The 451311-nt window shown below is 71.7% G+C and carries 387 protein-coding genes, 6 tRNA genes, 2 other RNA genes and 20 pseudogenes (2 of these 415 cut by a window edge); 192 read left to right on the top strand and 223 right to left on the bottom strand.

The features are described from left to right. The 3 genes in view from ACSU6L_RS26565 to ACSU6L_RS26555 are tightly spaced (each overlapping or abutting the next) and all read right to left on the bottom strand, a layout consistent with a single transcriptional unit that may run on beyond the window. Positions 1-976 carry the 5' portion of a beta-ketoacyl-[acyl-carrier-protein] synthase family protein gene (locus ACSU6L_RS26565; RefSeq protein WP_437060709.1) on the bottom strand. Its footprint begins 311 nt before the window's first position, so only the first 976 of its 1287 coding nucleotides appear in the window; the start codon lies at positions 974-976; the stop codon falls past the left edge of the window. Then, positions 973-1410, bottom strand: a complete 438-nt coding sequence (locus ACSU6L_RS26560; RefSeq protein WP_437060707.1) for a cupin domain-containing protein — start codon at positions 1408-1410, stop codon at positions 973-975. The genes ACSU6L_RS26565 and ACSU6L_RS26560 overlap by 4 nt, the downstream gene beginning before the upstream one ends. Then, positions 1407-1742 (bottom strand): TcmI family type II polyketide cyclase, encoded by a 336-nt coding sequence (locus tag ACSU6L_RS26555; RefSeq protein WP_073938879.1) that lies wholly within the window; start codon positions 1740-1742, stop codon positions 1407-1409. The genes ACSU6L_RS26560 and ACSU6L_RS26555 overlap by 4 nt, the downstream gene beginning before the upstream one ends. A 167-nt stretch (positions 1743-1909) precedes the next feature. Here ACSU6L_RS26555 and ACSU6L_RS26550 point away from each other — a divergent pair, with 167 nt between their 5' ends. Continuing rightward, positions 1910-2290, top strand: a complete 381-nt coding sequence (locus ACSU6L_RS26550) for a SchA/CurD-like domain-containing protein (RefSeq protein ID WP_437060704.1) — start codon at positions 1910-1912, stop codon at positions 2288-2290. 200 nt (positions 2291-2490) lie between these two features. Here the strand turns inward: ACSU6L_RS26550 and ACSU6L_RS26545 are convergent, their stop codons facing one another. The 9 genes from ACSU6L_RS26545 to ACSU6L_RS26505 all read right to left on the bottom strand — a co-directional run bounded on the left by ACSU6L_RS26545 (position 2491) and on the right by ACSU6L_RS26505 (position 9046). Beyond that, entirely contained in the window at positions 2491-2943 is a 453-nt protein-coding gene (locus ACSU6L_RS26545; RefSeq protein ID WP_437060703.1) for a DUF1772 domain-containing protein, read from the bottom strand. Further along, positions 2940-3329 carry a SchA/CurD-like domain-containing protein gene (locus ACSU6L_RS26540; RefSeq protein WP_073938876.1) on the bottom strand — a complete coding sequence of 130 codons (390 nt, stop codon included), beginning with the start codon at positions 3327-3329 and terminating at the stop codon, positions 2940-2942. The genes ACSU6L_RS26545 and ACSU6L_RS26540 overlap by 4 nt, the downstream gene beginning before the upstream one ends. Next, positions 3329-4072: an SDR family NAD(P)-dependent oxidoreductase gene (locus ACSU6L_RS26535; protein WP_437060701.1), complete on the bottom strand. Its 744-nt coding sequence runs from the start codon at positions 4070-4072 to the stop codon at positions 3329-3331. Before ACSU6L_RS26535 ends, ACSU6L_RS26540 begins: the two co-directional genes overlap by 1 nt. Further along, the gene (locus ACSU6L_RS26530; RefSeq protein WP_437065070.1) at positions 4069-4329 is read right to left on the bottom strand and encodes an acyl carrier protein; all 261 of its coding nucleotides are present in this window, start codon (positions 4327-4329) and stop codon (positions 4069-4071) included. Before ACSU6L_RS26530 ends, ACSU6L_RS26535 begins: the two co-directional genes overlap by 4 nt. A gap of 36 nt (positions 4330-4365) precedes the next feature. Continuing rightward, positions 4366-5202 (bottom strand): AfsR/SARP family transcriptional regulator, encoded by an 837-nt coding sequence (locus tag ACSU6L_RS26525; protein ID WP_073938874.1) that lies wholly within the window; start codon positions 5200-5202, stop codon positions 4366-4368. Positions 5203-5220: 18 nt separating this feature from the next. Continuing rightward, the gene (locus tag ACSU6L_RS26520; RefSeq protein WP_437060699.1) at positions 5221-6021 is read right to left on the bottom strand and encodes a thioesterase II family protein; all 801 of its coding nucleotides are present in this window, start codon (positions 6019-6021) and stop codon (positions 5221-5223) included. Positions 6022-6110: 89 nt separating this feature from the next. Next, a complete protein-coding gene (locus tag ACSU6L_RS26515; protein WP_437060697.1) occupies positions 6111-6911 on the bottom strand; it encodes a 4'-phosphopantetheinyl transferase family protein in 801 nt (266 codons plus the stop codon). A gap of 130 nt (positions 6912-7041) precedes the next feature. Then, positions 7042-8751 carry an acyl-CoA dehydrogenase family protein gene (locus tag ACSU6L_RS26510; protein WP_437060695.1) on the bottom strand — a complete coding sequence of 570 codons (1710 nt, stop codon included), beginning with the start codon at positions 8749-8751 and terminating at the stop codon, positions 7042-7044. A gap of 55 nt (positions 8752-8806) precedes the next feature. Then, positions 8807-9046 carry a hypothetical protein gene (locus ACSU6L_RS26505; RefSeq protein WP_143204203.1) on the bottom strand — a complete coding sequence of 80 codons (240 nt, stop codon included), beginning with the start codon at positions 9044-9046 and terminating at the stop codon, positions 8807-8809. Positions 9047-9218: 172 nt separating this feature from the next. Here ACSU6L_RS26505 and ACSU6L_RS26500 point away from each other — a divergent pair, with 172 nt between their 5' ends. The 4 genes from ACSU6L_RS26500 (at position 9219) to ACSU6L_RS26485 (ending at position 13379) form a co-directional block, all read left to right on the top strand. Beyond that, a complete protein-coding gene (locus tag ACSU6L_RS26500) occupies positions 9219-9839 on the top strand; it encodes an antibiotic biosynthesis monooxygenase (protein WP_437060692.1) in 621 nt (206 codons plus the stop codon). Positions 9840-9992: 153 nt separating this feature from the next. Then, positions 9993-10208: an acyl-CoA carboxylase subunit epsilon gene (locus ACSU6L_RS26495; RefSeq protein ID WP_073938870.1), complete on the top strand. Its 216-nt coding sequence runs from the start codon at positions 9993-9995 to the stop codon at positions 10206-10208. 133 nt (positions 10209-10341) lie between these two features. Then, positions 10342-12090, top strand: a complete 1749-nt coding sequence (locus ACSU6L_RS26490; protein ID WP_437060690.1) for a fatty acyl-AMP ligase — start codon at positions 10342-10344, stop codon at positions 12088-12090. Between the two features lie 53 nt (positions 12091-12143). Continuing rightward, positions 12144-13379 carry an acyltransferase domain-containing protein gene (locus tag ACSU6L_RS26485; RefSeq protein WP_437060688.1) on the top strand — a complete coding sequence of 412 codons (1236 nt, stop codon included), beginning with the start codon at positions 12144-12146 and terminating at the stop codon, positions 13377-13379. Positions 13380-13395: 16 nt separating this feature from the next. Here ACSU6L_RS26485 and ACSU6L_RS26480 read toward each other — a convergent pair whose 3' ends face one another. From ACSU6L_RS26480 to ACSU6L_RS26465, 4 genes are all read right to left on the bottom strand, one after another. Beyond that, positions 13396-14004: a response regulator transcription factor gene (locus ACSU6L_RS26480; protein ID WP_365506377.1), complete on the bottom strand. Its 609-nt coding sequence runs from the start codon at positions 14002-14004 to the stop codon at positions 13396-13398. A 33-nt stretch (positions 14005-14037) separates the two neighbouring features. After that, complete coding sequence (locus tag ACSU6L_RS26475) at positions 14038-15249, bottom strand: sensor histidine kinase (RefSeq protein ID WP_437060686.1); 1212 nt, start codon at positions 15247-15249, stop codon at positions 14038-14040. 182 nt (positions 15250-15431) lie between these two features. Beyond that, the gene (locus ACSU6L_RS26470) at positions 15432-17675 is read right to left on the bottom strand and encodes a TOMM precursor leader peptide-binding protein (RefSeq protein WP_437060684.1); all 2244 of its coding nucleotides are present in this window, start codon (positions 17673-17675) and stop codon (positions 15432-15434) included. Then, on the bottom strand, positions 17672-17893 hold the full coding sequence (locus ACSU6L_RS26465) for a hypothetical protein (RefSeq protein WP_437060682.1): 222 nt from the start codon (positions 17891-17893) through the stop codon (positions 17672-17674). The genes ACSU6L_RS26470 and ACSU6L_RS26465 overlap by 4 nt, the downstream gene beginning before the upstream one ends. A 315-nt stretch (positions 17894-18208) precedes the next feature. On the opposite strand from ACSU6L_RS26465, the gene ACSU6L_RS26460 reads away from it, so the two are divergent. From ACSU6L_RS26460 to ACSU6L_RS26445, 4 genes are all read left to right on the top strand, one after another. Continuing rightward, entirely contained in the window at positions 18209-19000 is a 792-nt protein-coding gene (locus tag ACSU6L_RS26460) for an AfsR/SARP family transcriptional regulator (RefSeq protein WP_073938863.1), read from the top strand. A 165-nt stretch (positions 19001-19165) separates the two neighbouring features. Further along, positions 19166-20755 (top strand): acyl-CoA carboxylase subunit beta, encoded by a 1590-nt coding sequence (locus ACSU6L_RS26455; RefSeq protein ID WP_073938862.1) that lies wholly within the window; start codon positions 19166-19168, stop codon positions 20753-20755. 89 nt (positions 20756-20844) lie between these two features. After that, complete coding sequence (locus ACSU6L_RS26450; protein WP_437060679.1) at positions 20845-22353, top strand: hypothetical protein; 1509 nt, start codon at positions 20845-20847, stop codon at positions 22351-22353. 243 nt (positions 22354-22596) lie between these two features. Then, positions 22597-23436, top strand: a complete 840-nt coding sequence (locus ACSU6L_RS26445; RefSeq protein ID WP_437060677.1) for a UbiA family prenyltransferase — start codon at positions 22597-22599, stop codon at positions 23434-23436. Positions 23437-23511: 75 nt separating this feature from the next. On the opposite strand, the gene ACSU6L_RS26440 is transcribed toward ACSU6L_RS26445, so the two are convergent. The 8 genes from ACSU6L_RS26440 to ACSU6L_RS26405 all read right to left on the bottom strand — a co-directional run bounded on the left by ACSU6L_RS26440 (position 23512) and on the right by ACSU6L_RS26405 (position 30987). Beyond that, on the bottom strand, positions 23512-24246 hold the full coding sequence (locus tag ACSU6L_RS26440; protein WP_437060675.1) for a response regulator transcription factor: 735 nt from the start codon (positions 24244-24246) through the stop codon (positions 23512-23514). A 125-nt stretch (positions 24247-24371) separates the two neighbouring features. Further along, complete coding sequence (locus ACSU6L_RS26435) at positions 24372-25304, bottom strand: DMT family transporter (protein WP_437060673.1); 933 nt, start codon at positions 25302-25304, stop codon at positions 24372-24374. Then, on the bottom strand, positions 25301-26236 hold the full coding sequence (locus ACSU6L_RS26430; protein ID WP_437060671.1) for an ATP-grasp domain-containing protein: 936 nt from the start codon (positions 26234-26236) through the stop codon (positions 25301-25303). The genes ACSU6L_RS26435 and ACSU6L_RS26430 overlap by 4 nt, the downstream gene beginning before the upstream one ends. Positions 26237-26254: 18 nt before the next feature. Continuing rightward, positions 26255-27001 (bottom strand): SDR family oxidoreductase, encoded by a 747-nt coding sequence (locus ACSU6L_RS26425; RefSeq protein ID WP_437060669.1) that lies wholly within the window; start codon positions 26999-27001, stop codon positions 26255-26257. A gap of 196 nt (positions 27002-27197) precedes the next feature. Continuing rightward, entirely contained in the window at positions 27198-28313 is a 1116-nt protein-coding gene (gene metX / locus ACSU6L_RS26420; protein WP_437060667.1) for a homoserine O-acetyltransferase MetX, read from the bottom strand. Between the two features lie 4 nt (positions 28314-28317). Next, positions 28318-29286 carry a cysteine synthase A gene (gene cysK / locus ACSU6L_RS26415; protein WP_073938855.1) on the bottom strand — a complete coding sequence of 323 codons (969 nt, stop codon included), beginning with the start codon at positions 29284-29286 and terminating at the stop codon, positions 28318-28320. A gap of 105 nt (positions 29287-29391) precedes the next feature. Continuing rightward, the gene (locus tag ACSU6L_RS26410; RefSeq protein ID WP_437060665.1) at positions 29392-30216 is read right to left on the bottom strand and encodes an arginase family protein; all 825 of its coding nucleotides are present in this window, start codon (positions 30214-30216) and stop codon (positions 29392-29394) included. Between the two features lie 3 nt (positions 30217-30219). Next, complete coding sequence (locus tag ACSU6L_RS26405) at positions 30220-30987, bottom strand: YqcI/YcgG family protein (RefSeq protein ID WP_437060663.1); 768 nt, start codon at positions 30985-30987, stop codon at positions 30220-30222. A gap of 344 nt (positions 30988-31331) precedes the next feature. Between ACSU6L_RS26405 and ACSU6L_RS26400 the strand changes: the two genes are divergently transcribed. The 6 genes from ACSU6L_RS26400 to ACSU6L_RS26375 all read left to right on the top strand — a co-directional run bounded on the left by ACSU6L_RS26400 (position 31332) and on the right by ACSU6L_RS26375 (position 36676). Next, complete coding sequence (locus ACSU6L_RS26400; protein WP_437060661.1) at positions 31332-31886, top strand: hypothetical protein; 555 nt, start codon at positions 31332-31334, stop codon at positions 31884-31886. 861 nt (positions 31887-32747) lie between these two features. Beyond that, positions 32748-33959 (top strand): hypothetical protein, encoded by a 1212-nt coding sequence (locus ACSU6L_RS26395; protein WP_437060659.1) that lies wholly within the window; start codon positions 32748-32750, stop codon positions 33957-33959. Then, positions 33956-34522: a helix-turn-helix domain-containing protein gene (locus tag ACSU6L_RS26390; RefSeq protein WP_437060657.1), complete on the top strand. Its 567-nt coding sequence runs from the start codon at positions 33956-33958 to the stop codon at positions 34520-34522. Before ACSU6L_RS26395 ends, ACSU6L_RS26390 begins: the two co-directional genes overlap by 4 nt. 237 nt (positions 34523-34759) lie before the next feature. Next, positions 34760-35476 (top strand): ParA family protein, encoded by a 717-nt coding sequence (locus ACSU6L_RS26385; protein WP_014676526.1) that lies wholly within the window; start codon positions 34760-34762, stop codon positions 35474-35476. After that, complete coding sequence (locus ACSU6L_RS26380; protein ID WP_437060655.1) at positions 35473-36243, top strand: hypothetical protein; 771 nt, start codon at positions 35473-35475, stop codon at positions 36241-36243. The genes ACSU6L_RS26385 and ACSU6L_RS26380 overlap by 4 nt, the downstream gene beginning before the upstream one ends. 121 nt (positions 36244-36364) lie before the next feature. Next, entirely contained in the window at positions 36365-36676 is a 312-nt protein-coding gene (locus ACSU6L_RS26375) for a hypothetical protein (RefSeq protein WP_437060653.1), read from the top strand. A 957-nt stretch (positions 36677-37633) separates the two neighbouring features. Here ACSU6L_RS26375 and ACSU6L_RS26370 read toward each other — a convergent pair. The 3 genes from ACSU6L_RS26370 to ACSU6L_RS26360 form a co-directional block, all read right to left on the bottom strand. Continuing rightward, positions 37634-39025, bottom strand: coding sequence for a phospholipase D-like domain-containing protein (locus ACSU6L_RS26370; protein ID WP_437060651.1), 1392 nt, complete (start codon positions 39023-39025; stop codon positions 37634-37636). Beyond that, positions 39012-42449, bottom strand: a complete 3438-nt coding sequence (locus ACSU6L_RS26365) for an AAA domain-containing protein (protein ID WP_437060649.1) — start codon at positions 42447-42449, stop codon at positions 39012-39014. Before ACSU6L_RS26365 ends, ACSU6L_RS26370 begins: the two co-directional genes overlap by 14 nt. Before the next feature lie 260 nt (positions 42450-42709). After that, positions 42710-44254, bottom strand: coding sequence for a hypothetical protein (locus ACSU6L_RS26360; RefSeq protein WP_437060647.1), 1545 nt, complete (start codon positions 44252-44254; stop codon positions 42710-42712). Positions 44255-44366: 112 nt separating this feature from the next. Here ACSU6L_RS26360 and ACSU6L_RS26355 point away from each other — a divergent pair. From ACSU6L_RS26355 to ACSU6L_RS26340, 4 genes and pseudogenes are all read left to right on the top strand, one after another. After that, positions 44367-44599: pseudogene (locus ACSU6L_RS26355) on the top strand (IS5/IS1182 family transposase); the annotation flags it as partial. A gap of 236 nt (positions 44600-44835) precedes the next feature. Further along, complete coding sequence (locus tag ACSU6L_RS26350; protein ID WP_437060645.1) at positions 44836-45594, top strand: hypothetical protein; 759 nt, start codon at positions 44836-44838, stop codon at positions 45592-45594. 1187 nt (positions 45595-46781) lie between these two features. After that, positions 46782-47288: a helix-turn-helix domain-containing protein gene (locus ACSU6L_RS26345; protein WP_437060643.1), complete on the top strand. Its 507-nt coding sequence runs from the start codon at positions 46782-46784 to the stop codon at positions 47286-47288. Further along, entirely contained in the window at positions 47289-48053 is a 765-nt protein-coding gene (locus ACSU6L_RS26340; protein ID WP_437060641.1) for a hypothetical protein, read from the top strand. It abuts the gene before it with no gap. A 50-nt stretch (positions 48054-48103) separates the two neighbouring features. Here ACSU6L_RS26340 and rnpB (ACSU6L_RS26335) read toward each other — a convergent pair. After that, positions 48104-48507: RNase P RNA component class A (rnpB, locus tag ACSU6L_RS26335), an RNA gene on the bottom strand. A 563-nt stretch (positions 48508-49070) separates the two neighbouring features. Here rnpB (ACSU6L_RS26335) and ACSU6L_RS26330 point away from each other — a divergent pair. The 8 genes from ACSU6L_RS26330 (at position 49071) to ACSU6L_RS26295 (ending at position 57694) form a co-directional block, all read left to right on the top strand. Continuing rightward, a complete protein-coding gene (locus ACSU6L_RS26330) occupies positions 49071-49943 on the top strand; it encodes a hypothetical protein (protein ID WP_437060639.1) in 873 nt (290 codons plus the stop codon). 98 nt (positions 49944-50041) lie between these two features. Then, on the top strand, positions 50042-51439 hold the full coding sequence (locus tag ACSU6L_RS26325; RefSeq protein WP_437060637.1) for a DNA cytosine methyltransferase: 1398 nt from the start codon (positions 50042-50044) through the stop codon (positions 51437-51439). 172 nt (positions 51440-51611) lie between these two features. Continuing rightward, positions 51612-51851, top strand: coding sequence for a hypothetical protein (locus tag ACSU6L_RS26320; RefSeq protein ID WP_437060636.1), 240 nt, complete (start codon positions 51612-51614; stop codon positions 51849-51851). 232 nt (positions 51852-52083) lie between these two features. Further along, positions 52084-52962: a hypothetical protein gene (locus ACSU6L_RS26315; protein ID WP_437060634.1), complete on the top strand. Its 879-nt coding sequence runs from the start codon at positions 52084-52086 to the stop codon at positions 52960-52962. A gap of 448 nt (positions 52963-53410) precedes the next feature. Beyond that, a complete protein-coding gene (locus tag ACSU6L_RS26310) occupies positions 53411-53722 on the top strand; it encodes a trypco2 family protein (protein WP_437060632.1) in 312 nt (103 codons plus the stop codon). Positions 53723-53867: 145 nt separating this feature from the next. Beyond that, on the top strand, positions 53868-56549 hold the full coding sequence (locus ACSU6L_RS26305; RefSeq protein ID WP_437060630.1) for an NACHT domain-containing protein: 2682 nt from the start codon (positions 53868-53870) through the stop codon (positions 56547-56549). A gap of 95 nt (positions 56550-56644) precedes the next feature. Continuing rightward, complete coding sequence (locus ACSU6L_RS26300) at positions 56645-57160, top strand: hypothetical protein (protein WP_437060628.1); 516 nt, start codon at positions 56645-56647, stop codon at positions 57158-57160. A 180-nt stretch (positions 57161-57340) separates the two neighbouring features. Beyond that, entirely contained in the window at positions 57341-57694 is a 354-nt protein-coding gene (locus ACSU6L_RS26295; protein ID WP_437060626.1) for a hypothetical protein, read from the top strand. A gap of 72 nt (positions 57695-57766) precedes the next feature. On the opposite strand, the gene ACSU6L_RS26290 is transcribed toward ACSU6L_RS26295, so the two are convergent. After that, positions 57767-58249: a hypothetical protein gene (locus ACSU6L_RS26290; protein ID WP_437060624.1), complete on the bottom strand. Its 483-nt coding sequence runs from the start codon at positions 58247-58249 to the stop codon at positions 57767-57769. Positions 58250-58599: 350 nt separating this feature from the next. Here ACSU6L_RS26290 and mobF point away from each other — a divergent pair, with 350 nt between their 5' ends. The 3 genes and pseudogenes from mobF to ACSU6L_RS26275 form a co-directional block, all read left to right on the top strand. Continuing rightward, on the top strand, positions 58600-63045 hold the full coding sequence (gene mobF / locus ACSU6L_RS26285; protein WP_437060622.1) for a MobF family relaxase: 4446 nt from the start codon (positions 58600-58602) through the stop codon (positions 63043-63045). A gap of 350 nt (positions 63046-63395) precedes the next feature. Further along, positions 63396-63689 (top strand): hypothetical protein, encoded by a 294-nt coding sequence (locus ACSU6L_RS26280; RefSeq protein WP_437060620.1) that lies wholly within the window; start codon positions 63396-63398, stop codon positions 63687-63689. A gap of 189 nt (positions 63690-63878) precedes the next feature. After that, a pseudogene (locus ACSU6L_RS26275) lies at positions 63879-64277 on the top strand (transposase family protein); the annotation flags it as partial. 156 nt (positions 64278-64433) lie between these two features. Here ACSU6L_RS26275 and ACSU6L_RS26270 read toward each other — a convergent pair. Next, on the bottom strand, positions 64434-68564 hold the full coding sequence (locus ACSU6L_RS26270) for an nSTAND1 domain-containing NTPase (RefSeq protein ID WP_437060618.1): 4131 nt from the start codon (positions 68562-68564) through the stop codon (positions 64434-64436). A 123-nt stretch (positions 68565-68687) separates the two neighbouring features. Continuing rightward, positions 68688-69020, bottom strand: a complete 333-nt coding sequence (locus ACSU6L_RS26265) for a CU044_2847 family protein (protein ID WP_437060616.1) — start codon at positions 69018-69020, stop codon at positions 68688-68690. A 402-nt stretch (positions 69021-69422) separates the two neighbouring features. Between ACSU6L_RS26265 and ACSU6L_RS26260 the strand changes: the two genes are divergently transcribed. Beyond that, positions 69423-69998: a hypothetical protein gene (locus ACSU6L_RS26260; protein ID WP_437060614.1), complete on the top strand. Its 576-nt coding sequence runs from the start codon at positions 69423-69425 to the stop codon at positions 69996-69998. 30 nt (positions 69999-70028) lie between these two features. Here ACSU6L_RS26260 and ACSU6L_RS26255 read toward each other — a convergent pair whose 3' ends face one another. The 3 genes from ACSU6L_RS26255 to ACSU6L_RS26245 are packed head-to-tail and all read right to left on the bottom strand — an operon-like array spanning position 70029 to position 73364. Continuing rightward, entirely contained in the window at positions 70029-71387 is a 1359-nt protein-coding gene (locus ACSU6L_RS26255) for a restriction endonuclease subunit S (RefSeq protein ID WP_437060612.1), read from the bottom strand. Continuing rightward, on the bottom strand, positions 71384-72589 hold the full coding sequence (locus ACSU6L_RS26250) for an HsdM family class I SAM-dependent methyltransferase (RefSeq protein ID WP_437060610.1): 1206 nt from the start codon (positions 72587-72589) through the stop codon (positions 71384-71386). Before ACSU6L_RS26250 ends, ACSU6L_RS26255 begins: the two co-directional genes overlap by 4 nt. Continuing rightward, the gene (locus tag ACSU6L_RS26245; protein WP_437060608.1) at positions 72489-73364 is read right to left on the bottom strand and encodes a type I restriction-modification system subunit M; all 876 of its coding nucleotides are present in this window, start codon (positions 73362-73364) and stop codon (positions 72489-72491) included. Before ACSU6L_RS26245 ends, ACSU6L_RS26250 begins: the two co-directional genes overlap by 101 nt. Positions 73365-74299: 935 nt before the next feature. Here ACSU6L_RS26245 and ACSU6L_RS26240 point away from each other — a divergent pair. After that, on the top strand, positions 74300-76414 hold the full coding sequence (locus ACSU6L_RS26240; protein ID WP_437060606.1) for an NACHT domain-containing protein: 2115 nt from the start codon (positions 74300-74302) through the stop codon (positions 76412-76414). 35 nt (positions 76415-76449) lie between these two features. Here the strand turns inward: ACSU6L_RS26240 and ACSU6L_RS26235 are convergent, their stop codons facing one another. From ACSU6L_RS26235 to ACSU6L_RS26220, 4 genes are all read right to left on the bottom strand, one after another. Continuing rightward, complete coding sequence (locus tag ACSU6L_RS26235; protein WP_437060604.1) at positions 76450-76971, bottom strand: DUF6262 family protein; 522 nt, start codon at positions 76969-76971, stop codon at positions 76450-76452. Beyond that, positions 76968-79055: a tyrosine-type recombinase/integrase gene (locus tag ACSU6L_RS26230; RefSeq protein ID WP_437060602.1), complete on the bottom strand. Its 2088-nt coding sequence runs from the start codon at positions 79053-79055 to the stop codon at positions 76968-76970. The genes ACSU6L_RS26235 and ACSU6L_RS26230 overlap by 4 nt, the downstream gene beginning before the upstream one ends. A gap of 407 nt (positions 79056-79462) precedes the next feature. After that, complete coding sequence (locus ACSU6L_RS26225; protein ID WP_437060600.1) at positions 79463-80635, bottom strand: tyrosine-type recombinase/integrase; 1173 nt, start codon at positions 80633-80635, stop codon at positions 79463-79465. Positions 80636-80822: 187 nt separating this feature from the next. Continuing rightward, complete coding sequence (locus tag ACSU6L_RS26220; RefSeq protein WP_437060598.1) at positions 80823-81197, bottom strand: hypothetical protein; 375 nt, start codon at positions 81195-81197, stop codon at positions 80823-80825. A gap of 89 nt (positions 81198-81286) precedes the next feature. Here ACSU6L_RS26220 and ACSU6L_RS26215 point away from each other — a divergent pair. Then, a protein-coding gene (locus ACSU6L_RS26215) for an IS5 family transposase (protein ID WP_437060596.1) occupies positions 81287-82098 on the top strand; the annotation gives its coding sequence in 2 pieces (ribosomal slippage) (positions 81287-81629 and positions 81629-82098; 813 coding nt in all). A gap of 60 nt (positions 82099-82158) precedes the next feature. Here the strand turns inward: ACSU6L_RS26215 and ACSU6L_RS26210 are convergent. From ACSU6L_RS26210 to ACSU6L_RS26190, 5 genes and pseudogenes are all read right to left on the bottom strand, one after another. Beyond that, positions 82159-83916, bottom strand: a complete 1758-nt coding sequence (locus ACSU6L_RS26210; RefSeq protein ID WP_437060594.1) for a hypothetical protein — start codon at positions 83914-83916, stop codon at positions 82159-82161. 37 nt (positions 83917-83953) lie between these two features. Beyond that, entirely contained in the window at positions 83954-85768 is a 1815-nt protein-coding gene (locus ACSU6L_RS26205; RefSeq protein ID WP_437060592.1) for a hypothetical protein, read from the bottom strand. A 231-nt stretch (positions 85769-85999) separates the two neighbouring features. After that, positions 86000-86098: pseudogene (locus tag ACSU6L_RS26200) on the bottom strand (transposase); the annotation flags it as partial. Continuing rightward, positions 86098-86384 (bottom strand): annotated as a pseudogene (locus ACSU6L_RS26195) (transposase); the annotation flags it as partial. The pseudogenes ACSU6L_RS26195 and ACSU6L_RS26200, both read right to left, overlap by 1 nt. 223 nt (positions 86385-86607) lie before the next feature. Further along, positions 86608-87315 carry an ATP-dependent DNA ligase gene (locus ACSU6L_RS26190; RefSeq protein WP_437065069.1) on the bottom strand — a complete coding sequence of 236 codons (708 nt, stop codon included), beginning with the start codon at positions 87313-87315 and terminating at the stop codon, positions 86608-86610. Positions 87316-88162: 847 nt separating this feature from the next. Between ACSU6L_RS26190 and ACSU6L_RS26185 the strand changes: the two genes are divergently transcribed. Then, on the top strand, positions 88163-89476 hold the full coding sequence (locus ACSU6L_RS26185; protein ID WP_437060590.1) for a tyrosine-type recombinase/integrase: 1314 nt from the start codon (positions 88163-88165) through the stop codon (positions 89474-89476). A gap of 189 nt (positions 89477-89665) precedes the next feature. On the opposite strand, the gene rnpB (ACSU6L_RS26180) is transcribed toward ACSU6L_RS26185, so the two are convergent. The 5 genes and pseudogenes from rnpB (ACSU6L_RS26180) to ACSU6L_RS26160 all read right to left on the bottom strand — a co-directional run bounded on the left by rnpB (ACSU6L_RS26180) (position 89666) and on the right by ACSU6L_RS26160 (position 93958). Beyond that, an RNA gene (rnpB, locus tag ACSU6L_RS26180) (RNase P RNA component class A) lies at positions 89666-90070 on the bottom strand. 115 nt (positions 90071-90185) lie between these two features. Beyond that, a pseudogene (locus ACSU6L_RS26175) lies at positions 90186-90902 on the bottom strand (DMT family transporter); the annotation flags it as partial. A gap of 85 nt (positions 90903-90987) precedes the next feature. Continuing rightward, complete coding sequence (locus ACSU6L_RS26170; RefSeq protein WP_437060588.1) at positions 90988-91824, bottom strand: AraC family transcriptional regulator; 837 nt, start codon at positions 91822-91824, stop codon at positions 90988-90990. Positions 91825-91847: 23 nt separating this feature from the next. Then, positions 91848-92423, bottom strand: coding sequence for a Uma2 family endonuclease (locus tag ACSU6L_RS26165; protein ID WP_437060586.1), 576 nt, complete (start codon positions 92421-92423; stop codon positions 91848-91850). Positions 92424-92524: 101 nt separating this feature from the next. Further along, entirely contained in the window at positions 92525-93958 is a 1434-nt protein-coding gene (locus ACSU6L_RS26160) for an RNB domain-containing ribonuclease (RefSeq protein WP_437060584.1), read from the bottom strand. Between the two features lie 74 nt (positions 93959-94032). On the opposite strand from ACSU6L_RS26160, the gene yaaA reads away from it, so the two are divergent. Together yaaA and eda are read left to right on the top strand one after the other, a co-directional pair. After that, positions 94033-94815 carry a peroxide stress protein YaaA gene (gene yaaA / locus ACSU6L_RS26155; protein WP_437060582.1) on the top strand — a complete coding sequence of 261 codons (783 nt, stop codon included), beginning with the start codon at positions 94033-94035 and terminating at the stop codon, positions 94813-94815. Between the two features lie 91 nt (positions 94816-94906). Next, positions 94907-95563 (top strand): bifunctional 4-hydroxy-2-oxoglutarate aldolase/2-dehydro-3-deoxy-phosphogluconate aldolase, encoded by a 657-nt coding sequence (gene eda / locus ACSU6L_RS26150; protein ID WP_437060580.1) that lies wholly within the window; start codon positions 94907-94909, stop codon positions 95561-95563. Here eda and ACSU6L_RS26145 read toward each other — a convergent pair. The 3 genes from ACSU6L_RS26145 to ACSU6L_RS26135 are packed head-to-tail and all read right to left on the bottom strand — an operon-like array spanning position 95538 to position 98279. Continuing rightward, the gene (locus ACSU6L_RS26145) at positions 95538-96677 is read right to left on the bottom strand and encodes a bifunctional RNase H/acid phosphatase (protein ID WP_437060578.1); all 1140 of its coding nucleotides are present in this window, start codon (positions 96675-96677) and stop codon (positions 95538-95540) included. The genes eda and ACSU6L_RS26145 overlap by 26 nt on opposite strands. A 10-nt stretch (positions 96678-96687) precedes the next feature. After that, complete coding sequence (locus ACSU6L_RS26140; RefSeq protein WP_437065067.1) at positions 96688-97431, bottom strand: zinc ribbon domain-containing protein; 744 nt, start codon at positions 97429-97431, stop codon at positions 96688-96690. Then, positions 97428-98279: a Nif3-like dinuclear metal center hexameric protein gene (locus ACSU6L_RS26135; protein WP_437060576.1), complete on the bottom strand. Its 852-nt coding sequence runs from the start codon at positions 98277-98279 to the stop codon at positions 97428-97430. The genes ACSU6L_RS26140 and ACSU6L_RS26135 overlap by 4 nt, the downstream gene beginning before the upstream one ends. 197 nt (positions 98280-98476) lie before the next feature. On the opposite strand from ACSU6L_RS26135, the gene ACSU6L_RS26130 reads away from it, so the two are divergent. Together ACSU6L_RS26130 and ACSU6L_RS26125 are read left to right on the top strand one after the other, a co-directional pair. Beyond that, positions 98477-99901, top strand: a complete 1425-nt coding sequence (locus ACSU6L_RS26130; protein ID WP_437060574.1) for a hypothetical protein — start codon at positions 98477-98479, stop codon at positions 99899-99901. Between the two features lie 94 nt (positions 99902-99995). Further along, positions 99996-100151 carry a hypothetical protein gene (locus ACSU6L_RS26125; protein WP_437060572.1) on the top strand — a complete coding sequence of 52 codons (156 nt, stop codon included), beginning with the start codon at positions 99996-99998 and terminating at the stop codon, positions 100149-100151. Positions 100152-100158: 7 nt separating this feature from the next. Here the strand turns inward: ACSU6L_RS26125 and ACSU6L_RS26120 are convergent. From ACSU6L_RS26120 to ACSU6L_RS26110, 3 genes and pseudogenes are all read right to left on the bottom strand, one after another. Further along, positions 100159-100907 (bottom strand): annotated as a pseudogene (locus ACSU6L_RS26120) (SDR family NAD(P)-dependent oxidoreductase); the annotation flags it as partial. A gap of 8 nt (positions 100908-100915) precedes the next feature. Beyond that, positions 100916-101669: pseudogene (locus ACSU6L_RS26115) on the bottom strand (alcohol dehydrogenase catalytic domain-containing protein); the annotation flags it as partial. 32 nt (positions 101670-101701) lie between these two features. Beyond that, positions 101702-102559 (bottom strand): MaoC/PaaZ C-terminal domain-containing protein, encoded by an 858-nt coding sequence (locus ACSU6L_RS26110; protein ID WP_437060570.1) that lies wholly within the window; start codon positions 102557-102559, stop codon positions 101702-101704. A gap of 302 nt (positions 102560-102861) precedes the next feature. On the opposite strand from ACSU6L_RS26110, the gene ACSU6L_RS26105 reads away from it, so the two are divergent. Then, complete coding sequence (locus ACSU6L_RS26105) at positions 102862-103479, top strand: GNAT family N-acetyltransferase (protein ID WP_437060568.1); 618 nt, start codon at positions 102862-102864, stop codon at positions 103477-103479. Between the two features lie 15 nt (positions 103480-103494). On the opposite strand, the gene ACSU6L_RS26100 is transcribed toward ACSU6L_RS26105, so the two are convergent. The 4 genes from ACSU6L_RS26100 to ACSU6L_RS26085 all read right to left on the bottom strand — a co-directional run bounded on the left by ACSU6L_RS26100 (position 103495) and on the right by ACSU6L_RS26085 (position 107835). After that, positions 103495-104313, bottom strand: a complete 819-nt coding sequence (locus tag ACSU6L_RS26100) for a hypothetical protein (RefSeq protein ID WP_437060566.1) — start codon at positions 104311-104313, stop codon at positions 103495-103497. Continuing rightward, the gene (locus ACSU6L_RS26095; protein WP_437060564.1) at positions 104313-104852 is read right to left on the bottom strand and encodes a SigE family RNA polymerase sigma factor; all 540 of its coding nucleotides are present in this window, start codon (positions 104850-104852) and stop codon (positions 104313-104315) included. Before ACSU6L_RS26095 ends, ACSU6L_RS26100 begins: the two co-directional genes overlap by 1 nt. A 74-nt stretch (positions 104853-104926) precedes the next feature. Next, the gene (locus ACSU6L_RS26090) at positions 104927-106366 is read right to left on the bottom strand and encodes an MFS transporter (protein WP_437060562.1); all 1440 of its coding nucleotides are present in this window, start codon (positions 106364-106366) and stop codon (positions 104927-104929) included. Positions 106367-106479: 113 nt separating this feature from the next. After that, complete coding sequence (locus ACSU6L_RS26085; protein WP_437060560.1) at positions 106480-107835, bottom strand: endo-1,4-beta-xylanase; 1356 nt, start codon at positions 107833-107835, stop codon at positions 106480-106482. Positions 107836-108149: 314 nt separating this feature from the next. Between ACSU6L_RS26085 and ACSU6L_RS26080 the strand changes: the two genes are divergently transcribed. From ACSU6L_RS26080 to ACSU6L_RS26055, 6 genes and pseudogenes are all read left to right on the top strand, one after another. Then, on the top strand, positions 108150-109670 hold the full coding sequence (locus ACSU6L_RS26080) for an MFS transporter (protein ID WP_437060558.1): 1521 nt from the start codon (positions 108150-108152) through the stop codon (positions 109668-109670). 250 nt (positions 109671-109920) lie between these two features. Beyond that, on the top strand, positions 109921-110571 hold the full coding sequence (locus tag ACSU6L_RS26075) for a class I SAM-dependent methyltransferase (RefSeq protein WP_437060556.1): 651 nt from the start codon (positions 109921-109923) through the stop codon (positions 110569-110571). 69 nt (positions 110572-110640) lie between these two features. Beyond that, a complete protein-coding gene (locus ACSU6L_RS26070; protein ID WP_437060554.1) occupies positions 110641-111345 on the top strand; it encodes a VOC family protein in 705 nt (234 codons plus the stop codon). A 186-nt stretch (positions 111346-111531) separates the two neighbouring features. Then, positions 111532-112473: an N-acetylmuramoyl-L-alanine amidase gene (locus tag ACSU6L_RS26065; protein ID WP_437060552.1), complete on the top strand. Its 942-nt coding sequence runs from the start codon at positions 111532-111534 to the stop codon at positions 112471-112473. A gap of 164 nt (positions 112474-112637) precedes the next feature. Continuing rightward, the gene (locus tag ACSU6L_RS26060) at positions 112638-113435 is read left to right on the top strand and encodes a DUF5336 domain-containing protein (RefSeq protein ID WP_437060550.1); all 798 of its coding nucleotides are present in this window, start codon (positions 112638-112640) and stop codon (positions 113433-113435) included. Between the two features lie 104 nt (positions 113436-113539). Beyond that, positions 113540-113712: pseudogene (locus ACSU6L_RS26055) on the top strand (LLM class flavin-dependent oxidoreductase); the annotation flags it as partial. 100 nt (positions 113713-113812) lie between these two features. Here ACSU6L_RS26055 and ACSU6L_RS26050 read toward each other — a convergent pair. Genes ACSU6L_RS26050 through ACSU6L_RS26040 form a run of 3 tightly spaced genes read right to left on the bottom strand, consistent with a single transcriptional unit; the run spans position 113813 to position 117433 of the window. Next, positions 113813-114589: a hypothetical protein gene (locus ACSU6L_RS26050; protein ID WP_437060548.1), complete on the bottom strand. Its 777-nt coding sequence runs from the start codon at positions 114587-114589 to the stop codon at positions 113813-113815. Continuing rightward, a complete protein-coding gene (locus tag ACSU6L_RS26045) occupies positions 114570-116147 on the bottom strand; it encodes a substrate-binding domain-containing protein (RefSeq protein ID WP_437060546.1) in 1578 nt (525 codons plus the stop codon). Before ACSU6L_RS26045 ends, ACSU6L_RS26050 begins: the two co-directional genes overlap by 20 nt. Continuing rightward, a complete protein-coding gene (locus ACSU6L_RS26040; protein WP_437060544.1) occupies positions 116144-117433 on the bottom strand; it encodes a hypothetical protein in 1290 nt (429 codons plus the stop codon). The genes ACSU6L_RS26045 and ACSU6L_RS26040 overlap by 4 nt, the downstream gene beginning before the upstream one ends. A 131-nt stretch (positions 117434-117564) precedes the next feature. On the opposite strand from ACSU6L_RS26040, the gene ACSU6L_RS26035 reads away from it, so the two are divergent. Further along, a complete protein-coding gene (locus ACSU6L_RS26035; protein ID WP_437060542.1) occupies positions 117565-117855 on the top strand; it encodes a hypothetical protein in 291 nt (96 codons plus the stop codon). Positions 117856-117862: 7 nt separating this feature from the next. Here the strand turns inward: ACSU6L_RS26035 and ACSU6L_RS26030 are convergent, their stop codons facing one another. The 3 genes from ACSU6L_RS26030 to ACSU6L_RS26020 are packed head-to-tail and all read right to left on the bottom strand — an operon-like array spanning position 117863 to position 121091. Then, the gene (locus tag ACSU6L_RS26030) at positions 117863-118939 is read right to left on the bottom strand and encodes a prenyltransferase/squalene oxidase repeat-containing protein (RefSeq protein WP_437060540.1); all 1077 of its coding nucleotides are present in this window, start codon (positions 118937-118939) and stop codon (positions 117863-117865) included. Continuing rightward, positions 118936-119670, bottom strand: a complete 735-nt coding sequence (locus tag ACSU6L_RS26025; RefSeq protein ID WP_073938830.1) for a class I SAM-dependent methyltransferase — start codon at positions 119668-119670, stop codon at positions 118936-118938. The genes ACSU6L_RS26030 and ACSU6L_RS26025 overlap by 4 nt, the downstream gene beginning before the upstream one ends. After that, on the bottom strand, positions 119664-121091 hold the full coding sequence (locus ACSU6L_RS26020) for a glycosyltransferase family 4 protein (protein ID WP_437060538.1): 1428 nt from the start codon (positions 121089-121091) through the stop codon (positions 119664-119666). The genes ACSU6L_RS26025 and ACSU6L_RS26020 overlap by 7 nt, the downstream gene beginning before the upstream one ends. Positions 121092-121309: 218 nt before the next feature. On the opposite strand from ACSU6L_RS26020, the gene ACSU6L_RS26015 reads away from it, so the two are divergent. Continuing rightward, positions 121310-121927 (top strand): TetR family transcriptional regulator, encoded by a 618-nt coding sequence (locus tag ACSU6L_RS26015; protein WP_437060536.1) that lies wholly within the window; start codon positions 121310-121312, stop codon positions 121925-121927. Between the two features lie 143 nt (positions 121928-122070). Here ACSU6L_RS26015 and ACSU6L_RS26010 read toward each other — a convergent pair whose 3' ends face one another. Further along, entirely contained in the window at positions 122071-122304 is a 234-nt protein-coding gene (locus tag ACSU6L_RS26010; protein ID WP_437060534.1) for a ferredoxin, read from the bottom strand. Positions 122305-122323: 19 nt separating this feature from the next. Here ACSU6L_RS26010 and ACSU6L_RS26005 point away from each other — a divergent pair. The 7 genes and pseudogenes from ACSU6L_RS26005 to ACSU6L_RS25975 all read left to right on the top strand — a co-directional run. Continuing rightward, positions 122324-123030 (top strand): annotated as a pseudogene (locus ACSU6L_RS26005) (MBL fold metallo-hydrolase); the annotation flags it as partial. A gap of 259 nt (positions 123031-123289) precedes the next feature. After that, positions 123290-124525, top strand: a complete 1236-nt coding sequence (locus tag ACSU6L_RS26000; protein ID WP_437060532.1) for a prenyltransferase/squalene oxidase repeat-containing protein — start codon at positions 123290-123292, stop codon at positions 124523-124525. Continuing rightward, entirely contained in the window at positions 124522-125190 is a 669-nt protein-coding gene (locus ACSU6L_RS25995; protein WP_437060530.1) for an SCO2322 family protein, read from the top strand. The genes ACSU6L_RS26000 and ACSU6L_RS25995 overlap by 4 nt, the downstream gene beginning before the upstream one ends. Then, positions 125183-126310: an energy-coupling factor transporter transmembrane component T gene (locus ACSU6L_RS25990; RefSeq protein ID WP_437060528.1), complete on the top strand. Its 1128-nt coding sequence runs from the start codon at positions 125183-125185 to the stop codon at positions 126308-126310. Before ACSU6L_RS25995 ends, ACSU6L_RS25990 begins: the two co-directional genes overlap by 8 nt. Then, positions 126307-127986: an ABC transporter ATP-binding protein gene (locus tag ACSU6L_RS25985; RefSeq protein ID WP_437060526.1), complete on the top strand. Its 1680-nt coding sequence runs from the start codon at positions 126307-126309 to the stop codon at positions 127984-127986. The genes ACSU6L_RS25990 and ACSU6L_RS25985 overlap by 4 nt, the downstream gene beginning before the upstream one ends. Further along, complete coding sequence (locus ACSU6L_RS25980) at positions 127983-128813, top strand: ECF transporter S component (RefSeq protein ID WP_437060524.1); 831 nt, start codon at positions 127983-127985, stop codon at positions 128811-128813. Before ACSU6L_RS25985 ends, ACSU6L_RS25980 begins: the two co-directional genes overlap by 4 nt. Before the next feature lie 311 nt (positions 128814-129124). Then, entirely contained in the window at positions 129125-129544 is a 420-nt protein-coding gene (locus ACSU6L_RS25975) for a transglycosylase SLT domain-containing protein (RefSeq protein ID WP_437060522.1), read from the top strand. Between the two features lie 72 nt (positions 129545-129616). Here the strand turns inward: ACSU6L_RS25975 and ACSU6L_RS25970 are convergent. After that, a pseudogene (locus ACSU6L_RS25970) lies at positions 129617-129982 on the bottom strand (cytochrome P450); the annotation flags it as partial. A gap of 10 nt (positions 129983-129992) precedes the next feature. Between ACSU6L_RS25970 and ACSU6L_RS25965 the strand changes: the two are divergent. Then, positions 129993-130108: pseudogene (locus ACSU6L_RS25965) on the top strand (acetyl-CoA C-acyltransferase); the annotation flags it as partial. Positions 130109-130154: 46 nt separating this feature from the next. On the opposite strand, the gene ACSU6L_RS25960 reads toward ACSU6L_RS25965, so the two are convergent. Then, entirely contained in the window at positions 130155-132287 is a 2133-nt protein-coding gene (locus ACSU6L_RS25960) for a bifunctional glycosyltransferase 87/phosphatase PAP2 family protein (protein WP_437060520.1), read from the bottom strand. A 243-nt stretch (positions 132288-132530) separates the two neighbouring features. On the opposite strand from ACSU6L_RS25960, the gene ACSU6L_RS25955 reads away from it, so the two are divergent. Together ACSU6L_RS25955 and ACSU6L_RS25950 are read left to right on the top strand one after the other, a co-directional pair. After that, positions 132531-133658, top strand: a complete 1128-nt coding sequence (locus ACSU6L_RS25955) for a DUF2330 domain-containing protein (RefSeq protein ID WP_437060518.1) — start codon at positions 132531-132533, stop codon at positions 133656-133658. Between the two features lie 45 nt (positions 133659-133703). Next, positions 133704-134375 carry an O-methyltransferase gene (locus ACSU6L_RS25950; RefSeq protein ID WP_437060516.1) on the top strand — a complete coding sequence of 224 codons (672 nt, stop codon included), beginning with the start codon at positions 133704-133706 and terminating at the stop codon, positions 134373-134375. A gap of 19 nt (positions 134376-134394) precedes the next feature. Here ACSU6L_RS25950 and ACSU6L_RS25945 read toward each other — a convergent pair whose 3' ends face one another. After that, positions 134395-134787 carry a hypothetical protein gene (locus ACSU6L_RS25945; protein ID WP_437060514.1) on the bottom strand — a complete coding sequence of 131 codons (393 nt, stop codon included), beginning with the start codon at positions 134785-134787 and terminating at the stop codon, positions 134395-134397. A gap of 104 nt (positions 134788-134891) precedes the next feature. Here ACSU6L_RS25945 and ACSU6L_RS25940 point away from each other — a divergent pair, with 104 nt between their 5' ends. After that, positions 134892-135299 (top strand): DUF1992 domain-containing protein, encoded by a 408-nt coding sequence (locus ACSU6L_RS25940; RefSeq protein ID WP_365505866.1) that lies wholly within the window; start codon positions 134892-134894, stop codon positions 135297-135299. Positions 135300-135323: 24 nt separating this feature from the next. Here ACSU6L_RS25940 and ACSU6L_RS25935 read toward each other — a convergent pair whose 3' ends face one another. After that, positions 135324-135908 (bottom strand): hypothetical protein, encoded by a 585-nt coding sequence (locus tag ACSU6L_RS25935; protein WP_437060512.1) that lies wholly within the window; start codon positions 135906-135908, stop codon positions 135324-135326. A gap of 5 nt (positions 135909-135913) precedes the next feature. Continuing rightward, complete coding sequence (locus ACSU6L_RS25930) at positions 135914-136579, bottom strand: hypothetical protein (protein WP_437060510.1); 666 nt, start codon at positions 136577-136579, stop codon at positions 135914-135916. A gap of 88 nt (positions 136580-136667) precedes the next feature. Here ACSU6L_RS25930 and ACSU6L_RS25925 point away from each other — a divergent pair, with 88 nt between their 5' ends. After that, positions 136668-137177, top strand: coding sequence for a GNAT family N-acetyltransferase (locus ACSU6L_RS25925; protein ID WP_437060508.1), 510 nt, complete (start codon positions 136668-136670; stop codon positions 137175-137177). On the opposite strand, the gene ACSU6L_RS25920 is transcribed toward ACSU6L_RS25925, so the two are convergent. After that, the gene (locus ACSU6L_RS25920) at positions 137170-139233 is read right to left on the bottom strand and encodes a DHA2 family efflux MFS transporter permease subunit (RefSeq protein ID WP_437065065.1); all 2064 of its coding nucleotides are present in this window, start codon (positions 139231-139233) and stop codon (positions 137170-137172) included. The two genes, ACSU6L_RS25925 and ACSU6L_RS25920, sit on opposite strands and share 8 nt — an antisense overlap. Positions 139234-139394: 161 nt before the next feature. On the opposite strand from ACSU6L_RS25920, the gene ACSU6L_RS25915 reads away from it, so the two are divergent. After that, entirely contained in the window at positions 139395-140375 is a 981-nt protein-coding gene (locus ACSU6L_RS25915) for a peptidoglycan-binding domain-containing protein (RefSeq protein WP_437060507.1), read from the top strand. Between the two features lie 27 nt (positions 140376-140402). Here ACSU6L_RS25915 and ACSU6L_RS25910 read toward each other — a convergent pair whose 3' ends face one another. After that, positions 140403-140840, bottom strand: a complete 438-nt coding sequence (locus ACSU6L_RS25910; RefSeq protein ID WP_437060505.1) for a DUF2000 family protein — start codon at positions 140838-140840, stop codon at positions 140403-140405. Between the two features lie 49 nt (positions 140841-140889). Here ACSU6L_RS25910 and ACSU6L_RS25905 point away from each other — a divergent pair, with 49 nt between their 5' ends. Continuing rightward, complete coding sequence (locus tag ACSU6L_RS25905) at positions 140890-141690, top strand: AraC family transcriptional regulator (RefSeq protein ID WP_437060503.1); 801 nt, start codon at positions 140890-140892, stop codon at positions 141688-141690. A gap of 26 nt (positions 141691-141716) precedes the next feature. Here ACSU6L_RS25905 and ACSU6L_RS25900 read toward each other — a convergent pair whose 3' ends face one another. Together ACSU6L_RS25900 and ACSU6L_RS25895 are read right to left on the bottom strand one after the other, a co-directional pair. Beyond that, on the bottom strand, positions 141717-142376 hold the full coding sequence (locus ACSU6L_RS25900) for an HAD-IA family hydrolase (protein WP_437060501.1): 660 nt from the start codon (positions 142374-142376) through the stop codon (positions 141717-141719). A 192-nt stretch (positions 142377-142568) separates the two neighbouring features. Next, positions 142569-143150 carry a TMEM165/GDT1 family protein gene (locus ACSU6L_RS25895; protein WP_073938809.1) on the bottom strand — a complete coding sequence of 194 codons (582 nt, stop codon included), beginning with the start codon at positions 143148-143150 and terminating at the stop codon, positions 142569-142571. Positions 143151-143526: 376 nt separating this feature from the next. Between ACSU6L_RS25895 and ACSU6L_RS25890 the strand changes: the two genes are divergently transcribed. The 5 genes from ACSU6L_RS25890 (at position 143527) to ACSU6L_RS25870 (ending at position 147989) form a co-directional block, all read left to right on the top strand. Next, on the top strand, positions 143527-144171 hold the full coding sequence (locus ACSU6L_RS25890) for an HNH endonuclease family protein (RefSeq protein ID WP_437060498.1): 645 nt from the start codon (positions 143527-143529) through the stop codon (positions 144169-144171). A 114-nt stretch (positions 144172-144285) separates the two neighbouring features. Further along, a complete protein-coding gene (locus ACSU6L_RS25885) occupies positions 144286-145929 on the top strand; it encodes an alkaline phosphatase D family protein (RefSeq protein ID WP_437060496.1) in 1644 nt (547 codons plus the stop codon). 124 nt (positions 145930-146053) lie between these two features. After that, positions 146054-146506, top strand: coding sequence for a DoxX family protein (locus ACSU6L_RS25880; protein ID WP_073938806.1), 453 nt, complete (start codon positions 146054-146056; stop codon positions 146504-146506). Positions 146507-146664: 158 nt separating this feature from the next. Then, positions 146665-147267, top strand: coding sequence for a DedA family protein (locus tag ACSU6L_RS25875; protein ID WP_437060494.1), 603 nt, complete (start codon positions 146665-146667; stop codon positions 147265-147267). Positions 147268-147356: 89 nt separating this feature from the next. Next, on the top strand, positions 147357-147989 hold the full coding sequence (locus tag ACSU6L_RS25870) for an FxLYD domain-containing protein (RefSeq protein ID WP_437060492.1): 633 nt from the start codon (positions 147357-147359) through the stop codon (positions 147987-147989). 25 nt (positions 147990-148014) lie between these two features. On the opposite strand, the gene ACSU6L_RS25865 is transcribed toward ACSU6L_RS25870, so the two are convergent. After that, a complete protein-coding gene (locus ACSU6L_RS25865; RefSeq protein ID WP_073938803.1) occupies positions 148015-148245 on the bottom strand; it encodes a DUF2277 domain-containing protein in 231 nt (76 codons plus the stop codon). Between the two features lie 111 nt (positions 148246-148356). Here ACSU6L_RS25865 and ACSU6L_RS25860 point away from each other — a divergent pair, with 111 nt between their 5' ends. Continuing rightward, positions 148357-149283, top strand: a complete 927-nt coding sequence (locus ACSU6L_RS25860; protein WP_437060489.1) for a ketopantoate reductase family protein — start codon at positions 148357-148359, stop codon at positions 149281-149283. Between the two features lie 55 nt (positions 149284-149338). Here ACSU6L_RS25860 and ACSU6L_RS25855 read toward each other — a convergent pair whose 3' ends face one another. Next, complete coding sequence (locus ACSU6L_RS25855; protein WP_437060487.1) at positions 149339-149632, bottom strand: chaplin; 294 nt, start codon at positions 149630-149632, stop codon at positions 149339-149341. Positions 149633-149768: 136 nt separating this feature from the next. Here ACSU6L_RS25855 and ACSU6L_RS25850 point away from each other — a divergent pair, with 136 nt between their 5' ends. Next, positions 149769-150107 (top strand): hypothetical protein, encoded by a 339-nt coding sequence (locus ACSU6L_RS25850; protein WP_437060485.1) that lies wholly within the window; start codon positions 149769-149771, stop codon positions 150105-150107. Positions 150108-150162: 55 nt separating this feature from the next. Here ACSU6L_RS25850 and ACSU6L_RS25845 read toward each other — a convergent pair. Continuing rightward, positions 150163-150234, bottom strand: a tRNA-Val gene (locus tag ACSU6L_RS25845). Positions 150235-150474: 240 nt separating this feature from the next. On the opposite strand from ACSU6L_RS25845, the gene ACSU6L_RS25840 reads away from it, so the two are divergent. The 4 genes from ACSU6L_RS25840 (at position 150475) to ACSU6L_RS25825 (ending at position 153720) form a co-directional block, all read left to right on the top strand. Further along, a complete protein-coding gene (locus ACSU6L_RS25840) occupies positions 150475-151299 on the top strand; it encodes a DUF4097 family beta strand repeat-containing protein (protein ID WP_437060483.1) in 825 nt (274 codons plus the stop codon). Positions 151300-151373: 74 nt separating this feature from the next. Then, positions 151374-152795 carry a hypothetical protein gene (locus ACSU6L_RS25835; RefSeq protein WP_437060481.1) on the top strand — a complete coding sequence of 474 codons (1422 nt, stop codon included), beginning with the start codon at positions 151374-151376 and terminating at the stop codon, positions 152793-152795. A gap of 115 nt (positions 152796-152910) precedes the next feature. Then, positions 152911-153492: a DUF4383 domain-containing protein gene (locus ACSU6L_RS25830; RefSeq protein ID WP_437060479.1), complete on the top strand. Its 582-nt coding sequence runs from the start codon at positions 152911-152913 to the stop codon at positions 153490-153492. Positions 153493-153501: 9 nt separating this feature from the next. After that, positions 153502-153720 (top strand): FmdB family zinc ribbon protein, encoded by a 219-nt coding sequence (locus tag ACSU6L_RS25825; protein WP_437060477.1) that lies wholly within the window; start codon positions 153502-153504, stop codon positions 153718-153720. Between the two features lie 39 nt (positions 153721-153759). Here the strand turns inward: ACSU6L_RS25825 and ACSU6L_RS25820 are convergent, their stop codons facing one another. The 3 genes from ACSU6L_RS25820 to ACSU6L_RS25810 are packed head-to-tail and all read right to left on the bottom strand — an operon-like array spanning position 153760 to position 158286. After that, positions 153760-154566 carry an HAD family hydrolase gene (locus ACSU6L_RS25820; RefSeq protein ID WP_437060475.1) on the bottom strand — a complete coding sequence of 269 codons (807 nt, stop codon included), beginning with the start codon at positions 154564-154566 and terminating at the stop codon, positions 153760-153762. Beyond that, a complete protein-coding gene (locus ACSU6L_RS25815) occupies positions 154566-157073 on the bottom strand; it encodes a phosphoribosyltransferase (protein WP_437060473.1) in 2508 nt (835 codons plus the stop codon). Before ACSU6L_RS25815 ends, ACSU6L_RS25820 begins: the two co-directional genes overlap by 1 nt. A gap of 43 nt (positions 157074-157116) precedes the next feature. Beyond that, positions 157117-158286 carry an HpcH/HpaI aldolase/citrate lyase family protein gene (locus ACSU6L_RS25810; RefSeq protein ID WP_437060471.1) on the bottom strand — a complete coding sequence of 390 codons (1170 nt, stop codon included), beginning with the start codon at positions 158284-158286 and terminating at the stop codon, positions 157117-157119. A 189-nt stretch (positions 158287-158475) separates the two neighbouring features. Here ACSU6L_RS25810 and ACSU6L_RS25805 point away from each other — a divergent pair, with 189 nt between their 5' ends. Beyond that, a complete protein-coding gene (locus tag ACSU6L_RS25805; protein ID WP_437060469.1) occupies positions 158476-159270 on the top strand; it encodes a TerD family protein in 795 nt (264 codons plus the stop codon). Between the two features lie 37 nt (positions 159271-159307). Here the strand turns inward: ACSU6L_RS25805 and ACSU6L_RS25800 are convergent, their stop codons facing one another. The 6 genes from ACSU6L_RS25800 to ACSU6L_RS25775 form a co-directional block, all read right to left on the bottom strand. Next, complete coding sequence (locus tag ACSU6L_RS25800; protein ID WP_073938793.1) at positions 159308-160045, bottom strand: TerD family protein; 738 nt, start codon at positions 160043-160045, stop codon at positions 159308-159310. Positions 160046-160181: 136 nt separating this feature from the next. Beyond that, positions 160182-161321, bottom strand: a complete 1140-nt coding sequence (locus tag ACSU6L_RS25795) for a DUF475 domain-containing protein (RefSeq protein ID WP_365505923.1) — start codon at positions 161319-161321, stop codon at positions 160182-160184. 50 nt (positions 161322-161371) lie between these two features. After that, positions 161372-161947, bottom strand: coding sequence for a TerD family protein (locus tag ACSU6L_RS25790; RefSeq protein WP_073938791.1), 576 nt, complete (start codon positions 161945-161947; stop codon positions 161372-161374). A gap of 97 nt (positions 161948-162044) precedes the next feature. Beyond that, positions 162045-162620: a calcium homeostasis/redox stress adaptation protein gene (locus ACSU6L_RS25785; protein WP_437060466.1), complete on the bottom strand. Its 576-nt coding sequence runs from the start codon at positions 162618-162620 to the stop codon at positions 162045-162047. Between the two features lie 113 nt (positions 162621-162733). Next, positions 162734-163192 (bottom strand): peroxiredoxin, encoded by a 459-nt coding sequence (locus ACSU6L_RS25780; protein WP_073938789.1) that lies wholly within the window; start codon positions 163190-163192, stop codon positions 162734-162736. Between the two features lie 121 nt (positions 163193-163313). Continuing rightward, positions 163314-163751, bottom strand: coding sequence for a DUF3052 domain-containing protein (locus ACSU6L_RS25775; RefSeq protein ID WP_189696770.1), 438 nt, complete (start codon positions 163749-163751; stop codon positions 163314-163316). Positions 163752-164119: 368 nt separating this feature from the next. On the opposite strand from ACSU6L_RS25775, the gene aceE reads away from it, so the two are divergent. Beyond that, entirely contained in the window at positions 164120-166867 is a 2748-nt protein-coding gene (gene aceE, locus ACSU6L_RS25770; RefSeq protein WP_437060463.1) for a pyruvate dehydrogenase (acetyl-transferring), homodimeric type, read from the top strand. A 70-nt stretch (positions 166868-166937) separates the two neighbouring features. After that, positions 166938-167729 carry a potassium channel family protein gene (locus ACSU6L_RS25765; RefSeq protein ID WP_437060461.1) on the top strand — a complete coding sequence of 264 codons (792 nt, stop codon included), beginning with the start codon at positions 166938-166940 and terminating at the stop codon, positions 167727-167729. Between the two features lie 285 nt (positions 167730-168014). Here ACSU6L_RS25765 and ACSU6L_RS25760 read toward each other — a convergent pair whose 3' ends face one another. Beyond that, positions 168015-169634 (bottom strand): MFS transporter, encoded by a 1620-nt coding sequence (locus ACSU6L_RS25760; protein WP_437060459.1) that lies wholly within the window; start codon positions 169632-169634, stop codon positions 168015-168017. A 113-nt stretch (positions 169635-169747) separates the two neighbouring features. On the opposite strand from ACSU6L_RS25760, the gene ACSU6L_RS25755 reads away from it, so the two are divergent. From ACSU6L_RS25755 to ACSU6L_RS25745, 3 genes are all read left to right on the top strand, one after another. Further along, positions 169748-170404: a TetR family transcriptional regulator gene (locus ACSU6L_RS25755; protein WP_437060457.1), complete on the top strand. Its 657-nt coding sequence runs from the start codon at positions 169748-169750 to the stop codon at positions 170402-170404. A gap of 80 nt (positions 170405-170484) precedes the next feature. Then, positions 170485-171702 (top strand): alpha/beta hydrolase family protein, encoded by a 1218-nt coding sequence (locus ACSU6L_RS25750; protein ID WP_437060455.1) that lies wholly within the window; start codon positions 170485-170487, stop codon positions 171700-171702. A gap of 57 nt (positions 171703-171759) precedes the next feature. Further along, entirely contained in the window at positions 171760-172617 is an 858-nt protein-coding gene (locus ACSU6L_RS25745) for a DUF4429 domain-containing protein (protein WP_437065063.1), read from the top strand. 81 nt (positions 172618-172698) lie between these two features. On the opposite strand, the gene ACSU6L_RS25740 is transcribed toward ACSU6L_RS25745, so the two are convergent. Beyond that, complete coding sequence (locus ACSU6L_RS25740; RefSeq protein WP_437060453.1) at positions 172699-173712, bottom strand: aldo/keto reductase; 1014 nt, start codon at positions 173710-173712, stop codon at positions 172699-172701. Next, positions 173709-174170, bottom strand: a complete 462-nt coding sequence (locus ACSU6L_RS25735) for a MerR family transcriptional regulator (protein ID WP_365505940.1) — start codon at positions 174168-174170, stop codon at positions 173709-173711. Before ACSU6L_RS25735 ends, ACSU6L_RS25740 begins: the two co-directional genes overlap by 4 nt. A gap of 85 nt (positions 174171-174255) precedes the next feature. On the opposite strand from ACSU6L_RS25735, the gene ACSU6L_RS25730 reads away from it, so the two are divergent. Both ACSU6L_RS25730 and ACSU6L_RS25725 read left to right on the top strand, forming a co-directional pair. Next, positions 174256-174735, top strand: a complete 480-nt coding sequence (locus ACSU6L_RS25730) for a GNAT family N-acetyltransferase (protein ID WP_437060450.1) — start codon at positions 174256-174258, stop codon at positions 174733-174735. A 10-nt stretch (positions 174736-174745) separates the two neighbouring features. Then, positions 174746-175567, top strand: a complete 822-nt coding sequence (locus ACSU6L_RS25725; RefSeq protein WP_437060448.1) for a serine hydrolase domain-containing protein — start codon at positions 174746-174748, stop codon at positions 175565-175567. A 10-nt stretch (positions 175568-175577) separates the two neighbouring features. Here the strand turns inward: ACSU6L_RS25725 and ACSU6L_RS25720 are convergent, their stop codons facing one another. Beyond that, the gene (locus tag ACSU6L_RS25720) at positions 175578-176231 is read right to left on the bottom strand and encodes a pirin family protein (protein ID WP_437065061.1); all 654 of its coding nucleotides are present in this window, start codon (positions 176229-176231) and stop codon (positions 175578-175580) included. A 74-nt stretch (positions 176232-176305) separates the two neighbouring features. Between ACSU6L_RS25720 and fasR the strand changes: the two genes are divergently transcribed. From fasR to fabF, 5 genes are all read left to right on the top strand, one after another. After that, positions 176306-177511 (top strand): fatty acid biosynthesis transcriptional regulator FasR, encoded by a 1206-nt coding sequence (gene fasR / locus ACSU6L_RS25715; RefSeq protein WP_437060446.1) that lies wholly within the window; start codon positions 176306-176308, stop codon positions 177509-177511. Positions 177512-177600: 89 nt separating this feature from the next. Next, a complete protein-coding gene (locus ACSU6L_RS25710; RefSeq protein WP_437060444.1) occupies positions 177601-178563 on the top strand; it encodes an ACP S-malonyltransferase in 963 nt (320 codons plus the stop codon). A 23-nt stretch (positions 178564-178586) separates the two neighbouring features. Beyond that, positions 178587-179588, top strand: a complete 1002-nt coding sequence (locus ACSU6L_RS25705) for a ketoacyl-ACP synthase III (RefSeq protein ID WP_437060442.1) — start codon at positions 178587-178589, stop codon at positions 179586-179588. Between the two features lie 103 nt (positions 179589-179691). After that, entirely contained in the window at positions 179692-179940 is a 249-nt protein-coding gene (locus ACSU6L_RS25700) for an acyl carrier protein (RefSeq protein ID WP_015660680.1), read from the top strand. A gap of 71 nt (positions 179941-180011) precedes the next feature. Next, positions 180012-181283, top strand: a complete 1272-nt coding sequence (gene fabF / locus ACSU6L_RS25695) for a beta-ketoacyl-ACP synthase II (RefSeq protein ID WP_437060440.1) — start codon at positions 180012-180014, stop codon at positions 181281-181283. A gap of 101 nt (positions 181284-181384) precedes the next feature. Here the strand turns inward: fabF and ACSU6L_RS25690 are convergent, their stop codons facing one another. After that, positions 181385-181879: a DUF3145 domain-containing protein gene (locus tag ACSU6L_RS25690; protein ID WP_073938774.1), complete on the bottom strand. Its 495-nt coding sequence runs from the start codon at positions 181877-181879 to the stop codon at positions 181385-181387. Between the two features lie 267 nt (positions 181880-182146). Here ACSU6L_RS25690 and ACSU6L_RS25685 point away from each other — a divergent pair, with 267 nt between their 5' ends. Both ACSU6L_RS25685 and ACSU6L_RS25680 read left to right on the top strand, forming a co-directional pair. Beyond that, a complete protein-coding gene (locus tag ACSU6L_RS25685) occupies positions 182147-183052 on the top strand; it encodes an SGNH/GDSL hydrolase family protein (RefSeq protein ID WP_437060437.1) in 906 nt (301 codons plus the stop codon). Positions 183053-183076: 24 nt separating this feature from the next. After that, a complete protein-coding gene (locus ACSU6L_RS25680; protein WP_437060435.1) occupies positions 183077-184054 on the top strand; it encodes an aldose epimerase family protein in 978 nt (325 codons plus the stop codon). 70 nt (positions 184055-184124) lie between these two features. On the opposite strand, the pseudogene ACSU6L_RS25675 reads toward ACSU6L_RS25680, so the two are convergent. After that, positions 184125-184310, bottom strand: a pseudogene (locus ACSU6L_RS25675) (fibronectin type III-like domain-contianing protein); the annotation flags it as partial. A gap of 20 nt (positions 184311-184330) precedes the next feature. On the opposite strand from ACSU6L_RS25675, the pseudogene ACSU6L_RS25670 reads away from it, so the two are divergent. Next, a pseudogene (locus tag ACSU6L_RS25670) lies at positions 184331-184597 on the top strand (TetR family transcriptional regulator C-terminal domain-containing protein); the annotation flags it as partial. Here ACSU6L_RS25670 and ACSU6L_RS25665 read toward each other — a convergent pair. Beyond that, entirely contained in the window at positions 184560-184970 is a 411-nt protein-coding gene (locus ACSU6L_RS25665) for a RidA family protein (protein ID WP_437060433.1), read from the bottom strand. The pseudogene ACSU6L_RS25670 and the gene ACSU6L_RS25665 sit on opposite strands and share 38 nt — an antisense overlap. 49 nt (positions 184971-185019) lie before the next feature. Between ACSU6L_RS25665 and ACSU6L_RS25660 the strand changes: the two genes are divergently transcribed. Together ACSU6L_RS25660 and ACSU6L_RS25655 are read left to right on the top strand one after the other, a co-directional pair. Further along, positions 185020-185994, top strand: coding sequence for a LysR family transcriptional regulator (locus ACSU6L_RS25660; protein WP_437060431.1), 975 nt, complete (start codon positions 185020-185022; stop codon positions 185992-185994). Between the two features lie 74 nt (positions 185995-186068). Next, complete coding sequence (locus ACSU6L_RS25655; protein WP_437060429.1) at positions 186069-187319, top strand: pyroglutamyl peptidase; 1251 nt, start codon at positions 186069-186071, stop codon at positions 187317-187319. A 7-nt stretch (positions 187320-187326) separates the two neighbouring features. On the opposite strand, the gene ACSU6L_RS25650 is transcribed toward ACSU6L_RS25655, so the two are convergent. Further along, positions 187327-188109, bottom strand: coding sequence for an EI24 domain-containing protein (locus tag ACSU6L_RS25650; protein ID WP_437060427.1), 783 nt, complete (start codon positions 188107-188109; stop codon positions 187327-187329). 81 nt (positions 188110-188190) lie between these two features. Between ACSU6L_RS25650 and ACSU6L_RS25645 the strand changes: the two genes are divergently transcribed. Continuing rightward, positions 188191-189348, top strand: coding sequence for a serine hydrolase domain-containing protein (locus ACSU6L_RS25645; RefSeq protein ID WP_437060425.1), 1158 nt, complete (start codon positions 188191-188193; stop codon positions 189346-189348). Between the two features lie 66 nt (positions 189349-189414). Here ACSU6L_RS25645 and ACSU6L_RS25640 read toward each other — a convergent pair whose 3' ends face one another. Then, positions 189415-189834 (bottom strand): organic hydroperoxide resistance protein, encoded by a 420-nt coding sequence (locus ACSU6L_RS25640; RefSeq protein WP_073938767.1) that lies wholly within the window; start codon positions 189832-189834, stop codon positions 189415-189417. A 96-nt stretch (positions 189835-189930) separates the two neighbouring features. Beyond that, positions 189931-190953: an NADP-dependent oxidoreductase gene (locus ACSU6L_RS25635; protein ID WP_437060423.1), complete on the bottom strand. Its 1023-nt coding sequence runs from the start codon at positions 190951-190953 to the stop codon at positions 189931-189933. A 90-nt stretch (positions 190954-191043) separates the two neighbouring features. Here ACSU6L_RS25635 and ACSU6L_RS25630 point away from each other — a divergent pair, with 90 nt between their 5' ends. Further along, positions 191044-191499 (top strand): MarR family winged helix-turn-helix transcriptional regulator, encoded by a 456-nt coding sequence (locus ACSU6L_RS25630; protein ID WP_437060421.1) that lies wholly within the window; start codon positions 191044-191046, stop codon positions 191497-191499. Positions 191500-191540: 41 nt separating this feature from the next. On the opposite strand, the gene ACSU6L_RS25625 is transcribed toward ACSU6L_RS25630, so the two are convergent. Continuing rightward, positions 191541-192278, bottom strand: coding sequence for an SCO2400 family protein (locus ACSU6L_RS25625; RefSeq protein WP_437060417.1), 738 nt, complete (start codon positions 192276-192278; stop codon positions 191541-191543). Between the two features lie 290 nt (positions 192279-192568). Here ACSU6L_RS25625 and ACSU6L_RS25620 point away from each other — a divergent pair, with 290 nt between their 5' ends. From ACSU6L_RS25620 to ACSU6L_RS25585, 8 genes are all read left to right on the top strand, one after another. Continuing rightward, positions 192569-193726 carry a mandelate racemase/muconate lactonizing enzyme family protein gene (locus ACSU6L_RS25620; RefSeq protein WP_437060415.1) on the top strand — a complete coding sequence of 386 codons (1158 nt, stop codon included), beginning with the start codon at positions 192569-192571 and terminating at the stop codon, positions 193724-193726. Beyond that, complete coding sequence (locus ACSU6L_RS25615) at positions 193723-194727, top strand: zinc-dependent alcohol dehydrogenase (RefSeq protein ID WP_437060413.1); 1005 nt, start codon at positions 193723-193725, stop codon at positions 194725-194727. Before ACSU6L_RS25620 ends, ACSU6L_RS25615 begins: the two co-directional genes overlap by 4 nt. Positions 194728-194855: 128 nt before the next feature. Continuing rightward, positions 194856-195824: a hypothetical protein gene (locus ACSU6L_RS25610; RefSeq protein WP_437060411.1), complete on the top strand. Its 969-nt coding sequence runs from the start codon at positions 194856-194858 to the stop codon at positions 195822-195824. Positions 195825-195922: 98 nt separating this feature from the next. Then, positions 195923-197035, top strand: coding sequence for a multiple monosaccharide ABC transporter substrate-binding protein (gene chvE / locus ACSU6L_RS25605; RefSeq protein WP_437060409.1), 1113 nt, complete (start codon positions 195923-195925; stop codon positions 197033-197035). A 32-nt stretch (positions 197036-197067) separates the two neighbouring features. Beyond that, the gene (mmsA, locus tag ACSU6L_RS25600; RefSeq protein ID WP_437060407.1) at positions 197068-198618 is read left to right on the top strand and encodes a multiple monosaccharide ABC transporter ATP-binding protein; all 1551 of its coding nucleotides are present in this window, start codon (positions 197068-197070) and stop codon (positions 198616-198618) included. Continuing rightward, complete coding sequence (gene mmsB, locus ACSU6L_RS25595; RefSeq protein ID WP_437060405.1) at positions 198615-199859, top strand: multiple monosaccharide ABC transporter permease; 1245 nt, start codon at positions 198615-198617, stop codon at positions 199857-199859. Before mmsA ends, mmsB begins: the two co-directional genes overlap by 4 nt. 63 nt (positions 199860-199922) lie before the next feature. Then, entirely contained in the window at positions 199923-201068 is a 1146-nt protein-coding gene (locus ACSU6L_RS25590; RefSeq protein WP_437065059.1) for an aldose epimerase family protein, read from the top strand. A 102-nt stretch (positions 201069-201170) separates the two neighbouring features. Next, positions 201171-202811: a pyridoxal phosphate-dependent aminotransferase gene (locus tag ACSU6L_RS25585; RefSeq protein ID WP_437060403.1), complete on the top strand. Its 1641-nt coding sequence runs from the start codon at positions 201171-201173 to the stop codon at positions 202809-202811. Positions 202812-202818: 7 nt separating this feature from the next. On the opposite strand, the gene ACSU6L_RS25580 is transcribed toward ACSU6L_RS25585, so the two are convergent. The 3 genes from ACSU6L_RS25580 to ACSU6L_RS25570 all read right to left on the bottom strand — a co-directional run bounded on the left by ACSU6L_RS25580 (position 202819) and on the right by ACSU6L_RS25570 (position 205042). Continuing rightward, entirely contained in the window at positions 202819-203397 is a 579-nt protein-coding gene (locus tag ACSU6L_RS25580; RefSeq protein WP_437060401.1) for a hypothetical protein, read from the bottom strand. A gap of 56 nt (positions 203398-203453) precedes the next feature. Then, on the bottom strand, positions 203454-204464 hold the full coding sequence (locus ACSU6L_RS25575; RefSeq protein ID WP_437060399.1) for an arabinan endo-1,5-alpha-L-arabinosidase: 1011 nt from the start codon (positions 204462-204464) through the stop codon (positions 203454-203456). Positions 204465-204592: 128 nt separating this feature from the next. Continuing rightward, on the bottom strand, positions 204593-205042 hold the full coding sequence (locus ACSU6L_RS25570; RefSeq protein ID WP_437060397.1) for an ATP-binding protein: 450 nt from the start codon (positions 205040-205042) through the stop codon (positions 204593-204595). Positions 205043-205169: 127 nt separating this feature from the next. Here ACSU6L_RS25570 and ACSU6L_RS25565 point away from each other — a divergent pair, with 127 nt between their 5' ends. Next, positions 205170-206009, top strand: a complete 840-nt coding sequence (locus ACSU6L_RS25565; protein ID WP_437060395.1) for a helix-turn-helix domain-containing protein — start codon at positions 205170-205172, stop codon at positions 206007-206009. Then, positions 206006-206218 (top strand): DUF397 domain-containing protein, encoded by a 213-nt coding sequence (locus tag ACSU6L_RS25560; RefSeq protein WP_437060393.1) that lies wholly within the window; start codon positions 206006-206008, stop codon positions 206216-206218. Before ACSU6L_RS25565 ends, ACSU6L_RS25560 begins: the two co-directional genes overlap by 4 nt. Here the strand turns inward: ACSU6L_RS25560 and ACSU6L_RS25555 are convergent. The 3 genes from ACSU6L_RS25555 to ACSU6L_RS25545 all read right to left on the bottom strand — a co-directional run bounded on the left by ACSU6L_RS25555 (position 206169) and on the right by ACSU6L_RS25545 (position 210369). Beyond that, positions 206169-208475, bottom strand: a complete 2307-nt coding sequence (locus ACSU6L_RS25555; protein WP_437060391.1) for a caspase family protein — start codon at positions 208473-208475, stop codon at positions 206169-206171. The genes ACSU6L_RS25560 and ACSU6L_RS25555 overlap by 50 nt on opposite strands. Beyond that, positions 208475-208978, bottom strand: coding sequence for an effector-associated constant component EACC1 (locus tag ACSU6L_RS25550; RefSeq protein ID WP_437060389.1), 504 nt, complete (start codon positions 208976-208978; stop codon positions 208475-208477). Before ACSU6L_RS25550 ends, ACSU6L_RS25555 begins: the two co-directional genes overlap by 1 nt. Positions 208979-209955: 977 nt before the next feature. Beyond that, positions 209956-210369, bottom strand: a complete 414-nt coding sequence (locus ACSU6L_RS25545; protein WP_437060387.1) for an ankyrin repeat domain-containing protein — start codon at positions 210367-210369, stop codon at positions 209956-209958. 335 nt (positions 210370-210704) lie between these two features. On the opposite strand from ACSU6L_RS25545, the gene ACSU6L_RS25540 reads away from it, so the two are divergent. Both ACSU6L_RS25540 and ACSU6L_RS25535 read left to right on the top strand, forming a co-directional pair. Further along, on the top strand, positions 210705-215378 hold the full coding sequence (locus ACSU6L_RS25540) for a DUF6531 domain-containing protein (RefSeq protein ID WP_437060385.1): 4674 nt from the start codon (positions 210705-210707) through the stop codon (positions 215376-215378). A 36-nt stretch (positions 215379-215414) separates the two neighbouring features. Beyond that, on the top strand, positions 215415-215855 hold the full coding sequence (locus ACSU6L_RS25535; protein WP_437060383.1) for a hypothetical protein: 441 nt from the start codon (positions 215415-215417) through the stop codon (positions 215853-215855). A 26-nt stretch (positions 215856-215881) separates the two neighbouring features. On the opposite strand, the gene ACSU6L_RS25530 is transcribed toward ACSU6L_RS25535, so the two are convergent. The 5 genes from ACSU6L_RS25530 to ACSU6L_RS25510 all read right to left on the bottom strand — a co-directional run bounded on the left by ACSU6L_RS25530 (position 215882) and on the right by ACSU6L_RS25510 (position 221589). Continuing rightward, positions 215882-217387, bottom strand: a complete 1506-nt coding sequence (locus tag ACSU6L_RS25530) for an alpha-N-arabinofuranosidase (RefSeq protein WP_437060381.1) — start codon at positions 217385-217387, stop codon at positions 215882-215884. Positions 217388-217467: 80 nt separating this feature from the next. Next, positions 217468-218394 carry an arabinan endo-1,5-alpha-L-arabinosidase gene (locus ACSU6L_RS25525; RefSeq protein ID WP_437065057.1) on the bottom strand — a complete coding sequence of 309 codons (927 nt, stop codon included), beginning with the start codon at positions 218392-218394 and terminating at the stop codon, positions 217468-217470. 41 nt (positions 218395-218435) lie between these two features. Beyond that, positions 218436-219296, bottom strand: coding sequence for a carbohydrate ABC transporter permease (locus tag ACSU6L_RS25520; RefSeq protein WP_437060379.1), 861 nt, complete (start codon positions 219294-219296; stop codon positions 218436-218438). Beyond that, the gene (locus tag ACSU6L_RS25515; protein WP_437060377.1) at positions 219293-220234 is read right to left on the bottom strand and encodes a carbohydrate ABC transporter permease; all 942 of its coding nucleotides are present in this window, start codon (positions 220232-220234) and stop codon (positions 219293-219295) included. The genes ACSU6L_RS25520 and ACSU6L_RS25515 overlap by 4 nt, the downstream gene beginning before the upstream one ends. Continuing rightward, a complete protein-coding gene (locus tag ACSU6L_RS25510) occupies positions 220231-221589 on the bottom strand; it encodes an extracellular solute-binding protein (protein ID WP_437060375.1) in 1359 nt (452 codons plus the stop codon). Before ACSU6L_RS25510 ends, ACSU6L_RS25515 begins: the two co-directional genes overlap by 4 nt. Positions 221590-221823: 234 nt before the next feature. Between ACSU6L_RS25510 and ACSU6L_RS25505 the strand changes: the two genes are divergently transcribed. The 6 genes from ACSU6L_RS25505 (at position 221824) to ACSU6L_RS25480 (ending at position 228163) form a co-directional block, all read left to right on the top strand. Next, complete coding sequence (locus tag ACSU6L_RS25505) at positions 221824-222432, top strand: toxin-antitoxin system, toxin component family protein (protein WP_437060373.1); 609 nt, start codon at positions 221824-221826, stop codon at positions 222430-222432. Between the two features lie 23 nt (positions 222433-222455). After that, complete coding sequence (locus ACSU6L_RS25500; RefSeq protein ID WP_437065056.1) at positions 222456-223664, top strand: MAB_1171c family putative transporter; 1209 nt, start codon at positions 222456-222458, stop codon at positions 223662-223664. A 156-nt stretch (positions 223665-223820) separates the two neighbouring features. Beyond that, on the top strand, positions 223821-224330 hold the full coding sequence (locus ACSU6L_RS25495) for a toxin (protein WP_437060371.1): 510 nt from the start codon (positions 223821-223823) through the stop codon (positions 224328-224330). Beyond that, positions 224327-225547 carry an MAB_1171c family putative transporter gene (locus ACSU6L_RS25490; RefSeq protein WP_437060369.1) on the top strand — a complete coding sequence of 407 codons (1221 nt, stop codon included), beginning with the start codon at positions 224327-224329 and terminating at the stop codon, positions 225545-225547. Before ACSU6L_RS25495 ends, ACSU6L_RS25490 begins: the two co-directional genes overlap by 4 nt. Beyond that, complete coding sequence (locus ACSU6L_RS25485) at positions 225544-226719, top strand: MAB_1171c family putative transporter (RefSeq protein ID WP_437060367.1); 1176 nt, start codon at positions 225544-225546, stop codon at positions 226717-226719. The genes ACSU6L_RS25490 and ACSU6L_RS25485 overlap by 4 nt, the downstream gene beginning before the upstream one ends. Before the next feature lie 58 nt (positions 226720-226777). Continuing rightward, positions 226778-228163 (top strand): FAD-dependent oxidoreductase, encoded by a 1386-nt coding sequence (locus ACSU6L_RS25480; protein WP_437060365.1) that lies wholly within the window; start codon positions 226778-226780, stop codon positions 228161-228163. A gap of 12 nt (positions 228164-228175) precedes the next feature. Here the strand turns inward: ACSU6L_RS25480 and ACSU6L_RS25475 are convergent, their stop codons facing one another. From ACSU6L_RS25475 to ACSU6L_RS25465, 3 genes are all read right to left on the bottom strand, one after another. Beyond that, positions 228176-229021, bottom strand: coding sequence for an SMP-30/gluconolactonase/LRE family protein (locus ACSU6L_RS25475; RefSeq protein WP_437060363.1), 846 nt, complete (start codon positions 229019-229021; stop codon positions 228176-228178). After that, the gene (locus tag ACSU6L_RS25470; RefSeq protein WP_073938736.1) at positions 229018-229791 is read right to left on the bottom strand and encodes an IclR family transcriptional regulator; all 774 of its coding nucleotides are present in this window, start codon (positions 229789-229791) and stop codon (positions 229018-229020) included. The genes ACSU6L_RS25475 and ACSU6L_RS25470 overlap by 4 nt, the downstream gene beginning before the upstream one ends. Positions 229792-229886: 95 nt before the next feature. Continuing rightward, entirely contained in the window at positions 229887-230507 is a 621-nt protein-coding gene (locus ACSU6L_RS25465; protein WP_437060361.1) for a TetR/AcrR family transcriptional regulator, read from the bottom strand. A 98-nt stretch (positions 230508-230605) separates the two neighbouring features. On the opposite strand from ACSU6L_RS25465, the gene ACSU6L_RS25460 reads away from it, so the two are divergent. The 13 genes and pseudogenes from ACSU6L_RS25460 to ACSU6L_RS25400 all read left to right on the top strand — a co-directional run bounded on the left by ACSU6L_RS25460 (position 230606) and on the right by ACSU6L_RS25400 (position 244935). After that, entirely contained in the window at positions 230606-231292 is a 687-nt protein-coding gene (locus ACSU6L_RS25460) for an LmeA family phospholipid-binding protein (RefSeq protein ID WP_437060359.1), read from the top strand. A 73-nt stretch (positions 231293-231365) separates the two neighbouring features. After that, positions 231366-233681, top strand: coding sequence for an MMPL family transporter (locus ACSU6L_RS25455; RefSeq protein ID WP_437060357.1), 2316 nt, complete (start codon positions 231366-231368; stop codon positions 233679-233681). Positions 233682-233990: 309 nt separating this feature from the next. Next, positions 233991-235076, top strand: coding sequence for a type III polyketide synthase (locus tag ACSU6L_RS25450; protein WP_437060355.1), 1086 nt, complete (start codon positions 233991-233993; stop codon positions 235074-235076). A 76-nt stretch (positions 235077-235152) separates the two neighbouring features. Next, entirely contained in the window at positions 235153-236289 is a 1137-nt protein-coding gene (locus tag ACSU6L_RS25445) for a sulfotransferase family protein (protein WP_437060353.1), read from the top strand. After that, entirely contained in the window at positions 236286-236840 is a 555-nt protein-coding gene (gene cysC / locus ACSU6L_RS25440; RefSeq protein WP_073938730.1) for an adenylyl-sulfate kinase, read from the top strand. Before ACSU6L_RS25445 ends, cysC begins: the two co-directional genes overlap by 4 nt. Continuing rightward, positions 236837-237745 (top strand): sulfate adenylyltransferase subunit CysD, encoded by a 909-nt coding sequence (cysD, locus tag ACSU6L_RS25435; RefSeq protein WP_437060350.1) that lies wholly within the window; start codon positions 236837-236839, stop codon positions 237743-237745. Before cysC ends, cysD begins: the two co-directional genes overlap by 4 nt. 139 nt (positions 237746-237884) lie before the next feature. Then, positions 237885-239144: a sulfate adenylyltransferase subunit 1 gene (locus ACSU6L_RS25430; RefSeq protein ID WP_437065054.1), complete on the top strand. Its 1260-nt coding sequence runs from the start codon at positions 237885-237887 to the stop codon at positions 239142-239144. Next, on the top strand, positions 239131-240285 hold the full coding sequence (locus ACSU6L_RS25425) for an ABC transporter substrate-binding protein (RefSeq protein ID WP_437060348.1): 1155 nt from the start codon (positions 239131-239133) through the stop codon (positions 240283-240285). Before ACSU6L_RS25430 ends, ACSU6L_RS25425 begins: the two co-directional genes overlap by 14 nt. A 33-nt stretch (positions 240286-240318) precedes the next feature. After that, positions 240319-241116 (top strand): ABC transporter ATP-binding protein, encoded by a 798-nt coding sequence (locus tag ACSU6L_RS25420; protein WP_437060346.1) that lies wholly within the window; start codon positions 240319-240321, stop codon positions 241114-241116. Next, complete coding sequence (locus tag ACSU6L_RS25415) at positions 241103-242008, top strand: ABC transporter permease (RefSeq protein ID WP_437060344.1); 906 nt, start codon at positions 241103-241105, stop codon at positions 242006-242008. Before ACSU6L_RS25420 ends, ACSU6L_RS25415 begins: the two co-directional genes overlap by 14 nt. 106 nt (positions 242009-242114) lie before the next feature. Next, positions 242115-243410: a PucR family transcriptional regulator gene (locus tag ACSU6L_RS25410; protein WP_437060342.1), complete on the top strand. Its 1296-nt coding sequence runs from the start codon at positions 242115-242117 to the stop codon at positions 243408-243410. 31 nt (positions 243411-243441) lie between these two features. Further along, a complete protein-coding gene (locus tag ACSU6L_RS25405; protein ID WP_437060340.1) occupies positions 243442-243888 on the top strand; it encodes a hypothetical protein in 447 nt (148 codons plus the stop codon). A gap of 160 nt (positions 243889-244048) precedes the next feature. Beyond that, a pseudogene (locus tag ACSU6L_RS25400) lies at positions 244049-244935 on the top strand (GNAT family N-acetyltransferase). A 70-nt stretch (positions 244936-245005) separates the two neighbouring features. On the opposite strand, the gene ACSU6L_RS25395 reads toward ACSU6L_RS25400, so the two are convergent. Together ACSU6L_RS25395 and ACSU6L_RS25390 are read right to left on the bottom strand one after the other, a co-directional pair. Further along, positions 245006-245560 carry a TetR/AcrR family transcriptional regulator gene (locus ACSU6L_RS25395; RefSeq protein WP_437060338.1) on the bottom strand — a complete coding sequence of 185 codons (555 nt, stop codon included), beginning with the start codon at positions 245558-245560 and terminating at the stop codon, positions 245006-245008. Continuing rightward, positions 245557-245919, bottom strand: coding sequence for a DUF1304 domain-containing protein (locus ACSU6L_RS25390; RefSeq protein WP_437065052.1), 363 nt, complete (start codon positions 245917-245919; stop codon positions 245557-245559). Before ACSU6L_RS25390 ends, ACSU6L_RS25395 begins: the two co-directional genes overlap by 4 nt. Positions 245920-246206: 287 nt before the next feature. Between ACSU6L_RS25390 and ACSU6L_RS25385 the strand changes: the two genes are divergently transcribed. After that, the gene (locus ACSU6L_RS25385; RefSeq protein WP_437060336.1) at positions 246207-247346 is read left to right on the top strand and encodes an MBL fold metallo-hydrolase; all 1140 of its coding nucleotides are present in this window, start codon (positions 246207-246209) and stop codon (positions 247344-247346) included. Here the strand turns inward: ACSU6L_RS25385 and ACSU6L_RS25380 are convergent. Together ACSU6L_RS25380 and ACSU6L_RS25375 are read right to left on the bottom strand one after the other, a co-directional pair. After that, entirely contained in the window at positions 247277-248590 is a 1314-nt protein-coding gene (locus ACSU6L_RS25380; RefSeq protein WP_437060334.1) for a helix-turn-helix domain-containing protein, read from the bottom strand. The two genes, ACSU6L_RS25385 and ACSU6L_RS25380, sit on opposite strands and share 70 nt — an antisense overlap. Then, positions 248587-248745 (bottom strand): hypothetical protein, encoded by a 159-nt coding sequence (locus ACSU6L_RS25375; protein WP_437060332.1) that lies wholly within the window; start codon positions 248743-248745, stop codon positions 248587-248589. The genes ACSU6L_RS25380 and ACSU6L_RS25375 overlap by 4 nt, the downstream gene beginning before the upstream one ends. Positions 248746-249076: 331 nt before the next feature. On the opposite strand from ACSU6L_RS25375, the gene ACSU6L_RS25370 reads away from it, so the two are divergent. The 10 genes from ACSU6L_RS25370 to ACSU6L_RS25325 all read left to right on the top strand — a co-directional run bounded on the left by ACSU6L_RS25370 (position 249077) and on the right by ACSU6L_RS25325 (position 260865). Continuing rightward, positions 249077-250228 carry a glycosyltransferase family 4 protein gene (locus ACSU6L_RS25370; RefSeq protein WP_437060330.1) on the top strand — a complete coding sequence of 384 codons (1152 nt, stop codon included), beginning with the start codon at positions 249077-249079 and terminating at the stop codon, positions 250226-250228. A gap of 83 nt (positions 250229-250311) precedes the next feature. Then, positions 250312-251022, top strand: a complete 711-nt coding sequence (locus ACSU6L_RS25365) for a class I SAM-dependent methyltransferase (protein WP_437065050.1) — start codon at positions 250312-250314, stop codon at positions 251020-251022. Further along, the gene (locus ACSU6L_RS25360) at positions 251019-255500 is read left to right on the top strand and encodes an alpha-(1->3)-arabinofuranosyltransferase domain-containing protein (RefSeq protein WP_437060328.1); all 4482 of its coding nucleotides are present in this window, start codon (positions 251019-251021) and stop codon (positions 255498-255500) included. The genes ACSU6L_RS25365 and ACSU6L_RS25360 overlap by 4 nt, the downstream gene beginning before the upstream one ends. Continuing rightward, positions 255497-256798: a condensation protein gene (locus ACSU6L_RS25355; RefSeq protein WP_437060326.1), complete on the top strand. Its 1302-nt coding sequence runs from the start codon at positions 255497-255499 to the stop codon at positions 256796-256798. The genes ACSU6L_RS25360 and ACSU6L_RS25355 overlap by 4 nt, the downstream gene beginning before the upstream one ends. Continuing rightward, entirely contained in the window at positions 256795-257532 is a 738-nt protein-coding gene (locus ACSU6L_RS25350; RefSeq protein ID WP_437060324.1) for a class I SAM-dependent methyltransferase, read from the top strand. The genes ACSU6L_RS25355 and ACSU6L_RS25350 overlap by 4 nt, the downstream gene beginning before the upstream one ends. A gap of 15 nt (positions 257533-257547) precedes the next feature. Next, positions 257548-258453 (top strand): hypothetical protein, encoded by a 906-nt coding sequence (locus tag ACSU6L_RS25345; RefSeq protein ID WP_437065049.1) that lies wholly within the window; start codon positions 257548-257550, stop codon positions 258451-258453. Positions 258454-258455: 2 nt separating this feature from the next. Beyond that, positions 258456-258683, top strand: a complete 228-nt coding sequence (locus ACSU6L_RS25340) for a Trm112 family protein (protein WP_437065048.1) — start codon at positions 258456-258458, stop codon at positions 258681-258683. After that, a complete protein-coding gene (locus ACSU6L_RS25335; protein ID WP_437060322.1) occupies positions 258680-259489 on the top strand; it encodes an FkbM family methyltransferase in 810 nt (269 codons plus the stop codon). The genes ACSU6L_RS25340 and ACSU6L_RS25335 overlap by 4 nt, the downstream gene beginning before the upstream one ends. Before the next feature lie 100 nt (positions 259490-259589). After that, the gene (locus tag ACSU6L_RS25330) at positions 259590-260159 is read left to right on the top strand and encodes a hypothetical protein (RefSeq protein WP_437060320.1); all 570 of its coding nucleotides are present in this window, start codon (positions 259590-259592) and stop codon (positions 260157-260159) included. Between the two features lie 103 nt (positions 260160-260262). Next, a complete protein-coding gene (locus ACSU6L_RS25325) occupies positions 260263-260865 on the top strand; it encodes a hypothetical protein (RefSeq protein WP_437060318.1) in 603 nt (200 codons plus the stop codon). A gap of 134 nt (positions 260866-260999) precedes the next feature. On the opposite strand, the gene ACSU6L_RS25320 is transcribed toward ACSU6L_RS25325, so the two are convergent. Continuing rightward, complete coding sequence (locus tag ACSU6L_RS25320) at positions 261000-261434, bottom strand: VOC family protein (RefSeq protein WP_365506104.1); 435 nt, start codon at positions 261432-261434, stop codon at positions 261000-261002. A 135-nt stretch (positions 261435-261569) separates the two neighbouring features. On the opposite strand from ACSU6L_RS25320, the gene ACSU6L_RS25315 reads away from it, so the two are divergent. Continuing rightward, entirely contained in the window at positions 261570-262982 is a 1413-nt protein-coding gene (locus ACSU6L_RS25315) for a hypothetical protein (protein ID WP_437060316.1), read from the top strand. A 20-nt stretch (positions 262983-263002) separates the two neighbouring features. Here the strand turns inward: ACSU6L_RS25315 and ACSU6L_RS25310 are convergent, their stop codons facing one another. Beyond that, positions 263003-263551, bottom strand: coding sequence for an EF-Tu/IF-2/RF-3 family GTPase (locus ACSU6L_RS25310; protein ID WP_437060314.1), 549 nt, complete (start codon positions 263549-263551; stop codon positions 263003-263005). Between the two features lie 26 nt (positions 263552-263577). Then, the gene (locus ACSU6L_RS25305) at positions 263578-264453 is read right to left on the bottom strand and encodes an ATP-grasp domain-containing protein (protein WP_437060312.1); all 876 of its coding nucleotides are present in this window, start codon (positions 264451-264453) and stop codon (positions 263578-263580) included. Between the two features lie 135 nt (positions 264454-264588). Between ACSU6L_RS25305 and ACSU6L_RS25300 the strand changes: the two genes are divergently transcribed. Together ACSU6L_RS25300 and ACSU6L_RS25295 are read left to right on the top strand one after the other, a co-directional pair. Further along, a complete protein-coding gene (locus tag ACSU6L_RS25300) occupies positions 264589-266037 on the top strand; it encodes an acyl-CoA synthetase (protein ID WP_437060310.1) in 1449 nt (482 codons plus the stop codon). Beyond that, complete coding sequence (locus ACSU6L_RS25295) at positions 266030-267394, top strand: carboxyl transferase domain-containing protein (RefSeq protein WP_437060308.1); 1365 nt, start codon at positions 266030-266032, stop codon at positions 267392-267394. Before ACSU6L_RS25300 ends, ACSU6L_RS25295 begins: the two co-directional genes overlap by 8 nt. Positions 267395-267637: 243 nt before the next feature. On the opposite strand, the gene ACSU6L_RS25290 is transcribed toward ACSU6L_RS25295, so the two are convergent. Further along, positions 267638-271258 carry a S8 family serine peptidase gene (locus ACSU6L_RS25290; protein ID WP_437060306.1) on the bottom strand — a complete coding sequence of 1207 codons (3621 nt, stop codon included), beginning with the start codon at positions 271256-271258 and terminating at the stop codon, positions 267638-267640. A 205-nt stretch (positions 271259-271463) separates the two neighbouring features. Here ACSU6L_RS25290 and ACSU6L_RS25285 point away from each other — a divergent pair, with 205 nt between their 5' ends. From ACSU6L_RS25285 to ACSU6L_RS25260, 6 genes are all read left to right on the top strand, one after another. Continuing rightward, positions 271464-271802 carry a CU044_2847 family protein gene (locus tag ACSU6L_RS25285; RefSeq protein ID WP_437060304.1) on the top strand — a complete coding sequence of 113 codons (339 nt, stop codon included), beginning with the start codon at positions 271464-271466 and terminating at the stop codon, positions 271800-271802. Next, positions 271799-273460, top strand: coding sequence for a trypsin-like peptidase domain-containing protein (locus ACSU6L_RS25280; protein WP_437060302.1), 1662 nt, complete (start codon positions 271799-271801; stop codon positions 273458-273460). Before ACSU6L_RS25285 ends, ACSU6L_RS25280 begins: the two co-directional genes overlap by 4 nt. A gap of 23 nt (positions 273461-273483) precedes the next feature. Beyond that, a complete protein-coding gene (locus ACSU6L_RS25275) occupies positions 273484-274503 on the top strand; it encodes an AAA family ATPase (RefSeq protein WP_437060300.1) in 1020 nt (339 codons plus the stop codon). After that, positions 274493-279169: an SAV_2336 N-terminal domain-related protein gene (locus tag ACSU6L_RS25270; protein ID WP_437060298.1), complete on the top strand. Its 4677-nt coding sequence runs from the start codon at positions 274493-274495 to the stop codon at positions 279167-279169. The genes ACSU6L_RS25275 and ACSU6L_RS25270 overlap by 11 nt, the downstream gene beginning before the upstream one ends. A gap of 133 nt (positions 279170-279302) precedes the next feature. Next, on the top strand, positions 279303-280340 hold the full coding sequence (locus tag ACSU6L_RS25265; RefSeq protein WP_437060296.1) for a rod shape-determining protein: 1038 nt from the start codon (positions 279303-279305) through the stop codon (positions 280338-280340). Positions 280341-280504: 164 nt separating this feature from the next. Beyond that, entirely contained in the window at positions 280505-281662 is a 1158-nt protein-coding gene (locus ACSU6L_RS25260; protein ID WP_437060294.1) for an alkaline phosphatase PhoX, read from the top strand. 79 nt (positions 281663-281741) lie between these two features. On the opposite strand, the pseudogene ACSU6L_RS25255 reads toward ACSU6L_RS25260, so the two are convergent. Continuing rightward, positions 281742-282593, bottom strand: a pseudogene (locus ACSU6L_RS25255) (sensor histidine kinase); the annotation flags it as partial. A gap of 104 nt (positions 282594-282697) precedes the next feature. Continuing rightward, complete coding sequence (locus tag ACSU6L_RS25250) at positions 282698-283408, bottom strand: response regulator transcription factor (RefSeq protein WP_437060292.1); 711 nt, start codon at positions 283406-283408, stop codon at positions 282698-282700. 208 nt (positions 283409-283616) lie between these two features. Between ACSU6L_RS25250 and ACSU6L_RS25245 the strand changes: the two genes are divergently transcribed. From ACSU6L_RS25245 to ACSU6L_RS25235, 3 genes are read left to right on the top strand one after another with little or no spacing between them, the layout of a single operon-like run. Continuing rightward, entirely contained in the window at positions 283617-284216 is a 600-nt protein-coding gene (locus tag ACSU6L_RS25245; RefSeq protein WP_437065047.1) for a carbonic anhydrase, read from the top strand. After that, positions 284213-285925: a SulP family inorganic anion transporter gene (locus ACSU6L_RS25240; protein WP_437060290.1), complete on the top strand. Its 1713-nt coding sequence runs from the start codon at positions 284213-284215 to the stop codon at positions 285923-285925. The genes ACSU6L_RS25245 and ACSU6L_RS25240 overlap by 4 nt, the downstream gene beginning before the upstream one ends. Before the next feature lie 46 nt (positions 285926-285971). Beyond that, positions 285972-286400 carry a VOC family protein gene (locus ACSU6L_RS25235; RefSeq protein ID WP_437060288.1) on the top strand — a complete coding sequence of 143 codons (429 nt, stop codon included), beginning with the start codon at positions 285972-285974 and terminating at the stop codon, positions 286398-286400. A gap of 135 nt (positions 286401-286535) precedes the next feature. Here the strand turns inward: ACSU6L_RS25235 and nirD are convergent, their stop codons facing one another. The 3 genes from nirD to ACSU6L_RS25220 are packed head-to-tail and all read right to left on the bottom strand — an operon-like array spanning position 286536 to position 290697. Further along, positions 286536-286889: a nitrite reductase small subunit NirD gene (gene nirD / locus ACSU6L_RS25230; RefSeq protein ID WP_073938681.1), complete on the bottom strand. Its 354-nt coding sequence runs from the start codon at positions 286887-286889 to the stop codon at positions 286536-286538. Continuing rightward, complete coding sequence (nirB, locus tag ACSU6L_RS25225) at positions 286886-289483, bottom strand: nitrite reductase large subunit NirB (RefSeq protein ID WP_437060286.1); 2598 nt, start codon at positions 289481-289483, stop codon at positions 286886-286888. Before nirB ends, nirD begins: the two co-directional genes overlap by 4 nt. After that, on the bottom strand, positions 289483-290697 hold the full coding sequence (locus tag ACSU6L_RS25220) for an NAD(P)/FAD-dependent oxidoreductase (RefSeq protein ID WP_437060284.1): 1215 nt from the start codon (positions 290695-290697) through the stop codon (positions 289483-289485). Before ACSU6L_RS25220 ends, nirB begins: the two co-directional genes overlap by 1 nt. A 122-nt stretch (positions 290698-290819) precedes the next feature. Here ACSU6L_RS25220 and ACSU6L_RS25215 point away from each other — a divergent pair, with 122 nt between their 5' ends. After that, positions 290820-291620 carry a sulfite exporter TauE/SafE family protein gene (locus ACSU6L_RS25215; RefSeq protein WP_437060282.1) on the top strand — a complete coding sequence of 267 codons (801 nt, stop codon included), beginning with the start codon at positions 290820-290822 and terminating at the stop codon, positions 291618-291620. 121 nt (positions 291621-291741) lie between these two features. Next, complete coding sequence (locus ACSU6L_RS25210) at positions 291742-293283, top strand: outer membrane protein assembly factor BamB family protein (RefSeq protein ID WP_437060280.1); 1542 nt, start codon at positions 291742-291744, stop codon at positions 293281-293283. Here ACSU6L_RS25210 and ACSU6L_RS25205 read toward each other — a convergent pair. Beyond that, positions 293273-294181, bottom strand: a complete 909-nt coding sequence (locus ACSU6L_RS25205; RefSeq protein ID WP_437060278.1) for an NAD(P)-dependent oxidoreductase — start codon at positions 294179-294181, stop codon at positions 293273-293275. The genes ACSU6L_RS25210 and ACSU6L_RS25205 overlap by 11 nt on opposite strands. A gap of 106 nt (positions 294182-294287) precedes the next feature. Between ACSU6L_RS25205 and ACSU6L_RS25200 the strand changes: the two genes are divergently transcribed. Next, positions 294288-294635: a winged helix-turn-helix transcriptional regulator gene (locus ACSU6L_RS25200; RefSeq protein WP_437060276.1), complete on the top strand. Its 348-nt coding sequence runs from the start codon at positions 294288-294290 to the stop codon at positions 294633-294635. Between the two features lie 6 nt (positions 294636-294641). Here ACSU6L_RS25200 and ACSU6L_RS25195 read toward each other — a convergent pair whose 3' ends face one another. Together ACSU6L_RS25195 and ACSU6L_RS25190 are read right to left on the bottom strand one after the other, a co-directional pair. Continuing rightward, positions 294642-295262, bottom strand: coding sequence for a class F sortase (locus tag ACSU6L_RS25195; protein ID WP_437060274.1), 621 nt, complete (start codon positions 295260-295262; stop codon positions 294642-294644). A 123-nt stretch (positions 295263-295385) separates the two neighbouring features. Further along, positions 295386-295901, bottom strand: coding sequence for a hypothetical protein (locus ACSU6L_RS25190; protein WP_437060272.1), 516 nt, complete (start codon positions 295899-295901; stop codon positions 295386-295388). 278 nt (positions 295902-296179) lie between these two features. Here ACSU6L_RS25190 and ACSU6L_RS25185 point away from each other — a divergent pair, with 278 nt between their 5' ends. Further along, positions 296180-296806: an NADPH-dependent FMN reductase gene (locus ACSU6L_RS25185; RefSeq protein ID WP_437060270.1), complete on the top strand. Its 627-nt coding sequence runs from the start codon at positions 296180-296182 to the stop codon at positions 296804-296806. A gap of 34 nt (positions 296807-296840) precedes the next feature. Here ACSU6L_RS25185 and ACSU6L_RS25180 read toward each other — a convergent pair whose 3' ends face one another. Continuing rightward, positions 296841-298484, bottom strand: a complete 1644-nt coding sequence (locus ACSU6L_RS25180; RefSeq protein ID WP_437060268.1) for a M4 family metallopeptidase — start codon at positions 298482-298484, stop codon at positions 296841-296843. Positions 298485-298593: 109 nt separating this feature from the next. Here ACSU6L_RS25180 and ACSU6L_RS25175 point away from each other — a divergent pair, with 109 nt between their 5' ends. Beyond that, positions 298594-299046: a gamma-glutamylcyclotransferase family protein gene (locus ACSU6L_RS25175; RefSeq protein ID WP_437060266.1), complete on the top strand. Its 453-nt coding sequence runs from the start codon at positions 298594-298596 to the stop codon at positions 299044-299046. Positions 299047-299067: 21 nt separating this feature from the next. Here the strand turns inward: ACSU6L_RS25175 and ACSU6L_RS25170 are convergent, their stop codons facing one another. The 3 genes from ACSU6L_RS25170 to ACSU6L_RS25160 all read right to left on the bottom strand — a co-directional run bounded on the left by ACSU6L_RS25170 (position 299068) and on the right by ACSU6L_RS25160 (position 302547). Next, on the bottom strand, positions 299068-299520 hold the full coding sequence (locus tag ACSU6L_RS25170; protein ID WP_437060264.1) for a carboxymuconolactone decarboxylase family protein: 453 nt from the start codon (positions 299518-299520) through the stop codon (positions 299068-299070). A 62-nt stretch (positions 299521-299582) separates the two neighbouring features. Further along, the gene (locus ACSU6L_RS25165) at positions 299583-301760 is read right to left on the bottom strand and encodes a molybdopterin oxidoreductase family protein (protein ID WP_437060262.1); all 2178 of its coding nucleotides are present in this window, start codon (positions 301758-301760) and stop codon (positions 299583-299585) included. Between the two features lie 109 nt (positions 301761-301869). Further along, a complete protein-coding gene (locus ACSU6L_RS25160) occupies positions 301870-302547 on the bottom strand; it encodes a SanA/YdcF family protein (RefSeq protein WP_437060260.1) in 678 nt (225 codons plus the stop codon). 135 nt (positions 302548-302682) lie between these two features. Between ACSU6L_RS25160 and ACSU6L_RS25155 the strand changes: the two genes are divergently transcribed. The 5 genes and pseudogenes from ACSU6L_RS25155 to ACSU6L_RS25135 all read left to right on the top strand — a co-directional run bounded on the left by ACSU6L_RS25155 (position 302683) and on the right by ACSU6L_RS25135 (position 309668). Next, the gene (locus ACSU6L_RS25155; protein ID WP_437060258.1) at positions 302683-303450 is read left to right on the top strand and encodes a sirohydrochlorin chelatase; all 768 of its coding nucleotides are present in this window, start codon (positions 302683-302685) and stop codon (positions 303448-303450) included. A gap of 311 nt (positions 303451-303761) precedes the next feature. Continuing rightward, positions 303762-305033 (top strand): deoxyguanosinetriphosphate triphosphohydrolase, encoded by a 1272-nt coding sequence (locus ACSU6L_RS25150; RefSeq protein WP_437060256.1) that lies wholly within the window; start codon positions 303762-303764, stop codon positions 305031-305033. A 104-nt stretch (positions 305034-305137) separates the two neighbouring features. Beyond that, positions 305138-306403 carry an NAD(P)/FAD-dependent oxidoreductase gene (locus ACSU6L_RS25145; RefSeq protein WP_437060254.1) on the top strand — a complete coding sequence of 422 codons (1266 nt, stop codon included), beginning with the start codon at positions 305138-305140 and terminating at the stop codon, positions 306401-306403. Between the two features lie 50 nt (positions 306404-306453). Next, positions 306454-308352 (top strand): DNA primase, encoded by a 1899-nt coding sequence (gene dnaG, locus ACSU6L_RS25140; protein ID WP_437060252.1) that lies wholly within the window; start codon positions 306454-306456, stop codon positions 308350-308352. 81 nt (positions 308353-308433) lie between these two features. Then, positions 308434-309668: pseudogene (locus ACSU6L_RS25135) on the top strand (RNA polymerase sigma factor). A 27-nt stretch (positions 309669-309695) separates the two neighbouring features. Here ACSU6L_RS25135 and ACSU6L_RS25130 read toward each other — a convergent pair. From ACSU6L_RS25130 to ACSU6L_RS25105, 6 genes are all read right to left on the bottom strand, one after another. After that, positions 309696-310118 carry a universal stress protein gene (locus ACSU6L_RS25130; RefSeq protein ID WP_365506177.1) on the bottom strand — a complete coding sequence of 141 codons (423 nt, stop codon included), beginning with the start codon at positions 310116-310118 and terminating at the stop codon, positions 309696-309698. A 1-nt stretch (position 310119) separates the two neighbouring features. Next, entirely contained in the window at positions 310120-311613 is a 1494-nt protein-coding gene (locus ACSU6L_RS25125) for an APC family permease (protein ID WP_437060249.1), read from the bottom strand. Between the two features lie 101 nt (positions 311614-311714). Continuing rightward, on the bottom strand, positions 311715-313643 hold the full coding sequence (locus ACSU6L_RS25120) for an ABC transporter ATP-binding protein (protein ID WP_437060247.1): 1929 nt from the start codon (positions 313641-313643) through the stop codon (positions 311715-311717). Next, positions 313643-315376, bottom strand: coding sequence for an ABC transporter ATP-binding protein (locus ACSU6L_RS25115; protein ID WP_437060245.1), 1734 nt, complete (start codon positions 315374-315376; stop codon positions 313643-313645). The genes ACSU6L_RS25120 and ACSU6L_RS25115 overlap by 1 nt, the downstream gene beginning before the upstream one ends. A gap of 107 nt (positions 315377-315483) precedes the next feature. Then, positions 315484-316935 (bottom strand): xylulokinase, encoded by a 1452-nt coding sequence (locus ACSU6L_RS25110; protein ID WP_437060243.1) that lies wholly within the window; start codon positions 316933-316935, stop codon positions 315484-315486. Positions 316936-317085: 150 nt separating this feature from the next. Further along, positions 317086-317391: a YtxH domain-containing protein gene (locus ACSU6L_RS25105; RefSeq protein ID WP_437060241.1), complete on the bottom strand. Its 306-nt coding sequence runs from the start codon at positions 317389-317391 to the stop codon at positions 317086-317088. Positions 317392-317546: 155 nt separating this feature from the next. Here ACSU6L_RS25105 and ACSU6L_RS25100 point away from each other — a divergent pair. The 3 genes from ACSU6L_RS25100 to ACSU6L_RS25090 all read left to right on the top strand — a co-directional run bounded on the left by ACSU6L_RS25100 (position 317547) and on the right by ACSU6L_RS25090 (position 317938). Next, a tRNA-Asn gene (locus tag ACSU6L_RS25100) sits at positions 317547-317619 on the top strand. 5 nt (positions 317620-317624) lie between these two features. Then, positions 317625-317697 (top strand) — tRNA-Asn (locus tag ACSU6L_RS25095). 167 nt (positions 317698-317864) lie between these two features. Then, positions 317865-317938: transfer RNA gene (locus ACSU6L_RS25090), tRNA-Ile, on the top strand. Between the two features lie 94 nt (positions 317939-318032). On the opposite strand, the gene ACSU6L_RS25085 is transcribed toward ACSU6L_RS25090, so the two are convergent. Continuing rightward, the gene (locus tag ACSU6L_RS25085) at positions 318033-318605 is read right to left on the bottom strand and encodes an ANTAR domain-containing protein (protein ID WP_437060239.1); all 573 of its coding nucleotides are present in this window, start codon (positions 318603-318605) and stop codon (positions 318033-318035) included. Between the two features lie 173 nt (positions 318606-318778). Between ACSU6L_RS25085 and ACSU6L_RS25080 the strand changes: the two genes are divergently transcribed. Next, positions 318779-319084, top strand: a complete 306-nt coding sequence (locus tag ACSU6L_RS25080; protein WP_437060237.1) for an STAS domain-containing protein — start codon at positions 318779-318781, stop codon at positions 319082-319084. Next, the gene (locus ACSU6L_RS25075; RefSeq protein ID WP_437060235.1) at positions 319081-320046 is read left to right on the top strand and encodes an anti-sigma factor RsbA family regulatory protein; all 966 of its coding nucleotides are present in this window, start codon (positions 319081-319083) and stop codon (positions 320044-320046) included. Before ACSU6L_RS25080 ends, ACSU6L_RS25075 begins: the two co-directional genes overlap by 4 nt. A gap of 111 nt (positions 320047-320157) precedes the next feature. Here ACSU6L_RS25075 and ACSU6L_RS25070 read toward each other — a convergent pair whose 3' ends face one another. From ACSU6L_RS25070 to ACSU6L_RS25060, 3 genes are all read right to left on the bottom strand, one after another. Further along, a complete protein-coding gene (locus tag ACSU6L_RS25070) occupies positions 320158-320607 on the bottom strand; it encodes a hypothetical protein (RefSeq protein ID WP_437060233.1) in 450 nt (149 codons plus the stop codon). Positions 320608-320942: 335 nt separating this feature from the next. After that, on the bottom strand, positions 320943-323690 hold the full coding sequence (gene ppdK, locus ACSU6L_RS25065; RefSeq protein WP_437060231.1) for a pyruvate, phosphate dikinase: 2748 nt from the start codon (positions 323688-323690) through the stop codon (positions 320943-320945). 405 nt (positions 323691-324095) lie between these two features. Further along, entirely contained in the window at positions 324096-325322 is a 1227-nt protein-coding gene (locus tag ACSU6L_RS25060) for an ROK family protein (protein ID WP_437060229.1), read from the bottom strand. A gap of 120 nt (positions 325323-325442) precedes the next feature. Here ACSU6L_RS25060 and ACSU6L_RS25055 point away from each other — a divergent pair, with 120 nt between their 5' ends. The 3 genes from ACSU6L_RS25055 (at position 325443) to ACSU6L_RS25045 (ending at position 330689) form a co-directional block, all read left to right on the top strand. Further along, positions 325443-326891: an MGH1-like glycoside hydrolase domain-containing protein gene (locus tag ACSU6L_RS25055; protein ID WP_437060228.1), complete on the top strand. Its 1449-nt coding sequence runs from the start codon at positions 325443-325445 to the stop codon at positions 326889-326891. Then, entirely contained in the window at positions 326888-328840 is a 1953-nt protein-coding gene (locus ACSU6L_RS25050; protein WP_437060226.1) for an amylo-alpha-1,6-glucosidase, read from the top strand. Before ACSU6L_RS25055 ends, ACSU6L_RS25050 begins: the two co-directional genes overlap by 4 nt. Positions 328841-329021: 181 nt before the next feature. Beyond that, positions 329022-330689 (top strand): CDP-alcohol phosphatidyltransferase, encoded by a 1668-nt coding sequence (locus tag ACSU6L_RS25045; RefSeq protein ID WP_437060224.1) that lies wholly within the window; start codon positions 329022-329024, stop codon positions 330687-330689. On the opposite strand, the gene dusB is transcribed toward ACSU6L_RS25045, so the two are convergent. Then, positions 330690-331829, bottom strand: a complete 1140-nt coding sequence (gene dusB, locus ACSU6L_RS25040; protein WP_437060222.1) for a tRNA dihydrouridine synthase DusB — start codon at positions 331827-331829, stop codon at positions 330690-330692. It abuts the gene before it with no gap. 77 nt (positions 331830-331906) lie between these two features. On the opposite strand from dusB, the gene ACSU6L_RS25035 reads away from it, so the two are divergent. After that, positions 331907-333349, top strand: coding sequence for an MFS transporter (locus tag ACSU6L_RS25035; RefSeq protein WP_437060220.1), 1443 nt, complete (start codon positions 331907-331909; stop codon positions 333347-333349). A gap of 37 nt (positions 333350-333386) precedes the next feature. Here ACSU6L_RS25035 and ACSU6L_RS25030 read toward each other — a convergent pair whose 3' ends face one another. From ACSU6L_RS25030 to ACSU6L_RS25015, 4 genes are all read right to left on the bottom strand, one after another. Next, on the bottom strand, positions 333387-334007 hold the full coding sequence (locus tag ACSU6L_RS25030; protein ID WP_437060218.1) for a TetR family transcriptional regulator: 621 nt from the start codon (positions 334005-334007) through the stop codon (positions 333387-333389). Positions 334008-334032: 25 nt separating this feature from the next. Then, positions 334033-335049, bottom strand: coding sequence for an aldo/keto reductase (locus tag ACSU6L_RS25025; RefSeq protein WP_437060216.1), 1017 nt, complete (start codon positions 335047-335049; stop codon positions 334033-334035). A gap of 80 nt (positions 335050-335129) precedes the next feature. Then, on the bottom strand, positions 335130-335741 hold the full coding sequence (locus ACSU6L_RS25020; RefSeq protein ID WP_437060215.1) for a LysE family translocator: 612 nt from the start codon (positions 335739-335741) through the stop codon (positions 335130-335132). Positions 335742-335825: 84 nt separating this feature from the next. Further along, positions 335826-337208 (bottom strand): glycine--tRNA ligase, encoded by a 1383-nt coding sequence (locus tag ACSU6L_RS25015; RefSeq protein WP_073938647.1) that lies wholly within the window; start codon positions 337206-337208, stop codon positions 335826-335828. Between the two features lie 174 nt (positions 337209-337382). On the opposite strand from ACSU6L_RS25015, the gene ACSU6L_RS25010 reads away from it, so the two are divergent. The 4 genes from ACSU6L_RS25010 to ACSU6L_RS24995 are packed head-to-tail and all read left to right on the top strand — an operon-like array spanning position 337383 to position 340557. After that, complete coding sequence (locus ACSU6L_RS25010; protein ID WP_437060213.1) at positions 337383-338363, top strand: zinc ABC transporter substrate-binding protein; 981 nt, start codon at positions 337383-337385, stop codon at positions 338361-338363. A 38-nt stretch (positions 338364-338401) separates the two neighbouring features. Continuing rightward, complete coding sequence (locus ACSU6L_RS25005; protein ID WP_437060211.1) at positions 338402-339172, top strand: metal ABC transporter ATP-binding protein; 771 nt, start codon at positions 338402-338404, stop codon at positions 339170-339172. Then, the gene (locus ACSU6L_RS25000) at positions 339172-340074 is read left to right on the top strand and encodes a metal ABC transporter permease (protein ID WP_437060209.1); all 903 of its coding nucleotides are present in this window, start codon (positions 339172-339174) and stop codon (positions 340072-340074) included. The genes ACSU6L_RS25005 and ACSU6L_RS25000 overlap by 1 nt, the downstream gene beginning before the upstream one ends. Before the next feature lie 60 nt (positions 340075-340134). After that, complete coding sequence (locus tag ACSU6L_RS24995; RefSeq protein WP_437060207.1) at positions 340135-340557, top strand: Fur family transcriptional regulator; 423 nt, start codon at positions 340135-340137, stop codon at positions 340555-340557. A 27-nt stretch (positions 340558-340584) separates the two neighbouring features. Here ACSU6L_RS24995 and ACSU6L_RS24990 read toward each other — a convergent pair whose 3' ends face one another. The 5 genes from ACSU6L_RS24990 to ACSU6L_RS24970 form a co-directional block, all read right to left on the bottom strand. Next, positions 340585-340950: a hypothetical protein gene (locus ACSU6L_RS24990; RefSeq protein WP_437060205.1), complete on the bottom strand. Its 366-nt coding sequence runs from the start codon at positions 340948-340950 to the stop codon at positions 340585-340587. Next, a complete protein-coding gene (locus ACSU6L_RS24985; RefSeq protein ID WP_437060203.1) occupies positions 340947-341780 on the bottom strand; it encodes an isoprenyl transferase in 834 nt (277 codons plus the stop codon). Before ACSU6L_RS24985 ends, ACSU6L_RS24990 begins: the two co-directional genes overlap by 4 nt. Before the next feature lie 33 nt (positions 341781-341813). Then, positions 341814-342560: a DNA repair protein RecO gene (recO, locus tag ACSU6L_RS24980; protein WP_073938640.1), complete on the bottom strand. Its 747-nt coding sequence runs from the start codon at positions 342558-342560 to the stop codon at positions 341814-341816. Between the two features lie 67 nt (positions 342561-342627). After that, positions 342628-343242, bottom strand: a complete 615-nt coding sequence (locus ACSU6L_RS24975; protein ID WP_437060200.1) for a DUF1266 domain-containing protein — start codon at positions 343240-343242, stop codon at positions 342628-342630. A 44-nt stretch (positions 343243-343286) separates the two neighbouring features. Next, a complete protein-coding gene (locus tag ACSU6L_RS24970; RefSeq protein WP_437060199.1) occupies positions 343287-343511 on the bottom strand; it encodes a hypothetical protein in 225 nt (74 codons plus the stop codon). 276 nt (positions 343512-343787) lie between these two features. Here ACSU6L_RS24970 and ACSU6L_RS24965 point away from each other — a divergent pair, with 276 nt between their 5' ends. The 5 genes from ACSU6L_RS24965 (at position 343788) to ACSU6L_RS24945 (ending at position 348668) form a co-directional block, all read left to right on the top strand. Then, the gene (locus ACSU6L_RS24965; RefSeq protein ID WP_073938638.1) at positions 343788-344315 is read left to right on the top strand and encodes a hypothetical protein; all 528 of its coding nucleotides are present in this window, start codon (positions 343788-343790) and stop codon (positions 344313-344315) included. A gap of 115 nt (positions 344316-344430) precedes the next feature. Beyond that, a complete protein-coding gene (locus tag ACSU6L_RS24960) occupies positions 344431-344910 on the top strand; it encodes a cupin domain-containing protein (RefSeq protein ID WP_437060196.1) in 480 nt (159 codons plus the stop codon). A 96-nt stretch (positions 344911-345006) separates the two neighbouring features. Beyond that, the gene (locus ACSU6L_RS24955; RefSeq protein WP_437060194.1) at positions 345007-346500 is read left to right on the top strand and encodes an alpha/beta hydrolase; all 1494 of its coding nucleotides are present in this window, start codon (positions 345007-345009) and stop codon (positions 346498-346500) included. A 119-nt stretch (positions 346501-346619) separates the two neighbouring features. After that, complete coding sequence (bla, locus tag ACSU6L_RS24950) at positions 346620-347528, top strand: class A beta-lactamase (RefSeq protein ID WP_437065045.1); 909 nt, start codon at positions 346620-346622, stop codon at positions 347526-347528. A 162-nt stretch (positions 347529-347690) separates the two neighbouring features. After that, positions 347691-348668, top strand: a complete 978-nt coding sequence (locus ACSU6L_RS24945) for a dihydrodipicolinate synthase family protein (RefSeq protein ID WP_437060192.1) — start codon at positions 347691-347693, stop codon at positions 348666-348668. Between the two features lie 98 nt (positions 348669-348766). On the opposite strand, the pseudogene ACSU6L_RS24940 reads toward ACSU6L_RS24945, so the two are convergent. From ACSU6L_RS24940 to leuA, 6 genes and pseudogenes are all read right to left on the bottom strand, one after another. Beyond that, positions 348767-349456 (bottom strand): annotated as a pseudogene (locus ACSU6L_RS24940) (exo-alpha-sialidase); the annotation flags it as partial. Between the two features lie 386 nt (positions 349457-349842). Next, positions 349843-350505, bottom strand: coding sequence for a response regulator transcription factor (locus ACSU6L_RS24935; RefSeq protein ID WP_365506230.1), 663 nt, complete (start codon positions 350503-350505; stop codon positions 349843-349845). Continuing rightward, on the bottom strand, positions 350502-351731 hold the full coding sequence (locus ACSU6L_RS24930; RefSeq protein WP_437060190.1) for a sensor histidine kinase: 1230 nt from the start codon (positions 351729-351731) through the stop codon (positions 350502-350504). Before ACSU6L_RS24930 ends, ACSU6L_RS24935 begins: the two co-directional genes overlap by 4 nt. Positions 351732-351798: 67 nt before the next feature. Continuing rightward, positions 351799-353868, bottom strand: coding sequence for an MMPL family transporter (locus ACSU6L_RS24925; RefSeq protein ID WP_437060188.1), 2070 nt, complete (start codon positions 353866-353868; stop codon positions 351799-351801). A gap of 154 nt (positions 353869-354022) precedes the next feature. Next, positions 354023-354718, bottom strand: coding sequence for a TerB family tellurite resistance protein (locus tag ACSU6L_RS24920; RefSeq protein ID WP_437060186.1), 696 nt, complete (start codon positions 354716-354718; stop codon positions 354023-354025). A gap of 189 nt (positions 354719-354907) precedes the next feature. Further along, positions 354908-356629, bottom strand: coding sequence for a 2-isopropylmalate synthase (gene leuA / locus ACSU6L_RS24915; RefSeq protein ID WP_437060184.1), 1722 nt, complete (start codon positions 356627-356629; stop codon positions 354908-354910). A gap of 318 nt (positions 356630-356947) precedes the next feature. Between leuA and ACSU6L_RS24910 the strand changes: the two genes are divergently transcribed. From ACSU6L_RS24910 to ACSU6L_RS24900, 3 genes are read left to right on the top strand one after another with little or no spacing between them, the layout of a single operon-like run. After that, positions 356948-358000, top strand: a complete 1053-nt coding sequence (locus ACSU6L_RS24910; protein WP_073938621.1) for a M4 family metallopeptidase — start codon at positions 356948-356950, stop codon at positions 357998-358000. 21 nt (positions 358001-358021) lie between these two features. Next, on the top strand, positions 358022-358288 hold the full coding sequence (locus ACSU6L_RS24905; RefSeq protein ID WP_073938619.1) for a protealysin inhibitor emfourin: 267 nt from the start codon (positions 358022-358024) through the stop codon (positions 358286-358288). 57 nt (positions 358289-358345) lie between these two features. Then, positions 358346-359653 (top strand): GH1 family beta-glucosidase, encoded by a 1308-nt coding sequence (locus ACSU6L_RS24900; RefSeq protein WP_437060182.1) that lies wholly within the window; start codon positions 358346-358348, stop codon positions 359651-359653. Here the strand turns inward: ACSU6L_RS24900 and ACSU6L_RS24895 are convergent, their stop codons facing one another. Further along, entirely contained in the window at positions 359654-359926 is a 273-nt protein-coding gene (locus ACSU6L_RS24895) for a hypothetical protein (protein WP_437060180.1), read from the bottom strand. A gap of 200 nt (positions 359927-360126) precedes the next feature. Then, positions 360127-360255 (bottom strand): annotated as a pseudogene (locus ACSU6L_RS24890) (TetR family transcriptional regulator); the annotation flags it as partial. Between the two features lie 38 nt (positions 360256-360293). Between ACSU6L_RS24890 and ACSU6L_RS24885 the strand changes: the two are divergent. Then, entirely contained in the window at positions 360294-360617 is a 324-nt protein-coding gene (locus ACSU6L_RS24885) for a hypothetical protein (RefSeq protein WP_437060178.1), read from the top strand. Positions 360618-360875: 258 nt separating this feature from the next. On the opposite strand, the gene era is transcribed toward ACSU6L_RS24885, so the two are convergent. Further along, positions 360876-361835, bottom strand: a complete 960-nt coding sequence (gene era, locus ACSU6L_RS24880; RefSeq protein ID WP_437060176.1) for a GTPase Era — start codon at positions 361833-361835, stop codon at positions 360876-360878. A gap of 160 nt (positions 361836-361995) precedes the next feature. On the opposite strand from era, the gene ACSU6L_RS24875 reads away from it, so the two are divergent. Both ACSU6L_RS24875 and ACSU6L_RS24870 read left to right on the top strand, forming a co-directional pair. After that, entirely contained in the window at positions 361996-363318 is a 1323-nt protein-coding gene (locus ACSU6L_RS24875; RefSeq protein WP_437065044.1) for an ammonium transporter, read from the top strand. Beyond that, the gene (locus tag ACSU6L_RS24870) at positions 363315-363653 is read left to right on the top strand and encodes a P-II family nitrogen regulator (RefSeq protein ID WP_365506256.1); all 339 of its coding nucleotides are present in this window, start codon (positions 363315-363317) and stop codon (positions 363651-363653) included. Before ACSU6L_RS24875 ends, ACSU6L_RS24870 begins: the two co-directional genes overlap by 4 nt. Before the next feature lie 149 nt (positions 363654-363802). Here ACSU6L_RS24870 and ACSU6L_RS24865 read toward each other — a convergent pair whose 3' ends face one another. Together ACSU6L_RS24865 and ACSU6L_RS24860 are read right to left on the bottom strand one after the other, a co-directional pair. Continuing rightward, positions 363803-364156 carry a cytidine deaminase gene (locus tag ACSU6L_RS24865; RefSeq protein WP_437060174.1) on the bottom strand — a complete coding sequence of 118 codons (354 nt, stop codon included), beginning with the start codon at positions 364154-364156 and terminating at the stop codon, positions 363803-363805. Positions 364157-364184: 28 nt separating this feature from the next. Continuing rightward, the gene (locus ACSU6L_RS24860; RefSeq protein ID WP_437065042.1) at positions 364185-365006 is read right to left on the bottom strand and encodes a helix-turn-helix transcriptional regulator; all 822 of its coding nucleotides are present in this window, start codon (positions 365004-365006) and stop codon (positions 364185-364187) included. Between the two features lie 157 nt (positions 365007-365163). Between ACSU6L_RS24860 and ACSU6L_RS24855 the strand changes: the two genes are divergently transcribed. Next, complete coding sequence (locus tag ACSU6L_RS24855; RefSeq protein ID WP_437060172.1) at positions 365164-366612, top strand: MFS transporter; 1449 nt, start codon at positions 365164-365166, stop codon at positions 366610-366612. Here ACSU6L_RS24855 and ACSU6L_RS24850 read toward each other — a convergent pair. From ACSU6L_RS24850 to ACSU6L_RS24825, 6 genes are all read right to left on the bottom strand, one after another. Then, the gene (locus ACSU6L_RS24850) at positions 366574-366933 is read right to left on the bottom strand and encodes an MmcQ/YjbR family DNA-binding protein (protein ID WP_437060170.1); all 360 of its coding nucleotides are present in this window, start codon (positions 366931-366933) and stop codon (positions 366574-366576) included. The two genes, ACSU6L_RS24855 and ACSU6L_RS24850, sit on opposite strands and share 39 nt — an antisense overlap. Continuing rightward, entirely contained in the window at positions 366930-368234 is a 1305-nt protein-coding gene (locus ACSU6L_RS24845; RefSeq protein ID WP_437060168.1) for a hemolysin family protein, read from the bottom strand. The genes ACSU6L_RS24850 and ACSU6L_RS24845 overlap by 4 nt, the downstream gene beginning before the upstream one ends. Further along, complete coding sequence (gene ybeY, locus ACSU6L_RS24840; RefSeq protein ID WP_073938602.1) at positions 368231-368728, bottom strand: rRNA maturation RNase YbeY; 498 nt, start codon at positions 368726-368728, stop codon at positions 368231-368233. The genes ACSU6L_RS24845 and ybeY overlap by 4 nt, the downstream gene beginning before the upstream one ends. A gap of 12 nt (positions 368729-368740) precedes the next feature. Beyond that, positions 368741-369817, bottom strand: a complete 1077-nt coding sequence (locus tag ACSU6L_RS24835) for a PhoH family protein (protein WP_073938601.1) — start codon at positions 369815-369817, stop codon at positions 368741-368743. Positions 369818-369961: 144 nt separating this feature from the next. Beyond that, positions 369962-371035: a carbohydrate kinase family protein gene (locus ACSU6L_RS24830; protein ID WP_437065040.1), complete on the bottom strand. Its 1074-nt coding sequence runs from the start codon at positions 371033-371035 to the stop codon at positions 369962-369964. Positions 371036-371226: 191 nt separating this feature from the next. Further along, the gene (locus tag ACSU6L_RS24825; RefSeq protein WP_437060165.1) at positions 371227-372516 is read right to left on the bottom strand and encodes a glucarate dehydratase family protein; all 1290 of its coding nucleotides are present in this window, start codon (positions 372514-372516) and stop codon (positions 371227-371229) included. An 88-nt stretch (positions 372517-372604) separates the two neighbouring features. On the opposite strand from ACSU6L_RS24825, the gene ACSU6L_RS24820 reads away from it, so the two are divergent. Together ACSU6L_RS24820 and ACSU6L_RS24815 are read left to right on the top strand one after the other, a co-directional pair. Then, a complete protein-coding gene (locus tag ACSU6L_RS24820; protein ID WP_437060163.1) occupies positions 372605-373393 on the top strand; it encodes an IclR family transcriptional regulator in 789 nt (262 codons plus the stop codon). A 196-nt stretch (positions 373394-373589) separates the two neighbouring features. Then, on the top strand, positions 373590-374933 hold the full coding sequence (locus ACSU6L_RS24815; protein WP_437060161.1) for an MFS transporter: 1344 nt from the start codon (positions 373590-373592) through the stop codon (positions 374931-374933). Here ACSU6L_RS24815 and ACSU6L_RS24810 read toward each other — a convergent pair. The 5 genes from ACSU6L_RS24810 to ACSU6L_RS24790 all read right to left on the bottom strand — a co-directional run bounded on the left by ACSU6L_RS24810 (position 374897) and on the right by ACSU6L_RS24790 (position 381056). Continuing rightward, complete coding sequence (locus ACSU6L_RS24810; protein WP_437060159.1) at positions 374897-375889, bottom strand: adenosine deaminase; 993 nt, start codon at positions 375887-375889, stop codon at positions 374897-374899. The two genes, ACSU6L_RS24815 and ACSU6L_RS24810, sit on opposite strands and share 37 nt — an antisense overlap. 20 nt (positions 375890-375909) lie before the next feature. Beyond that, complete coding sequence (locus tag ACSU6L_RS24805) at positions 375910-376815, bottom strand: ribonuclease Z (protein WP_437060157.1); 906 nt, start codon at positions 376813-376815, stop codon at positions 375910-375912. Between the two features lie 6 nt (positions 376816-376821). Then, on the bottom strand, positions 376822-377175 hold the full coding sequence (locus ACSU6L_RS24800) for a histidine triad nucleotide-binding protein (protein WP_073938590.1): 354 nt from the start codon (positions 377173-377175) through the stop codon (positions 376822-376824). A 101-nt stretch (positions 377176-377276) separates the two neighbouring features. Further along, complete coding sequence (locus ACSU6L_RS24795) at positions 377277-380471, bottom strand: S41 family peptidase (RefSeq protein ID WP_437060155.1); 3195 nt, start codon at positions 380469-380471, stop codon at positions 377277-377279. Positions 380472-380516: 45 nt separating this feature from the next. After that, positions 380517-381056, bottom strand: coding sequence for a hypothetical protein (locus ACSU6L_RS24790; protein WP_437060153.1), 540 nt, complete (start codon positions 381054-381056; stop codon positions 380517-380519). A 224-nt stretch (positions 381057-381280) separates the two neighbouring features. Between ACSU6L_RS24790 and ACSU6L_RS24785 the strand changes: the two genes are divergently transcribed. Then, positions 381281-381670, top strand: coding sequence for a hypothetical protein (locus ACSU6L_RS24785; RefSeq protein WP_437060151.1), 390 nt, complete (start codon positions 381281-381283; stop codon positions 381668-381670). A 2-nt stretch (positions 381671-381672) separates the two neighbouring features. On the opposite strand, the gene ACSU6L_RS24780 is transcribed toward ACSU6L_RS24785, so the two are convergent. The 4 genes from ACSU6L_RS24780 to hrcA form a co-directional block, all read right to left on the bottom strand. After that, positions 381673-382422: a 16S rRNA (uracil(1498)-N(3))-methyltransferase gene (locus ACSU6L_RS24780; RefSeq protein ID WP_437060149.1), complete on the bottom strand. Its 750-nt coding sequence runs from the start codon at positions 382420-382422 to the stop codon at positions 381673-381675. Further along, complete coding sequence (locus tag ACSU6L_RS24775) at positions 382419-383537, bottom strand: nitronate monooxygenase (RefSeq protein WP_437060147.1); 1119 nt, start codon at positions 383535-383537, stop codon at positions 382419-382421. Before ACSU6L_RS24775 ends, ACSU6L_RS24780 begins: the two co-directional genes overlap by 4 nt. 99 nt (positions 383538-383636) lie before the next feature. Next, entirely contained in the window at positions 383637-384773 is a 1137-nt protein-coding gene (dnaJ, locus tag ACSU6L_RS24770; RefSeq protein ID WP_073938582.1) for a molecular chaperone DnaJ, read from the bottom strand. Continuing rightward, positions 384774-385790 (bottom strand): heat-inducible transcriptional repressor HrcA, encoded by a 1017-nt coding sequence (hrcA, locus tag ACSU6L_RS24765; RefSeq protein WP_073938580.1) that lies wholly within the window; start codon positions 385788-385790, stop codon positions 384774-384776. A 163-nt stretch (positions 385791-385953) separates the two neighbouring features. On the opposite strand from hrcA, the gene ACSU6L_RS24760 reads away from it, so the two are divergent. Together ACSU6L_RS24760 and ACSU6L_RS24755 are read left to right on the top strand one after the other, a co-directional pair. Then, positions 385954-386685: an MBL fold metallo-hydrolase gene (locus ACSU6L_RS24760; protein WP_073938579.1), complete on the top strand. Its 732-nt coding sequence runs from the start codon at positions 385954-385956 to the stop codon at positions 386683-386685. A gap of 32 nt (positions 386686-386717) precedes the next feature. Further along, the gene (locus ACSU6L_RS24755; protein WP_437060144.1) at positions 386718-387521 is read left to right on the top strand and encodes a DUF3097 domain-containing protein; all 804 of its coding nucleotides are present in this window, start codon (positions 386718-386720) and stop codon (positions 387519-387521) included. A 114-nt stretch (positions 387522-387635) separates the two neighbouring features. Here the strand turns inward: ACSU6L_RS24755 and hemW are convergent, their stop codons facing one another. The 4 genes from hemW to lepA form a co-directional block, all read right to left on the bottom strand. Next, positions 387636-388868, bottom strand: a complete 1233-nt coding sequence (hemW, locus tag ACSU6L_RS24750) for a radical SAM family heme chaperone HemW (RefSeq protein ID WP_437060142.1) — start codon at positions 388866-388868, stop codon at positions 387636-387638. A gap of 18 nt (positions 388869-388886) precedes the next feature. Next, positions 388887-390851: a SpoIIE family protein phosphatase gene (locus ACSU6L_RS24745; RefSeq protein WP_437060140.1), complete on the bottom strand. Its 1965-nt coding sequence runs from the start codon at positions 390849-390851 to the stop codon at positions 388887-388889. A 281-nt stretch (positions 390852-391132) separates the two neighbouring features. Further along, the gene (locus ACSU6L_RS24740) at positions 391133-393007 is read right to left on the bottom strand and encodes an AMP-dependent synthetase/ligase (RefSeq protein WP_437060138.1); all 1875 of its coding nucleotides are present in this window, start codon (positions 393005-393007) and stop codon (positions 391133-391135) included. Positions 393008-393253: 246 nt separating this feature from the next. Then, the gene (gene lepA / locus ACSU6L_RS24735; RefSeq protein ID WP_437060136.1) at positions 393254-395122 is read right to left on the bottom strand and encodes a translation elongation factor 4; all 1869 of its coding nucleotides are present in this window, start codon (positions 395120-395122) and stop codon (positions 393254-393256) included. A gap of 229 nt (positions 395123-395351) precedes the next feature. On the opposite strand from lepA, the gene rpsT reads away from it, so the two are divergent. Next, entirely contained in the window at positions 395352-395618 is a 267-nt protein-coding gene (rpsT, locus tag ACSU6L_RS24730) for a 30S ribosomal protein S20 (RefSeq protein ID WP_437060134.1), read from the top strand. A gap of 228 nt (positions 395619-395846) precedes the next feature. Here rpsT and ACSU6L_RS24725 read toward each other — a convergent pair whose 3' ends face one another. From ACSU6L_RS24725 to leuS, 10 genes are all read right to left on the bottom strand, one after another. After that, positions 395847-396242 (bottom strand): nuclear transport factor 2 family protein, encoded by a 396-nt coding sequence (locus ACSU6L_RS24725; protein ID WP_437060132.1) that lies wholly within the window; start codon positions 396240-396242, stop codon positions 395847-395849. A gap of 129 nt (positions 396243-396371) precedes the next feature. Further along, on the bottom strand, positions 396372-397361 hold the full coding sequence (holA, locus tag ACSU6L_RS24720) for a DNA polymerase III subunit delta (RefSeq protein WP_437060130.1): 990 nt from the start codon (positions 397359-397361) through the stop codon (positions 396372-396374). Positions 397362-397406: 45 nt separating this feature from the next. Further along, entirely contained in the window at positions 397407-397652 is a 246-nt protein-coding gene (locus ACSU6L_RS24715) for a hypothetical protein (RefSeq protein WP_073938954.1), read from the bottom strand. 15 nt (positions 397653-397667) lie between these two features. Beyond that, positions 397668-398414 (bottom strand): YceI family protein, encoded by a 747-nt coding sequence (locus ACSU6L_RS24710; RefSeq protein WP_437060128.1) that lies wholly within the window; start codon positions 398412-398414, stop codon positions 397668-397670. A gap of 46 nt (positions 398415-398460) precedes the next feature. Further along, entirely contained in the window at positions 398461-399306 is an 846-nt protein-coding gene (locus ACSU6L_RS24705) for an arylamine N-acetyltransferase family protein (RefSeq protein ID WP_437060126.1), read from the bottom strand. A gap of 4 nt (positions 399307-399310) precedes the next feature. Then, positions 399311-401893 (bottom strand): ComEC/Rec2 family competence protein, encoded by a 2583-nt coding sequence (locus ACSU6L_RS24700; RefSeq protein ID WP_437060124.1) that lies wholly within the window; start codon positions 401891-401893, stop codon positions 399311-399313. After that, the gene (locus ACSU6L_RS24695) at positions 401890-402894 is read right to left on the bottom strand and encodes a helix-hairpin-helix domain-containing protein (protein ID WP_437060122.1); all 1005 of its coding nucleotides are present in this window, start codon (positions 402892-402894) and stop codon (positions 401890-401892) included. Before ACSU6L_RS24695 ends, ACSU6L_RS24700 begins: the two co-directional genes overlap by 4 nt. 169 nt (positions 402895-403063) lie before the next feature. After that, the gene (locus ACSU6L_RS24690; RefSeq protein ID WP_437060120.1) at positions 403064-403909 is read right to left on the bottom strand and encodes a DegV family protein; all 846 of its coding nucleotides are present in this window, start codon (positions 403907-403909) and stop codon (positions 403064-403066) included. A gap of 82 nt (positions 403910-403991) precedes the next feature. Then, the gene (locus ACSU6L_RS24685) at positions 403992-404741 is read right to left on the bottom strand and encodes a hypothetical protein (protein ID WP_437060118.1); all 750 of its coding nucleotides are present in this window, start codon (positions 404739-404741) and stop codon (positions 403992-403994) included. A 186-nt stretch (positions 404742-404927) separates the two neighbouring features. Then, positions 404928-407801 carry a leucine--tRNA ligase gene (leuS, locus tag ACSU6L_RS24680; protein ID WP_437060116.1) on the bottom strand — a complete coding sequence of 958 codons (2874 nt, stop codon included), beginning with the start codon at positions 407799-407801 and terminating at the stop codon, positions 404928-404930. 408 nt (positions 407802-408209) lie between these two features. On the opposite strand from leuS, the gene ACSU6L_RS24675 reads away from it, so the two are divergent. Beyond that, positions 408210-409439 (top strand): cytochrome b/b6 domain-containing protein, encoded by a 1230-nt coding sequence (locus tag ACSU6L_RS24675; protein WP_437060114.1) that lies wholly within the window; start codon positions 408210-408212, stop codon positions 409437-409439. Then, positions 409436-411046, top strand: a complete 1611-nt coding sequence (locus ACSU6L_RS24670; protein ID WP_437060112.1) for an NADH-ubiquinone oxidoreductase-F iron-sulfur binding region domain-containing protein — start codon at positions 409436-409438, stop codon at positions 411044-411046. The genes ACSU6L_RS24675 and ACSU6L_RS24670 overlap by 4 nt, the downstream gene beginning before the upstream one ends. A gap of 63 nt (positions 411047-411109) precedes the next feature. On the opposite strand, the gene ACSU6L_RS24665 is transcribed toward ACSU6L_RS24670, so the two are convergent. Beyond that, positions 411110-411182, bottom strand: a tRNA-Ala gene (locus ACSU6L_RS24665). Between the two features lie 121 nt (positions 411183-411303). On the opposite strand from ACSU6L_RS24665, the gene ACSU6L_RS24660 reads away from it, so the two are divergent. Then, positions 411304-412503 carry a glycosyltransferase 87 family protein gene (locus ACSU6L_RS24660; RefSeq protein ID WP_437060110.1) on the top strand — a complete coding sequence of 400 codons (1200 nt, stop codon included), beginning with the start codon at positions 411304-411306 and terminating at the stop codon, positions 412501-412503. Here ACSU6L_RS24660 and ACSU6L_RS24655 read toward each other — a convergent pair. The 9 genes from ACSU6L_RS24655 to ACSU6L_RS24615 all read right to left on the bottom strand — a co-directional run bounded on the left by ACSU6L_RS24655 (position 412472) and on the right by ACSU6L_RS24615 (position 417311). Continuing rightward, positions 412472-412705 carry a hypothetical protein gene (locus ACSU6L_RS24655; protein ID WP_003976229.1) on the bottom strand — a complete coding sequence of 78 codons (234 nt, stop codon included), beginning with the start codon at positions 412703-412705 and terminating at the stop codon, positions 412472-412474. The genes ACSU6L_RS24660 and ACSU6L_RS24655 overlap by 32 nt on opposite strands. A 3-nt stretch (positions 412706-412708) precedes the next feature. Next, on the bottom strand, positions 412709-412885 hold the full coding sequence (locus ACSU6L_RS24650; RefSeq protein ID WP_107468491.1) for a hypothetical protein: 177 nt from the start codon (positions 412883-412885) through the stop codon (positions 412709-412711). A gap of 205 nt (positions 412886-413090) precedes the next feature. Further along, positions 413091-413163, bottom strand: a tRNA-Ala gene (locus ACSU6L_RS24645). An 83-nt stretch (positions 413164-413246) separates the two neighbouring features. Continuing rightward, complete coding sequence (locus ACSU6L_RS24640; RefSeq protein ID WP_073938553.1) at positions 413247-413924, bottom strand: histidine phosphatase family protein; 678 nt, start codon at positions 413922-413924, stop codon at positions 413247-413249. Continuing rightward, positions 413915-414361 (bottom strand): ribosome silencing factor, encoded by a 447-nt coding sequence (gene rsfS / locus ACSU6L_RS24635; protein WP_073938551.1) that lies wholly within the window; start codon positions 414359-414361, stop codon positions 413915-413917. Before rsfS ends, ACSU6L_RS24640 begins: the two co-directional genes overlap by 10 nt. Positions 414362-414451: 90 nt before the next feature. Further along, positions 414452-416164, bottom strand: a complete 1713-nt coding sequence (locus ACSU6L_RS24630; RefSeq protein ID WP_437060106.1) for an LCP family protein — start codon at positions 416162-416164, stop codon at positions 414452-414454. Positions 416165-416180: 16 nt separating this feature from the next. Continuing rightward, complete coding sequence (nadD, locus tag ACSU6L_RS24625) at positions 416181-416828, bottom strand: nicotinate-nucleotide adenylyltransferase (protein ID WP_073938547.1); 648 nt, start codon at positions 416826-416828, stop codon at positions 416181-416183. Positions 416829-416886: 58 nt separating this feature from the next. Continuing rightward, positions 416887-417051 (bottom strand): hypothetical protein, encoded by a 165-nt coding sequence (locus tag ACSU6L_RS24620; protein WP_198948399.1) that lies wholly within the window; start codon positions 417049-417051, stop codon positions 416887-416889. 110 nt (positions 417052-417161) lie between these two features. After that, complete coding sequence (locus tag ACSU6L_RS24615; protein WP_198948398.1) at positions 417162-417311, bottom strand: hypothetical protein; 150 nt, start codon at positions 417309-417311, stop codon at positions 417162-417164. A gap of 188 nt (positions 417312-417499) precedes the next feature. Here ACSU6L_RS24615 and ACSU6L_RS24610 point away from each other — a divergent pair, with 188 nt between their 5' ends. Beyond that, a complete protein-coding gene (locus ACSU6L_RS24610; RefSeq protein ID WP_437060103.1) occupies positions 417500-418612 on the top strand; it encodes a M48 family metallopeptidase in 1113 nt (370 codons plus the stop codon). Positions 418613-418669: 57 nt separating this feature from the next. Here ACSU6L_RS24610 and ACSU6L_RS24605 read toward each other — a convergent pair whose 3' ends face one another. From ACSU6L_RS24605 to proB, 5 genes are all read right to left on the bottom strand, one after another. Further along, the gene (locus ACSU6L_RS24605; protein WP_437060101.1) at positions 418670-419746 is read right to left on the bottom strand and encodes a hypothetical protein; all 1077 of its coding nucleotides are present in this window, start codon (positions 419744-419746) and stop codon (positions 418670-418672) included. Positions 419747-419857: 111 nt separating this feature from the next. Continuing rightward, positions 419858-420460, bottom strand: coding sequence for a hypothetical protein (locus ACSU6L_RS24600; RefSeq protein ID WP_437060099.1), 603 nt, complete (start codon positions 420458-420460; stop codon positions 419858-419860). A gap of 62 nt (positions 420461-420522) precedes the next feature. After that, positions 420523-421809, bottom strand: a complete 1287-nt coding sequence (locus ACSU6L_RS24595) for a glutamate-5-semialdehyde dehydrogenase (protein ID WP_437060097.1) — start codon at positions 421807-421809, stop codon at positions 420523-420525. Positions 421810-421870: 61 nt separating this feature from the next. Continuing rightward, positions 421871-422341: a hypothetical protein gene (locus ACSU6L_RS24590; RefSeq protein WP_073938951.1), complete on the bottom strand. Its 471-nt coding sequence runs from the start codon at positions 422339-422341 to the stop codon at positions 421871-421873. A gap of 174 nt (positions 422342-422515) precedes the next feature. Further along, positions 422516-423622 carry a glutamate 5-kinase gene (proB, locus tag ACSU6L_RS24585; RefSeq protein ID WP_437065038.1) on the bottom strand — a complete coding sequence of 369 codons (1107 nt, stop codon included), beginning with the start codon at positions 423620-423622 and terminating at the stop codon, positions 422516-422518. A 249-nt stretch (positions 423623-423871) separates the two neighbouring features. On the opposite strand from proB, the gene ACSU6L_RS24580 reads away from it, so the two are divergent. Further along, complete coding sequence (locus ACSU6L_RS24580) at positions 423872-425299, top strand: polysaccharide pyruvyl transferase family protein (protein WP_437060095.1); 1428 nt, start codon at positions 423872-423874, stop codon at positions 425297-425299. Positions 425300-425357: 58 nt separating this feature from the next. Here ACSU6L_RS24580 and ACSU6L_RS24575 read toward each other — a convergent pair whose 3' ends face one another. The 17 genes and pseudogenes from ACSU6L_RS24575 to ACSU6L_RS24495 form a co-directional block, all read right to left on the bottom strand. Next, positions 425358-426572, bottom strand: a complete 1215-nt coding sequence (locus ACSU6L_RS24575; protein ID WP_437060093.1) for a glycosyltransferase family 2 protein — start codon at positions 426570-426572, stop codon at positions 425358-425360. Positions 426573-426769: 197 nt separating this feature from the next. After that, positions 426770-428836 carry a hypothetical protein gene (locus ACSU6L_RS24570; RefSeq protein WP_437065036.1) on the bottom strand — a complete coding sequence of 689 codons (2067 nt, stop codon included), beginning with the start codon at positions 428834-428836 and terminating at the stop codon, positions 426770-426772. A gap of 152 nt (positions 428837-428988) precedes the next feature. Next, positions 428989-430485, bottom strand: coding sequence for a D-ribitol-5-phosphate cytidylyltransferase (locus tag ACSU6L_RS24565; RefSeq protein ID WP_437060091.1), 1497 nt, complete (start codon positions 430483-430485; stop codon positions 428989-428991). 206 nt (positions 430486-430691) lie between these two features. Then, positions 430692-431480 (bottom strand): annotated as a pseudogene (locus tag ACSU6L_RS24560) (hypothetical protein); the annotation flags it as partial. Between the two features lie 47 nt (positions 431481-431527). Continuing rightward, positions 431528-433024, bottom strand: a complete 1497-nt coding sequence (locus ACSU6L_RS24555; protein ID WP_437060089.1) for an alkaline phosphatase D family protein — start codon at positions 433022-433024, stop codon at positions 431528-431530. Positions 433025-433302: 278 nt separating this feature from the next. After that, complete coding sequence (locus ACSU6L_RS24550; RefSeq protein WP_437060087.1) at positions 433303-434787, bottom strand: FG-GAP-like repeat-containing protein; 1485 nt, start codon at positions 434785-434787, stop codon at positions 433303-433305. Between the two features lie 37 nt (positions 434788-434824). After that, entirely contained in the window at positions 434825-436294 is a 1470-nt protein-coding gene (locus ACSU6L_RS24545; protein ID WP_437060085.1) for an FG-GAP-like repeat-containing protein, read from the bottom strand. A gap of 148 nt (positions 436295-436442) precedes the next feature. Further along, positions 436443-437879: a GTPase ObgE gene (obgE, locus tag ACSU6L_RS24540; RefSeq protein WP_437060083.1), complete on the bottom strand. Its 1437-nt coding sequence runs from the start codon at positions 437877-437879 to the stop codon at positions 436443-436445. Between the two features lie 139 nt (positions 437880-438018). Continuing rightward, entirely contained in the window at positions 438019-438273 is a 255-nt protein-coding gene (gene rpmA, locus ACSU6L_RS24535) for a 50S ribosomal protein L27 (protein ID WP_073938528.1), read from the bottom strand. Positions 438274-438287: 14 nt separating this feature from the next. Next, a complete protein-coding gene (rplU, locus tag ACSU6L_RS24530; RefSeq protein ID WP_003990208.1) occupies positions 438288-438608 on the bottom strand; it encodes a 50S ribosomal protein L21 in 321 nt (106 codons plus the stop codon). Between the two features lie 243 nt (positions 438609-438851). Further along, on the bottom strand, positions 438852-443234 hold the full coding sequence (locus tag ACSU6L_RS24525) for an Rne/Rng family ribonuclease (RefSeq protein WP_437060081.1): 4383 nt from the start codon (positions 443232-443234) through the stop codon (positions 438852-438854). A 246-nt stretch (positions 443235-443480) separates the two neighbouring features. Continuing rightward, positions 443481-444278 (bottom strand): TIGR03936 family radical SAM-associated protein, encoded by a 798-nt coding sequence (locus ACSU6L_RS24520; RefSeq protein WP_437060079.1) that lies wholly within the window; start codon positions 444276-444278, stop codon positions 443481-443483. Between the two features lie 47 nt (positions 444279-444325). Beyond that, on the bottom strand, positions 444326-445327 hold the full coding sequence (locus tag ACSU6L_RS24515) for a hypothetical protein (RefSeq protein WP_437060077.1): 1002 nt from the start codon (positions 445325-445327) through the stop codon (positions 444326-444328). Between the two features lie 73 nt (positions 445328-445400). Continuing rightward, positions 445401-447455: a restriction endonuclease gene (locus tag ACSU6L_RS24510; RefSeq protein ID WP_437060075.1), complete on the bottom strand. Its 2055-nt coding sequence runs from the start codon at positions 447453-447455 to the stop codon at positions 445401-445403. 141 nt (positions 447456-447596) lie between these two features. After that, positions 447597-448064, bottom strand: a pseudogene (locus tag ACSU6L_RS24505) (glycoside hydrolase family 15 protein); the annotation flags it as partial. Positions 448065-448219: 155 nt separating this feature from the next. Next, the gene (locus tag ACSU6L_RS24500; protein ID WP_073938523.1) at positions 448220-450175 is read right to left on the bottom strand and encodes a TIGR03960 family B12-binding radical SAM protein; all 1956 of its coding nucleotides are present in this window, start codon (positions 450173-450175) and stop codon (positions 448220-448222) included. Between the two features lie 73 nt (positions 450176-450248). Next, positions 450249-451311 carry the 3' portion of a CHAD domain-containing protein gene (locus tag ACSU6L_RS24495; protein WP_437060073.1) on the bottom strand. The gene runs 446 nt beyond the window's last position, so only the last 1063 of its 1509 coding nucleotides appear in the window; its start codon lies off the right edge, out of view — the gene reads right to left on this strand; its stop codon occupies positions 450249-450251.

The raw sequence follows: 451311 nt of genomic DNA, 5'->3' as shown, positions 1-451311 counted from the left end.
GCTTGAAGGCGGCGGTCTCGTGGCGGTCGTTCTGCTTGGTGCCGGAGCCGTGCGCGTTGATGTAGTCGATCGCGGTCGGGTCCAGCCGCGCCTGGTCCAGGGCGACGGTGATGGCCTCCGCCATCTCCCGGCCGTCCGGCTTCAGACCGGTCATGTGGTACGCGTTGCTGCGGCCGGCGAACCCGGCGATCTCCGCGTAGATGCGGGCCCCGCGGGCGAGGGCGGCCTCGCGTTCCTCGACGACCATGACGGCGGCGCCCTCGCCGAGCACGAAGCCGTCCCGGTTGCCGTCGAAGGGGCGTGAGGCGTGCTCCGGGTCGGAGTTGTTCGGGGTGGTCGCCTTGATCGCGTCGAAGCAGGCGGACGTGATGGGCGAGATGGGCGCGTCCGTGGCGCCGGCGATCACGACGTCGGCGGAGCCCTCCTCGATGAGCTGCACCGCGTGCCCGACGGAGTCCAGGCCCGAGGTGCAGCCGGTGGAGATCAGCGCGACCGGCCCCTCGGCGCCGGTCTCCCAGGCGACCTCGACCGCCAGGGTGGACGGCACCATGTAGCCGTACAGGTGCGGTACGCCGTACTCGTGGTCGACGAGCCACTTGCGGCCGCTGTCGGAGAGGGTGACGTACTCCTCCTCCAGGCCGGTGGTGCAGCCGACCGCGCTGCCCAGGGAGACGCCGACCCGCTCGGGGGCGACGGCGGACAGCTCGAGCCCGCTGTCCGCGACCGCCTCCCGGGCGGAGACCACGGCGAACTGCGCGGCGCGGTCCATCCGCCGGATCTGACGCGGGGTCAGTCCGGCGGCGGCCGGGTCGAAGTCCACCTCGGCGGCGACCTGCGAGCGGAACGCCGCCGGATCGAACAGGGAGATGCGCCGGGTGGCCGTACGGCCCTCGGACAGCGTCCGCCAGAAGGCCTCCCGGCCCACCCCGCCCGGCACGACCGCGCCGATGCCGGTGATGACGGCACGTCGGGTCACCGGGCACCGCCGACATCGGGGTTGGACTGCTCGGGGCGCTGGGCCGGCTCGGTGTCGACGTGGCCCAGCTCGGGGCGCGGCGCGAGCGGCGACAGGTGGAAGGCGCAGCGGGCAGTGGTCTCGCCGGTGTTGACGAGGCGGTGGCGGACGCCGATCGGCACGAGCAGCGAGTCGCCGGCGCCGAGGCTGAGGACGTCACGGCCGTCCAGCGTCATCTCCAGCGTGCCGTCGATGACGTGGATGAACTCCTCGGAGTACGGGTGGTAGTGCTCGGTCACCCAGTCGCCGGGCTCCAGGGTCATGACGCCGCCGAAGCCGGAGCCGCAGCCGACCGTCTTGGGGCTGAGGGTGACGCGGATGTCGCCGCCGCGCTTGGTGTTGGCCTCGACCTCGTCGGCGGCCACCTTCACGGTGCGGGTGATGGCGGTGGTCACTGGATCCGCCCTCCGTCCTTGGTCCAGATGTAGAAGGGCTCGGCCATCGCGTCCTTGGGCTCTTTCCAGTTCGGGTCGTAGGGCTCCACGCACTGGGCGAGCCGGGTGTTGATGTCGTCGTAGAGCGGGTGGCTGCGGGCCCGGTAGAGGTTGGCGTTGATGTCCTCGTCGGCCTCGACCAGGTGGAAGTAGAGGCCGTGGAACTTGAAGAGCGTGCGGCGGCTGACGCCGATCATGTGCGGCAGATCGGTGGAGTCGGAGTCCTCGAAGATCTTCGCGATGTCGTCCGTCTTGTCCGGCCGCAGCTTGGCGACGATCAGGGTGCGGTGCACGTCGTCCCTCCCATTCGGGTCGGTGTTCGGAAGGGAAGGTCGCACCGCGGTCTGGAGGGTGGCTCGAACTCCCCTTCAGTGAGGGGACCTCGAGCGGGGCCCTAGCCGGCCGGGCTGTGGTGGGCGGGGATCGTCCCCCGTCGGGCAAGAGGAGAGAGGGCACAGGCATGCCGTTCGCAGCCATCACGTACGACATCAAGCCGGGCTACGAGAAGGAGCTCACCGAGATCTTCGGCAACTTCAAGCGGGTGCGCGGCAGCCGGGTCGACGACGCCTCGGGCGAGCAGGCCGGCACGATCCTGGCCACCGCGGTCTTCCTGCGCGACGACACCCTGGTCCGGGTCATCGAGTACACCGGCGACCTGGAGGCCGTCGCCCGCCACATGGCGTCGCAGCCGGGCGTGCAGGAGGTCGAGCGCAAGCTCAAGCCCTATCTGACCAAGCCGCGGAACACCGACACGGTGGAGGGCTTCGTGGCGACGTTCAAGCGCAGCCTGCTGACCACGGTGGCGCAGATCTCGGCGAGGGACGTCCCGTCCCCGGCGTAACGGACACGCCCGCGCCCGCCCGTGCCGCCCTGGGCGGCACGACAGGGGCGCGGGGCTGTATCGATGTGCGGCTCCGCCGCGTGGGCGCGACCAGCCACAAACCACCCGCACCCCGCAACGATACGAAGCCCCACCCGCACACACGCCGAGGCCGCACCCCCCGGGACGGGAAGTGCGGCCTCCGTGTGTTGCCGCTACGGTCACATCGCCGTGAGCGCCGCCGCGTTCACCGCCAGCGCCACCACGGCCAGCACCGTGCGCAGGTAGTGGTAACGGCGCCACAGCGGGCGGGGATCCTCCCAGTCCGCCGGGATGACCGCCGGGTCGGTGATGGCCTTGACGCGGCGGTTGATCGGCACGTTGCACAGGTGGGACACCCCGGACACCCCGAGCAGCAGCACCGCGCCGGCCGCGAACAGCGGCCGGGCGGCGCCGTCGGCCACCACCGCGAGCACCGCGTCGGCCAGCGTGCTGCTCAGCACGATGACCGGCATGGTGGGATCCCAGTTCCGGCCGAGCAGCTTGTGCGCGTACACGTAGGTGCCGGTCTCCATCGCGAACAGCGCGGGCAGCACGCTCAGCGCGACGGCGAACAGCACTCCGGCGGTGACGCCGCTGCCCACCAGGGCAGCGACGCCCAGCACCTCGGTCATGACGCCGCGGCCCCCGCGGGGTGGGTGTCCACGGTCAGCTGCGCGACCCGCCGCATGGTGGCGTTGCGGAAGTACGCGGCGAACGCCTCCGGCGAGCTGGTGTCGCGCGGCTCCGCGAGGAACGGCTGCAGCCGGGCCTCCGCGGTGTGCACGCCCTGCTGCGCGGCCATGTGCCGGCCGACGGCCGCGAAGTCGCCCTCGTAGTGGATGACCCGGACGACGACGTCGTCCTTGACGAACACCGCGGTGCCGAGCAGCCGGCCGGCCGGCGTCCCGCCCTCCCCCGCGAAGTCGGGGGTGTCGACCCGCTGGAACTCCTCGAAGATCTTCGCGACCTCGTCCTCGTGGCCGGGCTTGACCCGGTAGGTGATGGCTGCGTAAGGCATCAGATTCCTCCGTCGACTTCGATGGTGGTGCCGGTGACGTACGCGGCGGACTCCCCGGCGAGGAACAGCACCGCGCCCGTCACGTCCTCGGGCCGGCCGAGCCGTCCCAGTGCGGTGAGCGCGGCCAGCTTCTGGGCCACCGGCGGCGGCGGTCCGCCGTCCGGCTCGGTCCGCGTCACGCCGGGCGCGACCAGGTTGACCCGGATGCCGCGCGGCCCGAGCTCCTTGGCGAGCGCCCGGGTGAACCCGATCAGGGCGGCCTTGGAGGCGCTGTAGTGGACGCCGAACGGGCGGCCCCGCAGCGCCACCGAGGCGCCGATGCTGACCACCGAGGCGCCCTCGGCCAGCGCGCCCAGCAGCGCGTGGGTGACCAGGTAGACGGACGTGGTGTTGTGGTCCGTGACCCGGTGCCACTCGGCGTCGGTCAGCTCCGCGAAGGGCTTGTGCCCGTCGACGCCGAGGTTGTTGACCAGGACGTCGAGGCCTCCCGCGCCGAACCGGCCGACGACGGCCCGGGCGAGCGTCTCGGCGCCCTCCCGGGTGGTCAGGTCGGCCCGCACGGTCTCGTGGTCGGCGCCCAGCTCGTCCAGTTCGGCGGCCAGGGACTTCGCCGCCGCGTCGTCATGGCCGTAGGAGACGACGAGCCGGGCACCGGCCCGGGCGAAGGCGAGTGCCGTCGCCCGGCCGATGCCCTTGGTCCCACCGGTGACGACCACCCGCCGTGCCACGGCAGAAGCGGTCACCGGACCGCCCCGGCGCGCGGCGCGACGCTGATCATCTGCAGCAGCATCCGCGGGGTCTCGGCCTCACCGACGGCGTCGTCGTCCAGCACGATGCCGTACTTGCGGTTGATCACGCTGGTGACCTGGAGCAGGGCGAGGGAGTCGTAGCCGAACTCCAGGAACGGGGTGTCGAGGGCCTCCTCTCCCTCCAGTGCCATGCCCTCCTCCGGGGCACCGACGCACTCGAGCAGCAGCTCTCCGAGTTCGGACAGGGTCATGTCGCTCACGATGCTTCCTCTCGCTTCCTTGACGGGTCAGTTGGCCCTCGCCAGTTGCGGGCCCGCGACGGTTGCCGCGGTGTCCAGGTCGAGCTGCGGCGAGGAGTCGAGCACCGCCCGGTGCAGATGCTCAACGCTGGGTGAGGGATCGAGCCCGAGGCTCTGGTTCAGGCAGCGGCGCAGCTGCCGGTAGACGGCCAGGGCGTCGCTGCGGCGCCCCACCCGGTACAGCGCGAGCATCAGCTGCTCGTGCACCGCCTCGTGCAGCGGATGGCGGGCGGCGAGTCCGGAGAGCTCGCCGATGAGTTCATGGTGGCGGCCCAGCCTCAGGTCTGCCTCGATCCGGCGCTGAAGGACGCTCATCCGCGACTCGTCGAGCCGGGTGGCCTCCACCTCCAGCAGCGGCCCGCACTGGACGTCGGCGAGCGCCCGGCCGTGCCACAGCGACAGCGCCCGGCCGAAGAACGAGGAGGCGTCCGTCCAGTCGCCCCGGTCCAGGGCCCGGTGCCCGGCCGACGACAGCGCGTCGAACTCGTGGGCGTCGAGCAGCCCCCCGTGGATGTCGAGGCGGTAGCCGCCGGGCTCGGTGACCAGGACGCTCTTGGCCCCGTGCGGGAGGCCGTCGCCGGCGCCTTCCTGGCCGAGCGCGGCGGCGATGGCGTTGCGGATCTGGAGTATGTACGTCTGCAGGGTGGTCTGGACGCTGCGTGGGGGGCTCTCCCCCCACACCTCCTCCACCAGCGAGGCCACCGACACGACCTCGCCCGCCTGGAGGGCGAGCAGCGCGAACACCTTGCGCGGCTTGACGGCGGTGAGACGCACGGGCACCCCGGTCAGGGTGGCCCGGAACGGGCCGAGCACGCTGATTTCCATGCGCGGATCTCCTTCGGTTTACGTGGGTCGGCCGGCCTGGTGGGGCGCCGCGCCGGGCCGCGCCGCCTCGGGTCCTGTCGCCTCGGACCGCAGGGCCTCCCCCACCGCGCGGGGCACGTCCCGGCCCCGTACGAAGAAGTGCGCGCCACGGACGGTCCGGAACCGGAAACGGGTAGCGGTGCAGTGCTTCCAGGCGTGCACCTCGGTCGCGGAGACCAGCGGGTCGTCGTCGCCCGCGAAGGCGTCGAGGGGACACGGCAGTGGGGTCACGGGCACGGAGCGCAGGCTCTGCGCGAGACGCAGGTCGGCCCGCAGGGTGGCGAGGGTGGCTCCGAGCCAGCCGACCCGGCTGCGCAGCGGGGCGGGAATGCTGTCCTGGCCGCCCAGCGCCAGGATCAGCTCCTCGTCGGGGAGTTCGGGGCGGAGCAGGTTCTTCACCAGCGGCGCCGGGAGCTGCGGTGCCGCGCACGCGGCGACCGTCAGCAGCTCCGGCGGCCGCTGTCCGGAGCGCGCCCGGTGCTGGGCGAGCCGGTAGGCGACCAGCGCCCCGAGGCTGTGCCCGTAGAACGCGTGCGGCTCGTCCAGCAGGGTTCCGAGATCGCGCTGGAGTTCGTCGACCAGCCGGGCGCCGTCGGTGAGCCGTTCCTCCCCGCGCCGGGTCTCCCGGCCGGGCAGCCGCACCGGCAGGACGGACACTCCCGGGCCGACGCGCCGCTGCCACCCGGCGAAGGTCAGGGCACCCCCGCCGGCGTGGTGGAAGCAGAACAGCCGGATCCCGTCCCCGCCGGGCTTCGGCCGGACCGCCAGATAGCGATGCACCCGGGCCCCCCTTCGTCGCCGCATCGTTTCGCCGCACCTTTTCGGTCAGATGCGCGATCCGAGCGTCACCGCAGGGGCTCGGTCACCGCTCAACTTGCGCTGGAGCGTGGATCCGAGAGCACCGGCAGCAGCGGCAGCACAGCGCCGGTCTCCTGCCGGTCGCCGAACCCGGGGTCGTAGACGGCGGCACTGACCGTGTAGGCGTCGTCCACCAGCCAACTGTGGAAGGACCACTCCTCGCCGGTGCCCGGCGTGCCGTCGGGCCGCAGCATGCGCACCCCCGCGTCCCGTGTGCCGAAGCCGAACTCGGTGAAGCGGAAGCGCAGCCCCTGGCCGATCGCCTTGCTGTAGGCCTCCTTCAGAGTCCACAGCCGCACCAGCTCACGGTTGCGCCGCTGCTCGGGCACCCGCTGCAACTCCTCCAGTTCGTACGGGGTGCAGGCCTTGAGCTCGGTACCCAGCTCCAGCATCCGGCGGTCCGCCGGCTCGGTGTCCACACCGATCCGCCCGAACCGGGTCAGCCCCACCACCAGCAGCCCCTCCGTGTGGCTCAGCCCGACGTCCAGCTGGTCGATCCCCCGCAGATACGGCCGCCCGCCCGGCTTGTACGCCAGCTCCAGCTCCCGCGGCAGCGCCCCGAGCACGGCACTCGCCGCGGACTTCAGCAGCAGCCGGGAGGCGACGAACCGGTCCCGGTTCCGCGAGGCGGGCATCCGCGCCAGCCGCAGATGATCCGGCCCGAGATCGTCGACGAGCCCCGGCGAGTCCAGGTCGCAGGGCAGCCAGTCGTCGACGGCCGCGTACACGACACAGGTCCCTTCGTCCGCCATCGCCCGGCGAACGGCCTGCCAGGAGTGCGCGGGCCCCAGGTGCCGCAACGGCCCCATCATGTCCAACCTCCACTTCGGCGCCCTGAAGGGGCGCGGGGCTGTATCGACGTGCGGCTCGCCGCGCGGGCGCGGCCAGCCACCACGCTCCCGCGGCCGCGGAACCGCACGTCGAGGCACCTCGGTGGGCGCACTACCGCCCGATAGCCGTCGCATACAGGTCATAGCTGCGCGCGTCGTCGAACCGGTGCAGCAACTCGGCCAGCATCCGGTCGAGCCCCGCCGCGGGCACCCGCCCCACCGACTTGTCCAGCCGGCAGGCGATCCGCGTCAGCGCCATCGCCGCCCACACCGGATCGGCGAGGAACCCGCGCTCCGGCCGGTGCCGCCACACCCCGAGACACGCCGCCCCCGCGACGAGCAGGGCGTACCGGTCCGCCAGCGCGTAGGCACGCGGGCTGACCGGACGTCCGGCAGGTCGCGCGGCGAGTTCCTCGCAGGCGTCGGACAGCGCCCGCGCATGCCTCACGAGGACCGCTGCCGCCTCCTCGAGCGGCCCGGCGGCATGCCGCGCCGACTCCTCCAGCGACCCGAGCAGCGAGTCCCGTTCGGGAGCGAGCGCGTTCTCCTCCGGCCGGCACGGCGGCAGCGCCGCGTCGAACGGCCGGAACAGTCCGGCGAACTCCTCGGTCCCGCCCGGCGGGGCGAGGGTCGGCAGCCGCAGCAGCTGGGCGATGATCACGGCCCGGCTGGCCGAGGCGCCCGCGCTGCCCAGGCCGATCATCGGCAGGTCGCGGGCGGTCTTCTGGAAGATCCCGTAACTGCCGCTCGCCGCGTAGGCCTCCGCGCCGAGCACGATCGACAGGTCGTCCATCGTCTCGTTGAGGATCGTCGGCAGCAGGTACTTCGCCACGGCGCCCAGGGTGCGGCTCTCCCGGGGCAGCAGATGCGGCGCCCGGGTCGCGACGAGCGACAGGCAGTCGCACACCAGCAGGTCGGCGAAGGCGTCGACCAGCGCGGTGCGGGTGCGCGCGGAGTGGAGCGAGGCCCGGCTGCGGGAACGGTGCGAGCGGGCGAACGCGGTCGTGGTGCGCAGGGCGGTGTCGGCGCAGCCCAGCGCCATCGACAGGCCCGCGCTGCGGGTGAGCGGGAAGACCAGTTCGGCCAGCCGCGCCCCGCCACCCGACGCTCCGATCAGCGCCCCGGCGTCCAGCCGGTGTCCGTCGAGGGCGAGTCCCTGGATGGCGCACCCGCGCACCCCGACGGTGGGGCGGCGGGGCAGCAGCTCCAGGTCCCGGCCCGCGGGGTGCGCGGGTCCCGGTGACAGGAAGGCGCTCAGGCCGTCCGGCGTGTGCGCGAACATCACCAGGGCCCGCGCGTGGGCGGTGTTGTTGAGGGCCTCCTTCCGTCCGCTGACGCGGTAGCCGCCGGCGCCGTCCGGCTCCGCGGTGAGCCGGTTGCGCAGGAAGTCGTTGCCCTGCGGCGGCTCGGGGTAGGCGCAGGCCATCCGGCCGTCGTCGAGCAGCAGTTCGGCGGTGTCCCGGCGCTGGCGCGCGGTGCCGCCCGCCCAGACGACGACCGCGGCCAGGTACGAGGTCAGGCCGTAGCCCAGGCCGAGTGCCGCGTCGCGTCGGAAGACCGCGCGCAGCACCCGGGCCAGCGCGTCCAGCCGGTCGAGCCGGCCGCCCAGTTCCCTGGGCACGAACTCGGCGTTCAGCCCGAAGGCGTCGAGCAGCCGCTCGGCGGCCGGCAGCAGCCGCCGGTGTTCGTCGGCGGCGAGGAACTGCTGGGCGCCGAGCGGGTTGCCCGGGTCGTCGAGGTCTCCGAAGTCGTGCTCGAGCCGGGCGATGCGTTCCTGTACGGCGGCTTCCGAGGAGTCCACCGTGTTCACCGCCGTTGTCATGGCATCCCTCCGTCCTCGTCCGGAACCTCACGGGCCGCTGCTCGACCGGCACGGCTCAAGACGCGCTCAAGGTCGTCCGGCCAGACTCCGTCATGTCGCTTGGGCCGGGTGTGAACGCCGGGTTCAACAGCATGGGGTCCAGCGGGCTGTCGTAGCGGTACTGCTGCCAGAACGGGGTCTGGTCGCCGGGCAGCCAGAGGGACCCGTAGGCCACCAGTGAGTTCCATATCGGCCGCAGCAGGCGCTCGAGTGCGACTCGGGCGACGCTGCCGCCGCTGTGTGCGGTTGCGGGCATGTCGTGCCGTCCCTTCTGATATCGGGAAAGGCCACGATCGCCGCGGCTGCTCGGTGGTTCCTCGAGGAACTCTCGCGCGGGCGGGCCCGGGACCGTATTCGAGTGGGACTCGAGCGGTGTGTGGTCGGATGAACGTCAGGCATGCATGCCGGGACGAGGAGGGGGCCGGTCGGTGTCCCAGCGCGATGGCAACACAGAGCTGACCGTGGTCGAACGCTTCACGACCACGTCGGCCCCCACCGTGTTCGAGCGCGAACTCCTCGAATACGCCGTGTACCGGGAGTCCCGGAAGGGGTTCGTCAGCCGGGTGACCGCCGCTCTCACCGAACGTCCCGGCGGATACGTGCACCTCGACCGGTGGACCGGCCTGGACCGCCTGTTACGGGTGGTGCACCAGGACCCGGCGGCGCCGGCCGGCCCGCGAGGGCTCGCGGCCACACTGCGCGCGGAGGCGGAACTCCTGGTCAGCGTCGGGCGCATCACTCTGGACTGCGCTCCGGCGGACGCCGCCCGGCTGGTCCTGGTGCGGGCCGTGGTGACGGGCGAACCCGAGCGGTTCGAGCTGGACTTCGGTTCCCTGGTCGGGCAGTGCGTGGCCGACGAGGGCTTCGGCGGCAGCGATCTGCTGCGCTCGGTGGCCGACCCGTACGTCTACACCGGGCTGTTGTGGTGGCGGGACGCCGCGGCCTGCGAGCGGGCCCGCGCGAGCGCCGCCTACCAGGACAGACTCGGCAAACTGGCGGCGACCGCCCGCTGCACCGAGGAACCGGCCCGCCCCCTCGCGACCCCCTGACGCCCCGCGTCCGCCACCTCACCTCACCTCGCCCGGCCCTCGCACGCCCTGCGCCGCGCCCTCGGCACCCCGCGCCTCACAGCACCCCGAGCACCCCGAGCGCCCCGGCCCACCCCCGAGTACTTCTCGAGCGCCGGCGAGCACCATCCCCCCATGGACGAGCCCACCGAAGCACAGCCCGCCTTCGTCGTCGTGCGCGGGCGGCCGGACCATGTCGAACTGGCCGCTGTGACGGCCGTGCTCCTGGCCAGGCTGCGGGCACTGGCGGACGCGGAGGAGACGGACGGGGCGGATGACACGGCGCCCCGGGCCCCCTGGGGCCGGCCGCGGCGGTCCCGGCCGCGGGTCGGCTGGGCGGCGCCCCGCTGAGGTACCGGCGCCGGGCATCCCAGCAGCGGTCGAGTGCCCTTCGAGAAGGCACACATACCGTCTGGCACCGGGTGGAAACAGGCGCCGACGACGGGGAGGCGCCCGCGCCCGTACGACACGCAGGGGGTCCCACATGAGCGACTACCGGACGTTCACAGAACTGATGCTCGCGAGAGCGGAGGAGGCGCCGGAGCGCGCCGCTCTGCTTCTGCTGCCGGACAGCGACGACCGCGGCCGCCCCGCGACGGTCTCCTACCGCACGCTCGACGCCTCGGCCCGCCGCCTGGCCGGCCGGCTCCAGGCCGACGGTGTCGCCGGGGAGCCGGTGCTGCTGCTGCACGCCTCCCGGCGCCAGTTCGCCGTGTCGTTCCTGGCGTGTCTGTACGCGGGCGCGGTCGCCGTCCCGGTCCCCCCGTACGGCGGCCGCAGCCACCACGAGGAGCGGGTCGCGGGGATCGTCCGGCAGGCGTCCCCCCGCGCCGCCCTCACCGACGCCGCGCTGGCCCCGGACATCTCCCGGCTGCTGGCCCGGCACGGCCACGGCTCCATACCGTGCCTCGCCGCCGACGCGGCGCACGCGTCCACCGAGTGGCGGCTGCCCCGGCTGGACCGGGACACGCCGGCGTATCTGCAGTTCACCTCGGGTTCCACCGGCTGCCCGCACGGCGTGGTGGTCACCCACGGCAACCTGCTCGCCAACCAGGAGGCGCTGGCCGGGCTGCTCGGGGCGGGCCCCGGGTCCCGGATCGGCGGCTGGCTGCCCTTCCACCACGACATGGGGCTGGTCGGGCAGCTGCTGCATCCGCTGTGGCTCGGCGCGACCGCCGCGGTGCTGTCGCCGGAGGCGTTCGTCCGCCGCCCGGCGCGCTGGCTGGAGGCGATCGGGCGGTACGGCATCGAGGTGAGCGGCGCCCCCGACTTCGCGTACGACCTGTGCGTGCGGCGGGTCACCGACGAGCAGCTGGCGGGGCTGGACCTGTCGGGCTGGCGGGTGGCGGTGTCCGGCGGGGAGCCGGTGCGCGCCGAGACCCGGCGGGCCTTCGTCGAGCGGTTCGCGGGCGCCGGTCTGCGCCCGGAGGCGATGCACGCGGCGTACGGCCTGGCCGAGGCGACGCTGCTGGTCTCCGGCGGTCCCGCCGGGGCCGGTGAGCGCACGGTCGACGCGGATGCCCTGGAGAAGGGCCGGCTGAGCGAGCCCCAGCCGGGCCGGCCCACGCACACCCTGGTGTCCTGCGGCACGGCGGCGGGCGCGGCCGGCCGGGTGCTGGTCGTCGACCCGGAGTCCCGGGAGGTGCTGCCGGACGGGGAGGTCGGCGAGATCTGGGTGAGCGGTCCGGGCGTCGCGGACGGCTACTGGCGTGACCGGTCGGCGACGACGGAACGTTTCGGCGCCGTCACGGCCGACGGCGCGACGGGTCTGCTGCGCACCGGCGACCTGGGCGTCCTGGACGACGGGCGGCTGTATGTCACCGGCCGGCTGAAGGACGTGATCGTGATCGCGGGGCGCAACCTGTACCCGCAGGACCTGGAGCGCACGGTGCAGCGCGTCAGCACCCTGTTCGGCACGGGCAGCGCCTTCTCGGTGCCCGGCGAGCGCGAACGCGTGGTCGTGGTCCAGGAGTTGCGCACCCACCAGCGGTACACCCTCGATCTGGAGGAGCTGGCCAAGAACGTACGGCGCTGCCTCACCGAGGAGTTCGAGGTGGCCGTGGCCGGGGTACTGCTGGTACGGCCCGGCACCGTGCGGCGCACCACCAGCGGGAAGGTGGAGCGCGCCGCGATGCGCCGGCTGTTCCTGAACGGCGGGCTGCGGCCCGTGTACCAGTACCTCGACGACGACCTCGTGGCACCGGCGGGCCCGCGCCGCCGGACGCGGAGCTGACGCACAGACGGACAGACGGACAGCGACGGGGAACGGAAGGAAGGAGGCAGGACGTGAGCGCAGCGGCACCGGGCGACCCCGACGAGGGGGTCTTCGCCGCCTGGCTCGCCGAGCGGATCGGCGAGTACGCACGACGAGAGGTCCACCAGGACGAGGAGCTGTCCGAGTGGGGGCTCGACTCGGTCGCCCTGCTCGGCCTGTTCGGGGACATCGAGACGGAGTTCGGTCCGCTGCTCGACCCGGCGGACATCTGGGCCCACCCGACCGTCCGCGACCTCGCCCGCTATCTGGCGATGCGGCACGGCATGGGGCGGCACCCCGACCGGGTGCGGGCGGTGTTCGTGTTCACCGGGCAGGGCTGTCAGCACCCCCGGATGACCGCGGGCCTGCACGAGGCCCTGTCCGGGTACCGGCGCCATCTCGCCGAGGCCGACGAGGCGATCGGCCCGTATCTCGGCCGGTCGGTCCGCGAGCTGATCCTCGACGGCGATCCCCGGGTGCACCAGACGGCGCTGACCCAGCCGGCGCTGTTCGCCGTGGGATACGCCCTGGCGATGACGCTGCTGGAGGAGGAGGGGGTGCGCCCGGTGGCCGTGCTGGGGCACGGCACCGGCGAGGTCACGGCGGCGGTGGTCGCCGGGGCGCTGTCCCTGGAGGACGCCGCCCGGCTGGTGTGCTACCGCGGCTCCTACATGCAGTACCTGCCGTCCGGCGGCGGGATGATGGCGACCTGCGCCAGCCCGTTCGAGGCGGCGGACGCGGCGGCGGCGGAGCCGGAGGTGTCCATCGGCGCGTTCAACGCGGCCCGCGCCACCGTGCTGTCCGGCGCGGTCGACGGCCTGGAGCGGGTGCGGGAGCGGCTGGCGGCGGTGGGGATCGCCAGCACCTACCTGCAGGTGACACATGCCTTCCACTCGCCCCTGATGGAACCGGTGACGCCCCGCTTCGAGGCCGCGGCCCGCCATCTGACGGGCGGGGCGCCCCAGCTGCCGTACTACTCCACGGTGTACGGGCGGCGGTACGCCGAACCGCTGGCCGGCGACTACTGGACCGCGCAGATCACCGCACCGGTGCGGTTCGCCGACGCCGCCCGCCAGATGCTGGCCCAGCAGGCGCCCAGTCATGTCGTGGAGATCGGCCCGAAGGCGGTGCTCACGCCCTTCCTGCGGCGGATGTCCGGCGCCCGCGGCCCCGTGTGCCTGGCCGTGTGCCGCAGTCCGGAGACCAACGCGGTGGACCTGGCGGGCGTCCTGTCGAAGCTGAACGCGGGTCCCCTGGCGGAGATCTGACGCTCGCGGGGGACGCCTACGGGATCCAGCCGGCTTCCTCCGCGATCCGGATCGCGTCGATCCGGTTGCGGGCGTTCAGCTTGTCCACGATGGCCGTGAGGTAGTTCCGTACCGTGCCCTGGGTGAGGAAGAGATGGTCCGCGATCTCCGCCGCGTCGGCGCCGCGCGCCGCCAGCCGCAGCACCTGGGTCTCCCGCGGGGAGAGCGGGTTGTCCGGCGCCTCCCAGGCGCTGAGCGCGAGTTCGGGGTCGATGACCCGCTGGCCGACGGCGACCGACCGCACCGCCTGGGCCAGCCGGGACGGGGGCGAGTCCTTGAGCAGGAAGCCGGAGACCCGCGCGGCCATCGCCCGGCGCAGGGTCCCGGGCCGGCCGAGGCTGGTGAGGATGAGGGTGCGGCAGCCGGGCACCCGGTCGTGAAGTTCGGTGGCGGCGGTGAGGCCGTCGGTGCCGGGCAGGTCGATGTCGATGACGGCGACGTCGGGGCGGGTCTCCAGTGCCGACGGCACGATCAGGTCGCCGCGGTCCACCGAGGCGACGACCTGCAGATCCGGTTCCAGCTCCAGCAGGGCGACCAGCGCGCCCCGGACCATGTGCACGTCCTCGGCAAGCAGGATCTTCACCAAGAGCATTCATTCCCCCGTTGTGTACGTGGCCGCTCAGACGGCGCGTCTGTCCGCCTGCCCGGTCCAGGTCGCCGCCGACTCGGCAACCGGTTGCCCCCGCGGCGGCACGAGCTCCGCGGCGTCTTTCTTGGGCGGGGTGGCCGGGGCCACCGCCGTCAGCCGGAACCGGTCGCCCGGGACGACGCCCGCGGTCAGCTCGCCGCCGATCGCGGCGAGCCGGGTGTGCAGGTTGCCGAGCCCGCTGCCCCGGTCCGGCGAGGCGGCCCGGTTCCCCGTCGTGACACCGTCGTTGACGAGGTCCAGCCGCACCGTCTCCCCCACCGTCTGCACCTCGATGGTGCAGGACTGCACCTTGCTGTGCCGGAGGATGTTCGTGACGCCCTCGCGCAGCGCGGTCGCGAGCACGGTGTCCACGAGCGGGTGGAGTCTGCCGCACCGGATGTCCAGGCGGACGTCGACGTCGGCCGCCGCCATCACCTCGGCCACCGACTCGGCTTCCGCCTCCAGCGACATGTCCCGGTAGCCGCTGGCCACGAGCCGTACGTCGGCGAGCGCCTGGCGGGCGACCCCGAGCACGGAGGCGACCTCGTCGCGGGCCCGCTCGGGGTTGACCGGGACCAGGCGGTGGATCAGCTCGCTCTTGAGCGTGATCGCGGAGAGGCTGTAGCCGAGCAGGTCGTGCAGGTCGCGGGCGAACCGCAGGCGTTCCTGGGTGACGGCCATCCTGGCCATCTCGGCGCGGGTCTCGTGGACTTCGCGGACGAGCTCGGTGAGCCGGGTCAGGCCGTAGATGACGAGTCCGGTCAGGGCGGTGGAGATGGTGTAGTAGCCGGTGTCCCGGGCGGACAGCCCCTCGGCGAGCGACCAGCCGAGGATCACCAGCGGCATGGCGCTGTAGCAGAGCCATGCGATGCGGCCGGGGAAGAGGAGGAGAATCGATCCGGCGAGCGGTCCCGCCATGCTTCCCCAGATCACCCCCAGCCACACCATGGGTCCGAAGATGAGGGACGTCTGCGCGGCGAGCGTGAGCGCCTTGCGGCGGGTGGACCATCTGCGCGCCCCGCGCGAGGTGAGCAGCAACTGGATGACGTAGAGCAGGATCACCGCGACCCAGCAGACGACCAGGCCGAAGGTCCCGGTCACGACCTCGTGCACGTTGAACAGGGTGACGAGGCCGTAGCCGGAGAAGACCGCCGCGCTGACACCGTGTGCGAGACGGGGTGCCAGCAGATCCCTGTGGGGCACGCCCCTCCCGGCGTCCGGACGCATACCCTCCGCTAAGCCGTTGCCGCGAATGAGGTCGTTGTCCGATATCCGGAAACGGCCCGCCATGTGTCGACTCCTCGCGTGGAATTGGGGAGTTTGCGTGACCGAACTATAAGCCGACACATGCCGGGTTCGGGACCTGTACAGCACCTTCACGGGGTCTACAACATCAACGGCAGGGGGTTGAGCGCGTCGTAGCAGGTGGGACGGTCGAGAAGCCCCATGGTCACCGGCACCTCGTACAGCCGCCCCGGCGCGAATCGGGCGTAGAACGGCCGCAGGCCGGGCACCAGCACCTTCACCGCCGGGATCCCCACGTCCGGGCGGGTCTGGTCCAGCACCAGGAGTTCCATGCCGTGCGCCGTCACCAGGGAGCGGATGTCCTCGATGTCGGCGAGCAGGTCGTCGTGGCGGTGGGGCCGGCGCCACGAGCCGGGCGTGCGCTCCGCCTGCCCGGGGTCGGGCAGCAGATACGGCAGGTCCTGAGCGCACGGCGTGGACCCCGCGGCCACGGCGGGCAGCATCTGGACCATCTCGGTCAGCGCCCGGCGCAGTGCCAGCCGCGGATCGAGGTGCGCCCCGAAGCCGTACACGGTCTGTCCGGCGCCGCCGTCCGCGCCGCGTGAGGCCGCCACGACGACGGGGATGCCGAGGTCCGAGGTGAGGTCGAGCGCCCAGACCCGGCGGCCGGCCCGGGCGAGGGCGTCCCGCAGGCCGGCGAGCCAGGGCTCGTCGAAGGCGTCGAGGTCGACGCCCGGCCGCCGGAGGCGGTTGTACCACCACAGGGCCACCGCGTCCCGCTCGACGAGTTCGAGGAAGCCCTGTACGACGGCGTCCTCCAGGCTGGTGCCGGCCGCGTTGCCGTTGGAGTCGGCCCACAGCCCGTCCGCGGCGCCGCCCGGCGCCGAATGGAAGTACAGCGTGGAGGTGGGCAGCAGCCGGTGGGTGTGGCCGGTGAGGGACCACACCGGCGTCCACTCGGTGGCCGCTTCGGCGTCGAAGGGCGCGCTCACCTGGTGGAACGCCGTGTGGGAGGCGTTCCACCGGCCGCGCTCGGCGTACTGCCGCTCGTGGTACAGCTGGTAGGTGTTCGGGTGGACGGCCGCCTCGCCGAGGCCGCTCAGCGAGTCGGTGATCGTCAGCTCGTCGCCCTGACGCGCGGCGCAGTAACGTTCCACCGCCTCGCCCAGGGCACTGGCCCGCGCCTCGGTCGCCGTCGCCCCCTTGCCCGAGCTGCGCGCCCGCAGCACCTTCTGCACCCCGGCCGCCGAATGCCCGCTCAGCGCGAGATTGTGCCCGGAGTCGTAGGCGTGCAGGCCCTCGGGCAGCCCCGCCATGGGGCGTACGTCCGGCACGATGCCGGTGACCGGTCCGACGAGGTGGCCGTAGCGGTCGAGCATCTGCGCGGCGGACAGCGCCCGGTCGTTGCTGCCGGAACCGCCGGCCTTGCGCCGGGAGACCGGCACCACCGGCCGCCGTGTCCGCTCGGCGACCAGCGAGGGGTCCCCGCACGACGGGCACTGCGGCCGCCGTCGCACCGGGTGGTGCGTGGTGTGCAGGGTGAGGCTGTCCAGCACACAGACCGCGCGCTGTTCCGGACACCGCAGCCCGGCCAGCCACTTGGCCGTCTCCAGCACGGCCCCGTGCACGCCCATGGCCCGGACGGCGGCCAGCGAGGGCGCCGGGGCGGGCGCGGGACCGCCGAGGACGGCGGCCTGCCGCAACGACAGTTCGCCGCGGCGGTGCTCCCGCAGCCGGTGCGCCAGGCAGGACCAGCACGCGGCGTCCGAGCCCGGCTCGAAGACCGGCCCGGTCCACGGCTCGGCCGCGAACGGCCTGGCCAGCAGCCACGGCCGGCCCGCGGCCCGCAACCGGGCCGCGACGACGGCCAGTTCGGGCGACAGGTAGTCGTCGCACAGCACGAGGGCGAAGGGCGCGTCGGCGTCCGCCGCGACCGCGGTGATCCCGGAGGCGCGGCACGCGGCCCGGGCCGCCTCGCCGTCCACGTCTCCGACACCGATCAGCGCCACCGGCGTACCGCGCACCGTGCCCTCGGCGACGGATCCGTCCAGACCGGCCCGGTCCCAGTACGCCTCGGCCGGCTCGCTCTCGCCCTTCGGACCCGGGACGCCATGGCGGTAACCCACCAGGTTGGCCTGGGCCAGGCGGCGCACCACCAGACCCGCCTCGGCGGCGGGCATCGCCGTCGCGGCGTCCCGGAGCAGCTCGGACAGGGTACGGCTGCCGTCGAGCAGCGACACCAGAGCCTCGGCGCCCGCTCCCCGCACGGCTGTCAGGTCCTTGTCGGACCACATGAACACGGCCTCCCCCGGGACCGACACGGCCCGCACATGGCGCTTGAGCGCCACGAACGGGCCGTCGGCCGGAACGTGTCCTCCGGTCACGCACCCGCCTGGGTGAGGTCGCCGGCGAAGATGCACCATCCGGCCTCCGTCACATCGGCGGCGGTCAGGTTCTCCACCCTGACGGACTCCCCGCCGGCCGGCTCGAACTGCGCGAGCAGCGCGTCGAGGTCCGCGTCCAGCCGCCCGCCCGTCCGGGTCTCCAGCCCGGTCCGCGCCGCGAGTTCCGCGAAGCGAAGGTCTTCTTCGGTGACGTTCATACCTACCCCCAAGAGATGAACAAGCCGATCACGAGTGAAATGCTGCCGAACGTACGCTGAGGTACAGCCCCGCGAGAGCCGCGGGGAAAGGAACCCGCCGACCGGATCGCGTCGGCGTCTGGGTCGGAAGTCTGCGTCCGGAACTCCGGCGTCCGTCAGTGCGACACTCACTGGCGACCCATGACATTTTCATGATTACGGTCGTGCTTCGCTCACTGGGCCGCGAACCGCCCGCGATGGGAACCTCGGGAACCTGAGTCCGCAAGGCCGCCATGGGTACGCCGGCGGCCGTGACCCAACGGGGAGAGGACACCGATGGAGATCCAGGTCCTGGGGTCGCTCGCCGCGCAGGAGCGCGGCGTCTCAGTGGTACCGAGTGCTGCCAAGCCCCGCCAGTTGCTGGCGCTGCTCGCCCTGCACGCCGACCGAGTGGTGTCGGTACCCACACTGATGGAGGAGATCTGGGGCGAGAGCATCCCCCGCAGCGCCTCCACCACACTGCAGACGTACGTCCTGCAGCTCCGCCGCAGGATCACCGCCGCGCTGGACGGTGACCCGCGGCACGCGAAGGACGTCCTGGTCACCCGGTTCGGCGGCTATCTGCTCCAGGTGCAGCCGGGCCGCGTGGACGCCCACGAGTTCGAGCGGCTCGCCGTGAACGGCGGCACCGCCTTCGAGCTCGGCGACTACCGCATGGCCTCCGACCTGCTGCGCCGCGCGCTCGCCCTCTGGCAGGGCCCGGCGCTGGTCGACGTACCGGCCGGTTCGGTGCTGGAGCTGGAGGTGCTGCGGCTGAACGAGGAGCGCACCACCGCTCTGGAGCGGCGCATCGAGGCGGACCTGCGGCTCGGCCGGCACGCCGAAGTGGTGCCGGAACTGCGGGTGCTGGCCGCCCGCCACCCGCTCCACGAGGGCTTCTGCGCCCAGCTGATGCGTGCCCTGCACCGCAGCGGCGGCAGCTGGCGCGCCCTGGAGGCGTACCAGCGCCTGCGCGGCTCCCTGGTCCGCGAGCTGGGCCTGGAGCCGTCCGCCACCCTCCAGGAACTGCACCAGGCGGTGCTCTCCGGCGACCCGGACCGCGCGCTGTACCCGGCCACGGCGGACTGAACCGGCCCTCCCGCCCGCACCCCCCGCACCTGCCTCACCCCCCACCGCACGACCCCGCACGGCCGATACGCGGCCCGAGCCGGGCCGTCCCCGATCAGGCGGCAGTCGAGCCGTGTTCGAGGAGACGTACCGAAGGGTTCGAGAGCGGACTCCTACGGTGCCGCAATGACGACCTTCGACGAACTGCTCGCCATCGCCCCCGCGCCTGATCTACGCCGCTCCACCGACGAGTTGACACGGCTGAAGGAGGAGCTGAGCCGCGGCCCCGACCCGGACGCCACGCGGCGCCAGCACGCCAAGGGCAAGCTGACCGCCCCCGAGCGCCTCCGGCTCCTCTTCGACGAGGGCACGTTCACCGAGATCGAGCCGCTGCGCCGGCACCGCGCCACCGGCTTCGGCCTGGAGGACCGCAAGCCGCACGGCGACGGAGTGGTGATCGGCTGGGGCCTGGTCCACGGCCGTACGGTCTTCGCCTACGCCCACGACTTCCGGGTCTTCGGCGGCGCCCTCGGCGAGGCCCACGCCCAGAAGATCCACAAGGTGATGGACCTGGCGGAGGCGGCCGGAGCGCCCATCGTCGGACTGAGCGACGGCGCCGGCGCCCGCATCCAGGAAGGCGTCACGGCACTCGCCGGCTACGGCGGCATCTTCCGCCGCAACACCCGCTCCTCCGGGGTGATCCCGCAGATCAGCGTCATCCTCGGCCCGTGCGCGGGCGGCGCCGCCTACTCCCCCGCCCTCACCGACTTCGTGTTCATGGTGCGCGGCACCGCCCAGATGTTCATCACCGGCCCGGACGTCGTCCAGGCGGTGACCGGCGAGAAGATCACCCACGACGGCCTCGGCGGCGCCGACGTGCACGCCGGACTGTCGGGCGTGTCCGGCTTCGCCTACGACGACGAGGCCGAATGCCTGGCCGATGTCCGTCACCTGCTGTCGCTGCTCCCGCAGAACAACCGAGAACTGCCGCCCGCCGTACGCTCCGACGACCCCGCCGACCGCCGCACCGACGCGCTGACCACCCTGGTGCCGGCGGACCCGCAGCAGGCGTACGACATGCGCACGGTGATCGAGGAGATCGTCGACGACGGCGAGTACTTCGAGGTCCACGAGGCCTGGGCGCGCAACGTGGTGTGCGCGCTGGCCCGGCTGGACGGGCAGGTCGTCGGCGTGATCGCCAACCAGCCCGCGGCGCTCGCCGGCGTCCTCGACATCCACGGCTCCGAGAAGGCCGCCCGGTTCGTGCAGACCTGCGACGCCTTCAACATCCCCCTCGTCACCCTGGTCGACGTGCCCGGCTTCCTGCCCGGCGTGGACCAGGAGCACGGCGGCATCATCCGCCACGGCGCGAAGCTGCTGTACGCCTACTGCAACGCGACCGTGCCCCGGATCTCGCTGGTCGTGCGCAAGGCGTACGGCGGCGCCTACATCGTCATGGACTCCCGCTCGATCGGCGCCGACCTCTCCTTCGCCTGGCCGACGAACGAGATCGCCGTGATGGGCGCGGAGGGCGCGGCGAACGTGGTGTTCCGCCGGGAGATCGCCGCCTCCGACGACCCGGAGACCACCCGCGCGCGGCTCATCAAGGAGTACAAGGCGGAGCTGATGCACCCGTACTACGCGGCCGAGCGCGGCCTCGTCGACGACGTCATCGACCCGGGTGAGACCCGCGCGGTGCTGATCCGCTCCCTCGCGATGCTGCGCGCGAAGCACGTCCCGCTGCCGGAGCGCAAGCACGGCAACCCGCCGATGTGAGGGGCGGTGCCCCGGCCGGAAGTTGACCATGACACTCGTGTGCCCCTTACCCTGCCACCCGCCGGAGGTGGTGGCAGGAGGGGGGAACGATGGTGCAGGGACGCTATGACCAGCGGGTGCGCGTCTTCGTCGAGGTCAGGGGCGGGGAGGACGACTGGCAGGAGGCCGAGGACCGGTTCGCCCGGCACGACTGGCCGGTTCGTTCGCACCACCCGGCCGGGCAGGGCCCCCTGGGGAGCGCCGTCGAACCCGACCCCGGCTCGCGCGTCTATCAGATCGAGGTACGTCTCTTCGGCATCGCGAGGGGTTGCGACCGAGGCGCCGCCGAACGGGTCCGCAAGATGGCCCGGGCCGCGCGGCTGGAGGCGTACGTACTGCGCGCCGAGCACCTGCACCGGGACCGGCAGACGCGCTCGGCGTGGCGCGTCATCGACGCGCGGCGCAGACGGCTCGCCCTGCGCTCCTCCTGGCGCAGGCACTTCGCCGGCTGGGCGCTGACGCGCGGCTCCTATGACGCCGGAGGCATGGTCACCGGCCCCGCGGGCCAGGCGCTGCGCCTGGCCCGCGCCGGGCAGCGGGGGGATCCCTCCGCGGTGGCCGTGCGGCCGCTGGACGGCATGTGGAAGGACCCGGTGCGGCGGTGGCCGGAGGAGGAGGGCGAGCGCCGGACCGTCCACGCGGTCGCGTGGGCCTTGGTACCGGCCCTCGCGCTGGTCTGCGCCTCCCACGCCGTCCCGGCGAGCTGGTGGTTCTGGGGGCTGCTGACGGCCGTCGGCGTCGCGGGGACCGCACGGGCCGGCTGGCGGCTGTTCCCCGACGGCCGGATGATGGGCGCCGTCCTGGTCCTGGCCGCGTCCGGCTTCTTCACTGCGGGCGCCCTGGGGCTCGTCGGCGGTGACGGCTGGCGGCCGTCGGACGTTTTCTACCTCGCCCTGGTCCTGGGGGTCGTCACCGGACTGTGGCTGCTGGTGCGGCAGTGGACGTGGGGCGAGTGGGTCGCGTGGGCCGTCCCGCTCGTGGTCACCGTCGTGGTGTCGAGCTTCGTGGCCGCGGGCTCCGTGCTCCACGCCCTGTACGCCGACGAGCTGGACCTGAGCACGAGCGATCTCGACGTCCCGCCCATCTGGCAGTTCCTCGCCGCGCTGAAGCTGCTGTCGATCCTGGCCTACGTGCTGCTGGTCCCCGCCTGGTGGGGCGTGGCCCGGCACCGCCACCACTTCTACGCGGCACCCGGCGAACGCACCAACGTCGTCCTGCACATGGCCGTCTTCCTCGCCATCCTGGCCGTCACCGGCGGCTACGCGCTGGACTCGGCGGGCAGGGCGGCGGAACGCACCAAGGCCGCCGCCGAGCGCGGCGAGACACCGCCTCCGTACTTCGGCGTCGAACCGTCCTGGACGTGCGTGCGCACCACGACCGCCCTGCGCGGCGTGGCCGGTGAGGGCCCCGCCCTGGACCCGGACCGCCCCTACCTGCTCATCAACGTCGCGGGCGGCACGGCCGTCCTGTGGGACCAGGCCACCGACGAGCCGGTGAAACTGCCCGCGGGCAAGGCTTGGCTGGTGCCCGCCGAGGGGGGCGGGGACAAGTGCCGGTGACCATCGGACGTGCGCAAAACCCCTGAGAACAGGGGCGGTTGAGGGCACGGTGGTACACCCCGTGTACGCCGATGGTTGTATGGCGGGGGCTGTGAGCCGATTCCTAGGGTTGCTCCCGTGATCAATCTCAGTGGGCAAGCGATCGCCACCAGGCCGGCTCAAGTCCTGGATCTCCGCTGGCACGCCACGTGGCAGTCCCTGGCGGAAACGGTTCGCCTCTGTTGGCGGGAGGCACGACCGGTCGTGCAGGTGGCCTTCCTCCTGCGGTTCGTGGTGGGTGTGGTGTCGGCGGCGCAACTGCCGCACTCCCTGGCGCGGCCCGCGCTCGGCATGGTCTCCCTGTGGTGCGCTGTGGCCTGCGCGTATCTCCTCAACGGCGTCGCCGACGTCCACGAGGACCGGGCCAACGGCTCACAGCGGCCGATCGCCCGCGGCGACCTCCCCGAGCGCACCGCCGCCAACGCCACCGTCCTGCTGGCCTGCGCCGCCCTGTTGCTGGCCGGACTCACGGGGCCGGGCACCGTGGCGTGGACGGCCGCCTTCCTGGTGCTGGGCTGGGCGTACTCGGCCGACCCGGTGAAGGCGAAGTGCTCCAGCGGGCGCTGCGCGGTGGTGGTGTTCGGGCTGGGCGCGACCGCCTACGGGGCCGGTGTCTCGGCGTCCGGGAGCGGCTGGACCGCCACGGGCGTGCTGGTCGCCGGGGTGATGTCGGCCTGGATGGCCCTGGTGGGCGCCGTGGTCAAGGACCTGGGCGACGTCACCGGGGACGCGGCCGGCGGCCGGCGCACCGTCGCGGTCGTGCACGGTGCGCGGGCCGCCCGGGCCCTGGCGGTCGCCGGTGCGCTCGCGGTCGGCACGGCCGCACCGGCGCTGGCCCTGCTGTGGGCGCCGACCGCCCTGGTGGTCGCGGTGCCGGTGGCGCTCGGGGCGGCGTGGGTGGTCGTCCGGGTGGTACGGGCCGCCCGCCACGCGCACGCCGACCGGCTGCGGCGGCGCGGCGCCTACCGGGCCTTCATGGTCACCCAGTACGTCGCGAACCTGAGCGCGATGCTCGGCCTGGGCCTGGCACCGACCCTCGTCTGACCACCCGCCGGCCCCGGCCGCGCGACACCCGCACCATCTGTGATCACCCCGACCGCGCCGCACCGAGCGGCGCGGTCAGCTCTGTCCCGGGAACGTCTTGTTGAGGGCCTGCACCCGCGAGTTGATGCCCAGCTTGCGGTAGGCGTTGTGCAGATGCCGTTTGACGGTCGCCTCGGTGATCTCGAAGCGCCGGCTGATCTGCCGGTTGGTCAGCCCCTCCCGCACCGCTTCGAGGATCTCCCGTTCCCGCAGCGTGAGCAGCTCCAGGGCCTGCGCCTCCGCGTCCGCCGCGGGCGCGGTCGCCTCCCCGGATCCACGTTCCGGGCGCTCCGGACGGTCCGCGCTCTCCGGCCGGCCGGCCGGGCCCGCCGGCCGTGCGGCCTCCTCGTATCCGCGGATCCCCTGGTAGAGACGCATTCCGGTGGCCGTACGGAAGGCGGTGCTGATCTCCTGCTGCACCGCGTGCCGTTCCCCGGGCGCCAGAGCCGCGGCCCGGGCGACCGCGTCCTGCATGGCCTCCCAGAGCACCTCCGCCGCCCGCACCGACTCGGAGACCGGGATCTGCTGGGTGACGCGGTGCGCCCCTAGGAGCCGGGAGTACTCCCCGACCCCCGTGACCTCCACCGGCCGTCCGGTCTCCAGCGACTGCGCGCACTCGGCCACGATGTTCCGGGCCTGGTAGCGGCACTGCTGCCAGGCGTCCTCACGCGTCGCGAGCGGGCTGCTCAGCCGCGTCAGCGCCGCGTGGTACGCCTCGACGATCTCGGCTGTGGCGGTTCGGAGTTGCTCTGCGGCTGCCTGACGGCTCAACGATGCGTCCTTCCCCCGGGTCATGATCGCGGAGAAAAGTAGCACCCGCCCGCAGCGGAGAGAACAGGCCGTTCGAGGGGCGAGAAGACAGCGGTCCGCCCCCCGGCCGGGGGGCGGACCCGCGCTCAGGACGCCCTGGCCCGTTGGGTGACGACGATGCAGGTGAGCACGATGACCGCGGTCAGCGGAACGGCCGCGCCGATCTCCTCACCGAGCAGCAGCACCGCCCACACGAGCGTCAGCAGCGGCTGCGCGAGCTGGAGCTGGCTGGCCCGGGCGACGCCGATGAGGCCCATGCCCTTGTACCAGACGACGAACCCGCCGAACTGCGAGACGGCGGCGATGTACGCCATGCCGACCAGCGCCTTGCCTGTGAGGTGCACCGGCTCGTGCGGCAGCGCCCACAGGGACACGGCCAGGTTGACCGGCGCGGCGAGCACCACGCCCCAGGCGATGACCCGCCAGCCCGGCATATGGGCGGACAGCCGACCGCCGAAGGCGTATCCGGCCGCGCAGACCACGAGCGCGCCGAAGAGATAGAGGTCGGCGACGGTCGGTGTGCCGTGGTTCTGCGTGAGCGTGAAGGTGATCACGGTGGCCCCGCCGGTCAGGGCCGCGGCCCAGAACACCTTGGAGGGCCGGCGCCGGGTCAGGACCGCGGAGAACGCGGCCGTGGCCATCGGCAGCGCCCCGATGACGATCGCCGAGTTGGCCGTGGAGGAGGTCTGCAGGGCGAGCGTGGTGAGCAGCGGGAACCCGATCGCGCAGCCGCCCGCGACGACAGCGAGCGCGGGCCAGTCGGCGCGGGCCGGCAGCGGCGCCCGCGTGACCAGGAGGGCGATGAGCGCGATGACGGCGGCGAGCACCCCGCGCACCCCGATGGCGCTCCACGGCCCGAATCCGTCGAGGGCCCACACCGTGCCGGGGAAGCTGAAGGAGAAGCTCACCACCCCGAGCGCCGCGTACAGGGTGCCGCGCGGCACCACCGAGGGGGCGGGCCCGGCGGGGAGCTGGGCGGCGGGGGCGGGGGCACTCGCCTTGGTGGTCGTGGTGGTCATCGGTCACTCCGGTCTCGGTCGGTCTCGGCAAGGTCTTCCAGTCGTACGGCGATGGCCTCGGCGAACCGCGCCGCGGAGCCCTTCGCGAAGGGCATGCTCAACGACGGTTCGCACACCTCCAGTTCGAGGAGCACGGGCCTGCCGTCGCCGTCCCGGATGAGGTCGACGCGGCCGTACAGCAGGGGCTTGTCCAGCTCCAGGCGGTCCACCACCGCCGCCAGCGCGGCCGAGGCGACGGCCCGTTCGTCCTCGGCGGCGTCCCGCGCGGTGCGGGCGTCCTGGGTGGGGGCGTCGACGGTACCGTCCGGCAGGAGCAGCGCCCGCTTGCGGATGGCGTGGCTGTAGACGCCGTCGAAGTAGACGAGGTCCGTCTCGCCGTCGCGGTCGATGGCGTCCAGATAGGGCTGGATCAGCGCGTCGCACCCCTGCTGGAGCAGCTTGGCGATGTGCCGGGTGGCGTCGGCCTCCTGGCCGCGGGAGTACCGCTGCACGTCCCGCGAGTAGGCGCCGACGGTCGGCTTCACCACGTACTCCCCCGCGTCGGGGTGTCGTTCGAGGAAGGCGCGCAGCGCGTCGGCCGGATCCGCCTCGGGGGCCACGAAGCTGCTCGGTACGACCGGCACCCCGGCGGCGTCCAGATCGCCGAGGTAGCTCTTGTCGAGGTTCCAGCGCACCACCGGCAGCGGGTTGAGCAGATGCGTCACGGCGGTGACGCGCTCGCACCAGCTGAGGAAGCGCGGCAGCTGCTCGACATAGCTCCACGGGGAGCGCAGCAGCACGGCGTCGAAGCCGCCCCAGTCGATCTCCGGGTCCTCCCAGCTGCATATCTCGGCCCGCAGGCCCCTTGCCTGGCACGCCTCCAGCAGCAGCGGCATGTCGTAGTCGATCGGAAGGCTGGTCATATCGGTGGCCAGGGCCACGTAATTGCCCATCGAGAGTTCTCCAGTGAATTACCAGGGGACGGTTGCGCCGCGGTGGGTGTAGGTGCCGGTCGGTCCGTCGTCGTCGAGCAGCGCCATCGCCACGCCGGTCCGTGCGCCGTCGGGGATCTCCAGCTCGCCCTCGCCGTCGTTCATGCCGGTCCTGGTGTAGCCGGGGTGGACGGCGTTCACCTTGACCGGGGTGTCGCGCAGCTCGTAGGCGAGGTGGACGGTCCATGAGTTGACCGCGCTCTTCGAAGCGCTGTAGGCGGGAAGGGACTTGAACATGTCGCTGTAGGCGTAGGAGTCCGGGTCGCCGTGGGTGCCGATCGAGCCGAGCAGGCTGGACAGGTTGACGACGCGCCCGGCCGGGGAGCGCAGCAGCAGCGGCAGGAAGGCGCGGGTCACCTCGACGACGCCGAACAGGTTGGTGTCGAAGGTCTCGCGCCACTGGGCCAGGGGCTGCTGCGAGGGCTTCCTGCCGTACTCCTCGACCCGGATGGCGGCGTTGTTGACGAGGATGTCCAGGCGGCCGTACGTCCGCTCCACCTCGGCGGCGGCCTCCCGGATGCTGTCGGTGTCGGTCACGTCGAGCACGAGCGGCTCCACCGCGAGGCCGGCGCCGCGCAGTTCCCCGGCCGCCGCGGCGACCGCTTCCCGGTCCCGTCCGGCGAGCAGCACCCGCACGCCCTCGGCGGCGAGCTGGCGTGCCGTCTCGTATCCGATGCCGCGGTTGGCACCGGTGACGAGGGCCAGCCTGGACGTCTGGTCGGACATGGCAGGTCTCCGTAGGTCTTCGGTAGCGGTAGGGCTAGGGGGTGTCTCGTCGATCAGGCCGGATCAGGGAGCGGCGTCTGGTGCCGTGCATCGCAAGGCGGAGGAGGGAGTCGATGCGGAGCATCGGCGAGTGACGACAACGCGGCGAGGCGCGGTGCCAGGCGCCGCGAGCCCGGCGTGATCGGCGAGACGCCCCCTAGAGCGTGGTGAGGAACTTGGCGACGGGGGTGCCGAAGCGGTCGATGTCGACGAGGAAGGCGTCGTGGCCCTCCTCCGACTCCAGGGCCAGGAACGCGGTGTCCGTGCCGCCGGCGGCGAGCCCGTCGGCGATCTCCCGCTGCTGCCGCAGGGGGAACAGGATGTCGGTCTCGACCCCGATCACCAGCGCCTTCTCCAGCCATATCCGGGCGAGCGCCCGCGCGGTCGTGGTGGCGCAGGACTCGCCGAGGTCGAACCGGTCCATGGCGCGGCTGAGGAAGAGATAGCTGTTGGGGTCGAACCGGCGGGCGAACTTGCGGGCGTGGCAGTCGAGATACGCCTCGACCTCGAACTCCGGCCCGAACGGATCGTCGTCCGTACGGCGTTCGGCGGCGATGCGGCTGCGGCCGAAGCGGTTGTCCCACTCCCGGGCCGAACGGTAGGTCGTCATGCCCAGCTTGCGGGCCGTGAGCATGCCGCGGTGCGGGTAGGTCGCGCTGTCGTACCGGCCCTCGTTCCACTGCGGGTCGAAGCGGATCGCCTCGCGCTGCAGCGAGCGGATCGCCGTCGCGAACGGCAGCGAGTTCGCCGCCCCGCAGATGTTCAGATGGGCGCGGGCCAGCCCGGGGTGGCGGGCCAGCAGGGACAGCGCGCTCATGCCGCCCATGGAGGTGCCGACGACACACGCCAGCCGCTCGACGCCCAGGGCGCGTACGGTGTGGGCCGCCGCGTCGGCGACGTCCTCCATGGACAGTTCCGGGAAGTCCGGGCCGTACGGCCGCCCCGTACCGGGATCGGTCGAGGCGGGCCCGGTCGAACCCTTGCAACTGCCCAGCGCGTTCACGCAGATCACGAACCAGCGGTCGGTGTCGACCGGCTTGCCCGGCCCCACCATGGCCTCCCACCAGCCGGGGCTCGGGTCCTGCGGATGGGAGGCGACATGGCTGTCGGGAGACAGGCCGGTGAGGACCAGGACCGCGTTGTCGCGTTCCGGGGTGAGCCGTCCGACGGTCTCGTACGCCACGCGCGCGCCGTTCAGCGTCCCGCCGCGCCGCAGGGTGAACTCGGCGGGAAGGTCCACGAACCGGGCGGCCGGGGGGACGAATTCCCTCATCACGTCAGCTCCCGGTGCCCAGCGACGCGAGCCACTCGTCGTCCGAGCCCTCGTTCACCCCTTCCATGAGGAACGTGGACAGATACCGTTCCCCGGTGTCCGGCAGCATCGCGAGCAGTACCGAGCCCTCCGGGGCGGTCTCCGCGACGCGCAGCGCGGTGGCCAGGGTGGCGCCCGCCGAGATGCCGGCGAAGATGCCCTCCTCCGCGGCGAGCCTGCGCGCGGTGTCGCGGCCCACCACCTCGTCGACGGTGACCAGTTCGTCGATGACGCTGTCGTCGAGGACGCTGGGCACGAAGTTCGGGGACCAGCCCTGGATCCGGTGGACGTTCCACTCCTTCTTGCCGAGGATCGCGGCGTTCTCCGGCTCCGTGGCGACCACGCGCACCCCCGGGCGGGCGGTCTTCAGCATCTGGCCCACCCCGGTGAGGGTGCCGCTGGTGCCGAACCCGGTGACGAAGTAGTCCAGCCGCTTGCCCGCGAAGTCGGCGAGGATCTCCGAGGCCGTGGTCTCCCGGTGGTAGGCGGGGTTGGCCGGGTTGTCGAACTGGTGGGCCCGGAACCAGCCGTGCCGCTCGGCGAGTTCGTCGGCGATGGCGTTGCCTCCGCTGCTGCCCAGTTCGCCGGGGAAGAGGATCACCTTGCCGCCGTAGGCCCGGATCAGCTTGCGCCGCTCCTGCGAGTAGGTGTCCCCCATGACCGCGACGAAGTGGTAGCCGCGCGCCGCGGCCACCATCGCCAGCGCGATGCCGACGTTGCCCGAGGTGCACTCGACGATCGTGTCCCCGGGCTTGAGCAGGCCCTTCGCCTCGGCGTCGAGGACCACGGAGAGCGCGAGCCGGTCCTTCACCGAGCCGCCCGGATTGAAGGCCTCCACCTTCACGTAGACCGAGGTGTGGGCGGGGGCCAGACGGTTCAGCCTGACGATGGGCGTGCGGCCGACGGTGTCGAGGATGCTGTCGTACAGGGGCATGGGGAATCTCCTTGGGGCGTGCAGCGGGGCGGGCGCGTACGGCGAGGGGTCAGCCGGCGAGGGCGGGTGCGGGGCGCGTACGGCGGGGGGTCGGCCGACGAGGGGTCAGCCGGCGAGGACGGGCGCGGGCTCGAAGACGGGGGCGATCATGTCGAGGATCACGTCGACCGCCCGCTCGTTCTCCGCCTCGTCCGTCGAGGCGTTGAACTCGGCCAGTTCGACCCCGCGCAGCCGGTCCGCCGGGATCGTGTCGAAGACGGTGCGGATCTGTTCCGGGAGCAGTCCGTCCGGGACGGTGTAGTCGGCCGGCACATGGCCGGGCTCCAGGACGTCCCAGTCGATGTGCACCCACACGGGCCGGTCGCCGATGGCGTCCAGGATGTTCTCGGCCGTGGTCTCCTTCGGCGGGATCACCCGCACCCCGGCCCGCGCGATCAGCGCGGCCTCGGCCTCGTCGATGTCCCGGGCGCCCACCAGGACCGCCTGCGAGGCGGGCAGTCCGGCGCCGTGCCCGCTGTCCCACAGGCCGCACGCGGCGGCGAGGACCATGCCGCCCAGGTAGCCGGTGCCGGTCGTGTCCGGGGTGTTGAAGTCGCCGTGCCCGTCGATGTAGAGCACCACGGCGTCCGGGATCTCCCGGGCCACCACCGGCAGCGTGCCGATGCTCGCCGGGCAGGTGTTGGAGATCATGACCGTCCGGTGGCCGGCCCGGATGCTCTCGCCGACGGCCCGGCCCAGCGCGCCGAGCTGCTCCGCGGCCCGCGGCAGGCTCAGGCTCCAGTCGTCGTCGACGGCCGGCGCGGGCTCGCCGATCCAGCGGCCGGTGAGTCCGTGACGCCGCTCCAGGGCCCGCGCGAGACGGGCCGCGCCCTCGATCATGCGGGGCGCCCGGTCGGCCACCCGGCCTTGGGAGACGATGAGTTCGATCATGAGTCAGGAGGTCCTTTGCGTCTCTCGGGGCTCTTGGGGCTGTTGGGGCTCTTCGGAGATCTGCGGGGCGAAGCCGTCACGGGGCTCGAAGGGACAGCTGTCCGTCCGCTCGGCGTTCTCCTCGGTCAGGCCGTACTGCAGCCATTCGAGGGCGCCGACGCCGTAGGAGCCCAATTGCGGGGAGTGCGGTATTCCGTCATAGCGGTGTATTCGGTTCCGGATGTTCGAGCGCACTCTCCGGCCGCTCGGAGTGTCCCCGGCGAAAACATCGAATCTTTCCCGCGGATTGATGACGAGCGCGAAATGGCTGCCCAGATTCCTGCTGCGCCGGATCTTGTGGGCGGGGCTGCTCATATTGCAGAACAGCGGCATTCCGGCGAAGCACATGGACCAGGTCGCGGAGTCGGGGCTCGACGCGACCCCGGCCGGCCAGGGGGCGGGGTCGGCGCGGTGCAGTTCCTGCAGGACGTGCCAGCCGAAGGCATGGTGCCCGGCGACCGAGTCGGCGCTGACGGCATCCGGCGAGAACACCGCGACCAGCGGATACGCGGTGTCCAGCCGGCCGTCCCAAGCCCTTGCCTGCTCGACGTACTCCGTGAGGGCCGCCGCCAGCACCCGGATGCCCTCGCTCCCGCCGTCCGCCACGAAGACGAATCTCAAGAGCTGCTTGCGGAAGGCGTTCCGGGAGAAGACACAGGGGAATTCCGGGTCGGCAAGACGCTCCGCGATCTCCTCGAACGCGATGCGCTGCCATCCCTCGCCCCCTTCCATCACCTGTTCCTGGGAGACAATCTCTGTGTTTCGTTGCGACGTGTGCACCTAGCCATCCGTTTCTGCGGTTCAGGGCCGTGGCGATGACCATCGTGCCCCCGGAAACGGAGCATCACAACGATTTGAAACGAAGGGTTGAGCAACGAAGTAGGGCTTCTACAACTTAAGTTGTACGTGCTTTCCCATTCCCTTTGCGGAAGCCCGGGAAGATGCCCGGCGATCACGTGATGCCGTGGGAGGGCGCCTTCGTGGCTACCTTGATGGCTACGTAACGAGTCGCCCCAGCCCCGCCCAGCACTTCGCCCGCGCTCTCCCCCTGGCCCGCGCCTTTGGGTGACCTCCCGTTGGCCGCGCACGTCGCAGCGAGCAGCAGTCACCTTGCGCTTGAGACCGGGGATGCGGCCGGGGCTGTCGGCTGGGCGCGGACCGGGCTCGAACTGGCCGCGCGGGGGCCTCGGATTCCCGCACTGACGGCGCGGCTGCACACCATGCAGGCGCGTGCGCTGTCGATCGCGTCTCAGCGCACCCCGGCCACCCACGCGCTGGAGGCCGCGCACCGCGACCTGGACGCTTCGCCCGCTGTCGATCACCCGTGGCTGAGCCCGTTCGACGCCGCCGCGCTGGCCAGCGAGTCAGCTCTGATCCTGCGTGACCTGGAGCAGTACGACGAGGCGCTGTCGCACGCCGAACATGTCGCGCTGCGTGAGACGGGGCGCGCGCGGTCCCTGGCTCTCAGCCGGATCAGCCTGGTGGACATCCACGTGCGCCGGGGTGACCCGGACGCCGCAGTGAGCGTCGGCCACGACCTGCTCGGTACGAGCCCGACTCTCGGTTCGGTCCGATCGTGTCGCCCAGCTCCGGCGCCCGAGACTTGGCTGCTTTCATGGCTACGTACGTAGCCGTGCGATCCCGTTCGAACCAGTGTGGACCAGGGGGCAGCGAGGCCCGCCAACACGCGAGGGAGGGCGCCTGACCTGCGTTATTCGCTGGCCGGAAGCCCTAAGCGGCAGACGAGTCGGGCTGTACGCCGGGTTCTCCAGAAGCACCCTTCTGACCTGCGGCTTTGTGGGGCGAACCGGCTGTGACCTGCTAGGACGGGTTGCAGAGGCGATCGGAGGCAGTCAGAGGAAATCGCTCTGATTCGACCCCGGATCGACCCGGGTCGCTCAGAGGCAGCCAGAGGCAACCCCTCTGCTCCTGCCGCCTGAGCGACCCGGGAGTCCGGAGTCGGACAGGCCGACGACTCCGACTCCTTCACGGTCTCCCCGGTCGAGCCGCGGTCGGGATGCCTGCCTCCACCGGAGCCAGGCACACGAAAGCCTCCAGGACGGCCATCCTGGAGGCTCTTCGCTGGCACCGATTGGAGGTCGGTTCCGGACACCACCCGTGGTTTTAGCGGGCCCCGGTGGCGTCCATGTCTTTCGCGAGACGACCCCAGAATGCCATACGCCGTAACCCGTTCGCAGCACTCACAGAAGGCTTCGCGTCCAGGAAAACCCCATCCAGAGGCAGTCAGAGGCGGTCACACCAAGCCCCTGGGACTCGCCCACCTCCCTCCGGCCGCCGCCGACCTGGTCCTCCTTGGAGACCTCACTGGCCGCTACGCCGCCGGCAGCTACAGCAAGCTCGACCGTAACGGACAGGTCACTCAGCGTGGCGGTCGGCAGGGCGTGTCTGAGCACGGGCACCGCATCACTGCCGCCATCGCCTGCCACGTCGCACGTTATGGAGGAACTCTTGATCAGCTCACACAACTCCTCATGCACCCGGATCACGAGGGCGGGAGGCATCCGCAGTACATAGCGCAGCGCTCCGGGCAGGCTCGCGCCCTGGCGTACATCCGTCGCGTCTGGGACAGCGCCTGCGCAGCGGTCAGCAGCACGACACGGGTCGAGTCACGCGAGCAGTCCTACGAGGACCTCGCGGCCCTGCGAGCCCGTATCGAGACCACCCCATGGCCCGGCGAACGAGGCAGGACCGCGCTGCGTGTGCTTCGTGCCCACCTGAACTTCGCGGAGATCGCCGGTGGCCGCCTGCACGCGGCCAGCGAACGTCAGACAGCCGAAGAGGCGGGAGTATCGCGGCAGACCCTGCGGAAGGCCTACGAAACCGTTCTCGTGCCTGCAGGATGGCTGCGCCGGCTGAAGGTCGGACGAGGCAGGGAAGGATCGACCTGGTACCTCGGCGACGGGCCTGGTGCTGCCATTCAGTCACCCGAGTCTCGATCTCGTACCACTCAGTTCCCCCCCGACCCGGCACTTGGGGAGTGGAACACCCCTGAGACGGGATTGTGTGCAGACGTCGATTCCACCGTCATCGGCAGCCTCATGGGGCACGACGCCTTCACGCACCAGGCTCTGGGCAGCTCCGCTCTCATGGTGATCGGTGCTCTGCATGCACGTCCCCACCAGACCGCAAGCGAACTCGTCGTCACAGCGTCCGTTTCGCGGGCAACCGCCTACCGGACCCTGGACCGGCTCTTGAGCCATGGCTTGGTCCACCAGACCGGCGAGACCTGGTCCTTGGCCCCGAGGGCCCTGGAAGGGTTCGGTAACAGCCACCCGGACGCTGTTACCGACCTCCAAGTGACGCCTGCACACGGTTGGGACCGGATCGCCGACCAGTACGGAACGACAGGGACCTCAGCCAGCCGCAAGGCTCTCCACGCTGCTGAAAGGGCGGCGTACCGCAAGGCGCTGGAGGGCCTGGCGGAGCATCGGGCCAAGGGGCTGGTGGTGGTCCGTGATGGCCGTTCGGTGCTGGTTCCTGCCGTGAGACCAGACGAGATCTCCGCTGAGTGGCACGGGCCGCACGGAGCCGTGACCAACCCGGCCACAGGAGTGGCGGACCCGGAGTGGCGGATCGCCACGGACGGCCGCTTGATCCTCATCACTCCGCGCGACGAGCGCTCATATGACGAGCTTGCCGCGGCCTACACGAACGCACTCAGAGAATGTGAGTCCGCCGCATGACGGATCAGCGCCCAGTACAGGGCGACCATCAACCGCTCACCGCTCCCGAGGCTTTGCGGAAGTGCTACGAGGCCGGATCCACGGTTCAGGAACTCGTGGAAGTCAGCGGCCTTTCATACGGCACGGTCATCAACCGGCTCCGCAGTGCCGGGACGGTGATGCGCACTTCGTGGGAGACGCGCCGCATGCGTGAAGCTCCGGCGCGCCGTCGCCTGGCAACTCATCTGCGCCGACTGTACGAGCAGCACGGCGCCACTCTGGCGGAACTGGCTGTCGCTGGGGCCAAGACGAAGCGGGCCGCCCGTCAGCTGCTGATCGAGGCCGGCGGCAAACCGCGCACGGCACAGGAGACGCTGCGCATCCGTTCCGCTGCGAAGGCTGCAGAGCGGCAGAAGCTGATGGCGGCGCTTCGGACGAAGTACGAAAACGGCGCTGCGGTGTCGGTTCTCGCTGCGGAGCACAACCTTTCCACCGCAACGGTCTACCGGCTCCTGCGCCAGGCCAGGACTCGGATGCGGCCCCACGGTTCTGCTGGACAGCGTCAGCGCAGGACCGTCCCGTGAACAGCCTGACGCGGAGGCACGAGCGCCTCGCTCAGCACGGTGGGCGAAAGCAGAACTTACGCGGATTGCTGCATCCGGCCCGTCCTCCCCCAAAGGACCGGCACGTCGACTTCCGGGCGCCTGCCCGTGACGGCAGGCACCCGGAGGGGCCCCTCGTCGGGCAGTTGCTCTACACAAAGCCTTGTGCCGCTGCCTGACGAAAACCCTCAACTTCGCATTCTAGGAGTACAAGCAAACGTGAACGAGCTCACTCGCCAGAAGACGCTGGCAGCAGCAAAGACCAGCACCTGGGACGCCTTTGTGGTCGTCGTCGGAATGCTCAAGGGCGGCGCCGGCAAGACCACATCGGCCTGGTTCATCGCCCTCTACTACGCCGTGGTCCTTGGGCTGCGCACGCTGCTCCTGGACGCCGACGCCATCAGCCAGTCCGCCTACGACTGGTTCAAGGTCGCCCAGGCCGAGGGCTTCGAGATCCCGGAGAACCTGGTGGTCGAGCGGTACCCGTTCGATGACATCGCCGAGTACATCCAGGCCAAGCGCGCCGAGTTCGGCGCGATCGTGGTGGACGCCGGCGGCGGCAGCGCCCGGATCTTCCACGAGGCTGTTACCGAGGCGGACCGGCTGATCGTGCCGGTCGCCCCCACCAAGATCGAGCGCCGCAAGCTCGTGGCCACGTTCGACGAGGCCGAGCGCGCCGCCGCACGCAACGAGCGTGACGTCACCGCCCACGTGGTGCTGGTCAAGGCGGACGACCGCACCAGCCTGCCCCGTAGGGCCAAGGAGAGTCTGCTGAATCCCCCGAAGGGTGAGGGGCTCGGCGAGGACCGTGACGGGCCGTTCCCTCTTGCGGAAACCGTGATCCATTCCTGGGTGCACTACATGGAGGCCTTCGGCGAAGTGCCGACCGAGCTGAGCGAGTACGCCGAGCTGATGAAGGAGCTGGACGCAGCGTGACCGAGAACAACGACAAGCTGAAGCCCCCGGCTCGGCGCACCCGTCCGAAGGGCCACGTGCTCGGCGGCGCCAAGAAGACGGCAGCCGCGCCTCCGCCGCCGGCCGAGCTGACCCGTGAGCACCTGGATGCCGAGCAGGCCCACCCCGCCGACACCGATCTCGCGCCGCCTTCCACGGCGGACAGTGGCCTCTCGCCGCGGCCGACTGCCGACCCTGTCGAGTCGCCCGCGACAACGCACGAAGCGTCCGCGACGCAGGCTCCAGAGCAGGTGGGGATCGCCGCACAGGTGGATGGAGGCGTCGGCCACACGTCGGGCGCGCCCCCTGTGGCCTCTCCTGCTGAGGCACCGTCCGAGGCCTCTGAAACCTCTCCGCAGCCCGTGCCGGGCGCTCCCCCTGCACCCGCGTATGGCTCCTCCGAAGTGGCCGTGCGGGAGACTGCGCCGGCAGCACAAGGAACGTCATTCCCTATGAGGGCTGGGGCAGCAGCTCCCCAGTACGAGAGCGAGGCTGCTTCAGGGTCAGCATCGAATGAGGGTGCGCCGTGGACGCAGGGAGCGGGCCGCCCGAAGGACATCCCAGAGGCTTCCGCGGTCCTCAATCAGCGCCACATCACGCGGGAAAGCCTCGACGCATCGGTTCCTGCGGCGCTGAAGCTCAAGAAGCGGATCAAGCGCTTCGCGCTCGACAACGATCTCGACCACCTGCCCATCGGTGACATCGTCTGCGTGGCAGTGGACGAGTGGTTGAGCCGCCGCGGGTTCTGACGGACCGCTCGTCTATCGGGGCGACCCGCCAGTACGAAGGCTGGTCGCCCCTCCGGCGACTATTCCACTAGTCCACTAGGCGGCTAGCTAGCCGCCTAGTCGCCTCCACGGGAGCCACTCCGTGCACAACCTCACTACCTATGCCGGCCAGCTGCGTGCGGTTGCCGACGCGCTTGAAGCACAGTCCGAGTCACAAGATGATCCGCTTGCTCCCCACCCGGACACCCTGAAGGTCATCAACAGTCGGCACACCAAGCGCGGGCAACTGAACTACGCCGTTCCTGATGTCCTTGAGCTCCAACGGCGCATCCGCCGCTGCAATGCCGACACCGAGATACCCCACGGCGACATCGTCGCCCTGGCCCTCGACGCCTGGCTCCGGGCCAAGGGCTACCCGCCTGACCCCAAGCAGCTTGGCAACAAAACACCCTGACAGAACACACCGGTCAACTCCCGCTGCCGGACATCGGCGAAGGGCGACAGACCGCGTCAGCCAGAGGAGAGCAGCTGTCCCTCCTCGGAGACCCGACACCGATCCGACTGCCTGCAGATCTTTGGTTGAGCTGGCTGACTGACGAGACCATCGTCGCCCGCTTCAAAGCCAAGTGCTACGTACGCTCAGCGGGTCAATGCTGGCCGTGGCTGGGCGCCGTCAGCTCAACCGGCCATGGATCATTCCGCGCCGCCAGCCTCCCGGGTCCGTCTCGCAGAGGCACGGTCCCAGCTCACCTCTTCGCCTACCAGTTGGTCAACGGTGTGGTCACCCGGACGGGATGGTCCTCCGCTGAGGATCCTGTCATCTGCCACACCTGTGACTTCCACGGCTGCACGAATCCCGCCCATCTGCGGCTGGGGACAGCCGCAGAGAACCGAGCCGAGTGGTCGCGACGGCGGCACAATCCCCATGGTCCACTCGCAGACGTACGGGGGGCTGCTGGCCGAACGCGGGCCATCGCTTCAGCGATCCTGGCGGGCCTCAAAGCCGGGGAATCGCAAGATCGCATTGAAGAGAGAATCCGTGCCGCGGAAGAAGCGGGAATCCCGCTGGCCCTGTGGTGACGTCTCCATTCCTCGGGACTGTCACGTCCAGGCAGCCGGCCCGGCCTCGAAGTCCAACGCGGCCGGGCCCCTCCTTTCCGTAACAGGACGTGGCAGCTGGGCTGGCAGTCGATCTCTGCGGCCGAGACTCGCCTGACGTCCACGCGCACTCCCCGGCCAGCCCGCTCCGGTCCTCTATGGAATTGAGCTGGCTTCGCAGAGCTGGGTGCCAATTGCCGACACCCGCGCTTTGGGTAGAAGGATGCCCTGGGCCTCAGCGGCCTGCCCCGGATCCAAGGTCCAGGGCACTGGACCGGTGTTGGTCAGCCACTCAATGGGTGGTTGCTGCCTCCTATACGCGTTGTACGTCGATCTGGGCCAGGTAGCGCTGGTGCTGTTCGTCTGCGGTCCGCCGGCTGCGGACGAGGGTTCCTTCCTCGCTGCGGTAGGTGCGGTCGCGGTCTCCGCGGAAGGAGAGCCAGTTGAAGCTGGTGGTGATCCACACGTCATCGAAGAGCAGCACCTTCGCGTGGGTGCTCTTCAGCCTGGTGAAGTGGAAGTGCTGGGGGTATCGGTCGGCGAGGTTCCGCAGCTTGCGGACGGCGTCGGCGTCGGACTCGGAGGAGTCGTCGCTGTAGCCGTAGGCGATGGCCACAGCGACCTTGCTGCGCAGGCGTCCTTCCAGCTTGCGCAGGAAGTCGGTGGTGATGATGGCGCGTTTGATCCACGGCGAGATGATCAGAATGTGGCGCCGGGCGCGGGTCAACGCTTCGTCCAGGAGGTCGGGGTGCTCGAATACGCTGATGGCACGGATCTCCTCGCCTTCGGGCTCGGCCTGCGCCTGCGGGGCCGCACTGAGCGGAGTGGCCTGCAGTTGGGCGGCGGCTTCTGCACGTTGCCGGGTCACCTCGGCCAGCGGGACGCGGGCGCGCTCGAGGTCAGGGGTGAGAAGGGGGCGCGGTTGCGCGGGCTCGACGGTGATGCCGAGGCCCTGGGCACCACCGTGGCCGAGGAGGGCGATCTCGTGGGGGTGGCTGAGTTCGCCGTCGACGACGACCCCGAGCTGCAGTTCGGTGCGTTCCTCGTCGGCGTAGACCAGCACCTTGGCCGGGATGTAGCGCGCCGCCGGCACCTGGCTGACGCGGCGGATGGCGAGGACCTCGCGCTTGTCCTCGCGGTCCTTCAGCATCAGGTTCAGCTCGGCCACGGACAGGTCGCCGGCCTGCACTTCACCTTGTTGAGCGGAGGGCAGCAGGAGCAGATCGGTCTCGGTGGCGATGCGCTTGGTGATGACGGCTTGCCGGTCGTAGGGACGGACCTTGCGCAGCAGCCGGTCGAAGATGAAGGCCATGTCCGCCCGTTGCGGTCGCAGCACGGCGAGCTCGTTGGCTGCCCTTTGGCCTTTCTCGGTCAGGCGCAGCGAAGACTGGTCCGGTGCCGCGGCGGGAAGGGCCCCGCCGTAGAAGAGATGGTCGGCGGAGAGCTGGTCGGCGACGGCCTTGGAGACCATCTGCGCGGGCAGCCCGAGGACCCCGCCGATTCCTTCCGGGGTGCGCACTTTGGCGCTGACCAGGCGCAGGACGAACTCGTCGAGCAGGGGAAGCGGCTTGCGTTCGTGGGCCTCGACGGCGACGGTGATCGGGGTCACCGGTAGGGCTGCGTCGATGATGGTGATGAGCTCCAGGCCGGGGCGCGCGTTGTGGAAGCGGACGGCGAGGAGACTGTCGGGGCTAAAGGTCGGCATCGGTGATCTCGCAGTCCTCGGGGTGGGCGCGGATGTAATCCAGGACGTCGCGCAGGGCTCCGGGCTTGCTTTGGCAGAAGGCCGCGTCGCCGACGATTACCAGGCCGTAGCGGGCCCGCGAGAGAGCGACGTTGATACGCCGCCAGTAGGGCTGGCCGAGGAATCCGAAGTCGCCTCGGTCATTGCTGCGCGTCACGGAGAACAGCGCCAGGTCGCACTCGCGGCCCTGGACAGCGTCGACGGACAGGACCTCAGCCGCCAGATGATTGAGGCGAATGGAGGCCAGGCGCCGGCGCAGTTCCTCCACCTGCCGGCTGTAGGGGGCGATCACCAGGACTTCGAGCTTGCCGTCAGGCCCTGGCTTGATCACGCGCCGCTCGACGGCGCGGTCGATGGCTTGAAGGCGCCGGGCCACCAACTGCGCCTCGGCACGGTTGAGGATGCTGCGCTCGGCCTCGGTGCGTTCAGCTTCGCGGCGGTGCTTGCCAAGCCGTGAGGTGTCCACCCAGTGGATGGGCTTGTAGAGCTCGTCATAACCGGGAAGCGTGTGCGTGCCCGGCGAGCGCAGCTGCTCCTTGTAGAAGCAGGTGGAGATCATGTTCCCGATGGCCGGGGTCATCCGGTACTGCTCGCGCAACAGGTGCTTGACCGGGTGCTCGCTGTGGTTGATGAGGTACTGGAACAAGGTGGTCTCCACCAGCTCGGGGATGAGCTGGTAGTCCTCCATGAGTTTGCGCTCACGCAGCAGGTCCTCGTCCAGCGGGGGAAGCTGTCGGGTGTCCCCCACCATGATCCACTGCCTGGCACGTGCGAGCGGGACCAGCGCCTCTGTGGCAGTGGCCTTGGAGGCTTCGTCGAAGATGCACAGGTCGAAGTCGAGGTCCCGGGCGGCAGGGTGGCCGAGAAAGCCGAGCGCGGTACCGCCGACGACGTTGCGTGTGCGCAGGAAGGAACCGACCAGGGCCTGGTCGGTCTCGATGCGCTGGAGCCACTCGCCCTGCAGGCGCAAGACCTCCAGCAGCGCGGTGGCGGCCGGATCATTGCCCAACAGCACCGCCACCACGTCCCGGAAGTCCGAGGCGGGCAGATCCTCCTTAAGGGTGAGGTCTCCCTCGAGTTCCCGCTGGACCTGGGCGAACAGTTCGCTGCGCTGGTCGAGCAGGTCGTCGAGGCGGGCACGTGCGGTGACCACCTCCTCGCCCAGCTCACGCGAGGAGGTGGTGCGATCGCTGGGAGGCTGAGTGGCCAGATCCGTGATGCGGCGCTCGACGTGCGCGATGTCCGCGGCGACTGCTGCGAGTGCTTCCAGGCTCAGTGCCGCCCTCAGGTGGCGAGTCTCCAGCTTGTTGTGCTCGGCCAGTTGCTCCAGATACGTCTCGGCCTTCGCGCGGACCTGTCGCGACCACCGCTTGATCTGCCGGTCAAGCAGAAGATGCTGGGTGTCCGCGGCGACGCGCGGGTCATCCGGCCGCCCGAGCCGGACGACGTGGGTATGCCCGGACGCCTCGATGCGCTTGAGGGCGTTGTCGATCGCGATGTGCGTCTGGCTGACGATGAGGATGCGGGCTCTGGGCGAACGACGCAGCGTCTGCTCGACGATTTCGGCGATGACAGTGGTCTTGCCGGTACCCGGCGGCCCTTCGATCAGCAGCAGGTCTTGCGAGCCAAGGGCGTGGCAGACCACAGCGCGTTTACTGGCGTCCAGATCACCGCGGAGCCAGTCGTCGATCTCGGCGGGCTCGCCGACGTGGAGACTGCGTGGGTTTTCGATCACCGAACGCAGCAGCCGGTTGGCACTCTGCCCGGCGGCGACGCTGGCGAGTGCGTCGCGCTGCCGGACGATCGCGGTCTGCGTGGGGCCGAGGAATGGCAGCAGCACACCTCGGCTCGGGATCCTCCGGGCTGCGCGGGGGAAGGTCACGATCAGCTGCTCACTGGATGCCGCGGTGATCTGCCCGCGCTCCAGCGGCCGGCCCTGTGCGTAGTCCGCGACGCTCCACTCCTCTCCCAGCAAAGCAGTGGGGTCCTCGCAGGCCTGGGTGAGGTGGAAGACGCGGGTGCGCCCCTCTCCGGTGACCTTCTCATAGCCCATGGCCTGGCGGCCGCCAGCGGCGAGTTCCTCGCGGGCGTCCAGCAGTCGCCGCCACGCTTCGAACAAGTCGCCGAGGTTGCGGACCTCTTCTTGTTCCTTTGCAGCAGCGCGAGCGTCGACGTGATCGTCCAGAAGGCCGAGCAGCGACTGCAGACCGTCGTGGGCGGCCTCCTCGCCAGGATCCTGGAAGTCGAAGGAGAGCAGGGATCCGACCGAAAGGGCCTTCGCACGCCACCGCGCGAGCCAGTTCTCGTCCTTGCGCTGGGCCTGGATGATGGTGACCCGTTCGCTGTACTGGTCATCGGACTTCATGCGCAGCACCAGCGTCCGGCCGGCAAGACGGATCGTGTCACGGTCAACCTCGCCAGTGCGCTGGTTGTAACCGTAGTCGGCGTGCACTGTGCCGCCGATGTCGTCCAGCACGGCCGCCTGGGCGCGTTGCCAGTCGATTTCCCCGCCGCGTGGCAGCTCGAGAATCGCCTCAGCGGCAGCGCGGGTCAGCTTCATCCACAGAAAGTTGTTCCGTCTGGCCCACCGCGCCTGTCGGACTTGGTCAGCTTCCAACAGCCGCTGTTCCAGCACGGATGCGTTTGGGGGCCTACGCGCGGGGTCGAAGTCGATGCAGTCACGCAAGATCGCGTGGATCTCCGGCGGGAGTTCCAAGTCCTCCAGGACACGGGCCAGGTCCGGGTAGTCGTGAGCTTTGCCAGCCGACAGGACCTGGATTGCCAACGCCCCGTAACCGAACACGTCCCGGACGTAAGGAATCGCGTCGGACTGCTCGGGTGGGGAGTACAGGTTGGAACGGAAGCCGGCGACGGTTGCGTCCGTCGGCGCGACCTTGGAGCGAATCTTGGCGATGCCGAAGTCGGCGAGCTTGACCATGCCATCAGCGGTCACCAGGACGTTGCCGGGCTTGAGGTCCCGATGCTCGACCTCCAGCGCGTGGGCATACGCCAAGGCCGAGGCGAGCGGCTTGCCGATCCGCTCGAAGAAGGAGGACCAAGACATCGGGCGCTTCTGCGCCATCTCGTCCTTGAGGTTTCGGTCGATCCACTCCAGGACGATGAAGTAGCGACCCAGGCCAGCATCCCAGCCCGAGTCGAGCATCTCCACGATGTGGGGATGGCGCAGCTCTTTGAGAGCACCGGTCTCCCGCTCAAGGAACAGCTCGATGATCTCGTCGTTCTCGCGGGGCAGGAGGAGCTTCACTGCAGCCGGGCTACCGGTGGGGTTGTGAGTGTCGATGGCCTTGCGGACTTCGGACAGGCCGCCCTTACGCGGGTCCGTTGGCAGCAGCAGGAACCTGCCGTTGATCATCTGATTGGCCACACATGACTCCTCCCCCGGGACCTCCCCGCACCGGCAGCCATTCTGGCAGGTCACCCACCCAACAGCACGCCGTTCAACAAGGCTGCCGCTCCGTCAGGGCCTGACCGGGCTATCCTCAGCTCTCGCTGCCGCCGCAGCTCCTGACACCTTGACCTTGCACGCACCTGACGTCGGCACGGCACCGGTGTGACAGCGAACGCCCCCAGGGATGCCCACGCCGATCGTGTCGTTGGACGTGAGCGTCGTTCCAGGGGCGGAACCTATCGCTGGCGTCCGAGGAGTGCGGCGAAGAACTGGCGAAGCATCGCCGGCGCACCGTTCAGGCCCAGCTCGTACCCACCGAATCTGTACACCTCGTACCCCTTGAGCCGTAGCGCCCGGTCTTCGGCCACCATCTTCGAGTACAGCCGCGGGGACGCCTCGTTGCCCTCGGCATAGTGATGTTGGCCGTCCACTTCCACAACGATGCGAACTCCGCGAGGGAGCAACAGCAGAAAGTCCATGCGTTCGCGACCCAGAACGCTGTCTTTCCCAGCTCGCTCGTTGCGGGTCTTCGGGTCCATGTGCAGGTACACCTGCGGCAACAGCGCCGGCTGGCTGGCTCCCTTCTCGTTGATGGGGTACAGCTCGCAGTAGGTGCGAAACACCATCTGCTCGGGTGAGACCCACTCAGGCCGCGCGGCGTCGTGGTGCAGGGATGCCGAAAGCCGCTTGTAGAGGGCGCGACCCACGTCCTCGTCAGGCATGTCCTCGGGGAGGGACTCCCGGGCCCGCCACCAGGCGATCATTTCGCCCCAAGTCAGACCGGAAGCGCTAAGCGGCTGGCTATACACGAGGCAGTACTGCTCGTTCTTCACTATCAGGACGTCGTTGTTGATGGCGTCACCGAGCACAAATTCCGGTTTCGGCCCGTCCGCAGCGAAGATCAAGTTTTTCATCGCACCGGGCACGGCTGCGCCGATCGTCCGGGCGGCTAAGACCGGTGCGCCGCTGATCCTGTCTACTTCGATGAGCTCGTATCCGTCATGGGCCAGCGTCTTATTGAAGAAGGCACAGAGCCGTTCGGCCTCTTCGGCGTCGGTGCGCACCTCAGGGTGCAACATCTCAGCCAGGAAGCGCAGGAGAGCGTCGTCGCTGTCGGCCAAGCCAAACCGCTCATCGTGCCAGATCCAGTCGTCTTCCCAGTCCGACGGATTGTTGATGCAGTGCTGCCAGACGTCTTGGGCGGCTGTGATGAACCGGGAGTCGTAGCTGGGCAGATTGTCCAGATCGTATAGACGACTCAGGAACTGCACCTCATCAAGCGTCCCGCCCCACCACCCGCCCTTTAAGCCATCGCGAAGCCGACGGCGAGTCACGTCGGTGATGCGGCGAGCTCGGCTCTGCCGCAGATGCGGATGGTACTCATCCAACCGGGCCAGGACAGGACCGAACACACTGCTGATGTAGTTCTGGCGCGCGGCATAGCTGCCGCTCATCCCCCGGTCTCTCCAATAGGCCTTGAAGCTCTTGAAGTCCCGGAAAGGCAGGGTGAGGGACACGCCGAGGCGCTGCAGCACCGCGCGCAGAGTCCGGAGGACAACCGCGATCTCCTCGTCGTTGAGCGTCTCCCCTCCGCCCATGCCGAACGCTTCAAGGTCGGTCATGGTGAGCCGGGTCAGCTCGTAGGCCGCGTCCAAGTCCGTCACGTCGTCCAGCGAGGCTCCGCGTAGGCGCTCGACCCGATCGACATCGAGGCAGGTTCTCGCGTAGCTGAACGGTTCCGCGCCGACCTGTCGCGCGACAAGGAAGCGATGCTTGGTCACGCCCCGATTATCCGGACGCTACCGCCTGATCACAGGCGATCGGCTACTCCAGGTCGAACACCAGCTGCTCACCGACCTCTGCCTCCACGCCCGGAAGCCCCTCTAGATCCCCATCACCGATTCGGACGGCCGGCTGCTCTGACCCTCGAGCGCACTGCCGCGCTGGGCTCACGACCTGACCGCTGCCCGCACCCACGGCGTCATCAGCATCCGCAAACGCCAGGGCGTTCCGATCCTGGCCGACCTCACCTACCAGGGCGGCGACCCTGGCTGACCGCAGGCCTCACACGACGACCCCTGCAGGGCCTCACCCCCGCCGAGAAGACCGTCAACCGGGCCCTGGCCCAACAGATTGAGTAAACACCCGTAGAGAGCTCCCCCCACTCGGCTACCCTCAACCCTGCTAGGCGTTCCACCCAACATAGAGCTGCTGGTCTAGTCCTCTCCAGGAAGTTGAAGCCTAGCAAGGTCACCTTGACGCGACCCGCACCCGCAGTGATATTCACGTGCGTAGATGGCTGATACTGTCCGTACCCGCCTAGAGCAATCGAGACCTGACGAAGAGAGGAGGGCGGGCCGACATGTCCGGTACCGGCGGTGACGAGGGTGCGGCGCCCCGTACGCTCGCGGAGAAGCTGACCGCCCTTCGCGACGGGCTCGCCCCCGAGGGTGGCAAGCCGCCGTCCTGGAACACTCTGGCCCGCGAGATCTCGGAGCAGACCGGTGTCCCGATCTCGGGTCCGTACCTGTGGGAGCTTGCGACGGGCAAGCCCGGAACGAACGTTACGCTGCGCCACCTGAAGGCACTCTCTGACTACTTTCACCGACGCATCTCCTACTTCGTCGATGATGAGATTGCCTTCGAAGACGACACCCAGGCACAGCTGGATCTCCTCCGAGAGCTACGGCGTCTAGGTGTGCGCAATATCAGGCTGCAGAACGTGGAGCCAGGCGTCGCCGATCGCGAGACCATCCAGAGACTGCTCGCACGACTCCAGACGCTTGATGTGCTGGGCGACGAAGGCGTGCGCAAGGTCGCTTTGGGAGTCAGCGCGCTCAGCCAGGAGCAGCGGAAGACCCTGAGCGACCTCGCCAACAAGCCAGGCTTGTTGGACGGACTGCCTCGCATGATGCGACTCCTTGAGGCTGCCGAGGCACTCACAGAGGAACAGCTCACAACCGCCACGAACGTTCTCCGGCAGCCCGATGTACTCCTTGCAGTACAGGATGAGGCTGTGCGCGAGATCGCGACGAAGTGCCACGAGCTGCTGCCGTCCAGCCGGCAGGCACTTTTGCCCGTGATCGCGCAGCTCCAGCGCCTAGAGAACAAAGAGGCGTAAGCAACCCAACGCCCCCTAGTGACCTGAGTCGGAGATTCGTCGTCAGATCGGCGGCCATCAGCCGGGTGCCATGCGGCCGCCAGGTCTGGCCCAGCCTGCTGGAGTCCGGCCTCCGGCACGCCTGGCAACTCGCGAGAACTACCCGAAAATCTCTGACTCAGGTCACTAGGCGCCACTCGGACGATGGCCGACCGTCAGCTTCACCACGCAGAAGCTCCCATGATGCGGGCAGGCATCACTGTCTCGAAAGGCCTAGACCGAGATATTCAGCGATCAGCTCGCGCGGAAGCTTCGGCATCAGCCAACTCGCGGCATCAAGGGTGGCTTGATCATCGGCGCCTAGTTGGGGCTTATCTGCGTCCGGCCGGAGCGGGGACCCGTCGACGCCGGCAGAGACCGGGAAAAGGAGCACCGTGCCGTCGTCCGCGCCAAGCCACACGCCGCTTGACGCAGCACTCCCGCTTGCGCTGTCCCGCGTGAAGCAGCCTGACACATGCCCGCCGCGTACATGATCAACGCCCTGACCGACCGACTCAGTGCTTCTGTGGGAGTCTTCCAGGGTGGTCTGTGTCCCCCTGGGGAACGCGTCGTTCCGTGTTGCCCGCCGGCTCCCTCCCGGCATCCCCATCGCTATCGCCCCCGTGGTCTCTGTAAGGGTCAGCTCCACGCGCAACTGCGGCCCTACCTGCTGAAGAACCAACGTGCTCCAGTACTCCGCCGGAAGCACCACAGCGATTTCCGCTCATCCATCGGGGCCGGCTGCGCCAACCCCGCTAAAGCGGCGGCACTCAAGCGCTGTCGGCGAGAACGACCCCGTCCTACCGCAGACCTCATGACGCATCTGAACAGTGCTCTTCACTGTCGACTCCACCTCCACCCCTGCCGGTGCGGCGCTACGACTGGGTCATCAGCCTCAGATCATGTGGAGGCACCTGTGCAGGGTCCCCCAGCAGACCCTCCCATCGGCGAACCCTCAAGAAGTCTCGATCGATGGCGGTCAGCGACGGCATGCGGTAGTCACACTGCTGCACAGGGTTCCTCCTTCTCGGGATCCTGCCTTGCGTCCCCGATCATGTCAACTAAAGTACACAGCAGTTGCCCTTCGACAGAGTGAGAGACCGGTACGTGGTCGTGTGCAGTCATCAACAGGACGGTTTGCGGAGCACGTCCGAGAGTTCCTACCTGTGGTGAGCCACAACGGCCCGTCGTTGGCGGAAAAGCTGAGAGCCCTGATGGCCAGCCGTCTGGACGCCAACGGCCGTGCGCACACGTCGCGCTCACTGTCCGCGGCAGTGAACGCACTGCCTGGTGAGCACGCGTCCGTGTCATTCGCCGCCATCGCCAAGTTGGCCAACGGCTCCCAGGACAACCCGACCGTGGGCACGATCGTTGCGCTGTGCAAAGCACTGAACAACGTGCCGCCGGCCCATCTTCTTCCGCACGAAAGCTATAACGACCTCGCGGCTCTGGAGGCGTTCGAGAACCCAGACGCACGCCGCGTCCTAGCGCTGCTCAATGGCCTTCCAGAGAGCGAGCTGCACAACATCATCGCAGCCCTGGAGCAGCGCCGGGCCGAACTCGGCCTGGAGCCGACGGCGAACGCTGAATCCGGAAAGCAAAAGGGCAAGCGCCGACGGCGCCGCAGTAAGGATGAAACCGCACGTTACGCGGCCGATGCACTGGAGGGGCTGTAAGTGGTGGACGGCATAGTCTTCGGCACCTGCACCGCGGCAGGGTTGTTGGTTACTGCCCTCTGCACTCGCAGGGCCGTGGGGAATCCACGCGTCGCCACCTGGGCGATCGCCATCGCCTTCGCCATCTGCACACTTGGTGTCCTGTGCGCCGTGCCAGCGGTGGCCAACCAACTACAGGAGGCCACAGGCATGCCCAACGCCGGCAAGCTTGTAGCCCACGTCTGCGCGATCCTCTGGTGCGCTGCGATTCAGATCACGATGGTTGATCTGGCCTACCGCCCTGAGTACCTCAAGTCGGCAATACTCCAACGCGGGTTCGCTGCTGTGTTGGAACTAGCCATCATGGTGCCGCTCTTCCTTGCAGCTAACCGGCCTGGCATACAGTTCACGACCGAGTACGTCGACAACCCAAAGGTTGCCGCATATCTACTTATCTATCTCTCCTACGTCCTGGTCACCTGCGGCGAGCTGATGTTCATGTGCGGGAGAACGTCACGGCGCAATTGGGGAGTCCGCCCTTGGAGCAGCGCCGGCTTCGCGCTCTCCTCGATCGCCGCGATTCTCGGAATGGCCTATGCAGTCTGCAAAGGCTCTTACATCATCTTCTACATCCTTGAGGACCCCTGGCCGCTCAAGATCGAGGAAGTCGTGAGCCCGACACTAAGCGGCCTTGCAGTGCTGTTTGTCTTCAGTGGAATGACCCTTCCCATGGTCGGCGCGCTCCGGGAACGACTTCGCCAAAGAAGAGCTTTCGCAGACGACTGAACCAGCAGATATGCGTTTCGAGATCGTCGATTACAACTTTGGTGGAGCGGCAGACGAGTCGAGCTGTACGCCGGATTCTGTCACCCGGTCACCTCACGGCGGCCGGGGAGACGGCCATCCATCTAGGACCAGCGTTACCGCTGGCCTCGTGCGGTCTACCCGCGGACTCGGGCGGGCAGCCCTCGAACGTCCGCGCAGGGGCACCGGGGCGCCCCCTTCTTGACCTTGCTCCGGGTGGGGTTTACCTAGCTGCCCAGGTCACCCTGGGCACTGGTGGTCTCTTACACCACCGTTTCACCCTTACCAGGGGCCGGAGCCCCAGGCGGTTTGCTTTCTGTGGCACTGTCCCGCGGGTCACCCCGGGTGGCCGTTAGCCACCACCCTGCCCTGTGGAGTCCGGACGTTCCTCGGGAAGCCCCCTGGGGGAACTCCACGCGGCCGTCCGCTCGGCTCGTCTGCCGTATGGCCATGTTAGCCGACCGAACACCGCCGACGGCTCTCTGAGCCTCCAAGCATGATCATGCTGTCGCAGCACTCCGGCTGTATCCACTGAGCAGGTTTCTCCTGGCCGGCCGAGAGACAAGGCGCCCATATACACGCCTCCCGGCGGGGAGATTGTGAGGGGGTGCGGCGGACTGTGCGCAAGGTCGTCTCGGAACCTTTTTTCGCCGCTCCTTCGTCGCGGTGAAAAAAGGTTCCGTTCCTCCCCTGCGCTTCGTCCGGCACCCCCTCAGAATCTCTTTTTGCCGGGAGGGGGAGGGGGCGGTCCTGCGGCTTCTGCCGGTCGGGCGGCGGGGGTGGTCAGCCGGGTGCGGGCCAGTCGGGTGAGGGCCGGTCGGCGGGGGGTCGTCCGCTGCACGGCCGCCGGTGGCGGGTGCGGAGAGCGGAGCCAATTCCTTGTAGCTGGTGAGGGTTTGGGGTTGACTCCCCCACCCACCGATAGATAGATTTACCTATGTCGAAAGAGGGCAGGGCAAGCCCCCCGACACTCCACCACCAACCACAAGGAGACGGTTCGTGGAACTCGTTCCCATCTCCAGGCTGGGCGCGGAACTGCGCTCCCAGGCCCAGTTGGAAGTCCAGGTCGCCGAGGGTGAGCGGCAGCTAGTGATCGTCCTGCCGAGCAGCCTGGACCAGCTGTGGATCACTGCCGGCCACAACAGCGGGCGGCCCCGGCTCTTCTGGCGGCGGCGCACCTTCCTCGGCACCGCGACCGACGAGTCCGGGTACCTCGACTGGACCGCCGACCCGGCTCCGCTGATCCGCTTCGTCATCAACTACGCCTACTCCCGCAGCCAGATCACGCCCCAGTACCAGAGGGTTCTCGACGCTCTGCGCGGGCGCGGCCTTGACGCAGAGCTGGCGCACGCCGACTGCGGCGGCTTCCAGATCCGCATCGGGCTGCCGGACCTGACGTGCCTGCTGATCGGCGCCGACGAGACCCTTCCTCCGCGGCTGGAACATGTACAGGGCTGGCACGTCGAGCACTACGGCCCCGAAGACCACATCGCCGTGGTGTACGACTCGATGCCGCACAACCGCCCCCGGGGCGCCAGTCTCGGCGGCGCCCACGTGGACGTGATGGCCGACCATGTCACCCGGTACGTCGCCAGCGTCATGGCCCGCTACGGCGGCCGTCACCCGCTGGGCGCGCCGGTCCGCCTCCAGCAGGACGCCACCTCCCCCGCCACCGTCGCGTGGCTGCTGGAGGAGCTGGTCCGGCTCCCGCGCCACCACGGAGAGCTGGCCAACGACGGCGGCGCGCTGATCACCATCGCGCGCCGGGACGGCAATGACCCGGCGACGGTCGAGCTCCCGGCCGTCGTCGTCAACCGGATCAGCGCCCTGCTGCTGGCCGAGGTCACCGCCTGCCAGACCTACGGCGGGTAACAGCTCCCGCCGAGCTGATCGCACCACCGTGCCGGGCCCGGAGGGCAACCGGGCACGGCACGCCGACTCCACCACCGCACGGCGTGCAAGGACGGACCTTGAGCATCACCTTCACCGACATCTTCTGTGGCGCTGGCGGCGCCAGTACCGGCCTGGTCAACGCAGGTTGGGAGCTGAAACTGGCCGCCAACCACTGGCAGACCGCGATCGACACCCACTCGGCGAACCACCCGCAGGCCGAGCACGTCTGCGCCGACGTCTCGAACTACGACATGCGCCGTCTGCCGCGCACCGATGTGCTGTGGGCCAGCCCCATCTGCACCGAGATCTCGCCCGCCGGGGGCCGCCGCCGCAGCAAGAACGTCAGCGGGCTCACCGAGGAAGAACTGCGCTCGCTGCCCGACGCCGCGTTCGAGCGGACCCGCGCGACCGCCTACGACGTCATCCGCGCCGTCGAGGTGCACCGGTACAAGGCGGTGCTCATCGAGAACGTCACCGAGTTCGCCACCGACTGGATCCTGTTCGACTGGTGGCTGAGCGGCATGGTCAAGCTGGGCTACAACTATCAGATCGTCTGCGTGAGCTCCGCGCACATCGGCAACGAGCTCAACCCGGCCGCCCCCCAGTGGAGGGACCGCCTCTACATCGTCTTCACCCGGGTCGGCATGCGCCTTCCGGACGTCGCCCCACGGCCCTTGGCCCGGTGCGAGGAGTGCGACGAGGACGTGTACGCGCGGCAGACTTGGCGGCCGGGCCACACCGAGACCCGGATCGGCAAGTACGGCCAGCAGTACGACTACACCTGCCCCAACCACGACACCGCCGTGATCGTCGAGCCCTACGTTCGGCCCGCCTCCGACATCATCGATTGGACGAACCTGGGGACCCGGATCGGGGACCGCAAGCGCCCCTTGGCGCCCACGACCATGGACCGCATCGCCGCCGGTCTGGAGATGTTCCCCGACGAACCCTCGGTGGTCACCGTCAACCACGGCGGGCACGACGGCCGCGCCTTCCGCCCGGACCTGACCCCGTTGCCGTCGCGCACCATCAAGATCGGCGAAGGGCTCGTCGTACCGCCCGGCGCCTTCCCGCACGCCACCACCGCGGATCTGGCTGCCCCGCCCTTCATCGTTGAGTTCCGCAACCACGCCACCGCCGAGCGCGTGGATCGGCCCCTCGCCACCGTCACCGCGGGCGGCAACCACCACGGCCTAGTGATCCCGTTCCGGAAGGGCTCGACCGCCAAGCGGACCAGCCAGCCGCTGCACACCCTGTCCACCCGCGACTCCGCCGGTCTGCTCCGCCCAGCGGTGAAGATCGAGGACTGCCACTTCCGGATGCTCCAGTGGCGCGAGCAGATGAGTGCCCAGCGTTTCCCCGAGACCTACATCGTCAAGGGCCGCAGCAAGGCCGAGAAGACCATGCAGGCCGGAAACGCCGTCAGCTGCAACGTCCCGCAGTGGCTCGGTCACGCCGTCAGCGCCGTCCTGTAAGCACCCGCAGGCCGCTCCCTCCGGGCGGGGCGGCCTGCTGACATCTGCCAGGCCCGCACTTAGACAGATTTACCTATATCGCCCAGGGGTGAACACGCCCCGGGCGTTCATCGCCTTGGCGGACGGCAGGGCAAGCCGCCGCCGGGCTCTCCACCCCAACGAAGGGACGCACATGTCCAACACCGCACCCCGCCGGGTGGTCACGGGTGAAGTCAGCTTCGCCCGCTGGACCGCCCAGGCCCTCGCCGTCGCGCGCGGCCTGCGCGCGCTGCCCTCCCCCTCGGTCCGGTGCGCCGTGCCTGAGCAGACCCGCGAAGAGGCCGAGATCGAAGTGCTTGCCGTCAGTCTGGGCATCTTGGCGCCGCATCCGGCCACGCCGAGCCGGCCCAGCGCCGCGGGGGGCGTGCGATGACATGACCTACCGGGCCGAGGCGGGGTGGTGCGGCGGGCACCGCCCCGTCCCGGCCGCGAACGGCAAAGCGGGCCGACGGTTACGAGCCGAAGCTCGTACCAGCCCCGCCGAAGCGTGCTGGCTCGGGCAAAACCGCCGGCCCTTCTCCACCACCAACGATGAGGCCACTTCAGGTCTCCCGCTGGCAGCGTCCATCAGTGTACGGCTCCGGATACGACAGGATGACACCACCATGACTACGACCAGAGAGCAGTTCGAGCAGCGGCTCGCCGCGCTGCACGACCCTTGGGTGACCCGAAAGCAGTTGGAACACCTCGCTGGCGTTTCGCCGAAGACGATCCGAAACTGGCTGGAGGCCCACCCCATCCCCGAGGCGAAGACCCGGGTCGGTGCCCGCAGCGCCCAGCTCATAGACAGGCAGACGGCGGCGGAGTGGGTTCGCGTGCGGCTCTTCGGCGACAAGGAGGGGGCCACGGACGTGCAGTCCGGCCCGCGCTTGGCCGCCGAGCCGCGCCCCATGACGCACGCCCCCGGCGAGCGGTGGCGCCGTGTCGAGATCGCCCGGCGGCGCGGCGTGACCCCCGGCGCCATCGGCAACCTGGCCCAGGCGTACGCGGATCACCCGAGCCACCCGTTCCCTCCCGCAGCGGAGGACCACACGCGGGACGCGGCCGCCGTCGCCGCGTGGTTCGCCTGGTACGACGCCGAGCGCCCCGGATACAGCGGGAAGAGCGCAGGCCGCGCGGACGCCACGCAGGCGCCAGCCGGGAGAGTCGGCGAGGTCGCCGACCTGCTACGCACCGCCATCGCCGAGGGCACCAACCTGACCACCGAGACCGTCGCGGCTCGACTGAGGGTTTCACCCGACGTCGCCACCCGCTACCTGTCGCAGGCTGCCCAAGTGGTGATGCCCGAGCACGGGCTGATCGCTCGCAGGCAGATCCCCGACCTGTTCCCGGCCGCCGTCCGCAACGAGATGACCCCGCCGCAGCGGCGCGAACGCGTCAAGACACTGCTGCGACGCCGCACGGCACCGAAACCCGTTCTCGTCGTCGGCGGCACGGAGTACTACCGACGCCAGGAGGCGGAGGCTCTAGTGAGGTCAGTGTGACGGTGGTTTGTGTCAATGAGGGTGGGTGACGATACGGGCTGGCCGTCAGCCGGTCGAAGTGGCGGGGCTACTGTGCGACCCCTGGGCCGGCTGTGGTGGGAGTCGGTTGTCGGGGTGCGGGTGGTTCCCTCCGGGCGGGGAGATTGTGAGGGGGTGCTGTGACGACGGAAGCTAGTTGGCCCCTCCGATCGTTTGTTGGCCCCCTTGCGACCCGGGCCCGTCGTTGTTTCGATCGGGTAGCGAGATCCTGGCTCGTCGCACAGCTGCTGCTCTGGAGGCGTGTGCGTGGATGCAGGGACGTGCGTGCACTTGGAACGGTGCAGACGGGAGGAGCTGCCTGCCGCAGGTCCGGCACGGTGCATGACTTCTACTTTGGGTGAACGGATTCTTGCTCGGCGTGGCTGCTCTACGGTGGAACCCGTCACACGATGCCGGACTTGGGGGATGCATGTCGCGGGAGCCTTGGGTAGAGCTTGGTGAGACGGTCAGTGCGATTCGAGCACAGCTGCAGGCGGCTATGAATGAGGGTGACAGCCAGTCGTTGAGGTTTCGTACCGGTCCGGTAGAACTGGAATTCTCCCTCGCAATTCGTAAAGAAGGCGAGGCGAAAGCCAGGGTTTGGGTCGTGCCGTGGTCCGCCGAGGGGCGCGGTGCCCTGAGCTCAGACAGGGTTCACCGCATCAAGTTCACCCTGCATCCCATCGACGGCGACGGTGCAGACGCTCGCATCGCTGGCACGTCTGACCAGCGGCCCTCCTGAGCGTGGGACAGCCTGAGGCAGGGAGGCGGCATTGGAGCTAGCGCGGGTTGTCGAGGTCTGGGTACCCGCTGCGAAGCGGGTGGGTAGCGGATACTTGCTCACCGAGCGCTTGGTGTTGACCTCATACCACGTTGTACAGGGGATAATGGCAGGCACACCAGTCGAGGTCCGGCCTCTCGACGATCAGCGCTCCATCCCGTGGCTGACAGCGTCGGTGTGTTGGCCGATCGAACCGGTGGACATCGATGCTGCACCTGGACAGGATGCGGCTCTATTGCTGGTTGATGCGCTCTCTTGGAATTCCAGTCCCCTGCCCGGCCGCGTGCGCTTCGGGCAAGTCGCTGGCCAAGACCGTGTTGCCTGTTTCGGGGTTGGCTTTCCCGATGCAGAAGTACGTCCAGACAGAGGGCGCGACACCATGCCTGTGCGCGGCCACGCCGACCCGTTGCAAGCCCGGAAATCTTCGCTGCTGACTGTCCATGTGGACGAGGGCATTGTGCCTCGGGCACGGGGCTGGGCTGGCGCTTCGGGCACCGCCTTGTTCTGTGGCCCTCTTCTCATCGGAGTGCTGGCTACCGACCGCAACATCGCAGACGACGCCAGCGTCCTCGCTGCCGTCCCTGTCAGCGCCCTCGCAGCCCTTCCCGGTTTCGGCGAAATGCTCGCCCAGCACGGCCTCGACGTGCGTATCGAACACGAACCAGTGTTGAACGCATATTTGACCGCTTCACAGGCAGCGTCCCGCGAACATCCCTATGCGGGCATGCTTCCCGGAATCACGCCACCGCTCGCCACCGTGTACCTAAGAAAGCAGCAGGCTCTTTTACTGGACCCCGAGCAACCAGAAGGCATTGGCGCGGTTCAGGAATTACTCGAGGCCCGACAGTTACCTCTGCCCGCCGACGAGGTCCTGGCCGAAGAGCAGACATGCGTGTTGATCGCTGGACCCGGTGGTGGCAAGACCAGCCTGTTGCGTACCCGCCTTGCACACGGAGTCACTCGCTGGCTGGAGGGTCGCTGTGAGAACGCTCTGCCCGTGATGGTCACCGCTGCAGCCCTCGACGGCCGCCCGCTCGCGCAAGCCCTCGCCGAGACGGTCTCCGCGGACCTTGCGGCGCACGGCCTAGTAGACGATCTTCCCCCCATCTTCTTCAGAACTCCTCCGCAGTCCGGCGCACGCTGGCTCGTGCTGGTCGACAGCCTGGATGAGATCCCCGACCCCGCGGCCAGGAAACGCGTTCTCGGCAACCTGGCGGCAGTCTCTAAGGGCGAACACGCCGACCTGTACCGCTTCGTTGTGGCGAGCCGCCCGCTCCCCGCCGGTGAACTCGAGGCCTTGGGCAGCCATCTGGCCCACTACAACCTGGAACCCCTCCGCACATCCGATCTACCGGGAGTCGCGTCTGGCTGGTTTCGGGAGTTCGGCGTGCCCGACCCTGACCGTGCCGCTCGGCAGTTCACCGAGGCCTTGGCGCGTGCCCAGCTGACTGACGTGGCCCGCATTCCTCTGCTCGCCTCAATGCTCTGCCAGCTTCAAGTCGCGGCTCCCGGTGAACCGTTGCCCCCGAGCCGCGGCAAGATCTTCCACGACTTCACCGCGCTACTGCGTGAACGTGAGTATGAGTACACCAGTGATTCCAAAGCCCGGCAGAGGCAGACTCCATACGCTGTTCTGGAACGCTTCGGCCCTAGCGCTACCGCACAGGCTAAGCAGACAGTGAGCAGCATTCACGTACTTATCACCCATCTTGCTGCTGAGCGCTACCGAGGCAGCACTCAGTCAGCGATCGCCATCGTGGAGTCCAGGTCCGAGGCTAAACGGCCCCAGGACGTTCCTCAGGACAAGTGGCGTGACTTTCTGGGCGCGAGCCTACGGGCCAGCTGCTTGCTGACCCTTCGCGGGCACGAGTACGAGTTCCTGCATCAGACCTTCTTGGAATACCTCGCGGCCTGCGACGCCACCCGAGACGAGAGTGCCCGCCACCAAGTACTCCTCGGCATGCGTCCTCAAGGGTGGTGGGCTCGATATCACAATTTCTGGGAGCCGCCTGCTAGGATCAAGTCCTCCTACTATGGCTTCGTTATTGAAACCTGGCAGGGGGACGAGCGGCCTCTTATCAGAGTGTTGAAGCGATGGGCCTGTCTAGGAAATGTGACCGGACAGGAATTCCTTGCAGAGCAAATGATCCTCGGCACGGCACTCCCAGATTCTGTCACCCGCATTCTCGAGAAAAATCTCGAAAGCTTGGCCCGCTCCGCCTTCCCGCAATGGCGGACTAATTCTGCCGCCGCAACGCTGGCTCGGCTCGACCAGGACTGTGGCGCCCAGCTCGCCCGCGACCCGTCCGTCACTGGGCCCGCTCGAAAGCACGCCGCTCTCGAACTGGCCAAGCTGGGCGATAAACGCGGACCTGATCTCCTCGCACACGTCGCACATGATGCGCGCCTCCGTTCAATCACCCGCCTGCTGGCCTGCACGGAGTTGGCATATTTTGACCGTCCGCGCGCCACTGACATCCTCGCCACGATTGCTCGCGACAGCAGCCTCGACCTCTACGATCGCCACTGGGCAGCTAAACAATTGGACAGCCTTGGCGATGAACGCGCTACACCTATCCTTGCCGAGATCTTCGTGCCATTCCGCCACCGCATTGAACGGGAAGCGGTCTGGGTTCTAGCCCTCATTGGATCGGAAAGCGCTATGGATCATCGCCTGCACCTGAGGTATGCATTGCCGCTTACCTACCTCGCAAGTCCCGGCAGCCGCAGGCTCGAGCACAGGATGGTTGAGCTCGTAAGGCGCTGGGCCACACACGCGGATCCGTAGTTTCGCATGCGGGTTCTGCGGTACGCCACGGGGCCAACTATCGCTCCTCATTCGGGTCACTTGTAGATCCGCGAGCCGCGCCGACCTGCGGCGGCTTGCTGGACGTAGGGCAAGTACCGTGCTTCGTCACAGGTGCGGCGGACTGTGCGCAAGGTCGTCTCGGAAACGACACGATCCGTCCGACCAGCAGCAACCCCGCCGGCGGCCCCGGCACGGACCTGTTCATCGCGGCATACCTGGCCACCTACCCGCACCCGCTGCCCGGCCTGGACGCCAGCACCGCCCGCATCGTACGAGCCGACCAGCTCCGCCAGGGTGACGTGATCCTGGGCGCCTTCCAGCTGGACGACCAGCAGCCCGGCCCCGCGACATTGCAGTCCCACATCCCTCGGTACGCCGACCCCTCCCCGGCGTGCGGGGCGTGCAGTCCGGACTGCGCCATGTTCACCATCTCCGCGCAACACACCGGACGCACCGCGTTGCACATCACCGCCGTCGGCCGCGAGGTCACCGGCCCAGAAGACTCCGACGAAGAGCCTTTTCATCTCAACGACTTCGCCGACACGCTGTATCTGATGATCCCGCACACCGCCGACGGCCAGCAGGCATAGCCGCCGCTACGACCGCAGCCCTCGGGGCCCGGGGACACCGGCACGGTGTTCCCGGGCCCCGGGGCGTGGATGTCGTAATGCGCGCCGCATCATGCCCCTGGGCCGAGGTACTGTCACGCTTGATCAGCGCGTACAGCATCACGCGCCCGAGGGAAAGGGGAGCCCGTGACGCGCAGCAGAATGACGGAGACGCCGATCGAGGATCTTGATCTCGGCTGGATCGGCATGACGATCGAAGTGGACACCCCTGACGGCAGCCAGGTTGGGTTCCGCCTCGCACGCTACGAGAAGACCACCCGCGACGGCGAACCGCTGTGGATCCTCTTCAGCACCGACCACCCGTGGCGCACCGAACTGTCCGCAGGCGCCAAGATCCGGTGGATACACCAGCCGGCCGACCCCGGCCGGCCGACGGGGTATTACGTCCCCCAGCAGCAGTACACCAGCCCGGTAACGGCTTCTCCGGCCGCGCCCGCACCTGGCCAGCTCAACCCGAGCTCCTGGGTGACTCCACCGGCGCCCGGAACCCGGTGACACACGCCGCACACGCCGCGACCCCCGACCTGGACCGGTAACAGTCAGGGCGGGGGTCGCGGTGCGTGTGCATCAGCCGGGCAGGGCCACTGACTCATCTGACGGAGCGGACGTCTCGACGGCTGGCACCAGAGATGGCGGCGGCACCGACGGCGACGGCGCCACCACGGGCGTCGGCGACGACGGCGATCCTGCGCTCGCCGGAGCGCTCGCGGTGCCGTCCAAGGACGCCTTGATCTCGCGTACCACGGCCTCGGGCACGCCCAGGCGATCCGCCACGGACCGCACGCCGGTGAGCGCCAGCATCTTGCCCACGACGTCGTTCATCTGCTCCCGGAGCTTCCCCGTCTCCTTCTCCACCTCCCCGCGCACCTTCTCGGTGTACTTCCTGATCTTCTCCTCGGCCGCGGACTCCTTGTCGGCTATCTCGTCCTCTGCCTCGAACCAGGCAGTCGCCAGGTCCTCCAACTGCTGCTCGCGCTGCCGACGCTCCGCCGTGCGGGCCCGAGCCTTCTCCCTCGCTTTGAGCTGGCGGGTGGTCCTCCGCTCTGCCATGGATGCCCTCCCCATCGGTAGGTACACAGTCATTGTGGTCCCCACACAACGGCCGATGCTACGGCGAGTTGATCAGCCGTCTGGCGGACTGTCCGCGAGTCGGAGGTTCACTCCCGGACAGCCCGGACCCACCCCTTGTGGAAAACCAGAACGTGGTGGTTGTCCCCAGGGCCGCTCAGGAGAGCGCCCCTGGGGACAACCACCACCGCTGCGCGGACCGCGCCAACGGCGCGGCCGGGATCGCTCGTTGGCTGGCTCGTTCCTCGCCTTCCCCAACTCACTGCACCCGACCGCGCCGTTGGCGCGGTCGAAGCTTTTGCATTCACAATGTCACAAGGTAGGCTGAGCGCATGATGACCATCCACAAGCTCAGCGCTGGGGATGGTTACCTGTACTACACACGTGAAATCGCCACCGGCGACGAACGCCGGTCGGGCAAGCGTGAACTGAGCGACTACTACACGGCCGATGGCAACCCGCCCGGCGTCTGGGTTGGCGGCGGGGCCGACGAACTTGGCGTTCAAGGCACCGTCACCGAGGCCCAGATGAAGGCCCTGTTCGGTGAAGGTCTGCACCCGGACGCCGACCGCATCATCGCCGAGGCCCAGGCCCAGGGGCTCAGTCCGGCCGCCGCCGTACGACAGGCCCGGCTCGGCCGGCGGTACTACCAGTACGAGCAGACCGAAGGCCCGCTCGCCGCCCTGATCCAGGACGCGATCCAGGACTTCGAGACGCGCGAGAGACGCGAGGCGACCGACGCCGAGCGCAAGCGCATACGTGGGCGTGTCGGCGCCATAGCCTTCCGCGAGGACTTCGGTCGGGCCCCGAAGGACGCCGAGGAACTCAGCCACTACATCAGCGCCAACACCTCCTGTGGTCGCCAAGCGGTCGCGGGCTACGACCTGGTGTTCCGCAACAAGTACGGCTCCGTCCTGTGGGCGCTGGGCGATGAGGAAACCCGTCTTGAGGTGCAGGCTGCCCACGAGCAGGCCATCGCCGAGACACTCGCCTGGATCGAGGAGAACGCCCTGGCGACCCGTACCGGCATCAACGGCATCGCGCAGGAAGACGTGCGCGGCGGCCTGATAGCCGCCCGCTACCGGCACTACGACAGCCGCCGCGGCGATCCGCTGCTGCACGACCACGTCGTCGTCGCCAACAAGGTCCACGGGCTGGACGGCAAGTGGCGCAGCATCGACGGCAAGCTGCTGTACGCGATGGGAGTTGCGGCCAGCGAGCTGTACAACCAGCGCGTGGTCGAGGAGTTGTGCCGCCGACTCGGAGTACAGGCTGAGGAGCGGGAGGTCACCCCCGGCAAGCGGCCCGTGATGGCCATCAGCGGCCTGGACGACGACCTGATCGAGGCGTTCTCCAAGCGGGCCCAGGACATCCGCAAGGACTTGGACAAGCTGCTTCAGCAGTACCGGCGCCGGTATGGCAAGGAGCCCGACACCGGCGCCCGCATGGCCCTCATCCAGCAGGCCGCGCAGATGTCCAGGCCGCACAAGAAGAAGGCGCGTGCCCTGTCGGATCTGCGCGCGGCCTGGCGTGAGGAGGCCATCGCGCTGTTCGGCGCCGCGCGAGTCGACGGCTTGGTGGAGCACCTGCGTGCCATCGCCCGCCGCTCGGCCACGGATCAGGACCCGGCCGCCGCGGTCGACGTCGAGCAGGCCGCGCGGGACGTGCTGCAGGTGGTCTCCTCCGAGCGCTCGGTGTGGGGTGAGCGGCATGTGCTCGCCGAGGCCCGGCGCCATGTCGTTCGCCTAACCCGGGGCCGTGGTGACACCCGGGGGCTGGCTGAGCGGATCACCCGGCAGGTGATCGCGCACGGCTCGATCGACCTCACTCCCCCGGAGCTCCACCAACCCTTTGCGCCCTTGCTACGCACCGACGGCAGCAGCATCTACCGGCGCCGCGAGTCCCGGCTCTACACCTCCAGCGAAGTCCTGGCAGCCGAGTCCCGCATCCTGAACGCGGCGCGTACCTCGGTCATCCCGCCGCTGGGCACCGACCGTTTCACCGCCATCGCCGACCGCTTCGGCGGGCCCCCGCTCGACCCCGGCCAGCGTCGCCTGGCCCAGGCGTTCGCCTGCTCCGACAAGGCGGTCGTCGTCGGCATCGGTCCGGCCGGCTCGGGCAAGACCACTGCCCTGCAGTTGGTGCGCGACGCCGTCACCGCCGGCGGCGGACGCCTCATACCTCTGGCCCCGTCCAGCCGGGCGGCGAAGGTCATGGAGGACGACCTGGGCACCGTCGCCCACACGATGCACAGCTGGCTCGCCCAGCGCGACCGGCTCGCCGAAGGACGCAAGGTCAAGGATGCCTTCCAGCTCCGTCCGGGCGACGTCATCGTCGTCGACGAGGCGGGCATGGCCGGAACCCGCAACCTCGCCCGGATCGTCGCAGAGGCCGAAGCGGCCGGCGCCCTGGTCCGCCTGATCGGCGACCCCGCACAGCTCGGCGCGGTGGAGTCCGGCGGCGCCCTGCGGCTGGTGGCCCGCGAGGTCGGCGCGGTCGAACTGGAGCAGTTGCACCGCTTCCGCACCGACGGGGAAGCGGAGGCCACCTTGGCGCTGCGCGACGGCGATCCGGCCGACGCGTGGACCTGGCATCTCGCCCAGGGCAGGATCGTCGGCGGCGGCCCGCAGGAGATGCTGGACTCGGTCTTCGCCGCCTGGCAGACCGACACCGAGGCCGGCCTGCACTCGCTGATGATGGCCGACGACACCGATGCGGTCCGCGAACTCAACCTGCGCGCCCAGGCGTTCCAGATCGCCTCCGGCCGCCTGGACCTGACCCGCTCCACCGCCCTGCGCGACGACCTGCAGGCCGCCGTCGGCGACCTGATCGTCACCCGGAAGAACCAGCGCCGCCTGACGGTCAACGCAGGCCTGGACTTCGTGAAGAACGGTGACCAGTGGCGCATCGAAGCCCTCGACCAGGCGGGCAACGCCACCGTCCGGCACACCGGCCACGGCGGCCGTGTCGTGCTCCCGGCCTCCTACCTGCGACGCCACGCTGAACTCGGCTACGCCTCCACCGTGCACCGCGCGCAGGGCCTGACGGTGGCGACCGCGCACGGTTTGATCACCGCCAGGACCAGCCGCGAGTCCGCGTACGTCATGGCCACCCGCGGGCGTCTGTCGAACCGGCTGCACGTGGTCGCGGACGAGGGCCAGAGCATGCGCGACGTGCTCGACACCGTCGCACGCAGCAACCGTGGATTGGTCTCCGCGCACGAGACCATCCGGGCCGAGCAGGACCGTGCCTACAGCATCGGCCAGCTCGCCGCCGAGTACACCGACGTCCACGCCCGCACGGTCAGCCACCGCATCCAGAACCTCGCCCGGCGCGTCCTGGGCGGCGCGGCCGAGGCGTTCATCGACTCCGACGCCTGGTCCGCGGTCGAGCGCTCGCTGAAGAAGGCGGAAGCCGAAGGCTGGGACGCCGCGCGGCTGCTCACCGCCGCGTACGGCGAACGCGACTTCGCCGACGCCGAGGACGTCGCTGCGGTGCTGTCCTGGCGCATCGACGCCCGGGTGGAAGAGGGCCGCGCTGCCGCCGAGCGTGCCGCCGAACGGGAGTCGGATCCGGGCCGCAGCCGCCCGCTCAAGCACCTCGACGAGCAGCTGCTCGACCGCCTTCTGGAGCGCGCCGAGCGCCTGCGGCACGAGGCGCTGGACGAACTGCACCGCGCCGACGCGGCGGTGGCCGGCCAACCTCGCCATATCGTCGTGAACGGCCTGCCGCACCCGGCTTGGCCTCGCCGGCCCCACGGTCACCTCACCCGCGCCGACCTCGCCGCTGCCATCGCCGCCGCCCGGCGCCGCATGCGCCGCGCCGCCCTCGAAGGCGATCAGGCCGCCGAGCGCACCGCCGCCGCGGAACACGCCGAGCTGCGCCGGGAGCAGAAACTGCGGCGGGACATGCGCCCTCTCGACCGCATGCGTGAGGACTGGCAGCGCGAGCCCCGGCGCGGTGCCAGCCACACCGCCCGCCAGCCGGTCGAGGTCACCCTCCGCGAGCTGACCGCCAACCTGCACCGGCAGGACGAGGCCCGCCAGCGACTGCGCCGCGCCGAGATCATCGCCGAGCGCATCCGCGCCGAGCGGCGCCTGCGCGACCAGCTCCCCCACGGCCCCGCCCCGGCGCCGGACAACTCCGGCCCGCTCCCGGACTGGCTTGCCCCCTCGGCCGCCGTACGGGACGCCGACACCCCCGAAGCCTGGCGCGCCCATCTGGTCGAGCGCCGCATCGCGCTCTCCCAACGGCTGAAGCACAACGGCGCGCTCCTGGCCACCAACCCCCCGGCCTGGGCGCGCATGCTGGGCCCTGTCCCGAACATCGGGACCGAGCTGCGGACGCTGTGGGAGCGCACCGCGGCGCTGGCGGATACCTGGCGGGTCCGGCACGTCTGGACGACTCCGTCGAGGGCATCGGCGAGCAGCCCGAGGACCCCCGCGACGCCCACGCCTGGGCGACCCTCCAGGATCGGATCAATGAGGTCGGCCGGCGCACCAGGGCGTGGGCCGCCGCCCGCGCCCGGCCGGACGATCCCGTCTCCGGCATGCGCATCGCGGCGCGTACCGCGGAGAACTTCCACCACCGCCTCCTGGAGGCCCGCTTCACCGACGCCGACGACCGGCAGGCGGTCACGGCCGCCGCCGCGGCGTTCGCCGACGTCGCCTTGCGTCTGGTGTTGGACGGCGAGGAACCGCCGGAGCAATGGGTCCAGCAGATACCAGCGCCCGACGAACAGGACGAAGAGCAGAAGGCCCAGTGGCGGAAGCTGGTAACCGCCTTGGCGAGCTGGCGAATGCTGCACCAGACTGATGGGGACGACCCCCTCGGGGAGAGCCCCGATGAGACCGACCTGCGTGCGCAGTGGACTGAGCTGCACGACGCCCTGACGCTCTTCCAACGCTCGCGGATCCAGCAGCGGCTCGTAGAACTGCGGGCGCGGCGGGAGGCCGAGCGCGCCCGGCGTGGTCTGCCGCCCACCGGTGAGGCGAGGTCCCCCCGGGCATCTGCGGCCACCCGGCAAGCTCGCCGGGCGACCGAGGACGAGCAGCAGCGCCAACAGCGCCCCGGCCCCGGCCTGGGCCCCCACCGGGATCCGAGGAGCTAGCAGGAAGGAGAGGAAACAATGGATGACCAGCCGACTGACGGCCTCACACAGGAGCAGCGCGGCCAGCTCGCCGAGTGGCTCACCGAGCGCAACGCGCGCATGGCCGCTCTCAGGCACATGCCGCCTCCGGAAGGCACCCTCGACGAGCGGCTGCGCGCTATGGACGCCGCCTATGAGGCCAGCTCCGACCGGGATGACGAGAAGGCGCGAGAGAACCACGAACTGCGCCGGACGGTGGCCATCCTCGAGGAGGCGATCCGCGCCCTCCTCAACGGTCGGCTGCCCCTTCCCAGCACGACGGCACAAAATTGAAACCGCCGTCGCCGCTACCTCGGTCATGTCCCCCAACGAGCTCGTGCACAGTAGGCGGTGAGGCGTCGAGTTCCCGATCGTCGATCATGATCAAAAGGCCGGGATCATCGATGAGATCCGCGTTCGGCGCCCGGCAGTCGGCCGCAAGAACCGAGACAAGCTCACCTCAGGAAGAGTAAAAAGCACGCCGTCAAGGCCTTGGTGGTCACGTATCAGGACGGCCGCGTGCTGTTCTGCAGCCCAGTCGAACCGGGCAGCTGCGCGGATATCACCCACGCTCGTCAGTTAGGGCTGGTCAGGCTCCTGGCCCATGAGCCCGCGGTGGAAACCCTCGCGCGTGCCGCTTACCAGGGGCGCGCAGACCGGCGGGTGGGTGGCGACACCATAAAGTTCAAGAAAGCCTCAGACTGGTACGAGGAGATGCACGAACGACAGCGCAGAGCGCACTCCTCGCGCCGCATTCGCATCGAACACGGCGTCGCTCACCTGAAGAACTGGCGAGCCCTGGCCCGCCACTTCGGCCGCAGCGACACAGTCCAAGCCATCGCCGCCCTGCTGTCCCACCACCAGGGCGGCGCCCCGATTTAGGCACGGCCCATGTGAACACCAAACCCCGCCGAGGCCCAAGACGCCTAACCGCCTATCGTCACGAGCTCGTTAACCTTGCCATCTGGAACGACCGTTGCCGGCACTTTCTGGTGTGTCGCCGTCGGGACTCTCGCCAAGGCTTCTGAACCGATTGGCTCAAGATGGGCAAACTGGATTAGAAGGCATGTCGGTCACATAGGTCGACCGTTCCTGCGGCGTGAAATCACGGCGGAGTGCCTCGCAGATCTGTTTGCTGGCCTGGGCTGGCTCGGGAAGATGGGTAGGCCTCAACTGAACCGTTCCGTTGGGGCCTGTGACCGCCAGCATCGATCCATCTGGATTGAATGCCACGATATCTACCAAGTTAGGGTCACCAGCGAATGTCTCACGGATGTCGCCGGTGGCCCTGTCCAAAAGCCGTACCGTCCCGTCTTGGCCACCGGTCGCGAGGGTCTTGCCGTCAGGACTGAACGCCACAGAAAGGTCACCGCCGCGGTGCCCGCTGGGAAGAATGCGAGCGTGTCCCGTTGTAGCGTCCCAAAACCGTATCGTGCCGTCATCACCGCTGGTGACCACCGTGTTGCCGTCCCGACTGAACACCACTGAAGTCACTTCTTTGACAGGCTCGCGCGTCACACTGTCGAGGACCTCTCGGTGGCCCGTAAGGGTCCGTCGCATCTTACCCGTGGAGGCGTTCCAGAGACGAACGGTTCCGTCCGCACCCGCGGTCGCGATGATGCGGCCATCAGGGCTGAAGGCCGCAGAGTTCACACGCCCCTTATGCCCGGTCAGCGTGTGCAGTGTCGCACCTGTCCGCGTATCCCATAGGCGGGCGGTCGCGTCACCACCGGCGGTGACGAGAATACGACCGTTGGGACTGAATGCCACAGAGTTCACGCCCCGCGGGGGCATGTGGGTACCCGGTGGTACGCCATCGGTGTGGCCTCTGAGAGTGCGACGCACTTTCCCTGAGGACACATCCCAGAGGCGGGCGGTTCCGTTTGCACCGCCGGTCGCGAGAAGACCACCATCGGGACTGAATGCGACAGCTTGCACTTTTCCATCCGAGCCGGTCAGGACGTGACGCTGCTCGCCTGTAGTGGCATTCCAGATCCAAGTAGTACCGTCGAGGCCGCCGGTAGCCACCGTGCCGCCATCTGGATCGAATGCAATCGCCGCTACGTTGCTGTGCCCCCTCAGTGTCACGCGAGCTGTGTCGGCCGTCATGTCCCACAAGCGCAAGCTGGTGCTGTCGGGGTCGGCGGTGGCCAGGATGGCGCTGTTCGGGCTGAACGCCAGCGTGCCTACGCCGTTCCCGTGGCCTGTGAGGATGTCACGCGTGTCGCCATCTGGCGTGCGTAGGCGCACCGTCGCTTCCCCAACGCCAGTGACGGCCAGCGTTCCGTTGGGGCTGAATGACACCGTGCTGACTCCGCCGAAGTTGTCGGACAGCGTTTGGCGGACCTTACCGGTGTCCGCGTTCCACAGTAGTACCAAGTCGCTTGTGGCCCCCGCGGTGGCGAGGGTCGCGCCGTCCGGGCTAAACGCCAGCGTGTTGAGGCCGTGGGGTGGGGCGATCTTGCGACGCAGCTTCCCTGTCTCGGTGTTCCAGAGCCACACGAGGTCATCCCATGCTTGGAGTTCCTTATCGTGTCCGGATGCCGCCAGGGTGGTGCCGTCAACCGTGAACGTCAACGACGTCACTCCACCACGAGGGCCCTTGTGGATAACTCGTGACTTCCCGGAAGCCAGGTTCCACAAGCGCACCGTCCCATCTCCCCCAGTACTGGCAAGCGTGGAACCATTTGGGTTGAACGCTATGGACCTCACCCCGTTGTCGACGTAGCCGGGGTGACTGGAGTGTCCGCTGAGCGTCCGCAGAGCCGTTCCCTTGGCGATGTCCCAGAGGCGGATTGTGTTGTCTTCACCGGCCGTGGCAAGCGTCGTGCCGTCCGGGCTGAAGGCCACAGCAGCGATGCCGCCCTCGTGGTGAGAGATGGTACGCAGAGCTCTTCCACTCTCCGTACTCCACAGCCTCACGCTCTCCTCATAAATGCTGCTTGTGGCGAGGATGCTGCTGTCCGGGTTGAAGGCCGCTGAGTCCACCCCCCTGGCCAGTCCGCCAAAGACACGCAGGAGAGGGGCTTTCGCTGCTGCGTAGAGGCTGCGGGTGGCCTCGGCAGTGGGGCTGGTCCGGTATGCCTGGACGGCTAGCAGCGACGCGAGGTCCGGGTCTCTCGTCAGCAGAGAACTGGACTGGATGGCTAGCTGCCTTGACTGGGCAACCTTCTGGGCGGTGATCGCGGTTTGTTGCTGCCAGTAGGCGATCCCTGCGGCTACGAGGGCAAGAACGAGCAGGGTAGCGAGCAGAGCGTTGATGCGAACTACGCGCCGGGCTAGTGACCGCCGACGCTTGACGCTGGAGGCCAGGTAAAGCGCCATCTCGGAGGTCAGTCCCCGCGACCTCGACCAGTCGATGTCTGCATCTAGGTCGGTGCCGCCCAGCAGATCGTCAGGGTGCTTGCTGTGTTCCCAGCGTCGTCGCCGTTCATCGGTGCGACGCAGCCAAGCTTGGAACTGATGATCTCCAGACACCCAGCTGCGTAGGTCATGCCAATCGCGGATGAGAGCTTCATGAATGAGCTCTGCGGTTGGTGTGCCGACGACGGTGTCGGCCGTCTGCTGAACCTTGATGGTGATGAGCCGGTGGTGGGCGAGGACTTCGATTACGTCTGTGAAGTTCTTGCCATCCGAGCCGCGCGCGGTTGGAGTGTCGACGGCGAGTGCACGCAGATCCCGCAGCGGCACCTGGCGGCGCGTGGGTGGAGTGCTTTGGTCCCCAGGCTGGACCAGGGCAGTAAGGATGCGCTGGGCGAGAAGCCTTCGGTCCTGGGACAATGGTGTCAAGGCATTGTCGCACCATGCGGATAGGCTGCCGGTCACTCCTCCGATGCGTTGGTACGTGCTGTGAGAGAGGTGACCTTCCTGCCGACCGTTCCACAATTGCGTCAGGGTGACTTCAAGCAAAGGCAGTGTGGTCACCGGAGCCTGGCGCGCGGTTGGGCCAGCAGGATCGGCTGCCATCAAGTCCGTGATGATGCGCTCAGGCAGTCCATCCTCGAGACGAGCTCCAGCATCTTGTGCTGGCTTTACTATCATGGATCGGAGATCAGGCTCAGTTAAGGTGGCGGGTACATTCACCGCACCTGACCTCAGTGCTTCAAGCAGCTCTGGAGCTCCTGCGGCGAGTTGCGGGTAAAAGTCGTCCCGCAGAACCATTAGCAGACGGACGTCGGCCGGCGAGCCAACCACCGTTGCCGTCAGTTCCTGCACCGGATCACGGGGTCTCTGAACCTTTGCGGACCGGGTGAACAGTTCCTCTGCCTGGTCAACTACCAGCAGTACCTTTGAGCCTGTCGGTTCGCTGGCGAGGCGGCGGCCCACGGCTTGCCTGATGCCGTCGCTCGCAGCCCCGGTCAGACCGGCCCGTTCCAATTCGGTGAGCAGATCGGTTCGCGGCCGAGCCACGACCGGTAGCCACCTCGTGGTGCCCTGCAGACCTCCTTCGGCCAGCGCAGGTAAGACGCCGGCCTGGACGAGCGAGGACTTGCCGGCGCCAGACGGCCCCAGCAGCAGGACGCCCCGCTCTCGCCCCAGCGCGACCAATACCTTCTCCCTCGCTGCCTCCCGACCATGGAACCAGCCGGCGTCATCGGCGGTGAAAGGTTCCAACCCGCGATATGGCTGGACATCTTGTGCTGTGAACGCAGGCCAGACCTCACATAGCACCTCTGTCGGCGTGGCGTATGCGACACCGAGCCCGCGCATGTGGTCGTCCGGCTCCGTGATCGCAGTGACCATGCCGATCACCAGGCCGCTCACCTCGTCCCGTACCGCACCGCCACTGAAACCCTGAGTCAACTCATTCGCGTTGGTCAGCTGCAGCAGATCGCCCGACCCACCGACGGCAAGCAAGTCGCCGGCTCGCCCGTAGCCGAAATGACCATTAGGCGGTGCCTGAGCGGGGAAACCGAAGGAGCTCACCTTGTGCCCTCGGCTGTTTTCAGCGGCACCGAGCAGCAGGGGCCGCGCGTCCAGTGACTCCCGGAGTCGTAAAATGGCCACGTCCTGCTCTTCGGGGGCCCGCCATCCTTCGACCAGTACGGTCCCCTGCACGCGTGGGGCGCCGACCACATGCGGAAACTGGACCTCCAAGCTGCTTCCAGGACCGTAACCCGCATACTCCACGACATGGGCGCAGGTCACCACGATATCGTCGGAGGCCAAGAAACCGGCACCAGCGGCAGCCCCGTTTACAGCGAGGACTTGGACCGTGGAAGCCGACAGCGCTGATCCCCGTGTTACGCGAACACCACTTGATTCCGTGGCGTCCATCAAGCCCCCCGTCCGTTATTGGGCTTCCGCCGACTGCTCATCTTGCTGCCAAAGCACTCGTACTTTCATGTGGAACGCGCCTTGGGTCTTAGTAATGACGACTCCAGCTTCCGCCGAAAGGTCGAGTCCAAACTCGAACTCAACCTCATCAGGCCCCGCTTGACGCAGCAGATCCAATACGGCCTGAGTAGTGTCGCGGACGGGCGTCAACATGCTGCTGAGCGTTTGCGGAAGCTCCCGCACCACGTCTCCGACTCGTCCTACCTTGACGGGGCCCTGAGCCTCTCCCGCCGCCTCGAACAGAATTTCGCCGCCGCCTTCGAGCGGTACCCGCACTAGATTTCGCATCAGTGCCCCTCCCCAGAGACCGTGGCAAGGCTACCGTCGGGTGGAGCCCCGGGCATAGCGTTCAGCATCATTTATCGGGTTGCCGTCTGGGGCCGCGGTTCCGATACCTCCTCTGCGTAGGTATGGATGTCGCAGGGTTGGCACGGCGTCACTGATCGGCCTCGTCACAAACGTAAGCACTTCGTGATCGAAGAAAATGTTCGACTTCGGGACGCCAAGCGCTAGCTCGACCGAGTAACCCGTGTTCTACATGGTCAGTTTGAGGTAGCGCTTGTAGCAGCCGAGAACTGCGGCAAGTCCGAGAAAGGCCAGCTAGTTGCGTGGGTGACGCTCGTAGCGAGGGTACAGGCAGCGGTAGCCGGTCAGACAGGAGATCGTTCGGCGGACGCCGATATGCTAGTTGTGCAGCCACTCCCGCACCTGGCCGTCACGGGCAAGTGCCTCATCGCCGCCTGGCACGCCAGCGACTCCCAGACCGACCAGCCCGCTCTCAGCGCCGACTCGAAGACCACCTTTACTGTCCAGGATCTGGCCGCGGGGAAGACGATCGCCTCGGTCAGCTGCACCTCCGCCGATCGACTGATCTTGCAAGCCGGCTCTGCGCAGAGCTCCACCCGCACCTCCGCGAACGGTCGCTACCTGGTCTCCGGGCAGACCGCCTTCGACCTCAACTCCCGCACCGGCCGCTGCTACACCAGCTCGGCGAGCAGCAAGGGCATCGACTTCACCGCGGTCGGCAACGACGGCACCGCCTACGGCCTGATCCACACCGGCGACGGCAGTCAAGCCTCCAGCCTTTACGGGAGATTGCCGATCGCCCCGGACGGCACGGACAGCACCGAGCAGGGTGCTCGCGTCGACCTCGCCGCGGGTAGCGCCAAGGCGCTGTCCGAGGCGGCCGAGGTCCCCATCTACTTGGCCGCCTCCGACGGCGTTTTCCGCACCGGCGACGTCCTGGCGGTCTACGCCCGCCGCTGAACGGCGCCCGCCACCGGCCCCGAGCACTTCCTACCTACGCCCCGGAGTGCTCGGGGCATTGCGCTGCTGGCGGTGGATCTCCTGCTGCACATGCCGCTGCGGACGCTGCTCCCTCTCCTTCTTCGGGCCCTTCGCCGTAGGACCCTTCGGTGCTGGGTTTTGCAGCTGCGCCGACGGCCGCTGGGTTGCGGCAGTCGCCTTCACAGCCGCCTGCCATGCGCCCTGGATTATGTCCTCTGACAGCGCCGCGCCCTTGGCTGCCGCGTGGACACGCAGCGCCGCGAGGAACGGCTCGGCCATGAGCGCCCCTTCCTGCGGCGGCGCCACCTGCGTCTGGGGCTTGTCGGCCAGCTTCTGCGCCGCCGCCTGGGACTTGTCGGCCAGCTCCAGCAGCATCTCGGCCTTGCGCCGTTCGGCAGGCGTGGTCGCCGCCGCGGCGGCGAGCCGACCCCGGTCGCGCAGCCGCTCCGCCTGTGCGGCAAGGGCCTGCTGGGTCAGGGACCGCTGGTCCGGCGCCTGGCTCTGCCGCTGCTGCGGGGCCGCGGCCGTGGGCGCCGTGGCCGGAGCGTCGGGGACACGGCTGCGCTGCGGCAGCGGCGGCGCCGGGGCCTCCGTGGACTCCCGCTCCGCTGCGGGGGCCGCCGGCTGTTCCCTAAGAGCCGGAACGCCGGCCTCGACGTACCATTGCGACGGCTGGATCACGATGCCAACGGTGATGTCTCCCGCGACGTAGCGAAGTGGCGCCTGTCCGTACTCGCCAGCCTCTTCCAGAAGGAGATCGACCACAGCTCCGCGTCGCTCTCGCAAGAATCCCACGAACCGCTGCTGCGCTGCGATGAGTTCATCGATCTGCCTAGTCTCTCCGTCCAGGTAGTCAGCGATGGCACGTTGCTCAGCACCGGAGGGAAGTGGGACAGGAATGGCCGCCAGCTTCTCGGCCGTTAGATGCGGCATGGAAACGACGTTGCAATACCTCCGGATGAACCCAGTGGCGCGCAGGGCGATCAGGTAGTACGCAAGGAATCGCCCATCGTTATCGCCGTATGGCCGGATGCGGTTGATCGAGTTCTGGAAGCCCCAGCCGTCCAGCTCATTATCGACGTACGCAGCCCGTCCGAAGCCGCCCTGTCCGCCTTCGACCACTACGACGTCACCTTGCCGAAGGGTGAGGTCCTTCAACTCGCCAGACGAAAACCACATTTCCTTGACGTCGTCCAGCGCAAGGACGCCGTCAGGCTGGACGTTGGCCGCCCTCATGTACGGAGCAAGAACGTCCTGGCCGGTGTCTTTTGTCTGAAGCATCTTGCCGAGAGTGACGCTCCCCAGGTGCTTGACCTGACCGATTGTCCAAGGCGATTGGGTTTCTCCCCAGGGAAGAGGGGCGCTCACTTGCTTGCCTCCATCTTGTGCAGCAGCCCGAGGATTTCCTGCAGGGATTCGTCGAGGTCGGCGTCGATCTCAGCAAGGCTGCGCGGAGGAACGTACTTGTAGAAGTGGCGGGTGAAGGGGATCTCGTAGCCCACCCTGGTCTTGGTGTAGTCGACCCAGGCGTCCTCGACGTGCGGCTTGACACTCGCGGTGAGGTACGCCTCGATGGTGGCGTCCTTGGCGTCGTGGCTCTTGGCGTGCCCGTTCCAGCCGAAGGGGATGTTCTCGGTATCGCGCAGAGAGATATCGGGCTCCGGCGCCCCCTTGTTCTTGCCGGATTGAAAGCGGCAGATGTCGGCGTTCTCGTCGCGCTCGCCGAGGGTCTGCCACAGGGCCTTGCGCTGCGGGGAGGTTAGGCTAACGCCGCGGGAACCGAGATGCTTGCCCAGGTCCTTGAGGAAGTCCTCGCGGTTGAGGTACTGGCCCCCGTTGAATGCGTTAAGGGCACCGATGAGGTCTTCGATGTTGCCGAGGGTCTTGTGCTCAGCGACAAGGGCGACGCGCTCGGGTGTGGTCTCGAAGTTCAGGCGCAGGGGCCGCTCGACGGTAATCTGCCAGTAGGCGAAGTCGAGGTTGTCGAAGATCTTGGAAGTGTCCGAGCTCTCCATGTCCGCGTACTGCTGCAACACGCGCTCACGGGCGGCCTCGTCAATCTGAACACGCTTGGACCCGAGGGACGGACGCATCTTGGCGCCCAGGTCGGTGGCGTCGATGAGCTGCACTTTGCCTTTGCGCTCGGGGCGCTTATTGTTGTCGAAGATCCACAGGTACGTGGGGATGCCGGTGTTGTAGAACATGTCGTTCGGCAGCGCGACGATGGCTTCGATCAAGTCGTTCTCCAGCAACCATCCCCGGATGTTGCTGGAGCCGCTCCCGGCACCGCCAGAGAATAGCGGGGAGCCGTTCAGGACGATGCCGGCGCGGGCGCCACCGTCCTGGCTGTCAGCGGGGCTCATCTTGGCGATCGCATGCTGGACGAACAGCAGGGCACCGTCGGAGGTCGGCGGCAGGCCAGCCCCGAAGCGACCGCTGAAGCCCTTCTTGTGCTCCCTCTCCACGTGCTCAGCGATGTTCTTCCAGTCCACGCCGTAGGGCGGGTTGGAGAGGATGTAGTCGAACCTGTCGTCCTGGAACAGGTCGTTGGTCAGGGTATTGCCCAGCACGATGTTCTGCGGGTTCTGGCCCTTGGCTGAGCATGTCGGAGCGGCACATGGCATAGGACTCCGGACGCAGCTCCTGCCCGTACAGGAGGAGTTCGGCATCCGGATTCATGCGGTGCAGGTGCTCCTCTGCCACGCTGAGCATGCCGCCGGTGCCGACGGTGGGGTCGTAGATGCTGCGAATGGCCTCGCCAGACAGGGCCTTGTCGTCCTCGGCGAACAGCAAGTCGACGAGCAGATTGATCGCGTCGCGGGGGGTGTAGTGGTCACCGGACTCAGCGTTGGACGACTCGAAGTCCATGTAGATGAGGTGCTCGAACAGCTCGCCCATCTTGGAGTTCGGCACGGCCTCGGGGGACAGGTCGATGTCGCGGAACTGGCGGACGATCGTGGCGAGGATGCCGCCCTTCCTCATCCGCTCAATGTGCTCGGGCAGGTGGAAGTATGTGAAGACGTCGATGTCCTTGCTGAAGCCGCGTACGTACTCCAGCAGGTTGTCGGCCATGTCGTCGCCGGAGTCATACACCGAGGCCAGGGTGTGCTTCGTCGTGTTGTAGAACTTCACACCGCCGGTGAAGGACTTGATGATCTTTACGCGCAGCGTCTCGTTCGGCTGCTGGGCGATGATCGCGGCAACCTGGTCGCGGTGGGGCGCCATGACGCACTCCAGGCGACGCAGGATCGTCATGGGCAGGATGACGTCACCCGCCTTGTTGCGGGCGTAGACGCCACGCAGGGTGTCGGCGATGGCCCAGACGTCCTTCTTTAGGTCTACCACTCGTGTTGTCCTTCCTAGCACGGATGAGCGGGCACCCGCTGAGATGCTGACCAGTGACGGCGCTGGTCCACTCACGAAAATGTAGATGGTGCCACTGACAGGGCTGACACCCTTCAGACAGCAAGACCCGCTTTGCGCGAAAAAGTCCATGTATCGCGCGCATGCTGGCCACATGGGTACGAGCGGCAGCGACGGCGTTCTTTGCCTACCGCACGACCGACAGCCGAGAGAAGCGCACTGTGAGAGCGCCGAGCTGTCGCCGACACTCGCGTTGCCTGGACTCCCTTGCCCAAGTACGTCAGCCTCTCCGGCCGCTCCGATGGCCATGGCCGCACTCATCAGCGGCCATCAGCAACGGCCCAGCGACCAGGCCCTCGGGTATCCGAGCTGGGAAGCCTGGCGTGAGCAGCCGAAGGTCCGGACGTACATTCGGCATGTGAATGGGATGCCAAGACGCATCGACCCCAGCACAGACCGGGCAACCGCTGCAGTCATGCTGGGCTGCTCGCCAGACGAAGTCGGATACTGCCCCAGGTGCCAAGGGCTGACGCGCAGATATGGCCGCAACGCTCAGAGGGTTCTCTGGGGTCGGCCGAGTGGCGCGAGGCATCGTCGGACGACTCGTTGCTGCTCAGGGCAGGTGCGGCTGACGGTATCGGATGCAACAGGTGTGGCGCCATCGCTGGATCGAGCGACGGGGCTGAGTGGTTAACTTCGACATGGACATCACCCGCCTGCACCGCTGTGCGGTCCCCGTGCCTCCGCTGCACACCCCCTAACCGAAGAGGAGCGTGGAGTGACGGCCCGATCGTCGCAGGATGCAAGGGGTCAGATAACCCGGCATCCTCAGGCGCTGCAGCTGATTCACTCTGGAAGAGCGATGACTAAGGCAGTTCCCCGGCATGGGCCGCGCTGTGGCGTTCATTATGTGCGGCATGAAGAGTGGGCGGGGGCGGCTTGCCGCGTGGCTGTACGGCATGGGGGCAGTGCTGGGGCTCGGCGTGGCGGCGCTAATGCTGCCGGGGGCCAAGCGGGGGGATATTGACCCACTGAGCGCGGTGATCGCCTTAGTGGGGCTGTCGGTCAGCGGGTGGGCCGGTAATCTCGCCTGGCTCTCCTGGCGGCACCAGGAGACCGACGTCGCCGGCACGGCGAGCAGGCTCGCCGTAGCGGTGCTCGACTCCGAGACCAGGGCCAGAAAGAGGCTGCTGGGTGGGCACGGCAGTTCGATCGATCTGGACTTCGTCTATATGCCCGCACCCCATCACAACGCTTCGGGGGCTCGGCCCAGGGGGAAATCACGCCAGGTTGTGGCCTATTACCGCCGACTGCGCCCTGGCCGACTGGTGATCACCGGACCGCCCGGGGCGGGGAAGACCCTGCTAACCCTGGAGCTGATCCTGGGCTTGCTCCAGGACCGCAAGCCTGACGATCCGGTGCCCGTGCGGCTGTCACTGTCGTCGTGGCACACCCTGCTCGTCCCGGTGTCCGCTGCCCGTCCGGGCGAGGACCCGGTGAAGGCTCTGCGGGAATGGGTCTGTTCACATCTGGTGAACTCCTACCGCCTCTCTCAGGCCGCCGCCGATGCGCTGTTCGACGCTGGAATGGTGCTGCCGGTGCTCGACGGCCTGGACGAGATGGCCGCGGAGAACGCGCCGGACTACACCTCCCAGGCCCGGCGGGCGCTCGACGCGCTCAACTCCTACCAGCGCGGGCTGGACAGCGCGAAGCTGGTGTTGACCTGCCGCACCGAGCAGTACCAGGCGCTGGAGTCGGCACGCGTGTGGCTCAAGGACGCGGCCCGGGTGGATATCAGCAGCGTGAGGCCAGCCAAGGGCCGGGCGTTCATCGAGAGCAGGACGGACGACCCCGCGCGATGGGCCGGGGTGCTGGACGAGATCTACGGCTCCGTCGGCACGCCCCTGGCTGCGCGGCTCGCCACGCCCTGGCGGCTGACCCTGGCCGCGGTCGTGTACGAACAGCGGGACCCAGCCACAGGCGCGTACGTGCGAGACCCCGGTGAACTGGTGGAGCCGAACTCGGACGGGGACCGAGGCCTGCGCGATCGTCTACTCGGCCTCTTCGTCGAAGCGGCCGTCGCAAGCCATCCAGCGCCTCGCGGCACGCTGTACTCTGCCGACCAGACGCGCACCTGGCTACGGACCCTGGCCGCCTACCTGCACCGCAATGAGACCGAAGGCCGTTCGGTGCGGGGGCGTCGGCTGTCCGGCACCGATTTGGTCCCGTACGCTCTTTGGCCTCTTGCCGGGACGTACCTGCCGCGCGTCGTGCACTGCCTCGTCTTAGCTCCAGTTTGGGTGATCCTGCCCTGGCTCGCCGTGCGCTTCTGGACGATGCTCTACAGCGGCCTCGCGTTTCAGGTTGCGGTATTCGTGTGCGTTGGGCTGTGGGCCGTGTGGACGACCGAGGCATGGCAGGCGTGGCCGACGATGTTGCGGGCCCTGCCGAGGAATCTCCTCTCCCGTAGCGGGGCTCGCGGTCTGCGCTTCGGCTGCGGCTGGGGCCTGATACTCGCCGCTGTCGTTGGCGTGCCGGTCTGCCTCGCGCTGGAGCTGGGGCTGACGTTCTCCGTCGGGGCCGTCCTCTGGATAGCCCTTGTTCTGACGGTGTGGCTGGGCGTGGGGGCGATGAGGCTCGAGGATCCGCAGGTGCTGGACATGTCGGACCCACGCCACTTCGTGCGCGCCGATATCGTAAGCAGGCTCGGCCGGGGCGTCATGATTGTGCTCGTCGGGGCACCAGTCGTGGTCTTCGTCATCGCACCGAGCATCGGGGTCCCGCTTTCTGCCGCACTCGCCTGGCAGCTAGGGGTGACGCTCGCATTCGCCCTGGTGGCGGCGTCCAATGCTTACCGCTATCTCGCGTTGTTGCTGTGCACGCGCCGTGGGAGCCGTCGCCTGCCGTGGCGGCTCGGTGCGTTCCTCGCTTGGGCCGAGTCGGCTGGCTTGCTTCGAGTCGCCGGTGTCGCCTACCAGTTCCGGCACCGTGAGCTGCAGGACTGGCTCGTCGGTCCCGCACACCATCCATAGCAGGGGGACGACTCCACGCGCGGCGGACCGGCTGGTCATTCGCGCTGGTTCAAGGCTCTGGTCAACTGCCGGTTGGCCTCCCGGGCGGCCTCGAGTTCGGCCTCTCGTTCCTCCAGAGCAGTGGTCAAGTCGACGGTGCGCTGCTCCAGCTGGATGATCGTCTGCTGGAGTTCCTCGGTGTCGGCCGGGCTGCCCAGACCGGACTCATGCCACGCCTGGTTCCCGAGGCGCCGGGAGAGGCGGTTCTCCAGATGCTGGACCCGTGCGGACAGACGGGCGGCGCGGGCGTTGGCGTTGGCCAGGTCCGCCTGCAGCGACGCCCTGGTGGCCGTCCCTGGTTCTGGCATCTCACCGGCCGACCGATTGCTGGCCGTGTGGAGGAGCTCCAAGAGGTCGCGGTGACGGTAGAGGAAGGTGCGGTCGACACCGGCTGCGCGGGCGATGGCCGATGCGGTCAGCGGTGTGTCGTTACGCGCGGCGGTCGTGATGGCTTCCTGGACGCGGCTGCGGCGCCGTTCGGTGCTGGCCTCGCGGCCGTCGCTCATCGCAGAGGTCACGTCGCAGTCCTTGTCGGGCGGACGTCGGGAACGGGCTGGCCGACACGTGGCATGCCGAGCATGACGGTGCGGCTGCGGCGGACGAGGGTGACGGCCTGTTCGATCTGGGCGCGGTCCTCGGGGGTGAGGTCTTCAAGGTCGCTCTGGACGCGTTCGATCAGGCGGCGCACCCTGCGAATCTCTTCCTGCGAGGGCATGGCCTGGGTCCGGGCCCAGTCGTCGGCCTCGAACGCGGACATCAGTCGTTCGCGGCTGCGGAGCAGGTCGGCAAGATGGGCCTGGAGGTCGGGGAGATAGGAGACGTCGGTGGAGAAGTGTTCGCAGCCCAGGCAGCGGAACCGCAGCGGGCAGGCGTGGCCGCCGGCCGCGACGTTGGAGGGTTCACGGCACACGCCGTAGGGGGTGGCGACCTCGCCGATCGCGCGACGGACGTGTTCGGAGTCGAGCAGGCTCTTCGCGGTACGCCAGACACGATTGCCGTGCCGGTCGAACTGCAGGGCGGTGACCCGGTCAACGGCTTCGCGACGTCGTTCCTCGCCGACGCGGTAGTAGCCCATGGTGGTGCTGATCAGCCGGTGGTCCATCAGTTCCTTCAGTACGTCCACGGGGACGCCGGCGTCGGCATGCCGCTGGGCGTAGCAGTGCCGGTAGGCGTAGGGAAAAATCCGGGCCTTGTCGAACGGCACCAGCTGCGTGACGCGGGTGTCTGCGTGGACGACAACCACTGGCACGAGGAGATCGGGGAGGGAGTCCACCCAGGCCCGGTGCTGGGTGGAGATGTCCACGAGGGGTTTGGTGCCCTCCGGGTTGGTCTTGGGTCGCGGAAGGAGTCGCAGCCGGGTCTGGTCGGCGCTGGGGAAGCGTTCGCGGACGCGCTGTTGCTGGCGGCGGATGGTCGCGGCGGTCTCGGCTCCGATCGGCAGGCGCCGACCGAGGCGGTACGCCTTGTGGTTGTCGTAGACCAGGATGTCCGAGCCGTCCGAGTCCTGCTCCAGGCAGTTGAGGGCAAGGGTGTTGATCTCGTCGGGGCGCCGTCCGGTGTCGATGAGCAGCTCGGTCGCGACGCGGACCTCGATGCTGCTCATGGCCTCTAGCTCGTCGAGCCGGTCACACAGCTCGCGCATCACCTCTTCCGGCAGGTCACGCCCGGCCTCGGTGTCCTCCGGCTCGTCGGGCATATCTTCCGGCGAGATCGCGAAGTCGGCAGGCATCCCCTCCAGCAACTGTCCGGGCGCGGTGAGCCCGAGGGCGCGGAAGCGGAGGAGGACCCGGCGGACGAACCGGGTGAAGGCCAGGCGCCGGGCCGGGCTGATCCGTCCGGTTGAGGTGAAGTAGCCCATGTGGTTGGTGAAGGCGACGATGTCGCTGCGTCCCCATACCGCGGGCACCGCGCCGCGGTCCGGACGCTGCACGCGAAGGCTCTCCGAGAGCATGCCCATGGCGGCGATGATCGCGCGAGCGTGCTGGACGGCGTTCTTGTTCCGGCGCCGGGGCAGGTCGTCGTACACCCAGATCTTCATCGCCTCCCGCAGCGGCTCCTGCAGCACGGGTGCGAACGAGATGTGGCCGCTGTAGCCGAAGACCGCCATGTCCCACACGTCCTTGACGCGTTCGGCCTCAGGCGTCATGTTCAGCAGGCGCAGCGCTCGCTGCCAGGCCCGGATCATCGTGACCTGTTCGCGGCTGTGCCCGTGAGCGGCCGGATCCGTCACCTCCTCCAGCTCCTGCACCTGGTGGGCGCGTAGCCGGTCATAGAGCGGACGCAGGCACTCGGGCCGGGACTTGAACCCTTCCCGGGTGCGGACCGACAGCCCGTAGAGGAGCTCGGCGACGAGCCGGTCCGGCAAGCCGCGCAGGCTGACCTCGCGAGTGGTGCAGATCGCCTTGTCCGTCCGGCGCCAATGCGCCTCGTCGAACCCTGGCGCAGTCCGGGCCTGGTAGAGGCGGTTCAGGTGTGCCTTGCAGTACGGGTCCTTGCCGCTGACGGCTTTGAGGTAGCACGCGGCCACCTCGCACGGCCCGAATCCGGCATGCCCGATGACGCTCGGGTGGGCGAGGAATTCCTCCAGGCTCAATGTGCGCAAACCGGTGCTCGTGTGCTGGGCATGGTGCGCCTGACACAGCCGGCCGGTGACAGTGACGCGGGGCCGCCCGCAGCCTGCGACCACACACGGGCCCTGGCCGACACCGCGGCTGGTCTGCTTCGGCACGAGCAGGAACTCCTCCAGAGGCAGACCGCACCCGCGCCAGCGTTCCAAGCAGCCTCCGCACATCGGCCGCGTCGAAACGGTGATCGCCAGGGGGCACCCCGGCACAGGGCAGTCCGGCAGCCCGATCACGGGGTGCTGCCGCGGCCACGTGATCACCCGCCGGTCCCAGTCCCACCCCAGCACCACCAGGAAGTCCTCATCCAGGGCGTGAAGGATCTCCCTCTGCCGCTCATCGCTCGCCGGTGCCTCGCTGCCCGGCAGGGCTGCGGAGCGCGCGGCCCTCACCGTTCCCCCTCCGGCCCGCGCAGCCCGCGTGGTGACGGCACCCGATCGATCACCGCCCTCACACGCTTCGGATCCGGGAACAGGTATGGCGCCTGCGAGTCGAGACTCTTCTGCCCGAGCACCGCCTGCACCTCATCCGGAGTACCCCCGGCATCGGCCACGTTTGACGCGAACGCCCGGCGCGCCATGTGCGCGCCCACCCGCCTGCCCAGCCCGGCCCGGTCGCTGAGCCGTTCCAGCAGCTCCCCGATCGCCTCCGGCGGCATCGGCTCACCCAGCGGAGCCCGGAACAGATTCACCAGCAGGAAGTCGCTTCCACTTGCTCCCAGCAGCCGGTTGCGCTCCTCGTAGTAGAGGTCGAACGCGGACACCACAAGGAAGTCCAGCGGCGCCACCCACGCGTGCCGCGACTTCGACCAGGCCCCGTTCCCGTTCTCCCGCCGCCGCACATGCACGTGGGCGCCCGGGTAGTCGCAGCCCAGCGCACGGGAGTCCGGCAGCAGATGGACATCGCTGCGCCGCAGGCCCGCCACCTGGCTGCGGCGCAGCCCGACCCTGCTTACTAGCAGGACGATCAGCCGGTCCCGCGCGTTGCGGCAGGCGGCGAACATGGCCACCAGCTCGGCGTCCTCAGCCCGGCTCACCCGTGCCTCCGGCTCACGAAGCGAGTGCACCGGCCGCAGCCTGTAGAACAGGCCGCCGTCCTCGCCCTGCGCCTCCGCCGGAAGGTCCCGACTGTCGGCGAGCTCGTAGATCTGTCCGAGCACCGACCTCGGCGCCTCCCTCACCGACACCGCGTACGACAACAGGCCCCGCACCGCGACGAGCACCCGGTTGATCCGGCGCTCACCCCGCACCGGGACGGCACCCGGCCCCGGCCACAGCTCCGACACCACCCCGTCCCGGGGCGCCGGGGTGTACTTCAGCCAGACCATGAACAGACCGAGGTCACGCCCGGCCGCCGTCCACTCCCGGCGCGTCGACCGGCACCACCGCAGGTAGAGCGCGACGCCGCCGGCGTACGCCTTCGTCGTCAGCTCCGCGCGGTCTCGACCGAACCGCAGCTTCCGTAGCCATTGATCAGCAACTGCGACGACCTCCAAGTCGTCGTCGAGGACCGTCCAGTACCTCTGTCCGGACGGCATCACCACGGGAAATGCCCGCACCATCAGCTCCTGCCACGAGTAGTACAACAACCCGCCGCAGAGCCACACCCCCCGAGAACGAGTCCCAGGAGCTCAACGAACCCACCTCACCCCACGTCACACCACAACCAACCCACCCCGAGAGAAAGGTCATCTGCCGGGCATGCCGGGCGGCTGAAACAACGAAAGACGCATAAAGCTGACTGGCCGATCAACCAGCAGCCGGCACCGCGCCCTCACCGAACGCCGCGACGTCTTCGGGTGACATGTCCTCGCGAAGGCGGGCGAACCGGACCGGGTGACGCCATACCCCCCGGTCCTGGGCGCGGTCCACATCGATCTCGGCAACCAGCTCCGGCGCGACGAGGACGACGTCCAGCGGGGTCCGGGACCCCCACGACGTGGTGAATCGTATGCCCACCCAGGGATGGCTCGGCCCGGCTTGAGTGAGCAGGTCGGCGAAGCGCCGGGCATGGTCGGGATGCAGCTGGGTACTGCGCGCGACCGGCCTCAGCACCCCATCGCGGTCATAGCGGCCCAGCAGAAGACTCTGCGGGCGGCGGAGCGTGCCGGTGATCGCCCCCACGATGCCCTCCGTCGTGTCCCGTCGGCGGATCTTGTACCTTCTCTGCACTAAGACGGTGTCCTATGTGGTGAGGCGTCGTTGAACTCGGCATGGGGCGGGGTACGTGGAGTTGGATTGTTCCGGACGGGCTGTGGGAGATCGCGAAGCCGCTGATCCCACCGTCGAAGGTGCAGCCACAGGGCGGCGGAACGCAGGACACGCCTGATGAAACGCTGTTCGCGGCGATCATCTACGTGCTGGTGTCCGGCTGCGCCTGGCGGGCTCTGCCGCCGTGCTTCGGGATATCGAAGTCGACCGCCCACCGCCGGTTCCTCATCTGGTCCAGAGCCGGCGTCTGGGGCCGGCTGCACGAGGCCGTGCTGCACCAACTTGACGACGCTTGCCTCATCGACGTCACCCGCGTAGTCCTCGACACCGCCCACGTCCGGGCTAAAAAGGGGGCGAACACACAGGTCCGAGCCCCGTGGACCGGGGCAGACCGGGTTCCAAGATGCACGTCCTGTCAGACGCGAACGGACTGCCCCTGGTCGTCGGCGTCTCCGCCGCGAACGTCCACGACAGCGAAGGGCTGAAGCCGATGGTGGCCGGTCACCAAACGAGACACGACCCCCACCGCGGCCGTCACCTCAAGCCCCAACGGCCCCATGCGGACAAGGCATACGACGTGCCTCAGCTGCGGAAATGGTTACGCGGCAAGCGCATGCGCATCGCCCGCAAAGGCATCGAGTCCAGCGAACGATTGGGCCGTCGCCGGTGGGTCATCGAGCGGACCATGTCCTGGCTGTCCGGCTACCGTCGGCTCAGCCCCCGCTACGAACGAAATCCCCGCAACTACCTGGCCTTTCTCGGTCTCGCCGCCGCCCTGTGCTGCTACAAGCGACTCGTCCGCCTCACCACATAGGACACCGTCTTGAAGGAAACCGGAGACAACCGATGGACGAGGTAGATGCCTGGAATCACTTTAGAAGACGTCGAAGACGTGGTCGGCCAGCATGACAGCGGCGCATCCGCGGGCCTCGGCGGTGGTGTGCGAGCTGAGCAGGTGCCCGCCGATGACGGTCGCGGCCTCCTCGGGCGGAGTGCCGGGTGGCACCGTGTTGAGGTTCTGCACGCTGACGTGCACTTCCCAACTGCCCTTCAGCGCGTCCGGTGGCAACGGGACCAGCGCCGTGAAGCAGCACCGCTGGGCATGCAGCCTCCGGCCATCCACGATGCTCTCGCCGAGCTCCCTGCGAAGAGCAGCCGAGAGCGGTTCGGGTACGTCAACGTCGAGGTCCTCGCCGACTGCCTCGACGCAATAGCGCAGCAGGCAGCCCAAGCCACTGCCACCACGCATCTCAGCACCGGCGATCCCGGGCCCAGCTAGCTCCAGCTCGTGCGCCACGCCGAACTCTGCGGGCGTCGTCGCCGTGGCCACGGCGAGGCCAGCGGCGTTGAACGCAACGACCGTGACCGGATTGCCGGCATGGGCGATGGTCACCTGCACGTGATCTGTCAGAGGATGAGAGACGTCCAGTATGTCCGGAATCAGCACCCCCCGGTCGTTCTCCGGCCAATTCACTACCCGGACTTCCTCGACGTCTGCGAGGTACCTGAGCCATGCGAAGTGGCCCATTGGTGGGTACGGCCCCGTATCGATGTCGTCGAAGGTGACGCACCGCAGCTCGGGCTGCTGCTGGTAGCAGGTGGTCGGTGCGAGTACGGCCTGTAGGACGCGGCCGGGGTCCTCGCGCGGGAAAAAATGGGCAACGACGTGGTAGTCCTGGCACCCGCGGGACTGGTAGTCCCAGATTGCTGCTGTCACCTGGACCGCCTCGCCGGGATGGTACGCGTCGCGGTTGACCTCGACGAGCTTGCCGAGCAGGAACTGGGAGTTGACCTGGCGCTCTTCCATGGTGAGGGTCTGTTCACCCTGGTCGGTGCGCCGGGTGTACTGCCAGTGCACATCAGTGGCGAACGGGCGCCCAGGTATTGGCAGGTCTGGGTACTCGATGGCGACGTCGACCGTCTCGTCAAGGGTGTAGGCGCCTCCGGGCGGTATGGTGGCGTCCTGCCCGCGCCGGGACGGATCGCGGACGTCGCTCAGCGCGGCCGCAAGTGCTAGTGCGGCTGCGCCGCCGTACAGACCAACGGTGAGCGGTGACGGCACCTCCCACTCGATGAGTGAGGGGGCCAAGATATTGCAAGCAGCAATCTTGCCGACCGCCTCCAGATGATCGGTCTCCGTGGGGCGGCCGGGTTGGATGATGTCATCGCCGGTTTCGCCGCCATCGCCCCACACATGCCAGTTGCTCAGTGCGACGGCTGCGTTGGTGGTGGCATCGCGTGCTAGCAGGCCGAGAGTACCGGCGCCGTTAAACCATGCGATGTGGTTGGCGGCGTTACTGCTGGCCACGCCGCCGCGCAGGGGGTCGTACTGGGTCTCGTCCCGTTGCCCGACCATGCCTGCCGCGGGTTTGATTCTGTGGGCTTGGACGTCAGTTGGAAAGCCGTCGACTTCCCGGGGTACGGGCTGTGATCCGGCGGCGGTGATTCCGCGGTCGGTCCCCAGCTTCTGCCGCACATGCACGATGACCGCCAGTTCGTCGGTGAGGTCACCGCCTCGTCTGGGCAGCCCCCAGCCGACTGTGACGATGTTGGGATCATCGGCATACTCGCGACGTAGGCGTTCCACAGTCGCTTTGATCCGCGCCAGCCGGTCGTTGTCGGATGCGTTCATGGTGCACCCCTTTCCATCGAGGTAACAGGCCGGGCGGTCAGATCGTGATGCCGAGACGGGCCTGTACGTCCTCGAGCAGGGACGCAAAGCCGCCGTTGTCGTCGTCCCTGTTGCCGCTGTGGTGGAGGGCGACCGGTCGCAGCGTTGCGCTGTGTACCCACACCGAGCCGGAGTCGCCCTCGCGTGATACCGGCTCGCCAAAGGCGCGGTCGTTCTCGAGGAGTAGCTGGTCAATGTTCCAGGTGGCCTTATCGTGCCCCCTCGGCGCGAATCCGGTCATGATGGCGTGAGTCAGGCCGGTGCGGGCCCCGGATTTGTGGACCTTGCGCAGGGGATCGTTCTTCGGCAGCAGCATGAGGGCGTCGAGTTCGGCGCGGCTCATCACCGGCCCCGTCAAGGTGATGTTGCCGTCGAGGGCGGTGATCGCGCTGAGGAAGTCCTCGCCCGACTGGGCGTCCAGGGTCGTGAGGAAGGCCAGCGCCCGATCGGTGTCGAGCACGCAAAGGGCGGCGTCGACGTCGTCGCGCTGCACTCGGCCGAGCGAGCCGATAACGAGGTCCTCGTCGTGGTAGGTGAGGTCTGCGGCCTCCGAGAGCGCGCCGGCGAGTAGTAGGACGGCCGCGATGATCAGTAGGGCGACCTTCCACCACGGGTCCTCGAACGGGATCGGGCCGTGCTGGCCAGAGAACGGCGCGGCAGGGGTGATGGTGTACTCGAACCGGGTCGGCAGGACGAGGAATGGGTCATAGCAGTAGGTGCCGTCGCTGGGGTTCCATGGATCGGCCGATCCGCCGTGGCACTGGCCATGGGGGCAGCTGCAAGGGTCCGAGCCGGGGCCGCAGGCCTTCGCGATGAGCCGCTGGAGCTGGCACGCGTCGACCTTGCGCCCGTCGAGCAGGCTTTGGAGCAGCGCGCGGATCTCATCAAGGGTCTGGCCGTCGGGGTGGTCACGCGCAGGCGCTGCGGGACAGCGGCGGCGGCCGCGCCGCCCGGTCTTGCGGTCGATGGCAATTTCGCGCAGTCGCAGGCGCAAAGTGCCCTCGGCGAACTTGGAGACGATAGCCCCAGCCGCCAGGTCAACGCGGGTGCGGCTAACGAAAATCTGGCGGGTGATGCGCCGGGCATGGTGTCCGGGATCGGCCATGCCGGCCATGTTGAGGCAGACGAATTCGATGTCGTGCTTGCGGGGCGCAGCGGCGGTCACGTCAACCTTGAAGTAGACGGTGCGCGCGGCGCCTGGTTCGAGCGGCCCGAGCACAGCGCCCGTGCCGTGCATGCTCTGCCCCAAGGCGGTGAGTTCGGCGTACGTCCAGGCGTCGTCCACCACGATGCCGCGCATCGCGAGGTCGGCACGCGACGCAGGCGAGATGTCGAGCACGTGGTCGGTCGTGAAGGGCAGTCCCCAGCGGTTGATCACCCGAACCGCCAGATAGTACGTGCCGAGGGCGGTCTCGAAGATGCCGTCGGGCATCAGGAACAGGTCTTGCCGACGGACGGCATACGGTCGGTACGGGATGTCAAAGAGGCTGCCGTCGAGATAGCGGCCGGTCCAGCGGATGTCCCGGTAGTCCTCAGTGGGAAGCGGGTCCTCTGACCCAATGTTCGCCTCGATGTCCACCCGGTCCAGCCCTGGGTCGATCATCATCTTGGTGGGCTTCCACAGCTGGCCATCAAATTCACGATACTCGCCAATCAAAGCCCATGACGGGCCCTCAGCGTCCACCGTCGAGCCGACGATCGGCGGATAGGTCCCCGACCCGAGGCCCGCATTCGCAATCCGGAACCGATTCTCCCAGCTGTGGACTGCCTCGATGATCTGCAGGTTCCACCGACCGTGCAACTGAATCGCCACTGTCCTCTCCTCAAGGCCCATGAGTTCGAGGTCTGCTCGCGGGACGGGCTGCCACATGTTGTCCCCACGCAGTCACCCCGCCGTCGGTGGCCGCATGCTTGAAGAGCACGACGGTTCCACCTGAGATGAATCCGCAAGTTGCGGGATTGTGTGATAAATAAGCCCCTTATGTGATGGTATCTCTGCACTGGCGGTGCTGCGCGCTGCGGTCCCGGGACCTGCTATGCAACAAGCTCGTTTGAGCTGCTTGTTTCCTCTCCTGGAGGACTGCTCGCCGCGGATTGAGGAGCCCGAGTTCCGGGTGGCCGGGGCGAGTCCCGCGTAGGCGGCCCTTCGCTGTCGTGGACGTTCGCGGCGGAGACGCCGACGACCAGGGGCAGTCCGTTCGCGTCTGACAGGACGTGCATCTTGGAACCCGGTCTGCCCCGGTCCACGGGGCTCGGACCTGTGTGTTCGCCCCCTTTTTAGCCCGGACGTGGGCGGTGTCGAGGACTACGCGGGTGACGTCGATGAGGCAAGCGTCGTCAAGTTGGTGCAGCACGGCCTCGTGCAGCCGGCCCCAGACGCCGGCTCTGGACCAGATGAGGAACCGGCGGTGGGCGGTCGACTTCGATATCGTCCGGGTTGCTCCGGCGGCGCTGCGGGTTCGGGGCGGTGCGGAGCCATCCGACCAGCGCGGAGGCGTCCGCCTCGGTCGCCGGTCCCACGAAACGTCCAGGAACCACAGCAGCCGGTGCCAGCGGAGAAGGTCGTAGGCGTAGCTCTTCGCAGTCGGCGGACGGTTGTCGTCCAGGATCAGGCCGCGGAGGTACGGAACGACGGGGGCGACGACGGTCTCGTCAGGGCCGACGACGGCGTACCAGGGGATGGTGTCCAGCTCGATCACTGAGCCGATGCGGGGCACGTCGGCCCAGCCTTCGATCAGCTCGCGGTGTAGGTCTAACAGAGGCATTGGTGCAGTTAACACACCAGCCTCGGGCACCCGGGATGTACCGCTGCTCCCGCCCGCGGATCACCAGCCCTTCGACGCCAGGAACCTCCGTCCACGAGGTCAGCCAGTCCTGCGCAGCCCGGACGTCGTCGGTTTCAGGGCACAGCGTCCAAGGCGGCGCGAGCGCGTGCTCGGTGAACAACTCCTCCAACTTCGCGCGTCGACGTTCGTACGGTTCCTGGAGCAGCTCTTGTCCCTCGACCTGAAGAAGGTCGAAAGCGACGAAGTGGGCGGGCAACACCTCAGCCAACCGCTCAGCCGTCCGTCCGCCGGACGCCGCGCGGCGCTGCAATGCCTCAAATGAGAGCTGTTCCCCCTCCCACACCAGAAGCTCCCCATCGAGAACCAGGCCGTCGGGGAGGCGCGCAGCGGCAAGGACCAGGTCGGGGAACCGGCTCTGCACCAGGGCGCCCCTACGAGACTGGAGCAGGACTGGACCCGGTCGAGGGTTCGGGGTGAATAGGAGGGCACGATAGCCGTCCAGTTTCGGTTGGAAGATCAGCCCTCCAGGCAACGCTCCGGGCGGGGGAAGCTGGTCGCGAGCCTGCGCCAGCATCGGTTCCACCGGCGGTCGGAGCACCATAAGTCCTGTCTACGGCTCCGGCGCCTTGACCGCACGTTGTGCACCGACGACCTGCCGCGCAGCCACTGCCGAAACCCCGACTGACGAACGGGTCATCACCGAGATCCGCAACAGAGCGCACCCAGCGGCGAGGCACACAGAGCGTCTCCGTGCGGCCGCTGACGTTCCCCCTGCAGGGCGAGCCTACGGAAACTTCTAGCAACAACTGTTTACGACAGAACATCTCAAATGTGCCTATAACACCCTTGCCGTGCTGCCATCCAGGGGATACGTGGGCTAATCTGGCGGCGAGTCATAAACACCTGTAGATGACTGGCTCTGGTGCGCTCTTCGCTCGCGCGCGAAGCTCCGCCCGCCGTCATCCACGGGTCGGCTGCACGCACATTGGGGGAGGCTCGGCCTTGCTGGAGACAGGGCACGCGCATGCGGAATATTCGACTCCGATTCGGCGCGACATACGGGTTTCGGTGCCTCGATGAAAAGAAAAGAAAAGGCGCTGGAAACCGGTTCTTCTGCTTTCGCTGACCGCTATATGATGCCCCGCGAGGTGGAACACCGCCTGGGTATTTCACCTTCAACTCGGCGCAGGTGGACTAATCGGGGTTTGCTGCGCGCCTACCCTCTCGGCCCGTATTACCAACCCGGACCAGGTGACAACCGGAGAGGAAACAGGAATGGCAGCAGGGTGCGCTACAGCGAGAGACAGGTGAACGACCTTTTCGAGCGCATCAAGAGGGGAGAGCTTGCACGCCCCTCGAAGCCGGCTGAACTGTAGGACCGCGGGCCGAGGAAAGCTGTACTCACCACACGGAAGGGGCACATGGCCGAGTCCGACGCGCCATTCGACCGATGGCACAAGAAGTACCCGAAACCAGGAGACAAGCCGTGCAAGTGCGGCACAAAGAAGAATCCACTGTACCCATCGGCCGACCACGGTCGGGGACAGCAGTGGCAGGCTCGTTACACCGACCCGAACGGCAAGCCTCGACGGCCCATGTTCGACACGTGGCAGGAAGCCCGTGACCACCTGGACGAGGTGCGGGTAAGCATCCGCGGCGGCACGTGGGTGGACCCGGACATCGGCAGCCAGAAGGTCAAAGCGTTCGCAGACCAGTTCATCGAGCGCAAGAAAAAGAAGAACAAGAACGAGAACACGACCGGGACCTACGAGACTCATCTCCGGGTCCACATCGTTCCATTCCTTGGCTCGCGCGTCGCCAAGACGCTGAAGCGCCGGGACACCATGGCGCTCGTCGATCACCTCATCGGCAAGCCCGGCATCGAGTCCGCGTACTACGTCCACCAGATTTATAAGACGTGGCGCATCCTCGTGAACTACATGATCGATGAGGATGTGCCCCTGCCGGCGAATATCGTTTCCCGTATCGAGCTTCCGGAGATCGAAGAGCGGGAAAAGGTTGCGCTGTCCCCTGAGCAGGTCGCGGGACTGGCTCTCGCCATGCGGCAGGTCGAACCCCGTTACGAAATCCTCGTATGGATCGCAGCTTGCGCTGGACTCCGCGAGGGCGAGGCTTTTGGCCTCAAGGAGACCTCAGTCGTGTGGGAGCATGACCTGCTATATGTCGAGGAGCAGCGGCAGCGGGGCAAGAAGGCGAAGCTGAAGACCAAGGCGAGCTACGCCACGCTGCCCGTCGATCACTTCCTTATCGAGCGCCTTTCGGAGCACTTGTCTCAGTTCAGAGGTCCGGCTCCGGTTTCCAAGGCGGCGCTGCAGAAGCGGAAACAGCGCGGCTATGTATCGCCGCCTGACGAAGGGCTGATCGTCACGACCCGGACCGGTCGGCCGCTGTCGCGCAGCCACTTCAACGACAAGTGGCGGGCGGCCGTCGAGCTGGCCGGGCTGCCCGAGGGCACGCGGTTCCACGACCTCAAGCACTTCTACACGAGCCGCTTGGGGGCAGATGGCAAGTACGACCCGAAGACGGTCCAGGCGCTCTCCCGTCACGCCGAGTTCTCCGAGACGTGGGACACCTACGCACACCCGCCCGTGGCTGTGCAGGGCGTGAAGGTGGACACCTTCAGCGGTCTCTTCGGCGCCGGCGGCCCCGGCATCACGCAAGCGCAGCTCGGCACCCAGCAGCGGGCCGACGGCGTCGACCGCGCGGCCGCATGACGTGGATGCGGGACTTGACACCGACCGCACCGCAAGTGCAAGACTCTTCGACGCAACGAGGCGAACCATCGTGGCGCGAGGGTGAGTTGACCCGTGGAACGGTCTGCCCACCCGATTCGACCCCGATTCGACCCCGGAGCCGAATGGCAGAGTGGACACCCCCTCTGACCTGGGCCGGAGGGGTGCGACAGGACGAGCCGGGCTGTACGCCGGGTTCTGTTCCCCGGGTTCCTCGCGGAGCCCGGGGCGACGGCCATCCATCTAGGGCCGGCGTTGCCGCCGGCCTCGTGCGGTCTACCCGCGGACTCGGGCGGGCAGCCCTCGAACGTCCGCGCAGAGCGCTTTTGACGGCGCTCCTTTTGACCTTGCTCCGGGTGGGGTTTACCCAGCTGCCCAGGTCACCCTGGGCACTGGTGGTCTCTTACACCACCGTTTCACCCTTACCGAGGACGAAGATCCCCGGCGGTCTGCTTTCTGTGGCACTGTCCCGCGGGTCACCCCGGGTGGCCGTTAGCCACCACCCTGCCCTGTGGAGCCCGGACGTTCCTCGGGAAGCCCCCTAGGGGGACTCCACGCGGCCGCCCGCCCGGCTCGTCTGCCGTGCCGACCATGCTACCCGGCGGAAGCCGCCCTTCGGCGCCGCGGCCGTGGCCAGCACCGAGCCCGCCAGGATCAGGGCGAACGCGACGCCGATGCCGAGGGTCAGCTTCTCGTCCAGGAAGAGGGCGCCCGCGGCGACGGCGACCGCCGGGTTGACGTAGGTGATGACACCGGCCCGGGTCGGTCCGATCTCCTTGATCAGCTCCAGGAAGGCCACGAACGCGATCGCGGTGCAGACGACGCCGAGGCCGGCGAGGGCGGCCAGGACCTCGCCCGAGGGCATGGCGGCCGGCCGCGTCAGGAAGGCGGCGGGGGCGTAGACGACGGCGGCCAGCGTGAGGCAGGGGGTGATGAGCTGGAGGGTCGGGACGTCCTTGAGGTGCCGGGCGGCTATCAGCGGGGCGGCGGCGTAGCCGACGACCGTGACCAGCACCTCGGCCAGGGAGCGGGCGTCGCCGCCGGTGAGGTGCGGCAGGGTGAGGACCGTGACGCCCGCGAGACCGAGGGCGAGACCCGTGATGCGGCGGGCGCCCACGCGTTCCTCGGCGCCGAAGAAGCGGGCCAGGAGGAGGGCGACGATGGGCACGCCCGCGATGAGCAGTCCGGCGGTCGAGCTGGACAGGCGGCGTTCGGCGTCGGTGAGGGTCCACCACGGGCCGACGATCTCGATGACCGCGAAGGCCAGCATCGGCTTCCAGTGCGCCCGCACGGTACGGGCGAGGCCGCCCTGGCGCAGGGCGAAGGGCAGCAGGAGGGCGGCGCCGAGCGCGCACCGCGCGAACACCACGACGGACGGGGACAGCTCGTCCACCGCCACCTTGATCATCAGATAGGGGACGCCCCAGACGACTCCCATCAGGGAGAACAGGGCCCAGCCGCGTGCAGTCATGGAGACAGTCTCGGGGTCACCCTCATCCCCGGTCTTGAACGCTGTTGCGGTACGCCGCCGGGGTCACCCCCAGCACCCGCCGGAACCAGCGCGTCAGATGCGCCTGGTCCGCGAACCCGACCAGCGCGGCCACCTCCGCGGGCCGCAGCCCGCACTCCAGCAGGCCGCGCGCCCGGTGCACCCGGTACTGGGCGAGCCAGGCGTACGGCGGCACGCCCATCTCCGTGCGGAAGGCGCGCAGCAGCTGGTACCGGGACAGGCCCAGGTCGGCGGCGAGAGCGGCGAGGGACGGCGGGTCGGTCAGCTCGTCGGCGAGACGGTCGCGTACGGCGTGCGCGACGTGCCCGGCGCCGGGCACGGTGTCGCTCACCGCACGGGCCGTGGAGTGCCGGCGGGCGAGTGCCGTGAGCAGCCACGGCAGCCGTGACTCGGCCTCCAGCGGGTCCGGGCAGGCACTCAGCGCGGTGTGCGTCCGCAGCAGCGCGCCGGCCAGCTCGGGATCGTCGAGCACGGCCTCCCGGAAGTGCCGCACGCCGGTGCCGTGGGTGCCGTCGGCGAGCAGGTCGGGGGCGGCGTAGAGCGCGCGGTAGGAGTAGCCGCCGTCCGGCGTGGCGGGGCCGCCGGTGTGCATCTCCCCCGGCTCCAGGATGACGATCGAGCCGGGCCCGGAGTGGACGCGTCCGCCCCGGTAGTCGATGAACTCCAGCCCGCCGACGGTCACCCCGACGGTGTACTCCTCATGCGCGTGCGGCGCGTACACGTGCCGGTCGAAGCAGGCGGTCAGCAGATCCAGCACCGGCCCGCACCGCCCGAGCCGCGCCCGCGCCCACCGGGCGTCCTCCCGTGTCCGTACGCTCACCTCGCACCCCCGGTGACAGGGGATCAGAGGAAGTCGCCGGTGTCCAGGTCGAATCCGAAGGGGGCGGGGAGGGGGAGGGGTTTGCCGAACGCGAGAGTGCAGAGCTCCCGGTAATCGCCCGCCTCCGGGTCGCTGAACAGCGTCACCGAGGAGGCACTGCGGTCGACGAGCAGGTAGAGGGGGATGCCTCCGCGGGCATAGCAGCGGCGCTTGGTGTCTCGGTCGGTCTGCGGCTTCGAGGACGTCACTTCCAGCACCATGGCCACCCCCCGGCAGGGCATCCAGGGGTCGGCGCCCTGGTAAAGCGCGAGTTCCACCGGGGCGAACGTACCGTCCGGGATCACGTGGTCCTTCGCGCAACCGTCGGCATTCTCAAGCTTCAGGCCCTTGTTTCCAGAGAAGTCCATGTCCGTACGGGATCGCCTGATCACTTGCGTCAGGATCCTGCTGATGTAGTGCTCATGGTCCCCGTCCGGCGGCGGCGTCACAACGATCTCCCCCTCGATCAGCTCAGCCTGGAACCCCTCCGGGGTCTCCAAGGCGAGAAACCACTCCAGCAGGAGTTCCTGCGTGATCGGCTCTTGTGCCATGGCAGTCATGTCACGCCCCTCCTTCGGTCGCTCGCCAGACTGGGACATCGGCTGACCACCTGTGCCTGAGATCGGGAACCGTTCCCTCGATCGTGGCACAGCCCGCGCCGCTACGCGGGCACGAACCGTACGGTCGCCCTCGCCGGGTCCGCCTCCGTCAGCCGCACCCGGACCCGTTCGCCCAGCGGGAGCCGTGCGCCGTCGACGCGGCCGATGACGGCGGGTTCGGTGAGCTGGACCGTGCCGACGGTGGGGCGGTCGTCGTCGATGTCGACGACGCAGGCGTCGAAGGTCTCGCCGACCCGGCCGGACAGCACCGCCGCCTCGACGACGTTCACGCACTCGCGTTCCACCGTGCCCGCCCGGCGGGCGCCCGCGGTCATCTCGGCGGGCAGGGTGTCGAGGGCGGCGAGGACCCAGTCGGGCGGGTCGTCGCCGGAGGCCGCGGCCAGGCAGAGTTCCGTGGTGTAGCGGTCGGCGAGGCGGCGCAGGGGGGCCGTGCAGTGGGTGTACGGGGCGGCGACGGCGGAGTGGGTGGTGATGGGCGGGAGGACGCCGTCGCGGAAGACCGTGTAGCCCGCGCCGCGCAGCAGCGTGGTGCATTCCTGGAGGAAGGCGGCGTGCCGCGGCCGGCGCGGGTCGAGGGAGCGGACCAGGTCGGCGTAGGAGACGTGGTGCGGCCAGTCGATGTGCAGGGCGTGCGCGGTGCGGCGCAGCCGGCCGACGGCGCCGTCGGGGGCGGCGGGCAGGGTGCGCAGGACGCCGGTGCCGTACGCGAGCATCAGGTCGGCCGCGGCCATGCCGGTGAGCAGGGAGATCTGGGCGTTCCAGCCGTCGGCGGGGAGCGGGGCGCGGTAGACCGGTTCGTAGGTGCCGTCCCGCTCGACGATCTCCTGCTCGGGCACGCTGAGGGAGATCCCGCCGCGTTCGGCCTCCAGGCGTTCGCGGAGCAGCCCGACCGTCTTGAGCAGGGCGACCGGTTCCTCCGCCCGCCCGTCGTCGATCTGCCGCTGCACCCACGCGTAGTCGAGCCGGGCCCGGCTGCGGACCAGGGCGCGGCGGAGGTCGACGGCGAGGGTGCGGCCGTCCGCGTCGAGGTCGATGGTCCACAGGGCGGCGGGGCGGGGCCCGTCGGGGAGCAGGCTGGCGGCGGCCTCGCCGAGGGCCGCCGGGTGCAGGGGGACGCGTCCGTCCGGGAAGTAGAGCGTCATCACCCGCCGGTGGGCCTCGGCGTCGAGCGCTCCGCCGGGGGCGACGAAGGCGGCGACGTCGGCGATGGCGTACCGCACCCGGTAGCCGGTGCCCTGCCGGGCCAGGTGCATCGCCTGGTCCAGGTCGGTGGAGGCGGGAGGGTCGATGGTGAAGAAGGGGATGGCGGTCGCGTCGTACGACGGGAGGGCGGGTGCCGTGGCCGCTCGTTCGGCTTCGGCCAGTACCTCGGGCGGGAAGCCTTCGGGGATGCCGAGTTCGGTGCGCAGCGCGGCGAGGGCGGCCCGCAGCGGTGTTTCCGGGGCGCCGGTCACGCGGAGGGGGCGGCGGGGCATACAGCGAGCGTAGGTCGCAGGGTGCCGGGCGGCACGCCGTACGCTGGCCGGGAGCTCTACCAGAAGGAGTACGTGTGCTGGTCCTGCTGCCGCCCTCGGAGGGAAAGGCCTCCTCCGGCCGGGGCGCCCCGCTGAAGCCGGAGTCGCTGTCGCTGCCCGCGCTGACGGACGCCCGGGAGGCCGTCCTCGACGAGCTGGTCGAGCTGTGCGCGGCCGACGAGGAGAAGGCGCGTGAGGTACTGGGGCTGAGCGAGGGCCTGCGCGGCGAGGTCGCGAAGAACGCGGAGCTGCGCACGGCCGGGGCGCGGCCCGCCGGGGAGATCTACACGGGTGTGCTGTACGACGCCCTGGACCTGGCCTCGCTGGAGCCGGCCGTGAAGCGGCGCGCGGCGCGTTCGCTGCTGGTGTTCTCGGGGCTGTGGGGCGCGGTGCGGGTGACGGACCGGATCCCGTCGTACCGCTGCTCCATGGGCGTCAAGCTGCCGGGGCTGGGGGCGCTGGGCGCGTACTGGCGCGCGCCGATGGCCGCGGCGATGCCCGAGGCGGCCGGGGACGGGCTGGTGCTGGATCTGCGGTCGGCGGCGTACGCGGCGGCGTGGAAGCCGAAGGGCGAGGTGGCCGGGCGGACGGCGACGGTGCGGGTGCTGCACGCGCCGACCCGGAAGGTCGTCAGCCACTTCAACAAGGCGACGAAGGGGCGGATCGTACGGAGTCTGCTGTCGGCCGGGGTGGCGCCGGCCGGTCCGGCGGAGCTGGTGGAGGCGCTGCGGGACCTCGGGTACGAGGTGGAGGCGCAGCCTCCGGCGAAGGCGGGGCAGGCGTGGGCGCTGGATGTGCTGGTGGAGGAGATCCACTAGCCGGGGGAGGTCGGCGTCGCATCACAGCGCGCGTTGCAGCATATGCAACGCTCATTGCGCAGAACGCTTCGACGGGGGCAGGATGAGGGCCATGACCCTGCCCTCGCCGTCCCCTGTGCCCTCCGTCCTGGATCTCGCGCCCGTCGTGCCCGTCGTGGTCGTCTCCGACGCCGCCGACGCGGTGCCGCTCGCCCGTGCCCTGGTCGCCGGCGGGCTGCCCGCCATCGAGGTGACGCTGCGGACGCCGGGCGCGCTCCCCGCGATCCGGGCGATCGCGGACGAGGTGCCGGAGGCCGTGGTGGGGGCGGGCACCGTGATCACGCCGGGGCAGGTGGACGAGGCCGTCGCGGCGGGGGCCCGCTTCCTGGTGAGCCCGGGCTGGACGGACGTGCTGCTGGCGGCTATGCGCGGGTCCGGGGTGCCGTTCCTGCCGGGGGTGTCCACCACCTCGGAGGTCGTGGCACTGCTGGAGCGCGGGGTGCGGGAGATGAAGTTCTTCCCGGCCGAGGCCGCGGGCGGTACGGCCTTTCTGCGGTCGCTGTCCGGGCCGCTGCCGCAGGCGCGGTTCTGCCCGACCGGCGGGATCGGCCCGGCCTGCGCGCCCGACTACCTCGCGCTGCCCAACGTCGGCTGTGTCGGCGGCAGCTGGATGTTGCCCGCGGACGCGGTGGCGGCCCGCGACTGGGCGCGGATCGAACGGCTGGCCCGTGAGGCCGCCGGACTCAGCGCAGGTGCGACGTGTCGTTGAAGAGGCGGACGCTGGGGTTGCCGTCGGCGTAGTAGGCCACGACCGACAGGGAGGCCGCCGACAGCTCCATCCGGAACATGGATTCCGCCGGGGCGTTCAGGGCCAGCCGGATCAGCGTCTTGATCGGCGTGACATGGCTGACCAGCAGGACCGTGCGGCCCGCGTACGCCGCGACCAGCTTGTCGCGGGTGGCGGCGATCCGGGTGGCGGTCGCCGCGAAGCTCTCGCCGCCGCCGGTCGGCTCGGCGTCCGGGGAGGCCAGCCAGGCGGCCAGGTCGTCCGGGTGGCGCTCGTGCACCTCGGCGAAGGTCAGGCCCTCCCACGCGCCGAAGTCCGTCTCGCGCAGCCCGTCGTCGACGCCGACCTCCAGGCCGAGGCGGGCGGCGACGATCCCGGCGGTCTCACGGGTGCGGGCCAGCGGTGACGACACGATCGCCTGGATCGTGCCCCGCCGGGCCAGCGCCGCCGCGACCCGCTCGGCCTGGTCCCGGCCGACGTCGGACAGGGACGGGTCGCTGCCGCCGCTGCCGGAGAAGCGCTTCTGCGGGGTCAGCGGCGTCTCGCCGTGCCGCAGCAGCACGAAGGTGGCCGGCGCGCCGAGGTCGGGCGCGGAGCCCCAGCCGACGGAGGGGGTGGCGACGGTACGGGCGGCGCGCAGATCGGCGTCGGTCTTGGCGGAAGCACTCGGGGTGCCCGTGCCGGCGGGAGCGGCCCCCGCGTCCATCGCCTCGTTCGCCAGGCGGTCGGCGTGCTTGTTCTGCTCGCGCGGGATCCACTCGTACGTCACCTGGTCGGGCGGGAAGACCCGGGACGCCTCCATGGCCAGCGGCTTCATGTCGGGGTGCTTGATCTTCCAGCGGCCGGACATCTGCTCGACGACCAGCTTGGAGTCCATCCGCACGTGCACGCGGGCCGCCGGGTCGAGCCGGTGGGCGGCGCGCAGACCGGCCAGGAGTCCCCGGTACTCGGCGACGTTGTTCGTCACCACGCCCAGGAACTCCGCGGCCTCCGCCAGCGTCTCCCCCGTCGCCGCGTCGATCACCACGGCGCCGTAGCCCGCGGGCCCCGGGTTGCCCCGCGACCCGCCGTCGGCCTCGACGATGAACTCCCGCACCCGCGGCCCCCTAGAGACCCGACTCGGCCGTACGCACCAGGATGCGGCGGCAGTTCTCACAGCGCACCACGGTGTTCGGCGCGGCCTTGCGGATCTCGTTCAGCTCGGTGATGGCCAGCTCCTGGCGGCAGCCCTGGCAGGTACGCGCGTACAGCTTGGCCGCGCCGATACCGCCCTGCTGCTCGCGCAGCTTGTCGTAGAGCTTCATCAGGTCGGCGGGCACGGACCCGGCGACGACCTCGCGCTCCTTGGTGACCGAGGCCGCCTCGCCGTCGATCTCCTCGAACGCGGCGTCACGGCGCCCGGTGGCGTCGTCGATCTTCCCCTGCACGGAGCCGACCCGCTCGGTCAGCTCGGCGACCCGCGTCTGCGCGGACTCCCGGCGCTCCATGACCTCCAGGACGACGTCCTCCAGGTCGCCCTGCCGCTTGGCGAGCGAGGCGATCTCGCGCTGGAGGTTCTCCAGGTCCTTCGGCGAGGTGATCGCGCCGGAGTCCAGCCGCTGCTGGTCCCGGGCGGCACGCTGGCGCACCTGGTCGACGTCCTGCTCGGCCTTGGTCTGCTCGCGGGCGCAGTCGCTCTCCTCGGTCTGCGCGGCCACCAGCAGGTCGCGCAGCTGCGTGAGGTCCTTGGTCAGCGACTCGATCTCGGCGTGCTCGGGCAGCGACTTCCGCTTGTGCGCGAGCTGCTGGAGACGGACGTCGAGGGCCTGGACGTCGAGGAGTCGGATCTGGTCGGCGGGCTCGGCGTTCAGTTGGGGGCTCCTGCAGATGATTCGGTGGACGCCTCGTGGGCGGTCCAGGGGTCGGTGACCGTCTTGGAGACATGGACCCGAAGGCCCCATCCGTGGCGGTCGGAGATCTCGTCGAGCTGGCTGGCCGCCAGCTCGCACCAGGGCCACTCGGTGGCCCAGTGCGCCGCGTCGAGCAGCGCGAGGGGGCTTTGGGCCACCGCCTCGGAGGCGGGGTGGTGGCGCAGGTCCGCGGTGAGGAAGGCGTCCACGCCCGCCGCCCGGACGTGGTCGAACAGGCTGTCGCCGGAGCCGCCGCTGACGGCGACCGTACGGACCGTCGCCTCGGGGTCGCCGGCCACGCGGATGCCCTGCGCGGTGGCGGGCAGCCGGGCGGCGGCGCGGGCGGCGAGCTCGCGGACCGTCAGCGGGTGGTCGAGTTCGCAGACCCGGCCGAGGCCGCGGCGGCCCTCGGGGTCGGTGGCGTCCGGCACCAGGGGCCGTACGACACGCAGGTCCAGCGCGCCCGCGAGGGCGTCGGAGACTCCGGGGTCGGCGGTATCGGCGTTGGTGTGGGCGACGTGCAGCGCGATGTCGTTCTTGATCAGGGTGTGCACGACACGGCCCTTGAAGGTGGACGCCGCGACCGTCGTCGTCCCGCGCAGGTAGAGCGGGTGGTGGGTGACCAGCAGGTCGGCGCCGAGCTTCACCGCCTCGTCGACGATCTCCTGGACGGGGTCGACGGCGAACAGGACCCGGGTGACCTCCTGGCCGGGGTCGCCCACGACCGTACCGACCGCGTCCCAGGACTCGGCCCGCTCGGCGGGCCACAGATTCTCCAGCGCGGCGATGACTTCTGACAGACGGGGCACGGAACACAGGCTACCTGCCTGGTCCGCGGGCCTGAACCGGCGCGGCCACCGCATCCGCGCATCACCCCCTGGAGCACACGCGTCCCCGTTCCCTCAGGCGAATCGCCGCGCGGCCACCCGTATGTGTGAAGCGGCCTGCGGCCGCTCCCCCGTCTGTGCGTACGAAAACTAGCTTCCTCACTGGAGGTGACCGAACGATGACGGCCTGTGCGATCGAGCCCGCGGCGGGAGACCAGGACGGCTTCTCCCCGCGGCCGGGCTGCGTGATCACGGTGGACGGCGGCTACGCCGCACGTCTCGCCCGCAGCGGCGACTCCTGGTTCCCGGAGCGCTGGACCCTGGACGGCCCCGAGCCCTACGCGGTGCCGCTGCCCGGCAACCAGCCGGAGGAGCCCGGCACCGAGGTGCAGCCCATGGGCGACGGGCGGGTCCTCATCCGCCGCCACGTCGACGGGCGGCAGCTCTTCGCGCTGCTCTACCCGACCGGTCCGGGTACCGGCGAGCTGCCGCTGGGCGCGGTCGAGTGCGGGGACGCCGAGGTACGGCTGCTGGCGCCCGCGCCGGGCGGCGACCGCGCGTACGCCCTCGTCGTCGGCCCGCGCTCCAGCGCGGTGTGGCTGGTGGCCGGGGGCGCGTTCGGGCCGGAGCACGTGGCCGTGATCCCGGGGCGCTGCTCGGGCGGGGGGTGGCTGGACCGGGAAGGGCGGATGCTGGCGCTGGACCGGGAGCTGGACGGCCGCACCAAGACCGTCGTCGTCGACCTGGAACGGGGCGGGGAGGTGTCCCCGCTGCTGCAGATCGCCGCCGACAGCGACGACCGGCTGCTGCTCGCCGACCCGGACAGCGGACTGCTGCTGATCCGGTCCGACGCCCCGTCGCCCGGTCACGCGCGGCTGGGCTGGGGCGTGCTGGGCAGCACGCTGCCGGTGCGGTTCCCGGAGTGCCTGCGGGTGTCGGCGGACTGCGCGGTGACGCCGTTCGCGATCCAGCCGGGGCTGGTCCTGACACCGGAGAGCTGCGGGGTGGCGCTGCGGGTCGACGGCCCGGGAGGCACCTGGATCGGCATCTGGCGTCCGGCGGAACGATGCATCAGGCATCTCCCGGCGCCGGAGGGCTGGCTCGCCGGGGCCGGGCTGTGGACACGGGAGGGCGTCCTGCGCCTGCCGTACACGACGCCCGCGACGCCGTGCGGGGTGGCGGAGCTGGCGGTGCCGGCGAGGGACGAACCGGCGAGGGACGAACGTGTGGCGGAGACTGAGGGCGTGCGGGGGGTCTCGGGCGCGGTATGGCACCCAGGGGCAACCGCGGCCGCAAGAGGCGTCGGCCAGACGGGGGACGCGGGGACGGCGGGCATCGCACGGGTCGGGGACGCCGACAGCGCGGTGGACGCGGGCGGCGCGGTGGACACGGGCGGCCCCGAGGGTCCGGGGCGGGACGGTGCGGCTTTCGTCCTCGGGAAGCCGCCGGAACCGGGCCCTTGGCAACCGGATCCGTCGCAACCGGACCCATCACAACCGGACTCCTCTGATCCGCGCCCCTCGGAACCGGAGCCTTCGGAACCGGTCCCGCTGCGGCCGGTGCCGTTGCAGCAGGCGCCGTTGGGGCGTCTTGTAACGAAGTAGCGGCGGTCGGCGTGGCCGCCTGGATTCGGCCCGAGGTGTGCCGGTTAGACTCCCCCGGCTGTAAAAGATCATGTTGACGGGGTGAATTCTTCCGATGAGCGACGCCAGCACGTCCCAGCCGCTGCCCGACGGCACCACGGAGCCCGGCCACGGCAAGCACCGCGGCCAGGTCTCGGCGCAGGAAACCGAGACGGCCCCCCGCGGCCGGCACCGCAAGCCGGTGGAGCAGCAGACCGAGACGGCGGCCTGACGGTACGTCATTCGGCACGGCACCTGGCCCCGTCCACCTCGCGGTGGGCGGGGCCTTGTCGTGTTCTGCGCGAGGCCCGTCCGGGCGGGCGCCTGCTACCCCTCCTCAGCCCCAGCACCTCCGCCGCCGCGAACGTCTCCCCCGTCGGCCGCGCCGCGAAGTGCGGGGTCAGCAGCGCGTCCAGCTCCTCGTGGGTGAAGCTGTCCTGCTCGCTGTCGAACTTCTCCCGCACCCGGGGCCGTTCGACGACCGCCACCATCCCGCCGTGCACGACGAGCACCTGGCCGTTGATGCGGGCGGCGGCCGGGGACGCGAGGTAGCCCACGAGCGGGGCGACATGCTCGGGGGCCAGCGGGTCGAGGCCGCCCTCGGGCGGGGGAGCCCCGCGAACACGTCCTCCGTCATCCGGGTGCGGGCGCGCGGGCAGATGGCGTTGGCGGTCACTCCGTACCTGGCGAGGGCGAGGGCCGTGGAGGTGGTCAGCCCGACGATGCCGCCCTTGGCGGCGGCGTAGTTGGGCTGCCCGGCGGAACCCGCCAGGAACGCCTCCGAGGAGGTGTTCACGATCCTGCCGAACACCGGCCCGCCCCGCGCCTTCGCCCGCTCCCGCCAGTGCGCGGCGGCGAACCGGGTGGTGTTGAAGTGGCCCTGGAGATGGACGCGGATCAGCGAGTCCCACTCGTCCTCCGCCATGGGGAAGACCAGGCGGTCGCGCAGGATGCCGGCGTTGTTGACGAGGATGTCCAGCTCGCCGAACGCGTCGTCTCGAAGACGTAGTCGAAGCCCTCCCCGCCGGTCACGGACTGCTTGGCGTCGGCCAGTTCCTCCGGCGGCACCGCGCGGGTGGCGCCGAACCGCAGCGCGGCCTCGCGCCGCCCGGCGACCGGGTCGACGGCGACTATCTCCGCGGCGCCCCGCAGCCGCGCGCCCTGGATCGCGGAGATGCCGACGCCTCCGCAGCCGATGACGGCGACCGACGAACCGGCCTCCAGGTCGGCGGTGTTGAGGGCGGCGCCGAGGCCGGTGGTGACACCGCAGCCGATGAGGGCGGCGATGTCGTAGGGCACATCGTCGGGGATCGGCACCGCGCAGCCGGCGTCCACGACGACCTCCTCGGCGAAGGTGCCGGTGCCGGCGAAGCCGAAGACGGCGCCGCCGGGGCGCCGGAAGTTGGGGGTGCCCGCGTTCATGAACCCGGCCAGGCACAGTTCGGTCTGCCCGCGTCTGCAGGCGGGGCAGGCGCCGCAGGCGGGCAGCCAGCGGACGACGACCCGGTCACCGGGCGCGAGCCCGACGACACCCTCCCCCCACTTCGACGATCTCCCCCGCGCCCTCGTGCCCGGGCACGAACGGCACCGGCTGCGGCAGTACACCGCTCATCGCCGACAGGTCGGAGTGGCACAGCCCCATGGCCCGTACCCGGATCCGCACCCTGCCTGGCCCGAACCCCGTCGCCTCGGCGTCGTCGACGACTTCCAGCTTCTCCTGGCCGATCTCGTGCAGTACGGCTGCGCGCATGGTGCGGCTCTCCCCTCGGAAGGCTCGATGGCTCACGCGTGCTGGACGATCGTGTCGGCGAGGACCGGCGCGTCGCCCCTGTCGACGGCGCTCACGGCCACCCGGACGGCACCCTCCTGCCGCCACATCCGGATGCGCAGGGTCTCGCCCGGGTGGACGACCCCGGCGAACCGGGTGTCGTAGGACCGCACCCGGCCCACCTCCCCGTCGAGCAGGGTGTCGACGACGGCCTTCAGCGTGATGCCGTAGGTGCACAGCCCGTGAAGGATGGGCCGGTCGAACCCGGCGACCTTGGCGAACTCGGGGTCGGCGTGCAGCGGGTTCCAGTCGCCGGAGAGGCGGTAGAGCAGCGCCTGGTCCTCGCGCACGGGCCGCTCGACCGTCAGGTCCGGCTCCCCTGCCGGGGGGTCGAGCCGGGCGGACGGCCCCCGCTCACCGCCCCACCCGCCTTCGCCCCGTACGAAGATCCGCGCGTCGTTGGTCCACAGCGGGCCCTCGGGGTCGCCGACGTCGGTGCGCAGGACCAGGACGGCCGCGTTGCCCTTGTCGTGGACCGCGGCGATCCGGGAGGTGGCCGTCGCCTTGCCCTCCGGGGGGATCGCGCGGTGGACGGTGAGGGACTGGCCGCCGTGCAGCACCCGGGCGAGGTCGACCTCGACGCCGGGCATGGACAGGCCGCTGATCACTCCGGGGCTGCCCGCGCCGGCGACGGTGGCGAAACTCGGCAGCACGTGCAGCCGGGACTCCAGGGTGTAGCGCAGCTCGTCCGGGTCGGTGGCGGGGATGCCGGCGCCGATGCCGAGGTGGTAGAGCAGGACGTCCTTGGGGGTCCAGGAGATCTCACCGGTCCGGGGTTCGGCGGCGAGGGCCTTGGCTGCGTCGATGGGCATGGGGCTCCTGATCACGGCGGGCGCGAGGACGATGACGTGGCGGAGAGGCTGACACGGATTGAAACCCCGGTGCGACCGTCCGCACCGTCGACCGCACCGAGGTCGTCCCGAGCCGCGGAATCCGCTCTTCTAGAACGCGTTCCAGTACGGCGACCCCCTGTATAGCCCACCTCCCGACAGTTGTGAATACGTCCGGCAACGCCTGACTGACGGTACGTCAGATAGGCGGCGATCCCTTCTTGTCATCCTGGAATCCACCCTTCCGGGGGCCGCCTCACCCACCCGGGATCATCAAGCGCAGAATGACCCGTATGCCGATAATGAACAAACCGCAGCCGACCACCGTCGACGACGCCCCGTTCATCAGCCGCACCCTCGCCCGCGCCTTCGACGACGACCCGATGATGCGCTGGTTCTTCCCCGACTCCGGCACCCGCGAGGCAGGCCTGACCCGGTACTTCACCACGCTCCTCACCCGGCAGTACGCACAGCACGGCCTCTGTGAGCACACCGGCGCGGCGGCCGCCTTCTGGGTCCCGCCGGAGGGGCAGGAGAAGGCCGTCCCCGACGCGGTGACGATCCAGCAGCTCCAGGAGATCCTCGGCGACCGGGCCCCGCTGTTCCGGGACGCCGTCGAGGCCGCGGCCGGGCACACCCCGCAGGAGCCGCACTGGTACCTGGCGGTGATCGGCGCCGACCCCGCCGCCCGGGGTCAGGGGCACGGGGCCGCCCTGCTGCGCGCGGGCCTGGCCCGGGCCGACGCCGCGGGTCTGCCCGTCTACCTGGAGTCCTCCAAGCCGTCCAACGTCCCGCTGTACGAGCACTTCGGCTTCGCCGTCCGCGCCGAACTGCAGCTGCCCGGCGGCGGGCCCGCGCTCTGGGCGATGCGACGGGAGCCGCACCGCCCGGCCGGGGCGTGACGCGGACGACAGGGCCTAGTCCGCCAGCTTCGTCACCTCCGCCGACGCGTACTCCGTGCCCTTCGGTGCCAGGCAGACGAACCAGTCGACCGGAGAGTTCTCGGCGGGGCGGATGAAGGTCTGGCGGGTGGGCGCTTCCGCGTTCTCCGGGGCCCGGTCGATCACGGTGCTGGTGCCGTCCTTCCAGGTGCAGGTGACCTGGCCGGCGGCCCGGGTGACCTGGCCGACGACCAGCCGCTGCGGGCCGTCGGTCCCGGACTCCAGGGGAAGCGCGGCCGTCGTGAGGTTCTGCGGGGTGCCGCCGCCCTCGGAGAAGGCCGACCACAGGGCCAGCGACTCCTCCTCGCCGACGACCTTGTGCACGAAGTAGTAGCTGCTGCCGACCATCTGGTAGGCGTGCCGGACCTCCTCCGGCAGGTCCCCGTACTCGGCCATCACGTCCAGCTGCGCCTGCGCCTCCACCTCGTCGCGCGCGGCCGGCCACACATCGAGGACGACCCGCCACTCGGTGGGCCCGTCGCTGCCGGTGGCGAGCGTGGTCCGGTACGGGGTGAGCGCGCTCGGGGCCGCGGACCGCGACTGGCCGGCCGGCGGTGCCACCCGGTCGCCGCCACCGCCCGGCAGCCCGGCGACCGCCAGCGCCGCGGAGGAGCCGCTGATCACCAGCGCCGCGGTCGCCGCCACCGCCCAGCGGCGGGCCTTGCGGCGGCGCCCGCCCCGCATCACCGACTCGTAGGGGGCTATGCCGACCTCTACCTCGTCCGCGGCCTCGGCCAGCAGGAAGGCGATGTCCGTGTGCGACATCTCGTGGTTGCTCCCCTGGTTCGCGCCCATCACTTCCGCCCTCCGTTCGTCACCGTCTCGGCCAGCCCCGGTATGGCGCGGAGTTTCGCGATCCCCTTGGCCGCGTTGCTCTTGACCGCGCCCACCGAACAGCCCATCGCCTCCGCCGCCTGGGTCTCGGTGAGGTCCTCCCAGTACCGCAGCACCACGGCCTCCCGCTGCCGGGCGGGCAGTTGGGCGAGCGCCTTCAGCAGTGCGTTGCGGTCGTCCGCCTGGGAGATGCGGTCACCGGTGTCGGGCTGCTCGTGCGCGAGGCCCGAGTCGTCCTTCGATGCCAGGAACTCCCGTAGGCGTCTGCGGTGTTTGCGCGCGTGGGCGTTGATCATCACGCGCCGTACGTACGCCTCCGGGTCGTCGGCCGAGCCGACCTTGCGCCAGGCCACATAGACCTGTTCGAGCGTCGACTGGACCAGGTCCTCCGCGGCGTGCTGTTCCCCCGTGAGGAGAAATGCCGTGCGCATCAGCCGCGGCCAGCGGCCGATGACAAAGGCCTGGAACTCCTCGTCCCGGGCCTGCTTCCGATCCCCCATGGGCACCTCCTAGACATACAAAGGAGTCCATGGGGGTCGCGAACCGTTGCCTCGCCGTCAGAACTTTTCCCGCGTCACCCCGGTTGCCGGACCGCCGCCGCACCCTTCCCCGGCAGCCACACCCTCATCACCACGGCCCCCGCCACCAGCACCGCCGCCGACACCCGGAAGGCCAGCGCGTAACCCTCCGTCAGTTCCGCGGCGCCCGTGCTGTGGCCGGTGCGGGCCGCCGCGATCGTCGACATCACGGCGAGTCCGAGGGATCCGCCCATCGTGCGGGAGGTGTTGACCATGCCGGAGACGAGTCCGGCGTCGCCGGGGTCCGCGCCGGAGGTGGCGAGGGCGGCGAGCGGGGTCGCGGCGAGGCCCGCGCCCAGCATCATCAGGATGCCGGGGAGCATGATCCCGGTGACGTACGCCTCGTCGGCGTTCATCGTGGACTGCCAGCCGAAGCCGGTGGCGGCGACGAGGCTGCCGAGCACGGCGACCGGGCGCGCGCCCAGGCGGCGCATCCAGTGAGGGGCCACCTTGGAGCCGACGACCACCGCGAGCGAGCTGGGCACGAGGGCGAAGCCGGCCTCCAGGGGGCTGTAGCCGAGCACGTTCTGCGCGTACAGCGTCATGAAGAACCACATGGAGAACATCGCGGAGCCGTTGATGAACATCGCCGCGTTCGCCGACGACACGGCCCGCGCCCGGAGCAGCCGCAGCGGCATCAGCGGTGCCGCCGTACGCGCCTCCACCAGCAGGAACAGGCCGATGAGCAGCAGTCCGGCGACCAGCGGGACCAGGGTGGCCGCGGCCGTCCAGCCGTCCGCCTCGGTCTGCGAGATGCCGTAGGCGAGCGTGCCCAGCCCGGCCGTCACCAGCACCGCGCCCGGCAGGTCGAGGCGGCGGCCCTCCCCGGCGCGGCTCTCGGTGAGGCCGCGCAGGGCCGCCACGAGGACGACGGCGCCGATCGGGACGTTGATGAGCAGCACCCAGCGCCAGGACAGCCCGTCGACCAGCGCGCCGCCGACGAGTCCGCCCGCGGCGCCGCCGCCCGCGCCGACCGCCGTCCAGGTGGAGATGGCCCGTGCCCGCGCGGCGCCCTCGGGTACGGCGGAGGTGAGGATGGTGAGCGTGGAGGGGGCGAGGACGGCCGCGCCGAGTCCCTGCGCGGCCCGCGCGACGAGCAGCTGCCAGCCCTCCTGCGCGAGCCCGCCGCCCAGCGAGGCCAGGGTGAACAGCGCGAGCCCGACCAGGAACATCCGCTTGCGGCCGTACAGGTCACCGGCCCGCCCGCCGAGCAGCATGAACCCGGCGAAGGCGATGGCGTACGCGTTCACCACCCACTGCAGCCCGGGCCCGCTCAGCCCGAGGTCGGTACGCATCGACGGCAGCGCCACGTTGACGACGGACACGTCGAGGACGACCAGGAACTGTCCGGCGCAGGCGAGCGCCACCACCAGCCAGGTGGGGGGCGCGGTGCGCCGGGAGGCGCGGTTCACGGTGGTGTCAGCGGCTTCGAGCATGAGTGCCATGGTCTCAATCGTCTGAGGCCTCGGGCATCGGTATTTCGTCCGAGGACGACTCGGTCGTACGACCCGGTTGGGCCGTACGACCGAGCGGGGAGCGCCTGCCGGGGTCAGGACGCCGTGCAGCCGCCGATGACCGGGGCGGCCGAGTTGCCGTTCTTCATGACGGTGAAGCCGAAGCTGGTCGAGGCTCCGGCGGCGAGGCTGCCGTTGCCGCTGGGCCGCATCGTCATGACGTTTCCGCTGCCGTCCCAGGTGGGTGAGCCGTTCCAGGTGGCTGAGATCCGCTGGGGCGAGGTGACGGTGACCGTGGTGGTCCAGCCGGTGATCGCCGCGCTGCCCGCGGTGATGGTCACCTTGCCGTTGAAGCGGTCGCTCCACTCCTCCTGCTTGCTGTACGTCGCGGTGCAGGTCGCGCCGCCCGGGTTGCCCGGGTTGCCGCCGGAGGAGCCGCCCAGCGCGGTGAGCACGGCGGTGTAGGCGGGCTTCTTGTTGTAGTTGCCGTCGAAGAGCAGCGGGGTGCCACTGGCCCGCCACGAGTACTTGTCCGTGACGCCCCAGACCGTGATGCCGGTACAGCGGCTGACGGCCAGACAGGCCTTGACGACGTTGCCGTAGCTGTTGGCCTGGGCGGTGCCGGAGCCCTCGATGTCCAGCTCGGTGATCTGGACGTCGACACCGAGGTCGGCGAAGCGCTGGAGGTTGGCCTGGTAGTCGGAGGGGACCGGGGAGGCGCTGTTGAAGTGGGACTGGAAGCCCACGCAGTCGATGGGCACGCCGCGCGCCTTGAAGTCGCGGACCATGTTGTAGACGGCATTGCTCTTCGCGTTGACGCCGTCGGTGTTGTAGTCGTTGTAGCAGAGCTTGGCGGCGGGGTCGGCGGCGCGGGCGGTGCGGAACGCCTCCTCGATGAAGCCGTTGCCGAGCTTGTCCTGGAAGGGCGAGCTGCGGCGGGCGCCGCTGCTACCGTCCTGGAACGCCTCGTTCACCACGTCCCAGGAGTGGATCTTGCCCTTGTAGTGGCCCATGACCTGGTTGATGTGGTTGTTCATCGCCGTCCTGAGGTCGGCGGCGCCGAGACCGCCGACCCAGCCCGGCAGCTGGGAGTGCCAGACCAGGGTGTGGCCGCGGACCTGCATGCCCCGGCTCTGGGCGTGGCTGACGATCCGGTCGGCGTTGCCGAAGCTGAACGAGCCGCGGCTGGGTTCCACGGCGTCCCATTTCATCTCGTTCTCCGGCGTCACCGAGTTGAACTCGGCGTTGAGCGTCGAGACGTACTGCGCCTCGCCCAGGTGGTTGGCCGCGACGGCGGTGCCGAAGTAGCGGCCCTTCTCGGCTGCCGCGGCTCCCAGGGTGCTCGCCGCCTCGGCGGTTCCGGACGCGACGGTGACGCCGGCCGCGGCGAGCAGGCCCGCGAGACCCAGGACCAGTGCCCTTCGGGCACGGGAGGACGTGCTTGTGCGCATGATGCTCCCGAAAGTTTCGTGGGGGTTTCCGATTGGCTTCGCAGACCGTATGGGCACACTGAGGACGCGTCAACAGGGTGCGCACAAGCGAAACTTGAGAGTCGTCGGCCATCACATCAGCCCCTCAGGTATGCGAAAGTTTCGAGGAACGGCCCGACGCAGTCGTATTGCCTGATGGAAGATCAGATCACCATGAGCGGGTCAAGAATTCATTAGTTGCCCGAAGGATCGGAATAGTTGCCCAGGCGCACGGGGTTCCTCCTGCACACATCCCGCCCGGCTCGCCCTCTCCTCTGCCCTGGAGGCCCTTCTCCATGACGCTCACGCCGACCGACCAGCCCGCCCGGAGCGCCGGCGGGGCCGTCGTCCCCGTCCTCGCCTTCGCGGGCATCGTTGTCGCGGTGATGCAGACCCTGCTCGTCCCTGTGATCAAGGACCTGCCGCAACTGCTGGACACCGACGCCGGCAACGCGACCTGGGTACTGACCTCCACGCTGCTCTCCGGAGCCGTGGCGACGCCCATCATGGGCCGGCTCGGCGATCTGTACGGCAAGCGCCGCATGCTGGTCACCAGCCTCGCGGTGATGGTCGTCGGCGCGCTGATCAGCGCGCTCACCAGCACCCTGCTCCCGATGATCGCGGGCCGTACCCTCCAGGGCTTCGCCATGGGCGCCATCCCGCTCGGCATCGGCCTGATGCGCGACATGCTGCCGCGTGAACGGCTCGGCTCCGCGATGGCGCTGATGAGCTCCTCGATCGGCGTCGGCGGCGGCCTCGCGCTGCCCGCCGCCGCGCTCGTCGCCCAGCACACCGACTGGCACGCCCTCTTCTACGGCGCCGCCGGCCTCGGCGTCCTCGCCATCGCGCTCACCCTGCTCGTCGTACCCGAGTCCCCGGTACGCGCCGCCGGCTCCTTCGACCTGCCGGGGGCCGTCGGGCTGTCCGCCGGGCTCGTCCTGCTGCTCCTGCCCGTCACCAAGGGCAGCGACTGGGGCTGGTCGTCGGCCACCACCCTGGGCCTGTTCGGCGCGGCGGCCGTCGTCCTCCTCCTGTGGGGCCTGATGGAGCTGCGCCTCGCCGCGCCCCTGGTCGACCTGCGGACCACCGCCCGCCGCGAGGTGCTGCTCACCAACCTCGCGTCGATCATGGTCGGCGTCTCCTTCTACGTCGTCTCCCTCGTCCTGCCCCAGCTCCTCCAGCTCCCCTCCGCGACCGGCTACGGCCTCGGCCAGTCGATGGTCGTCGCGGGCCTGTGCGTGGCCCCCCTCGGTCTGACGATGATGTTCACCGCGCCGGTCTACGCCCGCCTCTCGGCCAAGTACGGCCCCAAGGTCACCCTGATCATCGGCCTGCTCGTCATAGCCATCGGCTACGGCGCCGGCCTCGGCCTGATGGAGGCCGCCTGGCAGACCGTCGTCACCTCGGTCCTCCTCGGCGCCGGTATCGGCCTCGCGTACTCCTCCCTCCCGGCGCTGATCGTCGGCGCGGTCCCGGCCTCCGAGACGGGCGCGGCGAACGGCCTCAACACCCTGATGCGGTCCATCGGCACGTCCGTGTCGAGCGCCGTCATCGGCATGGTGCTGGCGAACACGGCGAACGAGGTCGGCGGCGTGGAGATCCCGACCATGCACGGCTTCCGCGTGTCCTTCCTCATCGCGACCGCCGCCGTCGCCGTCGGCCTGGTGCTGGCCCTGTTCCTGCCCGGACAGCACCCCTCCGGCAAGCCGCGGCTGCGGGCGAGCAGCGAGGAGGACGCGCAGGCGCCGCGCGGCTCCCAAGGCCGGGTGCCGTCCCCCGAGGGAGCGCCGGTCGCGGGCGCGCGGCTCCAGCGGTGAGTTCCGGCGTCTGACGTCTGACGTCTGACGTCTGACGTCTGGCCTCTGGCCTCTGGCCTCTGGCCTCTGGCCTCTGGCGTCTGGCGTCTGGCGTCTGGCGTCTGGCGTCTGGCGTCTGCGGCAGCGTGTGGCCGGTCGCGCGGTTCCCCGCGCCCCTGGGGCGCTTGCCGCACCCCCTGTCGTACGTCCGGCGGGGGGTGCGGCAGCATGGAGCGCCAGTTGCGCACGTCGTACGACCGAGAGGACCCCCATGACCACGGCACCCGAGCCGGAGATCCTGGCCGCCTTCGAGGCCGCGAAGGGGTTCATGCCGGTCGACGAGGGGCTGGCGCTGTACGCGGCCGCCGCGGAGGCGGGGCGGCTCGGGCTGCCCCTGCTGGAGGTCGGCACCTACTGCGGCCGCTCCACGATCCTCCTCGCCGACGCTGCCCGCGCCGCCGGTGTCACGGCGATCACCGTCGACCATCACCGGGGCAGCGAGGAACAGCAGCCGGGCTGGGACTACCACGACCCGGAGACCGTCGACCCCGAGCTGGGCCTGATGGACACCCTGCCGGCCTTCCGCCGCACCCTGCACAAGGCCGGTCTGGAGGACCACGTGGTGGCCCTCGTCGGCCGCTCCCCGCAGATCGCCGCGCTGTGGAACACCCCCGTCGCCCTCGTCTTCATCGACGGCGGCCACACCGACGAACACGCCAGCGCCGACTACGAGGGCTGGGCGCCCCACGTGGCGGACGGCGGACTCCTCGTCATCCACGACGTCTTCCCCGACCCCGAGGACGAGTTCACCGGTCAGGCCCCGTACCGCGTCTACCTGCGGGCGCTGGAGTCGGGGGCGTTCACGGAGGTTTCGGTGACGGGGTCGATGCGGGTGCTGCGGCGGGTGGGGGCGGGGGTCTGACGGCCCCGTCCTGCCCGAAGTGCCCACAGCTCCAAGGGTATTGTCGGACCCGCACGCTACGTTGATCGCATGACCTACGTGGCGGGCAAGACCGAACGCATCAGGCCGCAGCGCTTCCACGAGACGCCCGGCCTCGAGGACTGGCGAGTGGTCGGCGAGGGGGCGTGCGCGTTCTTCCGTGCCGGATCGTTCGCGGCCGGCGCGCGGCTGGTCGCGGCGATCGCCGAGCTGCCGGGCATCGGGGACGACCACCCCGACGTCGACCTGCGGCACGACGGGGTGAGCGTGCGGCTGATCACGGTCACGGACGAGTACTACGGCCTGACCGAGCGGCACCTGGAGCTCGCCCGGGAGATCTCGGTGGCGGCCCGCGCGTTGGGCATACCCGCCGACCCGTCCGCCGTGCAGACCGTGCAGGTCACGGTCGACGCCCTGGCCCGTCCCGCGGTGGTGGCGTTCTGGCGGGCGCTGCTCGGCTACCAGGACCGCGCGAACAGCGGGGAGGACCTGATCGACCCGCTCCGCCGCGGGGCGCCGTTCTACTTCCAGCAGATGGACGAACCGCGCCCGCAGCGCAACCGGGTGCACGTCGACGTGTGGGTGCCCTACGACCAGGCCGAGGCGCGGATCGCCGCGGCTCTCGCGGCCGGCGGACGGCTGGTGGACGACGCCGACGCGCCGTCGAACCGGGTGCTGGCCGACCCCGAGGGGAACGAGGCGTGTGTCGGCGTGGCCGGTCCGCCCGACCCCGCCGCCGACCGCCCCGCCCGCTAGGCCCTGTCGTCAGATTCCCGTCGTCCGCCCGGAGGGCGGGCCCGGCGGCGTCAGGTGCGTGCTCTCGGCCTGCCGGGCCCTGGTCCTCGTACCGGATGTACGTGGGCCAGGGCCCGGTGCGGCGAGAGTGCGTGCATGGCGTCGCCGGGCAGGCGGGAATCTGACGACAGGGACTAGGGTGGCCCCGTGTCGTACGCAGGTCCGGAATTCGATCCTCCCCCCGCCCGTCGCCCGCGCCGCAGGCTGATCGCCGTGCTGGGAGCCGCGCTGGTCGCCGGTGCGCTGGCCGGATGGCTGGTCGTCGAGACCACGGCGGGATCGGACACCGGGGGCGGCGGCACGGCGGCCTCCTCGACGGCGGGTAAGCCCTCCGCCAAGGCGTCCACGCCCTCCGACGACGAGAAGCCGAGCCCGACGAGCCCCACGCCGAAGGGCACGAGCAGCGCTGCCTCCGGCCCGCTCAAGGGCAAGGTCGTCGTCATCGACCCCGGCCACAACCCCGGCAACGTCCGGCACACCACCGAAATCAACCAGAAGGTCGACATCGGAACGAGCCGTAAGGAATGCGACACCACCGGCACGTCGACCAACGACGGGTACACCGAGGCGAAGTTCACCCTCGACGTCGCCCACCGCATGCGCACCCTGCTCCAGCGGCAGGGCGCCACGGTGAAGCTCACCCATGACGCCGACCGGCCGTACGGCCCCTGCATCGACGAGCGGGCCCGTATCGGGAACGAGGCGGACGCGGATGCCGTGGTGTCCCTGCACGCCGACGGATCGGGCGCCGGGAACCGCGGGTTCCATGTGATCCTGCCGGGCGAGGTGCACGCCGGGGCCGCCGACACCCGGCCCATCGTCGCGCCCTCGCGCGAACTGGGCGAGCGCATCGCGGGGAACTTCGTGCGCGTGACCGGAAGCGCGCCCTCCAACTACGTCGGCGACGGCACCGGACTCGTCACACGTGAGGACCTGGGCGGTCTCAATCTGTCAACGGTTCCCAAGGTGTTCATCGAGTGCGGCAACATGCGCGATAGCAAGGACGCGGCATTGCTGACCAGCGGTGCCTGGCGGCAGAAGGCGGCGCAAGGAATCTCTGAGGGAATCGTGAGTTTCCTGCGCGGGTGATGATCAGCGCACTGATCCGGGCGGACAGCCTCGGAGGGCGGACGATAGGGTCGTCCGTACGATGAGGGGCCACCCCCGCGCTTCACACCAGGGCCTGACGGCGACATGGTGACAGCGACGCCTCCAGCAATGCCGAAGACGAGACGACTGACGAAGGACAAGAAGTGAATATCCGCTCCCTCACTCGGGGCGATGGCGTGGTGATCGGAGCAGCGGTGTTGCTGTTCATCGCGTCGTTCCTCGATGTTGCCGACTGCGACGGCGCCTTCTGCGGCGAAATGCCCAACTCCTGGGACCTCAGCCTCGGACTGGGGCTTGGCACGTACATGACCGGCGTGGTCGGTGGCGCGCTCATTGTCGTTGCTCGCCTGCTCCCCCAGCCGCGCAAGGTCGCCGGCCTGGATCTCGGCGCGCTCGGCGTCGCCCTCACCGTCGCTGCCGCATGGTCGCTGCTGTGGTGGACCATCGACGCCGACGGGGCTGGTACCGGTCTCATCCTCGGCCTGATCGTCGCCCTGATCCTGGCCGCCGCCGCCATCGCCACCCCCCTGGTCCCGGCCCTCAAGGCCGCCCTCGTCGGTGCCCCGCGTCCGGCCGCCCCGCAGCCCTACGGCGGGCAGCCGCAGGGGGGTTACGGCTACCCGGGCGCGCAGGGCGCCCAGCAGCCGCCGTTCGGTGGTCAGCCGCAGCAGCCGTACGGCGGTGGCGCGCAGCCTCAGCCGCAGCAGCCCCAGCAGCCGCAGGCCCCGCAGCAGCCGGCGGGCGACTTCTCCCCGTTCTGGTTCGCCGTTCCGGTGCCGCGTCCGCTGTTCGCGGAGGACGGTTCGCCGACGCCGATCGCCGAACTCGCGCCGGGCACCTGGTACCTGGCGGTCGAGCAGCGCGGCGCGACGCTGATCGCGCAGACGCAGGACGGCCGCCGTGGTGTGCTCCAGGACACCAGCGGCATCCAGCGCGGCTGACGGCCGGGCTCACACAACGCGCGTACGGCCCCTCGCCCTTCCGGGTGGGGGGCCGTTGTCGTACAGTCACCAGCCGAACGACTGACACACCGTCAGGGCGCATTGTGCGGCTCGGACTGGCCCTCGGTTACTGGGGCCGCGGCCCCTCCCCCGACCACGTCACGCTGGCGCGGGAGGCCGAACGGCTCGGCTACCACTCCGTGTGGACCGCCGAGTCCTGGGGCTCGACGCCTTCACCGCGCTCACCTGGATCGCCGCCCACACCTCCACCATCCGGCGGCTGGCGGCGTGGCGGGACGGCCCGGTGACCGACCTGCTGGTGCCGGCACCGGACGTCCCGACGCTGCGTACGCTGGCCGGGCTGAACTCCTGACCGTCTACAGGAAGATCGCCACGGGGTTCAGGGACAGCTCCCCCGTCCGGCTGTTCCACGTCTGCACCTTGCCGAGGCAGCGGGCCTGGAACTCGCCGGTGAAGTACTCGGCGTTCTGGAAGCCCTCGCGAACGCCCGCCGCCTCACAGGTGACGCGGACATGGGCCGGGTCGGGGCCGTCGCCGTAGGGGGCGCGCAGCACGATGTCGCCGCTTTCGGAGCGTTCGGCGGTGAAGCGGCCGGTCACGGAGACGAACGCGGAGACGACGGCGACGGCGGTCAGCGGGACGCGGTCGCCGCGGTCGCGGAGGGTGTCGGCGAGGCCCCGGTTGGGGACGATCAGGCCGGTGGTGAGGTCGGCGTGGACGACCACGTCCTCCTTGCGCATGGTGTCCATGAGGAGCCGTATCACAGTGATGGGCGTGCTCTGCTGGATGTAGGCGGTGACGCGTTCCTTGGTGACGTCCCGGTTGGCCTTGCCGCCGCCCCAGCCGAACCGGGCGCGCAGGCCGACACCGCTGGTGACGTTGATCCGGTCGGCCACCTCCTGTTCGAGGGCGGCGGTGAAGCCGCCCTGCTGGTAGAGGTCCATCACCCGCTTCTCGTGCAGGAAGAAGCACATGCCGTGGACGGTGCGGCCGCCGCGCCGGCGGCGTCTGCGCAGCCAGCCGAGGCGGATCAGGCCGTAGCGCAGCAGGACGGCCCAGCAGGCCGCCGTTCCCGCCCAGACGACCAGCCAGGGCCACCAAAGGGCCCACCACTCACTGTCGATGACACCCACGGATCTCCTTGAACGCGTCGGAAAGGGAGGAGAGTCCGGCGTCGACCATCCGGCCGCCGGTCGCGTCGGCGGCCCGCCGCAGGGCGTCGGTGTCGGCCTCTCCGAGATGGACGGGGAAGGTGGGCACCGCCTCGGCCTCGGCGCCTAGGGCGCGGTGGCGGCGCAGGAACTCCTCGTAGGTGATGCCCGCGTTGTTCTCGCCGTCGGTCATCAGCACGATGGAGACGGGGCGGTGCGGGTCGTCGCGTACGGCGGTGGCGGCGATGCGGTAGCCGTGGTCGAGGGCCGTCCACAGGGCGGTGGCGTCGTCGTAACCCCCGTTCGCCACCAGGTCGTTCAGGTCCCGCAGATCCTCGTCGCCGCGGACCGTCACCGTCCGCTCTTCCAGCACCCGGCCCCCGAACCGCACCACCGACAGCCGCTCGCCCCGGTGGAAACGGGCGAACTTGCCCGTCGGGCTGTCGTCGGCGCCGCTCAGGCCGGCGAAGGCGGCGCGCAGGCCGGCCATGCGGGTGCCGCGCATGGAGGTGGAGAAGTCGAGGACGAAGACGACCTGGTCGGCGGTGCCGTCGGCCGGGTCGCCGTAGTCGGTGATCAGCCGCTCGACGACGGAGAGGCGGTCGGGAAACGAGAGGGCGTTGCCGACGGGGGTGCGCAGCGCCTCGGACGGTTCGACGTCCTGGTTGACGGGGCGCCGGAACGTCCGCTCCATCAGGGCGCGCTGGGTGTCCTCGGCGAGCAGCCAGTCGACGACCTCGCGGTACGCCGGCCGGGCGCCGGGGTCGAGCAGGAGCAGCGGGAAGTCGGAGAGGACCATGCCGTCGTCGGGGTGGACGATCTCCAGCGGGGCGCGCAGGTCGCCGGAGGCGTTGAGGGCGAGGAGTTCCGACTCGTGCGCGATCAGCGCGTTGGCGTCGTCCTGCCGGCCGGGGTAGCGGGCCATGAGGTCGCGGGAGCTGGCGGCGGTGAGGGTCTGGCCGGAGCGGAAGCCGCGCAGCCGGTCGCAGGAGACGTCCTGTTCGCGCAGGGCGCTGCCGGTGCCGGCGGCCGCGGTGGCGACGCCGACGAGCGCGGCGCGGCCGGTGTCGCTGCGCCGCGGGTCGGCCATCCCGAACCGTACGGTGCCGTCGGCGGCGGCGTCGGCGACGTCCGCCCAGGAGATCCGCCCGCCGGGGGCGTCGGCGCGCAGCTTCCTCGCGGTGGCGGGGGCGAGTCCGACGACGACCGGGGAGCGCATGACGGCGGTGGACTCGGGGCGGGTCAGTTCGCCGTCGGAGTCCTGCACGCGCAGCAGGAAGGAGCGGTCGGAGGCGAGCCAGGCGAGGTCGTAGCCGGAGCGGCCGGCGGGGTACTGGCCGTCGAGGTCGGCGTCGGCCCGGTAGTCGATGTCCAGCTCGATGCCGGTGTCCTCGGTGAGGTCGGCCAGCAGGGGGGCGATGTCTGCGAGTTCGGGGCTGGCGATGACCCGCAGGGTGGTGGGTTCGTCGTCGGAGGTGCAGGAGGTGAGTGTGGCGCCGAGCAGTGCGAGTCCGAGCAGGGCGCGTGCGGCGGCCCTCATGGCGTGTCCTGGACGGGCGGCGGGCAGTCGCCGACGTAGTCGATGATCTCCTCCAGGACCTCCAGGTCGGGTTCGTAGACCTTGGTCTGGTCGGCGTTCTCCTTCGGCACCTGTATGCCGTGCTCGGCGAGGTGGGAGTTGAGCTGTTCGCTGGTGCCGTCGGCGCCGGAGAAGCGGACGCGGAAGCCGAGTTCGAGGGCGCGGCGGCGCAGCTCCTCGTCCTCCTGGATGATCCGCACGAGCCGGTCGCCCTTGCCGGTGAGGGAGATCAGCTGGGGTTCGGTGAGGGCGTAGGGCGTGGGGTAGAGCAGGACGCGACTGGTGTCCTGGCGGCCGTTGCGGTCGTGGTGGGCGATCTGGTGGGCCAGGTACTGGTGCTCGTAGATGAGGGAGATCGGCGCGATGGACTCGCCCAGGTCGGAGAAGTAGCTGTCGGCCTGTTCGTCGGCCCACATGCCCTGGAGGTCGATGAGGGGTTTGATCTCGGCGGCGAGGCGCTCGACGGCGTTCGCGGCGAGCCGGGTGTCGTCGCCGCTGCGGGTGCCGGGGGTGCGGTTCCCGTTGGCGACGAAGGCGAGGATGCTCAGGTAGGTGCCGGCGGAGTTGGACTCGCAGACGTTCGAGGTGCGGACCAGGACGCGGCCGCTGTTGCTGCGGCCGTCGCGGGCGATGTCGTCGTAGCCGATGCCGTTCCAGGTGTCGGCGGTGCGGCCGGTGCCGTCCTTGGGGTCGTCCGGGTCGTCGACGCCGTCGAGGAGGCTGGTGAAGCGGGCCATGTCGAGGTCGTAGTAGAGGGTTTCGCCGCCGTCGGCGGGCCGCTGAGCGGTGGCGACGCCGGCCTCGACGAGGGTTTCGGCGTAGTCGCGGAAGGTGCCGAGGACGAGCGGGCTGACGAAAGGGCGGGCCGAGTGGACGGAGCCGTCCTGGCGGTCGAGGACGAGCTTGGCGGCGGGCTGTCCGGAGGGGAAGACGACGTCCATGCCGTCCAGGGACTGGGTGGCGATGCCCCGTGAGCCGAGGCGGTGGATGTCGACGCGGATGCCGTGCCTCAGTAACAGGCGCTGTACTTCGGGGTCTCGGAAGTAGTCGGACTTGGAGGCCATCCTGGCTTCGATCGTGGTGATGTGCTCCAGCGGCCGCAGGGTGTTGCCCGACAGCAGCAGGGAGACCAGTCCGGCGACGGCGAACGGCAGCGCGGCGAGCACGTGCCGGGGGACGCGGCGGCGGTCGGTGCGCCGGGTGGTGAGTCGCGGTTCCTCTGTGGTGGGTGCTCTGTCGTCGGACAACGGCCCTCCTGCCGCTCAAGGGGGCAGGATCATCGGTGACGGCGGGGAACGCGCGTCCCCGGAAGGGCCAACTCCAGGCGAACACGGGGCGAACGGGGTTTCGAGGCGGACGCCGCGGCAACCCGGCGGGTATGTCCCCTCGATATCGCAGCGCCACCCAGGCGGGCCGGGTCATCGCGATCGTCGCCGACATCATGGCCCTGATCCTGGGACTGTGGATCCTGATGTACCTGTTCGACGCCAACCGTGGCAACGACTTCGTGCAGTTCGTCCACGACACGGCCCGCTGGCTGGCGGGCTGGTCGCACGACCTGTTCACGTTCGACGAGGCGTGGGCGCGGGTCGTGGCGGGTTACGGTCTCGCCGCGGTCGTGTACCTGGTCGTGGGCCACGCCATAGCGAACCGCATCTACCGCCACTGACCTTCGCTCAGTCCGCGCAGCACTCCGGGTCCTCCAGGCCCCTCGGCAGCAGTTCGCCGCCGAAGACCGCGCAGGTCGCCTCGTGGCCGCCGAGAGCGGCGACCGCGAGGAGCAGCGAGCCGGCCGTCCAGGTGGTCAGCTCGCGGGGCCAGATGGCACCGTCGTCGAAGACGTAGCCCGTCCAGTACAGGCCGGTCTCCGGGTCGCGCAGGTGCTGGATGGACTGGAGGACCTCCAGCGCCCGGTCGGACTCGCCCATCGCCCACAGGGTGAGGGCGAGTTCGGCGGACTCGCCGCCCGTGACCCACGGGTTGGGCACCACGCACCGCACGCCGAGGCCGGGCACCACGAAACGGTCCCAGCTCTCCTCGACACGGGACTTGGCCTCGGCGCCGGTGAGGGCGCCGCCCAGCACCGGGTAGTACCAGTCCATGGAGTAGCGGTCCTTGTCGAGGAACCGCTCCGGGTGCCGGCGGATCGCGTGCCGCAGCATGCCGACCGCGAGCTCCCAGTCCGGCTGGGGCTCCTCGCGCTGCTCGGCGACGGCGAGCGCGCAGCGCAGCGCGTGGTGGACGGAGGAGCTGCCGGTGAGCAGCGCGTCGGCGGTGGCGGTGCCGTCGTCCTCGCACTTCCAGCCGATCTGCCCGCCGGGCTGCTGGAGCCGCAGCACGAACTCGACGGCCGCGTGCACCACCGGCCACATCCGGTCGAGGAAGGTGTCGTCGCCGGTGGACAGGTAGTGGTGCCAGACGCCTACGGCGACGTAGGCGACGAAGTTGGTCTCGCGGCCCCGGTCGGTGATGTCGTCGGGGTCGCCGTCGGCGTACGCCGCGTACCAGGAGCCGTCCTGGTTCTGGTGCCGGGCCAGCCACAGGTAGGCCCGTTCGGCGGCCTCGTGCTCGCCGGCCGCGTCCAGGGCCATCGCGGCCTCGACGTGGTCCCACGGGTCGAGGTGGTGGCCGCGGAACCAGGGGATGGCCCCGTCCTCCCGCTGCACCGCGAGGATGCCGCGGACGGTCGCGGCGGCCTGCTCGGCGGTGAGCACGCCCGGCAGCACCAGGTGTTCCGTCCGGGGTGTCGTCACTTGGCGTCCACCCGGGGCAGGTGCGGCTTGGTCGCGTACGCCACGAAGCTCTTGCCGATCAGCGGGTTCAGCGCCTGCTCGGCGACCCGGGTGGCCAGCGGCTTCTTCATGATGTCCCAGACCAGCAGCTTGTGGTACGCCCGCACCGGCAGCGCCTTGTCGTTGTCGACGCCGAACGCGCACTTCAGCCACCAGTACGGGGAGTGCAGGGCGTGCGCGTGGTGGGTGCCGTACGGCCTCAGCCCGGCCTCGCGGATCTTCGCCAGCAGCTCGTCCGCCTTGTAGATGCGGATGTGGCCGCCCTCGACCTCGTGGTAGGCGTCGGACAGGGCCCAGCAGATCTTCTCGGGGCCGTAGCGCGGGACGGTGATCGCGATCCGCCCGCCCGGCTTCAGCACCCGCACCATCTCCGCGAGGACGCCCTTGTCGTCCGGGATGTGCTCCATCACCTCGGAGATGATGACGACGTCGAAGGACTCGTCGGGGAAGGGCAGCGCGAGGGCGTCGCCCTCCATCGCCGTCGCGGTGGCGCCCTCCGGGGCCTCCCCGGCCTCCTTCATCGCCGCGAACCACTTGGCGACCTCGCGGATCTCCTCGCCGTTCTGGTCCAGTGCCACGACCTGCGCGCCGCGCCGGTAACACTCGAACGCGTGCCGGCCGGCGCCACAGCCGAGGTCCAGGACGCGGTCGCCCGGGGCGAGCGGGAACCGGGTGAAGTCGACGGTCAGCACGTGGCCCTGCTTTCGGGGTTGGATCCAGCGGTTACAACTTCGGACGCCGCGGGCGTCTCGCTCGCGGAGACCGTGGAGCGGCCGGTGAGCCGCTGCGCGGAGCCGGGCCGGCCCGCCGCGGAACGGCGCTCGCCACGACCCGCGGACCCGGCGATGGCCTCGCGGTAGTGGGCGACCGTGCCCTCCGCCGCCCGCGCCCAGGTGAAGTGCCGCAGCACCCGCTCACGGCCGGCGGCACCCAGCCGGTCCCGCAGCTCGGCGTCCGCGAGCAGCCGGTTCAGCCCGGCGGCCAGCGCCTCCGCGTCGCCGGTCGGTACGGCGAGGCAGGTCTCCCCGTCGGGTCCGGTGACCTCGGGGATGGCCCCGCCGGTCGTGGCGACCAGCGGCGTGCCGGTGGCCATGGCCTCGGCGGCCGGCAGGGAGAAGCCCTCGTAGAGCGACGGCACGCAGGCGACCTGCGCCGAGCGGACCAGGTCGACGAGTTCGGCGTCGGAGATGCCCTTGACGAACTCGACGGCGCGGTCGAGCCCGTACCGCTCGATCGCCTGCGCGACCGGCCCCTCGGTGGGCCGCTTGCCGACGACGACGAGATGGGCGTCGGGGTGCTCGCCGCGCACCTTGGCCAGCGCCTCGACGAGGAAGACGAGCCCCTTGAGCGGCACGTCCGCGCTGGAGGTGGTGACGATCCGGCCGGGCACCCGCGGCACCGACGGATCGGGCGAGAAGAGGTCGGTGTCGGCGCCGATGTGGACGACGTGGAGACGGTCCGGGCGGACGCCGAGGTGGTCGACGATCTCCTGGCGGGAGGTTCCGGAGACGGTGAGCACGGACGGCAGCCGGCGCGCGACCCGCTTCTGCATCCGGGTGAACCCGTACCAGCGCCGCACGGAGTATCTGCGCTGCCAGCTCTCCGCCGCGTCCAGCTCCAACTGCCGGTCGACGGTGATCGGGTGGTGGATGGTGGTGACGAGGGGCGCGCCGAGGTCGCCGAGCAGGCCGTAGCCGAGGGTCTGGTTGTCGTGGACGACGTCGAAGTCGCCGCGCCGGGCGCGCAGATGGCGGCCGGCGCGCAGCGAGAAGGTCAGCGGCTCGGGGAACCCGCCGGTCCACATCGTGGCGACTTCCAGCGCGTCGACCCAGTCCCGGTACTCGTCACGCCTGGGGGTTCGGAACGGGTCGGGCTGCCGGTAGAGGTCGAGGCTGGGCAGCTCGGTCAGCCGGAGGTTGTCGTAGCCCTCGTCCAGGACGGGGTACGGCTGGGCGCCGATGACCTCGACCTGGTGGCCGAGGCGGGCCAGTTCGCGGGAGAGGTGGCGGACGTAGACGCCCTGGCCGCCGCAGAACGGGTTCCCTTTGTACGTCAGGAGCGCGATGCGCAGCGGTCGCTCTCCCGCAAGGTCCCGACTGGCCTCAGCGGTCACTCCGGGCCCCCTTCTCCCTGCACGTCCCGCGAGATTATGCCGGGACGCTAACCTAGAACAAGTTTCAGACTTGATCGTTCAAGAGGCTCTGAATCTACCGGCAGGTAGCCGCGCTGTGAGAGGTGGATCAGGTGATTCACGCCACGACTGACGGCCCGCGGGAACCCTGTCATGCTGTGTGATCGCACGCCCTCACGGACTGTCACGGAACGGGACCCATGGAGAAGGTGGAAGCCGCTACCGCACGCCCCGCCTCGCCCCTCACCGAGCGGCAGGAAGCCCGGCGGCGCCGCATACTGCGCGCCAGCGCGCAGCTGGCCGGCCGGGGCGGCTTCGACGCGGTGCAGATGCGGGAGGTCGCCGAGTCATCGCAGGTGGCGCTCGGCACGCTGTACCGCTACTTCCCCTCCAAGATCCATCTGCTGGTCGCGACGATGCAGGACCAGTTGGAGCACATGCACGGCACGCTCCGCAAGAAGCCCCCGGCCGGCCGGACGCCGGCGGAACGGGTCGCGGAGACCCTGATGCGCGCGTTCCGCGCCCTGCAGCGCGAGCCGCACCTGGCCGACGCGATGGTCCGCGCCCTGACGTTCGCTGACCGCAGCGTGAGCCCCGAGGTCGACCAGGTCTCCCGCCAGACCACGGCGATCATCCTCGACGCGATGGGCCAGGACCATCCCACGCCCGCCCAGCTCTCCGCCGTCCGCGTCATCGAACACACCTGGCACTCGGCCCTCATCACCTGGCTCTCCGGCCGCGCGTCCATCACCCAGGTCAAGATCGACATCGAGACGGTGTGCAGGCTGATCGACCTGACGGAGCCGGAGGCTCCGTGACGGGGACCGGCGTGCGAGGCCGCTCCGAGCCGCCGTGAAGCCAGGGGCGGGACGCGTACGCCCGTGACCGCCGCCACCAGCCACGGACGTCACGCCTCCACGGCGTTGAGACACAGCCGTCCACCGTACCGAGGTGAGGGCCCTCACTCCTCCGGCGGGAACACCGCCTCCCCGCTCCCCGCCGGCGTCAGCGTGATCGCCTCGACCGGGCAGTTCTCGGCGGCCGTCAGGATGTGTTCGCCGGCGTCCGTGTCCGGGGTGACGGGGCGGGACTGGCGGCCGGTGCCGAGGCGGAAGGCCTCGCGCGCGTGGTGGAGGCACTGCGCCGAGCCGATGCACAGGGAGCGGTCGACCTCGACGTGCCAGCGGTCGCCCATCGCTCAGGCCCCCGCCGGGAGGGCCCGCGAGGCCCGTCCCGAGCGCTGGTTCGCGTACATGGCGGCCAAGCTCCAGGCGGCCGGCGCGCCCGAGGAGCACATCGCGCCCCTGCGCTCGCCCCGCCCGCGCGCCCTGCCCGGCCTGTCCCCCGCCCTGCCCGACCGTGAGATCGCCCCCGGCGAGCTGCTCCCCTCCCCGGCCGCCGCCTGCGCGCCGTCTGGACGCCGGGGCACACACCCGGGCATGTCTGCCTGCATCTGGAGGAGGAGCATCCGGCGCGGCTCCCGGGCCGCGGGCGGCTGTTCTCCGGGGACCACCTGCTCCCCGGGATCACCCCGCACATCGGCCTGTACGAGGACCCGGAGGACACCACCGTCACCGACCCCCTCGGCGACTACCTCGGCTCCCTCGAACGCGTCGCCCGCCTCGGCCCCGCCGAGGTCCTGCCCGCGCACCAGCACGCGTTCACGGACGCGCCCGCCCGGGTCCGGGAGCTGCTGGCCCACCAAGAGGCCCGTCTCACCGGCCTCCTGGCCCTCCTCGGCACTCCCCGACCCCCTGGCAGCTCGCCGAGCGCATGGACTGGAACCGCCCCTGGCCCGAGATCCCGCCCGCCTCCCGCAACATCGCCGTCTCGGAGGCGGAGGCCCACCTGCGGCGGCTGGTGAAGCTGGGACCCGGAGCCGGTGGCGGGAAGCGATCCGGTGACGTACGTGGCGGTGTGAGCCGACGGGCCGGGACGCCTGGGAGGGCCCTGTGTACGGGCCGGTAAAGTGGCCGCGTCGTCATCACACCCGTACAGGGGGAAGCCGGTGCAAATCCGGCGCTGACCCGCAACCGTGAGTCTGGCCCGCAGGGGCCCGGCGAGCCGGATCGCCCTGTGCGCACGTGAAACGGCTCAGCACCGTCGAGGTTCACGGAGCCGAGCCGCCCGGGTCCTCCCGTGCTGCCCGGCTCCCCACAGGGAGAGGGCATCCGCCGATCATGAACGTCCGCCGCAGCGCCGCGGCCCTGGCCGCCGCCGCAGTGATCGGCGTCGCCGCGACCCCGGTCGCCCAGGCCGCCGACCCGTCCCCGTCCGCCTCGCCGTCCGTGGCGATACCGTCCGGCCTCTACGGCACCGGCGACCCGACCTACGACGGCGTGTGGCGGCAGTCCCTCGCCCTGCTCGCCCAGGACACCGTGGGTGTGCGGCCCGCCGACAAGGCGGTGACCTGGCTGACCGGACAGCAGTGCGCGAACGGCGCGTTCGCCTCGTTCCGCGCGGACACCGCCAAGGCCTGCGACGCCAAGACCATGCTGGACACCAACGCCACCTCCGCCGCCGTGCAGGCGCTGGTCGCGCTCGGCGGCCACGACGCGGAGACCGGCAAGGCCGTCGACTGGCTGAAGTCCGTGCAGAACGAGGACGGCGGCTGGGGCTACAACGCGGGTTCGCCCAGCGACGCCAACTCCACCTCGATCGTGATCGGCGCGCTCGCCGTCGCCGGCGAGAAGCCCGCCGAGGTCCGCGGCGAGGACGGCAAGGGCGAGTCGCCGTACGACGCCCTGCTCGGCTTCTCCGTCCCCTGCGACGAGGACGGCGGCGGCGCCTTCGCCTACCAGCCGGGCAAGAAGGGCGAGCTCGCCGCGAACGCGGACGCGACCGCCGCGGGCGTGCTGGGCGCCCTCGGCAAGGGCCTGACCACCCCGGCGGCCAAGCAGGCCGACACGCCTGAGTGCGAGCAGGCGAAGACGCCGGAGCAGGCCGCAGCCAACGGTGCCGCCTATCTCGCCGGGGCCGTCGCGAAGGACGGCCACCTCGTCTCCGCGCTGCCCGGCGCCGAGGACCAGCCCGACTACGGCAACACCGCCGACGCGGTCGTCGCGCTGGCCGCGCAGGGCGGCGCCGAGCGGGCCGCGAAGCCGCTGGAGTGGCTGGAGCAGAGCTCCGCCGACTGGGCGAAGCAGAGCGGCCCCGCCGCCTACGCCCAGCTGATCTTCGCCGCCCTGGCCGGGCAGACCGACCCGCACAACTTCGGCGGCGCCGACCTCGTCGACCGGCTCAACGCGACCGGCCCGGCCCCGCAGGCCGCCGAGCGCGGTGCCGAACCCGGCAAGCGGGTCGCCGACGAGGACGACGGCGGCAACACCGTCTGGTGGACCGTCGGCGCGCTGTTCGTCGCCGGCATCGGCATCGGCTTCCTGATCAGCGGCCGCAAGAAGGGGCGGCAGGGGTGAGGTTCCGCCGTGCCGCCGCGCTGCTCCTGGCCGCCCTGTTCCTGCTGCTGAACACCGGCCAGGCGCAGGCCACCGGTTACCGCTACTGGTCCTTCTGGGACCGCGACGGCGACCGCTGGACGTACGCCACCCAGGGGCCCGCCACCGCGCGCCCCTCCGACGGTGACGTGCAGGGCTTCCGCTTCTCCGTCAGCGAGGACTCCCAGGACTCCGCCCAGCCGCGCGGCACGGCGGACTTCGACGTCATCTGCGCCCGCACGCCCGCCCGGGACGGCGAGAAGCGCGTCGCCCTCGTCATCGACTTCGGCACGGCGGCGGACGCGCCGGCCGGCGAGACGCCGCCGCAACGCCGTGCGGCCTGCGCGCGGGTCGACCCCGACGCGACGACCGCGGAGGCCCTGGCCGCCGTGGCCAAGCCGCTGCGCTACGACACCAACGCCCTTCTCTGCGCCATCTCCGGCTATCCGCGCAAGGGCTGCGGGGAGCAGGTCAGCGGCGAGAAGCGGGAGTCCGCCGCCCCCGAGGGGTCCGCCGCCCCGGAGGAGGAGACCTCCGCCGAGGAGGACGGTGGCGGCCCGTCCGTCGGTCTCGTCGCGGGCGCGGCGGCGGTGGCGGTACTGGCCGCAGCGGCGGTCTGGCAGTCCCGGCGACGCAGGCATGACTGAGCGGTCCGCGCAGCCCGCCCCGGCGGGCGCCCCCACCACCTCCCGCCACCAGCGCGCCGAATCACTCCACCCCGGCGCCTGGTGGCTGTGGTCCCTCTCCCTCGGCATGGCCGCCACCCGCACCACCAACCCCCTCCTCCTCACCCTGCTGATCGCGGTCTCCGCGTACGTCGTGGCGGCCCGCCGCCCGAGCAGCCCGTGGGCCCGTTCCTACGGCGCCTTCCTGAAGCTCGCCCTCGCGGTCCTGCTGATCCGCCTGGTGTTCGCGGTCGCGCTCGGCTCGCCGATCCCCGGCACGCACGTGCTGCTGGAGCTGCCCGAGGTGCCGCTCCCGGACTGGGCGCAGGGCATCCGCCTGGGCGGCGAGGTGACCGCCGAGGTGCTGCTCTTCGCCCTGTACGACGGTCTGAAGCTGGCGACGCTGCTGATCTGCGTCGGCGCGGCGAACGCGCTCGCGAGCCCGTCGCGGCTGCTGAAGTCGCTGCCGGGGGCGCTGTACGAGGCCGGTGTCGCGGTGGTCGTCGCGCTCACGTTCGCGCCGAACCTGATCGCGGACGTCCAGCGGCTGCGTGCCGCCCGCCGGCTGCGGGGGCGGCCGGACTCGGGGATACGCGGCCTGCTCCAGGTGGGGCTGCCGGTGCTGGAGGGCGCGCTGGAGCGGTCGGTCGCGCTGGCCGCCGCGATGGACTCGCGCGGCTACGGCCGTACCGCAGAGGTCCCGGCGGCGGTGCGCCGTACGACGGCCGTGCTCACCCTCGCCGGGCTGCTCGGTGTGTGCGCCGGGACGTACGGGCTGCTCACCGCCGAGGGCGGCACGTACGGGGTTCCGGTGCTGCTGGCCGGGGTCGGTGCCGCGCTCGCCGGGCTGTGGCTCGGGGGGCGCCGCTCGCCGCGCACCCGGTATCGCCCCGACCCGTGGGGGCCGCGCGCCTGGTTGGTGTCGGGCTCCGGCGTGGCGGTGGCCGTGTCCCTCGCGCTGGCCGCCTCCGCCGATCCGGCGGCCCTGCACCCGGGGGTGGTCCCGCTGACCGCCCCCGCCCTCCCCCTCTGGCCCGCGGCGGCCGTACTCCTCGGCCTGCTTCCGGCGTTCGTCACCCCTCCCCCGAAGGAGCCGTCGTGATCCGCTTCGAGGACGTCTCCGTGACGTACGACGGAGCCGCCGAACCCACCGTCCGCGACGTCGACTTCGAGGTGCCGGAGGGGGAACTCGTCCTGCTCGTCGGGCCGTCCGGGGTCGGCAAGTCCACCGTCCTGAACGCGGTCGGCGGGCTGGTCCCGCACTTCACCGGCGGCACCCTGCGCGGCCGGGTCACGGTCGCCGGGCGGGACACCCGTACCCACAAGCCGCGTGAACTGGCCGACGTGGTCGGCACGGTGGGCCAGGATCCGCTGTCCCACTTCGTGACCGACACGGTCGAGGACGAGCTCGCCTACGGCATGGAGTCGCTGGGCCTCGCCCCGGACGTGATGCGCCGCCGGGTCGAGGAGACCCTGGACCTGCTGGGTCTGGCCGGTCTCCGGGACCGCCCGATATCCACGCTGTCCGGCGGCCAGCAGCAGCGGGTGGCGATCGGCTCGGTCCTCACCCCGCATCCGAGCGTCCTGGTCCTGGACGAGCCGACCTCGGCGCTGGACCCGGCGGCCGCCGAGGAGGTACTGGCCGTCCTGCAGCGCCTGGTCCACGACCTGGGGACGACGGTGCTGATGGCGGAGCACCGCCTGGAACGGGTCGTCCAGTACGCCGACCAGGTCGTCCTCCTCCCCTCCCCCGGCGCGGCCCCCGTGCTGGGCACCCCGGCCGAGACGATGGCCGTGTCCCCGGTGTATCCGCCAGTGGTGGATCTGGGCCGCCTCGCGGGCTGGTCCCCGCTGCCGCTCACGGTCCGCGACGCCCGCCGCCGCGCGACTGACCTGCGGGAACGCCTCCGGGAGCACCAACCGGAAGACGCCGCCCCGGAAACCCGCCGGCCCAAACCCTCCACTCCCGCCCCGTCGGAGAGCCCCCGCCGCTGGTTCCGCAGGGCCGAGCCCGCCCCCGCGTCGCCCTACGTCGCCGAGGTCCGGGGCCTCGCCGTGCGCCGGGGCCGGGTGCCCGCCCTGCGGCACGTCGACCTCACCGTGTCCCCGGGCGAGACCGTCGCCCTCATGGGACGGAACGGCGCCGGCAAGTCCACCCTCCTCTCCTCGCTGGTCGGGCTGGTGGAGCCCGCCGCCGGATCCGTGCGGGTCGGGGGCGCGGTGCCGCACCGCACCCAGCCGCGCGAGCTGGTGCGCCGGGTCGGCCTGGTGCCGCAGGAACCCCGGGACCTCCTCTACGCCGACACGGTCGCCGCCGAGTGCGCGGCGGCCGACGCGGACGCGGGTGCCGAGCCGGGCACCTGCCGGGCCCTGGTCTCCGGGCTGCTGCCCGGCATCACCGACGACACCCACCCGCGTGACCTCTCCGAGGGCCAGCGGCTCACCCTCGCGCTGGCCGTCGTACTGACCGCCCGCCCGCCGCTCCTCCTCCTCGACGAACCGACCCGGGGCCTGGACTACGCGGCGAAGTCGCGCCTGGTAACGCTGTTGCGGGAGCTGGCCGCCGAGGGGCACGCGATCGTGCTGGCCACGCATGACGTGGAGCTCGCCGCCGAGATCGCCCACCGGGTGGTGCTGATCGCGGAGGGCGAGGTGATAGCCGACGGCCCGACGGCGGAGGTGGTGGTCTCCTCGCCGTCGTTCGCGCCGCAGGTGACGAAGATCCTGGCGCCGCAGAGCTGGCTCACGGTGAGCCAGGTGAGGGAGGCACTGGCGTGAGCGGCGTGCAGCGGCAGGCCCGCGCGGTGCGGCTGGGCCCTCGCTCCCTGGCCGCGCTGGGTCTGGTGAGCGCGGTGGGGGTGGCGGCGGTGTTCTGGCCGTTCCTCGCCCCGCCGGCCTCGGCGGTCGCGGCGCACGCGCAGGACGCGCCGTGGCTGTTCGCGGGGCTGCTGGTGCTGCTCGTCGCGGTGGTGGCGGCGACGATCTCCGAGTCGGGTCTCGGCCCGAAGGCGGTGGCGATGCTTGGCGTGCTGGCGGCGACGGGCGCGGCGCTGCGGCCGATCGGTGCGGGCACGGCGGGCATCGAACCGATGTTCTTCCTGATGGTGCTCAGCGGCCGGGTGCTCGGACCGGGCTTCGGGTTCGTCCTGGGCTCGCTGACGATGTTCGCGTCGGCGCTGCTCACGGGCGGGGTCGGCCCGTGGATGCCGTTCCAGATGCTGGCGATGGGCTGGTTCACGATGGGCGCGGGGCTGCTGCCGGGCGCCGACCGGCTGCGCGGCCGGGGGGAACTGGCGCTGCTGGCGGTCTACGGCTTTCTGGCGGCGTTCGCCTACGGCACGATCATGAACATGGCCGGGTGGCCGTTCATGGGCGCGCTCGCTTCGAACATCGCCTTCGACCCGGACGCCGCCGTCTCCGCCAACCTGGCCCGATTCGCCGCGTACTGCCTGGCGACGTCCCTCGGCTGGGACCTGGGGCGCGCGCTGGTGACGGTCGCGCTCACGTTCGCCCTCGGTCCGGCGGTGCTGAAGGCGCTGCGGAGGGCCACACGGCGCGCCGCTTTCGAGACCGGGGTCACATTCGAGGCCCCCAGAACCCGCTGAGGGCGTGAACCACCCCACAGGACGCACATCACTTACTAAGTGAAATAGGAGACAAATCGGACGCCATGTCCACGCCAATCAGGCGCCTGACCTGCGCATTGAGAGCCACGTCACACGAAGGACCTTCACCTCGAATGCGACCACAACTAGTAAAGGGGGTCATTGCGGACGGCTTTTCGGGCTGCTTCTCTGGATGACGTCGCACGGCGCCGACAAGCCCACGGGCCTCGGCGCCGACGCATGCCAGGCGCCCCGCATCGCGGGGTCACGGCACGCAGCGACCACACCGTCCCCGAAGAAAAAGGTTCTCCGTGACTGTCGCCCGCATCGCCCGCCGCATCGCGTCCCCGAAGAAGGCCCTCACCACCGCCGCCGTGGCCGCCGCCACCGCCGGCATGGCGCTGACCGCCGCTCCGGCGCACGCCGCGACGACTGCTTCGCCCTCCGAGGCGAAGGCGATCGCGAAGCAGCTGATCCCGAACGCCGCCCAGTTCAACGCCTTCAGCAAGATCGTCGAGCACGAGAGCGGCTGGGACGTCGACGCGACCAACCCGTCCTCCGGCGCCTACGGCCTGGTCCAGGCCCTGCCCGGCAACAAGATGGCCGCCGCCGGCTCCGACTGGAAGACCAACGCCAAGACCCAGATCCAGTGGGGTCTCGACTACATGAAGTCCCGCTACGGCAGCCCCGTCGGCGCCTGGAGCTTCTGGCAGGCCAACGGCTGGTACTGAGCCGACCCTGCCACCTCAAGCACGCCCGAAGGCGGCGGCCCCCGATCCCCGGGGCCGCCGCCTTCGGGCGTCTCACGCCTCCACCCGCAACTCCTTCACCCCGTTGATCCACGCCGACCGCAGCCGCCGGGGATCCCCGGCGAGCCGCAGCCCCGGCATCGCGTCCGCGATCGCGTCGAAGGTGAGGCCGATCTCCAGGACGGCCAGGGACTTGCCGAGGCAGTAGTGCGGGCCGCCGCCCCCGAAGCCCAGGTGGGGGTCCGGGTCCCGGGTGATGTCGAACACCTCCGGGGCGTTGAAGACCTCGGGGTCGTGGTTGGCGGAGGAGTAGAAGAGGCCGACGCGGTCGCCCTCGCGTATCCGCCTGCCGACCAGCTCGGCGTCCTGCGTGGCGGTGCGCTGGAAGGAGACGACCGGGGTCGCCCAGCGGACGATCTCGTGCCACCGGGCCCGGCTCATCACGACGGCACTGCACGAACTGGAGCGCGCGGACAAGGAGTTCACGCTGGTGACCATGTGCGCCGGGGCGGACTGGCCACCGGGACGGTCATTCAGCGGTTGTAGGCGCCAGGAGACGGCTCCGGGGAGAGGGAGAGGGCGGCAGTTCGGATCAGCTGCCGTCCTTCTCCAAGGGTCTGTCCCCGGAACCGGAATCGGTTCGCGGGCCAGGGCCGCTGGACACGGTCGTCGGCGAGTGGGGGACGGCCTCGGCGGTCGGCGGCGGCGACACCGTCCGGTTCGCGTGCGCGGCGGTGGCCGATGTCCTCGGGCCCTGGAGGACATAGACGAGGCCGAAGCCGCCGAGGACGGCCGCCGCGCCGCCCACCGCGTCCAGCACCCAGTGGTTGCCGGTGGCGACGATGGCCATGACGGTGAACAGGGGGTGGAGGAGGCCCAGCGTCTTCATCCACGGCCTGGGGGCGACGATCGCGATGACCAGGCCGCACCACAGGGACCAGCCGAAGTGCAGCGACGGCATCGCGGCGTACTGGTTGGTCAGGGCGGTCAGCGTGCCGTAGTCGGGCTGGGTGAAGTCCTGGACGCCGTGGACGGTGTCGATGACGCCGAGGTCCGGCATCAGGCGGGGCGGGGCGAGCGGGTACGCCCAGAAGCCGACCAGGGCGAGGACGGTCGTCAGGCCGATCGTGGTGCGGGCCCAGCGGTAGTCGGCCGGGCGGCGCCAGTACAGGACGCCGAGGACCGTCAGCGGGACGGCGAAGTGGAAGGACGTGTAGTAGAAGTCGAAGAAGCCGCGCAGCCAGTCGACCTTGACGACGGCGTGGTTGACGGCGTGCTCGATGTCGATGTGCAGGGCGCGTTCGATCGACAGGATCCGCTCGCCGTGCTGCTCCGCCCGCTCCCGGCCGCCGGAGATGGTGCCGCCGGTCGCGGCGAGCCGGACCTGGGAGTAGGCGGCGTAGGTGACGCGGATGAGCAGGAGTTCCAGGAGCAGGTTGGGGCGGGCCAGCACCCGGCGCAGCACGCGCGGCAGCAGCGGTAAGTGCTTGAAGCGGGACGTGGCGGGGGCGGCGTACCCGGTGGGGACGGGTGAGCCGTAGTACGGGGACGTGCGGGACAGGAAGGGGACGGCCGTCGCGGCGAGGAGGGCCGCGAGCAGGACCGTGTTGTCGCGCAGGGGGTGCAGGAACCCCATGTCCGGCAGCATCATCTCCGCCGGGAGGGTCATCACGAGGATGACGGCGACCGGCCAGACGGGGCGGTCCGCGGCCCGCTTGCCGACCCGGCCGACGACCGCGAGGAGCACCCACAGCAGCTGGTGCTGCCAGGCGGTCGGCGAGATCACGATCGCGGCGCAGCCGGTGACGGCGACGGCGAGCAGCAGCTGGCCGTCGTGCGCGTAGCGCACCGCGCGGCGCACGCCGAGGGCGGCGACGGCGGCGCCGAGGGTGAGGAAGAGTGCGATCTCCAGGGGGCCGGTCAGGCCGAGGCGGAGCAGGGTGCCGTGCAGGGACTGGTTGGCGAGGTCGTCCGCGCGTCCGCCGAGGCCGGCACCGGCCAGGTGGTGCACCCAGTAGGTGTACGAGTCGTGCGGCATCGCCGCCCAGGCCAGCGCCGTGACGCCGGCGAAGGTCGCGCCGAGGGAGGCGGCGGCGGTGCGGCGGCCGGTGAACCACAGCAGCGGCGCGAAGAGCAGCACGGTCGGCTGGAGGGCTGCGGCGAGGCCGACGAGGGCGCCGCTCGCCCGTTGCCCGCGGACGACGAAGCAGCCGACGAGGACGAGGAGCACCGGGATGATGCCGGTCTGGCCGAGCCAGAAGGCGTTGCGGACCGGCAGCGACAGCATGAGCAGGCTTATGGCGGCGGGGGCGGCGAACAGCGCGGTGCGGCGGCTGACCGGCTGGGGCAGGGCGCGGGCGGCGACCAGGCCGAGGGCGACGACGAGGAGCAGGGTGCCGAAGGTCCAGCCCCAGCCGAGGGCCTGTTCGGCCGAACGGGTGAGGGGTTTGAGGACGAGGCCGCCGAAGGGGGTGCCGGTGAAGCGCGTGGAGTCGTAGAGGGAGCCTTCGACGTGCAGCACGCCGTCCGGGCCGACCCAGGTCTCCAGGTCGGTCAGCCGCTCGCCTCTGGGGGTTCCGAGGACGACGGCCAGCTGGCGGACGGCGAGGATCGCGGCGATCAGCCAGAGGCCCAGCCGGGCCGCGCGCAGGCGCGCTCCGGCCTCTCCGACCGCAGTCGCTCCGATGGGTCCCGCCGGTCGCTCGGTGTGTTCCGCATTCGCCACGCCTCGTCGGCCTCCCGCCCCGTTCGTCACCCTGTGAGGGGCGAGCGGCGCCCCCGGAGGAAGACGCAGGCCATCCCCGCTTCACCTGACGTCCTATCTCCTTTTGTCCGAAAGACGATATAGGGGGCGGTATTCGGCCGCCTCCGCGGGACGGCGTCGACCACCGCGCCGGAACCGGATCGAGCCACGTCACCGTCGGTAGCCCTGGAGAACGGGAACGGCTCTATGAGGGGGTAACGGGGCATGGGCACTGTCCGGTCGCGGGCGCGGTTTCTCGCCGTGGTCGTCGCGCTGCTCGGTATCCAGCTCGGCTCGCTGCTGATCGCGCCGGCGTACGCGTGCGGGTGCGGGGCGATGCTGCCGGACGCGGAGCGGCGGGTGTCGGTGGGCCGCGAGGAGTCCGTCGTGCGGTGGGACGGGCGGCGCGAGCAGATCGTCATGAGCCTGACGGTCGGCGGGGACGCCGAGCGGGCCGCCTGGATCATGCCCGTGCCGAACCGGGCCACCGTGCGGCTCGGCGACCCGGAGCTGTTCGAGGAGGTGCGCGAGGCCACCGCCCCCGTGCACCGGGACCGGTACTACTTCTGGCCGCGCAACGGGGACTGGCCGCTGGTCGAGGACGACGACACGGCGGGCGCGTCGATGCCCGGCGACGCGGCCGGCGCGGGGGTCGGCGTGGTCGGGCGGCAGCGGCTCGGCTCGTTCGACGTGGCCCAGCTGACCGCGACCGACCCGGCCGCGCTGGACCGCTGGCTGCGCGACAACGGCTTCACCTTCCCGGCGCGGCTGCGCCAGGCGCTGGAGCCGTATGTGGAGCAGCGCTGGGAGTACGTGGCGGTCCGGCTCGCCCCGGACGCCGACGGCACGGTCCTGACCGGCACCCTCGACCCGATCCACCTGAGCTTCGCCGCCGACGCCCCGGTCTACCCGATGCGGCTGTCCCGGCTGGCCGCGGAGCCCCAGTCGCTGGGGCTGTACGTGCTCGCCGACCACCGCATGGAGCCGCGCGGCACCATCGGCGGGGCCACGCCGCGTGTGACCTACGCCGGGCGGGTCGCCGAAAAGTCCGGGCCGCTGGCCGAACTGGCCGAGGGCACCCCGTACCTGACCGCCGTCACCCAGGAGTTCCCGGTGCCGTCGCGGATCTCCGGCGACCACCGGCTGGGGCGGGCGGCGTCGGACGCCACGTTCCAGGAGGTCGTCTACACGGACAGGCTGCGCACGGTCGCCGGGATCCCGGCGTGGCTGCTGACCGTGGGCGGGGTCGTCGCGGCGGTGACCGCGCTCGTCGTCGTGGGACGCCGGTCCGTCCGGCGCCGGTCCCGGCGTGCCGCCCTCGCGGGGAACGCCTCGCCCGACTACCTTCGTTAGGGCATCTAGTTAGGGCTTCTAATCGACCTTCGAGGCAGGGAGCGCATGAGCGAGTCGCAGACCTGGCACGCCGTCGACGAGTACTTCTCCAGCCATCTCTCCCCCGACGACGAGCCCCTCAAGGCGGCCCTGCGCGACAGCGAGGCCGCCGGACTCCCCGCGATCGGCGTCACCGCGCCCCAGGGCAAACTGCTCCAGCTGCTCGCCCAGGTCGCCGGAGCCCGCGCCATCCTCGAGATCGGCACCCTCGGCGGGTACAGCACCATCTGGCTCGGCCGCGCGCTGCCCGCCGACGGCATGCTGATCTCCCTGGAGTACAGCGCCAAGCACGCCGAGGTGGCCGCCCGCAACATCGCCCGCGCCGGTCTGGAGAAGATCGTCGAGGTGCGGGTGGGGGCCGCGCTGGAGACGCTGCCGCAGCTCGCCGACGAGAACCCGCCCCCGTTCGACCTGGTCTTCATCGACGCGGACAAGGCCAACAACGCCCACTACGTGGAGTGGGCGTTGCGGCTCACCCGCGCGGGCAGCCTGATCGTCGTCGACAACGTGGTGCGCGGCGGGCGGATCGCCGACCCGGACGACGACGAGCCCGACGTCCGCGGCACCCGCGCGGCCCTGGAGCTGATCGCCTCCCACCCGAGGCTGACCGGAACGGCGATCCAGACGGTCGGGCCGAAGGGGTACGACGGGTTCGCCGTGGCACGGGTGGTGGGGTGATCCGGCGGCGCGCCGGCCGTCAGATCTCGTGGTAGAAGCCCACGTTGACGCTGCGCGGGGCGGTGCGGTCCTGGATGACCACCTCGCCGTCGCCGCCGCGCGGCAGCGGCACGGTGCCGCCGTACGGCAGCGGCTGCGTGTGCTCGCCGATCCTGAGCCGGACCTCGGAGGACGGCTCGGCCTGGGAGCCGCGCAGCCACGTCACGTGCCAGACGCCGTCCGGGCCGTACAGGAACTCCAGGTGCACCCTGGAGACGAACAGCCAGTCGTCGGGCGTCACCAGCCGGCACACCGACTTGTCGCGGCCCACCCGCAGCACGGCTCCCGGCTCGCTCGGCGCGTCGGCCATCAGCATGCCGGCCGTGGCTCCCGCGTCCGCCCCGGAGACGGAGGCCATGGTCAGTTCGAGCACGTGCGGCTCCTTCGTCCTGTAACGCCCTTGCGCGACGGCCGGATCGGCCGGTCGCCGCCGCATGATAAATCGCCCGGGGGTACGGCGTCCGGCACAATGGCCGCATGACCGAGCGAAAGCCACCCGGCGTGAGCTTCGAGTCCTGGACCGACAAGCAGATCCGTGACGCCGCCGCACGCGGCGAGTTCGAGCGGCTGCCGGGCGCGGGGAAGCCGCTGCCGAGCGATGTCGAGGCCGCGTACGACGAACAGTGGTGGATCAAGCGGAAGCTGGCCCGCGAGGGCGTCTCCGTGCTGCCGCCGACGCTGGCGCTGCGCAAGGAGGCGGAGGACGCGCTGCTGGCGGCCGTCACCGCACCCTCCGAGCGGGCCGCCCGGAAGATCGTCGAGGCGGTCAACGTGAAGATCCGCGACATGATGTACAAGCCGCCGCCCGGCCCCCCGCTGGGACTCAAGCCGTACGACGTCGAGGACGTCGTACGCCGGTGGCGGGAGGGCCGGGCGGCGGACTGACCGGCGGGCCGGCTCGCGGCCGGGTCAGTGGTGCAGGAGCCGGTCGGCCAGCTCGCGGTAGTCCTTCAGCGCCAGCCTCAGGCGCTCGGTGTCGGACGACGGCGGGGTGGCCTCGTCGGTCTCCTCCCAGGAGCGGCGCAGGGTGCGCCGCCGCTGGGTGACCGCCTGCGTGAAGCGGTCCGCGATCTCCTCCAGCACGTGGTCGGCCTCCTCCACGGCGGCCCGCGGGCCATCCACGAATCCGGTCACCGCGTGCTGCAGCCGCTCCGCGAGCTTGTCCGTCTCACCACGCGCCAGCAGCGGCGCCAGATGCGACGCCTTCTCCGCGCGCGGGGCGCCTGCCTCCACGCCGGACTGCCGCCGCGCTCCGGCCGCGGTGGGCCCCGGCGCCCCGGCGGGGGCTTGGGCCGGACCACCGGCGGCAGTCTGCGGCATCTCCGGGGGCACGTGCCCGCCGGGGACCGGCGGCATCCCACCGGACACCTGCCCGCCCGAGCCCTGCGGCATCCCACCGGACACCTGCTCCCCCGGGACCTGCGGCATTCCGCCGCCGCCCGGCATCCTGCGCTCGTCCTCGCCGCCGCTGTGCGTGTGCGGCACCTCGGTCATATGGCTCAACTCCCCTTGGCGTGATGCCGGGTGAAGCCCCACGGCAGGTGGGACCGGCCGCGGCGGGCGTGGGACGGCGGGCGGCGGTCGCCGGGCTCGTCGTGGTCCCGGCGGTTCGGGGACACCAGGTCCTCGAACAGCGCGCGGGCCTCTACCATCGCCTCGCGCATCTCCTCGGTCGTGCCCTGCTCGGCGTGCCCCGTACCGCCGTCGGCGCGGGCCAGGCGGTGGACCCGCCGGTAGCCGTGGACATGGGCGGCGTGGTGCACGGACAGCGCGGCGAGCTGTTCCTCGTACTGCCCGCCGTCCGGGAAGCCACGCGCCCCGGCCAGTTCGGCGAGCAGCAGGTCCGCCTCGGTCACCGCCTGCCGCGGCGAGTCGACGAACCGCTCCTGCGCCGCCTGCCAGCGCGCCTCGAACTCGCCGCGCTCGCCCGCCTCCAGCGGGCGCTCACGCAGACCGCCGTGGCGTTCGACCCGTCCTGCGAGTTCCCGCTCGGCGGCCTTGGTGTCTCCGTCGTGCCGGGCGACGGCCCGCTCGTACTCGGGACCGAAGCGCCGCTTCAGGTCCCGCCCGCCGGTCGCGCCCCGGCGCTGCATCAGCAGGACGGCCGCGCCGATGACGACGACCGCCCCGATCACGATCAAAGCAACGATCAAGCCTGTGGACATTCGGTTGCCCTCCGGGTTCTCGGAACGCTGACCGGGTTGCCCAGGGGCCCCCGCCCAAACGGCAGGGCTGCGTACGAGAATGACCCCCATGCCACAGCCGACGACGGCCTGGACCGTCACTTCCGAACCCGTCGACTCCCCTGTCGCGACCGCGCTCTGGCGGGCGTACTACACGGAGGTCAGCGACCGCTGGTACCTGCTGCACGAGGACCGCCGCACCGACCCGGACGAGCTGGAGCGGGAGATCGCTGCGGGGGCGTCGGGCGGGCTCACCCCGCCGGAGGGGCGGCTGCTGGTCGCCCGGTACGGCGGCACGCCCGCCGGCACCGCGGGCGTACGGCGCACCGCGGAGGCGTCGGTGGCCGAGCTGACGCGGGTGTTCGTGCTGCCGGAGCTGCGCGGCAAGGGCGGTGCCGCCCTGCTGGTGGCCGCCGCCGAGGACGCGGCCCGCGCGCTCGGCGCTCACCGGCTGGTCCTCGACACGCGCGGCGATCTGGTGGAGGCCCGCGCGCTGTACGCCCGCCTCGGTTACGCGGAGACCGCCCCGCACAACGCGGAGCCGTACGCCGAGCACTGGTTCGCCAAGTCGCTCAGCTGAACCTCGGCACCGGGCGCTCGTCATGCGGCTGTTCGCGGGTCGAGCCGCACAGTTCACCGTTCAGCTCCCGCACCAGCTGGACGAGATCGGTCGGCCGGTCGGGTCCCCACCAGTCGCCCAGCAGTTCGGCCAGCGACTCCTCGCGCGCCTGTGCCAGCCGTTCGGCGACCTCGCGGCCCTGGTCGGTGAGGACGAGGTCGATGCCGTCGCGGACGGCGAGCCGCCGCTCCTCGACCTGGCGGGCGCCGTCCAGGACGATGCCCAGCGGCACGCTGGTGCGCTCGGCGAGCACGCCGGGCTCCACCCAGCCGTACCGTTTCATCCGCAGCAGCAGCCAGCTCGCCGCGGGCAGCAGGTCGTAGCCCGCCCGCGCGGTGATCTTCCGGTACACCTCGTGCTGTCCCTCGCGGGTGCCCAGCACCGACAGCGCCCGGCACACCTCGTCGTACGAGGACCGTTCGACCGGGTTGCTGGCCAGCGTCTCCGTCCCGTCGGGCGCGGTGACGGAGGCGCGCAGCCGGTCCTCCTTGAGGAACCAGGCCAGCACGAACCCGACGAGGGCGACCGGCGCGGCGTACAGGAAGACGTCGGTGATGGCCGTCGCGTAGGCGTGCAGGGCCGCCGGCCGCAGCTGCGCCGGCAGTTCGGCCAGGCCCCGCGGGTCGGCCTCCAGGCCGGTCACGGAGACGCCGGGCGGCAGTTCGGCGCCGCGCAGGGCGGCGGTGAGCTTGTCGCCGAGGCGGCCCGCGAAGACGGTGCCGAACACGGCCACGCCGAACGCGGCCCCGATCGACCGGAAGAAGGTCGCGCCCGAGGTGGCGACGCCCAGGTCCTCGTACGACACGGCGTTCTGCACGATCAGCACCAGCACCTGCATGACCAGGCCGAGTCCCAGTCCGAAGACGAAGAAGAAGCCGCTGATCTGCGCGTCCGAGCTGTGCTCGTCGAGTTGCCTGAGCAGCAGCAGGCCGAGCGTGGTGATGCCGGTGCCCGCGATCGGGAACACCTTCCAGCGGCCGGTGCGGCTGACGATCTGTCCGGACGCCGTCGACGCCAGCAGCAGGCCCAGCACCATCGGCAGCATGTGGACGCCGGACATGGTAGGTGAGACGCCCCGCACGACCTGGAGGAACGTCGGCAGGTAGGTCATCGCGCCGAACATGGCGAAGCCGACGACGAGGCTGATGACCGCGGACAGGGTGAAGGTGCGGATCCGGAACAGCTTCGGCGGCAGCACCGGTTCGACCGCCCGCCGCTCCACCGCGACGAACACCACCGCGAGCACCACGCCGAGCACCGCCAGGCCGACGATCTGCGGCGATGCCCAGCTCCAGGTGGTGCCGCCGAGGGAGGCCACCAGGACCAGGCAGGTGGCGACGGCGGCGATGAGGAAGGTGCCGAGGTAGTCGATGACGTGCTTGGTGGCGCGGTGCGGGATGTGCAGCACGGCGGCGATCACGGCGAGCGCGACGACGCCGACCGGCAGGTTGATGTAGAAGACCCAGCGCCAGCTCAGATGCTCGGTGAAGAGGCCGCCGAGCAGCGGGCCGAGGACGCTGGTCGCGCCGAAGACCGCGCCGAACAGGCCCTGGTAGCGGCCCCGGTCGCGGGGCGGCACCAGGTCGCCGACGACGGCCATGGACAGCACGAGCAGTCCGCCGCCGCCGAGGCCCTGCAACGCGCGGAACGCGATCAGCTGTGGCATGTTCTGTGCGAGGCCGCACAGCGCCGAGCCGATGAGGAAGATCACGATGGCGGTCTGGTAGAGCCGTTTGCGCCCGTACTGGTCGCCCAGCTTCCCCCACAGCGGTGTCGCCGCGGTGGACGCCAGCAGATAGGCGGTGACCACCCACGACAGGTGGTCCAGGCCGCCCAGCTCGCTGACGATGGTGGGCAGCGCGGTCGAGACGATCGTCTGGTCGAGCGCGGCGAGCAGCATTCCCAGCAGCAGCGCGCCGATCGAGACCAGTACGTCGCCGGAGACGTGCTCAGGGGCGTTCACCCCGCGCTGCGGGCCGCGTGTCTGAGCGGCGGGGCTGCGCGCATCCTCGGCCATGAAGACCTCCCGAGGCTCGGCTGACACCTTTCCATCGTGATCGGTGTGACTCGTTATGGCCTGTCGAGTCCGTTTGGACCCCTGTCGAATACCCGGGCGGGCGACCTCAACCTCCACGGAATCTGCATAATTTCTGGAGTTCTTAGGGAGGGGACGGACGCGTGGCGGAGCCGAAGGGGCATGCGTGCCCGGAGTGCGGGGCAGCGCGGGGGGCGGGCAACACGCCGTCGTGTGCCTGCGGCCGGCGGGCGTCAGACGCGCTGCGCGACGCCCGTACGGCGGAACAGGCGGCGGCGGAGGACTTCGACCCGCTGCGCATACGCCCGTACGTCGACCTGGACGGCACCGGCGAGCGCCCGGCGGACGCGGAGCCCGCGGACGCGGAGCTGACGATGCCGCTGCGCCCCGTCGAGCCCGAGCCGGTCACCACGGTGCTGCCCACCCCGCTGGCCCCGCCGCCCTCCGCGCCCAGCACGGACGACCTCGACCTGTTCGAGGACGCGCCGCGGCCGGAGACCGGCGCCACCGGCCCGGAGGAGCCGCACGCCCGGCGCCGACGCCGGACCGTGCTGCTCGGCGTGGCCGGCGCGGTGGTCGCCGTCGTCGCGGCGGCCGGGCTGGCGAGCGGCCTGTTCTCGTACGACAAGCCGTCCCGGGACACCGCGCTGCCACAGGACGTGCGCGAGGCCGTGCCGGAGGCCCGCACCAGCGAGGCGTCCCGCCCGGCCACGGCGAACCCCGGCGCCTCGGCGTCGCCCGCGTCGTCCGCCTCGCCGTCCCCCTCGGCGAGCGCGAGCCCTTCCCCGTCGCCGTCCCCGTCCACGAGCAGTGTCTCCCCCACGCCCACGCCGACCGAGACGCCGACGCCCACCCGGTCGGCGACGACGGACAGCGCGACCGCGTCGCCCGCCCCGGAGCAGGGTCCCGTGCTGCGGCGCGGCGACCGGGGCCCGGAGGTCACGGAACTCCAGCTGCGGCTGCGCCAGCTGTACCTGTACAACGACGAGCCGCACGGCGTCTTCACCAACCGCGTCGAGGACGCCCTGCGCAACTACCAGTGGTCCCGGGGTCTCCAGGACGAGCTGAACGTGTACGGGGCGAAGACGCGCCAGCTGCTGGAGACGGAGACGCGGGAGCCGTAGGTTCCGCGGCGGGCCGAGCGGTCCGCGCTACGGGTGCATGCGGGCGCCCTTGAGGACCTTGTCCACGGCGTTGCGCGGCCCGTGCACGGCGATGCCGACGAGGTCCAGCCGCCCGCCCGGCACCGCGCGGACCGCCGCGCGGTTGTCACGGTCGTTGCCGGTGGCGAACAGGTCCGAGGTGAACACGGCCCTGGGCAGGGCACGCGCGAGGGCCCGCTCGTGGGCCGCGGTCAGCGTCTCCTTGGTTCCCTCGAAGACCAGCACGGGCTGGCGGAACATCGGCAGGTAGGGGGTGCCGTCGGCGTCGGCGTACGGCTCCCCGATCAGCTCCGGCAGCTCCGAGCCGAGGCCGCTGACCAGGAACGCCGTCACGTTCAGCCGCTGCCAGGTCTCCAGGTCCGCGCGGAGCAGTACGGCGATCTTGGTGTCGAAGCGGACGGGGGCGGTGGTGTTCTCGGTCGTCATGGTCCCAGGCTGCCGACCGCGCCCGCGGGGCGTCTTGTACGTTCTTTGCGTGGTGGCCCGGCAGGAGATCTCGGCGTGGCGCCCGCCCGTCGCGGGCGTGGTGGAGGTGTTCCACGCCCGCTTCACCGAGCACGCCTACCCGATGCACGTCCACGACGCCTGGACGCTGCTGGTCGTCGACGACGGCGCCGTCCGCTACGACCTGGACCGCCGGGAGCACGGCACGCCGGACGGCACGGTCACGCTGCTTCCGCCGCAGGTGCCGCACAACGGGTCACCGGCCACCGCGGACGGCTTCCGCAAGCGGGTGCTCTACCTGGATCTGTCCCGGCTGGACGAGAGCCTGATCGGTCCCGCCGTGGACACGCCCGACCTGGCCGATCCGGTGCTCCGGCACCGGGTGGGACGGCTGCACACCGCGCTGCGGCACCGGGGCGACGAACTGGAGGCGGAGAGCAGACTCGCGCTGATCTGCGAGCGCCTGCGCGGCCATCTGCGTCCGCGGTCTCCCGCGGCCCGCCCTGCGGCGAGCCGGGGAGTGGCGCACGAGCTGCGGGACCTGCTCGACGCGCGGCTGGTGCCGGGCCTGGCCCTGGAGGAGGCCGCCCGGCTGCTGCACGCGCACCCCACCCATCTGGTGCGGTCCTTCACCGGCGCGTTCGGCATCGCCCCGCACCAGTACCTGATGGCCCGCCGGGTCGACCGCGCCCGCCGGCTGCTGCTCGACGGCCTGCGTCCGGCCGAGGTGGCCGGCGAGGCCGGCTTCTACGACCAGGCGCACCTCACCCGGCACTTCAAGCGCGTGGTGGGCGCCACCCCCGGCCGGTACGCGCGCGGCCGCGCGCTCTGAGCTGATCCCGGCCCCGCTGGGCGTGTTCAGCCGACGCGCAGGCGGATCGTCCCGTCCCCCGCGTCCTCGACCCGCACCTCGGTCAGGTCCCGGACGTGGACGTCCGGGGCGTGGACGGCGGCGCGCGGGCCGACGCCCACGACACGCATGCCGGCCGCGCGGCCGGCGGCGATGCCCGCGCCGGAGTCCTCGAAGACGACGCAGTCGGCGGGGGCGATGCCGAGTTCGGCGGCGCCCTTGAGGAAGCCCTCGGGATCGGGCTTGCTGACGCCGACGGACTCGGCGGTGATCCGGACGTCGGGCAGCCCGAGCCCCGCGGCGGCCATCCGGGCGGTGGACAGGCCGACGTCCGCGGAGGTCACCAGGGCGTGCGGGAGGCCGCGCAGGGCGGCCAGGAAGGCGGGGGCGCCGGGGACGGGGACGACACCGTCCATGTCGGCGGTCTCCTCGGCGAGCATGCGCGCGTTGTCCGCGTGGTTCTGCTCCATGGGCCGGTCCGGCAGCAGGACGGCCATGGAGGCGTGGCCCTGGCGGCCGTGCACCACCTTCATCACCTCGTCGCCGTCGAGGCCGTGCCGGTCGGCCCAGCGGCGCCAGATCCGTTCGACCACGGCGTCGGAGTTGACGAGGGTGCCGTCCATGTCGAGCAGGAGGGCGCGGGCGGTGAGCACGGTGGTGGCCGTCATCGGCAGCTCCAGGAAACGGGGCGGGGCACAGGGGTGGCGTCCCCCGGGGAACAGAGCGGCCCCGCCCGCCGGTCAGGGAAAACGGGCGGGAGCCACTTTGTTTCTCCACGGTACAAAACAAATCCGGCATCCCGCCAGCGCCCCGGCGAAACCTTCACCTGCCGTTCAACTCGCGAGCCGTCCGGCGGGGGCTCAGCCGGTCACCGCCTCCCACAGGCTCCACACGCCGAGCGCCAGCATGAGCATCGCCGCGACCTTGGTGATCAGCTTCAGCGGCACCCGCTTCATCAGGGCCTTTCCGCCGACGATGCCGAGCCCGGCCACCGCCCACAGCGCCAGCACCGCGCCCAGGCCGACGGAGAGCGGGTCGTCGTAGCGGGCCGCGAGGTTCGCCGTCATGATCTGCGTGAGATCGCCGAACTCGGCGACGAGGATCAGCATGAAGCCGGACCCGGCGACCTTCCAGAAGGACTGGTTCTCCGGCTTGCGGACCTCGTCCTCGTCCTCGTCCTTCTTCATCAGCAGCACCGCCGCGCCGCCCAGGAAGAGCACACCGGTGAGCGCGTGCACGATCTGCTGCGGCAGCAGCGTCAGCACGCTGCCGGCCGCGACGGCGAGCGCGACATGCAGGGCGAAGGCGGCGGCGACGCCCGCGAAGACGTAGGAGGCGCGATAGCGGGTGCCCAGGACGAGGCCGGCCAGGGCGGTCTTGTCGGGCAGCTCGGCGAGGAAGACGACGCCGAAGACGAGCGCTGTCACGGTAAGGCTGATCAAGGTTCCTCAATCGGTCGGGACTGCCCCCACCGAGAGTGCTGAGCCCTTCGCGGCGACACCTCGGCAAGGACAGCACACGGCGCCCGTGCCGTACGGCACGGGCGTGCACTGCTTGCCGAAGGTCTCGCTGGCGCGGTCCTGAAGGACCCGCCTCCGGGCGCCGGCCCAGCCGAGCTGAGCAGTATGTCGACGATCCGGCGAAGAGCTACTCCCCTTCTGCGCCACCCATCGTACGGGACAGGAAGTTCGACCCTGAACCTTGTTCTGTCATGTGCACGTCGCTAACTTCTCACCGAACGCACATCCGCCGGCAACAACCCACCGCGAGCATTCCCTCGCTCGCACGCCAACACCCCCACACTCCAAGGGAGTTCACATGGCCAGGTTCTACGCGCGTCGACGGCTGAGCATAGTCGCGGCGTTCAGCGCCCTCATCGCCTCCGTGGCGCTGTTCAACGCCCCCTCCGCCTCCGCCGCCCTCCCCACCCCCGTCAGCGCGGCCACCGCCCGCACCTACCTCGCCTCCCTCACCGTCGCCGCCGAGGACCGCACCGGCTACGACCGCGACCTCTTCCCGCACTGGATCACCCAGTCCGGCGCCTGCAACACCCGCGAGGTCGTCCTCAAGCGCGACGGCACCAACGTCGTCCAGGACTCCGCCTGCGCCGCCGTCAGCGGCAGCTGGTACTCCCCCTACGACGGCGCCACCTGGACCGCCGCCTCCGACCTCGACATCGACCACCTCGTGCCGCTCGCCGAGGCCTGGGACTCCGGCGCCGACAGCTGGACCACCTCCCGCCGCCAGGCCTTCGCCAACGACCTGACCCGCCCGCAGCTGATCGCCGTCACCGACGACGTCAACCAGGCCAAGGGCGACCAGGACCCGGCCACCTGGATGCCGTCCCGCACCGCCTACCGCTGCACCTACGTCCGCGCCTGGGTGCAGGTGAAGTACTACTACGGCCTCTCCGTCGACTCCGCCGAGAAGAGCGCGCTGCAGAACCACCTCGCCTCCTGCTGACCTTCCCGGCCGGAACCGCCCCGCCGGCCTCCGTCGTTCCGTACCGTACGGGGCGACGGAGGAGGCGAGCCGCGCCCCGGTGGTGAGCCGACCATGGAAAGGGCGGGCGATCACGTGGCGGAACTGCGCCTGGGGCCACTGCTGAGATACGCCGACGGTTCGTCCGCGACCGTCTGGGTCGAGGCGAGCCGGCCGTGCACCGCCGAGGTGCGCTGCGCCGACGGCGCCCACGGCACCGCCCGCACCTTCCAGGTGGCGGGCCACCACTACGCGCTGGTGCCGGTGACCGGCCTGACACCGGGTACGGCGACGGCGTACGAGGTGATCCTCGACGGCACCCGGGTCTGGCCGCTCCCCGGCTCCGGCTCCCCGCCCTCCGTCATCCGCACCGGCCTCGCCGACGACCCGGTGCGCGTCGCCTTCGGCTCCTGCCGCTGGGCCGCCCCGCCCGACCACGGCAGCGACCCCGTCGGCCCCGACGCCCTCGACACCCTCGCCGCCCGCCTCGTCGCCGACCCCGAGGGCGAACGGCCCGACGTGCTGCTGCTGCTCGGCGACCAGGTGTACGCCGACGAGACCTCCCCGGCCACCCGCCGCTGGCTGGGCGCCCGCCGCGACCTGCGCGAACCGCCGGGCAGCGGGGTCGCGGACTACGAGGAGTACACCCGGCTCTACTACGAGTCGTGGCTCGACCCCGACGTGCGCTGGCTGCTGTCCACCGTCCCCAGCTGCATGATCTTCGACGATCACGACGTCATCGACGACTGGAACACCTCCGCCGCCTGGCTCGCCGACATGCGGGCCACCTCCTGGTGGCGCGAGCGGCTGCTGAGCGGGCTGATGTCGTACTGGGTCCACCAGCACATCGGCAACCTGTCACCGGCGGAGCTGGCCGAGGACCCGCTCTTCGCGGCCGTGCACGACACGCCCGACGCCACCGACGTGCTGCGCGCCTTCGCCGCCCGTGCCGACGCCGACAACACCACCGCGCGCTGGAGCTACCGCCGCGACTTCGGCCGGGTCCGGCTGCTGATGGCCGACACCCGCGCGGCCCGCGTCCTCGACGAGGGCGCCCGCTCCATGCTCGGCCCCGGCGAGGCCGCCTGGCTGCGCGAACAGGCGCTGGACGACCCCGGCGGCTACGACCACCTGCTCATCGGCAGCTCCCTGCCCTGGCTGCTGCCGCCTCTGATGCACGACGCCGAGGGCTGGGACGCGGCGCTGTGCCGGGGCGAGAAGGGCCCGCGCTGGGCCCGGTTCGGGGAGCGGCTGCGCCGGGCCGCCGACCTGGAGCACTGGGCGGCCTTCCCGGAGTCCTTCGCCTCGCTGGCCGAGCTGATCGCCGAGGCGGGCTCGGGGCCCGGGGCGCCCGCGACGGTGTGCGTGCTCTCCGGGGACGTGCACCACGCGTACGTGGCCGAGCCCACCTGGCCGGCCGGGCGCGGCCCCGACGCCCGGGTGCTGCAGCTGACCTGCTCCCCCGTCCACAACTCCATCCCGCGACCGCTGCACCTCGCCTTCAAGATCGCCTGGAGCGGTCCGGCGCGGTTCCTGGGGCGCCGGCTCGCCGGGCACGGGCGGATCCCCCTCCCGCCGGTCGACTGGCGCCGCACGGGCGGCCCGTGGTTCGGCAACCAGCTCATGACGCTGACGCTGCACGGGCGTTCGGCGGCGCTGCGACTGGAGCACGCGCGGACGGACGGGCGCGGCCGGACGCGGCTGACGACGGTGGAGGAGTCGGTGCTGACCGGCCCGTGAAGATCTAAGCTCTGGCTAAATGTTGAACTTGCAAGCACCGATTAGGCCCACCTAACGTGGGAGCTCCACTCGGTTCTGTTCCCCCACGGGTCCACCCGGCCCAGCCGACCGAAGGAGCCCCCACATGTCCGCACGTCTCGACAGCGCACAGCCGTATGCGATCGGCCTGTTCCGCATCGTCGTCGGCCTCCTCTTCGCCTGCCACGGCGCCGCCTCCCTGTTCGGCGTCCTCGGCGGCGCCTCCGGCGGCGACGGCGGCACCATCGGCGCCGGCACCTGGCCCGGCTGGTACGCGGCCGTCATCCAGCTCGTCGGCGGCGGCCTGGTGATGCTGGGCCTCGGCACCCGCGCCGCGGCGTTCATCGCCTCCGGCTCGATGGCCTACGCGTACTTCGACGTCCACCAGTCCATGGCCCTGTGGCCGCTGGAGAACGGTGGCGAGGCCTCCGCGATGTTCTGCTGGGCCTTCCTCCTGCTGGTCTTCACCGGCTCCGGCGCCTTCGGCCTGGACCGGCTCTTCGCCAGGCGGTCCGGGACGGCGGAGCCGGCCGCGCGGAAGACGCCGGTGGCCGCCTGACCGTGAGCGGCCGCGGTGCGGCCCGGGGCGACACCCGGGCCGCATCGCACCCCGGCCCTCGGGAACGCTCCGTGCCGAACACACGAGCCCCCCGCGAACCCCTTGTCACACCCCAGGCGTAGGCTCGTGGAGCTTACGGGGGACAACGGGGAGTAACGGTGCTGGAGAGTGTGGGGTCGCTGACCGGCAGTCCATGGATCTACGCGGTGGTCGCCGTGTCGATCCTCTTCGACGTCTTCGTACCGGTACTGCCCAGCGGAGTGCTGGTCATCATGGCGGCGACCGCCGCCGCGGGCACCGGCGCGGCGACCGGCGAGGTCCCGCCCGACGTGCCGGACATCCTCGCCCTCACCCTCTGCGCCGCCACCGCCTCCGTGCTCGGTGACCTCGTCGCCTACCGCCTCGCCTGGCGCGGCGGCGCGCGGCTGGACCGCGCCATCGCCCGCTCGCCCCGTCTCCGCCTCGCGCAGGAACGTCTCGGCACCGCACTGGCCCGAGGCGGCGGCGCCCTCGTCGTCCTCGCCCGCTTCGCGCCCGCCGGCCGCTCCGTGGTCTCCCTCGGCGCCGGCGCCGCCCGCCGCCGCGCCCGCGACTTCCTCCCCTGGTCCGCCCTGGCGGGCCTGTCGTGGGCCACCTACAGCGTCGCCCTCGGCTACTTCGGCGCCCACTGGCTGGGCACCTCCTGGCTGGCGACCGGCGTGTCCGTGCTCGCGCTGTTCGCGGCGGGGGCGGCGGCCACGTATGTGATGCGGCGGTCCTGACGGCCCGGAGGCCATCCCGCCCGTGACGTGAAGTGGCCGGTCACTGACGCTGCGTGCACGATGGAAGCCCCGGCGAAAGGACCGATGGCATGAGTGCCCGTACGTCGAAGGAGACGAGACCACCGCGACGGGCGGCCCGGGCCGGCACCGCGGTGGCCGCGCTGCTCGTCGCGGCCGCGAGCGCGGCGACGCTGGTCTCGTGCGGCGGGGACGACGGCGGCGGTGAGGCCTCCCCCCGGCCGACGCCCACGGGCCCCTACACCGCCTCGTTCTCCGGCACACCGGCCTCCGCCCTCGCCTCACTGGAGGAGTCCGCCCGCGCACGGGCCTCGGCCGCCGCCTCCTCCGCCTCCGCCCGCGCCTCGGAGTTCGAGGCGTCGGTCTCGGCCGAGGTCGCCCGCGCCAACGCGGCCGCCCAGCGGGAGCTGGAGAACGTCGACGGCCAGGGCAACGCCATGGCCGACGTCTCCCTCACCGGAAAACCGCGGGCAGAGACGGGCGACCTGCTCGCCGTCGTCGTCAACATCACCAACAGCACGGACGAGACCGCGTCCTACGCGGTGCAGGTCGACTTCCGCGACTCCGACGGCAAGGTCGTCGAGACCCGCTACGTCGGCGCGGAGGACCTGGCCCCCGGCGCCAAGGAGCAGCCGCTCGCCATCACCCGGACACCCGCCGGGCAGCAGCTGACGGCGGCGATCACCAAGGCCCAGCGGTACTGATCCGGGGGGCGGCCCGCGCCGCTCGCTACCCCGCCGTGCGGGCGGCCCGGCCCCGCACCTCCAGGCCCGCCAGCAGCTCGGCCGTGGCCTCGGCGATCGCGTCGACCGCCAGGTCGAAGACCTCCCGGTTGTGCGCGGCCGGCGCCCGGAAGCCGGACACCTTCCGCACGTACTGCAACGCGGCGGCCCGAATGTCCTCCTCCGTCGCCTCCTCGGGCAACACGGGCGGACGAAGCGTCTTGATACTCCGGCACATGGCTCCAGTCTCGCACCGTGGAACGGGCGGTACCGCCGATTCGCCCACCCTGCCATGATCACCTCACAGGCGGCCACCATCACGGGGCCGACCGACGAGAGGAGCCACACCATGGCACACCCCACTCCCCCTCCCGCCTCCCGCGGCGGCCTCACTTTCGCCGTCCTCGGCCCCGGCGGCGTCGGCGGCCTCCTCGCCGCCCTGCTCGCCCGCGTCGGCAACCGGGTGATCTGCCTGTCCGGTGAGGAGACCGCCCGCACCCTGCGCACCGGCGGCATCCGCGTCCGCAGCCCCCACTTCGGCGACTTCACCGCCGCGGTCGAGGCCGACACCCGGCTGCGCGAGGCGGTCGACGCCTGCCTGATCACCGTCAAGCACACCGCTCTCGACGCCGCCCTGGCGCGCGTGCCGGCCGACGCGCTCGGCGACGGCCTGGTCGTCCCGTTCCTCAACGGCGTGGAACACCCCGCCCTGCTCCGGGACCGCTACCGCGCCGACCGGGTCGCCCCGGCCGCCATCCGCATCGAGTCCACCCGCGTCGCCCCCGGCGAGATCCAGCACGCCAGCCCCTTCGCCGAGGTCGACCTGACCGGCGACCCGGTCCCGCGCCCCCGTCTCGACGCCCTCGCCGCGGCGTTCACGGCGGCCGGCCCGGCCACCCGCGTGCTGACCGACGAGGCGGCGACGCTGTGGGCGAAGATGTCGTTCCTGGCGCCGTTCGCCCTGCTCACCACGCGGTACGCCGTCCCGCTCGGCGAGATCCGCACCCACCGCCGCGAGGAGCTGACCGCGCTGGTCGAGGAGACCGCCTCGGTGAGCCGCGCCTGCGGCGGACCGGCGGACCCGGCGCAGGCCATGGCCCGCTACGACGCCTTCCCGGCCGCCACCAGGTCCTCCATGCAGCGCGACGCGGAGGCGGGCCGCCCGCTCGAACTGGACGCGATCGGCGGGGCCCTGCTGCGCGCGGCGGACCGGCACGGCATCCCCGTACCGGTGGCGGAGAAGCTGGTACGGGACCTGCGCGACGCCGGTCACTGATCCACACACACCCGTGGGCCCGCCTCCGTCAGCGGAGGCGGGCCCACGGGATGTCTCACTCCTCTTCCGCCTCGTCGCAGGAGTTGCCCGTCGCCGGGTCGAGGAGCCCGATCACGTTGATCGAGTTGCCGCACACGCCCAGGTCCAGGTCGACCGGGACCTGGACGACGTTGCCGGACAGGAGGCCGGACGACTCGGAGGCAACACCCAGGGCGCACGCGCCGTCCTCACAGACGTCGGCGACCGCGGCCGGGGTCCGGGTTTCCGCGGCGACGGCGGCCGTTCCGGTCAGGGCCAGGGCGGCTCCGGCGGCGGCGACGGTCGCGACGATCCTCGCAGTGATACGCACAGTGCTTCTCCTTTTGCGGAGGAAGGAAGTGATGTGACCTGATTCTGTGCAGGAAAATCGTCAACCCGCCGCCGCTGATACCCCGATAGAGGGAAGCCACTCGCGACCCAAAATCGAACAGGCGTAGCATTGCTGCGTGGCTACGACCTATGACTTCCCCAGCGACCTCCGCGCCGGCCAGGAGGAGCTGCATCAGGTCCGGGCCGAGCTGACGGCCCTGCTGAAGCGCCTCCCCTGGTCGGTCGAACCGATTGACGGCTTCAGCGACGACGGCGGCTGGCGCAAGCTGGAACGCCCCGCCTCCCCCGGCTGGACCTCCGACGAACAGGCCGAGGTGGAGAAGCTGCGCCGCCGGGAACACGAACTCGCTGTCTTCGTCACCACCCACCGCTACTGGTCGGAACTGACCGGCCCGGACCGGGTCGACGCCCGCTCCTCGCTGAAGCACGCGCCCGAGGGACCCGAGGAGGCCTGAGGAGGCCTGGGACGACGAAGACCCCGGCCGGTGCGGCCGGGGTCTTCGTCATGTGTGGGCGCGGACGGTTTCGAACCGCCGACATCCTGCTTGTAAGGCAGGCGCTCTACCCCTGAGCTACGCACCCGAGAACGAGTCGACAGCCTACCTTGCCCGGGGCACTGTCCTGCAAACCCGTTCAGAGGCAGGGCGGCTCGGGGGCGTGCGAGGCGGGACGTCCGGCGGGTCCGGGGGTTATCCCCACCCACGATCCGGGAGCGTCCCGGATCCTTCGAGGGGTCGTGGCTCCGTACGGTCGAGAGGCACCGCAGTCGCCGCGCGTTTCCCGTGACGCGCCGCGCGGCCCGAACCCAGGGGGAGATCCGCCATGGCCCGTACCGTTCCCGCTCGCGCCGCCATCGTCGCCGGGGCCGTCGCGCTGCTCGTCGCGGGGCTCGGCGCCTGCTCCTCGGCGAGCGACGACCAGGACCCCGAGCACCGCTCGTTCACCCTGGAGGGCACCACCCTCACCGTGGACTCCGACGACTCCGCGCTGGAGATCGTCGCCGCGGACGAGCACGACGAGGGCCGCGTCGAGGTCACCCGCTGGTTCGACGGCTCGGTCGTGATGGGCGGCGACCCCGAGACGACCTGGGCCATGGAGGACGGCGACCGGCTGGTGCTGCGGCAGAACTGCACGGGGTTCGTCGCCGACTGCTCGTCCAAGCACCGCATCGAGGTGCCGCGCGGCATCACCGTGAAGGTGGAGGACGGCGACGGCAGCGTCCGGGCGAGCGGCTTCCAGGACCCGCTGAGCGTCCGTACGGGCGACGGCTCGGTCCACGTCACCGGCACCACCGGCCCACTGGACCTGCGCACCGGCGACGGCTCGGTGCGCGTCGAGGACGCCACCGGCCCGCTGCGGCTGCACACCGGCGACGGGTCGATCCGCGCGGACGTCGACTCCCGCGAGGTCCGCGCCCGCACCGGCGACGGCTCGGTGCGGCTCGTACTGGGCGCCGTACCGGACCTGGTGGAGTCCCGCAGCGGCGACGGCTCCGTCACCATCGACCTGCCCCGCGCCACCTACCGGGTGGCCACCGGGACCGGCGACGGCGCGGTGGACGTGTCCGTGCCGCACGACGAGTCCAGCGACCACCTGGTGTCCGCCCGCACCGGCGACGGCAAAGTCACGGTCCGTACGGCGAACTAACGGGCCCGTGTGTTCGTCCTTAACCGGTGGGAGAATGACACCGGTTAAGGCGGATGACAGCACGGGAGAGGGATGTGACGGCGACACCGCAGCAGCCGTACTCGCCGTCGATGCCGCGCGGGCACCACCGCGCCGCCCCACCGAGAGCCCCGCGCCGCGCCCGGCGCTCCGGCGCGGTCCGCGACACGCTCGCCCTGATCACCCTGCCGCTGGTCGCCGCGCTCGCGATGCCCGCCGCGTTCGCCGGCGGCGGCACCAGACGCTGGTTCGGCGGCCGGGCCGAGAGCCAGCGGGCGGAGGCGCAGGCCGCGAAGGACGCCGCCGCCGCCGCGTTCTACGAACTGGACACCGCGCAGCGGGACCTGCGCATCTCCATCGAGACCATCGCAGCCGTCGACGACTCCCCGGCCGCCCGCCGCGCGGCCGCCGACTTCCAGGCGCTCGGCGTGCGCATCGACGAGGCCAGCCACCGCTACATCCAGGCGGTCGACGCCCACGACCTCGACCGCGACGACCTGGAGGCCTCCGCCGCCACCCGGGCCCGCACCGAACTCACCGCCGCCAAGGACGAGCTGGGCCGGGTCAAGCAGGACCTGGACCGGTTCGCCGAGGGCCTCGGCCCGCTGCTCGGCAAGGCCGAGACGCAGCTGGCGCGACTCGCCCCCGCCGTCGAACGCGCCCGGCAGGCCCTGCTCGCCGCCTCCGACGCGCTGGACGCCACCAGGGGCTCCGGGCTCACGGCCGACGACCTCGCCGCCCGGCTCGCCGCCCTCGCCCCCGAGTTGACCAAGCTGAACCAGGGCGCCGGGCAGCACGGCGTCCCGCAGACCCTGGAGCGCGCCGAGCGGGTCGCCCGGGAGGCCGAGACGATCCGCGCGGAGGCCGAGCGGCTGCCGGAGCGGGCCGCCGAGACAGACCACCGGCTGGTGTCCCTGCGGACGCGCGCGCAGGCCCTGACCACCCGGGCCGGCCAGGTCGAGCCGATCCTCAGCGAACTGCGCCGGCGCTTCACGCTCGCCTGCTGGCAGGACCTCCAGCGGGTGCCCGAGCAGGCCGCGGAGAGCATCCGGCAGGCCGAGGCCAAGCTCCGCGAGGCGCAGACCGCGCGGGACGCCCAGCGCTGGCCCGACGCGACCGCGCTGCTGTCGACGGCGCGGGCGCTGCTGAACTCCACCGACGAGGCGGTCTCCGCCGCGGGGGACCGGCTGCGGCGGCTGAACGCCGTGCAGAAGGACCCCCGGCAGGAGATCGACCGCACCCGGTTCGCCATCCGGGACGCCCAGCGGCTCGCCATGGCCGGCCGCCACACTCCCGACCCGCGGCACGCGCGGCCGCTGGACGACTCCGTGGCCCGCCTGGAGCGCGCCGTCGCCGGGCTGGAGGGCCGCCACCCCGACTACTGGCACTTCCTCACGGAGACGGAGGCGGTGCGGCAGACGGTCGCGGAGGTGGTCGCCCTGATCCGCGAGGAGCGCGGGGCGGGCGCCGGCCACTGACCTGTTTTGGTGGCGCGTGATCCGGGGCAGGCGGATATTGGTGAACGAAAGGGACGTATGAGTCGTCCGTCGGCCCGTCCATCGGCCACGCATCAGCTCCCGAAGGGAGGCGGATATGGCCGCACACGCAGTGCACAAGGGATCGCGGCGAGGAATCAGCTTCAACGACCACCTGCCTGTCGACCACCGGCTGAACAAGGTGTACCGGATCGGCGCGGGCCTGATGGGCGTCGTGCTGGTCGCCTTCGGCATCCTCGGCCTGCTCGACCGGGTGGGATTCTTCGACACGCGCGGTGACCAGGTCGTCGGCCTGAACACCAACGGCGCGCTGAGCGTGCTGTCGATCTGCGTGGGGCTGCTGCTGTTCGTCGGCATGGTGATCGGCGGCAACTTCGCTTCGACGCTCAACATGGTCGTCGGAGTCGCCTTCATCCTCAGCGGCTTCCTCAACCTGGGGCTGCTGGGCACGGAGAACAACTTCCTCGCGTTCCGCATCCAGAACGTGCTGTTCAGCTTCGTGTACGGCGTGGTGCTGATGACCTTCGGGATGTACGGGCGGGTCGGCTCGGCCCTGCCCCGGGACAACCCGTACTTCCGTGCCCGCCACCCAGACCTGGCCACGGATGTCGACGAGGACCGGGTGCGGCGCGCCGAAATGCGGCCCGAGCGGCTGCAGCCGCCGGAGGCGGGCCGTTAATCTGGGCGCATGCCTCGCTACGAGTACCGCTGCCGGACCTGCGGCGACACGTTCGAACTGAGCCGACCGATGGCGGAGTCCGCCGACCCCGCGGCGTGCCCTGCGGGGCATGACAACACGGTGAAGCTGTTGTCGACCGTGGCGGTCGGCGGCTCCGCGTCCGCGCCCGCGGCGCCCCGCGCGGGTGGCGGTGGGGGCGGGTGTTGCGGCGGGGGGTGCTGCAGCTGATCGGCGAGACACCCCCTAGGGCGCTGGTTTCCGGCGTCCCTAAGACGTCACCGCCTTAAGGAACTCCCTCAGTGTGCGTTCGCCCGCCAGGACGCCGCGTTCGGGCAGGGCGGTGACCGTGGGGGCGGTCCAGTCGGTGTCCGCGAGTTCTCCGTGGCCCGGGCGCCAGCCGCGGTCCGCGGCGAGCAGGAGGTCGGCGTCCAGGAGCGAGTCGCCGGCGGCCAGCGTCAGCTCGGCGCCGGTGCGGCGGGCGACCTCGTGCATGGCCGCGCTCTTGGTGAGCGGCTTCGGGACGGCGTAGAGCTTGCGGCCCTGGAGGGAGACCGTCCAGCCGCGGTTCTCCGCCCACACCGCCAGTTCCTTCACCCACTCCTCGGGCAGCAGCTCCCGCTCGACGACCAGGTAGGCGAACAGGTCCTCGGCGACCCGGTGCTTGCGCACCCACACCGGGTCGGCGGTGGCCGCGAGGTGGGCCCGGATCTCGTCGAGGGAGGCGCACTCGTCGGCGAGGCGCGCGGTCACCCGGGCGTGCCAGGCGGGGTCGGAGACGCCGTCGACCAGGAGATGTCCGCCGTTGGCGCAGATCGCGTACTTCGGCGGCGGTCCCGGCAGGTTGATGCGCAGGTACTGCTTGCGCGTCCGGGTCGTGGTCGGTACGAACACCGCCGCGTCCCCGAGCTCGCCGAGCAGCCCGGCCGCGGTCTCGGTCATGTACGACAGCGGCTTGCTCTCGTGGACCTCGACGCACAGCAGCCGGGGTGCCCGCGCGTCCGGCATGGTCAGCGCGAGGGCCGCGGAGGAGTAGATCAGCGTACGGTCGAGGTCGCTCGCCACGAGCACCGGCATCAGAGGGCCACCGCCTTTCCGTCGGCGCCCGTCGCGCCGCGCGTGTACTGGGGATGGATCAGCCCCACGCAGGTGTAGGGCAGGTCGGCGACCTCCTCGACCGGCACCCCGCGCTGCTCGGCGAGCAGCCGGACGTGGTCCAGGTCGGCGCCGGCTCCGGCGCGCGCGAGGATCTTCCACGGCACGCGGCGCAGCAGCACCCGGGTGGTCTCGCCGACACCGGGCTTGACCAGGTTGACGTCGTGGATGCCGTACTCCTCGCTGATCCGTTCGACGGCCGCCCAGCCCTCCCAGGTGGGGGTGCGGTCGGCGGCCAGCAGTTCCTTGACCGCCGCGTCCACCGTGTCCCGTACCTCGGGGAAGCGGGCGGAGACCGCGTCGAGGAAGGCCACCGAGACATCGGCGCCGGCGAGTTCGCGGTAGAACTTGGCGCCGTGGTAGTCGTGCGGGCCGACCAGGTCGGCACGGAGCACGGTACGCGAGATCAGCCCGGAGACCGTGGAGTTGAGGCACGCAGAGGGGATCAGGAAGTCCTCGCGGGTGCCGTACGTGCGGACGCAGGCGCCCGGGTCGGCGAGCACGGCGATCTCCCGGTCGAAGCCGGTGACGCCCTCGGCCCGCTCGAACTCGTCGAGCGCGGCGGCGAGTTCGCGGGTGATGGCGCCCTTGCCGGTCCAGCCGTCGACGAAGACGACGTCGGCCGGGTCGTGGTGGGCGGCCAGCCAGCGCAGCGCGTTGGCGTCGATGCCCCGGCCGCGCACGATGGAGATGGCGTAGTGCGCCAGGTCGAGGCCGTGCCGGTCCTGCGCCCAGCGGCGCATCAGCACGCCGACGGGGGTGCCCGCGCGGGCCAGCGACACCAGCACCGGGCGCGGGGAGCGTTCGGCGAGCACGGTCTCCGTCACCACGCCGACGGCGGTGGCGAGGCGGGCCGCGGACGCGTCCAGCGCGGCGTGGAAGAGCTGCTGATACTGCTCGCTGGGCTGGTACTCGACCGGCAGCGACTCGGCGTAGTGCGCGCCGCCGCTCTGGATGGCCTCCTCGCGCTCCTCGGTCGGCGCCTCCAGCGTGACGTCCGACAGGTCCTGCAGGAGCCAGCCGACCTCGTCGGGCGCGTACGAGGAGAAGGCGGGGCCGCGAAGGGGCTCGGGCAGCATGGCAGGCCTTTCGGGGGCGGGCGCGGCCCCGGGGACGTACGAGGGGACGACCGTGAGCAGGACGTGCGGGGTGTGCCCGGCGAGCCGGGCGAGCAGGCCGTCGGGGGCGTGCAGCGCGGGGGTGTCGGCGGCCGAGTCGACGACGGCGACCACCGCGTCGAAGCCGGCACCGGCCACGTTGTAGGCGTAGCGGTCGCCGGGGCCGTCGGCCGGGTCGTCGTGGGCGGGGAAGACCAGGCGGGTGCGGATGGCGTAGCCGGGGTCGTCGACGGCGAGGACGGGTGAGCGGGTGGTGGTGGAGAACCGTATCTCCGTGCCGTCGAGAAGCCGCTCCAGCTCGTGGGCGAGGCGCAGCGGGGTGTACATCAGCTCCTCGAAGCCGAGGATGTGCACGCGGCGGGCGTCCTTCGGCAGCGCCTCGGCTATTCGCGCGGCCATGGCGGACAACGCGGCTTCCAGGCGGGCCCGGTGCCGGGGGGTGAAGCCGTGGCGGCCGCCGTCGGGGAGGCCGGGGGGCCAGCGCAGGTCGACTCGGGTCGCATGGTTGTCGGGCATCTGCGGGCCGTCTGCGGCTGTTCGCGCCGACGCGGCGGAGCCGGACATGTCACTGCCCCGCGCCCCCGGGTGGGAGTCCTCGAACCTTGCCACCAGTTCCTGGCCCTTCTCCAGGACGCCGTCCGGGAGCTTCACGGTGCCCCTGGCCGCCGTGACGAGGTCCACCCGCGCGTCGATCTCCCGCGCGAAGTCGTCCAGGCGGCCCGCGTCGGCCGGGGAGCGCATGTCGACCAGGGCGACCACGACGTACCGCTTGCGCGGGTAGCGGGCATGCAGCTCGCGGATGGTGTTCAGGACCGTGTTGCCGGTGGAGAACTCGTCGTCGACCAGGACCAGCGGGCCGTCCCCGGCGAGCAGGCCGGGGTCCTCGGGGAGCAGCAGATGGGAGGTGGCGTGCGAGTGGGACTCCTCGAAGCCGCCCGCCCGCGCGACCCCGGCGACCGGGCGGCGGGTGGAGTGCAGATACGGCGCGAGGCCCACACCGTCGGCGACCGAGTGGCCGAGGCCCGTCGCGGTCTCCGCGTAGCCGAGGACGACCGCCTCGCGGGCCGCGTCGTCGCCCAGCAGCTCCCGCACCCGGCGGCCGAGCGCGACCCCGTGGCCGTACACCACGGAGGGTGCCTGCGGTACGTGCTTGCCGAGCACGTTCGACACGAGCAGATGGGCCCGCTTGGGGTTGCGGCGCAGCGCCAGCCCGAGCAGGTCGGTCAGCGTGTCGTCGCCCGCGAGTTCGACACCCAGCCGCCGGGCGACCCAGCTGCCGGACCAGACCTCGTCGTTCACTGCCTTGTTCATGCGTCCCTTGAGTAGAGGTTCGTACGTCCCTTGCGGGGCCGGTTCAGGTCGGGATCCCGGCGGCCAGCAGATCCACGAAGCCGATGTCCTCGCGCGCCACGCCGAAGACCTCGGCGCGCAGCAGGGTCCGCTCGGCCCAGGCGCGGTGCGGCTTCACCTCGTTCATCTTGTTCGTGTACGCCGACCTGAGCACTCCCCCGCCGTCGCGCTCCGGCCGCAGGATGTCCTGCGCGTCGCTGAACTCCTCGTGGCTGACCACGGACAGCGCGTGCACGGGCAGCACATGGGAGGGGTGGATGCAGGTCTTGCCGAGCAGGCCGTTCGCCTGGTCCAGCGAGATCTCCCGCAGCAGCCCGTCCATGGCGTGCTCGATCAGTCTCGCGCGCAATTCCTCCGCCTGCCCCTCCAGGAAGGGGCTGCGCCGCAACTGCGGCTTGAACATGCGCTCCTGGACCCGGAAGTACTCCCACACCGGCCCGGTCACGGTGAAGCCGGTCCCGTCGGCGCGGGCCAGCATGTTCACCACGTCGGCGATCACGGAGGCCACGATCTGGACGTCGTACGCCGTCATGTCGGGGGCCCGGCGCAGGCCGTACGAGGAGCAGAAGTCGGTGACCCCGAGCCGCAGCGCGAGCACCCGGTCCCGGTACTTGTCGACGGCCCTGAAGATCCCCTCCAGGGTCTCCACCCGCGACTCCCGGTACAGCAGCTCCGGCGACTCCAGCACCGGCATCGCGAACAGCCGCCGTCCGCTCGCCGTGTCGGCCGCCGCCACGGCCTCCAGGAAGGGCATGCCGCGCTCCTCGGTGAACTTCGGCAGCACGAAGCCGGACAGCAGCCGCACCGCCGGGCCGAGCCGGCCGACCAGGTCGGGGATCTGCTCGGGGGTGCGGACGCGGATGAACAGCAGCGGCGGCTCGGCAGCGCCGACGCGGCCGGCGAGGTCCGTGAACTGCCGGACGAGGTTCTCCTCGCCCGCGGCGACGTCCGCGTCGTCGATCGAGTCCTCCAGGCACAGCACCATCGAGACCACGCCGCGTCCGGTCTGCTTCAGGATGTCGTCGGCGAGCCGCGGCCTGGTGGCCGGGCTGTACAGCGTGGCGCCCAGGGCCGCGGAGAGCAGCCGGGCCGGGGAGCCGGCGGTGAACTCGCACGGCTCCCGGTGGAAGAGGCGCTGCCGCACCTCAGGGGCGATGTGCCCGAAATGACGCATAGAACTCCCCCGTGGCGACGGTGGCTGTATCGGCAAAAGCGCTGATGGGTGGCCGGTAATAGTACGTAGAACTCCATGTCGGGGGTTCCCGACGGGCATGAATTTCAGGTAACGGGGTCCCACACGACTCGCTGTCCACACCCCACCCCCGCGTTGTCGTGACCAGGACGGAGAAGGCAGGATGACCGCATGACGCACGCCATGCTGAAGGGGTCGAACGTCCCGCTCGAAGCCACGACGGTGCGCGCCGTGCTGCGCTGGACGCCCGGGCAGGGGGTCCCGGATGTCGACGCCTCGGCGCTGCTCCTCGGCCCCGACGGTCGTGTGCGCTCCGACGAGGACTTCGTCTTCTACAACCAGCCCCGGCACCCCTCCGGACAGGTCTGGCGGCTCGGCAAGAAGCGGGTTGCCGAGGGCCTGACCGATACGATCCAGACAGATCTGGCCGGTGTCGAGCCCGGCGTCGGACAGATTCTTATCGTCGCTTCGGCGGACGGCGTCCCCTTCGACCGCGTACGGTCCCTGCGCATCCTGCTGTACGACGCCGCCGCCCCGGACGGGGAACCGCTGGCGTACTTCGACGTGAAGCCGGAGACCGGCGAGGAGACCGCGCTGATCTGCGGCGAGCTGTACCGCCGCGGCGAGGGCTGGAAGTTCCGCGCCCTGGGCGAGGGCTACTCCAACGGCCTGAAGGGCCTGGCCACGGACTACGGCATCTCGGTCGACGAGTCGGAGGTGCCGGAGGAGCCGGCGCAGACGCACACGCCCCCGGAGGTGTCCCAGCCGCTGCCCCCCGAGCAGCCGACGCAGACGGTCCCCCCGCAGGCCGGCTACGGCTACCCGCAGCAGCCCCCGGCCACGGCCCCGGCCACGGCCCCGGCCTACGGCTACCCCCAGCCGACCAGCGCCCCGTCGTACGGGTATCCGCAGCCGGCGGGCGAGTTCCGCATGCCGCCGCAGGGGCCGCAGTTCATCGGACGCTGAGGGAGACCCGCCCGGGGGCGCGGGAAGCGTCGTACACCTACCGTTCGGCCTTCGTCTTGTGCCCCCGCCCCCACTGCAGCCCCCACCCGTACAGCCGGTCCAGCTCCGCCTGGAACCCGTACACGAACTTCACCTCGCGGCGCACGAACATCTCGCCCTTCACGTTCTCGATCATCACCACCGCGCAGGACCGCGCCTGCGGATGCCGCTCGTCCAGATGGATCTCCACACGCGGCCCGCTGGTCGGGAACAGCGTCACGACCGCCTGCGTGCGGTCGAACGCCGGCGTCTGGTCGTAGATGTAGACGAACACCAGCAGCCGCTTGATCGACTCCCGGTGATCGAGGTTCACGTACAGCGTCTCGCCGGACCCCGACCCGAACCGGTCGTCCCCGGTGAGCTTCACGTACGGCGCCGCGTTCACGTCCCCGAAGTAGCCGCCCAGCGGCTGCACCACGCCCTTGGTGCCGTCCTGCAGCTCGTACAGGCAGCCCAGGTCCAGGTCGACGTTGACCATGCTCTGGGTGTGCCCCATGACCTCCGGCGGCTTCAGCGCCTTGAACGGATGCCGCAGCAGGCTCTCCCGCTGCGGTCCGCCGATGTCGGAGCTGCGCATCCGCCAGGCCAGGTTGATCCTCAGGTGGCCGGTGGCCGCGCCCTGCTTGGTCAGTGACACCTGGCTGTGCCGTTTGGTCAGCTCGATCGCGTTCGTGGCCGCGCTGCCCGAGTCGAACTCGGCCGCCCGCCCACGCCAGAACCCGTCCAGCAAGCCCATCTCCGCCCCCTGATCTCCCCCGGTGTCCCCACCTGTCCGACCCTGCGCCCTGCCCGCACAGCACGGCGGGGCGGCCACGAGGACGTCAGGTCCTCGACGACCGCCCCGCTCAGAGCGTTCCTCGACCGCGGGTGCGTCACACCCCGGACGACACCTCTGTCTTGTCCGAGCTGCCATTGCCCTCGGCCGCCGCCAGTGCCCGGTTGCGGCGGACGGAGGACCAGAAGGAGGCGGCGATCAGGATGACGCCGATGGAGCCGGTGATCAGCTCGCTGATCTCGTACTGGATGGTGACCAGCAGGATCACGGCGAGGGCGCCGATCGCGTAGTGCGCGCCGTGCTCCAGGTAGACGTAGTCGTCCAGGGTGCCCTGGCGGACCAGGTAGACCGTGAGCGATCGGACGTACATGGCGCCGATGCCGAGGCCGAGGGCCATCATCACGATGTCGTTGGTGATGGCGAAGGCGCCGATGACACCGTCGAAGGAGAAGGACGCGTCCAGGACCTCCAGGTAGAGGAACATGAAGAACGCGGCGCGGCCGACGAGGACGATCGCCGGGCGCTTCTTGCCGGTGCGCTCGGCCTCCTCCTCTTCCTCGTGCTCGCGCTCCTCCTCTTCCTCGAGCTTGTCCTCGAAGTAGCCGGACAGACCGCCGACGATCATGTAGGTGATGAGGCCGGCGACTCCCGCCAGCAGCACCGTCTCCGCCTTGTCCGCGGGGCCCGCGTGCAGGTGGGCGTGGGTGGCGAAGGTCATCGACGTGATCAGCAGGACGATCAGGGCGATGCAGACCGACAGCATGTCGACCTTGCCGAGCTTGGCCAGCGGGCGCTCGAGCCAGCCGAGCCACTTGATGTCCCGGTCCTCGAAGATGAAGTCGAGGAAGATCATCAGCAGGAACATGCCGCCGAAGGCCGCGATCGCCGGGTGGGCGTCGGTGACCAGTTCCTGGTAGCGGTCCTTGTCGGTGAGCGCGAGGTCGACTGCCTCGATCGGGCCCAGTTGGGCGCTGATGGCCACGATGACCACCGGGAAGACCAGCCGCATGCCGAAGACGGCGATCAGGATGCCGATCGTGAGGAAGATCTTCTGCCAGAAGGCACTCATCTTCTTCAGGATTCCGGCGTTGACCACCGCGTTGTCGAAGGACAGGGAGATCTCGAGGACGGAGAGGATCGCCACTACACCGAAAGCGGTCCACCCCCCGTAGAAGACCGCCGCGACGAGGCCGAGCGCGGTGACCGCGAACGACCAGCCGAACGTTTTCAGAACCACTGGCTACCCAACTCCTGTGTGTACGGGTCTCCCCCGCGCCGCACTCGGCTTTACGAAACGTTGACTCCGAAGTCTAGAGCGATCCCCCGAAGACCCGACGCGTACCCCTGGCCCACAGCCCGGAACTTCCATTCTCCCTGGTAGCGGTAGACCTCGCCAAAGATCATGGCGGTCTCCGTGGAGGCGTCCTCGCTGAGGTCGTAGCGGGCCAGCTCCACGCCGTCGGCCTGGTTGACGACCCGGATGAAGGCGTTGCTGACCTGCCCGAACGTCTGGCCGCGCTCGTCGGCCAGATGGATCGAGACCGGGAAGACGATCTTGTCGCACCGGTCGGGGACCTTGGAGAGGTCGATCAGGATCGACTCGTCGTCACCGTCGCCCTCGCCGGTGAGGTTGTCGCCGGTGTGCTCCACCGAGCCGTCCGGGCTCTTGAGCTGGTTGTAGAAGACGAACCACTCATCGCCGAGCACGCGGCCGCCGCCGCACACCAGGGCGCTGGCGTCCAGGTCGAAGGGGGCTCCGGTGGTGGAGCGAGCGTCCCAGCCGAGCCCGATCATCACCTGTGTGAGGTTCGGTGCGGCCTTGGACAGGGAGACGTTGCCTCCCTTGGCGAGCGTGACGCCCATGATTGTTCCCTCCCCGGTGATGATGTCTCTCTGGCTGTCCTGCGCGTCCGGCGCCGCACGTAAACCGTGCGACGCCGGACGAGGACCTTCAGCTGGCTCAGACGTTCACGCCGAAGTCCTGCGCGATGCCGCGCAGACCCGACGCGTAGCCCTGGCCGATGGCGCGGAACTTCCACTCGGCGCCGTGCCGGTACAGCTCACCGAAGACCATGGCGGTCTCGGTGGAGGCGTCCTCGCTGAGGTCGTAGCGGGCGATCTCGGCACCGCCGGCCTGGTTCACCACGCGGATGAACGCGTTGCGGACCTGGCCGAAGGACTGCTGGCGGCTCTCGGCGTCGTAGATCGACACCGGGAACACGATCTTCTCGACGTCCGCCGGGACACCGGCGAGGTCGACCTTGATCTGCTCGTCGTCGCCCTCGCCCTCACCGGTGAGATTGTCACCGGTGTGCTCGACGGAGCCGTCGGGGCTCTTGAGGTTGTTGAAGAAGATGAAGTGCTGGTCGCTGGCGACCTTGCCGGCGTTGTTCAGCAGCAGCGCGCTCGCGTCGAGGTCGAAGTCCGTGCCGGTCGTGGTGCGCACGTCCCACCCCAGACCGACGATGACCGCGGTCAGGCCCGGGGCCTCCTTGGTCAGCGATACGTTGCCGCCCTTGCTGAGGCTGACTCCCACGAGTCCTCCATTGGTGTTTTGGGGCGGGGAGCCCCGTCGTGCGTTGGTAACGGATCAAACGAGTCGATCCTAGTGACGGGTTCCCGCGCCCCGCAGGCCCTGGGTACGAGAAATCAGAGGGTGTCGAGCGCCTTGACGTACTCGTTCAGGTCACGGGCGTCCGGCAGGCCGTTGACGACCGTCCAGCGGACCACGCCCTCCTTGTCGATGACGAAGGTGCCGCGCACCGCGCAGCCCTTGTCCTCGTCGAAGACGCCGTAGGCGCGGCTGACCTCGCCGTGCGGCCAGAAGTCGCTCAGCAGCGGGTACTCCAGGCCCTCCTGCTCGGCGAAGACGCGCAGGGTGTGGATGGAGTCGTTGGAGACGGCGAGCACCTGGGTGGCGCGGTCCGCGAACTTCGGGAGGTTGTCGCGCACCTCGCACAGCTCGCCGGTGCACACGCCGGTGAAGGCGAAGGGGTAGAAGAGCAGCACCACGTTCTGCTCGCCGCGGAAGTCCGAGAGCTTCACGGTGCGTCCGTGGTTGTCCTTCAGCTCGAAGTCGGGCGCCTTGTCTCCGACCTGGATCGCCATCTCGTGTCATCCCTTCGCGGTGGGCCGTTCGGACGGCATCCACCCTACGCAGCGGGCACGGAAGGCGGACGGACGGGCCGGGGTGACCCGGCCCGTCCGTGCTCGGCTGTTCAGCGGAAGGTCACCGCTTCGACTTGGCGGCCTTGGGCGTGGCGAGGCGGCTGCCGCTCCAGTCCTTGCCCACGCTGACGCTCTTGGACGCCGTCAGGCCCGCGGTCGTCGCGGCTTCCGAGATGTCGCTCGGCTCCACGTACCCCGAACGGCCGGTCTTCGGCGTCAGGAGCAGGATCGCGCCGCCTTCCTCGATGTACGTGGTGGCATCCACCAGCGCATCCGTCAGGTCGCCGTCGTCGTCACGGAACCACAGCACAACGGCGTCGGCCACGTCGTCAAAGTCCTCGTCCATCAGGTCGCCCTCGATGGCTTCCTCGATGGCCTCGCGGAGTTCCTGGTCGACGTCGTCGTCGTAGCCGATCTCCTGGACCACCTGCCCGGGCTGGAACCCCAGCCTGGCGGCAGGGTTCGTCCGCTCCTCCGCGTGGTCCGCGGTCGCGCTCACGGGTTGCCTCCTGATCATGTCTTGGGAATATCTCAGCCACGCGCGTGCGCGAAGCATTGGCCGTAGTCCACACGGGCGGGGCGGATCGCGCAAGTACCCGGCGGTTCAGACCGCCGAAACGGTGACGATCCAGGCCGTGTCGCCGCAACTCCAGGCACCCGCCCAAGGGCCAAGGTGACACACACCACACCTATCTGCCCTCTTTGTACGTTTGGGAACCACCCAAGGGTACGAGTTTCGAACGTACGGCGGTTACCTCACAGTAAAGGTGACGTTTGCTGCCGTGAGGTACACGATGGGGATCGGCGCAATCAAGCAGAAACAGCCCCAGCAGCCCTCAACAGCCCCTCTGACAGGTAAGGACCAGCGTGGCTTCCGGATCCGATCGCAATCCGATCATCATTGGCGGCCTTCCGAGTCAGGTTCCTGACTTCGACCCCGAGGAGACGCAGGAGTGGCTCGACTCCCTCGACGCCGCCATCGACGAGCGGGGCCGTGAGCGCGCCCGCTATCTGATGCTGCGGCTGATCGAGCGGGCCCGCGAGAAGCGCGTGGCCGTGCCCGAGATGCGCAGCACGGACTACGTCAACACCATCGCCACCAAGGACGAGCCGTTCTTCCCGGGCAACGAGGAGATCGAGCGCAGGATCCTCAACGCCACCCGTTGGAACGCCGCCGTGATGGTCTCGCGTGCCCAGCGCCCGGGCATCGGCGTCGGCGGCCACATCGCCACCTTCGCCTCCTCCGCGTCCCTCTACGACGTCGGCTTCAACCACTTCTTCCGGGGCAAGGACGAGGGTGACGGCGGCGACCAGGTCTTCTTCCAGGGGCACGCCTCGCCGGGCATCTACGCCCGCGCGTTCCTGCTGGACCGCCTCAGCGAGCAGAACCTCGACGCGTTCCGCCAGGAGAAGTCGAAGGCGCCGTACGGGCTGTCCTCGTACCCGCACCCGCGGCTGATGCCGGACTTCTGGGAGTTCCCGACCGTGTCCATGGGCCTCGGCCCGATCGGCGCGATCTACCAGGCCCGGATGAACCGGTACATGCACGCGCGGGGCATCGCGGACACCTCCAAGTCGCACGTCTGGGCGTTCCTCGGCGACGGCGAGATGGACGAGCCGGAGTCGCTCGGCCAGCTGACCATCGCCGCCCGTGAGGGCCTGGACAACCTGACCTTCGTCGTCAACTGCAACCTGCAGCGGCTCGACGGCCCGGTGCGCGGCAACGGCAAGGTCATCCAGGAACTGGAGTCGGTCTTCCGGGGCGCCGGCTGGAACGTGATCAAGCTGATCTGGGACCGGACGTGGGACCCGCTGCTCGCGCGGGACCGCGACGGGCTGCTGGTCAACCGGATGAACACCACGCCGGACGGCCAGTTCCAGACGTACGCCACCGAGTCCGGCGCGTACATCCGCGAGCACTTCTTCGGCGACGACCAGCGGCTGCGCGCCATGGTCGAGAACATGTCCGACCACCAGATCCTGATGCTGGGCCGCGGCGGCCACGACCACAAGAAGATCTACGCCGCGTACAAGGCGGCCCTGGAGCACAAGGGCCAGCCGACGGTCATCCTGGCCAAGACGGTCAAGGGCTGGACGCTGGGGCCCAACTTCGAGGGCCGCAACGCCACCCACCAGATGAAGAAGCTGACGGTCGACGACCTCAAGCGCTTCCGGGACCGGCTGCACCTGCCGATCGCCGACAAGGATCTGGAGAGCGGGCTCCCGCCGTACTACCACCCCGGGCGGGACTCCGAGGAGATCCAGTACATGCACGACCGGCGCAAGGGGCTCGGCGGTTACGTCCCGACGCGCGTGGTCCGCTCGAAGCCGCTGGCGCTGCCGGACGACAAGACGTACGCGACCGTGAAGAAGGGCACCGGCCAGCAGTCCATCGCGACGACCATGGCGTTCGTCCGGCTGCTGAAGGACCTCATGCGGGACAAGGAGATCGGCAAGCGGTTCGTGCTGATCGCGCCGGACGAGTACCGCACCTTCGGCATGGACTCGTTCTTCCCGAGTGCGAAGATCTACAACCCGCTGGGCCAGCAGTACGAGGCGGTCGACCGCGATCTGCTGCTCGCGTACAAGGAGTCGCCGACCGGGCAGATGCTGCACGACGGCATCTCGGAGGCCGGCTGCACGGCCTCGCTGATCGCGGCCGGTTCGGCGTACGCGACGCACGGCGAGCCGCTGATCCCGGTGTACGTCTTCTACTCGATGTTCGGTTTCCAGCGCACCGGCGACCAGTTCTGGCAGATGGCCGACCAGCTGGCGCGCGGATTCGTACTGGGCGCGACCGCCGGGCGCACGACCCTGACCGGTGAGGGCCTGCAGCACGCCGACGGCCACTCCCAGCTGCTCGCCTCCACCAACCCGGGCTGTGTGGCGTACGACCCCGCGTACGCCTACGAGATCGCGCACATCGTCCAGGACGGTCTGCGGCGGATGTACGGCAGCAGCGAGGAGCACCCGCACGGCGAGGACGTCTTCTACTACCTCACCGTCTACAACGAGCCGATCCAGCACCCCGCCGAGCCGGAGAACGTCGACGTCGAGGGCATCGTCAAGGGCGTCTACCGGTTCGGCGAGGGCACGGCCGGCCGGATCCCGGCGCAGATCATCGCCTCCGGCGTGGCCGTCCCGTGGGCGGTCGAGGCGCAGCGGATCCTCGCCGAGGAGTGGGACGTACGGGCCGGCGTGTGGTCGGCGACCTCGTGGAACGAGCTGCGGCGGGACGCGGTCGCGTGCGAGCAGCACAATCTGCTGCACCCGGAGGAGGAGCAGCGGGTGCCGTACGTGACGCGGAAGCTGAGCGGGGCCGAGGGGCCGTTCGTGGCCGTCTCCGACTGGATGCGGTCGGTTCCCGACCAGATCGCGCGGTGGGTGCCGGGGACGTACCAGTCGCTGGGCGCGGACGGGTTCGGCTTCGCCGACACCCGCGGGGCGGCGCGGCGGTTCTTCCACATCGACGCGCAGTCGATCGTGGTGGCGGTGCTCGCCGAGCTGGCGAAGGAGGGCAAGGTGGACCGGTCGGTGCTGAAGCAGGCCGTGGACCGGTACCAGCTGCTCGACGTGTCGGCGGCGGACCCCGGGGCCGCGGGCGGCGACGCGTAGCGCGTGAACCGTGAGGGGGTGGTGGACCTGCGGGTTCACCACCCCCTCACGCTTTCCTACGATGCCCCGCATGAAGGAACAGTCGGCGCGGGCCCGTTGGGAAGAGCGCACACAGAGACCCCTGATGGCGCTGGCCGTGGCCTTCGCCGTCGCCTACGCGGTGCCGATAGTGCACACCTCGGCGAGCGAGTCGGTGACGCTCGGGTGCGCGGTCGTCGAGTGGACCGTGTGGGCGGCGTTCGCCGGCGACTACACGGTGCGGCTCGTCCTCGCCGAGCGGCGCGGGGAGTTCGTCCGGCGGAACTGGCTCGACCTGTGCGCGGTGGTGCTGCCGCTGATCCAGCCGCTCCGGCTGCTGCGGCTGGTGTCCACGCTGCTGCTGGTGGGACGGCGGGCGCAGATGGCCTCACAGATACGGCTGACGACCTATGTCGCCGGCGCCGTGGTGGGGCTGCTGATGTTCGGGTCGCTGGCCGTGCTGTCGGTGGAGCGGGAGGCTCCGGACGGGAACATCCGGACGTTGGGTGACGCGGTCTGGTGGTCCTTCACCACGATGACGACCGTGGGGTACGGGGATCACGCGCCGACGACCGGCGTGGGGCGGTTGCTGGCGGTGGGCCTGATGCTGTCCGGGATCGCGCTCCTGGGTCTGGTGACCGCGAACATCGCCGCGTGGTTCATCTCGCGGTTCGAGAACGACGACGCGGAGGAGCGGCGGCAGACGGAGGCGATCGCGGCGCTGACGGAGGAGGTGCGGGCGCTGCGCGCCCTGGTGGGCGCGCAACCCGGCGCCACGGGGTGCCGCTGCGCCCACAGCCACGACGGCGATGGCGAGCGACGCGCGGTCCGGCCCGGTCCGTGACCCCCTCCGGCCACGTGAGCGGGGGCACCCGCGCGCTCCGTGTCCGGAGCTCGTCACCGTGGTGACCCGGGTACCCCCGCTCTGCGCCTCAATCCTGTCTGCCGGCGCGCCACCCCCCTCCAGCGGCGCGCCGCAGCCCAGGTCGCCCTCGTCCTCGTACGAACTTGCCAGCGGAACATGCCGTACGAAGGGCTTGACCCACTGTGACTCGCGGTGCGGGCGGGGTGGGAGGAAACGTTGGCGTTGTCACCCTGATAGGGGAACCCCGCCACCGTCGACGGACCGTCAGATGTGCGCCGCGCCCGCTCCCGCCTGCGCGTTCTCGCCGCGCTTGGTGAGGAACGCGACCAGCACGGCCGCCACCGCGACGGCCGCGGCGACCAGCGAGGCCAGGGACATCCCGGAGATGAAGGTGTCGTGGGCGACGCCGGTGATCTTCGCGGCGATCTCCGGCGGGGTGCCCGGCGGCACCGGCGCCACACCGGCCTGGACGGCTTCGGCGGCCTGCTCCTGCTGCTCGGGGGTGAGCGGCGGGAGGCCCGCGTCGGTCCAGTTGCCGGCGAGGTCGCTGTCGACCTTGGAGACCATCACGGCGCCCAGGACGGCCGTACCGAGGCTGCCGCCGATCTGCATCGCGGCCTGCTGGAGACCGCCGGCCACGCCGGACAACTCCATGGGCGCATTGCCGACGATGACCTCGGTCGCGCCGACCATGACCGGCGCGAGGCCGAGGCCGAGCAGGGCGAACCAGAGGGACATCACACCGCTGCCGGTGTCCGCCTTCAGCGTGGACATGCCCCACATGGCGAGCGCGGTGACCGCCATGCCGCCGGCCAGCGGGACGCGCGGGCCCATCTTGGTGATCATCGCGCCGGCGAGCGGCGAACCGACGATCATCATGCCGGTGAGCGGCAGCAGGTGCAGGCCGGCGTCGATCGGGCTCATGCCGTGCACGTTCTGCAGGTAGAACGTGACGAAGAACAGACCGCCCATGAAGGCGATGGCCATGAGGACCATCAGGACGACACCCGCGGAGAGCGGGATCGAACGGAAGAGGGCCAGCGGGATCAGCGGCTCCCCGACCCGCGTCTCCCAGAAGGCGAACAGGGCGAAGCCGAGCACCGAGGCGCCGATGAAGGTCCAGGTCAGTCCGTCGCCCCAGCCCCACTCGGGCGCCTTGATGAGGGCCCAGACCAGGCAGAACATGGCGGCGGAGAGCAGCGCGATGCCCAGCAGGTCGAAGGAGCGCGGGGCGTTCTCGGCGCGGTGGTCGAGCAGGATCATCACGCCGAGTACGACGGCGAGGACGCCGACCGGCACGTTGATGAAGAACACCGACTGCCAGCTGACGTGCTCGACGAGCACACCGCCGAGGATCGGGCCGCCCGCGGTGGAGGCACCGATGACCATGCCCCAGATGCCGATGGCCATGTTCAGCTTCTCGGCCGGGAAGGTGGCCCGCAGCAGGCCGAGCGCGGCCGGCATGAGCAGCGCGCCGAACAGGCCCTGCAGCACCCGGAAGGTGACGACCAGCGCGATGCTGCTCGACATCCCGATGAGGCCGGAGGCGACGGCGAAGCCGACGACGCCGATGATGAAGGTCTGCCGGTGGCCGAAGCGGTCACCCAGCTTGCCCGCGGTGATCAGGGAGACCGCGAGGGCGAGGAAGTAGCCGTTGGTGATCCACTGGACGTCCGCGAAGCTCGCGTTCAGGTCCTCTTTGATGGCCGGGTTGGCGATGGCCACGATGGTGCCGTCGAGGGCCACCATCATGACCCCCACGGCGACGGTTATGAGGGTGAACCACGGATGCCCTCGCAGCCCCTTGGCCGGCGAGGGATCCGACGGGGCTGATCCGGCGTCGTCCCCCGGCCCCGTCTTGTCGATGGTGGTCTGACTAGTCATGCTTCGAGGCTAATGACAGCCACTGACAGTTGACAAACCATTTCACGTTTCGGTAACTGACACGCCACTCCCTTAGGGTCTGGACTGGGCGCACGGTTCAGAGAAGAGGTGCCATGGAGACAGCGTCGGGGTCCTCGCCCGGCCTGCGCGAACGCAAGAAGCAGCGCACCCGGGACGCCCTGCTGCGGGCCGCCCTCGAACTGTTCACCACCCAGGGCTACGAGCGCACCACCGTCGACGAGATCGCGGCGGCCGTCGACGTCTCCCAGCGCACCTTCTTCCGGTACTTCGCCGGCAAGGAGGACGCCGCCCTCGCCGCCCAGCGACTGGCGGTGGCGCACTTCGTTGCCGCGCTGCGCGCCCGCCCCGCCGGGGAGCCGCCGCTGGAGGCGATGCGCCGGGCGGTGCTGGACGGCTGGGACACCCTGCACGAGGTCGTCGAGGCCGTCGTCCCGATCGATCTGTATCTGCGGATGTACCGGGTGATCGAGTCGACGCCCGTGCTGCTCGCCGCCTATCTGCGCAGCTCGGCGGAGATCGAGGAGCAGATCGCCCGGCTGATCGCCGAACGGGAGGGGCTGGACGTGGACGCCGACCCGCGGCCGCGGGTGGCGGTGGCCGTCTTCGGCGGGGTGATCCGGGTCACCGAGCGGCTGTGGAGCGCGGGCGACGACTTCAGCATGGAGGCGCTGCGCGCGTTGACGGCGACGTACCTCGATCAGGTGGGCCCCTCCCTGGCCGGGGCCTGGCGGACGCCCCGGACCCCCTAGATCCACAGCTCATCAGTCAAACGTGATGCCTGTCACACGCGTCACCCGAGACCCTCCCGTTCTCCTAGTGTGTCCTCCCAGTGACTTCCTTCGACTCCTCCCCGCAAATCGGTCTCTGGCGCGCGCTGCTCGCGCTGGCAGTCGTGTTCGTCATGCTGGCGACCACCGGCTGGACCGCCCTGAAGGGCCACCGGGAGACCACCCCCCTGCAGGCCTCCCTCGCCTCCTGGGAGCGGGGCCGGATCGACGGACACCGGCTGCCGGACCCGGACTCCGGCCCCACCCGGCTCGCCCGGTTCTTCGCCGCCCTCACCGACGCCCAGCGCGCGCGGCTCGCCAAGCGCTACCCGCTCGCGGTCGGCAACATGAACGGCGCCCCCGTCACCCTGCGCTACCGCGCCAACCGCATCGCGCTCGGTCAGGCCCGGAAGATCGAACTGAAACGGATGCGCGACAGCCGTCTCACCCCGGCCGGGCGGCGGGAGGCGGGCCTGCGGATGCACCGCTTCCGGGCGCTGATGCGCGAGGGGCGGCACATCCTCGCCTTCGACCCGGAGGGATCCGGCCGGATCGCCGAGGTCTTCGGCGACCTCCGCAAGGCCGAACGGGTCTCCGTCGTCGTCCCAGGCGTCGATACCGACCTGCTCACCTTCCAGCGCAGCCACCGGGAGTACTCGGCGCCCGTCGGCATGGCGAAGTCCCTCTACGCCGCCGAGCGCGCCGCCGGCCCGGACACCCGGACCGCCGTGATCGCCTGGGCCGACTACACGGCCCCCAGCGGAGTCGGCATGGACGCGGCCACCGCGTGGCGCGCCGCGGACGGCGCCGTCCGGCTGAACGCGCTGCTGCGCGCGCTGCCCGGCGACGCGCCGGTCTCGCTGTTCTGCCACAGCTACGGCTCCGTGGTCTGCGGGGTCGCCGCGCCCGAGCTGCCGGGCCGGGTCGCCGACATAGCCGTGGCCGGCAGCCCCGGCATGCGGGTCACCGAGGCGGCCCAGCTCGGCACGTCCGCCCATGTATGGGCGATGCGGGACGCCGACGACTGGATCCAGGACGTGCCCTATCTGGAGCTGGGCGGCCTCGGGCACGGCGCGGACCCGATGTCCGCCGGGTTCGGCGCCCGGCTGCTGTCGGCACGCGAGGCCGAGGGGCACGCCGGGTACTTCGAACCCGGCACCGACAGCCTCGCGAACCTCGCCGAGATCGGGGTTGGCGCGTACCGCGCGGTCGACTGCGCCGACGATCGGGGCATGTGCCGGGCGGGTTTGTCCGGGACGCCGAGCGCCGGACGCGCGTAGAGCCGCAGAAACTGCGGTTTGCGCAGGGACGGGACGAAAGAGCGCGTGCCGCATACGATGAGCCGCATGGGTGACGTACTGGCCGGATTTCATGCCGCCTGGGAGTTCGAGTCCGACTCCGTGCTCATCCGTTACGAACGGGGGATTCGAACACCCAAGCTGTTCCAGGCGCTCGGCGAACGCCGGGTGCCGCTGGAGGCGTTGCAGGGGGTCACGCTGACTCCCGGCAAGCGCGGGACCGTCGTGCTGCGCGCGGAGGTGCGACCGGGGGCCGATCCGCTGCTGGAGGCGGCGGACGGGCAGCTCAAGGAGAACGGCGACCCGTACCGACTGGTGCTGCCGGCCGCGCGGGAGACGCTCGCGGAGTACTACGCCGACGAGCTGCGGGCGCAGCTGACCGAGTCGGGACCGGCGGAGCGGTTCCTGGTGGCCGCGCCGAGCGCCCCGCAGTCCTTCAAGGCGTACGACGCGAAGGCGTCCTTCGACGGGACGACCGTGCGGTTCCGGTGGTTCTGGACCGGGGCGTCGTCGGAGAAGTGGAAGGCCGGGGACCAGAGCTTCCCCGTCGCCGAGCTCGGCGGCGTCGAATGGCGTTCGCCGGAGCTGTTCGAGGGGTACCTGCGGCTGCTGCGGCGGGACGGCGCGGAGCAGCCGGCGCAGGCCGATCAGGATCCGGCGGCGGTGGTGTTCGGGCTGGGGTACGGGCCCGTGCACGAGTCGCTGCCGTTCGCGGCGTCGGTGCTGGCGGCCGTGCGCGAGCGGGGGCCGGTGGCCGCGGTGGTCGCGGCGCACCGGCGCCGCGACCCCGCGGACATCGCCGAGCGGATCCGGCATCTCGGGGAGTTGCACCAGGCGGGGCTGGTCACGGACGAGGAGTTCTCCGTGAAGAAGGCGGAGCTGCTGGCGGAGCTGTGAGCGTCCGCCGGGTTCTGCCGTCTTCGGGGCACGGGTCGTCCGTGGCTTGCCGCGCGGTTCCCCGCGCCCTCCAGGGCATTGCTACTCGCGGCCCGCGGACGTGAACGTCATGTCCGCGTAGCGGTCGCCTGCCACCTTGGTGGCGATGGACTCCAGGACCTCCAGGTCCTCCGCCGTCAGCGCGATGGTCGCCGCCGCCGTGTTCTCCTCCACCCGGGACGGCTTGCGGGTGCCCGGGATCGGGATGACCGGGAGGCCGCGGACCGTCTGCTGGTGGTGGAGCCAGGCCAGGGCGATCTGCCCGAGGGTGGCGTCGTGGCTGTCGGCGATCTCGCGGATCTGGTCCAGCAGGGCCGCGTTGGCCGCCGCGTTGTCGCCGGTGTAGCGGGGCTGCTGGCGGCGGAAGTCGTCCTCGGTCAGGTCCTCGGCGCGGGCGAAGGAGCCGGTGAGGAAGCCGCGGCCGAGCGGGGAGTACGCGACCAGGGCCACGCCCAGTTCGGCCGCCGCCGGCACCACGTTGGCCTCGATGTCACGGCTGAACAGGGACCACTCGGACTGGACGGCGGCGATCGGGTGCACCGCGTGCGCGGCGCGCAGTTCGGGTGCCGTGACCTCGCTCAGGCCGAGCTGCTTGACCTTGCCCTCGCGGACCAGTTCGGCCATGACGCCGACGGTCTCCTCGATGGGGACCTCGGGGTCGCGGCGGTGCATGTAGTAGAGGTCGATGACGTCGACGTCCAGGCGCCGCAGGCTCGCCTCGACGGCCTGGCGGATGTACGGCGGGTCGTTGCGGATGATCCGCCGGGTGGGGTCCTCCGGCGGGATGGACAGGGCGAACTTGGTGGCGATGACCACCTCGTCGCGGTGCGCCTTGAAGAAGGGGGCGAGGAAGGTCTCGTTGTGGCCGGCGCCGTACGCGTCCGCCGTGTCGTACAGGGTGACGCCGCGTTCGAGCGCCCGGTCGAGGGTGGCCCTGGACTCCTCGGCGTCGGCGGGGCCGTAGGCGAAGCTCATGCCCATGCAGCCGAGGCCCTGCACACCCACCTCGGGGCCTTCCGCGCCCAGCCGGACGGTGGGGATGGTGCTGTCGTTCATCGGGTCCTCTCCGAGTAGAAGTCGATCTTCCGGTCGAGTACGGCGAGCGTGTCCTGGAGTTCCGCGATCCTGGAGAGGACGTCCCGGCGGGTCGTCTCCAGCAGTTCCCGGCGTTCGTCGAAGGTGTGGTCGCCCTCGCGCACCAGCTCGGCGTACCGGACCATGTCGGCGACCGGCATGCCGGTCAGCCGGAGCTTGCCGACCAGGTCCAGCCAGTCGAGGTCGCGGTTGGAGTAGCGGCGCTGGCCGGTGTGCGAGCGGTCGATGTGGGACATCAGGCCTATCCGCTCGTACCAGCGCAGGGTGTGGGCCGTGAGGCCGGTGAAGGCGACGACCTCGCTGATCGTGTAGCGGTCCTGGCCGTCGGGGCGCGGGTGCCGGCGTGGCGCGGCTGAGCAGATGTCGGTCCTGGTGGGGCTGTCCTCGGTGGCCGCGGGCATGGTCTGCATCACCGTCATGGCCTCCACGCTATGACCTTGGAGTGCACTCCAAGCAAGCGAAAAGGGCGAGAATTCACGCGAGGATGTAAGTACCGTAGGCGGCATGAGCCTAGTACGCCGCGCCCTTCCCGAGGATGCGCAGGAGCTGCTGCGCCTGCGCCAGGTCATGATCGATTCGGTGTTCTCCGCGGACGGGGACACGGACTGGCACGCCGAGTCCCTGCCGGTGCTGCGCAAGCGGCTGGCGGAGGCGGACGGGGACTTCGCCGCGTTCGTGGTGGACCATCCGCGGCGGCCGGGAGCACTGGCGGCGGTGGTCGCCGGGACGGTGGACTACCGCATCGGCAAGGCCGGGAACCCGCACGGCCGGGTCGGCCAGGTGTTCAGCGTCGCCACCGACCCGGACGCCCGGCGCCAGGGCCACGCGCGCGCCTGCATGGAGGCGCTGCTGGAGTGGTTCCGGGAACGGGGCACCGGGCATGTGCTGCTCACCGCCTCCCCCGCCGCGGAGCCGCTGTACGCCTCGCTGGGCTTCACCCGGGACTCCGACCCCTCGATGCGGCTGGTCCTGCGAGGCGCATAGGCTCGGCGGCATGTCGCTGAACAGCCTCGCACTGATCGAGAACTGGCCGGTTACCGCCGCCGCGGCGGGTGTCGTACGGGCCGACGGCACGGTCCTCGGGACCCACGGCCCCGCCGACCGGCGCTTCCCGCTGGCCTCGGTCACCAAGCCGCTCGCCGCGTACGCGGTGCTGGTCGCCTACGAGGAGGGCGCGATCGAGCTGGACGAGCCGGCGGGGCCGGACGGCTCGACGGTCCGTCACCTGCTCGCACACACCTCGGGTCTGGCCTTCGACGAGCACCGGGTCATGGCCGCGCCCGGCGACCGGCGACTGTACTCGAACGCCGGGTTCGAGCAGCTGGGCGACCATGTGGCGAAGGCGACGGACATCCCCTTCGCCGAGTACCTGCGGCAGGCGGTGCTGGAGCCGCTGGGCATGACGTCGACGACGCTGGAGGGCTCCCCGGCGAAGGACGGCGTCTCGACGGTCGGGGACCTGCTGCGGTTCGCCGCCGAGGTGCAGGCGCCGCGGCTGCTGGACCCCCGGACGGTGAGCGAGGCGATGAGCGTGCAGTACGCCGGGACGAAGGGCGTGCTGCCGGGCTACGGGCACCAGAGCCCCAACGACTGGGGGCTGGGGTTCGAGATCCGCGACGGCAAGTCACCGCACTGGACGGGGGCTTCGTCCTCGCCGCGGACGTTCGGGCATTTCGGGCAGTCCGGGACGTTCCTGTGGATCGACCCGGATGCGGGGATGGCCTGCGTGGCGCTGGCCGACCGGTCGTTCGGACCCTGGGCGATCGAGGTGTGGCCGGCGTTCACCGACGCGGTGCTGGCGGAGGCGCGGGGCTGAGCCGGCCCCGCTACGGGGCCATCTCCCAGATCAGCAGCTCGGCCCCGGTCAGGGCCTCCGCCTCCGGGTCCTTCGCGCCGGTGACGCGCGCCGCGTCGCCGGGGCGGAGGGTCTCGCCGCCCAGGCGCACCTCACCGCGCACGACGTGCGCGTACACGTACGCCCCGTCCGGCAGCGCCGTCCGCTCCCCCGCCGCCAGGCGGCGGACGTGCAGCATCGCGCCCGCCTCCGGGACCGCGTACGGGGTGGAGTCGGCGATGCCCGGGACGATCTCGTACGACGGGTCGCCGCCCGGGGTCAGGGGCGCCAGCCACATCTGGATGAAGGTGAGCGGCGTCACACCGTCGTTGCGCTCGACGTGCCGGACCCCGGCCGCGGCGCTGAGGCGCTGCACGTCGCCGGGGCGGACCCGGGTCTCGTGGCCGGTGGAGTCGCGGTGGGTCAGTTCGCCCTCGACGACCCAGGTGACGATCTCGGTGTGGCTGTGGGGATGCTCGTCGAAGCCGGCGCCCGGCGCGAGACGTTCCTCGTTGCAGGCGATCAGCGCGCCGAAGCGCAGGTTGCCGGGGTCGTAGTGGGGACCGAAGGAAAAGGCGTGCCAGGTCTCGATCCCGGCCTCCGGGTCCCCGCCGGGGTAGCGCTCGCCGGCGCGCCGTATGTCCATCACGGGTCCCACCGTAGACCTCAGTCCCGACCCGGCGGCGCACGGTCCCGGCCCGATAAGGCAGTCTTGTCCCCGTGCCCGAACCCGAAACCAGCAATTCCGAAGCCGCAGCGCATGCCGTCCACCCGCACTCCGCGACCCTGAAGCGGCTGGAGAAGTCCTCCGGCTCCCTCGCCGCCCAGGCCATCGCACGCATGGACGAGACCCTGCCGTGGTACCGGGCCATGCCCCCGGAGAACCGGTCCTGGATCGGGCTGGTCGCCCAGGCCGGCATCGCCGCCTTCACCGAGTGGTTCCGGCATCCGGACGCCCCACAGGCGATCTCCACCGACGTCTTCGGTACCGCGCCCCGCGAGCTGACCCGGGCGATCACGCTGCGGCAGACCGTGGAGATGGTGCGCACCACCATCGAGGTCATGGAGAGCGCGATCGACGAGGTCGCCGCTCCCGGGGACGAGAGCGTGCTGCGCGAGGCGCTGCTCGTGTACGCCCGGGAGATCGCGTTCGCCACCGCCCAGGTCTACGCCCAGGCCGCGGAGGCACGCGGTGCCTGGGACGCGCGGCTGGAGTCGCTGGTGGTGAACGCGGTGCTGAGCGGGGAGGCCGACGAGGGGGCGGTGTCCCGGGCCGCCGCGCTCGGCTGGAACGCGCCGGAGCATGTGTGCGTGGTGCTGGGCACGGCACCCGACGGCGATTCCGAGCTGACCGTGGAGGCGATCCGGCGGGCCGCCCGGCACGCCAAGCTCCAGGTGCTCACCGGGGTGCTCGGGGACCGGCTGGTCGTCATCGCCGGTGGCAGCGACAACCCGATCGCCGTGGCCAGGTCGCTGATCGGGCCGTTCGCCGCCGGGCCGGTCGTGGCGGGGCCGGTGGTGCCGGACCTGCTGGCCGCGACCCGGTCCGCGCAGGCCGCCGCGGCCGGGCTGAAGGCGTGTTCCGCCTGGCAGGACGCCCCCCGCCCGGTGCTGGCGGACGATCTGCTGCCGGAGCGCGCGATCGCCGGAGACCCAAGCGCACGCGAGCAGTTGGTGGAGGAGATCTACAGACCGCTGGAGGAAGCCGGGTCGGCGCTCCTGGAGACCTTGAGTGTCTATCTGGAACAGGCGAGCAGCCTGGAAGGCGCCGCGAGGATGCTCTTCGTTCACCCGAACACCGTGCGCTACCGGCTCCGACGTGTGACTGACGTCACCGGCTGGTCGCCTTCCGATGTACGCTCCGCTTTCACACTGCGGATCGCGCTGATCCTGGGGCGTCTGGCCGACGGGGATCTCCAGCCCTAGTCTTTTGTCGGGGGCCCACAAAACCCCCTGCTGTTCTTCGTCCTTGTCCCCACGGGCGGCCGCGCCCGTCCCCAAGAGAGAGTGTGAGAGTGCTCGTACTCGTCGCTCCCGGCCAGGGCGCCCAGACGCCCGGCTTCCTGACCCCTTGGCTCGAACTGCCCGGCGCGGCCGACCGTGTCGCCGCATGGTCGGACGCCATCGGACTGGACCTCGCCCACTACGGCACGAAGGCCGGCGCGGACGAGATCCGCGACACCGCCGTCGCGCAGCCGCTGCTGGTCGCAGCGGGCATCCTGTCCGCGACGGCACTCGGCATGCATGCATCAGCCGCTGACGCGGCGGGCACGCCGGGCGCGGTCGCGGGTCACAGCGTCGGCGAGATCACCGCCGCCGCCTTCGCGGGCGTCCTCGACGACACCGCGGCGCTGACCCTGGTCCGCAAGCGCGGCCTCGCCATGGCGGAGGCCGCGGCGATCACCGCGACCGGCATGTCGGCGCTGCTCGGCGGCGATCCCGAGGTGAGCGTCGCCCACCTGGAGAAGCTGGGCCTGACCCCGGCGAACGTCAACGGCGCCGGCCAGATCGTCGCCGCGGGCACGCTGGAGCAGCTGGCCGCGCTGAACGAGGACAAGCCCGAGGGCGTCCGCAAGATCGTTCCGCTGAAGGTGGCCGGCGCGTTCCACACGCACCACATGGCCCCGGCGGTCGACAAGCTGGCCGAGGCCGCGCGTGAGCTCACGCCCGCCGACCCGAAGGTCCCCTACGTCTCCAACAAGGACGGCAGGACCGTCGCCACCGGTGACGAGGTCGTCTCCCGGCTGGTCGGACAGGTCGCCAACCCGGTCCGCTGGGACCTGTGCATGGAGACCTTCAAGGAGCTCGGCGCCACCGCCCTGCTGGAGGTCTGCCCCGGCGGCACCCTCACCGGTCTCGCCAAGCGCGCGCTGCCCGGTGTGAAGACGCTGGCCCTGAAGACCCCCGACGACCTCGACGCGGCCCGCGAGCTCATCGCCGCCGCATCCGATGCTGCCGCCGACGCGGCGGGCGCCTGAGCCCTAAGGAGCCGACCGACACCATGTCGAAGATCAAGCCCGCCAAGGGCGCCCCGTACGCCCGCATCCTGGGCGTGGGCGGCTACCGTCCGACCCGCGTGGTGCCCAACGAGGTGATCCTCGAGAAGATCGACTCCTCGGACGAGTGGATCCGTTCGCGGTCCGGCATCCAGACGCGGCACTGGGCCAACGACGAGGAGACCGTCGCCGCGATGTCGGTCGAGGCGTCCGGCAAGGCCATCGCGGACGCCGGGATCACCGCCGAGCAGATCGGCGCGGTGGTCGTCTCCACCGTCAGCCACTTCAAGCAGACCCCGGCCGTCGCGACCGAGATCGCCGACAAGCTGGGCACGAACAAGGCCGCCGCGTTCGACATCTCGGCGGGCTGCGCCGGCTTCGGCTACGGCCTCACCCTCGCCAAGGGCATGGTCGTCGAGGGCTCCGCCGAGTACGTCCTGGTCATCGGCGTGGAGCGGCTGAGCGACCTGACCGACCTGGAGGACCGCGCGACGGCCTTCCTGTTCGGTGACGGCGCCGGCGCGGTCGTCGTCGGCCCGTCGAACGAGCCCGCGATCGGCCCCACGGTCTGGGGTTCCGAGGGCGACAAGTCCGAGACCATCAAGCAGACCGTGCCGTGGACCGACTACCGCACGGGCGAGGTCGAGCGGTTCCCCGCCATCACGCAGGAGGGCCAGGCGGTGTTCCGCTGGGCCGTCTTCGAGATGGCGAAGGTCGCCCAGCAGGCGCTGGACGCGGCCGGGATCGACGCCACCGACCTCGACGTCTTCATCCCGCACCAGGCCAACGAGCGGATCATCGACTCGATGGTGAAGACCCTGAAGCTGCCGGAGTCCGTCACGGTCGCCCGTGACGTGCGCACCACCGGCAACACCTCGGCCGCCTCGATCCCGCTCGCGATGGAGCGGCTCCTGGCGACCGGCGAGGCGAAGAGCGGCGACACCGCGCTCGTCATCGGATTCGGGGCGGGTCTCGTCTACGCCGCGACGGTCGTTACCCTCCCCTAGGCACTCCGTGCCGGATCATTCGATCCGGTGCCGGAACGCAACCACCTGCCGCTGCCGCGGCGGGACGCCACACCCCCTGGAATATCAACGAAGGAGCGCCGACATGGCCGCCACTCAGGAAGAGATCGTCGCCGGTCTCGCCGACATCGTGAACGAGATCGCCGGCATCCCGGTTGAGGACGTCCAGCTGGACAAGTCCTTCACCGACGACCTGGACGTCGACTCGCTGTCCATGGTCGAGGTCGTCGTCGCCGCCGAGGAGCGCTTCGACGTCAAGATCCCCGACGAGGACGTCAAGAACCTCAAGACCGTCGGTGACGCGACCGACTACATCCTTAAGCACCAGGCCTGACCTCAAGGCTGTTGCCTGCCCCGCCACCCGGCGGTGGCGCCGCTGAATCCCTGTCTGGAGAAAGAATTCCCGTGAGCCCGACCAATCACACCGTGGTCGTCACCGGTATCGGCGCAACCACACCGCTGGGTGGCGACGCATCTTCCACCTGGGAGGGCCTGATCGCCGGGCGCTCCGGCGTCAAGCCCCTGGACCAGGACTGGGCCGCCGAGCAGGCGGTCCGTATCGCCGCGCCCGTGGCCGTGGAGCCGACCGAGGTCATTCCGCGGCCGCAGGCCCGCCGACTGGACCGCTCGGCGCAGTTCGCGCTGGTCGCCGCCCAGGAGGCGTGGGCCGACGCGGGCTTCACCGGCAAGGCCGGTGAGGACGGCTCGGTCGACCCGGACCGGCTGGGTGCCGTCATCGCCTCCGGCATCGGTGGCGTGACGACCCTGCTGGACCAGTACGACGTGCTGAAGGAGAAGGGCGTCCGCCGCGTCTCCCCGCACACCGTTCCCATGCTCATGCCGAACGGCCCGTCGGCGAACGTGGGCCTGGCCGTGGGCGCCCGCGCGGGTGTGCACACGCCGGTCTCCGCGTGCGCGTCCGGTGCCGAGGCCATCGGTTACGCCATCGAGATGATCCGCTCCGGCCGCGCGGACGTGGTCGTCGCCGGCGGTACCGAGGCGGCCATCCACCCGCTGCCGATCGCCGCGTTCGGCAACATGATGGCGATGTCCAAGAACAACGACGACCCGCAGGGCGCGTCCCGCCCGTACGACATGGCCCGCGACGGCTTCGTCCTCGGTGAGGGCGCCGGCGTGATCGTCCTGGAGTCCGCCGAGCACGCCGCGAGGCGCGGGGCCCGGGTGTACGCCGAGGCGGTCGGTCAGGGCATCTCCGCCGACGGCCACGACATCGTGCAGCCCGAGCCCGAGGGCCGCGGCATCGCGCACGCCCTGCAGAACCTGCTGGAGCGCACCGACCTGGACCCGGCGGAGATCGTGCACGTCAACGCGCACGCGACGTCGACGCCGGCCGGTGACGTGGCCGAGCTGAAGGCGCTGCGGAAGGTGTTCGGCGACGAGGCCGACCACTTCGCGGTGTCGGCGACGAAGTCGATGACCGGTCACCTGCTGGGTGGCGCCGGTGGCGTGGAGTCCGTCGCCACGATCCTCGCGCTGTACCACCGGGTGGCGCCGCCCACCATCAACGTCGAGAACCTCGACCCCGAGGCCGAGGCGAACGCGGACATCGTGCGCGGCGAGGCCCGGAAGCTGCCGGTCGACGGCCGCATCGCGGCGCTGAACGACTCGTTCGGCTTCGGCGGGCACAACGTGGTGCTGGCGTTCCGTTCGGTCTGAGCGGCACCCGCACGAACCTGAAGGGCCCCCACCAGGCGGTGGGGGCCCTTCACGTGTACGAGGTCACGACGGGTACGAGGTCACGCGCGCCGGCGGACGCCTCACACCACCTGGTGCAGCCAGCGGACCGGGGCGCCCTCGCCCGCGTAGCGGAACGGCTCCAGCTCGTCGTCCCAGGGCTTGCCGAGCAGCTTGGCGATCTCCGCTTCCAGGTCGGTCTCGCCGCGCTGGCTGCGCTGGAGGGCCGCGCGGAGGCGGTCCTCGGGGATGAGGATGTCGCCGTGGATGCCGGTGACGGCGTGGAAGATGCCGAGGTCGGGGGTGCAGCTGTAGCGCTCGCCCTCGGCGGTGGGGCAGGGCTCGGCGGTGACCTCGAAGCGCAGCAGGTGCCAGCCGCGCAGTGCGGACGCCAGTTTGGACGCGGTGCCCGCCTCGCCCTGCCAGGAGAACTCCGAGCGCCAGGTGCCGGGGGCGGCCGGCTGCCGGATCCAGTCGAGGTTGACGCGCGTGCCGAGCACCCCGGCGACGGCCCACTCGACGTGCGGGCACAGCGCGCGCGGCGCGGAGTGCACGTACAGAACTCCACGTGTCGTCACCGGGACCTCCGGGCAGAGCGGGACAGGGGGCGGTCGGGCGGGCAGGTGGTGGCGCCGGGCGGGCCACTTGATGGCGAGGCTACCGTGCGGCGGGGCAAGGAGTGTGACGTACCGTCGGTCCCGGTGCCGGGAAACCTCCGCCTTTCACCCGGCAGGACGCCTGTGCGGGCGTGACCGGCCGCATGGGGTGCGGCGGGAACCCGGAGGCGTTGTCATGGGTGGGGGACCATGACACGACATCGAGGACGACAAGGGATGGAACAGGGCATGCGGAACCGACGCCACCGCTCTTGGGCCGCGCTCGCCGCCGTGACCGCGGCCGCCGTCCTGGGTGTCACCGGCTGTGACGCCGTGGGCGGTGCCTCCTCGGCGCCGCCCGGTGACGAGGCCGGGCTGGTGAAGCCGAGCTCGCCGCCCGCCTGGGACTCCACGCCGCGTTCGATCGCCGCCGTCGGCGACTCCATCACCACCGGGTTCAACACCTGCGTGGTGCTCGCGGACTGCCCCGAGGTGTCGTGGGCGACCGGCACCAGTCCCGACGTCGACAGTCTGGCCGTACGGCTGCTGGGGCGGTCCCGGGCGGCCTCGCACAGCTGGAACTACGCGGTGAGCGGGGCCCGGATGGCCGATCTGCCGCGGCAGATGGCGCGGGCGGCGGCCCGCGGACCGGAACTGGTCACGGTGCTGGCGGGCGCGAACGACGCCTGCCGGACGTCGGCGGACGACATGACTCCGGTGGCCGACTTCCGCGCCGGTTTCCAGGAGGCCCTGCACACCCTGCGCCACAGCGGCGCGCCGAAGGCACAGGTGTTCGTGGCGAGCGTGCCGGACCTGAAGCGGCTGTGGTCGCAGGGCCGGACCAACGCGCTCGGCAAGCAGGTGTGGAAGCTGGGCATCTGCCCGTCGATGCTGGACGACGCCGACTCCCTGGACGCGGAGGCGAATCTGCGGCGGTCGAGGGTGGAGAAGCGGGTGGAGTCGTACAACGAGGTGCTGCGCGAGGAGTGCGCGAAGGACCGGTACTGCCGCTTCGACGGGGACGCGGTGCACGAGTACCGCTTCGGCACCGGGCAGCTGAGCCGGTGGGACTGGTTCCATCCGAGCGTGGACGGCCAGGCGCGGCTCGCGGAGATCGCCTATGACGTGGTGACGGCTCAAGAGGCGCCGTCCTGACCACGGTGACCTAGGGTTTCGCTCATGAACGAACACTTCGGCACGCTTCCCGACGGCACCCCGGTGCACCGCTGGACCCTGGAGCGGGCCGGCGTGCGGGTGCGGGTGCTCTCGTACGGCGGGATCGTGCAGTCGGTGGAGGTGCCCGGCCGGGACGGCCGGACGGCGAACGTGGTGCTGGGGTTCGCGGAGCTCGACGGCTATCTGGAGAACCCGGGCCCCTACCTCGGCGCGCTCATCGGCCGCTACGCCAACCGGATCGCGGGCGGCCGCTTCGAACTGGACGGGCGGACGTACGCCCTCGCTCCGAACAACGGACCCAACTCGCTGCACGGCGGCGAGCGGGGCTTCGACCAGCGGGTGTGGGAGGTGACGCCGGTCGAGCACGGGCTGCGGCTGACCCGGGTCAGCCCGCACGGCGAGGAGGGGTTCCCGGGCCGGCTGGCGGTCTCCGCGACGTACACGCTGGACGCGGACGGCGCGCTGCGGATCGGGTACGAGGCGGTGTCGGACGCGCCGACGGTGGTGAACCTGACGAACCACACCTACTTCAACCTCTCCGGGGCCGGGTCCGGTCCGGCGGGCGGGCACCAACTGCGGATCGCCGCCGCGCGGTACACGCCGGTCGACGAGGAGCTGATCCCGACGGGGGTGGCGGAGGTCGCGGGGACGCGGTTCGACTTCCGCAAGCCGCGGCAGACGGGGTCCGGGTACGACCACAACTTCGTGCTGGACAAGGGGGTCACGGCGGCGCCCGAGGAGGCCGCCGAGCTGTACGACCCGGTGTCGGGGCGGGTGCTGACGGTGGCGACGACCGAGCCGGGCCTGCAGCTGTACACCGCCGACCATCTCGGCGCCCCGCTGTCGCCGGGTGCCGGGATCGCGCTGGAGACCCAGCACTTCCCGGACTCGCCGAACCGGCCGGAGTTCCCGAGCACGGTGCTGCGGCCGGGCGACGTGTTCCGGTCGGAGACCGTGTACGCCTTCTCGGCCAGGGACTGATCGGGGACGAGCCCCGGTCCGGGGTCAGGTGCCGGACCGGGGCTGCTCGGGCAGGACGAGTCGTCCCGGCTCAGACGTTAACGGTCGCGGTGATCCTGCGGTCGGAGATCGAGCGTCCGGCCTGGATTTCGTACGAACCCTTCACAAACGACCATGAGTTGGTCAACTCCTCCCAGATCTCGAACGACCGGCGCGGAATCTCGATCACGGCCTCGGCGCTCTCGCCTGGTCCCGCCTCGACGCCCGCGAACCCAGCAGGGCCTGCTGCACCACTTCGAGAGCGTCACCGAAGGGCACCCGGCCCGCGGCTGCTTCTCCGAGCGCTACAGCCGGGTCCGCGAGAGCGTGGCTCGGGTGCAGCGCGCCGCGTACGGCGACCGCCTGCCGAACGGACTGACCCCGGAGCGCACCGCGCCCCTGCTGGTCGCCGTCATGGACGGCCTGCAGTACCAGTGGCTGCTGGACCCCGGGTCGGTGGACATGCCGGGGGCGTTCCGGGACTTCCTCAGCCTGCTCGGCGAGAGTCCGCGGGGCGCGGACTGACCGCGGCCACCACCTCGACCTCCACCCGCGCCTCGGGACGGAACAGCCGGGACGCCTCGAACGTCATGCTGGTCGGCGGGGTGCCGGTGAGGAACTCCCGCCGCACGGCGGCGTATTCGACGAGTTCACCGATGTCCGTCAGATAAGTGCGGATGTTGATCACGTCCGCCAGGGTCGCGCCGTGCGCCTTCAGCAGGGCGTCGATGGTCTCGAAGACGCCGCGGGTCTGCTCGGCCGTGGTCTCCCCCTCGGCGATCTGCCCCGAGACGAACAACAGGGCGCCCCCGTCGCCGTGTTCGACACGCGCGACCTGGGAGTAGTAGGGGCTGAGCGGCTGCGGCGCGGACGCCGGGCTGTCGATGGTGACCTTCATGCCCACGACGCTAGAAAGCCCCGACCGACACGACAAGCGAACGTCTAGCATGGCCGCCATGCCGGAACCGCATACCGACGTCCCCTCCCCCGAGCTGTCGACCGTGTGGCTGCGGGTCTTCCTGGAGGTCGCCCGCCACGGCTCGTTCACGCTCGCCGCGCACACCCTCGGCTGGACCCAGTCCGCCGTGTCCCGGCAGATCTCCTCGCTGGAGAGCGCCCTCGGCGGCGGCCCGCTGTTCGACCGGCTGCCGCGCGGCGTGCGGCTCACCGAGGCCGGGCGGACCCTCGTCCCGCACGCCGAGGCCGTCGTCGAACGGCTGGGCCGGGCCGGGCGGGAGCTGGCCGCGCTGCGCACGGCGACCGGCGGGCGGCTGCGGTTCGGCGCCTTCGCCACCGCCGACGCGGCACTGGTGCCCCGCGCGATCGCCGCGTTCCGCGCCCGCCGTCCCGGCGTGCTCCTCACCCGCGAGGAAGGTCTCACCCCGGCCCTGCTGGACCGGCTGGCCGCGGGCGAGCTGGACCTGGCGGTCGTCTCCACGACGAGCCCCGCGCCGCTGGCCGCGTACGACCTGCACCACCTGCTCGACGAGTCGCTGTACGTCGCCGTCCCCGCCGGCCATCCCCTCGCCGGCCGCGACCGCGTCCCGCTCTCCGCGTTCGCCGGCGCCGACTGGATCTCCGGCAGCCCCCGCCCCGAGGGCACCCTCCTCGACGCGGCCCTGGGCCAGGGCTTCCGCCCGCGCGTCGCACACGTCGTCGCCGAGTGGACCGCCAAGCAGGGGTACGTGGCCGCCGGGCTCGGCGTGACGCTGGTGCCGGCGCTGGCGGCGGCGTCGGTGCGGCCCGACGTGGTCCTGGTGCCGGTGCGGGACGCGCAGCTGCGGTCCGTGTACGCGGCGACCGTACGCGGATGGTCGCTGTCGGCGGCGGGGCGGGCGTTCGTGGCGGCGCTGCGGGAGGCGGCCGCGGAGGTACCGGGACATCCCGTACCGGAACCCCGTCCGCCACGGAACACGGCGTAGACCACACCGGTCACGGGGAGACTTCCGCCGTCCCGCACCACGCTCCCCACGGCGACGGAAGGACCTCAACTGCCGTGATATCCCTACGTGTCCGCATCGGCGCCCTCCTCGGGCCGGCGCTGGTTACCTGCCTCACCGCCCCGGCGACCGCCGCGCCCGCGACGAGTATCGCGACGGGTACCGCGACGACTGCCGCGACCGTCGAGGAACAGCGGCTCGACCGAGCCGTTCCGCAGGAGATCCTGCGCCGCTCCGGATTCGCCGACGCTGCACCGGAGTTCGCGCGGGCCCTGGGCACGGCCCGCTCCTACGCGCAGGCCCGCGCCGTCGTCGTACGCGAGGGCTCGGCGCTGTGGCGGCGGGCGGTGGAGAGGGCGCAGGGGCGGGGCCCCGGCGGAGGGGACCTGAGCCGGGACGACGACCGGCCGCTGTACTGGGCACGGCTGGGCATGACCCGGGAAGTGCGGACGTACCAGCCGGAGTTCGCGCTCGACGACCGGCAGCGGCAGACCCTGATCGACGCGTTGGAGCGGACCTCGCGCGGGCAGACCGACATCCGCCATCCGCACGGCAAGGGCGTCAAGCGGGTCCTGGTCACCGGCTTCGACCCGTTCACCCTGGACCGGGACATCCGTATCTCCAACCCGTCCGGCGCCTCCGCGCTCGCCCTCGACGGCACGGTGATCGAGACGGCGGACGGGCCGGCGCGGGTGGAGACCGCCGTGTTCCCGGTGCGCTGGCGGGACTTCACGGAGGGCACCGTGGAGCGGACGCTGCGGCCGTATCTGCCGCGGGTCGACCTGTTCGCGACGGTGAGTCAGGGCCGGGTCGGCCGGTTCGACGTGGAGCGCACCAACGGGGCGTGGCGGGGCGGCTTCGCCGACAACGAGAACGTCGGCCGCACGGAGACCGTCCCGGTCGCCGACCCGGCGACGCAGCCGCAGTGGACGTCGACGACCCTGCCGTACGCGGCGATCGTGGCGGCGGACACCGGCCCCTTCCCCGTCTACGACAACACCTCCGTGACCGAGATCCCGGCGGGCGGAAGCCAGCCCGTCGTACGCCCGGACGGGCCGAGCCCCGGCTCGACGGCGCGGGCCGGGGGCGGCGGGGACTATCTGTCCAACGAGATCGCCTACCGGGCGACCCTGCTGCGGGACCGGCTGGGGCTCGGGGCGGCGCTGCCGGGCGGGCATGTGCACACGCCGGTGCTGCGGTTCGGCGCCGGGAACACAACCGAGATCACCGACCCCGAGTTCGTGCGGAACCGGCTGGACATCATCGCCCAGGTGCGGTCGATCGTGGCCGTCGCCGTCGCGGGCTGAGCGCCGGTCAGGCGTCCTGCCGTTCCCGGTCGTCGGCGTCGACGGTCTCCTCCCCGTTCAGTTCACGGGCGAGCAGCGTGGCGCCGGCGACCACGCCCGGCATCAGGAAGACCGCCACGAAGGGGACCAGGAAGGCCAGGGCGAGGGGCGTGCCGAAGCCCCAGACGAGGGTCTTGCGGGAGCGGAGCAGGGCGAGCCGGTCGCGCAGGACCACACCCCGGCGCTGGAGGGCGACGGCGGCCAGTTCCTCGGTGAGGAAGAAGCCGGTGACGAAGAAGCCGAGCACCGGGACGACGGTCTGCCCCACGACCGGGACGAACCCGAGCGCGAACAGCAGTACGCCCCACACGGCGGCCCGGACGACGATCCGCAGGCTGTCCCGGCCGGAGATCCACAGCTCCCGCAGCAGCGGCAGGTTCGACTCGGGGGCAGTGCCGTCCGGGGAGACGTCCCGGTCCACCGCCTCCGACAGGCTCTCGTAGAAGGGCTGGCCGATCAGCAGGGTCACCGCGGTGAACGTGATGACGGCCAGCAGCAGCGACAGCGCGAACAGGACGACGGTGAGCAACCCGCGGAACAGCCCGAGCCACGGGCTCGACCAGTCGTCCGCGAACGGCGTCGCCCAGCCGACGAAGTCGGCACCCCACAGCGCGAGCGCGACGAGCGCGGCGGCGTACAGCACCAGCGTGATCAGTCCGGGCAACAACCCGAACCCGAACTGCCTGCCGTGCCGGGCCACCCAGCGCTGACCCTTGAACAGATAGCCGAAGCCCACCCCGAGATCACGCATGGCCGAACTCTACCTGTGAATATTCCCCCGGTCTGGTCGGGCATTGTTGACCATGGCAGGCACGGAGGTCGAGGAGAGCGGATGACACAGGAGATCCACGGCACGGTCGCCGACGGCTTCGAGGGCGTGCGGGAGGAGTTCGCGGCGTTCGTCGCCCGGGAGCTGCGGGAACAGCCGGACTATGAGGGGCAGCTGTGCGCCTATGTGCACGGCCGTCGGGTCGTCGACCTGTGGACGGGTCCGGAGGTGACCCCGGGGTCCCTGTACGGCGTGTTCTCGGCCACCAAGGGCGCCGCGCACCTGGTCGTCGCGCTCCTCGTGCAGGACGGCACGCTGGAGCTGGACCGCAAGGTGACGTACTACTGGCCGGAGTTCGGTGCCGAGGGCAAGGGCGAGCTGACCCTGCGCGACCTGATCACGCACCGGGCCGGGCTGGTCGGTCTGGACGCCGGGTTCACCGACGAGGAACTGGCCGACGACCGGGTGATCGCCGAGCGGATGGCGGACCAGCGGCCGTTCTGGCGGCCGGGCACCGCGTTCGGCTATCACGCGCTGGTGATCGGCGCGCTCACCGGGGAGGTCGTACGACGGGCCACCGGCCGCACCCTGCAGGAGGTGTACGAGGAGCGGGTGCGGGCCGTCCACGGCCTGGACTTCCACCTCGGGCTGCCCGAGTCGGAGGAGCCGCGCTTCCGGTCCGTGCAGCCGATGGCGCCGACGCCCGAGCAGCAGGCGGTGCTGGACGGTCAGCCTACGGGGCCGCACACGCTCGCCTCGATCGCGTTCAACACGCATGTGCCGAACCCGGCCGGTCTGGTGGACCACGCCAACACGCGGCTGGTGCGCGCCAAGGGCCCGGCGTCCGCGGGCGGTGTTGCGTCGGCGCGCGGGCTGGCCGGGCTGTACGCGGCCGCGGTCAGCGAGGTGGACGGGCGTCCGCCGCTGCTGAAGCCGGACACGATCACCGAGGTGGGGCAGCTGCACTCGGTCGGTTACGACCTGGTGACCCGCTCGCACCGGGCGTTCGGGCTCGGCTTCCAGGCGACGGCCGAGGTCTGGTACCCGTTCCTGGGCGCGGGGGCGTTCGGGCACAGCGGCGCCGGGGGCGCGCAGGCGTTCGCGGACCCGCGCAGCGGTCTGGCCTACGGCTACACGCGGCGCCGGTGCGCGTTCCCGGGCGGGGCGGCGCCGGAGAACGCGGCGTTCGTGCGGGCGGTGCACGGCGCGGCGCTCGCCTGACCTCCGTACGGCGAAGGCCGCACCCCACGTCCAGGGGTGCGGCCTTCGCCGTGCGCGACGAGTGCCTCAGACGAGCGTCACGGTGATGTTGCCGCGGGTCGCCTTGGAGTACGGGCAGACCTGGTGGGCCTGCTCCAGCAGGGCACGGGCGGTGGTCTCGTCGACGTTCGGGATGCTCGCCGAGATCTCGACGATGAGGCCGAAGCCGTCGTCGTTCTTGCCGATGCCGACCTTCGCGGTGACGGTCGAGCCGGAGATGTCGGCGTTCTGCTGGCGGGCCACGACGCCCAGGGCGCCCTGGAAGCAGGCGCTGTAGCCGGCGGCGAACAGCTGCTCCGGGTTGGTGCCGGCGCCGCTGCCGCCCATCTCCTTGGGCGGGTTGACGACGACGTCGAGCTTGCCGTCGTCGGTGGCGACCCGGCCGTCGCGGCCGTTCTCGGCGGTGGCGACGGCGGTGTACAGGACGTCGGACTGCTGAATGGACATGCGGTGGTCTTCCTCCTCGGTCCGCCGCGACTCGCGCCCACGATCGCCGACGGCTTTTCGGAAAGAAGTTACCGCATACCGGAAAGTGATTGAAGCCTACAGCTTGACGATCATCTTCCCGGTGTTGTCGCCGCGCAGGACGCCGAGGAACGCCTCCAGGTTGTTCTCGATGCCCTCGACGACCGTCTCGCGGTACTTCAGCGCGCCCGAGGCGACCCACGGGCCGACCTCCTGGACGAACTGCGGCTGGAGGTCGTAGTGGTCGCCGACCAGGAAGCCCTCGATCCGGCCGCGGGTCTGGATGAGCCGGGCCAGGTTCCTCGGGCCGGGGGCGGGCTCGGTGTCGTTGTAGACGGAGATCATTCCGCAGACCGCGATCCGGCCGCCCTCGTTGAGGGAGCCGATCGCCGCCTCCAGGTGGTCGCCGCCGACGTTGTCGAAGTACACGTCGATGCCGTCGGGCGCCGCCTCGCGCAGCTGCTCGGAGACCGGGCCGCTCTTGTAGTTGAAGGCGGCGTCGAAGCCGTACTCCTCGACCAGGAGCTTGACCTTCTCGTCGGAGCCCGCCGAGCCGATCACCCGGGAGGCGCCCTTGAGCTTGGCGATCTGGCCGACCTGGCTGCCGACGGCACCGGCCGCGCCGGACACGAAGACGACGTCGCCCTCCTTGAAGGAGGCGGTGCGCAGCAGGCCGGCGTAGGCGGTGAGGCCGGTCATGCCGAGGACGCCGAGGTACGTGGACAGGGGGGCCGCGTTCGCGTCGACCTTGACGGCCTGCTGGGCGCTCACGGCGGCGTACTCGCGCCAGCCGAGGAAGTGCAGGACGTGGTCGCCGGCCTCGAAGCCCTCGGCGTTGGAGGCGACGACCTCGCCGACCGCGCCGCCCTGCATGACCTTGCCCAGCTCGAAGGGGGCGACGTAGGACTTGGCGGCACTCATCCGGCCGCGCATGTACGGGTCCACGGAGAGGTACAGGTTCCGTACCAGCACCTGGCCCTCGCGCGGGGTCGGGACCTCCGTCTCGACCAGGGCGAAGTCCTCGGGCTTCGGCCAGCCGACCGGGCGGCTGAGGAGGTGCCATTCACGGTTGACGGCGGGGAGCGTGGGGGTGTCGGACATCGAACCGGGCCTCTCAAGATGTTTCACTACCTGAAACAACCATGCGCCTGAATATTTCAGGATGTCAAGCAACCGGGTACCCTGGATTGCATGTCCGCCACCCCGAATCAGTCCCGCCGCCCCGACGACCTCACCCTGGAGGTCGTCGATCTGATCGGCTCGGTCGTGGCCCGCTACCACGAGGAATTCGAGGAGGCCGCCGCCGGGCACGCCCTCACCGGCGCCCAGGCGAAGCTGCTCAGCCTGCTCTCCCTGGACCCGCTGCCCATGCGCAAGCTCGCCCACAAGCTGAGGTGCGAGCCGTCCAACGTCACCGGCATCGTCGACCGTCTGGAAGCCCGCGGCCTGGTCGAACGCCGCCCCGACCCGGCCGACCGCCGGGTGAAGGTGGCCGCCACCACGGACGAGGGCCGCAGGGTCGCCCGCAGCCTGCGCGAGTCCCTCCACTTCGCCCGCGAGCCGCTGGCCGCGCTCAGCGAGGAGGAGCGGCTGGCACTGCGGGACCTGCTGCGGCGGATGGTGGAGACGGGGCCGGAGACGGCCTAGGGGTGTCTCGCCCCCCTGGAGAACGCCGGCGGCCCGGCGGCTCAGGTGCACCACCACAGGAAGCGGTCGCACGTCTCGGACGGCGAGGGCTCCGGGTCGGGGGCGGAGGTCGTGGGGTTCGCCGTGGGCGTGGGGGCCGGGCCCGCCTGGGGCGGGGCCTCCGTGGCGGCCGGGGAGGTCTGCTGCGGGGCCTGGGCGGTCGCGGACTGGGGGGACTTGGACAGGGTGGCCTTGTCGTCCGGGGAGGCCGAGTCCTCGGCCTTCGACGCGGACGGGGAGGCCGAGCCGGACGGGGACGTCGTCGCGCCGGCAGCCGCGCCGGGTGCCGCCGGGTCGGAGAGCGGGTCCGCCGTCTCCTCCGCCTCCTCGGAGCTGCCGCCGTCCGCCGACGCGTCGCCCGCCGCCGCGGGCGGCCGCGAGGAGCCCGGGGCGTCCAGGCCGATTTCCGCGAGGCTGAGGCCGCCCGCAGCGAGCACGAACCCGGCGCCGATCAGCAGGACCCGGCGGCGGCGACGGCGGTGCGCGGCGGCCTTGCGGTCGCGGCGGCTGGTCTCGGACTGCCGCCCGCGCGCCCGCCGGCTCGCGGCCCGGCCGGGGCGCTCGGCGGTGTCGGCGGCGTCGCCGGCGTCCGCGTCGGGCGCGGACCGTTCCTCGTGGTCGCCCCCGGGGCGTACGTCGTCCTCGTCCGCGTACGGGCTGAGTTGTTCGGCCGGTGTGCCGCACCCCGGGCATGCGAGGGCGCCGTTCAGGTGCCGTCGGCACGGGTGGCAGTAGTCCATGACGCGGGAAGACTAAGTTCCGGGCCGGTAACGCGCCTAGTCGCCGCTGTGAAGGTTCTGTGCGGAACAGTCCGTTCCGGCGTGGCGAGTTGAGGACAGTCTCCGCATGCCTCTCCCAACGACCGAAAGCCACTCAGGCAGCGCCTTCCGAAAAGCGGTCCCGAAAGTGCCGAAAGCGTTATCCGCCTGCCCCATTGACACCCCCGCCACCCGCTCCTTACTGTCACGCCAGCATTTCGAACGTGTGACGAAATTTCGAACAGAACCGACGTTCACGAGGGGCAACAGACGTGCGCATCACCGGAATCAGCACACACGTGGTCGGGACGCCGTGGCGCAACCTGACCTACGTCCAGGTGCACACCGACGAGGGCATCACCGGAGTCGGCGAGACCCGGATGCTGGGACACACCGACGCCCTCCTCGGCTACCTGAAGGAGGCCGAGGTCAACCACATTCTCGGCTCGGACCCGTTCGCCGTGGAAGACCTCGTGAAGAGGATGAAGTACGGCGACTACGGCCGGGCCGGCGAGATCGTGATGTCCGGTGTCGCCGTCGTCGAGATGGCGTGCTGGGACATCAAGGGCAAGGCGCTGGGCGTGCCGGTCTGGCAGCTGCTCGGCGGCAAGGTGACCGACAAGGTCAAGGCGTACGCCAACGGCTGGTACACGACGGAGCGGACGCCGGAGGCCTACCACAAGGCCGCCCAGGGGGTCATGGAGCGCGGGTACAAGGCGCTGAAGATCGACCCGTTCGGCACCGGCCACTTCGAACTGGACCACGACCAGACGCTGTACGCGGTCTCCCTCATCGAGGCCGTCCGCGACGCCATCGGCCCGGACGCCGAGCTGATGCTGGAGATGCACGGGCGGTTCTCGCCCGCCACCGCGGTCCGGCTGGCCCGCGAACTCGCGCCCTTCAAGCCGGCCTGGCTGGAGGAGCCGTGCCCGCCGGAGAACCTGAAGGCGCTGGAGAAGGTCGCCGCCAAGGTCGACATCCCGGTCGCCACGGGTGAGCGCATCCACGACCGCATCGAGTTCCGCGAGCTGTTCGAGAGCCAGGCCGTGGACATCATCCAGCCCGACGTCGGCCACATCGGCGGCATCTGGGAGACCCGGAAGCTGGCCGCGACCGCCGAGACCCACTACATGCTGGTCGCACCGCACAACGTGGGCGGCTCGGTGCTCACCGCCGCCTCCCTCCAGGTCGGGTTCACCTCCCCGAACTTCAAGATCCTGGAGCACTTCAACGACTTCGCCGACGCGGAGATCAAGAAGGTGGTCAAGGGCGCGCCGGAGGTCGTCGACGGCTACTTCCACCTCTCCGACGCGCCCGGTCTGGGCGTCGAGCTGGACGTGGACGCCGCCGCCGAGTTCCCGCAGCAGCAGGCGCGGTTCGACCTGTGGGCCGAGGGCTGGGAGCAGCGCAAGCCGAAGGGCACCAAGTGAGCACCGCCGTCGTGGTCGACTCCCCCGGCCGGCACCGGCTGGTGGAGCACACCCCGCGCGGCCCCGGGGCCGGGGAGGCACTGGTGCGCGTGCACGCCGTGGGTATCTGCGGCAGCGACCGCGAGGTGTACCGGGGCAACCGGCCCGAGGGGTACGTCCGTTACCCGCTGACACCGGGTCACGAGTGGTCCGGGACCGTGGAGGCGGTCGGCGCCGGGGTGCCGGAGGGCCTGGTCGGACGCAAGGTCGTCGGCGAGGGCTTCCGCAACTGCCAGGTGTGCCACCGCTGCCACGCGGGCGAGACCACGCTGTGCACGGACGGCTACGAGGAGACCGGCTTCACCCAGCCGGGCGCGATGGCGGCCACCCTCACCCTGCCGGCCCGGCTGCTGCACGTCCTGCCCGACGACGCGGACCTGACCGCGGCCGCCCTGCTGGAACCGGCCGCCTGTATCGCGGCGGCGGCCCTGAAGGCGAACGCCCGGCCGGGTGAGCGGGTCGCCGTGGTCGGCACCGGCACGCTCGGCATGTTCGCCGTGCAGTTCCTGCGCGCCGGGTCCCCGGCGGAGCTGCTGGTGGTGGGTTCCCGGCGGGACCGCGAGGAGCTGTCGCGGCGGTTCGGGGCGACCGACTTCCGCACCAGGGACCAGGAGCTGCCGGGCGACTTCGACGTCGTCATCGAGACCGCCGGGTCCGCCGACGCGGCGCGCACCTCGGCCGCGCTGCTGCGGCGCGGCGGCCGGCTGGTGCTGACGGGCATCCCGGCGCCGGGCGCGGACGGTCTCGACCCGACCGATCTGGTCGTACGGCAGCTGGAGGTGCACACCGTCTTCGGGGCGCCGCCGGACGCCTGGTCGCACACCGTGCGGGTGTTCGGGGCCGGGCTGCTCGACCCGGTGCCGCTGGTCACGCACGAGCTGCCGCTCGCCGAGTTCTCGCAGGCCATCGAGTTGGTGGGGGCCGGCGACCCGAAGGTGGGCAAGGTCCTGCTGCGCCCTTAGCGACCCCCAGCCGTACGCCGGTACGGGGGCGACCTGACGGCCCCCGTACCGGCGTACACCCAGCCCTCACGGCACGTACGCCTAGAGCCGCGAACTTCGTCCGAAATATCGAACACAAAGGACAGCTTGTGACCGACGCTTCCGCCCCGGCAGCCCGTCGCCCCGGTGAGCAGGTGCTCGCCTCCCTCGGCCTGGGCGCGCCCGCCCTCGACCCCGCCGACGCCTCGCCGCACACCTTCCCCGGCGGCGGCCGCTGGCGCACCGAGATCCCCTCGTGCGAGGGACCCGAGGCGCTGGCCGTGGTCCTCAAGGAGTCCTCACGCCTCGATGTGCCGATCCACCGGATCAGTCAGGGCAGCGGCGTGTGGATGCTGACCGACGCCGAGATCACCGAGATGGCCGAGGCGACCGCCGAACGGGACATCGAGCTCTGCCTGTTCACCGGCCCGCGCGGCACCTGGGACATCGGCGGCTCCACCCGCACCGACTCCCGCGGCGGCGGGCTGCGCGCCCGCGGGCACGACGCGGTGGCCGGCTGCGTCGAGGACGCCGTACGCGCCACCGAGCTGGGTGTGAAGTGCCTGCTGGTGGCCGACGAGGGCGTGCTGTGGACACTGCACCGGGCCCGCCTGGCCGGGACCATCCCCGCCGACACCACGCTGAAAGTTTCGGCGCTGATCGGCCCCGTCAACCCGGCCGCGTTCGCGGTGTACGAGCGGCTGGGCGCGGACTCGGTCAACGTGCCCAGCGATCTGACGCTGGACCACCTCACCGAGATCCGGCGCGTCTCCGCCGCCCCCATGGACATGTACATCGAGGCCCCCGACGACCTCGGCGGCTACGTCCGCATGTACGAGGTCGCGGAGCTGATCCGGCGGGGTGCGCCGCTGTACCTGAAGTTCGGCCTGTCCAAGGCCCCCGGGATCTACCCGTACGGCCACCACCTGCGCGACCTCACCCTGGCCACGGCCCGGGAGCGGGTGCGGCGCGGGCGGCTGGCGCTGGACCTGCTGGCCCGGCACGGCGCCGACGGGGACATGGCCCCGCTGGGTTCCCGGCTGCCCGGAGACCTGCAGCGCTTCGAAACACGTTCATAAATTTTCCGACACGAGGCCTTCACAGAAGCAGACGCAGGCCAACAGAATCCGACACACCCGTTCGGCCCAGCCGTGCACCGACATCAAGGAAGATGACCATGCGCAACCGCAGAGCCGCACTCGCCGCGATAGCCACCGCAGCCTCCCTCGCCCTCACCCTGACCGCCTGCGGACAGAACAGCGAGGGCGGCAGCGAGGAGGACAAGGGCAGCAGCGAGGGCGCCACCATCGGCATCTCCATGCCGACCAAGTCCTCCGAGCGCTGGATCGCCGACGGAAACAACGTTGTCCAGCACCTCGAGGACAAGGGCTACGAGACCAAGCTGGTCTACGGCGAGGACGACCCCGACCAGCAGGTCTCCCAGATCGAGAACATGATCACGCAGGGCGTGGACGCCCTGATCATCGCCGCCATCGACAACAAGTCGATGAACAACGTCCTCCAGCAGGCCGCGGACGCCGACATCCCGGTCATCTCCTACGACCGCCTCATCCTCGGCTCCGAGGACGTCGACTACTACGCGTCCTTCGACAACGAGAAGGTCGGCGAGCTCCAGGGCACCTACATCGTCGAGCAGCTGGGCCTGAAGGACGGCAGCGAGAAGGGCCCCTTCAACATCGAGCTGTTCGCGGGCTCCAACGACGACAACAACACCCGCTACTTCTTCCAGGGCGCGATGAACGTCCTGCAGCCGTACATCGACAAGAAGCAGCTCGTCGTCAAGTCCGGCCAGACCGAGCTGACCCAGGTCACCACGCTCCGCTGGGACGGCGCCACCGCCCAGCGCCGCATGGACGACATCCTCACCAAGTCGTACAAGAGCGGCAAGGTCGACGCGGTCCTCTCACCGTACGACGGCATCTCCATCGGCATCCTCTCCGCGCTGAAGTCGGACGGCTACGGCTCCAAGGACAAGCCGCTGCCGGTCGTCACCGGGCAGGACGCCGAGGTCGCCTCGGTGAAGTCGATCATCGCCGACGAGCAGTCGATGACCGTCTACAAGGACACCCGCGAACTCGCCAAGGTGGCCTCGAACATGGTCGACGCGGTGCTCAACGACAAGAAGCCCGAGGTCAACGACACCAAGACCTACGACAACGGGGCGAAGGTCGTGCCGGCGTACCTGCTGGAGCCGGTCGCCGTCGACAAGGCCAACTACCAGAAGGCCGTCGTCGACTCCGGCTACATCAAGGAAAGCGACCTCAAGTAGCCCGCCGGAACTAGTGATTGGAAGGCACGACCATGGCGGGACCCGTCCTGGAAATGCGCTCGATCGTCAAGACCTTTCCCGGCGTCAAGGCGCTGTCGGACGTCACCCTGACCGTCCGGCAGGGCGAGGTCCACGCCATCTGCGGGGAGAACGGCGCCGGCAAGTCCACTCTGATGAAGGTGCTCTCCGGCGTGCATCCGCACGGCAGCTACGAGGGGGAGATCCTCTTCGAGGGAGAGGTCTGCCGGTTCAAGGACATCCGGGCCAGCGAGCAGCACGGCATCGTGATCATCCACCAGGAGCTGGCCCTGGTGCCGTTCCTGTCCATCGCGGAGAACATCTTCCTCGGCAACGAGCACGCGGCCCGCGGGTTCATCAACTGGAACGAGACCCTGCGGCACGCCACCGAACTGCTGCGCCGGGTCGGTCTCACCGACCACCCGGAGACCCGCGTCGCCGACATCGGCGTGGGCAAGCAGCAGCTCGTGGAGATCGCGAAGGCGCTGTCCAAGAAGGTGAAGCTGCTCATCCTGGACGAGCCGACCGCGGCGCTGAACGACGAGGACAGCGACAAGCTGCTCGACCTGATCCTGGAGTTGAAGAACCAGGGCATCACCTCGATCATCATCTCCCACAAACTGAACGAGATCCGTAAGGTCGCCGACTCGGTGACGATCATCCGGGACGGCCGGTCCATCGAGACGCTGGACGTGCGGTCGGCGGAGACCACCGAGGACCGGATCATCAGCGGCATGGTCGGCCGCGACCTCGACCACCGCTTCCCGGAGCACACCCCGCACCAGCCGGAAGCGGGCGCGGCCCCCGCGCTGGAGATCCGCAACTGGACCGTGACCCACCCGATCGACCAGCAGCGCAAGGTGGTCGACGACGTGACGATCAACGTCCGGCGCGGGGAGATCGTCGGCATCGCCGGCCTGATGGGCGCCGGCCGCACCGAGCTGGCGATGAGCGTCTTCGGCCGGACCTACGGCCGCTACGCGGGCGGCACGGTCCTCAAGGACGGCCGGGAGATCCGTACGAAGACGGTCGCCCAGGCGGTCGACAACGGCATCGCCTACGTCACCGAGGACCGCAAGCACTACGGCCTGAACCTGATCGACACCATCAACCGGAACATCTCGCTGACCGCCCTCGGCAAGGTGGCGAAGCGGGGCGTCGTCGACGAGCACGAGGAACGGCAGGTCGCCGAGCGCTTCCGGAAGTCCATGAACATCAAGGCCCCCACGGTGTTCGAGCCGGTGGGCAAGCTGTCCGGCGGCAACCAGCAGAAGGTCGTGCTCAGCAAGTGGATCTTCGCCGGCCCGGACGTGCTGATCCTGGACGAGCCGACGCGCGGCATCGACGTCGGCGCCAAGTACGAGATCTACACGGTCATCGACAAGCTGGCCGCCGAAGGCAAGGCGGTCGTCTTCATCTCCTCCGAGCTGCCGGAGCTGCTCGGCATGTGCGACCGCATCTACACCATGGCCGCCGGGCGGCTGACGGGTGAGTTCTCACGGGCCGAGGCCTCGCAGGAATCACTGATGCGCCAGATGACGAAGGACAAAGAGGTAACCCGATGAGCACGGATGTGACCGCCAAGAGCCCGGCCCCGGCGCCGCCGGGCGGCACCGGATCGGCCCCGGGCTCCGGCCTGCTCCAGCTGGTCCTGGACGGCCTGCGACGCAACATGCGCCAGTACGGCATGCTGCTCGCCCTCGGCCTGATCGTGGCGCTGTTCGCGGTGTGGACCGACGGCGACCTGCTGCTGCCGCGCAACGTCTCCAACCTGGTGCTGCAGAACAGCTACATCCTGATCCTCGCGATCGGCATGATGCTGGTGATCATCGCGGGCCACATCGACCTGTCGGTCGGCTCGCTGACCGCGTTCGTCGGCGCGTTCGCGGCCGTGCTGACCGTCCAGCACGACATCTCCTGGCCGGTCGCCGTCGTCCTGTGCCTGCTGGCCGGCGCGGTCGCGGGCGCGGCACAGGGCTTCTTCATCGCGTATCTCGGCATACCGTCGTTCATCGTCACCCTCGCCGGCATGCTGGTCTTCCGCGGCGTGACCGAGATCCTGCTGGAGGGCCAGACCCTCGGCCCGTTCCCCGACGGGCTGCAGAAGATGGGCAACGGGTTCCTGCCCGAGGCCGGGCCGGAGACCAACTACCACAACATCACCCTGCTGCTGGGCTTCGTCCTGATCGCCTTCGTCGTCCTCCAGGAGCTCCGCGACCGGGGGCGCCAGCGGGAGTTCTCGCTCGACGTGGTGCCGTTCAACCTGTTCCTGCTCAAGCTCGTCGCCATCGCCGCCGCGCTCCTCACGGTCACCCTGCTGCTCGCCAGCTACAAGGGCGCGCCGATCATCCTGCTCATCCTGGGCGCGCTGGTCGTCGGCTACGGCTATGTGATGCGGAACTCGATCTTCGGCCGGCACATCTACGCGATCGGCGGCAACCTGCCGGCGGCCAAGCTGTCCGGTGTGAAGGACAAGAAGGTCACCTTCCTGGTCTTCCTGAACATGGGCGTGCTCGCGGCCCTGGCCGGTCTGGCGATCGCCGCCCGGCTCAACGCGGCCTCCCCGAAGGCGGGCCTGAACTACGAACTCGAGGCGATCGCCTCGGCGTTCATCGGCGGCGCGTCCATGAGCGGCGGTGTCGGCACCGTCCTCGGCGCGATCATCGGCGGCCTCGTCCTCGGCGTGCTCAACAACGGCATGAACCTCCTCAGCGTCGGCACCGACTGGCAGCAGGTCATCAAGGGACTCGCCCTGCTCGCCGCGGTCGGCTTCGACGTGTGGAACAAGCGCAAGTCCGGTTCGTAAGTCAGCCGGGGCCCCACCGGAAGGCGGGGCCCCCTCCTTATGCAGGAGCCGCACATGCACAACATGGACATGAGCAGACGCACCGTCATCGCCGGGGCGGCCGCCGCCGGCGTCACCGCCGCGCTGAGCGGCACCGCCCACGCCACGGGAGGCAGGAAGCCGGTGAAGGAACTCTTCGGCAAGCTCGCGGACGGCACCAAGGTGTACCGCTGGTCGCTGGAGAACGGCGGCACGCGCCTGAAGGTCCTCTCCTACGGCGGGATCGTGCAGTCGCTGGAGCTGCCCGACCGGCGCGGCCGGTACGCCAACGTGTCCCTCGGCTTCGACGACATCGAGGACTACGTCGCCTCCAGCCCCTACTTCGGCGCGCTCATCGGCCGCTACGGCAACCGCATCGCCAAGGGCCGCTTCACCCTGGACGGCAAGGCGTACCAGCTCTCCGTCAACGACGGCGAGAACAGCCTGCACGGCGGCGCGCAGGGCTTCGACAAGCGGGTCTGGGACGTCGAGCCGTTCACCCGGGGCTCCGACGTCGGCCTGCACCTGTACTACACCAGCGTCGACGGCGAGATGGGCTACCCCGGCACCCTGAAGTCCAAGGTGACGTACACGCTCACCCGCACCGGCGACTGGCGCATCGACTACGAGGCCACCACGGACCGGCCGACCGTCTGCAACCTCACCAGCCACGTCTACTTCAACCTCGCCGGCGAGGGCAGCGGCTCGGTCAACGACCACGAGCTGAAGATCGCCGCGTCCCGCTACACGCCGGTCGACGCGGGCCTGATCCCCACCGGTGAACTCGCCCCGGTCGCGGGCACCCCCTTCGACTTCCGCCGCCCCAAGACCATCGGCGAGGACATCCGGGTCGCCCACCAGCAGCTGCTGTACGGCAAGGGCATCGACCACAACTGGGTCCTCGACAAGGGCATCACGCGACAGCCCGAGCACATCGCGACCCTGCGCGACCCCGCGTCCGGCCGCACCATGAAGATCGCGACGACCGAGCCGGGTCTGCAGTTCTACTCCGGCAACTTCCTCGACGGCACCCTCGTCGGCAGCGGCGGCGCGATCTACCGCCAGGGCGACGCGCTCTGCCTGGAGACCCAGCACTTCCCGGACTCCCCGAACCAGCCGTCGTTCCCGTCGACGACACTGCGCCCGGGGCAGACGTACCGCTCGACGACGGTGCACTCGTTCAGCGCGTGAACGCACCTTCCGTTCACAGGAGTTGAACGACACCCCACGCGCCTCCGTATCTAAGGGCGGCCCGTGCTCCCCCGCACGGGCCACCCACAGACGGAGGTTCCCTTGGCTGACAACGTCACCTCGCTGTTCCGCGGTGGTGCCGCGCACAGCCCGTCGATGGCGGCGCTGACGCGGCACGGCGGGGGCGACGGAGCCGGCCCGGTGGACTTCTGCATCCCCTGCAACCCGTACTTCCCCACTCCCGCGATGTTCGAGGAGATGGCGGCCAGGCTCCGGGACATCATCACGTACTACCCGAGCGGCGCCGACACCATCACCGCCGAACTGTGCGACCTGCTCCGGCTTCCGCCGCAGTGCGTGGCCATGGGCAACGGCTCCACCGAACTGATCACCTGGATCGACCACCTCCTGGTCCGGGATTCCCTGGCCATCCCCGTCCCCACGTTCGGCCGCTGGACCGACCAGCCCATGGAGACCGGCAAGCGGGTCGACATGTTCCCGCTCCAGGAGTCCAGCGGCTTCGCCCTCGACCTCGCGCAGTACGCCGAGTTCATCCGCGCCCGCGGCACCCGGGTCGCCGTCCTGTGCAACCCGAACAACCCGGACGGCGGCTACCTCCACAAGCACGCGGTCGTGCAGTTCCTCGACGCGATGGCCGACCGGGACCTGGTCGTCGTCGACGAGTCCTTCCTGGAGTTCTGCGACGCCGAGGCCGAGCCCAGCGTCGTCCAGGAGGCGATGATCCGCCCCAACGTCATCGTCCTGCGCAGCCTCGGCAAGAACTTCGGCCTGCACGGCATCCGCTTCGGCTACCTGGTCGCCAACCCGGCGCTCGCGGGCAAGGTCCGCTCCATGCTCCCGAAGTGGAACCTGAACTCCTTCGCGGAGCACGTCGTGTTCATGCTGAAGGAGCACGGCCAGGAATACGCGCAGAGCCTCCAGCAGGTGCGCCGGGACCGCCTGGAGATGGCGAGCGCGCTGTCGGCCCTCCCCGGCCTGACCGTCTACCCCTCCCAGGGGAACTTCCTCTTCGTCCGCCTCCCCGTCGGCGCCGAGGGCACGGTGGTCCGGGACCGGCTGCTCACCGAGCACCGGATCCTGGTCCGCGAGTGCGGCAACAAGATCGGTTCGTCCAGTCGCTTCCTGCGGCTCGTGGTGCGCCCCCAGGTCGACGTGCGTCGCCTGGTGGCCGGCCTGGAACAGGTGCTCTACGGGACCAGGAGGGGAGCCGCCGTGCCCGAGCTCGGCACCGGGACCAGCTACAGCTCGGGCACGGCGGCGGTTGACCGACTGGTGGGAGCGACCAACGGCGCGGGGATGCAGCTCCCCGCGGGCCTCACCACAGGACCGTCCACATTTCCTTCCCCAGGGCTTCCCGCCGGGCTGACCGCAGGAGTGGGGGCCGGGGCGGCCATGTCCGGAGCGGCCATGTCCGGAGCGGCGATGTCCGGAGCGGGCGCGACCGGCGGATCCGCCGGGGTGCCGATGCCCGCGCCCCAGCCGATGCCGGCGCCTCAACCGATACCCGCACCCCAGCCGATACCCGCTCCCCAGCCGGCCCCGCAGCCCACCCCCGAGCCGGTGCCCGTACCGGCCCCGGCGGCGGCGGCGGCCGGCACCACCCCGCCCGGCGTCCCCGCCCGCGGCGGCCTCACCGCCGCACAGGTGCGCGGCACCGACGGCCTGACCCCGGCCCCGGCGACGGGCTGGCCGAACGCCAACGGGTGGCCGAACGCGGTCTGAGCGACGCTCAGCGCTCGCCGGGATGCAGCTCCGCCATCCGGTGGCAGTGCTCGCGCGCCTCCCCGATGCCGTCCCCGTCCGGGAGAAGGTTCCCGGCGGCGACCAGGGCCGCCCAGTAGGCGGCCGGGTCGCCGTCGTCCCTGACCCGCCGCCGGTCGGAGGCGAGCAGCAGATACGCCCGGGCCAGTTCGCCCGTACGGCAGAGCCGCCACAGACTGGCTCCGAGCCCGCTCGGGATGCCCTTCCCGTACGCCCTGACCGCCGCGCCCAGCAGATCCCTGATCCGCCGCTGGTGCGCATCGAGCTCCCGGTCGACGACGAAGACGAACGCGGCGTCCAGGAACACGGCGACGTCCTCCTCCTCACCGGCCCCGAATTCCTCGAACAGCGACGCGACCTCCGGCTCCGCCAGCCGCCGTTCGGCCTCGGCGTGCGCGATGCCGAGGGCCAGGCAGGTCGCGAGTGCGGCGGCGCGCGGATCGCCGGTGCGCCAGGCGAGGTCCGTACACACGTCGACCTCGCGCCGGCCCGCGCTCAGGGCGTCCCGCGCCTCGTCGGTCGATGCCCCCAGGCCGCTCCGCTCCACGCGTCTCGCTCCCCTCTTCGCGGCTACACCGGGTTCAGCCGTCACTGCCGGCAGGGTCAGTAGGCGACGGGCCATCCGCTGCTCCAGTCCAGGAGGTTGACGCCGAGCTTGGGTGTGCCGTTGTCGTTGCCGTCGTAGTAGTGGTAGACGATCAGGTCGCCATCGACGTCCTTCATGATCGACTGGCCGCCGGGGCCGATGACGCTGCCGTGCGACTCCAGCACCGGCGTGCCACCGTTGTTCATCATCGAGACACCGCTCTTGTCGTAGTACGGCCCGGTGACGGAGGTGGCGCGCCCGACCTTCACCTTGTAGGTGGAGCTGGTGCCGGCGCAGCAGGTGTCGTACGAGGCGAAGAGGTAGTAGTACCCGTTGCGCTTGACGATGAAGGGCGCTTCGACGGCCTTCGTACCGGTGGGCCGGGAGGCGAGCGAGTACCGGGTGGTGTTGCCGGCGAGCTGCTTCCCGGTGGACGGGTTGATCTGGATCATCTTGATCCCGGTCCACCAGCTCCCGAAGGACAGCCACCACTTGCCGTCGTCGTCCACGAAGAGGTTCGGGTCGATGGCGTTGTAGTCGCCGGCGGAGTTCGAGGTGTAGACGATGCCGTAGTCGGTCCAGCTGCCCGGCCGGCCGGTGGAGGACCCGGCGAGTCCGATCGCGGAGGTGTTCGACCCGAACTTCGAGACGGAGTAGTACATCAGGTACTTGCCGCCGTGGTACGAGATGTCCGGCGCCCAGGCCTCCGGCACGGAGGAGTAGTTCGACCACCAGCCCGGGCGGGACGAGAACGCGTCGGCGCCCGCGCTGAAGGCGACGCGGTTGCTCGACGCCTTGCTGGCGATACCGCCGCCGGTCGCGTAGAGCAGGTACTGCCCCGACGAGGTGCGGATCATCGTCGGGTCGTGCACGACGGTGGACCCGGTGACGGTCCCCGGGTTGGGGTACGCCGACGCGGTGGAGGGGACCAGGGCGAGGAGGGCGGCGGCGGGAAGGGCGAGGAGGGGGGTGCGGGTGCGGGCGCGTTTGGGGGTGCGGGTGCGCGTGTGAGTGCGGGTGCGGCTCATATGGGGAACGCTCCTTGTTCCGTATCTCGAACAGCGATCGTCAATGCGAACGGGAACGTAGAATCGAACCCCTTGCGCGTCAACGGTTCGCGCAGACATCCGCCGTGTCATGCACGGAACATTCGAAGCTAACCCGGCAGATCGACCTCCGCCCGCACGGTCTTCCCGGGCGCCGGCGCCCGGTCCAGCACCTCCCACCGATCGGCCAGCGCGTCGACGAGCACCAGTCCCCGCCCCGCCTCGCTCAGGCCATGCGGCGGCCGTACGTCACCAGGGCCCGGCGGGCATGGCGTGGTGCGCGTGTCGGCGACCTCGATCCGGACACTTCCGGGAACGAGGGCCAGCCGCAGCTCGAAGTCCCGCCCCGGCACCCGGCCATGGGTCACGGCGTTCGCCGCCAGCTCAGCGACGATGGCCGCGACCGCGTCGGAGGCCTCGGCGCCGTACGGGACACCCCAGGCGGCGAGTTGGCTCTGAGCGAGATGCCGCGCCAGGCGGGCGCCTCGCGGGGGGGCGCTCAGACGCTGGCTGAACATACGTACGGTAATCGGTCGGCGGGGAGCCGAGGGTGCGCTCATGGGGCCAATGTGGCGCGCCGCAAGGGGGGTTCACCAGGTCAAGCGCGCGTACTCTCGCGCAGCGTACGCGATCACGATCTGGACAGTACCGGTGACTGCGCGTGAGCATGTGCGCGGGAGGTGACCTATGGTGGTCGAGGGTGCGGCGGGGATGAACTGCGAGCCCGAGTCGTCGGACAGCATGCGGACGTTCGGGGCGATGGTCCAGGCCCTGCGGGAACACGCCGGGTTGACCAGGGAGCAGCTGGGCAAATGTGTCGGCTACTCGAAACACACCGTGGCTTCGGTCGAGTTGGGCCGCCGCATGCCGGATCCCGCGTTCGTGGAGAAGGCGGAGGAGGCGACGGGGAACACGGGAGCGGTACGAAGCGCGGCAGCGCATCTGGCTCGGCAGCCGGGGTTGGCTGCCTGGTTCAGGCAGTGGGCGCGCTTGGAGCGTGTTGCCATCACGCTGTACACCTACGAATGCAGGTTGATTCCAGGGCTGTTGCAGACCGAGGCGTACGCACGGACGCTGTTCACCAACCAGCTTCCGCCACTGGACGACGAACAGGTCGAGGCACAGTGGGCCGCTCGCGCGGAGCGGCAGCAACTGCTGCGGGAACGGCCGAACACGGCCTTCGCGTTCCTCCTCGAGGAGCACTTGTTCCGACGCCGGACAGGCGGTGCGGAGGTCACACGGGGGCTCATCGATCACGTGCTGAAGATCGCCGAACTGCGGAACGCCGAGATTCAGGTCATGCCGACTGTGCGCGAGACACACGCGGGACTCGACGGGCCCATGCAGCTCCTGGAGACTCCGGAGAACAAGTGGTTCGGCTACTGCGAAGGACAGCGAGGCGGCCTGCTCATCTCCGACCCGAAAGAGGTCAGCGTTCTCCAAAGGCGGTATGCCAGTATGCGTTCGCAGGCTCTCCCCCCAGAAGACTCCATGAGCCTGCTGCAGCGGATGCGAGGAGAGCTATGAGCACCAGCGAACTGGCCTGGTTCAAGTCCAGCTACAGCAGCGGCGGCGACGGCGACTGCGTCGAAGTCGCCCTCACTCCCGCCACCATCCACGTACGCGACTCCAAGGACAAGCAGGGCCCCCGCCTCGTCCTCTCCCCCGCCGCCTGGGGCGGCTTCCTCAACCACACTCGCCTGGGCCTGGAGGCCGGCCCCGGGGAAACGCCGTAGCGACAAGCCTCGGCCCCCTGCGATCCGGGTCCAGCCTGAGCACCGTCACGGCCTTGTTGGATGCGAAGCCCTGCGCGTCGAGGCAGATCCAGCCACTGGCGCCCTCGACGCGCAGTTGGTCCCTCAGGCTGAGGAAACCGGCAGCGACGGCACGTGTGCTGGGCACCTCGTCCGACACCGCCATCTGCTGGATCACCTGGGCCGCGGTCAGCGTCGAGTCGTACGCGGAGATCGTCTCGCCGTCGGCGAGGTCGACCGCGCCCACGCTCGGCCCCAGGCGTGCGACGAGGTTCTTCAGTTCGTCCATGGCGCGCCCGAACTCGACCGCGTTCGTCCGGTCCCGGTCCGGCCACGCGTCGGGGTGAGCCCCGGAGGTGTACTCGACGGTGATGCCGGTCGTGCGCAGAGCATCCCAGTCCAGCTCGGGGTCCTGGCGGAGGGCGGAGGTCGCGGAGCCACTGAGCACGGTGAACTCCCTGTCCTGGCAACCCCGTTTGCCCAGGACGTTCACGAACTGACGCAGGTATGCGGGGCGCCCGGCGAACAGAACATTCTCGACGTCAGCGGGCAAACCGCAGATGTTGGTGACGATGCCCCGGAACTGCTGTGCGGTGACGGCGGCCTCTTCGACATCCGATGTGAAACGGGCCGTGTCACGGATTGTCTCGCCCAGCCGCTTCTCGAAGGCGCTGCGCAGTTCCTCCACGTACGGGCCCTTGTCGTGCACGTCCTCGACAAGGATGCTGCGCCTCATGACCAGGTCCTTGTCCACCGACGTCAGCGCGGCGATCTGGTCTTCGGTGCTTGGCATGATCCAGGCGACGCCGATGCCGTATCTGTCCTCGACCGATGAGTTCGGCGTGAACGAGCCTGCGACTGCGGGCACTCCCCGACGGGTGACATTGCTGACGGCCTCGCTGACGTTTTGCAACTTGCTGACATCGAACCCGACGACCGCTCGCAAGTTGTGCTCCTCCGAGTGGGCCATGTCCGCCAACCGGTCGGTTACACGCACCCATTGGCTGCCGTCGCTGCCGGGGTTGGCCAGGACGAGACGGACGTAAGGCGCGCGGTATTCGGCGTTGGCCTTGTGCTGCGCCGCGTAAGCGCCCTGGACCTGGTGCAGGATCCGAGCCTTGGCGGGGGCGTCCTCAGCGGTCATCGGCGCCAGCAGCGCGATCGTGACGAAGGGCTCGTCGTCGGGCACGGCGGCGTTGGCCTGCGCGATCCGCCGGGAGAGGCCGTTGAGTTCGGGCATGAAAGAGTGGCTTCCGTCGGATACTCCGACGCATTCGCCGTTCACCTCCTCCAGCGTGCTCCGGGTCCCGCACTGATCGTCGGAGCCGCTGAGCAGCGCGCTCGGCAGGCCGGCAAAGGGAAGGCTCACGGCGGCCGCCATGACGAGCAGAGGGTTCAGCAGCCGGGCGAGGCGTCCCAGCACGGGAGGACGCACCGGACGGCTCTCCTCGTCCCCAGCGGGCGTGCTGACCACGTCGGCCGGTACCTCGCCCTCGGCGCCCTGCGGCTGCCAGCGGTTGCGTACGAGGGCGATGGCGTGACCGGCGTTGCGGGCGCGCTGCTGCGGGGCGGGGATGCCGGTGCGGGCCGCGAGCCGGTCGCGGACCTCGGCGAAGAGGACGTCCATGCGCAGCGGGTCGGGGCCGCCGGGCACCCCCTCCTCGATGACGCTCAGCAGCTCACCGGTGAACGCGGTGTACTTCTCGCCCGGCGGCGCCATGGCCGGCCTGGTCTCGGCGGAGGACGTCATCACATAGGTGCCCTCGGCCATGGTGCGGTTGGCGATGTCGCTCGCGGCGCCCATGTAGCCCGTCAGGGCGCTGCCGCTGTAGCAGCAGTCCAGGATGACGACGCGGGCGAGCGCCCGGCCGGTGTGCACGATCAGGTCGCGTACGTCGTCGTAGGACACGCCCCGGTACAGCCGTTCCACATCGGTGTGCGGCAGGGCCAGACGGAGGTCGGCGTCCACGGAGAGCAGGCCGTGTCCTGCGAAGTACACGAGCAGGGCGTCGTCGGCCTGTGTCGCGGCGGTGTGGACGGCGTCGAGGACCGCGTCCTTGCCGGTCGGGTTGGACAGCACGGTGAGGTGTTCCGGGGGCAGGCCCCATAAGTCCTCGGCGGTGAGCAGTGCGGCCAGCCGCTCGATGTTGTTGGCGACGGCGGGCAGGTCGTCGAGGTTCTGGTAGGTGTCCACGCCGATGATTACGGCACGGGAGGCCGCGGGGTCGGGCAGGGGCATCAGTCGGTGCCTGGTCGGTCCGGTCCATCCGGTCCATCCGGTCCGTCCGGTCCGTCCGGTCGGGCCGGTCCGTCTGGTCCGTCCGGTCGGGCCGGTCCGTCTGGTCCGTCCGGTCCGTCGCCGTGCGGTTCCTCGTCCCCTTGGCGCTCTTCCCGCTCCTCCCGGGCGGAGAGTTCGGCCACGATCCGGCGGATCGTCTCCTCGGAGGCGTCCTGCACGGTGAGGGAGCCGCCGTTCACATGGATGGTGACGGGCGGCGCGGAATGGCGTGTCTTTCGCCAGGCGGCGTACGCCAGCGCCAGGTTGAGGGCCGTGAGGCCCTGACCCACGATCAGCTCGATGACGTCGACGGCACCCATGGTCCCGCTGCCGGGCGCACTCGGCGCCAGCCCGACGGCCGCGTGCCGGTGAACGTCCGGGTCTCGACGCAGCCAGCGATACAGATCGATCAGCGCGGCTCCCTGCCCCGACTCCGCGCCAGCGACCGCGATCCGAACTTTCACAGGCGCCTCCCCCTTGTCCGGCCTATCTGCCGGCCTGCCGGCCTGCCGGTGCAACACGGTCCCAGTGTGATCGCCACGCCCGTGAGGCACCACCGACTCCGCGAGTTTCCCTGCGCCGGAGGGGTGGCGTTTTCGGTACCGCCTGCTGATGAGGTTGCTGTTGGGGCCGCCCGCTTCTTGGTCAGTGTCGTGCTTCCGCGACCCGAGTAAAGGGCGCTCCACTCCGCTGCGCTGCGTTCCGCGTCGGCTTCGCCGATGGGCCTCCGGCCCACCCTTGACTCGGCTCGCTCCAGCACGGGTGAGAAGCGAGCGGACGGCCCGGAAAGGCGGTGGCCCCCTGTCGATCTCCGGTGCCGTGGGCCGACCAGTTGACCGGCGGACGCGGGGCGCGTCAGCGCCGCAGGGGCACGCCGGGGCGGCTTAGCGGATAACGGTAGTGGGTGATGGGCGGTGGGTGGTGGGTGGTGGGTGATGGGTGATGAGTGGGGCGGCTGGCCTTGCCTGATGGGGAGAGGTTGGATGCTTTGGGCCGGGGGGTGGGCGGGATTGCGGGAAGGTCCCCTGATCGATACCCGCCGATGGTGCCCAAAGCTTCCAAACGCCTCGACCTGAGCACCCACCCCGTGCCCGAAGAGGGCCTGGCGTTCGCCCGCGCCCCTCTCTCCCTCATTCCAGCGCCCCCCACCCACAGGTGGCCGCTTAGCCCGCCCGGCGTGCCCCTGCGGCGCTGACGCGCCCCCGACCCCGGCCCGCATCCCAGCCAACACGCACGGCGTCTCCCTGGGCCCCCGTCTTTCCGGGCCGTCCGCTCGCTTCTCACCCGGGCTGGAGCGGCCCGAGTCAAGGGTGGGCCGAAGGCCCATCGGCGGAGCCGACGCGGAGCCGTAGGCGTAGCGCCCTTTACTCGGGGCGCGGAAGCACGACACTGACCAAGAAGCGGGCGGCCCCGACGGCCACTTCACAGCAGGCGGTGACGATTACGCCGCCCCCGCCGCCCGCAGCACCTCCGCTGTCTCCGGGTGCCGGCCCTGGAGGGCCCAGGCCAGCGGGGTGAGGCCGGTGCCGGCGTCCTCGCGGAGGTTGGGGTCGGCGCCGTGGGCGAGGAGTTCGCGGACCGTGTCCGTGTGGCCCCAGCAGGCGGCTCCGCACAGGGGTGTGCCCTCGCTGCCGTGGCCGCTCTCCGCGTCGGGGGCGGCACCGGCGGCCAGGAGGGTGCGGACGATGTCGGTGGCGCCGTGGACGGACGCCGCGTAGAGAGGGGTGGTGCCCTCGGCGTTGGGGGTTCCCGGGTCCGCGCCCGCGTGCAGGAGGGTCTTCACGTCGGTGTGGTCGCCCAGGAAGGCGGCCGTTACCAGGCGTGCCGTCAGCTTCTTCTGTCGCCGTCTGTTCATCGCCGCCGAGGGTAACTTCGGGGCGCGGTCACGCGCCGACCGTTTTCCGCTCCGGCGTTCGTCGCGACGATGACCCCGCCGACGGTACGCCGATCCTCGTGACGGCCTTCCAGTCCACGGTGCCGAACCGCCAGTGCGCCGCCCCGGACATGAGGGTCGAGCTGGGCGCCGACGCCCGCGAGGGCGAGGAGGATCAGGGTACGCATCGGCGGAGTCACCCGCGTTCACTGCCGCAACCGCGGTCTCAAGTGAAACGTCTCCCCTCTATAGGGTTTCAGAGGCACACACGGCAGCCGGGGTACCGGTCTGTGCGAGGTACACGGGGGACGACACACGTGGGTTACACGATTCCGGGCTGGCTCGACGATGTCCTGGACTTCATCGGGATCAACTTCCCGAACGTGGACGAGGACGACTACCGCGAGATGGCCACGGCCATGCGGGACTTCGCGGAGAAGTTCGAGGGCCACGGCGGCGACGCGCACAAGGCGTTCACCCGGATCCTGTCCTCCTCCGAGGGCTGGGCCGTCGACGCGATGGAGAAGCACTGGGCGCAGGTGAAGTCCGGTCACCTGGAGAAACTCCCGGAGCTGGCAAGGCTGTTCGCGGACGCCTGTGACGGACTCGCCGACATCATCTACGGGATGAAGACCAAGGCCGAGATCGAGCTGGGCGTCATGGCGGCCTCGGTCGGCATCTCCGCCGGGCTCGCCGTGGTCACCGGCGGCCTGTCCGCGCTGATCGGCGCGGCCGAGGTCGCGGCGATGCGGCAGGTGGTCAAGCGGATCATCGACGAGGCCGTGGAGCGGATCGTCGACGAGGTGATCGCCAAGCTCACCGAGCCGGTGAACGCCAAGCTGGAGGCGATGGTCGAGGACATGGTGCTCGACCTGGCCGAGGGCGCGTTCTCCCCGCCGCCCGCGGACGGCAGCGGCGGCGACGGCGGCCACGGTGGGCACGGGGGCAAGGGCGGGATGCAGCTGGCCTCGGCCGGTGGCGGGGGCGGCGGGGGCGGAGGCGGCGGCCCGCAGAAGCGGACCCACATCGACCACTTCGAGTTCACGGACGGCGCCGGGAAGGTGTCGGGGCATGGCGGCGAACTGCGCACGGCCGCGTCCACGCCGCTGGGGAAGGCCAGGTCCGCGTTCGGCCGGAGCAAGGGCCGGGACCCGTTCACCGAGGCCTTCGACAGCGTGCTGCACGGCGCGCTCAAGGGCACGGACAAGGCTCTGGCCAAGGTGACCAAGCACATCACGGAGACCGTTCCGGACCGGGTCAAGGCCACCTCGCGGCTGCACAAGGGCAACGACAAGGGCGTCGGCGACCAGGCCAAGGGCGTCGACGTCGGAAAGCACGGGGACGGCAAGGGCGGGGACGGGACGTCCGGCTCGGGCACCCGCCCCAAGGTCGACGCGGACGCCAAGAACGACCCGGACCTTCTCCAGCGTTCCAAGGACGCCCGCGCCCTGGCGGACAAGGAGACCTGCGGCGACCCCATCGACATGGCCACCGGCCAGATGGTGATGGCGCAGACCGACGTGGACCTGCCCGGCATCCTGCCGCTGAGGCTGCGCCGCACCCACCTGACCGGCTACGCGCACGGCATCGCCTTCGGCCCGTCATGGGCCTCCACGCTCGACGAGCGACTGGAGAAGGACCGGGACGCACAGGGCGTGTGGTGGCGCCGCGAGGACGGCTCCAGCCTGTACTACCCGCGCACCCCGGACATCGTCGGCGACCGGGTCGACCCGGTGGCGGGCGAACGCCTGCCGCTGACGTACGTCTCCCAGGGCAGCTCGTACGTGCTGGTGGTGCAGGATCCGCACACCGGCCTGACCCGTTCCTTCGAACCCGCCGAGACCACCGAGGGCGTCTGGTGGCTGACCCGGATCGAGGACCGCAACCGCAACCACATCACCCTCGATCGCGACACGGACGACGTCCTGTCGGAGATCGCCCACTCCGGTGGCTACCGGCTGACGGCGACCTGCGCGGCGGGCACCGGCCGGGTGACCGCCGTGCACGCCGTCACCGAGGACGGCCCGCTGCGCCTGCGCGCCTACCGGTACGACGACGGTGGCGACCTGCGGGAGGTCGTCAACGCCGTCGGCGCTGCGACCCGCTTCTCCTACGACGGCGCGCACCGCGTCACCGGCTGGCACGACAGCAACGACACGGACTTCGCCTACGTCTACGACGACGGCGGCCGGGTGATCGCCACCCGAGGCAGCGGCGGCATCCTCGACTCGCGCATCGCCTACGCGGGCCCCGACCCCGACGGCACCACCACCGCCACCTACACCGACTCCCTGGGCCACGCCACCGTCTACCGCGCCAACCCGCGCGGCCAGATCGTCGCCATCACCGACCCGCTCGGCAACACGACGACCCAGACCTGGGACCACCGCGACCGTCTGCTGAGCCGCACCGACCCGCTCGGCCACACCGTGGTCCACCGTTACGACGACGCCGGGCACCTCGTGGCGGTGGTGCGTCCCGACGGCAACGAGACCACCGCGGAGTACGGGGCGTTCGCCGAGCCGCTCAGCATCCGCACCCCCGACGGCAACGTCACCCGCTACGCGTACGACGCCCGCGGCAACCGCATGTCCGTCACCACGCCGACAGGCCACACCACCCGCTTCACCCACGACGAGGCGGGCGGCCTCGCCTCGGTCACCGACCCGCTCGGCAACATCACCACCATCCGCTGCAACCCGGCCGGCTTGCCGCAGGAGATCACCGATCCGCTCGGCGCGGTCACCCGTCAGACTCATGACGCCCTCGGCCGCCCCGTCACCCGCACCGACCCCACGGGCGCCACCACCCGGATGGAGTGGACGCCCGAGCACCAGCTGGCCCGGCGCACCCTCCCCGACGGCACCCAGGAGTCCTGGACCTACGACGGCGAGGGCAACTGCACCGCCCACACGGACCCGCTCGGCGGCGAGACCCGCTTCGAGTACACCCACTTCGACCTGCTCACCGCCCGCACCACCCCCGACGGCGTGCGCTACGAGTTCGCCCACGACAGCGAGCTGCGCCTCACCAAGGTCACCAACCCGCAGGGACTGACCTGGACCTACACCCTCGACGCGGCGGGCCGGCTGACCGCCGAGACCGACTTCGACGACCGCACGCTCCGCTACCGGCACGACGCCGCGGGCCGCCTGACCGCCCGCACCAACACCCTCGGTGAAACCACCGCGTTCGAGCGCAACGCCCTGGGCCAGGTCCTCCGCAAGGACGCCGCCGGGCGGATCACCACCTTCACGTACGACGCGGTCGGCCGGCTCGCCGACGCCACCGGTCCCGACGGCGTCCGGCTGGCCATCGACCGCGACCGGTACGGCCTCGTCCGGTCCGAGACCGTCGACGGCCGCGCTCTCACATACAGCTACGACGAGCTGGGACGCCGCACCGGGCGCACCACGCCCACCGGCGCGACCACCACCTGGGCGTACGACGCGGCGGGCCGTCGCACCGGCCTGCTGGCCTCCGGCCGCCCCGTCGACATCGCCTATGACGCCGCCGGCCGCGAAGTCACCCGTCAGGTGGGCGACTTCCTCACCCTGGAGAACACCTACGACCCGCTGGGCCGCCTCGCCGCTCAGGCCGCCATAGGCACGGACGGCCGCACGCTCCAGCGCCGCGCCTACACCTACCGCGCCGACGGCCATCTGGCGTCCCTCGACGACCGGCTCAACGGTCGGCGCGACTTCGAACTCGACCCGGCCGGCCACGTCACCGCCGTCCGCGCCGAGGGCTGGAGCGAGAGCTACGCCTACGACGAGGCCGGCAACCAGACGCGCGCCGAGTGGCCCGCCTCCCATCCCGGCCAGGAGGCCACCGGCGAGCGCGCCTACACGGGCACCCGCATCACCCGCGCCGGGAACGTCCGCTACGAACACGACGCGCTGGGCCGCGTCACCCTGCGCCAGAAGGCACGGCTGTCCCGCAAGCCGGACACCTGGCGCTACGCGTGGGACAGCGAGGACCGGCTCACCCGGGTGACCACGCCGGACGGCACCGTCTGGCGCTACACCTACGACCCGCTGGGCCGCCGTACCGCGAAGCTCCGCCTCGGGGCCGCCGGCGAGACGGTCGTCGAGCGCGTCGACTTCACCTGGGACGGCACGACCCTGTGCGAGCAGACCACGTGGTCCCCCGGCCTGCCGAACCCGGTCACCCTCACCTGGGACCACCAGGGCCTGCACCCCATCGCGCAGACCGAGCGCATCACCGCCGCCGGCGCCCCGCAGGAGGAGATCGACTCCCGCTTCTTCGCGATCGTCACCGACCTCGTCGGCTCGCCCCGGGAGCTGGTGGACGAACACGGCTTCGTCGCCTGGCGCACCCGCACCACCCTCTGGGGCACCACGACCTGGAACAAGGACGCCACCGCCTACACCCCGCTCCGCTTCCCCGGCCAGTACAGCGACCCCGAGAGCGGTCTCCACTACAACGTCAACCGCCACTACGACCCGGAGACCGCCCGCTACCTCACCGCCGACCCCCTGGGCCTGGCGCCCGCGCCCAACCCGGCGGCGTACGTCCCGAACCCGCACCGCTGGGCGGACCCCCTCGGCCTCGCGCCCGAGTGCGGTGAGCGGGAGTTCTACACGGTCCAGGACCGCGAGAACGCGGCGCGGCTGCGGGCGGACGGAACGCCGTGGCCCACCGATGAGCACCGGGCCCACCTGGGCCCCGGCGTGTACTCGTGGGGCACCCGGGAAGAGGCCGAACGCTACGCGGAGCTGCTGCGCAACCGGCGGGGCGCGGACGTGGAGATCATGCCGTTCCGGGTGAGCGAGGCGGACCTGTCCGCCATGCAGCAGGCCCACGTGGGCTCCATGAGCCAGACCGAGATGGACGACTTCATCGACCGGCACAGCATCATGTACGGGCGTGGCGAGCCCCACGACTACGACTACATCTCCCGTCCCACCAACATGGGAACGGAGAACTACTTCCATTCCCGTGTCTTCGACCGGCTGAGATTCCTTTAGTGAGATCCCTTCAGGGACGGAGAAGAAAGCCCACCCATGTCAGTCACGCACCTGTACAAGAAGCGCCTCGGCCCGTGGGGGCTCGTCGCCCGCGTCACCCTGGACGCCGGGCCCGTGGACGAGCCGCCGCGCGAGGCGCACGGAATCGGCGACTCACGCGTCCGGCTGCTGCTGCCACCGCAGGGGATCACCCCGGCGGAGGCGCGGTGGATGGAGTTCGGCCTGGGTCTGGTGTCCGGGCAGCTCGAAGCTCTCTGGGAAGGGGCCGGCCCCATCCTGGTACGGGTGACCGACTGGGACGTCCCGATGCTGACGGACTACCAGGACGAGGTCGCCGCCGCGGCCCTCGTCGAGTGCCTGCGGGAGCACTACGGCATCACCGGCGTCGAGATCGGCCTCACCTTCGACCGTGAGCGGAACCGCTACGAGTTCACCTGGGGCGAGGGCGGAGAGCGGCCGGAGGCCGACACCGGCTGAATGGGGCTCCGGCCACTCGGCGGGCGTCAGGCGAGGCGGATCATGTTCCAGGACAGTGGTTCCAGTACGGCGGTCAGGTGGCCGTTCGTGAGGGTCGTGGTGTCGATGCCGTGGGGGGTGACGCGCTCGGGGTCGGTGAGGGTGTTGCGGGCGTCGGGGTCGGTGTCCGCGAGGGCGCTGTGTTCGACGACCCGGGTCAGGTCCAGGGCGCCCAGGGCCACCTCCAGGGGCAGCGCTTCGGTGCGGCTGCGGTTGACGGCGAAGACGGTGACGGTGCCGTCCTCGGCGCGTACGGCGGTGGCGTGCAGCAGGTCCGTCTCGCCGTACTTCTTCGTCTCGTACGTCGGGGAGTCGACGCGTACGTCGAGGACCTCGCCGCGGCCGTACTTCGAGGCCTGGGCGAAGGGGAAGAACGTCGTCTGCCGCCAGGCGGGGCCGCCGGGCTCGGTCATGATCGGGGCGATCACGTTGACGAGCTGGGCGAGGCAGGCGACCGTCACCCGGTCGGCGTGGCGGAGCAGGGCGATGAGCAGGGAACCGAAGACGACGGCGTCCGTGACGCTGTAGTTGTCCTCCAGGAGGCGCGGGGCCTCCGGCCAGTCGAGGGCGCTCACCTGCGCCTCGGTGCGGGACAGGTACCAGACGTTCCACTCGTCGAAGGAGAGGTTGATCTTCTTCTTCGACTTCAGCCGGGCGCCGACGTGGTCGCAGGTGGCCACGACGTTGTCGATGAAGGACTCCATGTCGACGGCCGAGGCCAGGAAGGAGTCGACGTCACCGTCGAGCGGTTCGTAGTAGGCGTGCAGGGAGATGTAGTCGACGAGGTCGTACGTCTCCTCGAGGACGGTCGCCTCCCACTCGGCGAAGGTCTCCATGGCCTGGCCGGAGCTGCCGCAGGCGACGAGTTCGACGGACGGGTCGATCTGGCGCATGGCGCGGGCGGTCTCGGCGGCGAGGCGGCCGTACTCCTTTGCCGTCTTGTGGCCGGTCTGCCAGGGGCCGTCCATCTCGTTGCCGAGGCACCACAGGCGGATGCCGAAGGGGTCCTTGTCGCCGTGGCCGATCCGGCGGTCGGACAGCTCCGTGCCCGACGGGTGGTTGGCGTACTCCTGGAGCTCGATGGCCTCGGCGACACCGCGCGTACCGAGGTTGACGGCCATCATGGGCTCGGCCTGGGGGCCGACCTTCTTCAGGAACGCGATGTACTCGGACAGGCCGAAGCGGTTGGACTCCGTCGTGCGCCAGGCCAGGTCGAGCCGGCGCGGGCGCTGGTCGACGGGGCCGACGGAGTCCTCCCACTTGTAGCCGGAGACGAAGTTGCCGCCGGGGTAGCGGATGGCGGTGACGCCGAGCTCGCGGACGAGGTCCAGGACGTCCTGGCGCAGGCCCGCGTCGTCCGCGGTGGGGTGGCCGGGTTCGAAGATGCCGGTGTAGACACAGCGGCCGAGGTGTTCGACGAAGGAGCCGAAGAGGCGGGGGTTGACCTCGCCTACGGTGAACGCGGGGTCGAGGGTGAAGCGGGCGGTTTGCATGTTCGCCTTTCCGTGTGCGGGGCTTGTGTTTCGTTGGCGGGTGCGGGTGCGTGGGGGTGTTCGCGCAGTTCCCCGCGCCCCTAAGCGGCGTTCGGCCAGCCGTCCTTCGTCCAGCGGAGCTTGTTCAAGCCCAGCTTTGGCGTGCCTTCGTCCTCCGCGTCGTAGTAGTGGTACGCCAGCCAGTCCTTGCCCTTGTCCCGGAACACCGACTGGCCGCCGGTGCCGATGAACCTGCCGTGGCCCTCCAGGACGAGGTCGCCGCCGCCCTCCAGCATCGGTTTGCCCGTGCTGTCGGTGTACGGGCCGGTGATCTTCGTGGAGCGGCCGACCTTGATCTTGTAGGTGGAGTTCACGCCGGAGCAGCAGGCGTCGTAGGACGCGAAGAGGTAGTAGTGGCGGCCGTGTTTGACGATGTACGGGCCTTCGACGGCGTAGGGGGCGTCGGGGCGGGTCGCCAGGTGGTGGACGGTCGCTCCGGGGAGTGCCTTGCCGGTCTTCGGGTCCAGTTCCACCATGCGGATGCCGGTCCAGTAGGAGCCGAAGGACATCCACAGCCTGCCGTCGGCCCGGATGATCGCGGGGTCGATGGCGTTCCAGGTGTCGGTGCGTTCGGAGGTGAAGACCTTGCCGTGGTCGGTCCAGGTGCCGGGGCGGCCGGAGGCGGAGGTGGCGACGCCGATCGCGGAGTGGTTGCTGCCCCATGAGGAGACGGCGTAGTAGAGCCAGTAGCGGCCGTCGCGGTAGGAGAGGTCGGGGGCCCACGGGTCGGCCTTGTCGTTGTACTCGTACCACCAGGCCGGCGGCTCGGCGAAGGCGTTGCCCGCGTCGTCCCAGTGCCTGCCGTCCGCGGAGAGGCGGGCGCCGATGATGCCGCCGGTGGAGTAGGCGACGTAGCCGCCGGACTTCAGGCGGGACACGGTGGGGTCGTGGATGATCTGCTGGCCGGTGATGGGGCGGGGGTCGGGGTGGGTCTCCGCGGCCTGTGCCGTGTGGGGCAGCAGCGCCATGAGGGTCGCCGTCGCGACGGCGGTGAGGGTTGTGCGCACGGTCACTGTCCCGCCAATCCCGTGTGGGCGACGCCCGCCACGATCTGCCGCTGGAAGAAGACGAAGACGACGATCAGGGGCAGGCCCGCCATCAGGCCGCCGGCCATGAGCTGGGCCCACTGGATGCCGTAGGAGTTCATGACGGTCGCGATGCCGTTCGGCATGGTCATCAGGTCGGGGTTGTTGGTCACCATGTAGGGCCACAGGAAGTTGTTCCACGACGCGATGAAGGTGAAGATGCCGACCGCGGCGAGGGAGGGGCGGGCCAGCGGCACGACGATGGTGAAGAAGACCCGCCAGCGGCCCGCTCCGTCGATGAACGCGGCCTCCTCCAGTTCGCGCGGGACGCCCTGGAAGAACTTGTAGAGGATGTAGACCATCGCGGCGGGCGCGCACTGCGGCAGGATCATGCCCCAGTAGGTGTCGACCATCCCCATCTGCTGGACCGTGGTGAACAGCGGGACGCCGAGGACCGCCGGGGAGACCATCAGGCCCGCCATGACCACGCCGAGCAGCGCGCTCTTGCCGCGGAACTCGGTGCGGGCGAAGCCGTATCCGGCGAGCGCGGAGACGACCAGCACGATGGTGGTCACGCAGACGGAGACGACGAGGGAGTTCACGAACCAGTTGGTGATGTTGCCGGTCTCGAAGATCGCCGACCAGGCCTGGCCCGTCCACTCCTCGGGCAGCCAGTGCGCCGGCACCGCGACCGCCTCGGTCTCCGACTTGAGCGAGGTGAACAGCGCCCAGGCGAGCGGGGAGAGGAACACCGCGGAGACGGCGACGCCGAGGAGGGTGAGGACGATCTGGCTGGGTGTCCAGGCCCTGCGCGGCTTGACGCGGACCTGTGCGGCGGTGCTCATCGGCCGCCCTCCTCACGGTTGCGCAGCAGCCACATCCGCGCGATGGCGACGGCCGCGATGATCACGAAGAAGATGATGGAGACGGCGGAGGCGTAGCCCACGCGGTAGCTGGTGAAGCCCTGTTCGAGGGTGTACTGCACGAAGGTCCTGGTGCTGTTCTCCGGTCCCGGCCCGAAGTCCATCATGACGACGGCCTGGTCGAAGACCTGGAGCGAGGCGAGGATCTGCAGGGCGACGACGAGGCCGGTGATGTTGCGCAGCATCGGCAGGGTGATGCGCACCATGCGGTGCCAGGCGTTGGCACCGTCCAGCTTGGCGGCCTCGTAAAGGTGGTCGGGGATGCCCTGGAGGGCGGCGAGATAGAGCAGGAAGCTGAAGCCGACCGTCCACCACAGGGTGGTGATGACGATGGCGAGCATGGCGTACGACTTGTCGAAGAGCCAGGGCGTCTCGATGCCGAAGACGTGGTTGATCATTCCCGTGCCGGGGTTGAACAGCCACTGCCACAGGTTGCCCGCGACGGTGGACGGCAGCAGGAACGGGGCGAAGAAGCACAGCCGCCACAGCCATTTCCCGCGTTCGATGTGGTGGGCGAGCATCGCGAGGAGGAAGGCGAGGACGGTGATGCAGGGCACGACCAGCAGCGTGAACCAGGCGCTGTGGCCGAGGGCGTCCCACATCAGCGGGTCCCGCAGCGCCTCGCGGTAGTTGTCGAGGCCGACGAAGCTCGCGCCCTCGCCGGAGATGTTGGCGTCCGTGAAGCTGAGCCAGACGCCGCGCAGCAGCGGCCAGATCACGAACAGCGCGAACAGTGCCAGGAACGGGGCGACGAACCAGCCGCCGTGCTGGAGGCCCTGCCTGCGGCGGACGGTGGCGCTCGCCGCGGCGGTCTTCGCGCGGGCCGGTGCGAAGACGGTCTCTGCGCTGGTCGTCGTCATGCGACCGCACCTCCTTGCGCGGCGGTCCGGCCGTCCATGGGGTTCTTCATGGCGAGCAGTTCGGTGAGCGCGCTCTTCATGCGGCTGGCGGCGGCGTCCGGTTTGGCGGAGCCCATGGTCGAGGAGACGACGATCGGGCCGACGCGCTGGGCGAGGATGCCGGTGGAGCCGGCGAACCACACCTTCGGCTCGGTGGCCTGGTGGTCCATCGCGGAGACGTACTCGCTCTGCGGGGTCAGCTTCCGGTAGGCGGCCGTGGACAGGGTGGGCGTGTAGGCGGGGATGTGTCCGCCGGCGGCCCACTGCCGGGCGTGCTTGACGACGTAGGCGGCGAGCCGGTGCGCGGCCTCGTTCTCGGCGCCGCCGCGGCCGGCCTGGTGCGGGAGCACGAAGGCGTGCGACTCGGCGTGGGTGGCCTGTTCGCCGAAGACGGGGGGCAGTGGTGTGGCCCCGTACTCGATCTTCGCGTTGTCGAAGACCGGCACCGACCAGTTGCCCTCCCAGACGAAGGGGGAGCCGTTGAGGAACTGCTCGGCGCCCGCGGCGCCGGCGAAGCTCGGGTTGGCGTATCCGTCGGTGATGTGCCGCCGCAGGAACTCCAGGACCTGCTCGGCCTTGCCGGTGTCGAAGGTGACCTCGGTGCGGGCGTCGTCGAACCAGGTGCCGCCGAGCTGGGTGTAGAAGGCGACGAAGAACCACCACTGGAAGTTCTGGTCGTTGACCCACAGACCGATGGTCTGGAGCCCCTTCTTCGCGGCCTTCCTGGCTTCCTTCAGCACGTCGAACCACTCGTCGGCGGAGGTCGCGGAGACCATCCGCCCGTCGGCGTCGAGCAGGCCGGCCTTGCCCAGTACGTCCTTGCGGTAGAAGCAGAGCTGGACGTGGATGTCGAGCGGGAGGGCGTACAGCTTGCCGTCGATCACGGCGCGCTGCCACAGGGCGGGGTTGAAGTCGCGTTCGTGCACCCCGTACTTGGCGAGCAGGTCGACGTCCCACGGGTCGAGGAGGCGGCCGGGTGAGAAGCCGGTGACCCGCCCGAGGTGCATGACGCCGAGGTCGGGGGCCCGGTTGCCCGCCGCGGCCATGGCCAGCTTGGTGTAGAAGGGGCTGCCCCACTGGAGGGTGGAGTCCTTCACCGCGATGTCCGGGTGCTCCGCGCGGAAGGCGTCCAGCATCGCGATCATGTTGGAGCCGTCGCCGCCGCTGAAGAGGTTCCAGTAGCGCACCCGGGTGCGGGCGCCGGAGGCGAGGGCGTCGGCGCCGGTGCCGAGCGCGGCGAAGCCGAAGCTCCCGGCGACCGTCAGGCCTCCGAGTGTGGCCAGCAATTGTCTGCGGTTCAGGCCAGGTTGTCCCATTCCCTGCCCTTACTGTTCGAGGTTCCGTCGAGACACGTCACACGAAGTTTGAGTACGTCTGTTCGAGATACCGAATGCCGCCCGTAACTTCGAACGGACCGTAAGGTGGGAGCGAGCGCACGTCAATGGGTTGCACACGAACTTCCGAAACAGCGTGGTCCGGCTCAGGACCGGCCGCGTACTCTCGGACCCGTCGCCGGACCGCGGTGAGGCGGCGGCGAGAAGGGAGCACGAGTGGACATCCCGGGCGCGCGGCAGAAGGCGGGCCGGATCGCCGCGGCAGTGCGGCGCGCGCGGACCGGCGCCGCGATGCGCGACCTGGCCGCCGAACTCCACACCGCCCTGCGGGACCGGCCCGCGCCCCCCGCCGACGTACGCGCGGTGTGCCGGGCCGTGTGCGAGGAGATGAGCGCCCGGCGCGACGGGCGGCCCGTGGAGCTGCGCTTCGAACGATTCCCCGACGAGCTCGAAGTCACCGGCCTGTGGGTGGAGTTCCAGGACTTCGACCTCGTCATCGTCGAGGAGCGCGCCGAAGCCCTTCAGCAACTCGTCATCCTCGGTCACGAGTTGTGGCACATGCACGCCGGGCACGGCCACCACCACCTCAGCGGCAGCGCCGCCGCGCACGCCCTGGCCGCCGAGCCCGGCTGGCGCGGCATCGCCCTCACCATCGCCGCCCGCAACGGCTCCCGGGAACGGCAGGAGGCGGAGGCGGACGACTTCGGGCACCGGCTGGCGACCGTGTTCCGGCCCCTGGTGTCCGGCGGGGGCGGCGCCGACGCGCCCCTCGACCCGATGCAGAGATCCCTCGGTTACCGCGGCCGCCGAGGAGCGGTCCGGTGACGGCCCCGGCCGCACCGCTGGCGCTGAGCCCCGTGGAGTTCGTCCACGAGTTCTATCCCACCTTCTGGTGGATCCCCGCCGGGATCCTGGCCGCCGCACTGGCGATCAAGCTGCCCAGCATCATCCGGCTGTGGCGGGACCCGCTGATGCGCGCGGTCGGCGGTCTGCTGCTGCTCGCCTGCGCGGTGTTCGTCTTCGTCGCGCCGTCGACGATCGGCTGGGTCAACCGGGTCACCGGCGTGCCGAACATCTCGGCGCCCTGGGTGTACTCCCTGCTCACCGCGTTCTGCAGCTCCTGTCTGCTGCTGATCATCACCTGGCGCAACGGCCTGTCCGACCGCTCGGCCGACACCCGCCGCGCCATGCGCCGGGTGACCGTCGGCTACGCCGGGGTGATCGTGGCGATCTGGGTGCTGTTCCTCCTCGCGGACGTGCCGGAGGAGCGGTTACGGGACCTGGACACGTACTACGCCAACACGCCGTACGCCCGGGAGATGATCCTGCTCTACCTGCTCGCCCACACCGTGGCCGGGATGATCATCAACGGGCTGATCTGGAACTGGGTCCGCACCGACGGCCTCGACGCCTGGCTGCACGCGGGCCTGAAGTTCCTCGGCGTCGGCTACGCGCTCCAGCTGGTCTTCGACGCCGCCAAGCTGACCGCCGTGGGCGCCCGCTGGGCCGGCCGGAACCTGGACTGGCTGAGCACGGCCGCCGCCCCGCCCATCGCCTGCCTGTCCGCGGTGCTCGTCGCGGTCGGCTTCATCCTGCCGCACGCCGGACAGTACCTGCACGACCGCTGGCGGGTCCGGCTCGCCCACCGCGAACTGCGCCCGCTGTACCAGCTGATGAAGACCGTCAACGGCAGCGGTCTCCCCCGCGTCCTGCGGTCCACCCCCGAACTGCGGCTGATCCGCCGGGAGACCTTCATCCGCGATGTGCTGCTGCCGCTGACCAGGTGCCTGGACGAGGAGCTGCGCGGGCGGTCGTACGCCGCCGCGCTCGCCCTCGGCCACCCGGCGGACCGGGCGAAGGCGCTGGCCGCCGCGGTGACGATCCTGGACGCCGTGGAGAGCCGCGGCCTCGCGCGGGAGCAGTGCGCCGGCGGCCCCTCGGACACCACGGACCTGCTGCGGGAGATCGGGGCCGTGTCCCGGGCGCTGAGGCACGAGGACACCGTCCGCGAGGTACGGGCCCGGGCGACCACTCCCGCGGCGGACGCCCCGGTGTGATTCGGCCATTGTTGTGCGAGCCCCTGACCGTCTTCCTCCATAACACCCGCATTCCTCCCGGCTCGCCTCGCACGCGCGGGCGCCGAAAGGTGGCTCAAGCCAGGCCGGTCTTGGCATGCTGCTGCATCGAACACCCGCGCAGCCACGGGGAGAACCGTGCGTACGAACAGGGAGATGCGTCGCCTCGCCGACGCCCTCGTCGAGCCCATACGCGTGCCGGTTCCCGCGGACCCCGAAGCGGTGTTCCAGGCCGTGGTCGAGTCGGCCATGAGGTGGCGGGGGCGGAAGATCGTGGTCCACCGGGAGGTGTTCCCGCCGCACACCGCCAGCGGGCTCTGGCTGGAGGGCGAGGAGCACGACGACGTCGTCGTCGACAAACGGGCCGCCGTATGGCACCAGATCGTGATCTTCTGCCACGAGGTGTGGCACATGCACCAGCGGCAGACCGCCGACGGGCGGGACGGCCACCGGGCGGCCGCCGCGCGCACCGACTTCACCCTCGCCGACGAGCAGGAGGCCGACCGCTTCGGCATGCTGATGGGCCGTCGGCTGCGCGCCCTGCTCGAAGCCTCGGCGGACTCCGTGTACGCGGACCGGGGCGACGACACCCAGGACCTCGCCGGCCGTATCGGGGCCGCGCTCAACTACCGCGGGACCCGGAGATGAGCGCACTGACCAACTACCTCAGCGCCGGGCTGCTCGCCCTCGGCCTGCTGATGAAGTCGCCGGACCTGCTGCGCCACCGGCACGACCCCTACCTGCGGTCCATCTGCACGGTCCTGGGCCTGGCCGGCCTGTGCTTCCTCCTCGGCGCCCCGCCCACCGTCGGCGCCGTCAACCGGATCAGCGGCGTCCCCAACCTGGCGGCGCCGGTGACCTACGTGACGATCACCGCGTACAGCGCCGCCTCCCAGGTGCTGATCGTCCGCTGGCGCGGCGGGCCGGGGGTGCGGCGCACGACGCGGCGCTGGATCCTCGCGTACGCGTGCGTCGTCACCGGCATCGTGACCATGTTCGTGCTCGGCGAGGCCCCCGTGGAGCGCCGCACCGACCTGGACACCTACTACGCGAGCACGCCGTACATCCGCGAGATGATCCTGCTCTACCTGCTCGGTCATCTCACCGCGGTCAGCGTCACCACGGTCTCGGCGCTGCGCTGGGCCCGCCGGGTGCGCGGCTGGCTGCGGACGGGCCTGGTGACGCTCGGCCTCGGCACCCTGTGCGGCGCCGGGTACAGCGGGACCAAGCTCGTCGCCATGGCCGCCCGCTGGAGCGGCCGGGACTGGTCCGCGCTCGACCGGACCGTCTCACCGGCGGCGGCCGGGCTGGGCGCGCTCGTGACGGTCGCCGGCATCCTGCTCCCGCTCGCCGGACCCCGGCTGACCGAATGGCGCCGGGCCCGGCTCGCCTACGCCCGTCTCGAACCCCTGGAGCGCGAACTGGACGACATCCTCGCCCGCCGTGCCCTGCGCCTGCCGCGCCCGCGCTGGGCCTCCCCCACCACCCGGCTGGTGTGGCGCCAGACCAGCATCCACAACGCCCTCGGCTACCTGGACGCGTACGTCGACCGGGAGCTGTACGAGGAGACCCTGCGCACCGCGCTGCGCGCCACGGGCGACCCGGAGCGGGCCGCCGCCATGGCGTGGGCGACGGTCATCGCGGCGGCGGTGCGGGACGCGGCGGACGCGGCGGACGTGACGGACGCGACCCACCCGGCGGACCCGGCGGGCGTCCGGTACCCCGGCCCGTCCGGACGTCTCCCCGACCGGGCGCCCGAACCGGCCGCCCTCGGGGACATCGCCGACGCCCTGGTCACCGCCCCGCTCGGCCTCCACGCCGACCCGCCGCTGCCGGCCAACGCCGCCCGGAGCCACCCCGCATGAGCCTTGTCGTCTATCTGGCGGGCGGTGCGCTCGCCCTGGCCGCCGTCGTGCTGTTCCGCCGGCCGCGCACCCCGGCGCGCAACCCGCTGACCGTGTCCACCTGCGTGGCCATCCTGCTCGGCGCGATCGTGTTCTGCTGCTCCGCGCCGATGACCCTGGCCGCCGTCAACGACCTCACCGGCGTCCCGAACTTCGGCGCCCCGCTGACCTACGGCATGCTCTCGGCCTACAGCTGCTCCCTGCTGATCCTGCTGGTCAACTGGCGGGGCGGGGCCCGGGAACGGGTGCGGCGGCTGATCCGGCGCAGCATCGCCGCCTACGGCGCCCTCGTCGTGGCCATCGTCGTGCTGTTCACCCTCGCGGACGCGCGCACCGAGCGGCTGACCGACCTCGACACCTACTACGCGAACACGCCGTACATGCGCGAGATGATCGTGCTGTACCTGCTCGGACACACCGCCGCCATGGTGGCGATGTGCCTCGTGTGCCTGAAGTGGGGGCGCGAGGTCACCGGGCTGCTGCGGACCGGACTGCGGCTGATCCTCACCGGGGCGCTGCTGGACCTGCTGGGCTTCCAGCTCGCCAAGTACACGGCGGTCGTCGCGCGTTGGACGGGTCACGACCTCGACTTCCTCTCCACCAGCGTCGCCCCGCCGATGGCCTCGCTCGGCGGCCTGGTCTGCTCCGCCGGGTTCGTGCTCCCGCGGCTGCTGCCCGCGGCCGTGGCGCACTGGCACGGGCTGCGGGACTACTGGCGGCTGGGGCCGCTGTGGAACCGGGTCGAGTTCGTCTCGACGGCCCCGAAGCCGCCCGCGTCCTGGTGGCAGCTGCCGCTGGAGCGGCTGCACTGGCGGGAGGTGGCCATCCACGACGCGCTGCTCGCCCTCGCCCCGTACTTCGACGACCGGGTGCGGCAGACGGCCCTGTCGGCCGCCCTGGGCGACGGCCGCCCGGCGCACGAGGCGCGGGTCGCCGCGGAGGCGGCCATGCTCGACGCCGCCGCCCACCGGGCCGCCGCCCGCGAGGAGCCGCTGCCCACGCCGAGCACCTACCGGCTGCACGCCACGGAGGTCTCCGGGTCGGGCGGGCTGGTCGAGTTGGCGCGGGCGCTCGGCGGAACTCCCGCCGCGGACACGGTGAGTGAAGGTACGGTGAGAGCCTTCCCTGACTGAATGTGTTCGGTCATGTGCCGTCACGGCCGAGCCTTCACGGCCGAGTGCGAGGAGCCACATGTCGCGTAGAGCTGTCGTCGTCGGTGCCGGCCTGGCCGGCATGCTGGCCGCGGCCACGTTGTCCACCGTCGTGGACGAGGTGATCGTCTGGGACCGGGACGACCTTCCCGACGGACCGGAGCACCGCAAGGGGCTGCCGCAGGGCCGCCACGCGCACCTGCTCATGGCCGGCGGCCTCGCCGCGATGGAGGACCTGGTGCCGGGCGTGAGCATGCGGGAGCACCTGCTCGCCGCGGGCGCCCGGGAGATCTCGCTCGCCTCGGGCATGGTGTCCCTGACCTCCGAGGGCTGGTTCCGGCGCTGGCGCAGCCCCGGGCCGCGGATGCTGACGTGCAGCCGGGCCCTGCTGGACTGGGCGGTACGGGACGCGGTGCTGGCGAACACCGGGGTGAAGCTCCGCAAGGGGCAGGTCCTCGAAGTGGCCGGAAACGCACGGCGGGTCGAGGGGGTGCGGGTGTCGACGCCGAGCGGCGACGAGGACATCGACGCCGACTTCGTGGTCGACGCGAGCGGCCGCGGTTCACGCGTGGACAAGTGGCTGGCGGCGATCGGCGTCACCGACGTCCGCGAGCAGACCGTCGACGCCGGACTGGTCAACGCGACGCGGATCTACCGCACACCCGAGGGGGCCGAGGACTTCCCCCTCACCATCGTGCACGCCGACCCCTACCAGGGCCGGCCGGGCCGCAGCGGGATGGTCCTGCCCATCGAGGGCGGCCGCTGGATGGCGAGCCTCGCCGGCACCCGGGGCGGCGGTGAACCGCCGTCCGACCCGGACGCGTTCCTCCGGTACGCGCTGGACCTGCCGCACCCCATAGTGGGGCGGCTCATCGCCGGTGCCGAACCGCTCACCGACGTGCACGTCAGCCGCAGCACCAGCAACCACCGGCGCTACCTGGAGAAGACCCGCCAGTGGCCCGAGCGGTTCGTCGTCCTCGGCGACGCGCTGGCCACCTTCAACCCCGCCTACGGCCAGGGCATGTCCGTGGCGGCGCTCGGCGCGCGGGTCCTGAGCCGGGAACTGGGCCGCGCCGGGCTCACGGGGCCCGGCCTCGCCCGGCGGGTGCAGCGCGGGGCCGCCGGGGCCGTCCACGCCGCCTGGACCATGGCGGTCGGCCAGGACGTCTGGTATCCCGGGACGCGCGGCGGTGCGCCGGGGCTCGCGGACCGTCTGGTGACGCGGTACTCGCGCCGGATGATGCGCGCGACGACCGGCTCGTACAGCGCGGCGACCGCGGTGTGGGACCTCACCAGCATGACGGCGGGACCGGGACGGCTGCTGCGGCCCTCCGCGGTCCTCGCGGCGACGGTCGGCCCGGTCAAACGCCCGCTGGCGGGACCGCCGTTGACCGCGGCGGAGCTGAAGGTGGCGGGGCTGTCGTAGGGGCGCCCCCGGCTACCCCTCGAACGCCGGCTGCGGCAGGCCCTGGCCGGCCCCCGGGATCACCAGCAGCGACCCCGACAGCGGGTGCGGTGCCGTGAGGCCCACGCGCGCCGTCGTTATGTACAGGTCCGTCAGGCCGGGGCCGCCGAAGGCGCAGGCCGTGACCCTGGGGGTGGGGAGGGGGAGCACCCGGTCCAGGTCGCCGGCCGGCGTGTAGCGGCGGATCGCCCCGCCGTCCCACAGGGCCACCCACACGCAGCCGTCGGTGTCGACGGTGAGGCCGTCGGGGAAGCCCGCGCCCTCCTCGATCTCCGCCAGGGGGCGGCGGTTGCCGATCCGGGGGCCGTCGACGTCGAACACGTCGACGCGGCGGGTCGGCGAGTCGACGTAGTACATGCGGCGGCCGTCCGGGCTCCAGCCCGTGCCGTTGCTCACCGCCACGTCGTCGAGCACGACGTCCACGGTGCCGTCGGCGCTCACCCGGGACAGCGTGCCGCCGCCCGGCGCCTCGTCGTAGCGCATCGTGCCCGCCCACAGCGCCCCGTCGGGGGCGACGGCGGCGTCGTTGGCGCGGCGGCCGGGGACGGGCTCGTGGTGCAGCCAGCGGAAGGCGCCGTCGGGGTCGAGGAGGCCGACGCCGTCGCGGAGGTTGAGGACCAGTCCGCCGTTCGCCCGCGGCTTCACCGCGCCGACGTGCTGCTGCGTCGTACGGATCGTGCGGCGGCCGGTCGACGGCTCGTAGGTGTGGACGCGGGAGCCCAGGATGTCGAGCCACAGCAGGCGGCCCCGGGCCGCGTCCCAGGTGGGGCCCTCGCCCAGGGCCGCCTCGGCGCGGACCGCGGCCTCGTACGCCGTCATGCCGCACCCCGGTGGCCGAGCCGCTCGGACAGGTCGGCGGCGCCCTTGGCGGCGAGCTGCTCCAGTTCGGCGCGGCGCTCGTCGCTCCAGCGGATCATCGGCACCGAGATGGACAGCGCGGCCACGACCCGGCCGGTGCGGTCGTGGACGGGCGCGGCCACACAGCTGACGTCCGGGTTGGACTCGCGGCTCTCCACGGCGATGCCGCGGCGGCGGATTTCGGCCAGAGCCTCGCGCAGCGCCGCCGGTTCGGTGATGCTGTTCGGCGTCATCGCGACCAATTCCGCACTGTCGGGGACGCGGGCCGCGAGTTCCTGCTCGGGGAGGGAGGCCAGCAGCATCTTGCCGACAGAGGTGCAGTGGGCGGGCAGGCGGCGGCCGGCCGCCGAGACCATGCGCACCGCGTGGGTGGAGTCGACCTTGGCGATGTAGATGACGTCGGTGCCTTCGAGGATGGCGACGTGCACGGTCTCGTCGCAGGTCTCGGCGACGGTCCGGGCGACCTGCTGGCCCTCGGCGGCGAGGTCGAGCTGTTCGGCGTAGCGGCTGCCGAGCTGGTACGGGCGTACGCCGAGCCGGTAGCGTCCGGGCTGGCCGGGCACCGCGGTGATGTACTGCCGGGCGGCGAGCGTGGTGACCAGCTCGTGGACGGTGGTGCGGGGCAGCTGGAGCTTGCGGACGATGTCGGGCGCGGACAGTGTGCCGTCCCCGTCGAGGAAGAGCTCCAGGATGTCGAGAGCCCGGGTCACGGCAGGTACGAGGCGTCCCACGACCGGCCCCCTCCCTGTGTTCGAAATTTCAACTGACGGTCGGAATAGCGAACACAGGCTACTCATGGACTCTTCGGCGGGGCAATGGTCCTGCGTCAGCCGTCCCGCAGGTACGCGAACGCCTCCTGGAGCAGGCCGTGGGCGGCGGCCGGGCCGCGCCGCTCCTCCGGGAGCGCGGTGTACGCGAACAGCGCCGAGCGCAGCGCGCCGACGGCCGCACGGGCGAGCACGGCGGCGCGCAGCCGGCCGGCCGTCCTCGGGTCCTGCGCGGTCAGCCGCTCCAGCAGGGCTTCCGCGAGGCCGGTCTCGAACTTGCTCAGAACGGGCAGGAACTGCCGCACCTGCCGGCCGGGGAAGCGCTGCGGCGGCCCGCTGAACATCAGGCCGACACCGCCGCCGGCGGCGAGTTCCAGAGCCGCGCCGAGGACGGCGGCGTACGGGTCCTCGTCCGCGGGGCGGGCGACGACCTTGGCCCGGACCACCGGGATCAGGTCGAGGATCTCGTCGAGGACCAAGTCCTCCTTGGAGGGGAAGTAGCGGAAGAAGGTCCGCTCGGTGACCCCGGCCGCGGCCGCGATGTCCCGGACGGTCGTCCCGGCGTACCCGCGCTCCTCGAACATGCGGTGGGCGGCCTCCTGAAGGGCCTTCCGGGTCGCCGCCTTGTGCGCCTCACGCCGGCCCTGCGGCTCGGCGGCGGGGGTGTCGAGGGTTGCCATGCGGGGAGTATCGCAGGCCTGAAACCGACGGTAAAGAATCTGTCAGTCATGACACTTTGGCTATGCTGTCAGTCATGACACTTTTACGGAGGGGGCGCGTGTCCCGCAGAGCGCGCCTCGTCGCCCTCGCGGCGATCGGCGCGGTGCTGGTCACCGGCGGTGTCGCGGAGGCGGTGGCCCGCCACTACGCCGCGGACCGGTTCGCCGACCGGATGGAGAAGCGGCTGCACACCGGGCTCGACGTCGGCTTCGGCTCCACCCCGGTGACACTGCAGCTGGCGCGCGGCACCTTCCCGCGCGTGGAGGTCTCCGGCGAGGGCGCCACCTTCCGCCGGTTCAGCGGGGTCGACCTGCACGCCGAGCTGGCCGACGTCGTCCGTACCGGCGAAGGCCTGTCGGTGCGGGACAGCCGGGTCAGCGCCGAGCTGGCCGGCGAGGCCCTCGCGAACGCGGTGAGCACCATGACCGGCGGCGCTCTCGGCCAGGCGACCGTGACCCCGGACCCCGACGCGCAGGAACTGGTGGTGCACGCGGGGCCCGCCGGGCGGATCGCCATCGGTTTCCGGCCGGTGCTGGAGGACGACGGCATCCGCTTCGAGCGCACCACCGTGCGGATCGGCGAACGGGTCGTCCCCGACGCCCTCGCCGGGCAACTTCTCGGGGACACCCCGCAGGAACTCGACCTGGCCGAGCTGCCGCTCGAACTGGCGCCGGAGCGCGTCACGGTCACCCCCGACGGGCTCCGGCTGGAGCTGGCGGGAGGCCGCACCACCGTGAAGGCCTGACCGACCGCATCCGAGCAACCCCCCACGCCCCCACACCCCCGGCACCTGCCACTACTGCACGAGGAGCGTTTCCGTGGCGACTTGGCTCTATCGGCTCGGGCTCGGCGCCCACCGTCGCCGACGGCTGGTCCTGGCCGTCTGGCTGGCCGTACTGGCCGCCGCCGTCGGCACGCTGATGGCCGTCGGCGGCAAGCTCGACAACGAGTTCACCATCCCCGGCTCCGAATCCCAGCGGGCCCAGGACACGATGGCCGAGGACTTCCCGGCCGCCGCCGGCACCAGCGCCCAGATCGTGTTCACCGCGCCCGAGGGGTCCAAGGTCAGCGATCCCGCGGCCGCGCAGGCCGTCCAGCGCACCCTGGCCGCCGCCCAGGACGCCCCCCAGGTCGCCGCGGTGATCCCGCCCGACAAGGCCGGCACGGTCACCCCCGACGGCCGTACCGCCCTGGCCCAGGTCAACTACGACGTCACCCGCTCCGCGCTCGACGACGGCACGCTCGACGCGCTGGAGGAGACCACGAAGGCCGCCGAGGAGGCGGGCCTCGAGGTCTCCGTCGGCGGACAGGCGTACGGCAACGGCGTGCTGACCCCCAGCGTCCTCGAACTGCTCGGCGTCGTCGTCGCGCTGGTCGTGCTCGTCATCACCTTCGGCTCGCTGCTCGCCGCCGGGATGCCGCTGATCACCGCGTTCGCCGGCATCGGCACCGGGCTGGTCGGACTGCTCGCGGTCTCCTCCGCGGTGACGGTGTCGTCGACCGCGCTGAGCCTGTCGCTGATGCTGGGCCTCGCGGTCGGCATCGACTACGCCCTGTTCGTGCTCTCCCGGCACCGCACCCAGCTCGCCCAGGGCATGGACCCGCGCGAGTCGGCGGGACGGGCGGTCGGCACGGCGGGCAGCGCGGTGGTGTTCGCCGGGACGACGGTGATCATCGCGCTGGTCGGGCTGACCGTCGTACGGATCCCGTTCCTGACGGTGATGGGGCTCAGCGCGGCGGCGACCGTGCTGATCGCCGTGCTCGTCGCGGTCACCCTGCTGCCCGCGCTGTTCGGCTTCGCGGGCGCCCGGCTGGCCCCGCGCCCGGGATCCCGGGCGGCCCGGCGGGCGGCGAGCGGCACGGACACCACGGAAGGCGCGGACGGTGCGGAGGCGGAGCCCTCCGCCGAAAAGGCCTCCGCCGAAAAGCCCGCCACCGAAGGGTCCTCCACCCCCAAGCCCCCCGTCGTCATGGGCCGGCGCTGGGCCCAACTGGTCACCCGGCGTCCCCTGCTCTTCCTGCTCGCCACGGTCGCGGCCCTGGTCACCGTGGCCGTGCCCGCCGCCGATCTGCGGCTCGCGCTGCCCGACAACGGCACCGCCGCGCACGACACCCCGCAGCGCGAGACGTACGACACCGTCGGCGAGGCCTTCGGGCCCGGCTTCAACGGGCCGCTGCTGATCCTCGCCGAGGCGGACGCCTCCGGGACGGAAGGGCAGCAACAGGCCGGCGCGGTGGCCGCGCGGCTGAAGGAACTGCCCGGGGTGGTGAAGGTCGGACAGCCGCAGTACGCGCCGGAGTCCGGGCGGGCGGTGATCCAGGTGGTGCCCGACGGCGGCCCGCAGGACGAGGCCACCCAGGACCTGGTGGACGCGATCCGCGGGGACGCGGACGCGATCGAGCGGGAGACGGGCGCCTCGGTCTCCGTGACGGGCACGACGGCCATCGGCATCGACGTCTCCGACCGGCTGCGCGCGTCGCTGCTGCCGTTCGCGGCTGTGGTCGTCGGGCTCTGCCTGATCCTGCTGCTGCTGGTGTTCCGCTCGCTGGTGGTCCCCGTGAAGGCGACGGTGGGATTCCTGCTGTCGGTCGGTGCGTCGTTCGGCGCGGTGGTGGCGGTGTTCCAGTGGGGCTGGCTGGCCGACGCGCTGGGCGTGGCCCGGACCGGACCGGTCGTCAGCTTCCTGCCGATCGTGCTGATGGCGGTGCTGTTCGGACTGGCCATGGACTACGAGGTGTTCCTCGTGTCCAGCATGCGCGAGGAATGGGTGCGCACCCGCAAGGCCAAGGAGGCGGTGGTCGAGGGGGCGGGGCACGCCTCACGGGTGGTGACCGCCGCGGCGCTCATCATGTTCTTCGTGTTCGCCAGCTTCGTGACGACGGAGGACGCGATCGTGAAACCGATCGCCTTCTCGCTGGCGTTCGGGGTGCTGGTGGACGCCTTCGTCGTCCGTATGACGCTGGTGCCGGCGGTGCTCGCCATGGTGGGCCGCGGCGCCTGGTGGCTTCCCCGTGGGCTGGACCGGGTGTTGCCGGACCTGGACATCGAAGGCGCGCGATTGCACGACGGCGCGCCGCCGGAAAAAAGTGAAACAGCTCATGAGATGAAAGTGAGCCAGGTCACCGTCGACTGAAAACAAGACGCCACTGGCTGAATTACAGACCGATATCAGGCCTGCTTTCCGGCGTTCGCCGGAAGGCAGGCCGTCGTTTTTCGGCCGCCTATTGTTACCGCTAGAGAAATTAACTCCGGAACATTTGATTCCACTCAAGAACCTGTGTTTGACTGAGGGCACGAAACATCGACAACCCTTCTGGCCTGCGCAAAGTCGCACAGAGCCGGGTTTCCCAGTTTCCCAGCGCTTTAACGCGCCTTCATGCACGATTCCCACACCCAACCCTCCTGCGGCCATTTTCCTATGCCCGAAGAAAAGGAATCAAGCATGCACATCGAAGAAAAGATTGCCCCTGCCCCGCGTGGCCTGCGTGCCGCCGCCCGCCCCGTCATCACCGGATCCTCCCATTCCTTCCCGGGGACTCGGAGCAGCCAGGACGAGCTGTGGCAGGACTTTTTCCACGAGCACTACGACGGTTTTCCGCTGGCCCGGCGGATATTCCAGAATTCCGGAATCAGCTCCCGGTCCACGGCCGTCGACCCGCGTGCCGAGAAGGAAGTCTCCCAGTGGAGCACCGGCCAGCGCATGGCCCGCTACATCGAGGAGGCCGTCCCGCTCGGCAAGCGCACCGTCTCCCAGGCCCTGGAGTCGGCCGGCCTGGCCCCGCAGGACGTCGGCCTGCTGGCGGTGGCGTCCTGTACCGGCTACACCACGCCCGGACTGGACCTGAGGCTCGCCGACGAGCTGGGCATGAGCAGCAAGGTCCAGCGGCTGTTCATCGGCCACATGGGCTGTTACGCCGCCGTCCCGTCGCTCGGCGCGGTCTCCGACTTCGTCGCCTCGCGCGGCCGCCCGGCCGTGCTGCTGTGCCTCGAACTCACCTCGCTGCACGTCCAGCCGCCCAGCAAGGACATCGAACAGATCGTGGCGCACGCCCTGTTCGCGGACGCCGCCGCCGCGGTCGTCCTGGAGCCCGACGCGGGCAGCGGCTACGAGGTGATCGACGTCGTCGCGATCACCGACCACTCCACCGCCGACCACATGAGCTGGCAGATCACCGACCTCGGCTTCAAGATGGGCCTGTCGCCCAAGGTGCCGGACGTGCTGGCGCAGTACGTCGGCGAGGTGGTCCGCGACCAGCTGCTCGCTCCGCACGGGCTCACCCCCGAGGAGGTCACCGGCTGGGCGGTGCACCCCGGCGGCAAGCGGATCCTGGAGGTCGTCGGCGAGCGGCTGAACCTGCCGGCCGGCGCCCTGGACGCCTCGTACGGCGTCCTCGACGAGTGCGGCAACTGCTCCTCCCCCACCGTCCTGATGGTGCTCCAGCGGCTGCCCGAGACGAACGGCCCGGTGGTCGCCATGGCCTTCGGCCCGGGTCTGACGCTGTACGCGGCCCTGCTGCGCCGCTCCTGAGGCGCGCCGCGCCCTTTCCGCTCGACCGCCCGACGCACCACCGCACCACGGACGCACGGAAGGAAACAGCTGCGCCATGTCCACCCAGACCCAGCCGGGCCAGGTCTTCGTCACCGGCACCGGACGCTGTGGCTCGACCCTCGTCTCGGAACTGCTGCGCGAGCACCCGCAGGTGCTCAGCCTGTCCGAGCTGTTCAACCACCTCACGGACATGTACCGCCTCACCGCCCGGGTCTTCCCCGAAGGCCCGATCACGGCGGCGGAGTTCTGGCGGATCCTGTCCTCCCGCAACACCGTCAACCGCCTGCTGACCGCCAACGGACTGGCCCCCAAGGAAGTCCTCTACCGCCCGTCGCCGGCCACCCGCTTCCAGGCCGACACCGGCATCCCGGCCGTCCTGCTGACCACCCTGCCGCACCTGAGCGAGTCGCCCGACGAGCTGTACGACGAGCTGGAGGCGGCCGTCGCCGGATTCCCCGACGCCGGGGTCGGCGAGCACTACCTGCGGCTGTTCTCCTGGCTGTGCGCCCGCTTCGGCAAGACCCTGTGGGCGGAGCGCAGCGGCGGCTCGCTGATCCTCGCCGGGCAGTTCCGCGAGCACTTCCCCGACGCCCGCTATCTGCACATCGTGCGTGACGGCCGGGACACCGCGCTGTCGATGAGCCGGCACAACGGCTTCCGGATGGCGGCGGTGGTGATGGCCCTGCACCTCACGCTGGGCCACGACCCGTACGCCGAGGAGCCCGACCCGAACGTCGAGCGCGATCTGGGCTTCGTACCGGAGGAGCTGCTGCCGTTCCTGCCGGAACGTTTCGACGCCGAGGCGGTGCGCGACTACCGGCTGCCGGTGTCGCTGTTCGGCACCTACTGGGCCGACGAGATGAAACGCGGCATGGAGGCGATGTCCGCGCTGCCACGGGAGAACGTGCTGCACGTCTGGTACGAGGACCTGCTCACCGCGCCCGAGGAGTCACTGCACCGGATCGCCGAGTTCCTCGGCCCGGACTTCGTGGACGCCGACTGGGAGCGCCTGGCCGCGGCCAAGGTGGGCGCGCCCTCCTCCACCTGGCGTGATCTGCCCGACGCCGAGCGCGAGGAACTGGACCAGGCGTGCGCCCCCGGCTTCTCGGTGCTCGCCGCGCACGGCGTCGTCCCCACGACCGGCGCCGGTACGACGAACAAGACCGCCTCGACGGCAAGGAGTGGCGCATGAGCAGGCGAGCCCCCCTCACCCAGGGCGCCACGGTCTGGCTGACCGGGCTGCCCAGCTCCGGCAAGACAACCCTGGCGCAGGCCCTGGCCAGCCGCCTCACCCGGGAAGGACACCGGGTGGAGGTGCTGGACGGCGACGAGATCCGCACCTTCCTCAGCGCGGGCCTCGGCTTCACCCGCGAGGACCGCGACACCAACGTGCAGCGCATCGGGCTGGTCGCCGAGGTGCTGGCGCGCAACGGCATCCTCGTCCTGGTCCCGGTGATCGCCCCGTACGAGGACAGCCGCGAGGCGGTGCGCAAGCGGCACGAGGCGAGCGGCACCCCGTACCTGGAGGTGCATGTCGCCACCCCGCTCCAGGTGTGCGCGGTCCGCGACGTGAAGGGCCTGTACGCTCAGGCCCGCGCCGGGCGGCTGTCCGGGCTGACCGGCATCGACGACCCGTACGAGCCGCCGCAGTCGCCGGACGCCAAGGTGGAGACCCAGCTGCAGTCCGTGGGCGAGTCGGTGGACGTCGTGCACGCGCTGATGGCGGAGCGGGGGCTGCTGTGACGGCGGTGGCGCCCCTCCTCACCCACACCGACGTCCTGGAGTCGGAGGCCGTGCACATCTTCCGGGAGGTGGCCGGCGAGTTCGAGAAGCCCGTGCTGCTGTTCTCCGGCGGCAAGGACTCGGTCGTCATGCTCCACCTGGCGCTCAAGGCGTTCGCGCCCGCGCCGGTGCCGTTCGCGCTGCTGCACGTCGACACCGGGCACAACTTCCCCGAGGTGCTGGCCTACCGGGACCGGGTCGTCGCCGAGCACGGCCTCACCCTGCACGTGGCCTCCGTGCAGGACTACATCGACCGCGGGGAGCTGCGCGAACGCCCCGACGGCACCCGCAACCCGCTGCAGACCAAGCCCCTGCTGGACGCCATCACCGGCGGCGGTTTCGACGCGGTGTTCGGCGGCGGGCGGCGCGACGAGGAGAAGGCCCGCGCCAAGGAGCGGGTGTTCTCGCTGCGCGACGAGTTCGGCACCTGGGACCCGCGCCGGCAGCGGCCCGAGCTGTGGCAGCTGTACAACGGCCGCCACCTGCCCGGCGAGCACGTCCGCGTGTTCCCGCTGTCGAACTGGACCGAGCTGGACGTGTGGCAGTACATCGCCCGCGAGCGGATCGAGCTGCCGGAGATCTACTTCGCGCACGAGCGGGAGGTGTTCCTGCGCGCTGGGATGTGGCTGGCGCCCGGCGAGTGGGGCGGCCCGAAGGACGGCGAGCCGGTGGAGAAGCGCCGGGTGCGCTACCGGACCGTCGGCGACATGTCCTGCACCGGCGCGGTGCTGTCCGAGGCCGCCGGAGTGGACGAGGTGATCGCCGAGATCACCGCGTCCCGGCTCACCGAGCGCGGTGCCACCCGCGCCGACGACAAGCTCTCCGAAGCCGCCATGGAGGACCGCAAACGCGAGGGGTACTTCTGAGATGACGGCAGACGTGTCGGCGTACGGCCACCCCCCGCATTTCACCGCCGCCCTCATGATGCGCAACATCTTCCAGGAGGCCAGGTCCCGGCTGACCGCCGGATCCCCGGCTGCCGTACAGGAGGGACACCACAACCCCATGCCCCACCTCACGCAGGACCGTGACCCGTCCACCGCCCGCCGGGCCGCCGAGGCGGACCTGCTCCGCTGGGCCACCGCCGGTTCGGTGGACGACGGCAAGTCCACCCTGGTCGGACGCCTGCTGCACGACTCCAAGTCGGTCCTCGCCGACCAGCTCGAGTCCGTGTCCCGGCAGGGCACCCCCGACCTGGCCCTCCTCACCGACGGCCTGCGCGCCGAACGCGAGCAGGGCATCACCATCGACGTCGCCTACCGCTACTTCGCCACCCCGCGCAGACGGTTCATCCTCGCCGACACCCCCGGCCACGTGCAGTACACCCGCAACATGGTCACCGGCGCCTCCACCGCCGAACTCACCGTGATCCTCGTCGACGCCCGCAAGGGCGTGGTGGAGCAGACCCGGCGGCACGCGGCGGTGGCCGCGCTGCTGCGGGTGCCGCAGGTGGTGCTGGCGGTGAACAAGATGGACCTCGTCGGCTACGACGAGTCCGTGTTCGCGGAGATCGCCGGGGAGTTCGGGCGGCTCGCCGCCGGGCTCGGCATCCCCGAGGTCGCCGCCATCCCGATCTCCGCGCTCGCCGGGGACAACGTCGTCGAGCCGTCCACGCGCATGGACTGGTACGGCGGCCCGACCGTCCTCGCCCACCTGGAGAGCGTGCCGGTCGCCACGGAGGTGACCGAGACGCCCGCGCGGTTCCCGGTGCAGTACGTCATCCGCTCCGGGGACGGGCGCCTGTACGCCGGTCAGCTCGCCGCCGGCGTGCTGCGGGTCGGCGACCGGGTGACCGTGCTGCCGTCCGGGCGGACCACCACCGTCACCGGCATCGACGTGCTGGGCGAGCCCGCCGAGCTGATCGGCGCGCCCCGCTCGGGCGCGCTGCGGCTCGCCGACGACCTGGACGTCTCGCGCGGCGACGTCATCGTGCCGGCGGACGCGCCGCCGACGGTGGCGCGGGACGTCGCGGCGGCCGTGTGCCATCTGCACGAGCGGTCGCTGCGCCCCGGCGACCAGGTCCTGCTGAAGCACACCACGCGCACGGTGCGCGCGGTGGTCCGCCGGGTCGGCGGCACGGGACGGCTGGACCTGAACGACATCGGGCAGATCGAGCTGCGCACCGCCGAACCGCTGGCGTTCGACCGGTACGCGGACAGCCGCCGCACCGGCTCCTTCGTGCTGATCGACCCGGCCGACGGCGCCACCCTCACCGCGGGCATGATCGGCACGACCGCTCCGGGAACGCCCGATGCGTCAGCCTGACCGGCGGCTCACGGGGGAATCCGGGAGCCCGGCGCGGCGGGGCCCCGGCCCCGCCGTCCTGGCGCTGCTCCTGCTGGTGCTCACGGTGGCGGGCTGCGGCTACGGGTCCCGGGCACCGCAGACGGCGGCCGCCGCGCCGGCCGTCGGCAGCGGTCCGCCGCTGTCGGCGGAGTCGGTCACGGTCGGCTATTTCGCCAACGTCACCCACGCCACCCCGCTGGCCGGTGTCCAGGAGGGCTTCTTCACCCGCGAGCTGGGCGGCACCCGGCTGCGCACCCAGGTGTTCAACGGCGGCCCGTCGGCGCTGGAGGCGCTGAACGCGGGCGCCGTCGACATCGCCTGGATGGGCCCCTCGCCCGCCGTCAACGGCTACCTCCGCTCCGACGGCCGCAGCCTGCGGATCGTCTCGGGCGCGGCCTCCGGCGGCGTGTCCCTGGTCGTCGACAAGGACGTCGACGTGCGCGGCACCGACATCCGGGGCCTCAGGATCGCCACCCCGGAGGCGGGCAACACCCAGGACGTGGCCCTGCTGCACTGGATCCGGGAGCAGGGCTGGGACGTCGACCCGCACACCGGGCGCGGCGACGTCACGGTCGTGCGGCAGTCGTCGAAGGAGATCCCGACGAGCTTCCGGCGCGGCGCGATCGACGGCGCGTGGGTGCCCGAGCCGGTGGCCGCGCAGCTCGTCGCGGCCGGCGGGCGGGTGCTCGTCGACGAGGCCGACCTGTGGCAGGACGGCGCGTTCGTCACCTCCCTGGTGGTGGTCTCCCAGTCGTTCCTCGACGACCACCCCGACGTGGTGGAGGCGGTGCTGCGCGGCGCGCTGCGGACCAACAAGTGGCTGACGGAAAGCCCGGAGAAGGGCAAGGCGGGCGTCAACCGGGCCATCGAGGCGGCGACCGGCAGGCCGCTGCCGCCGGACGTCCTCGACGCGGCCTGGCGCAACGTCCGCCTCACCGCCGATCCGCTCGCCGCGACCCTCGCCGAGGAGGCCGAGCGGGCCGACCGGCTGGGGCTGCTGGGCGGGAAGGCCACGGCCCTGCGCGGCATTTTCGACCTTCGCGTGCTCAACGGGGTGCGCGCGGAGCGGGGCGAACCGGCTGTGGACGACGCCGGCCTCGGGGTCCCGAGCGGCACCTGACGCCGGCTTTCGACTACCAAAGGATTTGATCACATGTCAGAAACGGTGCTGCGGGCCGACGCACCGGCACGCCCCCCGCTCGCCCTGGCCGGGGCGGAACCTCCCGCCGTGCGCCTCACCCATGTCTCCAAGTGGTTCGACAACTCCGGGCGGCGGCAGGTCGTCCTCGACGACATCGACCTGACCCTGGACCGGGGCGAGTTCCTGTGCGTGCTCGGCGCGTCCGGGTGCGGCAAGTCGACCCTGCTGAACCTGGTGGCGGGCCTGGACCGGCCGTCCGCGGGGTCCATCGACGTGCCCGGCGGGCGGCGGGCCGCGCTGATGTTCCAGGACCACGCCCTGTTCCCGTGGCTGACCGCCGGGCGGAACGTCGAACTCGCGCTGCGGCTGCGCGGGATGCCCCGGCGGGAGCGGCCGGAGGAGGCGCGGCGGCTGCTGGACCTGGTGCGGCTGAAGGACGCGTACGGCAAGCGCGTCCACGAGCTGTCCGGCGGCATGCGCCAGCGGGTGGCGCTGGCGCGGGCGCTCGCGCAGGACGCGGACGTGCTGCTGATGGACGAGCCGTTCGCCGCGCTCGATGCGATCACCCGGGACGTGCTGCACGAGGAGCTGAGCCGCATCTGGTCGGAGAACCAGCTGTCGGTGGTGTTCGTCACCCACAACGTGCGCGAGGCGGTGCGGCTCGGGCAGCGGGTCGTGCTGCTGTCGTCGCGGCCCGGACGCGTGGTGCGCGAGTGGAGCGCCGACGCCCCCGGCACCCAGGAGGCCGCGCTGACGGCCCGGGTCACCGACGCCCTGCGGGAGGAGATACGCCGTCATGGGCGCCGGTGACACCGTCACGACCGAACCCCGGCCGGGCGCCGAGACCGCGGCGGTCGGGGCGGGCCTCGACGCGCTGGACAGCGCCCCCGCCGGGCCCGCGCGGGCGCCGCTGGGGCGGATCCTGCGGACGCGGGTGCTGCCGCCCCTCGTGGCGGTGGCGGTCGTACTGCTGCTCTGGCAGGCGGCGTACGCCGCCGAGCTGAAGCCGGACTATCTGCTGCCGTCGCCCGCGGACGTGGGGCGGGCCCTGTCGGACCAGTGGTACGAGGGCACGCTGTTCTCCACGGTGTGGACGAGCATGGAGCGCGGCGCGCTCGGCTTCGCGGCCGCCGTGCTGCTCGGTACCGCGCTGGGGCTGCTCCTCGGCGCGGTGCGCCCGGTGCGGGTGGCGATCGGGCCGGTGCTGTCGGGCCTCCAGTCGCTGCCGTCGGTGGCGTGGGTGCCGGCCGCGGTGGTGTGGTTCGGTCTCACCGACGCCACCATCTACGCCGTCGTCCTGCTGGGCGCCGTACCGTCCATCGCGAACGGGCTGCTGGCCGGCGTCGACCAGGTGCCGCCGCTGTACCTGCGCGCCGGGCGGGTGCTCGGCGCGACCGGCACGGCCCGGGTCCGGCACATCCTGCTGCCCGCCGCGCTGCCCGGCTATCTGGCCGGTCTGAAGCAGGGCTGGGCGTTCTCCTGGCGGTCCCTGATGGCCGCCGAACTCATCGCCAGCTCCCCGGAGCTGGGGCTCGGCCTGGGCCAGCTCCTGGAGAACGCCCGTTCCTACCAGGACATGGCGCTGGTGCTGGCCACCATCGGGGAGATCCTGGTCGTGGGCGTCGCCGTCGACCTGCTGGTGTTCGCGCCCCTGGAGCGCAGGGTGCTGCGCTCGCGGGGCCTGGCGGGCGCCCGCCCCTGAACCGCGCCCCGGACCGGTCCGATCCCCCCTGAGGACCGGCCCGGGGCGCAACCGGCTCCCTTCATCCCCATTCATCCCCCGTTCCCCCTCTGCTGTACTGACGCCTGTGACGACGACCGCGGACTCCGCCCCCGGCTGGCTGCTGCGCCTGGCCCCCGAGGGGGTGCCCCCGGAGGCCGCCTGCCCGGCCGAGACGCTGGCGGCGGCCGAGGCGGAACTCGGGCCAGGCCCGGTCGGCTGGGCCGTCGAGGTCGCCCGGGACATGGCCGCGGACATCGTGCGGCAGGTGCCGGAGCACGGCGGCGCCGGGGCGTATCCGCCGTTCCGGCGGGCGGTGGAGGCGACGGTCCTGACCGCCCTGCGCGGCCTGCTCACCGAACCGCCGCCCACGGCCGAACTCGTGCCGCCGGAGGCCGTCGCGGGCAACGCCGAACTCGCCCGCCGCAACGTCCCCCTGGACCGGGTGCTGCGCGGGGTGCGGCTCGGCCACGCGCATCTGCACGCCCGGCTGATGGCGGCGCTGGACCGGGAGCCGGAGGAGACCCGGGCCCAGGAGACCCACCGGGTCAGCGAACTCCTCTTCGTCTACGCCGACGTCCAGGCCAGCCGGCTCGCCGAGGAGTACGTCGCCGAACGCGACCGCTGGCGGCGCAGCACCGAGGCGGCCCGCCGCCGCACCGTCGACGACCTGCTCGCCGGCCGCCCCGTCGGCGACACCGCGGCCACCCGCACCCTCGGCTACGACCTGGCCCGCCACCACGCCGCGTTCATCATCACGTCGACCGCTCCGGACCCCTCCGAGCGGGCGTTGCGCCTGCTCGCCGCGGAGCTGTCCCGGGCGGCGGACGGCGAGCACCTGCTGACCGTCGCCGCGGGCGGCACGGAACTGTGGGCGTGGACGTGCTGGCCGTCCCGCCCGCCGCGTGACGCGCTCAGCCGCCTGCCGCGCCTCGTCCCCGAGCGCCGCCCGCTGCGCGTCGCCGTCGGCCCGGTCGGCTACGGCGCGGAAGGCTTCCGGCGCAGCCACCGCGGCGCCCGCGAGGCCGACCGGATAGCCCGCCTGGGCCGCACCGGCTGGCTCTGCGACTACACCGACGTCAGCACGGCGGCCCTGCTCACCGCCGACCCGGAGCACGCCCGCTGGTTCGCCGCCGGCGTCCTCGGCCCCCTCGCCGCCGACGACCCCCGGGTACGCGAACTGCGCGAGACCCTGCGCGTCTACCTCGCCGAGGGCCGCAGTCCCCAGAGCGCGGCCGAACGCCTCTTCGTCGCCCGCAACACGGTCACCTACCGCGTCCACCGCGCGATGTCCCTCCTGGGCCGCCGCCTGGAGACCGACGCGCTGGAACTGCGCCTGGCCCTGGAGATCATGCGGCTGCTGGGGCCGCCGGGTGGGTCCTAGAAGCTGTCCGGCCGTGCAGTATCGGCACCGCATGACGGGGACAGACGGCGCTGTGATCGCCGACGACGATGTCCTGACTCTGCTGGTCGAGCGCGTTCCCGAGACCAGACCTCTGGTCGAAGAGAAGTACGGGCTTCGGCAGGATGAGGCGCCGCCTGCAGTCGACACGGGGCCCGATCTGTATGAAAACCTGCTCGACCTCCTGACGAGACCGGTTCTCCAGCCGGCCTTGTCACGTGCGGAACCGGACAGCGATCTGCTGTGGCGATGCTTTGGCTTCGTGGAGGACATCTACGACGACGCCAGGGAGTACCGGCGCGGCGCCGTCTATTTCCAGATACTGGAGTGCCTCGTTGAGGCAAGGCCGTATTTGGAGAATGCCATCCCCTACCTGCGAGGGCCGGTCCGGGAGCGGGTATCCAACATGCTCGAGCACTACGAGGTCGAGGGCTACGAGCACGGCCTGCTTTCGCTCTGAACAGGCGGCACCCAACGCATCTGGCTTTCGGAGCCCACCGGACCGTGCTGGAACCTGCCTGTCTGACCCGCCCATCCACCGGCGCCGTGACGTACGATCCCTCCCGTACCGCATCGCATGGCGGCCTCCCGACAAGTGTTCTCTCCACCGGAGGCTCCGCATGCCCGAAGTGCGTCCCTTCCACCGTGCCGACCGCGACCAGTTGACCGAGTTGGTCAACGCGCATGTCGCCGCCGTCCTCCCCGGTCTCTCCGTGTCCGTGAACACGGTGCTCAGCTCGCTGGAACGGCAGCCGGACGAGTTCGTCACCGACCCGTGGGTCGGCGAGCGGGTCACCCTGGTCGCCGAGCGGCGGCGGTACGTCGTCGCGGCGGCCCACCTGCTGCGGTACCGCGCCGACGCGGAGGTCGGCGAAAGCTATCGGGACACCGGTGAAATCAACTGGTTCATCCACCAGCCGCCGACATCCCTCTTCCCCGGCACCGAGCAGGTCGCCGACCGGCTCATGAGTGCCTGCCTGGCCCAGCTGGCCCGCTGGAACGTGCGCGCACGGCGCCTGGGGTGTACGGGCTGCCGCGACCGTGGCCGCACATCCGGGCCGTCTACGAACGCGCGGGCTTCCACCACACCGGTGACACGGAGGTGCTGCTCCTGGCCCGGGTCGCCGACCTGCCCCGGCCCGAGCACCGGGCCGGTGTCACGGTCGAGCGCACGCTCGGGGAATGCGGTACGCGCCTCACCGCGTACCTGGACGGGCAGGCCGTGGGGTTCGTCGAGGTCGATACGTCCCTGGCCCGGCCCGAGCGCCACCTGCGGGGGGCCGCCGGCCTCGCCGACCTGGGCAACCTGCACATCGCGCCGCCCTACCGCGATGACGGCTGGGACCGGCTGCTCCTGGCCCATGCCGCGGACTGGCTCCGCCTGGCCGGTGTGGAACGCCTCCTCGCCTACGAGTCCGCCGACGAACCCGAGGCGATCCAGCGGCTGCTCGACGCCGGTTTCCGCGAGCTGACGCGGACGGACCGCGGCTGGGAGCACCAAGCCTGACACCGTGACCGGCATCGCCGTTCACTCGGACGGGCTCCCCGCGAGGTCAGCGCAAGGCTGAGCGGGCGGCTCACCGGCTGCGGTGCAGGGCCACCAGTAGCTGCCACGACTGGTGGGCGATCTCCTCCGAGGAGGCCTCGATCCGCCCGTGCAGCCAGTCCGCGAGGACCCCGGTGAAGGTGGCGGCCACGGCCGACGCCACCAACGGGGCGTCCGCGGCTTCCGCCAGCTCGCGCTCGCGCAGGCTGTAGGCCCGCAGGTCCCGGTACAGGACCCGCCCCAGCGGACCGCTGCCGCCCGGGGCCAGCAGCGTGCGGTACAGGGCGGCGTGCGGGGCGAGCGAGGTGAAGAAGTCCACCAGGGCCGCCGGCGCCCGCACCGGGTCGGGGCGGCCGCGCCACGCGTGCAGGGCTTCCACCGCCTCCCGTACGACATCGGCGCAGGCGTCCACCGCCAGCGCCTCCAGGTCGGCGTAGTGCACGTAGAAGGTGGCCCGGCCGACCCCCGCACGACGGGCCAGCGCGGCCACGCTGACCTCGTCCAGAGGACGCCGGGCGCACTCGTCGAGGAGCGCTTCCCGCAGCTTGGCCCGGGTGCGGGCCGCCCGGGGGTCCTCCGCGGTCATCCGGCGACGAGGACGGCGGCCAGGGCGAGCGCCGCGGGGAGCGCCTGCACGACGAGGATGCGGCGGCTGGCGGTGGTGGCGCCGTACACACCGGCGACGATCACACAGGCCAGGAAGAACACCTGCGCGCGGAACCCGGTCGGGTCGTCGCAGACCAGGCCCCACACCAGACCGGCCGCGAGGAAGCCGTTGTAGAGCCCCTGGTTGGCCGCCAGCGACGCGGTCCGCCGCGCCATCTCCGCGTCGAACCCGTGGAACCTCATCCCCGGCGTCTTCTGCCACAGGAACATCTCCATCACCAGGATGTACACATGCTCCACCGCCACCAGCGCGACCAGCGCGTTCGCCAGGATCTCCATGGGCAGCAGACTCCGTCGTTCGTCAGACACCTCCAGGAAGTTCCTGGACAGGTGTCCACTATAGCTGGACACCTGTCCAGGAAATCCAGCCAGGGGTGAGTTGTGCGCGGCTAGCGCATCGCCGCCGATGATGTACGCCGATCCCAAACAGCCGCCGGACTTTGGGCGGTGGGACCAAAGCCCGAGGGGCGTCCGCGCCGTTGACTGCTGGCAGGAACCTCACCTGTCGACGCGGCTTCACCGCGTACCCGCAGCCCGTACGTCCCTTCGTCACCTCGGGATTCGCCATGCCCAGTTCCCCTGACGCATCCGTCACCCCCGTCGCTCACACCCGCCGGACCGTCCTGCGTACCGCCGCCGCTGCCTCGGGGCTCGGTGCCGCCGCCGCGTTGTCCCTGCGGCCCACACCCGCCACCGCCACCCCTGCCAAGGGGGGCTCCCGCACCGAGCTGGTGCTGCTCGGAACCAGCGGCGGGCCCGTGCCCATGTACGGCAGGGCCGGGATCTCCTCGGCGCTGGTGGTGGACGGGCGGGTGTATCTGGTGGACTGCGGGCCGGGGGCGTTCGGCCGGTACGCGGAGGCGGCGCTGACCGCCGGGCAGCTGGACGGCGTGTTCGTGACGCACCTCCACTCCGACCACCTCGCCGACCTGTACGCCCTGCTGTGGCTGCGGTTCGGGGGGTTCCAGCCGCTGGGCGGGCCGGTGCACGTGTACGGGCCGGGGTCGGCGGGGGAACTGCCGGCGGTCCATCCGGCCGGGCGGTCGGTGGACACGGTCAGCCCGTCGTCCCCCGCGCCGGGCACGGCCGAGCTGCTGCGGCGGCACATCCAGGGCACGGCGTACGACATCAACGTACGGATGCGCAGTGAGGGGTGGCCCGACATCCGCGAGCTGATCGTGGCGCACGACATCCGGTTCCGGATGCCGAAGGGCGCCGGGCCGGACCGGCTGATGGCGCCGCCGATGAAGCCGTTCGAGGTGATGCGGGACGAGCGGGTGCGGGTGACGGCGACGCTGGTGGAGCATCCGCCGGTGTTCCCCTCCTTCGCGTTCCGCTTCGACACCGCCGACGGCTCGGTGGTGTTCAGCGGGGACACCGCGCCCTGCGGGAACGTGGCACGGCTGGCCCGCGGCGCGGACATCCTGGTGCACGAGGTGATGGACCTCGCCACGCTGAAGCTCGGCGGGCTGAAACCCGCCCAGCTGCGGCACATGGAGATCAGCCACACCGACGCGAGCAAGCTGGGGCCGCTCGCCGAGCGGGCCGGGGTGGACACGCTGGTGCTGAGCCATCTGGTGCCCGGGGCGATCAACATCGTCCCCGACAGCACCTGGGACGCGAAGGTGCGGCAGGGCTACTCGGGGCGGGTCGTGGTGGGCCGGGACCTGGTGCGTCTGCCGGTGGGGCGGGCGCGGCGCGGCTGAGGCCCGCTGCGGCCGATCTCGCCGCGCAGCCGCTGGGCGCGCAGCACCAGCTCCAGTTCGAAGCGCCGGTCGGGGTCGTCGATGCCGTCGCCCCACAACTGCCGTATCTGTCGTAAGCGGTAACGGACGGTCTGTGGATGAACGCCGAGCCGAGCGGCCACCTCGGGCGCCCCGCCCCGGGTCTCCAGCCACGCCAGCAGGGTCTCCGCGAGCCGCCGCCCGTGGGTGGGCCCGCACGCGGCGAGCGGGGCGAGGCAGCGCACGGCGAGGTCGTCGATCAGCTCCTCGGGCTGGAGCAGCACCAGCGCCTCGGTGTGCTCGGTGCAGAACAGCACCTCCCCGGCGGGCAGCAGCCGCCGTTCCATGAGACGTACGGCGGCCTCGGCCCAGTTCAGGGACTTGGCGGCCTCGGCGAGCGGCACGGGCGGGCCGATGGCGCCCGCCCAGCCGGTCAGCGTGCGCTGCAGCAGTTCGGGCCGGCCGGCGGCGTCCGGTTCGGGCACGACCATGCGGGGCCGCTCGTACTCCATGTCGAGCAGCACGCCCTGCCCGACGGCGGGCGCGACCGCCTCCCGGGCGGGGCGCAGCAGCACTCCGACGGCGACCTTCTCGGGCAGTGGCCAGCCGATCCGCGCGGCCCGTTCGACGAGGGCGTCGGCGGGGTCGTCGCGGTGGGTCTCGGCGAGCAGCACCTCCAGCAGGCGGCGCTGGTGGCGCAGCCGTTCCCCGGCCTGGCGGGCTGCGGCCTCGGCGTAGCCGCGCACGGACTGGTCGACGAGGCCGTCGAGGTACTCGTAGCCGGCGTCGACGAGTTCGTACATCGCGGGCGGCGGGATCTCCACGCGCTGGCCGATGTCGGCGAACCGGCGCCAGGCCAGGCGTACGCCCATCCGGTAGATGGCCTGGAGGGAGTCCAGGCTGCGGCCGTTCAGTCCCTCGCCGCGGCCGAAGTTCTCGAAGAGGCCGGGCGGCACGGTGGGACGGCCGGCCGCGTCGTGGACGTGCTCCAGGTGCTGCACGAAGCACTCGATGGCGCGGCGGATGCCGACCAGCGCCATCGGCTCCCCGTTCTCGTCCAGCACGACGGGCAGGTGCGGGTACTCGCGGCGGATCTCCCGCATGATCTCCTCGGCGAGCGCGGGCGCCTCGGCGAGGGCGATCGCGGAGAACCGGCGCACCTGCATCCGGGGCACGTCGTGCCAGGCGGAGCGCGGGGTGAGCGTCGCGGTCCGGTCGGCGGTCACGGCCGGCTCCCCCGGCCCGCTTCCTCGTATGTGATCAGTGGGGTGTCCGGCTGGTCGGGGGTGGCTTCGAGCAGCGCGACGACGCCGAACGCGGCCGCGACGGCGAGGGCGGCGGCGGCCACGACGGTGACGGTGGCGGCGAGCAGTCTGGACATGCGGGGTCTGCCTCTCTGGTCCGGAGTCCGGAGATCGTCCGGAGGTCCTCCCACCCCGGGAGTCCCGCCCCTGCCTGTCGCTGCTCAGTGTCGACACGGCGGTCACACCGCGTCAAGGGAAGACTCCCGGCAGCGCTCACGAAATGACGTGACGTCAGCTACAACAACCGCCGAAATTGTCATCCCGGTGAGTAGCCGTGGCGATGCCCTGGGCCAAAACTGTCCACCCACCCCGGACACAGCGAGTCCACAGAGTCCACCGCGAGAAGCCCCACCGGAACACCCCCTCCCCCACGCCGAGTTCCGCACCCCGAGACGAGTTGGAGCACCCATGCCCCAGCACGTGCCCCCGCTGCGCGCGGCACTCCCCGCGCCGCCGCAGCACCGCCCCACGGCGCTCCCCCCACCGCCGCGCCGCATCGTCTTCCTCGCCCACCGTGACCTCGGCAATCCCGCCGCCGGGGGCTCCGAACTGCTCGTCGACCGCCTCGCCGAGGGCCTGACCCGGCTGGGCCACGAGGTCACGCTGCTGTGCGGCGGGCCCGCGTCCTACCGCGACTACCGTGTCGTCTCGGTGGGCGGCCCCTACGACCACTATCTGCGGGCCCGCTCCGCCTTCGCCCGCCAGGTCGGCGAGACCGATCTGCTGGTGGAGGTGTGCAACGGGATGCCGTACCTCGCGCCGCTGTGGCACCGCGGCCCGACGATGTGCCTGGTCAACCACGTTCACACCGACCTGTGGAGGATGCGGTTCGGCGGCCCCCTCGCGCCCGCCGCGCGGATCGGCCGCAGACTCGAGCACTGGGCGCTGACCGGGGCGCAGTCCCGGAGCCTGCTGGTGGCCGTGTCACCGTCGACGGCGCACGCGCTGCGCGCGATCGGCGTCGAACGGGACCGCATCCGCGTCGTGCACAACGGGGTGGAGGACCCGGGTCCGCGCGCCGACCGGTCGCCGGAGCCGCTGTTCGTGGCGGTGGGGCGGCTCGTCGAGTACAAGCGGATCGATCTGCTGCTGCGGCTGTGGGAACGGGTGCGGCCCGTCACCGGCGGCCGGCTCGTCATCGTCGGCGACGGCCCCGAACGGGACCGGCTGCAGCGGCTCGCCGGGCCCGGCGTCGAGTTCACCGGTCACGTCTCCGACGCGGAGAAGCACCGGCTGCTGTGCGCGGCATGGCTGCTGCTGCATCCCTCGGCGGTCGAGGGATGGGGACTCGTCGTCACCGAGGCGGCGGCGCGGGAGACGCCGGCGATCGCGTTCGACGTGCCGGGGCTGCGGGATTCCGTCGTGGACGGGGAGACGGGTGTGCTGGCGCACGGCGAGTCCTCGTTCGCGGCGGCGTGGTGCACGCTGGCCCTGTCGGGGCGGCGCCGGGAGGTCATGAGCAAGGCTGCGCGGGATCATGCGGCGCGGTATCGGTGGGAGCGGACGGTCCGGCAGTTCCGGGTGGTCGCGTCCGAGGCCGTACGGGGTTGGGCTTCGTGACTCGGCCGCGGGTTGTTCGTGGCTGGTCGCGCCCGCGTGGCGGAGCCGCAGATGTCACAGCCCCGCGCCCCTCCAGGGCGTCGCTGCGCAGGTCTGTCGGGCTGTTCCGGGCCTTTCTGCGGGAGCAGGAGGACCCGGACGGGTGTTACTCGTTGCTCGCCCGCCACTCCGTCGATCAAGTCGAGGCCTACGACGGGACCGTCGCCGGTCGTACGGTCGTCGACGTCGGGGGCGGCAGCGGGTACTTCACCGCGGAGTTCCGGCGGCGGGGCGCGCAGGCGTATCTGTTCGAGCCGGATGTGCGGGAGCTGGGTGAGAAGCCGCCCGAGGGGGCGGTGGTCGCGGACGGGTATCTGCTGCCGTTGTCCGACGGGGTCGCCGACGTCACGTTCTCCTCCAACGTGCTGGAGCACGTCGCGGACCCGCAGACGTTCCTCAGCGAGCTGGCGCGGGTCACCCGGCCCGGCGGGCTGATCTACGTGTCGTTCACCAACTGGCTGTCCCCGTGGGGCGGTCACGAGTGGGCGCCCTGGCACTACCTCGGCGCCGACCGGGCCCGCGCCCGCTACCGGCGCCGCACCGGGCGGCCCGCCAAGCACACCCTCGGCGAGAACCTGTTCGCCGTGCACATCGGCCCCATCCTCAGGCAGGTGCGCGCCCGGGACGACGTCACGCTCGTCACGGCCCGCTCCCGCTACTGGCCGTTCCTCACCGAGGCGATCGTGAAGGTCCCCGGCCTGCGTGAGGTGGCCACCTGGAACCTCCTCCTCATCCTCCGGCGGTGTCCCGAATGACGACCACGGTCCAGGCCCCTCCCCCGGCAGCCGTCCCCACCTCCGCGACCACCGCGGGCCCACCGCAGGGCCCGCGGTCGCGGCGCTGGCTGCTGGGGTTCTGGGCCGTGGTTCTGGTGCTGTTCCTCGTCGTGCGGCCGGGGCGGCAGACCTTCGACACCAAGCTGGGGGTGACCGTCGACCCGGGGCGGTTCCTCGCCGACCTGGGCCAGCTGTGGCACGACCGGGGCGGGTTCGGCGGCATCCAGGACCAGTACGTCGGCTATCTGTGGCCGATGCTGCCGTTCCACTGGCTGTGCCGGACGGTGGAGATACCGGTGTGGATCGCCGAGCGGCTGTGGATGTCGCTGGTGGTGACCGTGGCCTTCTGGGGGGCGCTGCGGCTCGCCGAGCGGCTGCGGATCGGCAGCCCGGCGACCCGGCTGCTCGCGGCGGTGGCGTACGCGCTGTGGCCGGTGTTCACCACGGTCGTCGGCTCGACGTCGGCCGCCGCGCTGCCGGGCGCCTTCCTGCCGTGGGTGCTGCTGCCGCTGACGGACGAGCGGTACGGCGCCCGGGTGGCCGCGCTGCGCTCGGCGCTGCTGGTGCCGTTCATGGGTGGCGTGAACGCGGCGTCGACACTGGCGTCGCTGCTGCCGGTGGGGCTGTATCTGCTGTCCCGCCCGCCGGGGCCCCGGCAGCGCAAGCTGATCGCCTGGTGGGTGCCGGGCGTGCTGGTGGCGACCGCCTGGTGGTGGGTGCCGCTGCTGCTGCTCGGCGTGTACGGGGAGAACTTCCTGCCGTACGTGGAGAGTTCGCAGACCACGACGGCCACCATGTCGGCGACGGAGGCGCTGCGCGGGGCCGGGAACTGGGTGGCGTATCTGCACTTCGGGGAGGCGTGGCTGCCCGCCGGGTGGACGGTCGTCGCCTCGGCGGTGGTGGTCGTCTGCTCGGCGCTCGCGGCCGGGCTCGGGCTGGCCGGCCTCGCGCGGCGGGACCTGCCGGAGCGGCGCTGGCTGGTGCTGACGGTGCTGGTGTGCGCGCTGGTGCTGCTCGCCGGGTACGGGGGCGGGCTCGGGGCGCCGTTCCACGGGATGGTGCAGGACTGGCTGAACGGGTGGCTGGCACCCTTCCGCAACATCTACAAGTTCCAGACCGGGCTCGCGCTGGCGCTGGTCCTCGGGCTCGCGCATCTCGTCGCGGTCGCCGCCGAGCCGCGCGGCGCGCGCCGGGTGCCCGGCCGCCGGTACGCCCCGCTGGTCGCGGCGGTGCTGGTGCTGCCGGGGCTGGTGTGGCCGTATCTCAACGGGTCCATCCTGAACCCGGGGTCGTTCAAGGAGCTGCCGAAGTACTGGCAGGCCACGGCCGACTGGCTGGAGAAGTACTCCCCCGACTCCCGCGCCCTCGTCGTCCCCGCGACCGCGCACGGCCTGTACACGTGGGGCTCGACCATCGACCAGCCGCTCGACGTGCTCGCCGGCTCCCGCTGGGCGCAGCGCGACTACGTCCCCTTCGGCACCCCCGGCAACCGGCGCGCCATGGACGCGGTCGAGCAGGCGCTGGCGACGGGCGGCGAAGTGCCGGGCCTCGCCGACTACCTGAGCCGGGCGGGCGTCTTCCACGTCGTCGTCCGCAACGATCTCGACCCGGACCAGATCGGCTACACCCCGACCACCACCGTCAAGCGCACCCTCGAACAGTCCGGCTACGAGCGGGTCACCGGGCTCGGCCCCGTCATGACCGGCGGCCGGATCGCCGACGACACCCCGCTCCAGGTCGAGGGCCTCTACCCGAGGCAGCGGGCGGTGGAGATCTACCGGCCCGCCGACCCGGCCGTACCACGCCCCGGGCAGGCGGCGCTGCACCCGGTCGCCGGCACCGCACGGGTCTCCGGCGGCCCCGAGGCGCTGCTGCCGCTCGCCGCCGGGCTGCGCGGCCGGGCCACCGTCCTCACCGGCGACCACCATCCCGGCCTCGGCTCCCCGAAGCTCCAGGTGACCGGTGACGGGCTGCGCCGCGCGGACACCCGGTTCGGGCTGGTCAACGCCAACACGTCGTACCCGTACACGCGCGACGAGCGCAACGCGCCGGACGCCCACCAGGACGCGGGCGAGCCGCCGCACCAGATCCTGCCGGTGACCGGCCAGGACCACCAGACGGTGGCGGAGCTGCGCGGCGCCCGCTCGGTGACCGCGTCCTCGTACGGCAGCTGGTTCTTCCACCTGCCGCAGTTCGACCCGGTGAACGCCTTCGACGGCGACCCCGGCACGGTGTGGACGGAGGGCTCCGACGACTCCCCGGACGGGCAGTGGCTGCGGATCGGGTTCACCGGCGACGGCTACGCGATGCCGTCCTCGTTCGAGGTGACCCCGCTGCCGCAGGAGGGTGTCCGGTCGGCGCCGACGCGGGTGCGGGTGGAGACCGAGCGGGGACGGGTGACGAGCCCGCTGCGGCCGGACGGGTCGACGCAGACCGTCAAGGCGCCCCGGGGCGAGACCCGCTGGATGAAGCTGACGATCGTCGACTCGGTGGCGCGGCGGGCCGGGCTGCTCGGCGCGGGCTTCGCCGAGATCGACCTGCCCCGGGTGCAGGTCACGCGGATGCTGCGGCTCCCGACGGACGCGGCCCGCACGACGGCCGACACGGAGATCGTCTCCCTGCACCGCGTCGCCGACCCCGCCGGGATGTCCCCGACCGGCACCGAGCCGGGACTGCACCGCCGCTTCACCACGGGCACGGCCGGCACGTACGAGGTGGCGGCGAGCGCGGTGGCGGTGCCCGGACCCGAGCTGGACCGGCTGCTGTACGAGGTCGCGCCCGAGCAGCAGGACCGCATCACCGCGACCGCCGACTCCACCGCCCGCCTCGGCACCGGACTGGCCGCCCGCAACCTCACCGACGGCGACCTGACCACGGCGTGGATCGCGGGCGACCGGCCGACGATCCGTCTGAGCTGGCCGGACAAGCAGCCGGTGGGCGAACTGGTGCTGGCGGCGGCCGGCGGACTGTCGTCCCGGCCGTCCCAGGTCCATCTCAGCTCCCCGGACGGCGCGGCGATCGCGTCGGTCGACGAGAACGGCTGGGTCCGCTTCCCGCCGATCACCACCGACCGCCTGGACATCACGATCACCGAGACGGCCCCGCTGACCCTCTACAACCCGGTCGTCGACGAGGACCTGCAACTCCCCGTCGGCCTCACCGAGGCCTACGTCCCCGCCCTCGACCGCTACCGCACCCCGCAGCCCGCCCCCACCCGCGCCTTCACCCTGCCCTGCGGCAAGGGCCCGGTGCTGGCCGTGGACGGGGAGCTGTACCGGACCGGCGTGCAGGGAACCGTGCGGGACCTGGTGGAGCGGCGGCCGGTCGGCGTCACCCTGTGCCCGGCCGGCGGTCTCGAACTGACCGCGGGCAGCCACCGGGTCGAGGCGGGCGACGCCGGCCCGCTCGTCGTCACCGACGTCACCCTCACCCGGGGCACCGCCCCGCAGCCGGTGACCTCCGACCGTGACCTGCGGATACGGGACTGGCTCGGCGACCACCGCGAACTCACCGTCGGCGCGGGGGCCGCCACGTACCTGACGACGTACGAGAACCACAACGACGGCTGGCGCGCCACCCTGAACGGGCGGGAACTCAGCCCGGTCCGCCTCGACGGCTGGCAGCAGGGCTGGCGGATCCCGGCCGGCGCGGGCGGCACCGTCCGCCTGTCGTACGAGCCGGCGACGACCTACGACGCCGCGCTGATCGGCGGCGGCGTCGGACTCGCCGCCCTGGTCGGCCTGGTGCTGTGGCGCCGCCGCGCCGCCAACCCCGACCCGCCGCAGCCGCTGCCGCCGACGCCGGGGCTGTGGCTGGGCACGGTGGCGCTGACGGTGGTGGGCGTGGTCGTCGCCGGGTGGTCGGCTCTGCTGATCCCGGCGCTCGCCCTGCTGGCACACCGCCGGCACGCCCTCCTCGTCCCGGTCGCGTTCCTGGGACTGGCGGGAGCGGGACTCGTCGCCGCGGCGAGCGCCGGGGAGCCGGTGGGGGACGGGGGTGGCGCGTTCGGGCGTACGGCGCAACTGCTGGCGCTGGTGGCGTTGTTCGCGGCGTTGGTGAGCGTGCGGGAGGGGGACGGGGACGAACCGGGTGGGGGGTCCGGTGATACGGCGGTGATGCCGCCGGTGGCGGCGGGGGCGGTGGGTGGCTCGGGGTCGGTAATGGCGGGTGGCTCGTCGGTGCCGGCCGGTGGCCCGGTCCCGGCCGGTGGTCCGTCTTCGGTTCCGGCCGGTGGCCCGCCCACGGTCCCGGCCGGTGGCCCGACGTCGAGCCCGGCCGGTGGCCCGCCCTCCGGCGCCCCGGAGCCGCCCCCGGCCCTCCTTCCCCGCCCGACCACCGGCCCGACCCTCACCGCGCGGGCCCCCGGCGGCGGGCCCCTGCCCGATCTCCCGCCCGCGCCGGGCCGGTTCCGGAAGCGGGGGACGCCGGGTGAGGGCGTGGGCGGTGAGCGCTCGTGACCGCGGTCGGGCGTCCGGCGCGGCCCGGCGGCCGGCCCGTGCGCCGCGTGCCGTTCCCGGTCGTGGACGAGATCGCCCGGCACTGCCTCCAGGAAGAGGAGCCGGAGACGGTGCACATCGAGGTGCGGCTGCCGGGCCCGGTCGACCCGGCACGGCTCACCAAGGCCTTCGGGGAGGCGCTGCGCCAACATCCGCGGATCCTGATGCGTGAGGCGCCGGGACGCTGGTACCGGCGCCGCTACGAGTGGGAGCTGACGCCGGAGCCGGACGGGCCGGTGGTGGCGTTCGCGGCGCCGGGCCCGGACGCGGTGCGGGACGCCCGGACGCGGGCGCTGGCCCAGGCGCCGCCGCTGACGACGGCGCCGCCGGTGCGGCTGGAGGCGGTGCCGGAGGACGGCGGCGGCACGGTACTCGTGCTCACCGTCAACCACACCGCCCTGGACGGCCCGGCCTGCCTGCGGGTCGTGGCGACGGCCGCGGAGCTGTACGGCGGCCGGGACAACTCCCCCGCCGCACCGCCCGTACGGGCCGTCGAACCCGCGCGGGTCCCCGGCGACGCCCCGTCCAACTGGTCCCGGCCGGCCCGGGTCGCCCCCGGCACCCCGTCCACCACCCCCGGCAACGGGCTGCTGGTCGCGGAACTCCCGCTCCCGCACCGCCCGAAGGGCGCCCCGTACACGGTGAACGACCAGCTCATGGTCGCCACGGCGCTGACCGTCGCCCACTGGAACCGCGAGCACGGCGCCCGCCCACGCCCGCTGCGCATCACCATGCCCGTCGACGACCGCCCCCGCGACCTCACCATGCCCATCGGCAACGGCACACGGCTGGTCGAAGTGCCCTACCGGTGGGAGGAGTTGATGCACGGCGGCGACATGGCGGCCCTTCTGCACCGCACCGCCACCCGCACCCGCGCCCTGAAGTCCCTCCCGCGCCCGCAACTCGGCCACGGAGCCGCCTTGTTGACGGCGCCCGTCGTGCCCGTCGCCTGGCGGGCCGCGGCCACCCGCGCGCTGCGGCGGGCGGCGTCCCCCTGGACGTCCACGATCCTGCTCAGCAACATCGGCCGCATCCCGTACCCGCTGGACTTCGGCGCGGAGGCGGGCCGGGCGCGGGCGGTGTGGTTCTCGGCGCCCGCCCGGATGCCGCGCGGCCTGACGGTCACCACCGCCTCCACGGCCGGCCGGCTGCATCTGGCCCTGCGCTGGTCCCGCACCCTGCTCGGCGACGGCGACGGCGTGCGGCTACGGGACCTGTTCGCGCAGCACCTGCACTCGACGGAGGTCCCCGCGCCATGACGACCGCGCCAGAGAAGCCCGCCGGACTGCGCGACTTCTACGAGAACCCCGCCGTCCCCGTCGCCTCCGGCACCCCGCGCTCCCTGCGCCAGGCCCGCCTGCTGGCCGCCGCGCTCGGCCCGGCGGGCCCCGGCGGCGGACGTGTGATCGTCGACATCGGCTGCGGCGACGGCACCGCGGCCGCCACCGCGGCGCCCCTCCTGCCCGGCCACCGCATCGTCGGCGTCGACTGGTCCCAGGACGCCCTCGCCCGCGCCCGCACCCGGCTGCCGTACGCGGTGCGCGGCGAGCTCACGGACGGCGGGCTTCCGCTGCGCACCGGGGCGGCGGACGCCGTGCTGTTCAGCGAGGTCGTGGAGCACCTGGTCGACCCGGACGCCGCGCTCGACGAGATCCGCCGGGTGCTGCGCCCCGGCGGCCATCTGATGCTGTCCACCCCGAACCTGGCCGCCTGGTACAACCGCGCCCTGCTGGCCGCCGGGATACAGCCGGTGTTCTCCGAGGTCAGCCTGCGCGCGATCCACGGCAGGCCGGGGCGGGAGGTGGTGGGCCACCTGCGCCTCTACACGGCCCGGGCGCTGCGGGAGTTCGTGACGGCGGCGGGCTTCGAGGTCGTACGCCTGACGGGGGCGCCCTTCCACGGCGTGCCGCGCCCGCTGCGCGCCCTGGACCGCCTGGCCTGCGTCAGACCGTCCCTCGCCTCGATCCTCCTGCTGCACGCGCGAAGGACGTAGCCCGTGTGGTGGGGAGTGGCCGCCGCCCTGCTGGCGAACGTCCTCTACAGCGGCGGCTTCGTACTGGAGAAACGGGCCCTGGCCAGGCTGCCGCAGGTGACGGTCCGCGAGCCGGCGCGGCTGCTGCGGCTGGTGCTCGGCAGCCCCCTGTGGATCGCCGGATCGCTCGCGCTGGCCTCCGGGTTCGCCGCGCAGCTCGTCGTCTACCGCACCCTGCCGATCGCCGCCGCGCAGGGCATCTTCGTCTCCGGGCTCGTGCTGCTGGTGCTGCTGTCGGCGCGGCTGCTCGGTGAGGAGACCAGCGGGCGGGAGCGGTACGCGCTGGGGGCGATCCTCGCCGCGCTGCTGATGGTGGTGCTGTCGCTGGACGAGGGCACGGACACGGTCAGCCGGGCCGCCCCCTACCCGCTGCTCCTGCTGCTGTGCGTGCCGTCCCTCGCGGCCGGCGTCTGGCTGTACCGCTCCGCCGAACGCCGCGCCCTGCGCCGCCACCGGCTGCCGACGACCGGCGTCGAGTACGGCGTGGCGGTGGGCCTGCTGTACGGGGTCAGCTCGCTGGCGATCAAAGGCGTGTCGGGCTACTGGACGCCGAGCGACCTGCCCGGCTTCCTGACCGGCGTCCTGCGCTCGCCCTACCCCTACCTGCTGCTGTTCACCGGCGCGTTCGGCCTGGTCATGTCGCAGGCCGCGCTGCAGCGCTGCCGGGCCTCACTGATCGTGCCGGTGTGCACCACGGTGACCAGCCTCCACACCGCCGTACTCGGCACGCTCTCGTTCGGCGAGGCCCTGCCGGACGACCCGCTGCGGCTGACGCTGCGGCTGGCGGGCACGGGGCTGGCGGTCGCCGTGCTGCTGTCGATGCCGAAGCATGACGCCGCTCCTCAACCGACTGCTCGCCGTAAGGAGTTGACGCCACCGTGACCATGACCCCCGACGATCCCCTGATGAAGATCCTGGCGTGCCCGCTGGACAAGGGCCCGCTGCACCTGCTGGTACCCGAGGACGCCCATGAGGGTGACGAGTCGCTGTACAACCCGCGACTGCGCCGCCGCTACCCGATCGTGGACGGGATACCGCAGCTGCTGCCGTCGTCCGGGGAGCAGGTGTCGGAGGAGGAGCACGAGGAACTGCTCAGGCGGATGACGCCATGACGACCCTCGCGGCCCGCCTGGCCCGTTTCCTCCCCGCGCGGCTGGTCGCGGCGGCCGCCTGCGCGGTGTACCCCCGCTTCGAGCCGGAGCTGGCGAGAATCGCCGACCTGTGCCCGCCCGACTGCGGCACCGCGGTCGACGTCGGCGGCTGGTACGGGCCCTGGACGCGCCGCCTCAGCCGCCGCGCCCGGCACGTGGTGACCGTGGAGCCCGTGCCGCACCTCGCGGACCTCCTCGCGGCGACCGCCCCGCCCAACGTCCGGGTCGTCCGCGCCGCCGCCGCGGACCGCCCCGGCACGGCCCGGCTCTGGCTGCCGCCGGACGACACCGGTGCGCGAGGCGTGTCCTCCCTGCTCCGCCGGGACATCCACGCCCACGCCGTGGACGTGGACTGCGTGGCCCTGGACGACCTGGCGCTCACGGACGTCGGCTTCCTGAAGGTCGACGTGGACGGCAGCGAGCTGGCGGTCCTGCGCGGCGCGACGGCACTGCTGACCCGGGACCGCCCGGCCGTCTTCGTGGAACTGGAGACCCGCATCCAGCCCATCAAGCCGGTGATCACCTACCTGTCCCTGCTCGGCTACGACGGCTGGGTCCTGCCGGCGCGCACCTGGGTCCGCCTCCCTGACTTCCCCCTGGAGGCACACCAGGCGGTCACCTCCCACGTCGCCACCCACGGCCTCCTCCGCCGCGCCCTGCCCCTGGGCGAGCGCACCCGCTACGTCAACTCGGTCCTGTTCCTCCCGGACGGCCGCGCACCGGGCGCCGGCGGAAACACCGCCCGCCTCCGCGGGTCCCGGCGCTGAGCCGGAACCCGGGAGGGACACGAGCCCTTTCCGGAGGAAGACTCCTCGCACGACACTCCGCAGGACCTTCACAAGCGGAGCCGTCTGCGAGACTCACCCCATGAGCGGTACCGGGCGGCCCCCCTTCACCCCCCTCGACTTCCAGCTGGTCCTGCTGCGCCGCATGGCCGACCACAACGCCGACCTGGTCGCGGACGCCCGCCGCACCCTCGGCGTCTCCCTGACCGACATGCGGGAGGCCAACAAGCGCTGGCAGGCGATGATCCGGTCCCCGAGGGCCAGGTCGGCGGCCGGCCGCTACCGCTCCGTGCTCGGCACCCCCGAGTCCCGGACCCCGCGCCGCATCGGCGACCTGGAGTGCGAGGCCTGGCGGTGGCCGGTGCCGCTCTGGCCGGACCTGCGCTTCGAGGTACTGGTCGGGGAGGGCGGCGCGGTCTGGAACGAGTGGCTGGTACGGGCCCCGGGAGCCCCCGCCCCCACCCTCCGCACCCTCGCCGACCTCACCCCCTGGTCCTGCACCATCGACGAGGCCGCCCACGCCTTCGCCCCCGCCCGCCCCCTCCAGGGCACGGCACCGACCCGCTGGGGGCTGGTACTCACGGGACCGGACGGACGGGAAGCGGTGGCGGAGTTCACGTGGGGCCTGTTCCAGCGGCTGCTGGAGGACTAGCCCCCCTGCCGATCGGCTCAGGCGTCGGCGCCGACGCCGCGGCTGGACCGGTGCCACCGAATCCCGGTCGCCCGGGGCGTGTCCGGCTGGCAGGCTGTCCGCCATGAACTCCCGCCCCGCGCATGCCCAGCCGGTCCGCCACCACGACCGCGGCACGTGGCTCGTCGAGTTCACCGGTCGGATCCTCGTCGTCTGCCCGCGCTGCGGCGGCCGCGCACTCGTCGTGCCGCTGCCCGGACTCCCGCCGCGGAAGTACTTCAGCGAACTGCTCTTCCAGCCCCGCCGTCTCAGCTGCCCCGGCTGCGGCGCGGTCGCCGACCGGACGGCCGAACAGCGGGGCGCGGGCCTGGTCGGCGCGGTGCCCGGCGGCACCGAGGACCCTTTCTTCCGGCGGCCGCTCTGGCTTCAGACCCGCTGTGCCGGACGGATCCTGTGGGCCTACGACGAGGAACACGTCGACGCCCTCACCGCCTACGTGGGCGCCTGGCTGCGCGAGCGCCGCGCCTCCCCCACGATGGGCATGTTCGCCCGGCTGCCCGCCTGGATGAAGTCCGCGAGCCACCGCGACGAGGTCCTGGCGGGCCTGTCGACCCTCCGGACCCTCGCCCGCCGCTCGGCCCCGGCCGACCGCTCCGACACGGCCCACGAACGCGGCGACCGCCCACGCCACCACGGCAGCCTGTACTTCCGCGGCGGCCCGTACTGAGGTCTGTCACCGGGAATGCCGCCCCGCTCACGATCGTGGCCGACCCGGCCAGGCTCGCGCTGATGGGCCTGCCGGAGCCGGCGTGAGTCCCGGCCGGCTCCCGGCGGTGCCCGTGTCGCCGTTCCGGAGGAGGCTCAGTCGAGGCAGAACTCGTTGCCCTCGATGTCCTGCATCACGATGCACGACTCGTTGTATTCGTCGGCGATCAGCACCCGTTCGCGTGTCGCGCCGAGCGCGACCAGTCGTTCGCACTCGGCTTCGAGCTTGGCGAGGCGTTCCTCGCCCACGAGGCCGGTGCCGACTCGCACGTCGAGATGCACCCGGTTCTTGACGACCTTGCCCTCGGGAACCCGCTGGAAGTACAGCCGCGGGCCCACCCCGGTGGGATCGCTGCAGGAGAACCCCGCTCCCCGCCGCTCAGGCGGCAGCGAACGATCGAATTCGTCCCACGTGGCGAAGCCCTCCGGTGGCGGCGGTACGACGTACCCCAGCACCTCGCACCAGAAGCGGGCGACACGCTCCGGTTCCGCACAGTCGAAGGTGACTTGGACCTGCCTGATCGATGACATCGGCGCACCATAGCAGGGGCAATCCGTTACTCAATTCCCCGTCTGGACGCGTGTGTTGCCGACGACCGGGCAGGGCTGGGCGGTCCGCGGAAAATGGCTGGTCGGGACGGTGGGCGGCGGGGCTACAGTCCGGCCATGAAGACGCACGGACTCCGTCCCACCCAGCTCCACACCCCGGGCGAACGGCTGCTCCACGGCAAGGGCGTGGACTCGTCGGTCGGCGCCGGGCGGGCCGAGGACTGGATCGGCCTCGACGCCACCGTGTGGTCGGGCACGGTCTGCGCGGTCAGGGGCTGGAGGCATCACGGCCGGATCCGGGTCGGCTTCCACTGGTTCGACGACCGGGAGATCGCGAACTGGGACCTGGCCCCGTACTGGCACGAGTGCGGCCCCGGCCCCGGCGCTCCTTCCTGGAGCCTGCCGCCCACCGAGTCCGAGGTCGCTCTGTGCCTCGGTCATGCGGACGCCCGTGTCCGTGCGGCGGCGCTCGCCCGTGCCGAGTCCGGTGCGCTGCCCGCGTCCGTGCTGCCGCTCGTCCTGATCCGGTGCGCGGACACCGACGAGCGGGTGAGGGACCTCGCCCGCACGGCTCTCGACCGCGCGCTCGCCGACGCGGACGAGGCCGTACTGCGGCGGCTCGCGCCCCTGGCAGCGCTGGTGGGCGTGCGGCGGCGGTACGGCACGTGGGTGCGGGAGGCCGTGCTGGGGCGGCTCGGCGGGCTGCCCGAGAAGACGGTGACGGACCTGCTGTCGAGCAGTGAGAGGGAGGCCCGGATAGCGGCGTTGCTCGCCGGGGCCGCGTACGGTCGACTCGGCATGACGCAGGCCTGGGCGGTCGCCGAGGGAGATCCCGACGAAGGTGTGCGCGTGCACGCGGTGCGCACGGTGATACGTCTGGCGCTCGCATCCGGACGCCCGGCCGTCCTCGACGGCACACGGGCGCGGGTTCTCGCCCACCTGAACGCCGACCGCTCGTACGAGGTACGCCGCACCACGCTCGCCGCCGCCGTCGAGGCGGGCCTCCTGCGCGCCCGGGACCTGGCCGATCTCGCCGTCGGACACCGGGTCCGGCGCATCCGGCGCCAGAGTTGCACGGCCGTCCTCGCCGGTGCGGACGGGGACACCGTCCTGGACCGCCTGCTCTGCGCGCCGGACGCCGCCGTACGCTCCGTCGCCGTCGGACGGCTGCGGGGCGCCGGCCGCGGCGACGAGCTGGTACGGCACCTGGCGGACCCGTCGGGGGCCGTCCGCGCGGCAGCGTGCCGGGAACTCCGTGCGGCGGGCGCCGATCCGCGCGCGCACTACCGGGTGCTGTGCGCCGATCCGGCTGCCGTCACACCGGCGGCGGTCATCGGGCTGGCCGAGCAGCGGAATCCCGAGGACGCCGCCCTGCTGCACGCCCTCACCCGTGACCCGCAGGCCACGGTCCGGGCCCGTGCGCTGTCCGCGCTGCGGATGCTCGGCGCCGACTCCGACGACGTGCTGCCACCGTTCGCCGACGCCGCCGGTCCCGGTCCCGCGCCGGCCGGTGAGGCCGCCGGCGCGTAACCGCTCCGTCGGTCCGAGGCTCACGGCAGGAGCCGCGTCACCGTCCCCGAGCCGGCGGCGCGGCCGTGGTGGCGGAAGGCGAAGGGCCGGCCGTTCTCGAGGGCGACGGGGTGTTCGAGCGTCACCGTCACCGCGGCCGTGTGAAGCGGCCGCAGCGCGTCCAGGCGAGCGGGCAAGGTCACCGTGCCTCTCACGGCTCCCGCGTGGATGTGGAAGTCGAGGGTGTCGCCGGTCGACAGCTCCGTACCGCCCTGTTCCTCCGGCAGCAGCGCGATGTCCGCGACGAAGGCGGTGTGTGCTGCGACCGAGCCCGGTGCGGCGAGCACGTGTCCCCGCTCGACGGTGCCTGCCGTGCCGGGCAGCAGCAGTGCGGCGTTCATGCCCGCCGTCGCCTCGTCGAGGGGTGAGCGTGGTGGGCATGCCTCGATGCCGGTGACGCGGGTGATCGAGCAGTCGCCGGAACCGACGATCTCCAGCTCGTCGGCTGCCCGGACCCGTCCGCGCTCGATCCGGCCGGTCGCCCGGACCACCCTGTCCTGGTGGAGGGAGAAGACGTCCTCGACCACCATCAGGAACGACTCCTCCGCCGCACCCTTCACGTGCGCGCCGCGGCCAGCACCGCCTCCGCCACGCCCCGTACCGACCGCGGGTGCAGGCCCAGGAACAGGTTCGGCTCGACCAGCTCCAGTTCCATCACCGCCGGCTGCCCGTCCTCCCCGTCGACGAGGTCGACGCGCGCGTACAGCAGCCCGGTCGGGTTCGGTACGGCGGCCAGGGCCCGCTCGGCGACCGCGAGTTCCGCGTCCGTCGGGGTCCAGGGCTCCAGCCCCGGATGCGCCACCTTCCGGGCGTCGTACGGCGTGCCCGGGGCGAGTACGGCCCGTTTGCGGCTGGCGTGCAGCAGGCGGCCCCCGAAGAACTGCAGCGCCCGCTCCCCGGTGACGTCGATGGCCCGCACGTACGGCTGCACCATCGCTGTGAAGCCCTCCTCGTGCATCCGCGCCAGCTGCCGTACGGCGGTGTCCCGTTCGTCCGGTGTGTAGCGGGCCGCGAACCGCGCGCCCGCCCCCGAGGTCGGCTTGACGACGTACTCCCGGTCGGCGGGCAGGTCGGCCGGGTCGCCGGGGGCGAGGTACCGGGTGGGCACGGTCGGCACCCCGGCGGCCGCCAGCTCGCCCAGGTACCGCTTGTCCGCGTTCCAGCGCACCACGTCCGCCGGGTTCGCCAGCCGCGTCGTCCGCTCGCACTTCGCCGCCCAGGCCAGGAACTCCTCGGCCCGCCAGCTGTAGTCCCAGGTGGACCGGATGAGCACGAGGTCGGGCTCCGACCAGTCGACGGCCGGGTCGTCCCATACGGCCACCCGTACGTCCGCGCCCGCCTCCCGCAACGCGCGTTCCAGCACCGGCAGGTCACGGTCGTCGGCCACCTCTGGGCCGGGGCGGCAGGTGACGAGGGCTATGCGAGGCGACACGGCGGGTTTCCTCCCGGACGACGGCTGGACCGCGCGCAGGCTAACAACGCATCGCGGACCTGCCGGAGGCGGTGGCCTGATAGGAACGGGATGTCGACCCCGACAGCCAGTCCCGACTGTTAAGGAGTACGCCGCGTGACCTCCCTCTTTCCCGCGCTCGCCGACGGCGCGGCCGGTGCGCGTCCCGCCCTGCGGTTCGGTTCCCGTTCCCTGACGTACGCGCAGCTCGCCGCCGCGGCCGGTGCCGTGGCCGAACGCGTGCGGCACGCCGGGCGGGTCGCCGTGTGGGCGACGCCCGTGCTGGAGACGGCCGTCGGGGTGGTGGGCGCGCTGCTCGCCGGGGTGCCGGTGGTGCCGCTGAACCCGAAGTCGGGTGAGAAGGAGCTGGCGCACATCCTGGGTGACAGCGCGCCCGCCGTGGTGCTGGCGGCGCCCGGCGACGAGCTGCCGGCCGGTCTCGGCGGGCTGGAGCGCGTCGACGTCGACGTGTCCGGCGTCGGCGGGGTGCCGGCGGAGGACGCCGGCGACGAGGCTCCCGCGTTGATCGTCTACACGTCCGGTACGACGGGTCCGCCCAAGGGTGCCGTGATCCCGCGCCGGGCGATCGCCGCCACCCTGGACGCGCTGGCGGACGCCTGGCAGTGGACCGGCGAGGACGTGCTGGTGCAGGGGCTGCCGTTGTTCCATGTGCACGGGCTGGTGCTCGGGATCCTCGGGCCGCTGCGGCGGGGCGGGAGTGTGCGGCATCTCGGGCGGTTCTCGACCGAGGGGGTGGCGGCCGAGCTGAACGGTGGCGCGACCATGCTGTTCGGGGTGCCGACGATGTACCACCGGATCGCGGAGGCGCTGCCCGGTGAGCCGGAGCTGGTGAAGGCGCTGAGCGGTGCCCGGCTGCTGGTCTCCGGGTCGGCGGCGCTGCCGGTGCACGACCACGAGCGGATCACGGCGGCGACGGGGCGGCGGGTGATCGAGCGGTACGGCATGACGGAGACGCTGATGAACACCAGCGTCCGCGCCGACGGCGAGGCCCGCGCCGGGACGGTGGGGGTGCCGCTGCCGGGGGTGGAGCTGCGGCTGGTGGAGGAGGACGGGTCGCCGGTCACGGCGTACGACGGGGAGACCGTCGGGGAGATCCAGGTGCGGGGCCGGAATCTGTTCACCGAGTATCTGAACCGGGCGGACGCGACCGCCGCCGCCTTCACCGCCGACGGCTGGTTCCGCACCGGGGACATGGCGGTGCGGGATCCGGACGGCTATGTGCGGATCGTGGGGCGCAAGGCCACCGATCTGATCAAGAGCGGCGGGTACAAGATCGGCGCCGGGGAGATCGAGAACGCGCTGCTCGAACATCCGGGGGTGCGGGAGGCCGCCGTCACCGGGGAGCCCGACCCGGATCTGGGGGAGCGGATCGTCGCCTGGATCGTGCCCACCGACGGCGAACGGCCGCCGACCCTGGAGGAGTTGGCCGGTCATGTGGCACGGCGGCTCGCCCCGCACAAGCGGCCCCGGGTCCTGCACCACCTCGACGTCCTGCCCCGCAACGACATGGGGAAGATCATGAAGCGGGCGCTGGGCCGTGGCTGAGCGTCGTCCGAGCGCCCGCGCGGCCATAGCTCTCGTCACCGACGACTTCCGGGAACTGCCGTCGCCCGTCAGGGACTCGCGGCCCGACGGGCCGCTCGGCTGGCGTGGTTACGACGCCTCCCGGGCCCGCGCCGCCGAGCGCACCGGCGAGGAGGAGTCCGTGGTGTGCGGCACCGCCTCCGTCGAGGGCACGCGGGCCGTGCTGATCGCCTTCGAGTTCGGCTTCCTCGGCGGATCGCTCGGCGAGCGCACCGGCGACCGGCTGGAGGCCGCGTACACGTACGCGCGGGAGCGGCGGCTGCCCGTCGTCCCGCTCGTCGCCACCGGCGGCAGCCGTATGCAGGAGGGCATGCTCGCGCTCACCCAGCTCCAGCGGGTGGCCCGCCAGTCGGTGCTCACCCGCGAGGCCGGGCTGCCGCAGATCGCGGTGCTGCGCGACCCGACCACCGGCGGCGGCTGGGCGACGCTCGGCGCGGGCGCGGACGTGGTGCTCGCCCTGCCGGGCGCCCAGGTGGGGTTCGCGGGTTCCCGGGTGCGCCCGGCGGACGCCGACCCGGCGGCGTACACGGCTCAGGCGCAGGTCGCGGCGGGCGCCGCCGACGCGGTGGTGGCGCCCGAGGAGCTGCGGGTGACGCTGGGGCGCTGGCTGCGGCTGCTGACGGCACCGTCCGCCGAGCCCGCTCCCCCGCCGCCGCCGCTCGGCGCCACCGATCTGCCGGCCACGGGCTGGGACGCCGTGCTGCGTGCCCGCGCGTCCCGCCGCCCGCGCGCCGGCCGCTATCTGGACGCCTACTTCTCCGACCGGGTGGCGATCAGCGGCGATCGCTGCGGCGGCTCGGACGACGGCATGCTGTGCGGGTTCGGCGAGCACGCGGGCCGTACCGTCGCCTACGCCGCCCAGACCGGCACGGCCACCCGGCCCGCCGGGTACCGCACCGCCACCCGGCTGATCCGGCTCGCGGACCGGCTGGGCATCCCGGTGCTGACGCTGGTGGACACGCCGGGCGCCGCCAACGACGCGGAGGCGGAGCGGCAGGGTGCGGGGGCGGCGATCGCCGAGTTGTTCGGGGCGGTGGCGGCGGCCCGTACGCCGGTCACCACGCTGGTGATCGGGGAGGGCGGTTCGGGCGGCGCGCTGGCGCTGGCGGCGCCCGGCAACACCTGGGCCACTCCGGACAGCTACTTCTCCGTGATCGCGCCGGAACTGGCGGCCGCGATCCTCAAGCGGCCGGCGGCGGAGGTCGAGGCGACGGCGGACCAACTCCTCATCCGCCCACAGGACTTGGAGCGGCTCGGGGTCGCCCGGGTCCGAACAGGCGAGCAGTTGTTCCCTGGAACAGGTGATCGTCGCTCCTGAGATCGCATGAGGCCTGCGTGACCGACGATACTTACGGTGCGCGAGCGACTGGCTGCAGACCGTAGCGGAAGCAGGAACGCGCAGGTCCCACATGCATCACCGCAAGGAGAAAGCACGATCATGAACCTTCTCACCGACATCCTCGCCGGTCTCGTCCACTTCGTCGGCCGGCTGGCCTGACGGTCCGGGAGAACGACAGACGGCGCCGCCTCCCCGTCCCAGGGAGGCGGCGCCGTCCGCGTGTCAGCGCACGCCGACGGCCCGGACGATCTCCTGGACCACCTTGCCGCCCCGGTCGTCGCGTGCCGACGCCCGCAGCGAGACGTACTCGGCGTCGTCCGGCACGTTCAGCGTCCCGCGCCAGGCGGCCGGTCCGTCACCGGTGAGCGGCACCTTCCGCCACGACTCGCCGTCGTCGTACGACACTTCGAGCGTGCCGCCGCCAAGCGTCCCGGTGTCCGGGGCGCCCACCACGTACTCGGCGTACAGCCCGACCGGCAGCCGCCCGTCACCCACCCGGCCCGCGAGGTCGGTGCCGACGTCGAAGCCGAGATTGATCAGCGGCAGGAAGGTGTACCGGTCCGCGGGCGTCCGCGCCGAGCGGAACGTCCACTCGGTGTGGCCCTTCGTCGCCTGCTTCCAGCGCGCCGGGTCGAGCGCGGTGTCGGTGACGACCTTGTAGGTGCGCTCCTCGGCGGGCGCGTCCGAGACGTACACGGCGGAACTGGTGCGCCGGTCGACGAGTTCGCCGTCCAGGTACACCGCCGTCGTCTGGGACATGCCGCTCTCGTCGCTCCACACGTTGCCGAAGCCGGTGTGGTCGGGCCCGGAGTCGCCCCAGCCGGGGGTGTTGAACTGGAGCCGGTCGCCGGCGCGCTGCTGGCCCCAGCCGAGGCCGGTGCCGAGCCAGGGGTGCCAGACCGGCTTGAACCAGTTCAGCGTGGGCCGCGTGCCGCCCCGGTAGCCGACGAGCCCGCCGCGCTCCTCCAGCGCGTCACCGAGGTCGACGGACTCGTGCCACAGCTGTCCCGGTTCGGTGGAGACGTAGTCGGTGCGCTCGGCCGGGAAGTCGACGCGCTCCTTGAAGCCCAGGCCGATGGGAAAGGTGTCGGTGATCGAGTAGCGGAACTCGCCGCCGGAGGCGGGCTCCGCCGCGTGGAACCTCGTCCGTACGGCCGCCAGGTCGTCCGGCGCGAAGGTCAGGTCGCGGTCCGGGACGGCGCCCGGGTAGCCCTTCGACAGGTCGTACACGTACGGCGTGTTCCGCGTGCCGGTCATGTCGACCTTCCCGGCCTTCCGCAGCCGGGCCGCGTCGGCCGCGTCGACGGTGCCGATCGGGAACGCCCGGTCCGTGCCGTCGTCGGAACCCCACCAGGCGTTCAGTCGGCCCGGCGCGTCGTCCGTCACGAACAGCGCCTTCACGCCCGCGTCCGCGGCGGCCTGGGCGAGCGCGGCCGGGTCGGTGCCGTCGGTCAGCTCGGCCAGCGCCGCCTTGCCCCGTACGCCGGTGAACGGGCCGTCCCCGACGTCCACCAGCGGCAGGCGGGTGCGGCCCTCGGTCAGCGTGCCGCCGGGCTGGGCCACCGCCTCGCCGACGCCCTTCACCTCCAGCAGCGGCTTGCCCAGTCGCCACACGGTCCGGTACTCGAAGCCGCCCTGGGTGACCTTCCGGGTCGGCGCGGCGAAGACGCTGTCGTACTTCACCGGCACCATCACCGCGCCGAACAGGTCGGCGCCGCCCGCGGTGCGGTCGTACTCCATGATCAGCTGCCGTCGCTCGGTGCGCCGGCCGACGTCGGCCTTGATCTCCCGCAGCTCACGGCCGTCGAGGGTGACCTCCGTGTCCCGGTCGAGGGTGATCTCCGGTGCCGCGAGGAAGCCCAGGCCGAGCGAGTCGGTGCCGTGGCTGCCGCGCACGTCGAGGAAGGAGGTCAGGCTGTAGGTGCCGGGGGCCAGCCGCAGCTTCAGCGTGCCGGAGCCGCCGACGTGCGCCGGGACGGGGTCGGTGCGCTCGGCGAGCCGCTGGACGACGAGGTCGGCGGCGGAGGGCGCGCCGTCGCGGTCCTTGACGTGCACCGTGAGCGTGTACCGCTCCTCCTCCTTCACCAGCCCGAAAGCGGTGTGCGCGACCGGGCTGCCGGCGACGGCGGCCACGATCCGCCCGCTGGTGTTCCCGACCGGCGCCTTAGACCCGTCGCCGGTCACGGTGGTGGCGGCGGTGCCGTGCGCGGGGACGGTGAGGGTGGGGTCGGCGAGGGTGACGATCCCGTCGCCGCCCTCGACGGAAAGGCTCAGCTCGACCGGCTCGTCGGAGGAGTTGGCGTAGGTGACGGTCTTCGTCACCGGCTGGTTCTCCTCGTAGGGCCAGCTGTGGAAGCCGAAGTCCACGCTGCCCGTCGCGGTCACCCGCGCCTCCACCGCGTCCGGCACGCTGACCCGGCCCGCGCCCAGCGTGTACGCGGAGGCGTCCAGCGGTGTGGACGTCGACATCAGCGCGTCCTTGAGCCGGGCGCCCGTCCAGTCGGGGTGCCGCTCGGCGAGGAGCGCGGCCACGCCCGCGACGTGCGGGGTCGCCATCGACGTACCGCTCATGGAGGTGTAGGCCCCGGTGCCACCGCTCAGCGAGGAGCGGGCGGCGAGGATGTCCACGCCGGGGGCGGACAGGTCCGGCTTGAGGGCGTTGTCGCCGTACCGGGGTCCGGCGCTGGTGAAGTAGGCGGCCGTGTCGGCGGAGTCGACCGCGCCGATGGTGAGGGCCGCGTCGGCGGCGCCGGGCGAGCCGATCGAGGAGGGCGCGCCGGTGTTGCCGGCGGCGATGACGAACAGGGCGCCGGTCTCCTCGGAGAGGGTGTTCACGGCCCGCGCCATGGGGTCGGTGCCGTCGCTGGGCTCGGTGGAGCCGAGGCTCATGGAGACGATGTCGGCGCCGGCCTCGCGGGCCGCCCACTCCATCCCGGCGATGATCTGCGACTCGCTGCCCGAGCCCTGGTCGCCGAGCACCTTGCCGACGGCGAGGGTGGCGCCGGGCGCGACGCCCTGCTCCTTGCCGTCGGAGGCGGCGCCGCTGCCGCCGACCGTGGAGGCGACGTGCGTGCCGTGCCCGTTGCGGTCGGCGACCTCCTCGCCCTCGATGAAGCTCCGGCTCGCCGAGACCCGCCCGGCCAGGTCGGGGTGGTCCGCGTCGACGCCCGTGTCGAGGACGGCGACGGTGACGCCCTTGCCGGTGAGCCCTGCCTCCCAGGCGGCCGGCGTGCCGATCTGGGCGTTGCTTTCGGCCATGTCGGCGGTGACCCGCCCGTCCAGCCAGACGCCGTCGATCCCGGTGGACTTCCGGGTGACCGCCTGCCAGAACTCCCGGCCCTTGTCCGCCGTCACGGCGGCACCGCGCACGGAGGGGAGCGCGCGGGTCCGCTCGGCGCCGCGCGGGGTGGCGGTCCGCGCGCCCTTGTCGTACGTCACGATCAGCGGCAGCTCGCCCGTGCGGTCGTCGGCGAAGCCCTGCCGTATCAGCTCGCCGACGTCGAAGAGCCGTTCGTCGAGCGTCCCGGCGCGCAGATACGGCAGCGCCTCGTCCGGTACGACGGTGACGGTGCCGTTCGCGGTCTGCGTGCGCACCGCGCCGGTGGCGCCCCTCGGCCGTTCCACCTCGACGGTCTGCTTTCCGCCGCCCAGGTCGGTGACGGTCACCTTGTCCCCGGTGACGAGGGTGACGGTCCGGGCGGCGCTCGCCGTCCGGGTGGCCGCCGGGGCCTTCGCCGTCGTGTCCGCCCTGTCCGCCGCGCCCGCCTGCGCGACCGGCAGCAGCGGCAGCACGAGCCCCGCCGACAGGAGGATCGCCCCGCGTCCGACTGGTCCTCTGATCATCCCAAGCCTCTCTCGGTCGAGTGGTGGGACGAGTGTCAGGGGGCTTGTGTTGCGGGGGAGTTGGCCGGACGTGGCGGGTTCGCGCTGTGGCGGGTTTCCGCCAACGGGGCGCGGTACCCCCGGCGGAAGCCGGGACAGCGGCAAGCACCCTCCGCCACAATGGAGTTCGTCGAGGTCACGCAGCACACGGGGGAGTGAACGGCGCATGGACGGCCTGGTGGAGTTCAAGACCGAGGACGGCGCACTGATCATCGTGGAAGCCGTCGACGACGAGTCCGGCGCCCGGCTGGTCTCGCGCGGCGACGGACAGCCGGCGCAGGCCGCCCGCACCTTCGAGAGCGCGCTCGGCGGAGTGCGCGCGGCGGCCGAGTCCGCGCTGCGGGTGTTCCGGGACGGCGCCCTCAAACCGGACTCCGTGGAGCTGGAGTTCGGGGTGAAGCTGAGCGCCGAGACCGGGGCGGTGATCGCCAAGGGCGCGGCGGAGGGCCATCTCGTCGTCAGACTGGGCTGGCGGCCGGGACAGGCCGCCGCCGAGCGCGCATGAGCAAGTCCGCCTGGCACGCCCGGATCGTGTGCGGGAGGGAAGTCGGCGCGGGCTTCCTGGTGTCCGCGCGCCGGGTGCTCACCTGCGCGCACGTCGTACGGTTCAGCGACACGGCGGACATCACCGTGACGTTCCCGGGCCGCCGGGACCTGGGCGGTGTCCGCGCCACCGTCACCGTCCACGGCGGCTGGCGGGGCGGCGCCGCCGACCCCGGCGACCTCGCCGTGCTGGAACTGTCCCGGGAGGTGCCGCTGACCCCGGCCGCGTTCGCCCCGCCGGGCGCCGAGCAGGGCCGGCCCGAGCTGGTGGCGTACGGCTTCCCCAAGGGGTACGACGAGGGCATGCTCGCCGTCTACCGGGCGCTGCCCGGGCCGCTGATCTCCGACGAGTGGGTCCAGCTGGAGGCCGTCAGCGCGCACGGGCAGCCGCTCGCCGCCGGGTTCAGCGGGGCGGCGGTGACGCTCGCCGACGGCACGGTCGTCGGGATGGTCTCCGCGATCGCCGGCTCGCCCGACGTACGGGTCGGCCGGATGCTGCCCACCGAGGTGATGGCCCGCTACTGGGGCGAACTGGGCGAGCTGGTGCCCACCCCCGGCCATCACGCGGAGGAACGGCGCCGCCTGTACGCGCTGGTGCGGCAGGCCGAGCGGGCCCGCCTGACCTGCCGGCCCGACCAGCTGTACGTGGACGCCGTGGGCCCCTTCGGGCCGCCGCTGCCCGAGGGCGGCTTCCCCACCCTGGAACGTGCCGCCGCCTACGTGCAGTTCGAGGTGCCGGAGGAGGAGGCGGTGACCCGGTTCGCGGACCGCCTGGCCGGCCTGATCGGCGACCGGGCGGGGGACTCCGGGGCGGCCGCCTGGTCGCCGATCGTCGTGGAGATCGAGCACAGCGGCGCCGGCGCCGACCGGGTCACCGTCGAGGTCTCCGCCTACCGCGACGGCCATCGCCGCCCGGTCGGAGCCCGCCGCCTGCCCCGCACCGGCGTCCGCGCCTACGTGCAGGAACGAATCGACGAGGCGTTCACCCAGCTCGCGCCCGACGCCGACGAACTGATCACCTTCGTCCTGCCGAGGGAGTGGCTGAACGAGCCGGTCGCCCGCTGGGAGTGCAGCCCCGACGACCCCACCCCGCTGGGCTGCGCCTACCCCCTCGTCGTCGCCGACCGCGCCCGGCACCGCAGCGGGCGGCTGCGCCACCAGCTCGCCAAGAAGTGGCAGAAGCTCGACACCGGTGGGGCCACCCTGCACCGCGTCGCCTGCGGCACCCCGGAACGCCCGCCGAGCCTGCGCAAACGGCTCCGCGACCACGACGCCGCGATGGCCGCGTACACCGTGCCGCCCACCGCCGCGCTCCCCCACTTCGAAGCCGGTCTCAACGTGCCCGTCCCCGTCCTGCTGTGGTCCCGCACCGGCTGCCCCGGCATCGGCCACGACGGCCCCTGCGGGGGCGGCGCGTTCCTCGACGAACTCGCCGAGTTCGTCACCGGCGTGCCGCCCGCCGACCTCCCCCGGCACGTCCGCGCCCTGCGCGACACCGCCGAGGCCGCCGACGAACCGGACCGGCACTGGGCGCGCGACCTGCAGCTGATGTGGGACGACCCGCGCTGCTTCCCCGAGCCGGCCGCATGCCTGCACTCGCCCGTCGCACCCGTCGCCTGAGCCCTCACGGAGAAGGACCCGCAATGCCCCTGTGGCCCGTCTACACCGGCACGAACGAGCCGCACGACGGCATCCTCGAACTGCCCCCGCCGCCGCCGTGGCGGGCCTTCGACGGCGGCCCGGTCCTCGACCCGCCGTCCGACGCCGACGATGCCTCGGCCGGCTCCCCCGACCGCACCCACCGCGCGGAGACCTACCAGGCCACCCCCGAGACCGTGCAGCTGGTCAACGCCGCCCTCTACCTGCGCCGCCCGCTGCTGGTGACCGGCCCGCCCGGCACCGGCAAGTCCTCGCTGGCGTACGCGGTGGCCCGCGAACTGCGGCTGGGCCCGGTGCTGCGCTGGAACATCACCAGCCGCAGCACCCTGCACGACGGCCTCTACCAGTACGACCCGCTCTCCCGCCTGTACGCGGCCCGGCAGGCCCTGACCGGCGCGGGCGAGTCACGCGTCGAGAACGGCGTCGAGAACCACCTGCGCCTTGGCCCGCTGGGCACCGCCCTGCTCCCCCACAGCTGCCCGCGCGCCCTGCTGATCGACGAGATCGACAAGAGCGACCTCGACCTCCCCAACGACCTGCTGAACGTCCTGGAGGAGGGCCAGTACGAGATCCCCGAACTGGTGCGCGCCGCCCGCCACACGCCCGTCGCGGAGGTGCTGGCCGACGGCACCGACGAGCGGGTGCCGGTCGAACGGGGCCGGGTCCGCTGCCGCGCCTTCCCGTTCGTCGTGCTCACCAGCAACGGCGAACGCGAGTTCCCGCCCGCGTTCCTGCGCCGCTGCGTCACCCTGCGGCTGCGCCAGCCGGACGACCGGCAGCTCGCCGAGATCGTCCGCGCCCACCTCGGCGACCCCGACGACCACGCCCAGCGGCTCATCGAGCGGTTCCTGTCCCGGGTCGGCGGCGGCAAGCTGGCCACCGACCAGCTGCTGAACGCGATCTACCTCGCCCGCGCCTCCGACCTGGACGCCGAGTCCCTGGACCAGCTCGCCGAACAGCTCATGCCGTACCTCGGCCGGACCCCGCAGGCCGATGCGTTCTGACGACCCGCTCACGCGCCTGGCCGACGCGCTGGCCGGTGCATCCCCCTCGGGCACCCGCCCGACCCCGCGCGAACTGGCGGAACTGCTGTGGCTGGCGGGGCACATGGAGCCCGTACCGGGAGAGGGGGAGCCCGGGCCGGACGGGGGCGGACGCGAGGCGGACGGGGAGGAATCCGAGCCGGACGGAGAGGCACCCGAACCGCACCGCGAGCACCACGAACCACCCGAGCCGCAGCAGGAGCAACAGGAACCCCCACAGGAGGAGCCGGAACCACCCCAGCCCCGGCCCGAGGAGCCCGGCACCCCGCCCCGCGCCCCACTCCACCTCCCGTCACCCGCCCCCCACCACCCCGGCGGCCCCCGGCACGCCTCCCTCCTCGCCCCCGCGCCGCCGATGCTGCGCCACCCGCTCGGCCTGCAACGCGCCCTGCGCCCCCTCAAACGCCGCACCGACGCGCCCGCCGGCCGGGAACTGGACGAGCGGGCCACCGCCGAGCGCATCGCCCGGCTGGGCGCGGACCCCGAGTGGTGGCTGCCGGTCATGCGCCCGGCACGGGAACGCTGGCTGCGCCTGCACGTCGTCCACGACACGGGCCCCACCATGCCCGTCTGGCGCCCCCTGATCAGCGAACTGCATACCGCGCTCGCCCAGTCCGGCGTCTTCCGCACGGTCACCCTGCACCCCGCCGGCCCCGACGGCAGCGTCCACGGCCACGCCGCGCATACGCCCGCCGACGGCCGCACCGTCATCCTGCTGGTCAGCGACTGCATGGGCCCGCAGTGGCGCAAGGGCCCGGCGGCCGACCGCTGGTACGCCACACTGCGCCGCTGGGCGCGGCGCCTGCCGCTCGCCCTCGTCCAGCCGTTGCCCGAACACCTGTGGCGGGACACCGCGCTGCCGACGACGCCGGGCCGCCTGTCTGCCCCGCACCCGGCGGCGCCCACTGCGTCGCTGCGGTTCACCCCGTACGACGCGCCGGAAGACGGGACGGAGGACGGCACGGACGGGACCGACGCGGCAGCCGCGGACACCGTCCCGCTCCCGGTCCTGGAACCGGAGCCGGACTGGCTGGCGAACTGGGCGGCGCTCATCGCGTCCACCGGGGGCACGGACCACCCGGCGGCGGTGGCCCGCCTGGGCAGCGCCCCGCCGCCGCCGGACGACCGCACGGACCTCGCCCTCCTCACCCCCGAGGAACTGGTCCTCCGCTTCCGCGGGACCGCGTCACCGGAGGCGTTCCGGCTGGCCGGGCACGTCGCCGTCGGGCGCCCGGACCTGCCGGTGATGCGGCTGGTCCAGGCGGCGCTGGAACCCGAACCGCGCCCCCAGCACCTGGCCGAGCTGATCCTGAGCGGCCTGCTGACGACCGTCCCCGGCCCACCGGGCTCGTACGCCTTCCGCCCCGGCGTCCGCGACCTCCTCCTGCGCGCCCTGCCCCGCACCGCCCGCAGCCGCACCACGGACCTCCTGGAGCGGGTGGGCGGCCTGATCGACACCCGGGCGGGCCGGGCCCCGGGCGAGTTCGTGGCGTCGACCCCGGCGCCCGGCGGGACGGAGACCGGGGCGGAGCCGGAGGCGTTCGCGACGGTCAGTCAGGAGAGCGTGCGGCGGCTGACGGGGACGGTGCCGGTGGGCTCGGGAGAGCGGTACCGGCTGCTGAGGCAGGTACGGCCGGGCGGCTCGCTGTGGCAGGCGCACGACACGCAGACGGACCGGCAGGTCATGGTGCGGTTCGCCCCGGAGCCGGTCACCGCGGAGCACCGCCGGTCCTTCCTGCGGGACGCGCAGGCCCTGGCCCGGCTCACCGACCCGAACGTCGTCACCGTCCTCGACCACGGCGTCCGGGACGACGTGCCGTACGTCGCGACGGAGCACCTGGACGGCATCACACTCGACACCCTCGGCGCACCGGCGGCCCGCCGCCTCCCGGCGCCCCTCGTGGTGTCGATCGGCCGGCAGCTCTCCCGGGCCCTGACCGCCCTGCACCAGGCGGGCGTGGCGCACGGAGCCCTCGACACGGCACACGTCGTGCTCCTGCCCGACGGGACGGCGAAGCTGACGCTGGGCGCCCTCGGGCAGGGCGGAGGACAGGAAGCGTACGAAAGGGACCTCGGCGCCCTCGGCGCGCTCCTGTGGCGGCTGTCGTCGGGCGGCCCCTTGCGGGTCAGCGACAGGATCACCGCCGACCGGCTCACCGAACTGCCGTCCGCGTTGCGCGCTCCCTACTGCTCCGCGCTCGCCGACGTCATGTCCGGGGACCCCGCCGAGCGGGGACGAAGAGCGGCTCTGCTGCAGAATCCCGAGTTGCTCGACGTGGCACGAGCGTCCCACGTCCCGCTGCGCTACGCCCTCTTCGGCCGCCCCACCGTCACACGCGGCGCCTCACGGCCCGTCGCCATCGGCTCGCCGCAGGAGCGGGCGATGCTGTGCATGCTGCTGCTGCAGCACGGACGCAAGGTGTCGCACGGGAAGCTCGTCGAAGGCATCTGGGGCGAGCGGGCCCCGGCACGTGCCATCGCCCTGCTCGGTACCTACGCCTCCCGGCTGCGCAACGCGCTGGGCCCCGGGGTTCTGGCCTCACTGCCCGATGGTTACGCCCTGCACACCAGCGCGGACCACGTCGACCTGCTGCACTGCCAGCAACTGGTCGCGCAGGCCGAGGCGGCCCGCGCCACCGGCGACCGCGAGAAGGCGCACGGCCATCTGACCGCCGCGCTGGTCCTCTGGAGCGGGCCCGCGCTCGAGGACGTCCGCGGCCCCGCCGCCCAGATCGCCCGCGCGCGTCTGCTCCAGCTCCGCCTCAGCCTGCACCGCACCCGCGCCGAACTCGACCTCGACCTGGGCGAGGTGGACCGCGCCGCCGACGACCTCGCCGGCCTCGTCGACGCCTACCCGGCCCGGGAGGACTTCCGCCGCCTCTACCTGATCGCCCTGCGCCGCCAGGGCCGTATCGAGGAAGCGCTCGAGGTGTTCGAGGAGTACGAGCTCTCCGGCGGCCGCGGCCCCGAGCTGCTGGCGCTGGGCGCCGAGCTGCGGGACGAGTTCGGCGACCCGCCCGAGGAGGCCCCGGACACGGCGTACGACGAGTCGCGGTACGGCGACTCCCCGGCCTCCCCGGACGAGCTGCCCGCCGGCTCCTTCCCCACGGAGGAGGACCTGCCGTCGCTGCTCGCCCAGGACGAGGACGAACCGGACGCGGAACGGCCGCTGCCGCGGGACGAGGTGCCGGAGAGTCTGTTCCCGGAGGACCGCGGGGAGGCGGCGCCGGGGTGGGTCGTCTTCGAGTTCGCGGACGGCCCGCAGGGCATGGAGGCCCACCGGCTGCTGAGGAACACGATCACGCGCTGGGCGGCGGAGGCCGGCTGGCGCCCGGAGCACTACCCGTTGATCCAGCGGCAGGCCGACTACTCCATGCCGGCCACGCCCGCTCTGCTCGCGGTCGTCCGGGACGGCTTCCCCGAGCTGCTCGCGGCGTTGGACGGCGTCCGGCTGTTCGTGACGTTCCAGGCGCGGCCCGGGACGGCCTGGGCCGGCGGCGAGGACCTTCCGCGGGACCCGGGCCCCGTGGCAGGTCTGCTCCGTGTCGAGTCCGGCCTCCTTAGCAAGGAGTGGGGCCTGCCCTCCGCCGTCGCCTACGTACGCCCCGAAGGCGGCCCGCGCCGCGTCCCTCCGACACCGGTCGACCTCGGCGAACACGGCACGGAACTGGACGTGACCGGCCCGGCGGTCAACGGCCTGCCCGTCTTCGCCGCGCGCGGCGCGGCGGCCTGGCGGGTCACCGACCCGGCGCAAGCCGTCCACCGGGCGCCCGAGGACGTCGGCCGGGCCGTCCGGCGGCACGTGGTGGACCGTTTGCGTGAGCTGACGCTGCACTACCCGCCCGGCGACCCGCAGGCCCACACGGCGTTCCAGGAGGCGCTGGCCGAGTGCGCGGTCCCCGGTCACGAGATCCGCTGGGACGTCTCCCTCACCGCCCGCGTCACCCAGACCCGCCCGCTGCCCCGTCGCTCGGACACCTCCGCCGCCCGCGCCTTGCGCGCCGCACAGGCCGTGATCTTCGGGTTCGACGGCACGCTGACGCGGCTCTACACGGAGGAGGGCAGGTCCGAGACCGTGCGGGACCTCGCCCGGCTCCTCACCGAGAGCAGGGATCCGAAGGACGCTCTCGCCGGCCGCCCCCTGCTGCCCCACGGCGCCCGGGTCACACCGCAGGGCGACCGCGTCCACCCCCTCGACCTGCTCCGGGCCGTCGGGGCCGGCCCGCACGCGCACGAGCTGCACCGCCGCCTGTCGGCGGCCGAGCAGGTCGCGGCCCGCACCGCGGTCCCCTCACCCGCCGCCGACCTCGTCGTCCGCACGCTCGCCGGCAAGAAGAGGCTCGCCGTGTTCACCGACACCGCGCCCCACGCCGCGACGGCCTACCTGAGCCGCCGGGGCCTCCTGGACTGCCTGGACGGCGGCGTCCACGGCCGCGACACCGGCCGCACCCCGCTGCCGCCCCACCCCGGCATCGTGCTGCGGGCCATCGCCGAGCTGGGCGTGGCGCCGGCCGAGTGCCTGGTGGTCTGCGCCACGACCGCCGAACGGCAGGCGGCGCACGCGGCGGGCGCGGCCTCGCTGCACCAGGGGCTCCGGCCGCTCCTCGACGCCGCCCGCGACCTGTGACCGCCCCGGATCCCCCGTTCAGCCGTTCCCCGCCCGGCCCCGCTCGAAAGGCGCCCCGGCCGGAACCGCCGCACGATGCGGAAGAGGACCGCCGCCGGGCGGCCCACGGTCTGTGCTCTCGGGAGGATCTGCCATGACCGCCAGTCTGGAGCAACTGCGTCGCTGCCACTTCGGCGTCGACCTGGGCGCGGCGAGGACGCGGGTGTATGTGAAGGGCGCCGGGCTCGTCGTCGACCAGCCGTCCGCCGCCGCCGTCAACACGCGCACCGGAGCGCTGATCGCAGTGGGCGAGCTGGCGGATAAGATGACGGGCCGCACCCCCGACTACATCCGTGTCGTACGGCCGGTCTCCGGCGGCACGGTCGTCGACATCGAGATGGCGCAGCGCATGCTCCGCCACCTGCTCGGCGACAAGATCCGCCGCAGCCTGCGCCGCAAGCCCCGGCTGAGGGCCGCCGCCTGCACCCCGCACGACGCGGACCCGCTGGCCCAGCGGGCGACCGTGGAGACCCTGGTCGGCCTGGGCGCCCGCCGGGTGGAGCTGGTCGACACGCTCATCGCGGCGGCCGTCGGCTGCGGGCTGCCCGTGGAGCAGCCCGAGGCGACGATGGTCCTGGTGTGCGGGGCGGCGGCCACGCAGGTCGCGGTGCTGTCGCTCGGGTCGATCGTGACCGCCGAGCGGATCCCGGTCGGCGGCGAGGCCGTCGACAACGCGATCGTGCAGCATCTGCGGCACGAGCACGAGTTGATGCTGCCGAGCCAGTCGGTACGGCCGCTGCAGCTGGCCCTGTCGGGGAACGGGCTCACCCCGCACGGGCCCACCTCCACCGAGATCCACGGGCGGGACGTGGCGACCGGCCTGGCCCGCTCCGTGCAGGTGGACACCGCCGCCGTGCGGGAGTGCATCCAGACGCCGCTGACCGCCGTGCTCGACGGCATCGGCAAGGTGCTGCGGGACTGCCCGCCGGACCTGGTCGCCGACCTCGCCGACCGGGGGATCATGATGGTCGGCGGCAGCGCGCTGCTCCCGGGGCTGGACCAGATGCTGCGGCAGGCGACCGGCATGCCGGTGCACATCGCGGAGCGGCCCGACGTGTGCGCGGTGCACGGGCTCGGCGCCATGCTGGAGGGCAAGATCGAGCCGCTGGTGCTGGATCCGCTGGCCACGTGAGCGCGTGAAGGCCGGGGCCGGTTCCCGTCCTCCGCCAACTCCCCGTATACGTCGCGTCGTTACGGCACGGCCACGGCGCGTCCACCCCGCTCCCCTAGGGTCCCGGATCGCGTGACCCCGCCGCCGACCGGCGGCGGGGCGGACACGGCACTCCTGGAGTGAGAGTGGAACGTCGTAGCCTTCTGCGTGCGGCCCTCATCGGCGGCTCCTCCGCCGCGCTCGGCGGAACCCTGTGGCGCGGCGCCGCCTACGCGGCCCCCGCTCAGCCCGGCACCGGCCCCTACGGCGCCCTGGGCAGCCCGGACGCCAACGGCATCAGACTTCCCAACGGTTTCACCAGCCGGGTCATCGCCCGTTCCGGGCAGACGGTCACCGGCACCTCCTACACCTGGCACAACGCCCCCGACGGCGGCGCCTGCTACGCCGACGGCAGCGGCTGGATCTACGTCTCCAACTCGGAGATCAGCCCCGGCGGCGGCGCGAGCGCGGTGAAGTTCTCGTCCACCGGCGCGATCACCGGCGCGTACCGCATCCTGTCCAACACCCGCACCAACTGCGCGGGCGGCAAGACCCCGTGGAACACCTGGCTGTCCTGCGAGGAGGTGTCCCTCGGCTACGTCTACGAGACCGACCCGTGGGGCGTGAAGGCGGCGATCCGCCGTGACGCGATGGGCCGCTTCAAGCACGAGGCGGCGGCCGCCGACCCGGTCCGCAGGGTGATCTACCTGACCGAGGACGAGACCAACGGCCGCTTCTACCGCTTCATCCCCGGCACCTGGGGCGACCTCTCCTCCGGCACCCTCCAGGTCCTGGTCGCCGGCAGCGCCACCTCCGGCTCGTTCACCTGGGCCGACATCCCCGACCCGGACGGCTCCCCGACGACCACCCGCACCCAGGTCTCCGGGTCGAAGTCCTTCAACGGCGGCGAGGGCTGCCACTACGCGAACGACACGGTCTGGTTCACCACCAAGGGCGACAACCGGGTCTGGCAGCTCAACCTCACCGACAACACCTACGAGCTGGCCTACGACGACTCGCTCGTCTCCGGCACCGCCCCCCTCACCGGCGTCGACAACATCACCGGCTCCTCCTCGGGCGACCTGTTCGTCGCCGAGGACGGCGGCAACATGGAGATCTGCGTCATCACTCCCGACGACGTCATCGCGCCCTTCCTCCGCATCGACGGCCAGTCCGGCTCGGAGATCACCGGCCCGGCGTTCTCCCCCGACGGCCGCCGCCTGTACTTCTCCAGCCAGCGCGGTACGTCGGGCAGCTCGTCCGGCGGGATCACGTACGAGGTGACGGGTCCGTTCCGCACCTGACCGCGCCACATGCGAGACGGTGGGACTCGATGGCCTCTCATCGGGTCCCACCTGCTCGTCCGCTGGTCGTTCGCGCGGCTCAACGCCTCGCCTGCAGCGTGCGGCAGGGCGTCGAGCCGGCGGGCGGGTCGTGTGGTGGCTCTGCCGACGGCAGCCGTACCACCGCGTCCACCCCGCCCGTCGTGGCCGCCCGCAGGGCCACGTCGCCGCCGCTCGCCCGTGCCAGGCGCTGGACCAGGGACAGGCCCAGGCCGGTGCCGCCCTTCGGGGCGTCGGGGGCTCGCCAGAAGCGGGTGAAGGCGTGGCTGCGCTGGGCGGGGGTCATGCCGGGGCCCTCGTCGGTGACGTGGAGGTCGACCCAGCAGGGGCGGCTGTCGCGGAGGGGCCGGCGGGTGGGGGTGTGCAGCCGGAGTTCGATGGTGACGGTACTGCCGGCCGGGGAAGCGCGTAACGCGTTGGACAGGAGGTTGTCCAGGATCTGCTCCACCGCGCCGGGGAGCGCGAGGACCGGGCCCACGCTGCCGGCGAAGAGGACGAGGGAGACGCCCTCGCGGGCGAACAGGGGATGCCACGCGCTGTGGCGTTCCACGCAGATCGCGCCCACGTCCACCGGGGCCGGGGCCGACCCCTGTTCCTCCAGGCGGGCCATGGCCAGCAGCGCCTCGACCATGCGGGCCAGCCGGTCCGTCTCGGTGACCGCGGAGGTCAGGGTCCGGCGGGCCTGCGGGGACAGGGCCGGCTCCAGGTTCTCCAGTCGCAGGCGCAGCGCCGCGAGCGGGGTCTTCAGCTGGTGGGACGCCTCGCCGGCGAAGGCACGCTGCGAGGTCAGCAGGTCCTCCAGGTGGGCGGCGGTGCGGTGGGAGGCCTCCGCCACGGCGTGCAGGGGTCTCGCCGCCCAGCGGGCCAGCGCGACCGCCGACGCGGCGGTGAGGGCGAGGGTCAGGGTGAGCAGGGCAGGCGTGCCGTTCTCGGGCGTCCGCGCCAGGGCCCATCCGGCCGCCGCGGCGCACAGGTGACCCCACAGCAGACGGCGGGTCATGACGCCGTGTCGCTCACCGCGGCGTCCTGCCGCGGGCGGACCGCCAGGCGGAAACCGACGCCGCGCAGGGTCTGGATCCACGCCGGGTCGCCGAGTTTGCGGCGCAGGGTGGCCACATGGACGTCGAGGGTCTTCGTCGGCCCCTCGTAGTGCTCGTCCCAGACGCGGTCCAGGATCTGCTGCCGTGAGTAGACCGCTCCGGCGTCCTCGGAGAGCAGGGCCAGCAGGTCGAACTCCTTGGGGGTGAGGGCGACCGGCGCCTCGCCCACCCAGACCTGGCGGGTGCGGCGGTCCACGACCAGGGGCCCCGGTACGCTCGGGGCGCTGGGCTCGCTGTCGTACGACTGCTGCCGGCTGCTCCTGCGGTGCACCGCGCGGATACGGGCGACCAGCTCCCGTACGCTGAACGGCTTCGCCAGGTAGTCGTCGGCGCCCAGTTCGAGGCCCAGCACCCGGTCGGCCTCCTCGCCGCGCGCGCTGAGGATGACGACGGGGACGTCGGAGGTCTCGCGGATGGCGCGGCAGACGTCGATGCCGTCCATGTCGGGCAGGCCCAGGTCGAGGATCACGACGTCGCCGTAGGGGCCCCTCAGGCCTTCCTCGCCCGTGGCCACGCGATGCACCGTCAGGCCGTACTGCCGCAGTCCTTCGGCGAGCGGTTCGGCGATCGTCTCGTCGTCCTCGATGAGCAGTACGTGTACGCCCATGGCGTTTTTTCTCTCCAAAGGAAAGGGGGACCGGGGGTTCGACACGCTACAAGAGAAAGTGTCGATTCGGTTCCCGGATCCGGGTGTTGTGAAATGAGCCTCAGAAACCGCTTGTATTCCGCCGGCTTGGTCTTCGCTTAACCTTTCTCTGGTCTGCCGCCCCCTACGTTCTCGATGCCTTGTCGGAATCGAATGCCAGGGAGGCATGATGAAGGCGTTGCTGGATCGCGCCCGATCGTTCGGACGGCGCGTCGGCTTCGAGAGCGACGCATACCGAAAACTGGCCGTCGGGCAATTTCCCGAGGCCCTGTTCATTTCCTGTTCCGACTCGCGGGTGATTCCCGCGCTGATCACCGGCGCCCGGCCCGGCGAGATATTCGAGCTGCGGAATGCGGGCAACATCGTGCCGGCATACGGCAGGCAGGGGTCCGCCGGCGGCGCGGCCGCCACCATCGAGTACGCGCTGGACGTGCTCGGCGTTCAGAACGTGGTGGTGTGTGGCCATTCCCACTGCGGGGCGATGGGCGCGGTGCGGGACGGGGCCGATCTGTCGCGGCTTCCCCTGGTGGACGCCTGGCTCGACCAGGTGCGGGACGGGCTGGCGCCCGTGGTGAAGGAGGGCGCGGCGCTGGCCGAGGTCGTCCAGGCCAACGTGCGCAACCAGCTGGCGGTGCTCCGGGACTACCCCGTCGTCCGGCGGCTGGTGGAGGAGGGGCGGCTGCGGCTGCACGGCTGGTACTACGAGATCGACACCGGGATCGTCCACGAGCTGGGCGACGACGGGCGGTTCCGGGTGCACGCCTCATGAGCGGGGCCCATGCGCGCAGGGCCACGCCCGCCAGGAAGCTCGGCTCGAAGAAGGACGGGGCCAAGAAGGACGGGACGAAGAAGGGCGGCTCCGGCAAGTCCCGCGCCGGGAAGAGCCCCGCGGCCGGCGTCGACCTCGCCACCGAGATCAGCGCGTCCCTCGTCGTCTTCCTGGTCGCCCTGCCCCTGTGCATCGGCATCGCCGTCGCCTCCGGCGTGCCCGCCGAGCTGGGGATCATCTCCGGTGTCGTCGGCGGGCTGGTGGTCGGAGCCGTGCGCGGCAGCACGCTCCAGGTGAGCGGGCCGGCGGCGGGGCTGGCCGCGCTGGTCGCGGACACGGTGACCGAGCACGGGGTCGCCATGCTCGGCGTGATCGTGCTGTTCTCCGGGATCCTGCAGATCGTGCTCGGGGTGGTGCGGCTGGGGCGGATGTTCCAGGCGATCTCTCTCGCCGTGGTCCAGGGCATGCTCGCGGGCATCGGACTGCCGCTGATGTTCAGCCAGCTGTACCCGATGGCCGACGCGAAGGCGCCCGGTGTGCCCTTCGAGAACATCGCCGGTGTGCCGGGGCTGGTCGCCGACACCGTCTCGGACCGGCAGGCGGCGATCGCCGCGGGGCTGGGGGCCGTCACCGTCGCGCTGAGTTTCGTCTGGCCGAAGGTCCCGGCGCCGGTGCGCAGGTTCCCGGCCGCGCTCGTCGCCGTCGGGATCGGCATCGCCGTCGCGGCCCTGCCCGGCGTGGACATCAGGACGCTCCAGGTCGGCGACCTCGCCGACGCCGTGAACACGCCCGGAGCGGAGCAGTTCGCGGGGCTCGCCGACGCCGGGGTCCTCACCGCGATCCTCACGTTCACGGTGATCGCCTCCGCGGAGAGCCTGTTCACCGCGGCCGCCGTGGACCGTATGCACACCGGCCCGCGCACCCGCTACAACACCGAACTCATCGCGCAGGGCGCGGGGAACACGGTCGCGGGCGTGCTGGGCGCGCTGCCCATCACCGCCGTCGTCGCCCGCAGTTCGGCGAACGTCCAGGCCGGGGCGCGGACCCGGATCTCCCGCATCCTGCACGGCGTGTGGCTGCTCGCGTTCGCGCTGCTGCTGCCCCAGGTGCTGGCGCTGGTGCCGATCTCGGTGCTCGCCGGGGTGCTGGTGCACAGCGGGTGGAAGCTGCTCGCGCCGCACGAGTTCCCCAAGATGTGGCGCCAGGACCGGGGCGAGTTCGCGGTGATGACCCTCACCACCCTCGCGATCACCGCGACCGCGCTGCTGGAGGGCGTGGTCGTCGGGCTCGCCGCCGGGGTGGTGCTCGCCGCGCTGCGGATGTCCCGGGCCGTCGTACGGCAGGACGTCGCGGACGACACCGCGCGGGTCGTGGTCACCGGCAACGCGACGTTCCTGCGGCTGCCGCGGCTGATCGAGGCGCTGGAGGCCGCGGCGGCGGCCGGCCTGCCGCGGATCCGGCTGGACCTGCTCGGCGTGACCCACCTGGACCACGCCTGCCGCACGCAGGTCGAGGAGTTCACGGCCCAGCAGCGGGGGGCCGGGGTGCGGGTGGAGCTTCTGCTGCCGGACCTCGCGGCGGCGCCGCAGGGCCCGGCCGAGGAGCCCGTCTCCGTCGGGCCGGGTCCGAACGCCGAGTGGTTCCACCTGGACACGAGCGTCCCCACGCGGGACTCGCTGCGGGAATGGCCTGGCCCGGCGGGGAGTTGATGGGCGGTCAGTGGCCGTACCGCATCCCGATCACCGAGGAGCCCCGATGTCCGACGCCCCCGCCGTCCGCGAGCTGCGTCTCGTCGTCACCGCCGAGGACTACGACGCCGCCCTGCGCTTCTACCGTGACGTCCTCGGACTGCCGGAGCGCGCGGCGTTCAGCTCGCCCGACGGCAGGGTGACGATCCTGGAGGCCGGGCGGGCGACGCTGGAGATCACCGATCCGAACCACGCGGAGTTCATCGACGAGGTCGAGGTCGGGCGGCGCGGGGTGGCCGGGCACATCAGGGTCGCGTTCCAGGTGGACGATTCCGTGGCGGCCACGGACCGGCTGGCCGCCGCCGGGGCGGAGGTGATCGCCGAGCCGACCCGCACGCCCTGGAACTCGCTGAACTCCCGGCTGGAGGCGCCGGGAGACCTCCAGCTGACGCTCTTCACCGAGCGGGGCGAGGAGCGGGGCCAGGCCGGGGGGTGAGCCCCGGACACCGGTCCGCCACCGTTCACCGGGCCGGGGCAGGGCAGGCCAGGGCAGGCCGGTGAACGGTGGCGGTCAGGGGGCGGCGGAGGCGGCCGGTGAGGCCGCCCGCCGCCCGTACCTGGTACGGGCCGGTCAGGCCGCCCGCACCTCGTACGCCGTCACACGTACGGTCTCGTCGTCCAGGCACTGCCCGGACAGCAGGTCGAACCGCTGCTTGAGCAGGGGCGAGGCGACGAAGGGCCGGTCCCCGTGGGTGCCGGTGAGGCCGCGGGAGAGGACCGCCGCGCCGGTGAACGGGTCGCGGTTGTCGACGGCGTACACCTGGCCCCTGCGGTCGCGGAACAGGGCCACCTGGCGGCCGTCGGGCAGCAGGGCCGCCACGCCGCGGCCGGGCAGCAGGCGGTTCAGGTCGCAGACCGTGAACCATTCGTCGTCCGCCAGCCGCAGCTGGACCTTCAGGTCGGTCGTCTCGGGTGCCAGGGTCATCGCTGGGCGCTTCCTTCCAGAACGTCTTCGCCGGTGGGGCGCAGGCCGATCGACAGCAGCGGCAGGTCCGGCTTCATCTGGTCGCGCTCGGGGACGAAGCCGACCACCGGGTCGGGTGTGTCGGGCGCGTTGATGAAGGACACGAACCGGGCGAGCTTCTCGGGGTCGTTGATGGTCTCGGCCCATTCGTCGCGGTAGTGGGAGACGTGGGCCGCCATCAGGCCCTCCAGCTCGTCGCAGATGCCGAGGGAGTCGTGGACGACCACGTCGCGTACGTGGTCCAGGCCGCCGGGGATGCGGTCCAGCCAGGTGCTGGTGCGCTCCAGCCGGTCGGCGGTACGGATGTAGAACATCAGGAACCGGTCGATCAGGCGGATCAGTTCGGCGTCGCTGAGGTCCTGAGCGAGCAGGTCCGCGTGGCGCGGGGTGGCGCCGCCGTTGCCGCCGACGTAGAGGTTCCAGCCGTTCGAGGTGGCGATCACGCCGAAGTCCTTCGACTGGGCCTCCGCGCACTCGCGGGCGCAGCCGGACACCGCCGACTTCAGCTTGTGCGGGGAGCGCAGGCCCCGGTAGCGCAGCTCCAGGTCGATGGCCATGCGCACGGAGTCCTGGACGCCGTAGCGGCACCAGGTCGAGCCGACGCAGGACTTCACGGTGCGCAGCGACTTGCCGTAGGCGTGGCCGGACTCGAAGCCGGCGTCGACCAGCCGGGCCCAGATCAGCGGGAGCTGTTCGACGCGCGCTCCGAACATGTCGATCCGCTGGCCGCCGGTGATCTTCGTGTAGAGGCCGAAGTCGCGGGCGATCTCGCCGATCACGATCAGTTTCTCCGGGGCGATCTCACCGCCGGGGATGCGAGGGACGACGGAGTACGACCCGTTCTTCTGGAGGTTGGCCAGGAAGTGGTCGTTGGTGTCCTGGAGCGCGGCCTGCTCGCCGTCGAGGACGTAGCCGTCGGCGCCGATGGTCGGTGCGAGGGAGGCGATGATCGAGGCCACCGCCGGCTTGCAGACCTCGCAGCCGTCGCCGCCGCGCGCGTTCTCGCGGCCGTGGCGGTCCAGGAGGTCCTGGTAGGAGGTGATGCGCAGGGCGAGGACGATCTCGTACAGCTCCTCGCGGGTCTGCGAGAAGCAGCCGCACAGGCCCTTGTCGACCTCGACGCCGCTCGCCTCCAGCTCGGCGGTGACCAGCTGGCCGAGAACCTTGATGCAGGAGCCGCAGCCGGTGCCGGCCTTGGTGCACTTCTTGACCTCGGGCACGGTGGTGCACTGGTGGTCGGTGACCGCGCCGCGGATCGTGCCCTTGGACACGTTGTGGCAGGAGCAGATGATCGCCTCGTCGGGCAGCGCGGACGGGCCGAGCTGGGTGGGGGCGCCCGCGCCGGCCGGGAGGACCAGCTGCTCCGGGGAGATGGGCGGGACCGAGCCGGTGAAGGCGCGCAGGGTGCCGTACGCCTCCGCGTCGCCGACCAGGATGCCGCCGAGCAGGGTGCCGTCGCGGGCGATGACCAGCTTCTTGTAGAGGCCCGCGCGGGAGTCGGAGTAGACGACGTCGAGGCAGTCCTCGGCGGTGCCGTGCGCGTCGCCGAAGGAGGCGACGTCCACGCCGAGCAGCTTCAGCTTCGTGGACAGGTCGGCGCCGGTGAAGGACGCCTCGTCCGCCGCGATCGTCGCGGCGGCCGTCTCGGCCTGCTCGTAGCCCGGGGCGACCAGGCCGTACACCCGGCCGTCCGCCGCCAGCGCGCACTCGCCGATCGCGAAGACGTGCGGGTCGGTGACCGTGCGGCACTGCTCGTCGACGCTGATGCCGCCGCGCTCGCCGACCTGGAGGCCGCAGTCGCGGGCCAGCTGGTCGCGGGGACGGACACCGGCGGAGAAGATCACCATGTCGGTGGCGAGTTCGGAGCCGTCGGACAGCTTCATGCCGGTGACGGCGCCCGCGGCGTCGGTCACGATCTCCTGCGTGCCCACTCCGGTGTGCACGGACAGGCCCATGTCCTCGATGGTGCGCAGCAGGGCCGCGCCGCCGCCGTCGTCGACCTGCACCGGCATCAGGCGCGGCGCGAACTCGACGATGTGCGCCTCGACGCCCAGGCCCTTCAGGGCGCCCGCGGCCTCCAGGCCGAGCAGGCCGCCGCCGACGACGGCACCGGTCTTCGCCGTCTTCGCGTACTCCTCGATGGCGAGCAGGTCCTCGATCGTGCGGTAGACGAAGCAGCCCTCGGCGTCCTTGCCGGGGACCGGCGGCACGAACGGGAAGGAGCCGGTGGCCAGGACGAGGACGTCGTAGTCGACGACCAGGCCGGAGCGGGCGGTGACCTTGCGTGCGTCGCGGTCGACGGTCTCGGCCGGGTCGCCGACGTACAGCTCGATGCCGTGCTTGTCGATGAACTCCATGTCGGTCATGGAGAGTTCCTCGGCCGAGGTGCCGGAGAAGTACGAGGTGAGGTGGACGCGGTCGTACGCGGGACGCGGCTCCTCACAGAGCACGACCACGCGGTGCGTGGCGGTCAGGCCGCGCTCGGCCAGCGCTTCGAGGAAGCGCTGACCGACCATGCCGTGGCCGACGAGCACGATCGTGGGGGTGTCCGACATCAGGAGCCTCCATCATTGGTGAGCAGGTGGAGCAGGGGGCCGCCGTCCGACGGGAGCGGCTCTGCTCCCTCCCAGGCGCGCGCCAGCGCGCCGACGGTGCCGAGTTCGCCGACGAGGACCCCGCCGACCAGGCGGTCGTCGCGGACGACGACCTTGCGGTAGGTGCCGCGGGTGGCGTCGGTGAGCTGCACGACGTCGTCGCCGGGGCGGGGTTCCGTCTCGCCGAAGGCGGCGAGGTCGAAGGGGGCCTGACCGGCGAGGGTGAGGCGGGTGAGGGAACGGGTGCCGGTGTAGCGGGCGGTGTCGTTCCCGGTGAGCAGTGCGGCCAGTACGTCGGCCTGTTCGAGGGCGGGTGCGGCGAGGCCGTACACGTTCCCGTCGTGCTGGGCGCAGTCCCCGATCGCGTGGATGTGCGGGTCGGAGGTGCGCAGTCGGTCGTCGACGAGGACGCCCTTGTGCACGGCGAGCCCGGCGGCCTTGGCGAGGCCGGCGCGCGGGTGGACCCCGCAGGCGAGGACGACGAGGTCGGCGTCGAGGGCGTATCCGTCGGCCATCTCCACCGAGCGGACCGCGCCGCCGACCACCCGGACGTCCCGCACCCGCAGGTCGGTGTGCACCTCGACGCCGAGGTCGGTCAGATGGCGCCGGACCAGCTTGGACGCGGCCGGGTCGAGCTGGCGCTCCATCAGCCGCTCGGACTGCTGGGCGAGCACGACCTGCGCGCCGCGCATGGCGAGGGCGCGTGCCGCGGACACTCCGAGCAGTCCGCCGCCGATGACGACCGCGCGCACGCCCGGCCGGACCGCCTTGGACAGGCCGAGGCAGTCGTCCATGGTGCGGAAGGCGTGGACGCCCTCGGGGAGTTCGTGGTCGGGGGTGAACAGTCCGCGCAGCGGCGGCAGCACCGGGTTGGAGCCGGTGGCCAGGACCAGCGTGTCGTATGCGATCTCCGTGCCGTCGGCGCAGCGCAGGGTGCGGCCGGCGCGGTCGATCCCGGTCACCTGGGTACGCGTCAGCTCGGCGGGCGCCGGGAGGGCGATCACGTCGGGGCTGTAGCGTCCGGCCAGCACTTCGGCGAGCAGCACCCGGTTGTACGGCCGGTGCTCCTCCTCGCCGATCAGCAGCGCGGGCGTGCCGAGCTCTCCGAGCCGCCGGGCGAGCCGTACGCCCGCGAGGCCGGCGCCGATCACCACCACACGCGTATTCGAGGTCATGCTCATGAGCGTGCGGTGCGGGTGTTACCCGGTCGCATCACGTCTGTTTCGCGCGGGGAACTCTGCCCTCAGCGGGGGCCGGGGGCGGGTGTGAGGGTTGGCGGGCGGCGAGCGAGGGCGCTGTGAGGTCGGCGGCCTCACGGTCCCTGCTCTGTCTCGCCGCTCTCGCGGCCGGATGGATCGACGCCGTGGTGGGCGGTGGCGGGCTGTTGCTGCTGCCGGGGCTGCCGGCGGGCACGCCGGCAGTGGACGCGCTGGGCACCAACAAGGCGGTCGCGATCGTAGGCACTTCCGGGGCCGCGGTGACCTACGCCCGCCGGGCGCCGGTGGACGTCCCGACAGCCGTACGCATCGGGCTCGCGGCGCTCGCCGGGGCGTCGGGCGGGGCCGTCCTCGCCGCCGGGATGAGCACGGAGGTGCTCAAGCCGGTGATCCTGGTGGTGCTGCTCGGGGTCGCCGCCTTCGTGATCCTCAGGCCCTCCTTCGGCACCGCTCCAGCGCCCGGCCCGGTCACCCGCCGACGTGTGCTCGCCGCGATCGGCCTCGCCGGCCTCGGCATCGGCTTCTACGACGGCCTCGTCGGACCCGGCACCGGCACCTTCCTCGTGCTCGCCCTCACCGCCGTGCTCCACCTCGACCTGGTGACCGCCTCCGCGACCGCGAAGATCGTCAACTGCTGCTCCCCCAAGTTCTCGGCTGCGCTCGAACAGGGGGTACCCCCATCGCGGGCGCACCGGCGATGCGTCTGGCAGGGCGCGGTGCTGTGGCAGCCGGCCGGGCTGATGGCGTTGTTCAATCCCGCCGGTGGCACGCTCGGCGCGCACACCGCGCTGAAGAAGGGCAGCGGGTTCGTCCGGACCGTGCTGCTCGTGATGGTGTTCACGCTGGTGGCGAAGCTGGCGTACGAGCAGTGGACGGCCTGAATCGAAGAGGCGCTCGATATCGCTGACGTGATCGACTCCGGCGGGTTATGCTCCGGCGCCGCACCATGAGTGGGGCGGTGGCGCTGGGGAGCGCCGGAGAGCGGAACAAGGGGTGGGCAACGTGGTCGAGGACAACAGACCGCGCGGGAACCGGGTCTGGCTGACGGGCGGGCTGGTCGTCCTGGCGGGAGCGGCCCTCGGCCTCGCGGTGGAGTACCACTACCTGGGGTGGTCCTCCATACCCGGGAACTCCTGCGGCGGCCGGTACAGCCCCTGCCCGGACGGCACCACGCCGACCATCATGCTGGGCTTCCTCTTCACCTTCGTCGGGGCCTTCGGGACCATCGGCGCCATCGCCGCGTTCGGCCGCCGCGGGTGGGCGCTGCCCACCGGACTGCTCCTGGCCGGCGCCCTGCTCGTGCAGTGGCCCGGCTGGCAGGGCTATCTGTGGATGCGCGGGCCGGTGCTCGACGTCGCCTGGAAGGCCGTACCGGACCGGCCCGCGACCGTACGCGGACTCGGCGCCTGGGCCGTGGGCGACGACGCGAAGACCGTCGTCCGCGCCCGCGGTGACGCACTGATCGCCTACGACTCCCGGGACGGCGACCGCCGCTGGGTGCTGCGGGCACCGGCGCGGGAGTCGGTGTGCGGGATGAGCGACACCGTCGTCGACGGCATCGGGCTGGTCGCCTTCGGCCGGCACGACAAGCCCTGTGACACGCTGTGGGGTGTCGACGTGCGCGACGGCCGCAAGGTGTGGGCGCGCGACCTCGACGGGGTCTCCCTCTTCACCTCGGCCAGCGACGGACTGCTCGCCGCCGACAAAGGCACGGCGGTCGCCCTCGCCGACGGCGCCGTGCGCGGGTACGGGCTCGCCGACGGGACCCCGCGCTGGACCACCAAGCTGACCGAGCCGAAGAACTTCAAGCCCGCCGACGACGAGGTGAAGTGCCAGCCGAAGGTGGCGTCAGCGGCCGGCGGCACCACCCGTGTCGTCGTCAACTGCGAGACGTTCCTCGACTTCCGGTCCGCGTGGCTGGTCACCCTGGACAACGCCACCGGCAAGGAGACGGCCCGGCAGCAGCTGCCCGTCGAGACCGAGGTGGTCGGGGCCCTGGTGGTCGCCGCGGAGCCGTTCACCCTGCTGCTGACGGAGGAGGACGAGCGGGGCGTGGCCGCCGTGCTCGCCTACGGGGACGGCGGCGACCCGGTCCGGATTCCCCTCACCGCCGACCAGGAGGACCTGGAGATCGACCAGGCGTCCTACGGCGAGGGCTTCCTCGCCCGCCCCGCCCTGACCGCCCTGGTGCACGACGGGACGCTGGTCATCGCCGCCACCGAGCCCGGCGCCGACTCGGCCGAGCGGGTCGTGGCCTACTCGCTGCGCGACGGGCAGCGCATGTGGCACGCCGACCTGGACATCCCCGTGGTCGCCCTGGCGCCCGCGGGCGACGGCGAGCTGGCGGTGCTCGGCGCCAACCAGCGGCTGTGGACGTTCGACGCCGCCGACGGCGAGCGGCGGGGCGAGAGCGACGGCACGACGATCCGCGAGGCCGGCAGCCTGATCCAGAGCAGCGCACAGCTGTTGAAGGCGGGCGACACCTGGGTCGTGGTCAACCCCGACGGCGTCAGCCAGCCGCCGTTGCTCGCGGTCAGGCCGTAGCGCCGGGCACGGCGAGCAGGTCGATCACGCCCGTGGTGTCCTCGTCGCCGTGCCCGGCGTCCAGCCGGCGCTTCATCAGGTCCAGGAACGGCAGCAGCAGCTCCGCGCTGACGCCCTGCTCGTCCGCCGTGCGCAGCAGGGTCCGCTGACCGGCCCGCACCTGCATGGCCAGGTTGGACACCACGTTCTTCGTGTAGTCGCCGGTAGTCAGCTTGTCGGCCGTCTCGTGCACCGCGCCGGCCATGGCGTTCAGCCAGCCCTCCAGCAGCGGGGCGAAGTCCCCGGGCGCGATGTCCTCCCGGCGGATCAGCGCGAAGGCGTGCGAGATCCCGGCGAACATGCCGTACATCCCGCTCAGCAGCGCCACGTCGTGCAGCGCGGCGAAGCCCGGGTCGGCGCCGACGTAGCGGACGTCCGCCGGGACGGCGAGGGTGGCGCGGTGCTCCTCGAACAGCTCGGCCGACCCGCTGTAGAACACGTACGGTCCGGACTCGCGGTGACCGATCATCGGCGGTACGGCCATGATGCCCGCGTCCAGGAAACGAGCGCCCCGCGCCTGCGCCCAGGCGGCGCGTGAGCGGCCCTCGCCGGGCGTGCCCGTGGTCAGGTTCACCACGTCCCGGCCGGACAGGCCGGCGTCCTGAAGCGCCTCGCCGACCGAGGCGTCGTCCAGCAGGCAGACGATCACCAGCCGGTTCGAGGCCACCGCCTCGGCGGCGCTCGCGGCGACGGTCGCGCCCTCGGCGGCCAGGGCCTCGGCGCGGGCTGCCGTACGGTTCCAGACGGTCACGGGATGCCCGGCGGCCAGCCAGGCGCGGGCCAGCGCGGTGCCCATGGCGCCGGTGCCCAGCAGGGTGAGGGGCGTGCGGGAGGCGGGGGAAGGGTTGTTGTCGGTCATGGCGTTTAGCCTCGTGGAGGGTGAACTGCCTGCTCAAGTACGCACTTTCGAGTGGGTGGTTACCCCCGGGGAAGGGTCCAGGCAGCAGGAGGGGCGGGTGTCGGGCATGACGATCGGACGGCGGGCCGGGTCGTACGTCTGCGGGGTCGACGCGGCGATGGATGTGATCGGCGGGAAGTGGAAGGTGCTCATCCTCTGGGAGCTGAGCCTGCGGCCGTACCGCTTCGGGGAGCTGCGCCGCGCGCTGCCCGGTGTCACGGAGAAGGTGCTCGCCGCGCATCTGCGGGAACTGGAGGCGGACGGCATCGTGCACCGGGAGGAGTACGCTCAGGTGCCGCCGCGGGTGGAGTACTCGCTGACGCCGCGAGGCGTCGCGCTCAACGAGGCACTGGAGCCGCTCGGCGCGTGGGGCAAGGCGAACGTGCTGGGGCAGACGCCGCAGCCGGTGTCGTGAACGGGGTCAGCGGCTGCCGGTCAGGTGGGCGAAGACCACCACGTTGGCCTGGTACCCGGTGCTCGGCGAGTATCCCCCGCCGCAGGTGATCACCCGCAGCTCGGGCCGGCGGGCGGCGCCGTAGACCTTCTCGTCCGGGAAGTCCCGCGCCCGGTACACCTCGACGGCGTCCACCGTGAACACCGCGACCGAGCCGTCCCGCCGGTCCACCTCGACGGTGCTGCCGCGTCTGAGGGCGCCGAGGCCGTAGAAGACGGCGGGCCCGTCGGCGTTGTCGACGTGTCCGGCGACGATCGCGGTGCCGCGTTCCCCGGGCGTGGTCCCGGCCTCGTACCAGCCGGCGAGGTTCTTCTCCTGCGACGGCGGCACCTCGAGGCTGCCCGTCGGGGTCAGCCCCAGGCCGGTCAGCGGGGCGTCCACCCGGATTACGGGGATGCGGATCCGGTCCGGCGGGGACGGCGGCAGCGCCGGCGCCGCGGACCGCCCGGCGGCCGGGTCGGCGTGCGCCTCGGCGGCGGAGGGCTGCGGCGGGGGGTGCCGCTCGGCGCCGCTGCGCAGCAGCCAGGCACCCGAGCACAGGGCGACGAGGGTGACGGCGGCTATGACGGTGTTGCCGTACCTGCGCATGTGGGCCTCCCTGGGGCCGGGTGGACGGTGTGGGGGTCCCCGGGCCCCTCCGGGCCGCGAGGGGCGTCGGACCCGGAGGGGAGGGGCGTGCGGTACCGGCGGACGGACAGCGGAGGGTGTCCGTCAGAACCCGTCGCCTCTCGCCCGGCGATGCAGGAGCCAGGTACCGCCCGCGGCGGCGACGGCGAGAGCCGCCACACCGGCCGCGGTCTGCACGGGATCGGGGCCCAGCGCGCCCCCGACCCCCGTCTTCACACTCCCCTTGGGGTACACCGGGTCGGCCGAGGTCAGCGTGACCTCCAGGTCGCCCCGGATCTCCCGGTCGCCGTCGGAGCACCGCGCGACGATCTCGTACGTCCCCGGCTGCGCGCTCGGCGGCACCCGGAACTGGCCGATCGCCTTGCCGTCGTCCGTGCTGGGCGCCAGGGTGAAGTGCCCGGCGCCGACCGCGCTGGCGTCGCCCGAGGTGGCCCCGTCGTCGCCGCACGCCGCCGTGCTCACACTGACGGATCCGCCGGGCACCACGGAGCTGGGGTACACCTCCAGGTCGCCGTCGTCACCGAACGCGGGCGCGGCGGACAGGCCCGCGGCGGCGACGGCGAGCGCGGTACCGGTCAGCAGCCGGGCGATACGTCGCATCGGTGTCCCCCATCGATCGAGTGGAGCTGGTCGGTGCCCTGCCCTTCCGAGGTAAGTGGCAGCGGGGCGGGCGCGCTTCCTGAGGGATCGTCAGAAATACGGTGAACGGGTGCCGGGACGCGACCGGACACCACCACCCCCGGGTGCGTTTCAGCAGGTCACCGACGCGCGGCGGAAGAGGACCCGAAGGATGCAGGGGGAAGGGATGAACGGGTGACCGGGGCGGACGGGGCGCCGGACTTGACCTCAACGACGCTTGAGGTCGGAGCCTGACCGTCATGACGACACAGCTCATCACGCCCACGTCCGCGACCGCCTCCGGGTCCGGGTCCGGCCGCCCGCTCGACGTCACCGTCATCATCGGCAGCGACCGCCACGGCCGCTTCGGCCCGGTCGTCGCCGACTGGCTCCTCGGCCGCGTCGCCGAGCACGCCGGCCTGACGGGCCGGATCCTCGACGTGGCGGAGACCCCGCTGCCGACCACCCTCTCCCCCACCCCCGAGGCGACCGCGGCCCTCGCCCGGATCACCCCGAAGCTGGCCTCGGCGGAGGCGTTCGTCGTGGTCACCCCCGAGTACAACCACTCCTACCCCGCCGCCCTGAAGAACCTCATCGACTGGCACACCGCCGAGTGGCGCGCCAAGCCCGTCGCCCTCGTCTCCTACGGCGGCATCTCCGGCGGCCTGCGCGCCACCGAACACCTCCGCCAGGTCTTCGCCGAGCTCCACACCGTCACGGTCCGCGACACCGTCTCCTTCCACAACGCCGGCTCCGCCTTCACCCCCGACGGCCACCTGAAGGACCCCACGGGCCCGAACGCGGCGGCGAGGACGATGCTCGACCAACTGGTGTGGTGGGGGCGGGCCTTGCGGGAGGCGAAGGAGAAGCGCCCCTACGGCGCCTAGGTCAGGGCCCGGGCGCCGCAGGTTCCCCGGTACGTCAGTTCACGCCCACCGCGCTCCAGGCAGCCCCCACCGCCCGGTGCTCCGCGCTGTCCGCGCCGTACAGGTCGCGGGCGGCGTTCAGGGTGGCCGTGCGGGCGCCGGCGTAGGTCGTGGAGGACGTCATGTAGACCGTCAGCGCCCGGTACCAGATCGCGCCGAGCTTGTCCCGGCCGATGCCGGTCAGCGAAGTGCCGTCGCAGGTCGGGGAGTCGTGGGCGACGCCGTTGATCGTCTTCGCGCCGCTGCCCTCGGCCAGCAGGTAGGCGAAGTGGTTGCCGATGCCGGAGGAGTAGTGGACGTCGAGGTCGGCGACCGCCGGGCTCCAGCAGTCGGGCGAGGCGCCGTCCTTCGACGGGCGGTCCATGTGGCGCAGGGCGCTCCGGCCGAAGCCGGTGCGCACGACCTTCTCGCCGATCAGCCAGTCGCCCGGGTCGGCGGGGTTGGCCGCGTGGAACTCCACCAGGGTGCCGAAGACATCGGAGGTGGCCTCGTTCAGGCCGCCGGACTCGCCGGTGTACGTCAGGTTCGCGGTGGCGGAGGTGACGCCGTGGCTCATCTCGTGGCCGGCGACGTCCAGGGAGACGAGCGGCCCGAACGTCGTCCCGTCACCGTCGCCGTACGTCATGCAGAAGCAGGTGTCGTCCCAGAAGGCGTTGTTGTAGCGGTTGCCGTAGTGCACCCGGTTGTACGAGCCCTTGCCGTCGCCCGCGATGCCGTCGCGGGCGTGGACGTCCTTGAAGTAGTCCCAGGTGACGTCGGTGCCGTACTGCGCGTCCACCGCCGCCGAGGCGCGGTCGGCACTCGTGCCGTCGCCCCAGTGGTTGTCGGCGTCGGTGAGGACGGTGGCGGGGGCGCGGGTGAGGCAGATGGTGCCGAGCAGGCACAGGTCGACCTTGTTCGCGGCGTCGCCGGTGTAGGTGCCGCCGCGGGTGGGGTCCTTCAGGGCGTACGAGGTTCCGTCCGGCGTGGTGCGCAGCGGGACCGTGCCGCCGTACAGCGACCGGCCGTCCCCGGACGCCGGCGCAGGCTCCGACGCCGACTCCAGGGTGTCCCACGCGTCGATCCGCGCTCCGGTCCGCGCGTCCGTCAGCAGCGTCCGCGCGACCGGGTTGCCCCGCGCGTCGAGTGCCGCCGCCTCCGTCCGCCAGGCCAGCCTGGGCGCCCCGTGCAGGGCGTCTACGACCAGCTGCGGCTCGGCCGTCAGGCGCTTGAGGGTCTCGCCCAGGTGCAGGGCCCGCAGCGCGTTCGCGGCCACGTCGGCGGCCTTCGGGGCGGTCAGCACCGGCGTCACGTCCGGCAGGGAGACGGCGGCCCGGGTCGCCCGGTCGGCGCCCCGGTAGCCGCCGTCCGGTGCCACGTGGAGGACGAAGTCGCCGCCCAGGACGGGGAGTCCGCGGTAAGTGCGGTCGTAGCGGATGTGCTGGGTGCCGTCGGCGTCGACGACGACGTCCCGGACCGTGGTCCGCTGCCCGGCGCCGAGCCCGAGGCTTCCACCCCGGTCGGCGAGGATGGCGGCGGCGTTCTCGAGTGCCGCGGCCCGGGTGGGCCGGTCGGCCGCCCCCGCGACGGGGGTGAGCGTGGCGGCCAGCAGTGCGGCGGCGGTCGTGGCGGCCAGGGCGTAGGGCCGTATCCGGCTCATGGGTCTCCTTGAACTGGTCACGCTGAGGGTGACCAAGATTCAAGGGGGCGTGGACATGCCATGACCAGGGTGAAGACGTGCAGGTGTGTGAGGGGAGAGAATCACATCTGTGAGTTCTGTGCCGTCCCGTTTCCAACTCCCCTTCTTCGTCTACGGCACCCTCCGCCCCGGCGAACCCAACCACGACCTCTTCCTGCGCGGCCGCACCCGCGCCGAGGAACCCGGCCGCCTCACCGGTGCCGTCCTCTACGACGGCCCCGGCTACCCGTACGCCGTCGAGGAGCCCGGCGGCCGGGAGGTGCGCGGCGAGCTGGTCACCGCGCGGCCGGAGACGTACGACGAACTGCTCGGCGCGCTCGACCGGTTGGAGGAGTGCGAGACGCCGGGTGATCCGCGCAACCTCTACGAGCGGGTCGCCCGCGATGTCGTCCGCACCGCCGACGGATCGTCCGTACGGGCCTGGGTGTACCTCGCCGCGCCGCCGGTCGCCGCCCGTTTGCGCGCCGGGGGCCGGCTCATCGGGAGCGGCGACTGGCTGACGCGGCGCACCTCGCCGCCGTAGGGCCCGCCGGACGGCCCCGGCTCAGGCGGTCCCCGGCGTCTTCCGCGTCGTCACGTTCATGCGGTTCCACGTGTTCACCGTGAAGATCAGGGCGATCAGCTGGGCCAGTGCCGCCTCGTCGAAGTGCCGGGCCGCCTCCTCGTACACCTCGTCCGACACCCCGCCGGGCAGCAGCGTGACGGCCTCCGTCAGGGCCAGGGCCGCGCGCTCCTCGACCGTGTACAGGCTGGACTCCCGCCAGGCCGACAGCTGGTGGATGCGGTCCTCCGACTCGCCGGCCTTGCGGGCGTCGGTGGTGTGGTAGTCGAGGCAGTACGCGCAGTGGTTTAGCTGGGAGGCCCGGATCTGCACCAGCTCGACCGTCACCGGGTCGATGCCCTCCACGGCGGCCGCGTGCAGGTCGAGGACCGCCTTGAACACCTTCGGGGCGACGGCGGCGAAGTTCATGCGCTGGGGTACCTGGTAGGTCGTCATGCGTCGAATCTACGAACCGGACAGACCCGCCGACGGGTGCATTCCCGTACCGGAAACCCGGGTCAATTCCCGGACTCCACCGCCTCCAGCCGCACCGCGCACGCCTTGAACTCCGGCATCCGCGACGTCGGGTCCAGCGCCGGGTTGGTGAGGGTGTTGGCGCGGCCCTCGCCCGGCCAGTGGAACGGCATGAACACGGTGTCGGGGCGGATGGCGTGGGTGATCCTGGCCGGTGCCACGGCCCGGCCGCGCCGGGAGACGACCGCCACGGGATCGCCCTCGGCCGCGCCCAACCGGGCCGCCAGCCTCGGGTGCAGCTCGACGAACGGGCCGGGCGCCGCGGCGTTCAGCTCGTCGACCCGCCGGGTCTGGGCACCGGACTGGTACTGGGCGACCACCCGGCCGGTGGTCAGCAGCACCGGGTACTCGTCGTCGGGTTCCTCGGCGACCGCCCGGTGCGTCACCGGCACGAACCGGGCCCGGCCGTCCGGCGTGGCGAACCGGTCGAGGAACAGCCGGGGCGTGCCGGGGTGCGCCCCGGCCGCCGTCTCCTCGTCCCCCACCGGGTCGTCCGCGGGCACGTCGAACGAGGCGTCCTCGGGGTCCGCGGCACCCCGGTCGTCGAGCGCCGGCTCGGGCGCGGGACACGGCCAGAACACGCCGTTCTCCTCCGCGAGCCTGCGGTAGGTGATGCCGGAGTAGTCCGCGGGCCCGCCCGCGCTGGCCCGGCGCAGCTCCTCGAAGACCTCTTCCGGGTCGGTCGGGAAGCCCTTCTCCACGCCGAGCCGCGCGGCCAGCTCGTGCATGACCTCCAGGTCGCTGCGGACGCCCTCGGGCGGGGTGATCGCCTGCCGGCGCAGCAGCACCCTGCCCTCCAGGTTGGTCGTCGTGCCGGTCTCCTCGGCCCACTGCGTCACCGGCAGCACCACGTCCGCCAGCTCCGCCGTCTCCGACAGCACGACGTCGCAGACCGCCAGGAAGCCGAGGGACTTGATCCGCTCCTCGACGTGCGCGGCGCGCGGCGCCGACACCACCGGGTTGGAGCCCATCAGCAGCAGCGTCCGGATGTCCGTGCCGAGCGCGTCCAGCAGCTCGTACGCGCTGCGCCCCGGCCCCGGCAGCGAGTCCGGGTCCACGCCCCACACCTCGGCGACATGCCGCCGCGCCGCCGGGTCGTCCAGTTTGCGGTAGCCGGGCAGCTGGTCGGCCTTCTGGCCGTGCTCGCGCCCGCCCTGCCCGTTGCCCTGCCCGGTGAGACAGCCGTAACCGCTGTACGGGCGTCCCGCGCGGCCGGTCGCCAGGCACAGGTTGATCCACGCGCCGACCGTGTCGGTGCCCTTGGCCTGCTGCTCGGGTCCGCGCGCGGTGAGCACCATCGCGGACTCCGGCTCGCAGAACATCCGCACGGCCTCCCGCAGTTCGGGGACGGACACCCCCGTGATCCGTTCCACGTACTCCGGCCAGTGCGCCATGGCCGCGGCCCGCGTGTCCTCCCAGCCGCTGGTCCGCTCGCGGATGTACTCCTCGTCGGTGCGGCCCTCGGCGACCACCAGGTGCAGCAGGCCCAGCGCGAGCGCGAGGTCGGTGCCGGGCCGGGGCGCGAGGTGCAGATCGGCCTGTTCGGCGGTCTTCGTGCGGCGCGGGTCGACGACGATCAGGGTGCCGCCGTTCTCCTTCAGCTCGGTGAGGTAGCGCAGCGACGGCGGCATGGTCTCGGCGAGGTTCGAGCCGACCAGGATCACGCAGCCCGTCCTCGGTATGTCCTCCAGCGGGAACGGCAGCCCGCGGTCCAGGCCGAACGCCTTCATGCCCCCGGCCGCCGCGGACGACATGCAGAACCGGCCGTTGTAGTCGATCTGTGAGGTGCCGAGCACGACCCGGGCGAACTTGCCGAGCAAGTACGCCTTCTCGTTGGTCAGCCCGCCGCCGCCGAACACGCCGAGCGCGTCCGGGCCGTGCTCCGCGCGGGTGCGGCGCAGCGCGCCGGCGATCCGGTCCAGGGCCTCGTCCCAGGAGGCGGGCACCAGCGTGTCCCCCTCCCGCACCAGCGGGGAGGTCAGCCGCACCCGGGAGGAGAGCAGCGCGGGCGCCGTACGGCCCTTGCCGCACAGCGCCCCGCGGTTCACCGGGAAGTCGGTGCGCTCCAGCACCTCGACGCCCCCGTCCGGCGAGGGCGACAGGTTCATCCCGCACTGCAGGGCGCAGTACGGGCAGTGGGTGGGCGTCGAGGTGCTGTCCATGCCCTTCAGGGTGCTTCGCTCGTGTTACGCGCCATGACGGCTCCCTGTTACACGACCGGGAAGCCGACCTCCCCGCCGCCCGTGGCCCGCCGTGAGGCCACCCGGGCTCCTACCGGCCGGCGGCGAGCGCCCGCTCCACGCCGGGCTCTTGCGGCCCGAGGAACCGGGGGTCGGGTTCGAGCACCGCGTCCAGCGCCGCCTTGCCGCTCGCGAAGACCTCCCGGATTCCGCCGTACACCCAGGTCGCGTCCCGCCGGTCGGCGACGCCGACGCCGTACGACTCCACCCCCGCCGCCCGGCACAACGCCACCGCGCGCCGGATGTGGAAGTCCTGGCTGATCAGGACCGCCTCGTCCACGCCGAAGATCTTCTTGGCGCGGACGCAGGAGTCCCAGGTGTCGAAGCCGGCGTAGTCGCTGACGATCCGCGTGTCCGGGACGCCCTGCCGGGTGAGGTAGGAGCGCATCGCGTCCGGCTCGTCGTAGTCCTCCCGGCTGTTGTCACCGGTGACCAGCACCACCTCGATCCGGCCCGCCCGGTACAGCTCGGCCGCCGCGTCCAGCCGGTGCGCGAGGTACGGCGACGGCTCCCCGTTCCACAGGCCCGCCCCGAAGACCACGGCGACCTCGGTGCGCGGCGCGTCGGCCGTGGTCCGCAGCCGGTCGCTCGTGGAGACGTACATCCAGGTCGACGGCAGCAGCGCCAGCACGCACCCCGCCATCACGGCCTGCACCAGCCGCCGGCGGCCGGCCCGGGTACGAGGGAGACGAGGTCGTACGATCTTCATACCGACAGGGACGTGGTGTGCGGCGCCCCGGTTGCATACCCCTCACACACCCCCGGGCCCCCTTGGTGAACCCACGGAAAACGCCCGTGACGCCCACGCAACGGCTCGGCAACGTCCTGCCGTCACCCTCGACGCATGGACAGCCAGCTCAGCCCCGCCTCCGGCCGGCCCGCGCTCGTCGTCGTGGCCCACGGCAGCCGCGACCCGCGCGCCCTCGCCACCGTCCGAGCCCTCCTCGACCGGGTCCGCGTGCTGCGCCCCGGCCTGCCGGTCCACCTCGGCCACATCGAGCTGAACGCGCCCCTGCTCCCCGACACCCTCGCCGCCCTCGGCGACCGCGAGGCCGTCCTGGTCCCGCTCCTGCTGAGCCGCGGCTACCACGTCAAGCAGGACATCCCCGAGATGGCCGCCGCCCACCCGGCCCGCACCCGCGTCGCCGCCCCGCTCGGCCCGCACCCGCTGCTCGCCGCCACCCTCCACACCCGCCTCACCGAGGCCGGCTGGCACCCCCCGAGGACGGCGGCCGAGCGCCGCGGCAGCGCGGTCGTACTGGCCGCGGCCGGCTCCCGCGACCCCGAGTCCGCGACCGACACCGGCCGCACGGCCGCCCTCCTCGCCGCGCGGCTCGGCGTCCCGGTCGTCCCCGCGTACGCCTCCGCGGCGACCCCCACGGTGGAGTCGGCCGTCCGCTCCCTGCGGGCACGCGGCCGCCACCGCATCGCGGTCGCCTCCTGCTTCACGGCCCCGGGCCGCTTCGCGACGGAGTGCGCGAAGGCGGCACCGGACCTGGCGTCGGACCCCCTGGGCGCACACCCGTTGATGGCGGAACTGCTGCTGCACCGCTACGAAGAGGCGATGGCGATGCCGGTCACGATGAAGCGGGCCCTGGCTGTAGCTCCCTAGGGGGTGTCTCGCCGATCAGGCCGGATCAGGGAGCGGCGTCTGGTGCCGTGCATCGCAAGGCGGAGGAGGGAGTCGATGCGATGGGGGTGCCCCCTGCTCGAGCGGAGCCGAGAGCTTGGGGGAATCGGGGAGTGACGACAACGCGGCGAGGCGCGGTGCCAGGCGCCGCGAGCCCGGCATGATCGGCGAGACGTCCCCTGGGGGACGTCTCGGTGTGCGGCTCCGCCGCGTGGGCGCAACCAACCACAGACCACCCGCACCCGCGGCACGACACCGACCCGGCAGACGCATCGAACGCTTACTGTCGAGACATGGAAGGCACCGAACCCCCCGCGTACCCGGAGTCCGCGACCGAGCGTTGGGCCCCCGAACCCGACAAGCGCCCCGGCCGCACCGCCTTCCAACGCGACCGCGCCCGCGTCCTCCACTCCGCCGCGCTGAGAAGACTCGCCGGCAAGACCCAGGTCGTGACCCCCGGCACGACGAGCCACGCCTGGGATCCCAGCCCCCGCACCCGGCTCACCCACTCTTTGGAGTGCGCGCAGGTCGGCCGGGAGCTGGGCGCGGCCCTCGGCTGCGACCCCGACCTCGTCGAGGCCGCCTGCCTCTCCCACGACCTCGGCCATCCCCCCTTCGGCCACAACGGCGAACAGGCCCTCAACGAGTTCGCCGAGGACTGCGGCGGCTTCGAGGGCAACGCCCAGTCCCTGCGGCTCCTCACCCGCATCGAACCCAAACGGTTCACCCCGGAGGGCTCCGTCGGCCTCAACCTGACCCGCGCCGCGCTGGACGCCGCCACCAAGTACCCGTGGCCGCGCGGCGCCCACCCCACCGACCCGGGCTCCCCCAAGTTCGGCGTCTACGAGGACGACCGCCCGGTGTTCGACTGGGCCCGCAAGGACGCCCCGGACACCCGCACCTGCTTCGAAGCCCAGGTCATGGACTGGTCCGACGACGTGGCGTACTCCGTGCACGACGTGGAGGACGGCCTGCACGCCGGGCACATCGACCCCAACCTGCTGCACGCCGACCCGGAACGCCAGGAGATCTTCCGCGTCGCCGTCGGCCGCTACGTCCCCGCCGGCACCGACCCCGCCGAGCTCGCCGCCGCCCTGGACCGGCTCCAGGACCAGGAGTGGTGGCCGCACGGCTACGACGGCACAGCCATCGCCCAGGCCCGGCTGAAGGACGCGACCAGCCAGCTCATCGGCCGTTTCTGCCTCGCCGCCGAGGGCGCCACCCGCGCCGCGTACTGCGGCGGCCGGCTCACCCGGTACGGGGCGGAGCTGGTCGTGCCGCGCGAGACCCGGATGGAGTGCGCGGTGCTGAAGGCGGTCGCCGACCGGTACGTCATGCAGCGCGCCGAGCAGGCCCGGCTCCGCGCCGACCAGCGGATCGTCGTCGCCGAACTCGCCGATGCCCTCACCACCCGCGCGCCGGACGGCCTGGACCCCCAGTTCCGCACGCTGTTCGACGAGGCGCCCGACGACCGGGCCCGCAAACGGGTGATCGTGGACCAGATCGCCTCCCTCACCGACGCCTCCGCCCGCTCGCTGCACGCGAGACTGACGGGACGTATGTGACAAGTACGTGACCCTCCGTGGCCTGATCGGGTCACCCCCTCTTCCCCCATCACGCTCCGTGCGGGACGCTCGCATGTGGCGGCATATTCACGAGGAGGCATCAAGTGGTCGACGCGGATCAGACATTCGTCATCGTCGGAGGAGGTCTCGCCGGCGCGAAGGCGGCCGAGACGCTTCGCGCTGAGGGCTTCAACGGGCGGGTGATACTGATCTGCGACGAGCGCGACCACCCGTACGAACGCCCCCCGCTGTCCAAGGGCTACCTGCTCGGCAAGGACGAACGCGACAGCGTCTTCGTGCACGAGCCCGCCTGGTACGCGCGCAACGACATCGAGCTGCACCTCGGCCAGACCGTCGACGCCGTCGACCGCGCCGCGAAGACGGTCCGCTTCGGCGAGGACGGCACGGTCGTCCGCTACGACAAGCTGCTGCTGGCCACGGGTGCCGAGCCCCGCCGCCTGGACATCCCGGGCACCGACCTGGCCGGCGTCCACCATCTGCGCCGCCTCGCCCACGCGGAACGCCTCAAGGGCGTCCTCACCCACCTCGGCCGTGACAACGGCCACATCGTGATCGCCGGCGCCGGCTGGATCGGCCTGGAGGTCGCGGCGGCGGCCCGGGAGTACGGCGCCGAGGTCACCGTCGTCGAACCGGAGCCGACCCCGCTGCACGGCGTACTCGGGCCCGAGCTGGGCCAGCTCTTCGCCGAGCTGCACCGGGAGCACGGGGTGCGCTTCCACTTCGGCGTCCGGCTCACGGAGATCATCGGGCAGGACGGCGTGGTGCTGGCGGCCCGTACGGACGACGGCGAGGAGCACCCGGCGCACGCCGTGCTCGCGGCGATCGGCGCGGCACCGCGGGTCGCCCTCGCGGAGGCGGCCGGCCTGGGGATCGCCGGCCGGGCGCACGGCGGCGGCGTGATCGTGGACGAGCGGCTGCGCACGTCCGACCCCGACATCCACGCGGCCGGCGACGTCGCCGCCTTCCCGCACGCCCTCTTCGGCACCCGGATGCGGGTGGAGCACTGGGCGAACGCGCTGAACGGCGGACCGGCGGCGGCGCGGGCCATGCTGGGGCAGGACGTCGTCTACGACCGGGTGCCGTACTTCTTCTCCGACCAGTACGACCTGGGCATGGAGTACTCGGGGTGGGCGCCGCCCGGGTCGTACGACCAGGTGGTGATCCGGGGGGACGCGGGCAAGCGGGAGTTCATCGCGTTCTGGGTGAAGGAGGGGCGGGTGCTGGCGGGGATGAACGTGAACGTGTGGGACGTCACAGAGCAGATCCAGCGGCTGATCCGGTCCCGGGCGCGGGTGGACACCGAGGCGCTGGCGTCCCCGCGCGTGCCGCTGGAGAGCCTGGGCACCTGAGCGCGTCCGCGTGCCCCGGGCTTGTCACCGGAGCCCCGTAGAATTCATCCGTGGCAGGACGGATCAACGACGAGGACGTGAAGGCGGTACGGGACGCGGTCCCGATCGACGCCGTGGTGTCCGAGTACCTCCAGCTGCGCAACGCGGGCGGCGGCAACCTCAAGGGGCTGTGCCCGTTCCACGACGAGAAGTCGCCGTCCTTCCAGGTCAGCCCGAGCAAGGGACTCTTCCACTGCTTCGGCTGCCAGGAGGGCGGCGACACCATCACCTTCGTGATGAAGGTGGACCACCTCTCCTTCTCGGAGGCGGTCGAACGCCTGGCCGCCCAGGCCGGCATCACCCTGCGCTACGAGGAGGGCGGGTACAACCCCGCCCACCAGCGCGGCGAGCGCATCCGCCTGGTCGAGGCCCACAAGATCGCCGCCGAGTGGTACGCGGAACAGCTCGCCACCAGCCCCGAGGCCGACACCGGCCGGATCTTCCTCGCCGAGCGCGGCTTCGACCAGGCCGCCGCCGTCCACTTCGGCGTCGGCTACAGCCCGCAGGGCTGGGACCACCTCACCCGCTATCTGCGCGGCAAGGGCTTCAGCGACAAGGAGCTGATCCTGTCCGGGCTGTCGCAGGAGGGCCGGCGCGGCCCCATCGACCGCTTCCGCGGCCGGCTGATGTGGCCGATCCGCGACATCGGCGGCGACGTCGTCGGGTTCGGCGCCCGCAAGCTCTACGAGGCGGACAACGGACCGAAGTACCTCAACACCCCCGAGACGGCGATCTACAAGAAGTCCCAGGTCCTCTACGGCATCGACCTGGCGAAGAAGGACATCGCGAAGTCGTCCCGCGCGGTGGTGGTCGAGGGCTACACGGACGTGATGGCCTGCCATCTCGCCGGGGTGACGACAGCGATCGCCACCTGCGGCACCGCGTTCGGCGGCGACCACATCAAGATCCTCCGCCGGCTGCTGATGGACAACGGCAGCGCGCGCGTGATCTTCACCTTCGACGGCGACGCGGCCGGCCAGAAGGCGGCCCTGCGCGCCTTCGAGGACGACCAGAAGTTCGCCGCCGAGACCTACATCGCCATCGCCCCCGACGGCATGGACCCCTGCGACCTGCGGCTCGCCAAGGGCGACGAAGCGGTCGCCGACCTGGTCGAGCCGCGCACGCCGCTCTTCGAGTTCGCCCTCCGCCAGATCGTCTCCCGCTACGACCTGGACACCCCGGCGGGCCGCGCCGCCGCGCTCGACGAGGCCGCCCCGGTCGTCGCCCGCATCAAGAACAGCGGCGCCCAGCACGAGGTCGCCGTCGAGCTCGCGGGCATGCTCGGCATCCTCGACACCCAGTTCGTGGTCAAGCGGGTGGCGCAGCTGGCCCGTTGGGCCCGTGACCGGGGCGGCAGGGGCCCGGCGCCGGCGCGGGGCCCGCAACCGCCGTACGACGCCGCCCCGCGCCCTCAGGCCTCCGGCCCGGCGCTGACCCTCCGCAACCCGGTGTACGCGACGGAACGCGAGCTGCTCAAGCTCGCCCTCCAGCGCCCCGAACTGGTGTCCCCGGCGTTCGACGCGTACGGCGTCGACGAGTTCACCGCCGCGCCCTACGCCGCCGTACGGCAGGCCATCCTCGACGCCGGCGGCGCCGAGTACGGCACGCAGGACGCGCCGGAGTACCTGGCCCGGGTCCGGGACGCGGCCCCGGACGACACGGTCCGCGCGATGGTGACGGAACTGGCCGTCGAGGCCATCATGCGCAAGACGGTCGACGAGCACTACGCCGGTGTGCAGTTGGTGACGGTCCGCCGCCGCGCCGTCGCCCGTCGCCTCGCCGACCTGCAGAGTCTGCTGACCCGTCTCGGCAACGGCGATCCGGCGCAGGCCGCCGCCATCCAGAACGAGATGATGGTCCTCACGAGGTACGACCGGGCACTGCAGGACGAGGGCCCCTCGGCGCTCTGAGCGCGCGGTCACGAACCGGACGCAAAAAGTCACCGCACGCCCCTCGTGGCGGAGATGTGTCTTACCCCACACTGGGTCCCGGTGCCTGAGTCCTCGGAGCGCGGCCGATCCGTCCCTCACGGGTCCTACACCCCCGCGGTTCCGCCACCTCAGCAGCGATCACCCTGGAGGTCGCCCCCGTGCAGACCCAGACCCTCGTCCACACCGACATGCCGACCGACACGGATCCGGACGCGGAGCCGGACGTGCTGGCGGCCGTGCCGCCGCAGAGCCGTGTCGCGCACCACCCGGAAACGGAGGCGGAAACGGAGCCGGAGAGCGAACCGGAGACCGAACCGGAAGGCGGGCCGGCCGCGGAGCCGGAGCCCGTCGAACCGCCCCCCGGGCGGGTGGTGGACACCGGCGGACCCACCTCCGACCTGTTCCGGCAGTACCTGCGGGAGATCGGGCGGATCCCGCTGCTCACCGCCGCCGAGGAGGTCGAACTGGCCCGCCGCGTCGAGGCGGGGCTGTTCGCCGAGGAGAAACTGCTCCACACGCCCGACCTGGACAGCCAGCTCGCCCTCGACCTGGACCGTCTGGTCGTGATGGGCCGGATGGCCAAGCGGCGGCTGATCGAGGCGAACCTGCGGCTGGTGGTGTCCGTCGCCAAACGGTACGTGGGCCGCGGGCTGACCATGCTGGACCTCGTGCAGGAGGGCAACCTGGGCCTCATCCGGGCCGTCGAGAAGTTCGACTACGCCCGCGGCTACAAGTTCTCCACCTACGCCACCTGGTGGATCCGCCAGGCCATGTCCCGCGCCCTCGCCGACCAGGCCCGCACCATCCGGGTCCCGGTGCACGTCGTCGAGCTGATCAACCGGGTCGTGCGCGTCCAGCGCCGGATGCTCCAGGAGCGCGGCTACGAGCCGACGTCCGAGGAGGTCGCCGCCCAGCTCGACCTGCCGCCGGAACGGGTGGGCGAGGTGCTGCGGCTCGCCCAGGAGCCCGTCTCGCTGCACGCCCCCGTCGGCGAGGAGGACGATGTCGCGCTGGGCGACCTGATAGAGGACGGCGACGCCGCGTCCCCGGTGGAGTCCGCAGCGTTCCTGCTGCTCAGGGAGCACCTGGAGGCGGTCCTGTCCACCCTCGGCGAGCGGGAGCGCAAGGTCGTACAGCTCCGCTACGGGCTGGTGGACGGCCGTCCGCGCACCCTGGAGGAGATAGGGCGCATCTTCGGCGTCACCCGCGAACGCATCCGCCAGATCGAGTCGAAGACCCTCAACAAACTCCGCGACCACGCCTTCGCGGACCAGCTGCGGGGCTACCTGGACTGAGCCGGGGCCGGGACCCGGGGCCGGGTCTCACTCGTCCTCGGCGGTCGGCACGCACAGCACCGGCACGCGGGACAGGTGCAGCAGCTTGTGAGGCGTCGAGCCCAGCAGCGCGCCGCGCATCGGGCTCTCGCCCCAGCTCCCCACCACGATGACCCGCGCCCCGTGCCGGTCCGCCGCGCCGAGCAGCGCCTGGGCGGGCTTCTCGTCGAGGATCTCGACCGTGGTCGGCACGCCGGCCGCCTCGGCCACCGCGACCGCGTGCCGGAGCGCGGTGCGCCCGGCCTCGACGAGGGCCTGCCGATGGGCCGCGTACTCCTCGCCCACGGCTCCCGGGGCCGCGGCGCCGTAGACCAGCACGAGGGGTTCGCGGAAGGCGGCCGACACCTCGACGGCGACGCGCAGCGCGCGCACCGCCCCGGGGGACTCGTCGTATCCGAGGACGACCGCCATGTCAGGGCTCCTCCCGGCGGACCGGTTCGGCGTCGGCGACGCCCGGGCGCTCCGACCAGAAGGCGGGCGACACGAACCGCCACCACACCATGAGGACCACGCCCGTGACGGCGATGCCGATGCCGATGACCAGCGGTGGACCGAGCCCGAACCAGGAGACCCCGCTGTAACTGTTCGCCGGGTCGGCCATGTCGACGACCGACTCCACCAGCAGCCAGGCCAGCAGCGCGGCACCCACCACCGGGCCGAGGCCGATCAGCACGAGGTTCCGGACGCTTACGGTCAGCCGGCGGCGGTGGTAGACCGCGCAGGCGACGCCCGTGAGGGCGTAGTAGAAGGCGATCAGCAGCGACAGCGCGGTGAGCGAGTCGAAGAGCGCGTTCTCGCTGATCTGCTTGACGACCAGGTACCAGCCGATGGCGATCGCGGCAACCCACCAGGTGCTGACGTCGGGCGTGCGGTACCGCGGGTGGATCCGGGCGAACGACGCGGGCAGCGCGCGGCGGCGGGCCATGGACAGCGCCGTGCGGGAGGCCGGGATGATCGTCGTCTGCGTCGAGGCCAGCGCCGACGTCGACACCGCCAGCAGCACGACCCAGTCCCAGCCGCCCATGGCCTCCCCGGCGAGCAGGGCGAAGACGAACTCCTCCTCCCCGGCGTTCTCGGCGAGGAAGGCCGTCCCGGCGTAGGCGACCACCGCGAACGCGACCGACACGTACGTCACCAGCAGGATGACCGTCGACCAGACGGCGGCCCGGCCGGGCGCGGTGGCGGAGTCCGTCACCTCCTCGGTGAGGTTGACCGCCGACTCCCAGCCCCAGTAGATGAACACGCCCAGCAGCAGGGCGGCGGTCAGAAGGGCGCCTCCGGAGCCGAAGGGGTTCAGCCACTCGGCCGACGGCCGGACGGAGTCGAGGGTGCCGGTGCCGGCGTGGACGCGGTAGAGCGCCACGACGGCGAACGCGAGCAGGCAGGCGACCTGCGCGAGGATCAGCACGTTCTGCACCCTGGCCGACAGCTCGGTACCGATGACGCACAGGGCCGTCATGAGCAGGATGACCAGCACGGTCAGCGTCTGGCGTACGACCTCGTGCTCGGCCCAGCCGTCGAGGCCGAAGGTGAGCAGACCGAAGGTCACGGCGACGTCGGCCAGCGAACCGACCACCAGGACGCCGGTCATGGTGATGGCCCACCCGCCGAGCCACCCGGTCCACGGCCCCATGGCCCGGGTGACCCACGAGAAGGTCGTCCCGCAGTCCTGGTCGGCCCGGTTGAGGTGGTAGAACGCCGACGCGATCAGCAGCATGGGGACGAACGAGGCGACCATCACGCCGGGGGCGTAGACGCCCACGAGCGCCACGACGGGACCGATGGCGGCTGCCAGCGAGTACGCCGGGGACGTCGAGTTCAGTCCGATGACGAGCGCGTCGACGAACCCGATCGCGCCGGCCTTCAGCTCGACGGGCCGGGCCGCGTCCCCCTTGATGCCGGCCATGGTGCCTCGCTCGTTCGGGCGCCTGCGGCGCAGGGACTCCTCCCTGATTCTGCGGCGGGCCGGTGGCCTCGGCAAACCGGGGCCACCGGCCGGGCGAACCCTCAGTCCACCTCGGCGACCGCCTGCGCGAACTGCGCCTGGTACAGCCGTGCGTACGCCCCGCCCGTCGCCAGGAGTTCGGTGTGCGAGCCCTGCTCGACGATCGAGCCGTTCTCCATCACCAGGATGGTGTCGGCGTCCCGGATGGTCGACAGCCGGTGGGCGATGACGAACGACGTCCTGCCGTGCGCCAGTTTGGCCATCGCCTTCTGGATCAGCACCTCGGTGCGGGTGTCGACGGAGCTGGTCGCCTCGTCGAGCACCAGGATCACCGGGTCGGACAGGAACGCCCGCGCGATGGTGATGAGCTGCTTCTCACCGGCGCTGACGCCCGAGCCCTCGTCGTCGATCACGGTGTCGTAGCCGTCGGGCAGGGTGCGGATGAACCGGTCGGCGTGGGCCGCCCGCGCGGCCTCCTCGATCTCGCCGCGGGTGACCTTCCTGGACGCCCCGTACGCGATGTTCTCCGCGATGGTGCCGCCGAACAGCCAGGTGTCCTGGAGCACCATGCCGATCCCGGAGCGCAGTTCGTCCCGGGACATCTCGGCGATGTCGACGCCGTCGAGGGTGATCCGGCCGCCGGACACGTCGTAGAACCGCATCAGCAGGTTCACCAGCGTGGTCTTGCCGGCGCCGGTCGGGCCGACGATCGCCACCGTCTGCCCCGGTTCCACCGTCAGCGTCAGGTCCTCGATCAGCGGCTTCTCCGGGTCGTACCGGAAGGACACCTGCTCCAGCGCGACCCGGCCGCGCGGCTCCTCCGGCCGCACCCCCGGCACCGGGTCCGCCGACTGCTCCTCCGCGTCGAGGAGTTCGAAGATCCGCTCGGCGGAGGCGACGCCGGACTGCACCAGGTTGGCCATGGACGCGAGCTGCGTCAGCGGCATCGAGAACTGCCGCGAGTACTGGATGAACGCCTGCACGTCGCCGATCGACAGCGACCCGGACGCCACCCGCAGGCCGCCGACCACCGCGACCAGGACGTAGTTCAGGTTGGAGACGAACATCATCAGCGGCTGCATGATGCCGCTGTTGAACTGCGCCTTGAACCCGGCCTCGTACAGCGCCTCGTTCTGCTCGGCGAACTGCTTCGCCGACTCCTCCTGCCGCCCGAACACCTTCACCAGGGTGTGCCCGGTGTACATCTCCTCGATGTGCGCGTTGAGCGTGCCGGTGGACCGCCACTGCTGCACGAAGTGCGGCTGCGACCCCTTGCCGACCCACGTCGCCACGTACAGCGACAGCGGGACCGTCACCAGCGCGACCAGCGCGAGGATCCACGACACCCAGAACATCATCGCGAGCACGCCGATGATGGTCAGCAGCGAGTTGATCAGCTGGCCCATCGACTGCTGGAGGGTCTGCCCGATGTTGTCGATGTCGTTGGTCGCCCGGGACAGCACCTCGCCGCGCTGGCGCTTGTCGAAGTACGACAGCGGCAGCCGCGACAGCTTCGTCTGCACGTCCTCGCGCATCCGGTACATGGTCCGGTTCACGGCCCGGTTCACCAGCCGCGTCGCCACCGCCATCAGCAGCCCGGCGACCACGAACACGACGAGCGCGAACAGCAGCACGTTCCCGACGGCGGTGAAGTCGATACCCTCGCCGGGCGTGAAGTCGGTGCCACGCAGCATGTCGGCGATGTCGCCGTCGCCGCGCTCCCGCATCGCCTCCAGCACCTGTTCCTTGGTGGCGCCGGGCTCCATCTGCCGCCCGACGATGCCCGCGAAGACCAGGTCGGTGGCCTCGCCGAGGATCTTCGGCCCGGCCACCGACAGGCCCACGCTGATCAGCACGCACAGCAGCAGCGCGTAGATCGTGAACCGCTCCGGCCGGAACTGCGCGACGAGCCGCCGGCCCGACACCTTGAAGTCCAGCGAGCGGTGGTCCGGTCCGGTCCCGGCCATCATCCGCCCCATGGGCCCGGCCATCAGGCAGCCTCCGCTTCCGTCAGCTGGGAGAGCACGATCTCCCGGTAGGTCTCGTTGTCCGCCATCAGCTCGTGGTGCCGGCCGGTGCCGACCACCCGGCCCTCGTCGAGCACGATGATCCGGTCGGCGTCCCGGATGGTCGCCACCCGCTGGGCGACGATCACCACGGTCGCCTCGGCGGTCTCCCGGGCGAGCGCGGCGCGCAGGGCCGCGTCGGTGGCGTAGTCGAGGGCGGAGAAGGAGTCGTCGAAGAGGTAGATCTCCGGGCGCTGGACGAGGGTGCGGGCGATGGCGAGCCGCTGCCGCTGACCGCCGGACACATTGGTGCCGCCCTGCGCGATCGGGGAGTCCAGCCCGTTCTCCAGCCGCTCCACGAAGTCCTTGGCCTGCGCGACCTCCAGCGCGTGCCACAGCTCCTCGTCCGTGGCGTCCGGGTTGCCGTAGCGCAGGTTGGTGGCGACCGTGCCCGCGAAGAGGTAGGGCTTCTGCGGGACGAGGCCGACTGTCCTGGCCAGCAGCCGCGGGTCGACGGTCCGTACGTCCTCGCCGTCGACGAGGACCTCGCCGTCCGTCGCGTCGAACAGCCGGGGCACGAGGCCCAGCAGGGTGGACTTGCCGCTGCCCGTCGAGCCGATCACGGCGGTCGTCTCGCCCGGCCGGGCGACGAGGTCGACGGCCTTCAGCACCGGCTCCTCGGCACCCGGGTAGCGGAAGCCCGCGCCCCGGATCTCCAGGTGCCCGTGCCGGCGCAGCTCGGTGACCGGCGCCGACGGCGGGACGACGCTGGAGGACATGTCCAGCACCTCCTGCACGCGCTCGGCGCACACCTCCGCGCGCGGCACCATCATGAACATGAAGGTGGCCATCATCACGGACATCACGATCTGCATCAGATAGGCGAGGAACGCGGTCAGGTCGCCGATCTGCATGCCGCCGCTGTCGATGCGGTGCGCGCCGAACCACACCACCGCGATGGACGACAGGTTCACCACCGTCATGACGATCGGGAACATCAGCGCGAGCAGGTTGCCGGTGCTCAGCGACATGTCGGTCAGCTCGGTGTTCGCCCGGCGGAAGCGCTGCTGCTCGTACTCGTCGCGGACGAAGGCGCGGATCACCCGGTTGCCGGTGATCTGCTCGCGCAGCACCCGGTTCACCGTGTCCAGCCGCTCCTGCATGGTCCGGAACAGCGGCCGCAGCCGCCGCACGATCAACGTCACACAGATGCCGAGCACGGGCACGACGGCGACCAGCACGGCCGACAGCGGCACGTCCAGGCCGAGCGCCAGCACGATGCCGCCCGCGCACATGATCGGCGCCGACACCATCAGCGTGAACGTCATCAGGGCCAGCATCTGGATCTGCTGGACGTCGTTCGTCGTCCGGGTGATCAGCGAGGGCGCGCCGAAGTGGCCGACCTCGCGGGCGGAGAAGGACTGCACCCGGTCGAAGACGGCGGCCCGCACGTCCCGGCCGAGCGCCGAGGCGGTACGGGCGCCGTAGTAGACCGCGCCGATGTTGCAGACGACCTGGACCAGCGAGATGCCGATCATCAGGGCGCCGAAGGACAGGATGTAGCCGGTGTCGCCGGTCACGACACCGTTGTCGATGATGTCCGCGTTCAGGGTCGGCAGGTAGAGGGTCGCGCAGGTCTGCAGGAACTGCAGCAGCACCAGCACGGCGATGGGTTTTCGGTAGGGCCTGAGGTAGGTCCGCAGGAGTCGTATGAGCACGCTGGGTCTCTCGGAGTCGGCGGTAGGGGCGGTTGGTTGCCCTTGGCCCCTATCGTCGAACACTCCACCCGCGTTACCTCAACCGAATAACCGGAGCAGGCGGGGAGTTACAACCGGAACGCCCCCGGATGGGTCTGTTCCCGCACCGACACGAACTGCTGCCGCACCGCCTGCCCGACCGCCAGTTCCTCGCCGGGCTCCAGCACCTGCGCGACCGCGCCCTGCCAGGCCGGCGGGGTGCGCGGGTCGAGGGTGCCCTGCGACACCCCGAGCGCCCAGGCGGCCTGCCGGGCGGCGCCGATCGCCGCGTAGTCGGCGGGCTGCGGTACGACGACCTGCGCGCCGAACAGGGACGGCGCGCAGGCTTGCACGGCGGGCAGCTCGGCCGCCGCCCCCAGCAGGAAGATCCGCCGCACCTCCACACCCCGCCCGCGCAGCACGTCCAGCGCGTCGGCGAGCCCGCACAGCATGCCCTCGAACGCGGCCCGCGCCAGGTGCTCCGGCTTCATCGACTCCCGCCGCAGACCGGCCAGCGTCCCCGCGGTGTGCGGCAGCGCGGGCGTCCGCTCGCCTTCGAGATACGGCAGGAACACGAGGCCGTGGGCGCCGGGCGTCGACTTCAGCGCCAGGTCGGACAGGCTCTCCAGGTCGGGCAGGCCGAGGAGTTCGGCGGTGCCGCGCAGGGTGCGCACGGCGTTCAGCGTCGTCACCACCGGCAGGTGCATGCCGGTCGCGTCGGCCAGCGAGGTGATCGTCCCCGACGGGTCGTGCAGCGCCTCGGGGTGGACGGCCATGACGGAACCCGAGGCTCCGAGCGAGACGACGGCGTCGCCGAACCCGAGGCCCAGGCCGAACGCGGCCGCCATCGTCTCGACGGTCCCCGCGGAGATCAGCAGCCCCTCCGGCGTCGTACCGGCCGCGTCCGAGGGACCGATCACCTCCGGCAGCATGGCCTGGTGGCCGAGCGCCAGCTCCACCAGGTCGGCCCGGTAGCCACCGGTGGCGGCGGACCAGTAGCCGGTGCCGGAGGCGCCGCCGCGGTCCGTGGTCCGGCGCACCGGCCGGCCGAGCAGCTGCCACACCAGCCAGTCGTGCGCCTGCAGCAGCACCGCGGTGCGGGCGGCGGCCTCCGGCTCGTTCTTCGCCAGCCAGCGCAGCTTGGTCACCGGCTGCGCGGCCTGCGGCACACAGCCGACGGCGTGCGCCCAGGCCTCCCGCCCGCCGAGCGCCTCCACCAGGTCGGCGGCGGCGACCTGCGCCCGCTTGTCCCCGCCGACCAGCGCGGGCCGCACGGTGTTGCCCTGCGCGTCCAGCGGGACCACCGCGTTCGCCTGCGCGGCCACGCCGATCGCCTGCACGCCCTCCAGCAGCCCGCCGCCGGCGGCCTCCCCGAGGGAGAGCAGCCAGGCCTGCGGATCGACGTCACTGGGCCGGCCGCCGTCGGGACTGTCCAGCGGATGGGGGGCATATCCCTGCCTGAGCACGGCCCCCGTGTCCGTGTCGCAGACGACGATACGAGTGAAATCGGGCGAACTGTCCAACCCGGCGACTATCCCCATGTCAGAGATTGTGCCGCAGCGCTGCGCCTGCCTGAGCCGTGGCGCCGTGGGGAGCGCTTGCCGTCCGACGGGTGCGGGTTGTGCGGGGCCGGTCGCGCAGTTCCCCGCGCTCCTGAGCGGCGTGGCTGCCCCCGGCACTCACCGGAACCGCTATGTGTTGCTAGTGCCCCAGTCGTCGTCCGCGCCGTTGTGGACGCTGCGTTCGCGCAGGGTGCGGACGCGGTGGGCCACCGAGTCCGGCATGTGGTCGCCGACCTTGTGGCTGACCACGTGGTACGCCTTGCCGGCGAACTGGCGGCCCTGCTGGGCGGCGCTCTCCGCGGTGTTGCGGACGGCCGGGTTCTGCGCGATCTGCTGGGCCGACTTCCGGAGCTGCTCGTAGCGCTCGCGCCCGGCCCTCGAGCCCAGCACGTAGCCCAGAGCGAGGCCGGCGATGAACGTGAGCCGGTAGCGCATGGCGGCCACCCTTTCGTTGCGTAGTCCCGGCACCGCATCGGGCCCGGGGGAACCGATTGGCGGAGCACCCCCCTGCTTGCGCTAATGTATGTGTCGCAGCGAGCGGGCGCCCCCTGGCGGATACCCAGGTAGGCACGTTCGATGCAACGAGGCATTCCTCCGTAGCTCAATTGGCAGAGCAGCCGGCTGTTAACCGGCAGGTTACTGGTTCGAGTCCAGTCGGGGGAGCTCGGTCCTCCGTAGCTCAATTGGCAGAGCAGCCGGCTGTTAACCGGCAGGTTACTGGTTCGAGTCCAGTCGGGGGAGCATGCTGAACGAGGACCCTCCGGGGTCCTTTTTCATGCCCGGTGGAACCGCTCGCGCCGCGGCGGAGTCCTCATGGTCGTGTGAAGCCGACCATGCCGGAGCAGGAGATCGTATGAGCGGCTATGCTGCGGCAGACGGCGCGCACAAATGTGCGCGACGCGCCGTAAGGGGCGGTAGCTCAGCCGGTTAGAGCAGCGGACTCATAATCCGTCGGCCGTGGGTTCGAGTCCCACCCGCCCCACCGCACAGCCCAGGTGCAGAATCGATCTGACCTGTGGGCTTGAAGGGATGACGGCCGCCACGCCGAGCGTGCGGCCGTCGTTCACCCGCCTGGATCAGCCGCGCGCGGCGCCCCCGCCGCCGTGGAACCGGGCGATCGCCGTACGCAGGGCCCTGTCGACGGGTTCCGGCGGCGCCGTGGCGGCGTGCTCGGTACTCGCGGTGACCGTCGCGGCGATCGTGCGGAGCTTGGTGTTGGAGAGCTGGGAGGCCTCGCGCAGGATCTGCCACGCCTCGTCGGACGTGCAGCCGTGGGTGGCCATCAGGATGCCGCGGGCCTGGTCGATCACCGGGCGGGTCGCCATCGCCCGGCGAAGCTGCTCGACCTCCTTGCACAGCTCCCAGAAGTCACGCGGCTGGCCGCGCCAGTTCACGGCCGACACGGGGATCATGTGCCGTTCGCCATGGTCGCGCAGCAGGTCCAGGAAGCCCCTGCCGGCGGTGTCCATGAAGCCCACGCCCGACATGTCCACCTCGATCCGGCGGGTGCCGGCGGGGAGTCGGGCCAGGGCCCGGGCCAGGGTCTCCGCGCAGCCGTGGACTAGTTCACCGCGTGCGGCGAGCACCGCCCGGCCGGTGTCGTCCGTGTGGCCCTCGATGATCAGCGGGTTCGACTCGGCAGTCCTCACAACCGTCCTCGACTCAACATCGTCCGTTCGGCTCAACCGTTGTCGTCCGTCCTCGCGACACCGTGCGCCTGCCCGGTGTGCGGGGCGGTACACCCATCCGTGATGGAGCGGCCGGGAATGACCGGTACTGCGCGCGGGTACGTGCGTTGTCGTCCGAGAGAGTGGGAGGCGGCGTGCGGTTGACGGTGTCGCCGCTGGCCGAGCGGCGCGGGGTGCGGGCGGCCGGCGAGGTCGGTCTGACCACGCACGGGATCTGGGAGCGTGCCCTGCACCGGGCCGTCCGGGACGGCGAGGGGATGTGCCATCTCGAGCTGTCCGCGGTGACGTTCGTCGACGTCGCCGGTGCCGGGGTGCTGGTGGCCGCCGCCGGGCGGCTGGGCGACGGGCGTATGGTGCTGCACCGGCCTCCGTTCGCGCTGCGCCGCACCCTGGAACTGTTCTGGCCCGACCTGCCGGCGATCGAGGTGTCGATGTCATGAGTACCGATGCCATGGGTGCCGACGCCGTGCACAGCGACGACGACCCGTTCATCCACCCCGCCCTGTTCTACGGCGACGACGAGGAGTACCTGGCGGGCACCGTCCCCTTCGTGCGGGAGGGGCTGGACGCCGGGGAGCCGGTCGCGGTGGCCGTGCCCGGGGAGCGGCTGGCGCTGATCCGGGACGGGCTGGGCGAGGCGGCCGCCGACGTTCGGCTGCTGGACATGCGGGAGGCTGGCCGCAACCCCGGCCGGATCATCCCCGGTGTGCTGCGCCAGTTCGCCGACGCGCAGCCGCCCGGCCGCCGGGTGCGGATCATCGGGGAGCCGGTCTGGGCGGGTCGCAGTGCGACCGAGTACCCGGCCTGCGTCCAGCACGAGGCGCTCATCAACGCCGCGTTCACCGGCCGCGCGGTGACCATCCTGTGCCCGTACGACGTGAGCCGCCTCCAGGCCGACGTGGTCGCCGACGCCTGCGCCACCCATCCCACGGTCGTGGAGGCGGGCACCGGCGGCGCGGGGCGGGTCAGTGAGGCCTACGACCCCGACGGCGTCGTCGCCCGCTACAACCGGCCCCTGACCGTCGTCCCGGACGCCCTGGCCGTCGTGTTCGACGCGGAGTCGCTGCCGGAGGCCCGGCACGTCGTCACCGGCGAGGGCGCCCGCCACGGCCTCACCGGCACCCGGCTCGGCGACCTCGCCCTGGTCACCGCCGAGCTGACCACCAACAGCGTGGTGCACGGCGGCGGCACGGGCACCGTGCGGGTGTGGGCGGAGGACGGACACCTGGTGGTCGAGGTGCGCGACAGGGGCAGGCTCACCGACCCGCTCGCCGGCCGCCGGCCCGCCCCGCAGACACAGCGCGGCGGACGCGGGCTGCTGCTGGTCAACCTGGTCTCCGACCTCGTACGCACGCACACGGACGACGCGGGCACGACGGTGCGCTGCTGGTTCGCCGTGTGACCGGGGCCGCATGAGCGAAGCCCGGCGACCGAGGCACTGGCCGAGGCGGACGCGCCCGCCGTGGGGGCGGGCGGGGTCACGCGGAAAGCCGGTGGGACCGCGCTGGGCGAATCATGCGACCGGAGTGGAACAACCGCACTTGACCGTACATGTCCACCCCAGTTCGCCGCCGCGCCAGCAGTAGCACTTCCCCATCTGCAAGGTGCCCGGCGGACAGTTCACCTGTGCCTTGCAGTCGGCCCTGGCTGCCTCGCACGCCTCCTTCTGGTCCGCCCCGTCACCCTGCCCCTGCACCTCGTCGGAGGCGCCGAGGTGCTCCAGGGCGATTCGGCCGTCGTCGCAGTCGCTGCAGTCCACCACGGAGATCTGACCGTCTCCGTTCCCTCCCCGGACCGCCTGGAACGCGTTGATCACATCGATGGTGACGGAGCCGACCACGCCGTCCTCGTCGATTGCGGGAAGGCCCTGGTCCTTCCGCCAGACGTTGAGGAACGCCTGCACTTCTTCCACGTCGTCAGGCTTGTTGTCGCCGCCGGCTCCGACCGTTCGCACAGATGGCATGCATGCTCCCAGACATATGAGGACGATTCGGTCACACGCCAGCCAGTGTGATGGTACCTGCGGACCTGATCTGTCCGACACGCGCGGGTACTCCAAGCCCAGTCGGAGCGTGCCGCCGTCACGGGTGAGGAGACCCCGGAGCGCGGGGCCGCGACCACGTCGGTGCGGCCCAGCTTGGGGGTACCCGCACAAATGCCTGAAAGGGCGGCACCCCCGCACAGGGTGCCGCCCTTTCCTGAGTGACCGGAGCCGTCGCCGATCGGTGAGGGTCGGGTGACAAGCGACGGCTCCGGGGCCGGGGAGGCCGGGTGGTGGGCCCGGCCTCCGAGTGAGGGTCAGCGGTGGTCGCTGCCCTCCGACGACGACGCCGCGCGGCCGGCCTCCAGGCGGGCGACCGGGATGCGGAACGGGGAGCAGGAGACGTAGTCCAGGCCGACCTCGTGGAAGAAGTGGACGGACTCGGGGTCGCCGCCGTGCTCGCCGCAGACGCCGAGCTTGATGTCCGGGCGGGTCTCGCGGCCCGCCTTCGCCGCCTGCTTGACCAGCGAGCCGACGCCGTCCTTGTCGATGGTCTCGAACGGCGAGACTCCGAAGATGCCCTTCTCCAGGTACGCCGTGAAGAACGAGGCCTCCACGTCGTCGCGGCTGAAGCCCCACACCGTCTGGGTCAGGTCGTTGGTGCCGAAGGAGAAGAACTCGGCGGCCTCGGCGATCTGACCGGCCGTCACCGCGGCGCGCGGCAGCTCGATCATCGTGCCGATGGACAGCTTCAGCTCGGTGCCGGTGGCGGCCTCGACCTCGGCGATGACCTGGTCGGCCTCCTCGCGGACGATCTCCAGCTCCTGGACGGTGCCGACGAGCGGGATCATGATCTCGGCGCGCGGGTCGCCCTTGGCGTTCTTGCGCTCGGCGGCCGCCTCGGCGATCGCGCGGACCTGCATGGTGAACAGGCCGGGGATGACGAGGCCCAGGCGCACGCCGCGCAGACCCAGCATCGGGTTCTGCTCGTGCAGGCGGTGCACGGCCTGGAGCAGGCGCAGCTCGTTCTCGTGCGGCTCCTGGCGGGACTCGGCGAGGGCCACGCGGACCGACAGCTCGGTGATGTCGGGCAGGAACTCGTGCAGCGGCGGGTCGAGCAGCCGGACGGTGACGGGCAGGCCGTCCATCGCGGAGAACAGCTCCACGAAGTCCTTCTTCTGCAGCGGCAGCAGCTGCGCCAGGGCCTCCTCGCGCTCGTCCTCGGTGTCGGCCAGGATCAGCCGCTCGACCAGCTCGCGCCGGTCGCCGAGGAACATGTGCTCGGTGCGGCACAGGCCGATGCCCTGGGCGCCGAAGCGGCGTGCGCGCAGCGCGTCCTCGGCGTTGTCGGCGTTGGCGCGCACCCGCAGGCGGCGCTTGCGGTCCGCGAACGCCATGATGCGGTGCACGGCCTCGACGAGTTCGTCGGCGTCCTGGGCGCCGGCGTGCATGCGGCCCTCGAAGTACTCGACGACCGGGGACGGGACGACCGGGACCTCACCCAGGTACACCTTGCCCGACGAGCCGTCGATGGAGATCAGGTCGCCCTCCTCCACCACGTGGCCGCCCGGCACCGTCATCCGGCGGCGCTTGGTGTCGACCTCCAGCTCCTCCGCGCCGCAGACACAGGTCTTGCCCATGCCGCGGGCGACGACGGCCGCGTGGGAGGTCTTGCCGCCGCGCGAGGTGAGGATGCCCTCGGCCGCGATCATGCCGTCCAGGTCGTCGGGGTTGGTCTCGCGGCGGATCAGGATGACCTTCTCGCCGGAGCGGGACCACTTCACCGCGGTGTACGAGTCGAAGACCGCCTTGCCGACCGCCGCGCCCGGCGAGGCGGCGATGCCCCGGCCGACCTGCTCGACCTTCGCCTTCTCGTCGAAGCGGGGGAACATCAGCTGGGCGAGCTGGGCGCCGGTGACGCGCTGCAGCGCCTCGGCCTCGTCGATCAGGCCCTGGTCCACCAGCTGGGTCGCGATGCGGAAGGCCGCGCCCGCCGTGCGCTTGCCGACGCGGGTCTGGAGCATCCAGAGCTGGCCGCGCTCGATGGTGAACTCGATGTCGCAGAGATCCTTGTAGTGGTTCTCCAGGGTCTCCATGATCTGCATCAGCTGGTCGTACGACTTCTTGTCGATCGACTCCAGCTCCGCCAGCGGGACCGTGTTGCGGATGCCCGCCACGACGTCCTCGCCCTGGGCGTTCTGCAGGTAGTCGCCGTAGACGCCCTGGTGGCCGGAGGCGGGGTCACGGGTGAACGCGACGCCCGTGCCGGAGTCCGGGCCGAGGTTGCCGAAGACCATCGAGCAGACGTTGACGGCGGTGCCGAGGTCGTGCGGGATGCGCTCCTGGCGGCGGTACAGCTTGGCGCGGTCGCCGTTCCAGGAGTCGAAGACCGCCTTGATGGCGAGGTCCATCTGCTCGCGCGGGTCCTGCGGGAAGTCGCGGCCCGCCTCCTTCTTGACGATCTTCTTGAAGGCGGTGACGAGCTTCTTGAGGTCGGCGGCCTCCAGCTCGGTGTCGACCGTGACCTTCTTGGCCTCCTTGGCCTTGTCCAGCGCCTCCTCGAAGAGCTCGCCGTCGACGCCGAGGACGGTCTTGCCGAACATCTGGATGAGGCGGCGGTAGGAGTCCCAGGCGAACCGGTCGTCGCCGGCCTGCTTGGCGAGGCCCTGGACCGACTTGTCGGAGAGGCCGATGTTGAGGACGGTGTCCATCATGCCCGGCATGGAGAACTTGGCGCCGGAGCGGACCGACACCAGGAGCGGGTCGTCGGCCTGGCCCAGCTTCTTGCCCATCCGCTGCTCCAGCGCGTCGAGGTGCGCACTCACCTCGTCACGCAGTGCCGCCGGCTCCTCGCCGCTCTCCAGGTAGACCTTGCAGGCCTCCGTGGTGATGGTGAAGCCGGGCGGGACGGGAAGGCCCAGGTTGGTCATCTCGGCGAGGTTCGCGCCCTTGCCGCCGAGGAGGTCCTTGAGGTCCTTGTTGCCTTCGGTGAAGTCGTAGACGAACTTCACGCCCTCAACGCTGCCGGCCTGCTCGGCTACCTGGGGATCTTTGTTTTCCGACACGGGTCTCGACTCCTCGAGGACGCGGTGGCTGCCCTGACGGCGAGGAACATACCCAGATCGAAGGCGCCTGGGTACGTCTACTTGTGCGTCATGCGCCTGTAACCACTCGTCCGCCAGCGGATCGAAAGTCAAAGCTTGGTAAGCCGCCGACGGCTTATGTTTTCACTTCTTGAACGCATCCACCTTCACAGAGCGGGTTTTTCGCTCATGTGAGCGGCCTCCGGCACGTCTGATTTCGATCGATGAACGATCAAGGGGTGGCACTGAGTGCCACCCCTTGGAGAAGTGCAGTCGCCCATGATCCGCTCATCTGAGCGCAACCCTTATCAAGGGTGGCGAGAATCACGCTGCCACGAGCCGCCGGATTTCACCATCCGGACGCGTCCCGAGACGGAAAACCGGACGTCACACGCCCATCGCCCGCAGCCGCTCCTCCACCCGTTCGGGCGCGTACAGGTGCTCCACGACCAGCGCCCCGGCCCCCACCAGCGCCGCCCGCTCCCCCAGCCGCGAGGTGACGACCTCCAGACGGGCGGTGGAGCGCGGCAGCGCCCGCTGGTACAGCAGCTCCCGCACGCCTGTCAGGAAGGGAGTTCCGGCCAGATCTCCGGCGATCATCAGCACACCGGGGTTCAGCAGCGTCACCACCGTCGCCAGCACGTCCCCGACTCTGCGCCCCGCCTCCCGGGCCAGCCCGACCGCCTCGGGGTGCCCGGCCGCCAGCAGGTCCCGTACGTCCGAGCCGGACGCCGCCGGCACCCCGCTCTCGGCGAGCCGCCGGGCGACGGCGCCGCCGCTGGCGACGGCCGCGAGACAGCCGTAGGAGCCGCACCTGCACAGCGCGCCCGCGCCCTCCGGGACCCGGATGTGGCCGATGTCCCCGGCGCCGCCGTCGAAGCCCCGGTAGACCGAGCCGTCGACGACGACTCCGGCGCCGATGCCGGTGGAGACCTTGACGAGGACGAACGCCGAGCAGTCCGGCCAGGACGTGCGCTGTTCGCCGTAGGCCATGAGGTTGGCGTCGTTGTCGACCAGGACGGGCACCTCGCCGGTGCCGGTGTGGTCGGTGAAGGCCCTGGCCAGGCGGCCCCGTATGTCGTAGCCGTCCCAGCCGGGCATGATCGGTGGCTGGACGACCCGGCCGGTGCCGTTGTCGACCGGGCCCGGCACGGCCAGCCCGATGCCGCAGACCATGTCGGCCCGGTGCCCGGCCTTCTCCAGCAGTTCGGCGAACCAGCGGCCCAGCTCGCCGAGGACCGCCTCGGGGCCGTCCTCGATGACGAGGGTGCCGGTGTGCTCGGCGTGGATCTCGCCGGTGAGCGAGAGGACGGCGGCGCGGGCGTGCCGGGTGTCGAGGTCGGCGGCGAGGACCACGGCGTGTTCGTCGTCGAACTCCAGCGTGATGGAGGGGCGGCCGCCCAGCGGGGAGTCCACGGGTCCGCCGGCGCCCTCGCGCAGCCAGCCCGCGCGGAACAGCCGGTCCAGGCGCTGGCCGACGGTGGCCCGGGACAGCCCGGTGACCTGCTGGAGCGCGCCCCGTGTGGTGGCGCGGCCGCTCCGCACCAGCTCGAGCAGATCGCCGGCACTCGCCTGGCCGCCGCCCTTTCCGGTCCTTCCCGGCCGTCCGGTCATGCGCACCCCCTTGTGTTTCTCAAGCCTGCATTACATATTGAGTTTTGCGTGTTAAATAGACGTAACTCTATGGTGGCCAAGACCGAACCGGTCGGCCGGACGCCTTTCGGGGAGCCCCGAGTGGATCGCACCGCCCAACTGACCGTCCCCGGCGCCGAGCGCGCCGTCGCATACGATCCGCCGCCGGGCCCGCACGCGCCGCCGTACGCCGGCGCCGCTCGGGTCCTGGAGCAGAACTGGACGGGCACCTCCACCGTGCCCTCACACAGCCTGTACCCGCACCAGTGGTCGTGGGACTCCGCGTTCATCGCGATCGGGCTGCGGCACCTGTCCCCGTTACGGGCGCAGACGGAGCTGGAGACACTGCTCGCCGCCCAGTGGCGCGACGGGCGGATCCCGCACATCGTCTTCAACCCCTCCGTCCCGCTCGACGCCTACTTCCCGAGCCCCGACTTCTGGCGCTCGTCGGCGGCGGGGCGCGCCGCGGGCGCCCCGCGCACCGTACAGACGTCGGGCATCGTGCAGCCACCGGTGCACGCGCTGGCCGCGTGGCTGGTGCACCGCGCCGACCCGGTGCTGTCGCGGGCGCGCGGCTTCCTCGCCGGGGTGTATCCGCGGCTGGCGGCCTGGCACCGCTATCTGCTGCACCGGCGCGACCTGGGCGGCGGCGGGCTCGCCTCGGTCGTCCACCCGTGGGAGCAGGGCATGGACAACAGCCCCTGCTGGGACGCCCCGCTCGCCCGGGTCACCCCGGCCCCGGCCCGCTCCTTCCGCCGCGCCGACCTCGACCACGGCGCCGCCGAGGACCGGCCGACGGACCTGGACTACGGCCGCTACGTACGGCTGGCGGCGGACTACCGGGACCGGGGGTACAGGGACGGGACGGGCGGGAGGCAGGGGGACGGGACGGGCGGGAGGCAGGGGGACGGTCCCGGCGACTTCGCCGTGGAGGACCCGGCGTTCAACGCCCTGCTCATCGCCTCCGAGCACGCGCTGGCCCGGATCGCCGCGGAACTGGGCGCCGCCGGCACCGCCCGCCGCGCCCGCGCGGAACAGCTGACGCAGGCGCTGGTCGACCGGCTCTACGACCCCGGCCGCTCGATGTTCTTCTGCCGCGACGTCCGCACCGGTGAGCTCATCCCCGAGCGCGGCGTGTCCGGCCTGATCCCGCTGCTCCTGCCCACCCTGCCCCGCGCCGTCGCCGACGCCCTGGTGCGCACCCTCACCGGCCCGCACTTCGGCCTCGGCGGCACCACCCGGCTGGTGCCGAGCTACGACCTGCTCGGCGAGGCCTTCGACCGGCACCGGTACTGGCGGGGCCCGGCCTGGTTCAACACGAGCTGGCTGGTGGAGCGGGGGCTGCGCGTCCACGGCGAGCGGGAGCGGGCCGACGCGCTGCGCACGGCGCTCGTCGACCTCGCGGACACCTCCGGGTTCGCCGAGTACGTGGACCCGTACACCGGCGAGGCCTGCGGCACGACCGGCTTCGGCTGGACCGCCGCGCTCGCCCTCGACCTGTCGCACGACCAGAACGCCAGCAGTGAACTCAGGGGAGGGGACCGAGGATGACGGACCGGCATCATCCGCTCGTGCACGGCGGGACGTTCGCCGCCGTGGGCGACGGCGGCGACATCAGTGGCGTCCGCGGCGGCGGCACGGGGCGGCCGGGCCTCCCCGACGGGCTGTTCGTGCGGGACGCCCGGCATCTGAGCCGGTGGCAGCTCACCGTCGACGGCGCGGTGCCGGAGACGCTGTCCCCGGTGGGCGACGGGGACATCGCGCGCTGTGTCCTGGTCCCGCGCGGCGGCCGTCAGGAGCCGCCGGCCTACACGCTCTTCCGGGAACAGGCCGTCGGCGACGGCTCGTTCGTGGAGCGGGTGCGCGTCACCAGCAACCGGCCGGTGCCGACCACGGTCCGGCTCGCCATCACCGCCGACGCGGACTTCACCGACCAGTTCGAGCTGCGCTCCGACCACCGCACCTACCCCAAGCCGGGTGCCGTCCGCCGCCGCGTCGTCCTCGGCCACGGGCTGGAGTTCACCTACCAGCGCGGCGAGTGGCGGTCGTGCACGACGGTCACGGCGGACCCCTCGCCGGACGCGGTCGAGGAGACCGGCACCGGTGCCCGGCGCCTGGTGTGGACCCTCGAACTGGAGCCGCACGGCACGGCCGAGCTGACCCTGCGGGTGGTGGCCCGCCCGCACGGCGAGCGGCGGGCGCTGCGGGTGCCCCGCTCCCCCGCCGCCGTCGGCGAGCAGCTGGGCGCGCTGGAGGAGCGGTTCTTGGAGGGCGTGGCGTTCCCGACCGGCTGGCCGGAGCTGGCGGCGGCCTGTGCGCGCGGTCTCGCGGACCTCGCGGCGCTGCAGATCCCGGCGACCGGCCCGGACGGTGAGGATCTGCGGGTCCCGGCGGCCGGCGCGCCCTGGTTCCTGGCGCTGCTGGGCCGGGACGCCCTGCTGACCGCCCTGTTCGCGCTGCCGTACCGCCCGCAGCTGGCGGCGGCCGTGCTGCCCGCGCTCGCCGCGACCCAGGCCGCCGAGGCGCACCCGGGTTCGGTGGCGCAGCCGGGCAAGATCGTGCACGAGGTGCGGTACGGCGAGCTGGCGCACTTCGGGCAGGTGCCGTTCGGCCGGTACTACGGCTCGGTGGACGCCACCCCGCTCTTCCTGGTGCTGCTCGGCGCGTACGTCGAGCAGACCGGGGACACGGCCCTGGCCCGCCGCCTGGAACCGCACGCCCGCGCGGCGGTCGGCTGGATGCTGGACCACGGCGGGCTGACCTCGCGCGGCTATCTCGTCTACCGCGCCGACCAGGGCGGCCTCGTCAACCAGAACTGGAAGGACTCCCCCGGCGCGATCTGCTGGGCAGACGGCACCCGGGCGAGCGGCCCGGTGATGGCGGCGGGCGCGCAGGGGTACGCGTACGACGCGCTGCGCCGCACGGCCCAGCTCGCCCGCGCGATCTGGGCGGACGCAACCTACGCGGCGCTCCTGGAGCAGGCGGCCGCTGATCTGCGGGACCGCTTCCAGCGGGAGTTCTGGATGCCGGACCGGTCCTTCCCGGCGCTGGCGCTGGACGGCGAGGGCCATCAGGTGGACGCGCTCGCCTCGGACGCCGGGCATCTGCTGTGGTCGGGGCTGCTGGACAAGGAGTACGGGGAGGTCGTCGGACGGCGGCTGGTCGAGGAGGACTTCTTCTCCGGCTGGGGTGTGCGCACCCTGGCGGCGGGCCAGCCGGCGTTCCACCCGCTGTCGTACCACCGGGGTTCGGTGTGGCCGCACGACAACGCGCTGATCGCCCTCGGTCTGGCCCGCTACGGCCTGCACGACGAGGCCCGCACGGTGGCGCACGCGCTCGTCGACGCGGCGAGCGCGTCCGGTGGCCGGCTGCCGGAGGTGCTGGCGGGGTACGGGCGTGACATTCATTCCGAGCCGGTGCCGTATCCGCACGCGTGTGTGCGGGAGTCGCGGTCCGCGGCAGCGCCTCTCGCGTTGCTGACCGCGGTGGGGGGCGTCTGAGGGCTCGGGTGCGGAGGTCGTCCCGCGGGTGCGGGTGCGTGGGGCCGGCCGCGCGGTTCCCCGCGCACCTCGGGGCCGTCGCGTTGAACGCCGGGCGGGAACGGGCCGTACGTCATGGCGGCGGACCCGTTTCCCCCACGCCGGGTCCGCCGCCAGACCCGTGCGTACGGAAGGACTCTGGGTGTCCGTCTTCACCCGATGGCGTGCTGCGCACCCCACCGCCACTCGCGTACTGGACCGGACGCTCACCGTCCTGTCGGTCGCGCTCGTGCTGTTCGCCCTGCTGCTGCCGAACACCGTGCGGGCGTTGACCCCCGGTACGTTCCTCCGCATCCCCGTGGAGGCGATCGTCGGGGCCGCGCTGCTGCTGGCGCTGCCGCGCCGGCCCCGGCTGGCGGCGGCGGTGTGCGCCGGGCTGGCGCTGGCCGCGCTGACGGTGCTGAACCTGCTGGACATGGGGTTCCAGGAGTACCTGGGCCGGGGCTTCAACCTGGTCCTGGACTGGGAACTCCTCGACGACGCGCAGTCGTACGCCGGGGACACGATGGGCGAGGCGGGCGCGCTCGGGCTGGCCGTCGGGGCGGTGGTCCTCGTGCTGCTGCTGTGCGCGCTGCTCACGCTGTCCGTGGTCCGGGTGGCGGGGCTGCTGGTCCGGCATCGCACGGTCGCCGTGCGGTCGACGCTGGCCGCCACCGTCGTATGGACCGTGACTGGCGCGCTGGGCGTGCAGCTCGCCGGGGCACCGGTCGTCTCCGACCACGCGTCGGCGCTGGTGCGCGGCCAGACGGAACGGGTGCGGGCCACGCTGCGGGACGAGGCCGCGTTCGCGCGGGAGGCGAAGTCGGACGCGTTCGGCGCGACCCCGCCCGCGGAGCTCGTCCCGGATCTGCGCGGCAAGGACATGATCTTCACGTTCATCGAGAGCTACGGCCGCAGCGCGATCGAGGACCCGGCGATCCGGCCCGGTGTCCACCGCACCCTGGACGCGAGCACCGAGGAGCTGGCGAAGGCGGGGTTCCGGGCGAAGAGCGGCTGGCTGACGTCGGCGACGTACGGCGGCAGCAGCTGGCTCGGCCACTCCACCTTCCTGTCGGGCCTGTGGATCGCCAACCAACAGCGGTACCGCACGGCGACGTCCAGCGACCACCTCACGCTCACCAAGGCGTTCCGGAAGACGGGGGCGTGGCGGACGGTCGGGGTCATGCCGGGGGTGCAGAAGGCCTGGCCGGAGGCGGAGTTCTACGGCCTCGACAAGGTGTACAACGCGTTCCAGCTCGGCTACCGGGGGCCGAAGTTCAGCTGGTCGACGATGCCGGACCAGTACGCGCTGGAGGCGTTCCAGCGGCTGGAGCACGGCAAGAAGCGGGACAAGCCGCTGATGGCGGAGGTCATCCTCACCTCCAGCCACCAGCCGTGGGCGCCGATCCCGGAGATGGTCGGCTGGGACGAGCTGGGCGACGGGCGGATCTTCGAGGGCATCGAGAAGCGGGGCGCCGACCCGGCGGACGTGGTCGCCAGCTCCGCGCGCTCCAAGGAGGAGTACGGCAAGTCGGTCCAGTACTCGGTGACCAGCCTCACCGAGTGGCTGCGGCGCTACGGCGGTGACGACACCGTCCTGGTCTTCCTCGGCGACCACCAGCCGATCGCCCGGGTCAGCGGCGACGACGCGAGCCGGGACGTGCCGGTGTCCATCGTCGCGAAGGACCCGGAGGTGCTGGAGAAGATCGCCGACTGGGGCTGGACGGACGGTCTGGAACCGGCCGGGGACGCGCCGGTGTGGAAGATGAGCGCGTTCCGGGACCGGTTCCTGACGGCGTACGGCTCGACGCCCTCGGGGAAGAACGGCTGATCAGCCGCCGGAGGTGTCCAGCTCCGCGTCCTCGCCGACGCCCGCGCAGTCGTACGGGTCCTTCAGCCAGCCGTCGGGCAGCACGACCCGGTTGTTGCCGGAGGTGCGGCCGCGGGGGCCGTCGGCGCCGGCCGGCCAGGACTGGTCGAGGTCCAGTTCGTCGAGCCCGGCGCGCAGCTCCCCCAGGGAGGAGGTGACGGCGAGCCGCTTGCGCATCTCGGAGCCGACGGCGAAGCCCTTGAGGTACCAGGCGACGTGCTTGCGGAAGTCGACGACGCCCTTGGACTCGTCGCCGATCCACTCGCCGAGCAGGCGGGCGTGCCGGACCATGACGTCGGCGACCTCGCGCAGAGCGGGCCTGCGGTAGTCGTCCCGGCCTTCGAAGGCGGCCACCAGGTCGGCGAACAGCCACGGCCGGCCCAGGCAGCCGCGCCCGACGACGACGCCGTCGCAGCCGGTCTCGCGGACCATCCGCAGCGCGTCCTCGGCCGACCAGATGTCACCGTTGCCGAGCACCGGAATCTCCGGGACGTGCTCCTTCAGCCGGGCGATGGCGTCCCAGTCGGCGGTGCCGCCGTAGTGCTGGGCGGCGGTGCGGCCGTGCAGGGCGATGGCGGTGACGCCCTCCTCGACGGCGATCCGGCCGGCGTCGAGGTAGGTGATGTGGTCGTCGTCGATGCCCTTGCGCATCTTCATGGTGACGGGGAGGTCCCCGGCGCCGCTGACGGCCTCGCGGAGGATCGCGCGGAGCAGGTTGCGCTTGTACGGGAGGGCGGAGCCGCCGCCCTTGCGGGTGACCTTCGGCACCGGGCAGCCGAAGTTGAGGTCGATGTGGTCGGCGAGGTCCTCCTCCGCGATCATGCGGACGGCCTTGCCGACGGTGGCCGGGTCCACGCCGTACAGCTGGATGGAGCGGGGCTGCTCGGTGGGGTCGAAGGTGACCAGCTGCATGGTCTTCTCGTTGCGTTCGACCAGCGCCCGGGTGGTGATCATCTCGCTGACGAACAGCCCCTTGCCGCCGCTGAACTCCCTGCACAGGGTGCGGAAGGGCGCGTTGGTGATGCCCGCCATGGGGGCCAGGACGACGGGCGGCTGAACGGTGTGCGGACCGATCCGCAGCGGCTGTGTGGGCGTGGACATTCCTCCATTGTGCCGCGCAATGAGCCGGCAAAATTCTTTAGTTAGCCGCACTATCGAACTCGTCGTACGATGGACGCATGCCCGAGCTCAGCCGCCGCCGACGTCTGCTCGTGCTCGCGATCTGCTGTATGAGCCTGCTGATCGTGAGCCTCGACAACACCGTGCTGAACGTAGCGCTCCCCGTCCTCCAGCGCGACCTGCACGCCTCCACGGCCGGTCTGCAGTGGACGATCGACGCCTACACCCTGGTGCTGGCCGTGCTGCTGATGCTCGCCGGGTCCACGGCCGACCGGATCGGCCGCAAGCGGGTCTTCCTGGCCGGGCTGGTCGTCTTCACCATCGGCTCCGCGCTGTGCTCCGTCGCGCCGAACCTGGACGCGCTGATCGCGTTCCGGATGGTCCAGGCGGTGGGCGGCTCCATGCTCAACCCGGTCGCCATGTCGATCATCACCAACACCTTCACGGACCCCCGCGAGCGGGCCCGCGCGATCGGCGTCTGGGGTGCGGTGGTCGGTATCTCGATGGCCGCCGGGCCGCTGGTCGGCGGACTGCTGGTGGAGTCGGTGGGCTGGCGGGCGATCTTCTGGATCAATCTGCCGGTGGGGCTCGCCGCCCTGCTCCTGACCCTGCGGTACGTGCCGGAGTCCCGGGCGGCGAAGGCCCGCCGGACGGACCCCGTCGGCCAGCTGCTGGTGATCGTGCTGTTCGGCGGACTGACGTACGCGATCATCGAGGCGCCCGCGGCCGGGTTCGCGGCGGTGCTGCCGTTCGCGGTGGCGGCGGCCGCGCTGATCGGGCTGCTGGGGTACGAGCCCCGGCGTGCCGAACCCCTCATCGACCTGCGCTTCTTCCGGTCGGCGCCGTTCAGCGGGGCGACGGTGATCGCGATAGCGGCGTTCGCCGCGCTGGGCGGATTCCTCTTCCTGTCCACGCTGTACCTGCAGAACGTCCGCGGGCTGGACGCGCTGCACGCCGGACTGTGGATGCTGCCGATGGCCGTACCGACCTTCCTGTGCGCGCCCCTGTCCGGCCGTCTGGTCGGCAGCCGGGGCCCGCGGCTGCCCCTGCTGATCGCGGGGATCACCATGACGGCCAGCGCGGTGCTCTTCGCGGCGTTCGCGGCGGAGACGTCGAACACCGGCCTCTTCCTCGGCTACCTCCTGTTCGGCGTGGGCTTCGGTTTCGTGAACGCGCCGATCACCAACACGGCGGTCTCCGGCATGCCGCGCGCCCAGGCCGGTGTGGCCGCCGCCATCGCCTCCACCAGCCGGCAGCTCGGCCAGACACTCGGGGTCGCCGTGGTGGGCGCGGTCCTCGCGGCGGGCGTGGGCGCCTCGGCGTACCCGGACGCGTTCGTCACGGCGGCCGTACCCGGCTGGTGGATCCTCGCCGGGTGCGGGCTGGTGGTACTGCTGCTGGGCGCGCTCACCACGGGGCGGTGGGCCCGTGGGACCGCGGAGCGGGCGGCTGAGAGGCTGGCGTCCGAGGAGATCCGGGAGGCGGCGAGGACCTCCGCGTGAGCGGTCGCCGTGCCGGGGACCCGCCCGGGGACGCGCCTCAGGGGGTGTCCTGTATCGCGGTGCCCCGTATCGCGGTCCGCAGCCCCCGCACCACCAGCTCCACCACGGCCTCGAACTCCGTCTCGACGCCGGGCCGCTTCCACTCGTCGGCGTAGCACGGGTCGTGGAAGCGGCCGGTGGCGTGGAAGACCGCGCGGGCGGTGGTGGCGGGGTCGGCGGCGGTGAGGGTGCCGGTCTCGACGCCGTCGCGGATGATCGCGGTCAGCTGGGCGGTGAGGTCGGCGATGTGCTCGGGGACCGCCTCGCCGCTCTCGCCGGTCAGGACCATGTACGTGGCGAACAGCTCGGGGTCGTCGCCCGCCTTGCGGCGCTTGGCGTCGAACAGGGCCCGCAGCCAGGCCCGCAGCCGCTCCTCCGGGTCACGGTCCGCGGCGGCGATGCCGGCCAGCGCCTCGGACGTACGGTCCAGCCAGCGCTTGGTCACGGCCTCCCGCAGGGCCGCCTTGGTGCGGAAGTGCCGGTAGACGCTGCCGTGGCTGACGCCGAGCGCGCGGGCCACGTCCAGCACGGTGGCCTTGGCCGGGCCGTGGCGGCGCAGCACCTCCTCGGTGGCCTCGAGGATGCGCTCGGCGGTCAGGGTCTCGCTGGTCGGTGCCATGAGGTGACGGTACCCGGCGGGTGGTTCACCGCTCGCTGTCGAGGTGTTCCATCTGGGACTCGGGGTAGCGCGCGCCGGCCGCCGCGTCGGCGGGTACGGCCTCCTCGACGGCCGCGAGGTCGGCGGCGTCCAGGGCCACGTCCAGGGCGCCCAGGGCCTCGGTCAGCCGGTTCCGGCTGCGGGCGCCGACCAGCGGCACGATGTCGTCTCCCCGGGACAGCACCCAGGCGATGGCGATCTGCGCGACGGAGACGCCCTTCTCCTCGGCGATCTTCCGCAGCGCCTCGACGAGCCGCAGGTTGTGCTGGAGGTTGTCGCCCTGGAAGCGGGGCGACAGGGCCCGGAAGTCGTTCGCGGCGAGCTGCCGGTCGGCGGTGAAGTGGCCGGAGATCAGGCCGCGCGAGAGGACGCCGTAGGCGGTGATGCCGATGCCCAGTTCCCTGGTGACCGGCAGGATCCGGTCCTCGATGCCGCGCGAGATCAGGGAGTACTCGATCTGGAGGTCGGCGATGGGCGCGGTGGCGGCGGCCCGGCGGACGGTGTCGGCGCCGACCTCGCTCAGGCCGATGTGGCGGACGTACCCCTGCTCGACCAGTTCGGCGATGGCACCGACGGTCTCCTCGACGGGCACGGAGGGGTCGAGGCGGGCGAGCCGGTACACGTCGAGGTGGTCGACGCCGAGGCGCTGGAGCGAGTACGCGGCGAAGTTCTTCACGGCTTCCGGCCGGCCGTCGTAACCGAGCCAGCTGCCGTCCGGGCCGCGCAGCGCGCCGAACTTCACGCTCACCCGCGCCTGCTCGCGCAGGGCCGTGGGGGCGGTGCGCAGGGCCTCGCCGACGAGCAGTTCGTTGTGGCCCATGCCGTAGAAGTCGCCGGTGTCGAGGAGGGTGACGCCCGCTTCGAGCGCGGCGTGGACGGTCGCGATGGATTCGGCCCGGTCGGAGTCGCCGTACAGCGCGGACATGCCCATGCAGCCGAGGCCGAGGGCGGAGACCTGGGGGCCGGTGGTGCCGAGAGTGCGGGTGGGGATCGTCGTCGTCATGCGTCCACCATGGCATGACGACTGACAGATTTCAATATCTGTCAGTCGATACTTGTCATCCGGATCGCCGGGCAGCCATGTCACCTGTCAGCCGTCAGCAGCTTCGCCCCCAGCGCCATGAACGACCCCGCGAAGCCGCGCCGCAGCCACGTCATGACCTGGGAGCGGGAGGTGATCCGCCGTCGCACGGAGGCGGCGAGCACGCCGTACACCGCGAAGACGACGAAGGTGACGAGCATGAAGACGCCGCCGAGGGCGAGCATGCGGGGCAGGGCGCGCGGCTCGCCGGGGTCGACGAACTGGGGCAGGAACGCGAAGAAGAACATCGTCAGCTTGGGGTTGAGGAGGTTGATCAGCACTCCCCGGACGATCGTCCGGCCCGCCGAGACCGGCATCGTCCCGCTTTCGACGCCGAGCGCGTCCTTGTCCCGCAGGGTGGCCCAGGCCGTGTAGAGGAGGTAGGCGACACCGGCGTACTTGAGGATCTGGAAGGCCGTGGCGCTGGCGTGCAGCAGCGCCGCCGCGCCGGTGACGGTGGCCAGCAGGTGCGGCACGATCCCGAGCGTGCAGCCGAACGCCGCGACGACGCTCGCCCGGCGGCCCCGGGAAAGGCCGGCGGCGAGGGTGTAGACGACGCCGGTGCCGGGGGTGGCGACGACGATCAGGGCGGTGAGGAGGAACGCGATGCTCATGGATCCCACCCTGGAAGCGCGAAGGCCCCCGATACAGGACCAATCGAGGATCCGTATCGGGGGCCAGTGCGAAGGTGCGGAGGGTCAGCAGCCGATCAGGCGGCCGGCCAGGTAGCCCTCGATCTGGTCGAGGGAAACCCGCTCCTGCTTCATCGTGTCGCGCTCACGGACGGTGACCGCGTTGTCCTCGAGGGTGTCGAAGTCGACGGTGACGCAGTACGGCGTGCCGATCTCGTCCTGGCGGCGGTAGCGGCGGCCGATGGCACCGGCGTCGTCGAACTCGATGTTCCAGTGCTGGCGCAGGGCCTGGGCGAGGCCCTTGGCCTTCGGGGACAGCTCCGCGTTGCGGGACAGCGGCAGGACCGCGACCTTCACCGGGGCCAGGCGGTGGTCCAGGCGGAGCACCGTGCGCTTCTCCATCTTGCCCTTGGCGTTGGGCGCCTCGTCCTCGACGTAGGCGTCGAGGAGGAAGGCCAGCATGGTGCGGCCGACACCGGCCGCGGGCTCGATGACGTACGGCGTCCAGCGCTCGCCGGCCTCCTGATCGTAGTAGGAGAGGTCCTGGCCGGAGGCCTTGGAGTGGGCGCCGAGGTCGTAGTCGGTGCGGTTGGCGACACCCTCCAGCTCGCCCCACTCGCTGCCGCCGAACTGGAAGCGGTACTCGATGTCGGCGGTGCGCTTGGAGTAGTGGGAGAGCTTCTCCTGCGGGTGCTCGTACCAGCGCATGTTCTCTTCACGCAGGCCCAGGCCGGTGTACCAGTTCCAGCGCTGCTCCATCCAGTACTCCTGCCACTTCTCGTCCTCGCCCGGCTTGACGAAGAACTCCATCTCCATCTGCTCGAACTCGCGGGTGCGGAAGATGAAGTTGCCGGGCGTGATCTCGTTGCGGAAGGACTTGCCCATCTGGGCGATACCGAACGGCGGCTTCTTGCGCGAGGTGACGTGCACCTGGGCGAAGTTGGTGAAGATGCCCTGGGCGGTCTCGGGGCGCAGGTAGGCGATGGAGCCGGAGTCCTGGGTCGGGCCGAGGTGGGTGGACAGCAGACCGGAGAACTGCTTGGGCTCGGTGAACTGGCCCTTGTTGCCGCAGTTCGGGCAGTTGATGTCGGCGAGGCCGTTCTCGGGGGCGCGGCCCTTCTTCTCCTCGTACGCCTCCTCCAGGTGGTCCGCGCGGAACCGCTTGTGGCAGGAGGTGCACTCGGTCAGCGGGTCCGTGAAGGTCGCGACGTGGCCGGAGGCGACCCACACCTCGGGGGCCAGGATCACGGAGGAGTCGATACCGACGACGTCCTCGCGCGACGTCACCATGTAGCGCCACCACTGGCGCTTGATGTTCTCCTTGAGCTCGACACCCAGCGGCCCGTAGTCCCAGGCGGCGCGCTGACCGCCGTAGATCTCACTGCAGGGGAAAACGAAGCCACGGCGCTTGCTCAGGCTGACGATGGTGTCGATCTTGTCGGCGGCCACGGTGCTCTCTTCATTACGACGACGGGCGACGAAGCGAGAATGCTTCAGAGCGAATGCTTCAGAGTACCGGCGTGGCCTCCCTCTCAATCAAATCGGTGCCCCTTCCCGCACCGCTTCCGCGCAGCTCAGGCCGTTTGTTGACAATGGTTTCCATCTTGTCTGAAAATGACTGTCATGAACGTACGACGACAGCACATATCCGGTGTCGCCCTCGCGGCCGCCGCGACCCTCGGCCTCGGCACCCTCACCGCCTGCTCCTCGGATGGCAGCGCCCCGGGCAACACGGACAAGTTCGACGTCGTCGCGTCGTTCTACCCGATGCAGTTCCTCGCCGAGCAGATCGGCGGGGACCACGTGAACGTCACCACCCTCACCGAGCCCGGCCAGGAACCGCACGACCTGGAGCTGAGCACCCGGCAGACCGCGAACCTCCAGGAGGCCGACGCGGTCCTCTACCTCAAGGGCCTGCAGCCCGCCGTCGACGAGGCCGTCGCCCAGGCCGGCGTGCAGACGAAGATCGACGCGGCCGCGCTGACCGAGCTGGAGGACCACGGCGACGTCTCGCACGAGCACGGCGGCGAGGAGCACGCCGGGGAGGAGCCCTCCGAGGAGGAGCACGCCGAGGAGGAGCAGGCCCTCGACCCGCACGTCTGGCTCGACCCCGTGAAGTACGCCGAGATCGCCAAGGGTGTCGGCGCCGCCTTCGAGAAGGCCGACCCGGACCACGCGGCCGACTACGAGAAGAACACCGCCGCGCTGGTCGGCAGGCTGAACGACCTGGACAAGCGGTTCGAGGACGGCCTGAAGGACACCGACACCAAGGTCTTCTTCACCAACCACGCCTCCTTCGGCTACTTCGCCGAGCGCTACGGCCTCACCCAGGAGGCCATCTCCGGCCTCGACCCGGAGTCGGAGCCGAGCCCCGCCCGGATCAAGGAACTCCAGGAGGAGGCCGAGGCCGACGGCGTGACCACCGTCTTCTACGAGACACTGGTGAGCGACAAGACCGCGAAGACGCTCGCGAAGGACGCCGGCCTGAAGACCGACGTGCTCGACCCGCTCGAAGGCATCACCGACAAGTCCGAGGGCGACGACTACTTCCAGGTCATGGAGTCCAACCTCGGCGCGTTGAAGACCGCCCTCGGCGCCAAGTGACCGTCACCGATCCCCACGATCGTTCCAACGGAGGCCTCATGGAGAGCGAGCCCGTCATATCCCTGCGCGGCGTCCGCGCCGAGCTGGGCTCGCGCCCCGTCCTGCGCGGCATCGACCTCCGCGTCTCGCGCGGTGAGGTCGTCGCGCTGCTCGGCGCGAACGGCTCCGGCAAGTCCACGGCCGTGCGCAGCGTGATCGGCCAGGTGCCGGTCAGCGCCGGTGAGATCGAGCTGTTCGGCACGCCCCGCCGGCGGTTCCGGGACTGGGCGCGTGTCGGCTACGTCCCGCAACGCACCACCGCCGCGGGCGGCGTGCCCGCCACGGTGAACGAGGTGGTCTCCTCGGGCCGCCTGGCCCGCACCCGCTTCGGCGTCTTCCGCAAGGCCGACCGGGAGGCCGTACGCCGGGCCCTGGACCTGGTCGGCATGGCGGACCGGGCGGGCGACTCGGTGGGCGCGCTCTCCGGCGGCCAGCACCAGCGGGTGCTGATCGCCCGCGCGCTCGCCGCCGAACCGGAACTGCTGATCATGGACGAGCCGATGGCCGGCGTCGACCTGGCCAGTCAGGAGGTGCTGGCCGCGACCCTGCGCGAACAGGTCGCCCAGGGCGCCACCGTGCTGCTCGTCCTGCACGAACTGGGCCCTCTGGAGCCCCTGATCGACCGGGCGGTGGTGCTGCGCGACGGCTGCGTCCTGCACGACGGCCCGCCCCCGAAGGCGGTCGGCCAGCACGCGCTGCCCGGCCACGACCACGTCCATCCGCACGCGGCTCACGACGCCGAACCGATCCGGACGGGACTGCTGAGCTGATGGAACTCCTGAACTACGACTTCATGCAGCGAGCCCTGCTCGCCGCCGTCCTGGTCGGCATCACCGCCCCCGCGGTCGGCATCTACCTGGTGCAGCGCCGCCAGGCCCTGATGGGCGACGGCATCGGCCACGTCGCCATGACCGGCGTCGGTCTCGGCTTCCTGCTGTCCTGGTCGCCGGTGTGGATGGCGACGCTCGTCTCCGTGCTCGGCGCGGTCCTGATGGAGCTGATCCGCTGGTACGGCAAGACCCGCGGCGACATTGCCCTCGCGATGCTGTTCTACGGCGGCATGGCGGGCGGTGTGATGTTCATCAACCTCGCGCCGACGGGCTCCAACGCGAACCTCACCTCGTACCTCTTCGGCTCGCTCTCCACGGTGTCGGAGTCGGACGTCACCGCGATCTGCGTGCTGGCCGCGTTCGTGGTGCTGGTCACCCTCGGTCTGCGCCGCCAGCTCTTCGCGGTGAGCCAGGACGAGGAGTTCGCCCGGGTGACGGGTCTGCCGGTGCGCGCCCTGAACCTGCTGACGGCGATCACGGCGGCCGTGACCGTGACGGTCGCGATGCGCGTGGTCGGCCTGCTGCTGGTGTCCGCGCTGATGGTGGTGCCGGTGGCCGCCGCCCAGCAGCTGTCCCGCAGCTTCGCGGCGACCTTCGCGATCGCCGTGGGGATCGGGGTGGCCGTGACCGTCGGCGGCACGGCGACCTCGTACTACCAGGACGTGCCGCCCGGCGCGACGATCGTGCTGCTGACCATCGGCGCGTTCGTGGTGCTGACCCTGCTGGCGACCCCGCTCGCCCGGCGCAGAGCACGCGCCGCCGCTGCCGCGCAGCCGGCCGGGGACCCGATGGAATGCGCGATTCCGGCCAGCCGCCGAACCGGGGACGAGATCGGCGTCTGACCCCTGTCAGTCCGGGCTGGCACAATGGCCCGGACTGAAGCACGACGTGAGGAGGAACCGGTGACGACCGCTGGACCGCCTGTGAAGGGCCGCGCCACCCGGCAGCGCGCCGCCGTGGCGGCCGCCCTCGACGAGGTCGACGAGTTCCGCAGCGCGCAGGAACTGCACGACATGCTCAAGCACAAGGGCGACTCCGTCGGACTCACCACGGTCTACCGCACCCTCCAGTCCCTCGCCGAGGCCGGCGAGGTCGACGTGCTGCGCACCTCCGAGGGCGAGGCGGTCTACCGCCGCTGCTCCTCCGGCGAACACCACCACCACCTGGTCTGCCGCGCCTGCGGCAAGGCCGTCGAGGTGGAGGGCCCGGCGGTGGAGACCTGGGCGGAGGCCATCGCCGCCGAGCACGGCTATGTGAACGTGGCGCACACCGTGGAGATCTTCGGCACCTGCGCGGACTGCGCCCGGGCGGCGGCGGAGGACTGAGGGGGCCGCCGCCCTCGCGGGCGTGGTTCAGGGCAGCATGTCGCCGCGGTTCACACAGATGTAGGACCCGTCGTCCGCCCGCCCCACGCTGTCGTACGACCAGCAGTGCAGCATCGGCGCGAGCGTCCACATCCGCAGCGCCATGAGGCCCGCGAGACAGGCGACGGCGATCCACCCCGCGTACGACCGCCGGCCGGCCAGCGCGACGCCCCCCGCGGCCACCAGCGCGGCGAGCACCAGCATCCAGACGACCACCGGGGCCATGTTCTCCCGCAGCCCCGGGAACGACTCCATCTCGATCGTGCCGCCGAACGCGAACAGCACGACCAGCGCGGCGAACGCGAACACGGCGCCCGCCGCACAACCTCGGGCCACGGCGGGCGCTCGGCTCAACTCTGCTCGCCCTCCATGGCCAGCAGCTCCTCGTTCGGGATGGCGCCGCCGAACCGCCGGTCGCGGGAGGCGAACTCGAGGCAGGCCCGCCACAGGTCACGGCGGTCGAAGTCCGGCCACAGCACGTCCTGGAAGACCATCTCGGCGTACGCGCTCTGCCACAGCAGGTAGTTGGAGGTGCGCTGCTCGCCGCTGGGCCGCAGGAACAGGTCCACGTCCGGCATGTCCGGGAAGTACAGGTACTTCGCGACGGTCTTCTCGGTGACCTTGGACGGGTCGAGCCGGCCGGCCCGGACCTCCTCGGCGATGGCCTGCGCAGCGTCGGCGATCTCCGCGCGGCCGCCGTAGTTCATGCAGAAGTACAGGGTGAGCTTGTCGTTGTCCTTGGTCTGCTCCTGGGCGATCTGGAGCTCCTTGGCGACCGACTTCCACAGCTTGGGCATACGGCCCACCCAGCGCACCCGGATGCCCAGCTCGTCGAGCTGGTCGCGGGTCTTGCGGATGAAGTCGCGGTTGAAGTTCATCAGGAAGCGCACCTCGTCGGGCGAGCGCTTCCAGTTCTCGGTGGAGAAGGCGTACAGCGAAATGGCCCCCACACCCATCTCGATCGCGCCCTGGAGCACGTCCAGCACCCGCTCGGCACCGACCTTGTGCCCCTCGGTGCGCGGCAGTCCGCGCTCCTTCGCCCAGCGGCCGTTGCCGTCCATGACGATCGCGACATGGTTCGGCACCAGCTCGCCGGGGAGCTTCGGCGGCCGCGCGCCGGACGGGTGCGGCTCCGGCGTCCTGTACTCGCGGCGCTGGCGCCCCAGGAACCCGCGTACGACCATGTGCGTCTCGTCTCCCTCTTGCTCGCTGTGGTGCTACTTCTCGACGTACCGAAGGGAACGCAGCCCGCGCTCCAGATGCCAGTGCAGGTAGGCGGACACCAGCCCGCTGCCCTCCCGGACGTACCGCGGCTCGCACGCGTCCGCGGTCTCCCAGTCTCCCGTAAGCAGCGCGGAGAGCAGTTCCAGGGTCCGAGGGGAGGGTACGACGCTGCCGGGCACCCGGCAGTCCACGCAGACGGAACCGCCGGAGGCGACCGAGAAGAAGCGGTTCGGACCGGGCATCCCGCACTTCACACAGTCGCTGAAGCTGGGCGCGTAGCCGTTGACGGCCAGGGAGCGCAGCAGGAAGGCGTCGAGCACGAGATGCGGCGCGTGCTCGCCCCGGGCGAGCGTCCGCAGGGCGCCCACCAGCAGCAGGTACTGCTGCACGGCCGGCTCGCCCTCGTGGTCGGTGAACCGCTCGGCGGTCTCCAGCATGGCCGTACCGGCGGTGTACCGGGCGTAGTCGCTGACGATCGCTCCGCCGTACGGCGCGATGGTCTCGCTCTGCGTGCACAGCGGCAGCCCGCGCCCCACCAGCTCACTGCCGCGCGCGAAGAACTGCACGTCGACGTGGGAGAAGGGTTCCAGACGCGCCCCGAACTTCGACTTCGTGCGCCGCACGCCCCGCGCCACCGCGCGTACCCGGCCGTGACCGCGCGTGAGCAGCGTGATGATCCGGTCCGCCTCACCCAGCTTCTGGGTGCGCAGCACGATGCCGTCGTCGCGGAACAGACTCATGGCCTCATTCTCCCGCACGCCGGCACCCCGGTGTGCCGGGTACGGCCAGGGCGCCCGCCCGTTCCGGTCACCGTGTCCGGTCCGGTCGGCGGATGCTGTCCCAGGGCGCCAGGTTCCAGGGGCTCGACCGGTTCACCGGGTCGAGGAGGGAACGCAGATGCGCGTCCGCGGCGGCCTGGGGCGCGGGGAAAGCGACGTCCGGGGTGCGCTGAAGACCGTCCCGCCACACCTGCCGGCCCAGCAGATAGTGATCGGCGTACTCGTGCCAGGAGGCATACGTTCCTGCCACCGCCGGCACGATGTTCTTCAACGCGGTCCAGGCATCGGCCTCGCTGAGCAGACCGCACGCGAAGCCGCGCCGGGAGATGTCGACGTACAGCGCGGCGTCCCAGGCCAGCGGTGCCACGCCGAGCAACCGGTGGGCGTTGGCGCGGTAGCCGGTGGACGCCAGGTCGTCGAGCCGGCCGACCAGTTCGGCACGCGTGGTGATCTCCCACTGGTCGGCCAGCCGGCGCCGGGCGCGGTCGTCGTCGATCCGGGCGGACGGGTACAGGGTGGTCCGCGAGGCGTCGCGGTGCCGGCTCACCGGTGCGCTCAACGACACCATCCACAGCTGGTGCGTGGTGAGCGGAACGGGATACCGGCGTTCCGCCTTCGGCCTTCTCCGACTCCATATCGCCATGCGCCCGCACCCTACGCTGTCGCCCTACGTCGTCCCGCGCCCCGTCAAGGGACCTCTCCCCGGCTGCGCGCGTTGGCGTACGCGGTGGCGGCGCGCAGGCGCTCCGCGGCGGTCGCGAGGCGTACGGTGCCGGGGTCCGCGTCCCACTCCCTCCCGCCGCCGTACGGTCTCAGCTGTACGTAGGGTCCCTCGTGGCCCATCACGATGCCCACCTTTCCGGTGCGGGTGTCGACGACGTACGAGCCGATCGGCGGCTTCGTCGGTGTCATTGGATTCCGGCCTTTTCGTGCGGTTCGCATGTCCTGCGATCGGCGTTCTGCCTCCACTGGCTCCCCTGCGTGATCGGGTTTCACTCTTTCCGTCTCCACCACGACCCGCTCGCCCTAGACTCGACGGGAGCTTGTGCGCGAAGCGCGCCAAGTGCGCTGCGGCGCCGCGAAGTTCGTTCGCGCGGTACGTCCGCCCACCCACCTGCCACCGACATCCGGACGGCACCCCCACGACCACGTTTTGAACGTGTTCAAATTCAGGCGTACGCTGCCGGCATGAGCGATGCGAGCGGTAGAGCCGCCCTCCTGAAGGGCATCCGTGCCTGGTTGGTCCTCTTCGTCGTCTGCCTGGTGCTCAGCGGCGCCACCGCCTTCCCGCTGGTGCACGAACTGCGGTGGGCGGAGAGCGCGCTGCGGGCGCTGTCCGCGCCGGAGTACGCACCCGGCCTGACGCACTGGATCGAGCGGGTGCGGGACGGGCTCGACGCCGTCGACGCGCGCTACCCGTTCGTCCTCTACGGCACCGACTGGCTGGCGTTCGCCCACCTGGTCATCGCGGTCGCCTTCTACGGGCCGTACCGCGACCCGGTCCGCAACATCTGGGTCGTGGAGTTCGGGATGATCGCCTGCGCCGGAATCGTCCCGCTCGCGCTGATCTGCGGGCCGATCCGGGGGATCCCCTTCTGGTGGACGGTGATCGACATGTCGTTCGGGGTGTTCGGGGTGATCCCGCTGTACGTCGTGCGCGAGAAGATCAAGCGGCTGGCGCGGCTCGCCCCGTACACGCCACCGGCGGCCGTCTGAAACTCCGGTCCTACGTCCGGCGTCCTCGGCCCACCGTCCTCTCGGCGGATGCGGGAGCGGGCTCGCGCGGATCAGAGTGGTCCGGCAAACGCACGTGACGATCAAGGGGGACCGCATGTCCTATCCGGAGCCGCGCTATCTGGGTGAGAACGGGGAGATCAGCGCCGTGTTCAGAGGTGCCGACACGCCGCCCGACGTGGTCTCGCCCGGGGGCACCGTCACCCACTACCTGGCGAGCCACGCCACCACGGACGGCGAGTTCGGGCTCTACAAGGTGGACATGGGACCGAAGGCGCCGGGCGCGAAGACGCATTTCCACCGGGCCATCTCCGAGTCGTTCTACGTGCTGTCGGGAGAGCTGCAGCTGTTCGACGGAGAGCGCTGGGTGACCGGGCGTCAGGGCGACTTCCTGTACGTGCCGCCCGGTGGGCTGCACGCCTTCAAGAACGACTCCGACGACCCGGTGTCCATGCTGATGCTGTTCACGCCGGGCGCGCCGCGCGAGGAGTACTTCGAGCGCGTCGCGGAGTTCGCGCAGCGCGGCGGGGAGGAACTCCGGGAGTTCCAGGTGCGGCACGACAGTTACTTCCTCTGAGGTTGACCCTGAGAAGGGACACTGGGGTAAACCCCCGGAGATTTAAGGAAGTTGCCCGGATGTGAGGGGCGGTGGGGATCGGCGAGGCTCGTGGGCATGAAGAAGACCACGTCCTACGCCGGCCTTGTCGCCGCCTCCGCCGCCGCCCTGCTGTTCTCCGGGCTCACCGCCCCCTCCACGGCCGCCGCCGCGACCGCCGCCGCACGCTCGTCCCTCGACTGGGGCGAGTGTGCCGGCGGGGCGCCCGATCCCCGGCAGCGGTGCGCCACCGTCGAAGTCCCGATGGACTACTCCCATCCGGACGGCGAGAAGATCGACATCGTCGTCTCGCGGATCCCGAGCGAGAAGCCGTCCGCTCGGCGGGGCGCGCTGATGCTGATCCCCGGCGGGCCCGGCGGGTCCAGCCTCGACGACCCCTCGAAGAAGGGGCAGAAGCTGCCGCAGGACGTACGGGACGCCTACGACCTGATCGGGTTCGCGCCGCGCGGACTCGCCCCGTCCACCTCCGTGAGCTGTGGACTGGAGTACGGCGACCTCGCCCTGTCCAGACTGCGGCCCTGGCCCGCGCCCGACGGCTCCGTGGCCGGGAACATGGCCGACGCCCGGCGCATGGCCGACGCCTGCGCCCGCAACGGCGGCGAACTGATCGAACACCTCAGCACGGCGAACGAGGCCCGCGACCTGGACCGCGTGCGAGCCGCCCTGGGCGAGCGGAAGGTGTCCGCGTGGGGGGTGTCGTACGGCACGTACGTCGGCGCCGTCTACAGCCGGCTGTTCCCCCACCGCACCGACCGGATCGTGCTGGACAGCAACGACGACCCGGACCCCTCGCGGGTCGCCCGCGCCTGGCTCGCCGGGCACGAGCAGGGCGTCGAGGACGTGTTCCCCGAGTTCGCGAAGTGGGCGTCGGCACCCGGCAACCCGCACCGCGTCGCCGAGACGGCCGCCGAGGTACGGCCGCTGTTCCTGCGGCTCGCCGCGCGCCTGGACTCCGAGCCGATCCCCTGGCCGGGCGCCAACCCGGAGGAACTGAACGGCAACGTGCTCCGGCAGACCATGCTGGACAGCCTCTACTCCCCGGCCCGCTTCCCCGAGCTCGCCCGGCTGATGCTGGCCGCCGAGAAGGGGACCGTGCCGCCCGCGCCGCCGGCACCGCCGGAGAAGGTGCTGCAGAACGTCGCCGCCGTCGGCGCGGGGACGCTGTGCAACGACGTGGCGTGGCCCGAGGATCCGGCCGTCTACCAGAAGGCCGTCGACGAGAGCCGCGCCCGGTATCCGCTGACCGCCGGCATGCCTCGCAACGCCATGCTGTGCGCCGCCTGGCCCTTCGCGCCCAAGGAGCCGGCCGTGCGGATCACCGACCGGGGGCCGTCCAACATCCTGCTGATACAGAACGAGCGGGACGTGGCCACGCCGTTGAGCGGCGCCCTGAAGCTGCGCGCGGCCCTCGGCGACCGTGCCCGCATGGTCACCGTCGACGCCACCGGCCACGACGCCTACCTGGCGTACGGCAACGCCTGCGGCGACGCCGCCGTCTCCCGCTTCCTGGCGACGGGCGAGCGGCCGGAGAAGGACGTGTACTGCGAGTAACCGGCAGAGCCGCCGCAACCGCCGGGCCGGGCGGCTGCGTCGATCATGGAAGGACGTCCCGTCCCCGTCCCCGTCCCAGTCCCCGTCCCCGTCCCCGTCCCCGAGCGAAGGAGCCCGCCATCTTAAGCCGCAAGCCGTCGTCCCCGGCGACGACCACCCGACGCACCCTTCTCGCCGCCGGCGCGGCCGGTGCCGCCGCGCTGCTCACCCCGGCCCCGGCGCACGCCACGGACCGGCCGGCCGGTGTCACCGCACGCCTGCGCGACCTGGAGCGGCGGTACGACGCCAAGCTGGGCGTGTACGCCCACAACCTGGACACCGGGAAGACCGTCCACCACCACGCCGACGACCTGTTCCCCATCTGCTCCGTCTTCAAGACCCTCGCGGCCGCGGCCGTCCTGCGCGACCTGGACCACGACGGCGAGGTCCTCGCCCGTCGGATCCACTACACGGAGGCCGACCTGGTGGAGGGCTCCGACGAGACGCGCAAGCACCTGGCGGAGGGCATGACGATCGCCGAGCTGTGCGACGTCACCATCCGGTACAGCGACAACGCGGCCGGCAACCTGCTCCTGCGTGAGCTGGGCGGCCCCACCGCGATCACCCGGTTCGCCCGTTCGCTCGGCGACCGGGTCACCCGCCTGGACCGCTGGGAGACGGAGCTGAACTCGGCGGAGCCGTGGCGGGTCACGGACACCACGAGCCCGCGTGCGATCGGCCGCACCTACGCCCGTCTCGTCCTCGGCGACGCGCTCCCCCGCCACGACCGCGCCCTGCTCACCCACTGGCTGCTGAACAACACCACCAGCGACGACCGGCTGCGCGCCGGCGTCCCGTCCACCTGGACGGTCGCCGACAAGACCGGCGGCGGCTCGTACGGCACCAACAACAACGTGGGCGTCGCCTGGACCCCGGACGGCACACCGGTCGTCCTGGCCGTCCTGTCGAGGAAGTCCGACCCGGACGCCGTCCGGGTGAACGCCCTGATCGCGGACACGGCGAAGGTGCTGACCGAAACCCTCGGCTAGCCCGGCGTCATCCGCGCGTCGCGACGGGGCGGGCGCCACCCGGATGCCCGGTTTCACGGCCGGGTCACTGCCCGGCCACCGCTTCCGCTGTCACCATCCGGTGGAGGAGACCGAGCCGAGCGGCGACCTGGTGCGCCGGTCCCGCCAGCCGAGGGAGCTGCCATGACGATCCCCGCCCCGCTCACCGGTGTGGTCCCGCCCGTGTGCACCCCGCTGACCCCGGACCGCGAGGTGGACGTGGCCTCGCTGCACCGGCTGCTCGACCATCTGACGGCGGCCGGGGTGCACGGACTGTTCGTGCTGGGGTCCACGTCGGAGGCGGCGTTCCTGACGGACCGGCAGCGCGAACTGGTGGTGGCGGAGACCGTACGGCATGCGGGCGGGCGGCTGCCGGTGCTGGCCGGTGCGATCGACATGACCACGCCCCGGGTGCTGGAGCGGGTGGCGGCGGTGGCCGCGGCGGGCGCGGACGCGGTCGTGGTCACCGCCCCGTTCTACGCCCGGACCCACCCGGCGGAGATCGCCCGCCACTTCCGTCTGGTCGCCGGCGCCTCCCCTGTCCCGGTCCTCGCCTACGACATCCCGTCCGCCGTCCACAGCAGGCTTCCCGCCGGCCTGGTCCTGGACCTGGCCGCCGAGGGAGTGCTCGCCGGGCTGAAGGACTCCAGCGGCGACCTCGGCTCCTTCCGCGAGGTCGTCACCGGCGCCCGGACCCGCCCCGACATCACCGGGTTCAGTGTCCTGACCGGCTCGGAACTGTTCGTCGACGCCGCCTTCGCCCTGGGCGCGGACGGCGCGGTCCCCGGTCTCGCCAACGTCGACCCGCACGGCTATGTCCGCCTCGACCGCCTCTGCCGCACCGGCGACCACCCGCGCGCCCGCACCGAACAGGAACGCCTGTGCGCCCTGTTCGGCATGGTCCACGTCGGCGACCCCGCCCGCATGGGTCCGTCCTCCTCGGCCATCGGCGCCTTCAAGGCCGCCCTCCACCTGCGCGGCGTCATCGCCTGCCCGGCGACGGCGGAGCCGCAGGTGCCGCTGTCCGCGGCGGAGGTCGAGCGGGTGGGGAAGTTCCTCGCGGCGGCCGGGCTGCTCCAGAGCCGGTCCACCGGCACCCGCCGGAACCCGAGGGTCTCGTAGGGCCCGTCCACTCCCGTCTCGAACAGCACCCCGACCGTCGCGCGGTCGAGTCGGGCGAGGTCGGAGTAGGCGGACCGGTTCGGGGTGAGGGTCAGGGACTTGGTGAAGGTGGTGCCGCCATCGGTGCTGCGCCACAGGGCGAGGGCGCGGCGGGCGGTGGGGTCGGAGGGGGCGAGGAGCGGGGAGCCGGGCGGCTGCAGGACGCTCGACTGGACGACGGGGACGCCGTCCAGGGCGGGTTGGGGGGTGTAGGGGCGGTCGAGGGTTTCGCCGCCGTCGGAGGAGTGGGTGTCGAGGCGGTTGCCGGGCAGGGTGCCGTGCTGGTCGCGGGCGTTGAGGTGGACGCGGCCGTCGGGGAGCTGGGCGGCGGTGCTCTCGTTGGCGTCGGCGTGGCCGTAGGAGTCGTCGGTGAAGCCGAGCCGCCAGGTGCGCCCGCCGTCGTCGCTGAGCAGGGCGTGGCCGCCGTAGTACCGGGGTTCCGCGCCGGTGTCCGGGTCCCGGCGGGCGGCGCGGCCGAGTCGTTGGCCGGGACCACCAGGCGGCCCCGAAGGGGTCCGTGGGTGAGGGCGGGGACCTGGCCGGGCCCGGTGCCGTACCAGCGCCAGTGCGCCGGCTTCACCGCCGCCGTGATCTCGTACGGCGGTGAGAAGCGGCGTCCGTCGTCCAGGCCGCGCTGCACGAGCATCCGCCGCCCCCGCTCCGGCGGGACCTCTCCCCGCATGATCCGCGCCTCGGTCGCTTCTCCGCCGTTGAAGCAGGTGACGAGGACGACGGCGCGGGTCCGCCACCGGCGCCGGGTTGCCCCGGGTGTCGCCGCGCCCGGCGGCCACCACGGTCAGCGGGCCCCAGGTGCAGCCGCCGTCGGTGGAGCGGCGCAGGACGACGTCGATGTCCCCGCTGTCCCCGGCGCCGGTGCGCCGGCCCTCCGCGAAGGCGAGGACGGAGCCGTGCCGGGTGGTGACGACGGCGGGGACGCGGTAGGCGGCGTAGCCCTGCCCGGAGACGTAGGGCACGGAGGAGGCGCAGCCGGGGGCGGCTTCGGCGGCGGCCTGTGCGGAGGCCGTCGGAGCGGGGGGCGGTCAGGGCGGAGGCGGCGAGCAGGACGGCGGCGGTGAGCAGGGTGCGGCTCGGGAGGGGCATCGCTCTCCAGGAGACTGACGGACGTGACTGTCCGTCACATACTCCCCGGCGTCACCAGCCCCGACTCGTACGCCACGATGACCAGCTGGGCCCGGTCCCGCGCCCCCAGCTTCCCCATGATGCGGCTGACGTGCGTCTTCGCGGTGAGCGGACTCAGGCCGAGGGTTTCGGCTATCCCGGTGTTGTTCAGGCCGCGCGCGACGAGCGTGAGCACCTCGCGTTCCCGCTCCGAGAGGCATTCGGGGCCGCCCGTGGCGGGGGCGGCGGAGGGGCTGCGCAGGAAGCGGGCGATCAGCCGGGAGGTCGGGCCGGGCGACAGGAGTGCCTCGCCCGCCGCGACCGTGCGGATGGCGTCCAGGAGGTCGGCGGGTCTGGTGTCCTTCACCAGGAAGCCGGACGCCCCGGCGCGCAGCGCCTCGACGATGTGCTCGTCGGTGTCGTAGGTGGTCAGCACGAGCACCTTCACACCCGCCAGGTCCTCGTCGGCGGCGATCAGCCGGGTCGCCTCGATGCCGTCGAGGTCGGGCATGCGGATGTCCATCACCACGAGGTCGGCGCGTTCGGCTCGGGCCAGTTCGACCGCCTCCCGGCCGGTGCCGGCCTGGCCGACGACCTCCATGTCCCGGGCGGACTCGACGAGCATCGCGAACGCGGCCCGTACGAGGGTCTGGTCGTCGGCGAGCAGGACGCGGATCATCGGTTCCCCTCGGTTCTGACGGTTCGGAACGGCAGTACGGCGCGCACCGCGAAGCCCCCGTCGGACCGGGGGCCGGCGTCGAGTGTGCCACCCACGCTGCGGGCCCGCTCACGCATGCCGACGAGTCCGAAGCCGGGGGTGGTGCCGGAGGGCGGGCCGGTGCCGTCGTCGGTGACCGACAGGTGCAGGCTGCCGTCCCGTTCGACCAGTTCGACCCGGACGGCCGGGGCGGGCCCGGCGTGCCGTACGGCGTTGGTCAGCGCTTCCTGCACGATCCGGTAGGCGGCGGCCCCGACGGCGGGCGGCACCTCCTCGGCCCGCACCTCCAGTTCCGCCTTGGCGCCGGCGGCGCGGGCGGTCTCCGCGAGGTCGGTCAGCCCGTGCAGGCCGGGCAGCGGCCCGCGTATCTCCGGCCCGTCGTGCTCGCGCAGCACCTCCAGGGTGGTGCGCAGTTCGCCGCGCGCGGTGCGGCAGGTCTCGGCGATGTCGTCGAGGGCGCCCGCGACGGCGGCCCGGTCGAGGCGGTCGGGGTCGGCGTTCAGCACGTGCGCGGCGACGGAGGTCTGCACGCCGATCAGGGTGATGCTGTGCGCGAGCAGGTCGTGCAGGTCGCGGGCGATGCGCAGGCGTTCCTCGGCGACCCGGCGGCGCGCCTCCTCCTCGCGGGTGCGTTCGGCCCGTTCGGCGCGCTCGACGATGGCGGCGACGTACTGGCGGTAGAAGCGGACGTCGATGCCGACGAAGAGCACGGCGATCACCCAGCCGGAGATCCGCAGCAGCTCCAGTGCCTGGTGGCTGTTGACGGTGGCCATGACGCTGAGCGAGACGGCGAGCACCGAGCCGCCGGTCAGCAGGGTGCGCAGGGGACGGCTGGTGACGGCGACGGTGTAGAGCGCGACGTACGCGGCGGCGGTGGGGGCGGCGTGGTTGAAGTCGAGGGCGTGGTACGGCGCGACCAGCGCGACCACGGCGGCCAGCACCCACAGCGGGCGGCGACGGCGCCACACCAAGGGCAGTTGGGCGGCCAGCAGCAGGGTCCAGCCGAGCGCGTCGGGTCGTCGCCCCTCGTCGGTGAGCAGGGCGACGACGACGGCGTGGGCGGTGGCGGCGAGGGCGAGCAGCGCGTCGTTGCGGAGGGCGTGCGGGGCGGTGAGCGGGTCACGGTTGATCGCCGCCATGATCCGCTCGCCGACGCGGGGCTTGTGGGCTTCGGGCACGGGGCTCATCCTCCGGGAGGAAGGCGCCCCTCCGGGAGGGAGGGGCGCCCACGGGGTCTCCACCGGGTCCACCGGGTCAGACGCGTTCCGGCTGCCGGACCTCGGGGACGGATTCCGGCGCCTTCGACAGCCGGCCCGGCCACCACACCCGGCGGCCGAGGGCGACGCTCGCGCTGGTCACCAGGTAGGTGCGGACGAGGAAGGTGTCCAGCAGCACGCCGACCGAGATGACGAAGCCGAGTTCGACGAGGGCCACCAGCCCCATGTTCAGCAGCACCCCGAAGGTCGCGGCGAGGACGAGCCCGGCGGAGGCGATCACCCCGCCGGTGGTGCGCAGCGCGGTGAGCGCCGCGGTGACCGGGTCGGCGCCGCTCGTGGACTCCTCGCGCATGCGGTGCATCAGGAAGATGCCGTAGTCGACACCGAGGGCCACCAGGAAGACGAAGGACAGCAGGCCCAGCCCGGGGTCGGTGCCCTCGAAGCCGAACAGCGGCTCGAACACCAGCCCGCCGATACCGAGGGTGGCGCCCCAGACGGCGACCACGGCCGCCACCAGCATCAGCGGCGCGACGAGCGACCTGAGCAGGACGACCAGGATCAGCAGCACGGAGACGAGGACGATCGGCACGACGACGAGGGCGTCGCGGGCGTTGGTCTCCTCCAGGTCGATCTGCTGGGCGCTGGCGCCGCCGACGTAGGAGCCGTCGAGCCGGTCGCGCAGGTCCTCGATGGTCTTGGTCTCCCCCGCCGACTGGGGCGGGTCGGCGGCGATGACGGACACCTCGGTCCAGCCGTCCCCGGTGCGTCCGGCCGCCGCGTCGGTGACGCCGGGGGTGTCGCGGATCTCGGCGAGGGTGGCGTCGGCGCGGTCGGCCGGGGTGAGGACGGTGATGGGCTGGCTGGACCGTTCCGGATAGGCGTCGGCGAGGGTCTGCATGGCGGCCACGGACTCCGGCTTGTCGACGAAGGAGTCCTCCTGCTTCAGGCTGCCGGGCAGGTTGAACGCGCCGAGGGCGAGCGCGCCGAGCAGGACGGCCCCGCCGGCGAGGACGGCGAGCGGGCGCCGCCCGGCGGAGGTGCCCATCGCGGCGAACAGCGACCGGCCGGCCTTGGGGGTGCTGCCGTAGGCGGGGATGAGCGGCCAGAACACCCGGCGGCCCAGCAGGACCAGCAGGGCGGGCAGCAGGGTCAGCATGGCGGCCAGCGCGCACAGCACCCCGACGGTGCCGAGCGGGCCCATGCCGCGGTTGGAGTTGAGGTCGGCGGCGAGCAGGCACAGCAGTCCGGCGGCGACGGTGCCGGAGGAGGCGAGCACGGCGGGCCCGCAGCCGCGCAGCGCGGCCCGCATGGCGTCGTACGGCCGCTCGAAGCGCCGCAGTTCCTCCCGGTACCGGGAGACCAGCAGCAGCGCGTAGTCGGTGCCGGCGCCGAAGACGAGGATCGTCATGATGCCCGAGCTCTGCCCGGAGACCTGGGTGCCGAAGGCCTGGTTGAGGCCGTAGGCGACGCCCATGGAGAGGTAGTCGGCGATGCCCGCGACGACGAGGGGCACCAGCCACAGCACGGGGCTGCGGTAGATCAGGATCAGCAGGACGGCGACCACGGCGACGGTCGTGTACAGCAAGGGCCCGCCCAGCGAGTCGTACACCTTGGCGGCGTCCGTCGTCAGCGCGCCCGGACCGCCGACCTCGACGCTCAGCCCGTCGGCACCGCGGGCGACCTCGCGGACGTCCTCCACGAAGGCGTCCCGTTTGTCCTCGTCGCCGCCGGGCGCGTTGCTGGCGACCGGGTACATCAGCGTGGTGCCGTCCTTCGAGGGGACGCCCTCGGGGGGCGCGGCCAGCTCGTGGGCTCCGGCGATCTCGTCGACCTGCCGCCCGGCGACCGTCCGGTCGGCGGCGGTCAGCCCGCCGTCGCGGTGGTAGACGAGCACCAGTTCGGTGGTCTCGCCGCCGGGCAGCCGGTCCTGTATCTCGGCGACCTGGGTGGAGTCGGCGTTCGCCGGGAGGTAGTCGGTGACCCGGTCGCGCTGTACGTCGGCGAGTTTCGCGGCGAACGGCGAGGCGAACGCCAGCACTCCGATCCACAGCGCGAGCATCACCCACGGCACGGCTCGTCGCCTGCCTGTCGTCTGTCCGGCCCCCATGGAACGGGCCCTCCCTCCGGAAGCGTTGTCTGGATGCGGTTCCAGACTCCCGGCGGGGGCGCGGGGATTCGTCGCGCGTGAGGGCGAGTTCGGGCGTACGACGAGGGGTGACCGCAGGGGCCCACTACTCCCTGGGGAGTAAACGCGGGAGCGTTCACGACGGCGTGCGCGCCGCCACCAGCAGTCGTGTCACCTCGTCCGCGCAGATGGTGAGGGCGGCGCCCACGGTGGCGAGGACGTCGCGTTCGGCGGGTGTGTACGGGCCGTCGGCGAGGGCGATGCGGGCGCCCTGGAGCAGGATCGACTCGCGGCCGGTGGCGGCGAGGTGCGGGGCAAGGGGGTCCAGCGCCTCGTGCAGCTCTATGGCGAGCCCGGGGCCGCAGGGCGCGCCGGTGATGCGGCCGGTGTCCGCCTCCAGCGCCTCGACGAGGGCGGCCAGCTGTTCCTCGGTGCAGTCGTCGAAGCCGGCCGCGCGCACCGCCGAGGCGGCGGCCTCCAGGGCCGCGCGGGAGCCGGCGCCGCCCGCGGCGAGCACCGCGAGGGCGATGGTGTGCACGGCGTCGCGGAGCATCGCGGAGAAGCGGGTGGTGGTGGGGTGGTCGAGGACGTCGGTGCCGTAGTGGTGGCGGCAGGCCGCGCACTCGACGACGGGTCCGCTCGCGCCGCGCGGCAGTACGGGCATGCCGAGGACGGTCATGCGGCGGCGCCCGGTGAGCCGCTGATAGTTGCGGTCGCCTCCGCAGCCCGGGCAGAAGAACGCGCCGTCGCCGACGGCCGTCCACGCGGTACGGGTGCCCAGAATGCGCGAAAGCCCGGTGACACGGCCGTCTCGTCCCCGTCCTGGCAGCACGTCGCAGCACCTCCGTAACCCCGCGGCAACATCGCCGCGCTGGCGTGATGTTAGCCACATGGATGAGGCCTAGTCAGCACCTCGGACGAGACCTTTCCGTGACCTGGGCGGGCGGATGGCCGGTAAACGACGGGGTCCCGCCCGCCGGGAGACGGCGGACGGGACCCTCAAACCCCCGGTGGGGGCGGTTCAGCGGGCGGCCCGGTTGACGGCCGAGACGACCGCCTTCAGGGAGGCGCGGGTGGTGTTGGCGTCGATGCCGATGCCCCACAGCACCTTGCCGTCGATCGCGCATTCGATGTAGGAGGCGGCCTGCGCGGAGGCGCCCTCGCTCATCGTGTGCTCCTGGTAGTCCAGCAGGCGTACGTCGATCCCGACGGACTGCAGCGCGTCGAAGAAGGCCGAGATCGGACCGTTGCCGGAGCCGGTCAGCACGGTGTCCGCGCCGTCGACGGTGGCCTCCACGGTGAGCGTGTCGACGCCGTCGCGGTCGGTGGTGGACTGCCCGTTCTTGACCTGAATACGACCCCACGGGTTCTCGGGGTTCGGCAGGTACTCGTCCTCGAAGATCGCCCAGATGGCCTTCGGGGTGACCTCGCCGCCCTCGGCGTCCGTCTTCGCCTGGATGATCTTGGAGAACTCGATCTGCATCCGGCGCGGCAGCTCCAGCTTGTGCTCGTTCTTCAGCACGTACGCCACGCCGCCCTTGCCGGACTGCGAGTTCACCCGGATGACCGCCTCGTAGGAGCGGCCGACGTCCTTCGGGTCGATCGGCAGGTACGGCACCGCCCACTCGATGTCGTCGACGGTGACGCCCTTGGCCGCCGCATCGGCCTCCATGGCGTCGAAGCCCTTCTTGATGGCGTCCTGGTGGGAGCCGGAGAAGGACGTGTAGACCAGGTCGCCCACGTACGGGTGGCGCGGGTGGACCTCCATCTGGTTGCAGTACTCCCAGGTGCGGCGGATCTCGTCGATCTGGGAGAAGTCGATCTGCGGGTCGACGCCCTGGGAGAACAGGTTCATGCCCAGGGTGACCAGGTCGACGTTGCCGGTGCGCTCGCCCTGCCCGAACAGGCAGCCCTCGATGCGGTCGGCGCCGGCCATCAGCGCCAGCTCGGCGGCGGCGACGGCCGTACCGCGGTCGTTGTGCGGGTGGACCGACAGGCAGACGAACTCGCGGCGGGACAGGTTGCGGTGCATCCACTCGAAGCGGTCCGCGTGGGTGGACGGGGTGGAGCGCTCGACGGTCGCCGGCAGGTTGAGGATGATCTCGCGGTCCGGGCCGGGCTGCCAGACGTCCATGACGCCCTCGCAGACCTCCAGCGCGAAGTCCAGCTCGGTGTCGGTGAAGATCTCCGGGCTGTACTGGAAGCCGAAGTCGGTCTCCGGGCCCAGCAGCTTGTCGGCGTACTCCATCACCAGGCGGGTGCCGTCCACGGCGATCTGCTTGATGTCGTCCCTGGAGCCGCGGAAGACGACCCGGCGGAAGACCGGGGCGGTGGCGTTGTACAGGTGGACGGTCGCGCGGTGGGCGCCCTTCAGGGACTCCACGGTCCGCTCGATCAGGTCCTCGCGGGCCTGGGTGAGGACGGAGATCGTCACGTCCTCGGGGATGGCGCCGGGCTCCTCGATGATCGACCGGACGAAGTCGAAGTCGGTCTGGCCGGAGGCCGGGAAGCCGATCTCGATCTCCTTGTAGCCCATCTTGACCAGCAGATCGAACATGGCCCGCTTGCGTACCGGGGACATCGGGTCGATCAGGGCCTGGTTGCCGTCCCGCAGGTCGGTCGACAGCCATCGGGGGGCCTTGGTGATCCGCTGGTCCGGCCAGGTGCGGTCCGGGATGTCGACCTGCTCGTAGCGGCCGTACTTGTGGATCGGCAGGGAACTGGGCTGCTGGCGGTTGGCCATGATGCGGGGGCTCCTAGGGGTGTCCGGAAGGACGGCCGACGGCAACGCCAAGCTCCGCGGGGAGGGAGTCGACCTGGACTACAGGCCCTCGCCGCGGCAGCTAAGAAGAAGCAGCCCGAAACGCATGATGCGCAGCATGCTAGCCGAGCCGCTCCCGGATACGGGGCTCCGTATCAGTATGCGGGACCCGGGGGGCAAAGCAGACAAAACGTGTGCCATACCACTCGGCGCGGGCCTCAGGTGGCCGACACGTCCGTATTTCACCAATCATGGTTGCGGACGGTGACAAACAGCTCACTCGGTGCGATCGTGCGGTGCATGACCGCCGTCTTCTGCACAGTCGTCCCGCCCCACCTCCTCGACAAGCTGGCCCAGGCCGACGACCCCGCGCTCGCCGAACCCGCCCGCCGCACCCTGGTGCGCGACAGCGAGCTGCGCGGCCGGCGCCGGGTGACCACCGAGTTCCGCCTCGCGGCCGCACCCGCGGCGAAGGCGCCCTCGGAGCAGCCGCTGCGCACGATCTACGACGCCGAGCACAAGACCGCGCTCCCCGGCACCAAGGTGCGCGGCGAGGGCGAGGACCCCGGCCGGGACGCCACCGTCAACCGCGCCTACTCGGGTCTCGGCGCCACCTTCGACCTGTTCCTGAAGGTCTACGGCCGGCACTCCATCGACGGCGACGGCCTGCCGCTGGACGCCACCGTCCACTACGACGAGAACTACGGCAACGCCTTCTGGAACGGCGAGCAGATGGTGTTCGGCGACGGCGACGGCGAGGTCTTCCTGGACTTCACCCTGCCCATCGACGTCATCGGCCACGAACTGACCCACGGCGTCACCCAGTACACGGCGAACCTCACCTACTACGGCCAGCCGGGGGCCCTCAACGAGTCGATGTCCGACGTCTTCGGCTCGCTCATCAAGCAGTACACGCTCGGCCAGACCGCCTCCGAGGCCGACTGGCTGATCGGCGCCGGCCTGCTCGCCCCGGGTGTCACCGGCCGGGCCCTGCGCTCCATGAAGGAGCCGGGCAGCGCCTACGACGACGACGTCCTCGGCAAGGACCCGCAGCCCGCGACGATGGACGAGTACGTCCGCACCGGCCGCGACAACGGCGGTGTGCACATCAACTCCGGCATCCCCAACCACGCCTTCTACCTGGCGGCCACCGCGCTCGGCGGCCACGCCTGGGAGCGGGCGGGGCAGATCTGGTACGACGTGCTGACCGGTGGCGAGCTGAGCGAGCGGGCCTTCTTCACCGACTTCGCCAAGCTGACCGTCAAGGCCGCGCGGGAGCGTTACGGCGACGGCGGCGACGAGCAGGAGGCGGTGCGCAAGGCCTGGGAGCAGGTCGGGGTGCGCACGCTGTAGTTCCGTACTAGACAGGGACCCATGCGTATTCAGGTGAGGCGCACGGGCGGGTTCGCGGGCATCGAGCGGTACGCCGAGATCGACACCTCGGGCCGCGCCGACGCCCCCGAGTGGCAGGCCCTGGCCGAGCGGGCGATGTCCGCCGGCCGGGGCACGCCCCCGGTCGGGGTGCCGGACGGCTTCAGCTACCAGATCACCGTGGACGGGACGACGGTGTACGCGAGCGATCCGCGGCTGACGGACGACCAGCGGGCGCTGATCACGCGGGTGCTCAAGGAAGGGGCGTAACTCCGGCCCCGTGCGGGGGCGTTGACTTCCGTTACCGACGGTACGGAGGATCCGCCCATGGCGATGACGAACCCGATACCGCAGTTCCCCGCCGGATTCCTGTGGGGCGTGTCGACCTCGGCCCACCAGATCGAGGGCGCGGCCGACGAGCGTGAGCCGTCCGTGTGGGACGCCTTCACGGCGGAGCCGGGGCGGGTGAAGGACGGCTCGACGGCGGCGGTGGCCTGCGACCACTACCACCGCCACCGCGAGGACGTCGCCCTCCTCGCCGGCCTGGGCGTGGACGCCTACCGCTTCTCGGTCTCCTGGCCGAGGGTGCGCTCGCGGGGCGGCCTCGGCTTCTACGACCGTCTCGTCGACGACCTGTGCGCGGCGGGCGTCCAGCCCGTCCCCACCCTGTTCCACTGGGACCTGCCGCTCGGCCTGGACTGGCTGGACCGGGACACGGCCGCCCGCTTCGCCGAGTACGTCTCGGCCGTCGCCGACCGGGTCGGTGACCGGGTCACCCGGTGGATCACCCTCAACGAGCCCGCCGAGCACACCCTGCTGGGCCACGCCCTCGGCGTGCACGCCCCCGGCAAGCGGCTCCTCTTCGACGCGCTGCCCGTCGCCCACCACCAGCTGCTGGCGCACGGCCTGGCGGTCCGCGCGCTGCGCGCGGCCGGCGCCGGCGGCATCGGGATCGCCAACTCGCACGGGCCGACCTGGGCCGCGTCCGAGGAGAGCGCGGACGTGGCGGCGGCGGACTTCTACGACGTCCTGCTGAACCGGCTGTTCGCCGACCCGCTGCTGCTCGGCACGTATCCGGCGGGGCTCGGGGAGCTGATGCCGGGGGACGTCGAGGCCGACCTGAAGGTGATCTCCGAGCCGGTCGACTGGTACGGCGTCAACTACTACGCGCCGACCAGGGTGGGCGCCCCGCAGGGCGCGGAGACCGACTTCGGCGGTGTGCGGATGCCCGCCGAACTGCCTTTCTCGGTCCGGGAGATCGAGGGATTCCCGACGACGGACTTCGGCTGGCCGGTGGTCCCCGACGGGCTGACCGAGCTGCTGACCGGCTTCCGGGACCGCTACGGCGACCGGCTCCCGCCGGTGGTCGTCACCGAGAACGGCTGCTCGTACGAGGGGATCGACGACCAGGAGCGCATCGCCTACCTGGACGGCCACATCCGCGCCCTGCACCGGGCGGTGGCGGCGGGTGTGGACGTGCGGGGCTACTTCGTCTGGTCGCTGCTGGACAACTTCGAGTGGGCGGAGGGGTACGCGCGCCGGTTCGGCCTCGTCCACGTGGACTACGAGACGCTGGCCCGCACACCGAAGGCGTCGTACCGCTGGTTCCGGGAGGTGCTGCGGGCGCAGCGCTGATCAGCCGTCCGCGAGGCCCGACCGCACGGACTCCCCGGCCCGCCCCGGCTCGTCCCCGGCGGCGACGGCGAAGTCCCGCAGCGTGCCCGTGAGGACGTCGGCGGGCCCGTACACGCCGATGACGTGTCCGGCGTGGGCGAGCTGTGCCAGCCCGTGCATCGAGGCGAACAGCTGCCGTACGACGAGATCGGCGTCGGCGTCGGGCCGGAACCGCCCGGCGGCGACGCACCGCCGGATGGCGTCGCGCGGGTGGCGCAGCAGCCGTACGCCCATCTGCGGTCCTCCTCGGTCAGTTCGAACCCGGCGATGGCGGAGCCGCCGAACATCACGGCGTAGACATCGGGTTCGCTCCGTGCGAAGTCCTGGTAGACGCGGCAGAGCCGGGCCAGCTCGTGGACGGGGTCGCCACCCGTCCCGACGGCCTCGGCGCGGGCCTGGAACCGGTCGAACCCTTCCCGGATCACCTCGCGCACCAGGCCCGCCATCGAGCCGAAGTGGGTGTAGACGGCCATGGTGGAGGCGCCGACAGCCATGCAGAGGCGGCGGGCGCTGAGCGCGGCGGGGCCTTCCTCGGCGAGGACGCGGGCGGCTTCGTCGAGCAGGCGGCGGCGGACGGTGCGTTATGGAAGTGGCGGCCGGCGTGGGGGCCACGCGCCACGGGGAGGCGATGGCCGGGCATCTGGCCCTGGCCCTGTCCCAGCTCACCGGCCGCGCGGTGGACTGGCGGGTGACGGCGAAGGCGGGGGCGACGCCGGCGACGGCCCGCCGGGCCCTGCTGGGCGGCCTCACCGACCCGATGACCCGCTGGCGCCCCGACCTGGTCCTGATCGTCGCCGGCACGAACGGCGCCGTGCGGATGCGCAGGCGCGCGCCGTCCGCCGGGACGCGGAGGCGCTGGTGCGGGACATCCGGCTACGCCTCGGCGAGGACGTCCCCGTGGTGTTCGCGGGCCTGCCGGTCCTGACGGCGCTGCGGTCCCCGCGTCACACGCGGCTCCCGCTCGCCCTCTACGTCCGGCTCCTGGACCACCAGCCGAAGACGGCGGCCATGAGGGGAGCCGCCGTCTTCCACCTTCCCTCGGGCGCCCCGCCCGCCCACCCGGGCCCCTGGTTCACCCCCGACCGTTTCCCCCCTTCCCCGACGGCTACCGCGCCTGGGCGAGGATCCTGGCGTCCCGGCTGGCGACGCTCACGGAGACCGTGGTGCCGTCACCGGGCTGAACTCAGAAGCCCAGCTTCCGCAGCTGCTTCGGGTCCCGCTGCCAGTCCTTGGCCACCTTGACGTGGAGGTCGAGGAAGACCGGCGTGCCGAGCAGGGCCTCGATCTGCTTGCGGGACTTGATGCCGACCTCCTTCAGGCGCTTGCCCTTGGGGCCGATGATGATGCCCTTCTGGCTGGGGCGTTCGATGTAGACGTTGGCGTGGATGTCCAGCAGGGGCCGGTCCGCGGGGCGGTCCTGGCGCGGCAGCATCTCCTCGACGACCACGGCGATGGAGTGCGGCAGCTCGTCGCGGACGCCCTCCAGCGCGGCCTCGCGGATCAGCTCCGCGATCATGACCTGCTCGGGCTCGTCGGTGAGGTCGCCCTCGGGGTAGAGGGCGGGGCCCTCGGGCAGCATCGGGATCAGCAGGTCCGCCAGCAGGTCGACCTGCTTGTTCGCGGTCGCCGACACCGGGACGATCTGCGCCCACTCGATGCCCAGCTCCTTGCCCAGCTGGTCGATCGCGATCAGCTGCTCGGCGAGGGCCTTGGAGTCGACCAGGTCCGTCTTGGTGACGATGGCGACCTTCGGGGACTTCTTGATCCCCGCCAGCTCCTTGGCGATGAAGCGGTCACCGGGACCGATCTTCTCGTTCGCCGGGAGACAGAAGCCGATCACGTCGACCTCCGCCCAGGTCGTGCGGACCACGTCGTTCAGCCGCTCGCCCAGCAGCGTGCGCGGCTTGTGCAGGCCGGGGGTGTCCACCAGGATCAGCTGGGCGTCCGGACGGTGCACGATGCCCCGCACGGTGTGCCGGGTGGTCTGCGGCTGGTTGGCGGTGATCGCCACCTTCTGCCCGACCAAAGCGTTCGTCAGGGTGGACTTGCCCGCGTTGGGGCGGCCCACGAAACAGGCGAAGCCCGCGCGGTGGACGGCCCCGCTGGGCCCCGACGGCTCGGATGACTGGGTACGAACGCTCATGCCGCCCATTCTCCCTGATCGCCGGAGCGCCGCCGTACCGTGAGTTTCCGGAAACCCGGTGGCAACGAAACGTCACGGAAACACACCCGTACGCGACCGGAAACGCCGACCGGTGACTCTCTGACGCAGCCCTCACCGCGTTGGAGACCCCGTGACGACCGTGACCCTGGCCGCCGAGCAGGCGGCACTCGACACCGGCGACACCGCCTGGCTGCTCGCCGCGACCGCCCTGGTGCTTCTGATGACCCCGGGCCTGGCCCTGTTCTACGGCGGCATGGTCCGCACGAAGAGCGTGCTCAACATGCTGATGATGAGCTTCGTGTCGATCGCCCTGGTCACCGTCGTGTGGCTGGCGGCCGGCTACTCGCTCGCCTTCGGCGAGGACGCGGCGGGCGGCCTGATCGGCGGACTCGACCACCTCGGCATGTCCGGGATCGGCCCGGACAGCGTCCACGGGACCGTCCCCACCGTGCTCTTCGCCACCTTCCAGCTCACCTTCGCGGTCATCACCGCCGCGCTGATCAGCGGCGCCGTCGCGGACCGCGCCAAGTTCGGCGCGTGGCTGGTCTTCGTCCCGGTGTGGACGCTGCTCGTATACGTTCCCGTCGCCCATTGGACCTGGGGCCCCGGCGGCTGGATCCTCGAGAGGCTGGGCGCGCTGGACTTCGCGGGCGGCCTGCCCGTCGAGATCACCTCCGGCGCCTCGGGTCTCGCCCTGTGCCTGGTCCTCGGCCCGCGGCTGGGCTTCAAGAAGGACGCGATGCGCCCGCACAACCTGCCCATGGTGGTGCTCGGCGCCGGTCTGCTCTGGTTCGGCTGGTTCGGGTTCAACGCGGGCTCGGCGCTCGGCGCGAACGGCCTCGCGGCCGCCGTCTTCCTCAACACCCTGGCCGCCGGCTGCACCGGTCTGCTCGGCTGGCTCTTCGTGGAGCAGAAGCGGGACGGCCACGCGACCACGCTGGGCGCGGCCTCCGGTGCCGTGGCCGGTCTGGTGGCGATCACCCCGTCGTGCGGTTCGGTGTCCCTGCTCGGCGCGCTGGTGGTGGGCCTGGCCGCCGGCGTCGTCTGCTCCTACGCGGTGAGCTGGAAGTTCAAGCTGAACTACGACGACTCCCTCGACGTCGTCGGCGTGCACCTGGTCGGCGGTGTCATCGGCACCCTGCTGATCGGCGTCTTCGCGGTGGAGTCCATGACCGGCGGCCCGGAGGGCCTGCTGTACGGCGGCGGGCTCGGGCAGCTGGGCAGGCAGCTGGTGGCCGTGGCCGTCGTGGGCGCGTACGCCTTCCTGGCGACGTACGGCATCGGGAAGGCGATCGACCGGGCCATGGGCTTCCGGGCGAGCGAGGAGCAGGAGCACACCGGGCTGGACCTTACGGTGCACGCCGAGACGGCCTACGATCACGGGGTCCTGGGCGGCCACGGCGGCCCGGTCACCTCGTCCTCCCCCGTTCCCCCCGCGCAGAAGGTCAAGCCGCAGGCATGAAGCTCATCACCGCGATCGTCAAGCCGTACCGCCTCGACGAGGTCAAGAACGCGCTCCAGGAGCTGGGCATCCAGGGGCTGACCGTGTCGGAGGCCAGCGGCTACGGCCGCCAGCGCGGCCACACCGAGGTCTACCGGGGCGCCGAGTACCAGGTCGACCTGGTGCCGAAGGTCCGGATCGAGGTCGTCGTGGAGGACGCGGACTCCGACGCCGTGATCGACGCGATCGTGAGGGCCGCGCAGACCGGGAAGATCGGCGACGGCAAGGTCTGGGCGCTGCCGGTGGAGACCGTCGTCCGGGTCCGGACGGGCGAGCGCGGGCCGGACGCGCTCTGACACCCGGCCCGCCGAGGCTCCTCCGGGGGGCGCGTCGAGGTGATCGAGTCCGCCGGGAGCGCGATGGGCGCGGCGACCGCGGCGGACTTCAGGGTGAGGGTGGCGGTGGTGCCGAGGGGTCTTTCCGCCCTTCGGCCATCGGCGGGGGCTCAGCCCGCCGTCACCGTCGTCCGGACCGTACCGTCCGGGCCCGCGATCAGCACCGGCGTCTGCGGTCCGCCCAGGTCGCGTACGGCCGCCAGGTCCTCCGCCGATGCGGACTCCGCCTCCGTCACCACCGCCGCGGCCTCCAGCGACTTCGCCCCGGACGCCACCGCCATCGCCACCGCGGTCCGCAGGGCGCTCAGCCTCAGCGAGTCCAGGGCGACCGTCCCGGCCACGTACGTACGGCCCGTCTCGTCGCGTACGGCCGCCCCCTCGGGCACACCGTTGCGGGCCCGGGCCGAGCGGGCCAGGGTGACGATCTTGCGGTCCTCGGGGTCAAGCGCGCTGCTGTCGGTCATGGCTCGAGGATACGTAGCGGTACGGCGGTCAGCCCGCCACGGGGTACAGCGCCCCGCGCCGCGACTCCGGCGAGGCCAGCCACTCCAGCTTGGCAGCGGTGTTCGCCTCCTCCAGCGGGGTGTGCAGCACGATCGTCAGATCCGGCCGGGCGGGCACCTTCATCACCGTGGCCTCCAGCACCAGCAGGCCGGCCAGCGGATGCTCCAGCTCCTTGCGGATCTGCCCGGCGTCCTCGATGTCCCGCTCCTCCCACAGCCGGGTGAACTCCGGGCTCGCCTCCTTCAGTTGCGCCAGCACCGCCTGGAACCCCTCGTCGTCGGGGCAGGCCGAGCAGGCGGCGCGGAACTGGGCGACGACCGTGCGCGCGTTGCGCTCCCAACTGACGTCGCGGGCGCGGTACATGGGGTCGGTGAAGAAGTCGACGACGCAGTTCTGCGTCTGGTCGGGCCGCATGCCGAGCACGATCGCGGCCGCGTCGTTGTACATGACGGTGTTGTAGTACCGGTCCATGATGTGCGCCGGACACGGCATCCAGGTGTCGATCAGCCGCCGCAGCCCGTCGCACATGTCCCGCTTCTCCGGGGCCACCTCGGGCGCGGGCGGATTGAGTCCGGCGAGCACGTACAGATGCCGGTGCTCGGCGTTGCTCAGCCGCAGTACCCGGGCGACCGCGTCGAGGACCTGCGGCGAGACGGAGATGTCGCGGCCCTGCTCCAGCCACTGGTACCAGGAGGCGCCCACGCCCGCGAGGACGGCGACCTCCTCGCGCCGGAGGCCGGGCGTCCGCCGCCGGGCGCCGCCCTCGGGCAGGCCCGCCTCGGCCGGGGTGACCCGGGCCCGTCGGCTCATCAGGAACTCGCGCAGCTCACGCCGTCGATGCGTCTTCGACGCGTCCTCGGACACGTAAGGATCCCCCCTCGTCCTGCCTGTGTGCCGGCTGGTGTTGCCACCACCACCATAAGTTCCGACTCCCCAGCCGTATTCCGACCGCCGGATGCTCATGCACATGGCGATCGACACCACCACCACTTCCAGCCCGACCGTTCCCCGCCCGCCCGACAGCACCCGGTTGTCGACGCGCGACAAACTCGTCCTCTTCGTGCTCTGCGCGGCCCAGTTCATGGTCGCGCTGGACTTCTCCGTGCTCAACGTGGCCCTGCCGGTGCTCGGCGCCGACCTGGGCATGAGCCCGTCCGCGCTGCAGTGGGCGGTGACGGCGTTCGCGCTGCCGTCCGGCGGATTCCTGCTGCTGTTCGGCCGCGTCGGCGACCTGTACGGCCGCCGGAAGCTGTTCCTGTCCGGGCTCGCCCTGTTCGCCGCCGCCTCGGTGCTGGCCACATTCGCCTGGGATCCGGCGTCGTTCCTCGCCGGACGGGCGTTGCAGGGGCTGGGCGCGGCGGCGATCGTGCCGACCGGGATGTCCCTGCTGACCACCACCTTCGCGGAGGGCCCGGCCCGGGACCGGGCGCTGGGGATCTCCGGCACCCTGATGTCGCTCGGCTTCACCGTCGGCATGGTGGCGGGGGGCGTGCTGACCGATGTCCTCGGCTGGCGCTCCACGATGGGCCTGCTCGCGCTGTTCGCCCTGATCGTGCTGCCGCTGGCGCCCGCGCTGCTCCCGGAGTCCCGGACCCCGGACCGGCCCCGCCTGGACGTGCCGGGCGCGGTCACCGTCACCGGCGGTCTGCTCGCCGTGATCTACGCCCTGTCGACCGCCGCCGACCACGGCTTCGGCCGCGTGGACGTCCTGGTCGGCCTGGCCGCGGGGCTCGCCCTGCTCACCGTGTTCGTGGTCGTGGAGTCCCGCTCCGACGCGCCGCTGGTGTCCCTGCCGATGCTGCGCCGCCGCACGGTGGCGTGGGGCAACCTGGGCGGGCTGGTCACCTTCTCGATGATGTCGACGGTGGTCTTCGTGCTGACCCTCTACCTCCAGGAGGTCCTGAGCCTGTCCGCCTTCAAGACCGGACTGGTCTTCGGGGTGCAGGGCGTGCTGTCGGTGGTGGCCGGTTCGTTCACCCCGAGGGTCGTCGCCCGGCTCGGCGCCCGCCGCACCCTGGTCGTCTCCCTCGCGGGGCAGGGCGCGCTGGTCGCCGCGCTGCTCGGCCTCGGCACGGGCGGCTGGTCGGTGTGGCTGGCCACCGCCGCCGTGTCCCTGGCCAGCATGTTCCACCTGGGCGCGATCATCTCGTACGGCCTGACGGTCACCTCCGGCGTCCCCGACGCGGAGCAGGGTCTGGCCACCGGTCTGGTCACCTCCACCCAGCAGATCGGCATCACCGTGGGCATCCCCCTGCTCGGCGTGCTGGCGACGGCCGCGGACGATCTGCTGGCGGGCGTCCACACGGTGATCGCGCTGGACGCGGGGATCGTGCTGGTGGCGGCGGTGCTGGTCGCGGTGGGCCTGCGGCGCCGGGCCTCAGGGGCGGTCGAGGCGGAGTCGCTCGGCGCGCGGTAGGCCGGCCACGACGAGGTCGTACGAGTCCTCGATGAGCTCCCGGACCAGGCGGTCCGGGAGTCCGGCGTCGGCGGTGACCGTGTTCCAGTGGCGCTTGTTCATGTGCCAGCCGGGGACGATCAGGCCCTCGTGCTCGGTGCGCAGGCGGAGGGCGTCCTCCGGGTCGCACTTGAGGTTGACCGTCAGGGGCCGCGCGTCCAGGTTCGTCAGGGCGAACAGCTTGCCCCGGACCTTGAAGACCGAGGTCTCCGGGTTGAACGGGAAGTCCTCCTCGGCCGCGTTGAAGGACAGGCAGAAGGCGCGCAGCTCCTGGGGGGTCACTCGGGTGTCTCCTCCTCGGCCGGGTCGGCCGGGGCCACCGGCTCCACCACCACCGTGACGATCTTGTTGCGGCGGCCGGCGGCGGCCTCGGCGGTCAGCCGCAGCTTCCGCCCGTCGGGGAGCGGCAACAGGGAGAAGGCCCCGGCGATCGGGACCCGGCCGAGCGCCTTGGCGAGCAGGCCGCCGACGGTCTCCACGTCCTCGTCGTCGAACTCGTCGAGGCCGTACAGCTCGCCGAGGTCGGTGATGTCGAGGCGGGCGGTGACCCGGTAGCGGTCCTCTCCCAGTTCCTCCACGGGCGGCAGTTCCCGGTCGTACTCGTCGGTGATCTCGCCGACGATCTCCTCGAGGATGTCCTCGATGGTGACGATGCCGGCCGTGCCGCCGTACTCGTCGATGACGACGGCGACGTGGTTGCGTTCCTTCTGCATCTCGCGCAGCAGGTCGCCGGCGTTCTTGGTGTCCGGGACGAAGAACGCGGGCCGCATCGCCGTGGACACCAGCTCGCTCTCCGCGTCCCGGCTGATGTGCGTCTTGCGGGCCAGGTCCTTGAGGTAGACGATCCCGACGATGTCGTCCTCGTTCTCGCCGGTCACCGGGATCCTGGAGAAGCCGGAGCGCAGGGCGAGGGTGAGGGCCTGCCGGATGGTCTTGTACCGCTCGATGGCGATCAGGTCGGTACGCGGCACCATCACCTCGCGGACCAGGGTGTCGCCGAGTTCGAAGACGGAGTGCACCATGCGGCGCTCCTCGTCCTCGATCAGCGACTCCCGCTCCGCGTAGTCGACCAGGGCCCGCAGCTCCGCCTCGGAGGCGAACGGGCCGTGCCGGAAGCCCTTGCCGGGGGTGAGCGCGTTGCCGATGAGGATCAGCAGCGACGGGATGGGGCCCAGCACCCGGGCCAGCGGCAGCAGCACGTACGCCGCCGCGGTCGCCGTGTGCACGGGGTGCTGGCGGCCGATGGTGCGCGGGGAGACGCCGACGGCGACGTACGACACCAGGACCATCACGGCGATGGCGATCAGCAGCGCCTCGGTGGTGCTGTCGAACTCGTTGAGGCAGGCGTAGGTGACGAGTGCGGCGGCGGCCATCTCGCAGGCGACACGGACCAGCAGCGCCAGGTTGAGGTAGCGGGTCGGGTCGGCGGCGACCTGGGCGAGCTTGGCGCTGCCGCGCCGCCCGGAGCGTACGGCGTCCTCCGCGCGGAAGCTGGAGACCCGCGCGAGGCCCGCCTCCGCGCAGGCGGCGAGCCACGCCACGACCACGAGGGCGATCGCACCGGAGACGAGCGGGATGCTCATGACACGGTGGGGGCCGGGGACGGGCCGGTGAGGCCCTTCTCCGCGCGCCAGCCGTCCACGATGGCGGCCTGCAGGCCGAACATCTCGGCCTTCTCGTCGGGCTCCTCGTGGTCGTAGCCGAGCAGGTGCAGCACACCGTGGACGGTGAGCAGCTGGAGCTCCTCGTCCATGGTGTGCCTGGTCGGCGCGTCGGCGCCCTGCTTGGCGGCGACCTCGGGGCAGAGCACGATGTCGCCGAGGAGGCCCTGCGGGGGCTCGTCGTCGTCCTTCGACGGCGGACGCAGTTCGTCCATCGGGAAGGACATGACGTCCGTGGGCCCCGGCAGGTCCATCCACTGGATGTGCAGCTGCTCCATGGCGTCGGCGTCCACGACGATCACCGAGAGCTCGGAGAGCGGGTGGATGCGCATCCTCGCGAGCGCGTAGCGGGCGATGTCGAGGATCGCCTGCTCGTCGACCTCGGTTCCGGACTCGTTGTTGACGTCGATCGACATGGTCGTGCTGGTCTACTTCCCCTTGGAGCCCTTGGCAGCGGACTTGCCACGGCCCTTGTGGGCGCCGTTCTCCGTGCCGTGCTTGCTGTCGTACAACTCGTACGCGTCGACGATACGGCCCACCAGCTTGTGCCGGACGACGTCGTGGGAGGACAGCCGGGAGAAGTGGACGTCCTCGACGCCCTCCAGGATCTCCTGGACCTGACGGAGACCGGACTTGGTGCCGTCGGGGAGGTCGACCTGGGTCACGTCACCCGTGATCACGATCTTCGAGTCGAAGCCGAGGCGGGTGAGGAACATCTTCATCTGTTCGGGGCTCGTGTTCTGGGCCTCGTCCAGGATGATGAAGGCGTCGTTGAGGGTGCGGCCGCGCATGTAGGCGAGCGGCGCGACCTCGATCGTCCCGGCCGCCATCAGGCGCGGGATGGAGTCGGGGTCGAGCATGTCGTGCAGCGCGTCGTACAGCGGGCGCAGGTAGGGGTCGATCTTCTCGTAGAGCGTGCCGGGCAGGAAGCCCAGGCGCTCGCCGGCCTCCACCGCGGGGCGGGTCAGGATGATGCGGTTGACCTGCTTGGACTGCAGGGCCTGCACCGCCTTGGCCATCGCCAGGTACGTCTTGCCGGTACCGGCGGGGCCGATGCCGAAGACGATCGTGTGCTTGTCGATCGCGTCGACGTACCGCTTCTGGTTGAGGGTCTTGGGCCGGATCGTGCGGCCGCGCGAGGACAGGATGTTCTGCGTCAGCACCTGGGCCGGGGTCTCCAGGCCGTCGCTCTCCCCGTTCTCGCTCGCCTTGAGCATGGCGATCGAGCGTTCCACTGCGTCCTCCGTCATCGGCTGTCCGGTGCGGAGCACCAGCATCATCTCGTCGAACACGCGCTGGATCAGGGCGACCTCACGGGGGTCGCCGACCGCGCTGATCTCGTTGCCCCGGACGTGGATGTCGGCCCCCGGGAAGGCCTTCTCGATCACGCGCAGAAGGGAGTCGCCGGAACCCAGCACGGTCACCATGGGGTGCTGGGCGGGGACGGTGAACTGTGCTCTCGCCTGCCCCTGCGCGGGGGTGTGAGCTGTGGGTGTCTGAGTCATGGGCCGGCGCTTAAGGCCTGCGGTTCCTCCTCATCACGGCCGCGTAGCTGAGGGCGGCCTCGCGATTCCAAGGGTACGACGGGGCACGCGCAACGCCGTAGGGCTTTTCGAACGGGGGCGGCTGCCGCGGTGCCCCGCCCCGCATCACACCGAGCGGCCGAATCCGATCGTCGGCACCGCCCGCCGCAGCGGCCACGGCTGGGCGCAGTCCGCCGGGACCAGGCCGGCGAGGAAGGCGTACCGCTCCAGGGCGGCGGGGTCCTGGTCGTCGATGGAGCGGACCTTGCGCCACCAGGTGGCGATCTCGGACCAGCCGGGCGCGGAGAGAGAGCCGCCGAACTCCTGGACGGAGAGGGCGGCGACGAGACCGGCGAAGGCGAGGCGGTCGGCGAGCCGCCAGCCGGCGAGGGTGCCGGTGACGAAGCCCGCCACGAAGACGTCCCCCGCGCCGGTGGGGTCGAGGGCCTCGACCTCGATGGCGGGGACCTCGGCGGTCTCGCCGGTGCGCCGGTCCACGGCGTACGCGCCCTCCTCGCCGAGGGTGACGACGGCCAGCGGCACATGGGCGGTGAGGGCGTGCGCGGCGGCGCGCGGGCAGGTGGTGCCGGTGTAGCGCATCGCCTCCTCGGCGTTGGGCAGGAACGCCTCGCAGTGCCGCAGGTCGGGGAGGCCGGACAGGTCCCAGGTGCCGGTGTCGTCCCAGCCGACGTCGGCGAAGATCCGGGTGCCCTGGGCGGCGGCCTGGGCGATCCACGGCGCGGAGGTGCCGGGCACCAGGGAGGCGACGGCGGCGCGGGCGCGGGGCGGGCAGTCGGGGGCGGGTTCCTCGGGGGGCGGCTCGTGGCCGTGGGACACCATGGTCCGCTCGCCCTCGTAGGCCATGGAGACGGTGACCGGGGAGTGCCAGCCGGGGACCGTGCGGGAGGGCGTGAGGTCGATGCCCTCGCCCTGGGCGAGCGCGTCCCAGCAGTAGTCGCCGTAGTGGTCGTCGCCGAACGCGGCGGCGAGGGAGGTCTTCAGGCCGAGCCGGGCCAGCGCGGCCGCCATGTTGGCGACGCCGCCCGGGCTGGATCCCATGCCGCGCGCCCAGGACTCGGTGCCGCGCACCGGCGCGGAGTCGAGGCCGGTGAAGATGATGTCGAGGAAGACGGTGCCGGTGAGATAGACGTCCCAGGGCGGGTCGCCGGGCGCGCGCAGGGCGGCGAGCGGGTCGACCAGGGGCGGGCAGCCCTTTCCGGCGGGTCTGGCGAGCGCGGTCGATTCGTCGGCGGCGGTGGGGGCGGCGGCGGACGCGTTCACGGTGCACTCCCTGAACGTGATGCGGATCAGGGCCAGTGTGCACCACACCACTGACAGCGCGACCGCCGTCGCACGGACGTCACCCGTCCCGGCCGTCCCGGACGGCCCTCTCACCAGCGGGGCATCTTCGGGGTCTCCCAGCCGGGCTCCGCCACCCGCATCGCCGCCGCGTCGTCGCGGTCGCGCAGGCGGCCGTCGTCGTCGGCCCATCGGCTGTGCAGGGCGGTCAGCCGGTCGCGGTCGAGTTCGACGCCGAGGCCGGGGGCGTCGGAGACGCGTACGGCGCCGCCGGTGAACGTCAGGCGTTCGGTGAGGACGTCCTCGGACTGCCACGGGTAGTGGGAGTCGCAGGCGTGGTGGAGGTTCGGCACGGTGGCCGCGACGTGGGTCATCGCGGCGAGGGAGATGCCGAGGTGGGTGTTGGAGTGCATGGACACGCCGACGCCGAAGGTGCGGCAGATCGCGGCGAGCTGCTGGGTGTGGCGCAGTCCGCCCCAGTAGTGGTGGTCGGAGAGCACGACCTGGACGGCGTCCCGCGTGAAGGCCTCCTCGATCTCGGCGAACGTCGTCACGCACATGTTGGTGGCGAGCGGCACGGGGGTGCCGGCGGCGACCTCGGCCATGGCGGCGGCGCCGAGGGTGGGGTCCTCCAGGTACTCCAGGACGTCCTCCAGTTCCCGGGCCACCTTCAGCGAGGTGGGGACGGACCAGGCGCCGTTGGGGTCGAGCCGCAGCGGGTGCCCGGGGAAGGCCTCGGCGAGGGCCCGTACGGCGGCGATCTCCTCGTCCGGCGGGAAGACGCCGCCCTTGAGCTTGAAGGAGCCGAATCCGTACCGCTCCTCGAGTGTGCGGGCCTGCGCCACGATCCCCGCGGGGTCGAGCGCGGCACCCCAGTCGTCCGGCTCGGCCGGCACGCCTTCGGGGTGGGCCGCCGGCTTGTAGAAGAGGTAGGCGCTGTACTCGACCGCGTCCCGCACCTTGCCGCCGAGCAGCGCGTGCACGGGCAGCCCGAGCGACTTGCCGAGGGCGTCGAGGCAGGCGACCTCGAAGGCGGAGACGACGGACAGGCGCAGTTTGCCGACGGTCTGGACGCCGCGCAGTCCGTCGACGGCGCCGTCGACGCGGGCGGCGTCCACGGCGAGCCGGTCGGCGAGGGTGAACAGGCCGTTGAGGTCGTCGACCCGGTGCCCTTCGAGGAGGGCGGCGAAGGGCCGTGCCAGGTCGAGGTACTTGGTGTCGCCGTAGGTCTCGCCGACTCCCGTGACCCCCTCCTCCGTGATCACTTCGACGATGAGCCGGGGTGTGTACGGCTGGTGGACGCCCTGGGTGTTGAGCAGCGGCGGGTCGGCGACCAGCACGGGGGTCAGCGTCACCCGGGCGATCCGGAGGTCACTAGGCACGGTCATCTCCCTACGTAGACGACGTTCGCGTACGAAGATAGCGGCCGGGGCCCGCCTCCGCAGCACCCTCGCGCCATACCATCGCCCCATGTCGGAGACAGGCGGCGGCGGTGTCCGCGAGGTGAAGTCGGCGGCGCGCACGGTCGAGTTGCTGGAACTGCTCGCCGAGCGCGGCGACCGTCCGGCCCGGCTCCAGGAGCTGGCGGACGCACTCGGCGTGCCGCGCAGCTCGATGTACGCCCTGCTGCAGACCCTGATCTCGCGCGGCTGGGTGCGCACCGACATCACCGGCTCGCTCTACGGCATCGGTATCCACGCCCTGCTGACCGGCACCAGCTATCTCGACTCCGATCCGCGGGTGCGGCTCGTGCGGCCGTATCTCGACGAGGCGTCGGAGGCGCTGGGCGAGACGATCCACATGGGCCGGCTGGACGGCCCGGACGTGGCCTATCTGGCGACGCGGGAGTCGCACGAATACCTCAGGACCATCAGCCGCGTCGGACGGCGCCTCCCGGCCCACGCGGGCGCCCTCGGCAAGGCCCTGCTGGCCGAACGCCCCGACGGCGCACTGCCCGAGGGCCCGTACCGGACCCTCACCCCCAAAACCCACGCCGACCGGGCGTCGCTCGCCGCCGACCTCGCCGAGGTGCGGGCGCGCGGCTACTCGGTCGACCGCGAGGAGGGCGTGCCCGGCATCGTCGGATTCGGCTTCGCGCTGCGCTACGACTCCCCCGCCCAGGACGCGATCAGCTGCTCGGTGCCGGTGGCCCGGCTGACGCCGGGGCACGAGGAGCGGATCGTGGCCGTCATGCGGGAGATCCGGGCGAAGATCGAGGCGACGGCACCGGCGGCCGGGGGCGCCGCCCACTGGCGATAACCGCCCCCTCACCTGCGAAAGCAATCTCTCCTACCCGGGTTTCGCAGCCCCAAACCGAAGAGTGACCCGGATCACACCCCGCGCGCTTCTTCGCGCAACCGCGTGCTTGATACAAATTGCCCGCGCGTTCCTGTCAGTCGACGGCCTGCGCCCCTCCCCCTTTCTGAGCCTTCTTCCGCATGCCCCGGGAACGCCCGTGTCCGCCCCCCGCACCACCCTGCCCTGGCCCCTCGTCGCCCTCTTCACGGCCGGGTACCTCGCCCCCTACCTGCTGCCCACCACCGTCGGCCGCCTGGACGCGGGACTGCCGCTGACCGCCACCCAGGCAGGCGCCGTCGGCAGCGCGCTGCTCCTCGCCTCGGCGTCGGCGGGCTTCCTGCTCGCCGCGCACGTCGACCGGCTCGGGGCCCGCCTCCTCGCCCGTACCGGCCTCACCCTGGCCGCCCTCGGCTACGGCTGCGCCGCGCTGACCGGCACCGTTCCGGCCGTCGTCGCGGGCGCGGTGCTCGGCGGGTTCGGGTCCGGCACGGTCACCGCGGTCGCCGCGTCCGGCATCGCCGCCCTGGGGGCACCCCCTGCTCGAGCGGAGTCGAGAGCTTGGGGGAGGGACCCGCACCGCGCCTCCACCGCCGGCCTGCTCGGCGTCTCCGCGCTCGCGGGCGCGCTCTATCTGACGGTGCCGCACCTGGGCCCGGCGCACGGGCTGCCGCTCGCCGCGATCGCGCTGACCGCGCTCGCCGTGTGGCCGGTGACCGGCCGGCTGCCCGGCCGCACGGCCGTCCCCGTCGTCCGGGAGGAACGGGCCCGGCTCCCCCACCCGCGCGCCGGTCTCGTCCTCGCCGCCGCCATGCCCTGCTGGTCGCTGGCGCAGAACGCCCTGTGGGGCGTCAGCGGCCGGATCGGGCTGACGCAGGCGCACCTCACCGAGGCGGCCGTCGGTGTCGTCTTCGCCGTCGCGCTCGGCGCGGGCCTGCTGGGCGTGCTGGGCGCCGGGGCGCTCGGGGCGCGGCTCGGGCGGGCGCTGCCGATCGGCGCGGGCACCACGCTGATCGCCGGGTGCATCGCGCTCAGCGCCTCGGCGACCTCCCTGCCGGCCTTCGCGGCCGGCGAGATCGCCTGGAACGCCCTCTACCCGGTGGTCCTGTCGTACGTCATCGGACTCGCCGCCTCCCTGGACCCGCGCGGCCGGTGGGCGGTGCTGGTCGGCTCGGCGTCCGCGCTGGGCACGGCGGCGGGCCCGCTGACCGGCAGCCTGCTGTCCGAGCGGGCGGGCTTCACGGGCATGGGCCTCCTGCTCGCCGCCGGGCTGCTGGTGATCGCCGTCCCGATGACGGCGGTGGCCGTGCTCGCCGGCCGGCGCCGGATCCCTGCGGCGGACCTCACGGTCGTCGAGATCCCGGTCGCGGACATCCCGGTCGTCGAGATCCCGGTCGTCGAGATCCCGGTGGACACCCCCGCCGGCGCCGCCGAGCGGGCCGCCTACGACACTGCGGGGGCACCGGCCTACGGGAACTCGTACGCCTCCACCTCGGCCAGGTAACGCTCCCGCCGCTCCTCGTCGTCCTCCAGGAAGGAGGCCAGGAAGGAGTTGCGGGCCAGTTCGCGCAGCCGCTCGTCGCTCAGGCCGAGTTCACGGCGTACGGCGTCGAAGTTGTCGCCCGCGTAGCCGCCGAAGTAGGCCGGGTCGTCGGAGTTGACCGTGCACAGCAGCCCGGCGTCGAGCATCGCGGGCAGCGGGTGGCCGGCCAGGGTGTCCACGGCGCGCAGCCGCACGTTGGACAGCGGGCACAAGGTCAGCGGGACGCGGTCCCGCACCAGCCGCTCGACCAGTGCCGGGTCCTCCATGCAGCGCAGGCCGTGGTCGACGCGCTCGACGCCGAGCACGTCCAGGGCCTCGGTGATGTACTCCGGCGGCCCCTCCTCGCCCGCGTGCGCGACCCGGCGCAGCCCGAGCGCGGCGGCGGCCTCGTACACCTCACGGAACTTCACCGGCGGATGCCCGACCTCGGCGGAGTCCAGGCCGATGCCGGTGATCCGGTCCAGGTACGGCTTCGCCTCCTCCAGGGTGGCGAGCGCGGACTCGGCGGACTCGTCGCGCAGGAAGCACATGATCAGCTTGGTGGAGACGCCGTGGTCGGCCTCGCTGCGGGCCAGCGCCCGCCACAGCCCCTCGACGACGGTGCCCATCGCCACGCCCCGGGAGAGATGGGCCTGCGGGTCGAAGAAGATCTCCGCGTGCCGGACGCCCTGCGCGGCGGCGCGGGCGAGGTAGGCGTCGGCCAGGTCCTCGAAGTCGCGCTCGGTGCGCAGGACGGCCATCAGCTCGTAGTACAGGTTCAGAAAGGACTGGAGGTCCTCGAACCGGTAGGCCTCACGCAGCTCGTCCGTGGTCGCGTACGGCAGGGTCACCCCGTTGCGGGCGGCCAGCTCGAACGCCGGCTCCGGCTCCAGGGTGCCTTCGATGTGGAGGTGCAGTTCTGCTTTGGGGATGGGCATTATTGCATCGTACGCCCCATTTACCTGCGTTTCGGAACCGGCACTCTCTGCAGGTCGTGCGCCACGGTCAGCTCCCCCTCGAACCCGGCCGCGCGGGCCTGGCGCTCGAACTCCTCGGGGTCGGTGTAGCGCTGACTGAAGTGGGTGAGGACCAGATGCCGCACGTCGCTCGCCTTGGCCACCCGCGCCGCCTGGCCCGCCGTCAGATGTCCGTGCTCGACGGCCAGGTGCTCGTCCTCGTCGAGGAAGGTCGACTCGATGACGAGCATGTCGCAGCCGTCCGCCAGCGCGTACACCCCGTCGCACAGCCGGGTGTCCATCACGAACGCGAACCGCTGCCCGCGCCGGACCTCGCTGACGTCCTCCAGGGTGACCCCGCCGAGCGCGCCCTCGCGCTGGATCCGGCCCACGTCCGGGCCATTGATGCCGTGCGCGGCCAGCCGCTCGGGCAGCATCCGCCGGCCGTCCGGCTCCACCAGCCGGTAGCCGTACGACTCCACGGGGTGGGAGAGCCTGCGGGCCTCCAGCGTGTAGGAGGAGGTGCGGGCGAGGTCGCCGTCCGCGTCGACCGGCGCCTCGATCAGCTTCACCGTCTCCCGGTAGGCGGTGGCGTACCGCAGCCGGTCGAAGAAGCGCTGCCCGGAGCGCGGGTAGTGAGCGGTGACCGGGTGCGGCACCTGGTCCAGGTTGATCCGCTGGATGACGCCCGGCAGGCCCAGCGAGTGGTCCCCGTGGAAGTGCGTGACGCAGATCCGGTTCAGGTCGTGGGCGGCGACACCCGCGCGCGCCATCTGGCGCTGGGTGCCCTCGCCCGGGTCGAAGAGGATGCCCTCGGCGTCCCAGCGCAGCAGGTAGCCGTTGTGGTTGCGGTGCCGGGTCGGGACCTGGCTGGCGGTGCCGAGGACGACGAACTCACGTACGGACACGACGGCTTACCCGGGGGGCCATTCCAGCCCGCGGCCGCCGAGCACGTGCGCGTGCGCGTGCCAGACGGTCTGCCCGGCGCCGCTGCCGGTGTTGAAGACGACGCGGTAGCTGTCCAGCTTGTCCTCGTCGGCGACGGCCTGCGTCTCGCGCAGCACGTCGGCGGCCAGCTCCGGGGCGGCTGCGGCGAGTTCGGCGGCGTTCGCGTGGTGCGCCTTGGGGATCACCAGGACGTGGGTGGGCGCCTGGGGGTTGATGTCCCGGAAGGCGACGGTCGTCTCCGTCTCACGAACGATCGTGGCCGGGATGGTTCCGGCGACGATCTTGCAGAACAGACAGTCGTCCTGTGGCTCCCCTGCCATGTTCCCTCCGGGGGTTTCGCGGTTGATCGTCTCTGGGGGCATCGTATCGTCGCCGGGTGCGGGTGGGCGGGGGCGGTCGCCCGGCGCCGGCCCCGCTCCGGTCACGGCACCGCGGGCGGTGCCTTCGCCGGAGTGGCCTCCAGCGCCTCCAGCGCCAGCCTTATCGCCTCGTCCAGCTGGACGTCCCGCCCCGCCGCGTGGTCCTGCGGGCGCTGTACGACCTCCACGTCCGGGTCCACGCCGTGGTTCTCCACGTCCCAGCCGTAGCCCTCCAGCCAGAACGCGTACTTCGGCTGGGTGACGAGGGTGCCGTCGACGAGGCGGTAGCGGCTGTCGATGCCGATGACGCCGCCCCAGGTGCGGGTGCCGACCACCGGGCCGAGCCCGAGCGCCTTGATCGCCGCGTTGACGATGTCCCCGTCGGAACCGGAGAACTCGTTGGCGACCGCCACCACGGGTCCGCGCGGCGCGTCCTGGGGATAGCTGTACGGCCGCATGCCGCGCGGCACGCCCCAGCCGACGATCCGCCGGGCCAGCTTCTCGACGACGAGCTGGGAGGTGTGGCCGCCCCGGTTCTCCCGGACGTCCACGATCAGGCCCTCGTGGGCGACCTCCACCCTGAGGTCCCGGTGGATCTGCGCCCAGCCGGGCGCCTGCATGTCCGGCACGTGGAGGTAGCCGAGGCGCCCGCCGGACCGCTCACGGACGTACGCCCGCCGGTCGGCGACCCAGGCGTGGTACCGCAGCGGCTCCTCGTCGGCGACCGGTACGACCACGGTGTGCCGCGGCTCGCCGCCGCCGGCCGGCGAGACGGTCAGCTCGACCGGCTTGCCCGCCGTGCCGACGAGCAGCGGCCCGGGCCCGGTCACCGGGTCGACGGGCTGTCCGCCGACCGCGAGGATCGCGTCCCCGGCGCGCACCGCGACGCCGGGCGCGGCGAGCGGGGAGCGGGCCTCCGGGTCGGAGGTCTCGGAGGGCAGCACCCGGTCGACGCGCCAGGTTCCGTCCGCGTGCCGGGACAGGTCGGCGCCGAGCAGGCCCTGCCGGTCCCCGTGGCCGTGGCCGCCGTTCGGGATGACGTAGGCGTGCGAGGTGCCCAGCTCGCCCTGCACCTCCCAGAGGAGGTCCACCAGGTCGTCGTGGGTGGCGACCCGGTCGAGGACGGGGCGGTAGCGGTCCAGGACGCCGTCCCAGTCGACGCCGCTCATGTCGGGCCGCCAGAAGTGGTCCCGCATGACCCGGCCGGTCTCGTCGTACATCTGCCGCCACTCGGCGGCCGGGTCGATCGTCTGGCGCACCCTGGTCAGGTCGACGGTGATGTTGGTGTCGCTGTCGTCGTCGCCGGACGCCCGCCGGTCGCTGGGTACGACCTTCAGCCGCCCGTCGGTCCACAGCAGCACCCGCTTGCCGTCGCCGCTGACCCGGAAGTGGTCGGCGTCGCTCGCCAGGTGTTCCAGGCGCTGCTGGGCGAGGTCGTAGCGCTCCAGCTCGGTGTGCGGGTCGGGGTCGTCCGGGGTGGCCCGGGAGACGCCGAGGACGCCCTGCACGGGGTGGCGCAGCCACAGCACGCCGTCCTTGGCGGCGCGCAGGCCGGAGTAGCGGCCGGCCTCCACGGGGAACGGCACGATCCGGTCGGCGAGGCCTTCGAGGTCGACCCGGGTGGCCGGGGTGCCCTCGCTGTCGGGGGTCTCGTCCTTGTCGGGCGCGTCGAAGGGGCGGCCGTGCCGCTGCGGGCCGAACGGTGAGGGCGTGGTCGCGGCGAGGGTGATCAGGTGCGGGCGGTCGCCGGTGACGAACGCCAGGTCGAAGACGTGCTCGTCGTAGACGGGGTCGAAGGAGCGGTTGGAGAGGAACGCGAGGTGCTTGCCGTCGAGGGTGAAGGCGGGCGCGTAGTCCTGGAACCGCAGCGGGGTCGCCTCGGTGACCGACAGGTCGGTGGTGTTGGCGAGTTTCAGCTGGCACAGCGGGCTGGGCCCGGGGTGCGACCAGGCCAGCCAGGCCGAGTCGGGCGAGAACACCAGCCCGGTGGCGTCGCCGTGCTCGCTGCGGTCGACCTCGCGGACCTCGCCGGTCTCCCGCTCGACCAGCAGCACCCGCCCGTCGTGCGCGGCGACGGCGGCGCGGCTGCCGTCCGGTGCCATGGCCAGGCCCAGCACCCGGCCGAGCCGCCCGGCGGCGAGCCGGCGCGGGGTCGCGCCGGGGGCGAGGCCGGTGGCGGGCGCGAACTCCAGGGCGTCGTCGCCCTCGGCGTCCGTCACCCACATCACCCACTCCTCGCCGTTCACGCGGAAGGTGCGCGGCAGCCGGGCCCGTACGCCGGGTGTGGCGGCGAGGGCGCGGGCGGGGCCGGCGCGGTGGGTGACCCAGTGCACGGCACCGCGCACGGCGACCGCGCTGCCCCGCCCGGTGTGGTCGGGGGCGGCGGCGCCGAACCAGCGGGCGGCGTTCACCCGGTAGGGCTGCCGGTCGGTGCGCTGCCCGCCGAGCCGGATGTCGAGGCGGCGCGGCCCGGCACCGTCGAGGTCGTCCAGCAGCCACAGCTCACCGGCGCAGGCGTAGACGACACGGGTGCCGTCGCTCGCCGCGTGCCGGGCGTAGAAGCCGTCGAGGGGCGTGTGGCGGCGCAGGTCGGATCCGTCGGCGAGGGAGGAGTACACGGCCCCGGTGCCCTCGTGGTCGGAGAGGAAGGCGATGCGGTCGCCGACCCAGAACGGGTACTCGATGTTGCCGTCCAGCTCCTCGTGGAGCCGTACGAACTCGCCCTCGCCCTCGCGGTCGATCCACAGCTTGCCCGCCGTACCGCCCCGGTAGCGCTTCCACCAGGCGGCCTCGCGGCCCATCGGCGCGGACAGCAGCACCGGGTGCGGGCCGTGGGCGACGTCGCCGACGGGCCCGTACGGCAGGCGGGCGGCCGGGCCGCCGTCCAGCGGGACGGCGTGCGCCCAGCTGCGGCGCAGGCTGGCCTGCCCGTGCGTGGTGAGGGCGAGGACCCGGCCGTCGGGCGTCCAGCCGCGCACCTGGGTGCGCCAACTGCCCCAGTGGGTCAGCCGCTTGGACGGTCCGCCGTCGACCGGCGCGATGTGCACCTCGGGGGCGCCGTCCCGGGTGGAGGTCCAGGCGACGGTGGTGCCGTCGGGCGAGACGCGCGGGTGGGTCACCGGCACGTTGTCGGCGCTGACCCGCCAGGCCCGCCCGCCGTCGAGGGGGGCGAGCCACACGTCGTCCTCGGCGGTGAAGGCCACCAACTCGCCGTGCGGATGCGGAAATCGGAGATACCCCGGCGTGGACTCAGTCACTCGATCACCCTATGCAGGGGCGGCGCCCGTGACCAGCGGTTTCGGTCACTTCCCCGGGGGCCAGCACTCCGGGTCGCCGTGGCACCAGACGGTCTTGGTGACGGTCACCGTGACGGCCGGGTCGGGGCCGGTGCCGGGCGGGCGGTTCACGGGCGGGGTGCTGGGGGCGGTGCAGTCACCGAGGCCCTTGACGTGGAACCACTCCTTGCCGTCGACCTTCGCGACGATGTCCCCGCGGATGCAGCGGCCGTCGACCGCTCGGGTCACCTTGCCGCTGACGGTGATCTCCTTGCCGTCGGAGGTCTCGCCCTGGCACTCGACGTCGGCGACTGTGTCCTCGCTCGCGGCGGGCGTCGAGCGGCCGTCGTCACCGAAGTTCGCGGTGCAGGTCAGCCACCGCACGTCCGCCTTCTGCCGCTCCAGTTCCCGGGTCACGGTCTGGTCGGTGGTGTACGCCACGGTCGCCGCGCTCAGCCCGCCCGGATCGCAGGCCGCGGCGCCGACGGCGACGGCCGCCACGAGTGACGCCGTCGCGGCCGTCCGGCGGGCTCTCGGCCGACCCCAAATCCGCCTCAAAGCACCCATGGTGGGCATGCTCCCACTGTCTCGCGTGCCGCGGTAGGCCGCATACGGCCACTCGGGGGCCCCGCGCGTCACAATCGGGTCTCGCCCCAACGCCCCGCCCGGGAGGACGGTTGCCGCCGCCCACCCGCTCCGCTCCCGACGCTCCCGGCCCCGGCGTACCGGCGGGGACGCTGCCGACGGAAAACCCGGCGCCTGATCGGCGAGACGTCCCCTAGCCTGGCGCGATGCGCAAGAAGGGCAGCCTGCGGAAGCTCGTGGTGGACGAGTCGACGACCTACCTGTGGAGTGTCCGGCACCGGCACGGGGACGGGCAGCCGTGCGAGGAGGTGGTCAGCCTGCACCGGGACGGGAAGCGCACGCGGATCGTCTTCCGCGAGGGTCCCAACCGGCCCGTCCAGGGCGGCTACCAGCCCGGCGGATACGTGATCGACGAGCATCACAACGGGCTCAACCTGAACGAGCCGGGCAGCGTGCGCGCGCTCGTCGACGAGGCGACGCGGCGCGGACTGCTGCCCGGCGCCCGGCAGGTGGACGGCTGGGAGCTGCTGCGGGCCGTCGCCGCCCGCCGCGCGGCGGCGGAAGGTCAGGCGCAGGGCCCGGCAGAGGGTCCTTGAGGTCAGTCCCAGCGGCCCGTGCGGCCGAGGAGGAGGGCGGCGGCGGCCGTACCCGCGGTCGAGGTGCGCAGCACGCTCCGGCCGAGGACGTACGCCTTGGCGCCGGCCTGCCGGAACAGCTCCAACTCGTCGGCGGCGACACCGCCTTCGGGTCCGACGACCAGCACGATCTCGCCCTCGGCGGGCAGTTCGGCGGTGGCCAGCGGCTCGCTGCCGTACTCGAAGTCCGAGTGCAGCACGGCGGCGAAGTCGGCCCGCGCGAGCAGGGCGGCGACCTGCTTGGTCGTCGCCGCCTCCGCGACCTCGGGGAAGCGGACCCGGCGGGACTGCTTGCCGGCCTCGCGGGCGGTCGCGCGCCACTTGGCGAGGGACTTCTGCCCGCGGTCGCCCTTCCACTGGGTGATGCAGCGGGCGGCCTGCCACGGCACGATCGCGTCGACGCCGACCTCGGTCATGGTCTCGACGGCGAGTTCCCCGCGGTCGCCCTTGGGCAGGGCCTGGACGACGGTGATGCGGGGCTGCTCCGGCGGCTCCTCGGAGACCGAGTCCATCTGGACGATCAGCCGGTCCTTGCCCTCGGTGCCGAGCACCACGCAGTCGGCCCAGGTCCCGGCGCCGTCGGTGAGGATGACGTCCTCGCCGGGCCGCAGCCGCTTGACCGAGACGGCGTGCCGTCCCTCGGGGCCGTCGAGGACGTACCGGCCGCCGCCGCCCGCGTTGAAGTGCTCGACCACGAACACCGGTGCCGTCATGCCGTGCCACCGCCCGACAACGCTGTCCGAGCCGCCGCGAGTTCGGCCGCCAGCACCTCCACGAGCTGACCGGCGGGCAGTTCGCGGGCCATCCGGTGGCCCTGCCCCGCCCACAGCGCCATGCCCTGCGCGTCACCGGCCCTGGCGGCCGCCTTGCGCAGCGGGGCGGTCAGGTGGTGCAGGTCGGGGTAGGCGGCGGGGGCGTACGGCCCGTGTTCGCGGACGAAGCGGTTGACGAGTCCGCGCGCGGGCCGGCCGGAGAAGGCGCGGGTGAGCGCGGTACGCGTGAACAGCGGGTTGGTGAGCGCCTGCTTGTGCACGGCGTGGGCGCCGGACTCGTGCGTGGCCACGAACGCGGTGCCGAGCTGGGCGGCGCTCGCGCCCGCGGCGAGGACGGCGGCGATCTGGCTGCCGCGCATGATGCCGCCGGCGGCGACGAGGGGCAGCCGTACCGCCTCACGGACCTGGGCGAGCAGCGACAGCAGCCCGATGCCGGAGCCGTCGTTCTCCGCGATGTCCCGGTGGGTGCCCTGGTGGCCGCCCGCCTCCACGCCCTGCACGATCACGGCGTCGGCGCCGGCCTGTTCGACGGCGCGGGCCTCGTCGGCGGTCGTGGCGGTGACGAGGGTGAGGGTGCCGGCGCGGCGCAGTGCGTCGAGGACGTCGCGGCCCGGGACGCCGAAGTGGAAGGAGACGACCGGCACGGGGTTGTCCAGCAGCACCGCGAGCTTGGCGTCGTAGCCGTCGTCCCGGCCGCTGTCCGGGTCGCCCAGCTCGGTCTCGTACCAGGCGGCCTCACCGGCGAGCTGGTGGGCGTAGACGCCGACGGCGGCGGCATGAGAGGGCGCGGCGCCAGCCGCTCCAGTGGAGCCGCTGCTTGCAGCGGGGTACTCCGGGTGCGGCATGAACAGGTTCACGCCGAAGGGGCGGCCGGTGAGCCCCCGCAGCTGCTTGATCTCCTGGTACATGCCGTCCGCCGTCTTGTACCCGGCGGCCAGGAAGCCGAGCCCCCCGGCCTCGGACACGGCCGCGGCGAGCTGCGGCACGGAGACACCGCCCGCCATGGGGGCCTGCACGATCGGATGGGGGAAGAGATCGGTCAGTGCGGAGGACATGACCGCATGGTGTCACGTCCCCCGAACAAGACCGAATCCGCCCCGCGTATGGCATAGACCACAGGCACCACCTGGGCCGAGCCACCCCGAGGACGCTTCTCAGCGGCCGTTGAAAGCGTCCTTCAAACGCGAGAACAGCCCCTGCTGTCCCGGCTGGAACTGCCCCTGCGGGCGCTCCTCGCCGCGCAGCTTGGCGAGCTCGCGCAGGAGGTGTTCCTGCTCCGGGTCGAGCTTGGTCGGGGTCTGCACCTCGACGTGGACGATGAGGTCTCCCCGGCCGCCGCCGCGCAGATGCGTGACACCGCGGCCGTGCAGCGGGATCGACTGGCCGGACTGCGTGCCCGGACGGATGTCGACCTCCTCCATGCCGTCCAGCGTCTCCAGCGGCACCTTGGTGCCGAGGGCCGCCGCCGTCATCGGGATCGTCACCGTGCAGTGCAGGTCGTCGCCGCGCCGCTGGAAGACCGGGTGCGGGAGTTCGTGGATCTCGACGTAGAGGTCACCGGCGGGGCCGCCGCCGGGCCCGACCTCGCCCTCACCGGCGAGCTGGATCCGCGTGCCGTTGTCGACACCGGCCGGGATCTTCACGGTCAGGGTGCGACGGGACCGCACCCGGCCGTCGCCCGCGCACTCCGGGCACGGGTTCGGCACGACCGTGCCGAAGCCCTGGCACTGGGGGCAGGGACGCGAGGTCATGACCTGGCCCAGGAAGGACCGGGTGACCTGCGAGACCTCACCGCGTCCACGGCACATGTCACATGTCTGAGCCGAGGTGCCCGGCGCCGCGCCCTCACCGCTGCAGGTGGAGCAGACGATCGCGGTGTCGACCTGGATGTCCTTGGTCGTGCCGAAGGCCGCCTCGTCGAGCTCGACCTCGATCCGGATCATGGCGTCCTGGCCCCGGCGGGTCCGCGAGCGCGGGCCGCGCTGCGACGCCGTGCCGAAGAACGCGTCCATGATGTCGGAGAAGTTCCCGAAGCCACCCGCGCCGAAGCCGCCGGCACCCGCGCCGCCGCTCTGCGAGAGGGGGTCGCCGCCGAGGTCGTAGACCTGCTTCTTCTGCGGGTCCGACAGCACCTCGTAAGCGGCGTTGATCTCCTTGAACCGCTCCTGGGTCTTCGGATCGGGGTTGACGTCCGGGTGCAGCTCGCGGGCGAGCCGCCGGAAGGCCTTCTTGATCTCTTCCTGCGACGCGTCGCGGCGCACGCCGAGAACGGCGTAATAGTCCGTGGCCACTTACGACTCCGCCAGGATCTGTCCGACGTACCGTGCCACCGCTCTTACCGCTCCCATCGTTCCCGGGTAATCCATGCGGGTCGGTCCGACCACGCCGAGCTTGGCGACTGCCTCGCCGCCCGAACCGTAGCCGACCGACACCACCGACGTGGAGTTGAGTCCCTCGTGGGCGTTCTCGTGACCGATGCGCACGGTCATGCCCGAATCCTTCGCCTCGCCCAGCAGCTTGAGGAGCACGACCTGCTCCTCCAGCGCCTCCAGGACAGGCCGGATGGTGAGGGGAAAGTCATGTCCGAAGCGGGTCAGATTGGCGGTGCCGCCGATCATCAGCCGCTCCTCGGTCTGCTCGACCAGCGTCTCCAGCAGCGTGGCGAGCACCGTCTGCACGGTGCCGCGATCCTCGTGCTCGAACGCCTCGGGGAGATCCTGCACCAGCTGCGGCACATCCGTGAAACGGCGGCCGGCGACCCGGCTGTTCAGCCGGGCCCGCAGATCCGCCAGGGACGTCTCGCCGAACGGCGCCGGGCAGTCGATCATCCGCTGCTCGACCCGTCCGGTGTCGGTGATCAGGACGAGCATCACCCGCGCGGGTGCCATCGACAGCAGCTCCACGTGCCGCACCGTGGACCGGGTCAGCGACGGGTACTGCACGACGGCGACCTGCCGGGTGAGCTGCGCCAGCAGCCGTACCGTGCGGGCCACGACGTCGTCGAGGTCGACGGCGCCGTCGAGGAAGTTCTGGATCGCGCGCCGCTCGGGCGCGGTGAGCGGCTTGACCTCGGCGAGCTTGTCGACGAAGAGCCGGTAGCCCTTGTCGGTGGGGATGCGCCCGGCGCTGGTGTGCGGCTGGGCGATGTACCCCTCGTCCTCCAGGGCGGCCATGTCGTTGCGGACCGTGGCCGGTGAGACGCCGAGGCTGTGCCGCTCGGTGAGCGCCTTGGAGCCGACCGGCTCCTCGGTTCCGACGTAGTCCTGGACGATGGCGCGCAATACCTGAAGCCGTCGTTCACTGAGCATCCGCGCACACCTCCAGCGGTTCGTCCCCTTGGCGCTCCCCCTGGCACTCTGCGCATGCGAGTGCCAGCCTTACCCGGCCCAGTGTACGGCCGTCGGGTACGCCCCGGGCAAGGCCGGTCCTGCGAGGTCGTGCCCGCGGGGGCGTCACGGTTAGCGTCGCGGTATGACGGTGACTTGGGAAGAGCTGGGATGGGAACGGCTCGCGACCGGGGTCGGCCGGTGCCGCCTGCCGGGCTGGGACTGCACGGCCGGACTGGTGCGGGGGCACGGCACGGCGCTGCTGATCGACGCGGGTTCCAGCCTCGCGGAGGGCGCCCGGCTGCGCGCGCAGGCCGAGCGGCTGGCCGGCGGTCGTGTGACCCATCTCGCGCTCACGCACCCCCACTTCGATCATGTCTTCGGCGCGGCGGCGCTGGCGGGGGCGGAGGTGTTCGGGGCGGTCGGCGTGGACGCCGCGCTGACGTCCCGGCGGGCGCGGGCGGAGCTGCGGGGGGACGCGATGCGCCACGGCCTGGACGAGGCGGCGGCGACGGAGGCCGCGGACACCCTCGTCGCGCCCCGCCACCACGTGTCCGGCGAGTGGACGCTGGACCTGGGCGGCGGCCGGCAGGCGCTGCTGGCCAACGTGGGCCCCGGGCACACCGCGCACGACCTGGTCGTCCTCGTCCCCGGCGATCCGGAGGTCGTCTTCTGCGGCGACCTGGTCGAGGAGTCCGGCGAGCCGCAGGCCGGCCCCGACGCGGTCCCGGCCCGCTGGCCGGACGCCCTGGACCGGCTGCTGTCCCTCGGCGGCCCGGACGCGGTCTACGTGCCCGGCCACGGGGCGGTGGTGGACGCGGCGTTCGTACGGCGGCAGCGCGACACGCTCGCGGCCCGTTTCGGCGTGTCGCCCTGAGCGCGCCCGGCACTGTCCATATCGTCATCCGAATGCGCCAGTACTCTCCGGACCTGACCCCGCCCTGGAAGAAGCCCCAGCCCGTCCCGGAGGTCCCGGCGGAGCCCGGCCTGGTGGTCGAGGAGCCGGGGACCGGGTTCTGCGGTGCGGTGATCCGCTGCGAGGCGGGCACGGTGACGCTGGAGGACCGCTTCGGCAAGCACCGGGTGTTCCCGCTGGAGCCGCGCGGGTTCCTGCTGGAGGGCCGGGCGGTGACCCTCGTACGGCCGTCCTCCGGTCCCGTACGGCCCACCCGTACGGCATCCGGCTCGGTCGCCGTCCCCGGCGCCCGAGCCCGCGTGGCCCGCGCCGGGCGCATCTACGTGGAGGGCCGCCACGACGCCGAACTGGTCGAGAAGGTGTGGGGCGACGACCTGCGCGTCGAGGGCGTGGTCGTGGAGTACCTGGAGGGCGTGGACGACCTCCCGTCGATCGTCGCCGGCTTCGCGCCGGGCCCGGACGCGAGACTGGGCGTCCTGGTGGACCATCTCGTCCCCGGCTCCAAGGAGTGGCGCATCGCGGAATCCGTCACCAGCGAGCACGCCCTGGTGGTCGGCCATCCGTACATCGACATCTGGCAGGCGGTGAAGCCGTCCGCCCTGGGCATCCCCGCCTGGCCGGACGTCCCGCGCGGGCAGGACTGGAAGACCGGCGTGTGCCGGGCGCTGGGCTGGCCGGAGAACACCGGGGCGGTGTGGCAGGCGATCCTGAAGCGGGTGGGGTCGTACAAGGATCTGGAGCCGGAACTCCTGGGCAGGGTGGAGGAGCTGATCGACTTCGTGACGGTGTCGCCCTAGGGACGCCCCCTAGCCGCGGGCAGCCGTGCCGCCGCTGCGGCACGGGTGGGCGTGACGGCACCCCGCCCGCGCGAGGCGAGCGAGCCCCCTGGACGGCAACCGCAACGCCGGGGCCTAGTCCACCAGGTCCCGCACCACCGCGTCCGCCAGCAACCGCCCCCGCAGGGTCAGTGCCGCGCGCCCCTCCTCGTACGGTCCGCGCCGGAGCAGTCCGTCGGACAGGGCCCGGTGCGCGGCTTTCAGCCCGTCCTCGCGGAGCAGGCTCAGCGGCACCCCCTCCCGCAGCCGCAGCTCCAGCAGGATCCGCTCGACCCGCCGGTCCTCCTCGGACAGCTGCTCGCGTCCGGCACCCGGGGAGCGGCCCTCCGCCAGGGCCGCCGCGTACGCGCCCGGGTGCTTCACGTTCCACCAGCGCACCCCGCCGACATGGCTGTGGGCGCCGGGGCCCGCGCCCCACCAGTCGGCGCCCCGCCAGTACAGCTCGTTGTGCAGGCAGCGGCCCGCCTCGGAGGTGGCCCAGTTGGACACCTCGTACCAGTCGTAGCCCGCCGCCGAAAGCCGCTCCTCGGCGATCAGATAGCGGTCGGCGTGCACGTCGTCGTCGGTCATCGGGATCTCTCCGCGACGGATCCGGCGGGCCAGCTGGGTGCCCTCCTCGACGATCAGCGCGTACGCCGAGACGTGGTCCGGACCGGCGCCGAGGGCCGCGTCCAGCGAGGCCCGCCAGTCGTCGTCGGACTCGCCGGGGGTGCCGTAGATCAGGTCCAGGTTGACGTGCGCGAACCCGGCCGCCCGCGCCTCCGCCACGCACGCCTCCGGGCGCCCGGGGGTGTGCGTGCGGTCGAGGACCCTCAGCACGTGCTGCTTCGCGCTCTGCATCCCGAAGGAGATCCGGTTGAAGCCGCCCTGCCGCAGCTCGGCCAGGTAGGCGGGGTCCACGGACTCGGGGTTCGCCTCCGTCGTGACCTCCGCGTCGGCCGCGAGCCCGAACTCGTCACGGATCGCCCCCAGCATCCGTACGAGGTCACCGGCGGCCAGCAGGGTCGGCGTGCCGCCGCCGACGAACACCGTGCGGACCTCGCGCGGGTCGTCGCCGAGGACCTTGCGGGCGAGGCGGATCTCGTCGATCAGGGTCTCGGCGTAGTTGTCGCGGGAGGCGAGGACACCGCCGGTGCCGCGCAGCTCGGTGGCGGTGTAGGTGTTGAAGTCGCAGTAGCCGCAGCGGGTCGCGCAGTAGGGGACGTGCAGATAGAACCCGAGGGGGCGGTCGGCCGCCCCGGCGAGCGCGGACGCGGGCAGCGCGCCGTCGGCGGGGACGGGCTCGCCGTCGGGGAGTGCGGAAGGCATGTCCTCCATTGTCCCGCACTACGCGGGTTGCCCTGCCGGACCGGCCTGCCCGGCCTGCTCGGCCTGGAGGACGAGCAGCGCGAGGTCGTCCTCCGGTGGGCGCCCGCCGAACTCGTGCACCAGCCGTCTGATCCGTTCCGCGATGTCGTCGGCGCTCAGCCCCGCGCACCCGGCCAGCGCCGCCGCCAGGCCGTCGCCGTCGTCGAACTGGCGGGAGCCGCTGCGCCGCTCGGTGACGCCGTCGGTGACACAGAGCAGGGTGTCGCCGGGGCGCAGCTCGAAGGTGTCGCTGGTGTACGTCTCGTCCTCGATGACGCCGAGCAGCGTCTGCGGGCGGGCGACGGTACGGACGTCGCCGTCGGGGCCGAGGCGCAGCGGCAGCGGGTGCCCGGCGGAGGCGAGGGTGCAGCGGACGCCGCCGTCGAAGGGGACCAGCTCGCCGTAGAGGAGGGAGAGGAAGCGGGTCTGCGGGCCGTCGCCGGGGATTACGGGGCCCGCCAGGGCGCGGGCTGCGGCGTCGGCGGCCTCGGTGGCGTCGTCGAGGAGGAGCTGGTTGAGACGGTCGAGTACGTCGGCGACGCGGTAGCCCTCGCGGGCCAGCAGCCGCAGCCAGGGGCGGGCCAGGCCGATGACGACGGCCGCCTCGGGGCCCTTGCCCTGTACGTCGCCGATGGCGAAGCACCAGCGGCCGTCGCCGGCCGGGAAGAGGTCGTAGAAGTCGCCGCTGGGGCCGCCCACGTCGCAGGGCTCGTGGACGAGGGCGCTGCGCAAGCCGGGGATCTCGGCGACCGCTCCGGGCAGCAGGCCGCGCTGGAGTACGGCGCTGATGGTGGCCTGCCGGGCGTACTGCCGTGCCGCACCGATGGCCAGCGCGACCCGGCGGCTCAGATCCTCCACCAGTCCGGTGATCTCGCCGGGGAGGGCGGCGACACCGGCCCGTCCGATGACGAGCGTGCCCAGGGGGCGGCCGCCGGCGACCAGGCGGAAGGCGAGGGCGGTGCCGGGGGTGCCCGCAGTGGCCCCGGGGTCCGCTTCCGTCCCGTACGCCGTCGGGTCCTCCCAAGCCGTGTCGCCCAGTGCCTCCGCGGGCCATGGGTAGGCCACCGGGCCGCCGTCCGGTTCCTCCGCCGTTCGGGGTGGTTCCTTCTCCAGGGCGCGGCGCAGTTCCTCCATGCGGTCCTCGGCGGTGTGCCAGACGCGGGCCAGCCGGGGGCCGGGGGCGCCGGTGCCGCCGTCGGACCATCGGCCGCGGCCCATCGCCTCGTCCTCCAGCCAGATCGCGCACCAGTCGGCGAGCCGCGGCACGAGCAGCTGGCCGGTGAGCGCGGCGACGAGGTCCTCGTCGAGCTGTCCGGCGAGCAGGTCGGACGCCTCGGCGAGGAAGGACAGCGCGCCGCGTCCGAGCCATTCACGGTCCCGTTCGGCCCGCCGGGGCTCGGGGGCGAGCAGTCCGGCCACGCCGAGGGAGTCGCCGGTGTCCTGGTGGTCCGGATGGTCGTCGACGGTCAGCCGCGCCCACACCGTCTTGGCGCCCCGGCGGTAGGTGACGCCCCAGGATTCGCAGAGGGCGGCGACGAGACGCAGTCCGCGGCCGTACTCGGGGGTGCCGTGGGCGGGTTCGGCGGCGCCGTCGCGCGGGGCGCGTGCGGGGTTGCGGTCGGAGACCTCGACGACGAGGGCGCCGGTCTCCGGCTCCAGCCGGCAGGACAGTTCCACGTCGGTGCCCGCGTGCACGACGGCGTTGGTGACCAGCTCGCTGACGACGACCGCCGCGTCCTCGCCGGTCCGTTCCGCGCCGGGCAGGCCGAGGTCCGCCCACTCCCGTAACGCCGTGCGCAGCAGCCGGCGGGCGGCGCCCGGCGCGAGGGGGCCGGCGGTGAGGGTGGTGCGCGCGTGGGCGCACGGCGGCACGGTCAGGTGGACGTCGACGGGGTCGGTCTCCGGGTGCGTCGGAGACTCCCGTTGCGTCGGTATGGCCCCCATCTCCAGCTCCCCGGGCAGTCGGACGGTCGGGTCGCGACCGGCCGCGCCGATCGCTGCCGACAGGGTGACAGACCGAGCCCGCCCGACAGCGGGGAGTTATCGAAGTGAGCCGCCATGAGGGAGGACCGAGGTACGCGCATGCTCGAATCCGGACCATTGACGGCCGGATTCGAGCATCTGAACTATGCCCGTGGCTCAGGCGGCATCCGAAATATGCCCGCGGCCCGAACCACCGGGCCTATGCCTCACGCGACCAGGCCTGTGCCTCGCGCCATCGGGCCTCACGCCTCGCGCGTCCCCTCGTACATCTCCTCGATGAGGTGCTTGTACTCGCGCTCCACGACCGGCCGCTTCAGCTTCAGGCTCGGGGTGATCTCGCCGTGCTCGACGTCGAGGTCGCGGGGCAGGAGCCGGAACTTCTTGATGGTCTGCCAGCGCTGCAGCTGCGCGTTGAGCTGCTTCACGTACCCGTCGACCAGCTCCACGGTCGCGGGGGCGGCCACCACCTCCGCGTACGGCTTGCCCGCCAGGCCGTTGTCCGCGGCCCAGCCCAGGATCGCCGCCTCGTCGAGGGCGATCAGGGCGGTGCAGAAGTTCCGGTCGGCGCCGTGGACGAGGATGTTGGAGACGTACGGGCACACCGCCTTGAAGGAGCCCTCGATCTCGGTCGGCGCGACGTACTTGCCGCCCGAGGTCTTGAACAGGTCCTTCTTGCGGTCGGTGATCCGCAGGTAGCCGTCGGGGGACAGTTCGCCGATGTCCCCGGTGTGGAACCAGCCGTCGGGCTCCAGCACCTCGGCGGTCTTCTCGGGCAGCCCGTGGTAGCCCTCCATGATGCCGGGGCCGCGCAGCAGGATCTCGCCGTCCTCGGCGATCCGCACCTCGGTGCCGGGCAGCGGCTTGCCGACCGTGCCGGTGCGGTAGGCCTCGCCGGGGTTGACGAAGGACGCGGCGGAGGACTCGGTCAGGCCGTAGCCCTCCAGGATGTGGATGCCGGCGCCGGAGAAGAAGTAGCCGATCTCGGGGGCCAGGGCGACGGAGCCGGAGACGCAGGCCCGCAGGCGTCCGCCGAAGGCCTCGCGCAGCTTGGAGTAGACGAGGGTGTCGGCGACCTTGTGCTTGGCGGACAGCCCGAACGGGGCGGAGGCGGTGCCGGTGCGGCGGAAGTTGTCCTGGGTGACCTTGGCGTACTCGCGGGCGACCCCGGCGGCCCACTGGAAGATCTTGTACTTGGCCGCCCCGCCCGCGCGGGCCTTGCCGACGACGCCGTTGTAGACCTTCTCGAAGATGCGGGGGACGGCCGCCATGTACGTCGGCTGCACGACCGGCAGATTCTCGATGATCTTGTCGACGCGGCCGTCGACGGCGGTGACGTGGCCGACCTCGATCTGCCCGGAGGTGAGCACCTTGCCGAAGACGTGGGCGAGCGGCAGCCACAGGTACTGCACGTCGTCGGCGCTGATCAGGCCGGTCGCGGCGGTCGCCTTCGCCATGTACGACCAGTTGTCGTGCGGCAGGCGGACGCCCTTGGGGCGGCCGGTGGTGCCGGAGGTGTAGATGAGGGTGGCGAGCTGGTCCTTGGTGATCGCGCCGACCCGCTGCTTGATCAGGCCGGGGTCCTGCTCCAGCCGGGCGGCGCCGCGGGCCTCGAGCTCGGCGAGGCTGAGCACCCAGTCGCCGGTCTCGACCCCGGTGGCGTCGAGCACCACGACGTGCGTCAGCTCGGGCAGCTCGGCGCGCTTCTCCCGCGCCTTGGCCAGTTGCTCGGCGTCCTCCGCGATGAGCACGCGGCTGCCGGAGTCGGAGAGGATGAACGCCGACTCGTCGGCGTTGGTCTGCGGGTAGATCGTGGTGGTGGCCGCGCCCGCGCACATGATGCCGAGGTCGGCGAGGATCCACTCGATCCGCGTGGCGGAGGCCAGCGCGACCCGCTGCTCGGGCTCGACACCGAGGTCGATCAGACCGGCCGCGATGGCGTGCACCCGCTCGGCGGCCTGCCCCCAGCTCAGCGACTTCCAGTCGTCGGGGCCCGCGCCGGTGGCGGACGGCACCGGGTAGCGGTAGGCCTCGGCGTCCGGGGTGGCCGCTACGCGCTCCAGGAAGAGGCCGGCGACGGACGGCGGACGGTTCTCGATCAAAGTCTGTGTGTCGCTCACGACATCCTCCGGGGGCCCGCGACGGTGCGGCTGGCTCAGGGCGGTTTTCACTCGCGCGCCGTTGTTTAACTCGCGAGTAACTATCGAGCAGGGACAGGTTAGGGCCCGGCCGCCCGCTGCGTAAGGGTCTGCGGCCTGTCACTTCCTACAGAGACATACCCGCAACACACACCGGGGCCCGCCGCACTTTCGCACGACGGGCCCCTCACTGTCCGCTTTGTCGCCGGTCGGCGATGTAACCGTCGGTTACTTCTTGCCCTTGCCCGATCCCGCGCTGTCATCGCTGGACAGGACCGCGATGAAGGCCTCCTGCGGAACCTCCACCGAACCCACCATCTTCATCCGCTTCTTGCCTTCCTTCTGCTTCTCCAGCAGCTTCCGCTTACGGGAGATGTCACCGCCGTAGCACTTGGCGAGGACGTCCTTGCGGATGGCGCGGATGGTCTCGCGGGCGATCACCCGGGAGCCGATGGCGGCCTGCACCGGCACCTCGAAGGCCTGGCGCGGGATCAGCTCCTTGAGCTTGGCGACGAGCCGGACGCCGTACGCGTACGCCTGGTCCCGGTGGGTGATCGCCGAGAAGGCGTCCACCTTGTCGCCGTGCAGCAGGATGTCGACCTTGACCAGGCTGGAGGTCTGCTCGCCGGTGGGCTCGTAGTCGAGGGAGGCGTAGCCGCGGGTCTTGGACTTCAGCTGGTCGAAAAAGTCGAAGACGATCTCCGCGAGCGGCAGCGTGTAGCGGATCTCGACGCGGTCCTCGGAGAGGTAGTCCATGCCGAGCAGGGTGCCGCGCCGGGTCTGGCACAGCTCCATGATCGAGCCGATGAACTCGGTCGGAGCCAGGATCGTGGCGCGCACGACCGGCTCGTACACCTCGTTGATCTTGCCCTCGGGGAACTCGCTCGGGTTGGTGACGGTGTGCTCGGTGCCGTCCTCCATGACCACGCGGTAGACCACGTTCGGCGCGGTGGCGATCAGGTCGAGGCCGAACTCGCGCTCCAGCCGCTCACGGATCACGTCGAGGTGGAGCAGACCGAGGAAGCCGACGCGGAACCCGAAGCCCAGCGCGGCGGAGGTCTCCGGCTCGTAGACGAGCGCGGCGTCGTTGAGCTGGAGCTTGTCCAGCGCGTCACGCAGCTCGGGGTAGTCGGAGCCGTCGAGCGGATACAGACCGGAGAAGACCATCGGCTTCGGGTCCTTGTAGCCGCCGAGCGCCTCCGTCGCCCCCTTGTGCTGGCTGGTGACGGTGTCGCCGACCTTGGACTGGCGGACGTCCTTCACACCGGTGATCAGGTAGCCCACCTCGCCGACGCCGAGGCCGTCGGCGGGCAGCATCTCGGGCGAGTTGGTGCCGATCTCCAGCAGCTCGTGGGTGGCGCCGGTCGACATCATCCTGATGCGCTCGCGCTTGTTGAGCTGGCCGTCGATGACACGGACGTACGTCACGACACCGCGGTAGGAGTCGTAGACCGAGTCGAAGATCATCGCGCGGGCCGGGGCGTCCTTGACGCCGACCGGGGCCGGGATCTCGGCGACGACCTTGTCGAGCAGCGCCTCGACGCCCAGGCCCGTCTTCGCGGAGACCTTCAGCACGTCGCTCGGGTCGCAGCCGACCAGGTTGGCCAGCTCCTCGGCGAACTTCTCGGGCTGCGCGGCCGGCAGGTCGATCTTGTTCAGCACCGGGATGATCGTGAGGTCGTTCTCCATCGCCAGGTACAGGTTGGCGAGGGTCTGCGCCTCGATGCCCTGGGCGGCGTCGACGAGGAGGATCGTCCCCTCGCAGGCGGCGAGCGACCGCGAGACCTCATAGGTGAAGTCGACGTGCCCCGGCGTGTCGATCATGTTGAGGATGTGCGTGTTGCTCTTGTCGTGGGTCGGGGCCCACGGCAGACGCACCGCCTGGGACTTGATCGTGATGCCGCGCTCGCGCTCGATGTCCATGCGGTCGAGGTACTGGGCGCGCATCTGCCGCTGCTCGACCACGCCGGTCAGCTGGAGCATCCGGTCGGCGAGCGTGGACTTGCCGTGGTCGATGTGCGCGATGATGCAGAAATTGCGGATCAGAGCCGGGTCGGTACGGCTCGGCTCGGGCACATTGTTAGGGGTCGCGGGCACGCAGGGTCCTGTCTCTTGAGGCGCCTTATGCCTCGGGTCGGATCGATACGTAGCTTCCATGGTCCCACGGGTGCGGCGCGGCGACCGGTTTGGGCCACTGGAAGGGCCGCTGGTAGTGTAGGGGGCTGTGTCTCATGCCCTCTCAGCGCGAGGCACGACCCCAAGAAATCACCTGGTACGGGACCCGGCATTTCCCTGGCCCCGTGCCTGAACCTGTAAAGGCTCATTCGTGGCGAACATCAAGTCCCAGATCAAGCGGATCAAGACCAACGAGAAGGCTCGGCTGCGCAACAAGGCCGTCAAGTCCTCCCTGAAGACCGCGATCCGCAAGGCCCGCGAGGCCGCTGCCGCGGGTGACGCCGAGAAGGCCACCGAGTACCAGCGCGCCGCCGCGCGTCAGCTCGACAAGGCCGTCTCGAAGGGCGTCATCCACAAGAACCAGGCCGCCAACAAGAAGTCGGCGCTGGCTGCGAAGGTCGCGTCCCTCCAGGGCTGAACCCCCTATCTGGTCTGATCGCCGGCAGGACCCAGAGCGGGCCCTCTCTCATCCGCTCCCGGCCGGCACCCCGAGTCTGTTCGCGGCCTGCGTTCGCCACGCGGGAACGGACTCACCAGCCTGATCCGAAGGCCCCGCCGCCTCGTCCTTCCCCAGGACGGGCGGCGGGGCCTTCGGCGTGCGCGCGCGCATACGTGCGCGTGTAAGGGGGTCCAGAGTGTCGGCGCGTCACGCCCAGAAGGCGTTGGCCTCGTCGAGGTCCTGGACGCACTCGTCGAGATCGCTGATCTTCTCTCCCACGATCCGGAAGACTATGGCTCCCTCGTCGTCGAGGTGCCTGCCCTGGCGGTCCGCCGTGATGTGGTGCATGGCGACGGCGTGCCCACGGCCGTCCACCGCGACGCAGCGCAGGTCGACCTCCATCGACCCGTTCGTCTCCTCCATGAGCCTGCGGTACATGCCGATGACCGCGTCCTGGCCCTTGAAGTCACCGGACAAGGGGTGGCTGCCGGGCACATGGTGCGTACAGTCCGAGGTCATCATCGCCCGCAGGCCGTCCATGTCACCGCTCGTGAAGCACTCGTAGCCCCTGCGGACGAGTACGGCGTGGGGGTGCTCAGCCATGACGATCGCCACCTTTCCGCGCTTCCGGCGATTACGGCTGATACGCCCGATTCTCCTCCGCCGGGCTGGGGCCTGCCCCCTGACCGCGGGCCGACACCCACACCTGGGGCCTGCGCGCCACCACCGGCTCTACGCCCGCCCCCTGGACCGAGCCGCCCGCGCGATGGTGACCACCGCCTTTTCCAGGGCGTACTCGGGGTCGTCGCCGCCGCCCTTCACGCCGGCGTCCGCCTCGGCGACCGCGCGGAGGGCGATGGCCACGCCGTCCGGGGTCCAGCCCCGCATCTGCTGGCGCACGCGGTCGATCTTCCATGGCGGCATGCCCAGCTCGCGTGCGAGGTCGGCGGGCCGGCCGCCGCGTGCGGAGGAGAGCTTGCCGATCGCCCGCACGCCCTGCGCGAGCGCGCTGGTGATCAGCACGGGCGCGACCCCGGTGGCCAGCGACCAGCGCAGCGCCTCCAGTGCCTCGGCCGCCCGGCCCTCCACCGCCCGGTCGGCGACGGTGAAGCTGGAGGCCTCGGCGCGGCCGGTGTAGTACCGCCCGACGACGGCCTCGTCGATCGTGCCCTCGACATCGGCGACCAGCTGCGACACCGCGGAGGCCAGCTCCCGCAGGTCACTGCCGATCGAGTCGACCAGCGCCTGGCAGGCCTCGGGGGTGGCGGACCGCCCGGCCGCCCGGAACTCCTGCCGGACGAACGCCAGCCGGTCGGCCGGCTTCGTCATCCTGGGACAGGCCACCTCCCGCGCCCCCACCTTGCGGGCGGCGTCGAGCAGCTTCTTGCCCTTGACGCCACCGGCGTGCAGCAGCACGAGGGTGATCTCCTCGACGGGCGACCCCAGATAGGCCGTGACGTCCTTGATCGTGTCGGCCGAGAGGTCCTGCGCGTTGCGCACGACCACGACCTTGCGCTCCGCGAAGAGCGACGGGCTGGTCAGCTCGGCGAGCGTGCCGGGCTGCAGCTGATCCGGGGTCAGGTCACGTACGTCCGTGTCGGCGTCGGCGGCCTTGGCGGCGGCCACCACCTCCCGCACGGCACGGTCGAGCAGGAGGTCCTCCTGGCCCACGGCGAGCGTCACCGGGGCGAGAGGGTCGTCATTCGCAGTGTTCCTGGCCATCGGGACAAGCATGGCACGGGGCACTGACAGCGGGACGCCGCCGCCCTACGGCTCCTCGCGCCAGCCGTCCCACTCCCCGGCGAACTCGTCCAGCTCCCGCGCGTCCAGTCGCCCCTCCGCGTCCGCGACGACGACCAGCCACTGCGCGTCCTCGGCGTCGTCCTCCCCGGCCAGCGCGTCCCGCACGAGCTGCGGCTCCTCGTCGAGGGAGAACCGCTCCCCCAGTGCCTCGGCCACCTCCTCCGCCGCGTCACGGTCGGGCAGCACCAGCACATGTCTCACATCACTCACGGCGAACATTCTCCGTCACCCCTGGCCGGCCACCGCACCGGCCGCCTTCGGGACGGCCTGCACGTCCAGATCGATCCGGATGCTCGGCCCCACCACCGCGATGCCCCGGGCCGGCATCGTCTGCCAGCTCACGGTGAAGTCGTCGCGGTGCAGCTCCGCCGTCGCCCGGCAGGCCGCCCGCACCTTGCCCTCCATGCCGTTCCCCAGCCCCAGGTACTCCGTGTCGAGTGTGACCGTCCGTGTCACCCCGTGCAGTGACAGCGCCCCGGTCACCGCCCACCGGCTGCCTCCCCTGTGCACGAACCGGTCGCTGTAGAACTCGATGGCCGGGAAGCGCTCCACGTCGAGGAAGTCCGCCGACCGCAGATGGTCGTCCCGCATCCGCACGTTCGTGTCGATGGACGCCGCCCCGATCACCACGTGCATCGCCGACCCCTCCATCGGGTCGGTGAGCCGTATCGCTCCGGCGAAGGTGTTGAACCGCCCGTGGATCCGCGCCGGCCCGATGTGCCGGGCGGTGAAGCCGATGGAGGAGTGCGCCGGCTCGATCTCCCAGTCGCCCGGCGCCGGCAGCTCCGGCGGCTCGGCGGTCTGCAGCGTCACGTCCCCCGGCGAGGCGGGGGTGCCCTCCTCCACCGTGGTGGCCGCCCGGAACGGGGCGTACCCCTCGGCCGACACCGCCAGCCGGTACTCACCCGCCGGAACGGCCGTCACGAACGAGCCGAAGGGGTCCGTACCGCCGCCGACCACCCTGCACCCCATGCCCCTCTCCGAGTCGTACAGCCCTCTTCGAGTCGTACAGCCGGAATCAGTCCGTCCCGTCGGCTTTACGCACTTCCGGCACGTTCTCCAGGACGATCCCGAACTGCTCCCGGTACACGGCCAGCACCTCCTCGTCCTCCCCCTCCCCGTACTCGTACTCCTCCCGCGTCCCGTCCGCCGCTGTCGCCTTCAGCTTGCGTCCGCTGAGCGTGATCCGCCCGCCGTCCTCCGTGACCCTGGAGCACACCAGCGACCGCGTGAAGTGCGACTCCGGCGAGGTGCTGTGCCACCAGGCCCCGGTCACGAAGTCGGCGAGCACCCGCGGCCGGGTCTCCAGCCGGTACTCCGGCTGGCCGTCCTTCAGCACGTCCAGGTCGACCGCGTCCGCCGCCCCCGAACCGCCGCGTACGCCCGCCGCGTCCGGCCCCGCCTCGACGAGCCGGAAGACGCCACCGGGGTCGCTCTGCTCATGCCGCTCCTCGAAGGACAGGGGGTAGTGGCTGTGCGCCCCGAAGCCGACGTCGGCCAGCCACTCCCCCGCGTCCACCGTCCGCACCCGCAGCGCCAGATGGTCGTACGGGATGCCGAGCCGCCCCTCCTCCCCGTACACCCGCGCCGCCAGCAGCGTCACATCGAAGCCCAGCGCGTCCAGCAACGCGGCGAACACGCCGTTCAGTTCGTAGCAGAACCCGCCCCGCCGAGCGCCCACCACCTTGTCCAGCAACCGCTTCTCGTCGAGCACGACCGCCTCGCCGAGGTGGATCGACAGGTTCTCGAAGGGCACGGTCTGCAGGTGGCGGAGCTGGAGCTCGCGCAGAACGTCGAGGGTGGGCCAGGCCGGGCGGGCGACCCCCAGGCGGCGGAGATATGCGTCAACCTCTGCTGAGTTCATGAGCTCAGTCTCGCGCCACCCGTATCTCCCCGCCCTCACCGACCACCGCGACCGCCCCGTCCCGGTCCGTCCGCAGCACCGCCGCGCCCCCGGCCCGCAGCGCCGCCAGGGTGCTGGGCGCCGGGTGCCCGTAGGGGTTGTCCGTACCGCAGGAGATCAGCGCCAGCCGCGGTGCCGTCCGGCGCAGCAGCTCCGGGTCCTGGTAGGCGGAGCCGTGATGGGCGACCTTGAGGACGTCCACCCCGCCGATCAGCGCCGCCGCCGGGGTCCGCAACAGCGCCTGCTGGGCCGGGGGTTCGAGGTCGCCCAGCATCAGCACCCGCAGCCCCGCCGACCGGACGAGCAGGGCGACGCTGGCGTCGTTCGGGCCCTCCGGCACCGGTACCGCCGACGGTGGTCCCGCGGGTGGCGGCCACAGCACCTCCCAGGTGAGGTCGCCACTGCGGCGCCGCTCCCCGGCGACGGCGCGGGTGACCGGGATCCCCCGCGCGGCCGCCGCCGCGCGCACGAACCGCGCCTGGTCGGCGGGCTCTTCGTACCCCGTCGTCTGCACGGCTCCGACCGAGCGGCCACGCAGCACGCCGGGCAGCCCGGCCACATGGTCGGCATGGAAGTGGGTGAGCACGACGAGCGGCACCCTGGTCACACCCAGGCCGCGCAGACACCGGTCCACCAGCGCGGGGTCCGGACCCGCGTCCACGACCACGGCGGTGCCCTCGCCCGCCGCGAGCACGGCCGCGTCGCCCTGTCCCACGTCGCACAACGCCAGCCGCCAGCCCGGCGGCGGCCACCCGGTGACCACCCGGGTCAGCGGGGGCGGCCGCACCACCGCCAGCACCAGCAGCAGCCCCGCGGCCACGCACAGCCAGGGGTGCCGCAGCAGTCGTCGGCCGGCCGCCACGACGGCCACCGTGACACAGAGCAGCAGCCCTGCCCCCGCCCAGCCGCCGGGCCAGTCGACACCGGCGCCGGGCAGCGCCGCGCCCGTCCGGGCGATGCCCGCGATCCACCCGGCCGGCCAACTAGCGCACCAGGCCAGCGCCTCGGCCACCGGCATCGCCACCGGCGCCGCCGCCAGCGCCGCGAACCCCAGCACCGTCGCCGGGGCCAGCGCGCACTCCGCGAGCAGGTTGCACGGCACCGCCACCAGACTCACCCGCGCCGACAGCACCGTGACGACCGGCGCGCACACCACCTGCGCGGCCGCCGCGGCCGCCAGCGCCTCCGCAAGCCGGGGCGGCACCCGGCGCCGGCGCAGCGCCTCGCTCCACCTGGGCGCCAGCGTGAGCAGCGCCCCCGTGGCCAGCACCGAGAGCAGGAAGCCGTAGCTCCGCGCCAGCCACGGGTCGTACAGCACCAGCACCAGCACGGCCGCCGCCAGCGCCGGGAGCAGGGACCGGCGGCGTCCGGTGGCCAGCGCGAGCAGCGTGACGGCGCCGCACGCCGCGGCCCGCAGCACGCTCGGGTCGGGCCGGCACACCACGACGAACCCCAGGGTGAGCACCCCGCCGAGCACCGCCGTCCCCCGCAGGGACACGCCGAGGCGTGGGGCCGGCCCGCGCCGCTCGGCCCGCTGGGCCAGGCCGGGCGGGCCCAGCAGCAGCGCGAGGACGATGGTGAGGTTGCTGCCGGAGACGGCGAGCGTGTGGGCCAGGTCGGTCTCCTTGAAGGCCGCGTCCAGCTCAGGGCCGATCCGAGAGGTGTCGCCCACCACCAGCCCCGGCAGCAGGGCTCGCGCGTCGGCCGGCAGCCCGTCGGTGGCCTCCCGCAGCCCGGCCCGCAACCGCCCCGCGAACCGCTGCGCCCCCGTCGGTTCCTCCACCACCACCGGCGCGGTCCGCTCCCGTACCCGCAGCACCGCCGCGATCCGGTCCCCGCCGACCGCCGCGGGCACCAGCCGCCCGGTCACCCGCAGCCGCGTGGAGGGCAGCAGGCCGAGCCAGGGGGACGGCCTCGCCCGAGGGCCGGCCGGGGTGCCGGCTCCCGCGTCGACGATCACCAGCACCGGCGTCCGCGTCACCGTCGTGCCGGGCCCCGCACGCCGCCCCGCCGGGGCCGGCCCTCGCACCGCCCGCACCTCCGCGTTCACCAGCACGGACGCCCGCGCAAGGTGGTTGCCGGTGACGCGCGGGCGGCTCAGCCGGGGATCCGAGGTGAGTTCGACGTCGACGGTCACGGTGGCGTACTCGCGCGCCAGTCGCGGCACCGGCCCCCGGCGCAGATCCGCCCCGTGCAGCCCCGCCGAGGCGGCGGCCCCGGCGACGCAGAGCAGCACGGCGACGACCGGCATCCGAGGCCATGCGGCGGGCAGTGCCCGCGCCGGGCGGCGATCCCGCCTTCGCACCGCCCACAGCAGGGCGAGCGCGACGCCCGTGCCGCCCGCCACCACCCCTACGGCCCACCCCGGCGGTGCCCCCAGGGTCAGCGCCGCCGTCGCCCAGGCCGCCAGCGCCGGTACGACGAGCCGCAGGTCCGCCGGTCCCTCCTGGCGCGGATGTGCGTCTCCCAGCCGCTTCCCGGACGCGGCGTGCACCTCCCGCCGGCCGGCGCCCGGTGCCGACTCCCCGTGCGGTTCCCGGGGTGTCATGGCTGTACGAGATTCCGCAGGTCGGCGAAGCGCCGTTCGCCGATGCCGTTGACCTCCCGCAGCTCCTCCACGGAGCGGAAGCCGCCGTGCCGGGTGCGGTGGTCGATGATGTGCTGGGCCAGGACGGGGCCGACGCCGGGAAGGGTGTCCAGCTGTTCCACGGTGGCGGTGTTGAGGGAGACGGGACCCGTCGGGGCCGCGCCCGCCGCGGCTCCCCCGGCAGGCGGCTGGGCCTGAGCGGGAGCGGGTCCGCCCACGACCACCTGCTCGCCGTCGACGAGGAACCGCGCCCGGTTGAGCCCGGCGGTGTCCGTGCCGGGCCGTACGCCGCCCGCCGCCTCCAGGGCGTCCACGACCCGTGACCCCGCCGGCAGCCGGTGGATCCCGGGCTCCCGGACCTTGCCGCTGACGTCCACGACGATCTCGGCGCCCGGCGTGCCCGTGGCGGCCGCCGAGGGAGCGTCCAGGGCCTCGCCCGGCCCCTGCCTCCGCCCCGGGGCCGGACCCGGGCCCGCATCCGCCTCCGCGTGCGGTGCCGCCGCCTCGACCACCTCCGGCGCCCGTACCGTCTCGGTGCGCCCACTCCAGAAGTGCTGCACGGCGAATCCGGCGGCCACGACGAGCAGCACGGCCAGCGCGAGCACGCTCCGCCGCTCCAGCCCGACCCGGGCTTGCAACCACACCGGCATGCGCTCCCGCAGGGCGAGTCCCGCCCGTTTCCGCCAAGTCCCCGCCCCGGCGGGCCTCCGCGCCTCCCTCGCCTCGTCAGAAGGCGGCCCCGCGCCCGACTCCCGCCACTCCTCGGCGCGTTCCGTGGCGCGTTCGCCGAACAACAGCTGCGCCCTCCGCCGGAGTTCCTCGGCGGAGGCCTGCCGCTGCCGGGTGGCGCCCCTGCCGCGCAGCGGTGGGCGGCGGCGATGACGGGTCCGGCTGTCCGAGCCGGGGACTCGGCCCGGCCCGCTGGTGGCGGACGTACCGCGTGTGCGTGATCGAAGTGCCATGCGAGGAGGATCGGGCACATCGCCGTCCTCGCGATGATCTTGGTCAATTCCCGGGGATTACCACCCAGTTGTGGATAACTCCGTCACCCACACGCGTGAGCCACAGTGCAGCTCAGTGCAGCTCAGTGCAGCTCAGTCAGCGTGGCTCAGCGCGGCTCAGTGCAGCTCGTCACCGCGACGAGACCACGACCCCCAGCAGTCCGGGCCCCGTGTGCGCCCCGATCACCGCCCCGACCTCGCTCACATGAAGCTCCGCCAGCCCGGGCACCCGCGCCCGCAGCCGCTCCGCCAGCGCCGAGGCCCGGTCGGCGGCGGCGAGGTGGTGCACGGCGATGTCGACCGCTGCGGCACCCGCCCGCTCGGCGACGATCTCCTCCAGCCGGGCGATGGCCCTGGACGCCGTCCGCACCTTCTCCAGGGGCCCGATCCGGCCGTCGTCGAGCTGGAGCAGCGGCTTCACCGCGAGCGCGGAGCCGAACAGGGCCTGCGCGGCACCGATCCGGCCGCCGCGGCGCAGGTATTCGAGGGTGTCGACGTAGAAGTACGCGGATGTGTCGGCGGCCCGCTTCTCGGCCGCCGTGACGGCGTCGTCCACGGTGCCGCCCGTCTCCGCCGCCTCGGCCGCCGCCACCGCGCAGAAGCCCAGCGCCATCGCGATCATGCCGGTGTCCACCACCCGCACCGGCACCGGCGCCTCCTTCGCCGCGAGGACCGCAGCGTCGTAGGTGCCGGACAGCTCGGCGGAGAGATGGAGGGAGACGATCCCGGTGGCGCCGGACGCGGCGACCTTGCGATAGGTCTCCGCGAACAGCTCGGGGCTGGGGCGTGAGGTGGTGACGGGGCGTCGCTTCTGGAGTGCCTGGGCCAGGGAGCGGGTCGAGATCTCGGTGCCCTCTTCGAGTGCCCGGCCGCCGAGGACCACGGTGAGAGGCACCGTGGTGATGCCGTGGCGCTCCGTCGTCCGGGGCGGCAGGTAGGCCGTTGAATCGGTGACGATCGCGACATGGCGGGACATGAGCTGGAGGTTACCTGGCGTACCGCCCGTACGGCAGCCCGGCCCTCTCGCCTGCGCCGGAACGGGGCGCGGCGCGCTGGTCTCAGGTGGTGCTCTCCGGGCGGGGCTTCTTCTGCCACGGGTGGCTCTGGCGCGGGCCCGGCGGGGTGATGGCGGGCCGCGTCGGCTCCTCGGCGGTCCGCGACTGCGGGCTGTCCTGCCAGGTCTGCCGGTCCCCGGCGGCGTCGGCGGCGGGGGCCTCCGGCCAGGGCGGCGGCGGGGTGCCGGTGGAGGACGCCGCGGGTTCCTCCGTCGTCCAGTGCCGCAGGGCGCCGGCCTCGACGTCGATCTGGGCGCTGAGCGTGTCCAGGTCGTCGTCGGCGAAGCGGTGGGCGCGGTCGCGGGCGGCCCAGCGCAGGGAGTCCGCCGACCGCGTGATGCGCTCGGTGCGTTCCCGCAGTGCGGGCAGCCGCTCGGTGAGCGTCGCCCGGTCCGGTTCGGACTCCAAGCGCCGCAGATCGGCGTCCAGTTCGTGTCCGTGGACGCTGAGCCGCTGGAACAGGGCGAGCGACTCCTTCAGGGACTCGTCCTCGGCGGCGCCCGCGGCGAGCGCGTCCTGGGTGGCCCGCATCGAGGTGCGCAGCTTCAGCCGCAGTTGGGCGATCTCCCCGGCGGGGCCGGGCTGGGCGAACGACTTGGCCCGCAGGGTGTGGTCCTCGACCGTGCGACGGGCCTGGGTGAGGGTGCGGTCCACGCCGCGCTTGGCGGCGCCGACGACCTTCACCGTGGCGTACACGCCGAGCACGACGAAGAGCACGAAGAGCAGGGCCACCACTGCGATCACTGCTTCCACGACGCTCCTCCTCCGGCCCTTCGGCCGACGCGGCACCCGCCGCGCCGCTCTTCCACGGTAAACGCAACGGGCAGGCCCGGAGTTCCGTGAGAACCCCGAACCTGCCCGCAGCAAACCCCGAACATCCCCCTAGGGGACCATTCAGGCCCTTACGGCCCGCTCATGTGGCCTGCTCACGTGTCCTGCTCACGCCGGAACGATGTTCACCAGCTTCGGCGCCCGCACGATCACCTTGCGGATCCCGGCCCCGTCCAGTGCCGCCACGACCTTCTCGTCGGCCAGCGCGACCTTCTCCAGCTCCTCCTCGGAGATGGCCGGGGAGACCTCCAGGCGGGCCTTGACCTTGCCCTTGATCTGGACGACGCAGGTGACGGTCTCGTCCACGACGTACGCCGGGTCGGCGACGGGGAAGTCCTGGTGCACGACGGAGTCCGTGTGCCCCAGCCTGCGCCACAGCTCCTCGGCGATGTGCGGGGCCAGCGGCGCGATCAGCAGCACCAGCGACTCGGCGACGGACCGCGGTACGGCCCCGCCCGCCTTGGTCAGGTGGTTGTTCAGCTCGGTGATCTTGGCGATGGCGGTGTTGAACCGCATGCCCTCCAGGTCCCCGCGCACGCCGTCGATCGCCTTGTGCAGCGCCCGCAGCGTGTCCTCGTCGGGCTCGGCGTCGGAGACGGTGGCCTCGCCGGTCGCCTCGTCCACGATGTTCCGCCACAGCCGCTGCAGCAGCCGGAACTGGCCGACCACCGCGCGGGTGTCCCACGGCCGGGAGACGTCCAGCGGGCCCATGGCCATCTCGTACAGGCGCAGGGTGTCGGCGCCGTACTCGGCGCAGATCTCGTCCGGCGTGACCGCGTTCTTCAGGGACTTGCCCATCTTGCCCAGCAGCCGGGAGACCTTCTCGCCCTGGTAGTAGTACGCGCCGTCGCGCTCCTCCACCTCGGCGGCCGGCACCGCGATGCCCCGGCTGTCACGGTAGACGTAGGCCTGGATCATGCCCTGGTTGAACAGCTTGTGGAACGGCTCGGCGGACGAGACGTGCCCCAGGTCGTACAGGACCTTGGACCAGAAGCGGGCGTACAGCAGGTGCAGCACGGCGTGCTCGGCGCCGCCGACGTACAGGTCGACACCGCCGTGCGGCTGGCCCTCGCGCGGGCCCATCCAGTACCGCTCGATCTCCGGGTCGACCAGCTTCTCGCTGTTGTGCGGGTCCAGGTAGCGCAGCTCGTACCAGCAGGAACCGGCCCAGTTGGGCATGGTGTTGGTCTCGCGCCGGTACTTCTTCGGTCCGTCGCCCAGGTCCAGGGTGACGTTGACCCACTCCTCGTTGCGCGACAGCGGCGTCTCGGGCTGGGTGTTCGCGTCGTCCGGGTCGAAGGTGCGCGGCGAGTAGTCCTCGACCTCGGGCAGCTCCAGCGGCAGCATCGACTCGGGCAGCGCGCGGGCGACGCCCTCCTCGTCGTAGACGATCGGGAAGGGCTCGCCCCAGTAGCGCTGGCGGCTGAACAGCCAGTCGCGCAGCCGGAAGTTGACGGTGCCCTCGCCGATGCCCTCGCGCTCCAGCCACTCGGTGATGCGCGCCTTGGCCTCGACGACGCCCAGGCCGTCCAGGGAGACGCCCTCGCCGGTGGAGTTGATGATCTTCGCGTCGTACGACGAGAAGGCGTCCTCCCACGTCGAGGTGTCGGTGCCGCGGCCGTCGGTCGGCTCCACGATGCAGTGGATCGGCAGCTCGAAGGCGCGCGCGAACTCGAAGTCGCGCTGGTCGCCCGCGGGGACGGCCATGATGGCGCCGGTGCCGTAGCCCATCAGGACGTAGTCGGCGATGAAGACGGGGATCCGCTCGCCGTTGACCGGGTTGGTGGCGTACGCGCCGATGAAGACGCCGGTCTTGTCCTTGGCCTCGGCCTGCCGCTCGACGTCGGACTTGGAGGCGGCCTGCGCGCGGTAGGCGGCGACGGCCTCGGTGGGGGTCGCGTGGCCGCCGGTCCACACCTCGTGGGTGCCCTCGGGCCAGGTCTCCGGGGTGAACTTCTCGACCAGCGGGTGCTCGGGCGCCAGCACCATGTAGGTCGCGCCGAACAGGGTGTCCGGGCGGGTGGTGAAGACCGTGATGCGCTCGCCGTCCACGGGGAAGTCGACGCGGGCGCCCTCGGAGCGGCCGATCCAGTTGCGCTGCTGCAGCTTGATGGCCTCGGGCCAGTCCAGCTCGTCCAGGTCGTCCAGCAGCCGGTCGGCGTAGGCGGTGATGCGCATGTTCCACTGGCGCAGCTTGGCCTTGAAGACCGGGAAGTTGCCGCGCTCGGAGCGGCCGTCGGCGGTGACCTCCTCGTTGGCCAGCACGGTGCCCAGGCCGGGGCACCAGTTGACGGGCGCGTCGGAGGCGTACGCCAGGCGGAACTGGCTCAGTACGTCGGCGCGCTCGGCGGCGTTCAGCTCGCTCCACGCGCGCGTGTGGCCCGGTACGGGGCGCTCACCGGACTCGAACTGCGCGATCAGCTCGGAGATCGGACGGGCCCGCTTCGCCTCGTCGTCGTACCAGGAGTTGAAGATCTGCAGGAAGATCCACTGGGTCCACTTGTAGTAGTCCGGGTCGATCGTGGCGAACGACCGGCGCTTGTCGTAGCCCAGGCCCAGCCGGCGCAGCTGGGCCTTCATGTTCTCCATGTTGGCCTCGGTGGACACGCGCGGGTGCGTGCCCGTCTGCACGGCGTACTGCTCGGCGGGCAGGCCGAAGGCGTCGAAGCCCAGGGTGTGCAGGACGTTGTGGCCGGTCATGCGCTGGAAGCGCGCGAAGACGTCGGTGGAGATGTACCCCAGGGGGTGGCCGACGTGCAGGCCCGCACCGGAGGGGTACGGGAACATGTCCATGATGAACTTCTTGGGCTTGGCGACCAGCTCCGGGTCGCCGGCCAGGTCACCGCTGGGGTTCGGCGCCGCGTAGGTGCCCTCGGCGTCCCAGAAGTCCTGCCAGCGTGCCTCGATCTCCGCGGCCATGGCGGCCGTGTAGCGGTGCGGCGCGGCCACCTCGGCGGTGGCAGCGGGGTTCGTCTCGCTCATGATCCTCAAAGCTCCATCGATCGTCTCTGCCTGCGGCTGCCGGGAAACGAAAAATCCCCTCGCACAGGAGGGGACGCCGCGCCGATTCCGGCCACTCGACTCGTCCGGTGGCCGGGACTGATCAGCGCGGCCCGCTAAGCAGAAGGCGTACGGCACGCATGGCGCCAGGGTACCGCAGGGCCCGACCGGGCCGCGACGACGTTCCACGGGCCGCCGGGGGGCGGACCGGGGTCCAGGAAAGCTGAACCAAGGTCAAGGATTACTTCGCGTAACAGCCACTAAGGGGCATCACAACAAGCGCATTGTCATTTGATAACAACGCAATAACTCAAACCTCGTACCCGCCGGTATGACGCGACCTAGAGTGCGGCGCGGGACCGCTTTCCCGAACCGCTCGGAGTTGCCCCCATGAACTCTCGTCGTAGTCGCAGTAACAGTTCGCTCGCCACCCAGGGCCGCTCGGCCTACGGTGTGGCGAGCGCTGCCGTGCTTGTCCTCATACCGGTGCTCGTGCTGGCCGGAGGTGACACGGTCCGCGAGTTCCTGAACTTCGGCGCGGGCGTGCTCAGCCTGGTCTCCCTGTCCTGCTCGGTGATCTGGGGCCTGGTGGCGCAGGACCGGATCTTCCTCAACGCGCGGCAGCGGATCATCGGGCAGGCGGTGCACCGGACGACCGCGGTCGCCTCGATCGCGTTCCTGCTGCTGCACGTCATCACCAAGCTGGCCCTGGATCACGTCGACCTGCTCGGCGCGCTGATCCCGTTCTCGCTCGGCTTCACCGGCCCCGAGGGGCTGATCGGGCTGGGCTCGCTGGGCGGCCTGCTGATGATCTTCGTGGGGCTCACCGGCGCCCTGCGCAGCGCCTTCGCCTCCCCGGCCCCGGTCGCCGCCCGCTGGCGGGCCATGCACATGCTGGCCTACCCGGCCTGGTGCGCGGCCCTGATCCACGGCCTGTTCGCGGGCCGCGCGGCCAAGCCGGTCTTCATGTTCCTCTACGGCCTCTGCCTGGTCGGCGTGATGGCCGCCCTGGCGCTGCGCGCGGCGCCCCGACCCGTCAAGCGCCGGGTCGCGGACCTGATCAACGCGATGTTCGAGGGCGGGGACAGGCCCGGCCGCGAGGACCTGGACGCGAGCCGCGCGCGGGCTGGCGCCGAGCCCGCGCCCCTGCCCGGCTACGACGTCCCGCGCGGGGACCAGGAGCGCGCCGCCGAGTCCACCGCCGGCTTCGCGGCCGCCTACCGCGCGGTGTCCCGCCCGCGCCGCGCCCAGCAGTCCTTCACGGACGCCCGGCCCACCGAGCCGCTGGACCTGCAGCCCACCGAATCGCTGCCCCGCGTGGACAGCTCCTGGCCGATCCCGTCCCCGCCGCCGGTCGGCGAGGCGCCCCCGTCGGCGTACGACCCCCTCCAGGACACCGGACACACCATCCCCGCCTACGGCAATCCGGGCGCCGGGTCCTACGGCGGCAGTGATGTGTACGACACGGTTGAGTCGAACCCCCTCTACGGCACGTACAACCCGAACGACACATACGACAACAGCGGTCCCGCCACAGAAACACTGCCCGGTGCGTCCTACGACTTCGACGCACCGGGTTCGGGCGAACCTTGGAACACGCCTTCCGGAGGCTTTAAGTGAACGAGGCCCTGCCCGACGTACCCGAAGTCCGCGTGGTCGGACTTCCTCAGCTGACGTCGGGCTTCGACCTTGTCGAAAGACTCGATCTGCCCATGCACCTGAAGGTGCACGGGCCGCTCGAACCGTTGGGCGGCGAGCAGCTCGCGCAGCTCGCCGAGCGCATCAACCTCAGGGGCCGCGGCGGCGCGGGTTTCCCCTTCCACAAGAAGCTGCGGTCGGTCGCCGAGTCGGCGATCCGCCGCGGCGTACGGCCGGTGGTCGTGGTCAACGGAAGCGAGGACGAACCCGCCTGCCGCAAGGACACGGTGCTGATCAACCGTGCCCCGCACCTGATCCTCGACGGCGCCCTGCTGTGCGCCGAGGCCCTGGGTGCCCGCACGCTCGTGGTGGGGGTCACCCGGGAGTCCACCCAGCGCTCCATGGAGGCCGCGCTCGCCGAGCGCGGTCTCGGCAACGGCCGCCGGTCGGCGCTGCGCGCACGCGTGCAGCGCAACCCGGTCCGCATGGTCACCGGTGCCGCCGCATCCCTGATCCGCTCGATCGACGGCGGCCCGGCGATCCCGCCCGGCCGCAAGATCAGCGCCTCGCAGAGCGGCGTCGGCGGCGCCCCGACCCTGCTGTCGAACGCCGAGACGTTCGCCCAGCTGGCGATCGCCGCGCGGATCGGCCCGGAGCGGTACGGCAACACCGGGCTGTACGACGAGCCGGGCACCGTGATGCTCACGGTCTCCGGCGCGGTCGCCCGCCCGATGGTGATCGAGGTCCCCACCGGGGTGCCGCTGCGCTACGTCCTGCAGCTCGCCGGCGCCCCGCCGGTCCCGCAGGGCGTGCTGACCGGCGGCTACCACGGCAAGTGGATCGACGCGGCGACGGTGAACGAGGCGATCGTCTCCCGCAACTCGCTGGACGCGGTGGGCGGTTCGCTGGGCGCCGGGGCGATCCTGCCCATCAGCCAGGAGACCTGCCCGCTGGGCGAGTCGCTGCGGGTGGCGCAGTGGCTGGCGGAGGAGAGCGCGGGCCAGTGCGGCCCCTGCTACCTCGGCCTGCCGGCCGCCGCGCGCGGCATGGAGGACATCCTCAACGGCGGCGGACCGGCCGCCCTGGAGGCGCTCAAGCAGGTCGCCAGGAACGTCAAACGGCGCGGCGCCTGCTCGCACCCGGACGGCTCCGCGATGTTCCTGGAGTCGACCGTCAAGGCGTTCACCGACGACCTCGCCGCCCATGTCCTCGGCAACGGCTGCGGACGGTCCGTGGAGGGCGTTCTGCCGCTCTTCGAGGGGGGCAGGGCCCCGACGGGCGTCCCGGGCGGCGGCGAGGAGGAGAACGGCCCCAGCCGCCAGAAGATCTACGTCGACTGGACGCTGTGCCGGGGGCACGGCCTGTGCGCCGACATCCTCCCGGAGGTCTTCGAGCTGGGCGCGGACGGCTTCCCGACCGTCGCCCAGGCGGCCGTCCCCCGGTACGCCGAGGCGAAGGCGCTGCGCGCGGTCCGCCGCTGTCCGGCGCTGGCCCTGCGCCTGGAGGAGGACAACCGCTCCCAGCAGCCGGCCCGCAGCAATCTGCCGGTGCTGTCCCAGGGGCGCGGCCGCCGGGCGCTCGGCCGCTGAGGGACAAGGCGGGATACACGAAAAGATCCCGCCGGATCATTTCCGATCCGGCGGGATCTGCTGTGGAGCTAAGGAGAATTGAACTCCTGACCTCCTGCATGCCATGCAGGCGCTCTACCAACTGAGCTATAGCCCCTTGCGGTGTGTCGTCCGTCTCGGTTTTCCTTGCGGTCTTCCCTCGCGGCGACACAGAGAACATTACACGGTCCACCCGGTGGAACACCAAATCGTTTCCGTTCTGCCCGGATACGGGCGCTATGGTCGGGCCGGTGACCGTGATCGCGTTCTCCGGAGTCCACCGCCGCGTGCCGACCGCCCTCGGGGTGTGCCTCTTCTCCTTCGCCGCGTTCTGGGTCGCACAGCGGGCCGCGCAGGTGTCGATGATCGACCTGATGGTGTACCGCGCGGAGGGCGCGACCGTCCGCGCGGGCGGCGATCTGTACGCCCTGCGGACGACCGCCGCTCGACTGCCCACCACCTATCCGCCCTTCGCGGCCCTGCTGTTCACCCCGCTGACGCTGCCGGACACCGAGAGCCTGCGCGTCCTGGCGACCGCGGGGAACCTGCTCCTATTGGTCGCCTTCGTCCGGCTGTCGCTGCGGCTCGTCGGGCACACCCGCGCGGAGACCGTCTGGTGGGTCGCGGCGGCGGCCGTGTGGTGCGAGCCGGTGTGGACGACACTGCGGTACGGCCAGATCAACCTGCTGCTGGCCGTGCTGGTGCTGTGGGACCTCACCCGCCGGCCCGGGGACCGCCTGGCCGGGCTCGGCATCGGCCTGGCGGCGGCGGTGAAACTGACGCCCGCTCTGTTCGCGGTGTTCCTGCTCGCCACCGGCCTCGTCGCCCGCCGCACGAGGGGCACCGGCGCTCCCTGGCTGCGGCCCGCGCGCCGGGCGGCGGCCGCGTTCGCCGGCGTGACCCTGCTCACGGCGGCCGTCCTGCCGTACGACTCCTGGCGGTTCTGGAGCTGCATGGTGTTCCGCGCGGGGCGGGTCGGGCACGCCGAGGAGACCGCGAACCAGGCGCTGCGCGGCGTCCTGGCCCGACTGCTCCACACCCCGGACCCCGGGGCCGCGTGGGTCGTCGCAGCGGCGCTCACGGCCGTCGCCGGGCTGGCCGTGGCGGTCGCGGCGGAGTTGCGCGGGCAACGGGCGTGGGCCGTGCTCGGGTGCGCGGTGACGGCGCTGCTGATCAGCCCGGTGTCGTGGTCGCACCACTGGGTCTGGTGCGTGCCCTTGGTGCTGCTGCTCGCCGCGCGGGGACACCGCATGACCGCCGCTGGCACCCTGCTGGTGTTCTGCTCGTACGCCCTGTGGTGGGTGCCACACGGCGACGGGCGGCCCGAATTGCGCCAGAGCGCCGCCGAGTTGCCGCTCTCCGGCCTCTACGCGGCGGCCGGCTGCGCGTTCCTGCTGTGCGCGGCGCTCACGCGGTCACGAACGAGTAGAAGCGCTTGAGAGTGCAGTGCTCCTCCAGCAGACGGCCGTAGATCGGCTCGCCCTCCAGTTCGCGGTACGTCTCGATCGGGTCGCCTTTTATGATCAGCGCCCGCGCGCATTCCTCGCACCAGTACTGGTAGTCGGGGTTCACCGGTTCCATGTCGCGGACGATCGGCGTGCCGCTGCCGCACCAGTCGCACTTCCGCCTGTGTGCACCCATCGATCAGCTCCAGCTGTGGCCGCAGGCCGTGCACACGTAGGAGATTCCGCCGTTGTCACCGAGGACTTGGGCCACGTGCGCGGAACCGCAGGAAGGGCAGCTGAGCCGGGTGGCCGTGTTCCGTGTCAACGCTGCTTCGCCGAGGAGGTGGCCGACCTCCTCGAGGATGCTCGAAGGCATCGCTACTCCCTCCCGTCGGGCCGCGCCCCCTTCCGGCCGTTTGATTCTGCCACGACCGGACCGACACGGTCAGCGACGCCGTGGTACCAGTCCGGACACGGCACCCTCCGACGCGCCTCCGAAGAGGTATACGCCTCTCGGGCCGCCTTCACTCAACGGCAGAGACGAAAAATCCCGTCCCCCTGTGGGGGACGGGATTCAACCGTGGAGCTAAGGAGAATTGAACTCCTGACCTCCTGCATGCCATGCAGGCGCTCTACCAACTGAGCTATAGCCCCATCTGTTCTCCCCGCTCGGCGGGCGAACAAGAAGAACTTTAGCCTGCGACCTGCCGGAAAGTGAAATCCGGGTCCCCGGGCCGTCAGTCGTCGTCGCCGAGCACCGGTTCCGGCAGGGTGCCGGCGTTGTGCTCCAGCAGCCGCCAGCCGCGGGCGCCCTCGCCGAGGACGGACCAGCAGCAGTTGGACAGGCCGCCCAGGCTCTCCCAGTGGTGGGCCTCCAGGCCGAGCAGCCGGCCGATGGTGGTGCGGATGGTGCCGCCGTGGCTGACCACGACGAGCGTGCCGTCCTCGGGCAGCTTCTCGGCGTGCCGCAGCACCACGGGGGCGGCGCGGTCGGCGACCTCGGTCTCCAGTTCGCCGCCGCCGCGGCGCACCGCCTCGCCGCGCTTCCAGGCGGCGTACTCCTCGCCGTACCGGGCGATGATCTCGTCGTGCGTCAGGCCCTGCCAGACACCCGCGTAGGTCTCGCGCAGCCCCTCGTCGTGGGCCACCTCGAGGCCGGTGAGCGTGGCCAGCTCGGCGGCGGTGTTCGCGGCCCGCCGCAGGTCGGACGCGACGATCGCGTCGGGCCGCAGCGAGGCCAGCAGCCGGGCGGAACGGCGCGCCTGGGCGACGCCGGTCTCGGTCAGCTCGACGTCCGTGGTGCCCTGGAAGCGGCGCTCCACGTTCCACGAGGTCTGCCCGTGCCGCCACAGGATGACGCGGCGGCCCCGGCCCTGCTTCCCGGCGGTCACCTCACCGGTGGCGGTCACCGCCACTCACCGTCCAGCTCGGCGGCCTCCTCGGCGGCCTGGAGCTTGGCGTGCTCCTCCGCCTTGCCGCGGGTGGCCTTGGCGTCGGCGGGCAGCTCCAGCTCGGGGCAGTCCTTCCACAGCCGCTCCAGGGCGTAGAAGACGCGCTCCTCGCTGTGCTGGACGTGGACGACGATGTCGACGTAGTCGAGCAGGATCCAGCGGGAGTCGCGGTCCCCCTCGCGGCGCACCGGCTTGGCGCCGAGTTCCTTCAGGAGCCGTTCCTCGATCTCGTCGACGATCGACTTGACCTGGCGGTCGTTGGGGGCGGACGCCAGCAGGAAGGCGTCCGTGATCGACAGGACGTCGCTCACGTCGTAGGCGATGACGTCGTGGGCGAGCTTGTCGGCGGCCGCCTGGGCGGCGGTGGTGATGAGCTCGAGAGAGCGGTCGGTCGCGGTCACTACAAGGCTTTCCGTCGGCGGTCGTTTGCCTTCCAGGGTCTCACGGACCGCCGACGGGGCCCCACGCCATTACGCGGGGCCCGCGCGCGGCTACGGCCGGTAGTCCTGGCCGAGGACGACCGACACGTCCGCGTTGGACGACACCTCGCCCTTGGTGACGGCGCTCGCGGGCAGGCCGAGGGTCTTGGCGACCTCGGTGGCGTCCTGCTTGTCGGCGGTCTCGGCGTAGGTGACCTCGGAGGTGGCTTCGGCGCCGCTCGTCGTGCCGCCTTCGAGGAAGGTGAAGCCGCCGTTGAGGAGGACCACGCGGGCCTTCTCGGTGTTGTCCTTCACGCCGGTGGCGTTGCGCACCGAGACGCGGACGGCCGCGCCCTGGTCGGGGCTCTTCGCGGTGCCGCCCAGGACGTCCTTGACCACGCTGTCGCTTGCCTCGGCGGTCAGTGTGCCGTCGCCCTGGACGGGCAGCATCGCGGTCTTGTGGTCGCCGCTCTTGGCGAGGTCGGACAGGGCGGCGAGGAAGGCGCCGAGGTCCTTGTCGGTGAGCGGCGGCTCGATGATCATGCCGAGGGTCTGCACGGTGACGGTCGCGCCCTCGGTGTCCGAGGTCAGCTTGCGCAGCACGCCGTGCATGACCTGGCCGAACCGCTCCAGCTGGGCGTTCTGGGCCTCGCCGGGGGCGCGGTAGGTGGCGTAGGCGACGGCCATCTTGCCGCTGAGGGTCTGCTTCTGGCCCTTGTTGACCAGCGGCGACTGGCCCTTCTTCTCGGCGTCCGGGTCGGGCACGTCGGTGTCGGTGTCGATCTCGATGTTGCCGACGAGGTCGACGAGGTTCTGCAGGTAGGGGGTGTCGAGCCGCCAGGTGCCCTGGATGGAGGTACCGAGGACGGTGTCCAGGGCCTCGCGGGTGCCGGAGGAGCCGTCGTCGTCGACGGACTTGGCGAGGGTGGTGGTGGAGCCGTCGTCGCCGGTCAGGGCGAGGGAGTTGGGCAGCAGGACGGTGGTGCCCTGCTTCGTGGTGGTGTTGTCGACCAGCAGGGCGGTGGAGGTGTCGCCCTTCTTCGTGTCGTGCAGGTGGACGACGATCACGTCGCGCTTCTGGGCGCCGCCGGCCGCCGTGGTGCCGGTCTTGTCGTCGGAGGAGGACAGGCCGGGCAGCTTCCCGGCGTACCAGAGGTAGCCGACGCCGCCGACGGCGACCAGGGCGAGGACGACGACCAGGGCGATGAGCCGGCTGCGGGCCCGGCGCCGGGCCTCCTCGCGGCGCTCGGTGCGGTTCTCGGTGAACGCCAGCCAGTCGATGACGTCCTCGGAGTCGCCGTCGGGCTCCTCGACGAACGAGAACTGCTCGGTGCGGTAGTCGCGGTCGTCGTCCCGCGCGGGGGCGGCCGGGACGTCCCGTTCGTCGCCCGGTCCGGTCTGCTGCGGGATGTAGGCGGTCTGCTCGGCGACCCGGGGTTGCGGGGCGGCGGCCTGCTGCCCGTAGGGGGCGTAGGCGTCGTAGGAGTCGTAGGAGTCGTACGACGCGGGGGTGGCGGGCTGCTGGCCGGTCCCGTAGGGGTCGTACGGCGGGACGGGCTGCTGCCCGCCCGTGGCGTACGGGTCGTAGCCGTACCCCTGCTGCGGCGCCTGCTGCTGCGCGTAGGCGTCGTACTGCTGGTGGGACGGCTGATGGGACGGCTGATGTGGCGGCTGCTGCTGCGGCACCTGCCGGTAGACAGGGCGGCCGTACTCGTCGTAGCCGACGAGCTCGTACGGGTCACCCCCGTACTCGCCCCCGTGGCCCGTGTCGTATCGGTCGTTCACCGGTGCCCCTCTCGGCTCACTCGCCGCGGTACAACTCGCGCTTGGTGATGTAGCGCACGACTCCGTCCGGCACCAGATACCAGATGGGGTCGCCCTTGGCGACTCGCGCACGGCAGTCCGTGGACGAGATGGCGAGGGCGGGCACCTCGACGAGCGAGACGATGCCCTCGGGGAGTCCGGGGTCGTTGAGGTGGTGGCCCGGGCGGGTGACCCCGATGAAGTGCGCCAGGGAGAACAGCTCCTCCGTGTCCCGCCAGGTGAGGATCTGGGCGAGGGCGTCGGCGCCGGTGATGAAGAACAGGTCCGTGTCGGGGTTGAGCGCGCGCAGGTCGCGCAGGGTGTCGACGGTGTAGGTGGGACCGCCGCGGTCGATGTCGATGCGGCTGACGGAGAACTGGGGATTCTCCGCGGTCGCGATGACCGTCATCAGGTAGCGGTCCTCGGCAGGGGAGACGGTGCGGTGGCTCTTCTGCCACGGCTGGCCGGTCGGCACGAAGACGACCTCGTCCAGGTGGAACGCCGCGGCGACCTCGCTCGCGGCCACCAGGTGACCGTGGTGGATCGGGTCGAACGTTCCGCCCATGACGCCGAGACGGCGCTTGCCGCCGCTCGTGTCCCGTGGCGTCTCGTTCACCGGACCGGTAGGCATGTCCTGCTCTCCCATGCGTGCAGACCCTACCGGCCCGGTCTGTGGACTCCGACGGCCGGAGTCGTCCCGGAGGTCAGCGGTCGCGGTTGAAGCGGGTGGTCACCCACAGCAGCAGCATCAGCACGATGAACGCGCCGCCGCCGGTGACCAGCGGGTTGAGGCTGTTGTGGTTGCCGCCGTGCTCCCCGCCCTCGGAGGCGAGAGTGACCAGCTGGGCGGCGGTGGTGTGCAGGCTCATCTTCGTCAGGACCTATCGCGTGTGGGCGGGATAAAGACGTCGGCCCATCGTATGCGGGCGACTCCGCGGCGATCACCCCGACTCCGCCCTCGGGCAACCTTCCCGCGCGATCAGTCGTCCTTCCGCCTGTAACCCCGGAGCAGGAGCCAGGCGGTCAGCACACAGCCGACCACCATCACGATCAGGAGGATGCGCAGGAAGTTCCCGGCGCCCTCCTGCTCGGCGGCCATGAGCCAGGCGGACGCGGCGTTGTACTCCATGACGTGGTACTCCTTCGCTGTGCTGCCCGTCCACGGTATCTCCGCCAGGCTCTGCCGTTCTCAGACCCCGCGACGCCGGGTTGATCCGGACGGGAGGGCCTAGGCTGGGCCCTGCCTCGGGGACACGGACGGCAAGCGGTCCGGGCGCGCGGTCCGGACCCGGTACACCGACGCACCTGGGGGACCCGATGTCCTACGACCATCCGCAGACCGGAGCCGAGCGTCCGCCCGGCAGGCGGCGCCAACGCTTCCCGGAGATCTCCTCGCGTGCGTACGAGCACCCGGCCGACCGGTCGGCCCTGGTGGCCCTGCGCCGGCTGAGCGGCTTCGACACCGTCTTCAAGGTGCTCAGCGGGCTGCTGCCCGAGCGGAGCCTACGGCTGCTGTTCCTGTCCGACTCGGTGCGGGTCTCGGACCGGCAGTTCCCGCATCTGCACGCGATGCTGCTGGACGCCTGTTACGTCCTGGACCTGGAGAAGGTCCCGCCGCTGTACGTCCAGCAGGACCCGCAGCCGAACGCGATGTGCGTCGGCATGCACGAGCCGGTCATCGTGGTCTCCACCGGCCTGGTCGAGCTGCTCGACGAGGAGGAGATGCGGGCGGTGATCGGCCACGAGGTCGGCCACGCCCTGTCCGGTCACTCCGTGTACCGCACGATCCTGCTGTTCCTGACCGATCTCGCCCTGCGGGTGGCCTGGATCCCGCTCGGCAACGTCACGGTCATGGCGATCGTGACCGCGCTGCGCGAGTGGTTCCGCAAGTCGGAGCTGTCCGCCGACCGCGCGGGCCTGCTGGTCGGCCAGGACCTCCAGGCGTCGATGCGCGGCCTGATGAAGCTGGCGGGCGGCAACCATCTGCACGAGATGAACGTGGACGCGTTCCTGGAGCAGGCGGAGGAGTACGAGGCGGGCGGCGATCTGCGCGACTCGGTGCTGAAGATCCTCAACATGCTGCCCCGCTCCCACCCGTTCGCCACCGTCCGCGCGGCCGAGCTGAAGAAGTGGGCGGCCTCCCACGACTACCAGCGGATCATGGACGGCCACTACCCGAAGCGCGGCGAGGACAAGGACACCAAGGTCTCGGAGTCCCTGCGCGAGTCGGCGGCCCACTACGCCTCCGAGGTGCGCGAGTCCAAGGATCCGCTGATGAAGCTGGTCACGGACCTCGCCGGGGGCGCCGGGGAGCTGGGTGACCGGGTGCGGCGCGGCTTCGGCGGCTTCACGGGCGCGCAGCAGCGCAAGGACCGGTCTGACGGGCCCGACCGGCCTGACCGGCCTTCGGGCACGGACGAGCGGCCATAGACCCTAGACCCTGGGCCTTGGGCCCCCGACCTTCGGCGGGGCGCACCGCGCCGGGCGCTAGACCTTCGGCTGTGCGCTGTCCGCCAGCGTCCCGCACAGGGCGGTGGCGCCGTCGGAGGCGTACGGGTCAGTGCCGGCCGGGCCGCCCTCCTTGGCGGTCTGCCCCGAGAGCAGGGGGCGCAGCCAGCTGGTGGAGTCCTCGGCGCAGGACAGCGGCCCGGCCTGGGCGTGGGAGGCGACCACCTGGGTCTGGTGCAGGCGCAGGTCGTCCCGGTCGAAGCGGAAGTGCAGCTCGCGGCGGACGGTGAACAGCGAGGCCTCGGCCTCGGCGTCGGCCCCGGCTGGCCGCAGCGCGTACACGAAGGTGTGGTCGGCGGTGACCTCCAGGGTGGACGCGTCGGTCTCCTCGGCGTGCAGGCTGCCCTGGACGCGGATCCCGGGGTCGGCGAGTTCGGCGAGGGTGGGGTCGAAGCGGACCAGCCAGCCGGTGGGGGCGTGCCCGCCGTCGGCCGTCGGGTGGTCGAAGCTGCGGTCGAACTGGTCGAACTGGTCGGGGTCGAGGAGCATCCGCACGGGGCGGACCTGCCTGCCGGACAGCACCTCGGGGTAGAGCGAGGAGCGCACGACGTAGTCCTTGGCCGTGCCGAGGGCGCTGTGCACCTGGTCGTCGGAGAAGTGCGCGGTGCGCCGGGCGGCGGGCAGCGGGATGCCCTCGGCGCCGATGCGGAACTGTGCGGCGGGACTGGCGTCGTACAGCCGTTCGACATCGGAGGTGCCGGGGACGGAGCCCGGCGGGGCGAGCGGGATGACGGTCATCCGCACGGGTTCCACGGCCGGCGGGCGGGCGGTCCGCGTGGACGGGTAGGGGTTGCGGACGCCCATGTAGATCGCGGTGCCGAAGGCGACGGCGACCAGCAGGGCGAGGATCAGGAACTGCCGGGACAGCCCGCGGCGCACCGGGGGGCGGCGGCGCACGGCCGGCGCGTGGTCGGTGATCCGCTCCTGCGCGGAGTACTCCTGGAGACGGGCAGCGCGGACGAACGATTCGTCGAACACGACGGATCGGTACTCGTCCTCCGCACCGTTGGGGGCGCCGTCGGGTGTCCCCTCAGGTGGGTCTCCACGCCCGCCCATATCTTCAGGGTAGGTCTCCCGGCGCTCCGGTAAACGCCCCACCGCTGGACAACTTCTGACGACTGCTCACCAGGCCGGAAGCCGTCCGTACCGGCCGGTGGAGGCGTTCCGTCAGGGGGTGCGGGGCACCGCCGACACCGCAGGCCGGGAGTAGTCGGCGGAGGCCGACGGGCGGGCCGCGCCGCCCTGCTCCAGGCCGGTGGAGGCGGGCGGCGGCGGGACCTGCTCCTGGCGGTTCCCGGATGCGCCCCGGTAGACGGCGGCGAAGGCCAGCGCGACCATGCCGACGCCCATCACCAGGGCCAGCAGCCAGGCGACGGGGCGGCGCCAGCGGGCACGTCTGCCGAACGCGCCCGGTTCGGGGCCGTCGAGGACATCGCAGTCGTCCAGGGTGTCCAGGTCGGGATCATGGCCGAAAGGCCCCGGATCGCCGGTGCCGTATCGGTCGTCGTGCCGCTCGCCCCGGCCGTGGGCCCGGCGGGCGGCCTCCGCCTCGGAGGCCTCGGCTCTGGCCTGGGCGGCCGCCAGCAGGCGCTCCACGGCGGTCGGCTCGTGCACCGCGGCCGCTCGTACGAAGGCCTCGTCGAAGACCACGGAGGCGAACTCTTCGTCCGACACCCCGCGGTCGTGGTCGTCGTCGGGCTCCCAGCCGTCAGGGAACGGCGTGCCCCCCACGTCCTCCGGCACGGATCCAGAGTAGACCTGGGGGGTCATTTTGGGCAGACGGTATGGAAATTCCTCCGCGCGCTCGGATGAGCGCGCGGAGGTCGTGCGCCTCAGCGCCGGATGTGCCCGTCGCCGGTCACGACGTACTTGGTGCTGGTCAGCTCCGGCAGGCCCATCGGGCCGCGGGCGTGCAGCTTCTGCGTGGAGATGCCGATCTCGGCACCGAAACCGAACTGGCCGCCGTCGGTGAACCGGGTGGAGGCGTTCACGGCGACCGTCGTGGAGTCGACCAGCTGGGTGAAGCGGCGGGCCGCCTGCTGCGAGGTGGTCACGATGGCCTCGGTGTGGCCGGAGGTCCACAGCCGGATGTGCTCGACGGCCTTGTCGAGCGAGTCGACGACGGCGGCGGCGATGTCGTACGACAGGTACTCGGTCTCCCAGTCCTCCGGCGTGGCCTCGACGACCGTCGCCTCGGAGTCCTTGGCGTACGCCATCACCCGCTCGTCGGCGTGCACGGTGACCCCGGCCGCCGCGAGGGCGTCCAGGGCGCGGGGCAGGAACTCGCCGGCGATGTCCTGGTGGACCAGCAGGGTCTCGGCGGCGTTGCAGACACCGACCCGCTGGGTCTTGGAGTTGATCAGGATCTCGACGGCCATGTCGAGGTCGGCCGCCGCGTCGACGTAGACGTGGCAGTTGCCGGTGCCGGTCTCGATGACCGGGACGACGGACTCCTGGACGACCGCGTTGATCAGCGAGGCGCCGCCGCGCGGGATCAGCACGTCGACCAGGCCGCGGGCCCGCATCAGCTCGCGCACGCTGTCCCGGCTCTCGCCGGGCACCAGCTGGACGGCGTCGGCGGGCAGCCCGGCGCCGCCGACGGCGTCGCGCAGCACCCGGACGAGCGCGGTGTTCGACCGGTACGCGGAGGACGAGCCGCGCAGCAGGACGGCATTGCCGGACTTCAGGCACAGGGCGGCGGCGTCCACCGTGACGTTGGGCCGGCCCTCGTAGATGATCCCGACGACGCCGAGCGGCACCCGGATCTGGCGCAGGTCGATGCCGTTGGGCAGGGTGGAGCCGCGGACGACCTCGCCGACCGGGTCGGGCAGCGCGGCGACGTCCCGCACGTCGGAGGCGATCGCGCGAACGCGCTCCGGGGTGAGGGTGAGGCGGTCGATCATGCCCTCGCTCATGCCGGTCTCGCGGGCCTTGGCCACGTCCTGGGCGTTGGCCTCGACGATCTCTCCGGCCCGCACCTCGAGCGCGTCCGCGATGGCGAGCAGCGCGTCGTCCTTCACGGACCGCGGCAGCGGCGCGAGGTCGGCGGCGGCGGCCTTGGCACGGTAGGCGGCCTGGGTGACCGGGGACATCGAGTCGTACGGCGAGAGCGTGGTCATGAGGGAAGGGTAGTGCGCCTCAGGGGCGCGGCCACCGCCCGTTCCACACCCCGAGACGGGATCAAAAGGGGTGAACTCCGACAGGGCTCGCGGGCGGCGGTCCGTACCCCTCGGCGATCCGCTGGTGGTAGGTGGCCCGGTCGATGACCTCCAGGCCGACGATCTCCCAGGGCGGCAGGCCGGCGGTCTGCCGGTGCTCGCCCCACAGGCGCAGCGCCACGGCGGCCGCGTCGTGCAGGTCGCGGGCCTCCTCCCAGTAGCGGATCTCGGCGTGGTCGCACGCGTATCTGCTGGTCAGCAGGAAGGGGTGGTCATGGGCGAGCTGTTCCAGGGCGCGCCGCAGCTCCGGCAGCGGCGCGGCCTTGCCGGAGACGCTGAGGGTGACGTGCCACAGCCGGGGCAGGTCCGGGGGCTCCTCGCCCTCGAAGCGGTCGCCGGCCGCCACGCTGGCCAGCGGAGCCCGGTCCGCACCGGCCGCGCGGGAGCCGGCACCACCGCGGGACGCCGTCGCCCCAGGGCGTACTCGTCTCACGACGGCCTCCTTCACGCGTGCGGAACGGTGTCTTCGAGATGTGCCTTCGAGACAAAGTTGAGCAGGCCGCGAGAGCTCGCGTGGGACTTTTACGGAACGTCCACCGCCGAGAGCGGACGATTTACCGCAATCCGGATGGCCGCAGGGAGGTCTTCACGGTCCTTGCGGACGCCCTTACGGGTGGAGCAGCACCAGGTCGTCCCTGTGTACGACCTCGCGTTCGTACGCCGGACCGAGCTCCTGGGCCAGCTCCCGGGTGGAGCGTCCGATCAGCCGGGGGATCTCCTTGGCGTCGAAGTTGACGAGTCCCCGGGCCACCGCGTGTCCGGCGCCGTCCCGCAGCTCGACCGGGTCGCCCGCGCTGAACTCGCCCTCGACCGCGGCGATCCCGGCCGGCAGCAGCGACTTGCGGCGCTCCACGACGGCCCGCACCGCCCCGTCGTCCAGGGTGAGCGCGCCCTGCGGGGTGGAGGCGTGCTGGAGCCACAGCAGCCGGTCGGCGGAGCGCTTGCCGGTGGGGTGGAACCAGGTGCCGGTGTCCTGGCCGGTGAGGGCGTCCGCCGCGTGGACGGCGCTGGTCAGCACCACCGGGATGCCGGCCGCGGCGGCGATCCGGGCGGCCTCGACCTTGGTGACCATGCCCCCGGTGCCGACCCCGGCCTTGCCGCTGCTGCCGATCTCGACGCCGGCCAGGTCCTCGGGCCCCCGCACCTCCGCGATCCGCGAGGTGCCGGGCTTGCTGGGGTCGCCGTCGTAGACGCCGTCCACGTCGGAGAGCAGCACGAGCAGGTCGGCGTGGACGAGGTGGGCGACCAGGGCGGCGAGCCGGTCGTTGTCGCCGAAGCGGATCTCGTCGGTGGCGACCGTGTCGTTCTCGTTCACGATCGGGAATGCGCCCATCGCGAGCAGTTTGTCCAGCGTGCGGGAGGCGTTGCGGTGGTGGGCCCGGCGGCTCATGTCGTCCGAGGTCAGCAGCACCTGGCCGACGCGGACGCCGTAGCGGGCGAAGGAGGCGGTGTAGCGGGCGACCAGGAGGCCCTGGCCGACGCTGGCGGCGGCCTGCTGGCGGGCCAGGTCCTTGGGACGGCGGCGCAGGCCCAGCGGGGCGAGTCCCGCGGCGATGGCGCCGGAGGAGACCAGCACGATCTCCCGCTCGCCGCCGCTGCGCACCTTGGCCAGGACGTCGACGAGCGCGTCGACGCGGTCGGCGTCCAGTCCGCCCGAGGCGGTGGTCAGCGACGAGGAACCCACCTTGACGACGATCCTGCGGGCCTCGCGCACGGCCTGCCTTGCCCCTGCCACCTTGCTGTCAGTCCCCTCGCGTAGGTCCGGCTGCCCCGCCCGGCAATCTACGCGAAGCGGATCGCGCCCCGCGCATCGGTCCAGCAGACGGACCGCGCGACGGGGCACACGACGGGGCGGGACGGGCGGGGACATCGCGTAAGCGAACGGTCACGACTCGCGTACGACAAAAAGGTTGTACTGGTTGCTTATAGAATTCAACGACTCCGTAAACATAAGTTGACCAGCGTGCCAGTAGTAGATCACCACCATCCGCAGCGCCCCACGCGCATCCTTCTCCGTTCGGGGAAGAGCCCGTACGACGTCGTCTCCATCGAGGACGCCCTCCACCGGGACGTCATCGCGACCAACTCGGGCAACCTCATCTTCAGCGACGCCGCCCACAAGATCCTCGAAACCCCGGACACCGAGGTGGTCTCGAACGGCATCCGCTCCATCGCCGCGCAGGCGGGGCGCATCAACGAGGAGTACGACGTCTTCGTCGTCCCCCTCGCCAACGCCTTCCGGCCGTCCTTCGAGAAGCAGCTCCAGCGGCTCACCCGGCTGATCGGCAAGCTGAAGATCCCGGTGGTGGTGCTGGGCGTCGGCGCGCAGTCGGGGCTGAACTACAACACGGCACGCCTGAAGGGCATCGAGCCCGTCGTCCGGGAGTTCGTGTCGGCGGTGCTCGACCGCAGCGCGTCCATCGGGGTGCGCGGCGAGTTCACCGAGCAGTACCTGAAGGAGCTCGGATACCGGGACGTCGAGGTCATCGGCTGCCCCTCGCTGTTCATGAACGGCAGCGAGCTGGCCGTCCACAAGCGGGTGCCGGAGCTGACGCCCGACTCCCGCGTCGCGATCAACGGCTCGCACAGCGCGGTGAAGTCGCAGGGCCTGGACCGGGTGATCACCCGCACCCACGCCCGCTACCCCCACCTGCGCTTCATCGGGCAGAACCTCAGCGACGCCCGGCAACTGCACTGGCGGGACCTGTCCGACCCCAACGCGCTGGTGACGGCGATGCCCACGCATCCCGACCACCCGATGTACCGGGAGGACAAGGTCCGGGTCTACATCGACCCCGTCACCTGGATCGACGATCTGCGCGAGTTCGACTTCTCCTTCGGCTCCCGCATCCACGGCAACATCGCCGCACTGCTGGCGGGCACGCCGGCGACGGTGCTGTGCGCCGACTCGCGGACGCTGGAGCTGTGCCGGTACTTCGACATCCCGCACCGGCGGATCGACAAGCTGCCCGAGGACCTGGACCCGGCGACACTGTACGAGGAGGCCGACTTCGGGCCTCTGATGGCCGGTCACCGGGAACGCTTCGAGCGTTTCACGGCGTTCCTCACCCGCAACGGCCTGCGGAACACGTTCACCCACGGCGACGGCGGCGCTGCCTACGACAAGCGTCTCGCCGAGCTGTCCTTCCCGCCGGGCGTCCGCCCGTGGATCGACTCCGACCCGGCCTCGCTGGGCTCCCGCTTCGGCTGGCTGCAGGGCCGGATGGCGGAACTGTCCGCGGAGAACGCCCGGTTGAAGAAGGACCTGGCCCGCTCCGGCGCCAAGGCGACGGCGACCGGCTCCTCCGCCGCCCCCTCCTCCGTCTACCGCCGCGCCCGGCGGGCGGTGGGCCGCCCGCTGCGCCGCGCGCTGGGTTCGGGCCGGGGCTGACCGGTCACCGCGGCATGTGAGAGGGCCGGTCCCGGCAGGGGCCGGCCCTCGGTGCCGTTCAGGCCGCCGCGGGCCGCTTCCCGCCCGGGCGCCTCACTCCGCGGACGATCCGGCGGGCCTTGCGGACGGCGCGGCGGAAGAAGGTGGGCGCGGGCTCCCGGTAGCCCTCGAAGGCGCGGGCCTCGCGGGGCTCGGCGAGGTAGAGGGAGTCGGGGAGCCCGGCGGCGGCGTCACGGAAGTGCGGGTAGACCAGGTACAGGCGGCGGCCCTTGTTCTCCAGGACGGCAGGGGCCTGCTTCTTGGCCTTCAGGAAGTTCAGGACGTCCATCAGGAGGTCGGAACGGCCCTCGGCGACCAGGTGCAGCCGCAGCCGCTCCTCGACCTTGAGGCGGCGGGCGACGCCCTCCGTCCAGTACCCGTCCGTCAGCGGCTTGGCCAGCTCGAGCTTGTGCCGCCGTACCTCTTCGCCGTCCTTGAGGAACTTCGGCCCGAACTGCGGCAGCAGCGTGACCAGGAACGGCCGCACCATCAGCTGGTCACGCCGCTCGCCCGGCGGCAGGAAGTCCGCGATCAGCTTCATCAGGGCGCGGGCGGAGTCGAAGCGCCGGACGTAACCGCCGGTCTTCGTGACGTGCTTGCCGTCCTCACGGCCCACCAGGTAGTAGCAGGTGTAGTCGGCGATCACGGAGACGCCGTCGGCCCGCAGATACGCCTCCATGGTGAACAGCGCGTCCTCGCCGGTCCACAGCGACTCGTCGAACCGCATGCCGTGCCGCTCCAGGAACTCCCGGCGGAACAGCTTCTGCGCGCTGAGCGTGAACTTGATGTTGGACGAGAAGACGTCGGTACGGTCCAGCGTCCTGCCCCACATCGACTTCGGCGCGGTGCGGTTGACGCCCTCGACGCGGCCCAGCACCACGTCCGTCCCGTTGCGGTCGGCCATGGCGACCATGCGCTCCAGCGCCTCGGGGCCGAGCCGGTCGTCGGCGTCGAGGAAGAACACGTAGCGCCCGGCCGCCTTCCCGAGACCCACGTTGCGGGGGCCGCTGGGGCCGCCGGAGTTCTCCTGGCGGATCACCGTGACCGCCATGGGCGCGCGGGCGGCGAACTCCTCCAGACACTCCCCCGTGCCGTCGGTGGAGCCGTCGTCCACGGCGATGACCTCTAAACGGCCGGGGCCGATGGTCTGGGCTTCGACCGACGCGAGGCATTCGACCAGGTACGGCATGGCTTCGTACGCCCCGATGATCACGCTGACATCAGGCTGCGTCACGGCACATTTCCCCCTCGTCAACGGGAAATTTCTCCCGTATCTCCTTATTGGCTACCAGGAAGACGACTGATCAAAGGAAGCGGTTGTCTCACATGCCGTGGTGAGTGGCACACATCACAGTACGTCCGAGGCATGAAATGCGTTCGGCCCCCGAGGGGTGATCCCTCGGGGGCCGAACCGTCGTGGACCGGGCGGCCTCAGCCGGCCGTCACACCGTCGGTCTCGCCACTGGTCGCCACGCGCTGTCCGGGCAGCGACTCCTTCAGCGTCCGCGACTCCTGGCCGAGGTTGCGCGTCTCGGCCTTCAGGGCGAGGTTCGCCACCGCGGCGTTGAACTGGACGATCGACGCCGGCTCGGCCGGGCCGAGCAGGTACTCCTTCAGCTCCGCGCGGTCCTGCGCCAGCGGGTCGGCGGCCGGGTCGCGCACGGCGCCCAGCAGCTCGCCCAGCTCGGCCGCGCTGTTGGAGAGGATCACCGCGGCGCGCACCGCGGTGTTCTGCCGCTTGAACTCCTCCACGCCCAGCTCCCCGGAGTCCGTGACCGCGTACGGCTTGCCGCTCGCGATGAAGTCGGAGACCACGGACGAGATGTCGGAGACCATCGCGTCGGAGACGTTGAAGCAGTCGTACAGCCGCGGCTCGGCGCCGGTGATGACCCGGTGCTCCCAGGCCGGGAAGGACCGCCAGTAGGCGTCGTTCCACTCGGCCCGCAGCCGGGCGATCTCCTCGTGCCGGGCCGCGTCCACGAGCCCGTCGCGGGTGGCCTCGGCCTCGTCGCGCTTCTCGCCGCCCTTGCCGGTCAGCTCGGCGAGCCGGGCCTCGATCCGGGCCAGCTCGGCCTTCGCGGCGGCCTGCGCGGCGCTGTCCGCGGCGAACCGGGGGTCGGCGGCGCGCTCGGCGGCGGCCTTCTCGACCAGGGCGGCGATGCGCTGGTGGGCGGCCTTGGCGTCCTTGCTGACGGTGCCGGTGAACGGGTGCGGCTTGTAGAGGACGCGGACCGGCGGGTCGGCCGTGATCAGCCGGTTCACGATGTTCTCGCCGGCCAGCACGATCGAGGTGTTGCCGGGGTTGCCGTCCCAGCCCTCCCAGGTCGGCGCGTACAGCACGGTCGGGCAGCCCGCGTCGGCGGCCTCGCCGCGGGCTCCCCGCCAGGGCTGGATCGGCGCCAGCTGCGGGCGGCCGACCTCGACGATGTCCTCGTCGCGGACGCCGACGTCGGCGATGGCGTAGCGGTCGCGGCCCGCGCGCCCGGCGGTCCACACCTCGTCGTAGACCTTGCTGAACGGGTTGACGCTGGCGAGCTTGTCGCTGTCGCCGTGGCCGATGAAGACGTGCTTCATGGTGGGCACGCGCAGCATGTGGATGTTCTTGCCGACGTTCGCGGCGTACAGCGCGACCCGCACCGAGGACAGGTCCATGTTCATCAGGTGCACCCCTCCGGGCACGCAGATGACGGGGACCGTGGTGGGCGCCATCCGGTCCAGGATGGTGCGCTCGCGCAGGATGATCAGCGGCTTGGAGTCCAGGTTCTCCATGGTCTCCAGCCACATGTTGACCTGGTACGCCGAGTCCTTGGAGCCGGAGAAGTACAGCACCGTCTCCGGCCGGTACTCGCCCAGCCAGTCGTCGACGGCGGCCAGCACCGCGTCGGCGCGCGGCGGGATCTTCCGGCCACGCACGTACGGCGCGAGCACCAGGACGTAGCCGACGCCCAGGGCCATGGTGACGCCGATGCCGGCGAACCCCACGGCGGGCAGGTCGAGGGCCGCGGCGACCAGGACGCCGACGACGGCGGCGAGGTCGAGGTGGAGCATCTTCTCCGCGGAGCGGTGCAGCAGCTTGCGCGGCGGGGCGTCCGGGATGCGGATACGGGACTTCAGGTCGACGTTGCGGGTGGCGACCGGCATCCGGCGGCGGTTGCGGATGAGGGTGACCAGGGCGCCGTGCGGGGCCTGGAGGCCGTAGAAGGCGATGAAGCAGGCGACGGCGCCGTAGAAGATCAGGTCGTCCGAGAGGGACAGCCGGGCCAGCAGCAGGATGAGCAGCAGCTGCCGGATCAGGAAGCGGATCGACAGACCCGCGCGCACCTTGCTGAGGCGGTTGATCAGGTAGCTGCCCTTGCGGTGCAGATAGTGGTCCGCCAGGTACGTCACGGCGGCCACGGCCGCGAAGGCGGGAACGCTCGGGACGAGCGCGGCCAGCATGAGCGCCGGAAAGCCCAGCACCACGAAGACCGCCGCGGCCAGTTCGGCCGCGCTGCCCACCCGGGCGACGCGTATAGCGGTGGAAATCACGGAAAAAACCTGCTCTGGGAGGGGATGCCGGTTTTGTCGACTACGGATTCAGGCCTCTGTGAACGCTTCGGTAAGGGAAGCGCACAGAGGCCTGAATTCCGCAAAGTATTTACTGACGAATATTACATGCCGGACTGGCGGTCCAGGACCGACGCCAGCGCCTGCTCGAAGCCGGAGGCCTTGCTGGCGCCCGCCGTCGGGTCCTGCTGGCGGACGTCGATGACATGGCCGGTCAGCTCGGACAGCAGCACGTCCAGCGAGGTGCGGGCCACGGCCTCGGAGGAGAGCAGGCTGCCCGCGGGCTCCTGACCGAAGGCCTTGGTGCGCATCGGGGTGGCGGTGCGCTCCGGGTTGATGCAGTTGACGCGGATGCCGTCGCCGGCCCACTCGTCGGACAGCGCCTGGGTGAGGTTCACCATGGCGGCCTTGGTGGAGGAGTACAGGCTGTACTCGGCGCGGCCGCGGGTGTAGCTGCTGGAGGTGTACAGCAGCAACTGGCCCTTGGTCTCCGCCAGGTACTTGTACGAGGAGCGGGCGATCTGCACCGGCGCCAGGTAGTTGACCTTCAGCGCCTCCTCGATGGTGGCGTTGTCGGTCTCGGCCAGCTTGCCGATGCGCAGCACGCCGGCGGTGTTGACGACGTAGTCGATACGCCCGGTCTCGGCGTACGCCTTGGACAGCGCGTCGTCGACCTCCTCCGGGTTCTCCACGTGCGTGCCGGTGGTGGAGCGGCCCAGGGCGTACACCTTGGCGCCGTAGGACTCGGCGAGTTCGGCGATGTCCTTGCCGATGCCGTAGGAGCCGCCGAAGATCACGACCGTCTTGCCGGTCAGCAGCTCGCGGTAGGCCTCCTCGCCGTTCTGCTCGGGCGCGGCGGTGGAGGCGAGCTGGAAGAGCTTGTCGGCGATGAAGACGTCGACGGGCTGGGTGACCTTCATGTTGTACTCGTCACCCGCGACGACGTGGATCGGCACGTCCGGCAGGTACTTGAGCACGACGGAGCAGTCGTCCGTGGCCTGGAAGTTGGGGTCGCCGGCGGCGACCTCGTAGGCCCGCCTGATCGTGGACAGCTTGAAGGCCTGCGGCGTCTGGCCGCGGCGCAGCCGGGAGCGGTCCGGGATCTCGGTGATGAACTCGCCGTCCTGGCCGTGGGTGCGGGTCACGATGATGGTGTCCGCGGACGGGATGGCGACGTCGACGGCCTGGTAGCGGTCCAGCGCGGCCACGCAGTCGTCGATCACGCGCTGGGAGAGCAGCGGGCGCACGGCGTCGTGGAAGAGGACGTTGGCGTCCTCGCCCTCGGCCAGGCCCTCGCCCAGGGCGGCGATGGCGCGCTCGGTGGTCTCGTTCCGCGTCGAGCCGCCCTCGATGATCTTCGATACCTTGGTGAAGCCGGCCTTGGCGACGATCTTCTCGACGTCCGGCACGTAGCCGGGCGCCATCAGCACGATGACGTCGTCGATGGAGTCGGCGTTCTCGAAGGTGGTCAGGGTGTGCTCGATGACTGCCTTGCCGGCGATCTTCAGCAGCTGCTTGGGGATCGACAGACCCACACGCTGACCGGTGCCACCGGCCAGGATCACTGCGGTGGTACGGGGCTTGGCTATGTGCTGGGACACAGGTGACCTACCTTGTGGCGACTGGGAACCTGGAAATGCTCCCACTTGTGGTTACCGCAGTGCAAGGTGAGCGACCGCTGTCGCATATGTGCGCGCAACCTGTCATTCACCTTGCACTCCTGGTGATTGGCGAGAGGCTTCCGTCGAAGGGCTCCGCCGCCGCGGGAATTGCTGTGAGTAAGTCCACAGAAGTCCGCAGTTGTGCGTCAGCGGCGCCGCAGCCTCTTCAGGCAGCGGTGCCCCAGTATCTTCACCAGTTCCTTCGACGACGTCTGGTGAACGGTACGCGCCTTGGCGGGTGTGGTGTGCCGCACGGGTGCCGCGGCCGCCGCCGCGAGTGCCCCGTACAGTGCGCGGGCCGCCTCCTCGGGCGCGAGCCGCGGCTCGGCCGGCGGACGTTCGACGGGCTCCGGTACGGCCGACAGCAGCGCGGGGTCGCCGACCATCCGCACGCCCGGCGCGCCGATCCGCTGCGCCGCCTCGGCGCCGATCGCGGCGGCGGCCTCGGCGGCCCACCGCGGGGTGCTGATCCTCACGTCCTCGGGCGAGGGGCTGCACGCGTTCTTCATATGCGTCACCGCGCCGTGCCGGACGAGTCGTGAATACAGCTCGTCCGGCAGCTCATTACCGCGGAATTCGACGTTGAGATTTCGCAGCATTTCGGTCTCGGCCAGGGTGAGGGAACGATTCGCTGCGTCCGGAACGGCTTCCAGGAGATTCCCGGGCAGCCCGAGAAGCGACTCGAAGACCCGCAGCAGACCGCCCCGGTCGCGGTCGTCGACCACCAGCACGGTGACCCGCCCGGGCCCGGCCACCCGCGCCCACCGCTCCACCAGCCGGTCGTGCCGGTGCCGCCGCCAGAAGCTGGGGTTGGGCTTCTCGTACGGCGGCTTGCGCAGCATGTGCTCCAGCCAGTCCCCGTAGCCCATGCGCAGCCCGTTCTGCACGTACTGCTGCCACTGCGACGGCATGATCCTCACCAGCGGGCGCAGGGTCCGCCTCCATGCCCTGGGACTCCGCTGAGTCCCAGGGCGCGCGTGGCTCAGACGACTTCGACGCCGGGGCGTCCGGCCTCCACCCGCAGCCGCGCCAGCGTGCTCGGGGTCGCCTTCGGCTGCCGCACGGTGTCGACGACACGCACCTGGGCGTCGATGCCGTCGCGGCGGATGTCGAAGAGGTGGTAGCCGCGGTGGGCGTCGAGCAGCTTCCAGTGCGGGTTGTCCGGCAGGCGCGGGTCCCACTCGCGGTGGAAGGCGGCCTGGTCCTGGTCTCCGTTGCTGGAGATGGAGGTGCCGACGAACTCGGCGCCGACGACCGCGGAGCCGGGGTCCGCGAAGTCCTCCTTGAGGTCGCTGACCATCGTCAGGTGCCGGTCGCCGGTGAGCACGACCGGGTTGCGCACGCTGCGGAACTCCTTCAGGAACTGGTTGCGCTCGGCCTGGTAGCCGTCCCAGGCGTCGTAGAACCACTGCTTGCCCTCGCCGACCAGCAGGTCGGTCTCGGCCATCATGATCTGTGAGGCGATCAGGTTCCAGCGGGCCGGCGAGCGGTGCAGGGAGTCCAGCAGCCAGCTCTTCTGGGCGGCGCCGAGCATGGTGAGGGACGGGTCCATGGCGCCGGCCTGGCTGGTGGCCTGGTCGCTGCGGTACTGCCGGGTGTCGAGGACGTTCAGCCGGGCCAGGCGGCCGAACTCCAGGCGGCGGTACATCCGGATGTGCGGGCCGTTCGGGACGGCGCTCGCGCGGACCGGCATGTGCTCGTAGTACGCCTGGTAGGCCGCGGTGAGTCGGGCCACGAAGGCGTCGTGGGTCTGCTTGTCGGGGTCCTGCGGTATCTCGCCGGCGAAGTCGTTGTCGACCTCGTGGTCGTCGAAGGTCACCACGAACGGGGCGTTCGCGTGCATCGCCGCGAGGTCCGGGTCGGTGCGGTACTGGGCGTACCGGTTGCGGTACTGGGTGAGGTTGTACGGCTCCCCGGTGCCCTCGTGGCGGCGCAGGGCCGTCGCCGACGGTACGGACTCGTAGATGTAGTCGCCGACGAAGAGGACCACGTCGGGGTCCTGGGCCAGCATGTCGGCGTACGGGGTGAACCAGCCGTGCTGCCAGTTCTGGCAGGAAGCGAGGGCGAGCCGCACGCTGCCGCCGGAGCTGCCGCGGTGCGGGGCGGTGCGGGTGCGGCCGGCCGGGGAGAGCTGGCCACCGGCCCGGAAGCGGTACCAGTAGGAGCGTCCCGGACGCAGGCCCCGGACGTCGACGTGCACGCTGTGCCCGAACTCGGGGCGGGCCTGGGCGACGCCCCGGCGCACCCGGCGCCCGAAGCGCTCGTCCTCGGCGATCTCCCACTCCACGGCCACCGCCCGGTCGGGCATGCCGCCGCCGTTGAGCGGGTCCGGGGCGAGCCGGGTCCACAGCACCACGCCGTCGGGCAGCGGGTCACCGGAGGCTACGCCGAGGCTGAACACCCCGTCGGGCAGCGGGGTCTCGGCGGCCCGGGCTGCGGCGGGCAGCCACAGCTGGGCGGAGGCCGCGGCGCCGAGCACGGCGGCTCCCGCGGTCAGAAAGCGGCGTCGGTCGGGCGATGGGGGTCCCCCCGCTCGAGCGAAGTCGAGAGTGGGGGAGGGTCCGGGTTCGGGTGCGGTCACTCCGGTCATCGCGGGAACTCCCTTGCCACAGCAGCCTCTTGGACACTCCGGAAGCTCTCTGTCCGGTCGGTCCGACGGCTGAACGCGAGAATGCGCGTGCATGACAAATGGGGAGACAAAAGAAGACCCGCCGCGGCAAGGGAAGACATTCTTGCCGCAGCGGGTCTGACAGAAGATCAGTAGGTGAAGCCCGACCCCAGCCTGGCTCCCGTGGCCACCGTGCCGAGGGTGCCGTGGCCGAAGGTGATCGCGCCGGTCGGGACGACCCCGGCGGACGTCGACCTGAACACCCACACCGACCCCGCGCCGGCGTTCTCCTTGGGTGCGCCGACGGCCAGTTCCGCGCGGCCGTCGCCGTCGACGTCGAGGAGGCGGGTGGCCGAGCCGAACCGGTCGTCGCTCTCCGCGGCCCCCGGCACGCCGTCCGTGTCCTGGCTGTACGACACGGCGCCGCTGCCGGTGAGGCCGCCCGCGCCACCGCGCAGCACGACCACGGAACCCGGGTCGGTGAGGCCGTCGTAGTCCTCGCCGGACACGCCCGCCGAGACGTCCGCGTATCCGTCGCCGTCGACGTCGGCGACCGAGACGTCGCCGCCGAAACCGTCGCCCTTCTCGGCGGCGCCGGGGATTCCGGCGCTGTCCTGGTTGAGGCTCTTCGCCTTGGTGCCGTCGGGTCCCTGCGCGGTGCCCGGCACGAAGGTGACCATGCCGCCCTTGGCGAGCGGGAGGTCCAGGTCGCTGTCGTAGCCGTCGACGGGGCGGCCGACGACCACGTCGTCGATGCCGTCGCCGTTCACGTCGCCGAGGGCGACGGACTCCCCGCCCTGCAGCGCGTAGCCGTTGGCGCCGACCACCACCTCGGGTGCCGCGAGCCCGTTCGGCGTGCCCTTCCAGACCTTGATGTGGCGGGCGTCGTACTCGTCGCCGTGGTGTGCCGTCGCGACCAGGTCGAGGATGCCGTCCCCGTTCACGTCGCCCGTGTCCATGTCCAGGTGACGGGGGTCGGAGTCGTCCGTGACGGCCCGCGTCCCGCCGCTCGCCGAACCGTCCCGCCCGAAGGGGCCCTCGGTCCGGACCAGCTTCCAGTGGTCGTCCACGGTCACCAGCCCGGGCACGCCGTCGCCGTCGAAGTCCCCGGCGGCCAGGCGGCCCTGGGCGCCCACGCCGTCGTACGTCGAGTCGCCGGTCGCGAGCGTGGCCCCGCCCGCCAGCCCCTGGGCGCCGCCCCACAGGACCTGCACCATCCCGGAGTCGGCGCCGGCGGGGTTGTCCTCGCCGGCCACGCCGACGACCAGGTCGGTGTACCCGTCCCGGTCCAGGTCGGCCGTGGTCACCGCGCTGCCGAAGGTGTCGCCGCCCTCGGCGGCGTCCGGCACGCCCGCGGTGTTCTGCGTGAACACCTGCTTGTGCGTCGTGCTCGGCCCGCTCGCGCCGCCGTACAGCACGGCCACGTACCCGGCCTTCACCTTGCCGTCGACGGTCGCCTCCGGCGCGGTGACCGCGAGGTCGGCGTAGCCGTCGCCGTTGAAGTCGTCCCCGGGCTGCGCGGTCGGCGACCTGGTGAGCGCCGTGGCCTGCGTGGCGGAGAGGGTGACGGCACCGGTCACGGCCAGGACGACGGCCAGCCCGGTGCGCCGCAGCGCGGCCCTGCGCGGGTTCATGTGATGTCCCTTCGTCGCGTACGTGGTCGTCGGGCCGTCAGTCGCCCAGCGAGGCCCCGAACCGGGAACCGGTCACCGGCGCGCCCATGGTGGTCGCGCCGAACGTGAACGAACCGCTCGCCGTGACGCCGGTGGAGCCTGCGGGGAAGACCCAGACGGAGCCGTTGTTCGCGTTCTCCGCGGGGTCCGCGACGACCAGCTGCCGCTTGCCCGCGACGAGGGCGGTCTCCGTGCCGAAGCGGTCGCCCTTCTCGGCGGTGCCGGGCACCCCGGCGGTGTTCTGGCTGAAGGACTTGGCGCCGGTGCCGGTCACACCGCTCGCGCCGCCGCGCAGCACCAGGACGGTGCCGGCGTCGGTGAGCCCGTCGAAGTCCTCGCCGGGCAGGCCGGTGACCAGGTCCTGGTAGCCGTCGCCGTCGGTGTCGGCGATCGTCAGGCCCGTGCCCATGCCGTCGCGCCACTCCCCCACACCCGGCACGCCCGCGGTCTCCTGGTTGATCCAGACCGGCTTGCGGGTGGTGGACACGCCGTTCGGGCCGCCGTAGATGACGGCGATGGCGCCGCCCTTGACCGGGAGTTCGACGTCGTAGTCGGTGCCTTCGGTGGAGTGGCCGACGGCGATGTCGGCGTAACCGTCCTTGTTCAGGTCGCCGATCTCGATGTCGTCGCTGTCGAAGGTCCGGCCCTGGGCGTCCTTGAGGAAACCCTTGTACGTGAAGCCGGAGGGGCCGCCCGTCAGCAGGACGACGTCGCCGGAGCCGCTGTCGCCGTCCATGAACTGGGTGCCGACGGCCAGGTCGGCGTAGCCGTCGCCGTTGACGTCACCGGCGGCGAGCGTGGTGGCGAAGTAGAGGTCCTCCGGGACGATCGTGAACGGGCTGGTCCGCGCGCTGCCGCCGTCCCGCCCGAAGGGACCGTGCAGCACCCTGCCGTCGCCCACGGGCGCGTTGTCCTCGCCGTACAGCTCGCCGTTCAGCACCACGTCCAGGTTGCCGTCCCCGTCGACGTCGGCGACGGCGTAGGCGCCGTTGGCGTGCTCGGGCACGTCCTTCAGCAGGGTCGGCGTGGTGGACAGGCCTTTCGGCCCGCCCCAGTTGACGGCCAGGAGACGGTCGTCGTAACCGCCGTTGTTCGACGTCATCACGACGGACAGCAGGTCGGCGTAGCCGTCCCGGTCGAGGTCGCCGCTCCGCACGTTGGTGCCGTACCAGAGCAGGGCCGGTGATGTCGGCCGGTCCGGCCAGGTCAGCACCTGCTTGCGGGCGGTGGACAGGCCCGTCGACGTGCCGTAGACCACACTGATCGCGCCCGCCTTGGCGTACGCGGCGTCCCTGCTCTCCGGGGCGCCGATCGCCAGGTCCGGATAGCCGTCGCCGTTGAAGTCCTGCCGTACGGCGGGACGGTCCGCGGCCTGCGCGGACGGCAGGCCCCCGACCGTGCCGGCGGCGAGCAGGGCGAGGGCGACGACGACGGTGCGCCCCAGACGGGGCGCTGTGGGCTGGGACACGTCGACTCCGGGGATCGAACGGGCGATTGACCGCGGAGAGGACCAAGATCCTCACCCGCACGCCCTGTTCGACTCCCGGACCGTCAGGTTGGTTGCCCTGGGGTGCGCCGGGATTTTCCCCGGAGTTCACCGAAGGGCGAGCCGGTGCCTAGAAAGGCTCGAAGTCGTCGAACTCCCGCTGTGCGTCGTCCCGTTCGGCCTGCCGGTCACGGCGCCGCTGCGCCGCCGGACGCTGCTCCTCCAGACGGTGGTCCTCGCCGCGCCGGCCCAGCATCTCGGCGCCCGCCATGACGGACGGCTCCCAGTCGAAGACGACCGCGTTCTCCTCGGGGCCGATGGCCACGCCGTCGCCCGCGCGGGCGCCCGCCTTCAGCAGCTGCTCCTCGACACCGAGGCGGTTGAGCCGGTCGGCGAGATAGCCGACGGCCTCGTCGTTGTTGAAGTCGGTCTGCCGCACCCAGCGCTCCGGCTTCTCGCCGCGCACCCGGAACAGCCCCTCGTCCTCACGCACGACGGTGAAGCCCGCGTCGTCCACGGCCTTGGGCCGGATGACGATCCGCGTCGCCTCCTCCTTCGGCTTGGCGGCACGCGCCCGTGCGACCAGGTCGGCGAGGGCGAACGACAGCTCCTTCAGCCCGATGTGCGCCACCGCCGACACCTCGAACACGCGGTAGCCGCGCGCCTCCAGGTCCGGCCGCACCATCTCGGCGAGATCCTTGCCGTCCGGCACGTCGATCTTGTTCAGCACGACGATCCGCGGCCGGTTGTCCAGGCCGCCGTACTGCCGCAGCTCCTCCTCGATGATGTCGAGGTCGGAGACCGGGTCGCGGTCGGACTCCAGGGTCGCCGTGTCCAGCACGTGCACCAGCACGCTGCACCGCTCCACGTGCCGCAGGAACTCCAGGCCCAGACCGCGGCCCTGGCTGGCGCCCGGGATGAGACCCGGCACGTCGGCGATGGTGTAGACGGTCGAGCCGGCGGTCACGACACCGAGGTTCGGGACGAGCGTGGTGAACGGGTAGTCCGCGATCTTCGGCTTGGCGGCGGAGAGCACCGAGATCAGCGAGGACTTGCCCGCGCTCGGGTAACCGACCAGCGCCACGTCGGCGACGGTCTTCAGCTCCAGCACGATGTCGTGCAGGTCCCCCGGCTCGCCCAGCAGCGCGAACCCGGGCGCCTTGCGGCGGGCGGAGGCCAGCGCCGCGTTGCCGAGACCGCCGCGGCCGCCCTGGGCGGCGACGTACGAGGTGCCGTGGCCGACCAGGTCGGCGAGGACGTTGCCCGCCTTGTCCAGGACGACCGTGCCGTCCGGCACCGGCAGGACCAGGTCCTGGCCGTCCTTGCCGGAGCGGTTGCCGCCCTCGCCCGGCTTGCCGTTGGTGGCCTTGCGGTGCGGGGAGTGGTGGTAGTCCAGCAGCGTGGTCACGGACTGGTCGACGGTCAGGATGACGTCGCCGCCACGCCCGCCGTTGCCGCCGTCCGGGCCGCCGAGCGGCTTGAACTTCTCACGGTGGACGGAGGCACAGCCGTGGCCTCCGTTACCCGCGGCGACATGCAGCTCGACGCGGTCCACGAAGGTGGTCATGGTTCAGTGCCTCCAGAAAAGTGCGGATGTGTCTCTGTGTCACACGTATGCCTTCGTGTAACACGCGAAAGGCGGACCCGCCTTCCCGCCCGGGAAGTGAGGTCCGCCTCGCGAAGCGTTCGGCGCTGAATCAGGCGATTCAGGCGACCGGAACGATGTTCACGACCTTGCGGCCACGGCTGGTGCCGAACTGCACCGCACCGGCCTGCAGCGCGAACAGCGTGTCGTCGCCGCCACGGCCGACACCGGCGCCCGGGTGGAAGTGGGTGCCGCGCTGGCGAACCAGGATCTCACCCGCGTTGACGACCTGACCGCCGAAGCGCTTCACGCCGAGCCGCTGGGCATTCGAGTCGCGACCGTTCCGAGTGGACGATGCGCCCTTCTTGTGTGCCATCTCTCCTCAGTCCCTTACTTCGCAGCCGTGGGGATCTCAGTGACCTTGATCGCCGTGTACTGCTGGCGGTGGCCCTGACGACGGCGGTAGCCGGTCTTGTTCTTGTAGCGCAGAATGTCGATCTTCTGGCCCTTGTGGTGGTCCACGACCTCGGCCTGGACCTTGATGCCGGCCAGCACCCACGGGTCGCTGGTCACAGCGTCGCCGTCGACAACGAGCAGGGTCGAGAGCTCGACCGTGTCGCCAACCTTGGCGGTGGAAATCTTGTCAACCTCAACGATGTCGCCGACAGCAACCTTGTGCTGGCGACCACCGCTGCGCACGATGGCGTACACGCGGATCTCTCTTTCGCTCGGAGAACGGCACCCCCGCAGGCCAGCCAACCGGCGCACCGGCGCGCGGACGGCCTCTCCCGGTCACAGCCCGTGCCCGGAAGGAAGAGGTTTACGGGGATGTGGCATGTGCAGTGGACACGCCGACGGTCAAGGTTACGGGGCCGCGGCCGAAGGGGTCAAACCGGGCCCCGGGGGTGTGCCGCCGGTCACGTCCCACGCGACCGGCGGCACACCCCGCGGGCGTCAGCCCTCGTCGGTGGAGGCCGAGACGGACGGAACCGCCTGCTGCTCGGCCGCCGCCGTCTTCTTCGACACGGTCTTCTTGGCGGCGGTCTTCGTCGCCGCCTTCTTGGCCGTCGTCTTCTTCGCGGCGGTCTTCTTGGCCGCCGTCGTCTTCTTGGCCGCGGTCTTCTTGGTGGCGGCCTTCTTCGCCGTCGCCTTCTTCGCCGCCTTACGGGCCGTCTTCTTGGCCGGAGCGGCCTCCGCCTCGCCCTCGGGCGCCTCGGCGGCCACGGTCTCGACGGCGGCCTCCCTGGCCTCCACCAGAGCCTGCTCGGCCTCCTCGGCGGCCTGCTCCGCGACCGAGACGGGCGCCTCGGCGGCCTCCGCGGCCTCCGCGCTCTCCGCCGTCGACGGGACGACCACGACGGCCGCCTCCTCCGGCGCGGTCGGCGCGGTGGCCTTGCGCACCGCGCGGCGGCGCGGACGGGCCGGTGCCGCGCTCTCGGCGGGCGCCTGAACGGGCTCGGCGGCCGGCGCGGCCTCCACGGCCTCAGGGGTGGGCTCGGTGACGGTCATCACGGCCGCCTCCGCCGCCGCGGGCGAACCGGCCGGCGCGGACACCTTGCGGGTGGCCCGACGGCGCGTACGGCCCTTCGGCGCGGCCTCCTCGACGGGGGCCGGCGCCTCGGCGGAGGGTGCCTCGGCGGCAGCCTCGACGACCGGGTCCTCGGCGGCCACCGGCTCGGCGTGCGCCACGGCGGCCGGCTCCGGCTGCACCGGACGCGCGGACTCCTCCTCGGCGGTCACCGACTGAGCGGTGGGCACCACGGCCTCCGCCTTCGGCGCGCCCGCCGGGGCGGACACCCGGCGGCTCGCCCGGCGCCTGCCCCGACCGCGCGACACGGCGGCCTCGGCCTCGGCGACGCTGCTGTACAGCTCCTCGTCCGGGGCGAACTCCGGGGCGGGCAGCGCCACCGGCTCGGCGACCTCCGCCGCGACCTCGGACTCGGACTCCGCCTCCTGCTCCGCCGTCTCGACGGGCTCGACGACGGCCACGGCCTCGCCCTCGTGCGGCTGCTCGGCGGCACCGGCACGGGCGCGCTTCTTGCGCTTGCCGCCGCCACCGGCGGCCGCCGCGTGGTCCAGGTGGACGATGACACCGCGGCCGTTGCAGTGGACGCAGGTCTCGGAGAACGACTCCAGCAGGCCCTGGCCGACCCGCTTGCGGGTCATCTGCACGAGGCCCAGCGAGGTCACCTCGGCGACCTGGTGCTTCGTACGGTCCCGGCCCAGGCACTCCAGCAGACGCCGCAGCACCAGGTCCCGGTTGGACTCCAGCACCATGTCGATGAAGTCGATCACGATGATGCCGCCGAGGTCGCGCAGCCGCAGCTGGCGCACGATCTCCTCGGCCGCCTCCAGGTTGTTCCTGGTGACCGTCTCCTCCAGGTTGCCGCCCTGGCCGGTGAACTTGCCGGTGTTGACGTCGATGACGACCATCGCCTCGGTCCGGTCGATCACCAGCGAACCGCCGCTGGGCAGCCAGACCTTGCGGTCCAGCGCCTTGGCGAGCTGCTCGTCGATCCGGTAGGTGGCGAAGACGTCGACCTCGGAGGTCCACTTCGACAGCCGGCCGGCCAGGTCCGGGGCGACGTGCGAGACGTACCCGTGGATGGTCTGCCAGGCGTCGTCACCGCTGACGATGACCTTGGAGAAGTCCTCGTTGAAGATGTCGCGCACGACCCGGACGGTCATGTCCGGCTCGCCGTAGAGCAGCGTCGGGGCGTTGCCGCTCTTCGCCTTCTTCTGGATGTCCTCCCACTGCGCCTGCAGCCGCTCGACGTCCCGGCGCAGCTCCTCCTCGCTCGCGCCCTCGGCGGCGGTGCGCACGATGACGCCCGCGTCCTCGGGGACGATCTTCTTGAGGATGGTCTTCAGCCGGGCCCGCTCGGTGTCGGGCAGCTTGCGGCTGATGCCGGTCATCGAGCCCTCGGGCACGTACACGAGGTAGCGGCCCGGCAGGGAGACCTGGCTGGTCAGACGGGCGCCCTTGTGGCCGATCGGATCCTTGGTGACCTGCACCAGGACCGACTGGCCCGACTTCAGCGCGGACTCGATGCGGCGCGGGCCGTTGGCCATGCCCAGCGCCTCGAAGTTGACCTCACCGGCGTAGAGCACGGCGTTGCGGCCCTTGCCGATGTCGATGAAGGCGGCCTCCATCGACGGCAGCACGTTCTGCACCTTGCCGAGGTAGACGTTGCCGACGTACGAGGTCGACTGCTCCTTGTTGACGTAGTGCTCGACGAGCACGTTGTCCTCGAGGACGCCGATCTGCGTGCGGTCGCCGTGCTGGCGGACCACCATCACGCGCTCGACGGCCTCGCGGCGGGCCAGGAACTCGGCCTCGGTGATGATCGGGACGCGGCGGCGGCCCTGCTCGCGGCCCTCACGGCGGCGCTGCTTCTTCGCCTCCAGACGGGTGGAGCCCTTGATGGACTGCACCTCGTCGGACGGCTCGCGCTCGGCGGCCTTGCGCGGCTCGCGGACCTTGACGACCGTACGCTCGGGGTCGCCCTCGCCGGGCTCGGTGTCCACGGCGGTGTCCCCGGCGCGACGGCGGCGGCGGCGACGGCGACGGCTGCCCGCGGTCGAGCCGCCGGCCTCGTCACGGTCCTCGGCCTCCGCCTCCTCGGCGTCCTCCTCGACCTGTTCGGCGGTGTCCTCGGCGTCCTGCACGGCCTGCTCGGCGGCGACCTCCTCGGCCTCCTCGCCGAACTCACCGCCCTCGCCCTCGGCGGACTCGCCCCGGCGGCGACGACGGCCACCACGGCGGCGACGGCGACGGGAGCCGGTCTCCTCGGCCTCCTCGCCCTCGACGGACTCCTCGGCGGCCTCCTCGGCCTCCTCCTCCACGGGCTCCTCGACCGCCTGCGCGGGCTCCGCCTCCTCGGCGGCACCCCGGCGGCGACGGCGGCGCCGCGAGCCGGTCTGCTCGGCGGCGAGCTCCTCGGTCCCGGCGGCCTCGACGGCCTCCACGGGCTCGGCGGCCTGGGTGCTCTCGGTCTCCTCCGCGGCTTCGGCGGCGGCCTCGGCGGCGGCCCGCTCCGGCGTCTGGAACCTCGGCTCGGTGAACACCGGCGGCTGGAACACGGCCACGGCGGGACGCGCCGGACGCTGCGGAGCGTCGGCGGCGGCGGGACGCGCGGGCTCGGAGAACCCGGTGGCGGCCTTGCGCACGACCCGGCGACGGCGACGCGGCGCGGCACCCTCCTCGGGCTGCTCGGCCGCGGGGGCCTCGGCCTGCGGCTCGGCGGCCGGAGCAGCGGGCTCGGCGGCCGGGGCGGGCTCGGCCGCGGGCGCCTCGGTGACGGCGGGCGCGGCGGGCGCGGTCGCCTGACGCGTGGCACGACGACGCGTACGCCGCGGCGCGGCCTCCTCGACGGCGGGGGCCTCGGCGGCGGGCGTCTCGGCGGCAGGGGCCTCGGCCTCGGGTGCCGCCGTCTCCTCGACTGCGGGCGCCTCGGTGACGGCGGCCTCGGCGGGCGCGGCAGGCGCGGTCACCTGACGCGTGGCACGACGACGCGTACGCCGCGGCGCGGCCTCCTCGGCAGCGGGAGCCTCGGCGGCGGGCGTCTCCACTGCAGGGGTCTCCACGGCGGGCTCCGGCTCTGCGCTCGCCTGCGGGGCGGCCGGGGCGGCCTCGGCGGCCTCCACGGGCGCCGGGGATCCGGCGGGCGCGGACGCACGACGCGTGGCACGGCGACGTGCACGGGGCGCGGGCGCGGGCGCGGCCTCCTCGGCGGCCGGAGCCTCGGAAACCGCGGCGGGCTCGGCGGACTCTGCGGCCTCCACCGTCTCCGGCGTACCGGCGGCGACGGGCGTCACCACGGTCTCGGCGGGCTCGGCGGACGCCGGGGCACCGGCCGGAGATGCCACGCGGCGCGTGGCCCGGCGGCGGGTGCGCCGCGGCGCGGGCTCCTCCGCCACGGCGGCGGGCTCCTCCGCGGCAGACGCCTCGGTCTCGGGGGCGGGAGCGGCCGCCGGCACCACCGTCTCGGCGGCCTCGGCGGACGCCGGAGCGCCGGCCGGGGACGACGCGCGGCGCGTCGCACGGCGCCGCGGACGGGCGGCGGGAGCGGGTGCCTCCTCGGCCGCGGCGGGAACCTCGGCGGTCTCCGCGGCCGTCTCCTCGGCTTCCTCCGCGCTCTCGGCCTCGGTGGCCGCGAGATCGGCGGAATCGGCGGCCGGTATGGCCGGCGCGACGGTCTCCGCCGTGGTGTCGGAGGCCGCGGCGGGCGGACCCGCCGGGCGGGACGCGGCACGGCGCCGACGACGCGGCGGCAGGGTGTCGCTGGGAGTGTTGTTCTCTTCGGAACCCTCGATGGGTTCGGTCGGCTCGAGCATGCGGGCGTTTCTCCCGTCAGGCTCCCGGGCGCCGCGCCTGGTCCGGCGGTATGCCGGTGACGTCCGCGGCTCGCGCGGTGCGCGACTGCCGCCGTCCGGGGCGCGGGCGCCGCACGGGAGCTCTCTGTGTCCTGTCTCGCCGGTTCCGTACGCCTCATGCGTACGGCCTGGCGAAAGTCTTCTGGTCGGTGCGCTGCCCGACCCAGGTGGCTCCCGAGTACGAGGGCGGCGCTACGACGTCCGTCCCTACGCGGGACCTTCCGGCGCCGGCGCCGTCGCGGCGGCAGCCGGAGCGGCCGTCGAGAGGGCCGCCGCTGCCTCGCGGTCGGGCGCGAGCGGGTCGGTCACCGTGCCGGTCTCTTCATCGAACAGCCCCTGCGCCAGCCTGGTCACCGCTGCGGGGACCGGCGGCGCCAGGTCGGCCACGGCGCGGAGACCGGACAGGACGTCGTCGGGTCGTACGGCAGGCGTCACGTGCCGAACAACCAGCCGCAGTATCGCACAGGGCTGGTCGGTCGGCCTATCGGCAGGCGAACTGTTGGTTTCCGCGCTGTCGAGGCTCCGCAGGCTCGCGACGGCCGGGCGGGCGTCGAACGTGCGCATCCCGTTCTTGGTGAGGCGCTGCACCTCGACCGTCCCGGCCGCGTTGAACGCCGCCACCGCGCGGGCCGCCTCGGCCGGCTCCACCCCGTCCAGCCGCAGCTCCCACACGGAGGCCGTCAGCCGGTCGGCGAGGCCGGAGGTGCGGGCCTCGACCGCGTCGACGATGTCGAGGCCGGTCGGCAGCGACTCGTCGAGCAGCTCCCGCAGCCGCTGGGGGTCACGCGGCTCGGTGAGCGCGATCTCCAGGTACTCCGCCTCACTGCCCGTGCCGGTGGGTGCGGCATTGGCGTACGACACCTTCGGGTGCGGGGTGAACCCCGCCGAGTACGCCATGGGTACTTCGGCGCGGCGCAGCGCACGCTCGAAAGCGCGCTGGAAGTCGCGGTGGCTGGTGAACCTCAGGCGGCCGCGCTTGGTGTAGCGCAGTCGGATGCGCTGCACCGCGGGTGCGGGCGGCGGGCCTTCGGGCTGTCGCTTGCCCAGTGTCTTCAGTCCTTCGTGAGAGCGGTCGTACTCCTACCAAGAGTACGTGTCCCACCGCCCTCAGGTTCCCGCCGGGCCACCGCCACGCGCTCGCGAGGCTCACCGAACAGCATCCTGCGGACGTCGTACCGGGCCTGCCGCACGCTCTCCCGGACGGACGTCAGTGCCTGCCGGGTGGCCCGTCCCACGGCGCGGGCGGCCTCGGCGGCGGGCCGCAGCACGGTGTCGCGGACCGCGTGTCCGATCGGTGTCAGCACAGCGCGGTACACCCAGCGCACCGGCTCCACGAAGATCCACCGGAAGAGGGTCCCGAGAAAGCGTCCCACGGCGCGCGAGACGTGCCCGGCGATCCGCCAGGCGTGTCCCAGCGCGGCCCGGACCTCGCGCCCGACGACCGCGAGCACCCGCCCCACGGGCACCAGCACCCACCGCCACACCGCGAGCGCCGGGAGCACGAACAGCACCCGGAAGGTCCAGTACACGGTCCAGGCGACGGCCCGCCCGACCGGCGCGAGCACCCACTGGTAGAGCCACATCGCGGGGACGACGAACAGATACCGCACGAGCCACAGGACCCCGTGCCCGACCGGAGTCAGCAGACGCACGTACACCCAGGTCAGGCCGGCCCGGACGCCGCGCGCCACCCAGGCGACGCCGTGCCCGATCGGGGTCAGCACATGCCGGTACAGCCACACCGCCGGCACCACGACCAGCCACTTCCCCAGCCAGCCGAGCGCCCGTCCCAGCGGCACCAGCACCCACCGCCACAGCGCCACGAACGGCCAGACGAACAGGGCCTTCGCCAGCCAGCCCAACGCCCGCCCGAGCGGCCGCAGCACGGTGTCCCTCAGGATCCGCCCGACGACGACCAGCGCGTCCCACACCATCCGCACGGGCAGGACGACGACCAGCGCGACGATCCGCACGGGCAGCCGGACGGCGACGGTGAGGCACCCCTCGGACCGTCGCTCCTCGACCTCGCCCGCCTGCGGCTTCTCCAGTTCCATACCGTTGAGGACACGGCGAGGGCCCCCACCGTTGCGGTGGCGGCCCTCGCGTCACCAAGGTGTTACGCGGCTGCTATTCGACCTCGATGCCGTACTCCTGAACGAGCTGTTGCAGGCCGCCCGGGTAGCCCTTGCCGCCGACCACGAAATCCCAGTCGCCGTTCGGCCTGCGCCGGAAGGACCCCAGTACCAGGGCGGTCTCGCCGCGGCGGCCGTCGGAGACCTCCAGTCGCCCCAGCTCGATCGTCCCGGAGTCGAGCAACCGGATGCGGGCGTCCGTGAATCCCGAGAGGTCGGCGTCCGGGTTGACCTCCGGGTCGACGGCGGCGACCAGGACGAGGCGGTCGGCGGCCTCCGGCAGCGCGTCGAACGCGACCCGGATGGCCGCCTTGTCCGGCGGTGCCGCGGAGACGGCCTGCACGGAACCGTCGGGGGTCCGGTTGTTGTTGAAGAAGACGAAGTGGTCCTCGCTGAGGACCCGGTTTCCGCGGCAGACCAGTGCGCACACGTCCAGCGCGACGCTGCCGGACCAGGACATGCCCAGCAGGCTGTGGTCGGCGGGCGGTACCGCCGGGGCGACGGCGGGCGGCTGCGCGGGGGCCGGGCGGTCTTCGCCGAGGCGGCCGCGCAGCCCGTGCCGGTGGAGCAGGTCGACGAGTTCACCGCCCGACACGAGCTCCAGCGGCTTCCCGTCGGCGAAGGCGTGCGAGCCCGGCCCGAAACCCGAGGTGGTCACGAGGACGCCCTTGTTGGCCCCGGCGTCCTGGACGGTTCCGTACAGGTCGCGTACCGCGGTGGGCGGGACGGTGTTCCGGTAGCGCTTCACCTGTACGACGATCTTGCCGCCGCGGATCGGGGCCGGATCCAGGGCGTCGACGTCCACACCGCCGTCGTTGGAACGCTGGGTCGTGACCGCCTGCATGCCCATGGCCCGGAAGAGGTCGGCGACCAACTCCTCGAACGCGATCGGGTCCATCGTGTACAGGTCGGGTTCCTCGTCACCGCCATGGGTGACCACGCGGTTCCCGACGTCCTCGGGTCGCCTGCTCGGGCGTACGGCGGCGAGCTGGTCGGGCCGGGACGCCAGCTGTCCCCGCAGCCCCTCGACCAGGCAGCTGATCGGGTCGACCTGCGCCAGGTGCAGGCCGGTGAAGCGCGATCTCGGCGCCATGACGGTCGCGAGGACGATGTGCGTCTGCCGCCCGGTCGCCGGGTCGTGGTCGTCGACGAAGCCGTTCAGCGTCACCGACTCCAGCGCGCCGTACTCGTCCGCGGCGAACAGCTCGTGCAGGGCGAGGAGCACGCACTGGGCCAGTACCTCGCGGTACAGGGCGCGCCGCTGGGTCGCGGGGCGGGCGGTCTCCTTGTCCTGGTCCTGCGAAGGCACGTACCGCACCGCCTTGGCCTCCGGGACGACGTCGTACGGGGGCAGCTCCCAGTCGAGGACCAGTTGCCGTCCGGCGGGGTCGTAGGCGGCGGTGAGCCGCCGGGGGAATTCCCCGGGCCACGCCGTGGAGGAGTAGAGGGCGGCGGAGAAGTACTCGACGACCGCGTCGGGCTCCCCTCGGCGGACCCCGGCGATCACCTCGGCCACGCCCGCGTTGTGCCCGCGCACCTCCGCCACGTGGTTTTGGACCCACTGCTCGTACTCCCGCTGGAAGGCCGCCAGCTGCCGGAGTCGCTGGGCTTCGGCGGCCTGCGCCGCGTGCCAGTCCCGCTCGAACCGCGCCCGCGCCTCGGCCTCGGCCTGCGCTCGCCGGCTCGCCGTCCATCCGCCCTGCGCCTGGTAGTGCGCCGGATCCGGCATGGGCACGGGCTGGGCCAGGGGCCCCGGCGAGAAAGGCTGGACCTCCTCGGTACGCAGCAGGGAGGCCGCCCGGAAAGCCGGTGCCCGGCATCCGGCGGCGAGCAGCCCCTGGAGGACCGCGACCCGGGCCTCCAGTTCGTCCGTGCGCCGCCGTGCCTCCGCCTGCCGGTAGTCCCGGTAGTCCTGCGCGGCACGGCGTTGACGGGCCCGTTCCTGCCGTTCCTGTTCCCTGCGCCTTCTGGCGTCCGCTTCCATCCGGCGTTGCTGCTGACGCTGCGCTTCGGCCCAGACTCCCACCAGGCCACCAGAGCGACGACTCATGCGCTGCGGGTCCCTCCCCAAGGACGTCGGCACCGCCGACCAAGCTCCGGCTGCCCCCACAACCGGCTGTGACGAGACGACTCTAGTCAGCTCGCACTGTCCCGGACATCCACTTGAGGTGCTTGTGTGGCTCGCGAACGACTACCGGCGCCGGTTCAGAGCCGCGTCCAGGGTGATGGCCGCGTCGATGAGGGCCAGGTGGGTGAAGGCCTGCGGGAAGTTCCCCAGTTGCCTGCCCGTCAAGGCGATCTCCTCGGAGTACAGGCCGAGGTGGTTGGCGTATCCGAGCATCTTCTCCAGCACCAGCCTGGCCTGGTCGATCCGCACGTCGCTGCTGTGGTGCTGGACGAAGGCCCCGCGCTCGTCGCTCCACCCCTTGGCCATGACCTGCTCGTAGACGGCGTCCCGCGTGCTCCTCCAGCGTGGGACCGGCCCCGGGCGGCCGGTGCCTTCCGCCAGTCGCAGCGCGCGGTCGAACGCGACCCAGGACATCACGCGGCCGTAGGTGAAGTTCTGACGGCCTCCGCGGGTCTCCCACAGGCCCTCACCGGCCTGGTCCCAGTGGTCCGCCAGCCAGTCGAGGACGGTGATCAGCCCGGTCCACCCCCGGTGTCCCAGGTGCATCCCGCGCTCGTGCGCGAAGAATCGGCTGCTGTCCTTGCGCCTGTACGCCGGATCGGCGGCCCGCGACGCCGTGAGCCCCCTCCCCCGCCAAGGGCGGGAGCAGGGGGCTCACGGCTACGGCCTCGGTGCGCGTGCAGGCCTCAGTGCGCGTGCCCGCTCGGCGCCGGCGCGGCGTTCTTGACCGTCAGCGGCAGCAGCTTCTTGCCCGTCGGGCCGATCTGGATGTGGGTGTCCATCGCGGGGCACACACCGCAGTCGAAGCACGGTGTCCAGCGGCAGTCCTCGACCTCGGTCTCGTCGAGGGCGTCCTGCCAGTCCTCCCAGAGCCAGTCCTTGTCGAGGCCGGAGTCGAGGTGGTCCCAGGGCAGGACCTCCTCGTAGGTGCGCTCGCGGGTGGTGTACCAGTCGACGTCGACGCCGTAGTCGGCGAGGGCCTTGTCGGCGCAACTCATCCAGCGGTCGTACGAGAAGTGCTCGCGCCAGCCGTCGAAGCGGCCGCCGTCCTCGTAGACCGCGCGGATGACCGCGCCGATGCGGCGGTCGCCGCGGGAGAGCAGGCCCTCGACGATGCCGGGCTTGCCGTCGTGGTAGCGGAAGCCGATCGAGCGGCCGTACTTCTTGTCGCCGCGGATCTTGTCGCGCAGCTTCTCCAGGCGCGCGTCCGTCTCCTCGGCGGAGAGCTGCGGGGCCCACTGGAACGGCGTGTGCGGCTTGGGCACGAAGCCGCCGATCGACACCGTGCAGCGGATGTCGTTGGAGCGGGAGACCTCGCGGCCCTTCGCGATGACCTTCGTCGCCATGTCGGCGATCTGCAGGACGTCGTCGTCGGTCTCGGTCGGCAGGCCGCACATGAAGTACAGCTTCACCTGGCGCCAGCCGTTGCCGTAGGCCGTGGCGACGGTCCTGATCAGGTCCTCTTCCGAGACCATCTTGTTGATGACCTTGCGCATGCGCTCGGAGCCGCCCTCGGGGGCGAAGGTCAGGCCGGACCGGCGGCCGTTCCTCGTCAGCTCGTTCGCCAGGTCCACGTTGAAGGCGTCCACGCGGGTCGACGGGAGGGACAGGCCGATCTTGTCCTCCTCGTAGCGGTCGGCGAGGCCCTTGGCGATGTCGCCGATCTCGCTGTGGTCCGCGGAGGACAGGGAGAGCAGGCCGACCTCCTCGAAGCCGGTCGCCTTCAGGCCCTTCTCCACCATGTCGCCGATGCCGGTGATGGACCGCTCGCGCACCGGGCGGGTGATCATGCCGGCCTGGCAGAAGCGGCAGCCGCGGGTGCAGCCGCGGAAGATCTCGACCGACATCCGCTCGTGGACGGTCTCGGCGAGCGGGACCAAGGGCTGCTTGGGGTAGGGCCACTCGTCGAGGTCCATGACGGTGTGCTTGGACACGCGCCACGGGACGCCGGAGCGGTTCGGTACGACGCGGCTGATCCGGCCGTCCGGCAGGTACTCCACGTCGTAGAAGCCGGGGACGTACACCGCGCCGGTCTTCGCCAGGCGCAGCAGCACCTCCTCGCGGCCGCCGGGGCGGCCCTCGGCCTTCCACTCGCGGATGATCTTCGTCATGTCCAGCACGGCCTGCTCGCCGTCGCCGATGACCGCCGCGTCGATGAAGTCGGCGATCGGCTCCGGGTTGAACGCCGCGTGCCCGCCGGCCAGCACGATCGGGTCGTCCAGGCCCCGGTCCCTGGACTCCAGCGGGATGCCGGCCAGGTCCAGCGCGGTGAGCAGGTTGGTGTAGCCCAGCTCGGTGGAGAAGCTGACGCCGAACACGTCGAAGGCCTTGACCGGGCGGTGGCTGTCGACGGTGAACTGCGGGACGCCGTGCTCCCGCATCAGCGCCTCCAGGTCCGGCCAGACGCTGTAGGTGCGCTCGGCGAGGACGCCGTCCTGCTCGTTCAGTACCTCGTAGAGGATCATGACGCCCTGGTTGGGCAGCCCGACCTCGTACGCGTCCGGGTACATGAGAGCCCAGCGCACATCGCACTCGTCCCACGCCTTGACCGTGGAGTTGAGCTCGCCGCCCACGTACTGGATCGGCTTCTGCACATGCGGGAGCAAAGCTTCGAGCTGCGGGAAGACCGACTCGACAGACATCGCGGGAATTACCTTCGTCAGCTGACAGGGGTGACCATCAAGCGTAACGCGGCCCGGGAGCTGCCCGGCACGCTCAGACGGCCGTCTCCCGCGCCATCACCGACCACGCCTGCGGAAGCGCCGCCTCCGCCAGTTCCGCCCGCCGTTCCTCCCTGCCGTACAGCAGCCCGTAGGTGAACGCGCTCTCCCCCGCCGCGTGCGCCTGGGCGGCGATCTCCCGCAGTGCCTCGCGGGCCATCACGCTGTCCTGGTGGTCGCCGAGCAGGCCCTGGAGGGACCTCATGGAGCGCACCACGTCGACCGCGTTCTCGTCGAGCGCGGGGCTCGCGGCCTCCGCCGCGTAGCGGGTGCGCTTGGCGGTCTTGCGGGCCTCGTGCAGGGCCAGGTCGCGGTCGTGCCCGGGCGGCAGGGCGAGGGCCCGCTCGACCTGCTCGGTCAACTTGCCGAAGTCCTTGCGTACGGCCTTGGCCAGCGCCTTCTCCGGCTTCCCGGCGGCCGCCCGCAGCAGCGGCGGGTCGGCGATGAGCGCGTCGAGCGCGTTCAGCAGATCCAGATAGCGGGTGCTGTCCAGTACGGCGATCAGCCTGCGGCGCGAGCCCCCGCCGCGTGCGTGCGACCAGGTGCGCAGCCGGGTGCGGACGGGGCCGGTGACCAGGGTGCGCGGCAGGTCGGCGAGGGCGGCGGTGATGCGCTCGGTGAGCACCTCCTGGTCGCGGTCGACGCCCAGCTCGGCGGCGAGCCATCTCAGCTCCTCGCCGACCGGCCCGGTTACGGCCGGGTCGAGGAGGCGGCGGTAGGAGCGGAAGGCGCTGCGCAGCCGTCGGGTGGCGACACGCAACGCGTGCACCGAGTCCGGCACGTCCCGGCGCACTGCGGGGTCGAGGGCGACGATCGCGTCCCGCTGCTCGCGCAGATAGGCGAGGAGGTGGTCGCCGGCGGTCACGGGTGCGGTGGCCGTCTGCCGTTTGCCGCGGCGCTTCTTCTTCGGCTCGGTCTCCGCCAGTGCCCGCGCCAGCTTGGACGCGGAGCCCGACGGCCGCACCCCCGCCTTGCGCAGCCGTTTCTCGACCTGGTCGAGGAAGGCCGGGTCCCGTCCGTCCGCCAGCTCCACCTCGATCTCGGTCCACTGGGCGCGG

This window comes from Streptomyces sp. enrichment culture, from assembly GCF_964272855.1.
In the GTDB taxonomy this organism is placed as follows: Bacteria; Actinomycetota; Actinomycetes; order Streptomycetales; family Streptomycetaceae; genus Streptomyces.
This window is presented reverse-complemented; position numbering and strand designations above follow the sequence as displayed.

What these genes read in the sequence shown, in the direction of transcription:
- ACSU6L_RS26550 (WP_437060704.1), top strand. Translation starts at nt 1,910, where the DNA reads ATGCCGTTCGCAGCCATCACGTACGACATCAAGCCGGGCTACGAGAAG.
- ACSU6L_RS26545 (WP_437060703.1), bottom strand. Translation starts at nt 2,943, where the DNA reads ATGACCGAGGTGCTGGGCGTCGCTGCCCTGGTGGGCAGCGGCGTCACC.
- ACSU6L_RS26540 (WP_073938876.1), bottom strand. Translation starts at nt 3,329, where the DNA reads ATGCCTTACGCAGCCATCACCTACCGGGTCAAGCCCGGCCACGAGGAC.
- ACSU6L_RS26530 (WP_437065070.1), bottom strand. Translation starts at nt 4,329, where the DNA reads ATGACCCTGTCCGAACTCGGAGAGCTGCTGCTCGAGTGCGTCGGTGCC.
- ACSU6L_RS26525 (WP_073938874.1), bottom strand. Translation starts at nt 5,202, where the DNA reads ATGGAAATCAGCGTGCTCGGCCCGTTCCGGGCCACCCTGACCGGGGTG.
- ACSU6L_RS26515 (WP_437060697.1), bottom strand. Translation starts at nt 6,911, where the DNA reads ATGATGGGGCCGTTGCGGCACCTGGGGCCCGCGCACTCCTGGCAGGCC.
- ACSU6L_RS26510 (WP_437060695.1), bottom strand. Translation starts at nt 8,751, where the DNA reads ATGACAACGGCGGTGAACACGGTGGACTCCTCGGAAGCCGCCGTACAG.
- ACSU6L_RS26505 (WP_143204203.1), bottom strand. Translation starts at nt 9,046, where the DNA reads ATGCCCGCAACCGCACACAGCGGCGGCAGCGTCGCCCGAGTCGCACTC.
- ACSU6L_RS26495 (WP_073938870.1), top strand. Translation starts at nt 9,993, where the DNA reads ATGGACGAGCCCACCGAAGCACAGCCCGCCTTCGTCGTCGTGCGCGGG.
- ACSU6L_RS26490 (WP_437060690.1), top strand. Translation starts at nt 10,342, where the DNA reads ATGAGCGACTACCGGACGTTCACAGAACTGATGCTCGCGAGAGCGGAG.
- ACSU6L_RS26465 (WP_437060682.1), bottom strand. Translation starts at nt 17,893, where the DNA reads ATGAACGTCACCGAAGAAGACCTTCGCTTCGCGGAACTCGCGGCGCGG.
- ACSU6L_RS26460 (WP_073938863.1), top strand. Translation starts at nt 18,209, where the DNA reads ATGGAGATCCAGGTCCTGGGGTCGCTCGCCGCGCAGGAGCGCGGCGTC.
- ACSU6L_RS26455 (WP_073938862.1), top strand. Translation starts at nt 19,166, where the DNA reads ATGACGACCTTCGACGAACTGCTCGCCATCGCCCCCGCGCCTGATCTA.
- ACSU6L_RS26450 (WP_437060679.1), top strand. Translation starts at nt 20,845, where the DNA reads ATGGTGCAGGGACGCTATGACCAGCGGGTGCGCGTCTTCGTCGAGGTC.
- ACSU6L_RS26435 (WP_437060673.1), bottom strand. Translation starts at nt 25,304, where the DNA reads ATGACCACCACGACCACCAAGGCGAGTGCCCCCGCCCCCGCCGCCCAG.
- ACSU6L_RS26430 (WP_437060671.1), bottom strand. Translation starts at nt 26,236, where the DNA reads ATGGGCAATTACGTGGCCCTGGCCACCGATATGACCAGCCTTCCGATC.
- ACSU6L_RS26425 (WP_437060669.1), bottom strand. Translation starts at nt 27,001, where the DNA reads ATGTCCGACCAGACGTCCAGGCTGGCCCTCGTCACCGGTGCCAACCGC.
- metX (WP_437060667.1), bottom strand. Translation starts at nt 28,313, where the DNA reads ATGAGGGAATTCGTCCCCCCGGCCGCCCGGTTCGTGGACCTTCCCGCC.
- cysK (WP_073938855.1), bottom strand. Translation starts at nt 29,286, where the DNA reads ATGCCCCTGTACGACAGCATCCTCGACACCGTCGGCCGCACGCCCATC.
- ACSU6L_RS26410 (WP_437060665.1), bottom strand. Translation starts at nt 30,216, where the DNA reads ATGATCGAACTCATCGTCTCCCAAGGCCGGGTGGCCGACCGGGCGCCC.
- ACSU6L_RS26405 (WP_437060663.1), bottom strand. Translation starts at nt 30,987, where the DNA reads ATGGAAGGGGGCGAGGGATGGCAGCGCATCGCGTTCGAGGAGATCGCG.
- ACSU6L_RS26395 (WP_437060659.1), top strand. Translation starts at nt 32,748, where the DNA reads ATGCACCCGGATCACGAGGGCGGGAGGCATCCGCAGTACATAGCGCAG.
- ACSU6L_RS26390 (WP_437060657.1), top strand. Translation starts at nt 33,956, where the DNA reads ATGACGGATCAGCGCCCAGTACAGGGCGACCATCAACCGCTCACCGCT.
- ACSU6L_RS26370 (WP_437060651.1), bottom strand. Translation starts at nt 39,025, where the DNA reads ATGCCGACCTTTAGCCCCGACAGTCTCCTCGCCGTCCGCTTCCACAAC.
- ACSU6L_RS26350 (WP_437060645.1), top strand. Translation starts at nt 44,836, where the DNA reads ATGTCCGGTACCGGCGGTGACGAGGGTGCGGCGCCCCGTACGCTCGCG.
- ACSU6L_RS26320 (WP_437060636.1), top strand. Translation starts at nt 51,612, where the DNA reads ATGTCCAACACCGCACCCCGCCGGGTGGTCACGGGTGAAGTCAGCTTC.
- ACSU6L_RS26315 (WP_437060634.1), top strand. Translation starts at nt 52,084, where the DNA reads ATGACTACGACCAGAGAGCAGTTCGAGCAGCGGCTCGCCGCGCTGCAC.
- ACSU6L_RS26310 (WP_437060632.1), top strand. Translation starts at nt 53,411, where the DNA reads ATGTCGCGGGAGCCTTGGGTAGAGCTTGGTGAGACGGTCAGTGCGATT.
- ACSU6L_RS26305 (WP_437060630.1), top strand. Translation starts at nt 53,868, where the DNA reads ATGGCAGGCACACCAGTCGAGGTCCGGCCTCTCGACGATCAGCGCTCC.
- ACSU6L_RS26295 (WP_437060626.1), top strand. Translation starts at nt 57,341, where the DNA reads ATGACGGAGACGCCGATCGAGGATCTTGATCTCGGCTGGATCGGCATG.
- ACSU6L_RS26290 (WP_437060624.1), bottom strand. Translation starts at nt 58,249, where the DNA reads ATGGCAGAGCGGAGGACCACCCGCCAGCTCAAAGCGAGGGAGAAGGCT.
- mobF (WP_437060622.1), top strand. Translation starts at nt 58,600, where the DNA reads ATGATGACCATCCACAAGCTCAGCGCTGGGGATGGTTACCTGTACTAC.
- ACSU6L_RS26280 (WP_437060620.1), top strand. Translation starts at nt 63,396, where the DNA reads ATGGATGACCAGCCGACTGACGGCCTCACACAGGAGCAGCGCGGCCAG.
- ACSU6L_RS26265 (WP_437060616.1), bottom strand. Translation starts at nt 69,020, where the DNA reads ATGCGAAATCTAGTGCGGGTACCGCTCGAAGGCGGCGGCGAAATTCTG.
- ACSU6L_RS26240 (WP_437060606.1), top strand. Translation starts at nt 74,300, where the DNA reads ATGAAGAGTGGGCGGGGGCGGCTTGCCGCGTGGCTGTACGGCATGGGG.
- ACSU6L_RS26225 (WP_437060600.1), bottom strand. Translation starts at nt 80,635, where the DNA reads ATGGTGCGGGCATTTCCCGTGGTGATGCCGTCCGGACAGAGGTACTGG.
- ACSU6L_RS26210 (WP_437060594.1), bottom strand. Translation starts at nt 83,916, where the DNA reads ATGAACGCATCCGACAACGACCGGCTGGCGCGGATCAAAGCGACTGTG.
- ACSU6L_RS26190 (WP_437065069.1), bottom strand. Translation starts at nt 87,315, where the DNA reads ATGCTGGCGCAGGCTCGCGACCAGCTTCCCCCGCCCGGAGCGTTGCCT.
- ACSU6L_RS26185 (WP_437060590.1), top strand. Translation starts at nt 88,163, where the DNA reads ATGGCCGAGTCCGACGCGCCATTCGACCGATGGCACAAGAAGTACCCG.
- ACSU6L_RS26165 (WP_437060586.1), bottom strand. Translation starts at nt 92,423, where the DNA reads ATGACTGCCATGGCACAAGAGCCGATCACGCAGGAACTCCTGCTGGAG.
- ACSU6L_RS26160 (WP_437060584.1), bottom strand. Translation starts at nt 93,958, where the DNA reads ATGCCCCGCCGCCCCCTCCGCGTGACCGGCGCCCCGGAAACACCGCTG.
- eda (WP_437060580.1), top strand. Translation starts at nt 94,907, where the DNA reads ATGACCCTGCCCTCGCCGTCCCCTGTGCCCTCCGTCCTGGATCTCGCG.
- ACSU6L_RS26130 (WP_437060574.1), top strand. Translation starts at nt 98,477, where the DNA reads ATGACGGCCTGTGCGATCGAGCCCGCGGCGGGAGACCAGGACGGCTTC.
- ACSU6L_RS26125 (WP_437060572.1), top strand. Translation starts at nt 99,996, where the DNA reads ATGAGCGACGCCAGCACGTCCCAGCCGCTGCCCGACGGCACCACGGAG.
- ACSU6L_RS26110 (WP_437060570.1), bottom strand. Translation starts at nt 102,559, where the DNA reads ATGCCCATCGACGCAGCCAAGGCCCTCGCCGCCGAACCCCGGACCGGT.
- ACSU6L_RS26105 (WP_437060568.1), top strand. Translation starts at nt 102,862, where the DNA reads ATGACCCGTATGCCGATAATGAACAAACCGCAGCCGACCACCGTCGAC.
- ACSU6L_RS26100 (WP_437060566.1), bottom strand. Translation starts at nt 104,313, where the DNA reads ATGGGCGCGAACCAGGGGAGCAACCACGAGATGTCGCACACGGACATC.
- ACSU6L_RS26095 (WP_437060564.1), bottom strand. Translation starts at nt 104,852, where the DNA reads ATGGGGGATCGGAAGCAGGCCCGGGACGAGGAGTTCCAGGCCTTTGTC.
- ACSU6L_RS26090 (WP_437060562.1), bottom strand. Translation starts at nt 106,366, where the DNA reads ATGCTCGAAGCCGCTGACACCACCGTGAACCGCGCCTCCCGGCGCACC.
- ACSU6L_RS26085 (WP_437060560.1), bottom strand. Translation starts at nt 107,835, where the DNA reads ATGCGCACAAGCACGTCCTCCCGTGCCCGAAGGGCACTGGTCCTGGGT.
- ACSU6L_RS26080 (WP_437060558.1), top strand. Translation starts at nt 108,150, where the DNA reads ATGACGCTCACGCCGACCGACCAGCCCGCCCGGAGCGCCGGCGGGGCC.
- ACSU6L_RS26075 (WP_437060556.1), top strand. Translation starts at nt 109,921, where the DNA reads ATGACCACGGCACCCGAGCCGGAGATCCTGGCCGCCTTCGAGGCCGCG.
- ACSU6L_RS26070 (WP_437060554.1), top strand. Translation starts at nt 110,641, where the DNA reads ATGACCTACGTGGCGGGCAAGACCGAACGCATCAGGCCGCAGCGCTTC.
- ACSU6L_RS26045 (WP_437060546.1), bottom strand. Translation starts at nt 116,147, where the DNA reads ATGAGGGCCGCCGCACGCGCCCTGCTCGGACTCGCACTGCTCGGCGCC.
- ACSU6L_RS26035 (WP_437060542.1), top strand. Translation starts at nt 117,565, where the DNA reads ATGTCCCCTCGATATCGCAGCGCCACCCAGGCGGGCCGGGTCATCGCG.
- ACSU6L_RS26015 (WP_437060536.1), top strand. Translation starts at nt 121,310, where the DNA reads ATGGAGAAGGTGGAAGCCGCTACCGCACGCCCCGCCTCGCCCCTCACC.
- ACSU6L_RS26010 (WP_437060534.1), bottom strand. Translation starts at nt 122,304, where the DNA reads ATGGGCGACCGCTGGCACGTCGAGGTCGACCGCTCCCTGTGCATCGGC.
- ACSU6L_RS26000 (WP_437060532.1), top strand. Translation starts at nt 123,290, where the DNA reads ATGAACGTCCGCCGCAGCGCCGCGGCCCTGGCCGCCGCCGCAGTGATC.
- ACSU6L_RS25990 (WP_437060528.1), top strand. Translation starts at nt 125,183, where the DNA reads ATGACTGAGCGGTCCGCGCAGCCCGCCCCGGCGGGCGCCCCCACCACC.
- ACSU6L_RS25955 (WP_437060518.1), top strand. Translation starts at nt 132,531, where the DNA reads ATGGGCACTGTCCGGTCGCGGGCGCGGTTTCTCGCCGTGGTCGTCGCG.
- ACSU6L_RS25950 (WP_437060516.1), top strand. Translation starts at nt 133,704, where the DNA reads ATGAGCGAGTCGCAGACCTGGCACGCCGTCGACGAGTACTTCTCCAGC.
- ACSU6L_RS25940 (WP_365505866.1), top strand. Translation starts at nt 134,892, where the DNA reads ATGACCGAGCGAAAGCCACCCGGCGTGAGCTTCGAGTCCTGGACCGAC.
- ACSU6L_RS25935 (WP_437060512.1), bottom strand. Translation starts at nt 135,908, where the DNA reads ATGACCGAGGTGCCGCACACGCACAGCGGCGGCGAGGACGAGCGCAGG.
- ACSU6L_RS25930 (WP_437060510.1), bottom strand. Translation starts at nt 136,579, where the DNA reads ATGTCCACAGGCTTGATCGTTGCTTTGATCGTGATCGGGGCGGTCGTC.
- ACSU6L_RS25925 (WP_437060508.1), top strand. Translation starts at nt 136,668, where the DNA reads ATGCCACAGCCGACGACGGCCTGGACCGTCACTTCCGAACCCGTCGAC.
- ACSU6L_RS25920 (WP_437065065.1), bottom strand. Translation starts at nt 139,233, where the DNA reads ATGGCCGAGGATGCGCGCAGCCCCGCCGCTCAGACACGCGGCCCGCAG.
- ACSU6L_RS25910 (WP_437060505.1), bottom strand. Translation starts at nt 140,840, where the DNA reads ATGACGACCGAGAACACCACCGCCCCCGTCCGCTTCGACACCAAGATC.
- ACSU6L_RS25900 (WP_437060501.1), bottom strand. Translation starts at nt 142,376, where the DNA reads ATGACGGCCACCACCGTGCTCACCGCCCGCGCCCTCCTGCTCGACATG.
- ACSU6L_RS25890 (WP_437060498.1), top strand. Translation starts at nt 143,527, where the DNA reads ATGGCCAGGTTCTACGCGCGTCGACGGCTGAGCATAGTCGCGGCGTTC.
- ACSU6L_RS25880 (WP_073938806.1), top strand. Translation starts at nt 146,054, where the DNA reads ATGTCCGCACGTCTCGACAGCGCACAGCCGTATGCGATCGGCCTGTTC.
- ACSU6L_RS25870 (WP_437060492.1), top strand. Translation starts at nt 147,357, where the DNA reads ATGAGTGCCCGTACGTCGAAGGAGACGAGACCACCGCGACGGGCGGCC.
- ACSU6L_RS25865 (WP_073938803.1), bottom strand. Translation starts at nt 148,245, where the DNA reads ATGTGCCGGAGTATCAAGACGCTTCGTCCGCCCGTGTTGCCCGAGGAG.
- ACSU6L_RS25860 (WP_437060489.1), top strand. Translation starts at nt 148,357, where the DNA reads ATGGCACACCCCACTCCCCCTCCCGCCTCCCGCGGCGGCCTCACTTTC.
- ACSU6L_RS25840 (WP_437060483.1), top strand. Translation starts at nt 150,475, where the DNA reads ATGGCCCGTACCGTTCCCGCTCGCGCCGCCATCGTCGCCGGGGCCGTC.
- ACSU6L_RS25830 (WP_437060479.1), top strand. Translation starts at nt 152,911, where the DNA reads ATGGCCGCACACGCAGTGCACAAGGGATCGCGGCGAGGAATCAGCTTC.
- ACSU6L_RS25825 (WP_437060477.1), top strand. Translation starts at nt 153,502, where the DNA reads ATGCCTCGCTACGAGTACCGCTGCCGGACCTGCGGCGACACGTTCGAA.
- ACSU6L_RS25820 (WP_437060475.1), bottom strand. Translation starts at nt 154,566, where the DNA reads ATGCCGGTGCTCGTGGCGAGCGACCTCGACCGTACGCTGATCTACTCC.
- ACSU6L_RS25815 (WP_437060473.1), bottom strand. Translation starts at nt 157,073, where the DNA reads ATGAACAAGGCAGTGAACGACGAGGTCTGGTCCGGCAGCTGGGTCGCC.
- ACSU6L_RS25810 (WP_437060471.1), bottom strand. Translation starts at nt 158,286, where the DNA reads ATGCGTCATTTCGGGCACATCGCCCCTGAGGTGCGGCAGCGCCTCTTC.
- ACSU6L_RS25805 (WP_437060469.1), top strand. Translation starts at nt 158,476, where the DNA reads ATGACGCACGCCATGCTGAAGGGGTCGAACGTCCCGCTCGAAGCCACG.
- ACSU6L_RS25800 (WP_073938793.1), bottom strand. Translation starts at nt 160,045, where the DNA reads ATGGGCTTGCTGGACGGGTTCTGGCGTGGGCGGGCGGCCGAGTTCGAC.
- ACSU6L_RS25790 (WP_073938791.1), bottom strand. Translation starts at nt 161,947, where the DNA reads ATGGGCGTCACGCTCGCCAAGGGAGGCAACGTCTCCCTGTCCAAGGCC.
- ACSU6L_RS25780 (WP_073938789.1), bottom strand. Translation starts at nt 163,192, where the DNA reads ATGGCGATCCAGGTCGGAGACAAGGCGCCCGACTTCGAGCTGAAGGAC.
- ACSU6L_RS25765 (WP_437060461.1), top strand. Translation starts at nt 166,938, where the DNA reads ATGAAGGAACAGTCGGCGCGGGCCCGTTGGGAAGAGCGCACACAGAGA.
- ACSU6L_RS25760 (WP_437060459.1), bottom strand. Translation starts at nt 169,634, where the DNA reads ATGACTAGTCAGACCACCATCGACAAGACGGGGCCGGGGGACGACGCC.
- ACSU6L_RS25755 (WP_437060457.1), top strand. Translation starts at nt 169,748, where the DNA reads ATGGAGACAGCGTCGGGGTCCTCGCCCGGCCTGCGCGAACGCAAGAAG.
- ACSU6L_RS25745 (WP_437065063.1), top strand. Translation starts at nt 171,760, where the DNA reads ATGAGCCGCATGGGTGACGTACTGGCCGGATTTCATGCCGCCTGGGAG.
- ACSU6L_RS25740 (WP_437060453.1), bottom strand. Translation starts at nt 173,712, where the DNA reads ATGAACGACAGCACCATCCCCACCGTCCGGCTGGGCGCGGAAGGCCCC.
- ACSU6L_RS25735 (WP_365505940.1), bottom strand. Translation starts at nt 174,170, where the DNA reads ATGACGGTGATGCAGACCATGCCCGCGGCCACCGAGGACAGCCCCACC.
- ACSU6L_RS25730 (WP_437060450.1), top strand. Translation starts at nt 174,256, where the DNA reads ATGAGCCTAGTACGCCGCGCCCTTCCCGAGGATGCGCAGGAGCTGCTG.
- ACSU6L_RS25725 (WP_437060448.1), top strand. Translation starts at nt 174,746, where the DNA reads ATGTCGCTGAACAGCCTCGCACTGATCGAGAACTGGCCGGTTACCGCC.
- ACSU6L_RS25720 (WP_437065061.1), bottom strand. Translation starts at nt 176,231, where the DNA reads ATGGACATACGGCGCGCCGGCGAGCGCTACCCCGGCGGGGACCCGGAG.
- ACSU6L_RS25705 (WP_437060442.1), top strand. Translation starts at nt 178,587, where the DNA reads ATGTCGAAGATCAAGCCCGCCAAGGGCGCCCCGTACGCCCGCATCCTG.
- ACSU6L_RS25700 (WP_015660680.1), top strand. Translation starts at nt 179,692, where the DNA reads ATGGCCGCCACTCAGGAAGAGATCGTCGCCGGTCTCGCCGACATCGTG.
- ACSU6L_RS25685 (WP_437060437.1), top strand. Translation starts at nt 182,147, where the DNA reads ATGCGGAACCGACGCCACCGCTCTTGGGCCGCGCTCGCCGCCGTGACC.
- ACSU6L_RS25680 (WP_437060435.1), top strand. Translation starts at nt 183,077, where the DNA reads ATGAACGAACACTTCGGCACGCTTCCCGACGGCACCCCGGTGCACCGC.
- ACSU6L_RS25665 (WP_437060433.1), bottom strand. Translation starts at nt 184,970, where the DNA reads ATGAAGGTCACCATCGACAGCCCGGCGTCCGCGCCGCAGCCGCTCAGC.
- ACSU6L_RS25660 (WP_437060431.1), top strand. Translation starts at nt 185,020, where the DNA reads ATGGCCGCCATGCCGGAACCGCATACCGACGTCCCCTCCCCCGAGCTG.
- ACSU6L_RS25650 (WP_437060427.1), bottom strand. Translation starts at nt 188,109, where the DNA reads ATGCGTGATCTCGGGGTGGGCTTCGGCTATCTGTTCAAGGGTCAGCGC.
- ACSU6L_RS25645 (WP_437060425.1), top strand. Translation starts at nt 188,191, where the DNA reads ATGACACAGGAGATCCACGGCACGGTCGCCGACGGCTTCGAGGGCGTG.
- ACSU6L_RS25640 (WP_073938767.1), bottom strand. Translation starts at nt 189,834, where the DNA reads ATGTCCATTCAGCAGTCCGACGTCCTGTACACCGCCGTCGCCACCGCC.
- ACSU6L_RS25635 (WP_437060423.1), bottom strand. Translation starts at nt 190,953, where the DNA reads ATGTCCGACACCCCCACGCTCCCCGCCGTCAACCGTGAATGGCACCTC.
- ACSU6L_RS25630 (WP_437060421.1), top strand. Translation starts at nt 191,044, where the DNA reads ATGTCCGCCACCCCGAATCAGTCCCGCCGCCCCGACGACCTCACCCTG.
- ACSU6L_RS25625 (WP_437060417.1), bottom strand. Translation starts at nt 192,278, where the DNA reads ATGGACTACTGCCACCCGTGCCGACGGCACCTGAACGGCGCCCTCGCA.
- chvE (WP_437060409.1), top strand. Translation starts at nt 195,923, where the DNA reads ATGCGCAACCGCAGAGCCGCACTCGCCGCGATAGCCACCGCAGCCTCC.
- mmsA (WP_437060407.1), top strand. Translation starts at nt 197,068, where the DNA reads ATGGCGGGACCCGTCCTGGAAATGCGCTCGATCGTCAAGACCTTTCCC.
- mmsB (WP_437060405.1), top strand. Translation starts at nt 198,615, where the DNA reads ATGAGCACGGATGTGACCGCCAAGAGCCCGGCCCCGGCGCCGCCGGGC.
- ACSU6L_RS25590 (WP_437065059.1), top strand. Translation starts at nt 199,923, where the DNA reads ATGGACATGAGCAGACGCACCGTCATCGCCGGGGCGGCCGCCGCCGGC.
- ACSU6L_RS25575 (WP_437060399.1), bottom strand. Translation starts at nt 204,464, where the DNA reads ATGAGCCGCACCCGCACTCACACGCGCACCCGCACCCCCAAACGCGCC.
- ACSU6L_RS25570 (WP_437060397.1), bottom strand. Translation starts at nt 205,042, where the DNA reads ATGAGCGCACCCTCGGCTCCCCGCCGACCGATTACCGTACGTATGTTC.
- ACSU6L_RS25565 (WP_437060395.1), top strand. Translation starts at nt 205,170, where the DNA reads ATGGTGGTCGAGGGTGCGGCGGGGATGAACTGCGAGCCCGAGTCGTCG.
- ACSU6L_RS25560 (WP_437060393.1), top strand. Translation starts at nt 206,006, where the DNA reads ATGAGCACCAGCGAACTGGCCTGGTTCAAGTCCAGCTACAGCAGCGGC.
- ACSU6L_RS25555 (WP_437060391.1), bottom strand. Translation starts at nt 208,475, where the DNA reads ATGCCCCTGCCCGACCCCGCGGCCTCCCGTGCCGTAATCATCGGCGTG.
- ACSU6L_RS25545 (WP_437060387.1), bottom strand. Translation starts at nt 210,369, where the DNA reads ATGAACAGACGGCGACAGAAGAAGCTGACGGCACGCCTGGTAACGGCC.
- ACSU6L_RS25535 (WP_437060383.1), top strand. Translation starts at nt 215,415, where the DNA reads ATGTCAGTCACGCACCTGTACAAGAAGCGCCTCGGCCCGTGGGGGCTC.
- ACSU6L_RS25530 (WP_437060381.1), bottom strand. Translation starts at nt 217,387, where the DNA reads ATGCAAACCGCCCGCTTCACCCTCGACCCCGCGTTCACCGTAGGCGAG.
- ACSU6L_RS25525 (WP_437065057.1), bottom strand. Translation starts at nt 218,394, where the DNA reads ATGGCGCTGCTGCCCCACACGGCACAGGCCGCGGAGACCCACCCCGAC.
- ACSU6L_RS25520 (WP_437060379.1), bottom strand. Translation starts at nt 219,296, where the DNA reads ATGAGCACCGCCGCACAGGTCCGCGTCAAGCCGCGCAGGGCCTGGACA.
- ACSU6L_RS25515 (WP_437060377.1), bottom strand. Translation starts at nt 220,234, where the DNA reads ATGACGACGACCAGCGCAGAGACCGTCTTCGCACCGGCCCGCGCGAAG.
- ACSU6L_RS25510 (WP_437060375.1), bottom strand. Translation starts at nt 221,589, where the DNA reads ATGGGACAACCTGGCCTGAACCGCAGACAATTGCTGGCCACACTCGGA.
- ACSU6L_RS25490 (WP_437060369.1), top strand. Translation starts at nt 224,327, where the DNA reads ATGAGCGCACTGACCAACTACCTCAGCGCCGGGCTGCTCGCCCTCGGC.
- ACSU6L_RS25485 (WP_437060367.1), top strand. Translation starts at nt 225,544, where the DNA reads ATGAGCCTTGTCGTCTATCTGGCGGGCGGTGCGCTCGCCCTGGCCGCC.
- ACSU6L_RS25480 (WP_437060365.1), top strand. Translation starts at nt 226,778, where the DNA reads ATGTCGCGTAGAGCTGTCGTCGTCGGTGCCGGCCTGGCCGGCATGCTG.
- ACSU6L_RS25475 (WP_437060363.1), bottom strand. Translation starts at nt 229,021, where the DNA reads ATGACGGCGTACGAGGCCGCGGTCCGCGCCGAGGCGGCCCTGGGCGAG.
- ACSU6L_RS25465 (WP_437060361.1), bottom strand. Translation starts at nt 230,507, where the DNA reads ATGGCAACCCTCGACACCCCCGCCGCCGAGCCGCAGGGCCGGCGTGAG.
- ACSU6L_RS25450 (WP_437060355.1), top strand. Translation starts at nt 233,991, where the DNA reads ATGCACATCGAAGAAAAGATTGCCCCTGCCCCGCGTGGCCTGCGTGCC.
- ACSU6L_RS25445 (WP_437060353.1), top strand. Translation starts at nt 235,153, where the DNA reads ATGTCCACCCAGACCCAGCCGGGCCAGGTCTTCGTCACCGGCACCGGA.
- cysC (WP_073938730.1), top strand. Translation starts at nt 236,286, where the DNA reads ATGAGCAGGCGAGCCCCCCTCACCCAGGGCGCCACGGTCTGGCTGACC.
- ACSU6L_RS25430 (WP_437065054.1), top strand. Translation starts at nt 237,885, where the DNA reads ATGCCCCACCTCACGCAGGACCGTGACCCGTCCACCGCCCGCCGGGCC.
- ACSU6L_RS25425 (WP_437060348.1), top strand. Translation starts at nt 239,131, where the DNA reads ATGCGTCAGCCTGACCGGCGGCTCACGGGGGAATCCGGGAGCCCGGCG.
- ACSU6L_RS25420 (WP_437060346.1), top strand. Translation starts at nt 240,319, where the DNA reads ATGTCAGAAACGGTGCTGCGGGCCGACGCACCGGCACGCCCCCCGCTC.
- ACSU6L_RS25415 (WP_437060344.1), top strand. Translation starts at nt 241,103, where the DNA reads ATGGGCGCCGGTGACACCGTCACGACCGAACCCCGGCCGGGCGCCGAG.
- ACSU6L_RS25405 (WP_437060340.1), top strand. Translation starts at nt 243,442, where the DNA reads ATGACGGGGACAGACGGCGCTGTGATCGCCGACGACGATGTCCTGACT.
- ACSU6L_RS25395 (WP_437060338.1), bottom strand. Translation starts at nt 245,560, where the DNA reads ATGACCGCGGAGGACCCCCGGGCGGCCCGCACCCGGGCCAAGCTGCGG.
- ACSU6L_RS25390 (WP_437065052.1), bottom strand. Translation starts at nt 245,919, where the DNA reads ATGGAGATCCTGGCGAACGCGCTGGTCGCGCTGGTGGCGGTGGAGCAT.
- ACSU6L_RS25385 (WP_437060336.1), top strand. Translation starts at nt 246,207, where the DNA reads ATGCCCAGTTCCCCTGACGCATCCGTCACCCCCGTCGCTCACACCCGC.
- ACSU6L_RS25375 (WP_437060332.1), bottom strand. Translation starts at nt 248,745, where the DNA reads ATGTCCAGACTGCTCGCCGCCACCGTCACCGTCGTGGCCGCCGCCGCC.
- ACSU6L_RS25370 (WP_437060330.1), top strand. Translation starts at nt 249,077, where the DNA reads ATGCCCCAGCACGTGCCCCCGCTGCGCGCGGCACTCCCCGCGCCGCCG.
- ACSU6L_RS25360 (WP_437060328.1), top strand. Translation starts at nt 251,019, where the DNA reads ATGACGACCACGGTCCAGGCCCCTCCCCCGGCAGCCGTCCCCACCTCC.
- ACSU6L_RS25350 (WP_437060324.1), top strand. Translation starts at nt 256,795, where the DNA reads ATGACGACCGCGCCAGAGAAGCCCGCCGGACTGCGCGACTTCTACGAG.
- ACSU6L_RS25340 (WP_437065048.1), top strand. Translation starts at nt 258,456, where the DNA reads ATGACCCCCGACGATCCCCTGATGAAGATCCTGGCGTGCCCGCTGGAC.
- ACSU6L_RS25335 (WP_437060322.1), top strand. Translation starts at nt 258,680, where the DNA reads ATGACGACCCTCGCGGCCCGCCTGGCCCGTTTCCTCCCCGCGCGGCTG.
- ACSU6L_RS25330 (WP_437060320.1), top strand. Translation starts at nt 259,590, where the DNA reads ATGAGCGGTACCGGGCGGCCCCCCTTCACCCCCCTCGACTTCCAGCTG.
- ACSU6L_RS25325 (WP_437060318.1), top strand. Translation starts at nt 260,263, where the DNA reads ATGAACTCCCGCCCCGCGCATGCCCAGCCGGTCCGCCACCACGACCGC.
- ACSU6L_RS25320 (WP_365506104.1), bottom strand. Translation starts at nt 261,434, where the DNA reads ATGTCATCGATCAGGCAGGTCCAAGTCACCTTCGACTGTGCGGAACCG.
- ACSU6L_RS25315 (WP_437060316.1), top strand. Translation starts at nt 261,570, where the DNA reads ATGAAGACGCACGGACTCCGTCCCACCCAGCTCCACACCCCGGGCGAA.
- ACSU6L_RS25310 (WP_437060314.1), bottom strand. Translation starts at nt 263,551, where the DNA reads ATGGTGGTCGAGGACGTCTTCTCCCTCCACCAGGACAGGGTGGTCCGG.
- ACSU6L_RS25290 (WP_437060306.1), bottom strand. Translation starts at nt 271,258, where the DNA reads ATGATCAGAGGACCAGTCGGACGCGGGGCGATCCTCCTGTCGGCGGGG.
- ACSU6L_RS25285 (WP_437060304.1), top strand. Translation starts at nt 271,464, where the DNA reads ATGGACGGCCTGGTGGAGTTCAAGACCGAGGACGGCGCACTGATCATC.
- ACSU6L_RS25280 (WP_437060302.1), top strand. Translation starts at nt 271,799, where the DNA reads ATGAGCAAGTCCGCCTGGCACGCCCGGATCGTGTGCGGGAGGGAAGTC.
- ACSU6L_RS25275 (WP_437060300.1), top strand. Translation starts at nt 273,484, where the DNA reads ATGCCCCTGTGGCCCGTCTACACCGGCACGAACGAGCCGCACGACGGC.
- ACSU6L_RS25270 (WP_437060298.1), top strand. Translation starts at nt 274,493, where the DNA reads ATGCGTTCTGACGACCCGCTCACGCGCCTGGCCGACGCGCTGGCCGGT.
- ACSU6L_RS25265 (WP_437060296.1), top strand. Translation starts at nt 279,303, where the DNA reads ATGACCGCCAGTCTGGAGCAACTGCGTCGCTGCCACTTCGGCGTCGAC.
- ACSU6L_RS25250 (WP_437060292.1), bottom strand. Translation starts at nt 283,408, where the DNA reads ATGGGCGTACACGTACTGCTCATCGAGGACGACGAGACGATCGCCGAA.
- ACSU6L_RS25245 (WP_437065047.1), top strand. Translation starts at nt 283,617, where the DNA reads ATGAAGGCGTTGCTGGATCGCGCCCGATCGTTCGGACGGCGCGTCGGC.
- ACSU6L_RS25240 (WP_437060290.1), top strand. Translation starts at nt 284,213, where the DNA reads ATGAGCGGGGCCCATGCGCGCAGGGCCACGCCCGCCAGGAAGCTCGGC.
- ACSU6L_RS25235 (WP_437060288.1), top strand. Translation starts at nt 285,972, where the DNA reads ATGTCCGACGCCCCCGCCGTCCGCGAGCTGCGTCTCGTCGTCACCGCC.
- nirD (WP_073938681.1), bottom strand. Translation starts at nt 286,889, where the DNA reads ATGACCCTGGCACCCGAGACGACCGACCTGAAGGTCCAGCTGCGGCTG.
- nirB (WP_437060286.1), bottom strand. Translation starts at nt 289,483, where the DNA reads ATGTCGGACACCCCCACGATCGTGCTCGTCGGCCACGGCATGGTCGGT.
- ACSU6L_RS25220 (WP_437060284.1), bottom strand. Translation starts at nt 290,697, where the DNA reads ATGACCTCGAATACGCGTGTGGTGGTGATCGGCGCCGGCCTCGCGGGC.
- ACSU6L_RS25205 (WP_437060278.1), bottom strand. Translation starts at nt 294,181, where the DNA reads ATGACCGACAACAACCCTTCCCCCGCCTCCCGCACGCCCCTCACCCTG.
- ACSU6L_RS25200 (WP_437060276.1), top strand. Translation starts at nt 294,288, where the DNA reads ATGACGATCGGACGGCGGGCCGGGTCGTACGTCTGCGGGGTCGACGCG.
- ACSU6L_RS25195 (WP_437060274.1), bottom strand. Translation starts at nt 295,262, where the DNA reads ATGCGCAGGTACGGCAACACCGTCATAGCCGCCGTCACCCTCGTCGCC.
- ACSU6L_RS25190 (WP_437060272.1), bottom strand. Translation starts at nt 295,901, where the DNA reads ATGCGACGTATCGCCCGGCTGCTGACCGGTACCGCGCTCGCCGTCGCC.
- ACSU6L_RS25185 (WP_437060270.1), top strand. Translation starts at nt 296,180, where the DNA reads ATGACGACACAGCTCATCACGCCCACGTCCGCGACCGCCTCCGGGTCC.
- ACSU6L_RS25180 (WP_437060268.1), bottom strand. Translation starts at nt 298,484, where the DNA reads ATGAGCCGGATACGGCCCTACGCCCTGGCCGCCACGACCGCCGCCGCA.
- ACSU6L_RS25170 (WP_437060264.1), bottom strand. Translation starts at nt 299,520, where the DNA reads ATGACGACCTACCAGGTACCCCAGCGCATGAACTTCGCCGCCGTCGCC.
- ACSU6L_RS25165 (WP_437060262.1), bottom strand. Translation starts at nt 301,760, where the DNA reads ATGGACAGCACCTCGACGCCCACCCACTGCCCGTACTGCGCCCTGCAG.
- ACSU6L_RS25160 (WP_437060260.1), bottom strand. Translation starts at nt 302,547, where the DNA reads ATGAAGATCGTACGACCTCGTCTCCCTCGTACCCGGGCCGGCCGCCGG.
- ACSU6L_RS25155 (WP_437060258.1), top strand. Translation starts at nt 302,683, where the DNA reads ATGGACAGCCAGCTCAGCCCCGCCTCCGGCCGGCCCGCGCTCGTCGTC.
- ACSU6L_RS25150 (WP_437060256.1), top strand. Translation starts at nt 303,762, where the DNA reads ATGGAAGGCACCGAACCCCCCGCGTACCCGGAGTCCGCGACCGAGCGT.
- ACSU6L_RS25130 (WP_365506177.1), bottom strand. Translation starts at nt 310,118, where the DNA reads ATGGCGGTCGTCCTCGGATACGACGAGTCCCCCGGGGCGGTGCGCGCG.
- ACSU6L_RS25125 (WP_437060249.1), bottom strand. Translation starts at nt 311,613, where the DNA reads ATGGCCGGCATCAAGGGGGACGCGGCCCGGCCCGTCGAGCTGAAGGCC.
- ACSU6L_RS25120 (WP_437060247.1), bottom strand. Translation starts at nt 313,643, where the DNA reads ATGGCCGGGCCCATGGGGCGGATGATGGCCGGGACCGGACCGGACCAC.
- ACSU6L_RS25110 (WP_437060243.1), bottom strand. Translation starts at nt 316,935, where the DNA reads ATGGGGATAGTCGCCGGGTTGGACAGTTCGCCCGATTTCACTCGTATC.
- ACSU6L_RS25105 (WP_437060241.1), bottom strand. Translation starts at nt 317,391, where the DNA reads ATGCGCTACCGGCTCACGTTCATCGCCGGCCTCGCTCTGGGCTACGTG.
- ACSU6L_RS25075 (WP_437060235.1), top strand. Translation starts at nt 319,081, where the DNA reads ATGAGTACCGATGCCATGGGTGCCGACGCCGTGCACAGCGACGACGAC.
- ACSU6L_RS25070 (WP_437060233.1), bottom strand. Translation starts at nt 320,607, where the DNA reads ATGCCATCTGTGCGAACGGTCGGAGCCGGCGGCGACAACAAGCCTGAC.
- ACSU6L_RS25060 (WP_437060229.1), bottom strand. Translation starts at nt 325,322, where the DNA reads ATGACCGGACGGCCGGGAAGGACCGGAAAGGGCGGCGGCCAGGCGAGT.
- ACSU6L_RS25050 (WP_437060226.1), top strand. Translation starts at nt 326,888, where the DNA reads ATGACGGACCGGCATCATCCGCTCGTGCACGGCGGGACGTTCGCCGCC.
- dusB (WP_437060222.1), bottom strand. Translation starts at nt 331,829, where the DNA reads ATGTCCACGCCCACACAGCCGCTGCGGATCGGTCCGCACACCGTTCAG.
- ACSU6L_RS25035 (WP_437060220.1), top strand. Translation starts at nt 331,907, where the DNA reads ATGCCCGAGCTCAGCCGCCGCCGACGTCTGCTCGTGCTCGCGATCTGC.
- ACSU6L_RS25030 (WP_437060218.1), bottom strand. Translation starts at nt 334,007, where the DNA reads ATGGCACCGACCAGCGAGACCCTGACCGCCGAGCGCATCCTCGAGGCC.
- ACSU6L_RS25025 (WP_437060216.1), bottom strand. Translation starts at nt 335,049, where the DNA reads ATGACGACGACGATCCCCACCCGCACTCTCGGCACCACCGGCCCCCAG.
- ACSU6L_RS25020 (WP_437060215.1), bottom strand. Translation starts at nt 335,741, where the DNA reads ATGAGCATCGCGTTCCTCCTCACCGCCCTGATCGTCGTCGCCACCCCC.
- ACSU6L_RS25010 (WP_437060213.1), top strand. Translation starts at nt 337,383, where the DNA reads ATGAACGTACGACGACAGCACATATCCGGTGTCGCCCTCGCGGCCGCC.
- ACSU6L_RS25005 (WP_437060211.1), top strand. Translation starts at nt 338,402, where the DNA reads ATGGAGAGCGAGCCCGTCATATCCCTGCGCGGCGTCCGCGCCGAGCTG.
- ACSU6L_RS25000 (WP_437060209.1), top strand. Translation starts at nt 339,172, where the DNA reads ATGGAACTCCTGAACTACGACTTCATGCAGCGAGCCCTGCTCGCCGCC.
- ACSU6L_RS24985 (WP_437060203.1), bottom strand. Translation starts at nt 341,780, where the DNA reads ATGGTCGTACGCGGGTTCCTGGGGCGCCAGCGCCGCGAGTACAGGACG.
- recO (WP_073938640.1), bottom strand. Translation starts at nt 342,560, where the DNA reads ATGAGTCTGTTCCGCGACGACGGCATCGTGCTGCGCACCCAGAAGCTG.
- ACSU6L_RS24975 (WP_437060200.1), bottom strand. Translation starts at nt 343,242, where the DNA reads ATGGCGATATGGAGTCGGAGAAGGCCGAAGGCGGAACGCCGGTATCCC.
- ACSU6L_RS24970 (WP_437060199.1), bottom strand. Translation starts at nt 343,511, where the DNA reads ATGACACCGACGAAGCCGCCGATCGGCTCGTACGTCGTCGACACCCGC.
- ACSU6L_RS24965 (WP_073938638.1), top strand. Translation starts at nt 343,788, where the DNA reads ATGAGCGATGCGAGCGGTAGAGCCGCCCTCCTGAAGGGCATCCGTGCC.
- ACSU6L_RS24960 (WP_437060196.1), top strand. Translation starts at nt 344,431, where the DNA reads ATGTCCTATCCGGAGCCGCGCTATCTGGGTGAGAACGGGGAGATCAGC.
- ACSU6L_RS24955 (WP_437060194.1), top strand. Translation starts at nt 345,007, where the DNA reads ATGAAGAAGACCACGTCCTACGCCGGCCTTGTCGCCGCCTCCGCCGCC.
- ACSU6L_RS24945 (WP_437060192.1), top strand. Translation starts at nt 347,691, where the DNA reads ATGACGATCCCCGCCCCGCTCACCGGTGTGGTCCCGCCCGTGTGCACC.
- ACSU6L_RS24935 (WP_365506230.1), bottom strand. Translation starts at nt 350,505, where the DNA reads ATGATCCGCGTCCTGCTCGCCGACGACCAGACCCTCGTACGGGCCGCG.
- ACSU6L_RS24930 (WP_437060190.1), bottom strand. Translation starts at nt 351,731, where the DNA reads ATGAGCCCCGTGCCCGAAGCCCACAAGCCCCGCGTCGGCGAGCGGATC.
- ACSU6L_RS24925 (WP_437060188.1), bottom strand. Translation starts at nt 353,868, where the DNA reads ATGGGGGCCGGACAGACGACAGGCAGGCGACGAGCCGTGCCGTGGGTG.
- leuA (WP_437060184.1), bottom strand. Translation starts at nt 356,629, where the DNA reads ATGGCCAACCGCCAGCAGCCCAGTTCCCTGCCGATCCACAAGTACGGC.
- ACSU6L_RS24910 (WP_073938621.1), top strand. Translation starts at nt 356,948, where the DNA reads ATGACCGCCGTCTTCTGCACAGTCGTCCCGCCCCACCTCCTCGACAAG.
- ACSU6L_RS24905 (WP_073938619.1), top strand. Translation starts at nt 358,022, where the DNA reads ATGCGTATTCAGGTGAGGCGCACGGGCGGGTTCGCGGGCATCGAGCGG.
- ACSU6L_RS24900 (WP_437060182.1), top strand. Translation starts at nt 358,346, where the DNA reads ATGGCGATGACGAACCCGATACCGCAGTTCCCCGCCGGATTCCTGTGG.
- ACSU6L_RS24895 (WP_437060180.1), bottom strand. Translation starts at nt 359,926, where the DNA reads ATGGGCGTACGGCTGCTGCGCCACCCGCGCGACGCCATCCGGCGGTGC.
- era (WP_437060176.1), bottom strand. Translation starts at nt 361,835, where the DNA reads ATGAGCGTTCGTACCCAGTCATCCGAGCCGTCGGGGCCCAGCGGGGCC.
- ACSU6L_RS24870 (WP_365506256.1), top strand. Translation starts at nt 363,315, where the DNA reads ATGAAGCTCATCACCGCGATCGTCAAGCCGTACCGCCTCGACGAGGTC.
- ACSU6L_RS24865 (WP_437060174.1), bottom strand. Translation starts at nt 364,156, where the DNA reads ATGACCGACAGCAGCGCGCTTGACCCCGAGGACCGCAAGATCGTCACC.
- ACSU6L_RS24860 (WP_437065042.1), bottom strand. Translation starts at nt 365,006, where the DNA reads ATGAGCCGACGGGCCCGGGTCACCCCGGCCGAGGCGGGCCTGCCCGAG.
- ACSU6L_RS24855 (WP_437060172.1), top strand. Translation starts at nt 365,164, where the DNA reads ATGGCGATCGACACCACCACCACTTCCAGCCCGACCGTTCCCCGCCCG.
- ACSU6L_RS24845 (WP_437060168.1), bottom strand. Translation starts at nt 368,234, where the DNA reads ATGAGCATCCCGCTCGTCTCCGGTGCGATCGCCCTCGTGGTCGTGGCG.
- ybeY (WP_073938602.1), bottom strand. Translation starts at nt 368,728, where the DNA reads ATGTCGATCGACGTCAACAACGAGTCCGGAACCGAGGTCGACGAGCAG.
- ACSU6L_RS24835 (WP_073938601.1), bottom strand. Translation starts at nt 369,817, where the DNA reads ATGACTCAGACACCCACAGCTCACACCCCCGCGCAGGGGCAGGCGAGA.
- ACSU6L_RS24820 (WP_437060163.1), top strand. Translation starts at nt 372,605, where the DNA reads ATGTCGGAGACAGGCGGCGGCGGTGTCCGCGAGGTGAAGTCGGCGGCG.
- ACSU6L_RS24810 (WP_437060159.1), bottom strand. Translation starts at nt 375,889, where the DNA reads ATGCCCATCCCCAAAGCAGAACTGCACCTCCACATCGAAGGCACCCTG.
- ACSU6L_RS24800 (WP_073938590.1), bottom strand. Translation starts at nt 377,175, where the DNA reads ATGGCAGGGGAGCCACAGGACGACTGTCTGTTCTGCAAGATCGTCGCC.
- ACSU6L_RS24790 (WP_437060153.1), bottom strand. Translation starts at nt 381,056, where the DNA reads ATGGGTGCTTTGAGGCGGATTTGGGGTCGGCCGAGAGCCCGCCGGACG.
- ACSU6L_RS24785 (WP_437060151.1), top strand. Translation starts at nt 381,281, where the DNA reads ATGCGCAAGAAGGGCAGCCTGCGGAAGCTCGTGGTGGACGAGTCGACG.
- ACSU6L_RS24780 (WP_437060149.1), bottom strand. Translation starts at nt 382,422, where the DNA reads ATGACGGCACCGGTGTTCGTGGTCGAGCACTTCAACGCGGGCGGCGGC.
- ACSU6L_RS24775 (WP_437060147.1), bottom strand. Translation starts at nt 383,537, where the DNA reads ATGTCCTCCGCACTGACCGATCTCTTCCCCCATCCGATCGTGCAGGCC.
- hrcA (WP_073938580.1), bottom strand. Translation starts at nt 385,790, where the DNA reads ATGCTCAGTGAACGACGGCTTCAGGTATTGCGCGCCATCGTCCAGGAC.
- ACSU6L_RS24760 (WP_073938579.1), top strand. Translation starts at nt 385,954, where the DNA reads ATGACGGTGACTTGGGAAGAGCTGGGATGGGAACGGCTCGCGACCGGG.
- ACSU6L_RS24755 (WP_437060144.1), top strand. Translation starts at nt 386,718, where the DNA reads ATGCGCCAGTACTCTCCGGACCTGACCCCGCCCTGGAAGAAGCCCCAG.
- hemW (WP_437060142.1), bottom strand. Translation starts at nt 388,868, where the DNA reads ATGCCTTCCGCACTCCCCGACGGCGAGCCCGTCCCCGCCGACGGCGCG.
- ACSU6L_RS24745 (WP_437060140.1), bottom strand. Translation starts at nt 390,851, where the DNA reads ATGGGGGCCATACCGACGCAACGGGAGTCTCCGACGCACCCGGAGACC.
- ACSU6L_RS24725 (WP_437060132.1), bottom strand. Translation starts at nt 396,242, where the DNA reads ATGGCTGAGCACCCCCACGCCGTACTCGTCCGCAGGGGCTACGAGTGC.
- holA (WP_437060130.1), bottom strand. Translation starts at nt 397,361, where the DNA reads ATGGCCAGGAACACTGCGAATGACGACCCTCTCGCCCCGGTGACGCTC.
- ACSU6L_RS24710 (WP_437060128.1), bottom strand. Translation starts at nt 398,414, where the DNA reads ATGGGGTGCAGGGTGGTCGGCGGCGGTACGGACCCCTTCGGCTCGTTC.
- ACSU6L_RS24705 (WP_437060126.1), bottom strand. Translation starts at nt 399,306, where the DNA reads ATGAACTCAGCAGAGGTTGACGCATATCTCCGCCGCCTGGGGGTCGCC.
- ACSU6L_RS24700 (WP_437060124.1), bottom strand. Translation starts at nt 401,893, where the DNA reads ATGACACCCCGGGAACCGCACGGGGAGTCGGCACCGGGCGCCGGCCGG.
- ACSU6L_RS24695 (WP_437060122.1), bottom strand. Translation starts at nt 402,894, where the DNA reads ATGGCACTTCGATCACGCACACGCGGTACGTCCGCCACCAGCGGGCCG.
- ACSU6L_RS24690 (WP_437060120.1), bottom strand. Translation starts at nt 403,909, where the DNA reads ATGTCCCGCCATGTCGCGATCGTCACCGATTCAACGGCCTACCTGCCG.
- leuS (WP_437060116.1), bottom strand. Translation starts at nt 407,801, where the DNA reads ATGAGCGAGACGAACCCCGCTGCCACCGCCGAGGTGGCCGCGCCGCAC.
- ACSU6L_RS24675 (WP_437060114.1), top strand. Translation starts at nt 408,210, where the DNA reads ATGAACTCTCGTCGTAGTCGCAGTAACAGTTCGCTCGCCACCCAGGGC.
- ACSU6L_RS24660 (WP_437060110.1), top strand. Translation starts at nt 411,304, where the DNA reads ATGGTCGGGCCGGTGACCGTGATCGCGTTCTCCGGAGTCCACCGCCGC.
- ACSU6L_RS24655 (WP_003976229.1), bottom strand. Translation starts at nt 412,705, where the DNA reads ATGGGTGCACACAGGCGGAAGTGCGACTGGTGCGGCAGCGGCACGCCG.
- ACSU6L_RS24650 (WP_107468491.1), bottom strand. Translation starts at nt 412,885, where the DNA reads ATGCCTTCGAGCATCCTCGAGGAGGTCGGCCACCTCCTCGGCGAAGCA.
- nadD (WP_073938547.1), bottom strand. Translation starts at nt 416,828, where the DNA reads ATGGGAGAGCAGGACATGCCTACCGGTCCGGTGAACGAGACGCCACGG.
- ACSU6L_RS24620 (WP_198948399.1), bottom strand. Translation starts at nt 417,051, where the DNA reads ATGAGCCTGCACACCACCGCCGCCCAGCTGGTCACTCTCGCCTCCGAG.
- ACSU6L_RS24615 (WP_198948398.1), bottom strand. Translation starts at nt 417,311, where the DNA reads ATGGAGTACAACGCCGCGTCCGCCTGGCTCATGGCCGCCGAGCAGGAG.
- ACSU6L_RS24610 (WP_437060103.1), top strand. Translation starts at nt 417,500, where the DNA reads ATGTCCTACGACCATCCGCAGACCGGAGCCGAGCGTCCGCCCGGCAGG.
- ACSU6L_RS24605 (WP_437060101.1), bottom strand. Translation starts at nt 419,746, where the DNA reads ATGGGCGGGCGTGGAGACCCACCTGAGGGGACACCCGACGGCGCCCCC.
- ACSU6L_RS24600 (WP_437060099.1), bottom strand. Translation starts at nt 420,460, where the DNA reads ATGACCCCCCAGGTCTACTCTGGATCCGTGCCGGAGGACGTGGGGGGC.
- ACSU6L_RS24595 (WP_437060097.1), bottom strand. Translation starts at nt 421,809, where the DNA reads ATGACCACGCTCTCGCCGTACGACTCGATGTCCCCGGTCACCCAGGCC.
- ACSU6L_RS24550 (WP_437060087.1), bottom strand. Translation starts at nt 434,787, where the DNA reads ATGAACCCGCGCAGGGCCGCGCTGCGGCGCACCGGGCTGGCCGTCGTC.
- obgE (WP_437060083.1), bottom strand. Translation starts at nt 437,879, where the DNA reads ATGACCACCTTCGTGGACCGCGTCGAGCTGCATGTCGCCGCGGGTAAC.
- rpmA (WP_073938528.1), bottom strand. Translation starts at nt 438,273, where the DNA reads ATGGCACACAAGAAGGGCGCATCGTCCACTCGGAACGGTCGCGACTCG.
- ACSU6L_RS24525 (WP_437060081.1), bottom strand. Translation starts at nt 443,234, where the DNA reads ATGCTCGAGCCGACCGAACCCATCGAGGGTTCCGAAGAGAACAACACT.
- ACSU6L_RS24515 (WP_437060077.1), bottom strand. Translation starts at nt 445,327, where the DNA reads ATGGAACTGGAGAAGCCGCAGGCGGGCGAGGTCGAGGAGCGACGGTCC.
- ACSU6L_RS24510 (WP_437060075.1), bottom strand. Translation starts at nt 447,455, where the DNA reads ATGAGTCGTCGCTCTGGTGGCCTGGTGGGAGTCTGGGCCGAAGCGCAG.
- ACSU6L_RS24500 (WP_073938523.1), bottom strand. Translation starts at nt 450,175, where the DNA reads ATGTCTGTCGAGTCGGTCTTCCCGCAGCTCGAAGCTTTGCTCCCGCAT.